The organism is Pseudomonas putida (genome assembly GCF_028682635.1).
GTDB classification, from domain to species: domain Bacteria; phylum Pseudomonadota; class Gammaproteobacteria; order Pseudomonadales; family Pseudomonadaceae; genus Aquipseudomonas; species Aquipseudomonas putida_AE.
This window is the reverse complement of record NZ_JANHLK010000001.1, coordinates 56849-504713: the sequence shown is the minus strand read 5'-3', so window position 1 is coordinate 504713 and position 447865 is coordinate 56849. Positions and strand designations below refer to the sequence as shown.

Annotated in this window: 396 protein-coding genes, 5 tRNA genes and 14 pseudogenes (1 of these 415 only partly in view); 151 read left to right on the top strand and 264 right to left on the bottom strand. The window is 59.6% G+C overall.

The features are described from left to right. Positions 1-232 precede the first annotated feature (232 nt). Both rhtA and NPS56_RS02355 read left to right on the top strand, forming a co-directional pair. Positions 233-1120, top strand: a complete 888-nt coding sequence (gene rhtA, locus NPS56_RS02360) for a threonine/homoserine exporter RhtA (RefSeq protein WP_274073282.1) — start codon at positions 233-235, stop codon at positions 1118-1120. A gap of 170 nt (positions 1121-1290) precedes the next feature. After that, positions 1291-1572: a hypothetical protein gene (locus NPS56_RS02355; RefSeq protein ID WP_274073281.1), complete on the top strand. Its 282-nt coding sequence runs from the start codon at positions 1291-1293 to the stop codon at positions 1570-1572. Positions 1573-1587: 15 nt separating this feature from the next. On the opposite strand, the gene NPS56_RS02350 is transcribed toward NPS56_RS02355, so the two are convergent. Next, positions 1588-2148, bottom strand: a complete 561-nt coding sequence (locus NPS56_RS02350; RefSeq protein WP_274073280.1) for a TetR/AcrR family transcriptional regulator — start codon at positions 2146-2148, stop codon at positions 1588-1590. A 93-nt stretch (positions 2149-2241) separates the two neighbouring features. On the opposite strand from NPS56_RS02350, the gene NPS56_RS02345 reads away from it, so the two are divergent. Next, complete coding sequence (locus tag NPS56_RS02345) at positions 2242-2970, top strand: SDR family oxidoreductase (protein ID WP_274073279.1); 729 nt, start codon at positions 2242-2244, stop codon at positions 2968-2970. Between the two features lie 36 nt (positions 2971-3006). Continuing rightward, a complete protein-coding gene (locus NPS56_RS02340) occupies positions 3007-3597 on the top strand; it encodes a 2-hydroxychromene-2-carboxylate isomerase (RefSeq protein WP_274073278.1) in 591 nt (196 codons plus the stop codon). Between the two features lie 45 nt (positions 3598-3642). On the opposite strand, the gene NPS56_RS02335 is transcribed toward NPS56_RS02340, so the two are convergent. The 4 genes from NPS56_RS02335 to NPS56_RS02320 all read right to left on the bottom strand — a co-directional run bounded on the left by NPS56_RS02335 (position 3643) and on the right by NPS56_RS02320 (position 7865). Continuing rightward, positions 3643-5451, bottom strand: coding sequence for an aminopeptidase P family protein (locus NPS56_RS02335; protein WP_274073277.1), 1809 nt, complete (start codon positions 5449-5451; stop codon positions 3643-3645). 64 nt (positions 5452-5515) lie between these two features. Next, positions 5516-6673, bottom strand: a complete 1158-nt coding sequence (locus NPS56_RS02330) for an aminotransferase class V-fold PLP-dependent enzyme (RefSeq protein WP_274073276.1) — start codon at positions 6671-6673, stop codon at positions 5516-5518. A 206-nt stretch (positions 6674-6879) separates the two neighbouring features. Further along, positions 6880-7494 (bottom strand): LysE family translocator, encoded by a 615-nt coding sequence (locus NPS56_RS02325; protein ID WP_274073275.1) that lies wholly within the window; start codon positions 7492-7494, stop codon positions 6880-6882. 101 nt (positions 7495-7595) lie between these two features. Continuing rightward, the gene (locus tag NPS56_RS02320) at positions 7596-7865 is read right to left on the bottom strand and encodes a hypothetical protein (RefSeq protein ID WP_274073274.1); all 270 of its coding nucleotides are present in this window, start codon (positions 7863-7865) and stop codon (positions 7596-7598) included. 131 nt (positions 7866-7996) lie between these two features. Here NPS56_RS02320 and NPS56_RS02315 point away from each other — a divergent pair. Further along, positions 7997-8095 (top strand): annotated as a pseudogene (locus tag NPS56_RS02315) (FMN reductase); the annotation flags it as partial. On the opposite strand, the gene NPS56_RS02310 reads toward NPS56_RS02315, so the two are convergent. Then, positions 8095-8460, bottom strand: a complete 366-nt coding sequence (locus NPS56_RS02310) for an antibiotic biosynthesis monooxygenase (RefSeq protein WP_274073273.1) — start codon at positions 8458-8460, stop codon at positions 8095-8097. The pseudogene NPS56_RS02315 and the gene NPS56_RS02310 overlap by 1 nt on opposite strands. A 95-nt stretch (positions 8461-8555) precedes the next feature. On the opposite strand from NPS56_RS02310, the gene soxR reads away from it, so the two are divergent. The 10 genes from soxR (at position 8556) to NPS56_RS02260 (ending at position 16141) form a co-directional block, all read left to right on the top strand. After that, positions 8556-9023: a redox-sensitive transcriptional activator SoxR gene (gene soxR, locus NPS56_RS02305; protein WP_274073272.1), complete on the top strand. Its 468-nt coding sequence runs from the start codon at positions 8556-8558 to the stop codon at positions 9021-9023. 144 nt (positions 9024-9167) lie between these two features. Then, positions 9168-9626, top strand: a complete 459-nt coding sequence (locus tag NPS56_RS02300) for a VOC family protein (protein WP_274073271.1) — start codon at positions 9168-9170, stop codon at positions 9624-9626. A 275-nt stretch (positions 9627-9901) separates the two neighbouring features. Next, positions 9902-11101, top strand: a complete 1200-nt coding sequence (locus NPS56_RS02295) for a PepSY-associated TM helix domain-containing protein (protein ID WP_274073270.1) — start codon at positions 9902-9904, stop codon at positions 11099-11101. Continuing rightward, entirely contained in the window at positions 11098-11640 is a 543-nt protein-coding gene (locus NPS56_RS02290; protein WP_274073269.1) for a thiamine pyrophosphate-binding protein, read from the top strand. The genes NPS56_RS02295 and NPS56_RS02290 overlap by 4 nt, the downstream gene beginning before the upstream one ends. Next, positions 11637-11966, top strand: coding sequence for a hypothetical protein (locus NPS56_RS02285; protein WP_274073268.1), 330 nt, complete (start codon positions 11637-11639; stop codon positions 11964-11966). The genes NPS56_RS02290 and NPS56_RS02285 overlap by 4 nt, the downstream gene beginning before the upstream one ends. Next, positions 11963-12535 (top strand): DUF6162 family protein, encoded by a 573-nt coding sequence (locus NPS56_RS02280; RefSeq protein WP_274073267.1) that lies wholly within the window; start codon positions 11963-11965, stop codon positions 12533-12535. Before NPS56_RS02285 ends, NPS56_RS02280 begins: the two co-directional genes overlap by 4 nt. 35 nt (positions 12536-12570) lie before the next feature. Next, positions 12571-13497: a metal ABC transporter substrate-binding protein gene (locus tag NPS56_RS02275; protein WP_274073266.1), complete on the top strand. Its 927-nt coding sequence runs from the start codon at positions 12571-12573 to the stop codon at positions 13495-13497. Next, complete coding sequence (locus NPS56_RS02270; protein ID WP_274073265.1) at positions 13494-14339, top strand: metal ABC transporter ATP-binding protein; 846 nt, start codon at positions 13494-13496, stop codon at positions 14337-14339. Before NPS56_RS02275 ends, NPS56_RS02270 begins: the two co-directional genes overlap by 4 nt. Further along, a complete protein-coding gene (locus NPS56_RS02265; RefSeq protein WP_033041974.1) occupies positions 14339-15238 on the top strand; it encodes a metal ABC transporter permease in 900 nt (299 codons plus the stop codon). The genes NPS56_RS02270 and NPS56_RS02265 overlap by 1 nt, the downstream gene beginning before the upstream one ends. Beyond that, the gene (locus NPS56_RS02260) at positions 15239-16141 is read left to right on the top strand and encodes a metal ABC transporter solute-binding protein, Zn/Mn family (protein WP_274073264.1); all 903 of its coding nucleotides are present in this window, start codon (positions 15239-15241) and stop codon (positions 16139-16141) included. A gap of 482 nt (positions 16142-16623) precedes the next feature. On the opposite strand, the gene NPS56_RS02255 is transcribed toward NPS56_RS02260, so the two are convergent. From NPS56_RS02255 to NPS56_RS02235, 5 genes are all read right to left on the bottom strand, one after another. Next, entirely contained in the window at positions 16624-16851 is a 228-nt protein-coding gene (locus NPS56_RS02255) for an MbtH family protein (RefSeq protein WP_128608950.1), read from the bottom strand. Between the two features lie 81 nt (positions 16852-16932). Continuing rightward, a complete protein-coding gene (locus NPS56_RS02250) occupies positions 16933-18345 on the bottom strand; it encodes an aspartate aminotransferase family protein (RefSeq protein ID WP_274073263.1) in 1413 nt (470 codons plus the stop codon). A gap of 41 nt (positions 18346-18386) precedes the next feature. Then, positions 18387-18908: a GNAT family N-acetyltransferase gene (locus tag NPS56_RS02245; RefSeq protein WP_274073262.1), complete on the bottom strand. Its 522-nt coding sequence runs from the start codon at positions 18906-18908 to the stop codon at positions 18387-18389. A gap of 91 nt (positions 18909-18999) precedes the next feature. Continuing rightward, entirely contained in the window at positions 19000-20325 is a 1326-nt protein-coding gene (locus tag NPS56_RS02240; protein WP_274073261.1) for an ATP-binding protein, read from the bottom strand. Further along, entirely contained in the window at positions 20322-21002 is a 681-nt protein-coding gene (locus NPS56_RS02235; RefSeq protein WP_034151358.1) for a response regulator, read from the bottom strand. The genes NPS56_RS02240 and NPS56_RS02235 overlap by 4 nt, the downstream gene beginning before the upstream one ends. A 154-nt stretch (positions 21003-21156) precedes the next feature. Between NPS56_RS02235 and dsbD the strand changes: the two genes are divergently transcribed. Genes dsbD through dsbG form a run of 3 tightly spaced genes read left to right on the top strand, consistent with a single transcriptional unit; the run spans position 21157 to position 24490 of the window. After that, the gene (dsbD, locus tag NPS56_RS02230) at positions 21157-22893 is read left to right on the top strand and encodes a protein-disulfide reductase DsbD (RefSeq protein WP_274073260.1); all 1737 of its coding nucleotides are present in this window, start codon (positions 21157-21159) and stop codon (positions 22891-22893) included. Continuing rightward, entirely contained in the window at positions 22893-23747 is an 855-nt protein-coding gene (locus NPS56_RS02225) for a TlpA disulfide reductase family protein (protein WP_274073259.1), read from the top strand. Before dsbD ends, NPS56_RS02225 begins: the two co-directional genes overlap by 1 nt. Next, positions 23723-24490 carry a thiol:disulfide interchange protein DsbG gene (dsbG, locus tag NPS56_RS02220; RefSeq protein WP_274073258.1) on the top strand — a complete coding sequence of 256 codons (768 nt, stop codon included), beginning with the start codon at positions 23723-23725 and terminating at the stop codon, positions 24488-24490. The genes NPS56_RS02225 and dsbG overlap by 25 nt, the downstream gene beginning before the upstream one ends. A gap of 106 nt (positions 24491-24596) precedes the next feature. On the opposite strand, the gene NPS56_RS02215 is transcribed toward dsbG, so the two are convergent. Beyond that, positions 24597-25421: an alpha/beta fold hydrolase gene (locus NPS56_RS02215; RefSeq protein WP_274073257.1), complete on the bottom strand. Its 825-nt coding sequence runs from the start codon at positions 25419-25421 to the stop codon at positions 24597-24599. 179 nt (positions 25422-25600) lie between these two features. Continuing rightward, positions 25601-38596, bottom strand: a complete 12996-nt coding sequence (locus NPS56_RS02210) for a non-ribosomal peptide synthetase (protein WP_274073256.1) — start codon at positions 38594-38596, stop codon at positions 25601-25603. A 373-nt stretch (positions 38597-38969) separates the two neighbouring features. On the opposite strand from NPS56_RS02210, the gene NPS56_RS02205 reads away from it, so the two are divergent. Continuing rightward, a complete protein-coding gene (locus NPS56_RS02205) occupies positions 38970-39518 on the top strand; it encodes an RNA polymerase factor sigma-70 (RefSeq protein ID WP_188265168.1) in 549 nt (182 codons plus the stop codon). A gap of 46 nt (positions 39519-39564) precedes the next feature. Here the strand turns inward: NPS56_RS02205 and NPS56_RS02200 are convergent, their stop codons facing one another. Further along, entirely contained in the window at positions 39565-39783 is a 219-nt protein-coding gene (locus NPS56_RS02200; RefSeq protein WP_274073255.1) for a hypothetical protein, read from the bottom strand. A 529-nt stretch (positions 39784-40312) separates the two neighbouring features. On the opposite strand from NPS56_RS02200, the gene NPS56_RS02195 reads away from it, so the two are divergent. Both NPS56_RS02195 and NPS56_RS02190 read left to right on the top strand, forming a co-directional pair. Then, positions 40313-40555: a CopG family ribbon-helix-helix protein gene (locus NPS56_RS02195; RefSeq protein ID WP_274073254.1), complete on the top strand. Its 243-nt coding sequence runs from the start codon at positions 40313-40315 to the stop codon at positions 40553-40555. A 4-nt stretch (positions 40556-40559) separates the two neighbouring features. Further along, entirely contained in the window at positions 40560-40829 is a 270-nt protein-coding gene (locus NPS56_RS02190) for a type II toxin-antitoxin system RelE/ParE family toxin (protein ID WP_425313618.1), read from the top strand. 105 nt (positions 40830-40934) lie between these two features. Here NPS56_RS02190 and NPS56_RS02185 read toward each other — a convergent pair whose 3' ends face one another. Next, entirely contained in the window at positions 40935-41192 is a 258-nt protein-coding gene (locus NPS56_RS02185; protein WP_274073288.1) for a DUF6429 family protein, read from the bottom strand. A gap of 72 nt (positions 41193-41264) precedes the next feature. After that, positions 41265-41426 (bottom strand): annotated as a pseudogene (locus NPS56_RS02180) (type II toxin-antitoxin system HicB family antitoxin); the annotation flags it as partial. An 831-nt stretch (positions 41427-42257) separates the two neighbouring features. On the opposite strand from NPS56_RS02180, the gene NPS56_RS02175 reads away from it, so the two are divergent. After that, positions 42258-42695, top strand: coding sequence for an acetyltransferase (locus NPS56_RS02175; RefSeq protein ID WP_274073253.1), 438 nt, complete (start codon positions 42258-42260; stop codon positions 42693-42695). Between the two features lie 658 nt (positions 42696-43353). Here NPS56_RS02175 and NPS56_RS02170 read toward each other — a convergent pair. Then, positions 43354-44997: a fatty acid--CoA ligase gene (locus NPS56_RS02170; RefSeq protein WP_274073252.1), complete on the bottom strand. Its 1644-nt coding sequence runs from the start codon at positions 44995-44997 to the stop codon at positions 43354-43356. A gap of 372 nt (positions 44998-45369) precedes the next feature. Here NPS56_RS02170 and NPS56_RS02165 point away from each other — a divergent pair, with 372 nt between their 5' ends. Next, the gene (locus NPS56_RS02165; protein WP_274073287.1) at positions 45370-46380 is read left to right on the top strand and encodes an AraC family transcriptional regulator; all 1011 of its coding nucleotides are present in this window, start codon (positions 45370-45372) and stop codon (positions 46378-46380) included. Positions 46381-46456: 76 nt separating this feature from the next. On the opposite strand, the gene NPS56_RS02160 is transcribed toward NPS56_RS02165, so the two are convergent. The 6 genes and pseudogenes from NPS56_RS02160 to NPS56_RS02135 form a co-directional block, all read right to left on the bottom strand. Beyond that, a complete protein-coding gene (locus NPS56_RS02160) occupies positions 46457-48424 on the bottom strand; it encodes an acetoacetate--CoA ligase (RefSeq protein ID WP_274073251.1) in 1968 nt (655 codons plus the stop codon). Positions 48425-48522: 98 nt separating this feature from the next. Continuing rightward, a complete protein-coding gene (locus NPS56_RS02155; protein ID WP_274073250.1) occupies positions 48523-49842 on the bottom strand; it encodes an MFS transporter in 1320 nt (439 codons plus the stop codon). Between the two features lie 125 nt (positions 49843-49967). After that, a complete protein-coding gene (locus NPS56_RS02150; RefSeq protein WP_274073249.1) occupies positions 49968-51002 on the bottom strand; it encodes a 3-keto-5-aminohexanoate cleavage protein in 1035 nt (344 codons plus the stop codon). Between the two features lie 61 nt (positions 51003-51063). Then, a complete protein-coding gene (locus NPS56_RS02145) occupies positions 51064-51912 on the bottom strand; it encodes a TauD/TfdA dioxygenase family protein (protein ID WP_274073248.1) in 849 nt (282 codons plus the stop codon). A gap of 30 nt (positions 51913-51942) precedes the next feature. Continuing rightward, positions 51943-52914: a quinone oxidoreductase family protein gene (locus tag NPS56_RS02140; protein ID WP_274073247.1), complete on the bottom strand. Its 972-nt coding sequence runs from the start codon at positions 52912-52914 to the stop codon at positions 51943-51945. Positions 52915-53084: 170 nt separating this feature from the next. Further along, positions 53085-53174 (bottom strand): annotated as a pseudogene (locus NPS56_RS02135) (DNA adenine methylase); the annotation flags it as partial. 463 nt (positions 53175-53637) lie between these two features. Here NPS56_RS02135 and NPS56_RS02130 point away from each other — a divergent pair. Beyond that, positions 53638-54186: a GNAT family N-acetyltransferase gene (locus NPS56_RS02130; protein ID WP_274073246.1), complete on the top strand. Its 549-nt coding sequence runs from the start codon at positions 53638-53640 to the stop codon at positions 54184-54186. On the opposite strand, the pseudogene NPS56_RS02125 reads toward NPS56_RS02130, so the two are convergent. Continuing rightward, positions 54183-54610: pseudogene (locus NPS56_RS02125) on the bottom strand (transposase). The gene NPS56_RS02130 and the pseudogene NPS56_RS02125 sit on opposite strands and share 4 nt — an antisense overlap. A 499-nt stretch (positions 54611-55109) precedes the next feature. On the opposite strand from NPS56_RS02125, the gene NPS56_RS02120 reads away from it, so the two are divergent. Then, positions 55110-55319: a hypothetical protein gene (locus tag NPS56_RS02120; RefSeq protein ID WP_274073245.1), complete on the top strand. Its 210-nt coding sequence runs from the start codon at positions 55110-55112 to the stop codon at positions 55317-55319. Positions 55320-55559: 240 nt separating this feature from the next. Then, positions 55560-56036, top strand: a complete 477-nt coding sequence (locus NPS56_RS02115) for a hypothetical protein (RefSeq protein ID WP_274073244.1) — start codon at positions 55560-55562, stop codon at positions 56034-56036. A gap of 942 nt (positions 56037-56978) precedes the next feature. Here NPS56_RS02115 and NPS56_RS02110 read toward each other — a convergent pair. The 35 genes from NPS56_RS02110 to NPS56_RS01940 form a co-directional block, all read right to left on the bottom strand. Beyond that, positions 56979-58022, bottom strand: coding sequence for a hypothetical protein (locus NPS56_RS02110; RefSeq protein ID WP_274073243.1), 1044 nt, complete (start codon positions 58020-58022; stop codon positions 56979-56981). A gap of 25 nt (positions 58023-58047) precedes the next feature. Further along, positions 58048-59247, bottom strand: coding sequence for a glycosyltransferase family 61 protein (locus tag NPS56_RS02105; RefSeq protein ID WP_274073242.1), 1200 nt, complete (start codon positions 59245-59247; stop codon positions 58048-58050). A 116-nt stretch (positions 59248-59363) separates the two neighbouring features. Further along, positions 59364-60497: a tetratricopeptide repeat protein gene (locus tag NPS56_RS02100; RefSeq protein ID WP_274073241.1), complete on the bottom strand. Its 1134-nt coding sequence runs from the start codon at positions 60495-60497 to the stop codon at positions 59364-59366. Positions 60498-60599: 102 nt separating this feature from the next. Then, a complete protein-coding gene (locus tag NPS56_RS02095) occupies positions 60600-61349 on the bottom strand; it encodes a hypothetical protein (RefSeq protein WP_274073240.1) in 750 nt (249 codons plus the stop codon). Between the two features lies 1 nt (position 61350). Then, positions 61351-62916: a hypothetical protein gene (locus tag NPS56_RS02090; protein WP_274073239.1), complete on the bottom strand. Its 1566-nt coding sequence runs from the start codon at positions 62914-62916 to the stop codon at positions 61351-61353. Between the two features lie 11 nt (positions 62917-62927). Beyond that, positions 62928-63302, bottom strand: coding sequence for an HAD-IIIC family phosphatase (locus NPS56_RS02085; protein WP_274073238.1), 375 nt, complete (start codon positions 63300-63302; stop codon positions 62928-62930). A gap of 554 nt (positions 63303-63856) precedes the next feature. After that, a complete protein-coding gene (locus NPS56_RS02080) occupies positions 63857-64051 on the bottom strand; it encodes a hypothetical protein (RefSeq protein ID WP_274073237.1) in 195 nt (64 codons plus the stop codon). A gap of 49 nt (positions 64052-64100) precedes the next feature. Further along, positions 64101-64739, bottom strand: coding sequence for a glycoside hydrolase family 19 protein (locus tag NPS56_RS02075; RefSeq protein ID WP_274073236.1), 639 nt, complete (start codon positions 64737-64739; stop codon positions 64101-64103). 70 nt (positions 64740-64809) lie between these two features. After that, positions 64810-67815: a tail fiber domain-containing protein gene (locus NPS56_RS02070; RefSeq protein ID WP_274073235.1), complete on the bottom strand. Its 3006-nt coding sequence runs from the start codon at positions 67813-67815 to the stop codon at positions 64810-64812. Between the two features lie 12 nt (positions 67816-67827). Beyond that, entirely contained in the window at positions 67828-70365 is a 2538-nt protein-coding gene (locus NPS56_RS02065) for a phage tail protein (RefSeq protein ID WP_274073234.1), read from the bottom strand. Further along, positions 70349-70807 (bottom strand): hypothetical protein, encoded by a 459-nt coding sequence (locus tag NPS56_RS02060; protein ID WP_274073233.1) that lies wholly within the window; start codon positions 70805-70807, stop codon positions 70349-70351. Before NPS56_RS02060 ends, NPS56_RS02065 begins: the two co-directional genes overlap by 17 nt. Next, positions 70804-71664, bottom strand: coding sequence for a DUF2163 domain-containing protein (locus NPS56_RS02055; protein WP_274073232.1), 861 nt, complete (start codon positions 71662-71664; stop codon positions 70804-70806). The genes NPS56_RS02060 and NPS56_RS02055 overlap by 4 nt, the downstream gene beginning before the upstream one ends. Then, a complete protein-coding gene (locus tag NPS56_RS02050; RefSeq protein WP_274073231.1) occupies positions 71661-72311 on the bottom strand; it encodes a DUF2460 domain-containing protein in 651 nt (216 codons plus the stop codon). The genes NPS56_RS02055 and NPS56_RS02050 overlap by 4 nt, the downstream gene beginning before the upstream one ends. 10 nt (positions 72312-72321) lie before the next feature. Further along, positions 72322-75090 (bottom strand): hypothetical protein, encoded by a 2769-nt coding sequence (locus NPS56_RS02045; RefSeq protein ID WP_274073230.1) that lies wholly within the window; start codon positions 75088-75090, stop codon positions 72322-72324. 84 nt (positions 75091-75174) lie between these two features. Continuing rightward, complete coding sequence (locus NPS56_RS02040; RefSeq protein WP_274073229.1) at positions 75175-75366, bottom strand: hypothetical protein; 192 nt, start codon at positions 75364-75366, stop codon at positions 75175-75177. Positions 75367-75431: 65 nt separating this feature from the next. Next, positions 75432-75782: a hypothetical protein gene (locus NPS56_RS02035; protein WP_274073228.1), complete on the bottom strand. Its 351-nt coding sequence runs from the start codon at positions 75780-75782 to the stop codon at positions 75432-75434. Then, positions 75779-76534, bottom strand: a complete 756-nt coding sequence (locus NPS56_RS02030) for a hypothetical protein (protein ID WP_274073227.1) — start codon at positions 76532-76534, stop codon at positions 75779-75781. Before NPS56_RS02030 ends, NPS56_RS02035 begins: the two co-directional genes overlap by 4 nt. A gap of 12 nt (positions 76535-76546) precedes the next feature. After that, positions 76547-76999, bottom strand: a complete 453-nt coding sequence (locus tag NPS56_RS02025; protein ID WP_274073226.1) for a hypothetical protein — start codon at positions 76997-76999, stop codon at positions 76547-76549. Between the two features lie 4 nt (positions 77000-77003). Beyond that, the gene (locus NPS56_RS02020) at positions 77004-77291 is read right to left on the bottom strand and encodes a hypothetical protein (RefSeq protein WP_274073225.1); all 288 of its coding nucleotides are present in this window, start codon (positions 77289-77291) and stop codon (positions 77004-77006) included. After that, positions 77284-77472, bottom strand: coding sequence for a hypothetical protein (locus NPS56_RS02015; RefSeq protein ID WP_274073224.1), 189 nt, complete (start codon positions 77470-77472; stop codon positions 77284-77286). The genes NPS56_RS02020 and NPS56_RS02015 overlap by 8 nt, the downstream gene beginning before the upstream one ends. Further along, on the bottom strand, positions 77462-77704 hold the full coding sequence (locus NPS56_RS02010) for a hypothetical protein (RefSeq protein ID WP_218495644.1): 243 nt from the start codon (positions 77702-77704) through the stop codon (positions 77462-77464). Before NPS56_RS02010 ends, NPS56_RS02015 begins: the two co-directional genes overlap by 11 nt. A 35-nt stretch (positions 77705-77739) precedes the next feature. Beyond that, positions 77740-78684: a Mu-like prophage major head subunit gpT family protein gene (locus NPS56_RS02005; protein ID WP_103393070.1), complete on the bottom strand. Its 945-nt coding sequence runs from the start codon at positions 78682-78684 to the stop codon at positions 77740-77742. A gap of 39 nt (positions 78685-78723) precedes the next feature. Beyond that, positions 78724-79137 (bottom strand): cytoplasmic protein, encoded by a 414-nt coding sequence (locus NPS56_RS02000; protein WP_179054242.1) that lies wholly within the window; start codon positions 79135-79137, stop codon positions 78724-78726. A 41-nt stretch (positions 79138-79178) separates the two neighbouring features. Continuing rightward, positions 79179-80534: a S49 family peptidase gene (locus NPS56_RS01995; protein ID WP_274073223.1), complete on the bottom strand. Its 1356-nt coding sequence runs from the start codon at positions 80532-80534 to the stop codon at positions 79179-79181. Between the two features lie 2 nt (positions 80535-80536). Continuing rightward, positions 80537-82147 carry a phage portal protein gene (locus tag NPS56_RS01990; RefSeq protein WP_274073222.1) on the bottom strand — a complete coding sequence of 537 codons (1611 nt, stop codon included), beginning with the start codon at positions 82145-82147 and terminating at the stop codon, positions 80537-80539. Further along, a complete protein-coding gene (locus tag NPS56_RS01985; protein ID WP_274073221.1) occupies positions 82144-82365 on the bottom strand; it encodes a DUF6148 family protein in 222 nt (73 codons plus the stop codon). The genes NPS56_RS01990 and NPS56_RS01985 overlap by 4 nt, the downstream gene beginning before the upstream one ends. A gap of 2 nt (positions 82366-82367) precedes the next feature. After that, a complete protein-coding gene (locus NPS56_RS01980) occupies positions 82368-84443 on the bottom strand; it encodes a phage terminase large subunit family protein (protein WP_274073220.1) in 2076 nt (691 codons plus the stop codon). After that, a complete protein-coding gene (locus tag NPS56_RS01975) occupies positions 84406-84903 on the bottom strand; it encodes a hypothetical protein (RefSeq protein ID WP_274073219.1) in 498 nt (165 codons plus the stop codon). The genes NPS56_RS01980 and NPS56_RS01975 overlap by 38 nt, the downstream gene beginning before the upstream one ends. 189 nt (positions 84904-85092) lie before the next feature. Continuing rightward, positions 85093-85824 (bottom strand): hypothetical protein, encoded by a 732-nt coding sequence (locus NPS56_RS01970; RefSeq protein WP_274073218.1) that lies wholly within the window; start codon positions 85822-85824, stop codon positions 85093-85095. A gap of 5 nt (positions 85825-85829) precedes the next feature. Next, entirely contained in the window at positions 85830-86168 is a 339-nt protein-coding gene (locus tag NPS56_RS01965; RefSeq protein WP_274073217.1) for a phage holin family protein, read from the bottom strand. A 190-nt stretch (positions 86169-86358) separates the two neighbouring features. Then, positions 86359-86841: a hypothetical protein gene (locus tag NPS56_RS01960; RefSeq protein ID WP_274073216.1), complete on the bottom strand. Its 483-nt coding sequence runs from the start codon at positions 86839-86841 to the stop codon at positions 86359-86361. Positions 86842-87169: 328 nt separating this feature from the next. Continuing rightward, positions 87170-89866, bottom strand: a complete 2697-nt coding sequence (locus tag NPS56_RS01955) for a bifunctional DNA primase/polymerase (protein ID WP_274073215.1) — start codon at positions 89864-89866, stop codon at positions 87170-87172. Further along, positions 89863-90069: a TraR/DksA C4-type zinc finger protein gene (locus NPS56_RS01950; RefSeq protein ID WP_274073214.1), complete on the bottom strand. Its 207-nt coding sequence runs from the start codon at positions 90067-90069 to the stop codon at positions 89863-89865. The genes NPS56_RS01955 and NPS56_RS01950 overlap by 4 nt, the downstream gene beginning before the upstream one ends. After that, on the bottom strand, positions 90062-90550 hold the full coding sequence (locus NPS56_RS01945; RefSeq protein ID WP_274073286.1) for a phage regulatory CII family protein: 489 nt from the start codon (positions 90548-90550) through the stop codon (positions 90062-90064). Before NPS56_RS01945 ends, NPS56_RS01950 begins: the two co-directional genes overlap by 8 nt. A gap of 140 nt (positions 90551-90690) precedes the next feature. After that, positions 90691-90888 carry a hypothetical protein gene (locus NPS56_RS01940; protein ID WP_274073213.1) on the bottom strand — a complete coding sequence of 66 codons (198 nt, stop codon included), beginning with the start codon at positions 90886-90888 and terminating at the stop codon, positions 90691-90693. Positions 90889-90969: 81 nt separating this feature from the next. On the opposite strand from NPS56_RS01940, the gene NPS56_RS01935 reads away from it, so the two are divergent. From NPS56_RS01935 to NPS56_RS01910, 6 genes are all read left to right on the top strand, one after another. Beyond that, positions 90970-91668 (top strand): LexA family protein, encoded by a 699-nt coding sequence (locus NPS56_RS01935; protein WP_274073212.1) that lies wholly within the window; start codon positions 90970-90972, stop codon positions 91666-91668. 334 nt (positions 91669-92002) lie between these two features. Beyond that, positions 92003-92377 (top strand): hypothetical protein, encoded by a 375-nt coding sequence (locus NPS56_RS01930; protein ID WP_274073211.1) that lies wholly within the window; start codon positions 92003-92005, stop codon positions 92375-92377. 10 nt (positions 92378-92387) lie between these two features. Continuing rightward, positions 92388-92663 carry a hypothetical protein gene (locus NPS56_RS01925; RefSeq protein ID WP_274073210.1) on the top strand — a complete coding sequence of 92 codons (276 nt, stop codon included), beginning with the start codon at positions 92388-92390 and terminating at the stop codon, positions 92661-92663. Next, complete coding sequence (locus tag NPS56_RS01920; RefSeq protein ID WP_274073209.1) at positions 92660-93034, top strand: hypothetical protein; 375 nt, start codon at positions 92660-92662, stop codon at positions 93032-93034. Before NPS56_RS01925 ends, NPS56_RS01920 begins: the two co-directional genes overlap by 4 nt. Next, positions 93031-93315, top strand: a complete 285-nt coding sequence (locus NPS56_RS01915) for a pyocin activator PrtN family protein (protein ID WP_274073208.1) — start codon at positions 93031-93033, stop codon at positions 93313-93315. Before NPS56_RS01920 ends, NPS56_RS01915 begins: the two co-directional genes overlap by 4 nt. Next, complete coding sequence (locus NPS56_RS01910) at positions 93312-93581, top strand: pyocin activator PrtN family protein (protein ID WP_274073207.1); 270 nt, start codon at positions 93312-93314, stop codon at positions 93579-93581. The genes NPS56_RS01915 and NPS56_RS01910 overlap by 4 nt, the downstream gene beginning before the upstream one ends. Positions 93582-93624: 43 nt before the next feature. Here NPS56_RS01910 and NPS56_RS01905 read toward each other — a convergent pair whose 3' ends face one another. The 3 genes from NPS56_RS01905 to NPS56_RS01895 form a co-directional block, all read right to left on the bottom strand. Then, entirely contained in the window at positions 93625-94899 is a 1275-nt protein-coding gene (locus NPS56_RS01905; protein WP_274073206.1) for a radical SAM protein, read from the bottom strand. Beyond that, complete coding sequence (locus NPS56_RS01900; RefSeq protein ID WP_274073205.1) at positions 94899-95705, bottom strand: hypothetical protein; 807 nt, start codon at positions 95703-95705, stop codon at positions 94899-94901. The genes NPS56_RS01905 and NPS56_RS01900 overlap by 1 nt, the downstream gene beginning before the upstream one ends. A 68-nt stretch (positions 95706-95773) precedes the next feature. Then, the gene (locus NPS56_RS01895; RefSeq protein WP_274073204.1) at positions 95774-96865 is read right to left on the bottom strand and encodes a site-specific integrase; all 1092 of its coding nucleotides are present in this window, start codon (positions 96863-96865) and stop codon (positions 95774-95776) included. Between the two features lie 102 nt (positions 96866-96967). Here NPS56_RS01895 and dusA point away from each other — a divergent pair, with 102 nt between their 5' ends. Further along, complete coding sequence (gene dusA, locus NPS56_RS01890; RefSeq protein WP_274073203.1) at positions 96968-97987, top strand: tRNA dihydrouridine(20/20a) synthase DusA; 1020 nt, start codon at positions 96968-96970, stop codon at positions 97985-97987. A 13-nt stretch (positions 97988-98000) separates the two neighbouring features. Here the strand turns inward: dusA and NPS56_RS01885 are convergent, their stop codons facing one another. From NPS56_RS01885 to NPS56_RS01845, 9 genes are all read right to left on the bottom strand, one after another. Then, positions 98001-99314, bottom strand: coding sequence for a sensor histidine kinase (locus NPS56_RS01885; RefSeq protein WP_274073202.1), 1314 nt, complete (start codon positions 99312-99314; stop codon positions 98001-98003). Then, a complete protein-coding gene (locus tag NPS56_RS01880) occupies positions 99311-99979 on the bottom strand; it encodes a response regulator transcription factor (protein ID WP_274073201.1) in 669 nt (222 codons plus the stop codon). The genes NPS56_RS01885 and NPS56_RS01880 overlap by 4 nt, the downstream gene beginning before the upstream one ends. A 3-nt stretch (positions 99980-99982) precedes the next feature. Beyond that, the gene (locus NPS56_RS01875) at positions 99983-100306 is read right to left on the bottom strand and encodes a PepSY domain-containing protein (protein WP_274073200.1); all 324 of its coding nucleotides are present in this window, start codon (positions 100304-100306) and stop codon (positions 99983-99985) included. Continuing rightward, on the bottom strand, positions 100306-100614 hold the full coding sequence (locus tag NPS56_RS01870; RefSeq protein WP_274073199.1) for a PepSY domain-containing protein: 309 nt from the start codon (positions 100612-100614) through the stop codon (positions 100306-100308). Before NPS56_RS01870 ends, NPS56_RS01875 begins: the two co-directional genes overlap by 1 nt. A gap of 87 nt (positions 100615-100701) precedes the next feature. Continuing rightward, entirely contained in the window at positions 100702-101865 is a 1164-nt protein-coding gene (locus tag NPS56_RS01865; protein WP_274073198.1) for a zinc-binding metallopeptidase family protein, read from the bottom strand. A gap of 179 nt (positions 101866-102044) precedes the next feature. Beyond that, on the bottom strand, positions 102045-104402 hold the full coding sequence (gene ligA, locus NPS56_RS01860; protein ID WP_274073197.1) for an NAD-dependent DNA ligase LigA: 2358 nt from the start codon (positions 104400-104402) through the stop codon (positions 102045-102047). 167 nt (positions 104403-104569) lie between these two features. Then, on the bottom strand, positions 104570-105424 hold the full coding sequence (gene zipA / locus NPS56_RS01855; protein ID WP_274073196.1) for a cell division protein ZipA: 855 nt from the start codon (positions 105422-105424) through the stop codon (positions 104570-104572). A 255-nt stretch (positions 105425-105679) separates the two neighbouring features. After that, positions 105680-109168 carry a chromosome segregation protein SMC gene (gene smc / locus NPS56_RS01850; protein WP_274073195.1) on the bottom strand — a complete coding sequence of 1163 codons (3489 nt, stop codon included), beginning with the start codon at positions 109166-109168 and terminating at the stop codon, positions 105680-105682. 2 nt (positions 109169-109170) lie between these two features. Continuing rightward, positions 109171-109830: a GntR family transcriptional regulator gene (locus NPS56_RS01845; protein WP_274073194.1), complete on the bottom strand. Its 660-nt coding sequence runs from the start codon at positions 109828-109830 to the stop codon at positions 109171-109173. Positions 109831-110095: 265 nt separating this feature from the next. Between NPS56_RS01845 and xdhA the strand changes: the two genes are divergently transcribed. From xdhA to guaD, 4 genes are all read left to right on the top strand, one after another. After that, on the top strand, positions 110096-111550 hold the full coding sequence (gene xdhA / locus NPS56_RS01840) for a xanthine dehydrogenase small subunit (protein WP_274073193.1): 1455 nt from the start codon (positions 110096-110098) through the stop codon (positions 111548-111550). Further along, positions 111543-113942 carry a xanthine dehydrogenase molybdopterin binding subunit gene (gene xdhB / locus NPS56_RS01835; RefSeq protein WP_274073192.1) on the top strand — a complete coding sequence of 800 codons (2400 nt, stop codon included), beginning with the start codon at positions 111543-111545 and terminating at the stop codon, positions 113940-113942. Before xdhA ends, xdhB begins: the two co-directional genes overlap by 8 nt. A 117-nt stretch (positions 113943-114059) precedes the next feature. Beyond that, positions 114060-114917, top strand: a complete 858-nt coding sequence (gene xdhC / locus NPS56_RS01830) for a xanthine dehydrogenase accessory protein XdhC (RefSeq protein ID WP_274073191.1) — start codon at positions 114060-114062, stop codon at positions 114915-114917. A gap of 25 nt (positions 114918-114942) precedes the next feature. Beyond that, the gene (guaD, locus tag NPS56_RS01825; protein ID WP_274073190.1) at positions 114943-116247 is read left to right on the top strand and encodes a guanine deaminase; all 1305 of its coding nucleotides are present in this window, start codon (positions 114943-114945) and stop codon (positions 116245-116247) included. Between the two features lie 179 nt (positions 116248-116426). Here the strand turns inward: guaD and NPS56_RS01820 are convergent, their stop codons facing one another. Beyond that, positions 116427-117191, bottom strand: a complete 765-nt coding sequence (locus NPS56_RS01820; protein WP_046816196.1) for a GntR family transcriptional regulator — start codon at positions 117189-117191, stop codon at positions 116427-116429. A gap of 356 nt (positions 117192-117547) precedes the next feature. Between NPS56_RS01820 and NPS56_RS01815 the strand changes: the two genes are divergently transcribed. Further along, entirely contained in the window at positions 117548-118738 is a 1191-nt protein-coding gene (locus NPS56_RS01815) for a benzoate/H(+) symporter BenE family transporter (RefSeq protein WP_274073189.1), read from the top strand. A gap of 132 nt (positions 118739-118870) precedes the next feature. Here the strand turns inward: NPS56_RS01815 and NPS56_RS01810 are convergent, their stop codons facing one another. Beyond that, positions 118871-119215 carry a YggL family protein gene (locus NPS56_RS01810; RefSeq protein WP_274073188.1) on the bottom strand — a complete coding sequence of 115 codons (345 nt, stop codon included), beginning with the start codon at positions 119213-119215 and terminating at the stop codon, positions 118871-118873. A 234-nt stretch (positions 119216-119449) separates the two neighbouring features. Between NPS56_RS01810 and dacB the strand changes: the two genes are divergently transcribed. Next, positions 119450-120910: a D-alanyl-D-alanine carboxypeptidase/D-alanyl-D-alanine endopeptidase gene (gene dacB, locus NPS56_RS01805; RefSeq protein ID WP_274073187.1), complete on the top strand. Its 1461-nt coding sequence runs from the start codon at positions 119450-119452 to the stop codon at positions 120908-120910. 122 nt (positions 120911-121032) lie between these two features. Here the strand turns inward: dacB and NPS56_RS01800 are convergent, their stop codons facing one another. Together NPS56_RS01800 and rlmKL are read right to left on the bottom strand one after the other, a co-directional pair. Continuing rightward, on the bottom strand, positions 121033-123432 hold the full coding sequence (locus NPS56_RS01800) for a sensor domain-containing diguanylate cyclase (protein ID WP_274073186.1): 2400 nt from the start codon (positions 123430-123432) through the stop codon (positions 121033-121035). Positions 123433-123597: 165 nt separating this feature from the next. Next, positions 123598-125868, bottom strand: a complete 2271-nt coding sequence (rlmKL, locus tag NPS56_RS01795) for a bifunctional 23S rRNA (guanine(2069)-N(7))-methyltransferase RlmK/23S rRNA (guanine(2445)-N(2))-methyltransferase RlmL (protein WP_274073185.1) — start codon at positions 125866-125868, stop codon at positions 123598-123600. Between the two features lie 527 nt (positions 125869-126395). Here rlmKL and rmf point away from each other — a divergent pair. Continuing rightward, a complete protein-coding gene (gene rmf, locus NPS56_RS01790; protein WP_003223300.1) occupies positions 126396-126611 on the top strand; it encodes a ribosome modulation factor in 216 nt (71 codons plus the stop codon). Between the two features lie 212 nt (positions 126612-126823). Here rmf and NPS56_RS01785 read toward each other — a convergent pair whose 3' ends face one another. After that, a complete protein-coding gene (locus NPS56_RS01785; protein WP_274073184.1) occupies positions 126824-127843 on the bottom strand; it encodes a quinone-dependent dihydroorotate dehydrogenase in 1020 nt (339 codons plus the stop codon). Positions 127844-128072: 229 nt separating this feature from the next. Here NPS56_RS01785 and NPS56_RS01780 point away from each other — a divergent pair, with 229 nt between their 5' ends. From NPS56_RS01780 to cobA, 5 genes are all read left to right on the top strand, one after another. Then, positions 128073-129284 carry a CmpA/NrtA family ABC transporter substrate-binding protein gene (locus NPS56_RS01780; protein ID WP_274073183.1) on the top strand — a complete coding sequence of 404 codons (1212 nt, stop codon included), beginning with the start codon at positions 128073-128075 and terminating at the stop codon, positions 129282-129284. A gap of 16 nt (positions 129285-129300) precedes the next feature. Continuing rightward, complete coding sequence (locus NPS56_RS01775) at positions 129301-129876, top strand: ANTAR domain-containing response regulator (RefSeq protein WP_008056396.1); 576 nt, start codon at positions 129301-129303, stop codon at positions 129874-129876. 245 nt (positions 129877-130121) lie between these two features. Further along, complete coding sequence (locus tag NPS56_RS01770) at positions 130122-131333, top strand: nitrate/nitrite transporter (RefSeq protein WP_274073182.1); 1212 nt, start codon at positions 130122-130124, stop codon at positions 131331-131333. A gap of 7 nt (positions 131334-131340) precedes the next feature. Beyond that, complete coding sequence (locus NPS56_RS01765; RefSeq protein ID WP_274073181.1) at positions 131341-133011, top strand: bifunctional protein-serine/threonine kinase/phosphatase; 1671 nt, start codon at positions 131341-131343, stop codon at positions 133009-133011. A gap of 51 nt (positions 133012-133062) precedes the next feature. Beyond that, positions 133063-133830, top strand: a complete 768-nt coding sequence (gene cobA, locus NPS56_RS01760) for a uroporphyrinogen-III C-methyltransferase (RefSeq protein ID WP_274073180.1) — start codon at positions 133063-133065, stop codon at positions 133828-133830. 102 nt (positions 133831-133932) lie between these two features. Here cobA and NPS56_RS01755 read toward each other — a convergent pair whose 3' ends face one another. The 8 genes from NPS56_RS01755 to ppsA all read right to left on the bottom strand — a co-directional run bounded on the left by NPS56_RS01755 (position 133933) and on the right by ppsA (position 142104). After that, the gene (locus NPS56_RS01755) at positions 133933-134964 is read right to left on the bottom strand and encodes an OmpA family protein (RefSeq protein ID WP_274073179.1); all 1032 of its coding nucleotides are present in this window, start codon (positions 134962-134964) and stop codon (positions 133933-133935) included. 107 nt (positions 134965-135071) lie between these two features. Beyond that, complete coding sequence (gene sigX / locus NPS56_RS01750) at positions 135072-135662, bottom strand: RNA polymerase sigma factor SigX (protein ID WP_075949123.1); 591 nt, start codon at positions 135660-135662, stop codon at positions 135072-135074. Positions 135663-135752: 90 nt separating this feature from the next. After that, complete coding sequence (locus tag NPS56_RS01745) at positions 135753-136577, bottom strand: mechanosensitive ion channel family protein (RefSeq protein WP_007916401.1); 825 nt, start codon at positions 136575-136577, stop codon at positions 135753-135755. Between the two features lie 2 nt (positions 136578-136579). Continuing rightward, on the bottom strand, positions 136580-136828 hold the full coding sequence (locus tag NPS56_RS01740; protein ID WP_274073178.1) for a CrfX protein: 249 nt from the start codon (positions 136826-136828) through the stop codon (positions 136580-136582). A 63-nt stretch (positions 136829-136891) separates the two neighbouring features. Continuing rightward, a complete protein-coding gene (locus NPS56_RS01735) occupies positions 136892-137887 on the bottom strand; it encodes a zinc transporter ZntB (protein ID WP_274073177.1) in 996 nt (331 codons plus the stop codon). A 22-nt stretch (positions 137888-137909) separates the two neighbouring features. Continuing rightward, positions 137910-138401, bottom strand: a complete 492-nt coding sequence (rraA, locus tag NPS56_RS01730) for a ribonuclease E activity regulator RraA (protein ID WP_008061717.1) — start codon at positions 138399-138401, stop codon at positions 137910-137912. A 137-nt stretch (positions 138402-138538) separates the two neighbouring features. Then, positions 138539-139528, bottom strand: coding sequence for an alpha/beta fold hydrolase (locus NPS56_RS01725; protein WP_274073176.1), 990 nt, complete (start codon positions 139526-139528; stop codon positions 138539-138541). 200 nt (positions 139529-139728) lie between these two features. Next, entirely contained in the window at positions 139729-142104 is a 2376-nt protein-coding gene (ppsA, locus tag NPS56_RS01720; RefSeq protein WP_274073175.1) for a phosphoenolpyruvate synthase, read from the bottom strand. Between the two features lie 174 nt (positions 142105-142278). On the opposite strand from ppsA, the gene ppsR reads away from it, so the two are divergent. Further along, positions 142279-143097, top strand: coding sequence for a posphoenolpyruvate synthetase regulatory kinase/phosphorylase PpsR (ppsR, locus tag NPS56_RS01715; RefSeq protein WP_008048584.1), 819 nt, complete (start codon positions 142279-142281; stop codon positions 143095-143097). A 118-nt stretch (positions 143098-143215) separates the two neighbouring features. On the opposite strand, the gene prpD is transcribed toward ppsR, so the two are convergent. From prpD to NPS56_RS01685, 6 genes are all read right to left on the bottom strand, one after another. Further along, positions 143216-144700, bottom strand: a complete 1485-nt coding sequence (gene prpD / locus NPS56_RS01710) for a 2-methylcitrate dehydratase (protein WP_274073174.1) — start codon at positions 144698-144700, stop codon at positions 143216-143218. A gap of 115 nt (positions 144701-144815) precedes the next feature. Beyond that, a complete protein-coding gene (prpF, locus tag NPS56_RS01705) occupies positions 144816-146006 on the bottom strand; it encodes a 2-methylaconitate cis-trans isomerase PrpF (protein WP_274073173.1) in 1191 nt (396 codons plus the stop codon). Positions 146007-146072: 66 nt separating this feature from the next. Beyond that, on the bottom strand, positions 146073-148667 hold the full coding sequence (gene acnD / locus NPS56_RS01700) for a Fe/S-dependent 2-methylisocitrate dehydratase AcnD (protein WP_274073172.1): 2595 nt from the start codon (positions 148665-148667) through the stop codon (positions 146073-146075). Between the two features lie 204 nt (positions 148668-148871). Next, on the bottom strand, positions 148872-149999 hold the full coding sequence (gene prpC, locus NPS56_RS01695) for a bifunctional 2-methylcitrate synthase/citrate synthase (protein WP_274073171.1): 1128 nt from the start codon (positions 149997-149999) through the stop codon (positions 148872-148874). Between the two features lie 162 nt (positions 150000-150161). Beyond that, positions 150162-151052, bottom strand: coding sequence for a methylisocitrate lyase (gene prpB / locus NPS56_RS01690; protein ID WP_274073170.1), 891 nt, complete (start codon positions 151050-151052; stop codon positions 150162-150164). Then, entirely contained in the window at positions 151049-151765 is a 717-nt protein-coding gene (locus NPS56_RS01685) for a GntR family transcriptional regulator (protein WP_172668661.1), read from the bottom strand. The genes prpB and NPS56_RS01685 overlap by 4 nt, the downstream gene beginning before the upstream one ends. 303 nt (positions 151766-152068) lie before the next feature. Between NPS56_RS01685 and NPS56_RS01680 the strand changes: the two genes are divergently transcribed. The 4 genes from NPS56_RS01680 to pabB all read left to right on the top strand — a co-directional run bounded on the left by NPS56_RS01680 (position 152069) and on the right by pabB (position 156660). After that, complete coding sequence (locus NPS56_RS01680) at positions 152069-152605, top strand: ATP-dependent zinc protease family protein (protein WP_046816176.1); 537 nt, start codon at positions 152069-152071, stop codon at positions 152603-152605. Positions 152606-152610: 5 nt separating this feature from the next. Beyond that, the gene (locus NPS56_RS01675; protein ID WP_274073169.1) at positions 152611-154146 is read left to right on the top strand and encodes an inactive transglutaminase family protein; all 1536 of its coding nucleotides are present in this window, start codon (positions 152611-152613) and stop codon (positions 154144-154146) included. Beyond that, positions 154146-155132 (top strand): alpha-L-glutamate ligase-like protein, encoded by a 987-nt coding sequence (locus tag NPS56_RS01670; RefSeq protein ID WP_274073168.1) that lies wholly within the window; start codon positions 154146-154148, stop codon positions 155130-155132. The genes NPS56_RS01675 and NPS56_RS01670 overlap by 1 nt, the downstream gene beginning before the upstream one ends. Before the next feature lie 190 nt (positions 155133-155322). Beyond that, positions 155323-156660 carry an aminodeoxychorismate synthase component I gene (pabB, locus tag NPS56_RS01665; RefSeq protein ID WP_274073167.1) on the top strand — a complete coding sequence of 446 codons (1338 nt, stop codon included), beginning with the start codon at positions 155323-155325 and terminating at the stop codon, positions 156658-156660. Positions 156661-156744: 84 nt separating this feature from the next. Here the strand turns inward: pabB and thrH are convergent, their stop codons facing one another. Then, positions 156745-157362, bottom strand: coding sequence for a bifunctional phosphoserine phosphatase/homoserine phosphotransferase ThrH (thrH, locus tag NPS56_RS01660; RefSeq protein ID WP_274073166.1), 618 nt, complete (start codon positions 157360-157362; stop codon positions 156745-156747). Between the two features lie 163 nt (positions 157363-157525). Between thrH and NPS56_RS01655 the strand changes: the two genes are divergently transcribed. The 3 genes from NPS56_RS01655 to NPS56_RS01645 all read left to right on the top strand — a co-directional run bounded on the left by NPS56_RS01655 (position 157526) and on the right by NPS56_RS01645 (position 161171). Then, the gene (locus NPS56_RS01655; protein WP_274073165.1) at positions 157526-158266 is read left to right on the top strand and encodes a phosphoadenylyl-sulfate reductase; all 741 of its coding nucleotides are present in this window, start codon (positions 157526-157528) and stop codon (positions 158264-158266) included. A gap of 578 nt (positions 158267-158844) precedes the next feature. Continuing rightward, complete coding sequence (locus tag NPS56_RS01650; RefSeq protein WP_274073164.1) at positions 158845-160386, top strand: NCS1 family nucleobase:cation symporter-1; 1542 nt, start codon at positions 158845-158847, stop codon at positions 160384-160386. 56 nt (positions 160387-160442) lie between these two features. Continuing rightward, the gene (locus NPS56_RS01645; RefSeq protein WP_150701005.1) at positions 160443-161171 is read left to right on the top strand and encodes an aspartate/glutamate racemase family protein; all 729 of its coding nucleotides are present in this window, start codon (positions 160443-160445) and stop codon (positions 161169-161171) included. Between the two features lie 62 nt (positions 161172-161233). Here NPS56_RS01645 and NPS56_RS01640 read toward each other — a convergent pair whose 3' ends face one another. Next, positions 161234-162157 carry a LysR family transcriptional regulator gene (locus NPS56_RS01640; protein WP_274073163.1) on the bottom strand — a complete coding sequence of 308 codons (924 nt, stop codon included), beginning with the start codon at positions 162155-162157 and terminating at the stop codon, positions 161234-161236. 126 nt (positions 162158-162283) lie between these two features. Between NPS56_RS01640 and NPS56_RS01635 the strand changes: the two genes are divergently transcribed. Beyond that, positions 162284-163030 carry a 3-oxoacyl-ACP reductase family protein gene (locus NPS56_RS01635; protein ID WP_274073162.1) on the top strand — a complete coding sequence of 249 codons (747 nt, stop codon included), beginning with the start codon at positions 162284-162286 and terminating at the stop codon, positions 163028-163030. Between the two features lie 120 nt (positions 163031-163150). On the opposite strand, the gene NPS56_RS01630 is transcribed toward NPS56_RS01635, so the two are convergent. The 7 genes from NPS56_RS01630 to NPS56_RS01595 all read right to left on the bottom strand — a co-directional run bounded on the left by NPS56_RS01630 (position 163151) and on the right by NPS56_RS01595 (position 166968). Beyond that, the gene (locus tag NPS56_RS01630; protein WP_274073161.1) at positions 163151-163846 is read right to left on the bottom strand and encodes an HAD-IA family hydrolase; all 696 of its coding nucleotides are present in this window, start codon (positions 163844-163846) and stop codon (positions 163151-163153) included. Positions 163847-164479: 633 nt separating this feature from the next. Further along, positions 164480-164698, bottom strand: coding sequence for a hypothetical protein (locus NPS56_RS01620; protein ID WP_274073159.1), 219 nt, complete (start codon positions 164696-164698; stop codon positions 164480-164482). Between the two features lie 107 nt (positions 164699-164805). After that, entirely contained in the window at positions 164806-165273 is a 468-nt protein-coding gene (locus NPS56_RS01615; protein ID WP_274073158.1) for a glycine zipper domain-containing protein, read from the bottom strand. A 113-nt stretch (positions 165274-165386) separates the two neighbouring features. After that, entirely contained in the window at positions 165387-165755 is a 369-nt protein-coding gene (locus tag NPS56_RS01610; protein WP_047531564.1) for a hypothetical protein, read from the bottom strand. 312 nt (positions 165756-166067) lie between these two features. After that, entirely contained in the window at positions 166068-166256 is a 189-nt protein-coding gene (locus NPS56_RS01605) for a hypothetical protein (protein WP_274073157.1), read from the bottom strand. A 143-nt stretch (positions 166257-166399) separates the two neighbouring features. After that, entirely contained in the window at positions 166400-166720 is a 321-nt protein-coding gene (locus NPS56_RS01600; protein ID WP_274073156.1) for a YbjQ family protein, read from the bottom strand. Positions 166721-166785: 65 nt separating this feature from the next. Beyond that, positions 166786-166968, bottom strand: coding sequence for a hypothetical protein (locus tag NPS56_RS01595; protein ID WP_274073285.1), 183 nt, complete (start codon positions 166966-166968; stop codon positions 166786-166788). Positions 166969-167423: 455 nt separating this feature from the next. Between NPS56_RS01595 and NPS56_RS01590 the strand changes: the two genes are divergently transcribed. Further along, entirely contained in the window at positions 167424-168884 is a 1461-nt protein-coding gene (locus tag NPS56_RS01590) for a site-specific integrase (protein ID WP_274073155.1), read from the top strand. A gap of 22 nt (positions 168885-168906) precedes the next feature. On the opposite strand, the gene NPS56_RS01585 is transcribed toward NPS56_RS01590, so the two are convergent. Continuing rightward, the gene (locus NPS56_RS01585; protein WP_274073154.1) at positions 168907-169653 is read right to left on the bottom strand and encodes a hypothetical protein; all 747 of its coding nucleotides are present in this window, start codon (positions 169651-169653) and stop codon (positions 168907-168909) included. A 149-nt stretch (positions 169654-169802) separates the two neighbouring features. Between NPS56_RS01585 and NPS56_RS01580 the strand changes: the two genes are divergently transcribed. Next, complete coding sequence (locus NPS56_RS01580) at positions 169803-170018, top strand: hypothetical protein (RefSeq protein ID WP_274073153.1); 216 nt, start codon at positions 169803-169805, stop codon at positions 170016-170018. 126 nt (positions 170019-170144) lie between these two features. Here NPS56_RS01580 and NPS56_RS01575 read toward each other — a convergent pair whose 3' ends face one another. From NPS56_RS01575 to NPS56_RS01565, 3 genes are all read right to left on the bottom strand, one after another. Further along, entirely contained in the window at positions 170145-170852 is a 708-nt protein-coding gene (locus NPS56_RS01575) for a hypothetical protein (RefSeq protein WP_274073152.1), read from the bottom strand. Positions 170853-171222: 370 nt separating this feature from the next. Beyond that, the gene (locus tag NPS56_RS01570; RefSeq protein ID WP_274073151.1) at positions 171223-171843 is read right to left on the bottom strand and encodes a recombinase family protein; all 621 of its coding nucleotides are present in this window, start codon (positions 171841-171843) and stop codon (positions 171223-171225) included. Between the two features lie 183 nt (positions 171844-172026). Beyond that, the gene (locus NPS56_RS01565; RefSeq protein WP_274073150.1) at positions 172027-172245 is read right to left on the bottom strand and encodes a hypothetical protein; all 219 of its coding nucleotides are present in this window, start codon (positions 172243-172245) and stop codon (positions 172027-172029) included. A 381-nt stretch (positions 172246-172626) separates the two neighbouring features. Here NPS56_RS01565 and NPS56_RS01560 point away from each other — a divergent pair, with 381 nt between their 5' ends. Continuing rightward, on the top strand, positions 172627-173016 hold the full coding sequence (locus NPS56_RS01560; protein WP_274073149.1) for a hypothetical protein: 390 nt from the start codon (positions 172627-172629) through the stop codon (positions 173014-173016). Between the two features lie 54 nt (positions 173017-173070). After that, positions 173071-173469, top strand: a complete 399-nt coding sequence (locus NPS56_RS01555) for a hypothetical protein (RefSeq protein WP_274073148.1) — start codon at positions 173071-173073, stop codon at positions 173467-173469. Between the two features lie 583 nt (positions 173470-174052). Here NPS56_RS01555 and NPS56_RS01550 read toward each other — a convergent pair. Further along, on the bottom strand, positions 174053-174826 hold the full coding sequence (locus tag NPS56_RS01550; protein ID WP_274073147.1) for a hypothetical protein: 774 nt from the start codon (positions 174824-174826) through the stop codon (positions 174053-174055). A gap of 155 nt (positions 174827-174981) precedes the next feature. Next, the gene (locus NPS56_RS01545; RefSeq protein ID WP_274073146.1) at positions 174982-175365 is read right to left on the bottom strand and encodes a hypothetical protein; all 384 of its coding nucleotides are present in this window, start codon (positions 175363-175365) and stop codon (positions 174982-174984) included. A gap of 379 nt (positions 175366-175744) precedes the next feature. Here NPS56_RS01545 and NPS56_RS01540 point away from each other — a divergent pair, with 379 nt between their 5' ends. Continuing rightward, entirely contained in the window at positions 175745-177562 is a 1818-nt protein-coding gene (locus NPS56_RS01540; RefSeq protein ID WP_274073145.1) for an ATP-dependent nuclease, read from the top strand. Between the two features lie 84 nt (positions 177563-177646). On the opposite strand, the gene NPS56_RS01535 is transcribed toward NPS56_RS01540, so the two are convergent. The 4 genes from NPS56_RS01535 to NPS56_RS01520 form a co-directional block, all read right to left on the bottom strand. Continuing rightward, on the bottom strand, positions 177647-178000 hold the full coding sequence (locus NPS56_RS01535; RefSeq protein ID WP_274073144.1) for a hypothetical protein: 354 nt from the start codon (positions 177998-178000) through the stop codon (positions 177647-177649). After that, on the bottom strand, positions 178000-178554 hold the full coding sequence (locus tag NPS56_RS01530; RefSeq protein WP_274073143.1) for a hypothetical protein: 555 nt from the start codon (positions 178552-178554) through the stop codon (positions 178000-178002). The genes NPS56_RS01535 and NPS56_RS01530 overlap by 1 nt, the downstream gene beginning before the upstream one ends. A gap of 1519 nt (positions 178555-180073) precedes the next feature. Beyond that, positions 180074-180163, bottom strand: a tRNA-Ser gene (locus tag NPS56_RS01525). Positions 180164-180171: 8 nt separating this feature from the next. Beyond that, positions 180172-180408, bottom strand: coding sequence for a hypothetical protein (locus NPS56_RS01520; protein ID WP_274073142.1), 237 nt, complete (start codon positions 180406-180408; stop codon positions 180172-180174). Positions 180409-180472: 64 nt separating this feature from the next. On the opposite strand from NPS56_RS01520, the gene NPS56_RS01515 reads away from it, so the two are divergent. The 3 genes from NPS56_RS01515 to NPS56_RS01505 all read left to right on the top strand — a co-directional run bounded on the left by NPS56_RS01515 (position 180473) and on the right by NPS56_RS01505 (position 183201). Then, positions 180473-181162, top strand: coding sequence for a crotonase/enoyl-CoA hydratase family protein (locus tag NPS56_RS01515; RefSeq protein WP_274073141.1), 690 nt, complete (start codon positions 180473-180475; stop codon positions 181160-181162). A gap of 204 nt (positions 181163-181366) precedes the next feature. Next, on the top strand, positions 181367-182089 hold the full coding sequence (locus NPS56_RS01510; RefSeq protein ID WP_274073140.1) for a lysophospholipid acyltransferase family protein: 723 nt from the start codon (positions 181367-181369) through the stop codon (positions 182087-182089). 140 nt (positions 182090-182229) lie between these two features. Further along, positions 182230-183201: a magnesium and cobalt transport protein CorA gene (locus NPS56_RS01505; RefSeq protein ID WP_274073139.1), complete on the top strand. Its 972-nt coding sequence runs from the start codon at positions 182230-182232 to the stop codon at positions 183199-183201. 95 nt (positions 183202-183296) lie between these two features. On the opposite strand, the gene NPS56_RS01500 is transcribed toward NPS56_RS01505, so the two are convergent. From NPS56_RS01500 to NPS56_RS01490, 3 genes are all read right to left on the bottom strand, one after another. Then, positions 183297-184019, bottom strand: coding sequence for an amidotransferase (locus NPS56_RS01500; RefSeq protein ID WP_274073138.1), 723 nt, complete (start codon positions 184017-184019; stop codon positions 183297-183299). 93 nt (positions 184020-184112) lie between these two features. Next, positions 184113-186257: a 3-hydroxyacyl-CoA dehydrogenase NAD-binding domain-containing protein gene (locus NPS56_RS01495; RefSeq protein WP_274073137.1), complete on the bottom strand. Its 2145-nt coding sequence runs from the start codon at positions 186255-186257 to the stop codon at positions 184113-184115. Between the two features lie 24 nt (positions 186258-186281). Next, positions 186282-187487: an acetyl-CoA C-acetyltransferase gene (locus NPS56_RS01490; RefSeq protein WP_274073136.1), complete on the bottom strand. Its 1206-nt coding sequence runs from the start codon at positions 187485-187487 to the stop codon at positions 186282-186284. Positions 187488-188098: 611 nt separating this feature from the next. On the opposite strand from NPS56_RS01490, the gene NPS56_RS01485 reads away from it, so the two are divergent. Then, the gene (locus NPS56_RS01485) at positions 188099-188905 is read left to right on the top strand and encodes a c-type cytochrome (protein ID WP_274073135.1); all 807 of its coding nucleotides are present in this window, start codon (positions 188099-188101) and stop codon (positions 188903-188905) included. Positions 188906-189610: 705 nt separating this feature from the next. Here NPS56_RS01485 and NPS56_RS01480 read toward each other — a convergent pair. From NPS56_RS01480 to NPS56_RS01450, 7 genes are all read right to left on the bottom strand, one after another. After that, the gene (locus tag NPS56_RS01480) at positions 189611-190420 is read right to left on the bottom strand and encodes a transglutaminase family protein (protein WP_274073134.1); all 810 of its coding nucleotides are present in this window, start codon (positions 190418-190420) and stop codon (positions 189611-189613) included. Then, on the bottom strand, positions 190417-191367 hold the full coding sequence (locus NPS56_RS01475; RefSeq protein ID WP_274073133.1) for an alpha-E domain-containing protein: 951 nt from the start codon (positions 191365-191367) through the stop codon (positions 190417-190419). The genes NPS56_RS01480 and NPS56_RS01475 overlap by 4 nt, the downstream gene beginning before the upstream one ends. 12 nt (positions 191368-191379) lie before the next feature. Next, positions 191380-192789: a circularly permuted type 2 ATP-grasp protein gene (locus tag NPS56_RS01470; RefSeq protein WP_274073132.1), complete on the bottom strand. Its 1410-nt coding sequence runs from the start codon at positions 192787-192789 to the stop codon at positions 191380-191382. Between the two features lie 302 nt (positions 192790-193091). Continuing rightward, entirely contained in the window at positions 193092-193436 is a 345-nt protein-coding gene (locus NPS56_RS01465; RefSeq protein ID WP_007971898.1) for a ribonuclease E inhibitor RraB, read from the bottom strand. A gap of 220 nt (positions 193437-193656) precedes the next feature. After that, on the bottom strand, positions 193657-193890 hold the full coding sequence (locus NPS56_RS01460; protein ID WP_274073131.1) for a hypothetical protein: 234 nt from the start codon (positions 193888-193890) through the stop codon (positions 193657-193659). Positions 193891-193977: 87 nt separating this feature from the next. Further along, positions 193978-194169 (bottom strand): PLDc N-terminal domain-containing protein, encoded by a 192-nt coding sequence (locus tag NPS56_RS01455; RefSeq protein WP_008061810.1) that lies wholly within the window; start codon positions 194167-194169, stop codon positions 193978-193980. A gap of 82 nt (positions 194170-194251) precedes the next feature. Next, positions 194252-194782 (bottom strand): hypothetical protein, encoded by a 531-nt coding sequence (locus NPS56_RS01450; protein ID WP_274073130.1) that lies wholly within the window; start codon positions 194780-194782, stop codon positions 194252-194254. Between the two features lie 177 nt (positions 194783-194959). Between NPS56_RS01450 and NPS56_RS01445 the strand changes: the two genes are divergently transcribed. Next, complete coding sequence (locus NPS56_RS01445; RefSeq protein WP_274073129.1) at positions 194960-196441, top strand: methyl-accepting chemotaxis protein; 1482 nt, start codon at positions 194960-194962, stop codon at positions 196439-196441. 120 nt (positions 196442-196561) lie between these two features. Beyond that, complete coding sequence (locus NPS56_RS01440; RefSeq protein WP_274073128.1) at positions 196562-196927, top strand: Mpo1-like protein; 366 nt, start codon at positions 196562-196564, stop codon at positions 196925-196927. A 13-nt stretch (positions 196928-196940) separates the two neighbouring features. On the opposite strand, the gene NPS56_RS01435 is transcribed toward NPS56_RS01440, so the two are convergent. From NPS56_RS01435 to NPS56_RS01425, 3 genes are all read right to left on the bottom strand, one after another. Next, entirely contained in the window at positions 196941-197738 is a 798-nt protein-coding gene (locus NPS56_RS01435) for an acyl-CoA thioesterase (RefSeq protein ID WP_274073127.1), read from the bottom strand. Between the two features lie 224 nt (positions 197739-197962). Further along, positions 197963-198721, bottom strand: a complete 759-nt coding sequence (locus tag NPS56_RS01430) for a CHAD domain-containing protein (RefSeq protein WP_274073126.1) — start codon at positions 198719-198721, stop codon at positions 197963-197965. Positions 198722-198811: 90 nt separating this feature from the next. After that, positions 198812-199090 carry a hypothetical protein gene (locus tag NPS56_RS01425; protein WP_008061821.1) on the bottom strand — a complete coding sequence of 93 codons (279 nt, stop codon included), beginning with the start codon at positions 199088-199090 and terminating at the stop codon, positions 198812-198814. 218 nt (positions 199091-199308) lie between these two features. On the opposite strand from NPS56_RS01425, the gene NPS56_RS01420 reads away from it, so the two are divergent. Continuing rightward, complete coding sequence (locus NPS56_RS01420) at positions 199309-200349, top strand: patatin-like phospholipase family protein (RefSeq protein ID WP_274073125.1); 1041 nt, start codon at positions 199309-199311, stop codon at positions 200347-200349. A 115-nt stretch (positions 200350-200464) separates the two neighbouring features. Here the strand turns inward: NPS56_RS01420 and NPS56_RS01415 are convergent, their stop codons facing one another. The 7 genes and pseudogenes from NPS56_RS01415 to kdpF all read right to left on the bottom strand — a co-directional run bounded on the left by NPS56_RS01415 (position 200465) and on the right by kdpF (position 208533). Continuing rightward, complete coding sequence (locus tag NPS56_RS01415; protein ID WP_274073124.1) at positions 200465-201163, bottom strand: response regulator; 699 nt, start codon at positions 201161-201163, stop codon at positions 200465-200467. Between the two features lie 48 nt (positions 201164-201211). Further along, complete coding sequence (locus tag NPS56_RS01410) at positions 201212-203863, bottom strand: sensor histidine kinase (protein ID WP_274073123.1); 2652 nt, start codon at positions 203861-203863, stop codon at positions 201212-201214. 121 nt (positions 203864-203984) lie between these two features. Continuing rightward, positions 203985-204529, bottom strand: a pseudogene (kdpC, locus tag NPS56_RS01405) (potassium-transporting ATPase subunit KdpC). 17 nt (positions 204530-204546) lie between these two features. Beyond that, a pseudogene (locus NPS56_RS31160) lies at positions 204547-204636 on the bottom strand (outer membrane lipoprotein carrier protein LolA); the annotation flags it as partial. A gap of 36 nt (positions 204637-204672) precedes the next feature. Next, positions 204673-206730, bottom strand: a complete 2058-nt coding sequence (gene kdpB, locus NPS56_RS01400; protein ID WP_274073122.1) for a potassium-transporting ATPase subunit KdpB — start codon at positions 206728-206730, stop codon at positions 204673-204675. A 10-nt stretch (positions 206731-206740) separates the two neighbouring features. Then, positions 206741-208435: a potassium-transporting ATPase subunit KdpA gene (kdpA, locus tag NPS56_RS01395; RefSeq protein WP_274073121.1), complete on the bottom strand. Its 1695-nt coding sequence runs from the start codon at positions 208433-208435 to the stop codon at positions 206741-206743. 8 nt (positions 208436-208443) lie between these two features. Then, complete coding sequence (gene kdpF, locus NPS56_RS01390; RefSeq protein ID WP_007899818.1) at positions 208444-208533, bottom strand: K(+)-transporting ATPase subunit F; 90 nt, start codon at positions 208531-208533, stop codon at positions 208444-208446. Positions 208534-208902: 369 nt separating this feature from the next. Here kdpF and NPS56_RS01385 point away from each other — a divergent pair, with 369 nt between their 5' ends. After that, positions 208903-209070, top strand: coding sequence for a DUF2897 family protein (locus NPS56_RS01385; protein ID WP_274073120.1), 168 nt, complete (start codon positions 208903-208905; stop codon positions 209068-209070). A gap of 60 nt (positions 209071-209130) precedes the next feature. Here NPS56_RS01385 and NPS56_RS01380 read toward each other — a convergent pair whose 3' ends face one another. The 3 genes from NPS56_RS01380 to NPS56_RS01370 form a co-directional block, all read right to left on the bottom strand. Continuing rightward, positions 209131-210135, bottom strand: coding sequence for a GNAT family N-acetyltransferase (locus NPS56_RS01380; protein ID WP_274073119.1), 1005 nt, complete (start codon positions 210133-210135; stop codon positions 209131-209133). Positions 210136-210223: 88 nt separating this feature from the next. Beyond that, positions 210224-211018, bottom strand: coding sequence for a substrate-binding periplasmic protein (locus NPS56_RS01375; RefSeq protein ID WP_274073118.1), 795 nt, complete (start codon positions 211016-211018; stop codon positions 210224-210226). A gap of 93 nt (positions 211019-211111) precedes the next feature. Next, entirely contained in the window at positions 211112-211735 is a 624-nt protein-coding gene (locus tag NPS56_RS01370) for a TetR/AcrR family transcriptional regulator (protein WP_274073117.1), read from the bottom strand. 178 nt (positions 211736-211913) lie between these two features. Between NPS56_RS01370 and NPS56_RS01365 the strand changes: the two genes are divergently transcribed. From NPS56_RS01365 to NPS56_RS01330, 9 genes and pseudogenes are all read left to right on the top strand, one after another. Beyond that, entirely contained in the window at positions 211914-213716 is a 1803-nt protein-coding gene (locus NPS56_RS01365; RefSeq protein WP_274073116.1) for an acyclic terpene utilization AtuA family protein, read from the top strand. 12 nt (positions 213717-213728) lie between these two features. Next, a complete protein-coding gene (locus NPS56_RS01360) occupies positions 213729-214598 on the top strand; it encodes an SDR family oxidoreductase (RefSeq protein WP_274073115.1) in 870 nt (289 codons plus the stop codon). Between the two features lie 3 nt (positions 214599-214601). Continuing rightward, complete coding sequence (gene atuC, locus NPS56_RS01355; RefSeq protein ID WP_274073114.1) at positions 214602-216218, top strand: geranyl-CoA carboxylase subunit beta; 1617 nt, start codon at positions 214602-214604, stop codon at positions 216216-216218. A gap of 17 nt (positions 216219-216235) precedes the next feature. Then, positions 216236-217393, top strand: a complete 1158-nt coding sequence (gene atuD / locus NPS56_RS01350; RefSeq protein ID WP_274073113.1) for a citronellyl-CoA dehydrogenase — start codon at positions 216236-216238, stop codon at positions 217391-217393. Beyond that, positions 217390-218187: an enoyl-CoA hydratase/isomerase family protein gene (locus NPS56_RS01345; protein ID WP_274073112.1), complete on the top strand. Its 798-nt coding sequence runs from the start codon at positions 217390-217392 to the stop codon at positions 218185-218187. The genes atuD and NPS56_RS01345 overlap by 4 nt, the downstream gene beginning before the upstream one ends. 115 nt (positions 218188-218302) lie before the next feature. Beyond that, positions 218303-219770 (top strand): annotated as a pseudogene (locus NPS56_RS01340) (acetyl-CoA carboxylase biotin carboxylase subunit); the annotation flags it as partial. A gap of 134 nt (positions 219771-219904) precedes the next feature. After that, positions 219905-220264: pseudogene (locus NPS56_RS31255) on the top strand (acetyl-CoA carboxylase biotin carboxyl carrier protein subunit); the annotation flags it as partial. Between the two features lie 71 nt (positions 220265-220335). Then, on the top strand, positions 220336-220878 hold the full coding sequence (locus tag NPS56_RS01335) for an exonuclease domain-containing protein (RefSeq protein WP_274073110.1): 543 nt from the start codon (positions 220336-220338) through the stop codon (positions 220876-220878). Positions 220879-220947: 69 nt separating this feature from the next. Next, the gene (locus NPS56_RS01330) at positions 220948-221232 is read left to right on the top strand and encodes a pyrimidine/purine nucleoside phosphorylase (RefSeq protein WP_045058110.1); all 285 of its coding nucleotides are present in this window, start codon (positions 220948-220950) and stop codon (positions 221230-221232) included. A 69-nt stretch (positions 221233-221301) separates the two neighbouring features. On the opposite strand, the gene NPS56_RS01325 is transcribed toward NPS56_RS01330, so the two are convergent. Both NPS56_RS01325 and NPS56_RS01320 read right to left on the bottom strand, forming a co-directional pair. Further along, positions 221302-222108 carry an MOSC domain-containing protein gene (locus tag NPS56_RS01325; RefSeq protein ID WP_274073109.1) on the bottom strand — a complete coding sequence of 269 codons (807 nt, stop codon included), beginning with the start codon at positions 222106-222108 and terminating at the stop codon, positions 221302-221304. Between the two features lie 183 nt (positions 222109-222291). Beyond that, on the bottom strand, positions 222292-223227 hold the full coding sequence (locus tag NPS56_RS01320) for a chemotaxis protein CheV (RefSeq protein ID WP_274073108.1): 936 nt from the start codon (positions 223225-223227) through the stop codon (positions 222292-222294). Positions 223228-223644: 417 nt separating this feature from the next. On the opposite strand from NPS56_RS01320, the gene NPS56_RS01315 reads away from it, so the two are divergent. The 3 genes from NPS56_RS01315 (at position 223645) to NPS56_RS01305 (ending at position 226131) form a co-directional block, all read left to right on the top strand. Continuing rightward, positions 223645-224115, top strand: a complete 471-nt coding sequence (locus NPS56_RS01315) for a hypothetical protein (protein WP_274073107.1) — start codon at positions 223645-223647, stop codon at positions 224113-224115. A gap of 466 nt (positions 224116-224581) precedes the next feature. Continuing rightward, positions 224582-225475, top strand: a complete 894-nt coding sequence (locus tag NPS56_RS01310) for a sensor histidine kinase (RefSeq protein ID WP_274073284.1) — start codon at positions 224582-224584, stop codon at positions 225473-225475. After that, complete coding sequence (locus tag NPS56_RS01305) at positions 225472-226131, top strand: response regulator (RefSeq protein WP_274073106.1); 660 nt, start codon at positions 225472-225474, stop codon at positions 226129-226131. Before NPS56_RS01310 ends, NPS56_RS01305 begins: the two co-directional genes overlap by 4 nt. On the opposite strand, the gene yegS is transcribed toward NPS56_RS01305, so the two are convergent. After that, positions 226115-227032: a lipid kinase YegS gene (gene yegS, locus NPS56_RS01300; protein WP_274073105.1), complete on the bottom strand. Its 918-nt coding sequence runs from the start codon at positions 227030-227032 to the stop codon at positions 226115-226117. The genes NPS56_RS01305 and yegS overlap by 17 nt on opposite strands. Before the next feature lie 214 nt (positions 227033-227246). Here yegS and NPS56_RS01295 point away from each other — a divergent pair, with 214 nt between their 5' ends. Next, positions 227247-227558, top strand: a complete 312-nt coding sequence (locus NPS56_RS01295) for a hypothetical protein (RefSeq protein ID WP_274073104.1) — start codon at positions 227247-227249, stop codon at positions 227556-227558. A 62-nt stretch (positions 227559-227620) separates the two neighbouring features. Here NPS56_RS01295 and glp read toward each other — a convergent pair whose 3' ends face one another. After that, positions 227621-228808, bottom strand: a complete 1188-nt coding sequence (glp, locus tag NPS56_RS01290; protein WP_425313617.1) for a gephyrin-like molybdotransferase Glp — start codon at positions 228806-228808, stop codon at positions 227621-227623. Between the two features lie 22 nt (positions 228809-228830). After that, the gene (gene moaB, locus NPS56_RS01285) at positions 228831-229370 is read right to left on the bottom strand and encodes a molybdenum cofactor biosynthesis protein B (protein ID WP_008055114.1); all 540 of its coding nucleotides are present in this window, start codon (positions 229368-229370) and stop codon (positions 228831-228833) included. Between the two features lie 81 nt (positions 229371-229451). Here moaB and mobA point away from each other — a divergent pair, with 81 nt between their 5' ends. Both mobA and NPS56_RS01275 read left to right on the top strand, forming a co-directional pair. Then, positions 229452-230054, top strand: a complete 603-nt coding sequence (gene mobA / locus NPS56_RS01280; protein WP_274073102.1) for a molybdenum cofactor guanylyltransferase MobA — start codon at positions 229452-229454, stop codon at positions 230052-230054. Positions 230055-230131: 77 nt separating this feature from the next. Next, positions 230132-230353, top strand: coding sequence for a YgdI/YgdR family lipoprotein (locus tag NPS56_RS01275; protein WP_274073101.1), 222 nt, complete (start codon positions 230132-230134; stop codon positions 230351-230353). Between the two features lie 77 nt (positions 230354-230430). Here NPS56_RS01275 and NPS56_RS01270 read toward each other — a convergent pair whose 3' ends face one another. The 5 genes from NPS56_RS01270 to NPS56_RS01250 form a co-directional block, all read right to left on the bottom strand. After that, positions 230431-230709, bottom strand: a complete 279-nt coding sequence (locus tag NPS56_RS01270) for a hypothetical protein (RefSeq protein ID WP_274073100.1) — start codon at positions 230707-230709, stop codon at positions 230431-230433. A gap of 100 nt (positions 230710-230809) precedes the next feature. Further along, positions 230810-231700 carry a pseudouridine synthase gene (locus NPS56_RS01265; RefSeq protein WP_274073099.1) on the bottom strand — a complete coding sequence of 297 codons (891 nt, stop codon included), beginning with the start codon at positions 231698-231700 and terminating at the stop codon, positions 230810-230812. Positions 231701-231771: 71 nt separating this feature from the next. Next, positions 231772-232080: a transcriptional regulator gene (locus NPS56_RS01260; protein WP_274073098.1), complete on the bottom strand. Its 309-nt coding sequence runs from the start codon at positions 232078-232080 to the stop codon at positions 231772-231774. 170 nt (positions 232081-232250) lie between these two features. Next, the gene (locus tag NPS56_RS01255) at positions 232251-232487 is read right to left on the bottom strand and encodes a glutaredoxin family protein (protein ID WP_102700819.1); all 237 of its coding nucleotides are present in this window, start codon (positions 232485-232487) and stop codon (positions 232251-232253) included. 72 nt (positions 232488-232559) lie between these two features. Continuing rightward, positions 232560-233768 (bottom strand): ammonium transporter, encoded by a 1209-nt coding sequence (locus NPS56_RS01250; RefSeq protein ID WP_274073097.1) that lies wholly within the window; start codon positions 233766-233768, stop codon positions 232560-232562. A gap of 327 nt (positions 233769-234095) precedes the next feature. On the opposite strand from NPS56_RS01250, the gene NPS56_RS01245 reads away from it, so the two are divergent. The 9 genes and pseudogenes from NPS56_RS01245 to NPS56_RS01205 all read left to right on the top strand — a co-directional run bounded on the left by NPS56_RS01245 (position 234096) and on the right by NPS56_RS01205 (position 241126). Next, the gene (locus NPS56_RS01245; protein WP_008055105.1) at positions 234096-234410 is read left to right on the top strand and encodes a DUF883 family protein; all 315 of its coding nucleotides are present in this window, start codon (positions 234096-234098) and stop codon (positions 234408-234410) included. Between the two features lie 2 nt (positions 234411-234412). Beyond that, on the top strand, positions 234413-234802 hold the full coding sequence (locus tag NPS56_RS01240; RefSeq protein WP_274073096.1) for a phage holin family protein: 390 nt from the start codon (positions 234413-234415) through the stop codon (positions 234800-234802). After that, entirely contained in the window at positions 234799-235143 is a 345-nt protein-coding gene (locus NPS56_RS01235; RefSeq protein WP_274073095.1) for a hypothetical protein, read from the top strand. The genes NPS56_RS01240 and NPS56_RS01235 overlap by 4 nt, the downstream gene beginning before the upstream one ends. 129 nt (positions 235144-235272) lie before the next feature. Continuing rightward, the gene (locus NPS56_RS01230) at positions 235273-236436 is read left to right on the top strand and encodes an EAL domain-containing protein (RefSeq protein ID WP_274073094.1); all 1164 of its coding nucleotides are present in this window, start codon (positions 235273-235275) and stop codon (positions 236434-236436) included. A 68-nt stretch (positions 236437-236504) separates the two neighbouring features. Then, on the top strand, positions 236505-237833 hold the full coding sequence (locus NPS56_RS01225; RefSeq protein ID WP_274073093.1) for a deoxyguanosinetriphosphate triphosphohydrolase: 1329 nt from the start codon (positions 236505-236507) through the stop codon (positions 237831-237833). A gap of 178 nt (positions 237834-238011) precedes the next feature. Continuing rightward, a pseudogene (locus NPS56_RS01220) lies at positions 238012-238098 on the top strand (response regulator); the annotation flags it as partial. 244 nt (positions 238099-238342) lie between these two features. Continuing rightward, a complete protein-coding gene (locus tag NPS56_RS01215) occupies positions 238343-239329 on the top strand; it encodes a hypothetical protein (RefSeq protein WP_218574362.1) in 987 nt (328 codons plus the stop codon). After that, on the top strand, positions 239326-240429 hold the full coding sequence (locus tag NPS56_RS01210) for a hypothetical protein (RefSeq protein ID WP_157711517.1): 1104 nt from the start codon (positions 239326-239328) through the stop codon (positions 240427-240429). Before NPS56_RS01215 ends, NPS56_RS01210 begins: the two co-directional genes overlap by 4 nt. Before the next feature lie 4 nt (positions 240430-240433). After that, positions 240434-241126 (top strand): hypothetical protein, encoded by a 693-nt coding sequence (locus NPS56_RS01205; RefSeq protein WP_274073092.1) that lies wholly within the window; start codon positions 240434-240436, stop codon positions 241124-241126. Between the two features lie 516 nt (positions 241127-241642). On the opposite strand, the pseudogene NPS56_RS01200 reads toward NPS56_RS01205, so the two are convergent. Next, positions 241643-241888 (bottom strand): annotated as a pseudogene (locus NPS56_RS01200) (transposase); the annotation flags it as partial. Positions 241889-241890: 2 nt separating this feature from the next. On the opposite strand from NPS56_RS01200, the pseudogene NPS56_RS01195 reads away from it, so the two are divergent. Then, a pseudogene (locus NPS56_RS01195) lies at positions 241891-242163 on the top strand (IS30 family transposase); the annotation flags it as partial. A gap of 259 nt (positions 242164-242422) precedes the next feature. On the opposite strand, the gene NPS56_RS01190 reads toward NPS56_RS01195, so the two are convergent. The 5 genes from NPS56_RS01190 to NPS56_RS01170 all read right to left on the bottom strand — a co-directional run bounded on the left by NPS56_RS01190 (position 242423) and on the right by NPS56_RS01170 (position 248507). Further along, positions 242423-243748, bottom strand: a complete 1326-nt coding sequence (locus NPS56_RS01190; RefSeq protein ID WP_274073091.1) for an MFS transporter — start codon at positions 243746-243748, stop codon at positions 242423-242425. A 128-nt stretch (positions 243749-243876) separates the two neighbouring features. After that, complete coding sequence (locus NPS56_RS01185) at positions 243877-244986, bottom strand: CaiB/BaiF CoA transferase family protein (protein WP_274073090.1); 1110 nt, start codon at positions 244984-244986, stop codon at positions 243877-243879. A 93-nt stretch (positions 244987-245079) separates the two neighbouring features. Continuing rightward, the gene (locus tag NPS56_RS01180; protein ID WP_274073089.1) at positions 245080-246165 is read right to left on the bottom strand and encodes a Zn-dependent alcohol dehydrogenase; all 1086 of its coding nucleotides are present in this window, start codon (positions 246163-246165) and stop codon (positions 245080-245082) included. A gap of 81 nt (positions 246166-246246) precedes the next feature. Beyond that, the gene (locus NPS56_RS01175; protein WP_274073088.1) at positions 246247-247317 is read right to left on the bottom strand and encodes an acyl-CoA dehydrogenase; all 1071 of its coding nucleotides are present in this window, start codon (positions 247315-247317) and stop codon (positions 246247-246249) included. Positions 247318-247364: 47 nt separating this feature from the next. Further along, positions 247365-248507, bottom strand: coding sequence for an acyl-CoA dehydrogenase family protein (locus NPS56_RS01170; protein ID WP_274073087.1), 1143 nt, complete (start codon positions 248505-248507; stop codon positions 247365-247367). A gap of 142 nt (positions 248508-248649) precedes the next feature. On the opposite strand from NPS56_RS01170, the gene NPS56_RS01165 reads away from it, so the two are divergent. Beyond that, a complete protein-coding gene (locus NPS56_RS01165; protein ID WP_274073086.1) occupies positions 248650-249438 on the top strand; it encodes an enoyl-CoA hydratase/isomerase family protein in 789 nt (262 codons plus the stop codon). A 10-nt stretch (positions 249439-249448) separates the two neighbouring features. Next, positions 249449-250096: a TetR/AcrR family transcriptional regulator gene (locus NPS56_RS01160; protein WP_274073085.1), complete on the top strand. Its 648-nt coding sequence runs from the start codon at positions 249449-249451 to the stop codon at positions 250094-250096. Positions 250097-250156: 60 nt separating this feature from the next. On the opposite strand, the gene NPS56_RS01155 is transcribed toward NPS56_RS01160, so the two are convergent. Continuing rightward, the gene (locus NPS56_RS01155) at positions 250157-251569 is read right to left on the bottom strand and encodes a coniferyl aldehyde dehydrogenase (RefSeq protein ID WP_274073084.1); all 1413 of its coding nucleotides are present in this window, start codon (positions 251567-251569) and stop codon (positions 250157-250159) included. Between the two features lie 78 nt (positions 251570-251647). After that, positions 251648-253360, bottom strand: coding sequence for a hypothetical protein (locus tag NPS56_RS01150; RefSeq protein WP_274073083.1), 1713 nt, complete (start codon positions 253358-253360; stop codon positions 251648-251650). Between the two features lie 296 nt (positions 253361-253656). Between NPS56_RS01150 and NPS56_RS01145 the strand changes: the two genes are divergently transcribed. The 6 genes from NPS56_RS01145 (at position 253657) to NPS56_RS01120 (ending at position 259481) form a co-directional block, all read left to right on the top strand. Next, positions 253657-254796 (top strand): acyl-CoA dehydrogenase family protein, encoded by a 1140-nt coding sequence (locus NPS56_RS01145; protein WP_274073082.1) that lies wholly within the window; start codon positions 253657-253659, stop codon positions 254794-254796. A 30-nt stretch (positions 254797-254826) separates the two neighbouring features. After that, complete coding sequence (locus NPS56_RS01140; protein WP_274073081.1) at positions 254827-256014, top strand: lipid-transfer protein; 1188 nt, start codon at positions 254827-254829, stop codon at positions 256012-256014. A gap of 42 nt (positions 256015-256056) precedes the next feature. Then, positions 256057-256494, top strand: coding sequence for a MaoC family dehydratase N-terminal domain-containing protein (locus NPS56_RS01135; RefSeq protein ID WP_274073080.1), 438 nt, complete (start codon positions 256057-256059; stop codon positions 256492-256494). Between the two features lie 9 nt (positions 256495-256503). Further along, positions 256504-256920: a MaoC family dehydratase gene (locus tag NPS56_RS01130; RefSeq protein WP_274073079.1), complete on the top strand. Its 417-nt coding sequence runs from the start codon at positions 256504-256506 to the stop codon at positions 256918-256920. Positions 256921-256957: 37 nt separating this feature from the next. Further along, positions 256958-257788: an SDR family NAD(P)-dependent oxidoreductase gene (locus NPS56_RS01125; protein ID WP_274073078.1), complete on the top strand. Its 831-nt coding sequence runs from the start codon at positions 256958-256960 to the stop codon at positions 257786-257788. Between the two features lie 124 nt (positions 257789-257912). Continuing rightward, positions 257913-259481, top strand: coding sequence for a long-chain-fatty-acid--CoA ligase (locus NPS56_RS01120; protein WP_274073077.1), 1569 nt, complete (start codon positions 257913-257915; stop codon positions 259479-259481). Between the two features lie 137 nt (positions 259482-259618). Here the strand turns inward: NPS56_RS01120 and NPS56_RS01115 are convergent, their stop codons facing one another. Together NPS56_RS01115 and NPS56_RS01110 are read right to left on the bottom strand one after the other, a co-directional pair. Continuing rightward, positions 259619-262351: a LuxR C-terminal-related transcriptional regulator gene (locus tag NPS56_RS01115; protein WP_274073076.1), complete on the bottom strand. Its 2733-nt coding sequence runs from the start codon at positions 262349-262351 to the stop codon at positions 259619-259621. Between the two features lie 113 nt (positions 262352-262464). Then, positions 262465-263658 carry a lipid-transfer protein gene (locus tag NPS56_RS01110; RefSeq protein WP_274073075.1) on the bottom strand — a complete coding sequence of 398 codons (1194 nt, stop codon included), beginning with the start codon at positions 263656-263658 and terminating at the stop codon, positions 262465-262467. Between the two features lie 283 nt (positions 263659-263941). Here NPS56_RS01110 and NPS56_RS01105 point away from each other — a divergent pair, with 283 nt between their 5' ends. Next, a complete protein-coding gene (locus tag NPS56_RS01105) occupies positions 263942-266632 on the top strand; it encodes a LuxR C-terminal-related transcriptional regulator (RefSeq protein WP_274073074.1) in 2691 nt (896 codons plus the stop codon). A gap of 166 nt (positions 266633-266798) precedes the next feature. Here the strand turns inward: NPS56_RS01105 and NPS56_RS01100 are convergent, their stop codons facing one another. From NPS56_RS01100 to NPS56_RS01060, 9 genes are all read right to left on the bottom strand, one after another. Further along, a complete protein-coding gene (locus NPS56_RS01100) occupies positions 266799-268166 on the bottom strand; it encodes a DUF1329 domain-containing protein (RefSeq protein ID WP_274073073.1) in 1368 nt (455 codons plus the stop codon). Positions 268167-268193: 27 nt separating this feature from the next. Then, positions 268194-270005: a DUF1302 domain-containing protein gene (locus NPS56_RS01095; protein WP_274073072.1), complete on the bottom strand. Its 1812-nt coding sequence runs from the start codon at positions 270003-270005 to the stop codon at positions 268194-268196. Between the two features lie 154 nt (positions 270006-270159). After that, on the bottom strand, positions 270160-271023 hold the full coding sequence (locus NPS56_RS01090; RefSeq protein ID WP_274073071.1) for an MBL fold metallo-hydrolase: 864 nt from the start codon (positions 271021-271023) through the stop codon (positions 270160-270162). 135 nt (positions 271024-271158) lie between these two features. Then, positions 271159-272304: an acyl-CoA dehydrogenase family protein gene (locus tag NPS56_RS01085; RefSeq protein ID WP_274073070.1), complete on the bottom strand. Its 1146-nt coding sequence runs from the start codon at positions 272302-272304 to the stop codon at positions 271159-271161. A 14-nt stretch (positions 272305-272318) separates the two neighbouring features. Continuing rightward, positions 272319-273512, bottom strand: a complete 1194-nt coding sequence (locus NPS56_RS01080; protein ID WP_274073069.1) for an acyl-CoA dehydrogenase family protein — start codon at positions 273510-273512, stop codon at positions 272319-272321. Between the two features lie 135 nt (positions 273513-273647). Then, the gene (locus NPS56_RS01075; RefSeq protein WP_274073068.1) at positions 273648-274778 is read right to left on the bottom strand and encodes a CaiB/BaiF CoA transferase family protein; all 1131 of its coding nucleotides are present in this window, start codon (positions 274776-274778) and stop codon (positions 273648-273650) included. Positions 274779-274894: 116 nt separating this feature from the next. Then, on the bottom strand, positions 274895-275971 hold the full coding sequence (locus NPS56_RS01070; RefSeq protein ID WP_274073067.1) for an alpha/beta fold hydrolase: 1077 nt from the start codon (positions 275969-275971) through the stop codon (positions 274895-274897). After that, on the bottom strand, positions 275955-276359 hold the full coding sequence (locus NPS56_RS01065; RefSeq protein WP_274073066.1) for a hypothetical protein: 405 nt from the start codon (positions 276357-276359) through the stop codon (positions 275955-275957). The genes NPS56_RS01070 and NPS56_RS01065 overlap by 17 nt, the downstream gene beginning before the upstream one ends. A 14-nt stretch (positions 276360-276373) precedes the next feature. Beyond that, a complete protein-coding gene (locus NPS56_RS01060; protein ID WP_274073065.1) occupies positions 276374-277690 on the bottom strand; it encodes an alpha/beta hydrolase in 1317 nt (438 codons plus the stop codon). 258 nt (positions 277691-277948) lie between these two features. Here NPS56_RS01060 and NPS56_RS01055 point away from each other — a divergent pair, with 258 nt between their 5' ends. After that, positions 277949-279517 (top strand): arylsulfatase, encoded by a 1569-nt coding sequence (locus tag NPS56_RS01055; RefSeq protein ID WP_274073064.1) that lies wholly within the window; start codon positions 277949-277951, stop codon positions 279515-279517. Between the two features lie 278 nt (positions 279518-279795). On the opposite strand, the pseudogene NPS56_RS01050 reads toward NPS56_RS01055, so the two are convergent. Next, positions 279796-281188, bottom strand: a pseudogene (locus NPS56_RS01050) (transposase). A 559-nt stretch (positions 281189-281747) separates the two neighbouring features. Between NPS56_RS01050 and NPS56_RS01045 the strand changes: the two are divergent. Both NPS56_RS01045 and NPS56_RS01040 read left to right on the top strand, forming a co-directional pair. After that, a complete protein-coding gene (locus tag NPS56_RS01045) occupies positions 281748-285716 on the top strand; it encodes an autotransporter outer membrane beta-barrel domain-containing protein (RefSeq protein WP_274073063.1) in 3969 nt (1322 codons plus the stop codon). Positions 285717-286109: 393 nt separating this feature from the next. After that, positions 286110-287657: a class I adenylate-forming enzyme family protein gene (locus NPS56_RS01040; protein WP_274073062.1), complete on the top strand. Its 1548-nt coding sequence runs from the start codon at positions 286110-286112 to the stop codon at positions 287655-287657. A gap of 278 nt (positions 287658-287935) precedes the next feature. Here NPS56_RS01040 and NPS56_RS01035 read toward each other — a convergent pair. From NPS56_RS01035 to NPS56_RS01010, 6 genes and pseudogenes are all read right to left on the bottom strand, one after another. Continuing rightward, positions 287936-288010 (bottom strand): annotated as a pseudogene (locus NPS56_RS01035) (integrase); the annotation flags it as partial. Between the two features lie 160 nt (positions 288011-288170). After that, the gene (gene speB / locus NPS56_RS01030) at positions 288171-289127 is read right to left on the bottom strand and encodes an agmatinase (protein ID WP_274073061.1); all 957 of its coding nucleotides are present in this window, start codon (positions 289125-289127) and stop codon (positions 288171-288173) included. Positions 289128-289272: 145 nt separating this feature from the next. Then, positions 289273-290982 carry an amidase gene (locus NPS56_RS01025; RefSeq protein WP_274073060.1) on the bottom strand — a complete coding sequence of 570 codons (1710 nt, stop codon included), beginning with the start codon at positions 290980-290982 and terminating at the stop codon, positions 289273-289275. A gap of 125 nt (positions 290983-291107) precedes the next feature. Next, the gene (locus tag NPS56_RS01020) at positions 291108-292397 is read right to left on the bottom strand and encodes a polyamine ABC transporter substrate-binding protein (protein WP_274073059.1); all 1290 of its coding nucleotides are present in this window, start codon (positions 292395-292397) and stop codon (positions 291108-291110) included. Between the two features lie 320 nt (positions 292398-292717). After that, positions 292718-293230, bottom strand: coding sequence for an agmatine deiminase family protein (locus tag NPS56_RS01015; RefSeq protein WP_274073058.1), 513 nt, complete (start codon positions 293228-293230; stop codon positions 292718-292720). Positions 293231-293237: 7 nt separating this feature from the next. Beyond that, positions 293238-293918, bottom strand: coding sequence for an agmatine deiminase family protein (locus NPS56_RS01010; protein ID WP_274073057.1), 681 nt, complete (start codon positions 293916-293918; stop codon positions 293238-293240). Positions 293919-294168: 250 nt separating this feature from the next. Between NPS56_RS01010 and NPS56_RS01005 the strand changes: the two genes are divergently transcribed. Continuing rightward, positions 294169-295071, top strand: coding sequence for a LysR substrate-binding domain-containing protein (locus NPS56_RS01005; RefSeq protein WP_274073056.1), 903 nt, complete (start codon positions 294169-294171; stop codon positions 295069-295071). A 378-nt stretch (positions 295072-295449) separates the two neighbouring features. Here the strand turns inward: NPS56_RS01005 and NPS56_RS01000 are convergent, their stop codons facing one another. Beyond that, positions 295450-295683: a BPSL0761 family protein gene (locus NPS56_RS01000; protein ID WP_274073055.1), complete on the bottom strand. Its 234-nt coding sequence runs from the start codon at positions 295681-295683 to the stop codon at positions 295450-295452. A gap of 683 nt (positions 295684-296366) precedes the next feature. Here NPS56_RS01000 and NPS56_RS00990 point away from each other — a divergent pair. Together NPS56_RS00990 and NPS56_RS00985 are read left to right on the top strand one after the other, a co-directional pair. After that, a complete protein-coding gene (locus tag NPS56_RS00990) occupies positions 296367-297134 on the top strand; it encodes an SIR2 family NAD-dependent protein deacylase (RefSeq protein WP_274073054.1) in 768 nt (255 codons plus the stop codon). Positions 297135-297927: 793 nt separating this feature from the next. Next, a complete protein-coding gene (locus tag NPS56_RS00985) occupies positions 297928-298137 on the top strand; it encodes a hypothetical protein (RefSeq protein ID WP_274073053.1) in 210 nt (69 codons plus the stop codon). Between the two features lie 127 nt (positions 298138-298264). On the opposite strand, the gene NPS56_RS00980 is transcribed toward NPS56_RS00985, so the two are convergent. Continuing rightward, positions 298265-298681, bottom strand: a complete 417-nt coding sequence (locus tag NPS56_RS00980; protein ID WP_274073052.1) for a hypothetical protein — start codon at positions 298679-298681, stop codon at positions 298265-298267. A 2209-nt stretch (positions 298682-300890) separates the two neighbouring features. Here NPS56_RS00980 and NPS56_RS00975 point away from each other — a divergent pair. The 8 genes and pseudogenes from NPS56_RS00975 to NPS56_RS00940 all read left to right on the top strand — a co-directional run bounded on the left by NPS56_RS00975 (position 300891) and on the right by NPS56_RS00940 (position 314754). After that, entirely contained in the window at positions 300891-301553 is a 663-nt protein-coding gene (locus tag NPS56_RS00975) for a hypothetical protein (protein WP_274073051.1), read from the top strand. A 96-nt stretch (positions 301554-301649) separates the two neighbouring features. Then, complete coding sequence (locus tag NPS56_RS00970; protein WP_274073050.1) at positions 301650-303590, top strand: integrase catalytic domain-containing protein; 1941 nt, start codon at positions 301650-301652, stop codon at positions 303588-303590. Between the two features lie 8 nt (positions 303591-303598). Further along, entirely contained in the window at positions 303599-304537 is a 939-nt protein-coding gene (locus NPS56_RS00965; RefSeq protein WP_274073049.1) for a TniB family NTP-binding protein, read from the top strand. After that, complete coding sequence (locus tag NPS56_RS00960; protein ID WP_274073048.1) at positions 304530-306461, top strand: TniQ family protein; 1932 nt, start codon at positions 304530-304532, stop codon at positions 306459-306461. Before NPS56_RS00965 ends, NPS56_RS00960 begins: the two co-directional genes overlap by 8 nt. Before the next feature lie 456 nt (positions 306462-306917). Then, positions 306918-307259, top strand: a pseudogene (locus tag NPS56_RS00955) (response regulator); the annotation flags it as partial. Positions 307260-307465: 206 nt separating this feature from the next. Beyond that, positions 307466-308092 (top strand): response regulator transcription factor, encoded by a 627-nt coding sequence (locus NPS56_RS00950; protein ID WP_274073047.1) that lies wholly within the window; start codon positions 307466-307468, stop codon positions 308090-308092. A gap of 8 nt (positions 308093-308100) precedes the next feature. Continuing rightward, positions 308101-311760: a transporter substrate-binding domain-containing protein gene (locus tag NPS56_RS00945; RefSeq protein ID WP_274073046.1), complete on the top strand. Its 3660-nt coding sequence runs from the start codon at positions 308101-308103 to the stop codon at positions 311758-311760. Positions 311761-311808: 48 nt separating this feature from the next. Beyond that, positions 311809-314754: an HD domain-containing phosphohydrolase gene (locus tag NPS56_RS00940; RefSeq protein ID WP_274073045.1), complete on the top strand. Its 2946-nt coding sequence runs from the start codon at positions 311809-311811 to the stop codon at positions 314752-314754. Here NPS56_RS00940 and NPS56_RS00935 read toward each other — a convergent pair whose 3' ends face one another. Next, positions 314755-315237, bottom strand: coding sequence for a GAF domain-containing protein (locus tag NPS56_RS00935; RefSeq protein WP_274073044.1), 483 nt, complete (start codon positions 315235-315237; stop codon positions 314755-314757). Then, positions 315234-316124, bottom strand: a complete 891-nt coding sequence (locus tag NPS56_RS00930; protein ID WP_274073043.1) for an ATP-binding protein — start codon at positions 316122-316124, stop codon at positions 315234-315236. The genes NPS56_RS00935 and NPS56_RS00930 overlap by 4 nt, the downstream gene beginning before the upstream one ends. 117 nt (positions 316125-316241) lie before the next feature. On the opposite strand from NPS56_RS00930, the gene NPS56_RS00925 reads away from it, so the two are divergent. After that, positions 316242-318605, top strand: a complete 2364-nt coding sequence (locus NPS56_RS00925; RefSeq protein WP_274073042.1) for a hybrid sensor histidine kinase/response regulator — start codon at positions 316242-316244, stop codon at positions 318603-318605. Here NPS56_RS00925 and NPS56_RS00920 read toward each other — a convergent pair. From NPS56_RS00920 to msrB, 3 genes are all read right to left on the bottom strand, one after another. Further along, positions 318589-319050, bottom strand: coding sequence for a MarR family winged helix-turn-helix transcriptional regulator (locus NPS56_RS00920; protein WP_274073041.1), 462 nt, complete (start codon positions 319048-319050; stop codon positions 318589-318591). The genes NPS56_RS00925 and NPS56_RS00920 overlap by 17 nt on opposite strands. Continuing rightward, on the bottom strand, positions 319047-319532 hold the full coding sequence (locus NPS56_RS00915; RefSeq protein WP_274073040.1) for a glutathione peroxidase: 486 nt from the start codon (positions 319530-319532) through the stop codon (positions 319047-319049). The genes NPS56_RS00920 and NPS56_RS00915 overlap by 4 nt, the downstream gene beginning before the upstream one ends. A gap of 180 nt (positions 319533-319712) precedes the next feature. Further along, a complete protein-coding gene (gene msrB / locus NPS56_RS00910) occupies positions 319713-320108 on the bottom strand; it encodes a peptide-methionine (R)-S-oxide reductase MsrB (RefSeq protein ID WP_274073039.1) in 396 nt (131 codons plus the stop codon). 226 nt (positions 320109-320334) lie between these two features. Between msrB and NPS56_RS00905 the strand changes: the two genes are divergently transcribed. Together NPS56_RS00905 and htpX are read left to right on the top strand one after the other, a co-directional pair. Further along, entirely contained in the window at positions 320335-321546 is a 1212-nt protein-coding gene (locus tag NPS56_RS00905; RefSeq protein WP_034151309.1) for a pyridoxal phosphate-dependent aminotransferase, read from the top strand. Between the two features lie 316 nt (positions 321547-321862). Next, positions 321863-322753: a protease HtpX gene (htpX, locus tag NPS56_RS00900; RefSeq protein ID WP_008059113.1), complete on the top strand. Its 891-nt coding sequence runs from the start codon at positions 321863-321865 to the stop codon at positions 322751-322753. A gap of 190 nt (positions 322754-322943) precedes the next feature. Here the strand turns inward: htpX and NPS56_RS00895 are convergent, their stop codons facing one another. Beyond that, positions 322944-323597, bottom strand: a complete 654-nt coding sequence (locus NPS56_RS00895; RefSeq protein WP_274073038.1) for a thiopurine S-methyltransferase — start codon at positions 323595-323597, stop codon at positions 322944-322946. Between the two features lie 103 nt (positions 323598-323700). Between NPS56_RS00895 and NPS56_RS00890 the strand changes: the two genes are divergently transcribed. Beyond that, positions 323701-324468: a DODA-type extradiol aromatic ring-opening family dioxygenase gene (locus NPS56_RS00890; RefSeq protein ID WP_274073037.1), complete on the top strand. Its 768-nt coding sequence runs from the start codon at positions 323701-323703 to the stop codon at positions 324466-324468. 26 nt (positions 324469-324494) lie between these two features. Here the strand turns inward: NPS56_RS00890 and phnR are convergent, their stop codons facing one another. Continuing rightward, entirely contained in the window at positions 324495-325208 is a 714-nt protein-coding gene (gene phnR / locus NPS56_RS00885) for a phosphonate utilization transcriptional regulator PhnR (RefSeq protein ID WP_274073036.1), read from the bottom strand. 351 nt (positions 325209-325559) lie between these two features. Between phnR and NPS56_RS00880 the strand changes: the two genes are divergently transcribed. The 6 genes from NPS56_RS00880 to NPS56_RS00855 all read left to right on the top strand — a co-directional run bounded on the left by NPS56_RS00880 (position 325560) and on the right by NPS56_RS00855 (position 330989). Further along, positions 325560-326624, top strand: coding sequence for an ABC transporter substrate-binding protein (locus NPS56_RS00880; protein ID WP_274073035.1), 1065 nt, complete (start codon positions 325560-325562; stop codon positions 326622-326624). A 177-nt stretch (positions 326625-326801) separates the two neighbouring features. Then, positions 326802-327608 carry an alkaline phosphatase family protein gene (locus NPS56_RS00875; protein WP_274073034.1) on the top strand — a complete coding sequence of 269 codons (807 nt, stop codon included), beginning with the start codon at positions 326802-326804 and terminating at the stop codon, positions 327606-327608. Between the two features lie 5 nt (positions 327609-327613). Then, on the top strand, positions 327614-328450 hold the full coding sequence (locus tag NPS56_RS00870; RefSeq protein WP_274073283.1) for an ABC transporter permease: 837 nt from the start codon (positions 327614-327616) through the stop codon (positions 328448-328450). Then, entirely contained in the window at positions 328437-329237 is an 801-nt protein-coding gene (locus NPS56_RS00865; RefSeq protein ID WP_274073033.1) for an ABC transporter permease, read from the top strand. Before NPS56_RS00870 ends, NPS56_RS00865 begins: the two co-directional genes overlap by 14 nt. After that, positions 329234-330223: an ABC transporter ATP-binding protein gene (locus NPS56_RS00860; RefSeq protein ID WP_274073032.1), complete on the top strand. Its 990-nt coding sequence runs from the start codon at positions 329234-329236 to the stop codon at positions 330221-330223. The genes NPS56_RS00865 and NPS56_RS00860 overlap by 4 nt, the downstream gene beginning before the upstream one ends. A 112-nt stretch (positions 330224-330335) precedes the next feature. Continuing rightward, complete coding sequence (locus NPS56_RS00855) at positions 330336-330989, top strand: HAD family hydrolase (RefSeq protein WP_274073031.1); 654 nt, start codon at positions 330336-330338, stop codon at positions 330987-330989. Between the two features lie 96 nt (positions 330990-331085). On the opposite strand, the gene NPS56_RS00850 is transcribed toward NPS56_RS00855, so the two are convergent. Next, a complete protein-coding gene (locus tag NPS56_RS00850) occupies positions 331086-332048 on the bottom strand; it encodes an NAD(P)H-quinone oxidoreductase (RefSeq protein ID WP_274073030.1) in 963 nt (320 codons plus the stop codon). Between the two features lie 138 nt (positions 332049-332186). On the opposite strand from NPS56_RS00850, the gene NPS56_RS00845 reads away from it, so the two are divergent. The 3 genes from NPS56_RS00845 (at position 332187) to NPS56_RS00835 (ending at position 337046) form a co-directional block, all read left to right on the top strand. Next, on the top strand, positions 332187-334268 hold the full coding sequence (locus NPS56_RS00845; RefSeq protein ID WP_274073029.1) for a carboxy terminal-processing peptidase: 2082 nt from the start codon (positions 332187-332189) through the stop codon (positions 334266-334268). Positions 334269-334399: 131 nt separating this feature from the next. Beyond that, on the top strand, positions 334400-336175 hold the full coding sequence (locus tag NPS56_RS00840; RefSeq protein ID WP_274073028.1) for a bifunctional diguanylate cyclase/phosphodiesterase: 1776 nt from the start codon (positions 334400-334402) through the stop codon (positions 336173-336175). A gap of 196 nt (positions 336176-336371) precedes the next feature. Beyond that, positions 336372-337046 (top strand): DUF3313 domain-containing protein, encoded by a 675-nt coding sequence (locus NPS56_RS00835; protein WP_274073027.1) that lies wholly within the window; start codon positions 336372-336374, stop codon positions 337044-337046. A gap of 113 nt (positions 337047-337159) precedes the next feature. On the opposite strand, the gene NPS56_RS00830 is transcribed toward NPS56_RS00835, so the two are convergent. The 6 genes from NPS56_RS00830 to NPS56_RS00805 form a co-directional block, all read right to left on the bottom strand. Further along, entirely contained in the window at positions 337160-337336 is a 177-nt protein-coding gene (locus NPS56_RS00830; RefSeq protein ID WP_274073026.1) for a hypothetical protein, read from the bottom strand. A 120-nt stretch (positions 337337-337456) separates the two neighbouring features. Then, positions 337457-337864, bottom strand: coding sequence for a sel1 repeat family protein (locus NPS56_RS00825; protein WP_274073025.1), 408 nt, complete (start codon positions 337862-337864; stop codon positions 337457-337459). Then, positions 337865-338236, bottom strand: coding sequence for a hypothetical protein (locus NPS56_RS00820; protein WP_003223109.1), 372 nt, complete (start codon positions 338234-338236; stop codon positions 337865-337867). Next, a complete protein-coding gene (locus tag NPS56_RS00815; protein WP_274073024.1) occupies positions 338233-338574 on the bottom strand; it encodes a helix-turn-helix domain-containing protein in 342 nt (113 codons plus the stop codon). The genes NPS56_RS00820 and NPS56_RS00815 overlap by 4 nt, the downstream gene beginning before the upstream one ends. Before the next feature lie 114 nt (positions 338575-338688). Continuing rightward, complete coding sequence (locus NPS56_RS00810; RefSeq protein ID WP_274073023.1) at positions 338689-339144, bottom strand: YkvA family protein; 456 nt, start codon at positions 339142-339144, stop codon at positions 338689-338691. A gap of 291 nt (positions 339145-339435) precedes the next feature. Next, positions 339436-340149, bottom strand: a complete 714-nt coding sequence (locus NPS56_RS00805; RefSeq protein ID WP_008060887.1) for an FKBP-type peptidyl-prolyl cis-trans isomerase — start codon at positions 340147-340149, stop codon at positions 339436-339438. A gap of 255 nt (positions 340150-340404) precedes the next feature. Between NPS56_RS00805 and NPS56_RS00800 the strand changes: the two genes are divergently transcribed. After that, positions 340405-342213 carry a di-heme-cytochrome C peroxidase gene (locus NPS56_RS00800; protein ID WP_274073022.1) on the top strand — a complete coding sequence of 603 codons (1809 nt, stop codon included), beginning with the start codon at positions 340405-340407 and terminating at the stop codon, positions 342211-342213. Then, positions 342210-343352 (top strand): catalase family protein, encoded by a 1143-nt coding sequence (locus NPS56_RS00795; protein WP_274073021.1) that lies wholly within the window; start codon positions 342210-342212, stop codon positions 343350-343352. The genes NPS56_RS00800 and NPS56_RS00795 overlap by 4 nt, the downstream gene beginning before the upstream one ends. Before the next feature lie 83 nt (positions 343353-343435). Here the strand turns inward: NPS56_RS00795 and NPS56_RS00790 are convergent. The 4 genes from NPS56_RS00790 to NPS56_RS00775 all read right to left on the bottom strand — a co-directional run bounded on the left by NPS56_RS00790 (position 343436) and on the right by NPS56_RS00775 (position 343978). Then, positions 343436-343512, bottom strand: a tRNA-Asp gene (locus NPS56_RS00790). Between the two features lie 19 nt (positions 343513-343531). Beyond that, positions 343532-343607, bottom strand: a tRNA-Val gene (locus NPS56_RS00785). Positions 343608-343806: 199 nt separating this feature from the next. After that, positions 343807-343883: transfer RNA gene (locus NPS56_RS00780), tRNA-Asp, on the bottom strand. A gap of 19 nt (positions 343884-343902) precedes the next feature. Then, a tRNA-Val gene (locus NPS56_RS00775) sits at positions 343903-343978 on the bottom strand. Between the two features lie 159 nt (positions 343979-344137). On the opposite strand from NPS56_RS00775, the gene rdgC reads away from it, so the two are divergent. The 3 genes from rdgC to sugE all read left to right on the top strand — a co-directional run bounded on the left by rdgC (position 344138) and on the right by sugE (position 346617). Then, a complete protein-coding gene (gene rdgC / locus NPS56_RS00770) occupies positions 344138-345058 on the top strand; it encodes a recombination-associated protein RdgC (protein ID WP_008060875.1) in 921 nt (306 codons plus the stop codon). Between the two features lie 156 nt (positions 345059-345214). After that, complete coding sequence (locus tag NPS56_RS00765) at positions 345215-346180, top strand: bile acid:sodium symporter family protein (RefSeq protein ID WP_274073020.1); 966 nt, start codon at positions 345215-345217, stop codon at positions 346178-346180. A 122-nt stretch (positions 346181-346302) separates the two neighbouring features. Then, positions 346303-346617 carry a quaternary ammonium compound efflux SMR transporter SugE gene (sugE, locus tag NPS56_RS00760; RefSeq protein ID WP_128608063.1) on the top strand — a complete coding sequence of 105 codons (315 nt, stop codon included), beginning with the start codon at positions 346303-346305 and terminating at the stop codon, positions 346615-346617. Positions 346618-346689: 72 nt separating this feature from the next. Here the strand turns inward: sugE and NPS56_RS00755 are convergent, their stop codons facing one another. The 7 genes from NPS56_RS00755 to NPS56_RS00725 form a co-directional block, all read right to left on the bottom strand. Beyond that, entirely contained in the window at positions 346690-347484 is a 795-nt protein-coding gene (locus tag NPS56_RS00755; protein WP_274073019.1) for a TenA family transcriptional regulator, read from the bottom strand. Positions 347485-347529: 45 nt separating this feature from the next. Next, on the bottom strand, positions 347530-349989 hold the full coding sequence (locus NPS56_RS00750; protein ID WP_274073018.1) for an EAL domain-containing protein: 2460 nt from the start codon (positions 349987-349989) through the stop codon (positions 347530-347532). A gap of 136 nt (positions 349990-350125) precedes the next feature. After that, positions 350126-351943: an ABC transporter ATP-binding protein gene (locus NPS56_RS00745; protein WP_274073017.1), complete on the bottom strand. Its 1818-nt coding sequence runs from the start codon at positions 351941-351943 to the stop codon at positions 350126-350128. Then, on the bottom strand, positions 351936-352571 hold the full coding sequence (locus NPS56_RS00740) for a DsbA family protein (protein ID WP_274073016.1): 636 nt from the start codon (positions 352569-352571) through the stop codon (positions 351936-351938). The genes NPS56_RS00745 and NPS56_RS00740 overlap by 8 nt, the downstream gene beginning before the upstream one ends. A gap of 3 nt (positions 352572-352574) precedes the next feature. Then, entirely contained in the window at positions 352575-353516 is a 942-nt protein-coding gene (locus NPS56_RS00735; RefSeq protein WP_274073015.1) for a rhodanese-related sulfurtransferase, read from the bottom strand. Positions 353517-353727: 211 nt separating this feature from the next. Next, positions 353728-354027 carry a BolA family protein gene (locus NPS56_RS00730; protein ID WP_274073014.1) on the bottom strand — a complete coding sequence of 100 codons (300 nt, stop codon included), beginning with the start codon at positions 354025-354027 and terminating at the stop codon, positions 353728-353730. A 12-nt stretch (positions 354028-354039) separates the two neighbouring features. Then, the gene (locus NPS56_RS00725; protein ID WP_274073013.1) at positions 354040-354564 is read right to left on the bottom strand and encodes a DUF2059 domain-containing protein; all 525 of its coding nucleotides are present in this window, start codon (positions 354562-354564) and stop codon (positions 354040-354042) included. 192 nt (positions 354565-354756) lie between these two features. On the opposite strand from NPS56_RS00725, the gene NPS56_RS00720 reads away from it, so the two are divergent. Beyond that, positions 354757-356151, top strand: coding sequence for a class II fumarate hydratase (locus NPS56_RS00720; protein WP_274073012.1), 1395 nt, complete (start codon positions 354757-354759; stop codon positions 356149-356151). Between the two features lie 121 nt (positions 356152-356272). Here the strand turns inward: NPS56_RS00720 and NPS56_RS00715 are convergent, their stop codons facing one another. The 3 genes from NPS56_RS00715 to pap all read right to left on the bottom strand — a co-directional run bounded on the left by NPS56_RS00715 (position 356273) and on the right by pap (position 360264). Further along, positions 356273-357232, bottom strand: coding sequence for a DMT family transporter (locus tag NPS56_RS00715; RefSeq protein ID WP_274073011.1), 960 nt, complete (start codon positions 357230-357232; stop codon positions 356273-356275). Positions 357233-357468: 236 nt separating this feature from the next. After that, a complete protein-coding gene (locus tag NPS56_RS00710; protein ID WP_274073010.1) occupies positions 357469-358653 on the bottom strand; it encodes a thiolase family protein in 1185 nt (394 codons plus the stop codon). A 105-nt stretch (positions 358654-358758) separates the two neighbouring features. Beyond that, positions 358759-360264: a polyphosphate:AMP phosphotransferase gene (gene pap, locus NPS56_RS00705; protein WP_274073009.1), complete on the bottom strand. Its 1506-nt coding sequence runs from the start codon at positions 360262-360264 to the stop codon at positions 358759-358761. A 160-nt stretch (positions 360265-360424) separates the two neighbouring features. Between pap and mnmC the strand changes: the two genes are divergently transcribed. Then, positions 360425-362407 carry a bifunctional tRNA (5-methylaminomethyl-2-thiouridine)(34)-methyltransferase MnmD/FAD-dependent 5-carboxymethylaminomethyl-2-thiouridine(34) oxidoreductase MnmC gene (mnmC, locus tag NPS56_RS00700; protein WP_274073008.1) on the top strand — a complete coding sequence of 661 codons (1983 nt, stop codon included), beginning with the start codon at positions 360425-360427 and terminating at the stop codon, positions 362405-362407. 5 nt (positions 362408-362412) lie between these two features. Here mnmC and NPS56_RS00695 read toward each other — a convergent pair whose 3' ends face one another. After that, a complete protein-coding gene (locus NPS56_RS00695; RefSeq protein ID WP_274073007.1) occupies positions 362413-367233 on the bottom strand; it encodes an NEL-type E3 ubiquitin ligase domain-containing protein in 4821 nt (1606 codons plus the stop codon). A gap of 295 nt (positions 367234-367528) precedes the next feature. Between NPS56_RS00695 and NPS56_RS00690 the strand changes: the two genes are divergently transcribed. From NPS56_RS00690 to NPS56_RS00675, 4 genes are all read left to right on the top strand, one after another. Next, positions 367529-369301: an N-acetylglutaminylglutamine amidotransferase gene (locus NPS56_RS00690; protein WP_274073006.1), complete on the top strand. Its 1773-nt coding sequence runs from the start codon at positions 367529-367531 to the stop codon at positions 369299-369301. Positions 369302-369304: 3 nt separating this feature from the next. Next, positions 369305-371053 (top strand): N-acetylglutaminylglutamine synthetase, encoded by a 1749-nt coding sequence (ngg, locus tag NPS56_RS00685; protein WP_274073005.1) that lies wholly within the window; start codon positions 369305-369307, stop codon positions 371051-371053. A gap of 155 nt (positions 371054-371208) precedes the next feature. Beyond that, positions 371209-372399 (top strand): osmoprotectant NAGGN system M42 family peptidase, encoded by a 1191-nt coding sequence (locus NPS56_RS00680; protein ID WP_274073004.1) that lies wholly within the window; start codon positions 371209-371211, stop codon positions 372397-372399. 153 nt (positions 372400-372552) lie between these two features. Next, a complete protein-coding gene (locus NPS56_RS00675; RefSeq protein WP_008060849.1) occupies positions 372553-372780 on the top strand; it encodes a YheU family protein in 228 nt (75 codons plus the stop codon). Here the strand turns inward: NPS56_RS00675 and csrA are convergent. From csrA to NPS56_RS00660, 3 genes are all read right to left on the bottom strand, one after another. Further along, positions 372769-372960, bottom strand: a complete 192-nt coding sequence (gene csrA / locus NPS56_RS00670; RefSeq protein WP_274073003.1) for a carbon storage regulator CsrA — start codon at positions 372958-372960, stop codon at positions 372769-372771. The genes NPS56_RS00675 and csrA overlap by 12 nt on opposite strands. A 156-nt stretch (positions 372961-373116) precedes the next feature. Further along, positions 373117-373449, bottom strand: a complete 333-nt coding sequence (locus NPS56_RS00665; protein ID WP_274073002.1) for a YnfA family protein — start codon at positions 373447-373449, stop codon at positions 373117-373119. A 64-nt stretch (positions 373450-373513) separates the two neighbouring features. After that, positions 373514-374329, bottom strand: coding sequence for an SDR family oxidoreductase (locus NPS56_RS00660; protein WP_274073001.1), 816 nt, complete (start codon positions 374327-374329; stop codon positions 373514-373516). A gap of 285 nt (positions 374330-374614) precedes the next feature. On the opposite strand from NPS56_RS00660, the gene NPS56_RS00655 reads away from it, so the two are divergent. Further along, positions 374615-374767 carry a DUF3309 family protein gene (locus NPS56_RS00655; protein ID WP_179056895.1) on the top strand — a complete coding sequence of 51 codons (153 nt, stop codon included), beginning with the start codon at positions 374615-374617 and terminating at the stop codon, positions 374765-374767. Between the two features lie 58 nt (positions 374768-374825). Here the strand turns inward: NPS56_RS00655 and NPS56_RS00650 are convergent, their stop codons facing one another. The 10 genes from NPS56_RS00650 to NPS56_RS00605 form a co-directional block, all read right to left on the bottom strand. Beyond that, the gene (locus NPS56_RS00650) at positions 374826-376925 is read right to left on the bottom strand and encodes an LTA synthase family protein (RefSeq protein WP_274073000.1); all 2100 of its coding nucleotides are present in this window, start codon (positions 376923-376925) and stop codon (positions 374826-374828) included. A 274-nt stretch (positions 376926-377199) separates the two neighbouring features. After that, positions 377200-377805: an START domain-containing protein gene (locus NPS56_RS00645; protein WP_274072999.1), complete on the bottom strand. Its 606-nt coding sequence runs from the start codon at positions 377803-377805 to the stop codon at positions 377200-377202. A 41-nt stretch (positions 377806-377846) separates the two neighbouring features. Continuing rightward, on the bottom strand, positions 377847-378101 hold the full coding sequence (locus NPS56_RS00640) for a zinc/iron-chelating domain-containing protein (RefSeq protein ID WP_046815979.1): 255 nt from the start codon (positions 378099-378101) through the stop codon (positions 377847-377849). Positions 378102-378266: 165 nt separating this feature from the next. Next, positions 378267-378728 (bottom strand): translation initiation factor 2, encoded by a 462-nt coding sequence (locus tag NPS56_RS00635; protein WP_274072998.1) that lies wholly within the window; start codon positions 378726-378728, stop codon positions 378267-378269. 90 nt (positions 378729-378818) lie between these two features. Continuing rightward, positions 378819-380258: a PLP-dependent aminotransferase family protein gene (locus NPS56_RS00630; RefSeq protein ID WP_020799971.1), complete on the bottom strand. Its 1440-nt coding sequence runs from the start codon at positions 380256-380258 to the stop codon at positions 378819-378821. Between the two features lie 314 nt (positions 380259-380572). Beyond that, positions 380573-381385, bottom strand: a complete 813-nt coding sequence (locus NPS56_RS00625) for an OmpA family protein (RefSeq protein WP_274072997.1) — start codon at positions 381383-381385, stop codon at positions 380573-380575. Then, positions 381382-381738: a DUF4398 domain-containing protein gene (locus NPS56_RS00620; protein WP_274072996.1), complete on the bottom strand. Its 357-nt coding sequence runs from the start codon at positions 381736-381738 to the stop codon at positions 381382-381384. The genes NPS56_RS00625 and NPS56_RS00620 overlap by 4 nt, the downstream gene beginning before the upstream one ends. Positions 381739-381747: 9 nt before the next feature. Then, entirely contained in the window at positions 381748-382563 is an 816-nt protein-coding gene (locus NPS56_RS00615) for a substrate-binding periplasmic protein (RefSeq protein ID WP_274072995.1), read from the bottom strand. Between the two features lie 188 nt (positions 382564-382751). Next, positions 382752-383681: an electron transfer flavoprotein subunit alpha/FixB family protein gene (locus NPS56_RS00610; protein ID WP_274072994.1), complete on the bottom strand. Its 930-nt coding sequence runs from the start codon at positions 383679-383681 to the stop codon at positions 382752-382754. Beyond that, complete coding sequence (locus NPS56_RS00605; protein ID WP_015093946.1) at positions 383682-384431, bottom strand: electron transfer flavoprotein subunit beta/FixA family protein; 750 nt, start codon at positions 384429-384431, stop codon at positions 383682-383684. 545 nt (positions 384432-384976) lie between these two features. Between NPS56_RS00605 and NPS56_RS00600 the strand changes: the two genes are divergently transcribed. Next, positions 384977-386641 (top strand): electron transfer flavoprotein-ubiquinone oxidoreductase, encoded by a 1665-nt coding sequence (locus tag NPS56_RS00600; RefSeq protein ID WP_274072993.1) that lies wholly within the window; start codon positions 384977-384979, stop codon positions 386639-386641. A 180-nt stretch (positions 386642-386821) separates the two neighbouring features. Here the strand turns inward: NPS56_RS00600 and NPS56_RS00595 are convergent, their stop codons facing one another. Next, complete coding sequence (locus NPS56_RS00595; RefSeq protein WP_274072992.1) at positions 386822-387712, bottom strand: AraC family transcriptional regulator; 891 nt, start codon at positions 387710-387712, stop codon at positions 386822-386824. A 180-nt stretch (positions 387713-387892) separates the two neighbouring features. On the opposite strand from NPS56_RS00595, the gene NPS56_RS00590 reads away from it, so the two are divergent. Continuing rightward, complete coding sequence (locus NPS56_RS00590) at positions 387893-388945, top strand: NAD(P)-dependent alcohol dehydrogenase (RefSeq protein WP_274072991.1); 1053 nt, start codon at positions 387893-387895, stop codon at positions 388943-388945. On the opposite strand, the gene NPS56_RS00585 is transcribed toward NPS56_RS00590, so the two are convergent. The 6 genes from NPS56_RS00585 to NPS56_RS00560 all read right to left on the bottom strand — a co-directional run bounded on the left by NPS56_RS00585 (position 388942) and on the right by NPS56_RS00560 (position 394894). Next, positions 388942-389745 (bottom strand): IclR family transcriptional regulator, encoded by an 804-nt coding sequence (locus NPS56_RS00585; protein WP_274072990.1) that lies wholly within the window; start codon positions 389743-389745, stop codon positions 388942-388944. The two genes, NPS56_RS00590 and NPS56_RS00585, sit on opposite strands and share 4 nt — an antisense overlap. Before the next feature lie 60 nt (positions 389746-389805). Beyond that, positions 389806-391116: an MFS transporter gene (locus NPS56_RS00580; RefSeq protein ID WP_274072989.1), complete on the bottom strand. Its 1311-nt coding sequence runs from the start codon at positions 391114-391116 to the stop codon at positions 389806-389808. A gap of 189 nt (positions 391117-391305) precedes the next feature. After that, positions 391306-392454, bottom strand: coding sequence for a galactonate dehydratase (dgoD, locus tag NPS56_RS00575; RefSeq protein WP_046815968.1), 1149 nt, complete (start codon positions 392452-392454; stop codon positions 391306-391308). Positions 392455-392517: 63 nt separating this feature from the next. Further along, the gene (locus NPS56_RS00570; protein ID WP_274072988.1) at positions 392518-393138 is read right to left on the bottom strand and encodes a 2-dehydro-3-deoxy-6-phosphogalactonate aldolase; all 621 of its coding nucleotides are present in this window, start codon (positions 393136-393138) and stop codon (positions 392518-392520) included. A 19-nt stretch (positions 393139-393157) separates the two neighbouring features. Then, the gene (locus tag NPS56_RS00565) at positions 393158-394150 is read right to left on the bottom strand and encodes a 2-dehydro-3-deoxygalactonokinase (protein ID WP_274072987.1); all 993 of its coding nucleotides are present in this window, start codon (positions 394148-394150) and stop codon (positions 393158-393160) included. 261 nt (positions 394151-394411) lie between these two features. Then, positions 394412-394894 carry a GNAT family N-acetyltransferase gene (locus NPS56_RS00560; RefSeq protein ID WP_274072986.1) on the bottom strand — a complete coding sequence of 161 codons (483 nt, stop codon included), beginning with the start codon at positions 394892-394894 and terminating at the stop codon, positions 394412-394414. A 194-nt stretch (positions 394895-395088) separates the two neighbouring features. Between NPS56_RS00560 and NPS56_RS00555 the strand changes: the two genes are divergently transcribed. The 4 genes from NPS56_RS00555 (at position 395089) to NPS56_RS00540 (ending at position 397419) form a co-directional block, all read left to right on the top strand. Then, positions 395089-396294, top strand: coding sequence for an MFS transporter (locus tag NPS56_RS00555; RefSeq protein WP_274072985.1), 1206 nt, complete (start codon positions 395089-395091; stop codon positions 396292-396294). Positions 396295-396378: 84 nt separating this feature from the next. Beyond that, the gene (locus NPS56_RS00550; protein WP_274072984.1) at positions 396379-396717 is read left to right on the top strand and encodes a hypothetical protein; all 339 of its coding nucleotides are present in this window, start codon (positions 396379-396381) and stop codon (positions 396715-396717) included. Positions 396718-396756: 39 nt separating this feature from the next. Then, a complete protein-coding gene (locus tag NPS56_RS00545; protein ID WP_274072983.1) occupies positions 396757-397011 on the top strand; it encodes a hypothetical protein in 255 nt (84 codons plus the stop codon). A gap of 27 nt (positions 397012-397038) precedes the next feature. Next, on the top strand, positions 397039-397419 hold the full coding sequence (locus NPS56_RS00540; protein ID WP_274072982.1) for a Rho termination factor N-terminal domain-containing protein: 381 nt from the start codon (positions 397039-397041) through the stop codon (positions 397417-397419). A 131-nt stretch (positions 397420-397550) separates the two neighbouring features. Here the strand turns inward: NPS56_RS00540 and NPS56_RS00535 are convergent, their stop codons facing one another. Both NPS56_RS00535 and NPS56_RS00530 read right to left on the bottom strand, forming a co-directional pair. Continuing rightward, positions 397551-398480, bottom strand: a complete 930-nt coding sequence (locus NPS56_RS00535; RefSeq protein ID WP_274072981.1) for a PfkB family carbohydrate kinase — start codon at positions 398478-398480, stop codon at positions 397551-397553. Next, on the bottom strand, positions 398473-399939 hold the full coding sequence (locus NPS56_RS00530) for a purine-cytosine permease family protein (RefSeq protein ID WP_274072980.1): 1467 nt from the start codon (positions 399937-399939) through the stop codon (positions 398473-398475). Before NPS56_RS00530 ends, NPS56_RS00535 begins: the two co-directional genes overlap by 8 nt. On the opposite strand from NPS56_RS00530, the gene NPS56_RS00525 reads away from it, so the two are divergent. Then, a complete protein-coding gene (locus NPS56_RS00525; RefSeq protein ID WP_274072979.1) occupies positions 399938-400105 on the top strand; it encodes a hypothetical protein in 168 nt (55 codons plus the stop codon). The two genes, NPS56_RS00530 and NPS56_RS00525, sit on opposite strands and share 2 nt — an antisense overlap. Here the strand turns inward: NPS56_RS00525 and NPS56_RS00520 are convergent. The 24 genes from NPS56_RS00520 to NPS56_RS00405 all read right to left on the bottom strand — a co-directional run bounded on the left by NPS56_RS00520 (position 400092) and on the right by NPS56_RS00405 (position 421957). Next, the gene (locus NPS56_RS00520) at positions 400092-401090 is read right to left on the bottom strand and encodes an ADP-ribosylglycohydrolase family protein (RefSeq protein ID WP_274072978.1); all 999 of its coding nucleotides are present in this window, start codon (positions 401088-401090) and stop codon (positions 400092-400094) included. The genes NPS56_RS00525 and NPS56_RS00520 overlap by 14 nt on opposite strands. Beyond that, entirely contained in the window at positions 401087-401800 is a 714-nt protein-coding gene (locus NPS56_RS00515) for a GntR family transcriptional regulator (RefSeq protein ID WP_274072977.1), read from the bottom strand. The genes NPS56_RS00520 and NPS56_RS00515 overlap by 4 nt, the downstream gene beginning before the upstream one ends. A 224-nt stretch (positions 401801-402024) precedes the next feature. Continuing rightward, the gene (gene araH / locus NPS56_RS00510; RefSeq protein ID WP_274072976.1) at positions 402025-402993 is read right to left on the bottom strand and encodes an L-arabinose ABC transporter permease AraH; all 969 of its coding nucleotides are present in this window, start codon (positions 402991-402993) and stop codon (positions 402025-402027) included. Positions 402994-403005: 12 nt separating this feature from the next. Further along, positions 403006-404550, bottom strand: a complete 1545-nt coding sequence (gene araG / locus NPS56_RS00505) for an L-arabinose ABC transporter ATP-binding protein AraG (RefSeq protein ID WP_274072975.1) — start codon at positions 404548-404550, stop codon at positions 403006-403008. A gap of 64 nt (positions 404551-404614) precedes the next feature. Next, positions 404615-405619 (bottom strand): substrate-binding domain-containing protein, encoded by a 1005-nt coding sequence (locus tag NPS56_RS00500; protein ID WP_274072974.1) that lies wholly within the window; start codon positions 405617-405619, stop codon positions 404615-404617. A 99-nt stretch (positions 405620-405718) separates the two neighbouring features. Further along, complete coding sequence (locus NPS56_RS00495) at positions 405719-406537, bottom strand: SDR family oxidoreductase (protein ID WP_274072973.1); 819 nt, start codon at positions 406535-406537, stop codon at positions 405719-405721. A 272-nt stretch (positions 406538-406809) separates the two neighbouring features. After that, positions 406810-407685: an SMP-30/gluconolactonase/LRE family protein gene (locus NPS56_RS00490; protein ID WP_274072972.1), complete on the bottom strand. Its 876-nt coding sequence runs from the start codon at positions 407683-407685 to the stop codon at positions 406810-406812. Between the two features lie 61 nt (positions 407686-407746). Next, the gene (locus tag NPS56_RS00485) at positions 407747-408499 is read right to left on the bottom strand and encodes a FadR/GntR family transcriptional regulator (RefSeq protein WP_274072971.1); all 753 of its coding nucleotides are present in this window, start codon (positions 408497-408499) and stop codon (positions 407747-407749) included. Between the two features lie 187 nt (positions 408500-408686). Then, positions 408687-409247: a DUF1285 domain-containing protein gene (locus NPS56_RS00480; protein WP_274072970.1), complete on the bottom strand. Its 561-nt coding sequence runs from the start codon at positions 409245-409247 to the stop codon at positions 408687-408689. 16 nt (positions 409248-409263) lie between these two features. Next, positions 409264-409872: a DUF4823 domain-containing protein gene (locus NPS56_RS00475; RefSeq protein ID WP_274072969.1), complete on the bottom strand. Its 609-nt coding sequence runs from the start codon at positions 409870-409872 to the stop codon at positions 409264-409266. A 66-nt stretch (positions 409873-409938) separates the two neighbouring features. Continuing rightward, positions 409939-410907 carry a GTP 3',8-cyclase MoaA gene (locus NPS56_RS00470; protein ID WP_274072968.1) on the bottom strand — a complete coding sequence of 323 codons (969 nt, stop codon included), beginning with the start codon at positions 410905-410907 and terminating at the stop codon, positions 409939-409941. A gap of 136 nt (positions 410908-411043) precedes the next feature. Further along, positions 411044-411682, bottom strand: coding sequence for a TetR/AcrR family transcriptional regulator (locus NPS56_RS00465; protein WP_274072967.1), 639 nt, complete (start codon positions 411680-411682; stop codon positions 411044-411046). A 342-nt stretch (positions 411683-412024) separates the two neighbouring features. Continuing rightward, positions 412025-412810: a TatD family hydrolase gene (locus NPS56_RS00460; RefSeq protein WP_274072966.1), complete on the bottom strand. Its 786-nt coding sequence runs from the start codon at positions 412808-412810 to the stop codon at positions 412025-412027. Between the two features lie 72 nt (positions 412811-412882). Beyond that, the gene (locus NPS56_RS00455; protein ID WP_274072965.1) at positions 412883-413869 is read right to left on the bottom strand and encodes a DNA polymerase III subunit delta'; all 987 of its coding nucleotides are present in this window, start codon (positions 413867-413869) and stop codon (positions 412883-412885) included. Continuing rightward, the gene (tmk, locus tag NPS56_RS00450; protein ID WP_274072964.1) at positions 413862-414494 is read right to left on the bottom strand and encodes a dTMP kinase; all 633 of its coding nucleotides are present in this window, start codon (positions 414492-414494) and stop codon (positions 413862-413864) included. Before tmk ends, NPS56_RS00455 begins: the two co-directional genes overlap by 8 nt. A 19-nt stretch (positions 414495-414513) precedes the next feature. Next, a complete protein-coding gene (gene mltG, locus NPS56_RS00445) occupies positions 414514-415794 on the bottom strand; it encodes an endolytic transglycosylase MltG (protein ID WP_274072963.1) in 1281 nt (426 codons plus the stop codon). Between the two features lie 3 nt (positions 415795-415797). After that, positions 415798-416613 (bottom strand): aminodeoxychorismate lyase, encoded by an 816-nt coding sequence (gene pabC / locus NPS56_RS00440; RefSeq protein ID WP_274072962.1) that lies wholly within the window; start codon positions 416611-416613, stop codon positions 415798-415800. Further along, entirely contained in the window at positions 416613-417857 is a 1245-nt protein-coding gene (gene fabF, locus NPS56_RS00435) for a beta-ketoacyl-ACP synthase II (protein ID WP_077185643.1), read from the bottom strand. The genes pabC and fabF overlap by 1 nt, the downstream gene beginning before the upstream one ends. Positions 417858-417966: 109 nt before the next feature. After that, a complete protein-coding gene (gene acpP / locus NPS56_RS00430) occupies positions 417967-418203 on the bottom strand; it encodes an acyl carrier protein (protein WP_007987170.1) in 237 nt (78 codons plus the stop codon). A 191-nt stretch (positions 418204-418394) separates the two neighbouring features. Further along, positions 418395-419138, bottom strand: a complete 744-nt coding sequence (fabG, locus tag NPS56_RS00425; protein ID WP_274072961.1) for a 3-oxoacyl-ACP reductase FabG — start codon at positions 419136-419138, stop codon at positions 418395-418397. Between the two features lie 16 nt (positions 419139-419154). Next, on the bottom strand, positions 419155-420093 hold the full coding sequence (gene fabD / locus NPS56_RS00420; RefSeq protein WP_033043587.1) for an ACP S-malonyltransferase: 939 nt from the start codon (positions 420091-420093) through the stop codon (positions 419155-419157). Positions 420094-420218: 125 nt separating this feature from the next. Continuing rightward, positions 420219-421229 carry a phosphate acyltransferase PlsX gene (gene plsX / locus NPS56_RS00415; RefSeq protein ID WP_274072960.1) on the bottom strand — a complete coding sequence of 337 codons (1011 nt, stop codon included), beginning with the start codon at positions 421227-421229 and terminating at the stop codon, positions 420219-420221. Positions 421230-421233: 4 nt separating this feature from the next. Then, a complete protein-coding gene (rpmF, locus tag NPS56_RS00410; RefSeq protein WP_003179396.1) occupies positions 421234-421416 on the bottom strand; it encodes a 50S ribosomal protein L32 in 183 nt (60 codons plus the stop codon). 13 nt (positions 421417-421429) lie between these two features. Continuing rightward, positions 421430-421957, bottom strand: a complete 528-nt coding sequence (locus NPS56_RS00405) for a YceD family protein (protein ID WP_008066540.1) — start codon at positions 421955-421957, stop codon at positions 421430-421432. A 105-nt stretch (positions 421958-422062) separates the two neighbouring features. Between NPS56_RS00405 and NPS56_RS00400 the strand changes: the two genes are divergently transcribed. Next, complete coding sequence (locus NPS56_RS00400) at positions 422063-422641, top strand: Maf family protein (protein ID WP_274072959.1); 579 nt, start codon at positions 422063-422065, stop codon at positions 422639-422641. Between the two features lie 95 nt (positions 422642-422736). Here the strand turns inward: NPS56_RS00400 and NPS56_RS00395 are convergent, their stop codons facing one another. Genes NPS56_RS00395 through rluC form a run of 3 tightly spaced genes read right to left on the bottom strand, consistent with a single transcriptional unit; the run spans position 422737 to position 425362 of the window. Further along, the gene (locus NPS56_RS00395) at positions 422737-423726 is read right to left on the bottom strand and encodes a S49 family peptidase (RefSeq protein WP_274072958.1); all 990 of its coding nucleotides are present in this window, start codon (positions 423724-423726) and stop codon (positions 422737-422739) included. 24 nt (positions 423727-423750) lie between these two features. Next, positions 423751-424413 (bottom strand): HAD-IA family hydrolase, encoded by a 663-nt coding sequence (locus NPS56_RS00390; protein ID WP_274072957.1) that lies wholly within the window; start codon positions 424411-424413, stop codon positions 423751-423753. Further along, complete coding sequence (gene rluC, locus NPS56_RS00385) at positions 424400-425362, bottom strand: 23S rRNA pseudouridine(955/2504/2580) synthase RluC (RefSeq protein WP_274072956.1); 963 nt, start codon at positions 425360-425362, stop codon at positions 424400-424402. Before rluC ends, NPS56_RS00390 begins: the two co-directional genes overlap by 14 nt. A 702-nt stretch (positions 425363-426064) precedes the next feature. Between rluC and rne the strand changes: the two genes are divergently transcribed. Then, on the top strand, positions 426065-429310 hold the full coding sequence (rne, locus tag NPS56_RS00380) for a ribonuclease E (protein WP_274072955.1): 3246 nt from the start codon (positions 426065-426067) through the stop codon (positions 429308-429310). Positions 429311-429489: 179 nt separating this feature from the next. On the opposite strand, the gene NPS56_RS00375 is transcribed toward rne, so the two are convergent. The 12 genes from NPS56_RS00375 to NPS56_RS00320 form a co-directional block, all read right to left on the bottom strand. Then, the gene (locus NPS56_RS00375) at positions 429490-430080 is read right to left on the bottom strand and encodes a nucleotidyltransferase family protein (RefSeq protein WP_274072954.1); all 591 of its coding nucleotides are present in this window, start codon (positions 430078-430080) and stop codon (positions 429490-429492) included. Beyond that, entirely contained in the window at positions 430077-431060 is a 984-nt protein-coding gene (locus tag NPS56_RS00370) for an XdhC family protein (protein WP_274072953.1), read from the bottom strand. Before NPS56_RS00370 ends, NPS56_RS00375 begins: the two co-directional genes overlap by 4 nt. Next, on the bottom strand, positions 431060-433381 hold the full coding sequence (locus tag NPS56_RS00365; RefSeq protein ID WP_274072952.1) for a xanthine dehydrogenase family protein molybdopterin-binding subunit: 2322 nt from the start codon (positions 433379-433381) through the stop codon (positions 431060-431062). Before NPS56_RS00365 ends, NPS56_RS00370 begins: the two co-directional genes overlap by 1 nt. Further along, a complete protein-coding gene (locus NPS56_RS00360) occupies positions 433378-433848 on the bottom strand; it encodes a (2Fe-2S)-binding protein (protein ID WP_274072951.1) in 471 nt (156 codons plus the stop codon). Before NPS56_RS00360 ends, NPS56_RS00365 begins: the two co-directional genes overlap by 4 nt. A gap of 321 nt (positions 433849-434169) precedes the next feature. Next, complete coding sequence (gene murB, locus NPS56_RS00355) at positions 434170-435189, bottom strand: UDP-N-acetylmuramate dehydrogenase (protein ID WP_274072950.1); 1020 nt, start codon at positions 435187-435189, stop codon at positions 434170-434172. Continuing rightward, positions 435186-435650, bottom strand: coding sequence for a low molecular weight protein-tyrosine-phosphatase (locus NPS56_RS00350; RefSeq protein ID WP_274072949.1), 465 nt, complete (start codon positions 435648-435650; stop codon positions 435186-435188). Before NPS56_RS00350 ends, murB begins: the two co-directional genes overlap by 4 nt. Further along, positions 435650-436414, bottom strand: a complete 765-nt coding sequence (kdsB, locus tag NPS56_RS00345; protein ID WP_274072948.1) for a 3-deoxy-manno-octulosonate cytidylyltransferase — start codon at positions 436412-436414, stop codon at positions 435650-435652. The genes NPS56_RS00350 and kdsB overlap by 1 nt, the downstream gene beginning before the upstream one ends. Continuing rightward, positions 436411-436596 (bottom strand): Trm112 family protein, encoded by a 186-nt coding sequence (locus NPS56_RS00340; protein WP_003179363.1) that lies wholly within the window; start codon positions 436594-436596, stop codon positions 436411-436413. Before NPS56_RS00340 ends, kdsB begins: the two co-directional genes overlap by 4 nt. A gap of 25 nt (positions 436597-436621) precedes the next feature. Beyond that, positions 436622-437632: a tetraacyldisaccharide 4'-kinase gene (gene lpxK / locus NPS56_RS00335; RefSeq protein WP_274072947.1), complete on the bottom strand. Its 1011-nt coding sequence runs from the start codon at positions 437630-437632 to the stop codon at positions 436622-436624. After that, a complete protein-coding gene (locus tag NPS56_RS00330; RefSeq protein ID WP_046817688.1) occupies positions 437632-438060 on the bottom strand; it encodes an ExbD/TolR family protein in 429 nt (142 codons plus the stop codon). Before NPS56_RS00330 ends, lpxK begins: the two co-directional genes overlap by 1 nt. Then, the gene (locus tag NPS56_RS00325; RefSeq protein WP_008066570.1) at positions 438057-438692 is read right to left on the bottom strand and encodes a MotA/TolQ/ExbB proton channel family protein; all 636 of its coding nucleotides are present in this window, start codon (positions 438690-438692) and stop codon (positions 438057-438059) included. The genes NPS56_RS00330 and NPS56_RS00325 overlap by 4 nt, the downstream gene beginning before the upstream one ends. A gap of 98 nt (positions 438693-438790) precedes the next feature. Beyond that, positions 438791-441025 carry a DNA internalization-related competence protein ComEC/Rec2 gene (locus NPS56_RS00320; RefSeq protein WP_274072946.1) on the bottom strand — a complete coding sequence of 745 codons (2235 nt, stop codon included), beginning with the start codon at positions 441023-441025 and terminating at the stop codon, positions 438791-438793. A gap of 136 nt (positions 441026-441161) precedes the next feature. Here NPS56_RS00320 and NPS56_RS00315 point away from each other — a divergent pair, with 136 nt between their 5' ends. Further along, positions 441162-441677 (top strand): DUF2062 domain-containing protein, encoded by a 516-nt coding sequence (locus NPS56_RS00315; protein WP_274072945.1) that lies wholly within the window; start codon positions 441162-441164, stop codon positions 441675-441677. A gap of 615 nt (positions 441678-442292) precedes the next feature. Here the strand turns inward: NPS56_RS00315 and NPS56_RS00310 are convergent. From NPS56_RS00310 to NPS56_RS00295, 4 genes are all read right to left on the bottom strand, one after another. Beyond that, on the bottom strand, positions 442293-443072 hold the full coding sequence (locus tag NPS56_RS00310) for an ABC transporter permease (protein ID WP_274072944.1): 780 nt from the start codon (positions 443070-443072) through the stop codon (positions 442293-442295). Further along, positions 443069-444001, bottom strand: coding sequence for an ABC transporter ATP-binding protein (locus NPS56_RS00305; RefSeq protein ID WP_274072943.1), 933 nt, complete (start codon positions 443999-444001; stop codon positions 443069-443071). The genes NPS56_RS00310 and NPS56_RS00305 overlap by 4 nt, the downstream gene beginning before the upstream one ends. Before the next feature lie 133 nt (positions 444002-444134). After that, complete coding sequence (locus NPS56_RS00300) at positions 444135-444758, bottom strand: glutathione S-transferase family protein (RefSeq protein ID WP_274072942.1); 624 nt, start codon at positions 444756-444758, stop codon at positions 444135-444137. 43 nt (positions 444759-444801) lie between these two features. Next, the gene (locus NPS56_RS00295; RefSeq protein WP_274072941.1) at positions 444802-445461 is read right to left on the bottom strand and encodes a transglutaminase-like domain-containing protein; all 660 of its coding nucleotides are present in this window, start codon (positions 445459-445461) and stop codon (positions 444802-444804) included. Positions 445462-445709: 248 nt separating this feature from the next. Between NPS56_RS00295 and NPS56_RS00290 the strand changes: the two genes are divergently transcribed. Next, positions 445710-447865: the 5' portion of an acyl-CoA dehydrogenase gene (locus NPS56_RS00290; RefSeq protein ID WP_274072940.1), read on the top strand. It continues 292 nt past the right edge of the window; only the first 2156 of its 2448 coding nucleotides appear in the window; the start codon lies at positions 445710-445712; its stop codon lies beyond the right edge, outside the window.

The window sequence follows — 447865 nt, the reverse complement described above, 5'->3', positions numbered from 1 at the left end:
TGCCGCCAAAACTGCGTAACTCATTGTTTACCAAGGAGTTTTCCGTTTCGACTGCGCCGGAAGTGGGGCGAATTATAGGCTTCCAGAAACTGCCGTCAAGCACTGATTTGCTTTATCTATCGTGAGGAACAAAAACACTGCTTATATATAGATGCGCCGGCAGCGTTTGCGCAGTATATTGCTCAACACAAAATATAACACTTCAGCTCCATACCTCGGACGGTGCCTCTCAATGAACGATCAGCCGCGCAGCCTTGCCTCGACCCTGTTTTCGGTCGGCCTGCTATTAATAGCCATGGCATCGATTCAGTCGGGAGCCTCACTGGCCAAAAGCATGTTCCCCATTATCGGCGCCCAGGGCACCACCACCCTGCGCTTGACCTTCGCCAGCGTGATCATGGTGTTGCTGCTGCGCCCATGGCGGGCCAGGCTCACCGCAAAATCACTGCGCACCGTGATTGTCTATGGCATGGCACTGGGCGGCATGAACTTCCTCTTCTATATGTCCCTGCGCTCGGTTCCCCTGGGTATCGCGGTCGCGCTGGAGTTCACCGGACCATTGGCCGTTGCCATCTACGCTTCACGCCGCGCCATCGACTTCCTGTGGATCGCCCTGGCCGCTGTCGGCCTGCTGCTGTTGATACCGACGGGCGCAACGGCGCAAGGCATTGATCTGCTGGGGGCCGGTTACGCATTGGGGGCAGGTGCCTGCTGGGCGCTGTACATTCTTTTTGGGCAAAAGGCCGGTGCCGACAACGGCGTGCAGACCGCCGCCCTGGGCGTTGTGATTGCCGCACTGTTTGTCGCCCCGATCGGCATTGTGCATGCCGGCGCGGCGCTGTTGACCCCGGCATTGATTCCGATCGCCCTCGGGGTTGCCGTGCTGTCCACGGCCCTCCCCTATACGCTGGAAATGGTCGCCCTCACCCGCATGCCGGCCAGGACCTTCGGCACATTGATGAGCATCGAGCCGGCGGTGGGTGCCTTGTCCGGTCTGTTGTTCCTGCAGGAATTCCTGTCTCTGTCACAGTGGATGGCCATCTTGTGCATCATCCTGGCTTCCGTGGGCGCCACCATGACCATGGGCAGTAACGCCAAGCCCGCCGTTGCAGCCGATTGAGGGGCGGATTTGCATAGACTCTGGTAATTGCCGCGCAATTAGGCCATGTTTAGGCCCGCAACCCAGTGCCAGAAATGGATTTTTTCAGGACAGGGGCCTCAAAACGCTTCATGCGTAAAGCGAACACTGCCAGACCGGGCGATAGATCCGGGAACGCTACAAGGATAGCAATGAAACGAATTTTGATACTGATCGCCGTTCTTGCAGTTGCGGGCTGCGCGGCGACCGCCAAACCCCAGACCAAACACGGCAAGAAAGGAATCCATATCAACTGTTCGGGGCTGTCGTCCTCATGGGACCAGTGCTACTCCAGCGCCGCCCACTCGTGCGCCCCCAAGAGCTACAAGGTCATTGCCAAATCCGGCGACGCCGTTGAAGAACCGGGTGATTATCTGTTCGGGATCAACCCCGCGGGCTACACCAGCCGCAGCATGATCGTCATCTGCAAATAATCTGCAGCCATCCTGTCAGGCCCTCGGGCCTGCCAGCTGGCGGCCAATCTCCTCATGACTGGACTTCAGCACCTTGCGCTGCAGCTCCGGCGTGGCGAGCATTCGCGCCACCACCAGTGCACCGACGCATTGCGACAGAATCGCCCAGGCCAGGCTGTCGCTCTCCAGCACCTGCGCCCAACGCTCCTGAAGCTGGCAGATCCAGTGCTCGGCCTGCTGCCTGATCAGTAGATCCGAGCGGGCAATTTCGGCTCCCAACGCCGGTAATGCACAACCGGTTTCCGGGTGCTCGACGTGGGACATGCTCAGGTAGAGCTTGAGGCAACGCTCGAATTTTTCGCGATCCTTGTCCGCCCCCAGCCGCTCCAGGCTTTGCCGCAGCTCACGCTCGACAATGGATGCGAACAACTCGTCCTTGGACGCGAAGTGACTATAGAACGCCCCGCCACTCAAACCGATGGCCTTCATCAAACCATCGACACCTACCGTGGAAAAACCCGATTGCTTGGCCGACACCGCGCTGCTTTGCAGCAGTTTCTCTCGGGTTTCCAGCTTGTGACTGGCTGAATAACGCATTGTCCTTACCTCTGGTTCGATCATCTTGACGCCTGTCGAATCGTAGCATAACGTTCGTTTAGTTAACGATCGTTTACTAAAGAGGTCCAGGCAATGAATAACAAGAAGGTCGTACTGGTTGTCGGCGCGGGGGATGCCACGGGTGGCGCCATTGCCAAACGCTTTGCACAGGAGGGATTTGTTGCCTGCGTGACCCGGCGCAGCGCGGACAAGCTCCAGCCTCTGGTCGATGCCATCAATGCAGCCGGCTGTGAAGCCCACGGCTTCGCCTGCGATGCCCGCAAGGAAGACGATGTGGTTGCACTGGTCGAGCAGATCGAAAGCGAGATCGGCCCGATCGAAGCGTTCGTGTTCAATATCGGCGCCAACGTGCCTTGCAGCATTCTCGAAGAAACCGCCCGCAAGTATTTCAAGATCTGGGAAATGGCCTGCTTCTCAGGCTTTCTCAATGGCCGGGAAGTGGCCAAGCGCATGGCCACGCGGCAACGGGGCACGATCCTGTTCACCGGCGCCACCGCCGGTTTGCGCGGCGCCGCAGGTTTTGCGGCGTTTGCCGGCGCCAAGCACGGGATCCGTGCGCTGGCACAAAGCATGGCGCGCGAACTGGGGCCGATGAATATTCATGTCGCCCACGTCGTCGTCGACGGCGCCATCGATACCGATTTCATCCGTGACAGTTTCCCCGAGAAGTACGCGACCAAGGATCAGGACGGCATTCTCGACCCCGAACACATCGCAGAGAACTATTGGTACCTGCACAGCCAGCCCCGCGACGCCTGGACCTTCGAAATGGACCTGCGCCCCTGGAGCGAACGCTGGTAACCCCTCCCCTACAACAACAAAAAGAGTGCATCGACCATGAGCAAGATCGTGGAGTTCTATTTCGACCTGGGCAGCCCCGCCACCTACCTGGCGTACACCCAACTACCGAAGATCTGTGAGCAGACCGACAGCCAGCTGATCTACGTGCCCATCCTGCTCGGCGGTGTGTTCAAAGCCACCGGCAACGCTTCCCCGGCGACCATACCTGCCAAGGGTCGCTACATGTTCATAGACCTGGATCGTTACGCCAATCGCTATGGCGTGCCATTGAAAATCAACCCGCACTTCCCGATCAACACACTGGTGCTCATGCGTGCCGTGACAGGTGTGCAGTTGCGCCAAACCGAGCGCTTTGCCGCGTTCATCGATTGCCTCTTCAAGGCACTGTGGATCGATGGTCGCAACCTCAATGATCCGGCCACTGTCGGGGCAGTATTGAGCGAAAACGGTTTCGACCCGGAAGAAATCCTGGCCCTGAGCGCTGACGAAGAGGTCAAGAATGCCCTCAAGGAAACCACTGAAAAAGCCGTGCAACGCGGCGTGTTCGGCGCACCGAGCATGTTTGTCGGTGATCAGCTGTTTTTTGGCCAGGATCGGTTGGATTTTGTCATCGAAGCCCTGAGTTAAAACCCGAGGCCCGGGCGCTGGAGACGGCGCCCGAGCTCAAGTCAATCAGATGGTCGCAGTACGGGTGTTCAACCACTCCAGCGCAGCGCCGTCGAGCAACGGGCTCAAACGCTCGCGCACTTCGGCGTGGTAAGCGTTGAACCACTGCTTTTCTTCCTCGCTCAGCAACGAGGTTTCCAGGCAGCGTGTGTCAATCGGGCACAGCGTCAGGGTTTCGAAACTGAGGAATTCGCCGAATTCGCTGGTGCCTGCCTCGCGGTTCATCGCCAGGTTCTCGATGCGCACACCCCAGCGGCCTGGACGATAGGTGCCGGGTTCGATCGAGGTGATCATGCCTGGCAGCATCGCGGTTTGCGGCGCGGGTGCAGCCTGGTAGGCAATCACCTGCGGACCTTCGTGAACGTTGAGGAAGTAGCCGACGCCGTGACCGGTGCCGTGGCCATAGTCGACGTTTTCCGCCCAGATCGGTGCCCGGGCGATGGCGTCCAGCAGTGGCGACAGGATGCCTTTGGGGAACCGCGCACGGGACAGCGCGATCACGCCCTTGAGCACCCGAGTGCAATCGCGTTTCTGTTCCTGCGTCGGCGTGCCGACCGCAACCATGCGCGTGATGTCGGTGGTACCACCCAGGTACTGGCCGCCGGAATCGATCAGCAACAAGCCGTCACCTTCGATCACCGCGTGCTCTTCTTCAGTGGCGTGGTAATGCGGCATGGCGCCGTTCGCGTTGAAGGCGGCAATGGTGTTGAAGCTCAGCGAAACGTAACCCGGCCGGCGTTCGCGCGCTGCGGTGAGTTTTTCGTCGATAGTCAGTTCGGTAATCCGCTCACGGCCCCAGGCCGATTCGAGCCAGGTGAAGAATTCGCACAGCGCCGCGCCGTCCTGCTCCATGGCCTGGCGGATGTGTTCGGCGTCGGCCAGGCTCTTCTGGGACTTGGCCAGGGTGGTCGGATTCAGGCCTTCGAGCAGTTTGACAGCGCTGTCGAGGTTACCCAGCAGGCCAGCCGTGACCCGCGCCGGGTCGACCAGCAGGCTCGCCCCCGCCGGCACAGCGCGCAGGGCCTCGGCCACTTCGCTGTAATCGCGCAAGGTCACCCCGTCCTGTTCCAGGGCCGCACGCAACGGCGCATCGACCTTGCTCAGCGCCACGAACAGTGTTGCCTGCTGCTGGCTGATCAAGGCGAAGGAAACGAACACCGGGTTGAACGACACATCGCCGCCGCGCAGGTTGAACAGCCAGGCAATGTCATCGAGAGTGGCGATGAAATGCCAGTCGGCACCCCGTGCCTGCAGGGTTTCGCGCAGCTTGGCGAGTTTTTCGCCACGGCTGACGGTGGCCTGTGGCGGCAAGTGCTGATAGATCGGTTCGTTCGGCAGGCTCGGGCGATCGCTCCAGACTTCGCTCAACAGGTCGATGTCGGTACGCAGGCGCGCGCCCCGCTCTTCCAGCTTGCTGCCCAATGTGCGTGCAGAGGCCACCGCCATCACCGCGCCATCGACCGCGACCACGCCGCCTTGCGGGGTCTGCTCGGCCAGCCAATCCAGCGGCCCGGGTTGTCCCGGTTGCAGCTTGACCAGCTCGATGCCGCTGCCCTTGAGTTCCTTGCTCGCCTGTTCCCAATAACGGCTGTCGGCCCAGACGCCGGCGAAATCCGCGGTAACGATCAGGGTGCCGACCGAACCGTGGAAACCCGACAACCATTGGCGCCCTTGCCAGTAACCCGGCAGGTATTCGGACAGGTGGGGATCGGCGGACGGCACCAGCAGGGCATGGATGCCCTCCCGGCTCATCAGCTCGCGGGTTTGCGCCAGGCGCTGGGGCACTGACCCGGTGATCGTAAACTGCGTATTCATCGTGACTCCTGCTAACCACTCGTCATTATTGTTCGGTGCCGATCAAGGTCGGCACTTTGTTACCCTATTGCCAGAAGGCCGGAGCACTGGCGCAGGCGGTTCTAATCAGCTGTACCGCTTGGTCGATATCCTGTTCGGTGGTGAAACGCCCCAGGCTCAAGCGAATGGTGCGACTCGCCGTACGGGCATCATGCCCCAGGGCCAGCAGCACATGGGAGGGCGCATTGCTCGCGGAATTACAGGCCGAGGTCGCGGAGAACGCCATCGAGGCGAGCAACACCGCCGAGTTGAACTCGCCTTCACTGAAGGTCAGGCTCAAGGTATGCGGGATGCGTTGAGTCAGGCTGCCATTGAGCCGCACGCCGGGAATGCTCAGCAATTGCTCGAGCAGGCGTTCGCGCAGATGCACGATCGAGGCTTTTTCTTCATCGAACGAGGCTGCCGCCAGGGCAAAGGCCGCGCCCATCGCGGCAATCTGGTGGGTCGCCAGGGTACCGGAACGCAGGCCGCCTTCGTGACCGCCGCCGTGGATCTGCGCCAGCAGGCGCTGCTGCGCACGCGGGCCGACATACAGCGCGCCGATGCCTTTGGGACCATAGAGCTTGTGCGCCGAGAAGGACATCAGGTCCACCGGCCACTGCGCCAGGTCGATCGCTACCTTGCCCGCGCCTTGCGCCGCGTCGACATGAAACAACGCATTGCGCCCGCGCACCACCTGGCCGATGGCCGGGATGTCGTTGACCGTGCCCAGTTCATTGTTGACCAGCATCAGCGACACCAGGAAGGTGTCCTCGCGCATGGCTTCGCGCACCGCTTGCGCGCTGATCAGGCCATCGGCGTCCGGCACCAGGTACGTCACCGCCACCCCGCTGTCCTGCAACTGTTTCGCGGTGTCGAGGATGGCCTTGTGTTCGATCTGGCTGGTGATGATGTGGCCGCCGGATACGCCGCGGGCCTGGGCAACACCCTTGAGGGCCAGGTTGTTGGATTCGGTGGCGCCCGAGGTCCAGACGATCTGTTCGGGCGTGGCGCCAACCAGTTCGGCGACCTGGCGCCGCGCCTGCTCGACCGTTTGCCGGGCCTGTTGGCCAAAAGCATGGGAGCTGGAGGCCGGATTGCCGAAGTTGCCTTCAAAGCCCAGGCACTCGACCATGATCTTGATGACGCGCTCATCCACCGGCGTGGTGGCGGCGTAGTCGAAATACAGCGGACGTTTATTCATAAAAGACTCGCAGAGCGTGTTCCGGGATCAGGAAGCTCATGACTGCAAACGGCAAGACGCAGCCTCATGAGCTGCGTGCGGTTTTCAGAAGGTTACCAATACCTGATCGGATGCCGTTAAAGAAGAACAACTTCATTTAAAAATGCGTCGGAACGCTCCTGAAAAGCCAGCTTAACAGGCATCGGGCAAGCGGTTGAAGCAATGCGTCAGCTAAAGCTTTCGAGCAAGATCGGATACAGCGACGCCACCAGCAGCGCGGCCATGCCCCAGTTGAACAGGCGCAACCAGCGCCGATCCTTGAGCACGTTGCGCAACAGCGTGCCGCAAGCGGCCCAGACGCCGACGCTCGGCAGGTTGATCAGGGCGAACACCGCCGCAATCACGATCACGTTGGTGAAGTAGCCCTGCATGGGTGTGTAGGTGCTGATGGCACCGATCGCCATGATCCAGGCCTTTGGGTTGACCCACTGGAAAGCGGCGGCGCCCAGGTAGCTGATCGGCTTGGCCTCGCCTTTCGCGCTGTCGGAGACGGGGCCGGAATGGGCGATTTTCCACGCCAGGTACAGCAAGTATGCCGCACCGACGTAACGCAGCACCGTGTACAGCACGGGATAAGCCTGGAACACCGCGCCCAGCCCGAACCCTACTGCCACGACCAGCACGAAGAATCCGCAGGTGATGCCCAGCATGTGGGGAATGGTCCGTTGAAAGCCGAAGTTCACCCCGGAGGCCAGCAACATGGTGTTGTTCGGACCGGGCGTGATCGAGGTGACGAGGGCAAACAGGGCAAAGCCCAGCAGCAGATCGAACGAGAGTGTCATGGGTGGCAGTCCATCGGGATCAGTCAGGTATTGACCCTATCGCGAACCTTGGGGGAAACCCATGGACAGTTAGGCGAAAGTTCGAGCAGTACAGTCTTGGCTCAGCTCGGGCGACCGTGCAGCTGTACAGCTCGCTCGGCGTTCATCTCGCCCTGTTTGTCGAAGCCAAATGTCTTCTGTGGCTGGCCGAGCAGTTCGGCTTTCTTCGCGTGGTATTCGTCGAAGGACAAGCCGCGACGATTCAGCGCCTCCAGCGCCAGTTCCCGGGTTTCTTCAGCGGTGTAGGGGCGCAATTCCGGGGAAACATGGCTGGCACATCCAGCGAGTACGGAGACCGCGAGCAGCAAGAAAGTGGCGATTAGAGGTTTCATTTTCGGCGTCCTGGCATCAGGTTCGGGGCAATGAACACAGGCTACTCGCGCCTTTATCCGAGCAGAAATCAACGCTCTCGATAGTGGCTATCGGGATTTTCCAATGCAGGCTTCATATGATGTAGCGTCCATTGAAAGTCATTGCCCTCTCCGGCGGTACCTGGCGCCCTTCGCGCACCCTGGTGCTGACCCAGGCTCTGCTGGCGCAATTAGCCGAGCAACTGTCGATCTAACCCGGCAGATTGCAGTGCAGCGCCTGATCGTGGCTGCGTTCCAGGCTGTGCAGCACCTGGAACGAGCCGAAGGTCACGGCCTTCGCCTGATGGGCGCGGATCAGCTGCCAGAAATCCTGTTCGCCGCTTTCAAACGCCTGAAACGCCGCCTCCCCCGCCTCACGGGTTTGCCATTGCAGGTAATTGAGCACCCGCCGACCGTCCTCGCTGGCCTGGATGCTGGCACTCAGAAAGCCGCTGTGGTGCTGGGCCAGACGCTCGGTCTGCTGCGACAGCGCCGACACCAGCGCCAATTGTTGATGCGGTTCGATTTCGAATTCGATCAGTTGGGTGAAGCTGCGATGTTTGGCTGGCGCGTTCATGGATAGTCCCCACTCAGGTGCAAAGCGAATCTTGCGATCCGAAGACGTGCAGGGTAAAACCTCCAGTTAAGTCAAGGTCAAGGGGCATTTTTTAAATGATTACCTCGCAAAACTCCCATAAGGAGCTCAGCGTCGGCCAACTGGCGGCCCGCAGCGGCGTCGCGGTCACGGCGCTGCACTTTTATGAAACCAAGGGATTGATCAAGAGCAACCGCAACCAGGGCAACCAGCGCCGTTATCCACGGGAGGTGTTGCGGCGGGTGGCGTTGATCAAGGTGGCCCAGCGCCTGGGCATTCCGTTGGCGGAGATCGGCGAGGCGCTCAAGACCCTGCCGGACAATCGCGCACCGACGGCGGCGGACTGGCAGGTGATGTCGGCGCAGTGGAGCCGGGAGCTGGATGAGCGGATCAATCAGTTGACCTTGTTGCGGGACAAGTTGAATGGCTGCATTGGTTGCGGGTGTTTGTCGATGGAGGCGTGTCCGTTGCGTAATTTTGGCGATGTGCTGGGGGAGCGTGGGCCAGGGGCGCAGTTGCTGGAATCGGGGGTTGAGCCGAAATAGCGGCGCGGCCATCGCGAGCATCTTTTTGTGAACTTGAAACATTCCGAAGATCAAAATCAAAGGATCGCAGCCTCCTGCAGCTCCTACAATTGTTCGGCTGGAGAGCGATCTTCAATCCACAACAAGAAAAAGGGAGAACCCATCATGAGCGTTAAACCGATTCCAGAGGGTTATCACAGCATCACCCCATACCTGGGCATTCAAAAAGCAGCCGAAGCCATCGATTTCTACAAAAAGGCCTTCGGCGCCATCGAGGTCATGCGCCTGTCCATGCCCGACGGCGGCATCGGCCACGCCGAACTGCGCATTGGCGATTGCCCGATCATGCTCGGCACTCCGTGCGATCAAGGGCCGCTGAGCAATCCCGACAACTCGCCGTCGGTGGGCCTGCACCTGTACGTGACCGATGTGGACAAGTCCTACAAACAGGCGATCGACGCTGGCGGCACCGTGGTTTCCGAGGTCAAGGATCAGTTTTACGGTGACCGCTCCGGGACCTTGAAGGATCCCTATGGGCATATGTGGTTCCTGGCCACGCGTAAAGAGGACCTGACCCAGGAGCAGATCGAGCAGCGGGCGAAGGAGATGTTCCAGCAAGGATGAAATATGCGGTGCCTGAGCGGCCCTCTTCGCGAGCAAGCTCGCTCCCACAGGGGATCTTCTGTGAACCGGTGGGAGTGGGCTTGCCCCTGGCGACGATGGCCTGGCGAAACACGAAACATTTTCTTTCATATCTCCCTTCCTGATTTAGGGTGCTCATCCGTCCTATATAGATGCAGTCCTGTCGCGTAGGCAAAAGCCACGACGGGACCTTCCATTGACCTCATCGCTGCGAAGCCCGTAGCAGAGGCCTTTCATCGATATAAGACGCCCTGATCATGTCGAAGAAATCCCGCTCCAAACTCTGGTTCCTGGTCCATAGCTGGCTGGCGCTGCCGATCTGGTTTTTCGTCCTGATCGTCTGCGTGACCGGCACTCTCGCGGTGGTCAGCCAGGAGATCGTCTGGCTGGCCAACCCGCAAATGCGCGCTAGCGCCCCTGCGGACGATGCGCCGCGGCTCAATTACGACCAGATCGTCGCCGCGATCAGGCAGGCCGAGCCCGACATCATCGTCGACAGCATCAGCCGCCCCGACGAATCGCACTTCGCCCTGGACGTCGGCGTCACCTACCCCGACGGGCGGGCGCTGACGGTGTACGTCAACCCCTACACCGGTGCCATCCAGGGCCCCGCGCCGCAGTTCAACTTCCAGGCCTTCACCCGTGCCCTGCATGGCTGGTGGCTGGTGCCGTTCACCAACGGCTACAGCTGGGGCTGGTACCTGGTGTCGTTTCTCAGCCTGCCGATGCTGGCGTCCCTGGTGACCGGGCTGGTGGTGTACAAGCGGTTCTGGAAGGGTTTTTTGCGTCCGACCCTGCGCATTCGCCATGGCGCGCGGATTTTCTGGGGGGATTTCCACCGTCTCAGCGGCATCTGGTCGATCTGGTTCATCGCGGTGATTTCCGTCACCAGCACCTGGTTCCTGATCGAGGCGTTCATGTTCGACAACCAGATTTCCATCTCCACCGCGCCGGTGGCTGCCGTGGTCCCGCGGGAAAGCGTGCCGCTCACCGCCGATGGGTCGCCCACGCCGATGATCAGCCTGGAAGCGGCGATCCGCGAGGCCAAGGCACGTATCCCGGGGCTCGACGAGAGTTTCGTCAGCATGCCGGCCAATGCCTACAGCTACCTGTCGGTGGGTGGGCGCAGTTGGTACCCGCTGATGTTCCAGACCGCTGACATCAACCCCTACACCGGCGAAGTCGCCGCCACGCGCCTGCTGTCGGACCGCTCAGGCCTGGAGTTCGTCACCGAATCCATGCGTCCGCTGCACACCGGTGATTTCGGTGGTATCTGGATCAAGCTGATCTGGTGCTTCTTCGGCCTGCTGTTGAGCATGATGGTGCTCAGCGGCCTGCTGATCTGGACCAAACGCACCGCCCTGGCCACGGCCAACGCCCTCAAGCGCAGCAACAAACGCCCGCGCAACGAGCCTGCTACGGCCAACAGCCGTGAAACCACGGAGGTCAGCCCATGAGCCAGGTCGCCACTCAAGCACCCCGTTCGACCCTGAGCCGCCTCTGGCACAAATGGCGTTTCCACATCAACGTCCTGCTGTTGCTGGTGCCGCTGGGCTTCATGCCCAAATACTTCGCCGATGCTGCGCTGTTTCGCGGTGACACGGGTCTGGGCGAGCGGGAAATTGGCGAAGTCCAGGTCGGACCCTGGAGCCTGCGCCTGGCCGAACTGCGCAACGAAGCACCACGGCCCGATGGCCCGGCCGGCCACATGAAAAGCTTCAATGCCGCGCTGTGCGACAGCTGCCGCGAGCAGGTCAAGGCGACATACCTGCGCATCGGCAAGCCACGCAGCCTGCGCGCCGCCGGGGTGATTTTCTTCGGCACCCCGTACCGCATGGGCGCCATGCTGCCGATCCCGGAAAAAACCAAAGCCGACGCCGAACTGTGGATCACCATGGAAGGCTGGGACGGCTCCATGCACCAGGCATCCATTCCTCTGAGCCAGGCTTCCCCCGCCACCCTCGCCTGGCTGTCCACCCAAGGAGGCAAACCATGATCAACCCTCTTCGTCCTTTGCGCGCCGCGCTGCTGGTGCTCTGCGCCGGCTTCAGCGCAAGCGCCCTGGCCCACAACCCGATGTGCGAATGCAAGGCCATCGATGCCGAGCAGATCAAGTGCACCGGCGGTTTTTCCGACGGCAGTGGCGCACCGGGCGTGACCCTGGACGTGATCGGCTACGACGAAACCATTCTGGTGCCAGGCAAGCTCGGGGCCGACTCGACCCTGACCTTCAAGAAACCCGGGGCCGAGTTCTATGTGCTGTTCGACGCGGGCCCGGGCCATGTGGTCGAAATCGACCAGGCGGACATCGAAAGCCCATGAGTACGCCAATCACCCAAGTCGTCCGCCCGGCCGGTGCCGGCCACGAAACCCTCTACGTATTGCTGTTGTGCCTGATGATCCTGGCGGTGGCAGGTTCCGTGGTCGCCTGGCGTGGTGAGTCGCAGCAGGTGAGCAGCGTCAACAGTCATCAACTGGATGCCCGCCGCGACCTGAGCGCCTCCGAACAAGGCATCTATGCCGATCTGCGCGTGACCCTCGACGAGATTCACTTACTGCGCCAGGAACAACAGACCCTGCCGACACCTGAAACCCTCGCCGATGAAGGCTTTGCCCCCTTTGCCCAAGACGCCAGTTCGGTCAGCCGCGGTGGTCATGCCTGGCAGTTGCTCGACGCCAGGGCGTACTTCGGACAGAGCCAGAGCACCACAGTGGCCGGCTCGTTCCTGATGCGCCTGAGCGCTGACGACGACGCGCCGGACATCTGGCTCAACCGCGCCACCGACCTCAAGGCCCCCGCCGACCTCAGCGATGCCACGCTCGAAGGCGCCGGCTGGCAGCAGATCGTCGCGCAATTCGATGCCGGCGTGACCCGCCAGCACCGACACTGAACCCTCGCCTTCCTCCGAGAGAAGACCGCTTTCCCATGCCTACTTCATCGCTACGTTCTTTCCTGCGCCTGTCACTGGTCGGCCTGCTGGCCTGCCTGCTGACACCCCTGGCCAGCGCCGACCAGGCCAAGCGCCTGCGCATCGGCATCACCCTGCACCCTTATTACAGCTACGTGGCCAACATCGTCGGCGACAAGGCCGAAGTGGTGCCGCTGATTCCCGCCGGCTTCAACCCCCACGCCTACGAACCACGGGCCGAGGACATCAAGCGCATCAGCGGGCTCGACGTGATCGTGCTCAATGGCGTCGGCCATGACGATTTCGCCGACCGCATGATCGCTGCCAGTGAAACGCCGAACGTGCCGGTGATCGAGGCCAACGAAAACGTGCCGCTGCTGGCCGCTACCGGCGTTGCCGCACGCGGCGCCGGCAAGGTGGTCAACCCGCACACCTTCCTGTCGATCAGCGCCTCGATTGCCCAGGTCAACAATATTGCCCGGGAACTGGGAAAACTCGACCCGGCCAATGCCAAGACCTACACCGAGAACGCCCGAGCCTACGGCAAGCGCCTGCGCAAGATGCGCGCCGACGCCCTGGCCAAGTTGACCGAGGCGCCGAACGCCGAATTGCGCGTGGCCACGGTTCACGCCGCCTACGATTACCTGCTACGCGAATTCGGCCTGGAGGTGACGGCGGTGGTCGAGCCGGCACACGGCATCGAACCGAGCCCGAGCCAGCTGAAAAAGACCATCGACCAGCTGCGTGAGCTGGACGTGAAGGTGATCTTCTCGGAGATGGACTTCCCTTCCACCTACGTCGACACCATCCAGCGCGAATCCGGGGTGAAGCTGTACCCGCTGTCGCACATTTCCTACGGCGAATACACCGCCGACAAGTATGAAAAGGAAATGACCGGCAACCTCAACACCGTGGTGAGGGCGATTCAGGAGTCCGGGGCATGACATCGAAAGAAACCCTCCTGGCCGATGCGCAATCCCCTGTGGGAGCGAGCCTGCTCGCGAAGGCGTCCAGTCTGGCGACATCTTCATTGAATGACACAGCGCAATCGCGAGCAGGCTCGCTCCCACAGGTTTCGGGGCCGACCCTGGATTTCGCCGACGTCAGCCTGACCCTCGGGCGCACGACGATCCTCGACAAAGTCACCTTTCAGGTCCGCCCCGGCAGCGTGCATGCGCTGGTCGGCCCCAACGGTGGCGGCAAGAGTTCGCTGATCAAGACCCTGCTCGGGCAGATGCCGCACCAGGGCCGTTTGAGCCTGCAATGGCCGGGCGAGCCGGGGACGATCGGCTACGTGCCCCAGGCGCTGGAATTCGATCGTGGCCTGCCGATGACCGTGGACGATTTCATGGCCGCGATGTGCCAGCGGCGTCCGGCGTTCCTCGGTTTGAGCAAGCATTACGCAATGGCGATTGGTGAGGCGCTGGAGCGGGTCGGCATGCAGGACAAGCGCAAGCGGCGCATGGGTGCGCTGTCGGGCGGCGAACGTCAGCGGGTGTTGTTGGCGCAAGGGTTGATTCCAGCGCCGCAGCTGTTGGTGCTGGACGAACCGATGTCAGCCCTCGATGAAGCCGGCATCCGCGTATTCGAACGTTTGCTGGGCGACTGGCGGGCGGCGGGCATCACCGTGCTGTGGATCGAGCACGACCTGGAAGCGGTCGGGCGCCTGGCCGATCACGTCACCGGGCTCAACCGCCGGGTGCTGTTCGACGCCACGCCGCAACAGGCGCTGACCCCGGATCGCCTGCTGACGCTGTTTTCGACCCATCCACGGAGCCTTGCCTGATGAGTTACGAAGCCTTTCGCTTGATGGTCCAGGGCTGGGCCTCGTCGGGTTATCTGCCTGAGGCGCTGGCCTATGGATTTGTGGTCAACGCGCTGCTCGCCGGCTTGCTGATCGGCCCGGTGCTGGGTGGTTTGGGCACCTTGGTGGTGGTCAAGCGCTTCGCGTTTTTCTCCGAAGCGGTGGGTCACGCGGCGCTGACCGGCGTGGCCATCGGCATCCTGCTGGGCGAACCCTACACCGGGCCTTACGGCAGCCTGTTCGGCTACTGCCTGTTGTTCGGCATCCTGCTCAACTACCTGCGCAACCGCACGGGCCTGGCGCCGGATACCTTGATCGGCGTGTTCCTGTCGGTGTCGTTGGCGCTGGGTGCCAGTTTGCTGCTGATCCTGGCCGGCAAGATCAACGTGCACATCCTCGAAAACGTGCTGTTCGGTTCGGTGCTGACGGTCAACGGCAATGACCTGCTGGTGCTGGCCATCGTCGGTTCGCTGGTCATGGCCCTGGCCTTGCCGCTGTACAACCGCATCATGCTCGCCAGCTTCAATCCGCAACTGGCGGCGGTGCGCGGGGTGGCGGTGAAGTCCCTGGATTACCTGTTCGTGATCCTGGTGACGCTGATCACCGTCGCCGCAGTGAAAGTCATTGGCGCCATCCTGGTCGGCGCGCTGTTGGTGATACCGGCCGCGGCCGCACGCTTGCTTAGCCAGTCGCTGAAGGGCTTCTTCTGGTGCTCGGTGCTGATCGCCACGGTGAGCACGCTGTGCGGGATTCTCGCGCCGATCGTCTTCGACCTGCCGATCCCGTCCGGTGCCGCGATCATCCTCGTGGCCGGTATCGCCTTCGCCCTGGCCGCCATCGCGCGCGGCGTCGTCCCCAGCCTCAAAGGGAACCTTGGATAAATGTCATTTTCTCTGCGACAACTGACCCTGGCCCTCGCCCTGTGCGGGCTCGCCACCACAACCTTGGGCGCTGACGGCAGCAAACCGCTGCGGGTGCTGGCCTCGTTACCCATCACCTACGGCCTGGGCGAAGTGTTGCTCAAAGGCACTGACGTCAGCCTTGAACGCGCGGCGCCCGCCAATCTGCCGGGCAGTCGCCAGACCGCCTACTTCACCGGCCGTGGTGCCCCGGCGCTGGCTAAATTGGCGACCGACGCCGATGCGGTGATCGGCTTGCGTTCACTGTGGCCGGACGATCCGCTGTACCCGATCTCCCGGCGCAGCAACATCCGCATCATCGAAGTCGACGCCGCCCGACCGGTGGATGGTGCCCTGCCCGGCATTGCCGTGCAGCCGGGCAATCAGGTCGATGGCTTGAACAGTCAGCCGTGGCTGGCCAGCAACAACATGGGACGCATGGCCGACGTGATGGCGGCGGACCTGGTGCGCCTGGCCCCCACGGCCAAGCCTGCGATCGAGGCGAACCTGGCGGCGCTGAAACAGCGTTTGCTCAAGCTCAGCGCCGCCAGCGAAGCGCGCCTTGCGGCCGCCGACAACCTCAGCGTGATGAGTTTGAGCGATCACTTTGGCTACCTGATTGGCGGGCTCAATCTGGAGTTGGTAGGGCTGGATGCACGACCGGATGCCGAGTGGACACCTGAGGCACTGAAGACCTTGACGGCGACGCTCAAGGACAACGACGTGGCGGTGGTGTTGCATCATCGGCAGCCGTCGGACGCGGTGAAAGCGGCGGTCACCGAGGGTGGAAGTCGGTTGGTGGTGTTGAGTGTCGATGCTGCTGATCCGGTGGCCGAACTGGAAGGGGATGTGGATCTGGTGATCAAGGGATTGAGCGGCGCCTAACTGTAGGAGCCCGGCTTGCCGGCGAAGGCGTCCGAAAGACCAGCGCAACGTTCAAGGACGCCTTCGCCGGCAAGCCGGGCTCCTACAGGTCCGCGGCGGCCATCGACTCACGCGCTGCACAACCCATTGTAGGAGCTGGCTTGCCAGCGAAGAGGCCCTCGATGACGCCTTCGCCGGCAAGCCGGGCTCCTACAGGTCCGCGGCGGCCACCGATTCACGTGCGGCGCAAAACATTGTAGGAGCTGGCTTGCCAGCGAAGAGGCCCGCAAGGACGCCTTCGCCGGCAAGCCGGGCTCCTACAGGTCCGCGGCGGCCACCGATTCACGTGCGGCGCAAAACATTGTAGGAGCTGGCTTGCCAGCGAAGAGGCCCTCGAGGACGCCTTCGCCGGCAAGCCGGGCTCCTACAAGGGCATGTCGCCCCCAGATACAAAAAAGCCCGCTGACCTGACCGGTTCAGCGGGCCTTTTCATGCGAGATGGCTTAGTGCGCCACTGCCGCCTGCTCGTCCATCTTCTGGCGCAGGCTCAGCGGACGCATATCGGTCCAGGTCTCTTCGATGTAGGCCAGGCATTCCTTTTTCAGCCCGCTCTTGCCCACGGTACGCCAGCCCTCGGGCACGGCTTTGTAGTCGGGCCAGATCGAGTATTGCTCTTCATGGTTGACCACGACCTGAAAGAGGATGTCTTCACGGTCGAATACTGACGTCATGCTGTCTCTCCATCGCTGTAGGGTGGGCTGTACGCTGTGTGCAGCCGCTATGTAGAAGGAACGTTGCAGGGCCGGGAAAATTTAGAGGTAGGCGGTGGCTGCGGCCAAGGCCCTGCCGAAAATCTCGGCCACTCGATCGATTTCCGCGGCGGTGATCACCAGCGGTGGCAGGAAACGAACCACCGCGCCATGTCGCCCGCCCAGTTCAAGAATCAAGCCGCGCTTGAGGCATTCGCGCTGCACCAGCGGCGCCAGTCGCGCAAACGACGGTGGGTGACCCAGGGCATCGGGCGCGCCGGTCGGATCGACCAGCTCCACCCCGAGCATCAGGCCTCGACCCCGAATATCGCCCAGCTGCGGAAAGTCGCGCTGCAGGATGCGCAGGTGCTCGGTCAGGCGTTCGCCCATGGCGGCGGCGTGTTCGCAGACCTTGTGCTCCATCAGGTAACGCATCACCGCAGAACCGGCGGCCATCGCCATTTGATTGCCGCGGAAGGTCCCGGCATGGGCGCCCGGCAGCCAGGTGTCGAGCCAGTCGCGATAGACCACCACGGCCAATGGCAAGCTGCCGCCGATGGCTTTCGACATCACCACCACGTCCGGAATGATCCCGGCGTGCTCGAAAGCAAACATCTTGCCGGTGCGCGCGAAGCCACTCTGGATCTCGTCGACGATCAGCGCCACGCCAGCTTTTTCGGTGATCCGGCGCAAGCCGCGCAACCAGTCGAGATCGGCCGGGATGACCCCGCCCTCCCCCTGCACCACCTCGACGATCACCGCCGCGGGCAGTTGCACGCCGGCCTCTGGATCGTTCAGCAGGTTTTCCAGGTAGTTGAGGTTGGCCTTCACCCCCTGCGCACCGCCCAGGCCAAACGGGCAACGGTAATCGTAGGGGTACGGCATGAACTGCACGCCACTGCTGAGCAAGGCACCCAAGGGTTTTTTCGGCCCGAGGCTGCCCATCAGGCTCAGCGCGCCCTGGCTCATGCCGTGGTAGCCGCCCTGGAACGACAGCACGGTGCTGCGGCCGGTGGCGGTACGTACCAGTTTCAAGGCGGCTTCCACCGCGTCGGTACCGGTAGGACCGCAGAACTGGATCTTCGCTTCAGCGGCCAGGGCCGGCGGTAACAAGCCGAACAGGTCCTGGACGAACTGATCCTTGACCGGCGTGGTCAGGTCCAGGGTGTGCAGCGGCAGTTCGTCCGCCAGCACGCGCTGGATCGCTTCGATCACCACCGGGTGGTTGTGCCCCAGGGCCAGCGTCCCGGCGCCGGCCAGGCAATCGATGAAGGTGCGGCCTTCGACGTCTTCGACATACAGGCCCTTGGCGCGTTTGAGTGCCAGGGGAATGCGTCGCGGGTAACTGCGGGCGTTGGACTCCTGCTGGCTCTGACGCGCCAGCAACGGCGATTCGTTGAACTGATAAAGCGTCTCGGCCGGCACCGGAGTGATCCGGGCCGACTGGTCTTCCATAAGCCTGGTAGCGACTGACATCTCTCGACCCCTCAATAAGGTTTTCCTGTTCTGGAAACGCATCAGGGCGCCGGGGATTTAGACCCTTGATCGTCTTTCCATGAAGGTGACGCCAGGCCTTTATGCATGGGGATGGCGTGAAGCCCCGCGACCATGAAGGATCGGGCACACCGCTGGTAGCCCAGGCGCCGATAAAACGCTTCGCTGGTCTTGGTGCTATAGAGTCGCGCCTGGTTCAGGCCCCGGGCGACCAACCAGCCTTCGAGGTCTTGCACCAGCGCCAGCCCCGCCCCTCGCCGGAACGATTCCGGCTGCACGTAACAGAACGCGAGCGTGCCGGTGGTTGCGGCCATGGCGACGCCTACCGGCTTGTCCTGCAGCAGGGCGATGCTCAGGTACAACCGCTGATCGGTCAGCCACGGCTGGATGTGCTGGATGGTCTTGTTGTGGGTCCAGGTGGCAACGATGTGCGGATCGTTGCGATGGTCGAGCGCGCAACCGACCCGGATGGAGCGCTCGATGATGCGGCTGATGATGCCGGCGTCGGCCGGGGTTGCCTGGCAGGTGCGTATCGATGCTTCCATGGTGCTGTCACCTCAATCCGTTGAGAGTGAGCAAAACGATAGTTGTGGAAGGTCCAGGCGGCCAATGTCGAGAAGTTACATCTCATGTACGTCAGAGGGGTTGCAACGGCATCGTCAGCTCCACCCGCAATCCATCCGGCCGACTGTCGAAACGCAAGGTACAGCCGCAGCGCTGGACGATCGCCTGGACAATCGCCAGGCCGAGCCCACAGCCGTTGCTCTGGCCGTTGCGCCAGAAACGTTGGGTCAAGTGTTGCAGGTCGTCTTCGGCAATGCCCGGGCCATGGTCGCGAACCACGAACTGCACGCGGTTGCCAGTGGTTTCCAGGCTCAGCTCCACCGGCCCGTTGCCGGGTGTATGGCGCAAGGCGTTATCCAACAGGTTGCGCAGTGCCGCAATCGACAGCACGGCGGGCATTTTCACCGGGGCGGGAGAAACCCTGCTCGGCAACTGAAACTTGATGCGTTGGCGATCGCCCCCCGCCGCGTCCTGGATCGCCAGTTTCGCCACCTGCTCGGCACTGCACTGCACGCCATCGTCGAACGACAGGCTGCCCTCGACCCGCGCCAGCAACAGCAGTTGCTCAAGGGTTCGGTGCAGACGGTCAGCACCCTCTTCGGCCCGGGCCAGGGATTGATCCCGGGCCGCGCCGTCGGTCATGCGCGCCACTTGCAGGTGGGTCTTGATCGCGGTCAGGGGGCTTCGCAATTCATGGGCGGCGTCATCGGTCAGCCGCCGTTCCCGTTCGATGGTCTTGCCGATGCGCTGGAACAACTGGTTCTGTGTGTCGAGCAGCGGTTGCAGTTCGCTGGGCAATGGCTGGACCTGCAAAGGCTCCAGGGAGTCAGGGCTGCGGCGCATCAAGGCGTCGCGCATGCGGTTGAGCGGCGCCAGCCCCTGGCCGATGCCGAGCCAGAGCAGGCACAGGCAGCCGAGCAGCGCCACGCCCACCGGCACCGAAGCGGCCAGCAGGATCGACATGTTCAGCGCCTCGCGTTCAATCTGCCGATCGGCCGTGGTGATCCGCAAATCGCCACGAGCCAGGGTGAAACTGCGCCACGGCGCGCCGTCGATGATCTGGTCGTGGAAGCCCATTTTCTCGGCTTCCAGGGTTTGCCCCGGATCGCTGTGGCTGCGGGCGAGGATTTCCCCGCGCAACGAACTGACCTGACACGCCATGCCACCGGGAATGTTCAGTTGTTCAGCGCTGAAATGGGTGCCCTCGCCCTTGCTTGGCAACGCCGGTAATTGCTCCATGAGCCCGGCGACCATGCGCGCCGAGGCCACCAGGCGCTGGTCGAGGGAAAACATCATCTGATTGCGCAGGTCGCTGAGCATCCAGGCCGCGGCCAGCGCCCAGATCAGGGCAAAGGCGCCGCCGAGCGTCAGGCTCAGGCGCAAACGCAGGCTCATCACTTCGATTGATCTCCGCCATCGGCCGGCCCCAGGCGATAGCCCAGGCCGCGCACGGTCTCGACGATGCCGTTGCCGAGCTTGCGCCGCAGGTGATGGATATGGACGTTGAGGGCATTGCTCTCCAGTTCGTCGTTAAAACCGTAGACGCTGTCCTTGAGCTGCTCGGTCGACAGCACCCGGCCGCGGTTATGCAGTAGCGCCTGCAACAGCGACTGCTCGCGGCGCGACAGGTCCACCGGCTGGCCGGCCAGGGTGGTTTCGCGGCTGCTCGGGTCGTAGGTCAGGGCGCCGTGCTCGATCAGGTTGACGCTGCGACCGGCCACCCGCCGCAACAGCGTGTGCAGCCGCGCGGCGAGTTCGCGCAGGTCGAACGGCTTGAGCAGATAATCGTCGGCACCGGCCTGCAAGCCGTCGACCCGATCGGTGACCGAGTCGCGGGCCGTGAGAATCAGCACCGGCAACTCCAGGCCGTTGTGACGCAGTTGCTGCAGGAGTTTCAGACCGTCTTCGTCCGGCAGCCCGAGGTCCAGCACCATGACATCAAATTCGGCGACCTTGAGCATCGCCCGGGCCGCCGACGCGGTGGCGACATGTTCCACGGTCAGGCCCTGGGCCGTCAGGCCGGCGACGATGCCGCTGGCAATCAACTCATCGTCTTCGCAAACCAGTACGTGCATGGAGAGCCTCGTGTAAATAACGCTGATTAGGCCATCGACCGATTAAGCGGACATTATGCCGCAACTGCCGCTGAAACCCGGCGACCGGGGTTAATCATCGGTTAATCGACACCACCCATTGTGCAGCTCACTTGCTAAAGGATAAGGCTTTTCCATGCGTCAGCTGTTTCTACTCGTCGCCCTGCTGTTCTCCGGCCTGACCCAGGCGGGCGGCAATCCGTTCGAGACCAAACCCGACTTCCTGCCCGTCGACAAAGCGTTCGTTTTCACCTCCGAGCGCCTTGAGTCCGGCGAAACCCAGCTGTTCTGGCAGATTGCCGACGGTTATTACCTGTATCAGAAACGCTTGAAATTCGACGGTCTGGCTGTCGAGCAGCATCCCGCGCTGCCGGAAGGCGCAGCCCACAGCGACGAGTTTTTCGGTGAACAGCAGGTTTATCGTCAAGGCTTGGAGCTGAAGCTCCCGGCGGGCGCCAGCGGTCAGGTCAAGGTCAGTTACCAGGGCTGCGCCGATGCCGGGCTGTGTTATCCACCGCAAACCCGGGTCGTGGACCTGGGCAACTCGAACGCCCTGGGCACGGCCAATGAAGCGCCGGACCAGGCCCTGGCCAGCAATCTGCAGCAACGCGCCCTGGGCTGGAGCCTGCTGGTGTTCTTCGGCCTGGGCCTGCTGCTGGCGTTCACCCCCTGCTCGCTGCCAATGCTGCCGATTCTGGCCGGGTTGATCGTCGGCAGCGGCGCGACGCCAAAGCGTGGCGTGGCCCTGGCCGGCAGTTATGTGGTGAGCATGGCGCTGGTGTACGCGGCGATGGGTGTGCTGGCCGCATCCCTCGGGGCGAACCTGCAAGCCTGGCTACAAAACCCTTGGTTGCTGGGCAGTTTCGCGGCGATTTTCGTGCTGCTGGCCTTGCCGATGTTCGGTTTCTTCGAGCTGCAACTGCCGGTGGCGGTGCGTGATCGCCTGGAAAACGTCTCGCGCAACCAGCGCGGTGGCAGCCTGGTCGGCGCAGGTGCCTTGGGCGCGTTGTCCGGCCTGCTGGTCGGCCCGTGCATGACCGCGCCGCTGGCCGGCGCGCTGCTTTATATCGCGCAGAGCGGCAACGCGCTGCACGGTGGATTGATCCTGTTTGCCATGGGCATCGGCATCGGTGTGCCGTTGTTGCTGCTGGTGACGGTGGGCAATCGTTTCCTGCCCAAGCCTGGCGCCTGGATGAACCTGCTCAAGGGCATCTTCGGCTTCCTGTTCCTCGCCACGGCATTGCTGATGCTGCGCCCGGTGCTGGATGAGTCGCTGTGGGTCGGCTTGTGTGGTGCATTGCTGCTGGTCGCGGCCTACAGCGCCTGGAAGCAGTCGGACGGATTTGGGCGCATCGCCCATCTGTTCGGCGCCACTTCGCTCCTGCTGGGTTTGTGGGGCAGCCTGTTGATGATCGGCGCGGCGGGAGGCAGTGATGACCTGTTCAAGCCATTGCAGGTGTTCCGCACTTCCGGCTCGGCCGTCGCCGCCGTGCCCAGCGGCCACGACGCCTTTACCACCCTCAAGGACCCTGCGGCCTTGCAGCGCGAACTCGACGCGGCGCAGGCGCAAGGCCAGTGGGTGCTGCTGGACTACTACGCCGACTGGTGCGTGTCGTGCAAGGTCATGGAAAAACAGGTTTTCGGCAAAGCGAAGGTAATGCAAGCCCTGAGCGACGTGCGCTTGCTCCGACTGGACGTCACCGCCGACAATGCCGCCAGCCGTGAACTGCTCGGCCGTTACAAAGTGCCAGGCCCACCGAGCTTGCTGTGGATAGGTGCCGACGGCCTCGAGCGACGCAGCCAGCGCATCACCGGCGAGGTCGATGCCGACACCTTCCTGCAACGCTGGACCACCACCCGAGACGCCCGTTAATGCTGACCTTTACTCTCGGCACCTTTGCCATCGCGCTCAACCATTTGCTGCTGATCAGTGCATTGGTGCTGGCGACGTTCGTCGGTTGGCGGGTGGCCAAGCGCGGTGGCGAGAACCCCGAGTCGGTGCTGTTTAGCCTTTTCCTGATCGGCATGCTCGCGGCGCGGATCGGTTTCGTCGCCGTTTACTGGGCCCACTATCGCAGCGATCCGTGGCAGGTCATCGACCTGCGCGATGGCGGGTTCCTCGCCTGGCCAGGGGTCATCGCGCTGGTGCTCGCCGCGCTGTACCGGGGCTGGCGTCGCCCGGGCCTGCGCCGTCCGCTGGGCTTCGGCGTGGCCAGCGGCCTGGCGTTCTGGTTGCTGGCGACCTTCTCGCTGACCATTTATGAACAGGGCACGCGCCTGCCGGAGATCACCCTGCGCAATTCCGCCGGTGAAACCGTGCAACTGGCGGACTACAAGGGTGGCCCGCTGGTGATCAATTTGTGGGCCACCTGGTGCCCGCCCTGCCGCCGGGAAATGCCGGTGCTGGAAGACGCCCAGATGCAACGCCCGGACCTGACCTTCCTGTTCGTCAACCAGGCCGAAAGCATGCAAAGTGTCAGCACCTTCCTGGAGACCCAGGGCCTGAGCCTGTCCAATGTGCTGTTCGACGGCAGCGGTCGCCTGGGCCAGGCTGTCGGCTCAATGGCCTTGCCGACTACGCTGTTCTATAGTCCCGACGGCCGCCTGCTGGGCAGCCACCTGGGCGAGCTGTCGCAAGCCAGCCTGGCCCGCGCCCTGGAAAACTTCGATTCCGTACCTGCCACTTCTGCAAGGAAACTGCCATGCCCCGCCTCCGCCACCTGCTGACCCTGAGCCTGGGTGCCGCCCTGCTGCACCTGCCATCGGTGCAGGCCGAAGAGCTGCCCGAGGCGATCAAGAAGATCGAGGCCAAGGGCGCGAAAATCGTCGGTCAATTCGACGCCCCCGACGGCCTGCGCGGGTACGCGGCGCAATACCAGAACCGCGGCATGGCGCTGTACCTGACGCCCGATGGCAAGCATGTATTGCTGGGCAACCTGTACGACGAGAAAGGCAATGACCTGAGCAGCGCGCCGTTGCAGAAGCTGGTGTACGCGCCAATGTCCAAGGAAGTCTGGGCCAAGATGGAAACGAGCAACTGGATCGCCGACGGCAAGAAGGATGCGCCACGCATTGTCTACATGTTCAGCGACCCGAACTGCCCCTACTGCAACATGTTCTGGGAACAGGCGCGGCCGTGGGTCAAGGCCGGCAAGGTGCAGTTGCGGCACATCATGGTCGGGATAATTCGCGAGGACAGCCCGGGCAAATCCGCCGCGCTGCTGGCTGCGAAGGACCCGCAAAAAGCCCTGGCGGACCACGAAGCGGCTGGCAAGGGCAGCTCGCTCAAGGCCTTGAAAGAAGTGCCACCGGCGATCCAGGCCAAGCTCGCGGCCAATATGCAATTGATGGAAGACCTGGAGCTGCAGGCCACTCCGGCGATTTTCTATATGGATGACAAGGGCGAGTTGCAGCAACAGCAAGGGGCGCCTTCGCCGGATAAGTTGGCGCAGATTCTTGGGCCGAAGTAGTTTTCCGAAGATTCGGTGGTGAACTCACCGACGCCCTCGCGAGCAAGCCCGCTCCCACATTTTGACCGGGATCTACTGTGGGAGCGGGCTTGCTCGCGAAGAACGATTACGCGGTCGCTCGGGTTCTCTCGTTTAGAAACTGCAGCAACGCTTGAGTGACAAACCCCGGATTCTCCAGATTGGAAATATGCCCCGCCTCCGGCACCAGCACATACGGGCAACCAATCAACCCGGCCATTTCCTGCGTTTCACTCGGCGGACGTGGTTTGTCCTGATCGCCACACATCACCAGCGTGGTCGCGGCATTCAATTGCCCCAGACGCGGCAAAAGGTCATCCCGGCCAAAGGTAATCCGCCCCATCGGCACGATGCTTTCACGCAAACGCTCAGGCGGCAGCGCGGCGAGTTTGCTGCGGAAGTCCTGATACAGCGCCGACTGCGGATCGATGCCCGGACGGAAAAAGATCGGCACCACGATATCCAGCAATTGCGGCGAGATGACGCCGGTTTCTTCAATCATCTTGAACAGCGAAAAATAGTATTGCCGGGTCGGTTCCGGTTCGACACCGACGTAAGTGTCCATCAACACCAGCCCGTTGAGCCGTTGCGGCGCCGCCAACGCCAGGCGCACACCCCACATGCCACCCACCGACAGGCCGACCAGGGTCACGCGATCGATGTCCAGTTGATCGAGCAGCGCCTGGGCCTGGCGTGCGATGTCATCCAGCGACGTTGTGCCGGCGGGCAGCGGCCCGGATTGACCGTGGCCCCAGAGGTCCAGGGCGATTACCCGATACTGTTGCGACAACGTGGCAATCTGCGGGGCCCACATGGCCTGGTCCCACAGGTAACTGCCCGCCAGCAGGACTGCCGGGCCGGTGCCTTGATCGAGGTAGTGGAGGGGTTGGCCGTCTATCGTTACGAAGGGCATCGAGTGGCTCCGCCGGTGGAAAGGGAGCAGGAAGACTGAGCGGATGAGGGTCTGTAGTCAATCACACGAATGTATGCATACGTACAACCTCATCGCCAGCAGGCTGGCTCCCACAGTTGAACGCGATCGACTGTGGGAGCCAGCCTGCTGGCGATGAGGGATTCACAGGCGCTAGAGAATCAAAGGCCCTCCAGCTCCGCCATCAGATCATTCAACCGATCCACCTTCTCCTCGGTGATCTCACTGGCCGCCAACCCATCGATGTACGCAGAAAGCTCCTCCACCGTGCTGCATTCGAACATCGCCCGCAGCGGCACATCGCGCTGCAGGGTTTTCTGCACCCGCGAGGCGATCTGCGTGGCCAGCAGCGAATGCCCGCCCAGTTCGAAGAAGTTGTCGCGAATGCCCACCTTCTCCACCTTCAGCACCTCGGCCCAGATGTCCGCCAAAGTCTGCTCCAGGTCGTTGCGCGGCGCCTGGTAGTCCTGGCTTTGCAGCTGGCCGATCTCCAGCGCCGGCAGGGCCTTGCGGTCCAGTTTGCCGTTGGCGTTGAGGGGCAGCTTGTCGAGCCACAGCCAGTGCAGCGGCACCATGTATTCCGGCAGCTCGGCGCGCAGGCGTTGCTTGATGCGCTCCAGGCGTTCAGACGGATCGAGCGTCGAATCCGCCGCCACCAGATAGCCCACCAGATGCTTGCCATTGACCCCCTCCTGCACACCGACCGCCGCGTCGCGGACTTGCGGTTGTTCATGCAGGCGCGCTTCGATTTCACCCAGTTCGATGCGGTAGCCGCGAATCTTCACCTGATGGTCGATCCGCCCGACGTATTCCAGCACGCCGTCAGTGCGACGGCGGGCCAGGTCGCCGGTGCGATACAGACGCTCGCCCGGTGCGCCGAACGGGTTCGGCACGAACACCTGGGCGGTGCGCAGCGGATCGCTGACGTAGCCGCGCCCGACGCCGGTGCCCGCGACGCACAACTCGCCCACCGCACCCAGCGGCACCAGTTCCAGCGCACCGTCGAGCAGGTACAGGCGGTTGTTGTCGGTCGGCGTACCGATCGGCAAGTAGCTGCCGCGGGTGGAGGCCAGGTCGACGCGGAAGAACGCCACGTCATCCGAGCATTCCGCCGGGCCATAGGCATTCACCAGCCCGATCTGCGGGTAGCGCAGCAGCCATTGATGCGCCAGTTCCGGCGGCATCGCCTCCCCTGTCGGCAGCATCCAGCGCAGGCCGTCGAGGCTCATGCGCTCCTGGGCGAGCATGCCCTGGATCAGCGACGGCACGCTTTCCAGCACGGTGATGCCCTGGCTCTGCACATGGGCGAGCAAGCCTTGCGGGTCGTGGGCGATGGCGTTCGGCACGATGTCCACCCGCGCGCCGAACAACGGCGCTGCGAGGAACTGCCACACGGAAATATCGAAGCTTTGCGAAGCGGTCTGGGCAATCACGTCGGCCGCGCTCAGCTCCAGGTACGGCACCTTGCTCAACTGGTTGTTGAGCATGCCGCGCTGTTCGACCATCACGCCCTTGGGCAAACCGGTGGAGCCGGAGGTGTAGATCACGTAGGCCAGGTTATCCGGCCCGCTGTGGATGCCCGGATTGACCACCGATACATCGCTCGCCTGCACTTCTTCCCAGACCAGCAACCGCGGCCGACTGGCGCAACCAAACTCATCCAGCAACGCCAGCGCTTGTTCGTGACAGGCCCGAGTGCAAACCAGCAGCGGCGTGCGACTCAGGTCAATGATGCGGCCCAGGCGCTGGCTCGGCAGCCCCGGGTCCAGCGGCAGGTAACCCGCACCCGCCTTGAAGCTGCCGATGATCATGCCGAGCAGGTCGAGGCTGCGCTCGGCCAGCAGCGCCACCGGCTGATCCAGCCCGACGCCCGCCACCATCAGTGCATGACCGAGGCGGTTGCTGCGCTGGTTCAGCTCCAGGTAGCTGTATTGCCGATCCAGGCAACTGGCGGCGACCCGCTGCGGATGCGCGGCCACCTGTGCTTCAAACAATGCAACGTAGCTCTGCTCCAGCGGGTATGCGTGTTCGCTCTGGTTGCAGCCGTGGATCAGCAAGTCCTGCTCTTCGGCACCCAGCAGCGGCAGGTCCGCCATGTCGCCATGGAAGCCTTCGACCAACGCCAACAGCAGGCGCTTGAACTCGCCTAGTATGCGCTCGACCGTGGACTCGTCGAAATAACGCTGGTCATAGGACAGGTGCAAGCCCAGGTCATCCCCCGGATAACACACCGCCGTCAGCGGGAAGTTGGTGTGGGTGCGGCCCGAGTCCGACGTCGCGTTCAGGCTTTGCGCACGGTCCAGTACCGAGACCTCCACCGGGGCGTTCTCGAACACGAACAGGCTGTCGAACAGCGGCTGGCCCTTGGGCAGTTCGCTATTTTCCTGGATGCTCACCAGCGGCAGGTACTCGTATTCACGCAGTTGCATGTTGCTGTCGAGCAGACCGCTCAGCCATTGGCGCACGCTGCAACGCTGATGGTCTTCGGGCATTTTCACCCGCAGTGCGATGCTGTTGATGAACAGGCCGACGGTGCGTTGCATCTCCGGCATCTGCACCGGACGCCCGGCCACGGTGACACCGAACAGCACGTCGCGATCACCGCTCAAGCGGCGCAATACCAGGGCCCACGCCGCCTGGGCAAAGGTGTTGATGGTCAGCTGATGGGCCTGGGCCAGTTCACGCAGGCGTGCACCGTCGCGGGCATCGAGGCGGGTGTAGCGATCGCCGACGATCATGCCGCCGCTGTCGCCGGCATGTTCGCGCAGGAACGGCCGGTCGCTCGGGATCGGCGTGGTTCGCTCGAAGCCTTGCAGGTTGGTTTTCCACCAATTCCGCGCTTCGGCCAGGCTCTGGTGTTGCAGCCAGGCGATATAGTCGCGGTAACGCGGCGGCACGGCCAACTGCGCTCCCCGGCCTTCGCCGAGGGCGGTGTAGATCTCGAAGAAGTCGTTCATCAGCAACGAACGGCACCAGGCATCGATCAGGATGTGGTGGTTGCTCATCATGAACCAGTAACGCGCCGCGCCCACCCGGATCAGGCGCAGGTGGAAGGGTGCCTGATTGAGCAGATCGAACCCGGCCTCGCGCTCAGACTTGAGCAAGGCCTGCAGCTTTGGCTCCTGCTCGGCGTCGACGATGTCGCTCCAGTCCAGATATTCGATCGGCGTGCTGCCCGGCTTGTGGATCACCTGCAGCATGTCTTCGCCGACATTCCAGCAGAACGAGGCGCGCAAGGCTTCGTGGCGGGCGATCACCGCTTGCCAGGCCTGGGCGAAACGCTGGGGATCGAGCTCGCTGTTGATGCGGTAGCGATCCTGCATGTAGTACAGGCCCGTGCCCGGTTCCAGCAGGGTGTGCAGCAGCATGCCTTCCTGCATCGGCGTCAGCGGGTAGACGTCCTCAATCACTGCCGCGGCAATCGGCAGCGCATCCAGTTGCACCTGGGTCAGTTTCGCCAGCGGGAAGTCCGACGGCGTCAGACCGCCCGCGTCAGCGCCCAGGCAGTGCTCGATCAAGCTGCTCAGTTCGCCCAGGTAAGCATCGGCCAATTCGCTGATGGTCTGTGGCTCGTAACGTTCGGCGCTGAAGGTCCAGCGCAGCACCAGCTCGCCGCCGTAGACCTGACTGTCGACGCTCAATTCATTGGGCAGCGGCGCCCGGGCATCGTGGGCCGCGCCGATGGTTTCATCCAGCGGATGGAACAGCGCATCGGCGGCAAAACTCTGGTCGAACTGCCCCAGGTAGTTGAAGGTGATCGGTGCCGCCGGCAGCTCGGCCATGCGCTGACGACTTGGCTCATCCGCCAGATAACGCAGCACGCCATAGCCCAGCCCCTTGTGCGGCACGGCACGCAGTTGCTCCTTGATCGCCTTGATCGAAGCGCCCTGCCCAGCCGCCTCTTCGATGTTCAAAGGTGTCAGGCGCAGCGGATAGGCGCTGGTGAACCAGCCGACGGTGCGGGTCAGGTCGATCTCGTCGAACAGCGCCTCGCGGCCATGGCCTTCGAGTTGGATCAGCGCCGAATCGTTGCCGCTCCAACGGCACAATACTCGGGCCAACGCGGTCAGCAGCAGGTCGTTGACCTGGGTGCGATAAGCACTCGGCGCCTGCTGCAGCAATTGCCGGGTGCGCTCGCTGTCGAGGCGCACGCTGACGGTTTGCGCATGGCGATGCTGACGGCCACCTTGCGGATGATCGCAGGGCAGCTCGGCGCTCGGCCCGGCCAATTGCGTCTGCCACCAGCCCAATTCTTCACGCAGGGATTCGCTGCCGGCATAGGCCTGCAAGCGCGCGGCCCAGTCCTTGAAGGCGCTGGTTTTGGCCGGCAGTTTCACCGGCTGTTGTGCGTCGAGCTGGCGATAGACGTTCTGCAGATCGTCCAGCAGCACACGCCAGGAGACGCCATCGATCACCAGGTGGTGAATCGCGATGAACAGGCGTTGCTGGCCTTCGGGACCATCGACCAGCAGCACACGCAGCATCGGCCCTTCTGCAAGATCGAGGCTGCGCTGGGCATCGGCGAACAGGGCGGCGCATTGGTCCATGGACGTGACGCGCACTTGCCACAGTACCGGCATATCGGACATCGCCTGGTGCCGGGCTTGCCATTGACTGCCCACCTGGTTGAAGCGCAAGCGCAACGCATCGTGCTGTTCAATCACCGCCAGCAGCGCTTGCTCCAGGCGATGGGGTTCGAGAGTTACGCTCGGTTGCAGCAGCAACGCCTGGTTCCAGTGTTGACGCTGGGGAATGGCGGTGTCGAAGAACCAGTGCTGGATCGGCGTCAGGCGCGACTCGCCGCTGATCAAGCCTTGCTCGGCGGTGACCTGCTCGGTGCGGGTGGCCACGGCGGCGAGGGTCTGCACCGTCTGGTGCTGGAACAGGTCGCGGGGGCTGAAGTGAATGCCCTGCTGCCGCGCGCGGCTGACCACCTGGATCGACAGGATCGAGTCGCCACCGAGCTCGAAGAAGTTATCGTTGAGCCCGACCTGTTCGACGTTCAGCACTTCGCACCAGATCTGCGCCAACGCCAGCTCCAGCTCGTTGCTCGGTGCCACATACTGCTGGCGGTTCAACTCCGGGTCTGGCGCCGGCAGCGCGCGGCGGTCGAGTTTGCCGTTGGCGGTCAGCGGCATGCTCGCCAGCAGGACCAGGTGCGTGGGCACCATGTAATCCGGCAGCTGGGATTTGAGGTGCGACTTGAGCGATTCACGCAGTGCGCTTTGTCGGGACTCGTCCTGTTCGGCGACGTCGCAGACCAGATAACCCACCAGCTGTTTGCCGCTCGGCGCATCGAGCGCCAGCACCACCGCTTCGCGCACCGATTCATGCTCCAGCAACCGGGTTTCGATCTCACCCAGCTCGATGCGGAAACCGCGAATCTTCACTTGATGGTCGATACGCCCGAGGTACTCCACCAAGCCATCGGCGCGCTGGCGCACCAGGTCGCCGGTGCGATAGATACGCCCGCCGTTGCCGGCAAAAGGATCAGCCACAAAACGTTCCGCGGTCATGCCCGCACGCTGGTGATAACCCTGGGCCAGGCCGGCACCACCGACGTACAACTCGCCGGTCGCACCCTGCGGCACCAACGCCAGGTCGGCATCGAGAATGTAGGCCACGCGGTCACCGATCACGCTGCCGATCGGCACACTGCCGACGCCTTCTTCCAACACCTCGGGCGCCAGGCTGGCCAGTGGCATGACCACGGTTTCCGTCGGGCCGTAGGCGTTGAAGAACAGCTTGGGATTGAACGCTGAACGAATCCGCGCCAGGTGTTCACCGGTCAGCGCCTCGCCGCCGGTGATGATCATGCGCACCGGCAGGGTTGCGTTTTGCGTTGCCAGCCACTGCGCCAACTGGCTGCCGTAGCTCGGGGTGAAACCGAGGATGTTGATGGGGTGGCGACGGATCAGGCCACAGATTTCTTCCGCGTCCCATTGGCCCTGGGCACGCAGCACCACCTGGGCACCGCTCAACAGCGGCACCAGCAGACGCTCGGTGGCGGCGTCGAAGTTGATCGAATAGAAGTGCAGCTCGCAGTCGTCGGGGCGCATGGCGAAACGTTCGATCACGGCGCGGCAATGCATGGCGATTTCGCCGTGGGACACCACCACGCCTTTCGGTTTGCCGGTGGAGCCCGAGGTGTAGATCAGGTAGGCCTGGTGTTGCGGCAGGTTGATGTTTGGCAGTGCACTTGACGGGTAATTGGCCAGCGCCGCGCTGTCTTCTTCCAGGCACCAGCGGCCAACGCCCGCGGGCAGATCGCCAAGGGCCTGGAACATTGTCGCGTCACTGAGCAGTAATCCGACGCCACTGTCTTCGATCATATAGTGCAAGCGATCCAGCGGGTATTCCGGGTCCAGCGGCACGTAGGCGCCACCGGCCTTGAGGATCGCCAGCAGGCCGACGACCATCTCCAGCGAACGCTCGAGCGCCAGGCCCACGCGCACCTGCGGGCCGACGCCGCGCTCGCGCAGCATCCAGGCCTGGCGATTGGCGCGGCTGTCGAGTTCGGCGTAACTCAAGGTCTGCCCGGCGAAGGTCAAGGCCGGCGCATCGGGACGTGCTTGGGCCTGTTCGCTGAACAACTGATGGATGCACTGGTCGAGTCGATGCTCGCCCGGCTCGACGCCAAGGCTATCGAGCAACTGCTGTTGTTCGCCGGCGTCGAGCAACGGCAATTCACTGAGGCGCTGTTGCGGATCGGCAATCAGCGCCTCCAGCAGGTTGCGCCAATGGGCGGCCATGCGCGCAATGCGCGGCTCGTCGAAGAGGTCGGTGCTGTAGGTCAGGCAGCAACCGAGGCGATGATCGAGATCGGTGACTTCCAGGTTGAGGTCGAACTTGGTCGCGCGGGCATCGTTGGCCAGGTACTCAACGGTCATGCCGGCGAGGCGGCGGCTCTGCTGGAACTCCCAGCGCTGCACGTTGCACATCACCTGGAACAGCGGGTTGTAGGCGGCGCTGCGCGGTGGCTGCAGGGCTTCCACCAGATGATCGAACGGCAGGTCCTGATGGGACTGGCCTTCGATCACGGTATGGCGCACCTGCTCGAACAACTCGCCGACGGACATCTGCCCGTCCAGTTGGCAACGCAACACCTGGGTGTTGAGGAACGCGCCGATCAGCCCTTCGCTTTCCGGGCGAATGCGGTTGGCCACCGGCGCGCCGATGCGCAGGTCGGTCTGGCCGCTGTAGCGATAGAGCAGCGTGGCGAGGGCAGCGGTCATGGTCATGAACAGGGTCAGGCCATTTTGCGCATTGAAGGCGCGGACCCGTGCCGCCAGCTCATCGCTCAGGTCGAATCGGTACAACTCACCTTGGTGACTTTGCACCGGCGGACGCGGACGGTCGGCGGGCAATTCCAGCAGCGGATGCTCACGGCCCAGTTGCGCCGTCCAGTAGTCGAGCTGGCGCTGGCGCTCACCGGACTCCAGCCATTGACGCTGCCAGACACTGTAATCCAGGTACTGCACCGGCAACGGCGCCAGCGGCGATTCGCGGTCGTCGACGAAGGCTTCGTAGAGCGCGCTGAGTTCCCGGGCAAAGATGTCCATCGCCCAGCCTTCGGTGACGATGTGGTGCAGGGTCAGCACCAGGTAGTGTTCCTGCTCGGCGGTCTTGACCAGGCAGGCACGCAGCAGCGGTCCAGTTTCCAGATCGAAGGGTTGGTGCGCCTCATCGTCGGCCAGTTGCTGCACTTGCCACTCGCGGCCATCGGCATCCAGCGCGGTGAAGTCCTTGCGGTCCAGGCGCACGCCAGTCTCGGCATGCACCTGCTGACGCGCGACGCCATCGACGCTCGGGAAAGTGGTGCGCAGGGTTTCGTGACGCTGGATCAAGGCCTGCAACGCGGCCTCGAAACGCTCGACATCCAGCACCCCGCGCAAGCGCGCCATGCCGCCGACGTTGTAGGCCGGGCTGTCCGGCTCCATCTGCCAGAGGAACCACATGCGCTGCTGGGAATAGGACAGCGGCACCGCTTGGCTGCGGTCGACCCTGGCGATCGGCGGCTGTTCGTTGGTGCGGCCGCTGGCCTGGATCAAACGCACCTTTTCGGCAAAGGCGCCCAGCTCACTGTGTTCGAACAGCACGCGCAGCGGCAACTCGACGTCGCAGGCCTGGCGGGTGCGGGAAATGATTTGCGTGGCCAGCAGCGAATGGCCGCCGAGGGCGAAGAAGTCATCGCACAGGCCGACTTGTGCAAGGCCCAGCACTTCACGCCAGATGCCGGCGATCTGCTGTTCCAGCGCAGTCACAGGCGCGACGTGTTCACGCACCTGCCACTGGGGTTCCGGCAAGGCCCGACGGTCGAGTTTGCCGCTCGGGCTGAGGGGCATTTGCTCCAGGCGCATCAGGTGCGCCGGGACCATGTATTCCGGCAGTTCGGCTGCCAGAGCGGTTTTCAGGCGGGTGCTTTGGGCTTCTTCGGCTTCACTGGAATCGGCGGTGTAGTAACCGATCAACTGACCGCCGGCTGACGTTTCGCGCACCAGCACCACCGCTTGGGTGACGCCGACTTGCGCCAACAGCCGCGCTTCGATTTCTTCCGGCTCGACGCGGAAACCGCGCAGCTTGACCTGCTGATCTAGCCGTCCGAGGTATTCGATCACGCCATCGACGGTCCAGCGCGCACGGTCACCGGTGCGGTACAGACGCGCGCCCTGCTCGCCCAGTGGATCGGACACAAAACGCTCGGCGGTCAGGCCCGGACGCCCCAGGTAACCGCGGGCCAGGCCGATACCGCTGATGCACAGTTCCCCCGGCACACCGGCCGGCACCGGGTTGAGGTCGCTGTCGAGTACGCGGCAAACGACGTTGCCCAACGGTCGACCGATCGGCGAGCGCTCGCCATCGGCGGCGGTGCAGTGCCAATGGGTCACGTTGATCGCGGTTTCGGTCGGGCCGTAGCGGTTGTGCAATTGCACCGCCGGCAATTGTTCCAGCACGCGGTTGCGCAGTTCGGCGGGCAGCGCTTCGCCCCCGGAGAACAGCCGGCGCAGGCTGGTGCATTCGGCGCTGAGCGACTCGTCGATGAACACCGCCAGCAGCGCCGGCACGAAGTGCAGCGTGGTCACCCCGTACGCTTGGACCAGCTGCGCGATGCGCTGCGGATCGCGGTGCTCACCCGGCCCGGCAATCAGCAGCCGGGCCCCGGTGATCAACGGCCAGAAGCACTCCCACACCGACACGTCGAAACTGATCGGCGCTTTCTGCATCAGCACATCGGTTTCATTCAAGCGGTAAGTGTCCTGCATCCATTGCAGGCGTTCGGCGAGGGCCGCGTGGGTGTTGCCGACGCCTTTCGGTTGGCCGGTCGAGCCGGAGGTGTAGATCACATAGGCCAGGTTGTCGCCGTGCAGGTGCAGGCCCGGCGCATGGCTCGGCCAACTCTCCAGATGCAGCGCATCCATGGCAATGACGCTGACACCTTCGCTGGCCGGCAGGCGATCAAGCAACGGTGTTTGCGTCAGCAGCAAATCGACCTTGCTGTCGCTGAGCATGTAGGCCAGGCGCTCGGCCGGGTAATCCGGATCGAGCGGCACGTAGGCGCCACCGGCCTTGATGATCGCCAGCAGGCCGATCAGCAGTTGCGGCGAACGCTCGCAAGCAATGGCCACGCAGACATCCGGACCGACGCCTTTGTCGCGCAGGTAGTTGGCCAGGCGATTAGCCTGGGTGTGCAGCTCGGCGAAATCGAGGCTGCCGCCGTCCCACATCAGCGCGGTGCGCTCCGGGGTCTGGCGAGCTTGATGGTTGAGCAGTTCCGGTAGCCATTGGCTGGCGGGCGGGCAAGGTGCAACGGCCCACTCGGCTTGCTGATTAATTTCAGGTCCGGTCAGCAGAGGCAGGTCGCCGATGGCGGTTTCCGGTTGCTCACCGATGGCGCGCAACAGGTGGCTGTAATGCTCCGCCAGACGCTCGATGGTCGCTGCATCGAACAGCTCGCTGGCGTAGTCGAAGGACAGGCTCAAGCGACCGTTGCGGTCTTCTTCGCTGTGCAACTGCAGGTCGAACTTGGCCTCGCGGCTGTGCCACGGCAGCTCTTCGGCGAGCAGCCCGGGCAGGCGCTTCAAGGCGCTGAGATCGCGCTGCTGATGGTTGAACATGACCTGGAACAGGCCTTGTTCACGGGCCTGGGGGAAGGCCTCAAGCAGTTGCTCGAAGGGCAAGTCCTGATGCGCCTGTGCACCCAACGCGGCCTGGCGGGTTTGCGCCAGCAGCTCAACGAACGGCAGGCGCGAATCCACCTCGGCGCGCAGCACCTGGGTGTTGATGAAGAAGCCGATCAGGCCTTGGGTTTCCAGGCGCGGACGGTTGGCATTCGGCACGCCGATGCGGATGTCGCGCAGTCCGCTGTAGCGATGCAACAGGGTCTGGAACGCGGCGAGCAACAGCATGTACGGCGTGGCTTCGTGGGCATGGGCGGTGCGGCGAATGGCATCGCTCAGCGCCGCGTCCAGGCGCACGGTGTGGCGGGCGGCGCTGTGCAGCTGTTGCGCCGAGCGCGGGTGGTCGGTGGCCAGGCTCAGGGTCGGATGCTCATCGCCCAACTGCGCCTTCCAGTAAGCCAGTTGGCGCTCGCCCTCCCCTTGCGCCAGCCATTGGCGCTGCCAGCTGCCGTAGTCGGCGTACTGCGTCGGCAGCGGCGCGAGCGTGGCCTGTTGCCCTTGGGTTGCCGCCGCGTACAGCCGGGAAAATTCGTCGATCAACACATTCATCGACCAGCCGTCAGCGATGATGTGGTGCATCGTCACCAGCAGCTGGTGATCTTCGTCGTCGAGGCGCACCAGCGTCACCCAGAGCAACGGACCTTTCTTCAGGTCGAACTGGGTGCGCGCTTCGTCCTCGCGGATTTGTCGGGCCCGGGCTTCACGTTCGGCCATCGGCAGATCGCTGATGTCGATGCATTGCAGATTGAATTCAGCCGCCGCATCGACCTGCTGCAACGCCACACCGTCACGCTCGAAGAAGCGCGTGCGCAGGGATTCGTGGCGCTCGATCAACTGCTGGAAACTGCTGCGCAGCGCGTTTTCGTCCAGTTCCCCGCGCAGGCGCAAGGCACCGGGAATGTTGTAGGCGCTGCTCTGCGGATCGAGTTGCCAGGTGATCCACAGGCGATTTTGCGCCAGGGATTGCGGCATGGCCTCGGTGCGCGACAGCGTGCTGATTGCGCCTTGGGCGAGGCCACCGTCCTGCTGTTGCCGGGCCACCGCTTCGGCGAACGCGCCCAGGGTCGGCGCTTCGAACAGCAGGCGCAGGTTGAGCTCCAGGCCGAGTTGTTCGCGCAGACGCGCCACCACTTGCGTGGCCGCGATGGAGTTACCGCCCAGCAGGAAGAAGTGATCGTCAGCAGCAACCTGCTGGACCTGCAATTGCTCGCACCAGATCTGCCCAATCAGGCTTTGCAATTCCGAGCCGGATTCGCTGTTGGTTGCATTTTCGCTGACCACCGAAGGGAACAGCGCATAACTGTCGAGGCTGCCATCCGCCAGGCGATTGCGGCACGCCGAGCGTTGCAGTTTGCCGCTGGAGGTCTTGGGCAAGGCGCCCGGATTGAGCAGCACCACCACGCTCGGTGCTTGCTGATAGGCCTCGGCCACGGCCTGGCGGATGGCTTTGATCAAGCCGTCGGGCGGCAGGATTTTCTGCACGCTGCGGCTGATTTCCGCGGCGATGCCGATGCCTTCCTCACCGTCGATATTCACCGCAAAGGCGGCGACGCGACCCTTGCGCACCACCTCCACTTCACGCTCGACCGTCTGCTCGATGTCCTGTGGATAAAGGTTGTGGCCGCGCACGATCAGCATGTCTTTCAGGCGCCCGGTGATGAACAATTCACCCTCGCGGATGAAGCCCAGGTCACCGGTGCGCAGCCAGCTTTTGCCGGCATGCTGGACGAAGGTCTTGGCCGAGGCCTCGGGGTTGCGCCAGTAGCCGTGGGCGATGCTCGGGCCGCTGGCCCAGACTTCACCGACCGCGTTGTCCGCCAGTTCGCTGAGCGACGCTGGGTCGATGATCAACACCGCATGCTCCGGCTGGCTGATGCCGCAGCTCATGATCGCGCTGCCCTCGCCGGCTTCGGCACGGTTTTGCGCCAGGGCCGCGTCGTCCACCCGCAGATTGCCGATGCCTTGGCCACGCGGGGTACCGGCGACGAACAGCGTGGCTTCCGCCAGACCGTAGGAAGCCATGAAACTGTCTTCGGTGAAACCGCAGCTGGCGAACTTCTCGGCGAAGCGCTCGAGGGTGTCGAGACGAATCGGTTCCGACCCGGAATAGGCCACGCGCCAGCCGCTCAGGTCGAGGCGCTCCAGGGCCGACTCACTGACCCGTTCGCTGCACAGGCGATAGGCAAAATCCGGCCCGCCGCTGATGGTGCCGCCGTATTCGCTGATCGCTTCGAGCCAGCGCAGCGGCCGGCCGAGGAAGTACGCCGGCGACATCAACACGCACGGCACGCCGCTGAAAATCGGCTGCAACAGGCCGCCGATCAGACCCATGTCGTGGTACAGCGGCAACCAACTGACGATCACGTCGTCGGGGTTCAGGTCGATGCCGAAACCGTGGCGGATCAGCAATTCATTCGCCACCAGATTGCCGTGGCTGACCTGCACACCTTTGGGCAATGCGGTCGAACCGGAGGTGTATTGCAGGAAGGCGATGTCATCGTCTGCCAGGTCCGGCGCGACCCAGCGTTCGGCGTGGACGCTGTCGAGGGTATCGACACACAGCAGCGGCGGCGCGCCTTCAATCTGCAGCAAAGAATCGCGCAGGTCGGCGCTGGTCAGCAACAGGCGCGGCTCGGCATCGCCGATGATCGACAGCAGGCGCTCCTGATGATGCCGACGCGCGGATTCCGGCGGATAGGCCGGTACCGCGATCACCCCGGCATACAGGCAACCGAAAAACGCCGCGACGTAATCAGGACCACTGGGAAACAGCAACACCGCGCGATCGCCAAAACCGGCCTCGGCCTGCAGCGCGCCGGCTATGGTGCGCGCCCGCTGATCCAGCTCGCGATAACTGAGCACCACAGCCTGGTCCTGGGTTTCGGCGAGAAAACGCAAGGCCACCCGATCCGGCGTCAGGGCCGCGCGGCGCTGGAGGGCTTGGACCAGTGTGCTGGGGAGTTCGAACGCGTCGGTCATGAGGTTTCCTGCCTGAATTCGGCTTGCAATTGGAATCGGTGTCGTAACGTCACGCCCCATTGGGGGGCATGCAGGACGCGGTCTTCGCCGACCGCGCAAGGCATTGGCAATGCTGTGGAGTCCGGGGCTGCAGCCCGAAGCCATTCACCAATGAGAACGGATGACCTTGGCAAATAATTAGTCGACTGCCCTGCTAGCCAACCAGACCAAGGCGCGACAGCGTGTCGCAGTTCTCACTCTGCACCTTTGAGGAGCATTAGTTCTCTTTCTCAATTGACAATCATTATCATTCAACATAATTTGTCGCTCGATGTGTAGGGCGGCCCCGGCCTTCTTGTCGTCCCACTAACCTATTGGCAGCAAGGTGATCTCCATGACGGAACAAGCGTCCACAAGCAGGTGCGATTCGCCGCTACTTCAGGCATTCGTCGACAATCGACTGATACTGGTCAAGATTGCAGCCCGCATCACCGGCTGCCGCTCGCGCGCTGAAGATGTGGTGCAGGACGCGTTCTTCCGCCTGCAATCGGCGCCGAACATCACCTCCTCGTTCAAGGCGCAGCTCAGCTACCTGTTCCAGATCGTGCGCAACCTGGCCATCGACCACTACCGCAAGCAGGCCCTGGAGCAGAAATACTCCGGCCCTGAAGAAGAAGGCCTAAACGTGGTCATCCAGGGCGCCTCACCAGAAACCTCGCACATCAACTTCTCCACCCTGGAAAACATCGCCGACGCCCTGACCGAACTGCCAAGCCGCACGCGTTATGCCTTCGAGATGTACCGCTTGCATGGCGTGCCACAGAAGGACATCGCCAAGGAGTTGGGGGTGTCACCGACCCTGGTGAACTTCATGATTCGCGATGCGCTGGTGCATTGCCGGAAGGTGTCGGGGAGTCGGGCGGATACGTTTGCCCAGCGTTGAGGCTTGATCGTCAGATCAAGAAGGCCGTTCTGAAATTCGCGACGAATCAGTCGCCCTGCAGCAAACCTGAGCTGTATTCACTGAAACTGCTGCCAAGCGCACTGCCCTGGAAATTCAGTTTGCCGGGGTTGTTGCTGTGGCTTGGGGTAAAGCCAGCAGACGGCTGGCAGTCTTCGGAATAACAGCTGTGGGTACTTGTCCCCGAACAGGCGCTCAACAGCAAAGCGCTGGCGATTAGCGCGACTTTGATTTGGGTTGAGATCATTTTCGGATTCCTGTGGGGAGGCGCGGTGATTTGAGCCGACGCCTTCATCCTAGGCCGCTGACCCGTCGCCTATAATGAAACCTGGATGAGTGACAGGGTTCGTTCAGGATCGGTGGTTTGCGCACAACTCTCCCGGCGTCGGTCCAACCGCTACCCTTCCCCCAAACTTATGTATTAAAGACAGCTGTTTGCCGGGAGCTTACATTCGCTCACCGGCAAGGACGCATTCCAAACAGACACTCACGCCGAAGGCACTGAGTAAAATGCGTTACATAGCCATCCTCCTCATAGTCATCATCTTCGCCATCCTTGCCTTGGCGTTGTATGGTTGGTATCGCCACCTGAAAGACGACGAAGATGACCTTGTTTAGCCAGCGCTCCTTTAAGCCTCTATCATCTCCAGCAACCGGCTAAATCTGTGCAGAAAAGAAAATGATTTATGTCGAGACACACCTCGCGACAGCCTGTTGATTCAAGCGGGCGCTTGACGGTGTAAGATGCCCGACAAACGTCCATCATCGAGGCTGCCATGACTGGGATATCCCTGGGCCTGCCGGAAGACCTGTCGAATTCTCTCGTCGAACTGGCCAAGACAAACGGCCAAACTGCAAGCTACCTGGCGATGGATGTTCTGCGCGACTACATCGAGCACGAACGGACCTTGACCGCACAGATCGAATTGGCGGTAAAGGAAGCTGACCAAGGCAATTTCGCCAGCGAAGACCAAGTGGCGGCGATGCGCGCTCGGCGCTGGAGTCGGAACGCGGGTTGAGTGGCTGGAAAAAGCACTCAAAAACCTGGAAGACGAAGCCAACTATATTGCTCTTGAAAATCCCAAGGCCGCTGACGACTTTTCCGATGCAATTTTCGCCAGTGTAGATAAATTGGCTCAGTTTCCGGCCATGGGCCGTGAAGGGCGAGTCAAACAGACGCGCGAATGGGCAGTACCAAACTGGTCCTATCTAATTCCTTATCGCGTGCGCGGCGATCGCCTTCAAATCCTCGGTGTCTTTCACACTCGACAACGCCCCCGCACCAAGTGGTGAAGGTAGAGGACTGCGCCTTCCCAACACCTCCTGTTCATCCGTATGCAATCCAAAAAACCACCTGGCCGATGGTGGCGTTACCGCTGACTTGTTCTCATGTGGCACTCAGGAACGCGAGTCGGATGCAGGCTCCCCTGGAGCTACCCCAAACAATCGATCAGCTATCTGCCGACCTCGCTCCAGCCCTTCCTGCGTCAACCAGATCGATTTGTTCTTGTTCACCGGATTACTGATGAAACCGTGCTCATGCAATCGGTTCATGATCTCGAAGTCGAACCCTTTCCAGGCATTGCCGTCGTCGGAACTGAAGGTTGCCAACAGGGCAAGCACGGCATCTTCAATCAGTTTTTCGTCGTATTCCATGATCATTGCTCCGCTCGTATTCATTGGGCTCTGCGCCAGGCACAAGCTCAGGTTACCCGAGTAGGGTTTCTACGGTGCGCGTCCGAGTTTGGCGCAGGTCTCCAGGTAATCGGTGACGGCCTCTTCAAATGCCGCTCGGAGCTCACTGACCGACTCGCCATGAAAACCCACGACATCCTTGATATCCACGATGTGTCCAACAAACAGGCCGTCTTCGTCACTGTAGTCACCCATTATAGTCACAATGGATTTGCATGCTCTCTGTTTGGTTGTGGTGGATGCTGAAGTCGCACTGCTCAAGTGCTCCTTTGACGAGTTTAATAACAGTAAGGTGTTCCTCCGCTCTACTATGTTGAAGACTCAACGATGTAAAGACTCCCAGGGGCAAAAATCGCAGTCTTTTTCCATTCAGAACAATTGACACATCTACATGAGAGCCATCCACGTCATGCCCATTGGAGCCAAATATATCATCCACCTCGCTCTTTCGCCTGGGGTAGCATGTGCAAAATAGCTTGATACCTAGCCATCTTGATATGTGCCTGAACATACCAAGCCTGCTACTTTTATTTTCATATCCACGAACGAGCAGTAGCTTAATGGATGATGGGAGTTTTGACTGGACTTCAAGCAACTTAAGAAATACATTTTCTTCAATTAATACTTTAGATGATGGCCAGCGAGGTGCAACCTTTAAACCTTTGGTTTCCCCTTTAAGTAGTATCAGCATGCTGTTCGAGCTCTTACTGGTTATTTGTTTGACTTCGTAAGAGTTTATCATGCGTAAGCGTGTTTAGCATTGTGCTCACAATTCGATGCTCAGGGAAAACATCTCAGGTGAGACGGGTGTTTTGATTGAGCGCGCACTTGACGCTTCTCAAGCGCCCGTTTTCTTGACGCATCGAAAAACACAAAGTATTTTTCACCTCCCCTCCTTTTCGGCTACCTCTGCCGTGCACCGCCCAGGCGTTAACTCGCGAAGCGGTCATACAGATGCCGACACTTACGCGGCCGCTATTTACTGGCGTGCCTCTATTTCGATATCAAGTGTATAAGGTTGATTTCATGATCATTCGTCAGGCCAATGCTGCCGACTACCCGCAACTGCTCGACATTTGGCTGCGATCCGTTAGCGCTACTCACCACTTCCTTCAAGAGTCCGACATAGACGCTCTGCTTCCGCAGCTTCGCGACATCTATCTACCCGTTGTTGACGTATGGATTGCGTTAGGCGTGAAACACTGTCCGCTTGGCTTTATTGGACTCAATCAAAACCACGTAGAAATGCTCTTCATTGATCCTGATCTTCGCGGCCAAGGTATAGGCCGTGCGCTACTGAATCACGCCCGCAGTTCGCGCTATACGATGAGCGTTGACGTAAACGAGCAAAATCCCCAGGCGGTAGGCTTCTATCTCCATTACGGGTTCGTTCAAACAGGTCGCTCTCCTTTGGACGGTGAAGGCAGACCGTTTCCACTACTACACATGAACTTATCCAGCTAAGAGCACGATGAAAAGTCGGCCCTACGCTTGCGCAGTGCCGACCCATGAGTAGCGAAACCTGTGCATAAAAGGGAAGCCGGTGTAAACCTATTGAAGGACTAGACATATACAGGTTCGGAGAGGAAAAAGGGGACGAAAAAATAAATCTGTTCCATTTCTGCCAAAACACCATTGGAGTAAGAATGGGCTTCTACACCAATGGTGCTTTACAACTACTACGCTGACGAATAGGGCAAGCCCCCCTCGCCACAATGAACGTAGCTACTCAGGTAGCTCGAGTCGACGCCACACCTGCCCCGCTCTCCCGCCGTTTCTCCGTCGCCCCGATAATGGATTGGATGTAGGTATCCGCTGTGTCCCCGGCCCGCCGGTCCGATCGGCTTTACTCATTCAGCTTTGTAGCAGTTTTTAAGCAAGCTTTCACACAGGCCTGTCAGGGATACTATCGGTTCTTAGTTTGTAGTCTCAGGTAGTCGAGTGCGGGCGGCTGTAAGTCCCCCTATTTCAACATCCGACTGCTACGCTGAATGCTTACCTCCCCGCTGCTCGACCCAATTCGTGAGCTACATGCGCCAGAGACTCGCATGCCGACCACCTCACGTACTCCCAGGAGGGCAATGTATGCGCTTTTGAGATGGTCTGTGTCCCTATGATGTGTTCAGTTGGTCTCAGATTCCCGAATCAGTTTCTTGTTGATCTTTCCAACACTGGTTTTAGGAATCTCCGTGACGAACTTGAACCGTCTCGGAATCGCCCATTTGTTGATACGGCCAGACGACACAAACGGTTGTAGATGAGCTTCGAGCAAAGCCTGGTCGAGGTGTTTGCCTGGTACGCAGACGACCAAGGCTATCGGACGCTCGCCCCATTGCTCATCGGCGATGCCGACTACAGCGACAGCGCTGACCGATGAGTGCTCGCTGATCAGGCTCTCCAGTTCAAGCGAACTGACCCATTCCCCTCCCGTCTTGATCACATCCTTGATTCGATCCTTGATTTCCACCACCCCCCGGGAATCGATCGAAGCCATGTCACCGGTGTGCAGCCATCCGTTGTGCCACAGTTCTGCACTCTGTTCCTCATCCTTGAAATAACCTTGGGTCAACCATGGCGTTCGCACCACGACTTCACCGAGCGACTCACCATCATGAGGAACGTCATTGCCGCCCGCATCGATGATTTTCAGATCGACCATCGGTAATGGCGTGCCCGTCTTGATTCGACTGGGGAGCTGAGCTTGTGCAGGTAATTCAAGATCCTGCGCATGCAGGTAGGTGGTGCAGAGCAATGGACAGGTCTCGGACATCCCATATGCAGCATGCACACGTATGCCACGGCTGGTCGCTCGCTGCGCGATACCCATGGTCAGGGAACTTCCGCCCAGGAGCATTTTCCAGCCATACAGGTTAGTCCGGGTGGCCTCTTCGCATCCCAGGATCATTTGCAGGATTGTGGGCACGCAATGGGAAAAAGTGACCTTCTCTTCGCGAAAGAGACTGACCAGGCGATTGGGCTCGTATCGACCGGGATATACCTGCTTGACCCCCATCAATGTGGCGACATAAGGCACGCCCCAGGCATGCACATGAAACATGGGAGTGATTGGCATGTAGACGTCATCGGAACGTAGCAACGGTTGGCCTTGATAGGCACCTAACGTCCCGACTGCATTCAAGGTGTGCAGCACCAATTGGCGGTGCGAGAAATACACACCTTTAGGATTACCCGTAGTACCGGTTGTGTAGAAAAGGGTCGCCACCGAGTTTTCATCAAAATCCGGGAAGTCGTAGTTTGCACTGGCCTTGCCCAGCAAAGACTCATACTCCCCCAGCACGGGCAAATCCGTAACGGCTGCAACGTCGTCAGAGAGTTGGATGTAACCTTTGACGGTCGATAGCCCGTCGTGAATCTGCTCGATCAGGGGGATAAAATCGTCATGGACCAGCACCAGATCATCTTCAGCATGATTCATGGTGTAGCGCACCTGGTCTGCGGACAGTCGGATGTTCACGGTGTGCAGAACTGCGCCGATCATCGGGACCGCAAAAAAACACTCCAGATAGCGATGGCTGTCCCAGTCGAGTAGCGCTACGGTATCCCCAGCCTTGACGCCCGCCGCCGTCAGGGCATTGGCCAGGCGCTGGATTCGCTCATGAAGCATGCGGTAGCTGTACCGCAGTTTGTCCGCATAGACGATTTCCTGATCTGGTTCGTACCGTACCCCCGACAGCAGCAAGCGCTTGATCAGTAGCGGGTAGGCATAAGCGTCTGGCGCTGGCTTGATTATTTTTGTAGTCAGCATGGTGTTTTTTCTCACTCCCGTATTTCAGGTGTTGTCCCACTGTTCTCCCGCCGCTAAACAGCAAGTACAGGGACCCTATCCACTTCGAACCGTGGTGTGGCAAGGTAAGTTTTACCGGACCTCCATGCTGTACATTTGGTGCCAGCCACTGCCCATTTCACGACAAATTCCGAAAAGTACAACGCCCGAAACCCCAACATTTAAGGTCTGCAAAATTACTTTGGAGGATGCAGGCAGGACGGTTTTCATTTCTCGCTCAAACCTCTATAAAGGGCCTGATTTTGAAATATTCACTTGCCACTTCAGACGAATTTTTCACTTCTGCACTGGGCAGGATGGGGCAATAAACACAACAACAACGAGGTCAACATCATGGCCCTAATGGCACGTACAGCTGCCCTGACGAATTACCTGGAATTGTGCACGCAACTGGCTCTCAATCCTCTGCCACTGCTCAATGAGTTCGCACTCAGCAAGGCGATGTTGAAGAATCCGGAATTGCGCATCCCCATGACAGTTGTGGCAAAGTTGCTTGAAGCGTCGGCAAAGGCCAGTGGTTGCGAAACGTTTGGCCTGCGCATGGCTGAGTCACGACAGCTTTCGAGTTTCGGCGCAATCAGCTTGTTGCTCACCCACCAGCCAACCCTGCGCGATGCCTTGACCACCATCGGACAATACCGGCACCTGCTCAACGAATCCCTGGCAATGGATATCTCGGAGACAGACAAGATAGTGATCATCCGTGAGGAAATCACAATCGACCCGGCCACGCCAAAGCGGCAAAGTATCGAACTGGCAATCGGGGTGCTGCATCGACTTTGCAGTGCGTTGCTCGGCAAGAGTTGGCGCCCACAGAGCGTAAGCTTCACTCACAACGCCCCGGCAGACCTGAACGTCCACCGTCGGGTATTTGGCTGTAACGTTGAATTCAACTGCCAGTTCAACGGCATTGTCTGCCTTGTCGCTGATTTGAATACGGCGAATCCAACCGCTGACCCGGTAATGGCGAACTATGCACGAGAGTTTTTCGAAGCATTGCCTGGGGCCAGCAAGGGCTCGACCCTGAATGAAGTACGCCAGGCCATTTACCTGCTGCTACCCATGGATCGGGCCTCGATCAGTCTGGTCGCCCAATCCCTCGACGTAAATGTGCGCACCTTGCAACGCAGACTGGAAGACAGCGGCGTCAGTTTCTCCGAACTGCATGATCAAGTACGACGCGAACTTTTGAACCGTTACATGGCGAACCCACGTTACTCCTTCAGCCAGGTCGCAGGTCTGCTTGGCTACTCGACCCCAAGTTCATTCACCCGCTGGTTCACCGCTCAGTACGGCATGACACCGACAGCCTGGCGGCGCCAAAACCTCGACTACCAGGAATAGAACAAGTATCAAGCTCGGGAAGTTTTTGCACCCAGGGGGCACCATTGCAGTGCCCCCATGCGCCTCTCCCTGGCCCTTAGACAGTCAGCTCACTGCGATCACGGAAGTACTCCAACGCCTCGGGATTGGCGAGTGCCTCGACGTTCTTCACCGACTCACCATGAACGACATTACGAACAGCCAGCTCAACGATCTTGCCGCTCTTGGTCCGGGGTATATCCACGACTTGCAGGACCTTCGCAGGAACGTGACGTGGTGTGGTGTTGTTGCGCACCTGCTGTTTAACCCGCGCCACCAGATCATCGTCGAGCTGTTGGCCATCACGCAGCTTCACGAACAGGACGACGCGGGTGTCGCCCGCCCATTCCTGCCCGATCACCAACGATTCGACAATTTCCGGCAGTAGCTCAACCTGGCGGTAAATCTCCGCAGTGCCGATGCGTACGCCTCCGGGATTCAGGGTGGCGTCGGAGCGCCCATAGATAGCGAAACCGCCACGACCATTGATCTCGGCAAAGTCGCCATGGCACCAGATGTTGGGGAAACGGGCGAAATAGGCCGCGTGATAGCGCGAGCCATCAGTGTCATTCCAGAAACCTACCGGCATGCATGGGAACGGCCGGGTGCACACCAGCTCACCTTTGACTTCGCGTACGGATTCACCTTGCTCATCGAAAACCGCCACCGCCATGCCCAAACCCGCACGCTGGATTTCACCGCGATACACAGCCTGGATAGGTACGCCGACCACGAAGCCCGACAGGATGTCGGTCCCGCCGGCGACCGAGGCCAGGTGTAAGTCGCTCTTGATCTCGCGGTAGACGTAATCGAACCCCTCTGGAGCCAGTGGGCTGCCGGTCGACAGAAAAGCCCGCAACGCCGTCAACGAATGGCTGTGCCGTGGCGAAAGCTCCTGCTTGAGCAACGCATCGATAAACTTCGCCGACGTGCCGAAATGGGTCATGCCTTCGTCGTCGGCGTAATCGAAAAGAATACTGCCAGGACGTCCGTCACGGCCTGCGATAAACGGTGATCCGTCGTAGAGCAGCACCGTTGCCCCGGACGCCAGGCCGGACACCAGCCAATTCCACATCATCCAGCTGCAAGTGCTGAAATAGAACAAGCGATCATCGGCATGCACATCGGTGTGCAACTGGTGTTCCTTGAGGTGTTGCAGCAATGAGCCGCCATGACCATGAACGATGCACTTGGGAACACCGGTCGTTCCCGAGGAAAACAGGATGAACAACGGATGGTCGAAAGGCACCTCGACAAACGCGATCTCGACAGCGGCATAAGGCTCGATAAAGTCAGCGAAACGGACTCCGCCGACAATATTGGCGACATCCGGCACGTCCTCGACATACGGCACGACTACGGTACGCAGGAGGCTCGGCAGTCGAGCCGCTACTTCAGCATTTTTCGCCAGGCAATCGACGCGTTTGCCGTTGTACCAATAGCCGTCTACGCACAACAGCAGCTTGGGCTCGATTTGCCCGAAACGGTCGAGCACTCCCTGCACACCGAAGTCGGGTGAGGCCGAGGACCAGACTGCGCCGAGCGAGGCGGTGGCCAGCATGGCAACCAGGGTTTCGGGCATGTTCGGCATTACGGCAGCAACACGATCGCCCTTGCCGATGCCCAATGCTTCCAGGCCCTGGCGAAAGCGAGAAACCTGGTTATAGAGTTCAGCTCGGGACAAGCGCCGGCGGACCTTGTCTTCACCCCAGAAGACCAAGGCATCTGCGTCGTCGCGGCGCGCCAGCATCGACTGTGCGTAGTTCAATTGCGCATTCGGGAACCAGCGTGCACCGGGCATCTGGCCACTGTTTTCCAGCACCACATCACCCAGTTTGCCGACGCCGCCACAAAATTCCCAGACAAGCGGCCAAAACTGCTCAATCTCTTCGACCGACCAACGCCACAATGCGTCGTAGTCAGTGAAATCATGCCCGGTACGCGACTGCGCAAATTGCATGAAAGCCATCAGGCGCGTGTTGGAGATGCGCTCGGCGCTTGGCTGGAAAATGGGTTTCTCGTTCATATCAGTCTCTCTTGGTACAGGCAGACGGCCAGAGCGAAGCGGCCGAAATAAAAGGTGCTCAGGTCAAGCCCGGATGCAGCAACATCAACGGATGAATCTCATGGCGCCGCTCCCACCACCGGGGCGGAGCCAGGCGCCCGCAACTTTCCGATATCGCGGTGGTAGTGACGCTTGCCGTACCAGAACACCAGGGCAGACGCGACGGCCATCAGCGGGATGATCTGGAAGGCGTGGTCCAGGCTGACCGCGTCGGCCAGCATGCCGGTGACCAGTGGGCCAGGCGCCAGACCCAAAATATTGTTGGCCAACGCCAGCACCGCGAATGCCGTGGCGTGCACCGAAGGATGGGTCAGATTAGCCACCATGGCACCGGCCGGCCCGCAAGTGCCACTGGCAACCAGCATCCCCATGCTGATCAAGGTGAGTTGCAAGGCACCGGGCGGCAAATGGAAAGCCACTCCCAGTAACAATCCGCTGATCAGGCAATAAGCGATGGCCAAGGTGATTTTGCGGTCTGGTGCATTGCGGCACAGGCGATCACTCAACATGCCACACAGGATCATGCCGCCACCGCCGATCAGGACGATCAACGCCGAAAGCATGCCGGCCTTGTCGGTGTTCATGTGGTAGTAGCGATTCAAATAGCTCGGAAACCAGGCGAGTACCGAGCCAACGACAAACAGCTGGAGGCCATTGCCAACGTAGGCGCAGATCACCGAGCGACTGGCAAACAGTGTGGCCAGTGGCCGTTTAACGGGGGCTCCTGCGGCCCGGCCCTGCGAACTGCATGGGCGTTGCGCGGTAATGCGTCGCTCACGCACGACAATCAGGTAAATCACCGCCAGGCACATCCCGAACAGTGCCATGCTGGTGAACGCGACACGCCACCCCAGGTGCGCAGCGATGACGCCGCCCAACGCCATGCCCAGCACCGAACCGAACATGCTGCCGGCCATGAACGCGCCCGACAGGGAGGCGCGCATGTGTTTGGGGAAAACGGATAACACCACGGCAATACCGACACTGCCATAGGCGGCCTCACCGGCACCTACCAGAAAGCGCGCGACAAACATCTGATTGAAGTTTTCCGCAATGGCGCACCCCAGTGTCGCCAGGCTCCAGAACATGGCCATCAGCACCAGGCTCTTGACGCGTCCCCAACGGTCCGCGAGCAACGACAATGGAATGGTCAGCACACCGACCATGACCGAGACGATACTGCTGAGCATCCCCAACTGTGCGTCACTCAGCGCCCATTCGGCCTTCAGTAGCGGGAAAACCGCGTTGAGCACCTGGCGTGACATGTAATCGGAAATCAGCAGGCCAAAGGTCAGTGCGAACACAACCCAGGCAAACGTACGGGGAACGCTGACGGCGACGTCCGCGCCGTCACCGACGGTGGCGTGATGGAAAGCCATGGCAGATCCTTGATTCGATGTGTCTTGTTGTTATTAGGTTAGACGGCAGGGAACGTTAAGCGTCCCCTGCCCTGGCCAGTCTGGCTGGCCATCGATAGCACAGGTCTTGGGTGAGGGTAGATCCGTTACTGATGCGGCTTGCGATTCGGTGTGAATCCGTTCGCGGCCAGGGTTTCATCCGCGTCCTTGTAGAACGTGCCGATCTTGTAGATTTCGCGCGCCTCCTTGCCATTGGCAACCGGTCGTGCACATTCATTGGCGATGCGCACCAGTTGCTGGATCTGCTCCACGCTGCTCATCTTGCGCGAACGATCAGGCGTCCAGATCGTGTCTTCGATACCACAGCGCACATGCAGGCCCATCGCAATGGCCATCATGTTAAGCGGCAGAACGTTGTTCATCTGGCCCTCGAATGTCAGCACTGCACCGTCCGGCACTGCGCGCATGAAATTGGTCATGTTGTACGGCGTCATCGCGTCAGCGCCGCCACCGATGGGAATCCAGGTCAGAATCAAAGGCACGTTGCAAACGCCGCGGCGCATCATGCGTTCGACGGTTTCCAGTGAGTTGATGTTGCCCATCTGGAACTGCACCTGGATGCCATTCGCGCTCAGGCGCTTGACGTGCTCTTCCACCCACCCGGGGCCGGCCGGAATGGTCATTTCGCGGTAGGCGAGCTGCTTCACCGGATCAGCGAACGAAGTTCCGGCGAGATCGACCTCGGACAGCGCCTCGATGATGTTGAACTGGTTCGAGTTGATAGCCAGGGTCACCTGATCCGGCTTCGGTGTCAGCTCGGCCAGCATGTGGCGTGTGTCGTCAGACAGCCATTTCGCGACCTCGCCTTCCGATTCGGGCGCAAATGAAATCGAGCCACCCACCTGAATGATCATATCCGGTACAGCTTCACGTACTCCGGCGATCAGTTCGTTGAACTTGGACAAGCGTTTTGAGCCTTTGCCGTCGAGTTCGCGCACATGCAGGTGCAGCACAGTGGCACCGGCTTCATAGCAGTCGACAGCCTTCTGAACTTGCTCATCCATGGTGACCGGAATGTCTTCCGGGAAGTCACTGACCTCGAACTGAGGGCCATAGGGAGCCACAGTGATGACCAGTTTTTCCTGGTTTTCGGGGTACAGCGAACCGTCAATGAAATTCATGGGTATCTCCGAGGACGTATTGTTGGGTGACGCGTTTTTGTCAGTCGACAGGAAGAAATATCTAATAGGGCTTGGTGCCTATGATTCCGGCTCGGTCCATCTTTCGATGGCACGCCGGATAATCCATTACTGCATAGTGTTGCGTAGCGCTGTTGTCCCAGATGGCGACACTGTTGGGCTCCCAGCGCCAACGCACCTGGTACTCCGGGATGTATGCCTGACTTAGCAGATAACGCAGCAATTCCCCGGCACCGGGGTTCGCGTCCTGCCCATAGCGGACATGCTCACTGGTGTGGAAATTGGTGAAGTGCGTGGTAAAGACATTCACGTACAACACCTTCTCGCCAGTTTGCGGATGCGTTCGCACGACTGGATGCTCTGCGTCCGGAAATCGGGCTTTGAGTGCCAGACGCTTATCCATCGGCATCGATGCGCCAAAGGTGGCCTCGATACTGTGGCGAGCCCTCAAGTTGGCAATCTTGTCCTTGATATGGGCAGGCAGGTTTTCATAAGCCAGCGCCATGTTTGCCCACATCGTGTCTCCGCCAACTGGAGGGCATTCAACGCACCGCAACACTGCTCCGAAGGGTGGTGCTTCCCGCCAGGTGGCATCGGAGTGCCAAGCATTTTCGTATCGGTCGGGTGATTGATCCGGTGTCTTGTAGATACGGACCAGGCCTGGATAATCCGGATCACTGCCCGCGACCGGGTGATCCTCGAGATCACCAAAGCGCCGCGCAAACGCTACGTGTTCTGCGCTGCTGATGTCCTGATTCCTCAGGAACAGGACACGATACTTGAGCATTGCCCCGCGGATCTCGGCGAACAAATCGTCATCGTGAATGGCATCCGCCAGCTTCACGCCCACCAGTTCGGCGCCCAGCGCACAGGTTTGTTGTTTTATGTGCATTACGCAAAGTCTCCTGATTCTTCCTTGACGTCACGGAACCAGCACAGTCGCCCCGATCGTCTTTCGCGACTCCAGCATGCGATGCGCTTCGGCGGCCTCGGCGAGCTCGAAGATCTGTTTCGGCTCGCTCGAAATTTTCCCGGCAAGCACCAGGTCGAACAGCTCCTTGGCCATGGAGAGCATGTGCGAGCGAGGCTTGATGTAATGCACCATCGCCGGACGCGTGAACCAAATTGATCCCTTCAGGGCAAGCGTCAGCGCATCGACATTGACGGGGCCGGAACTCGTGCCGTTGCTGACGAGGGTGCCACGCACTTGCAGGCTGTCCAGCGAAGCCTGCAGGGTGTCCTTGCCAACAGAGTCATAGACGACGGGTACACCTTGGCCATCCGTCAGTTCGCGCACACGCTCTGCGATGTTCTCGCGAGAGGTGACGATCGTATGCGTGCAACCGTTGGCCTTGGCGATTTCCGCCTTTTCGTCACTGCTGACGGTGCCGATCATCGTGACCCCAAGCGCACGCGCCCATTGGCAAGCGATCAGGCCGACGCCACCGGCAGCCGCGTGGTAGAGAATCGTCTCGCCACCCTTCAACGGATAAACCTGACGGAAAAGATATTGCGCCGTCAGGCCCTTCATGATGAGCGTCGACGCTGTGCGATCCGATATCCCGTCTGGCAACGGAATCAGCACCTCGGCGGGAATCAAACGCACGTCGGAATAGGCACCTTGCGGCCCCATCAGATAACCGACCCGGTCTCCGACCTTGATATCGGTCACACCCGGCCCTACCGCTTCGACGACACCGACAGCGTCCGAACCGAGGCCGCCCGGCAGTTGAGAAGGGTAATAGCCAGTGCGGTGGTAGATGTCGATGAAATTGACCGCGATGTAGCTATGTCGAACGCGAGCCTGTCCCGGCCCCGGTTCACCGACCTCGACGTCTTCATAACAAAGCACTTCGGGTCCACCGGTTTCGTAAAAGCGAACAGCTTTGGCCATCTCGTTTCTCCAGTCTGAATTTTCTTGTCGGCGCTAGGGCCCTTTGGACTGGAATATACGAATGTTCGAACGTGGGTTATGTACATCTCGCGACGGAGACTATCCAGTTCATGACACACCGTTTCGCAAATCAGTGGAAATGTTGAATTGCCGAGAGTGACTTGGGGGCAGTATCGGAGATGGGCGGCGCGCTGAATGTCGGTGAGGGTTTCGGGGCGGGTCATCCTCTGCCACTCGAACACCTGGCGCGAGCTGAGCGCTCATTTGAATTGGCTCTTGATAAGAATCACTGAGTGTTTTTTAAACACGCGCTCTAGGTTCTGTACGAAAAGTATGGTCATCCATCGTTGTGGGAGCGGGCTTGCCCCGCGATCTGCCGCAACGCGGCAGCAAAGCCTGAATGCGCGGCTTCTTTGACACTATTTGATATCGGTTACAGGAGCGCTTCGCACTCCATCGCGGGACAAGTCGGATCGCCGCACCGCCGCTCCCACAAAACTTTTCGTACAGAGCCTAGTACTCATAAGTAACTCATAACGAGAACACCTTGCTATTAGCCGTTCCAGGTCTTACACCCAAGTCATTCTTGTCTCCGTTCTGGTCATTCATTCCATGCCTGGGAGCTCCCATAAGCCGCCGCTCGATAAATTGAGAACGGGGACTTGTAAAGGGCACGATGATATTGTGGCAGCGGGAACAAGCCTGTTCGCTATGAGGGAAAGAATGATTGAAACAGACCGGTTGAAGCTCAGGGATTGGCGAGAGGCGGATAAGCCCCTGCTTTGCGTAATCCATGCTGACCCTGAGGTAATGCAGTTCCTCGGGGGCACGAAGACTGCGTCTGAGACCTGCGATGTAGTTGACCAACTGACGCGGCTTTCTGAAGGCGGCGAGCCAACTTTCTGGGCTGCCGAACGTATCGATGATGGCTCGTTGATCGGCGCAGTTGGCCTCCATTGGCTCGGAGATGATTTTCCATTCGGTCCGGCCTTAGAGGTGGGGTGGCGACTTGGTCGCGACTATTGGGGCAAGGGTTATGCGACCGAAGCAGCTCGCGCGGCTCTCGATTATGCATTTAGCACCTTGGATGTGCCCCGCGTTTACGCTTTTACTGCATTGGCGAACAAGCGTTCTGAAATTGTAATGCAGCGGCTGGGGATGACGAGAGTTGTGGGCGGCGAATTCCTTCATCCCGATTATCCTCCGACCGACGCGAGCGCGATGCACATGCTATATGTTGCCGAAAAGACGTTATGGATGTCGAATAGCTAGGCTCTGTACGAAAAGAGATGTCGCAAACACCGCATGGAACAAGCCAGTGAGACCATGGCGGCGTAGCTTTTCGCGAGTTTGTCGAAGCGCGTTACGATCCGGCGGTTCTCTTTCAGCCAGCCAAACATGCGCTCGATGATGTCGCGCTGACGGTACTTGGGCCGATCAAAGAGTCTGGGTAAACCGGGCTTAGGCTTGCGCTTCATCGAGCGCAGAGGGATGACGGGTTGCATTCGATATTTGTCGCAGTAGCGGCGTAGCGCTTCGGCATATCTCGCCACGCTGCACCCGAGCAGAGCACCCAGAGCACGCCGTCGAGCATCAGGCGGTCGCTCAGTCGCGGCCTTCCTCGGCCATGGGTTTCGATGAAGAGATCGGAGACTACTCCCCAGGCCTCGTCCGAGAGTTCGTAACGCTTTGCCATCACAGAATTCCTTTCCGTCGATGGCGGGGGGCTCTACAAAATTTCAGCGTCCTAGGGGCGTCGATTGGGTTTCTCGGGATTTCGTACAGAGCCTAGGACCGTTGAAAACGCAGCTAATTACGGCGTTTCCGATGGCTGTGGAAGGCGCAAGACTCACCAAACCCCCAATCCTGATAAACTCCCCCACCTCCCAGCCTCACCGATTCCAGATCCCCCATGTCCGTATCCAACGCCACACCCGCCCCGCTCTCCCGCCGTTTCTCCGTCGCCCCCATGATGGATTGGATGTAGCCATTCATCGCAGCCCCAGCCCGCCTGGCCGAATCCGCTTTAGCTCTTCATCTTTGTAGCAATTTTTAAGCAAGCCATTACCTAACTTGTCACGGGCACTACCGTTTCTCCATTCGTAGTCTTGAGGCTGTTGGACCTTGCTTTAGAGTGCTTGGCAGTCCTTATAAACATTCGACTGCTACGCTGAATGCTTCACGGAGGATTCGCGATGCCAAACTCAGACCTGCTTCCTTCCCTGCTCTTCAAGCTCAACGAAAACCAGCTCGCCTTGGAGGCCGCCATCGTGGAGCTTTCGAACTGGGTTGAGCAACGCGGTGCGGCCGAGGTCGCGGATAACATCCGCGGCGCCTTGGATTCCATCGATAAAAATGAAGAGTTCATCAAGCTAACGCTCGCAGTGCTGATGACTCCAGAGTGACAGCGATCGGCCAAAAGAAGCCGGTGGACGGAGCGATGGCAAGTGAGTAGCTATGCTTTCTTCTATTGCCGGGCCTGATTAAGCAGATTGGGCTTTCCATCCATGGCGTATAACCTCCCTTCAGCGGTTACTAGGTCGTCACAATGCCCGGTCTGGTCAGAGTATGTTATCCACCAAGCTCGCGAAGGCGCTGGCAGCCCACCTGCGGAGAGTTAGACGCACTACTAGGATTCGGATCTTATGGACCTCAAGTCTTGGCTGATCGGGTTGTCGTTCTCCCTTTTAGGTGGGTGGCTGGTCACTTGGCTGTTCCTAAAGGTGCTGCGCCAATGGATGGGATTATCGGAGAAGCCAAAAGGCCCAGACAAGTCGGAAAAGAAGGAACCTGACGGTGAGTCTGCGAAGCCAGAGATTGAGAAACCTGAAGCTAAAGGTGAACTCCGCGGGGTTCCTCCAGCACTGACAGGACTCATAGAAAGACTATTTTTCACCGTACTCGTTGCTTTCAATGTTGCCGGCGTCGTGGCCGCAATGGTTGGATGGATGGCCTTGAAGTTAGCGACGAATTGGAATCTCAAGTTTTGGGAACAAACCCCGTCGGCTCGCCTATTTGGCTTCTCCGCACTTCTCGCCGGCCTCATATCAATGCTGTTCGCTTTTCTAGGAGGCCTTATCGTCAAGAGAGAACTGTGGTCGCACTTCGTATCGTGCATCTAACTAAGCGTTCCAGCCGACGCGCTGGCTCTGGGCGCCAGGTTTTTCTCGGGTCTGCGACCCTCGGCGCGCCTACGAAGCAAGCCCAGCCAATTGATTTTGGCGCTCATGGCCCCAAAGCGGAAAAAGACACGCATTTTCCACGCACGGAGAAGAGACAATGAGTGAGCGGTCAATAACGCAGTTCTTTTCCGCCCTAGGGGCTCCGCTTCGAATGATGCGGCAGTCTTGGGGGGCAGAGCGAGCTGATGGCGCTGTATTCCTCCGCGTGTGGCAAGACAGGTGCCATTCGCATGATGGGAAACGGTACGTCCAGTTGACCCATCTGGAAAAGTACGGTGGTGACAGCAGCAATTCTGGGTACAAAGAGCGGCAACGCCACGTTAAACAAATTAGAGAAGGAGCTAAGTGCTACTTGGTGATGTGCCAAGCGAAAGACACAGTAACCAGCCCTCGAGATATCAAGTCGTTTAACAAGGACTCGGTCTTCGTAGGCGGAGAACTGAAGCAGTGCAATAGCGACTGGTGGATTGAGATCGCTGACAAGGTTCCGTCCCATGAACTGATGCAGAAGCCAACGAGCTAATTGATTGCTGCCTACGGCGTCATCGTTGCGACTCTTTTCCGACTGATTGCTCCTGGTCGGTTTCTGCCTCTGCTGACCAGCAGCTTTGGGTCGGATGCAGTCACCGTATTTTTAGTGAATGGCAGGGGGCATAGATAGGGATTCGAACCCCTTACACCTACGCGGCATACCGCCTGACGCCGCTAAAATAGGCAAAATCACTTCACTTTTAAAGCCTAAAGCGGCGTGCAGCGGCCCCCGTTCTGCCCTAAATCTGCCCTAAATTTTACCATACCTCCGGTGCGCTCCCACATAGTCCAAGTAACGGAATATAGCTACCGAGATTTGTTTCCATAAACAAATCCTGCAGAGCATTAACCCTACCAATACCCAGAATTTTTAATCTCATAAATGCGAGCACGACGCGCCCCTAAGTCGCCACTTACAATTCCCACGCAGAGTATGAGTCGGCTTCCATTATGAAATAGAGCTAAACCTTCAGGTTCGTACACAGAACCGGATCCGTCCAATAACGCTTCGGCTCTGCCTGTTTCAAGATTGCCGATTGTAGATAATAATGAACCCTGTAACGTATAGACCTGCAGGCGCTTAGGCACATGAATATCATTGTTACCGGCCACCATCCATACTGTTTCTCCATCGCTGGCGATACCTTGAGTTGGATGGGTCGAATCCGTCAACCCCAATGTCTCCCATTCATAGAGCCAGGAATTTGAATAGTCACCAGGACCACCCTTAACCATATCAGCGAGCCGCCAGACGCGGACGGTCACTGTGGAAGCCCGCTTTCGCAAGCCTACGGCAATGAGATATTGCTGGTCATGGCTGATTGTTGGGGTGCTACTAGATCGGTTTCGAAAGTCCTTTCCGAATAGTCCGTATAACTCGATGTTTGCCAGCGGACGTCCGTCGGCATAGCTGTATCGGACGGCCTGTTTAGGGTTTGTATAGGCCGTTGTCCAGAGGCGAAAATCACCATTGGTCAGGTACTCAATGCCCAAACCTTGATGACCCACATCATAACTAGCAGGCGTCGAATACCCCTCTGAATTTCGCTTTAAGGGTCCATCGAGTGAAAATCTATTGATGGTCGACTGATTACCAGCCTTAGCTCCGTTGAGCTGCAACGTATAGATATTTCGAGAACGTTCGTCGAGTGAAAATGCCTGGATACCAATCCTGTTCCCGCCTGGCCCAAATAGGTTCGCAGGCGAAAATACCAAATCCCTCTTCGCCAGCTCACCGTCGGTCGCCTCGACTTTATGAGCTTGCGGTCCAGGAAACGGCGTTATGGAAGCAGGCCCAATTTTCAGATCATTGATCTTTGGGGCTGTGTTCGCTGAACACAGCGCGCCGAACATCAACAAAATGGCTAGGGTGCTAGCAATGTTGATCCACTTCATAAATGATGCACCCCACAACCACTTATTAATGACTCCTAATAGCGAGCGTTTGCTCAAGAGCTTTTCTTAATGCCTCAGGATCTATTTCAAAGTCAGAATTATTTGGATCGCCAGCTAGAGCTGTTGAAGTTTTGCCGACAACCGCAGATACGAGCTGACGCAATTTACTTGAAGTAAACTCAAATATGTTTCGGAAGAAAAGATCCGATTGAAGACAAAGAATTGAAGTTCCGGGCTGCATAAGAAAGTGAGTCTGTATACCACCTCCAAATTGACCAACCATCACCGCTGTTTCCGAAAACAACTTACGCTTTTCTGCAAATGTAAGTTGAGCAGGCGTCACGCGTTCAAAACCATACTCTTTACAAATCTCCCAAACTTGCTCTTCATTTAACAGCCTACGCACACCAGACCTGTCGCCGCCTCGATCGAAATATACCAACCTAGTAGGTTTAACTTCAGTTTTTAACCGCATGCTCGCAAAAAAATCTAACGCATCATCACAGATCCAGCTGTTATTCACGGCGCAAAACGTGGGTACATAAACACTTGAAAGTGTCATGTGCTCTCTACCATCTCTCCAAATGATCCGATCTTCCGTTAAGCCGGCCGCTTTAAGCATTTCTTTTTGATAATTAGGGATAGTGCTAGACACTAAAACTTTGACCTCAGCCGGCAAAAGGCTAAGCCACCAAAGCACAGAAAGCGAGTCCCAGATGAAATGGCTGTACGCATGCCCATGAGGCTTCTCAAACAGAAAAACCGGCTCGGAAATATGCCTCACTGGAGAAATATCCGAATTCACAATTCCCTCTAAACCAGATGTAGCGTCTATCAGGGCAGTACTTAAACGTTTTCGAAGTAGCTTAGCCCTATCAAACTTTTCCGGCGACAAGTGCAGATGTAAATGCCGATAAAATGGGAAAATACAAGCTTCATTTTGACCAAAAAAAAGTCCAAAATCACCTGCCAAAGTCGCATTCTGAAGATGTATAAGGTCAATGCTTTCAGTCGCTCTTGACTTAGTAACAGGAGGGCTCTGCTTTTTTTCAGCAGTCCATACACGTCGCAACCGAAAACTCCTGCTCTCTGCTGCGTGATGTATGAAACGTACCGCAGGAGCTCTCAACAGGCTATGGGCCGTCTCGAGTTCTGCTATTGATTCAACGCATGGAATATCTTCCCACTGTCTAAACTTTATCTTCGCTCCTTGAATTAACGACATTACAAAAATCCTCAAATTTATAATCTGTCAAAATAACATTAAAAACAGCAATGCAAGTTATGATTTACGCGACAACAATCGAAATCATAACTCACAATTATCTAGCCAACAAACCGCTACACTGAGACAGCATGCTTAGCCATTCTCAATAACACACTTTTATTCTCTGGCGCGAGATCAAAGGCCTTACGCAACATATTATTGGCTTCGTCTAAGCGGCCTTCGACTCTGGTTATATCCGAAAGAAACACTTGAGCAAGCACTGCCTCCGGACTTAACTTTGCATGCTCTTGCATGTGAAATTTAGCGCGTTCATGATCTTTAATCTCCATAAACGCTCGCGCCAATCTATATTGCGCGTTTGTAAAATGCGGAGCCGAGCCCACTACGCACGCGAGATACCGTATTGCTTCACTGGTCGACTTGTTACCCAACGATATAGTGCCAAGCCAGTAATTGGCCGTCTCGTTACTAGGATCAACCTCCAAGACCAGATTGGCAGCCACCTCGGCTTTTACCCAATCCTTTGCCTTAGTACAAACATGGAGTGCAACTAAACGATCTACTAGGACACTGTTTTTTGCAGCACGTCCCTTCTCAAAGATTTCGGGCAACGCCTCGTTGGTGGCAAACTTTTGAATAAATGCGGACAGACCATATTTTTGATCAATGAACGGTGCACCGCCATGCCCTACCCCCCTCAAAGTCAACGTGGTGACGCCATACATATCCAAGAAATGAGACGCCGACTTTAAGTCCATTGCGTCTACTTCTCCAGCAATATGGAGAATGGTGGTAGTGCTGCGACTTGAAACTTTGGAAAGATCCGGAAATACCAGAGGAACAGTTTTTGCTATTTGCATACTACGTGTATGGGGTAGCCTCAGCCTGGTATCAAATCCGAAGGCCATGGCACGACAACCGATTAGTTTTGCAAAAAGAGCAGCGGCGTAGCCTCCCATACTTACGCCATGCAAAACGATATCGATTGCGCCCAATGAAGTCGCGATCTGTTCAATTTTTTTGCCAATGGAGACTACATCATCGGCAAAACCGGGAATTCCGTTCTGATACCATTCATTTTTGCCGTTATTAAGAAAAAGCTTATGGTCTGTCTGCGAATTTCCAACTTTCCAGAAATCAAACTTACCGTCTGTCTTATTGGTTCCAGCAAAAAACACGAGGAGGCGCGACGACCCAGGAGCGGGTACGACTTTAAAATGAGGCCCTTCTAATTGATCTACACTCATAAACTACCTAAACACAAATTCTTAGCCGTTTAGAGTAGCGATATTACGTAAAAACGCAGTTTGCACCTATCGCTACTACCTGAAGTCTAATTTTAACGAGCACTACAAGTACTCTTTAAAACTCTCCCTCAATTGTTTCTCTTGGGTTTTTGCGTGCTCATATTCTGCTGGGGTGCCACTGAAGAAAATATCTTTATCCGCAATCACATCGAATGACACACGTTTATTATCTTCAATTAGACGCTGATAAAGCGGGGCGACGAACAATTCCGCAGCTTTCGGGTTTGCCGCTTCGGCCTGGTAAGCGTTCTCGAAGGCGCTGGATGATTTAAACCAGTATATACCTGTGCAGCAATTATCAGATATCCGCTTCTTTTCTACTACTTCGTCAGCAAGATTAGGACTTGCGCTGTTTTCCCTTACAAAGGACCAATGATCACCATCACCCTTAAAACACTCTAACCAACCATCGCTGATTTCCAGCATAGGCGAACGTGAATAGCCGGGGCGAATCGTATCAATATTAAATATTGTCAGATCTTGGGAATCTGGCAGCCCGGCTTGGCTCAACCCCAAATGAACGGTTTCCGCTTGGCCCGCAGTCGGTGCGCCTAACGGGACGAGCACGGGATTGGCTATTCTCAACTCCGTAACGCGCCTCTCAACAAACGCCCCTACACCAGGCCGATCTAGAAACACAATCAAAAATTTTTCATCATTGAAAAAAGATGCAAAGCTCAACAGCGACCAATCTAGCAGAGGCCTTTCTGCTAAAGGTAACATCCACTTGGGCTGCTCGTATCCTGCTTTAGTAAATCTGCTACTAAGGCCCGCCATAGGAAAAATAATCATATCAACCTTCCAACTCTGAATATAGCCGTAGCGCATTTGCAAGAAATGCAACTTGTCGATCACTGCGATCAAAATGCAATGGAAGCATAGAAAGGAATAGGTGCACAGTTAACGCAGATATTCCAGAATCAGACACACTCTGCCCTGCAATATTGAAATTTGCGGATACCTGCCTGATAAATTCAGCAGTCGCATTTTTTCTAAAGCTAAGGGTTAAGTTATTACCTTCTAGACTACAGCTATATTTTTTCGTTAAGATCTGATCGTAGCCCTCAATAGAATGGTTAAACTTTGCTAGATCGTAGCGCAAGTCTCCATAGATTGATGGAAAACCATCTTGCATGCTGCCCCGAGGATCTATAACTTTTACAATCTGCTCTCTAAAATCGTAAAACATATTCGGAAAGCAGAAGTCACCATGCATTACGCCTGGCAGCGGAGAAGTTTCTCTTACTCGCCCGATTGTTTCGCTTGCGATCCTTAGAAGTGATGGGACCTTACGGCCATTGATGACCCACTCTTTCTCCAAGCTAATGCCGCTTTTATCCGACCACTGGGAAAGTCGGACTAACGTTTTTTCCTCCGTTTGATCAGCAAGGTCTAAGGAGAGAGTTTGGGCAGGAGATGGTGCTTGATTTGCACACGCTCCCAAAAACTCAAAACAGCCCGATACGATTTTTTCCCAGCTTTGCTTTGGTAGGGCGCCAAAGACGTATAACTCATGTATCGTAGGGCTGTATTCGTAAGCAATTCGATAGCCATTGGATTCCCAGCCGAGAAATTTAGGGGTAAACATTCTCAGCATAGGCGGGAGGTCGGAGTACCACTTCGCCTCATCTTCTAACTTCCCTAACTTTTCACCACTTTTAAAAACTGTACGATTGGCAACCGAAATACTATTGAAAGCTCTTTCAGTCCTGGCTTGCGCACGCGCCTGATGAAATGTTTGAAGGTGGCCAAAATCAAGCCACTTTTCTACGCGACGCGCGCACAGTGGTATGCTCTCGCTATACGTTTCGATCGCTGCCGGGAAATTTCCGCGCTGTAAGGTTATGCAGCGAAGTAATTCGGACGCGTTGGAAAATGTAAACCACCCGCAAAGGACAGCGTCTTCATCCTCTGCCAGGAAGGATGGGGTATTAGCGATTGTGCGGTTCTTAAACTTACCCCAAGTGTAGCTTGGCGGCCTTGGTGCAACTCCAACAATATCTATTGAAGAAACGTCAAAATTGGAAATAAGTGTATCACCGTGAAGTATGCCAATCGCCCCGCTGAATCCACTTACAATCGTCGCGTAGCTTAAACTTTCACCTAAGGAGAGACCATCGGGAACTCTGAGCAATTTGACGTTCCGAGACTCCAACCATTCCAAGTCAGACACATCAGGTTCAAAGGACTGAGGAATCGTTAATATGACCTCGCTCGCACAACTCTCCAGCATCTTGATTTGGGCTTCGAATAACCTGCCATGCCCAAACGGTAAAAATGATGGGGGAAGTTCGCCGTACTCAGCAGCCAATTCCGTATTAACGTAAGCCGCTGATGTTATGAGCACCGGGAATTTCAATGGATTTTCCCTCATTTGGAAATACCCACCGTCGTGCAAATTTCTTCATAACTCATGCGTGCGAACTCGTCAGGCCTTATAGCCTTGTCGTCCACATAGAACCCGTCAGTTCCGCACCAAGGTTTACCAATGTATATTTCGTCAAATGGAATTGAGTGCTGATTAAGCCAGTCTATGACAATCGGCAACGTCTTCGCAGTTATTTTCCCGATGTTCCCGTTATGAGTTCTCATATTTCTGGCTGTGGCGATGATTATCTCGAAGCCGTTTTCTTTGTAACTTCTAAGTGTTTCCACGACCTCGCTTCGCGGTTCTTTTTTTTCATAAGGCACGCTAGGATCGTCGATTGTTAGCGTACCATCGAGATCAATAACTATTTTTTTCATGACCTTCCCTTCTTCATGATTTTTCAAATATTCAACAATGTACGATCAGACTTCCGACCTTCAAACGGGTGGTTTCACGTCTCGCTACGAGTCCAGCTTTCCTAGGATAGGACCGCTCGACTGGTTGATCGCATCGAGCGTTAGCCCCATGGCCTTGAATCGGCCTAGGTTTGCCGGCGCTAGCTGCCAATACCGATCAACCTAAATCGCAGAAGAAATAACGTTGGCTTGCAAAAAGGAAATGTTGCCTTTGAACTTGCAACTGATCTGAGTTTTAGCCTTGAGATCACGCCCGCGATGAACCGGCGCGCACGGTACGAAAATTATGCCGTTGTAGTCAACACGAACACGGATTTGATAGAGAAATGCTTGGCCCACCCCTAACTGGTTGGCACCCTGCTGCCCACCCAAACACTATAAGGATAAACAGATACCAGGCTCGCTCCGTTTTGTGCACGAAGCAGGAGCCTTGGCTGGACTGGCAGGGGGCAATCTGCGGGGACGGTGCTCGGTCTGGATGTTGGCGCCCCCACACCGGCCGCTCCTTTTTCGATTTACTTGCTCAACTTTGGCTGCAAGATCACCCGCGCCACCATCACCAGAATTCCAAGGAAGCCATACCCTGCCGGCGGCAGCACCGCCTGCAATTGCGGGAGAAGCTGTTCAGCGATACCTAACGCTGCAATAGCACCACCCGCCTGGACGCTGGACATTTTCAATGCGTCTTGCCAATTACTAATGAGTTTCATAATTTCCTCGTTAAGTAGCGAGCCGATAGCGATTGCTCGCGGATACAAATTAGGCCAGCGCCTTCAGCGCGACCTGGTACAGCGCAAGCCGCTTAGCCGCACCGTGTGGTAAACGCCCTGGCTTGCCGGTGTTAATGACACTGCCGATGTCCTGGAATCGGGCGGCGTCTGCAAACTCGTTTAGGCCTCGCTGCGACCACCACCAAGCGGCAGACATGGCGGCGTATTCCGGTTGCTCGAGCATTTCCGGATGATCTTCCAAGGGCAGCCCGAGGTCGGCGCCGGCAACGCTGTAGTTGGAGCGCCCGGTGATTTGCAGCAATCCACGTCCGCGATAGCGCCAACCATCTCCCGCCGCCGTGTTTCCGTTGCGGCCGGCATATGCGTCGTTGGCGATCGCTTCCGGACGCCTGGCTAGGCTGTTCGCCCTGTCGTTCGGTTTGCCGTCGATACTGCGGTACCGCTCTTTCCAGGTCGCCGCCAAACCCTCAGCGCTGTAATTCAGGTTTTCCACTAGCCTTCGCAGGTGGCCCGACTCATGCCCGATCTGGGCTATGAACGCTGCCTGGCGCACACGGCTGTTGATTTTGTAACGGAACATGGAGCGATTCAGTGCAGGCAAAAAGATGCCCGCAACTGGGCGGGCGTTCGGGAGGATCTGTAGCAATTGCAGTTGCGTAAGAGGCATAGTTTTCTCCAGGCAAAAAAAAGCCCGCGCATGGCGGGCATATATTCAAATAGGTATAGCTGTCGACTGTTCAGCCTTGAGCTGACTGCTCCAGTACACGAAGGCGATCTTCCAACTTCTTTTGCCTCCATGCTGTTGCCGCCAGAATCAGGTACTGCAGCTGGTGGTCACGGAATCCATAACGCCGACCTGCTGCTATTTCCTGCACCACAGCTTCACGCACGATATTTCCGTGGGTATCAAGCTCAGCCGGCTCCATCTCCTCTGAATGCGCCTCCCACTCATCCAAGCACACGGCGCCAAACCGGAAAGGATCCAGTCCCTCGTCCTCGAAAATTTCGATAGCCCGCTGAACTGTGGTACCAAAGTGGATTCGCGCCACAGCCGGCCCTTTTTTCTCAATTTCCTGTAACCACTGATAAGTTCCAATCTCATCAACTAATCGCAGACCTACGTTGATGTGGGCTTGCGAGAACTCAGTGATGGGGGTTTTCTCCGTAGCGTCCGAAGTGTTAATGCTCCCGGTGCCCGCATATACGACCGAGAAACGGTTGATACTGCGGCCTAGGGAGACTGCGTTATCGGTTGTTGCACGAATGTACTGCCCTCCGTAGTAGATCAGGCCCGCGGCGCTGAGTACGCCCGCGGTAACATTTCCGTTCCTAAAACGAATCACAGCCGAATCGAGCGACGAAATGACCGACTCCCCTGGAGCAGCAGGGCAGTCGAAAGCGTGCAGGTCAATATTTCCACCATCTGCGGCAGTCCCCCGGCTGGACCGCAACTGCATCCCGTACATTCCGGCGTTCCATGACGATTTAATCGACACCCATCGGTCATTGGGCTCCCCAGCGTCCGTGGAGAAAATGTTCAACGTGTTACCGTAGTTCAACTCCATGAACGTCTTATAGGTTCCAAGCGCCTCGTAAAACTTGGCAATGGTGAACGATCCATTTTCCGCGTTGTAAGCGATGTCTGTTCCTGAGTAATACTCTTTCATCGTCCCAGTGCTAGGGTCTGTCACGGCCGCCTGTAACTTCAGTTCCCCTTCATCTCCGGCCACCAGTTTGATGCGCATGATGCGCTTGTCACGACGCAGATAGGATCCTGCTATGTACGGGGTCGAAGGGTTGTAACCACCCGAGGCTCCCCGCTTCGTAATTACCCAATTGGCACGAGTTGTTGGCGGGATGCCTGCCGTGGCGTTGGTGCTAATGCTGGCCCAGTTAAAGCCTTCGAAAGAAACAATGTCCTGGGGTGCCTTCCATGCATCCACCGAGAGTTGCAGCAGCTCATCGTTGCGCAGGCAAATGCCTTCCGGTTCAAAGCTGACAGGAATGCCCTTGGCCGTCAGGCCCATCAATTGTTCTTCTGAATACAGCGCTGCCGGACCGACATAGGGAATGGTCCTGCGCAGGCATCCGCTCAAGTCATATACCTGAATGGTACGGGCTGCACGTGGTGCTCCTGCACCCCACACGGTATACAGATGCATTCCATCTGATGTCATACCTTGCAGTGTGCTGCCGAACTCGCCCGGTGCTCGCTCAAAGGGGACAGGTCCCGAAAGCGGCGCCACACTCCGTGCATCGGTACCTGCCGCCTCCACTGCCGCACGGTCGTAGAGGAAGAAAAATCGACCGGTTCCAACGTTGGAGGTGGCTACGAGAATGACAAACTTTCCGTCGTTGGTGACACAAACGCTGGCTCGTTGCGGCCAGAACAGCCGGGAGCCATCACCCGGTTCGCCGAAGACTTCGAAGCGTTGTACGTCAGATTGTGCCGTGGCGCCCCCGCGCCATTTGATTTTTGAATAGCCCTTACCGCCCAGTGACGCGCCGCCACCCACCGCCCCGTCGTTGCTCACGGTGGTGAAGAGGTAAATCTCGCCATTCTCGAGTAGCGCCGAGAGATCCGCGCCATGCCCAAGAGCCAGCGGCTCGGTGAATGCAACCACCGTCATGTCCGCACCGTCGCCGATCCAACGCCACTCGCTGATACGGACCAGCTCGTCTGTGCCCCACGATGCACCACTCACCCGCTGGGTAATGAACAGCTTCTCTATCCCGTCATGCAACATCCATGCAATCCCTTGCGTGGCGTTGCCTGCGCCGAGGTACAACTCCTGATCAGGTGGCGAAGTGTTGAAACCAAAAAGCGGCGTACCCCCAACTCGCTGGACCATTGCGCCATCAAGTAGCGGCGGCTCCAACTGGATCAGTTGACCGTTCGCCAGGACCACGCCGGGGCCATGGTAGGTATGGATACTCACCTGGGATGAATTGACCAGGTAAACACCTGGCGGAACATAGGCTCCCTTCCCTGCTTTGAGGAATGCCTGAGTGCAGTCAACACCCCCGCCCTCAATCGCCCCGAAATCTTTAACCGATACGACGTCGCGCATCTTGTCCTGCATGTTGCGCGGAGCCGCTCCGGCCCCCGCTTGGAGGAACCCTACCTTGGTGGAACCTTCAGGGCGGGCAAGCTCCTGGCGCAAGGCAGCATCGCCCACCGATACGAACTTTGCCGACTCATTGGCCCAGACACCGGTTGTGATGTAGGGGAGCACCAGCGTAGCGCCCGCTCGATAAAGCTCGCCGTCCTTGGCAAAAATCTGATTCAGCTCGGTGATCAGTAAGCCAGGGCCATAATCACCGATCATCTGGTAACCACTGGATAAGAGGAACTGCCGAAAGCGCTGTTCTTTATCAATTTGCGAGGCAACAAACTCATCTTCCATTTCTGCCAGCGAGTCACCAATCTCACCCAGCGCAGCATCGATTTCCGACTGAACCCACTCGACCGCCGTGGCCGCATCCCATGTAGAGATGTCGACTATCAGAGGCGCCACGTACCCGTAGCGACTGATGCGCATGTCAATGCGAGGGGTCGTGGTATAGAAGAACACCCGGGCATTAGCATCGGCCGACACTGGGTTCCCGAGGGGAACGGTGCAGGGTGAGTCAGCAAATAGAGGAGCCCGGCCCTGAGTGCCTTGGACAAACACGTCCACGGTTGCACCAGGCAGCAGCGCGCCGTCCTCAGCCCTTGCGGCGAAGAATTGAATGGGTTGCATATCGAGTCTCTATCAGGTGGTGAAAGTAATTGCCGGGGAAAAGTTGAGCTGGGAGCGGGTACTGCTCCAGGTGTCGTAAGCCGCCGCGCACAGGTAATACGTATTGCCGGCAACCAGGTCCGTGATCTGTCCTGCAGGCAAAGCGCCCTGATAACCAACCGTTCCGGCGATCGTCGGATCAAAATCGGAGACGAGCGAGTAAACGAACATGTAGCCCGCCGCATCCGCTGCTGGGCTGTGATCGCAGGCCACATTTGCTGTGGTTCCGACTACGGTTGAGTTGGTGCCCGTCACCGCCGCAGGTGCGTTATTGGTCACCACCAGGGTGGCAGCGGGTGCACTGCCCGCAGCGTTGCGTTCGATGACCTCCACTCGATAGCTGCGCACCAGCGCACCATCAACCAGGGCGTCATCACGCTGGTAAGTGAATGTCGTACTCGTGGTACCCACCTCCCGCAATATTGCGTTGGTCGCAGCGTTGCGAACCCTCACCAGGTGGTTATCCACTCGCACACCCGGCGCCCAGGTCACTGTGAAGTAAGGCGTTTCGAATGCACCGACCAGTTGCAGATTCTGCGCAGTCTCAGGTGCAATCCGCGTTGGCGAAAGCAGGACGCTGAACGCCTCCACATCGGCCAGATCCTCAAGCGTCCGCCCGAATACGTTGAATGACCGGAACTTGACCCACACGGTTTGGCCAATCTGGTCAGAGGTGTAGCTGTACTTCCACACCGCATCATCCAGACGCACGAACGGCGCACCTGCCGGATGGCTGGACATGGGCGAACTGAGCCTGCCCCGGCGAAGGTACTGCAGGTTGTAAGCCCCGATGCCCGTCAGGGTGGCATCCCGATAGCTGATCAGTTCACCATCCACCCAGCAAAGCGTTGCGCCGCTGTCGGCTTCGGCCGTGGTCACCGCGGTCAGCTCATCTGGAACGGCCAGCATTACGGACAAGGTGCTCGCCGTGTCTGGATCGGTGCCGGTGGGTAAAGCCGATGTCAGCAGACCCAAGCGGGCACCGCCATAAATCGACTCTGCCATCCAGTAGCTGTCGCCATCAGCGCTGATCCAAATTTCGCACCCGCCCCAACTTTCACCGGCGCCGGTGATCGCGATCCAGATCTGGTTATCGCCACCGAGCAATAGACTCTCTGGCGGGTTGAACATGATGGGCGGCAACACAGGGCCTGGCTCGGCGTTCTGGTTGCTCTTGAATCCTCCCTTGCTCTGCACCGGATAATTGGGGGCACTGCCCACACCCAGCAAGGCATCTTCGGCGACCACCGAAAGCTTGCCCTCATCGTCCTCCTCGACCGAAATCAAGCGAACCAGGCGACGATCCAGATTCAGCCCCGGCTCGGTGACCGTTACTAGATCCATCGGCTCCAGCAGCACATGCTGCCAACCCAGTGAAAATTGATACTCGTTGCGAATGTAGAGTTTGCGTTGCACCAACAGCTGCGCGGCATGGGCGCCGATGGCCACGTCACAAACCTCATACGCCTTGATGGTGTCCATCGGCCGCGAGCCGAACTGCTCGATCGCGGCCTGGTCGACACCTCGCACCACATCGGTGTTGTATTCATGGGCGCGGTCGAGGATCTCCAGCGACACTTCGTTGTAGCTGTCGGCCTGGCTCTTGATCTTGAGCTGGACCGGCGGCTCACCCTCTTCGGCGAGAAAGTCGTCATCGGTCAGATGGGCAACCGGCGCCGTGTCCGGATACCAGGTGACACCGTTACCGGTCACCACCTGGTCGCCAAAAGGCACCACCTTCAACTTGCCGGCCGACCAGTAGATCTCGCTGTTGGTCAGTTGCAGCCAGCGGGCAATGGCCTCACTGGCGGGGGCCTGCTCATCAAGCACCGGACTCAACAGCAGGTTTTCCGCCAAGCAATAATTTCGGTAACTGCTCAGGTCGGCTATCCAGCTCGGATCGAAGCCGATGCCATCCAACGGATCGAGGAGCAGGCCTGGCAGGAACTCACCCGGATTGGCATCGGGCAAGCCCGGCACCTGGTAGGGGCCGTCGACCTCGAATGTGTGATTCTGCACACCGGCACTGTCATTCAGCCGGTACCGCGGCGCATACACATACGCGGTGTCCGAATAAGCGATCGCCTCATCCGGATGCTTGGTTTCAAGCCAGCCCCACACGTCCTGATTCCGCCCGCCCTTTTTGAAGCTGAACCCGACTTGTGACAGCGCGGACTTCGTCACGCCGTCCACCAGCTTTTCGGTGAACACTTCCTTGTCGCGAAAAATCCGGTGCACTGCGCCTAACCGGCCTCGACCAATGGCCAGGATCAACGCGGCGTAGTATTTGTAGGTGGTGTTTTCCTGCGTGGTGCCACCGCCACCCTTCCCGCCCGACTTGGTCTTCTTCGTCTTGGCGACGGACTCAAAATCGGTGTAGTAGATCAGGTTGGGGCTGATGCGATTGCGCCCGGCGATCCAGGCGATCGGCTTGCCACTGGCGCTACTTTGGACCTGCAAGGCGTTGATTCGCGTTGCGCTGTTGGAGATGGTGCTACTGCTGCCCCCCATCATTCACCCCATAGTTATTCAATGTGTAATAGCGCACCGGTCGGCCGGCCAGATGTTCATCACGCATGTCTGCCAACTCGACGCCGATGTCCCGATAGGCATGAATCACCTGGTGATCACCGACCACGATGGCCCCGTGGCTGAAGGTGCGACCGAATTGCCAGATGGCCACATCGCCGGGCTGAGGCGCTTCAACCTCACGACCGAACAACTCAAGCCACCCCAAGTAACGCTCCTCGCCGCGGTGCAGGTGCCAATCCTGGGCATAGGCGCCGGGATCAATCCGCGGCATCAACCTCTCGACCGAAAACACCTCGATGAGCAACCACGCACAGTCCACCCCAACTCCCATCAGGTGCTGACGATGTTGATAGGGTGTGTTGAGCCAGCGCCGAACCTCAGTGAGAACGTGCTCCCGCTGCCGAACTTCCAGAGGGCTCATATCGAGGTCTCCGCCACCGGAATAAACGGCATCCCACGGTAACGTGCCCGGTTGTTGAACTTGGTCGTGCAGGCCTCCAACGTGCGCGGGCACCCTGGATAAATCAAAAACTGATCACCGGCCTGCGGCTGCGCCGGCAACCCCAGTATCAACGTCACGTCGCCGTCGCCGGTATGGCGGCGCACCGTGCGGGCCACTCCGGCATTACCGCCGTTGATAAAGCGGATGACGCCTTGATCAAACCAGCCTTGATCAGCTGAAACATTGCTGTGAATACGCAACGTCGTGCTGCCCACCGCCACTACGCCGGCCGTTTCAAACAGCGCCCGATTAACGCCGCAATCACTGCTGTAGACCCTGCGCAGGCAAGACGGCTGATAGACCCCTTTGGGGACCTTGGTGTCGAGCAGCTCCATCGGCGACTTCACGGCGACCGTGGCTTGCTCCCGATCGGCGGGATCCACCTCGGCAACACGCCCGATAAATCGGGTGACGACGCCCACCACCGGTGACTGCCAGTCGCGCATAAACGCACGGACCAGCTTCAGCGAGGCGCCATCAAAGCCACCACCGGCAATAAACGGCAGTACCGATTCCCCGAGCACCGTGTCCTGCAAACCCGCTGAAAATGTCACGCTCAAGGTGTTGACCTCGATGCCGCGCACCGCTCGAACCCCGGTGCGCTTGATCAACGGGCCGCTGGCTGAGTAATTCTGGCCACCAAAATAGATCTGGATGCCGGCATCCGTGTAACGCAGCACCTGCCCGCTGGCCAGGGTGATGGTGTAGAGGTCGGCCATGACAAAACTGCGCGCCGTGGCCAAAAACGCCTTCAACTCGGGAGAGGCATCGATCATGGTTTGATACTCGTAAAGGACACGTTTTTCATCTCCCAGATCCGGCCAAAGGTCTGCACGCTATCCAACGTGTCAGCGTCGTAAGCACACCGGAAGAAGAAGGCGCCGGTCCAGTGCAGGGGCGCACCACTGGCGGGTGCCTGGGCAAAGCTGATGCGGCCGATGTCGTCACAGGTGTAGGCGGTCACAGGTAATCCGGCGGCCTTCACCGATTCGACGTTAACCACGCCGTAAACTGGTTCCACCCAGTTGCCGATCGCACGCGATAGCTGAAAGGTGCGAGTGACGCCGTCACCCACACCAAACTGATGGTGCGAGACTTGGTGGTCGGTCCGGTCAAAGTATAAAAAGTCCCCGAACTGGCCTTTGCGCTCATTGAAAAAGCTCACCAACCGCGACCACTCATCCAGCCCCGGGCGTTTGCGCACGGCGTTGTAGTTGATCTGAAACGTCCACTCAGGCGCTGGGTAATACGCGGTGGTCCGGCGCCGCCCGCTCACGGACTTCTGAACGCCGGTACTCCAGGTCGGCGCCTTTTTCGCCAGCAGCATCTGTCCGGGCATGTAGGGCAAGACGTCTTCAGCCATCACACCGTGATCCGGCAGGCTGGCAATCCAGCGCGCGGGAAAAAATGGCCCCAACAACATAACTTCCCCCTTAGGCCTTGATGGCGCCGTTGCGTCGCAGCTTCTGCATTTCCTCGGCAAACACTCGCGCATTACGCCGGATGTCTGCCGGAGTGAGGCGACCGCTGTTGTCGTGGTAGTGATAGTTCCCCGATCCGCCACCGAGTTGCCCTTCGCCATTCGCCGCCTGACGGATGACGTTGGCGTACTGTTTGGGCAGCACCATTTCCTGCTCATGGAGCTGAGTCATCGGGTTGGTACCGGCGGGAATGTCATACCCGCCCTCGGCGGACGCCACGTTCTTGACCATGCCGAACACGAACGCACCAGCAGCAACAGCCGCTGCAACGCCCAACGCGGGGCCGATGATGGGAATGGCCGACATCGCGGCAAACGCACCCGCCATGGCCTGCCAGGCGCTGGCCATGATGTTCTTGATACTGGCCGCGCCCCAGATCGCCACGGACATCGCTGCCCCACCCGCCTCCGCCGCTGTACGCATCCCGACACCGGCCACCGTTGCACCGGTTTTGGCGGTTTCGCCGAACAGCCAGGCCATCAAGGGGGCGGTCACCATGTTCTCGATGAACGCGGTACCGATGCTGCCGAAAATCCCGTTGAGCAGGCCCTGGGTGGACATGGTGCCGGTCAAGATGCCATTCAGCCCGCTGGTCCAGCTGGATCGCACGCTACCGACCATCCCGGTCCAGTTGCTCTGGGATTCCATCGTTTGCTGACGGCCAATGACCGCCAGGCTGTTGCGATGGGTTTGCTCGAGCGCGAGGATCTGTTGTTGCACCTGCTGCAAGGCGACCGGATTGCGATCCGGATCCTGCTCGAGCAATTTTTTACGCTGCTCCAGGGCCGCGGCCTCGATGGCATATCGCTGTTGCTCGAACTCGGCCTGCGACTGCAGAAGTTGCCCCTGAGTGATCAGGTTCGCTTGAAGGTCCAGCTGGGCCATCTGCTCAGCGTGCGAGATGTCCGCGAGCCGAGCCTGTTGATCAGCCGCCAGCTGTTGCTGCTTCATGTTGGTGATTTGCTGCTGCTTCTCACGCTCGATCGCCACCACTTCAGAGGCTGCCTGGCGGTACTCCTCGCTGTCCTGTCCGTACAACTGGCGACTGCGATCCAGCACCTGCTGGGCAATCTGCAAGCGGGCGTCCATGTTGTTGCGGTACATCTGCGCTTGCGCCTGCAGATCCGCAAACGCTGAACCTTCGTCTTGCTTGCGCAAACTGGTCAGCGCGCCCAAGTAGTTGCGCTGGACGCTCAACCGCTCGGCCGCACTGAGGTCAGTGCGCTGCAGCACTGCCTGCCAATAATCGACTTCCTTTTGCAGCGAGAACTGCTGAAACGTCCCCTGCTCAGCCTGCTGCTGGGTGTGCGCCACCTTCTGCGCGTCCAGCACTTCAGCCCATTGACTGACCCGCGACTTGGAGGCTCCCCCACCTGCCGGTGTGTCCGGCTTGTCCGCAGGAGGTGGAGTACTCCCGGCCTCCAACTCTTTACGGTGCTCAATGGCCGCCGCGTAAGCCGTTTCCAGCTTCGTCAGACGCATCACCTCTACGCCATAAGCCGTCGGTCGCTGTTTACCTTGTTGTACGGTGTAGAGAGTCGTGTTGCCGGTTTCCGCCATTTGAGCAACCTTGCGCCGTTGCTCTTCGATTCGTGCCGTACGGGTTTTCATACCGGCGTCGACCTGATCGATCTTGTCGGAGGTCAGCTGCATGGCTTCCAGCAACAGTTGCTCTTCCTGCAGCGAGCCTTCCAACTGCGCCCTGCCGCCACCACCCCGGGAACCTTTGTTATCCAGATTCGCCAACATGGCCTCAAGGCGTTTGACGTTGCCGGCGACTTCATCAACGGTGACGCCGGTCCCGGTGAGTCCCTTCAACACGCCGTTGAACCAGCTCGCTGTTTCGGCCAGGCGCTTGTTCAGGCTGATGAAGGCCGGCTCAAGAATCGTACCGAGGGTGACCTTGAGTTCGTTGCTCTTGGTGTCCAGCTCAGCCTGGCTGCCCGTCAACCCTTGAGAGGCTTTGGTGGCGTTGCCGACCTGCGCTTCGGTTTCCTTGAGAATGCCGGTGTACTCAGCCTGAATCTTTTGGGAGTCGCTGAGTTTGTCGCGGGTGGTGCCGATGCTTTTGGCGTATTCCTCCCACATTTTCGCCACGTTTTTTGTGACGCCGGCGTTGTCGACCAACGCGGAGTTTTCGTTTTTGAGGCCCTCGGTTGCGCCCACAATTGCCTCAGACATACCGAGGTTGGCCTGGCGGTTAAAGGCGGCAGCGTCCTTCAGACGGCTGATCACCAGCACCGCTTGATCGACGTTGTAGCCCCGACTCAACAGGTTCTGCAGTGACTTCGCCGCATCACTCACGCTGATCAAGCCATCGGCGGAAAGCTTCTGGGCCTCGTCCATTGCCCGACCAATACCCACACCCGCATGGTTGGCCACCGCCTCAAGGCCGCGATACGCAGACTGCTGCTCAAGCAGCGCCGCCTTGCTGTCGCTGACAAAATCCTTGATCGCTACGGCAGAAAACACGGCAGCCATCGAAGCGCCCAAGGCCAGCAGGTCGCCTTTGATTTTGGCCCCGACAAAGCCGAAGGCATCATTGGCTGCGGCCCCCAATCGACTGATCTGGGTTTGGCTACCCACCATGTCGGTGTTGATGGCCTTCAACTCACGGTTGAACGTACTTCGCGCATCGCGCATGTTGCGCTCGATGCTTTCTACGGCACGGTCAAAACCCTGGGTGCCGGCAGTGAACTGGTACGCGATATTCCTATCCATGCCGGAACCTCACTGAGCAAATAATGAAAAACTCCGCCGAAGCGGAGTTTGGGTGACGGTGAAACAGTTGAGTCGCATGTTGAATCAGGCCGGGGCCACAAACGCATCCAAGGCACCGCGCAAGTGCTCCGGCAGCTCGTTGCGCATGTCCGCGGCGAATGCCGCCATGTTGGTGGCCAGGTCCGGCGCGCCGGTGACCGACTGGCTCGGCTTGTACCCCAGGTAGCCTGCCACCAGCACATGCACAGGTGGATGGTGATTCCAGTAGTCCGTCATGTGGCCCACCATGACCATGTCCCAATCACGCCGCAGCGTGACTGGACTCTGGCCTGTACAGGCGATCAGGTGCGCGTAGAGTTGGCCCCAGTCGAGGGGGCCAGCGCTTCCCCCGTCTCGTTCACGGGCTGCGCCTCCATCCCCGAGGCGCTCATCACCGCGTCGAGCGCCGCACGCATGTTCTGCAGGTCCAGCAGGCTCGCTACTTCAGCCCGCTCCATGCCCGGGTAGTTGCGGCGTAAGGCGGCATGCGTTGCATCAATGACGGTTGCGATGCTGTCCTTGTCCATTCGCCCGGACATGACGTTATTGATGCGATCGAGCAGCTGTTCCAGATCGCCCAGCGCCATAGGCGGTATCACCAGTGTTTTGCCCGGGAACGGGAACTCCACACCCGGTACATTGACGGGCGTCATTCGCTGGCACTCCAGTAAACGACCTCACCGAACTCATCGGCATAACCGGTGAATTCGAAGTCGGGGATGGTGTAGTCATCCTGCTTGGTCGCAATGCCGAGCTTGTTGCTGACAAAGTTCGGAACCCGGACATAAATCGATTTGCCCTTGTACTTCAGATACAGCTCGCCCTGAAACACCGGCATATCGCCCATCGGCAGGTTGCGCACCGACAGACTTTTGCCCGTGGCCACCGAGTAGCGATAGTCGATAAACACCGGGGTATTGGCGTCCGCCACCGCAAAGGCGTACTCGCCTGTCGCGGCGTCATAGGTGTATTGGCCTGCCACTGGTGCAGTCAGCACGCGCTCAAAGGCCACCGCGCCACCACCGCGAACACCCAGGTCACCGGACAACAAACCACCTGCCGGCGGATCGACAATGATTTTGCCCCCGACGGGGATAGGCGTCGGTGTGGTCGCGTGATGAACCAACACTTGGCCCGGCTGCAGCTGCTGGCCAAACACCAGGGCATTCCATTGCGACAGGCTGATCTGAGCCGCCTTGGCCTTGCCCGACAGCTTGCCCTGACCACGCGCTGCATCGACCGCGAACTGTTCGCCGCCGAACAACTCTTTCGAGTCGAAGGACAGGTCAATCGACGCTTCTTGCATGATGCCCAGCAGGATGGGGGTTGGTGCCGCCAACGCGTTGCCATAGGCGTCCATCAGCGGGGTGGCATAAAACAGCCCGCTACCGAATGCAATTTGCATGAGAGGTATTCCTCAATAAATAGTGGGTCCCGACGACAGGTCGCCGGTGTTGCACAGATAGGTGAAGCGGTAGCGCACCATGCAGTTGCCCGCGGTGTTGTCGCCGTCGTCCTCGATCCAGTCGATGTAGAAACGTTGAATCCGGTCAGCCTCGGGAAAGGCGTCCTCCTCCAGCAGGACCGCGTGCACGGCAACCTTGACCAGATCCGCGACCTGGTCCCAGGCCTCGCCCGTGGTGGTGTCCTCGCGAGCGAGGATTTCCACCGACAGCTCAAACTGGTTGCGGTCCACCGACTGGCTTTCGCGTTCGGTGGTCTCCAGGTTCGGACGAATCACAATGGCGGGCGACATGTCCCGGGTGATCGCTTCCGTACGACTGCGAAACACCCGGTCACCGGCCAACGTACCGGCGCCAAGAATCAGCACCTTCGCCCGATCGACGATGCGCTCTTGAATGGAAGGCATTGGGTTAGACCTTGGTGAGTGAAGCGAGACTGAAGGCCCCGTCATCGATCATCAGCCGGTCGCGCACCCTGTAGGACACGCCACCCACGCTGATCAACTTGCCGTTGACGATGCCCAGGCGCTCAGCCTCGGCGGTGATGATCAGGATTTCGTAGTAGGTCGACTGACTGTTGATGCCGGCCATGGCACGGATCTCATCCGGCATGTCCCGCACCGCCAGGAAGGGCTGGCCGTCGACCAGGCCTCCCACATTGAAATCCTCGAGGAAGGCCGAAAGGTCCTCCTCAATCATCGCCTTCAGCCTTGGCCGTACCGGCTTTTTTGGTCGACTCGACCGGGAAAGTTTCGCTCAGTTGATTACGGAAACGCGCCGCAACGTCGACCGGCAACTCGATCGTCCCACCGACTTCGACCAACTCGTCGTTGGGCTTGCGGAAAGAGCCGCTGAGCACCCGGTAGGATTTATTCGCCATTGCCGCCCCCTGCATCCTTTTCGACCTTGGTGACCTTCTGAGCCAGCGCCTTGTCCGGCTCACCCGGGATCACAATCACTTCCCCCTTCTTGAACTGGACCGGGCTGATGATCTCGTAGCGGCCTTTCTTGAGTTCCTGCAGGCAGTGCGCACGCGCACCGGCCTGAGCAGCCGTCAGGATCAGCTCGCCACCGAACAGGGTGATGTTTTGATCGACTGTGTATTTCGGCATTGTGATGTCCTCGAATGAGGTGCAAGCCCGAAGGCTTACACCAGTTGGTTCAGGACGGCGTACTGCCAGCGCCCGAAACCGACGTTGCGCCAGGTGTCGACGCCGTACTGGTGCGCGTCGTTGTCGAACTCGTACTCCGAGCCCTCGGCCTTGGCCTTCATCACCACGTCGGTTTCCTGCTGACGGATGAACGACTTCAGGCGCCCATCGGTGCGGAAGGTCACGAACTTGTCGGTCCAGGCGTTCAGGCGGACGTTACCAATCACCCGCACGTTGACGTTGTCCGGCATGACGATCTCGCTGATGTTGGTACCGCGCGGTACGGTCAGCGCCGACTGGGCCACGCTCAGCAAACCGAAAGGCACCATCACCAGGAACTCGCGGGCCAGTTCGTTGATTGGCTCGCCCTGATCGTCCTTGAGGCTGGTCAGCTGGGTCACCGACTTGGCCACGGCCTGCTGGAACTCTTCAGGGCTTGGGCGCGAGGGCGTGCCGTGCAGCGTGGCCGCCAGCTCGCTGATGTCGGTGGTGATCTTGTTCGACTGCGGGCCGCTGTTGCCCTCTTCGTGGTCGGTGTCGAAGAAGTACTGGCCGTCGTAGCAGATCTGGCTTTCGCCATTCAGCACCAGGGCCGACAGCAGGCGAGCCCAGTGCGAGTTGGTGCGATCGGCCAGCTCACCGAGACGAATGCGCAGCTGCCCGGTTTTGTCGCGGCGCAGCTCCTTGACCAGGACCTCGATCGTCGCTTCGTAGTGCAGGTTTTCAATTTCGAGGTCAGCGCTCACAAAGCCCTTGGCGTGGCGACCGCCGATCCACTCGCGCAGCGTAGGCACCGCGCCGATCCACGGATAAGTTTCCTTGGCCTGGTCGGAGTCAAAGAGGTTGGAGATCAGATCGATCCAGGTCGCCCCGGCGTTTTGTTCGAGCAGCTCGTAAAACGTGCCGATGACGGCACGGCTGGAAAGTACTTCAGCACCCATGGGTGTTTCTCCTGATGAAAGAGTTAGTAAACCGGCGTGTTACGCGACCGGGACGGCCTGCGCGGCGAACTTGACGATGCCTGCGCCGCCGCTGACAAAGCGGTGCACATGGCCGATCCGGCTGTTACCCGCAGCGGTGAGGACAAAGGTGCCGCTGTCACTGGCGTACACGGCTTTGCCGATGTCGGTGATGGCCAGGGCAGCGACAGGCAGTTGCACCTTGCCCGCTTCGCGCAGGCGCACGCGCGCCGCGCCCGCAGCCCCTGTGCGGTTGTCTACGCCGCGGTCAGCGAAGCCGACGAACAGGTCACCAGCAGCCAGCGGACGCGCCAGGCCATTCGCCGAGTTGATGCCGACGGCCGAGCCTTCGAAGATCTGCACGCCGGAAGCGACAGCCAGATCATTGATGTCGCCCGTCTCGTATGCGCGGGGAGTGTCGAGAGTAAGAGGCATGAGGATCTCCAAAGCCTAAAGGGTGGTGGGTGTGGTCCGGGTTACTTCTTCAGGACTTTGATCAGGCCCTTGTCTTCGGCTTTGCGGTACGCGTGGTACGCACCAAAATCGCCGAACTCAGCCCGCAGTTCCTTGTTACCGTCCCAGGTCGCCTTGGCCCGCTCCTCGAGCGGCGCCTCGGGATCTTCCTGATCAGCCGCGGCCGCCGGCGTGTCCGGTGCGGCTGCGGCAGGGACTGGCTTGGTCGCCGTGCTGCGGATATCCGCCAAGGCGACAGTGCGCTTGGACCTTTCCGCGCTGATCACCTGGCTGGCTGCTTCTGCACCCGAGGTCTTGCCGTCGAACTTCAGGGATGCGATCAACGCCTCATGCCCGGGAAGGCCGGCAGCCTCGACCGCCTGAATACGTTCACACTCAGCTTTCGCACCGGCGGCATGAGCGTCATGCTCCAGCGTCGCCAGCAGCTCGGCGTGGTTGGCCGCGAGGTAAGCGCGGTCGATGGTTGGTTTATCGGCAGCGGGCGTACTTGGCTGGGTTGCAGTGGTAGTACTCATAGAACGATCTCCAGAGTTGCTGCCGTTGAGTTCGGCAATCAAAGATTCAAGGGTGGATTCACGGTCGGCCATGCCCAGGGCCACAGCGTCTGAGCCGATGCGCATGTCGCCCTGGCCGAAGTCGGAAAGGACGGTATCGACGTCGACAGCGCGATAGTTCGCGACGTCCTCGACGAAGATGGTGGTCAAACGATCGACATGGTTCTGGGCCAGGGCACGGCCCTGCTCGGTCGCAAAGTCGGGACGTTTGTTTGGACTCTGGCTGCTGACGATCTCGACGCTGCCGTCATCCTTGTTCGTGCGCACCGAAAGCACGGTGCCGATCGAGCCAACCGCGCCGGTGCGGCTCATGACGATTTCGTGGGCCGCGGCCGCCATCCAGTAACCCGCACTGGCGGCGTTGCCCGACACGTAGGCGACCACCCGTTTCGGGGATGCCCGAATCATCTGGGCGAACTCGGCGATGCCGCTGGCCTGGCCGCCGGGCGTGTCCATCACCAGGATGATGCTGTCAGTGCGCGGGTCATCGACCGCCGCGGTGAACTCTTTCGCCAACACGTCGAGCGAAGTCGCGCCGGACATGGCGGTGAACAGGTTCGCGTACCGAAACACCGGGCCGGTGACCGGGACAAGCGCCACACTGCCGCGCTGGGTCACGTTGCGAGTGTTCTGCAGCGGCCGCCCCTGCCGGGCCTCTACGGCTTCGGGGCCTTCGTTTTCACGACGGGCGATCGCCGCGATGGTGTGCAGCATGTCCGGGGTGATCGCCCAGGGCTCGCGCGACATCAGGTCGAACACCGTCACCCGATGCGCCGGGGGAGCGTCGGTTGGTTTATCGGTCATGGTCAGGTCCGTTCGGGTAGGTCGGGGTTTTGCGGCAACTGGTCTTCAGGTTGAGAGGCCGGTGTGGCAGACAGGCCGTCTTCCATTCGACGTTTCACTTCCAGCGCGCGTTGTTCGTGGTTTTCTTCCCAGTCGCTGCCGTCGTAGAGCATCGATTCCTTGGCCAGCGTGCTGACGCCGAGATCGACACGGCCCTTGGCCGCGTTGATGTCCTTGAGCGGATCCACGGTGCCCGGACCATCGCCCACCCAAATCGAACCGCAGTAGGCATACCGCAGCAACGGATGGTCGAAAAAGCCCGGAGCATCGACGTCGCCCTGGGCAACAGCCTCTTCCAGCCAGTGCTCGTACACCGGCTGACAGAAGTCGTTGCCCAGAAAATCACGACAGCCGCGGATGAACTGCCAAGCTTCCATCACGGCCGCGCGCGCGGCGGTGTAGCTGGCGGTGAAGTGCTTGATCAGCACCTCATAGGGCAGCTCCAACGCCATGCCGATCTGGCGCAACATCGCCAATACAAACGGATCGAATGCCAAGTTGGGTCGCCCCGGCGCCGCAGTTTCGATCGATGCGCCGTCGTCCAGCTCCGCGACAATGCCGCCGCTGAGCGAACCGTCCCAGCCGCCAGAGTCGCGACCCGCAGGACGATCACCGCCCACCGGCGTGTTGCCGGTCGCGGCAGAGGCCAGCGGACTGAGACTGCCACCGGTACCGGGCTTGATGAACACCGCAAAGAACGCGGACACCACGGCGGCTTCCAGTTCCGCATCTGTGTAACGGTCGAGCTGTTTGAGCTTCTCGATTACCGGTGCCAGATACGGCACACCGCGAGGCTGGCCCACGCGACGACGCCGATACAGATGCAGTAGCGCCCGACCACCCCGTTCATTGAAGAAGGGTCGTTCATCCCACTTCCGCTCTCTCACACCCAGCGCACCTGGGTGACTGCGTAGAATGTGAGCCTTGATCGGCTCCCCGTCGGCATCACGCTCAATGCCGGCGGTGAGCGTTTCGGTATCCGCCCTGTTGTCCGGGTTACACACCCGATCGCCTTCGATCAGCTGGATGCAGGCCGAGTAGTGCTGACCCGGGCGTTCTTTGTGGGTCAACAACGGAAAGACATCACCGCTGCTCAGCACCGAACGCCAGGCCAGATCCTGCAAGCCGTAAAAGTTCTGTTCGCGAGTGATGTCGCAGGCCGTGGTTTCCGCCCACGACTTAAACAACGACTCGGTGTTGCGCTGCCAATCACGTGCGCTGTCCTCATCCCAGCCGAGGATCTGACGATTGACCACCGACTTCAGCGCCAACCCGGTACCGACCGTTTTGGTGACCACGGTGTTGATCGCGCCGCCGCCGATGGGGTTGTTGCGCTCCAGGTCGCGGCAACGTTCCCGAAGAGTTGGCAGATCCGGCAGCAGATCCGAGGCTGCGCTACCAGCCCCCGGATTCCAGGCACTGAGCGAGCGTTTGTTCTTTGAGGCGCCGCTGTATCCGCCCAGCGCCGTCATCGTCATCCGCGCATGCATGCGTTTTGCACCCTGCACGGGGTTCAACCAATTGATGGCCTTATCCAACAACGTCGGTTGGGAGGCCTTGGACGCGCGGCTCATAACGGTGTAATCCCGCGCAAGACAATGCCGCGAGGACGACCGCTGGCAAGTTGATCGACCTGGCGCTGCCAGTAGTCGATCATCTTGGTGATCTCCGCCGCGTCGGCGTAGTTCAGCTGACGAGTACCGATGCGGTAACTCTGTTTCTGGCTGACTTTCATGCTCGCATCAAGCCAGGCTTGAAGCTGGCTCTGCGCCTGTTCCAGGGTAATGGCCATCGTTAATTCCTGCGTTGGGAGAGCACGCGCATGACACTGCGGCGCCCAGAAACAACTCTCCCGCCAGAAGGCGGGAGCTCGTTGGGTTCAGCGGGTGGTTTCGGTACCGGGTTTTCCGGCGCCGGTGCGGGATCTGAATCCGGCTCGATGTCGGGTTCCAGAGGCGGCGAATCAAACAAGCCGCCTTGCCGGATCTGCGCATCCAGTGCAGCCCAATCGTGTTCAGTGAGCAGGTGCGTTTTCAGCGAGCGGGCCGCATGCAGCGCGTAGGTTTCACAGTCCGTGGCTTCATTTCGCTCACCCGCCTTCTTCTGCCAGACCTTGCGGTAGTTGTGCCGCCGGCTGGGGGCCTTCACCTCGGCGGTGATCTGCCGGAAGTAGTCGGGGCGCACTGTCTTGTAGAAGTGCATCCGACCCGGACCGTCCCCCGTCAACGGCAGCCGGCCTTCGATCCAAAGATCCTTGGCCCGCGACGTACCGACGATGTAAGGACGTAGGCCGTACTTCGAGGCCTTTTGCTCCTTGTCGGTGTCCACACCCTGCCGAGGCGCACTGAAGATTTCTTTGCGCTCATCGTCCCGGCTGTTGCCCCGCTCGCTGGCACCCTTGATCGCCATCACCCCGCGTTGTTGATGCTTACGGCAAAACGCATAGGCCGCGTCCTGGGTGACGGTGCCGTCCGAGGTATCCAGCGAGACGGCCAGCACTTTCAGCTTGGCGCCGCAGGCATGAGTGATTGACGAAAACAGCAGTTTTTCCAGGTCCAGCCAAACGCCCTGCCCTGGCAGCACCACTTCGCCGTAAATCTCACCCCAGTAGAGCAACCATGACTCCTCGCCACGGCCCCAGGCGCGAAGAACGACCGCCAGGCGATCGTGCTGCACGTCGACGCCCGCGGTGATCACCAACCCACCCATTGGCACGAACATTTCCGGGTAATCCTCAGCCCGCTCCGCCAGCTTGTCGGCTTCGGGTAAATCCGATTTGTACTCGTAGGCGCGCCCCTGTTTCTGGTTGACGAACTTGATCAACATCGACAGATCGCCCTTGGCTGCACGGTGCTCGGCGTTGAGCTGCTCGCGCACAATATCCGCCAGGCTGGTGCTGGGAAGGCATGCATATAGTTCGTTCAGCTCGATGAACCCAGCGCGCCCGGCAAAGGGTTTGGTCGCCACCCAACCGCAGAATGGGTCACCTGCTTCGACGGCGTTGAACACCGTGTTGCGGATGTTCTCTTTGCGCTGGTAGTCATCCCAGATTTCCCCACAGTGCGGGCAGCCGTAACCTGCGGTCTCGGGATCCGCACGACCATAGATTTCGTGCGGCTCTACCCCTTCATCCATATCCAGGTACGAGATGTGGGCAAAGTCCAGCACATGGGCCTGGCCGCAGGTGTGGCAGATGATCGGCAGCACTCGGCAATCGGTCTGCGCCAGACGTGCCTCGGTCTTGCTTGCCCCCTTAATCGCCGGGGTTCCGCCGACCAGCATTTTCGAACCCGGATAACGTTTACCCCTCTCTTCCAGCAGGGCGATCGCATCGCCCTGCCCCTTTACGTCGTCGCTGGTATCGTCGGGCTCCTCAACCACGGACAGCCCCACGGATGACGTCGACTTCACGTTGCCGGGAGAGTTCGAGGCCACCAACTTGAGGAAGCCGCCGGGGAAGCTCTTATGGTCCCAGCGATTGCCAGAGGTCCGGCTGGTATCGACCGGCATCAACCGATTGACCTCGCTGTTCGCCATAACGCCGCTCTTGAGCTTCTCGTCGTGAAAGTTTTTTCCGTCCTTTTCCTTGGCAAACAGGATCATGATCGGGCGAGGCAGGAACTGGACAAACTTGAAAAGGTAACCGATCAGGAACCAGGTCCAGCCGATCTGTGCCGCCTTCATCAGGTCCACTTCGCTGACACGGGGATCATCCAACGCCGCCGCAACGCCGAGGAAGTACGGCGTGTAGTGGAAGTCGTAAAGGCCGTGCAGCACGCCGCTTTCAGCGGGCAAGTAAAACTCTGTGCTCAGGTATTCCGCCGTGGGCACATCACGCGGCGGGTTGAATTTCCCCGCTGCTGCCAACAAGCTCCGCGCCAAGTTTTCGCGCGTAGCCTGCAATTCGCTCGGTTGTAGGTCCAGCAACTTTGGCCACCACAGATCGATCAACCGTGATTTTCTGCACGTTCTCGATCTCCTGAATTAATCGTTCAACGCCGCCCAGGTATTCCCTATTGGCAAAGGCCGACCAGTCGGACAGCGCACGCTCCGCCTCCATGGTGGGGATCAGCGACCGCAATTTTTCGTGATAGACCAGACGGCCGTTCGCTGCTTTTTGTTGCAAGTCATCAATCCGAGCGGCGTTGAGTTGCTCAAGTTGATGTCCTCCACGACCAGCTGCTTTGGCGCGCATGTCGCGAATGTAGATGATCCGGATCTCGTCCAGGCTGGCTGACTGCCAATCAGCGAGACCCAAGCGGGTGAATACTTCGCGAACATTTCGATCGCTCATATCCAGGTGTTCGGCAATTTCAAGCTGGGTCGGCATGCTCTCGTCCTGTTGCTGACTAGGAAGCGGAACCCCCTATGTCGGGTTGAATCTGCAAAAAGATCGGGGTTCGAATTACCCCAATTTCGTCATCGCCCGGAAGGACCCATTGAAAAAGGGGGTAAGGCCTGCGTGGCCGGCCGAAATGCACCAAAATCGACCGAAACCGGGCGAAATCGAGGCCGGCCGTCACCCCCGGCCCATCTCGCGGGCCAATGCCCGGCGAAACAGCGGTTCGAACTCGGCAGCGGCGACGCGATTGGCCACGCCGTAGAAGTCGAAGCGACGACGATAGGTCGGGCGCTTGACGAAGATCAGGATGGGGCGAGCACCGAGGCCGACGCGTTGCCAGATACCCAGCGGGCCCGTGCCATTGCCTGGGCGACCAGCGAAGTAGTCAGGAGCGTTGCGATTGCGCCGCTTGCTGCGCGCCGTGCGGTTGGCCATGAAACCTGATACACGTTCGGCAGCGCCGAGGGCGGACAGTATCTGCATGATCTGGCCGCGACTGATGTTGCCACTGCCATCCATTCGAGCGCGCCGGCCTGGTACCGCGTACATGTCCGCAGGCATCAGGCCGTAGTGAATCAGCGCCTTTTCGAATCGCTTGTGTGGACGACTGCCTCCGTCCATATGCACCGGCAGGTACTTCGCGGCGGCGACACCCGAGCTGGCTTCATCCTTCACCCACACGCGAGCAAACAGCCGGGTGGGGCTGGCTCCGCGCTTGTAGATCGAGTTCAAAGTCCAGCGGGTTGGCCGATCAAACACCCGGGCTATCTCGGCCGTCTCGGCTAATTGCACACGCTCAGCGGTGAAGGTCAATGCCTTGGCCGCTGCCATGGGCACATTGTTACGGGCCAGCCCGCGAATATCTCGCAAGATCTTGTCGATGTTGTCACGCATCTCAAGTCGCATCATGGCCCTTACTCGCGACCAGCTGCTGGCGACTCGTTGACGCCGAGGCGTTTGGCGGCCCAGCGTTCGTACAGGCCGATGGCAACATCTGCGCCGGCCATTGCAGTCAGGCAACCCAAGCTGCCTGCTGTCCAGATCGTCATGCCCGCGCCGATCATTAGCATCATTGCCGACACGCCGCAGACAATGCAGGCACCGGAGCGAAGTGCTAGGCGCCGCAGTAGCGCCCAGCCGCGCGCCCCATCCTTATCGGCTCGCCACATCTCTCCGGATACACCTCCAACCAGGGCCAGAACGATCACTAACCAGATCGGCATTTCTGCCAGCGCTTGCTGCTCATTTGTCATGTCGTGCCTCAAGTGAAGGAGTTTGCCAAGCACAAAAAAGAAAACCCCGCCGGGGGGCAGGGTTTCGATGTCATGACGTTAGCCAGGACGGAGTGCACAGCACGTGCTCGGGTCAGCGCCAAGGCGCAAATTTCATATCGTGGTGACTTTTTACCCCCTAAGTACGGAACCGAAAAGGGGTCATTTTCGGTTATCCGACTTGCCGCAACTTTGACGCAACTTTGAGGAGACTTTGAGGCAAAACGCCCCGACCGGCGGTAAGCCACTTACGGGCGTCAGCACGCTCAGCCAGCACTTCCAGCAGCCGCTCATGCAGACGGTGCACCTGGTCGTAGTAAGTCTGTTTCGCTCTTGACTCCATCCCGAGCAGATGCAACTGCATCAGCCAGGTAGGCGCCGGATCATCACCGTAACGCAAGCTCGCCAACTGCATCAGCCGATCACCCTGCTCACCCTGACGCCCGATCTCCGATAGGGCAGCGGCGATCTCCTGCGCAACTGCATCAGGCCCCGCTCCAGCGCCGAGGATAACTCGGGATCCAGGCGTGCCGCGTGGTGCGCAGCCACCCCACTCCATGATCGTTGCCATCGGACTGCCCATGCCGCCGCTTTCGCCATTGAGCCGAAGTTGCTCGCCCCAGTGCTTTAGCAGTACTTCCATTGACTGGATCATCTCCCTACTCCCCCGAAAACCGAACCCGACACAAAAAACACCGAACCCGGCACAAACCCAACACAAATAAAACCCTTTAAAATCAATAGCCTTAATCGTGTTGTGTTTGGTGTGTTGGGTTTGTTGGGTATTTCCGTCCTCGCATGAAGAAAATAATCAGCCAACAGAAATAGAACATCTAACGTCACGCATGCGCGCACGCGTAGCGAAACCCAACACACCCGACACAAAGCCCGCAAACAACGGAAAAAGAAGGCTCCAATCTGTGTGGGGTATGTGAAATCAACCCAACACACACCCGACACACCCAACACACTTTTAAATGTAGTCATGCGGCAGCCGCCTTGATGTGGTCCCAGCTGTCCACATGCCAGCCCGCCAGCTTCGCCTTTGCTCGCCAGTTTTCGACCTGCTTGCCCAGCTCGGCCGCCTTCAGTGATGGGGGCGGGGAAGCGGCCTGATCGACGGGAAAGAAGAACGCGCCAAAACGCCGGTTGCTGCCATCGGTCCAGGGAATCGCCCGCGTCTTATCGACCTCGGAACTGATGAACAGCGAGAACTTCGTCTGACTCATCACGTGCTCTTTATTACGCTGGCACCATTCGAGGAACAGCGAATAGAGGTCGGTCGACAGACACGGCCCCCAAAGCCCCTGGCCCAACTCGCTGTACTTCCACAGGTGCAAGAACGTCTGCCATCCGGCCCGACTCAAGGCCACCAGACGCTCACGGGCATCCGTCGACGGTGGTCGTGTCCGCTGGTTGAAGTCGCCCAGGTCGACCGACAACAACCAGCCGTACAGCGCCGCGACTCCACCCTGTTCCAGCTCTCGTCCGATCGCCTTTTGCCGCTCGACCGGCAAGGTTTCCATTGGCCACATCACCAGCATCCGCCGGTCACTGTCACTGATCGGCCACGGCAAAATTTCGTTGCTCAGGAATACCGCGTTCATATGGTTGGCCTCCTCCCAACCGTTGATGAACTTCGATTCCATTCGCACCGTTTTACCGGTGATCAGGTGCTTGATCTTGCCCACTTGGTTGTACCGCTGGTCACGGCTCACAACCTCCTCAAACACCGACCACAACTTGCGGCTTTGCCAGGCGTTGAAGTTGCTCTCCAACTGTGTCTGGCCGACCGTGGCCGCGTACTGGCCATACAGCATGCCCAGTGCATCGGCGAACAGCAGGCTTTTGCCCGAGCCTTCCATGATCGAGTGCATCAGTACCGCGGTGTCCATCTTGGCGCCCAAGTGTTGCAACGGGTACGCCAACCAGCGCACCAGCCATTGGGCCGCCGCTTCATCGTGGTTGCACAAAAACGAAATCAGCCAACGCAGATTGGCGCAGGCTTCATCATCCCTGACAGGTTCCAGCGGCAGGCCATCAAAGGTATTGATGTACACCGCAGGGTCCTTGCTCATGGTCGGATCAAACACGATGTGTTCGACATCCACGGTGCGCCGCTCACTGCTGTTGAGCCATAGCGGATAGGTGTCACCCAGCGCCATCTTCACGGCGCCTTCGGCAATACGCCGCTTCTTTTCCCGATCCCAGACATCCTTGGTGCCATCGATGTACACATACCGATCAGTCGGTGGCATACCGAGCGCGCCGCCCTTCTTACCCGCCATACGTCGCGCTTGTTCGATGTCGCGGACGTGATCATCTGCAATCAACCGTTTGCCCATGTCGTCCAGCCATGCCTTGGCGAGCGGCTTGCCCACACGCGCTTCAAATGCGGCCTTCTTCATCACCCGTGACTGGTCGCAGTCCCACACTTGCGTGGTGCCCTCGACCAGCGCAAAACGACGAAGTAAATGGTCTAGCGTCAGTGCCTCCCCCGCCCCCCCGTCAGGAGCCGGAGCAGCCTCGCCGATGGCGTCGTTCGCACAGCTCGGCTCGCTCACATCACCGGAAGGGGTCGGGGGAAGATCCTGCGGATCAGACCGCGATGAACGCTGCATACCCAACATACGTGCAGCGTCCTTCACCGCTTTCGACTGATCGCCGCCGTGCTCGAGCAAACAGAACACCTCGAAGGCGTCGTTCTGATGCCCATTCGCGAGCGGATCGGCACCGTGGTGCGAATAGACCTTGCCGTCTGCGATTGTCACACCTGGTAGGCCGGTCCTGCTCTGCGGGTAAAGCCACTTGCTACCCCGCTTGATATAGCCATGAGTGCGCAGCAGCTCTTGCACATCATGGCCGCGATTGAACTCATCGATCACTGAGGGCTGCTTGCCCTTCACCGGCGCCGGCCGAGTGATCGGCTTGCCCGGCGCGAGAGCCGGTTTCGGCGCCCACGGACACGCGGCCTCGGCGTCACGCTTGAAGGCGTCCCAGTTGTTCCAGATCGCCAGCAGTTCGGGAGTAAGCTCTGGCAACCCATCAGCAGCACTTGGTGGCGTGCGCCAGGTGTACGGTTTCCCTGTACCTGGGTGAATAGAAGGTGGCAACACGTCCTGCACCAAGCCACCGCGCAGTTCAAACACTGTGATGCGCTGGTACTCCTCAGCCTCGGCACGCGCCTCAGCTTCGCCAGCGACATCACCCGCGTCCTTGGTTGCTTTGATCTTGGCAGTCAGCGCCTTGTGGATCGAACCGTCGGGATCCTTCTCGTTGGGCCACGCCAATGAGTGGCGGGTCAGCTCAACGCCCTCTGGAACTCGAAACATGATGCGGAATCGCGCCGGGTTGCCGACCACAGTCGGGAACACCAGCGCCATAGCATCCAGATCGATTTCCAACTGGTCATGAAGAACATGCCGAGTCCACTGCACATCATCGACGTCCAGAGAGCAGATTCGACTAGGGCCAAGCACCACCCCGAGGTTGTGCTCAGGCTTCTTTTTCCAGAGCTCAACAGCCTTCGCCGCGTCCGTGATGTATCCGCCGGGCTTGTTCCAACCTCTTCCCTTCGGCCCCTTCTCACCTGGCTCGATTGGAACCAGAGCCAACCCGAAGGTATCTATGTAGCGTCTTGCCCACTCCGCAGTGGGCATTCCATTGCCCAGATCACTCATCTGCGCCGCTCCCGCAACTCCTGGCAGCTGACACAGGTTTCGCAACCTGAAATGGTTTGCTGACGAAGCAACGGGATGGGCTCATCGCAATCATCACAGAACTGCGCACTAACTCGATTCGTCGGCACCTGCCGACTCCGATGGATAGCCATGTCGAGCAGGTATTGCGCTTGGTCGTTGGCACGATCGATATCATCAGCCATGGAGACGGTCCTCCATTGCCAGACGGGCACCGGCCATGATGCCCAGCACGGCGCGGATCACGTCTGCACCATGCTTTTCAAGCAACTGGACTTCGGACAGCTCCCAGACGTTGTCGGCTGCGCCTTCATGCATGCTGGAAACGAACAGACCGGTTTCATGCAGCACCTTGCTGACCGCGAGCAATGCATCTTTTGTCGGTGCCGCTGCTACGGGCTTGTACCAGACCATCCCGGCAGGCCGCACGAGCGCATCCAACAGCAGAGGGTTCGCCGTCAACCGGATCAGTTCCTCTAGCTCATCAGGATCCAGCCAACGCTGCTCAAAGTCGTGTTTGACCTTCTTTTGTAGACCGTCGTAATCCATGACCATGTCGAGCGCCAAGGCAGTCACACCACCTTTATAATCATGGGCTGCCCGGTAGATTGCCTTGCGAAGGGAAAGAACCGGCGCAGAGGCCGGTGGTTGATTGATGCGACTCATAACCGTAAATACCCCGTTTACGGTGTAGCCATAGGCCAGGGCAAACCCTATCCTACGACCACGACCGATGTGCATGTGCTGTGTATCGTCGTAGCTGGGCTGGGGGATCTTTGGTGAGAGGCCCCAGCTCAGCACCCTTTTTAAGCCGCCGACTTGAAGCCTGCGGTTTTTTGTTCTTCGGTATACAGGCGCTCAATGGCCTTCCCCGTCACATAGCGAACGTCCGCACCTTTAGCTGCACGATTGATAGTTGGCTGTGTTGTACCAACACGCTCCGCGATCACGCGCTGGGACAAGCCAGACCGCAGAAGCACCGCGAGCATTTCTTGGATAGTCATATTGTTCACCGATGCGCTTTCGCATTGGTCGCCACAATACACAAACGTATTGGATGATTCAATACAATCTCCGATACGTTTTTGAATCAAGGCAGAAGAAAAGTGATTGGGGACCGCATCGCTCAACGCATGGTGGAACTTGACTTATCCGAAGGGGAACTAGGCCGTCGCTCCGGCGTACCCCAGCCCACCATTCACAGGATCGTGACGAACGCGGTTTCCAGCCCTCGTCACGACAACGTTGAAAAAATTGCCAAGGCTCTTAAGGTCAGTAGCAACTGGCTTTGGAACGGAGGCGAACACAAGGACCCCAATCCAAGCAAAATCCACCAAGCATCTGCAGAGTCAAACGTCGAACCCGGGCCGGCAATTAAAGGATATGTCCCATTGATTTCATGGGTACAAGCAGGAGCTTGGTGCGAGATTGAAGATGTGCGCACGCTTGATGATGCCGAGATTTGGCTGCCGTGTGCTGCATCGCATAGCCGTCAGACCTACGCACTTAGGGTCCGGGGTCTGTCCATGTTCAACCAACACGAACGTCGCTCTTTTCGTGATGGCGATATCATCTTTGTAGATCCAGCCAAGGACGCCGAAAATGGCTCGTTGGTAATAGCCAAATTGGTCAACAGCCAAGAAGCAACGTTCAAGCAGTTAGTCATGGAGGGAAATCGTAGGTTCTTGAAACCCTTGAATCCGGCCTGGCCGGAGCCAATCATCGAGCTAGAAAACGATGCGATTATTTGCGGGGTTGTATTCTCCAAGCTTGAAATCTTCTGAAGCTGCGACATGAAGGAAGCCCGCACATCGCGGGCCTTTTTATGCTTGACCATAAAATCAATTCAAATACGTATTGACTGAATCAATACGCATTTGTATCGTTTGCACCGTACACCTCTCACCAAAGAGTACGAGCCATGCAAACCACACAGCACAGAAACACCCGCTGCCCGGTGTACTTACACCCCGCAGCCATCACTAACCCCGCCGCCGTAGACGCCATTCAAAAACGCACCGGATTGTTGGTGATCGTCAACATCGGTCGCCCTGCTGCCGCCCTTCCTGCTCGCTCTGTCGCCACCAGCGAAACCGGCCCCTGTGGAGGTGACGCAGCATGAACAACTACCGCATCCCGCTCGCAAAACAAGAGTTGCTGCATCACATGCTTCAGGCTGGAGGCACCGCCGTTTGCCCTCTTCAACGGCCAGAGCAAACCATCTATGCGAGTTTTGAAGTAGAGCTCACCGACGACAACGCGGTCATCAGCGTGGACTTCGGCGGCCATACAGGCGAACTGACTCTCAAGCGCTCAGATCGGGCCAATCACCTGCACCTCCGGGATTTCATCCAGGACATTGCGAACGGTCGCATTGAGTCGGCAGAGCCGGCGCCGCCGCCAGAACAACCCACTCGCACGGCGCAAATTCAGCAAATGCTGGCCGAGTCGGAAGCACTGCTGAACAACGTTCGAGAACTGCTCGCAGCCTGAGGACAGCGTCATGAACCTCACCCTGGATCAAACGGCCGCCGTGCTCGGCCTCAAGCCCCGCGCCTTCCGCACCAGGTTGCGGGAACTGCGCATCCTGACAAATGACGGGGACCTGGCCAGCCATCACCGCGACCGGGGCTACCTGTTCTCGGATCCACGCAGCGTCCAGATCGGAAATACCAATCGCTATCGGCACTACGCCGTAGTGTTGGTGAAGGAAGAAGGCGTCAAGTGGATCGCAAAAAAACTGAACATCACCGTCACGCACAAGGACGCCGCAGCATGAGCCAGAACGCTATCACCCAAGCCATCGGCGCATTGAAGCTGGTTCCGATGTTTCTCAATCATCCAACCATCATCAGTCGCGCCACGCTGATTGGCGCATCCGCCGAAGCAGTCCAGTTGCTCGAGGCGTTACCAGCGGTGAGCGCTGAACTGGCCGAGGTGTTCCGCTGCGTCGATGCGGTCATTGGTGAAGGCCACATCGCCTACGTCACCCCAACCAAATCACTGGAGTACCCCTACGGCGCAGTCGTCTCCGACCAACTCGGCAATGTCTGCGCGGCGGCCATGGGCAAAAGCAAAGAAGGCCTTGCTGAACTGATCCGACTCAAGTTGCTGCCCCTATCGGAGGGGTCCGGGGAGGATGCTGCATGAGCAACACCCTTGACCAACTTCGCAGACAGTTCGCTACGCCCTGCCCGTCTCTAACAGCAGTGCGGGAACACTACTTCAAGCACATCCGCACCGACCGCTACCTGCTGAGTGAAATCAAGGCCGGGCGCATCCCGCTGGTTGTGAAGCGTCTTCATGACTCGGTGCGAGCAAAACAGGTGGTGTATTTACATGATCTGGCCGACTTCCTCGATGCCTTCGCGACGAAGGAACCAGCATTAATCAACTGTGGCCCCAGCCGCAATGTTAAGGAGACTGCATGAACACACTTTTTCTTTTAATGGCTCAATATGACGGGCAGGCTGTGATTCCGCTGGATCGTGTTTGCACTGATTATATGCACTTAACCATTGAAAAATTCAAGCGAAAACAGCTACTGGGAGAAATAGACATCCCGATAATTAGACTAGGCACAGTCACGCAAAAAGCTGCATTAGGAATACACATCAAAGACCTAGCGACCTACATCGACAATCAACGAAGTAAAGCCGTTTTAGAGCAAGAAAAGCTGATGGGAAGAGCATCATGAGCATGTGCTCGGGAGGACTCTTCCCGAGCACATTTTTATGAATTCAAATAGAAAGATGGTCAAGACATTTAACAGGCAACGCGAACCCCATCGAAATTTCGAATTCACTAAGAGCCCTCATATAAATAGGCAGCCCAGCTAAATCTTTTTTACCGGTGTCTATAACCCCATCAAAGTAGCCTGGTGAATACAGACCATAATTCCCACTCCATATTTCACGCAAGTATGTTATCCACTTCACAGACTCGATATCAGTTTTCTCAAGACGGGATTTTGAATTTAAATACGTTGCAATTGAGCCTTGTGGCATCCACTCCCCAATAAAATCGTCAAACGTAATCAGCTCACCTATCATTTTTTTCTTAGCCAATGCCACGATATTGGCGGAAAAGAAGCTCGCATTTCTTAAATACAAGTCAGAAGCACTGCAACAAGATCCCCCGTCAGAGTGCAACAACAATTCATTATCAGCAAAACCGAACGTAATACCCGCAGCCTTAGCCTCTCCTCGCATGTAGATGAGGTGCGCAGCGCGATATGATAGCGGAAGCGCATATTCACTACCTTGCTTACGAGACCCCAGCTTCATATACGTTGAAACAGGCTGCCCACCTAATAACTCTAACAACGACGAACTGAAATTAACATTACCCTCAAGGGGAACCTTGAGATATTCTGCCGATATATGCTTGACACCTACATTTCGGGCTAACGCTAATAGCCCATCATAACTATCTTCGTGCCCCGGTATTATTGGTTGCATGCGAAAGCAAACCGGAACATTGAACGCAGACAACCTCTCAGCAGCATCCGCTATATCGCGAATAGGTGGACAGCCTTTATCTATTGACGATCTATAACCTTCAGAGACTACAGTAGTTGAAAACCGAACGTAACCATTAGACTCGCTTAGCGCATCCAAATATTCGATAGTACCCGGAAGGCTACTTTTCGTGCTGATTATAAATGGATAGTCATATTCATTGAGAATACGTATGTATTGGAGCGTACGCCTCTCTTTTAGCTCAATCGGAGAAAATGGATCAGACATCCCTCCCAACTGAAAGGGAATTCTCATTTGAATAAATTCATCGAGCGCAGAACGAACCACCCCATCAGCAACTCTTTTCAGCCGTTTCTTCAGCCGCTCTGGGTTGGCTATTTGTAATTTCTCATCACGCCCATACCCTTCACGGGTTCGAGCAAAACAATAGCCACAATTAAATTGGCAATGATTGTAGCTATCAAGCCTCAGAGGAGTAGCGCAAAAAGCCAACTGACTGGTAATTGCGGCGGAATACTTATAAACTTTTCTCATCACACAAGGTTCGCTAGCCACACACCAATATTTGCCAGCCACGCACCCATATTTGCTGACCATGTAGCAATATTTTCCAACCATGGAGCAATCTTTGCCAGCCACAGCCAAAGATAAACAAGACCACTTGAAATATGCTGAACAAAAACAAAGACGAACGCCACAAGGCTGAGCACCAGAAAAAACATAATTAGGGCGCGCGCAAATTTCCTCGAATTGGAATAACGCCCAAAAATCTCCCAAAATATAGCTCGCTCGGCATCCATATCCGCCTCACTCTCCCCCAACCTTGGCATTCCCAGCGAATAAATATTATCGTTAACCTTCATATAATAAATTGTTTGATCAGTGCCAACCTCCGGATTATTTGGGGGAATGACAAAATCATTCGAGTGCTTCGTTAGATACTTTTTACTATCAAGCCTAGAAATAAACTTTGGTAGCTCTGACCCCTCTTCAATTAGATCCTTCGCCAACCAAGAAATCCAGCGTTTGTCATGACCATAGCTTGAATAATCTGAAAACCTATTATATTGCTTGACAAACGAAGGACACCTTACCAAATAAATAACAAAAGAAATCAAAAAGAAAAACGATGAAACCCAAAGCATCTGCCAATTGAACGGCATCACAAGCTTTAAATTATAAGTTGCTCCACTTATAGTTATCGGAATGTATTCGGGCAACTGACTAAGAACCCCTGCCAAAATTGGAACAATCGAAAACCATAATGTCAAATATCGAAAAATCGTAATCTGATAAAAACTCTTGTATGTTTCCCAGCGAGGAGTATTAAGCGCTTTCATTAGACCCACCCAAAAACCCTATAGTTGAAGGAGCAACTTATCAGCATAATATCAGCTAATACCGGCGATTACCTAGTCAATACAGGTAGGCATTTCCATCCTAGGTAGATATCACCTCTTCCTCGCAAGTGCGTATATCGCCTCAACGAATTCCAATCCCGATGCCCTGAAACACTCGACACTCGCGGTATATCCCAGTCCATCTCGAACAACCGACTCACCCCGTCATGCCGCAGATCATGAAAATGTAGATCCTCAATCTCAAGGAAGAGGCATGCTCGGGTAAAGGATGCCGACACCGACCTGCTGTTGTAGGGAAAGATCTCCCTCTCCGCCTTAGGCATGGACTGGAGGATCGCCCAGGCCTCATCCGGCAAATGACACCAAACGTTATTGCCGATCTTCTGCCCGGGGTTTTTCATGTTGCGCACCAGCACCGCCTGCCGGGTTTCGTCGAGATCGTCCCAGCGGATCCGTGTGATCTCCTCCTGCCGACGCGTTGAGAAAATCGCAAAAGCGATGATCTTCGGCATGTCGATCTGGGCTTTGCGCCGCGTCTGCATCTCGAAGAAATGCTCCATCAGCTTGTCCAGCTCGTCGAGGGACGGCCGGCGGTTGCGTTCCTTGCTCTTGCTGACCAGGCCGAGCTTGCGTAACACCTTGCGCGCATCCGGCATCGCCAGCGGGTCGACCTCATAACCCCACGCCGGTCGGGCCACGGACAACACCGCCCCCAGGTGCGACAGATCGTTGCCGACCGTCTGCGCCTGGACACCACCGCCTTCCTTGCTCATCCGCCACTGGGCAAACTCCACCAGCTTTTGGCTTGTCAGCGCCGAGTCGTCGAGTTCGCCCAGCCAGGTGTCCTTAATCGCCTTCAGCGTGGCGTTCTTGGTCTTGCCCAGCGGGCGGATCTTCTCGTACTCGTCCAGATACTGCTCGATAATCTTCCGGATCGTCACGCCCTTGCGGTTCGCGCGCTCGATGGCACCCGGTTCGGCCAGCTCCGTCTCGCGACGCTTGATCCAGGCCTGGGCGACCTGCTTGCGGTCGAAGGTCTGGCTTTCCTGATAAACTGTCTTCCCGTCCCGATTGATCCGTATCTGCGCCGTGTAGGCCGTCGAGTTGTCCTTGCGCTTGCGTGATGTGATCGTGCCCATTTCCAGTTGCTACATTGCCGAATACGCTTGCTACATTGTAGCAACCGACTTCGAAAAACAAGGAAAAATGGGTAAAAACCGCTGTATAAAAGATCAGTATCAATGAATTTCGAAAAACCTAAAGCGCCCGTAAATACTAGCCCTACCCGCACCGAGCCGTCTCGCCGCTTCAGTGTGGCGCCGATGATGGATTGGACCGACCGTCACTGCCGTTTCTTCCTGCGCCTGCTCTCCAAGCACGCGCTGCTCTACACCGAAATGGTCACCACCGGTGCCTTGCTCAACGGTGATCACGAGCGGTTCCTGCGGCACAACGAAGCCGAGCATCCGTTGGCGTTGCAGTTGGGTGGCAGTGTGCCGTTGGATTTGGCGGCTTGTGCGCGGATGGCGCAGGAACATGGGTACGATGAGGTGAATCTGAATGTGGGCTGCCCCAGTGACAGGGTGCAGAACAATATGATCGGCGCGTGCCTGATGGGGCATCCGCAGTTGGTGGCTGATTGTGTGAAGGCGATGCGCGATGCAGTGTCGATTCCGGTGACGGTCAAGCATCGGATCGGGATCAATGGGCGGGACAGCTATGAAGAGCTGTGCGATTTCGTTGGCACGGTGCGCGATGCCGGTTGCACCAGTTTTACCGTGCATGCGCGGATTGCGATTCTGGAGGGGTTGTCGCCGAAGGAGAATCGCGATATTCCGCCGTTGCGTTATGACGTGGCCGCGCGGTTGAAGGCGGACTTCCCTGAGCTGGAGATTATTCTCAATGGCGGGATCAAGAGCCTGGAAGCCTGTCACGAGCATTTGCAGACGTTCGACGGGGTGATGCTCGGGCGTGAGGCTTATCACAATCCCTATGTGATGGCCGAGGTGGATCAGCAGTTGTTTGGCAGCAGCGCGCCGGTGATCTCTCGCGCCGAGGCGTTGGCGCAGTTGCGACCTTATATCGCTGCGCACCTGGAAGCCGGTGGCGCGATGCACCATATCACTCGCCATGTGCTGGGGCTGGGTACCGGGTTTCCGGGCGCGCGCAAGTTTCGTCAGTTGTTGTCGGTGGATATCCACAAGGCGAAGGATCCGCTGGCCTTGCTGGATCAGGCGGCCGGGTTGCTCGAGGGGCGTTGATCGCCCCGTTGTTTCAGCGTTTGGGTAAGTCGATGGTCACTTTCAAGCCGCCCCACTCGCTTTCTTGCAGCAGTAGCTGCCCGCCCCAGCTGTCGACGATGTCGCGCACGATGCCCAGGCCCAGGCCATGGCCGTCGGTCTGTTCATCCAGGCGGGTGCCGCGGCTGATTACCTGATCGCGCTGGTCCTGGGGAATTCCCGGGCCGTCGTCTTCCACGCTCAGCTCGTAGGCTTGTGCGGTTTCGATCACGCTCAGGCGAACTTCGGCGTCCGCCCATTTGCAGGCGTTGTCCAGCAGGTTGCCGAGCAGTTCCAGCAGGTCTTCGCGGTCCCAGGGCAGCTGCAGGCCGCTGGGCGCGACATAGCTGAGGTGCAGGTGTTCGCCGTGGATCATGTTCAGGGTGGCGAGCAATCCCGGCAGTTCGGCGTCGCAATCGAACAAGGCCCCGGGCAATGCGTCGCCGGCCAGGCGGGCGCGGTTGAGTTCGCGATTGAGGCGCAGGCGGACCTGTTCCAGCTGGTCCTTGAGGACCTGGCGCAGTTGCGGGTGGGCGTCGAGTTGTTCGCTGGAGGCCAGGCTCAACAACACCGCCAATGGGGTTTTCAGGGCATGGCCGAGGTTGCCCAGGGCATTGCGCGAACGCTTGAGACTGTCTTCGGTGTGGGCCAGCAAGTGGTTGATCTGGGTCACCAGTGGTTCCAGCTCGATCGGCACCTGATCGTCGAGTTGCGAGCGCTGGCCCTGTTGCAGTTGCGCGATCTGTTCCCGGGCCTTTTCCAGCGGGCGCAAGGCGCGGCGCACGGTGAGCCGTTGCAGCAGCAGGATTAGCAGCAGGCCCGCCAGCCCCAGGCCGAGGCCGATCTGTTGCATGCGCTGGAAGCTTTCGCGCACCGGGGTGTAGTCCTGGGCCACGCTGATGGAAATCGACTGGCCGAGGCGCCGATAGTCCGAACGCAGCACCAGCAGTTGCTGGCCTTCCGGGCCCAGTTGCAGGTTGCTCTCCAGGCCCGGCCGTTCGAGACGTGGCAGTTCCTGGTCCCAGAGTGAACGGGAGCGCCAGTGGCTGTCAGCAAAATCGATGCGGAAATAGTGGCCGGAAAACGGCCGCTGGTAAGCCGGCGACAGCAGACGCTCATCCAGTTGCAAACCCTGGGGGCCGCGCACCAGCGCCACCAGCAGGTTTTCGCTGTCGTTGCGCAAGCCGGCTTCGAGGTAGCGCTGCAATCCCACTTCGAACAGCCACAGGCTGGTTTGTGCCAACACCAGGCCGACGATCACCATCACACTGATCAGGCCCAGGCTCAAACGGCGCTGGATCGACCTCACCGGGCTTGCCCACCCAGCAGGTAACCCTGGCCGCGACGGGTTTCGATCACGTCGCGCCCGAGTTTGCGCCGCAGGTGGTTGACGTGGACTTCCAGCACGTTGGAATCGCGCTCGGTTTCACCGTCGTAGAGGTGTTCGGCCAAGTGGCTTTTGGAGAGGATCTGTTCCGGGTGCAGCATGAAGTAGCGCAACAGGCGAAACTCGGCGGCCGTGAGCTGGATGTCGGCGCCATCGCGGGTGACGCACTGGCGACCCTCATCCAGTTGCAGGCCGGCGGCCTTGAGGGTCGGTTGATTGACCTGGCCGTGGGAGCGGCGCAACAGGGCCTGGATGCGCAGGTGCAGTTCTTCAGGGTGGAAAGGTTTGGTCAGGTAGTCGTCGGCGCCGGCCTTGAGGCCTTCGATGCGCTCGGCCCAGGAACCGCGGGCGGTGAGGATCAGCACCGGCGTCGCCAGGCCGGCGGCGCGCCACTGGGTCAACACGTCTAGCCCGGGCAGCCCCGGCAGGCCGAGGTCGAGGATGATCAGGTCATAGGGTTCGGTGCTGCCCTGGTGCACCGCGTCGCGGCCGTCGGCCAGCCAGTCCACGGCATAACCTTGGCGATTGAGGCCGGCCACCAGTTCGTCGGCCAGCGGCACGTGGTCTTCCACCAGGAGCAATCGCATCGGTCAATCTTCCTTGTCTTTGAGTAAATGGCCGGTGGTGGCGTCGATGTCCAGTTCGCGGACCACACCCTCGGTGGTCAGCAATTCGACTTCATAAATGTAGACGTCGTGCTTCTCTTCGAGCTCGGCTTCCAGCAGCTTGGCCCCCGGATAACGATCCAGCGCTTTTTGCAGAAGCTGCTCGAGCGGCAGGATCACGCCCTGTTGGCGCAGGCGCAGGGCCTCGTCCTGGTCGAGGTCGCGGGCCATGACCACCGAGCAGAAAACCAGCAGCGCCAGGGCCATGCGGCCGCTGACGCGTCGAGGGGAAAAGGAATGCAGCGTCATTACGTGTCCTGATGATCCTTGAGAATCTGCCCGCTGACCGCGTCCAGCTCCAGGTCCCACTCGATGCCCTGCGGGTCGCGCAGTTCAACCTGGTAGATGTACTTGCCGTACTCTTCTTCCAGTTCGGTTTCGGTGACGGTGGAGCCGGGATGCTTGGCCAGCGCCGTGGCATTGAGCTTCTCGAAAGACACAATGGTACCAGCGTCGCGCAGCCTCAGGGCTTCGTCGGGGCCGAGGTCGCGCGCCTGGGCGAGGTTGGCGGTCAGGCCGATGAGGGATGCGGCGAACAGGGCAGTAAAGGATTTCATGGGTGTCTCCGTATTTTTTATGTGTTGCCTACGGGGGCCACCTTAGCGAAACCAACTTAATTGAAACTGAATTGCCATCATGCGCGACTATTGTGCCAGCACCTCGTCGGCCCTGCCGCCTTCGCGCTGGATCACCAAGTGGATGAAGTGCAGCTTGGCGATCACCGCGGGCGGCAGCACGAAGGGGTAGAAATCCGGCTGGCCCATGCTGCGCGACAGCTCGTTGAGCATGCCGGCCAGTTCGATCCAGGCGTTGACGAACGACAGGAAGGCGGCGCCACCGGGGTGCTGCGGATCGTAGAGGGTGCTGGAGGGAAACGGCTGGTAGTCGAAGTCCATTTCCCGCGCGCTCATGCCAAAGCCGAGCGCGGTGTCGACGGCGTCCATCATGTGCAGATAGTGAGCCCAGGTTTCGGCCCAGTCTTCCCAAGGGTGCATGGTGGCGTAGGCGCTGACGTACTGCTGCTGCCAGTCGAGCGGCGCGCCTTGCTGGTAATGCCGTTCCAGGGCATCGGCGTAGCTGGCGCGTTCATCGCCGAACAGGTCGCGAAAGGGTTGCAGCCAGTCGCTGTTGGCAATCAGGCGGTCCCAATAATAATGCCCGACTTCGTGACGGAAATGCCCGAGCAAGGTGCGATAGGGTTCGTGCATCTGCACCCGCACCTGTTCGCGGTGGGCGTCGTCGGCTTCCTTGATGTCGAGGGTGATCAGGCCGTTGGCGTGGCCGGTGGTGGGTGCCTTGCCTTCGAGGTCGACGCCGATGACGTCGAAGGCCAGGCCGGTTTCTTCGTCCTGGGTTTTCGGGATGACTTGCAACCCGAGGCTGAGCAACTGCGCGATCAGGCGGCGCTTGGCGGTTTCCACCTTGCGCCAGCGCTCGTGGTTTTCGGCGATGGATAAATCGGGGATGGTACGGTTCAGGCTGCAGGCGATGCATAGGGCATCGTGGTCGTTGGCTGGCAGCAGCCAGTTGCAGGCGGCTGGGGAATCGAGATTGGCGCAGCGCCGGAACATGCCGGCTGCGGGATCGGCGTCGAGTAGCCAGGTGTCGGGCTGCTCGCCCGGTTGTAGCGAGGACAGGCGACTCTGCTCGGGTTGGTAACCCAGGGCTGCCGAACACGCCAGGCACTGGCTGTTGCGAAAGAACAGCGACTGGCCGCAACGACAGGGCCAGATCTTGCTGTTGCGCGAGCTTTCGCCCATGAAGGGGGCGGCGATGCGCGAGCTGAGCTGTTCGAAGAAGCGGTACATGAGCGATCTCTCCCTGGGGCTTGCCAAGACTAGATCATTGCTGGGGGGTGATCGTTCCCCCGCTTTGCGGGGGTGAATCAAAAGATCGCAGCCTTCGGCAGCTCCTACAGGGGGACGGCGGCGTTTGCGCGATCCTTGTAGGAGCTGCCGCAGGCTGCGATCTTTTGATCTTGAGGGCGTCAGACCGTGATGTTGTGCCCTTTCAGGAACTCGACGAATGCTTCTTCATCCAGCACCTTTAGCCCGAGCTCATTGGCCTTGGTCAATTTAGACCCCGCGCCAGGCCCTGCGACCACGCAGTGAGTCTTGGCTGATACGGAACCTGCCACTTTGGCGCCGAGGCTTTCGAGTTTGTCCTTGGCCACATCGCGGCTCATCAGTTCCAGCGAACCGGTGAGCACCCAGGTCTGTCCGGCCAGTGGCAGGCCTTCGACGACTTTCTTCTCGCTCTGCCAGTGCATGCCGAAATCGGCCAGTTGTTTCTCGGCGTCCTCAGCCAGTTGGCGATTGGCCTCAAGGGCGAAAAACTCGCGAACGGAGTTGGCCTGTTTCTCGGGCAATGCCTGACGCATGTCCAGCCAGTCGGCGCTGATCACCGCTTGCAGCGAACCGAACTTGTCAGCCAGTTTCTGCGCCCCGCCCGGCCCTACCGAAGGGATGTGCAGCTTGTCGAGGAAACCGCCCAGTGTGGTGCTGGCGGCGAACTCGGCGCCCAGCTCGCCCTGGTCCTGAATCTGCAAGCCGTGCTTGAGCAGTTCGTCGATCACCTGCTGGTTGTGCGCGTCTTCGAAGAAGCTGTGAATTTCGTGGGCCACTTCCAGACCGACGTCCGGCAGGTAGGTCAGCACTTGCGGCAAGGCCTTCTGCACCCGCTCCAGCGAACCCAGGGAACGCGCCAGCACCTTGGCCGTCTCTTCGCCGACATCGGGAATCCCCAGGGCGTAGATGAAGCGGGCCAGGCTCGGCTTCTTGCTGTCGGCGATGGCGCTGAGCAGCTTGTTGCTCGACAGCTCGGCAAAACCTTCCAGGTCGACGATGTCTTCGAACTTCAGGGCGTACAGGTCGGCCGGCGAACTCACCAGGCCTTCATCGACCAACTGCTCGACGCTCTTGTCGCCCAGGCCTTCGATGTCCATGGCCCGGCGCGAGACGAAGTGAATGATCGCCTGCTTGAGTTGCGCGCCACAGGCCAGGCGCCCGACGCAGCGATACACCGCGCCTTCGCTGACGGTCTCGCGGCCCTTGCTGCGCTTGACCAGTTGCGTACGCTCGACGTGGGAGCCGCACACCGGGCATTGCTCTGGAATCTGTACTGGCCGGGCGTTTTCCGGGCGGCGCTCGGTGACCACTTGCACCACTTGCGGAATCACGTCGCCGGCGCGGCGGATGATCACCGTGTCGCCGATCATCAGGCCCAGGCGCGCCACTTCGTCCATGTTGTGCAGCGTCGCGTTGGCCACGGTGACACCGGCGACCTTGACCGGCTTCAAGCGCGCCACCGGCGTCACCGCACCGGTGCGACCGACCTGGAACTCGACGTCGAGCAACTCGGTGAGTTCTTCCATGGCCGGGAATTTATGGGCGATGGCCCAGCGCGGTTCGCGGGCGCGGAAGCCCAGTTCACGTTGGGAGGCGATGCTGTTGACCTTGAACACCACGCCGTCGATTTCATAGGGCAGCGCGTTGCGGCGTTCGCCGATGTCGCGGTAGTAGTCCAGGCATTCGTCGATGCCGTTCGCCAGTTTCAGCTCGTGGCTGATGGGCATGCCCCAAACCTTGAGCTGCTGCAGATTGCCGATGTGGGTATCGGCGATGTCCGCGGACACCTGGCCGATGCCGTAGCAGCAGAATTCCAGCGGACGGTTGGCGGTGATCTTCGAGTCCAGCTGGCGCAAGCTGCCGGCCGCGGCGTTGCGCGGGTTGGCGAAGGTCTTGCCACCGACTTCCAGTTGCGTGGCGTTGAGCCGTTCGAAACCGGCCTTGGACATGAACACTTCGCCGCGCACTTCCAGGGTCGCCGGCCAGCCGGTGCCGTGCAGCTTGAGCGGGATGTTGCGCACGGTGCGCACGTTGACGCTGATGTCTTCACCGGTGGTGCCGTCGCCGCGCGTTGCTCCGCGTACGAGCATGCCGTCCTGATAGAGCAGGCTGACCGCCAGGCCATCGAGCTTGGGTTCGCAGCTGTATTCAACCGCCGCGCCAGCGCCGAACAGATCACCGGCCGGCAGGTCCAGGCCTTCGGTCACCCGACGGTCGAACTCGCGCATGTCGGTTTCTTCGAAGGCGTTGCCCAGGCTGAGCATCGGCACTTCGTGGCGCACCTGGGTGAACGCCGACAGCGCGGCGCTGCCGACCCGCTGGGTGGGCGAGTCGCTGGTGACCAGGTCGGGATTGGCCGCTTCGAGGGCCTTGAGCTCGTTGAACAACCGGTCGTACTCGGCGTCCGGGATGCTCGGCTCGTCCAGCACGTGGTAGCGATAGTTGTGCAGGTCCAGCTCGGCGCGTAGCTCTAGAATGCGGTCTTGGGCGGCAGTCATGGGTGTTCTCTCATAAAGCAAAAGAGCAGCCGAGGCTGCTCAATTTGTTGATGCTGTACAAATCATTGTAGGAGTCCGGCTTGCCGGCGAAGGCGATTTCAAATACGCCATCGCCAGCAAGCCGGCTCCTACAGGGTGTGGAGGTGGATATCCACACGGTGCAAATATCAGCGCTTCTGGGTCAATGCGCGACGTTCAAATTCAACGATGCGCTGACGGTAGTGCTCGATCGTCTGGGCGGTCAGTACGCTGCGCTGGTCGTCCTTCAGTTCGCCGTTCAGCTCTTGCGACAATTTACGCGCCGCCGCCACCATCACGTCGAAGGCCTGCTTCGGATGACGCGGGCCTGGCAGGCCGAGGAAGAAGCTCACCGCCGGGGTGCTGAAGTGGTCGATGTCGTCCAGGTCGAACACGCCCGGCTTGACCGCGTTGGCCATGGAGAACAGCACTTCGCCATTGCCGGCCATGCTTTCGTGGCGGTGGAAGATGTCCATTTCGCCAAAACGCAGGCCGCTTTCGAGAATGTTCTGCAGCAGGGCCGGGCCTTTGAAGCCGGCAGGATCGCGGCAGATCACGCTGATGACCAGCACTTCCTCGGCTTGCGGCTGTTCCTTGTCGCTGACCGCTGGCGCAGGCTTGGTGTCATCCGGGAAATCGTCGTCACGGCTGCTGAAGCTCGGGCCGCCGTCAAGGTCCAGGCTGAGGTTCATGTCGCCCTGGGAAGGCTCGCCATGGCCACGCTTGCCGCGCTTGGAGCCCGAATCGCGGGAGTCCCGGGCCGGCATGCTCACCGACGGCAGGTCGTGCTCGTCCAGTTGCGGTTCCTTGTGCGTATCCAGCACGCGGGACGGGCCCAACACCTCGGGGCTGGCGTCCTCTTCGGGCAGGTTGGACAGGCTCCGGTCGAGACGGAATTTCAGTTTTCCCTTGCCGCCGCGCATACGGCGCCAGCCATCAAAAAGAATACCGGCAATGACAATAATGCCGATGACGATCAGCCACTCGCGCAGACCGATTTCCATGTAATCCCGTGCCTCTATAAAAAATGCTGAAAAATAAGGGGCTTACATTCTGTAAACCGCTTTAAAACGTGGCGCCAACTCTATGTTCTGACAGGCGTTTTACCCACGTATACGAAAAATTGACATTAAACTAGCACGACCAAAGGCAACTTTACACCGTCTGGCACGTTGGTCCCGCGAATATGTCGATTGGCCAGCAAGTCGGCATGGCAAATTGAGTCCCACTGTAAAAAAATCCCCCCTGAAAGCCACGCCTCAGGCATCCACCATCGCCATGGCCTCCTCGACATCCACCGCCACCAGACGCGAGCAACCCGGTTCGTGCATCGTCACCCCCATCAATTGCTCGGCCATTTCCATGGCGATCTTGTTGTGGGTGATGTAGATGAACTGCACCGTCTGCGACATCTCCTTGACCAGTCGCGCATAACGTCCAACGTTAGCGTCATCCAATGGCGCGTCCACTTCATCGAGCATGCAGAACGGCGCCGGGTTCAACTTGAAGATCGCAAAAACCAGGGCCAATGCGGTCAGGGCTTTTTCGCCACCGGAGAGCAAATGGATGGTGCTGTTCTTCTTTCCGGGCGGCTGCGCCATGATCGTCACCCCTGTATCGAGTAGATCTTCGCCCGTCAGTTCCAAATACGCGCGGCCTCCACCGAAAACTTTTGGGAAAAGTGCCTGTAAACCGCCATTGATCTGATCAAAGGTATCTTTGAAACGGTTTCGGGTTTCCTTGTCGATCTTGCGAATTACGTTTTCGAGCGTGTCGAGGGCTTCGACCAGATCGTCGTTCTGGGCGTCCAGATAACGTTTACGCTCCGATTGTTGCTGGTACTCATCGATGGCCGCGAGGTTGATTGCGCCCAGGCGCTGGATCCGCGCGGCGATGCGCTCAAGCTCTTCCTCGGCGGCTTTCTCGCTGGCCTCGGCGGTCAGTGTGGCCAGCACGCCGTGCAGGTCGTAACCGTCTTCGAGCAACTGGTCCTGCAATGCCTTGCGCCGCACGGTCAGGGCCTGCCATTCCATGCGCTGGGTTTCCAGCTGGCTGCGAATCAGCTGGGACTGTTGTTCGGCCTGGTTGCGGCGCTTCTCGGCCTCACGCAGTTCGCGGTCGGCATCCTCCAAGGCGATCTGCGCGGTCTTGAGCTCTTCGTCGACGGTCATGCGCTTGTCGAGCAGTTCTTCGAGTTTCAGGCGCAACTCTTCCAGCGGCGCCTCGCCCTCCTCCAGATTCAGAGACAACTGTTCGCGCTTTTCCGTCAGGCGTTCGGCCTGCATTTCCAGGCGCTCCAGGGCCTGGCGCGTGGAATCGTGCTGGGCCTTGAGCGAGCCCAGGCGCACCGCCAGTTGGTGGGCGTGATCCTTGTGCTGGCGGGCCTCCTGGCGCACCCGGTCAAGGCGTTCGCGCAAGCTGTCGCGCTGGGCCAGCAGCAACTCGCGCTGCTCGGTGTCCAGGGCCATGGCGTCGAGGGCTTCCTGCAATTGCAGGCGCGCTTCACCGATGCTTTCGTGCTCCAGGGCGCGCTGCTCGCCCAGTTCCTCGATTTCTTCGTCAAGACGGGTGCGGCGCAGGGCCAACTGCTCGGCCTTGGCTTTGCCGGCCGACAGCTGGGCCTTCAACTCGCCTTGCTGACGGGCTTCGTCCTGCAGCAAACGACGCAAGTGTTCGCGACCGTTTTCCTGCTGACGCTGTTGCGCCCGCAGGTTTTGCAATTCGGTTTCCAGGGACTCGACAGCCGCTTCGCGCTCTTCGCGCTCCAGGCCCAGTTTCTGGATTTCCTGGCCACGGGCGAGCATGCCGCTTTCCGCTTCACTGGCACGGCGCACCCGCAGAAAGTGCCGGCCGACCCAATAGCCGTCGCGGCTGATCAGGCTCTGGCCGGCGGCCAACTGACCGCGCATGGCCAAGGCTTGCTCCAGGCTCTCGACCGGTTTGACCTGCCCCAGCCATGGCGACAGATCAATCTGCGCCTCGACCTTGTCCAGCAAACTGCCAGGCACCCGCTGGCCATCGCTGGCCGGGCTGAGCAGGCGCAGATCGCCCTGGGCAAAGCTGGACAGGTCGAAGTCGTTGAAGTCGTCCACCAGCACCGCTTGCAGGTCGGCACCGAGCACGGTTTCCACCGCCAGCTCCCAACCCGCTTCAACCTTCAGCCCTTCGGCGAGGCGCGGGCGATCCGCCAGATGCTGCTCACGCAGCCACTCGGCGGTGCCGGTGCCCGGATCGAGCGCGGCTTGTTGCAGGGCTTCGAGCGAGGCCAGGCGACCATTGAGGCGCTGCAGATCGCCCTGGGCCTGTTGCTGTGCCGTCAGCGCGTGCTGCAATTGCTGGCGCAATTGCTCGAGCTTTTCGACCTGAGCTTCTTCACTGGTCTGCAAATCCTCGAGGGTCGCCTCGGATTCAGCGAGCTGCTCGCTGAGCTGCATGATCGCGGCATCTTCCGGATCCGCCGAGAGCAAAGCGCGCTCTTCGCCGAGGCGTTTCTGCCGATCGGCCAGGCGCTCCAGGCTGGTTTCCAGTTGCTGGATGCGCGACTGCTGGACTTCCGACTGGCGCCGCGGCTCGGCAGCGCTCAGGTTGAAGGTGTCCCACTGCTCCTGCCAGCCATGCATGGTGGTTTCGGATTCTTCCAGCGCGGCGGCGGCCTCTTCGGCGGCGGCGCTGGTGACTTCCTGCTCCGGCGTGAGCATGTCCAGCTCTTCGCCGAGAGTCAGCAGCAGCGTGCGGTCGTGACCAAGGTGCGACTCGGTCTCCAGGCGCGCGCGCTCGGCTTCCTTTAAATCGTCCTGCAACTGGCGCAAGCGCTGCTGACCGTGCTGAATGCTCTGTTCGACCCGGGCGATGTCGCCGCCGACCGAATAGAAGCGCCCTTGCACCAGATTGAAGCGCTCGGAGAGGTCGTGATGGCCATCGCGCAGGCGTTCGATACTGGCATCGGCGTTGCGCTGTTCGGCCACCAGGGCTTCGAAACTGATTTCCTGGGTGCCGATGATTGCTTCGCGCTGGCCGACCTGTTCGTTCAGGTCCTGCCAGCGCAGGGCCGACAGTTGCGCCTTGAGCTGACGCTCTTCGCCTTTGAGTTCCTGATACTTCTTGGCCGCTTCAGCCTGGCGGTGCAGGCGTTCGAGCTGACGTTCGAGCTCTTCGCGCAAGTCGGTCAGGCGCTCGAGGTTTTCGTGGGTGCGGCGGATGCGGTTTTCGGTTTCGCGCCGACGCTCCTTGTACTTGGAGATCCCCGCCGCTTCTTCGATAAAGTTGCGCAGGTCTTCAGGCTTGGACTCGATCAGCTTGGAGATCATCCCCTGCTCGATGATCGAGTAGCTGCGCGGGCCGAGGCCGGTGCCGAGGAAGATATCGGTGATGTCACGGCGCCGGCATTTGGTGCCGTTGAGATAGTAGGTGGTCTGGCTATCGCGGGTGACTTTGCGGCGAATGGAAATTTCCGCATAGGCGGCGTATTCACCGAGCAAGGTGCCATCGGTGTTATCGAACACCAGCTCGATGCTCGCCTGGCTCACCGGTTTACGGCTGGTCGAACCGTTGAAGATGACGTCGGTCATCGACTCACCGCGCAGGTTCTTCGCCGAACTTTCGCCCATCACCCAGCGCACGGCGTCGATGATGTTCGACTTGCCGCAACCATTGGGCCCGACCACCGCCGCCATGTTGCTGGGGAAGTTCACCGTGGTCGGGTCGACGAAGGATTTGAACCCCGCCAGCTTGATGCACTTTAGCCGCACGCTTATGCGTCCGTCAGGGCAGAGATCACCAGATCGCAGCTGCGCTGGCCGTAAGCGGTCAGCACTTCGCGGATCTGTGCAAAGTCACGGGCGATCACGGCGGCGAGCAGGCGCTCGAACAAGGCCAGGTATTCGCTCATCGAGGCCTTGCGCTGGTCCAGGGCGAGAAAATACGCACGGCTCATGGCCGGCTGCAGGTTTTCGACGGTTTCCTGCAGGTACGGGTTGTTGGCGAACGGATAGGTAGCGCGCATCACATTGAAACTGTCGTCGACGAAGCTATGGATGTCCTGGCGCTCGAAGCTGGCCGTCAGGCGCTGCTGGATTTGCAGGAATGGCGCCAGGTCGGCCTGGACTTTCCAGCCGTTGGCCACGGCGTTGGCGAGCAGGATGTACATCTCGCTCATCAGCGTGCACAGGCTCTTGACCTTGTGCGCGGTGAGCTCGGTGACGTGGGCGCCCCGGCGCGGCAGGATGGCGATCAGGTGCCTGCGCTCGAGAATCAGCAAGGCCTCGCGAACCGAGCCGCGGCTGACGTCGAGTGCCTGGGTGACCTTCTGTTCCTGGATGCGCTCCCCGGGCTTCATCTCGCCGCGAATGATGCGTTCGGCGAGGTGATGCGCGATTTGCTCGGCGAGGCTGTCCGGCGCCTTGAACGTCATGGTTGTCCTTCAAACTCTTCGATTTGCACAAGCGGCGCAGTGTAGCGCAATTGATACGTCATGGCGCAGGGCCTGCCCGGTGGTTTTGGCACGATTCAAGCAAAAAGCAAGGTATTGATCGAGGGTCAATACTGAAGAAAACAGGCGTTAATCGACAAAATGCATTTTCCTGACCTTTAAGTCAGAAAATCATTGACCGGAAAGTCAGACCTGCTAAATTCGGTTCATGGCGGTTAACAACAATAATGAGTCTGCGAGGCCTTCCGTGATCCAGTTTTTACTCAACCAGGAACTCCGTAGCGAGCACGCCCTGGACCCGAACCTGACCGTGCTCAATTATCTGCGCGACCATGTGGGCAAACCCGGCACCAAAGAAGGCTGCGCCAGCGGTGACTGTGGCGCGTGCACCGTGGTGGTCGGCGAGCTGCAGACCGATGACGACGGCCGCGATCGCATTCGTTATCGCAGCCTCAACTCGTGCCTGACCTTCGTGTCGTCCCTGCACGGCAAGCAACTGATCAGCGTTGAAGACCTCAAGCACAAGGGTGAGCTGCACAGCGTGCAGAAGGCCATGGTCGAGTGCCACGGCTCGCAATGCGGGTTCTGCACCCCGGGTTTCGTGATGTCGTTGTTTGCACTGCAAAAGAACAGCGATGCACCGGATCAGCACAAGGCCCACGAAGCCCTGGCCGGCAACCTCTGCCGCTGCACCGGTTATCGGCCGATCCTGGAAGCGGCCGAGCAGTCCTGCTGCGCCAAGCAACCGGATCAGTTCGATGCCAATGAAGCCCAGACCATCGCCCGACTCAAGGCCATCGCGCCGACCGACATCGGCGAACTCAACAGCGGTGACAAGCGCTGCCTGGTGCCGCTGACCGTGGCCGACCTGGCCGACCTGTACGACGCTTATCCACAAGCCCGATTGCTGGCCGGCGGCACCGACCTGGCGCTGGAAGTGACCCAGTTCCACCGTACCCTGCCGGTGATGATCTACGTCGGCAACGTCGCCGAGATGAAGCGCATCGACCGCTTCGACGACCGCCTGGAAATCGGTGCCGCCACCGCCCTCTCCGACTGCTACGAAGCGTTGAAGGCCGAGTACCCGGACTTCGGCGAACTGCTGCAGCGCTTCGCCTCCTTGCAGATCCGCAACCAGGGCACCCTGGGCGGCAACATCGGCAACGCCTCGCCCATCGGCGACTCGCCACCGCTGCTGATTGCCCTGGGTGCGCAGATCGTCCTGTGCAAAGGCGATACCCGCCGCACCCTGGCGCTGGAAGATTACTTCATCGATTACCGCGTCACCGCACGCCAGGAAAGCGAGTTCATCGAGAAGATCATCGTGCCGCGCGCCAGCGTCGAACAGCTGTTCCGCGCCTACAAGGTGTCCAAGCGCCTGGACGATGACATTTCCGCGGTGTGCGCGGCGTTCAACCTGCGCCTGGAAAACGGTGTGATCGCCGATGCCCGCGTGGCGTTCGGTGGCATGGCGGCCATTCCAAAGCGCGCCAACAGTTGCGAAACCGCGTTGATCGGTGCGCCCTTTAACAGCGCCACCGTTGAACGTGCCTGCGCTGCCCTGGCGGAAGATTTCACGCCGCTGTCGGACTTCCGCGCCAGCAAGGAATATCGCCTGCTCAGTGCGCAGAACCTGCTGCGCAAATACTTCATCGAACTGCAAACGCCGCACATCGAGACTCGGGTGACCGCTTATGTCTAACCATCACGCCGTAGAGAAGACCCAGGCCGAACTGGCTGAACTGTTCGCCAAGGACCTGACCACCGGTGTCGGCCGCAGCGTCAAGCACGACAGCGCGGCCAAGCATGTGTCCGGTGAAGCGCAGTACATCGACGATCGCCTGGAATTTCCGAACCAGCTGCACGTTTATGCACGCTTGTCCGACCGCGCCCACGCCCGGATCATCAGCATCGACACCCAGCCGTGCTACGCCTTCGAAGGCGTGCGCATCGCCATCACCCACGAAGACGTGCCGGGCCTGAAAGACATCGGCCCACTGCTGCCGGGTGACCCGCTGCTGGCCATCGACGACGTGCAGTTCGTCGGCCAGCCGGTGCTCGCCGTCGCCGCGAAAGACCTGGAAACCGCACGCAAGGCGGCGATGGCCGCGATCATCGAATATGAAGACCTCGAGCCGGTGCTGGACGTGGTCGAAGCCTTGCGCAAGCGCCACTTCGTGCTCGACAGCCACACCCATCAGCGCGGCGATTCGGCCACGGCGCTGGCCACCGCCGAGCACCGCATCCAGGGCACCCTGCACATTGGTGGCCAGGAACACTTCTACCTGGAAACCCAGATTTCCTCGGTGATGCCCACCGAAGACGGCGGCATGATCGTCTACTGCTCCACGCAGAACCCCACCGAAGTGCAGAAGCTGGTGGCCGAAGTGCTGGACGTGTCGATGAACAAGATCGTCGTCGACATGCGCCGCATGGGCGGCGGCTTTGGCGGCAAGGAGACGCAAGCGGCGAGCCCGGCGTGCCTGTGCGCGGTGATCGCGCACCTCACCGGCCAGCCGACCAAGATGCGCCTGCCGCGGGTCGAAGACATGCTGATGACCGGCAAGCGTCACCCGTTCTATGTCGAATACGACGTCGGCTTCGACAGCACCGGGCGCCTGCACGGGATTGCCCTGGAACTGGCCGGCAACTGCGGCTGCTCGCCGGACCTGTCGGCATCGATCGTCGACCGCGCGATGTTCCACTCCGACAACTCGTACTACCTGGGCGACGCGACCATCAATGGTCACCGCTGCAAGACCAACACCGCCTCGAACACCGCTTACCGTGGCTTCGGCGGCCCGCAAGGCATGGTCGCCATCGAAGAGGTGATGGACGCCATCGCCCGGCACCTGGCCCTCGACCCGCTGGCGGTGCGCAAGGCCAACTATTACGGCAAGACCGAGCGTAACGTCACCCACTACTACCAGACCGTCGAGCACAACATGCTCGAGGAAATGACCGCCGAACTGGAAGCCAGCAGCCAGTACGCCGAGCGCCGCGAAGCGATCCGTCGCTACAACGCCAACAGCCCGATCCTGAAAAAAGGCCTGGCGCTGACCCCGGTGAAATTCGGCATCTCCTTCACCGCCAGCTTCCTCAACCAGGCCGGCGCGCTGGTGCACGTCTACACCGACGGCAGCATCCACCTGAACCACGGCGGCACCGAAATGGGCCAGGGCCTGAACACCAAGGTCGCGCAGGTTGTGGCCGAGGTGTTCCAGGTGGAAATGGACCGCGTGCAGATCACTGCGACCAACACTGACAAGGTGCCGAACACCTCGCCGACCGCTGCGTCCAGTGGCGCCGACCTCAACGGCAAGGCTGCGCAGAATGCCGCAGAGACCATCAAGCAACGCCTGGTGGAATTCGCCGCTCGCCAGTACAAGGTCAGCGAAGAAGACGTGGAGTTCCACAACGGCCACGTGCGGGTTCGCGATCACATCCTGACCTTCGAAGCGCTGATCCAGCAGGCGTATTTCGCCCAGGTGTCGCTGTCGAGTACCGGGTTCTACAAGACCCCGAAAATCTACTACGACCGCAGCCAGGCCCGCGGCCGTCCGTTCTATTACTTCGCCTTTGGCGCCGCCTGCTGCGAGGTGATCATCGACACCCTGACCGGCGAGTACAAGATGCTGCGCACCGACATCCTCCACGACGTCGGCGCCTCGCTGAACCCGGCTATCGACATCGGCCAGGTCGAGGGCGGTTTCATCCAGGGCATGGGTTGGCTGACCATGGAAGAGCTGGTGTGGAACAACAAGGGCAAGCTGATGACCAACGGCCCGGCCAGCTACAAGATCCCGGCCGTGGCGGACATGCCGCTGGACCTGCGGGTGAAGCTGGTGGAAAACCGCAAGAACCCGGAAGACACGGTGTTCCATTCCAAGGCCGTGGGCGAGCCGCCGTTCATGCTCGGCATCGCCGCGTGGTGTGCGATCAAGGATGCGGTGGCCAGTCTGGGTGATTACAAGCATCAGCCGAAAATCGACGCGCCGGCGACGCCGGAGCGGGTGTTGTGGGGGTGTGAGCAGATGCGGCAGTTGAAGGTGGCGAAGGCGGCCGAAACCGAGGTTGAGTTGGCTCCGCTCTGATACCGAGGCGCGGCCAATCGCCAGCAGGCTGGCTCCCACAGGGGAATGCATTCCAATGTGGGAGCCAGCCTGCTGGCGATGAGGCCGGGACAGACAACAGAGATGTTGAGGTGAAACATGTACAACTGGATCGACGCCCTCGCCGACCTGCAAAACCAGGGTGAACCCTGCGTGTTGGTGACCATCATCGAAGAGCTCGGCTCGACGCCGCGCAATGCCGGTTCGAAGATGGTCGTCAGCGCCCGCCAGACCTTCGACACCATCGGTGGCGGGCACCTGGAATACAAGGCCATGCAGATCGCCCGCGAGATGCTCGCCAGCGGCAAGCAGGACACCCATCTGGAGCGCTTCAGCCTCGGCGCCAGTCTGGGCCAGTGCTGCGGTGGCGCTACCGTGCTGCTGTTCGAACCGATGGGCCAGGTCCAGGCGCAGATCGCCGTATTCGGTGCCGGCCACGTCGGCCGTGCACTGGTGCCGCTGCTGGCCAGCCTGCCCTGCCGGGTGCGCTGGATCGATTCGCGCGAAGACGAATTCCCGCAACAGATCCCCCACGGCGTGCGCAAGATCGTCAGCGAGGAACCGGTGGACGAAATCGACGACCTGCCCGCCGGCAGCTACTGCATCGTCATGACCCACAACCACCAACTCGACCTCGAACTCACCGCCGCCATCCTCAAGCGCAACGACTTTGCCTACTTCGGCCTGATCGGCTCGAAGACCAAACGGGTGAAATTCGAACACCGCCTGCGCGACCGCGGTTTCGACAGCGGCGTCGTGCAACGCATGCGCTGCCCGATGGGCATCGGCGAAGTCAAAGGCAAACTGCCTGTGGAAATCGCCATCTCCATCGCCGGCGAGATCATCGCCACCTACAACGCCAATTTCGGCCAGCAAACGTCCAGCGCCGAACCGATTGCCAAACTGCTGCCCGTTTCACGCCGCAGTCAGGCGACAAAATTGAAAGCCTCCAATTGATGAGCTTCATAAATAGAGAATAATCATGCCCCTGACTCGCAAAGCCTACCGCGCCGCCATTCTGCACAGCATCGCCGACCCTGCCGAAGTCGGGATCGAAGCCTCGTACGAGTATTTCGAGGACGGCTTGCTGGTGATCGACAACGGCAAGATCAGCGCCCTCGGCCACGCCAGTGAATTGTTGCCAACCCTGCCGGCCGATATCGAGATCACCCATTACCAGGATGCGCTGATCACCCCCGGGTTCATCGACACCCACATCCACCTGCCGCAAACCGGCATGGTCGGCGCCTATGGCGAGCAACTGCTGGACTGGCTCAACACCTACACCTTCCCCTGCGAAAGCCAGTTCGCCGACAAGGCCCACGCCGACCAGGTCGCGGACATCTTCATCAAGGAACTGCTGCGCAACGGCACCACCACCGCGCTGGTGTTCGGTAGCGTGCATCCGCAATCGGTGAACTCGTTCTTCGAAGCCGCCGAGCAGTTGGACCTGCGCATGATCGCCGGCAAGGTGATGATGGACCGCAACGCCCCGGACTACCTGACCGACACCGCCGAATCCAGCTACCTGGAAAGCAAGGCGCTGATCGAGCGCTGGCACGGCAAGGGTCGCCTGCACTATGCGGTCACCCCGCGCTTTGCCCCGACCAGCACCCCGGAACAGCTGACCCTGGCCGGCCAGTTGCTGACCGAATACCCTGATCTGTACATGCAGACCCACATCAGCGAGAACCTCAAGGAAATCGAGTGGGTCAAGGAGTTGTTCCCGGAGCGCAAGGGTTACCTGGACGTCTACGACCACTACCAATTGCTCGGCGAGCGCTCGGTGTTCGCCCACGGCGTGCACCTGTGCGATGACGAATGCGCGCGACTGGCGGAAACCGGTTCGGCCATCTCGTTCTGCCCGACCTCGAACTTCTTCCTCGGCAGCGGTCTGTTCAACCTGCCGATGGCGGAGAAGCACAAGCTGAACGTCGGCCTGGGCACTGACGTGGGTGGCGGCACCAGTTTCTCGCTGCTGCAAACCCTCAACGAAGCCTACAAGGTGATGCAACTGCAAGGCGCGCGCCTGAGCCCGTTCAAGTCGCTGTACCTGGCGACCCTTGGCGGCGCCCGTGCACTTCGCCTGGAAGACAGGATCGGCAACCTGCAGCCGGGCAGCGATGCAGACTTCCTGGTGCTGGACTACAACGCCACGCCGCTGCTGGGTTATCGCCTGCAGCAGGCCAATAACATTGCCGAGACGTTGTTTGTGCTGATGACCCTGGGGGATGACCGGACTGTGTTGCAGACTTATGCGGCGGGGAATCTGGTGCATCAGCGGTAAGGTTTTCCGGGCATAAAAAATCCCCCGTCGCTTTTCAGCCCGGGGGATTTTTATTGCCTGTCCTGCCGCCATCGCCAGCAGGCTGGCTCCCACAGTTGATCTTCAGTGATCACAAATTTTGCATTCGACACAAAATCCTGTGGGAGCCAGCCTGCTGGCGATAGGCGCGACGCGGTCTCTCAGATTTTCGCCGGCGACCGCCCCGGCTTCTTGGTCTGCAACAAATGCGAGAACACCGCATGCAAATCATCCGACGCACTTTCCTCATCGAGATTGAGTTTGCTGTCGATGTGATCCATGTGATGCATCATCAGGTTCACCGCCAGTTCCGCGTCGCGCTTTTCAATGGCGTCGATCAACTGGGTGTGCTCGTCGTAGGAGCAGTGGGAACGGTTGCCGCTTTCGTACTGGGCAATGATCAGCGAAGTCTGGGACACCAGGCTGCGCTGGAAGCTGATCAGCGGGGCGTTTTTCGCCGCTTCGGCCAGTTTCAGGTGGAATTCGCCCGACAAGCGGATGCCGGCGCCCCGGTCGCCACGGGAAAAGCTGTCGCGCTCGTCGTTGACCATCTGCCGCAACTCGGCAATCTGTTCGGCGGTGGCGTGCTCGACCGCAAGCTCGGTGATCGCCCGCTCCACCAGACGCCGGGCCATGAACACCTGGCGCGCCTCTTCGACGCTCGGGCTGGCAACCACGGCGCCGCGATTTGGCCGCAGCAACACCACGCTTTCATGGGCCAGGCGCGACAGCGCGCGGCGAATGATAGTGCGGCTGACCCCGAAAATTTCCCCCAGCGCTTCTTCGCTCAACTTGGTGCCGGGCGCCAGGCGCTGTTCGAGGATGGCCTCGAAGATATGCGCGTAGACAATATCGTCCTGGGTTCCGCTGCGGCCGGCTTTGCCTGCTCGCGGCTGTTTCTTTAGGGGTTGCAACTGTTCGTTCATGGGCACTCGAGTCGGAAGAACTGCGGCGAATTGACGGTGACTGTAATACGGCACAGTGGGTCGCTGGCAAGTATCGCGTGAAAATCACTGCGATTGTACACAATGGTTAGTGCCAACACGACTGTACGGCTGTTTGTCACATCCGCTGTATGGCAACAATACATTACGTTTGAGTTTAGGCTTGTTCGCAGAATCCGCCTTTGTTCGCAATCCCTGTGGGATCGGGCTTGCTCGCGAAGAGGGCGTGTCAGCAGACATTAATGTAGCTGACGGACCGCATTCGCGAGCAAGCCCGCTCCCACAGGGGTTCAGTGTTGCAGCGGACATCTTCATACGTATAAAGGAACACCGCCGTCATGAACGACGCCACGCATACCCAACTGCGCCCCTTGGCCGATACCTCTCCATCGGCCATCGTCGCCGGGTTCATCGCCATGATGACCGGCTACACCAGTTCCCTGGTGCTGATGTTCCAGGCCGGGCAAGCGGCCGGGCTGACCAGCGGGCAGATTTCGTCGTGGATCTGGGCGATTTCCATTGGCATGGCGGTGTGCTCGATCGGCCTGTCCTTGCGCTACCGCACCCCCATCACCATTGCCTGGTCCACCCCGGGCGCGGCCTTGTTGATCACCAGCCTGGGGGGCGTGACCTACGGCGAAGCCATCGGTGCCTATATTACCTGCGCGGTGCTGGTGACGATCTGCGGGCTGACCGGCAGTTTCGAACGCCTGGTGAAAAAGATTCCCGCGTCCCTGGCGGCGGCATTGCTGGCGGGGATCCTGTTCAAGATCGGCAGCGAGATTTTCGTCGCAGCGCAGCATCGCACTGCGCTGGTGCTGGGCATGTTCTTCACCTACCTGGTGGTCAAGCGCCTGTCGCCGCGTTATGCCGTGTTGGGCGCATTGCTGATCGGCACGGCCTTGTCCGGCCTCATGGGGCTGCTGGACTTCAGCGCGTTCCACCTGGAAGTAGCCACGCCGGTCTGGACAACACCGCACTTCTCCCTCGCCGCGACCATCAGTATCGGCATCCCGTTGTTCGTGGTCGCGATGACTTCGCAAAACATGCCAGGCATCGCCGTGCTGCGCGCCGACGGCTACAACGTGCCAGCTTCGCCGCTGATCACCACCACCGGCATCGCCTCGCTGCTGCTGGCGCCCTTCGGTTCCCACGGGATTAACCTGGCCGCCATCAGCGCGGCGATCTGCACCGGGCCCCATGCCCATGAGGATCGCAACAAGCGTTATACGGCGGCGGTCTGGTGCGGGATTTTCTATGGCATCGCCGGCGTGTTCGGCGCGACGCTGGCAGCCTTGTTTGCCGCGCTGCCCAAGGAACTGGTGCTGTCGATTGCCGCACTGGCGTTGTTCGGTTCGATCATCAACGGCCTGAGCATCGCCATGAGCGAAGCGAAGGAGCGTGAAGCGGCGCTGATCACCTTCATGGTCACGGCATCGGGGCTGACGCTGTTTTCCATCGGTTCGGCGTTCTGGGGGATTGTGGCGGGGGTGGTGACGCTGGTGATTCTGAATTGGCGTAAAGGCTGAAGATCGCAGCCTCGTTTCACTCGACAGCTCCTACAGGGGATCGCGTTCCAATGTAGGAGCTGCCGAAGGCTGCGATCTTTTGATCTTCCCAAAAAAAAACGGCGACTCAATGGTCGCCGTTTTTTTATAACATCAGGCTACCGGATTGATCGGCTTTTCCGGGTACCAGACGTCCAGCAGCGGGCTGACTTCAACGCTGGTCAGCTCGGTGCGGCCTTTGAGCCAGGCTTCAACGGCAGCGCGTTGTTCAGCGCTGACCGAGCCACGCTTGATCAGGCAAACCAGACCATAGTCATCACCGCCGACATAGCCCAGACCGTTGGCTTCCATGGCATCTTTGAGGAACGCCTCGAGGAAGGCATCAATGGCTTCTTCGGACAGATCTTCCTTGAAATCCAGGTTCAGTTCGAAACCCAGCTCTTGAAATTCATCAACGCACAGTTTTTTGCGCAGACGCTGGGAGCGGTTAGTCGCCATTGGAACAATCCTCTTAAGTAATAACGGGCCGCACTTTAGCAGTTTAAGCCGCCAATTGCCCGACTCTCTGGGGCGCAACGCCTACCGTCGGTAAAAAATAGCCCATTGGTGGCCCCGCGCACGGCACAAGCCGTGGCACCTTGGGGCATAATGCCGACACTTTCATGACCACTGAGGGAATTTATCTTCATGCCCTCGTCTTTATTTCCCCCTCGGCTGTAGGGTTTTATGTACATGATCAAATCGTTGCGTCCATTGCTCCTGGCCGGCCTGCTTTTCCCCCTGGCCCTCCCCGTTTCCGCTGAACCGATCAATACCAGCCTGTCGCCCAACGTCGAAAAAGCCCTCAAGGCCAGCAAATTGCAGGACAACGCCCTGTCGCTGGTGATGATTCCACTCAACGGCCCCGGCACCCCGACCATCTTCAACGCCGACGTCTCGGTCAACCCGGCGTCGACCATGAAGCTGGTCACTACGTACGCGGCCCTGGAAATGCTCGGCCCCAATCACCAGTGGAAAACCGAGTTCTATACCGATGGCACCCTCAGCGGCGGCATCCTCAACGGCAACCTCTACCTCAAGGGTGGCGGCGATCCGAAGCTGAACATGGAAAAACTCTGGCTGCTGATGCGCGACCTGCGCGCCAACGGCGTGACCCAGGTCTCCGGCGACCTGGTGCTGGACAAGAACTTCTTCGTGCAACCGCAACTGCCCGAGTTCAACGACGACGGCAACGACGACAACAAGCCGTTCCTGGTCAAGCCCGATGCGTTGCTGGTCAACCTCAAGGCCCTGCGTTTCGTTGCGCGCAATGACTCGGGCAGAGTGCTGGTCTCGGTGGAGCCGCCGATCGCCAGCATCCGCATCGAAAACCAGGTCAAGGCGCTCAATTCCAAGCAATGCACCGGTGGTGTGCGCTACAACCCGGTGCCCCAGCCCGATGGCAGCGTGACCGTGACGGTCGGCGGCCAGTTGGGCGATGGCTGCAGCTCGCAGACCTACCTGTCGTTGCTGGACCACGCCACCTACACCGCCGGCGCCGTTCGCGCGATCTGGAAAGAACTGGGCGGCAGCATCCAGGGCAAGGATGTGCTGGCGCCGACACCGAAGGGCGCCAAGGTACTGGCGCGGGCATTCTCGCCGGATCTGGCGGAAATCATCCGCGACATCAACAAATACAGTAACAACACCATGGCCCAGCAGCTGTTCCTGAGCCTGGGCCAGAGGTTCCGCACCGATGCCGACGCCGACGACGCCAAGGCCGCCCAGCGCGTGGTGCGTCAGTGGCTGGCGAAGAAAGGCATTACCGCGCCGCACCTGGTGATGGAGAACGGCTCCGGCCTGTCCCGTGCCGAACGCGTCAGTGCCCGGGAAATGGCGTCGATGCTGCAAGCCGCCTGGCGCAGCCCTTACGCCGCCGAGTACATCAGTTCGATGCCGATTGCCGGCACCGACGGCACCATGCGCAAACGCCTGAAGACCACCGCCATGCGCGGTGAAGCCCACGTCAAGACCGGCACCCTGAACACCGTGCGGGCAATCGCCGGCTTCAGCCGCGACGTCAACGGCAACACCTGGGCGGTGGTGGCGATCCTCAACGACAAGGCACCGTTTGGTGCGTCGTCGGTGCTCGACCAGGTGCTGCTGGACCTGTATCGCCAGCCGAAACTGGCGCAGACCGCTTCGGTTCTATAAAAACACCACCCCCCTGTAGGAGCTGGCTTGCCAGCGAAGACGTACGACCAGGCACCTCCATGCTGAATCTGCCTGCGCCTTCGCCAGCAAGCTGGCTCCTACAGGGGCTGCGTTCACCCGGGTCAGTTCATCTCGCCCTGCACCCGATCCCTGCCCTCCTGCTTCGCCACATACACCCCCGAATCCGCCCGCAACAACAACCCATCCGCGCCCTCGCCCTCACGCCAGCTGGCAATGCCGAAACTGGCGGTGACCACGCCGACTTCATCGATCGGCGCGCTGCGCAGGCATTGCCACAACTCCAGCGCCAGCAGATGGGCCTGCTCGCCGCCGATGTCCGGGCACAGGACCATGAACTCCTCACCGCCCAGGCGGCAGAACACATCGGTGCGCCGTAGCCGATGGCCAACCCGTTCGCACACCGCCTGCAACACCCGATCGCCCACGGCATGGCCGTACTGGTCATTGATGCGCTTGAAGTGGTCAATGTCGAGCATGATCACCGACAGATCGCCCCCCCCGCGCTCCACCCGGGCCATCTCGGTGGTCAGGCGCTCCTGGAAATAGCGGCGGTTGTGGATGCCGGTCAGGGCGTCGGTGACCGACAGCGCCCGCAGTTCTTCTTCCACCCGCTTGGTGTCGGTAATGTCCGAGATGTAGCCATGCCAGAGTACGCCGCCGCCGGGCAGTTCTTCCGGGGTCGCCTCGCCGCGGACCCAACGCAGGCCGCGCTGGGGCAGTTGCACGCGGTATTCCTCGCGCCAGTGGCTGAGGGTTTCGGCCGAGTCCCGGATCGAGGCACGCACGCGCGTGGTGTCCTGGGGATGAATCCGCGTGAAAATCGCTTCGGCGTTGAGCAGCAGCACGTCCGGCTCCAGCTCATAGATCTCGCGAATGCCGTCGCTGGCGTAGATCACGCTGAAGCGCCCGTCGAACTCCATCTTGAACTGGTAGATCCCGCCAGGCACATGGGCGCTGAGTTTCTTCAACAACAGGTCCCGTGCGGCCAGGGCCTCATGCACGCGCTTGCGTTCGGTGATGTCGATGCAGATTGCCAGGTGCCCGACCCACAGGCCCTGCTCATCGAACACCGGCGTGGCCAGCATGTTGACGATCAGATGGCTGCCATCGCCACGCACCAGCGTCCACTCCCGCGCCTCATGGCCGCCCTCGACGCGCCCCTCGACCAGCATCGCATGACAGGCCGGTACCGGCTTGCCGTAACAGGCACTCAATTCTGCCGAACGTACCGCGAGCTCCCGGGGCAAGTGCAGGTTTTCCAGGGTCATGCGCCCGACCACTTCGGCGACGGTATAACCGAGCATGTGCTCGGCGCCGGCGTTGAAGGTGCTGATCACCCCGCGCAGGTCCGTGGCGATGATCGCGACCTGGGTCGCGGCATCCAGCACCCCGCGCAACTGGCCATGGGTGCCGCGCAGCTCCTGTTCGCGGGCGCGCAGTTCCTCAGTTCTTTGCTCGACCATCTTCAGCGCCCGTTGCCGCTGACTGACCAGCACATAGAGCAATGCGCTGAGCAACACGCTGAGCAAGCCACCGAGCACCATCAGCGTGGTCACCGAAGAGTGATTCGCCCGCAGGAAAGCCTCGCTGGGCTGGATGTCGACCTGATAATCATGGTCGGCCAGACGTAACAGGCGAGTCGCGGACAGGTCACTGAGCGCGGGCGCATTGGGCGATTGAAACAACACCTCATGCTGCTCATCGGTGGACAGGTCGAGAATGCGCACCGAGAGATAATCACGGTCCACCTCCGGTAGACCGTCCGCCAGCAACTGGCGCATGCTGATCACCGCCATGACATAACCGAACGGCTTGCCCGTTGCGTCGGCGGCGCTACTGCGCAGCATGACCGGGGCAACCAAGAGTACGCCTCGCGCATAAGCCGGCTCGATATTGACCAGGTGCAGCGGTTGCGACACGGCCATGCCCCGGCGCTGCTCGGCCCGTTCCAGCGCGGCGCGACGCAAGGGCTGCGCCAGCAAGTCATAGCCCAGTGGCGCACCGAGTTTGCTCTGTGTCTGGCTATACAACACCGCTACGTACTCATCCCGCTCGCCGGCCACTTGCAACTGGCCGTCGGCATTCAGTTCGCGCAGCGTGAACTCGCCCAGGCCCTCCTCGCGCGCCCGGCGCTCGAAGGCTGGTCGCTGGTCGCGAGTGATCCGTTCGGCAAACGAGTACGCCTGGGTCCGGTGCAACAGGGGTTGGGTGTAGCCGTCGAATTCCGCGCGGGAGACCGCATCGGAGTTGGCAAAGAACCGGCGCAGGCCATCGAGGCGCTGTTCCTGATCCTGGAAGCGTTCTTCGATACGGCTGTAGCGTTCGCTGGCCAGCAACTGGAAGCGCTGGCGCAATTGATGGTGAAACAGGTTCAGCGTCGACCAGGCGAGCAATGCCGTGAGAGTCCCGCCGATGAGCAAGACCATGAGCGCGACCAGCCCGGCCGAGACATCTTCGCTGATAAAACCCAGGATCTTGGGGCGCACGGCGTGCAACGACATAGACGCAACTCAAAACGCCAGGTGCGGGAAAGCCCATTGGCCATGAGTTGAGTTATAGCTATTAGCCACTAATTTGACCAGTACCGTGGGGCCCGGCTTGTCGGCGAAGGCGATCCTGAAATCGCCTTCGCCGACAAGCCGGCGCCTACAGTGCCATTCACCCCATCAACGGGCAGTGATTTTCCAGGCACGGTGGATCTTGGTGTTACGGGAAAAATCCGCGTCGATGGTCTGGGCGGTGATCTCTTCGATCGCGTAGCGCTCGCTGAGGTTAGGCTCGAGCTCGAACTTGCGGAAGTTGTTGGAGAAGTACAGCACTCCACCCGGTGCCAGGCGCGCCATGGCCAGGTCGATCAGTTGCACCTGGTCACGCTGCACGTCGAAGATCCCTTCCATGCGCTTGGAGTTGGAGAAAGTCGGCGGGTCGATGAAGATCAGGTCGTACTCTTCACGGCAGGCTTCCAGCCAGACCATCACGTCACTCTGCTCCAGGCGATTCTTGTCGGAGAAACCGTTCAGCGACAGGTTGCGACGCGCCCAGTCCAGGTAGGTTTTCGACAAGTCGACGCTGGTGGTACTGCGCGCGCCGCCCTTGGCCGCATGGACACTGGCCGTGGCGGTGTAGCAATACAGGTTGAGGAAGCGCTTGCCGGCGGCCTCTTTCTGGATGCGCATGCGCATCGGCCGGTGGTCGAGGAACAACCCGGTATCGAGGTAATCGGTGAGGTTGACCAGCAGCTTCACCCCGCCTTCGTTGACCTCGACGAACTTGCCCTGGGCGGCCTGGCGCTCGTACTGCCTGGTACCGCTCTGACGCTCGCGGCGCTTGACCACCACGCGGCTCTTGTCGACGTTCAGGGCCTGCGGGATCGCCGCCAGGGCGTCGAACATGCGCGCCGAGGCCTTCTCCGGATCGATGGATTTCGGTGCGGCGTATTCCTGGACGTGGACCCAGTCGTGGTACAGGTCGATGGCCATGGAGTATTCCGGCATGTCGGCATCGTAGACGCGATAGCAGTCGATGCCTTCACGCTTGACCCACTTGCCCAGCGCCTTGAGGTTTTTCTGCAGGCGGTTGGCAAACATCTGCCCGCCTTCGCTCAGGCGCGGCTGCTCGATCACCGGCGCCGGTGCCGGCGTCGGTTTGATCGGGTTGCCGTTCTTGTTGTACTGGCGCTCTTGCGGCTCGCTCGGCGCCTGGTCGTAGGCCGCCTGCTCACGCTCGGCCTGACGCTGTTCCGGGGTACGACGTTCGCCGGTGACGAATTGATCCGGCAATACCTTGATCAGCAACAGCTTGCACGGCAAGGCGCCGTTCCAGAACGAATACTGCTTGTGGCTGCGGATACCCATGCGCTTGCCCAGGTCCGGGGCGCCGGTGAACACCGCCGCTTCCCAGTTCAGGCACGCCTGACGCAGGCGTTCGCCCAGGTTCTGGTAGAGGTAGAGCAGGCTCGCCTCGTCGCCCAGACGCTCGCCGTATGGAGGGTTGCAGATCACCAGGCCTTTCTGGTTCTGGTCCGGACGCGGCTCGAAGGTCGCGACTTCGCCCTGGTAGATCTTGATCCACTCGCTCAGGCCGGCACGCTCGACGTTGTTGCGACCCGGTTGAATCAGGCGCGGGTCGGCTTCGTAACCGCGAATCCACAACGGTGGCTTGGCCAGGCCGGCCGCCGCACGTTCACTGGCTTCTTCATGGAGCTTTTTCCACAGTGCCGGCACGTGGCCGAGCCAGGCGGTGAAACCCCATTGCTCGCGGCGCAGGTTCGGCGCGATGTCGGCAGCGATCATCGCCGCTTCGACCAGGAAGGTGCCGACACCGCACATCGGGTCAGCCAGGGCGCCGCCTTCAGCGGCGATGCGTGGCCAGCCGGAACGGATCAGGATCGCCGCCGCGAGGTTTTCCTTCAGCGGCGCCGCACCTTGCTGCAGGCGATAGCCGCGCTGGTGCAGGCTGTGGCCGGAAAGGTCGAGCGAGAGGATCGCTTCACCGCGATCCAGGCGCAGATGGATACGCAGGTCCGGGTTGAGCTTGTCGATGGATGGACGGTCGCCCTGCGGGGTGCGCAGTTTGTCGACGATGGCGTCCTTGACCTTCAAGGCGCCGAAGTGGGTGTTGTCGATGCCTGAGCCGTGACCGCTGAATTCGACGGCCAGGGTGCCGTCATTGAGCATGTGGTCCTGCCACTCGATGTCCAGCACGCCGTGGTAGAGGTCTTCGGCGTCTTTCATCGGGAAACGCTTGAGGACCAGCAGCACCCGGTTGGCCAGGCGCGACCACAGGCACAGGCGATAAGCGGTTTCCATGGTGGCCATGCCACGCACGGCAGAAGTGTGCTCACGCGCTTCCTCAAGGCCAAGCCCGACGGCTTCCTCGATGAGCAGGCCTTCAAGGCCTTTAGGGCAAGTGAGGAAGAGTTCGAAACGATCGGACATGGGGATTCGGAGCCTTTGCTGAGTGGACCGGCAACGCATTGCCGGCCCGGTTTTCAATCAGGCGCTTTTCTCGAAGAGCGCCCGCGTGGCACGAAGGTGTGCCATTCCACCCTTGCTGCCCGGGTTAAATGAGCTTAGATGCAAGGACAGATAAAAAGGTTGATGCAACAAAATGACATAAGTCGACCCTTCGTCGAATAGTCCGTCCCGGCAACAGGAGGCATTCTCAGCAAAGGATTAACCTGATCATCCAACGCAGGGCCGATCATACCGGGGTTTGATCAATAAAGACGCCACAAACATCATGTTACTTAGTGCCATAGCACATTAACGGTTACGTCCTTATGACAAAACGATCATTCCCTCGATGTGACGCATTGGTTAGAACTCAACACAGGTTGGCGCCGCAATGACGTCAACACCTTGGCTCGTCACGCCGGCAACGAGCCCCAACGGCAGGTTTTTTCTGCCAGACCTCGATTGAGGTCAACGCGATACATACAGTCAACAAGTGAGGGCAACACCCTATGAGAAGACTTAAGCGTGATCCGTTGGAAAGAGCATTTTTGCGCGGATATCAATATGGCGTTGGTGGTAAATCCCGTGAGCTTTGCCCATTTACTCTACCGTCGGTACGCCAAGCCTGGATTAACGGCTGGCGAGAAGGACGCGGCGACAACTGGGACGGTATGACCGGCACTGCGGGAATCCACAGACTCAACGAACTTCACGCCGTCGGCTAACACAGGGCACACACTCCGACACACAATCTGATTTGTAGCGAATTAACCACGCACGTCCCATCCGGACGGCGGGCTACGGCCCAGGGGCTCCTTAGAAGGGGCCCTTTTTTATGTCTGCTCTGTGGTCAATCCCGATTCTCTGTAGGAGCCCGGCTTGCCGGCGAAGGCGTCCTCGAGATCGCCATCGCCGGCAAGCCGGGCTCCTACAGGGATCAGCGCAGGGCGGCGATGGCGTCCACGGACTCGCGAATCAATGGAGGGCCCTTGTAGATGAAGCCTGAGTAGATCTGCACCAGGCTCGCGCCCGCGGTGATTTTCTCCGCTGCATGTTTGCCTTCGGTGATGCCGCCCGCTGCAATGATCGGCAAGCGGCCACCCAGCTCCGAAGCCAGCACCTTCACGGTGTTCGTGCTCTTGTCACGCACCGGTGCGCCGGACAGACCGCCCGCCTCGTCACCGTGCTCCATGCCTTCGACGCCCACGCGGCTCAAGGTGGTGTTAGTCGCGATGACCGCGTCCATCCCGGTTTCGATCAACGCTTGCGCAACCTGCGCGGTTTCTTCGTCGGTCATGTCCGGGGCGATCTTGATCGCCAGCGGCACGTGTTTGCCATGGCGCAGCGCCAGTTCGGCCCGACGGGTGGCGAGGTCCGCCAGCAGCTGCTTGAGCGAGTCACCGAACTGCAGGCTGCGCAGGCCCGGGGTATTGGGCGAGCTGACGTTGACCGTCACGTAGCTGGCATGGGCATAGACCTTGTCCAGGCAGATCAGGTAGTCGTCGACCGCACGCTCGACCGGGGTGTCGAAGTTCTTGCCGATATTGATGCCCAGCACGCCCTTGTATTTGGCGGCCGCCACGCGGGCCAGCAGGTGATCGACGCCCAGGTTGTTGAAGCCCATGCGGTTGATGATCGCCTCGGCCTCCGGCAGACGGAACAACCGCGGTTTCGGATTGCCCGGTTGCGGACGCGGGGTGATGGTGCCGATTTCGACGAAACCAAAACCCAATTGTGCAAAACCGTCGATGGCGGCGCCGTTCTTGTCCAGGCCGGCGGCCAGGCCCACCGGGTTCGGGAACTCCAGGCCCATGACGTTCACCGGCAATCTTGCCGGGGCCTTGCACAGCAAACCGTTGAGCCCCAGACGCCCGCCCGCGCCGATCAGGTCCAGGGACAGATCGTGGGAGGTTTCCGGGGAAAGTTTGAACAACAGCTGACGGGCCAGGGTGTACATGGGCGGATTTGACTCGATTGGCGGCGAAATGAGGCGGCGATTATACCCGCGCATCGGGGTCGCAAGCGAGGCGCGCGACAAAATCAGCAGGCGATGGCATATGCCTTGCACCAGCACAGGCATCAGCACGCAGGCCACCGGCGGAATGCGTGCCAGGACAATGGCGTCGTCAGCCGGCCCTGCTCTTGCGGGGTCCGGGACGACGTTTTTTTTGGAAGGTGCGAAATCGATGAACGAACCCTCAACCGGCCCCCTGGCCTGGGTCAATGGCAGCGATGCCCCGGAAAAAAGCGAAATCAACCTCGGTTTCATGGCCCTGAGCGACTGCGCTTCGGTGGTGGTCGCCGCCACCCAGGGCTTCGCCCAGCCCTATGGACTGACCTTGAACCTCAAGCGCCAGTCGTCCTGGGCCAACCTGCGGGACAAACTGGTCAGCGGCGAACTCGATGCCGCCCACAGCCTGTACGGCTTGATCTATGCCGTGCACCTGGGCATCGGCGGCGTGGCCCCCACCGACATGGCGGTGCTCATGGGCCTGAACCAGAACGGCCAGAGCATCAATCTCTCCCACGGCCTGCAGGCCGCCGGCGTGACCAGTCCTGAAGCATTGGACCGGCACGTGCACCAAAGTCGCCCAAAACTGACCTTCGCCCAGACCTTTCCCACCGGCACCCATGCCATGTGGTTGTACTACTGGCTGGCGAGCCAGGGTATTCACCCGCTGCACGACGTCGACAGCGTGGTGGTGCCGCCACCGCAAATGGTCGCGCACCTGCAGGCCGGGCGCATCGACGGCTTCTGCGTCGGCGAGCCCTGGGCCGACAGCGCAGTGAAACAGGATCTCGGGTTTACCTTGGCCACGTCCCAGGCCATCTGGCCCGACCACCCGGAAAAAGTCCTCGGCTGTACCCGTGCCTTCGTCGAGCAATACCCCAACACCGCCCGCGCGCTGGTGATGGCGATCCTCGAAGCCAGCCGCTTCATCGACGACAGCAGCGAGAATCGCCGCAGTACCGCGCAGTTGCTCAGCGCACCGCAGTACCTCGATGCGCCGTTGTCGTGCATCGAACCGCGGTTGCTGGGTGACTACGCCGACGGCCTGGGCAACCAATGGCAGGACCCGCATGCGCTGCGCTTCCATGGCCAGGGGGCGGTCAACCTGCCCTACCTGTCCGATGGCATGTGGTTCATGACCCAGTTTCGTCGCTGGGGCCTGTTGCGCGACGACCCCGATTACCTCGCCGTGGCCCGCCAGGTGCAACAACTAGGCTTATACCGTGAAGCCGCCAGCGCCGTCGGTGTCGCCGCCCCAGGCAACGAGATGCGCAGTAGCCAGTTGATCGACGGCAAGGTCTGGGACGGTTCGGACCCGGCCGGTTATGCCCGCAGCTTCAAGCTGAACGCCTTGAGCGACAGCTCGCCCCTTCTCGCCAGCCGCTGAACAGGAGACTGCGAACATGTTGCGTATCCTGCTGATCAACGACACCGCGAAAAAAGTCGGACGCCTGAAAGCCGCGCTCACCGAGGCCGGTTTCGAGGTCATCGACGAATCCGGGCTGACCATCGACCTGCCCGAACGCGTCGAAACGGTGCGCCCGGACGTAATCCTGATCGATACCGAGTCACCGAGCCGCGATGTCATGGAGCAAGTGGTGCTGGTCAGCCGCGACCAGCCACGGCCGATCGTGATGTTTACCGACGAACACGACCCCGATGTGATGCGCCAGGCGATCAAGTCCGGGGTCAGTGCCTACATCGTCGAAGGCATTCACGCACAGCGCCTGCAACCGATTCTCGACGTGGCCATGGCACGCTTCGAAAGCGACCAGGCCCTGCGCGCCCAACTGCACGCCCGCGACCAGCAACTGGCCGAGCGCAAGCGCATCGAGCTGGCCAAAGGGCTGCTGATGAAGATGAAGGACTGCAACGAAGAAGAGGCCTACACCCTGATGCGTCGCCAGGCGATGAGCCGCCAGCAGAAGCTGATCCAGGTGGCGGAGCAGATCATTGCCATGAGTGAGTTGCTTGGCTGAACGGCAAAAGATCGCAGCCTTCGGCAGCTCCTACAGGGGTACGCATTCCAATTGTAGGAGCTGCCGCAGGCTGCGATCTTTTCGGTTGGCACAGATCTCGCTAGGTATTCACTACAGGTAACCAACGGCGGTTGCCCCACCTACGACAAAGACGTCGCTCACCTCATTTGCCCCATGGCGAATCAGGTGGCGGCGTTTTTTTTGTTTTGGCCCCCGTTCGAGACTCCTATCAGCTGAGGTGCGCGATGAATTCAAGCTTCTGGAAATCCGGCCACACCCCGACACTGTTCGCGGCCTTCCTCTATTTCGACCTGAGCTTCATGGTCTGGTACCTGCTCGGCCCGCTGGCCGTGCAGATCGCCGGCGACCTGCACCTGACCACCCAGCAACGCGGGATGGTCGTCGCCACGCCGATTCTGGCAGGCGCGGTACTGCGTTTTGCGATGGGCATGCTGGCTGATCGCCTGTCACCCAAGACCGCCGGCCTGATCGGCCAGGTGATCGTCATCTGTGCGCTGTTCGGCGCCTGGAAACTGGGCATCCACAGCTACGAGCAAGCCTTGCTGCTGGGGCTGTTCCTCGGCATGGCCGGCGCGTCCTTCGCCGTCGCCCTGCCTTTGGCATCGCAGTGGTATCCGCCGCAGCATCAGGGCAAGGCCATGGGCATCGCCGGGGCCGGTAACTCCGGCACCGTACTGGCGGCGCTGATTGCACCGGTGCTGGCTGCGGCCTTTGGCTGGAGCAACGTGTTCGGCTTTGCGCTGATCCCGTTGATCCTGACCCTGATCGTCTTCGCCTGGCTGGCGAAAAACGCGCCTGAGCGGCCGAAAGCCAAGTCCATGGCCGACTACTTCAAGGCCTTGGGCGACCGCGACAGCTGGTGGTTCATGTTTTTCTACAGCGTGACCTTCGGTGGTTTCATCGGCCTGGCCAGCGCCCTGCCCGGTTACTTCAACGACCAATACGGCCTGAGCCCGGTCACTGCCGGTTACTACACCGCAGCCTGTGTATTCGGCGGCAGCCTGATGCGTCCGCTGGGCGGCGCCCTGGCCGATCGCTTCGGCGGCATTCGCACCCTGCTCGCGATGTACACCGTCGCGGCCATCTGCATCGCGGCCGTCGGATTCAACTTGCCGAGTTCCTATGCCGCACTGGCCCTGTTCGTGTGCACCATGCTCGGCTTGGGTGCAGGCAACGGCGCGGTGTTCCAGTTGGTGCCCCAGCGTTTCCGTCGCGAGATCGGCGTCATGACCGGGCTGATCGGCATGGCCGGCGGCATCGGTGGCTTTGCCCTGGCGGCAGGCATGGGCGCGATCAAGCAGAGCACCGGCAGCTACCAGATGGCCTTGTGGTTGTTCGCCAGCCTGGGGGTGCTCGCCTGGTTCGGCCTTCACGGCGTAAAACGCCGCTGGAGGACCACCTGGGGTTCGGCCGCCGTGACGGCTGCACGGGTCTGACAGCGCGATGAGCCTGCAACTGAGTTTTGCCCAAGCCAGCGCCATCGGCCCGCGCGAAGAGAATCAGGATGCCTTGCGCCTGGTCACGCCGGCCCCGGCGCTGGCGGCCAGCAAGGGCTTCCTGTTCGCCATCGCCGACGGCGTCAGCCAGTGCGCCGATGGCGGCCTGGCGGCTCGCTCCACCTTGCAGGCCTTGGCCCTGGACTACTACGCCACGCCGGAAACCTGGGGGGTTGCCCAGGCCCTGGATCGCTTGCTGCTGGCGCAAAACCGCTGGTTGCAGGCCAACGGCGCAGGCCAACCGCTGCTGACCACCGTCAGCGCCCTGGTCCTGCGTGGCCGGCGTTTTACCCTGGCCCATGTCGGCGATTGCCGAGTCTATCGCTGGCACGCCGGGCAGTTGCAGCGGGTCAGCGAAGATCACGTCTGGGACCAACCGGGCATGCAGCATGTACTCAAGCGCGCACTGGGACTGGATCAGCACCTGGTGCTGGATTTCCTCGATGGCGAGCTGCGCACCGATGAAAGCTTCGTGCTGCTCAGCGACGGCGTGTGGGCGGTCCTGGGTGACACTGCCATTGCGGCGATCCTGCGCGATCAACCGGACCTCGACAGCGCCGCGCAAACCCTGGTCAACGCCGCACACCTGGCGGGCAGCCAGGACAACGCCAGCGTCTTGCTGGTGCGCGTCGATGCCCTGGGTGAAGCGAGTATCGGCGATGCCTTGATCCATCTGCAGCAATGGCCGCTGCCGCCGACACTGAAACCGGGGCAGGTTTTCGAAGGCTGGCAGATTGAAGGGATTCTCGGCCAGAGCCAGCAATCGTTGCTTTATCGGGTACGCGACAGCCAACAACAACCCTGGTTGCTGAAAACACTGCCCGCGCGCTTGCACGACGATCATCAGGCCGGACAAGCGCTGCTGTCCGAAGAGTGGTTCCTCAAGCGCGTGGCCGGGCGGCACTTTCCTGAAGTGCATGCGGCCAGCCAGCGTCAGCATCTGTACTACGTGATGCGCGAGTATCCGGGCTCGACCCTGGCGCAACTGCAGGAGCAGATCGGGCCCTTGCCCCTGGCGCAGTGGCAGGATGTGGCGGAACGCCTGCTGCGAGCGGTCGGCCTGCTGCATCGACGGCAGATCCTGCATCGCGATATCAAGCCGCAGAACCTGCTGTCAGGGGACGACGGCGAGCTGCGCCTGCTGGATTTCGGCCTCGCCTACTGCCCCGGCCTGTCTGAGGATCAACCCAGCGCCCTGCCGGGAACCCCCAGCTATATCGCCCCGGAAGCCTTCCGCGGTGACGCACCCACGCCGCAACAGGACCTGTATGCGGTGGGGGTGACTTTGTATTTTCTGCTCACCGGGCAGTATCCCTACGGTGAGATAGAAGCCTTTCAACGCCCCCGGTTCGGCGTGCCGGTCAGTGCCAGTCGCTACCGCCCCGACCTGCCGGATTGGCTGGCGCAAAGCCTGGAACGCGCGGTGGCCGCAGACCCGGCCCAGCGCTTTGAAACGGCAGAGGAATGGTTGCGGCTGCTGGAACAGGGGGAGCGAAACAGCTTAAGCATACGGCCCAGGCCTTTGCTGGAGCGCGAACCGCTGAAGGTGTGGCGCACATTGGCCCTGCTGTCGCTGGTGGCGAACCTGGCGCTGCTGTTCCTGGTGTTCCATGGCTGAGCCTGTCTTGCCTTTTAAACCGATCATCGTCATTTCGTGAGGAAAAACCCTATGAACGCAAAAGTCTGGCTGGTGGGCGCGGGACCCGGTGATCCTGAACTGCTGACCCTCAAGGCGGTGCGCGCATTGAAAGAAGCGGATGTGGTGCTGATCGATGACCTGGTCAATGGCGCGATTCTCGAACACTGCCCTGAGGCACGGATCGTGGCCGTGGGCAAACGCGGTGGTTGCCGCTCCACGCCGCAAGCGTTCATACATCGCCTGATGCTGCGTTATGCCCGGCAGGGCAAATGCGTGGTACGACTCAAGGGGGGTGACCCGTGCATCTTCGGGCGTGGTGGCGAAGAAGCCCAGTGGCTGCGCGAGCGCGGAGTCGAGGTCGAACTGGTCAATGGCATCACAGCTGGGCTCGCAGGCGCCACGCAATGCGATATCCCACTGACCCTGCGCGGTGTGGCGCGCGGTGTGACGCTGGTTACCGCCCATACCCAGGACGGCAGCAGCCTGAACTGGCAGGCACTGGCCCAGGGCGGTACGACCCTGGTGATCTACATGGGTGTGGCCAAACTCAGCGAAATCCGCGAGCAGCTGTTGGCCGGCGGGATGGCGGCGGACACGCCGGTGGCGATGATCGAAAACGCATCATTGCCCCATCAGCGGGAATGCAGGAGTGATCTGACAGGCATGGAGGAAGATGCCTACGCCTTTGAGTTGAAAAGCCCGGCCATTCTGGTAATCGGCGCTGTCGCGGCCCGCGAGGAAAATCTAAAGATCGCAGCCTTCGGCAGCTCCTACAGGTTGAACGCAGAGTTTGTGTAGGAGCTGCCGCAGGCTGCGATCTTTTCACACCACACAAATCCTCAAATCGCAGGCAAAGAAAAGCCCGGCCTGAGCCGGGCTTTTCTCGTAGCTGCGAGCTAATTACTTAGCTTGAGCTTCAACCTGCGCTTCTACGCGACGGTTTACAGCACGGCCAGCGTCAGTAGCGTTGTCAGCAACTGGGCGGGATTCGCCGTAGCCAACAGACTGAACGCGGGACGATTCAACACCGTACTGGTTGGTCAGAACCTGCTTAACGGCGTTTGCACGACGCTCGGACAGTTTCTGGTTGTAAGCGTCAGGACCGACGGAGTCAGTGTGACCTTCAACAGTGGTGCTGGTGGATGGGTACTGCTTCATGAAGTCAGCCAGGTTCTTGATGTCGCCGTAGCTGTTAGGCTTGACTACCGACTTGTCGAAGTCGAATTTCACGTCCAGCTCAACACGAACAACTTCAGCAACTGCTGGGCAGCCGTCAGCGTCAACAGTTACGTTGGCTGGGGTGTCCGGGCACTTGTCAACGTTGTCGCAAACGCCATCGTTGTCGCTGTCGGAGCAAACTTCTGGAGCTGGAACTGGAGCAGGAGCTGGTTTGGAGCCGCCACCGAAGTTCACACCGATACCGACGCTAGGAGCCCACTCGGTGTTGCCCTGGTCGATGTTGTATTGAGCTTCAACGCCAGCACGGGCGTAGAAGTTCTCGGTGAAGTACAGCTTGGCACCGCCGCCAACGTTGGCGAAGGTGGAGTGGTTACGACCGCCCGAACCGTTCTGGTCGATGCTCTGGTGGGAGAAACCGCCGGAGAGGTACGGACGAACCATGTCGCCTGGGTTGTTGAAGTGGTACAGGCCGTCCAGAGCTGCGTTCGAGCCCTTCACGTCCTGGCCATCATCGGTAACGGCGTTGTGGACTTCGTCGTAGGACAGACGCAGTTCAACGTCGTCAGTCAGGAAGTAACCGATCGAACCGCCCGGCAGGATACCGTCGTTCTTGAAGTTACGGTCGCTATCGAAATACTGCTTCTTTGCGTAGCCTTCGATTTCAACTGCGCCTTGGCCCTGTGCCAGAGCGCCGAACGAAGTGGCGGCAATAAGAGAACCAATGGCCAAGCCCAAGGTGTTTTTCAGTTTCATCCGTTAAATCCCCATCTGGTGATTGTGAAGCAGTCCCGCAAACCGGGGGACAACTCGGCAGCAAGTCTATCAGAACTTGCCTACACGTAAGAGATATTTGCGCTGAACTAAGTTTCAGCAATGCCTGCAAATTTCTCACGCAATTTATCTAGAGCGCGTTTGTACCGCATTTTTGTTGCGCTCAAGCCCATGTGCATGATGTCTGCGATCTCCTGAAACTCCAGCTCTGCGACAAATCGTAGCACCAAAATTTCGCGGTCAATCGGGTTCACATACACTAACCAACGATCAAGTCCACCCTTCTCCTCGGGTTTCGGCGCCTTTTCTTCGGACGCTTCCTCGAGGGGGTCAAGACTCAATGCGTCCATCAATCGACGCTTTCGCCTTTCCTTTCGATACTGCGTAATGCACTCGTTGTACGTGATGCTATATAGCCATGTCTTGAACTTCGATTTGCCCTCGAAGTTCTTCAGGCCATACAGCACCTTCAACATGACCTCCTGACAGACATCATCAGCGTCGCGATCGTTCCCGAGATACCTTGCACAGACGTTAAATAATGTTCGTTGGTAACGCCGCATCAGTTCTTCATAAGCGCGCGTCACGTGAAACAGCTCGGTATGCGAGCGCGCGACCAACTCCTCATCAGAGAGCTCGCGGGGGTCGTAGCGCATGGATAGCGATTGGGCTTTATTCAAAACAAGTCGTGCCGACAGTCAGGTCAATGTCCGCCGCAGCCAGCATCAGGCGGCATTTTACGGCGGCATACATTAGCAGGGTTTGCCGGGTTAGCGGCTACTCACATGCTGCTCGAGGAGGATCCGATTGGAAAGAGAGACTAGCTCACCCTCATCGGTCAGCAATGTGGTTTTAACCGTGCCGATCTCTTCGATCTGCCCTTCGACCTCTCCAACTCGCACTTGTTGCCCAACCTGGTACAACTCACGCACATAGATTCCCGCAAGAATCTGACCGGCAATTTCCCGGCTTCCCAGCCCCATGGCCAGCGCAACCGCCAGACCAACGGTTATCAATACGATCACGATCACGTGGTTGAGCAGGTCAGTCTTGACCTCCAACTGACTGATCGCGACCGAGATACTGATGATGATCACCAGGCCCTGGGCAATTCTCCCAAGTCCGGAAGCGTAGTCCAGTCCTACGCCTTCTGCCGCACCGCGCACCAGGCCATTGGCCAGTTGCGCCAGCAGGACCCCCACCAACAGCACCAGCGCCGCGCCAAATACTTTCGGCAAATACAACGCAAGCATATCCAGCGTAGCTGAAACTCTCTCAAGTCCAAGGGATTCTGCGGCAGAAACCAGAAAAATAAGCAGAACGAACCAATAGACGATTTTGCCGATCAGCGTCGAGATGGGGACTTGAAGCCCGGCGCGGGACATCAACTTGGTCAAACCGGTACCGCCCATCAGGCGATCCAGACCCAGTTTGGCGAGCAATTTGGACAGCAGGGTGTCCAGCAGCTTGGCCACGACAAACCCTAGCAGGAGCACAACCAGTGCGCCAAACAGGTTCGGAATGAAGTTCGCGACCTTGGTCCATAACGCAGTCATTGCAGTGACGAGGCTCTGTGTCCAGAGATCAAGTTCCATATTCAATCAGCCTTATCAGCAGTGCGAGCGGTAGGTTTACGAAGTCGGGAGACCGGCGTGACATGGGCCGAGCCGTTATTGAGAGCGATCATCAAGGCGGGCAGCCAGCGGCCCAGCAGGCTGAACAAATCACCGGCGCCAACCTGGCGATTGGCGGTTTTCAGGACACGTCCCAGGCACGCATCGTCGTCCCGGGTAGACGGTGATGCATTGAGCATGTCACGCAAAGACTGTTCAAACGGATCGTGCATACGCACCTCTCGTGATGTCTGTGAAAGACGCGGTCAAATTTGCCCGGGTCACATGGCGCATTTTCAAACCCAGCGCAAACGTCGGAATAACCACCACTGCCCAAGCGCCACCGAGATCATCAGCAGGCAGGCGACGAGGAAGCCATAGGGGCTCTCCGAAAATGGAATGCCTCCGACGTTGATCCCCAGAAGACCGGTCAGAAAACTCATCGGCAAAAATATCCCGGTGATGATGCCGAAGCGATACATCGTGCGGTTCATGCGCACGCTCAATCGTCGGTCTTCAGCCTCCAGGACCAGCCCCACCCGCTCCCGCGTCAATTCAAGCTCTTCCAGATAGCGGGTCAGGCTGTTGTTCAATTCGTTCCAGTAATCGCCGTCGTCCTCGACGAACCAGGGCAGCTTGATCCGCGTCAGTTGACCAAAAATGTCCCGTTGCGGAGCGAGAAAGCGCTTCAACGCAGCGGCTCGGCGACGGATCTGTAAAACGGCGCCGTGCTCGGGCGTGTACCGTTCGTCGGAATCCAGCTTTTCTTCTTCCTCATCGACCACTTCCGAGAGGCAGCTGACCAAGTCCTGCACCTTGTTGGTGAGGTACTGGGCCATGTAGAGAATGAGTTCGGAGGCGGTTTTCGGCCCCTTGCCCTCCTCCAGCTGCACCAGCAGTTCTTCGGTGGCGCGCAACGGACGCAAGCGCAGGGAAATCACCCGCTGGGCGGAGGCGAAGATCCGCACCGACACCATGTCTTCAGGCTCGGCCCCCGGATTGAGGTTGACCCCGCGTAAAAACAGCAGCAGTTCGCTGTCCGAAAGCGCGAGAAGGCGCGGGCGGGTGTTTTCTTCCAGCAAGAGGTCGCAGCTGAACTCACTCAGGCCACTGGACTTGCGCAGCCAGGTCTGGGTCTGCGGGTGACTGCGATCCCAGTGCAGCCACAGGCTTTCGTGAGCCTGCAGCTGCAATTCGTCGAGTTCTGTCCGGGCTATCGAACGCGCACCGCCTTTACCGTCCAACACCAGGGCATGTACCAGCCCCCATTGCGCGTTTTCTTCCTCGAACATCCGCATTCCTTGGCTCAAAAAATTACTCAGGCATCTTCAGCGGGCTGGGCGAGACGATCACGCCGTTGTTGTCCGCATAGATGTAGTGGCCAGGATGGAAGGTCACGCCGGCGAAGGTCACGGCAACGTTCAGGTCGCCAATGCCGCGCTTGTCGGTCTTCATCGGGTGGCTGGCCAATGCCTGGACCCCCAGGTCGGTTTGCGCGATGACGTCGACATCGCGGATGCAACCGTAGATCACCAGCCCTTCCCAGCCGTTTTTCGCGGCTTTCTCGGCGATCATGTCGCCCAGCAATGCACGGCGCAGGGAGCCACCGCCATCGACTACCAGCACCTTGCCATTACCCTTGAGTTCGGCTTGTTCCTTGACCAGCGAGTTGTCTTCGAAGCACTTGATGGTCACGATCTCGCCGCCGAAGGAATCCCGGCCACCGAAATTGCTGAACATCGGTTCCAACACCTGCACCAGCTCCGGATAGGCGTCGCACAGGTCAGGCGTGAGGTAATGGTTCATCGAGAAACTCCTGTAATGAGGAAGAAAGCACGAACATCACTACTGATTCAGTCACGGAAAATGACCGGAACAGCTCAATGCGTCATATCTTAGCCGCATGCCGACCAGAGCGAAATGCCCTTGATAGAGCGTCCAGCTTAGATCGCCGCGGCCAAATCCGCTTGATCACCGAGCAATGGCCTGTGCTGATCCGTCAACCAGCGCGCTACCAGGGGCCAGACTTCAGCCTGGGCGGCCTTGCTGACCAACATTTCCACATGACCGAAATTATCGGCAAAACCCTGCTCGCGTCCCAGGTTGATAAATTGCTTGTGCTCGGAACCCAACTGATCAAACAACTTGCGACACGCCCAGGCCGGGTCCTGATGATCGCCGGCGGCACTCACCGCCAGCACTGGCACCTTGACCTCGGCCAGCCCCGCCCACCAGTCCTTGTCGGCGTCGCCAAAGCGCCCGAACAGACCGTACCAGCGCATGCTTTCCAGGGCCAGGCCGATCGGCTCGTCCTCCGGGCCACGCTTGAGCCGTGAACCGGACAGCTGGGCAAAGCGCTTGAGGATGAAACGACCGCTCCATTCCACCGGTGGAATCTTCAGCGGCCAGTAGGTGCGGCTGACTTGCGTGCCAAAAAACGCCGCGGAAGCGACCACGGGTTCGCCAATGTATTCACCCCCCAGCGCGGCCGCCAGGGTAATGCCGCCCAGCGAATGGCCGATCCAGTGCGGGACCTGGCCGCTCTGCTCGCGCACGAAGGCGCCAATGGCGGGCAGATCGTATCGCGCGTAGTCGGCAACACGGTTCTTGCGATAGTTCTGGTTGCGCTGGGACAGGCCGTGACCGCGCATTTCCGCGATCCAGACATCGAACCCCAGGCGCGTCAGATAGGCGCCCAGGCCCAGCCCCTTGGGGGAGAACCAGAAACGTCGATTGGAAAAACTGCCGTGCAACAGGATCACCGGCACGCCACGGGACGCCGGTTCATCAGCCATGCCGAGGCGCGTCACCGCCAGCTCTACGGTGCCGTCGGGGCTGTTACCGGGTTTCAGCCGGTAGACATCTTCGCTCAGATCGCCGCGCCGCTCGGCGCTGATCAGGGCGACAGGAAACAGGTTGCTGCTGCTTTGCATAATCTCTTGCACAAAAAAGGGCGGCATCCGGAGGAGCCCGCCCTACTTGAAATCTCAAAACAGACCGCCCCCCCCTGTAGGAGCGAGCTTGCTCGCGAAGAACTTCAGGACAACGCGTTTATCCAGGATAAACGCGTCATCGTTGACGTCCATCGCGAGCGAGCTCGCTCCTACAGAGAGAGCGGCCCGTTCACACCGGATCAGGCCTGCGCCTGACCCTCAGCCAGGAAGAACCAGGTTTCCAGTACGGAATCGGGGTTCAACGAAACGCTTTCGATGCCCTGCTCCATCAGCCACTTGGCCAGGTCCGGGTGGTCCGAAGGACCCTGGCCGCAGATGCCGATGTACTTGCCAGCCTTGTTGCAGGCGGCAATGGCGTTGGCCAGCAGCTTCTTGACCGCCGGGTTACGCTCATCGAACAGGTGCGCGATGATCCCGGAGTCACGGTCCAGGCCCAGTGTCAGCTGGGTCAGGTCGTTGGAGCCGATGGAGAAGCCGTCGAAGAACTCGAGGAACTCTTCCGCCAGGATCGCGTTGGACGGCAGTTCGCACATCATGATGATGCGCAGACCGTTGTCGCCACGGGCCAGGCCGTTTTCGGCCAGCAGATCGATCACCTGGCTGGCTTCGCCCAGGGTACGGACGAACGGCACCATGATTTCGACGTTGGTCAGGCCCATCTCGTTGCGCACGCGCTTGAGGGCACGGCACTCGAGTTCGAAGCAGTCACGGAACGATTCGCTGATGTAACGCGAAGCGCCGCGGAAGCCCAGCATCGGGTTTTCTTCTTCCGGCTCGTAGAGCTTGCCGCCGATCAGGTTGGCGTATTCGTTGGACTTGAAGTCCGACAGGCGCACGATGACCTTTTTCGGCGTGAACGCTGCAGCCAGGGTGCTGATGCCCTCGACCAGCTTGTCGACGTAGAAGTCGACCGGATCGTTGTAACCGGCGATGCGCTTGTCGACGCTTTCCTTGATGTCCTGCGGCAGACCGTCGTAGTTCAACAGCGCTTTGGGGTGCACACCAATCATGCGGTTGATGATGAATTCCAGGCGGGCCAGGCCCACACCGGCGTTCGGCAGCTGGGCGAAGTCGAAGGCGCGGTCCGGGTTGCCGACGTTCATCATGATCTTGAACGGCAGGTCCGGCATGGCGTCCACGGAGTTCTTCTTGATGTCGAAGCCCAGTTCGCCTTCGAAGATGAAACCTGTGTCGCCTTCAGCGCAGGAAACGGTCACGCCCTGGCCGTCTTTCAACAGCTGGGTGGCGTTGCCGCAACCGACCACGGCCGGGATGCCCAGCTCACGGGCGATGATCGCCGCGTGGCAGGTACGGCCGCCACGGTTGGTGACGATGGCGCTGGCGCGCTTCATGACCGGTTCCCAGTCCGGGTCGGTCATGTCGGACACCAGTACGTCGCCTGGCTGGACCTTGTCCATCTCGGACACGTCCTTGATGATGCGGACCTTGCCGGCGCCGATGCGCTGGCCAATGGCACGGCCTTCGACCAGCACGGTGCCGGTCTCTTTCAACAGGTAACGTTCCATGACGTTGGCCTGGGTGCGGCTCTTCACGGTTTCCGGACGGGCCTGCACGATGTACAGCTTGCCGTCGTCACCGTCCTTGGCCCATTCGATGTCCATCGGGCACTTGTAGTGCTTCTCGATGATCATCGCCTGCTTGGCCAACTCGCTGACTTCGGCGTCGGTCAGGCAGAAACGCGCGCGTTCGGCCTTGTCGACGTCGACGGTCTTGACCGAACGACCGGCCTTGGCTTCGTCGCCGTAGATCATCTTGATGGCTTTGCTGCCCAGGTTGCGGCGCAGGATCGCAGGGCGACCGGCGGCCAGCGTGCCTTTGTGGACGTAGAACTCATCCGGGTTCACCGCGCCTTGTACGACGGTTTCACCCAGGCCGTAGGCGCCGGTAATGAACACCACGTCACGGAAACCCGACTCGGTGTCGAGGGTGAACATCACACCGGCAGTGCCGGTTTCGGAGCGGACCATGCGCTGCACACCGGCCGACAGGGCGACCAGCTTGTGGTCGAAGCCCTGGTGCACGCGGTAGGAAATGGCGCGGTCGTTGAACAGGGAAGCGAACACCTCTTTGGCGGCGCGAATGACGTTTTCGACGCCACGGATGTTCAGGAAGGTTTCCTGCTGGCCGGCGAAGGAAGCATCCGGCAGGTCTTCGGCGGTAGCGGAAGAGCGCACGGCCACGGCCATGTCAGGGTTGCCGGCGGACAGCGTGGCGAACGCGGTGCGGATTTCGGCATTCAGTTTTTCCGGGAACTCGGCTTCCATGATCCATTGGCGGATCTGGGCACCGGTCTTGGCCAAGGCATTGACATCGTCGACGTCCAGGGCGTCGAGGGCGGCATGGATCTGATCGTTCAGGCCGCTCAGTTCGAGGAAATCACGATATGCCTGAGCGGTCGTGGCGAAGCCACCGGGCACCGATACACCGGCACCCGCAAGATTGCTGATCATCTCGCCCAGGGATGCGTTCTTGCCCCCCACGTGCTCAACGTCGTCTTTGCCGAGCTTGTCGAGGGAAACTACGTACTCTACCAAGGTGATCTCTCCACTAACTGTGTTGGAAAAGCTCAGAAACCGGCGGCTCAAAGGAGCGTTTGCCAGTTGTATGGCCTGGACCTGGAAAATAAGTGAGAATGCGGGCCATTGGCGGCCGGCAAATCGCGCCTATCATATCCAAGATTCGTCACTAGCTTAAGGCCCAAGGTGCAAATGAAACGATCTGCTTTCTTTATCTCCGATGGCACGGGCATTACCGCCGAAACCCTCGGCCAAAGCCTTTTGGCGCAGTTCGAAAACATTACCTTCAGCAAAGTCACGCGGCCGTACATCGACAACGTGGACAAAGCGCGGGCCATGGTACAACAAATCAACAAAGCCGCCGAAACCGACGGCTTCCGTCCGATTATCTTCGATACCATCGTCAATCAGGACATCCGTGAGATCCTCGCGACTTCCAATGGTTTCATGATCGACATTTTCTCGACCTTCCTGGCGCCCCTTGAACAGGAACTGACCGAGCATTCTTCCTATACCGTGGGCAAATCCCACTCCATCGGTGCCAACACCAATTACATGGAGCGTATCGAGGCGGTGAACTTCGCCCTCGACAACGACGACGGTGCCCGCACGCATTACTACGACAAGGCCGACCTGATCCTGGTCGGCGTATCGCGCTGCGGCAAGACCCCGACCTGCCTGTACATGGCCATGCAATTCGGCATCCGCGCGGCCAACTACCCGCTGACCGAAGACGACATGGAGCGCCTGCAACTGCCCAGCGCCCTGCGTGCCCACCAGCACAAGCTGTTTGGCCTGACCATCGACCCGGACCGCCTCACCGCGATCCGCAACGAGCGCAAACCCAACAGCCGCTATTCAAGTTACGCCCAGTGCGAATTCGAAGTCCGCGAGGTGGAAAACCTGTTCCGCCGCGAGAATATTCCGAACATCAACTCCACGCATTTTTCCGTGGAAGAGATCTCCGCGAAGATTCTTGTGGAGAAAGGTGTGGAGCGGCGCTTCAAGTAGTTCTCTTTTGCCTGTTCTGGCCTCATCGCCAGCAGGCTGGCTCCCACAGTTGATCTGCGGTGAACACAGATCAATTGTGGGAGCCAGCCTGCTGGCGATTGAACGATGACGCGGTCTCCTAGATAACAAACAAGTCTACAAACCGGTTAACCGGTGTCGCCTCAAGCCTCTGCTGATCCTTGCACAACGCAAAAATCTCCTCGCTGCGCTGCCCGGTGAATCGTGTCAGCAGGTTCGCCCTGAACTTGTCCTCCAACAATGGAATGCCCTCGGCACGCCGCCGACGATGACCGATCGGATACTCCACCACCACGTTCTCGGTGCTGGACCCATCCTTGAAAAACACCTGGACGGCATTGGCGATCGAGCGCTTGTCGGCCTCCAGGTATTCGCGGGTGAAGCGCGGATCTTCGACAATGACCATCTTGTCGCGCAGCACATCGATGATCGGATGCGCCTTGTGAAAATCATCTTCGTAGTACTCGGCGACCAGGTTGCCGAACGCCAGTGGCACCGCGGTCATGTACTGGATGCAGTGATCGCGGTCAGCGGCATTGGCCAGCGGGCCGACCTTGGAAATGATGCGGATCGCCGATTGTTGGGTGGTGATGACGATCCTGTCGATTTCATGCAGGCGATTGCGCACTAGCGGGTGCAGGGTCACCGCAGCCTCACAGGCCGTCTGTGCGTGGAACTCGGCGGGAAAACTGATCTTGAACAGCACGTTTTCCATCACATGACTGCCGTATGGCCGCGAGAAGCTGAAACCACGCTGGTCTTGCGGCTTGAGCGCCAGGTCGTTGTTGGTGTGACTGAACAGCACGTCGTAAAAACCCCATTGTTTGGCACTCAACACGCCTGGAATGCCCATCTCGCCACGCAGGGCGATGTCCGCCAGGCGCACACCTCGGCTGGAGGCATCCCCCGCCGCCCAGGATTTTCGCGAGCCGGCATTCGGTGCATGGCGATAGGTTCGCAAAGCCTGGCCGTCAGCGAACGCATGGGACAACGCCGAGAGCAACTGCTCGCGGTTGGCGCCCATGAGCTTGGCGGTGACGGCGGTGGAAGCGACTTTCACCAGAATGACGTGATCGAGGCCGACACGGTTGAACGAGTTTTCCAACGCGATCACGCCCTGGATCTCATGGGCCATGATCATCGCTTCAAGCACCGTGCGCACGGTCAGCGGCGCTTCGCCATTGGCCAGGCGCTTTTGCGACAGATGGTCAGCCACGGCGAGGATGCCACCGAGGTTATCCGACGGATGACCCCATTCGGCGGCGAGCCAGGTGTCGTTGTAGTCGAGCCAACGCACGATGCAGCCGATGTCCCACGCGGCCTTGACCGGGTCGAGTCGGTAACTGGTGCCAGGCACGCGGGCGCCGAACGGCACGACGGTACCTTCGACCATAGGCCCCAGGTGCTTGGTGCACTCGGGAAAACGCAAGGCCAGGAGGCCGCAGCCGAGGGTGTCCATCAGGCAGTTGCGGGCAGTGTCGAGGGCTTCCAGGGAGTCGATCTTGTAGTTCAGTACGTAATCGGCAATGTCCTGCAGGACCTGGTCGTAGTCGGGGCGGTTGTTGAGGTCAACGTTGGCGCTCATGTTCGATTCACCTTGTAGGAGCTGGCTTGCCAGCGAAAGCGGTGTCACAGATAACAATGATGTTGAATTTGACGGCCTCTTCGCTGGCAAGCCAGCTCCTACAGGGGGTGCGTCGTTAGAACGAATCGCCCGGCACGCGGACGTAACCTTCCATCAACACCCGTGCACTGCGGCTCATGATGGCCTTGTTCACGGTCCATTCGCCGTTGACCTGGCTGGCTTCGGCGCCAACGCGCAAGGTGCCCGACGGATGACCGAAGCGCACCGCGTTGCGTTCGACGCCGCCCGCCGCGAGGTTGACCAGGGTGCCGGAAATCGCTGCTGCCGTGCCGATCGCCACTGCCGCCGTGCCCATCATCGCGTGGTGCAGCTTGCCCATGGACAGTGCGCGTACCAGCAGGTCGACATCCCCCGCCGCAACCGTCTTGCCGCTGGACGACACGTACTCCGCCGGCTTGGCCACGAACGCCACTTTCGGCGTGTGCTGGCGCTTGGCTGCTTCGTCGACGTTGGATATCAGGCCCATGCGCAGTGCCCCGTAGGCACGGATGGTTTCGAACATCAGCAACGCTTTCGGATCGCCGTTGATCGCGCCTTGCAATTCGGTGCCCTTGTAGCCGATGTCTTCGGCATTGACGAAGATGGTCGGGATACCGGCGTTGATCATGGTTGCCTTGAAGGTCCCGACGCCCGGCACTTCCAGGTCATCGACCAGGTTGCCGGTAGGGAACATCGAACCGCCACCGCCCTCTTCTTCCGCTGCCGGGTCGAGGAATTCGACCTGCACTTCCGCCGCCGGAAAGGTCACGCCGTCGAGTTCGAAATCGCCGGTTTCCTGCACTTCGCCGTTGGTGATCGGCACGTGGGCGATGATGGTCTTGCCGATGTTGGCCTGCCACACGCGCACCACGGCAATGCCGTTGTGCGGGATGCGGCTGGCGTCCACCAGGCCGTTGCTGATGGCGAACGAACCGACCGCCGCGGTCAGGTTGCCGCAGTTGCCGCTCCAGTCGACGAACGGCTTGTCGATCGACACCTGACCGAACAGGTAATCGACGTCGTGATCGGCCTTGATGCTTTTCGACAGGATCACGGTCTTGCTGGTGCTGGACGTCGCGCCGCCCATGCCGTCGATCTGCTTGTCGTACGGATCGGGGCTGCCGATCACGCGCAGCAACAAGGCATCGCGGGCCGGGCCTGGAACCTGTGCGGCCTCGGGCAAGTCCTTCAGGCTGAAGAACACGCCTTTGCTGGTGCCGCCACGCATGTAGGTGGCTGGAATTTTAATCTGAGCTGCGTGAGCCATGGTGCTCGTTACTCCTGATCTGAAAGCAGACACGGGACTCAAGGTCCCGTGTCTGTGCTGCGTGTGTTAGACGGCTACCGCCGATTCTTCGAGGAAGTCCTGGGCGAAGCGTTGCAACACGCCGCCAGCCTCGTAGATCGACACTTCTTCAGCGGTGTCGAGGCGGCAGGTCACCGGCACATCGACGCGCTCGCCGTTCTTGCGATGGATCACCAGGGTCAGCTCGGCACGCGGGGTGCGGTCGCCGATCACGTCGTAGGTTTCGCTGCCGTCGATGGCCAGGGTGTGACGGTTGGTGCCCGGCTTGAACTCCAGCGGCAACACGCCCATGCCCACCAGGTTGGTGCGGTGGATACGCTCGAAACCTTCGGCGGCAATCGCTTCGACACCGGCCAGACGTACGCCCTTCGCTGCCCAGTCGCGGGACGAACCCTGACCGTAGTCGGCGCCGGCGATGATGATCAGCGGCTGCTTGCGATCCATGTAGGTCTCGATGGCTTCCCACATGCGCATCACTTTGCCTTCCGGCTCGACGCGAGCGAGGGAGCCCTGCTTGACCTTGCCGTTTTCCAGAACCATTTCGTTGAACAGTTTCGGGTTGGCGAAGGTTGCGCGCTGCGCAGTCAAATGGTCGCCCCTATGAGTCGCGTAGGAGTTGAAGTCCTCCTCCGGCAGGCCCATTTTCGCCAGGTATTCGCCGGCGGCGCTGTCGAGCATGATCGCGTTGGATGGCGACAGGTGGTCGGTGGTGATGTTGTCCGGCAGTACCGCCAGCGGACGCATGCCCTTGAGCGGACGCGCGCCGGCCAGTGCGCCTTCCCAGTAAGGCGGACGGCGGATGTAGGTGCTCATCTCGCGCCAGTCGTACAGCGGCGCGACTTTCGGGCCGGTGTCTTCGTGAATGGCGAACATCGGGATGTAGACCTGGCGGAACTGCTCCGGCTTCACCGAGGCTTTCACTACGGCGTCGATTTCTTCGTCGCTCGGCCAGATGTCTTTCAGGCGGATTTCCTTGCCGTCGACGACGCCCAGCACATCCTTCTCGATATCGAAACGGATGGTACCGGCGATCGCGTAAGCGACGACCAGCGGCGGCGAAGCGAGGAAAGCCTGCTTGGCGTACGGGTGGATCCGGCCGTCGAAGTTACGGTTGCCGGACAACACAGCCGTGGCGTACAGGTCACGGTCGATGATCTCTTGCTGGATCACTGGGTCCAGCGCACCGGACATGCCGTTGCAGGTGGTGCAGGCGAAGGCCACGACGCCGAAACCGAGCTGTTCCAGCTCATCGGTCAGGCCGGCTTCGTCGAGGTACAGGGCGACGGTTTTCGAGCCCGGTGCCAGGGACGACTTGACCCAAGGCTTGCGGGTCAGGCCGAGCTTGTTGGCGTTGCGTGCCAGCAGGCCGGCGGCGATCACGTTGCGCGGGTTGCTGGTGTTGGTGCAGCTGGTGATGGCGGCGATGATCACCGCGCCGTCCGGCATTTGCCCCGGCACATCGTCCCACTGACCGGAGATGCCTTTGGCAGCCAGGTCCGATACCGCGACACGGGCGTGCGGGTTGCTCGGGCCGGCCATGTTGCGCACTACCGAAGACAGGTCGAAGGTCAGGCCGCGCTCGTATTGCGCGCCTTTGAGGCTGTCAGCCCACAGGCCGGTGGTCTTGGCGTAGTTCTCGACCAACTGCACCTGCTCGTCTTCACGACCGGTGAGCTTGAGGTAGTCGATGGTCTGCTGGTCGATGTAGAACATCGCCGCGGTGGCGCCGTATTCCGGAGCCATGTTGGAGATGGTTGCGCGGTCGCCCAGGGTCAGCGCCGCGGCGCCTTCACCGAAGAACTCCAGCCATGCACCCACGACTTTCTGCTTGCGCAGGAACTCGGTCAGCGCCAGCACCATGTCGGTGGCGGTGATGCCCGGTTGCAGCTTGCCAGTCAGTTCAACGCCAACGCTTTCCGGCAGGCGCATCCAGGAGGCGCGGCCCAGCATCACGCTTTCGGCTTCCAGGCCGCCAACGCCGATGGCGATCACGCCCAGCGCATCGACGTGCGGGGTGTGGCTGTCGGTGCCGACGCAGGTGTCAGGGAAGGCTACGCCGTCACGCACCTGGATCACCGGAGACATTTTCTCCAGGTTGATCTGGTGCATGATGCCGTTGCCTGGCGGGATCACGTCGACGTTCTTGAACGCCTTCTTGGTCCAGTTGATGAAGTGGAAACGGTCTTCGTTGCGACGGTCTTCGATGGCGCGGTTCTTCTCGAACGCCTCCGGATCGAAACCACCGCGCTCGACGGCCAGGGAGTGGTCGACGATCAGTTGCGTCGGTACCACCGGGTTCACTTGCGCTGGATCGCCGCCTTGCAGGGCGATGGCGTCACGCAGGCCGGCGAGGTCGACCAGTGCGGTCTGGCCGAGAATGTCGTGGCACACCACACGGGCCGGGAACCACGGGAAGTCGAGGTCGCGCTTGCGTTCGATGAATTGCTTGAGGGATTCGGTCAGCGTGGCCGGGTCGCAGCGACGCACCAGGTTTTCCGCCAGCACGCGGGAGGTGTACGGCAGGGTGTCATAGGCGCCGGGCTGGATGGCCTCGACCGCCGCGCGGACGTCGAAGTAATCCAGGTGGCTGCCGGGCAGCGTTTTACGGAATTCAGTGTTCATCGTCAGGACTCGGGTCACGGTAGTTACAAAGGGTGGGGCCTGGCACAGCTCCCGAATTGAACACAGACCTCTGTAGGAGCCGGCTTGCCGGCGAATGCGGTGGGTCAGCAACAACAATGTTGAATGACAAACCGCCTTCGCTGGCAAGCCAGCTCCTACAGGGTCACCGGTTCATTCAGTGACCTGGGCAGGCATTCCCACCATTCAGCGTTGTTCGATTGGCACGAACTTGCGCTGTTCGACGCCGGTGTACTCGGCGCTCGGGCGGATGATGCGGTTGTTGGCACGTTGTTCGTACACGTGGGCCGCCCAGCCGGTCAGGCGCGAGCAGACGAAGATCGGTGTGAACAACTTGGTCGGGATGCCCATGAAGTGGTACGCCGAGGCATGGTAGAAGTCGGCGTTCGGGAACAGTTTCTTCTGCTCCCACATGGTCTTGTCGATGGCTTCGGAAACCGGGAACAACACCGTGTCGCCCACTTCGTCGGCGAGTTTTTTCGACCAGGCCTTGATCACTTCGTTACGCGGATCATTGTCCTTATAGATCGCGTGACCGAAGCCCATGATCTTGTCCTTGCGCTCGAGCATGCCGAGGGTGCCCTTGATCGCGTCTTCCGGCGACGAGAAGCGCTCGATCATTTCCATCGCTGCTTCGTTGGCGCCGCCGTGCAACGGGCCACGCAGCGAGCCGATGGCCGCGGTGATGCACGAGTACAAGTCAGACAGGGTCGACGCGCAAACACGGGCAGTGAAGGTCGAGGCGTTGAATTCGTGCTCCGCGTAGAGGATCAGCGAAACGTTCATCACCTTGACGTGCAGCTCGCTCGGCTTCTTGCCGTGCAGCAGGTGCAGGAAGTGGCCACCGATGGACTGCTCGTCGCTCACGCATTCGATGCGCTTGCCTTCGTGGCTGAAGCGGTACCAGTAGGTCATGATCGCCGGGAACGCAGCCAGCAGGCGGTCAGTCTTGTCGTGCTGCTCGGAGAAGTCGTTCTCCGGCTCCAGGTTGCCCAGGAACGAGCAGCCGGTGCGCATCACGTCCATCGGGTGGGCGTCGGCGGGGATGCGTTCCAGCACTTCTTTCAGCGCTTGCGGCAGGTCACGCAGCTTGCTCAGCTTGGTGATGTAGGCGTTCAGTTGCGCCTTGCTCGGCAATTCGCCGTACAGCAGCAGGTAGGCGACTTCTTCGAACTGCGCGTCAGCCGCCAGTTCACGAACGTCATAACCACGATAGGTCAGACCGGCACCCGACTGGCCCACGGTGGACAGTGCGGTTTGCCCGGCTACCTGGCCACGGAGCCCGGCGCCACTGAGTACTTTTGCTTCGGCCATTTCTGCCTCCAATATTTTTGAATTTGTCAGGGAATCGGCAAATTGTGATTCATCAGGTCTTTTGGGTGTTGCCGAAAAGATCGCAGCCTCGTTTCACTCGACAGCTCCTACAGGGCAAAGCGGTCGGTGTAGGAGCTGCCGAAGGCTGCGATCTTTTGATCTTCATTTCTTCGCAGCAAACAACGCATCGAGCTTCTGCTCGAAGGTGTGGTAGTCGATGCGATCGTAAAGCTCCATGCGGGTCTGCATGGTGTCGATGACATTCGCCTGCGTGCCATCGCGGCGTAGCGCGGTGTAGACGTTTTCCGCGGCCTTGTTCATGGCGCGGAAGGCCGACAGCGGGTACAGCACCAGCGATACATCCGCTCCAGCAAGCTGCTCGGTGGTGTACAGCGGCGTCGCGCCGAATTCAGTGATGTTGGCCAGGATCGGCGCTTTCACACGGTTGGCGAACAACTTGTACATGTCCAGTTCGGTGATGGCTTCCGGGAAAATCATGTCGGCGCCAGCTTCGATGCACGCAGCGGCGCGATCCAGAGCAGATTCCAGGCCTTCCACCGCCAGGGCGTCTGTACGGGCCATGATCACGAAGCTGTCATCGGTACGGGCATCGACCGCCGCCTTGATGCGATCGACCATTTCCTGCTGGGTCACGATCTCTTTATTAGGACGGTGACCGCAACGCTTGGCGCCAACCTGGTCTTCGATGTGAATCGCCGCCGCGCCGAACTTGATCATCGACTTCACGGTACGGGCCACGTTGAAGGCCGAGGAACCGAAACCGGTGTCCACGTCCACCAGCAGCGGCAGGTCGCAAACGTCGGTGATACGGCGCACGTCGGTCAGCACGTCATCCAGGCCGGTGATGCCCAGGTCCGGCAGGCCGAGGGAGCCAGCAGCCACCCCGCCACCGGACAGGTAGATCGCCTTGAAACCGGCGCGCTTGGCCAGCAGCGCGTGGTTGGCGTTGATCGCGCCGACCACTTGCAGTGGATGCTCGCTGGCGACCGCATCGCGGAAACGCTGGCCTGGAGTGCTCTTGTTCAAACTCATGACTCACCTCGTTTGGCTGTCGGGTTGGCGCCGTCCTGGTAATGACGGGCGATGTTGCGTTTGGAGGCGCCGATGTGACGGCGCATCAACAACTCGGCCAGTTCACCGTCACGGTCGGCGATGGCATCGAGAATTCGGTGGTGCTCGGCGAACGCCTGGTGTGGGCGATTGGGCGTGCTGGAAAACTTCATGCGGTACATGCGCACCAGTTGATAAAGCTCGCCGCAGAGCATTTGCGTCAGGGTGCGGTTACCGCTGCCCTGGATAATCCGGTAGTGGAAGTCGAAATCGCCTTCCTGCTGGTAATAGCCGCGACCGGCCTGGAAGGCCTCGTCGCGCTCGTGGGTTTCGAGGACGCGACGCAGTTCGTCGATTTCTTCGACGCTCATGCGCTCGGCGGCCAGACGACAGGCCATGCCTTCAAGGGATTCGCGGATTTCGTAGAGCTCGATCAACTCGGCATGATCGAGCGACACCACCCGCGCCCCGACGTGCGGCACGCGCACCAGCAGGCGCTGGCCTTCCAGACGGTGGATGGCCTCGCGCAGCGGGCCGCGGCTGATGCCGTAGGTCCGGGCCAGCTCCGGCTCGGAGATCTTGCTGCCGGGGGCAATATCGCCCTTGACGATGGCCGCCTGAATACGCCGGAAGACGTTCTCGGAAAGCGTTTCCGAGTCGTCCTGAACGATGAGCGGGGGATCCAGTTGATCCAACATATTGTCGACACCTTGAAAGCCAGTGCCGCAAAAACTAACCAAAACAGGCGCGTCAGTCAAAGGATAATTCGATATTGTCGACAATCGTCTAATAACCGACTGCGCCATAACCAAACAGGGCCCTCTGTTTATAGCCGCCCCCCACCGGTGGCGCCATAAACCCACCGTGCTAGAATGCCGCCCGCATTTGTCTGTCACATCTGCACGGCTTGTCATGAATAGCTGATAGGCCTACGAGGGAGCTTGCGCAGTGATGCCAGGGCCTTGAACCGAAATACGCACCGCTGCGCACCAGGATTTATGAGACTCAAGCCCTTCTCCACACTCCTTTATTGTCTTTGCCTGCCCGGTTTTGCCGTGGCGGGGGAAAAGACCGTCTATGGCCTCAACGAATACGCATCCCTGGGCGGTATCGACCTGGAAGTGGCTGCCAAACTCGATACCGGCGCGAAAACCGCGTCCCTGAGTGCCCGCGACATCAAGCGTTTCAAACGCAATGGCGAGTCCTGGGTACGTTTCTACCTGGCCATCGACGCCGCCCATTCGCACCCGATCGAACGACCGCTGGCCCGTGTCAGCAAGATCAAGCGCCGGGCTGGTGACTACGATCCGGAAGAGGGCAAGAAGTACACCGCCCGTCCGGTGATCGAGCTGGATATCTGCATGGGTTCAGCTTTACGCAGCATAGAAGTGAACCTGACCGACCGAAGCGCGTTCCAATACCCGCTCCTGATCGGCTCCGAAGCGCTCAAACGCTTCGATGCGCTGGTCGACCCCAGTCTTAAATACGCTGCCGGCAAACCCGCCTGCGCCACCGACGCTCATACCGCCGAGTAATTCAAATGCGCTCTCTTACCCTTCATCTGAAAATGCTGATCGCCATCCTGGTGGTGTTGGGCATTTCAGTCACGGCCTACCAGATTTTCGTACTCGGCATTCCCGTGACCGAAGACGCCACCGACGACTTGTGGAACATCGACGCCAAGGTCGAGTTCGTCGCCAGTGCCAAGGACCCGGTCAAGATCCAGATGTTCGTGCCGCCGCTGAGCCGCGATTACGTGAGCCTCAACGAAAGCTTCATCTCCAATAACTACGGCGTGGCCGTGAACCGGGTCGACGGCAACCGCAAGGTCACCTGGTCGGCGCGCCGGGCCAAAGGCAACCAGACCCTTTATTACCGCCTGGTGCTGACCAAGCGCTACACCGCGGAAAAAGCCAAGATCAAGGGGCCGACCTTCCGCGACAGCATTGCCCTGGAAGGCCCTGAGAAACTCGCCGCCGAAGCGCTGCTGGCGCCGATTCGCCAGCACTCGGCCGACGTCGAGACCTTCATCAGCGAAGCGATCAAGCGGGTCAACAACAGCAACGACGACAATGCCAAGATGCTCCTGGCCGGCGACCCGACACCGGCGCACAAGGCGAAGATCGTCGAACTGCTGCTGTCCATCGCCCACGTGCCGGTGGAAAAGGTCCATACCATTCGCCTGGTGGCCGACCAGCCGCAAACCCCGGAACTCTGGCTGCGCAGCTTCAACGGCACCGACTGGCTGTACTTCAACCCGGAAACCGGCGAACAGGGCCTGCCGACCGACCGCCTGCTGTGGTGGACCGGCGACGAAAACCTGATCACCGTCGACGGCGGCAAGAAGGCCACTGTGACCTTCAGCATGAACAACAGCGAAATGAACGCCATTCGCCTGGCCAAGCTGACCGACGAAAATACCGACGCCAACTTCCTCGAATACTCGCTGTACGGCCTGCCGCTGCAAACCCAGCAGACCTTCATGATCATGGTGATGATCCCGATCGGCGTGCTGGTGATCCTGATCCTGCGCAACCTGATCGGCCTGCAGACCCTCGGCACCTTTACCCCGGTACTGATCGCCCTGGCCTTCCGCGAAACCCAGCTCGGCTTCGGCATCGTTCTGTTTACCATCATCACGGCGCTGGGGCTGTCGCTGCGCTCCTACCTTGAACACCTGAAGCTGCAAATGCTGCCGAGGCTGTCGGTGGTACTGACGTTCGTGGTGGTGTTGATCGCGGCCATCAGCCTGTTCAGCCACAAGCTCGGCCTGGAGCGCGGACTGTCGGTGGCGTTGTTCCCGATGGTGATCCTGACCATGACCATCGAACGCCTGTCGATCACCTGGGAAGAACGCGGCGCCAGCCATGCCATGAAAGTGGCGATCGGCACCCTGTTCGCGGCCTCCCTGGCGCACCTGATCATGAGCGTGCCGGAACTGGTGTACTTCGTATTCACCTTCCCGGCGATCCTGCTGATCCTGGTGGGCTTCATGCTGGCCATGGGTCGCTATCGCGGCTACCGCCTGACCGAGCTGGTGCGCTTCAAGGCCTTCCTGAAGAAGGCTGACGCCTGATGTTCGGCTTCTGGAAGACCTGGAAAGCCCTGGAAGCCCGGGGCATCATGGGCATCAACCGGCGTAACGCGGACTACGTGCTCAAGTACAACAAGCGCAGCCTGTACCCGATCGTCGATGACAAGATCATCACCAAGGAACGGGCGATTGCCGCCGGCATCCACGTGCCGCAGCTGTACGGGGTGATCTCCACCGAGAAGGAAATCGACAAGCTCGACGAGATCATCGACGGGCGCAACGATTTCGTGATCAAGCCGGCCCAGGGCGCGGGCGGCGACGGCATCATCGTCATCGCCGACCGCTTCGAGGGCCGTTATCGCACGGTGTCCGGCAAGATCATCAGCCACGAAGAGATCGAGCACCATGTCTCGAGCATCCTGACCGGGCTGTACTCCCTTGGCGGGCATCGCGACCGGGCACTGATCGAATACCGGGTGATTCCGGACCAGATCTTCAAGAGCATCAGCTATGAAGGCGTGCCGGACATCCGCATCATCGTGCTGATGGGCTACCCGGTGATGGCCATGCTGCGCTTGCCCACCCGCCAGTCGGGCGGCAAGGCCAACCTGCACCAGGGCGCCATCGGCGTCGGTGTCGACCTGGCCACCGGCCTGACCCTGCGCGGCACCTGGCTGAACAACATCATCGCCAAGCACCCGGACACCACCAACGCGGTTGACGGCGTGCAACTGCCCTACTGGGACGGCTTCATGAAACTCGCCGCAGGCTGCTATGAGCTGTGCGGGCTGGGTTACATCGGTGTCGACATGGTGCTGGACCAGGAGAAAGGCCCGCTGATCCTCGAGCTCAACGCCCGGCCGGGGCTGAACATCCAGATTGCCAATGATTGCGGCCTGACGTTGCGCACCCACGCGGTCGAGGCGCGGCTGGAAGAGTTGAAGGCCCGGGGTGTGACCGAAACCGTCGAAGAGCGGGTAGCGTTCGTGCAGGAGATGTTTGGGCATATTCCGCCGGTCGAGGGCTGAGTTCCTCCTTGTAGGAGCGAGCTTGCTCGCGATGGACGTCAACGATAACGCGTGCTTCCTGGATGTACGCGTTGCTCTCAGGTTCATCGCGAGCAAGCTCGCTCCTACATGTACCCGACATCCCTCTAGGAGCAATTCCCCGAGAGGACTACAATCGCCACCCCGCCTCGATGGCTGATCTCCCTCGCCCATGCTGACCTGTTCCGTACACCCGCTGCCCTATCGCGCCAATCCCGCCGACTACTTTGCGGCCATTCGTCATGCCCCCGGTGCCGTGCTGCTCGACAGCGGCCGCCCGAGTGCCGAGCGCGGGCGCTTTGACCTGCTCAGCGCCTGGCCGCTGGAACAACTGGCGGTCGCGCCTGACGAACGTGGCAGCGATTTCCTGCAACGCCTGCGGGACAATCTGACGCGCCTGGGCGAAGCGACACTACCCAATGACCTGCCGTTCGCCGGTGGCCTGATCGGCTACCTGAGCTACGATTTCGGCCGCCACCTGGAAAACCTGCCGAGCCGGGCCCTGGATGACCTGCATTTGCCGGATGCGCGGTTCGGCCTGTACGACTGGGCGCTGATTAGCGATCACCAGCAGGCCACCAGCCAACTGGTGTTCCACCCGACGCTGGCCGACAGCGAACGTCAGCGCCTGATCCAGCTGTTCAGCCAGCCAGCCGTTGCCGTGGGCGAGCCGTTCAGGTTGCAGGCGCCGATGAATGCAGATCTGAGTGCCGGGCAGTATCGCCAGGCGATCGAACGCATCCAGCAATACATCCAGGCCGGTGACTGCTACCAGGTCAACTTCGCCCAACGCTTCCGCGCGCCCTGCCAGGGTGATCCATGGACGGCGTATTGCGCGTTGCGACAGGCGTGCCCCACTCCGTTTTCCGGCTTCCAGAGCCTGCCCGACGGCGGCGCGGTGCTGAGCCTGTCACCGGAACGCTTCGTCAAAGTCACAGAGCGCCTGGTTGAAACCCGCCCGATCAAAGGCACGCGCCCACGGGGCCTCACGCCAGGCGAAGACGCGGCGAACGCCGCCGAACTGCTGGCCAGCCCCAAGGATCGCGCGGAAAACCTGATGATTGTCGACCTGCTGCGCAACGACCTCGGCCGCACCTGCCGCACCGGCTCGGTTCGCGTGCCTGAGTTGTTCAGCCTGGAAAGCTACCCGAATGTGCATCACCTGGTGAGCAGCGTGACCGGCGAACTGGCGGCTGATCGGGATGCGCTGGACCTGATCGCCGGCAGCTTCCCGGGCGGCTCGATTACCGGCGCGCCGAAAATTCGCTCGATGCAGATCATCGACGAGCTGGAACCCACTCGACGCGGACTGTACTGCGGTTCATTGCTGTATCTGGACGTGCGCGGCGAGATGGACAGCTCAATCGCCATCCGCAGCCTGCTGGTCAAGGATGGGCAGGTGTGTTGCTGGGGCGGTGGCGGAATCGTCGCGGACTCCGAGTGGCAGGCCGAGTATCAGGAATCGATCACCAAGGTGAAGGTGCTGCTCGACACCCTGCAAAGCCTTTAAAACATCGCCAGCAAGCCGGCTCCTACAAGGATTGCGACGATCCTGTAGGAGCTGGCTTGCCAGCGAAGGCGTCCGAGCAGACGACTACAGACTCAAGGCCCGATTCGAAGCCTTGATGAACTCCTGCTTCAACTCTTCAAACGTGTGCACCGCCGGGAACTGCGGGAATTCGGCGATCACATTGTCCGGCGCATGGAACAGAATCCCGGCATCCGCTTCGCCCAGCATCGTGGTGTCGTTGTAGGAATCACCCGCCGCAATCACCCGGTAGTAAAGGCTCTTGAAGGCCAAGACCGACTGACGCTTGGGATCTTTCTGACGCAACTGATAGCCAGTAACGCGCCCGCTGTCGTCAGTGATCAGACGGTGGCAGAGCAAGGTCGGGAAGCCCAGCTGACGCATCAGCGGCTGGGAGAACTCGTAGAAGGTATCCGACAGAATCACCACCTGGAAGCGCTCGCGCAGCCAATCGACGAACTCGACGGCACCGTCCAGCGGCTTGAGCGTCGCGATCACTTCCTGGATGTCGGCGAGCTTCAGGCCGTGTTCGTCCAGAATCCGCAAACGCTGCTTCATCAGCACGTCATAGTCGGGAATGTCCCGGGTGGTGGCCCTGAGGGATTCGATCCCGGTTTTTTCCGCGAAGGCGATCCAGATTTCCGGGACCAGCACACCTTCAAGATCCAGACAGGCAATTTCCACAAGACACTCCCATTGGTATTGTTTATTGAGTCGAGCGAGCCCGAACTCTAGCGATAACTCCCCCACCACGCAACGCAGAGGACGCCCCGGCCAGTGCCGCTTTTTGTTACCATCGGCCCCATATAGAGCGCCAAGCGCCACCGACCTGTAGGAAGCCGCCCTGATGAGCCCAACGTTCGACGTCGTGGAACTCGCCACGACCTATGCCAATAAATCCGCCCAGGACATCCTCAAACTCGCCTTTGCCGAGTTTGGCGATGAGCTGTGGATATCTTTCAGCGGCGCCGAAGACGTGGTGCTGGTGGACATGGCCTGGAAGCTGAACAAGAACGTCAAGGTGTTCAGCCTCGACACCGGCCGCTTGCATCCCGAGACCTACCGCTTCATCGATCAGGTGCGCGAGCACTACAAGATCGACATCGAACTGGTGTCACCGGACTACACCAGGCTGGAACCGTTCGTGAAGGAAAAAGGCCTGTTCAGTTTCTACAAGGACGGCCATGGCGAGTGCTGCGGCATCCGCAAGATCGAGCCGCTGCGTCGCAAGCTGTCTGGCGTGAAGGCCTGGGCCACCGGCCAGCGCCGCGACCAGAGCCCCGGCACGCGCAGCGCCGTGGCGGTGATGGAAGTCGATACCGCGTTCTCCACCCCGGAACGCACCCTGTACAAGTTCAACCCGCTGGCACAGATGACCAGCGAGGAAATCTGGGGCTACATCCGCATGCTCGAACTGCCGTACAACAGCCTGCACGAACGCGGTTTCATCAGCATCGGCTGCGAACCGTGCACCCGCCCCGTGCTGCCGAACCAGCACGAGCGTGAAGGCCGCTGGTGGTGGGAAGAAGCGACCCAGAAAGAATGCGGATTGCATGCAGGCAATATCATCAGCAAGTCCAAGGCCTGATCTCTCTGCAAATCCCCCTGTAGGAGCGAGCTTGCTCGCGATGAACCCTGGAACGCCGCGGGGTATCAGACACCCCGCGTTATCGTTGACGACCATCGCGAGCAAGCTTGCTCCTACAGGATTCGTGACCGAGCCGAAAAATGTGTACACAGGAATGTCACCATAGGTGCCATTAATGTGTGCACTTTTAATTTCCACGCCCCAAAAAGTTACATCCTCCTTTCCTGACTTCCCCAGTCGACCAAACCCAACAATCCCGCTGAAAAATAAATACCTGTTCAAACGGTCAATTTATATTTCCATTTTTTCAATAACTTGGAGAAAAACCATAACAAAACGAAATGAGCAGCGCATTTCATATATCTCCCGACTGGCACGCATCTCGCTTAAGTGCATACATGTTTTGTATACAATAAAGCCAAAACATAAAAACACTTAGATCCGCAAGCCTGAAGCGCCCTATCCCGTACAGGCTGCAGATGCCCCGTAACCAATGATATTCGCCACCCGCGACGAAGATTGCCGAGCAAAGGCTCAAGCACAGTCATCGCGGCGTCGAGCATCAGGAGCCTGCCGGAATGCGTACAAGTCTCTCCAATAACAATGTCGCGCTGGATCTACCCTCCTCCCACGTCACCCAGACAGCTTTTGGGCAATCGCTTGAATCCTCTGTCGTGCTCAGCCCCCGCCTGCACAACAAGGACCTGGCGCCAACGAAGGCGGAAGGCCGGCGCTGGGGTCGCTACAGCATCTTCGCGTTGTGGACCAACGATGTGCACAACATCGCCAACTACTCGTTTGCCATCGGCCTCTACGCCCTGGGCCTGGGCGGCTGGCAGATTCTCCTGTCCCTGGGCATCGGAGCGGCGCTGGTGTATTGCTTCATGAACCTGTCGGGCTACATGGGCCAGAAAACCGGCGTGCCATTTCCGGTCATCAGCCGCATCAGTTTCGGCATCCACGGGGCACAGATTCCCGCTTTGATCCGCGCCGTGATCGCCATCGCCTGGTTCGGCATCCAGACCTACCTGGCCTCGGTGGTCTTTCGGGTGTTGCTGACCGCCATCCATCCCGGTTTCGCCGAGTACGACCACGACTCGATCCTCGGTCTGTCGACACTGGGTTGGGTGTGTTTCGTCTCGATCTGGCTCGTGCAGCTGGCGATCCTCGCCTATGGCATGGAGATGGTGCGGCGCTACGAAGGGTTTGCCGGGCCGGTGATCCTGCTCACCGTCGCCGCCCTTGCCGCCTGGATGTACTTCCAGGCCAATGCGACCATCGCCTGGTCGATCCGCGAGCCGCTGAGCGGTGGCGAGATGTGGCGCAATATCTTTGCCGGCGGAGCGTTGTGGCTGGCGATCTACGGCACGCTGATCCTCAATTTCTGCGACTTCGCCCGCTCTTCGCCGTGCCGCAAGACCATCAAGGTCGGCAACTTCTGGGGCCTGCCGGTGAACATCCTGGTCTTCGCCGCCATCACAGTCCTGCTCTGTGGCGCGCAATTCCAGATTAACGGCCGGATCATTGAAAGCCCGACCGAGATCATCGCCTCGATCCCCAACACCTTCTTCCTGGTCCTGGGTTGCCTGGCGTTCCTGATCGTCACCGTGGCGGTCAATATCATGGCCAACTTCGTCGCCCCGGCCTTTGTCCTCAGCAACCTGGCGCCCAAGTACCTGACGTTCCGCCGTGCCGGGCTGATCAGCGCGACCATTGCCGTGCTGATCCTGCCGTGGAACCTCTACAACAGCCCACTGGTGATCGTCTACTTCCTCTCCGGCCTCGGCGCCCTGCTCGGCCCGCTGTACGGCGTGATCATGGTCGACTACTGGCTGGTGCGAAAAGGCCAGGTCAACGTGCCGCAGTTGTACAGCGAAGACCCCAACGGCGCCTATTACTACAGCCGCGGGGTCAACCTGCGCGCGGTGGTGGCCTTCATTCCCGCCGCGCTGATCGCCATCGTCCTGGCGCTGGTACCGGGTTTCCACCTGGTGTCGCCGTTCTCCTGGCTGATCGGTGCCGGGATTGCCGGGATGCTCTACCTGATCATCGCCAAGCGCCAACCCCACTACGCCGACGTCAGCGGTGAAGCCATCGCCGTGGACAACGTCAGCCATTAACTCCCTCGCGGCCCGACAGTATCGGGCCGCTGAACCACCCGTTATAAGGACTTCCCATGCGCATTCTCGTGGTCAACGTCAACACCACCGAATCCATCACCCAGGCGATCGCCCGCTCGGCCCAGGCCGTGGCCGCGCCCGGCACGGAGATCGTTGGCCTGACGCCCTACTTCGGTGCCGACTCGATCGAAGGCAACTTCGAAAGCTACCTGGCTGCCATTGCGGTGATGGACCGGGTCATGGCCTACGACCAGCCTTTCGATGCGGTGATTCAAGCCGGCTACGGCGAACACGGCCGCGAAGGCCTGCAGGAATTGCTCAACGTACCGGTGGTCGACATCACTGATGCGGCCGCGAGCACCGCGATGTTTCTCGGTCACGCCTACTCGGTGGTCACCACCCTCGACCGCACCGTGCCGCTGATCGAAGACCGCCTGAAACTGTCCGGGCTCTGGGACCGCTGCGCCTCGGTGCGGGCCAGTGGCCTGGCGGTGCTGGAACTGGAGCACGAGCCGCAACGCGCGCTGGAAGCCATCGTGCATCAGGCTGAACTGGCGGTGACCCAGGACAAGGCCGAAGTGATTTGCCTGGGCTGCGGCGGCATGGCCGGGCTGGATGAGCAGATTCGCCTGCGCACCGGCGTGCCGGTGATCGATGGCGTGACCGCGGCGGTGACCATCGCCGAATCGCTGGTGCGGCTGGGGTTGTCGACGTCCAAGGTGCGCACTTATGCGACACCGCGGCCGAAGAATATCGTCGGCTGGCCTGGGCGGTTTGGGCGCTGAATTCCCAACATTGAACCGAGTCGCCCCCTTCGCGAAGGGGGCGCCTCGGTTTCCAACCTGGTTCATACCGCACTAAAACGCTGCCCCAACCCCCGCTCCGCAAACTGCTCAATGATGAAATCCACAAACGCCCGGGTCTTGCCGGGCAGCAGCTTGTGCTCGGCGTAATAGATAGAAATATTGCCATCGTCGACATACCAGTCCGGCAACACCCGCTGCAACGTCCCCGCCTCCAGATAGCCCAACGCAAAGGGCATGCTCACCAGTGCAATACCCAAACCCTGGACCGCCGTGGCACAGGCCGCCTCAGAATCGCTCATGGTCATCCGCGCCTTGAGGGTCAAGGGACTGTGTTGCTGGGTGCGACTGGTCAACTGCCAGGAACGCACGCGACCGGTCTGCGGCGAGCGTATAAGGATGCCGTCGTGCGGCTTGAGATCGTCAGGCTCGCGGATCGCCTCGTGCGCCGCCAGGTAATCGGCAGAGGCCACCAACACGCGATGGGCTGGCGTCAGCTTGCGCGCCACCACCCCTTGGGGCAGTTCGAAGCCGCCACCAATCGCGGCGTCGAAACCCTGGGCGATCAGGTCGACCTGCCGGTTATCGAAATGCCAGTCCGGATTGATCGCCGGAAAGCGCCGCAAAAACTCACCGAGTAGCGGCACGATGTACAAACGTCCGAACACGGTGCCCATGCTGACCTTCAGGGTGCCCGCAGGACGGCCTTCGGCGCTGGCCAGATTGGCTACGGCATTCTGGATGGTGAGCAGGCTGCCACTGACTTCATCGAGAAACAGCTGACCGGCCTCGGTGAGCGTGAGGCTGCGGGTGCTGCGCTGAAACAGCCGCACGCCCAGCCGGGCTTCAAGCTTGGCCACGCTCTTGCCCACGGCCGCCGGGGTCAGGCTCAAGCGTCGCGCGGCTTCGGCAAAGCTGCCGACCTCAGCGCTGCGTACAAAGCATTCGATACTGCTGAAGGTTTCCATGGCCAACCATTATAAACTTCTGGTTTACACAGACTATCGCAATTACCCCCTACTCAGCGTGCAATCCTGAATCGATACTAGGCTCCATCAACCGGGACATCTCGCCTCGGGACTTTGGAGATCGATATGACTACTCAGAACCTCAGTGGCAAAGTGGCTTTGATCCAGGGCGGTTCCCGCGGTATCGGCGCTGCCATTGTCAAACGCCTGGCCGCTGAAGGCGCGACTGTCGCCTTTACCTATGTCAGCTCCACGGCCAAGGCCCAGGAACTGCAAGACAGCATCATCGGAAATGGCGGCAAAGCCCTGGCGATCAAGGCTGACAGCGCCGACGCCGAGGCCATCCGCAGCGCCGTAACGGCTACCGTAGAGGCCTTTGGTCAGCTGGATATACTGGTCAACAACGCGGGCGTGCTGGCCGTTGCACCGCTGGAAGATTTCAAACTCGAAGACTTCGACCAGACCCTGGCGATCAACGTACGCAGCGTGTTCATCGCCACCCAGGCTGCCGCCAAATACATGACCGAAGGCGGTCGAATCATCAACATCGGCAGCACCAACGCCGACCGCATGCCCTTCGCCGGTGGCGGCCCGTACGCCATGAGCAAATCGGCGCTGGTCGGCCTGACCAAGGGCCTGGCCCGCGACCTCGGCCCCAAAGGCATCACCATTAACAACGTGCAGCCTGGCCCGGTCGATACCGACATGAACCCTGCCCACGGCGACTTCGCTGACAGCCTGATTCCATTGATGGCAGTGGGGCGTTACGGCAAAGCCGAAGAGATCGCCAGTTTCGTCGCCTACCTGGTCGGCCCCGAAGCCGGCTACATCACCGGCGCGAGCCTGACCATCGACGGTGGTTTTGGCGCCTGATGAATTGAATGCAATCAAACTGTGGGAGCGGGCTTGCTCGCGAAGAGGGAGTGTCAGTCGAAATTGACGTGGGCTGACACACCGCTTTCGCGAGCAAGCCCGCGCCCACAGTTAATGTCATCAGGTCCACTCAAGTGCAGGCAGGCCACAGGCATCCGGTATAAATGCCTTCAACGTACGAAGAATACCGTCGGCATGGGCGTATTTTTCGTCAGCCATCGCCGCATCCGGAATCGCAATCGCCGTCATCCCCGCCGCTTTGGCTGCCGTGACACCGAACGGCGAATCCTCGAACACCAGGCAATCCTGTGGCTCCACACCCAGGCGTCGCGCTGCCGTCAGGAAGATATCCGGCGCCGGTTTGGCCGCGCCGACGTCTGGATCATCGGCAGTGACGATGAAGTCGAACAAGGCGAACCAGTCGCGGTGCAAGGTGGTTTTCTGGCCGAACGACTGGCTCGAGGAACTGGTACCCACCGCAATGGGAATGTTATGCGCCTTCAAGTGCCGGACCAGTTGTTCCGCACCCGGCATCGCCTGCGCAGCAGGAAAACGCTCGCGCATCAGCGGCTCGCGAATCACCAGGAACTCTTCGGCGCTGATCGGCAAGTCAAGCGCCTGCACCACATAGCGCGCCAGATCACCGGCACCACGGCCGATGATGTTCTGCTTGACGCTCCAGTCGAACGTGCGTCCATAGCGCGCGGCAATCGTCGCCGTGACTTCGGTGTAGATCCCCTCGGTGTCCAGCAGCAGGCCGTCCATATCGAAAATCACGGCCTTGATCGGGCCGAATTCTTTGCACAGTGAATTCATCGCATCTGATCCGTTTTCATGACATCCCAGGCGGCTCAGTACGGCCGGCTCCGCGACAGATTAAAGGTTTCAGCAGCATAACGAGCAGCCCCTACCAAGAGCAACGGAGGAGTACGCAAAAAGCCCGGCAAATCGCCGGGCTCGTCAAGTTCACTGCTGTAGATCCTTTCGGCAGGCTAACTGCCCGCTTTTTTGCCAGTCCCGCCATCCGCGGGCGCTGTGGTCCCGTCGGCAGAATTACCTGATCCTCCAGACCCACTCCCAGAACCGCTCCCCATCGAATTGCCACCGCTGGTCGAGCCGCTTTTCGTCTCCGGGCGGGTGCTGCTCCCATTGGCATCGCCTGCATTGCCATTATTGATGGAGCCAGGCGGCAGCGCACTGTCCGGGCCAGAGCCTGCATTCATTTCAGTGGACGGTGGCATCCCGCCTTTGTCGATGGGTGCATCATTGCCAGAGGACTGGGAAAATGCCATGCCGGACCCGAGCGACAACAGACCGGCCACTGTCAGGGCCATCCATCTTGACCTGATCATGGTGCGTCTCCTTTACGAGTTGCATACCTTATGTCTGGCAACGATGTGTTGGCATGGTTGCCGCTCATTCGACAGGCGGTCTCGCACCCGACGTCGATCAGCTTGGCTCGCCGGAGGCATCCTCCCCGGCGATGTCCGGATCGCTCGGGTCTGCTTCGACATCAGAATCCGTGCGCTTGAGATCATCGTTGGGAACCTGCTCGACGCCGGGCTCGTCATCGGGCGGACGCTGGTCCCGACTCAGCGAATCGGTGGGCGAAGGCAGGGGGTATTCGGGGGTTTCGTCGATGTCGGAGACTTTTGGATCAGCGTTCATGTGACACCTCTCAACGGGCCTGAAAGGCAGGCCCTGACCGTTGGAGGGATGGGTGATCGTCAGGTTCGATCAGGGAGACCATCGGTTACGTCGCTGAGCGATGCCCGTCAGTGATGCTTGTTCTTATGTTTGTTTTTATGCTTATGGCCGCCACCGGAATGGGACCCGCCATCGTCGCTTCCCAGATTGTTGCCCACCGCACCACCGGCTGCGCCACCCAGGCCTGCACCAATGGTCGAGCCGGTGGAGCCACCCAGGCTGTTGCCGATCACCGAACCGCCTGCCGAACCTAATCCACCGCCAATCGCGGCCTCGGTGCGGCTGCCCTTGGGTGCGCCGACCGCACTGCCGGCGGCGCCGCCGACACCGGCACCAATGGCGGCGCCTGTGCTGCCGCCCATTTGTCCGCCAACCACATTGCCCAATGCACCACCAAGTCCACCGCCAACGGCGGCAGTACCGTCGCCTGCCGCCAGCGCGAACGGTGACAGAAACAATCCAAAAACAAGCGCCGGCAACGTCAAGCGTCGAGTACCTGGGTATCGCACTTCATTGCCTTTGGTTTTCGGGGTCATGGCACGCCTCGTATTTTATCGGGGGTATGGAGCATTCGAGGCGCAAACGGCAGAAACGTTCAAAACGCAAAAGCCCGGCATCAAGCCGGGCTTTTGCGTGAGATCCTTCGGGATCAGTGACGCTTGTGACCTTTGGCCAGGTTGCTGCCGACGCCGCCGCCCAGGGCGCCACCCAGGCCTGCGCCGATGGTTGAACCGGTCTTGCCACCCAGGCTGTTGCCGATCACCGAACCACCGGCAGCGCCAACGCCACCACCGATGGCAGCGCTGGTACGGTGGCCTTTCTTGGCGGCAACCGCACTGCCGGCTGCGCCAGCGACACCGGCACCAATCGCGGCACCGGTGCTGCCGCCCATGCTCTGGCCAACGACGTTACCCAGTGCGCCACCCAGGCCACCACCAACGGCGGCAGTGCCGTCGCCGGCCATTGCACCTTGAGCAACCAGAAGACCCAGAACCAGAGCAGGCAGTGTGAAACGCATGACAGAAACCTCAAAAAAATAGGGATGAAACTCAAAGGGGCGAGATTGAATGCTTTAGAGGAGACAAAGTCCAGACATGCGCGCGCTCAACCTCGTTATAGGCGACGGTTGGACAGCAATTTTGGGAAAGGTTTTATCGCAGGCAAAAAAAAGCCCGCTGGGGAACGGGCAGGGTGTTGCTTCTAACGGATGAGTTGAGCCTACGTAGGGCCTTGTGAAAAGTTTGTGAAAATAATCCAGATTAAATATTCGTTCACATTCCGGGCACAAAAAACCCCGTTCGATGACGGGGTTTGCTCGCGGGTACATTTACTACTGCCTGGCCGATTCCCTTAGCTTGGGTAGGAATTTCCCCTTCAACACTCGACAAGCCTTGGTCTTGATCTTGAGGACCTTGACCTGGTCTTCGCCGAAGCTGGCCACGTACTCCGTCTGGCCGCACTGAACGTAGTTGTTGATCGGATATTCTGCGCCGTCGTCTTCGATATACGGTTCAGTCATCGCTTCACCCCTCTCAAAAGCGGGATCGACACCGGCAAGCCCTTTGCACGAAAAATATCGATCACCAAGGATTTTGAGACTAGCCGGTCATTAACGGACTTGTAGTTCGGATCAGCGAATGCCCGACGAATGGGCAGGAACTTTCACTTCAGTCTGACTGCCGTTCCGGATACAAAAACCACCACCATGCCGCCCTTTCCTGATGGCATGCTGATCTGATAATCGAGCCCCACCACCGCATCCGCCTGCAATGCCCGCGCTCGCTCCCTGATCTCGTCGGTGGCCTGGCTACGTGCCTCTTGCAACGCCCGCTCCAGGGTCTGGGAACGCCCGCCGAAAATATCCCGCATACCGGCAAAAAGGTCGCGAACAAGGTTGACGCCCTGCACCGACTCGGCGCTGACGATGTCCAGGTAGGCGGTGATGTGGCGGCCTTCGATTGTGTGGGTGGTCGTCGTGATCATGGGATGTCCTTGTTGTTCAGGTCGGATCTGGCCGTGCCCCCCCCGGACAGACCGATCGAATAGCGTCAGAGCAACTTCACCAGAACCGCAGTGACGGTGGCTACCGTGCCAATCAGTCCGGTGGCCACCGCCACCGGGTACCAAAAGGTTTCACGGGTCATCTTGCCCGCTTCGGCGTTCAGCTTGCGCTGCTCAGCCATCAGCTTGACGATTTCCACATGAACCTTTTCAAGTTCGGCCTGCTTCATGGTGAATTCCTGCATGGCGGTTACCTTTCCATCCTGGAGTGGGTCGCGTTGGGTGCTGTCATTTATTTTCACCCGGAAAACATAAAACCAATACCCTTTTCCGAGACGACTTGTTTCAAGTAGTAAGTCCCTATGAAAGCAGTTATCCACTCGACTCTCCAGCATGACGTCCTACACGCCCAGCTCATTTCCTACGGGAATTTAGGAATTACCTTTGCTCGGTTATCTGTCGCAGTTGCGCGGTGTATATGTAAATGACACGCCCAAAAACACAAAACCCCCGGCTTCTCTCGAAACCAGGGGTTCTGTTTACATCGAATTTGGCGGTGAAGGAGAGATTCGAATTAATCGACCTTTTCGACCAACTACCGCCGTATTCCGGGGCTTTCAGCGTGCATAGTAGTACAATCGAGTAGTACAATCCGCTGTACCACTCCCCTCCCCACGGCGCTTACATGGCAGACAACCTCATCCAGAAGGCAGGCGAATCCACTTGGTATGTCCGGCTGCAAGTCCCGGCTGATGTGCAGGATAAGCTTGGTGCCAAGGTGTTGATCAAGTCACTGAAGACCGGGCTACGGAAGGTAGCCATGGATGCACGCCTGCCCATCCTCGCGGCGTGGAAGGCTCAGATCAAGGCAGCTCGTGAAGGCACACCAATGCCAGCCGACTGGCAAGACAACTTTCTCAAGAGACTGCACGACATCGATCAGATCGTCACTCAATCTCAAATGGATGCGATGCGGGGCGTGGAGGTCGATACGTCTGAGCCCACTGACCAAGAGTTGGAGGCGTTCAAAACACTCGGTCCTGAGTTTCTATCAGTGCTTGCCGACATCCACCGAGTGAGGGAACAACAACCCAGAGGTGACTTCAGATTCATGGAGGACTTAGGGCAGGTGTCGAAATTGCTGGCGAAGGCCAAGCTCACAAGCGGCTATCAGGTATCATCAGAGCAAGAAGCTGAAGCTGACGCATTGATTGCCGATCCTACAAGCCACAAGGCCAGATCACCCATCACCACAGCCCAGTTGAAGACCTACCGTGAGTTCCGTGAAAGCCGTGGCGGCGCCCCGAAACATGTCGATCAGCAAGTGGGCAAGATGGAGAGGCTGGCGGCCTTCCTGAAGAAAGAGGGACTGCCGCTCAACTTCGACACGGTGGACACATGGCTCAAGTCATTGAATCGCGCCCCTGCGACGCTAAGTCAGCACCTCATGGCGGGCACTGCGTTCTGGAATTGGGCGATGAAATATGACGCGGCATGGCGAGTGGAATACAAGGACAAGGCGAATCCATTCAAAGGGCACGATCTACCACAAGGCGGTGGCTCTGAGATTGCCGGACAAAGCAGGGAAAAGTACACCCGAGACGACACCCTCAAGTTGCATCAAGCCGCCCTGGATAGCAAAGACAAGCCGCTGGCAGACCTCATCGCACTTGGCTGGTACACCGGGGCCAGGATCGAAGAACTCTGCAAGCTCAGCAAAGACAGCGTGGTCACTGTCGATGGCATCCGGTGCTTCGACTTCCCAAAGAGCAAGAGCAAGGCGAGCAAGCGCGTGGTGCCAATCCATCCGAGCCTGTTGTCCTCCATTGACCGCCTGTGCGAAGAGACCACAGACACCTTCCTGATCCCCACCAGCTCACACGACCACTACGGCAAACGCTCCCATGCGATATCCAAGGCGTTTGGCAGATTGCGTACAGCAGCAGGCTTCAGCAGGCTCCATGTCTTCCATAGCTTCCGACATACCGTAGTCACGGAACTGGTCAGGGCGGACGTCCCAACCCCCTTGGCAAAGGAATTGGTTGGGCACAGAGAAGGCTCAGTGACGCATGACGTGTATTCGAAGGGTGCGAGTACAGCTCAGAAGCTGGCAGCGATCTCCAAACTTCCTTCCCTCACGACCTGAAAACGCCTGTCAACGAACCTCATCACAAAGGCAAATGAGACATGTCGAAATCTGGGTGTAGTACGTATGCTCGGCCATCTGCGGTCAAAGAAACGCCCCTACCACCGTTGGTGTAATACTCATCAACAAGCTTACGCTTCACCAATACATCAACGGCACCCTCAGTCTGAACCATCGTGAAATGGATCTTTTGGCTGAGGTCTTTGACGTAGCAAGGTTTGTCGGCATTGTCATAAATCATGATACCAGCGAGAACTATATGATGAGACTCGGTAAGCGGTTGCACCTTCGGAGTCTGTAGGTCTGCAATTTTCACTTGAGCAGCCTTCAACTCCGATCTGGCGGCGTCTAGCTCTAGCTTGGCTGCTTTCAGCTCCTTCGTGGTAGCGTTCAGCGTGGCATCGACAGCATTAAACTTCCCATTAGCCTCTCTTGCTTTCTCATATGCCTTCTTCTGTTCGGCCTTCGCCGCACCCACTTCGAGACGTTTATCCCGGATCGCCCAGATTCCGAATGTAGCCCCCAGTATTGCAATGAGAGTCACAACCCAAAAGAACCACATTTGCAGCGGAACTGTCTGGCTTAACCAGGTGCCCACGCTCAGTATCCTGTCCTTCAACCCCAGAATCGCCGGACTGAAAAAAGAAACGTCGTAGTAGCTCTCGACCATTTTTGTGAGTGGCACCGCCGCCACAGTGCCGATCACCCAATAGGAGACCGTTTTTGCCATCTTGAATCTTGAGCCTTGCTCTGCGTTGTCCGTCTGCATTTTTTCACCTATGCCCATCCCATGTCGCGGATGTTAACTGAGTCGTTCATCTGAAAGCCAACCAGAGCGGCCCATCCGAGGAACACCACCCCTTAAAGCTCCCGAAGGCAACAGATACTGTACATACATACAGCTAACGGCATATCGTGATGACGAATGATTTGATCGATGACAGCGGGTTTGAGACGGGAATGCCAACCCGTGAAGAGATGTTGAAGCGCCACTGTGATTTGCTGTGTGCGGAACTGGAGACGACACGGAAGGACTTGCGGAAGGCCCATCAAAACATTGCCAAGCTGATCGTCATGCACCGGGATAGCTCAACCGAGCTGGCATCATTGAAGGTGGATCATAAGCGCGTCTGAAGTGGACGCTCAGTGACATGTAAGGCCGGGGGCGTGAGCAGGGAGCAGGACAGATGGCGTATGCAGATGGGGATCACGTCGAAGCTGTGAAGCAGAAGACGTGATCAAGCATCCACACAGATCGACTCAATCTAGCTTAGGGGCTCCAGATTCATTGCCAAGCAAAGGCGGCTCACTCCCGCTAGGCAGGTTTTCAGCACGAGCTTGTGTCACCCAGGAAATGCTTGTGACTTCCTTGATCAAATCAACGATGGGTTTAGCGCCCTCGCCGAGCTTCTTCATCAATACTCCAGCCTCAACCGCAAGACCGTAGTACCGATCAAGATCAGAAACTTCTTTGTGCAATTCCGACTGCATCTGTTCAAGACGCTTGAGCAAGCGACGCTTATGATCAGGTTCAATTTCGGTGTTCGCGGCTATCAAATCTCGCAACTCATTCAACAATTGCTGCACACGTTTGAGATCACCATCGGTGAACTCATAATGAAATCCATGAATGATTGTGTTGGAAAAATGCGCTTTCAGAGATTCCAGCTTGTGAGCGTTCGACTGCTCAACCAACTCAGCACGAACCGCCTTTAAAAACATGAAGATATTTTTGCAGGAATCAGGGACATCCCGACTAATGGCAGGATCAAAAGTGCCAAACTCGATTCTCCCCGCCTCATATAAGCTACTGATCAACGCATACCCCTCAAGGAGATAAGCGTACTCTTCAGGCGTCCAACCAGACGCGTCTTCCAGCATGCTGCTCTGCACAAACTCGCAAACTTCAATTGCACCTTCGCGTGGGTTGTCTCGTACCGTACTCAGTATCTCAGCAGGGATCAGCATGTCTCTTCCTTGGTGTTGCGACAATAGGTTGCCGCATAATATAGCCAAGTGGGCGCCGAAGCGCACCATTACTAACGGCCTATGAGTACCAGACGACTCCCCGTTTTTTTTAGGAGTGCAACTCTAGGTTCGATACAGATCTGGATGCCGCAAAATAACGATAGGTTCGTGGCCATGGAGATCACTCAGTTCTTCCGGCACCGTTGAGCAGGCGGCGCACTACCAACACAGAATCGTCTGTTTCATGAAAATAACCCTTCCAGGTTGTTAAAGAGCGGTGTTGCAGCGTGGTTGTGTGAACATCTTTCTTCCCTCGTGGATTGTTCTCACTGCGTTGATGAATGTGTTTGTCTTGTCTACTGCTAACGCTCTAGGCTTTCACCTGACCAAGAACGTAGGTCCCTGCGGGCTTGCTCACCACCATCACCCTGTTCCAGTGACGCTTCACTGTGGCAATGCCAATGCCTAGCTTCTCTGCCGTCTCAGACTGACTGCACCCCTGATCCTTGAGTTCGAGAACATCGCGAGTGGTTGACTGAGCTTCCGGCCTACCGAGCTTCTTACCTTCTTTCTTGGCACGCTCCAGCCCTGCTTGTGTCCGTTCGATCAACAGGTCACGTTCGAACTCAGCTACTGCCCCAAGCACCTGCATGGTCATCTTGCCAGCGGCAGACGTGAGGTCTACCCCACCCAGAGCCAGGCAGTGAACACGGATACCATTCGAGGCCAGATGCTCAACCGTCTGACGAACATCCATAGCGTTACGGCCTAGACGGTCCAGCTTAGTGACGATCAGCACGTCTCCGCTCTCCATACGATCTAGCAGCTTCTGGAAGCCGGGGCGCTCCGTTGCGGCGATGCTGCCCGAGATGGTTTCCTCAACCACCCTACCCGCTTGCACATCGAACCCGGCATTCTTCACTTCCTGCACTTGGTTCTCGGTGAACTGGCTGGCGGTGGAACAGCGTGCATAAAGGAAAGTGCGGGACATGGTGGGCGGCTCCTTGCTGGTATCGATTAACGTGGGATCACGATACCAAGGGATCATCTATGTGTAAAGGCTAGTTTTATGATACCGATTTAAGGCGCTTTTGCTGGCATCGTTTAATGGTCGATTGTTGATACCAGTGGAGCAGCCGTTGTTGGTCAGGCTCGGGCTGCGATTCCTACCGGGTTAGACGTTAGCGTTTAGCTCAGACTGGTAGCGGCGGCCACGGAGTGTGATTGCGATGCTCATGAAGCTATCGCCATCGTCAGCACCACTGTAGAGGGCGGTGACATAACCCTCGTCTTTCAGCTCCTTAATGGTGGCGTAGCTGGGTGTGGAGGTTTCATCGACTGCATTTAGCGGTGCAACAGCGAGGGCGTTCAAAGCGTCTTTGTAGGCTTGCATGGGGTGGTGCTCTTTTGGTTGGGGAGCCCCATTGTACCACTAATTTTCACCACCCATCTCAAAGCGCTTGACACGAGCAATCCATCCGTGATTGGCGGAGCAGACAGCAACCAAAATGGCGATTTCAGCTTCATAATCGACTTTCGGTACAAAAAACCGAATTTGAAGCGTACACACGAGACCCAGCTTGGCCGCTATAACCAACGACCCTTATAGAATGCGGGTTGTAACCATGGGCTCTGATTTGCTCCAGGTCAATCGTGTGAAACCTGTAGGGGTTTCGCTGGGTTATTCGGAGGTTTCCGAGGGCTTTCCCTGAGCACTATCGGCACTATGTGCCATTATGGATAATGGCCACCAGACAGGGACAGGGAGAACCGCATGAGCAATTCCTCAGATCAAGACGACACATCGAAAGGTCTTACCATCAAAGACTTGCCGGGGGGCATCCTAGGAGAGCGAGACAAGGGCCTCATCAGTCCTGCCTTTATAGCAGTGGCAACAGCTGTTGGTGCCGGGGTTAACGAGATGTTGTCTAGCGGATTAACAACTGGCAATGCCATCGGCACAGTTGCAGGCGCTCTTGGTGCACTAGTCGTAACTAAGACCATCGATGCATCCATTACAGAGGCAATGATGATTGGAGGACTGGCTGGCGGGATAGGTGTTGCGGTTGGGAATAAGATTGACGCTCAGTTATCTTCTAGCTCAAGCGAGTCTAGATTAGCCCCATCTAACGAGCTTCTTGCGTATTTGGGTTATGACGCTTGAACAAATCTAAAATGTAATGCATCAACTATAAAACGTAAACGCAAGGAACGGCGAATGAGTGGGTGGCAACGGTTAGGGGTCGTATTGAGCGTAGTGGTGGCAGTGATAATCATCGCAGACAATTATCAATCGTTCCCTACCCAGAAACGGGCGTACTGGGAAGTGAGCAACAGGCTCAGCCTTTGGGCACCTTGCGAGAAGTATTACGAAGACAAGGATGCTGGACGGAAAAATTCCAACGAATACTGTTCCTCTTACCCGAAACAGCAAGTCATTGAAAAGATCCGTACAGAGGCGGCGTGGTACAGGGATCAGTTGAAGACAATGACTGAAAGACAGGTGAAGTTTGTTGCGTACCACTTTGCTTGGTGGGCTGGATTAACCCTGATCATGTACGTGATCGCAACAGTAATGAAATGGGTATACCGCGGCTTTCGCCCCAAGAAGGCTTGACCCTCTCTCGACGTGTACCGTTTACAGCGCCGCTGTGAGGTATTCATCGCTCCTGCAAAGTCAGCATCTCCAGCAGCACTGGCAAGCGGAGATTACGGAATGCCCACTTCGAGCGTCGCTCGCCGTTATTGCACAACCAAGCGTCACCTTGAAGTTCAATCACCCCAGTTAGTTGGCGGAAATATTGATATATATCAATCCGCTCACACACTTGAACTGCCGTTCAATACGGGGAACACCGTAGACCTTCCGGTCTTGCACATACACAATAAATCATAACCACAATCCAGCTTCGCTGTTGCTCTTGATCTTCTTTTACAGTGCAAGACGAATGCGTGAGCATTCAGGGTGACCCCCTGTCAGCGTCGCTGACGATAGTACCACTCAAGCGGAAGCTTACATTCTCACTTGCTGGGGATACTATGTATCAATAATCCCAGCTTCACCTTCAGGCTATCGCCTCTCTACAAGGTATACAATCGTGAAGTTCCTTCACTGAAGCACACTTGTAAGCTGTCGCTTATCCTGCAAGACAACGTCAAGAGCGGCGTTCGCTTCGCTCTCTTATTATATCCTGCCGTAATTATGCTGAAGCACCATATGGGCCTTCAACATAATCGGTCTCATCCAGATCGAACTCCTCTCCCCAGACTGTTGACTCTAGCACCTTGGCCTCCAGTCGCTGTAACACGGCAGGGTGGGCATCCAAGTGCCGTTCAACGTTACGTAGAGCAACACGTCCAGCAGCTGCAAGGTAGCGAGCATACCGCTCACTGACGGGCTCGAAGTCGTGGTTGCGGAAGGCGGAGTTGCGACTAATCGCCTCGGTCGAAATCACCGACATCGTGAGCACCTTTCGTACATAGCCCGGCCTGATGTTCAGCTTGCCATTGCTGCTCTCAACTGCGATGTACATTCCTGCCATTACTGCGTCTTCGACCCAGTGGGCGTTCTCTGCAATCGCCACCTTGGTAATCGCAGCAAACTGGTTTAAGCACACGTTCGGCTTAGGGCCGCGCTTCGGCTTAGAGCCGAGAACATTGATGACGGTTGTTGGTTTAGCTGGCGTTGGCCCACCGAAATCTACGTACACCACATCATCGTTTTTCCTGACATCCACCAGATGCAGGTACTGACTTGGGTTAGTTGGTGGTCGTGGAATTCCACATCGGTACTGTTCGATGTTGGCCTGGAGTGGTGAAGCGACAAACTGCCCATAGATTTCGCCAGTGTTCTTATCGACCCTGAAGCCATCGACAATACTGGTGCGACGTTGTTTGGGGAGGTCGACGTAATCGGAGGTAACTGGGAGATCGGTTGTTTCGGCAATTAAATTCAAGGCAAATACGTGGTGCATGGTGGGGCTCCTTGTTCAAGTTCATGTCATAGGCAATTCCTCTCGGTAGCTGCCGGGTTGAGTTATCAAATCGAGTACACATATACGCGCCACAGAATGCGCGAGGACGGTAATGTCCTCGCTATGGCCTACATATTGGACAGGGAGGGGCGACTCTAGTGCGCGTTCAAATGCTCAATAGCACGACTGATGACGCCCCTTACTTCGATGCTTTCGGTCCTGCACTCAGGGATGAGGACGTTCTTGATGTAGGAATTGAAGTGATGCAGGCGTCCGCGCTCAATGGCGGTGGCGGGCCTGCCGAAAATGGCCTGTTCGCCCTCTCTACGGGCAGCATGGGCTGCTGTAGCTTTCGCTGAACGCATAGCGGAGTCATGCTTCGCGCGGTTCAATGCGGTTGCGTGGAGCGCAGTGAGACTAGGGCTAGTGCTTCTGGTAATGCTGGGATTGGTCAGGCTGGCGTTGCGAGGGGTGCTCTGGCGAGCGGCGTTGCGGGCTATTTCGATGTTCTTACGGGTGTTGCGGGCTGCTGCGGTCATATGATTCTCCTAGAGTAAAGTTCAATGTCATGGCGTTACCTTCAATTGGGGTGGCGTTGATTGCCGATGGTCGGTGCTAGCTTGTGCCAGCGGTTTGCCTGTCTTGTCAGAACAGGAGTCGAATAATGCCTGAAGCGCACACCCGCGTCAATAATTTGTTTATTTCGTGTGCGGTCGACTAGCCTACGGCCTTGGCGCCATATAATTGACATCCAAGGTCGTTGAATCCTTGTAGGTACAGGTTGGCATGGCGTTGATTCACACAGAAATTCATCTCCGAGGGGTGGTCGTAATGGCCTCTGGCTTCTACGATAGCGTCCACGATGTAGCGCCCCGCTTCCCACCACGCGGTCCGTAGGGTCAGAGAAAGGAATTTCGTTTGAGCGTCCGTATAAAGAAAATCGAGATAAACAATTTCAGGTCAATAAAAAGTATTACTTTGAAGCCTGGCGATCTGGCAGTCCTGGTCGGAAATAACGATGTCGGAAAATCGAACATACTGAGAGCATTGAATCTTTTTTTCAATGGAGAGACAAACATTGGAGAAGAGCTTTCCTTTGTTGTTGATCACAACATCCACAACAACCCGAACCAGCGAGCCCGTGAAATACGGGTGCGTCTTGAGTTAGATATTCCTGCCGCATATGTAGCAACAAATGGGGACTACATTGTATGGGAGAAAAGTTGGCGTAAAGATGGGCTTTATCATGATCACTTTCATGGTTATAGGGAGACAGTTGGGCCGAGAGGCGGTAAAAGGTTAGTGGAAGTTGAAATACCAACACGCTCCAATCTTCGTGGTTTACTTCGGAATATAAAGTTTGTATACGTTCCTGCAATCAAGGACAAGGCATACATATCCAAGTTGCGTGCCAGTATTTACGAAGTAATTGCAGAAGTGGCTGCTGATCGCTTCCGGGCTTCTAGCGGGGAGTTCGAGCGAAGTATTGCTGAGCACTTATCAGAGCTTACTGCCGAGGTAACAGAGACGCTCGGCTTTAACTCCAGACTAGCGTTGCCACGCGACCTCAGTCACATATTTGAAAGTTTGGATTTTATGAACGAAGAAAGCCAAATCTCTCTGAATGAGAGAGGAGATGGCGTAAAAACTCGGCATATACCAGTAATTCTAAAATTCATGGCCGATAAAAAGCATACGTTGCTCGTTCGTGGCGCTCAACCATACTCATACATTTGGGGGTACGAGGAGCCAGAGAATAATCTTGAATTGTCGAGCGCTATCAAATTAGCCGACCAGCTTCTCAGATACTTGAACGATACCGTATCGCAAATCTTCCTGACCACTCATTCGCCGGTGTTTTACAACCTACACCTGAATGGCAGCGAGCAGGGCGTGAATGTAACAAGTCATCATGTTTTCAGGGAAGAGGATGTTTCTGGGACCAAAGAGACTACAAACCCCTTAGACCTTGACGAGCACATGGGTACCATGGCGCTCTTCGCTCCTAAAATCGCTGAATTAACAGATCGAATTCGGCAAGATCAAATCGCGCTAAATGACGCTAAAATCCAATTCGAACAACAGCAATCACATCTTTATGTTGAAGGTGAAAGCGATCGAATAATAATTGTTAAGGCGTTAGAGCTGTATCAACCAAATTTCGCAAATCGAATCACTGTGATTACAAAACTATCAGGTGCCGGGCATTCTTATGTTCACGATATGCTGTCTGCATGGCGACATATGCACAAACATAATCCAGAACGCCCAAAATCAGCAGGCTTAGTAGATTGCGATGATGCGGGAAAACTTGTACGTAAAACCTGGAATGACGGAGATCGAAATTGCGAGTCAGCAAAATGCTTCGCACTGGAAGTCCCTCAACACATCAGACCAATGAAAACTGCCGGATTCAAAATACCCGTAGTGCTTGAAACGCTATATCCTCCCCATATCTGGGCTGCCGAATCCCGCTCAGGAAACTTGATCCAGTACCCTGTACAAAAAATCCTCAACGACACGCTTATTGAGAGAGTAATCAATGAGCGCACTACCCTGAGCGAATTGCATGCGGAGGAATGGTGGTCCCTGTATATGGGCCATATAACTAACGAGAGAAAGATTCGTTTAGCAAACGAGATATCGAACCATCGCGACGCTGAAGAAATGCTACTGGAATTCCGTCCTACTGTTACAGCTATTGTGCGCTATCTCTTCCCCAGTGAAGCGGAATAGCAAATCAGTATTTTTCATCATAGAGTCTTTGGGCGATTCGCACCACAATAACCAAAGACTCCAAAAGCTCCATATGTTAGCGTTTTATTTTGAGGCGCCATAACTACGCTGACCTATTGGCACATATCCAGCAGCCAGTGCATCCCGTACTAACTCACGGATAATCTTACGCCCTGATCCGCTGTAGAGATGCTTCGATTCTACAAACACATCCGATAACACCCGTGCGATGATATGAGGACCGGCGACGAGTAGTAACACACCGCCCTCCACACGAACCCACACTGCATGATGATCAACTGCCGGAAGTAAACGCTTCAGGCGTTCTCTCAGACTCTTACAGCAGGCCCTTGGATCAACATCACCGCATAACATGTAGGCGTTGCGTGCTTGATACTCATCCAGCCTTGATAAGTGTTTCTCTAGCGAGACTTTCATTATTTAGCTCCGAGCGATGCACGCACAGCTGCACGCGTTGCACCAAGAGCCCTTTCAACTTCCTCACGGATAGCTGCTGCTTCTTCCTGAGCTTCCTTGGCTAGTTGTTCAGCCTTCAAACGTGCGGCGTTAGCAATGCGAAGTTCCACTTGCCGCTCAATAATGGCCTCATTCTCAACTTCAACCTTGGCACGTAGTTTGGCTTCAGCCTCTGCATACAAACCCTTCAAGTCTTCTTGCTGCTGGGCAGTAGGCTTCATCAGGTAGACATTGAAATATGCAGCACCAATAGATGTGGTTGCTGTTGTCGAGCGTGTCCAACCCTCCCCGATCTTCTTCAGCACGATGTCTAGTAGTTCATCTGGCCCGGTCGAGGCGACAAACTCAACGACGGCACCCTTAAACCAACGACGTGGTAAGTTACCTGAAGCGTCTGGTCGACCTTGGTAGTCGACGTCAAAGCCTTCAACGCGATTCAAATACTGTTGTTGAGCTTCATCCCTCGCCGCTTGGATGTCGCCCTTCGTTACGATCTTCAATACAGTGTTACTCATAATTTATTTCTCCATAGATGTTGTGTTGCCCAGAATGCGGGCGATAGTTGGTCGCGGCCAGGAATAGGCCGTGCTTTGTCGATATTGGTTGTTTGAGGCCTTGTATAATGCGGCCTACAGAGGTGCAAAACAGCGACCCTGTACCCTAGGTAGGGGTAGGTGTTTTTACGGGTGTTTAACCCAATGATTCCAAGAACGCTGGTGACACGTTCGCTAGTTCACCAACAGACACAAGAGCCCCGTTGCGGTTCTTCCTACCTGCCAGTTTGAAAAACTTGGTCAGTACTGCGTCTGATACTCTGATGAAGCGAAAGGTGGCACTGTCAGTCGGTGGCTCTGTTGAGCTGATGGCATTAACAATCAGGGATGAAGCTGTGTGAATCACGATGTAATTTGACATTGGTTTTCTCTCTCATGTTGTGGGTTGCCCTCCTTTTGGGTGTGTGTTGAATGTGATGTGTTAACGCGATTTACGTGGGTAGTACAAGTCGATAACTCGGATGTGTACACCCAGAGCGTCGGCAATCTCGCTGGCAGTCATCTCGTGGCAATATCGGTAGATAAAAGCCCTAATTTGCTCGGCAGTCGCTACTACACGCTGATTTTCAATTGACGTCATCTTGCGGTTCATCCGTTGGTGGTTGTGGGTTGATCGTGTCGAGGTTGATTAACTTGCGTTTCTTCGAGCGGTGATACTCTTTGTTGCATGTCTGTGAGCAGTACAACGCTCGCTGGGTCTTACTTGGGAATGGCGTGCAGCAGTGCTTACACAGCCGAATAACTACGGCCATATGTTCTCCTATGGAATATGGGTGAATGGGTATGTGGGGTGGAACGGAATTACAAACAAAGAAAACGGATATGGGTTTGAGGCCGCATATCCGCTCAAGTACATCTATGTCTTTGGTTCGATGGTGTTGCGAATTTGTTGCTGCTGGGGAAAGCAATTCAACCCTTGAACACTTGCAGCGGTAGCGCCGATGGGGAATCAATCCACCTGTCGAGTGTTAGCCAGCTACCCGGTGAAACGTGTATACCCACAATCCTGACGAAGGGGTCGGCTGATCGGCCTGACTGAAACGCCAGCGCCGAACGGAAGCGAGGCGAATGTTTCAACCTCCCTTCCTAAGCCCTATTCTACATGATCTTTCGTATTTGTCAAGCACTATTTTCACATTGATGCAACATCTTTTTCGCTATTAGAAGCAAATTGTTGATAGCTACGATGATGAAACCCATGCCCTGCTTGGCTTGTAGGCGATTCTGGTGTAGCCAACCACCGCACATTACCTGACGAACGGTAGATGCAGGGCAAAGCACAGAGCGTGACACGGCTGGGGGCGTGATCGGACTAACGGTAGGGATCTGGGAGATGCTTGGGGTATGCGATGGAGAAACGGCAACGCCCTTTGGATAACGGAGCGCCGGAAGGCGGGATGTGATGAGTGGTACAACCGAGTGGTACAATCGGAAATGAAAAAGCCCCGCAAACCATTGATTTGCGGGGCTTTTCAGAATGTGGCGGTGAAGGAGAGATTCGAACTCTCGATACAGTTTCCTGTATACACACTTTCCAGGCGTGCTCCTTAAGCCACTCGGACACTTCACCGTATCTCTTCAAACATGTTCTGTCTGTCGAGGCGCGCTAATGTAGTCGAAAGCTTTTCTGTTGGCAAACATTTTTTTGAGAATTTTCATGCGCTTAAGGCGCTTGGGTGTTTTTGGTTGCCCAGGGTAATGGCAAACCGGCCAATCTCCGGCCTGGCACCCCACCTCTATATAGCAGGCGATACGCGGCAGGCGTGCCGGGTGACGCTGGCCGAGCGGGTAAAGGGTGACTGGCGAGTCAGTCATGGCGCTTTACCTTGCCGATGGCGGTGAGTAACTTCTGCCCTACTTTATTGAAAGGATTAGCGTCATGAGTGAGTTGATTACCTACCACCTCGAAGACGGTATCGCGACCCTGACCTTGAGCAACGGCAAGGTCAATGCCATCTCTCCGGACGTGATTGCGGCGTTCAACGCTGCGCTGGATCAGGCGGTGACTGATCGCGCGGTGGTGATCATTACCGGTCAGCCCGGGATTCTGTCGGGCGGGTACGATCTGAAGGTGATGACCTCCGGCCCCAAGGAAGCGGTGTCGCTGGTGACATCCGGCTCGACGCTGGCCCGTCGCCTGTTGTCGCACCCCTTCCCCGTCGTCGTCGCCTGCCCTGGGCATGCGGTCGCCAAGGGTGCGTTTCTGCTGCTGTCGGCGGATTACCGCCTGGGTGTCGATGGCCCCTTCAGCATTGGCCTGAACGAAGTGCAGATCGGCATGACCATGCACCACGCCGGTATCGAGATTGCCCGCGATCGCCTGGGCAAATCGGCCTTCCAGCGTTCCGTGGTCAACGGTGAGATGTTCAACCCGCAAAGCGCCGTGGCTGCCGGTTACCTGGACGTCGTGGTCGCGGCCGAAGAACTGCAAGGCGCGGCGCTGGCGGCGGCTCGCCAGTTGAAGAAAATCAACATGATTGCCCACAAGAACACCAAGTTGAAAGTGCGCAAGGCGCTGCTGGAAGCGCTGGACAACGCGATCATTCTGGATCAGGAACATATGGGCTGAGCCCGATGTTGCAGTAACCCAGGAGCCCGACCGTTGTGTCGGGCTTTTGCGTTGAAAACGCTGGGAGCGCTCTAGGACAAGTCTGACCCGTCAGTCGGAAACATGTACTCAAACATCGTCTATCTCCCGCCTCAATAGTGGCAATTGCCGAAAACAGTGCACATCCGTACACTGCGCCACCTTTTGTCCCGGTGGGGCCTGCAAATGCTCTTTGCTTTACGTATGTCATTGATGGCCCTGCACTTTATCGTGGCGGGCGTGCTGGGCGTGGTGCTAGGCCTGTGTCGCCCGTTCAATCCGGACAACAGCCGCCTGTGCGCGCGCCTCTATGCGTGGCCGGCGATGTGCATCTTGCGCCTGCGGGTAAAAGCCGACGTCGGGCCATTGATGGATAAACCCGACAGCTGCGTGATCATTGCCAACCATCAGTCCAACTACGATTTGTTCGTGTTTGGCAATGTAGTACCCCGCCGTACGGTGTGCATCGGTAAAAAGAGCCTGAAATGGGTGCCATTGTTCGGTCAGTTGTTCTGGCTGGCCGGCAATGTGCTGATCGACCGTGGCAATGCGCACAAGGCGCGTCAGTCGATGTTGACCACCACCCATACCCTGCAAAACGAAGACACTTCGATCTGGGTTTTCCCGGAGGGCACACGCAATCTGGGCGAAGAGCTGTTGCCGTTCAAAAAAGGCGCTTTCCAGATGGCCATCGCGGCGGGGGTGCCAATCGTCCCGGTGTGTGTCAGCAGTTACGTCAAACACATGCGATTGAACCGCTGGCGCAGTGGGAAAATTCTGATCCGTTCCTTGCCGGCCATTCCTACTGCGGGATTGAGCCTGGATGACATGCCCATGTTGATCGCCCAGTGCCGCGAGCAGATGCGCGAGTGCATCGATTCGATGGATCGGCAGCTGCAGGCTGCTTGAAAATGCAGCACGTCCAGTCGATAAACCCAACGACTGGACGGGCGCCTTCGCCGGCAAGCCGGGCTCCTACAAGATTTCACTGACTCCCGGTAGCAGACAAGGCTAAGCTGAACGCTGCCAAGAAGAAGTGAATCAACATCATGGGTAGAGTTGTTGCTGCTGCCGTTTACAGCGCTGGTAAGAAAGTCACCAATATCACCCTCGACGAAGGCGCCGCCTGGGCTGCGAAGCCGGGGCACTTCGTCTGGATCGGCCTCGAAGAGCCGAATGAAGAGGAACTGTACAACCTGCAACGCCAGTTCAACCTGCATGAACTGGCCATTGAAGACGCCCTGGAAAAACACAGCCGCCCGAAGCTGGAAACCTTTGGCGATGCGCTGTTCATTGTCACGTATTCGCCCATCATGGAAGATGGCAAACTCAAATTCATCGAGACGCATATCTTTGCCGGCAACGGCTACATCATTACCGCGCGTAACGGTCATTCGGCGTCCTACGCCTATGTAAGGCAGCGTTGTGAGGCGCGTCCGTTGTTGCTGGAGCACGGGGAAGATTTCGTACTCTATGCCATCCTCGACTTCGTCATTGAAAACTACCAGCCGATGGGCGAAGCCATCCATGCGCAGATCGACGAGCTGGAACGCAACGTCATGTGCAGCTCACTGAACGAGCGCGACATTCAAAAACTCCACAGCCTGCGCCGCGATGTATTGCGCTTGCGCCGTTTCGCGGCGCCGATGGTGGAGATCGGTGAAGAACTGCAAAAGCTGAGCTTCCCCTTCATCGACAAGAACATGCGCCCGTACTTTCGCGATGTGCAGATTCATGTGACGCGGCAGATGGAAGACCTGACGACCCTGGCGGACATTGCCAGCCAGACCATCGAGGTCGGGGTCTTGCTCGAGGCCTCACGCCAGAGCGTAGTGCAGCGCAAGTTCGCGGCCTGGGCGGCCATCCTGGCGTTCCCGACGGCGGTGGCGGGGATCTACGGGATGAACTTCCAGAACATGCCGGAGTTGACCTGGCATTACGGATATTTCGGGGTTCTGGGATTTATTGCGGTGGGGTGTGTGGGGTTGTGGGCGAGCTTCAAGAAGTCGGGGTGGTTGTAGGCGAGACCGAGGCGTTCGTGAGAATCGCTGTAAGAGCTGGCTTGCCAGCGAAGGCGACCGGCCTGACACACCGCGTTCGCCGGCAAGCCAGGCTCCTACACGGTTTCTGGCTTGTGCGCCACAAAACGCATCATCCACTCGGCGACGGTCGTGCCGTGGTGCTCATGCTCCAGGCTGGCCATGCCTTTGGAATAAATCTGCTCGCCCAGCGCCTGCTGGCGAATTTCCAGCAAGGCCCGGGAATAGTCGTGGATGAATTCCGGATGCCCCTGGAAGCACAGCACCTGATCGTTGATGTGGTAGGCGGCGAACGGGCAGAAATCGCTGGAGGCGATGACCGTGGCGTTTTCCGGTAGCGAGGTAACCTGGTCCTGGTGACTGATCAACAGGGTCAGCTCTTCGCGCACCGGACTCATCCAGGGCGCCTTGGCGGCCAGTTTGTAATTATGGGTGCCAACGCCCCAGCCCTGGGTCGCACGTTCGCTTTTGCCGCCCAGCAGCAGCGCCAGCAACTGGTGGCCGAAGCACACGCCCAGCAGCTTGTCGCCGCGCTCGTAGCGCTTGAGCAAGTAGGCCCTGAGGGTTTCGATCCACGGGTCGGTGCCAAAGGAATCGGCCTTGCTGCCGGTCACAAGGTAAGCGTCGAACGTCAGGTCATCGCCGGGATACTCGCCCTGCATCACGTTATAGACGGTGAAATCGGCGGCGATCGGTTGCTGCGAAAACAGGTGTTTGAACATCTGCCCGTAGCCCTGATATTGGTCAACCAATTCCGGACGCAGGATGTCGGTTTCCAGAATGCAGATGCGTAACGACATAAAAAATACCTGACACGTGATGGGAATAATGCACACCCCAGAGCCTGCCTTGAACACCGTGACAAGGCAAGCCCCGCAGTGTGTCACCTATCCCTAAAACGCCTCCCCTTTGGCGGCTTTCTCCAGTAGCAGCGCGGGCGGTGCAAAGCGCTCGCCGTATTGCCCGGCCAGATACTGGGCGCGGGCGACGAAGTCCTGGACCCCGTACTGATTGATGAACTGCAGTGCACCGCCGGTCCAGGCGGCGAAGCCGATGCCGAAGATCGAGCCGACGTTGGCATCCGCCGTCGAAGTCAGCACGCCCTCCTCCACACAGCGCACGGTCTCGATGGCTTGCACGAACAGCAGGCGATCGCGCACATCCTTTGGCGAAATCTGCCCGTCGGCCTTTTCGAAGCGGGTTTTCAGTTCCGGCCATAGATGTTTTTGGCCACCCGCCGGGTATTCATAAAAACCACCCCCGGCGGCCTTGCCCGGACGCTTGTACTCGTTGAGCAGCAAGTCGATCACGGCGTAGGCCGGGTGTTCGATCAGCGCCTTGCCTTCTGCCTGCAAGTCTTTGGCGGTTTGCTGGCGGATATGGCTCATGAGGCTGAGGGAAACTTCGTCGGAGATCGCCAATGGCCCGACCGGCATGCCGGCCTTGCGCGCCTCGGTCTCGATCATCGCCGCGCAAACCCCTTCACCCAGCATGGCAATGCCTTCATTGGTGAAGGTGCCGAACACCCGAGAGGTGAAGAAACCGCGACTGTCGTTGACCACGATCGGGGTTTTCCGGATCTGCAGGACGTAATCGAATCCCCGAGCCAGGGTTTCGTCGCTGGTGCTGGCGCCCTTGATGATTTCCACCAAGGGCATTTTTTCCACGGGGCTGAAGAAATGCAGGCCGATGAACTTGCTCGGGTCCGGCACCGCCGTGGCCAGGCCACTGATCGGCAGGGTCGAAGTGTTGGAGGCAATCACCGCATCCGCGCCCACCACTTGTTGCGCGGCCAATGTGACCTTGGCCTTCAACTCACGGTCCTCGAACACCGCTTCGATGATCAGGTCGCAACCCGCCAGTTCGGCATCGTTGTCGCTGGTATGGATACGCGCCAGCACGGCTTCACGTTGCTCGGCGCTGATCTGCCGGCGTGCCACCTTCTTGTCCAGCAACGCCGCCGAGTGCGCCTTGCCCTTCTCGGCCGCCGCCAGGGTGATGTCCTTGAGCACCACATCGATACCGGCCGACGCGCTGACAAACGCGATGCCCGCCCCCATCATCCCGGCGCCGAGCACCCCGACTTTTTTCGTCACATAAGGCGCGAAACCTTGAGGACGCGAACCGCCGGCATTGATTTCGTTGAGCTGGAACCAGAAGGTGCCGATCAGGTTTTTCGACACCTGGCCGGTGGTCAGCTCGGTGAAGTAACGGGTTTCGATCAAGTGCGCCGTGTCGAAATCCACCTGGGCGCCCTCCACCGCGGCGCAGAGGATTTTCTCCGGCGCGGGCAGTGTGCCCTGGGTTTTGCTGCGCAGGATCGACGGCGCAATCGCCAGCATTTGCGCGACTTTCGGGTTCGCCGGTGTGCCACCGGGAATCTGATGGCCCTTCACGTCCCAGGGCTGAACCGCCGCCGGGTTGGCAATGATCCAACTGCGCGCCTTGCTCAGCAGTGCCTCGCGATCCACCGCCAGTTCATCGATCAAGCCCGCCTGCAAGGCCTGCTGCGGGCGAATCTTCTTACCTTCGAGCAGGTACGGCAGGGCCTTTTCAATGCCCAGCATACGCACCATGCGCACCACCCCGCCGCCACCCGGCAGCAGGCCGAGGGTCACTTCCGGCAGGCCGAGTTGCACCGAGGGATCGTCCAGCGCGATGCGGTGATGGCAGGCCAGGCAGATTTCCCAGCCACCGCCCAGCGCCGCGCCATTGATCGCGGCGACCACGGGTTTACCGAGGGTTTCCAGGGTGCGCAGTTGGCCCTTGAGCGTGAGCACCCTGTCAAAAAAAGCCTTGGCCTGGGGTTTGCCGACCTTGATCAGCTCATTGAGGTCGCCGCCGGCAAAAAAGGTTTTCTTGGCCGAGGTGATGATCACCCCCGCGATGTCGTCCTTGTCGGCCACCAGGCGGGCGACACACTCGGCCATGGCCTCGCGGTAGACCGCATTCATGGTATTGGCGCTCTGGCCCGGCATGTCGATAGTCAGGACGACGATCCGGTCCTGGCCCTTTTCGTAACGAATGGCTTGGTTCATAGACAGGTTCCTTGAAGTCCGGGTTCAGAGGCGTTCGATGATGGTGGCAATGCCCATGCCGCCGCCGACACACAGGGTCGCCAGGCCATAACGCAGGTGCCGGGCTTGCAGCTCATCGAGCAGCGTGCCGAGAATGGCGCAGCCTGTTGCGCCCAACGGGTGGCCCATGGCAATGGAACCGCCGTTGACATTGACCTTGTCCGGTTCGATGGCCATGTCCTTGATGAACTTCAACACCACCGAGGCAAACGCTTCGTTGACCTCGAACAGGTCAATGTCTTCGACCCGCAGCCCGGCCTTGGCCAACGCCTTGCGGGTGGCCGGCGCGGGGCCGGTGAGCATCAGGGTCGGGTCGGTGCTGGTGACCGCCGTGGCGACGATCCGCGCCCGTGGCTGCAGGCTCAACGCCAGGCCCTTGGCTTCGGAGCCGATCAACATCAACGCCGCGCCATCGACGATTCCGGAACTGTTGCCGGGGGTGTGGACATGATTGATCCGCTCCACCTGGCTGTAGACCCGCAGCGCGGTGGCGTCGAAACCCATTTGTCCGATCATTTCGAAACTAGGCTTGAGCTTGCCCAGGCCTTCCAGGGTCGATTCGGCGCGGATGAACTCATCATGATTGAGCAGGATGATGCCGTTCTGGTCCTGCACCGGCACCAATGACTGTTTGAATGAGCCATCGGCCCGCGCCCGCGCGGCTTTCTGTTGCGAGTGCAGCGCATAGGCATCGACGTCCTGACGGCTGAAGCCTTCAAGCGTGGCGATCAGATCGGCGCTCACACCCTGGGGAATGAAATGGCCGTGAAGGTTGGTTGCCGGGTCCAGCGCCCACGCCCCGCCGTCGCTGCCCATGGGGACTCGCGACATCGACTCGACGCCGCCGACCACCACCAGGTCTTCGAAACCGGAACGGACTTTCATCGCCCCCAGGTTCACCGCCTCCAGCCCCGAGGCGCAGAAACGATTGATCTGCACACCGGCCACGCTGACGTCCCAATCCGCCACCTGGACCGCGGTCTTGGCGATGTCGGAGCCTTGATCGCCAATGGGCGTCACGCAACCGAGCACCACGTCATCGACCTGGCTGGTATCCAGGTCGGTTCGCTGTTGCAGCGCCGTGAGCAACCCGGCCACCAGGCTCACCGGCTTGACGCCATGCAAGGCACCGTTGGCCTTGCCTTTGCCACGGGGCGTACGTAACGCGTCGAAAATGAAAGCTTGGGTCATGACGTCCTCGAACCGCAATGCAGGTGAGAAAAATACAGCCCTCACTGTTGGCCCATGGCGTCATGGATTCAATGACCGCAGCGCTCACTGGCATTGACGCTCACGCTCAGACGGACGGTCATCCCGCAGCCGGTGAACCGGTTCAGGACACGCAGGTGTCTAGCAAAAGGCCGCCCAAGAAGCTGGCAATAGGCCTCATGCCTTTTTAATAGCATCTTGTGAGAACACCATACTAAATGGATCTAAACCAAGCGTGACGCGGGCTCTAAGGTGAAGGTGTACGAAGTTGTCGTCGGGTTTTGCCGAGGCGCTCGTCCTACAGGAAGTGCAGCGTTTGCCGTCAGGAGATGTGCAGGCAGGCATCAGGAAATAACAAAAAAAAGGCGGTCAGCCATGTTCAAACAATCGAAAGTTCGTCAAGCCGGGCTCATTCTTTTCGCCACCACTCTGTTGTTGATTTTGCCGAACCTGACCAAGGTAATCGGATAGTCGTTCTTTGGAAAACGGCGCCAGATGTTTTATCGCCAAGTAAAAATGTGACTGGCTTCCTTCTCGGGCCAGCGTGGCTGTGCCAACCTTTGCGGCACTTCCACGACAGGGATGGCGATCATTTGAAAACGCTCATTGTGTTCGGGGCCCTGCTGCTCAGCACGCCTCTTCATGCCGCACAGCTGAACCTGGAGCTGGGCGCGAACAGTCGCACGTGGCAAACCGAGGAGCTGCTCAAGCACCCTCAGGTGCAAACCATCAACATCAGCAATGACGTGTCCTACAAGCGTGACATGGCCTACCGCGCCGTGCCGCTGGCCGCGCTATTGACCGACATCAAGCCTGACGACCACCTGCAAGCCGTGGCGCTGGACGGCTTTGCCGCCGAGCTGGCAGCCGCCCCGCTGCTCAACACCCAGGGCGCGCGTGCCTGGCTGGCGATCGAAGACCCCGCTAAGCCATGGCCACCGCTGGCGGAAGGCAAGCACAGCGCCGGGCCGTTTTACCTGGTCTGGACCGATCCGCGGGCAGGCAACATCAGCCCGGAACAATGGCCGTTCGAGGTCGCCAGCATCAAGCGCATGGCCCCCGTGGCCGAGCGCTTCCCTGCCCTGCTGCCGGATCCTGCGCTGAAGGCCGATGACCCGGTCAACCAGGGTTTTGCGCTGTTCCAGAAAAACTGCCTGGCGTGCCATCGCTTGAATGGCGCCGGGGATGCGCAGTTCGGCCCGGACCTGAATATTCCGTATAACCCGACCGAGTACTTCGGCGCGGATTTCCTCAAGCGCTATATCCGCGACCCGCAGAGTTTGCGCCAATGGCCCCAGGCGAAGATGCCGGGGTTCTCGGCCGAGGTGTTGCCGGATGAGGACCTGGGGATGCTGGTGGGGTATTTGCAGCATATGGTCGGGCGCAAGATCAAGCCCTGAACCCCTTGTAGGGGCCCGGCTTGCCGGCGAAGGCGTCCGATAGACTGGCGCAATGTTCAAGGACGCCTTCGCTGTAGGAGCTGGCTTGCCAGCGAAGGCGCCCGGAAGACCAGTGCAATGTTTAAGGTCGCCTTCGCTGTAGGAGCTGGCTTGCCAGCGAAGGCGCCCGGAAGACCAGTGCAATGTTCAAGGACGCCTTCGCCGGCAAGCCGGGCTCCTACAGGGCGAAGGCGGCCGATAGTCTGGCGCAGTGTTCAAGGACGCCTTCGCTGTAGGAGCTGGCTTGCCAGCGAAGGCGCCCGGAAGACCAGTGCAATGTTTAAGGACGCCTTCGCCGGCAAGCCGGGCTCCTACAGGGCGAAGGCGGCCGATAGACTGGCGCAGTGTTCAAGGACGCCTTCGCTGTAGGAGCTGGCTTGCCAGCGAAGGCGCCCGGAAGACCAGTGCAATGTTCAAGGACGCCTTCGCCGGCAAGCCGGGCTCCTACAGGAGAAGGCGGCCGATAGTCTGGTGCAATGTTTAAGGACGCCTTCGCCGGCAAGCCGGGCTCCTACAGGGCGAAGGCGGCCGATAGTCTGGCGCAATGTTTAAGGACGCCTTCGCCGGCAAGCCGGGCTCCTACAGGGCGAAGGCGTCCGATAGTCTGGCGCAATGTTCAAGGACGCCTTCGCCGGCAAGCCGGGCTCCTACAGGGTGTGCAGCTGATTACTGTTGTTGCACCGAGATGACCGGTGCGGGCGTCGGGGATACAAACACCTTCGCATGCATCTGCTCACACCCACCCCCGCGGCGCATGCCACGTACCGGGCAGGCGTCCAGGTAATCCAGGCCCACCGCCAGTTTCAGGTGCCGCTCCGGTCGCGCCAGTTCATTGGTCACATCGAAGCTGTACCAGGCGTCATCCAGCCAGGCTTCGGCCCAGGCATGACTGGCCAGGTGTTCGCTGTTTTCGCTGTACAGGTACCCCGACACATAACGCGACGGGATGCCCAGGCTGCGCGCGCAGGCGAGGAATGCGTGGGTGTGGTCCTGGCACACGCCCGAACGCCCGGCGAAAGCCTGCGCGGCGCTGGTGTCCACTTCGGTGGAGCCCGGTGTGTAGGTCATGTGCTGGTTCAGGCCGTGCATCAGGTCGATCAGCGCCGTGCGATCGCGGCGCTGCTTGCACGCCTTGTCGGCGAAGGCGCGCAGCGCCTGGTCGGCCTCGGTCAGCCGGGTGAAACGCAGGAACGGCAAGGCCGACTGGCTCTCATGCTCAGCCTCGCGCAGCTCGTCGATGTCGACCTGGCCACGGGCGCCGATGATGATCGCCTCGTGGGGCTCGTCCATGGTCAGCACATGCAGGATGTTGCCGAACGGATCAAGTTGCGCGCGCACTGGCCGCGGCAGATCCAGCTGCCAGCTGAGCACGTGCTGGCGCTCGCTGTCGTGGGGGGTCAGCCGCAGGTACTGGATGCTCGCCCGCACCTGATCCTCGTAGTGATAGGTGGTCTCGTGGCTTATGGAAAGTCTCATGCAGCCTCCAGGTAGGAACTGTGAATGGCATTGCCCAGCTGGCGCACCAGCGGGATGAACTCGGTGAGCCAGGCATGCAGGCCTTCGTCGAGAATTTCGCTGATGCCGGTGTAGCGCAATCGCGCATCGATCTCCGCCGCCAGGCGCTGTGCCGGGCGGCCGTTGGCCCCGGGAAGCTGGGCGAGGATCTGGTCGATTTCTTCGGTGCAGGCGCGCAACGAGCGCGGCACATCGGCGCGCAGCAGCAGCAACTCGGCCACATGCCGGGCACCGGGTGCGTCACGGTAGATCTCTGTGTACGCCTCGAAAGACGACAAGGCCCGCAACAAGGCGCTCCACTGGTAGTAGGCGTGGGCCGTGCCGTCGCTGACCGCTTCGGCCTGGTCGCCGGCCATTTCATAGCGGGCATCGAGCAGGCGCAGGGTGTTGTCGGCCCTTTCGATGAACGTCCCCAGGCGAATGAAGCGGAACGCGTCATTGCGCATGATGGTGCCGTAGGACGCGCCACGAAACAGGTGGGAACGCTCCTTGATCCACTCGCAGAAACGGCTCATGCCGTAGCGGCTCAGGCCCTGTTGGGCAATGCCGCGAATCTCCAGCCAGGTGGCGTTGATGTTTTCCCACATGTCGGCGGTGATGCGCCCACGCACTGCATGGGCACTGGCCCGCGCCGCGCCGAGGCAACTGTAGATGCTCGCCGGGTTCTCCGCGTCCAGGGCAAAGAAATGCAACAGCCGTTCGGCATGCAGCGCGCCGTGGCGTTCGAGGTAATCATCCAGGGTGCCGGTGATCAGCAGCGGCATGGCCAGTTCGTGCAGGCCGTCGCCCCGGCCATCCTGCGGCATCAGCGACAGCGAATAACTGATGTCGAGCATCCGTGCGAGGTTTTCCGCCCGCTCCAGGTAACGCGACATCCAATACAAATCCGAGGCAGTTCTACTTAACATGTCAGGCTTCCTTCATTCCTCGACCACCCAGGTGTCCTTGGTTCCGCCGCCCTGGGAGGAGTTCACCACCAGGGAGCCTTCGCGCAGGGCGACACGGGTCAAACCGCCGGGTACGACCCGGGTTTCGCGGCCAGACAATACAAACGGACGCAGGTCGATGTGGCGTGGTGCGATGCCGCTTTCGACAAAGGTCGGACAGGTCGACAAAGACAGCGTCGGCTGCGCGATGTAGGCATGGGGCTTGGCGATAATGCGCGCGCGGAAGGCTTCGATTTCCGCCGCGGTGGCCGCCGGCCCCACCAGCATTCCGTAGCCGCCGGAGCCCTGGGTCTCCTTGACCACCAGCTCTGGAAGATTGGCCAGAACGTGGGAAAGTTCAGATGGATTACGACACTGCCACGTGGGCACGTTCTTCAGGATCGGCTCTTCGTCCAGATAGAAACGGATCATGTCGGTGACGAACGGATACACCGATTTGTCGTCCGCCACCCCGGTACCGATGGCGTTCGCCAACACGACATTGCCGGAACGATAGGACGACAACAGCCCCGGCACGCCCAGCATCGAATCGGGATTGAACGCCAGCGGGTCGAGGAACGCATCGTCGAGACGGCGGTAGATCACGTCGACGGCCTTGGGTCCGTCGGTGGTGCGCATGAACACCTTGTCGTCGCGCACGAACAGATCCGCGCCCTCCACCAGCTCGACGCCCATTTCCCGCGCCAGGAACGCATGCTCGAAGAACGCGCTGTTGAAGCGCCCCGGTGTCAGCACCACGACACTCGGGTTATCGATCGGGCTGGAGCTCTTCAGGGTGTCGAGCAACAGGTTCGGGTAATGGTCGATCGGGGCGATGCGCTGGGCCGCAAACAGCTCGGGGAACAGGCGCATCATCATCTTGCGGTCTTCGAGCATGTAGCTGACGCCGCTGGGTGTACGCAGGTTGTCTTCGAGCACGTAGTAGGTGCCGTCACTGTCGCGCACCAGGTCGACGCCGGAAATGTGCGAATAGATATCCCGGTGCAGGTCGAGCCCCTGCATAGCCAACTGGTATTGCTCGTTGGCCAGCACTTGCTCGGCGGGAATGATCCCGGCCTTGATGATGCGTTGCTCGTGGTACAGGTCGGCGAGGAACATGTTCAGCGCCTTGACCCGCTGGATGCAGCCGCGCTCGACCACCCGCCATTCACTGGCGGGGATGCTGCGCGGGATGGTGTCGAAGGGAATCAGGCGCTCTGTCCCCTGCTCATCACCGTAGAGCGTGAAGGTAATCCCGGCGCGATGAAACAACAGATCGGCCTCGCGTCGCCGTTGTGCCAGAAGCTCGTCAGGCGTTTCGGCCAGCCAACGGGCAAACTCCCGATAATGCGGGCGGACCTGGCCGCCGGCATCGTACATTTCATCAAAATAGGTGCGGATCATGCCGTACTCCTTGTCACCCGGACATCCAGGCCTTCGCAAGGCCCGTGCCATCGGCAGAAACGCTTAGATTTCAATCGGTTGGATATTCACTACGCGAGCACCGCACCAATCCTGTGCGGCAAATGCCCCAACCTGACTGCCCCCGCTTCATTGCAAGGCGTTGTTGTCGCCCATCACTAGCATAGTCTGTAGGAGCCGGCTTGCCGGTCTCCTGCAAAGCCGTGTGGAATTTCCCATCGGCACAAACGAAAACGGCCAACCCGAAGGTCAGCCGTCATTGCCGAGTGTCACTTTTCATAAGATTATGCGAGTCGCCCTCGTACCTCCTGTTTCACACCCCAGCCTTCGATGATGCCGCCCAGAGGCTCTACCACTGCCTCGAAACCCTGTTCGAAATCGCCAATGTCGTCGTAGGTCGCATACATGACCTTGCACAATTCCAACGCCCAGGCGCCATCGTCGCGCACACTGACTTGCGCATCCAGGGATTCACCACGGTGAAAATGTCCTGCCGCCCTGCGTGCCCGCTCCTCGTCCGGGAAAATGGCGTAGAACTCGATGGGATGGAACCGGGAAAAGTCGAAACCGCCTTCTTTCATGCGGCGCAGCACACTGCTGCTGATGTCTTCTTGATAGGCTGTGCTCATGAAACGTCCTCCTCAAACTGATGGATAGACTTTCCGTACTCCCTGGGTGCGCGACCCAGAGGGTACGCACGAATCGACAACCAGATGTCGATGGGAAACAAGCATGGAGCTGACAAGACCAGACCTTAGCGATCCATTCGCTGATCTCGATTGCAGAGTAGCCCCAAGATAGAGGCGCTGCCAAGGCCTGGTTTTACAGCAGTCAAGGACAAGAAGTGGTTCAGATGGGGGTAATGCTGCGGATTTCGATACTGTTCTGGGTTTTCAGGTTTTTTACGCCTGCATCGCTGGTTCGCCCCTCCAGATCATTCAGATCCAGTTCGGCGGCCACAGGAAGGAGCCGTTCCTTGATGAGTCTGGCGGCCTGCTCGTGATTCGGGCACTCCTCGCACTCGAAGACTTCGTCGATTACTTCACCATGATCATCCACGAAAGTGACTTTCCACTTTTGCATCGGTGCCTCCTCGATAAAACCCATGAATGGGCCTACATCTATCTCGACCTTGGACGCCGGGCAAATGTTCCGGCGAGTGTTCTTTCGTCAGACGCGTACATTTCCTCGCGGCCCTGCGATGGCCCAGATGATCAGGCCCAGAACCGGCAGCAACAGGATCAACAGCACCCAGAAGATCTTCATCCCGGTCTCGGCGCCGCTTTTGAGCACGTTGATGATTGCCCAGATGTCCAAGGCAAGAATGATCAGGCCAACCAGGCTATTGAACGTGGAACCCATGATGACGCTCCCGAAGAGTGGTATGCCCTCATAGGATAGCCGGCCCTGACCAGGGTTCCTTTTTTTTGACAGCTTTACCGATTCAGACGTGGATCGCCACTTTCAAGGCTTCCAGCGAGGGGGCGGCGGCGATGCCGACTTCGGCGCACAGCTCCAGTACCCGTGGCACGGCATTGCCGTAGACCAGGACCACTTGCAGTTCATCATCCAGCAACTGGCTGAAGTTCATCAGCGTGTAACCGCCGTTTTCCTTGTTCAGGCTGCTCATCTGCACCTGGATGCGATTGAGCGCGGTCAGGGCTTCGGTCTTGGCCAGCTGCTTGGGTTTGAGATTGAACTCCACCCCCGGGCCGAACGAGGCAACGATCTGGGCAAACAGGTCCATGTAGGTGTCGGCCTGGAACAGCACGGTCTCGGGCAGGCTGCCAACGACCACCCACTCACCCAGCGGGATCGGGAAAGTATCGTCGTAGTTGATGTCCGGGTTGGCGCTCAGGAAAGCCGCTGGATCAGCGTAGGCCTGGGCCGCTTCGTCGGCGACTTTCTCGATTTCGTCATCGCCCATGCACCCGGAGCTGATGTTGCTGATGAGTTCGATGAGTGCGGCTTTCATGGAGGCGGATCCTGTAGCAAGTAAATTTCTGGGCGCGAAGGATAGCGCATTACGCCCGGCGATGGCGGCGAGCAAACATTGCTCGTGATCTTGACCCACATCAAGCGATCAGCCTACGAGTAGCGGCACAATAATGGCACCTTGCCAAAACTGTTTCCGCTATCAGAGAAGACCTCCATGGGTGCCTGGCTTAGCAACATCTCGTTGAAGTACAAATTCTGGGCGGTCAATGCCGTCGCCTTCGTCACCACGCTCCTGCTGGTGTTTTATGCCGTGCACCTCGAGCAACAGGCCCGAAGTCATGCCGCCCAGGCATCGGCCCAGGCTCAGGCGCGACTGCTCGCAGACTGGCCTGCCGGGCAGCCGCTGCCCAAGGCAGAGCATCTGCTGACTTTCGATCAGGGCCAGGCACCGATGCTCAACGGCCAGCCGCTGCAGGCACTGGCGGATGCCAACGGCTGGGTCGAACTCAATGCGTTGCCGTATGTCGGTGACAACCTGCCGATCGGCGCCGAAGTCTTCACCCGCGTTGATGGTCAGCGGGTCGCGCTGATTGCCCATGGCCCAAGCCTGGCCCAGGTGTTTGGCGAGCGTTTCGCCAACTATGCGGTGGCGGTGTTCATCCTGATGCTGGCGATGCTTGGCGCCTCACAGTTGTTGATCCGTTTTTTGCTCAGCCAGCTCAATACCTTGAAGGACGTGATGCTGCACGTCGAAAAAACCGGTGACCTGTCGGCCCGCGTCCCGCTGACCTGCAGCGACGAAGTCGGGCAGATGGCCAACGCTTTCAACGCCATGCAGGCCGGTTACCAACGCGTGGTCGGCACCGTCGCCAGCACGGTCCGGCAACTGGACGACGGTGCCGCACGCCTGGCCTCGAGCATGAATGAAGTGCGTCACGGCATGCTGGGCCAGCAGAGCGAAACCGATCAGGCGGCGACGGCCATCAATGAAATGACCGCCACCGTCTACCACATCGCCCAGCACGCCGGTGCCACCCGCGACCTGTCGCAATCTGCCGACACCCTGGCCGGCAGCGGCCAGGAAGTGGTGATGCGCGTGCAGCGATCGATTGCCGGGCTGTCGACCGGGGTGCAGCAGACCGCCGAGATGATCCAGCGCCTGGCCGAGGACAGCCAAAAGATCAACGGGGTGGTCAATGTGATTCACAGCATTGCCGAGCAGACCAATCTGCTGGCGCTGAACGCGGCGATCGAAGCGGCCCGGGCCGGTGAAATGGGCCGTGGCTTTGCGGTGGTCGCCGATGAAGTGCGCAACCTGGCCAAGCGCGTGCAAACCTCCACCGATGAAATCACCGTGATGGTGTCCGCGTTGCAATCAGGCACTCGCGATGCGGTGGACTTCATGCAGGAGAGTTCATTCAAGGCCGACGAATGCGTACAGCAGGCGCAGGAGGCTGGGGCCGCGTTGGCGCAGATCACCGGGGCGGTGGCGCAGATGCGCGAAAGCAACACCCAGATCGCCGTGGCGGCCGAGCAACAGAGCCAGGTGGCCGAAGAGATGAACCGCGCGGTGGTGAGCATTCGCGATGTGACCGAGAACACGGTGCGCCAGACTGTCAGTTCGGCAACCACCAGTGACGAGCTGGCGGCGTTGGCCGGTCAGTTGAGCAAGGCGATCGGGCAGCTCAAGCTGTAACGGCCAACATCGAGAATGCCCATGATCGCTATCGCTTCGATAGCCAAGCTTGATTCGCCGCCTGCAATGACCGGGCCTATCCTTGATTCATCAGTTCAACATGGATCGAGGATCAGCATCATGGGTAAACGTCACCCCAACCTTCCCGCCTGGCAATGGCGTGCCTACCCGAACAATCACCAGCACCCGACCAACCTGGTGCTGCACCTGATCGCCGTGCCGTTGTTCATCGTCGCGTTCCTGCTGATCGTCACCGGGGTGTTCGGCCTGAACCTGGCGAACTTCGCCATCGGCATCATCGGCGTGATCGCCGCACTGGGTTTGCAGCGTCACGGCCATACCCTGGAGCTGCAAGCCGCCGAGCCGTTCAGCGATCGCAAAGACGCGGTATCGCGCCTGCTGGTCGAGCAGTTCCTGACCTTCCCGCGATTTTTTCTCAGCGGCGGCTGGTGGCGCGCCTGGCGGGAGCGCCACCGTCGGCATTGATCAGGCGAATTGATCAGGCGAACACTGTCACCGTCTGCCGGCTCATGGCAATCAAACGCCCCTCCTCGTCCCACAGTTTCGCGGCGGCATGGCCGTAGCCGTCGGCGGCGTGTTCGGTTTCGACCAGGTACTTGCACCAGTCCAGGGTGCTCAGCTGCAGTAGCGGTTGGACGAACTCGATCGTCCAGGTCAGCGTGCTGCCCATCGCCGGTTGCTTGAGGAACGGCATCAGGGCCGGTGGCCAGGCATCGACCAGCGCCAGGATATGCGCCTCGGTGACCGGCTCCTCCTTCACATCGCCGCGCAAGCGCACCCAGCCGCCCATCTGACGGGATGTACTGCCGGAAAACGGCAATCCGCCAACACTCCAGCGCATCGCCAGATGCTGCATGAATTGCGGGACCACGCCCTCGATGAAAGGCAGTTCCTGGCAGTCCTCCCAATGCTTCATCTCTGGTGCCGGCTCTGCCTGTACCTTCACTTGCGATGGACGCGAGGCGCCGAAGCTGCCCTGGACCACGGTCACCACCTGGCCCTTTTGCATCGCCCGGCCCAGCACCTGGCTGACAGCCTTGCCCTCGCGCAATACATCGACTTCAAAACTGACCGGCACGCCGGGTTCGACCGGGCCGACAAAGGTGATCGCCAGCGAGCGCACCGGCCGGTCCGCCGGCACCTGGGCGCGCATGGCTTCGTATTGCAGAGCGGCCACCAGGCCGCCGAAGCTGGCGCGCCCTTGTGCCCATCCGGCCGGGATAGACAGTTCGCGTGACTGACGGCGAACAGCGTCGAGCAGATCGCAAAAGCGCATGAAGACCTCAAGAAAAGGAAAAAGATGAGGGGATCTTAACCAGCTCACGGAGGCTGTACAGTGCCTATTCCGGTCAATTTGACTGACAGATGAGCCGTCTGTGCCCCTGTAGGAGCGAGCTTGCTCGCGATGGACGTTAACGATAACGCGTTCATCCTGAATGTACGCGGTGTCCTTGAGTCCATCGCGAGCAAGCTCGCTCCTACAAAGGGGCCGTGGGGGTTTCAGGATTTGAAACAGTCGGCGCTGAGCTTGTCCAGGACGCGGTCGGCGCGCTGTTCGGCCTTGGCCATGGTGGTTTGCCAAACGGCGACACAAGGCTGCAGATCCGCTTCCTGCTCGGCCATGGCCAGCCATTGCACACAGTCGTGCCAGTCCCCCAGAGCCCCCTGGGCTGCTTTCAAGCGGGGCATGGCGGCCTTGGGCAGGCGATCCAGTTCGGGATAGGCGTCGATGCCGTAACGCACACGCTTGATCAGCAGGCGCAAACGATGACGGTCATGGGCGGGATCGTGCAGGGCGCTGTCGAGTTTCTTCCACTGCTTGTCCAGGCGTTTTTCGATGCGCTTGACGAGCCCCTTGAGCAACCCCTGGCGTTGGGCGGCGCGCAGGAATCGCGGGAAGGCATCGAGGATCATCAGCAGCTGCGCCAGCTCATTACTGGTCGCCACCGCGGGATAAGCCTTGGCCATTTGCGCCATGCGTCGCTGCGCGGCTTGCGGTTGATCGTGCTCCAGCAAGTAGGCCGCCATCACTTCACGATCGCGCAATGGCGTGGTCAAGTCACCAACTGCGGACGCCGCCACTTCCAGCTGCTCGACGCCGGGCAAGCCACGCAAGGGTCGCAACAGGCTACGCAACCGGCGCATCGTGGTACGCAAGTCGTGCAAGGCCTCAGGGTCGGTATGGGCACTCAAGCGTGCCTGACAGGCCAGCAGACGAATTTCCAGGCCCAGGACGCGGGCCACCAGCCGGTTGATCATGGGGTTTACTCCCTAAACAGCTGCAAGCTGCAAGTTATAAGCTGCAAGCGAACTCACTTGCAGCTTGCAGCTTATAACTTGTAGCTGCTTCTATCGCCCCGCGCGCGATTCACGAATATAGAAACGCGCCTTTTCGGCCTTTTTCGAGCAGCCCTCGAAGCCTTCGAATTGCTGCTGGGTCTTGGCCGCGGTCAGCAGCGACAACGCCTTGGAGTAGCTGACGGTACCGGCGAAGCCTTCGGCCTTGGCCAGGTCCAGCTCTCGCCACGCGGCATCGAGCTGGCTGCCGCAGCTGTCGCGATAGGCGGTTTTGCCGGCACAACCGGCCAGTGCCAGGGCAATCAGTGGCACACAGATCCAGGCTTTCATTTCTTACACCTCAAAGATAGGAAAACAGTCATGCAGGTAGGACGGTCTGGCGGGCAAAAAGTGCCGTCCATCGCCAACGCAAACCCTGAGGCGGGAGAATACCCATCAGCCGCCATGGAGTGTCGAAAAAACGACCCATTCGCGCGACCGAACGACCTGCCGATTGAAGCCTGCCCCTCGAAGGGTGCATTGTTGAACCATTCAAACGAGGGCGATCAATGAAAAAGCGTGTCGCACTGGTGTTGGGCTCGGGTGGAGCCCGGGGCTATGCCCATATCGGCGTTATCCAGGAAATCGAACGGCGTGGCTACGATATCGCCTGTATCGCCGGTTGTTCCATGGGTGCGGTGGTCGGCGGGATCTACGCCGCCGGCAAACTCGATGATTATCGCGACTGGATCGAGAGCCTGGATTATCTCGACGTGCTGCGCCTGGTGGACGTCAGTTTTCGTCTGGGGGCGATCCGCGGGGAAAAGGTCTTCGGGCAGATCCGCAAGATCGTGGGTGAAATCAATATCGAAGACCTGCGCATCCCCTATACGGCGGTGGCCACCGACCTGACCAACCAGCAGGAAATCTGGTTCCAGGAAGGCTGCCTGCACCAGGCCATGCGTGCGTCGGCGGCCATTCCCAGCCTGTTTACGCCGGTGATGCAGGGCAATCGCATGCTGGTCGATGGCGGCATCCTCAACCCGTTGCCGATCGTGCCGGTGGTGTCGAGCCATTGCGACCTGATCATCGCGGTCAACCTCAACTCCACCAACCAGCGTCACTACCAGTTGCCGGTGATCCAGCGCCCGGCCGCGTTCAAGACCCGCTTCGACAGCCTGATCAATTCCCTGGGTTCGAAGATGCCGTTCCGGCGCAAGCAGGCCGAGCAATTGCTGCTGCTGGAGAAGGAAGCGCTGTTGGCCGAAGCGGCGGAGATCAACCCTTGGGTCGAGTCGGCCAAGCCTGACTCGCAACAACCGGCGGCCGCGCCCGAGCAGGACGGCGCGCCGAAATCGGCCACAGGGTCGTTCATCATCGACAACGTGGGGCCGGCGTCCCTGCTGGACTTGATCAACCAGAGTTTCGAGGTGATGCAGACCTCGTTGGCGCAATACAAGATTGCCGGATATCCGCCGGACATCCTGATCAACGTGCCGAAGCGGGTGTGCCGGTTTTTCGAGTTCTACAAGGCGCCGGAGTTGATCGCGCTGGGGCGGGAGATTGCGCGCGATACTTTGGACCGGTATGAGAATGAGCGGGATTCCTGAGGTTCTTCGGTGAATGTGCGGGCCTCTTCGCTGGCAAGCCAGCTCCTACAGAGGACGCTGAGATCCCTGTAGGAGCTGGCTTGCCAGCGAAGGGGCCCCCACAGGCAACACAAAATCAGAGACTACCCTCACTCAACAACCGATACCCCACCCCCGCCTCAGTGACGATAAACCTGGGCTGCGTCGGGTCATCCGCCAGTTTCTGGCGCAGGTGCCCAACCACGATCCGCAGGTAATGTGTGTCTTCGGTATGGGTCGGCCCCCAGATGTCCTTGAGCAATTGCTGCTGGGTGATAACCCGTCCGGGATGCCGTGCCAGTTGCGCCAGCACCGCGTATTCCTTGCGGGTCAGCGCGACTTCGCTGCCATCGAGCAAGACCCGGCGATAGGCCAGGTCCACCATCAGCGGGCCGAAGGACAGCGCCGCTGACTGGGTTTCGCCCACCGGGGCCTGGCGCAGCAGCGCACGAATCCGCGCCAGGAATTCCTGGATGCCGAACGGCTTGGTCACGTAGTCATTGGCGCCGCCATCCAGCGCCTCGACTTTCTGCCCTTCAGCGGCACGCACCGAGAGCACCAGCACCGGCACCGTCGACCACTCGCGAAACTCGCGCAACACCTGTTGGCCGTCCATGTCCGGCAAGCCGAGGTCGAGCACCAGCAAGTCCGGTTTGTTCAAGGCCGCCTGCGCCAGGCCTTCGGTGCCGGTGCCGGCCTCCAGTACCTTGTAGCCTTGGGAAGCGAGGCTGATGCGCAGGAATTTGCGGATCTGCGGTTCGTCGTCGATGACCAAAATGGTCGCGGTCTGGCTCATGAATTCACGTCAACACAAAGAAGTGGCAAGAGAGTAGCGCACGCACGATCAGGCTTCACCCTCATATCCGGGCTGCGCCTGCAGCGGCAAGTGCAGGGTGATGCAGGTGCCGCGCCCTTCGATGCCGTCGGCGACGCTGATCCGCCCGCCATGGGCACCGACCATGCCCTGACAGATCGCCAACCCCAGCCCGGTGCCCTGCCCACCCCGGTCGCCACGGGCGGCGGTGTAGAACATGTCGAAAATCTTCGCCCGCTCGTCCTGCGGAATCCCCGGGCCTTCGTCGCTCACCGAGAAAAACAGCTCGGTGTCGTCCGCCCCGGCACGCAATTGCAGGCGCCCATGGGCGGGGGAAAACCGCGCGGCGTTTTCCAGCACGTTGACCAGCGCCTGTTCGATCAGCGCCGCATGCACGAACAGCAGCGGTAGCTCCCCCGGCACTTCAGTGCTGACCTGCAACGGCGCCAGCACCGCGCGCAGGCGATTGAGCGCACTGCCGACGATGTCCGCCGGTGACACCCAGTCCCGCGCCAGCTTCAACGCGCCGTGACCGAGGCGGGTCATGTCCAGCAGGTTCTGAATGTAGCGATCGAGGCGTTCGGCTTCATCGCGGGTGCCTTCCAACAGCTCGCGGCGATCCTCCAGTGGAATGGCCTCGCCGAGGGCCAGCAGGCTGTCGATGCTGCCGCGCATGGAGGTCAGTGGCGTGCGCAGATCGTGGGACACCGACGCCAGCAAGGCACTGCGCAGTTGTTCGGTTTCGCCGTGCAACCGCGCGGCTTCCAGGTCATCGACCAATTGCGCGCGGGCCAGTGCCTGGGCCAGCGGCTGGCTCAATGCGGTCAACAGACGCCGACGCTGGCCGCTCAAGGTCTGGCCCTCTTTCGCACACACACCGAGCAGCGCCAGCGGACCGTCCTCCACCGACAAGGGCCACCACCACCAACGGCCGAACGGTAGAGTCCCGGTGCCCGCGCCCGCCGGTTGATCGTGCTGCCAGGCCCAATCGGCGGCGGCGCGTTCGGCTTCGGTGAATTCCAGCGGGCCACCGGTCTCGACTTTCCAGCCGCTCTGGCCATCGCGGTTGAGCAGGCACAGTTGCACATCGCTCCAGCCGTTGAGGTGCTGAGTCGCCGCGCTGACCACGGCCTGGCGGTCGGTGGCGGCGGTGAGTTTGCGCGACAGGTCGAGCAGTTCGCTGGTCTCTTCCTGGGTGTCACGCAAGGCCTGCAATTGCCGGCGCTGGCGCGCCGCGAGGTTGCCGGTGAGGGCCGCCATCAGCAGGAAGAACAGCAAGGTCAGGACGTCTTCTTCGCGCTGGATGCTGAAGGAAAAATTCGGCGGAATGAACAAAAAATCGTAGGTCAGGAACGACAACGCCGCACAGGCCAGTGCCGGGCCCAGACTGCTGCGCACCGCCACCAGCAACACGGCGGCGAGGAACACCAGCGAGATGTTCGGCAACGGCAGCACGCTCGCCACCGCCCAGGCCAGGGCACTGGCCAACACCGTCGCCACCACGGCCAGGGCGTAGTCGAACCAGACCAGCGACTGCATTGAGCGCTGGCGTGGCTGATGCTGTTCATGCTCGGTGTCGAGCACGTTGATTTCCAGCCCGCGGGCGTTGCGCAGCAAGCGCGCCGCCAGGCCGCCACCAAACAGGCGACGGCGCAGGCGCGGCCGCGACTGGGCTACCAGCACCAGGCTGGCGCGGCGTTCGGCGGCATGCTGGATCAGGGTTTTCGCCACCTCGCCAGCCCGCAGCAGCACCACTTCACCGCCGAGGCGTTCAGCCAGTTGCTGGGCACTTTGCAGGCGCAGGCGCGACTGCTCGTCACGCAGGCTGCCGTTGTCCACATGCACCAGGCTCCACGGCAGATGCCGTCGCTGGGCGACCCGGCTGGCGTGACGCACCAGGCGCTCGGCCTGGGCATCGCCATCGACGCCGACCAGCAAGCGACCACGCACCGTGGGCGCCGCCTGCCCCATCTGGCGATAACCCTGGGTCAAGTCGTTGTCGACCTGGGCGGCGGCCGTTTGCATGGCCAGTTCGCGCAGGGCGGTGAGGTTGGTCTGGGAGAAAAACGCATCGATCGCCGCACGCGCCTGCTCCGGCACGTAGACCTTGCCGTCGCGCAGGCGCTCGAGCAACTCCCGGGGCGGCAAGTCGATCAGCAATAGTTCGTAGGCTTCCTGCAACACCCAGTCCGGCAGGGTTTCGCGCACCTGCACGCCGGTGATGCCGCGCACCTGATCATTGAGGCTTTCCAGGTGCTGGACGTTGACCGTGGTGTACACGTCGATGCCCGCGGCGAGCAGTTCCTGAATGTCCTGCCAGCGCTTTTCGTGTCGGCTGCCGGGGGCGTTGGTGTGGGCCAGTTCGTCCACCAGCACCAGCCTTGGCTTGGCCGCGAGCAGACCGTCGAGGTCCATTTCCTCGAGCTCCACGCCACGGTATGACGAGCGCACCAACGGCAGTTGCGGCAAGCCGCCGAGCAACGCTTCGGTCTCGGCGCGGCCATGGGTTTCGACCACGCCAGCAATGACTTTCACGCCCTGGCGCAGTTGGCTGTGGGCGGCTTGCAGCATGGCGTAGGTCTTGCCTACACCGGGCGCGGCGCCGAGGAACACCTTGAGCCGGCCACGGCCATCGCGGGGCAGGTCTGCTAACAGCGCGTCGGCGCGGCCGGAGTCGCTCATTTGTCTTTGCCTTGTTCGATTTCGGATTTGGGTGTGGCCTCAAAAGATCGCAGCCTGCGGCAGCTCCTACAGGGGATCGGCGGACACCTGTAGGAGCTGCCGAAGGCTGCGATCTTTTGATTTAGAGCTTTTCCAGCGCCTGATTCAACTCAAGCACATTCACCACGGGTGGCCCACCAATGGCTGCTCGATGTGCGCATCCAACAGATTCTGCAGGGTCGCCACCGGCAGATTGCGCGCTGCCGCGACACGCGCCAGTTGATAGGCAATCGCGGCCGGTGGCAAGTGCGGATCGAGGCCGCTGCCGGAGGTGGTGAGCATTGCCAGCGGTACCGGCCCCTGCCCTGGGACCTGGAGTTTGTTGGCATCGTCGATCACCCGGGTGGCCAGGGCCGGGTTGCTCGGCGACAGGTTGCTGGCGCTGCTCGACACGGTGGCAAAGGCACCGGCCGATGGCCGTGGGTGGAACCAGGCGTCGCCGACGAAATCCTGGGCGATCAGCGTTGAGCCGCGAACCTTGCCGTCGGCATCGCGCACCAGACTGCCATTGGCCTGGTCCGGGAAGGCGACCTGGGCCACGCCGGTGACCACCAGGGGATAGGCGACGCCGGTGATCAGGGTCATCAGGACCAGCAGGCTCAGGGCCGGGCGTATCATTGTGGACATTTCAAAATCCTCGAATTCACACAAAAACCTGTAGGAGCGAGCTTGCTCGCGAAGAACCGGAGGGCGCCGCGTTCATCCAGACGGAACGCGTCATCGTTAACGCCCATCGCTAGCAAGCTAGCTCCTACAGAGGGGATGTTGTTTCAAACCAGATGCAACGCCGTCAACAACATGTCGATCGCCTTGATTCCCACAAACGGCACGACAATCCCGCCAAGCCCATAGATCAGCAGATTGCGTCGCAACAACGCCGCCGCACTCGCCGCCTGTACCCGCACACCACGCAGCGCCAACGGAATCAGCACCACGATGATCAGGGCGTTGAACACGATCGCCGAGAGAATCGCGCTCTGCGGGCTGTGCAGCTGCATGACGTTCAACACGCCCAGTTGCGGGTAGATCGCGGCGAACAGGGCCGGCAGGATGGCGAAGTACTTGGCCACGTCGTTGGCGATGGAAAAGGTCGTCAGCGCGCCGCGGGTCACCAGCAGTTCCTTGCCGATCTGCACCACGTCCAGCAGCTTGGTCGGGTCGCTGTCGAGGTCGACCATGTTCGCCGCTTCGCGCGCCGCCTGGGTGCCGTCGTTCATCGCCATGCCCACGTCCGCCTGGGCCAGGGCCGGGGCGTCGTTGGCACCGTCGCCACACATGGCCACTAGGCGCCCGTCGTTTTGCTCGTGGCGGATGCGCGCCAGTTTTTTCTCCGGCGTGGCTTCGGCCAACACGTCGTCAACGCCCGCTTCAGCGGCAATCGCCGCGGCGGTCAGCGGGTTGTCGCCGGTGACCATGACCGTGCGGATCCCCAGTTTGCGCAGCTCGGCGAAACGCTCGCGGATGCCCGGCTTGACCACGTCCTTGAGGTGGATCGCGCCGAGCAGTTTGCCGTCGGCACAGACCAGCAACGGGGTGCCGCCGCTCTGGGCGATCTTGTCGATTTCACGGGACAGCGCCGGCGCCAGTTCAGCGCGCTTGAGGCCCACGAACGCCAGCAACGAATCCACCGCACCCTTGCGATACACGCGACCCTGATAGTCGACACCGGACAGGCGGGTTTCGGCGCTGAACGGTACGGCTGTCAGCAGTTCAGCGGACGGCTCGGCCTGCGGATGAAGGCCGCGCAAGTACTCGACGATGGACTTGCCTTCAGCGGTGTCGTCGGCCAGGGACGCGAACAACGCACCCTCGGCCAGTTCCTTGCTACTCACACCCGGCGCGGCATACACCGCCGAGCAACGACGGTTGCCGAAGGTGATGGTGCCGGTCTTGTCCAGCAGCAGGACGTGCACGTCCCCCGCCGCCTCCACGGCGCGACCGGACTTGGCGATCACGTTCAGGCGCACCAGGCGGTCCATGCCGGCGATACCGATGGCGGACAACAGGCCGCCGATGGTGGTCGGGATCAGCGTGACCAGCAAGGCCACCAGGAACACCAGCGGCAGGCTGCCATTGGCGAAGTGGGCGAACGGCTGCAGGGTAACCACCACCAGCAGGAAGATCAGGGTCAGGCCGATCAACAGGATGTCCAGCGCCACTTCGTTCGGGGTTTTCTGGCGCTTGGCGCCTTCGACCAGGGCGATCATGCGATCCAGGGTCGACTCGCCGGGATTGGCGGTGATCTTCACCAGCAGCCAGTCAGACACCAGGCGGGTGTTGCCGGTCACGGCCGAGCGGTCGCCACCGGACTCACGAATCACCGGCGCCGATTCACCGGTGATCGCCGCTTCGTTGACCGCCGCGATGCCTTCGATCACCTCGCCGTCGCCGGGGATCATCTCCCCCGCTTCGACGCGCACCACATCGCCCTTGCGCAGGTTGGCGGCTGGCACTACTTGAAAGCTGCCGTTGCTGGTCCTGCGTCGGGCGCTCAAGCCTTCGCTACCGGCCTTGAGGCTGTCGGCGCGGGCCTTGCCGCGACCTTCGGCCAGGGCCTCGGCGAAGTTGGCGAACAGCACGGTGAACCACAGCCACAGGGCAATCTGCGCGGCGACGAAGGTCGGCACCGCCGTGTCGGGAATGAAGCACAGCACGGTGGTCAGGATCGCCGTCAGTTCGACCACCAGCATCACCGGCGCACGCTGCAATTGCCGTGGGTCGAGCTTGACGAACGCTTGCACCAGCGCCGGGCGCCAGAGGGCCGAGATAGCGGTTTTTGGTTGTTCCGGCGCCTTGACGACGGCGGTTTTGCTTACAGGCATATTCATGATGGATTCCTTAGAAGCCCATGCTCAGATGTTCAGCAATCGGACCCAGCGCCAGCGTCGGCAGGAAGGTCAAACCACCCACCAGCAAGATGGTCACGGTCAGCAAGGTCACGAACAGCGGACCGTGGGTCGGGAAGCTGTTCTGGCCGATCGGTGCGGTCTTCTTCATCGCCAGGCTGCCGGCCAGGGCCAGCACCGGCAGGATGTAGCCGAAGCGACCGATCAACATGCCCAGGCCCAGCATCAGGTTGTGGTACGCCGTATTGGCGCCGAAGCCAGCGAACGCCGAACCGTTGTTGGCACTGGCCGAGGTGTAGGCGTAGAGCAATTGGCTAAACCCATGGGCGCCGGGGTTGCTCACCGAGGCCACGGGCCCTGGCAGGCTGGCGGCAATCGCACTGAGGACCAGCACGCCGATCGGCATGACCAGCAGGGTCACCACCAACAGTTGCACCTCGCGGGCCTGCAGTTTTTTACCGAGGTATTCCGGGGTCCGGCCGATCATCAGGCCGGCGAGGAACACTGCGATCAGCACGTTGAGCAACATGCCGTAGAGGCCGGCACCGACGCCGCCGAAGATCACTTCGCCGACCATCATGTTGACCAGCGCGACCATGCCGCTGAGCGGGTTGAGGCTGTCATGCATGCCATTGACCGATCCGTTCGAGGCCGCCGTGGTGGTCACCGACCACAGCACCGTGGCGGTGGTACCGAAACGTGCCTCCTTGCCCTCCAGCGGTGCGGTCTGTTCGACGGCGACGTTGGCCAGGCTCGGGTTGGGCTGGTACTCGGCCCACAGCGAGGTCGCGCCGCCGATCAGGAACAGGGCGAGCATGCAGGCAATGATCGCGCGGCTCTGGCGCAGGTCCTTGACGTAATGGCCGAAGGTGAACACCAGCGCGACCGGAATCAGGATGATCGACGCCACTTCGAACAGGTTGCTCCAGGCCGTCGGGTTCTCGAACGGATGCGCCGAGTTGACGCCGAAGAAGCCACCACCGTTGGTGCCCAGTTGCTTGATCGCAATCTGGCTCGCGGCCGGCCCCAGTGGGATGACCTGATCGACACCCTGCATCGTCAGCGCATTGACGTACTGCGCGAAGGTTTGCGGCACGCCCTGCCAGACCAGGAACAGCGCCAGCAGCAGGCACAGTGGCAGCAGGCCGTAGAGGGTGGCGCGAGTCATGTCGACCCAGAAGTTGCCCAGCGACGCCGTGGATTTGCGACCGATGCCGCGGCACAGCGCTACCAGTACCGCCAGGCCGGTGGCGGCGCTGACGAAGTTCTGCACGGTGAGGCCGACCATCTGGCTCAGGTAGCTCAGGGATGCTTCGCCGCTGTAGCCCTGCCAGTTGGTGTTGGTCATGAAGCTGACGGCGGTGTTGAACGCCAGCGTCCACTCCTGGCCGGGCAGGTTTTGCGGGTTCAGCGGCAAGTGGCCCTGGAACAGCAGGATTGCGAACAGCAACAGGAAACCCGCGAGGTTAAAGGCGAGCAAGGCCAGGGTGTACTTCTGCCAGCTCTGTTCAACCTGGGGATCGACGCCGGCCAGACGATAACAACCGCGTTCCACCGGACCAAGGATGGGTGTCAGCCAGGTGCGCTGGCCTTCCATGACCCGGTAGTAGAACCGCCCCAGGAACGGTGCCGGGACCAAAACCAGCGCGAAAAACGCCAGGATCAGCCAATAGTCATAACTGTGCATAGCCGCTCCTAGTTCCGGTCTGCGCGCAACAGCGCAACCAACAGATAAATGAACAGTCCCACTGCCAGCAGCAGTGACACTCCGTCCAGAACGCTCATGGAAGTTCTCCGTGTTACGGCGTATTGCCGCGTGTGGAGGTATTGTCGGCAGGGAGCCTGTAAAGGAACGAGAGCGAGGGTGCGCGCGGGGTATAAAGAAAGCGTAAAGACTGGGTTTATGGCTTGGTTACAGCGTTGTTCTGGCTGGCCCCTTCGCGAGCAAGCCCGCTCCCACAGGGGGAATGCGTTCACCCAGACACTGCAAAAACCCTGTGGGAGCGAGCTTGCTCGCGATGGCGGCATGACAGGCAACATCGCAGGTGTGAAACAGGCATAGAATGGAACCACTGCGAAATCCAATCGCTCAAAGTGGTATGCACGTTCGGCAAGCGAAACCCTCGCCCGCCGACCGGCTTTCAAGGAGGTCCCATGCCCTGGTATGCCTGGTTGATTCTGATAGTTGCCATTGGCTCTATCGTTGGCGGTCTGATGATGCTGCGTGACACCGCCCACAAGGTTGAGCTGACCGATGAACAGCGCAAACGCGTCGCCGAACGCAATGCGGAAATGGACGCCAAGGAAGCGCAGGACCGCTAGCTGCAAAATCGTCCGAAGTCCTTCGCGGCATTCGGACGATTTTCTGCCGATACTCCCGGTTCAGGTCAACGAGCAGCGATCGAAGAACCGCTCGCGCCCCAGCGCCATTAACGCTGCGCGCTTGTGTGGAAAGTCGAATTCCTTCTCGCAGTAAAATCCCTGTCCTTGCATGTGCCCGATCATCTTCGCGTTGTCGGCACGGGGCTCGGCGACGACCCGTTGGGTACGTGGATCGTCGAGAAACAGGTAGTGCACCAACGCCGACAGCCAGCTCGCTACCTTGTGCGGCCCACGATGATTTTCTTCCCCCACCAGCATATGAATGCCACGGTCGTGATCACCTGCCTCGTAGAACGGCGCGATGCGGTCTTCCTTGGCCCAATACGCTTCGAAGTAGGCAAAGGGCTGATCGTCGAAACAACCGATCAAGGTCAGGGTATGGGGATCGTCCTGGAGTTTGCCCAGGTACTCTCGATGCTGTTCGAGACTGCCCTGCTCCTGCCAGAAATTCGCCACTCGAGGGCTGTTCTGCCAGCGATTGAAACGCGCAAGATCCTCGTCGATGTCCACCGTACGCAGGGAAATCCAGGCCCCCAGCCTGGCATCGAAACGCCGATACACCTCGCCCCGTGGCTTCGGTGGGCGCAACGGGTGACGCTTGCCGCCGCTGAATACCCTCTGCTGTGGGTAACAGCCCGTCAGCGACTGACCCAGCCACGGCTGCGGCAACTGCCAGAACAGCGTGCGTTCGCAACGGAACTGGCCGACCGTTTCGGTAGACACCAGCAATGCGCTGAGCAACGCTTCAGGTGGCGCTTCATCGAGTTGCCAGACCAGTCGCTGGCAAGCAGGGTCACGGGCGAACAACCAGTAACACGCGGCCCAGATGGCCCGGCTGTCGGGGCGTGGAGCGCCCTCGTGCAATTGCAGCAGCAACTCGGGCGCGCGAGTCAGGTGTAGCTGGATCAGCGACTGGCCTTCAAGGCTCAGGCTCAGCCCGGTTTCGGTTTCATCGGCTACGAGACGGCTGCCGTTTGGTAAAGGCAGGACATTCGGATTGGACATGGGTCGGGCTCACGATTCGTCGACAGGTCAACGTTTGACGTGAGCCAAGCCGGAAAATTTAAGCGATACACGACTTACGGTGCCCCGCTCAGTTAGCCGGCGCCGGCAAGACCGCAATTTTGTAGGGGTCGAAAATCTTCAGCATCTGGCCATTGTCCCGCAACCCTTGCAGCAACTTGCCGAAGGCCTCCCCGCTGATCGGCGCGGCCGGCCGCAGAATGGCGTAGTGGTGATAGATCTGGTCGACGCGCTCGGATACCAGCAACTCGCTGGCGACATGCTGGTTGCGCAGAAAGTAGTCGCTCAGGTAGGACCGTGTGACCAGGGCGACATCGGCGCGCCCACGCAGCACCATCAGCAGGTTGCTGTCATGGGAGTAGGTCGACGTGGCGTTGTAGTGAGTGGCGAGATACTTGGGGTCGGCATTGAAGTTGGCGAACTCGTAGTGGTAGCCGCTGAACAACGCCAGGCGCTTGCCGCTGAGGTCGCTGAAGTAACTTTGCTGGCGCTCCGGCAGGCGTTGGGCGACGAAGATTTCGGCATCTTCCAGGCCCATGTCGACGCTGGTGTGGGGAATGTCCTTCCAGCCCCAATTGGGGTTTTCGAAGATCGCCATGTCCACCCGGCCTTGCTTGAAATCGCCAAAACGACGGGGAATGGAGGTGGGTACCAGCACGAACCGGTAGTCGCTTTGCAGGGTGTTGAGGGCCTCGACCAGTTGCGGCAACAGGCCGGTGTCGGCCCCGGATTCAGGGCGCACCGTGTAGGGTGGAAAGTGTGCGGCACCGATGCGCACCAGTTGTGCAGCCTGGGTCGGTAGAACCGATAACGCCGCGACCACCGCCAGTAAAAACCGCGAAGCCGTCCGAATTGGCGAAGACATCAAAACAACCCACTCCCGAAGTACTGCATCAATGCATTCAAGCTAGGCGGTTTCGCCCAGTTAGCCAGTTTCCTGCCGACACGCACACCCGCCTTACTTGCCCTCCAGCACCAGGATCAAGGCCTCCTCCGCCAGTTGATCCAGGCTCATGCTGCCACCGGCACGAAACCAGGTGGTGGTCCAGGACAGCGCCCCGGTCAGGAAGCGCCGGGTGATAAACACATCGCCGCGGATAAAACCGGCGCTCTTGGCTTGACCCAGCACCTGCAGCCAGATGTCTTCATAGATATCGCGTAGCGCCAGGACCTGGGCCTGGCCCTCCTCGGACAGCGATCGCCATTCGTACACCAGCACGGCCATGGCTTCGCCACTGCCGCCCATGATCGACTGCAATTCGCAGCGGATCAGCGCCAGCACCCGTTCGCGCACGTCGCCCGTCTCGGCGATGGCCGCCCGCATCAACGCGGTGTTGTAGCGAATGGTCTCCTCCATCACCGCCCGCAGGATCTCGTCCTTGCTCTTGAAGTGATGAAAAATGCTCCCCGACTGGATGCCCACGGCACCGGCCAGGTCGCGCACGGTCGTGCGTTCATAGCCTTTGTGGCGAAACAGGTGGGCCGCCACTTGCAGCAACTTGCCACGGGCGCTGTCGGGGTCGGTCAATTGCCCGCTGTCGACCAACTCGCGCATGACGCTCAAGGCTTTTTGCTCATCCACCCGTTCTCTCCTACAGTCGATCAGTCCAATGCCGCGCTCCCCGCGAAAACATTGGGGTTGCGCTGGCAATTTAAGCAACTGGCGACGACCAAGCAAGCGCTCGGGCAGAAGATAGTTCAGCCGTTTACAAACCAAGCGCTTGCTTGGTAGTCTCGAAGCATTGTTGCCGGAGGTGGTTATGGAGTTGATTGCGCCAAGAACGATTCGCATCGGCTGCGCCAGCGCCTTCTGGGGCGACACCTCGACCGCCGCCGCGCAACTGGTGGAAGGCGGGCACCTGGACTACCTGGTCTTCGACTACCTGGCCGAAATCACCCTGTCGATCATGGCGGGCGCGCGGATGAAAGATCCCCAGGCCGGATACGCCACTGACTTCGTCGAAGTCCTCGGGCCGCTGCTCTCCCAACTCGCCGAACAAAAGATCCGCGTGATCAGCAATGCCGGCGGCGTCAATCCGCACGCCTGTGCCGCGGCCCTGCAAGCGGCCTGCGACAAGGCCGGCGTCACCCTGAAGATCGCCGTCCTGCTGGGCGATGACCTGCAACCGCAATTCAAGCAGCTAGGCAGCCAGGGCATTCATGAAATGTTCAGCGGCGCCCCCCTGCCGCCAATGTGTGTCTCGACCAACGCCTACCTTGGCGCACCGGGCATCGTCGAAGCCCTGCGCCTGGGCGCGGACATCGTGATCACCGGGCGCGTGGTCGACAGCGCCGTGGTCAGTGCCGCGCTGGTGCATGAGTTCGGCTGGTCGTGGCACGACTACGACAAACTGGCCCAGGCGGCGCTGGCCGGGCACATCATCGAATGCGGCGCGCAATGCACCGGCGGCAATTTCACCGATTGGCGCGATGTGCCCGACTACGAGCACATCGGCTTTCCCATCGTCGAAGTCAGCGCCGACAGCCAGTTCATCGTCAGCAAGCCCGAAGGCAGCGGCGGATTGGTCACGCCCCTGACCGTGGGCGAACAGATGCTCTATGAAATCGGCGACCCACGGGCCTACCTGCTGCCCGACGTGGTCTGCGATTTCACCCAGGTCCGGCTCGTGCAACAAGGCCGAAACGCAGTCCGGGTCCACGGCGCAAAAGGCTTGCCGCCCACCGCCCAGTACAAGGTCAGCGCCACCTACCCGGACGGTTTTCGCTGCACCGCCAGTTGCCTGATCGCCGGGATCGATGCGGTGGACAAGGCCCGGCGTGTCAGTGAAGCGATCATCAACAAGACCTCGCAGATGTTCAGCCAGCGCGACTGGGCGCCCTACAGCGAGGTGAACATTGAACTGCTTGGCAGCGAAGCCACTTACGGCCCCCACGGCCAGCGCCAGGACAGCCGCGAAGTGGTGATCAAGCTCGCGGTGCGCCATCCGCACAAACAGGCGTTGATCCTGTTCTCCCGGGAAATCGCCCAGGCCGCCACCGGCATGGCGCCGGGGCTGACCGGGATCGTCGGTGGCCGGCCGACGGTGTATCCGCTGATCCGCTTGTTTTCGTTCCTGATCGACAAAAACGCCTGCACGCTGGACATTGATCTCATGGGCCAGCGCCACCCCTGCGCCCTGCCCGCCCTCGATGTGCTCGACAGCGCCGACTTGCCGGTACCGTTCGAGCCACCCAGGCCTTCGGGCCCGGCCGACGCCAGCGTCGCCCTGGTCAAGCTCGCGGTCGCCCGCTCGGGCGACAAGGGCAACCACAGCAACATCGGCGTCATGGCCCGCGACCCGCAGTACCTGCCGTGGATCGCCGAAGCCCTGACCCCGGAGGTGATCGTCGACTGGATGAGCCACGTCCTCGACCCGATCCACGGGCGCGTCGAGCGTTGGTACTTGCCCGCCACCCACAGCCTCAATTTCCTCCTGGAAAACGCCCTGGGTGGCGGGGGCGTGGCCAGCCTGCGGATCGATCCGCAGGGCAAGGCGTTCGCCCAGCAGTTGCTGGAAATCCAGATTCCGGTGCCCCAGCGCATCGCCGACCAGGTCAACTAGAGGATTGCCGCCATGGCCTACGATTCGATTTTCAAAGCCGATGTGTTTGCCGGCCAGACCATCATCGTCACCGGTGGCGGCAGTGGCATCGGCCGCTGCACCGCTCACGAACTGGCGGCCCTCGGCGCCCATGTGCTGCTGGTCGGGCGCAAGGCCGACAAGCTGAAAACCGTCGCCGCCGAAATTGCCGAAGATGGCGGCAGGGCTGACTGGAGCACTTGCGATATCCGCGAGGAAGAAGCGGTCACGCATCTGGTCAGCGAACTGATCCGCAAGCACGGCCCGATTCACGGCCTGGTCAACAACGCCGGCGGCCAGTACCCGTCACCACTGGCCTCGATCAACCTGAAGGGTTTCGAAACGGTGATGCGCACCAATCTGCTGGGCGGCTTCCTGATGGCCCGGGAAGTGTTCAACCAGTCCATGAGCAAACATGGCGGCGCCATCGTCAACATGCTCGCCGATATGTGGGGTGGCATGCCGGGCATGGGCCACTCGGGCGCGGCGCGCTCGGGCATGGACAACCTGACCAAGACCGCGGCCTTCGAATGGGGCCACGCCGGGGTCCGGGTCAACGCCGTGGCGCCGGGCTGGATCGCGTCCAGCGGCATGGACACCTACGAAGGTGCGTTCAAGGCGGTGATTCCGACCTTGCGTGAACACGTGCCGCTCAAGCGCATCGGCACCGAATCGGAAGTCAGCGCGGCGATCGTGTTCCTGCTCAGCCCGGGCGCGGCGTTCATCAGCGGCAGCACCCTGCGCATCGACGGCGCGGCCAGCCTCGGCGGGCGGGCCTGGCCGATCCACAAGGCGACCCACAGCGAGTCGTACAACGGCTTCCACCGCGCGTACCTGCCTGATGTGCTCAAGGACAAGGAATAAGCCATGCCGGTGATTCAGTCGCAACTCGACCCCCGCAGCGAACCGTTCGCCCGCCACCGCGCGGCAATGCTGGTTGCCGTCGAGCAGCTGCGCAGCCTTGAACAGACCCTGCTGGACAAGGCGGCCGAGGCCAGACCCAAGTTCGAAAAACGCGCGCAGTTGCTGCCTCGCGAACGCCTCAACCTGTTGCTCGACCCTGGTGCGCCGTTTCTCGAACTGGCCGGCCTGGCCGGCTACAAGCTGCACGACGACAAAGATGGCAGCGCGGCCGGTGGCGGCTTGATCGCCGGGATCGGTTACGTGTCGGGTGTACGGGTACTGGTGGTGGCGAACAACAGTGCGATCAAGGGCGGCACCATTTCCCCCTCGGGCCTGAAAAAGTCCCTGCGCCTGCAACAGATCGCCATGGAAAACAAACTGCCGGTGATTACCCTCGCCGAGAGCGGTGGCGCCAACCTCAATTACGCGGCGGAGATTTTCGTCGAAGGCGCGCGCAGCTTTGCCAACCAGGCGCGCATGTCGGCCATGGGCCTGCCGCAGATTACCGTGGTCCACGGCTCGGCGACGGCCGGCGGCGCCTATCAACCAGGGCTGTCGGACTACGTGGTGGTGGTACGCGGCAAGGCCAAGCTGTTCCTGGCCGGCCCGCCGCTGTTGAAAGCGGCCACTGGAGAAGTCGCCACTGACGAGGAACTGGGGGGCGCCGAGATGCACGCGCAAACGGCCGGCACCGCCGAATACCTGGCCGAGAACGATGCCGACGGCGTGCGCCTGGTGCGCGAGATCGTCAGCCTGCTGCCGTGGAATGCGCGCCTGCCGATGTCGCCCGCCAGGCAATGGCAGGAGCCGCTCTACCCCATCGACGAATTGCTCGGCCTGATCCCCGATGATCCGAAAAAGCCCTACGACGTGCGCGAGATCGTCGCCCGCGTCGCCGACGGCTCGAATTTCCTCGAATTCAAGGCCGAGTTCGATCAGCAGACCGTCTGCGGCCAACTGAAAATCCAGGGGTACGCCTGCGGGTTCATCGGCAACAACGGGCCGATCACGCCCAAGGGCGCGAGCAAGGCGGCGCAGTTCATTCAGCTGTGCGACCAGAGCCAGACGCCGCTGCTGTTTTTCCACAACACCACCGGATTCATGGTCGGCACCGAATCGGAGCAGCAAGGGGTGATCAAGCACGGCGCCAAGATGATCCAGGCGGTGGCCAATGCCCGGGTGCCAAAACTGACCGTCGTGGTGGGCGGTTCCTATGGCGCCGGCAACTACGCGATGTGCGGGCGTGGCCTGGACCCGCGTTTCATCTTCGCCTGGCCCAACAGCCGCACCGCCGTGATGGGCGGCGCCCAGGCCGGCAAAGTCTTGCGCATCGTCACCGAGGCCAAGCAGGCCAAGGACGGCCTGGTGCCCGACCCGAAGATGCTCGACATGCTCGAACAGGTCACTGCGCAGAAACTCGACAGCCAGTCCACGGCGCTGTATGGCAGCGCCAATCTGTGGGACGACGGCCTGATCGACCCACGGGATACCCGGACCCTGCTCGGTTACTTGCTGGATATCTGTTTTGAGGCCGAGGTGCGGCCGCTGCAAGCCAACAGTTTTGGTGTAGCCCGGTTCTAATCAGGAGAACAACAAGAATGATCTTCACCCAGGAACACGAAGCACTGCGTCGCACCGTTCGCCAATTCGTCGATCACGAGATCAATCCCCACGTCGATGAATGGGAAAAGGCCGGGCGCTTTCCGATCCACGAGATTTTTCGCAAGGCCGGCGACCTGGGGCTGCTGGGCATTTCCAAACCGGAAAAGTTCGGCGGCATGGGCCTGGACTACAGCTACTCGATCGTCGCCGCCGAAGAGTTCGGCACCATTCATTGCGGCGGCATTCCGATGTCGATCGGCGTGCAGACCGACATGTGCACCCCGGCCCTGGCGCGCTTCGGTTCCGATGACTTGCGCGATGAATTCCTGCGCCCGGCCATCAGCGGCGAGCAGGTTGGCTGTATCGGCGTCTCCGAAGTCGGCGCCGGCTCCGACGTGGCCGGCTTGAAAACCAGCGCGCGCAAGGACGGCGACGACTACGTGATCAATGGCAGCAAGATGTGGATCACCAACTCGCCGAGCGCCGACTTCATCTGCCTGCTGGCCAACACCTCGGACGACAAACCCCACGTCAACAAATCGCTGATCATGGTGCCGATGAACAGCCCCGGCATCAGCCTCAGCTCGCACCTGGACAAACTGGGCATGCGCAGCTCGGAAACCGCCCAGGTGTTTTTCGACAACGTGCGGGTGCCACAGCGCAACCGCATCGGCCATGAAGGCGCCGGGTTCATGATGCAAATGCTGCAGTTCCAGGAGGAGCGCCTGTTCGGTGCGGCCAACATGATCAAGGGCCTGGAGTATTGCGTCGACAGCACCATCGAGTACTGCAAGGAGCGCAAGACCTTCGGCAGTGCGCTGATCGACAACCAGGTCATTCACTTTCGCCTGGCCGAACTGCAAACCGAGATCGAGTGCCTGCGGGCACTGGTGTATCAAGCCACCGAGCAATACATCAAGGGCCAGGACGTCACGCGCCTGGCGTCGATGGCCAAGCTCAAGGCCGGTCGCCTGGGCCGCGAGGTCAGCGACAGTTGCCTGCAATACTGGGGCGGCATGGGCTTCATGTGGGACAACCCGGTGGCCCGCGCGTATCGCGATGTACGCCTGGTGTCGATCGGCGGCGGCGCGGACGAAATCATGCTGGGGATCATCTGCAAGCTGATGGGCATCCTGCCGGGGAAAAAGCCATGAGCACCCTGCCCGCTTGCCAGACCCTGCTGCTCGAATTGCACAACGGCGTGCTGCACATCACTCTCAATCGACCGGACAGCCGCAACGCCATGAGCCTGCAGATGGTCAGCGAACTGCGTGCGGTGCTGGCGGCGGTGCACGAGGACCGGGGGATTCGGGCCCTGGTGATCGGCGGTGCCGGCGGGCATTTCTGCGCCGGCGCCGACCTCAAGGACATGGCCAAAGCGCGCGCCCAGGGCACGAGCGCGCACCGCGATCTGAATCGGCTGTTCGGTGCGTTGCTGCAGGAAGTGCAGCACGCGCCGCAAGTGGTGATCACGGTCTTGCAAGGCGCGGTGCTCGGTGGCGGCTTCGGTCTGGCCTGCGTCAGCGACATTGCCCTGGCCGATCACCAGGCGCAGTTCGGCCTGCCGGAAACCAGCCTCGGCCTGGTGCCGGCGCAGATCGCGCCGTTCGTGGTCCAGCGCATCGGCCTGACCCAGGCACGCCGCCTGGCCCTGACAGCGGCACGTTTCGACGGCACCCAGGCGCGGCGGATGGGGCTGGTGCATTTCGTCGAGCACGATGCCCAGGCGTTGGCCGAACGGCTCGATGAGGTGTTGGCGCATGTGTTGTGTTGTGCGCCGGAGGCGAATGCGGCGACCAAGAAATTGTTGCTGGCGAGTGCGGGGCAGCCATCGGATGAGCTGCTGGATCAGGCGGCTGAGTGGTTCAGCGAGGCGGTGACCGGGGCTGAAGGGGTCGAGGGGACCCTGGCCTTTGTGCAAAAGCGTAAGCCGGGGTGGGCCTCTTAAAAGCTTCGCTGGCAAGCCAGCTCCTACAAGGGTCTGCGTCGCACACAAAACCTGTAGGAGCTGGCTTGCCAGCGAAGAGGCCCGAACATTCACCGCACATCCAAGGGAACGCACCATGCCCGGATTCAACAAAATCCTGATCGCCAACCGCGGTGAAATAGCCTGCCGCATCCAGCGCACCGCCCAGGCCCTGGGCTACCGCACCGTCGCCGTCTTCAGCGATGCCGACGCCGACGCCCTGCACGTGCACATGGCCGACGAAGCGGTAAACATCGGCCCGGCCCCGGTGCAACAGTCCTACCTGAACATCGAAGCGATCATCGACGCGGCCCGACGTACCGGGGCCGACGCCATCCACCCGGGCTACGGTTTCCTCTCGGAAAATGCCGGTTTCGCCCGAGCCTGCCAAAACGCCGGCATCACCTTCATCGGCCCCAGCCCCGAAGCCATCGAACTGATGGGCAGCAAACGGCTGTCGAAACTGGCCATGCTCGACGCAGGGGTTCCCTGCATCGCCGGCTATCAGGGCGCCGAGCAGGACGATGCGACGCTCAGCCGCGAAGCCGATCGCATCGGCTACCCGCTGATGATCAAGGCCAGCGCTGGCGGTGGCGGTCGCGGCATGCGCCTGGTGCACGATGCCGGCGATTTGTTGGCGCAGATCCGCACCGCACGCTCCGAAGCGCTGCATGGATTCGGCAGCGATGAACTGATCCTCGAACAGGCGTTGATCGACCCGCGTCATGTCGAGGTTCAGCTGTTCGGCGACCATCAGGGCAACCTGATCTACCTCGGCGAGCGCGACTGTTCCATCCAGCGCCGTCACCAGAAAGTCATCGAGGAAGCGCCCTGCCCGGTCATGACCGCCGAACTGCGCCAGGCCATGGGCGAAGCGGCGCTCAAGGCCGGTCGCGCGGTCAACTATGTCGGCGCCGGCACCGTGGAATTCCTCCTGGATGCATGCGGGCAGTTCTATTTCCTGGAAATGAACACCCGGCTGCAGGTAGAGCATCCGGTCACCGAACTGATCACCGGGCTGGATCTGGTGGCCTGGCAACTGCAGGTCGCCGCGGGGCTGCCGCTACCGTTGCGCCAGGAGCAGGTGCAACTCAGCGGTCACGCCATGGAAGTGCGCTTGTACGCCGAAGACCCGGCCCAGGACTTTGTCCCGCAAACCGGGCGCATCGCCCGCTGGGAACCGGCGCTGCAGAGCGGCGTGCGCATCGACCATGGGCTGATGGAAGGACAGCAGGTCAGCCCGTTCTACGATTCGATGCTGGGCAAGATCATTGCCCACGGCGCGACCCGTGAAGAAGCCCGGCGCAAGTTGCTGCGGGCGGTGCAGGACAGCGTCCTGCTGGGCCTGCCGAGCAACCAGCGTTTGCTGGCCGGCCTGCTGGAACATCCGCAGTTCATCAGGGGCGAATTCAGCACCGGGTTCATTACGACGCATTTCGCCGAACACCCTTGCCTTCAGGCCCCTGTACCCCGCGCTGAAGAACTGGCGATTGCCGCGACGCTGTTCCACCACGCTTCGGCACGGATTCATCCTGCCGCGCTGGCCGGTTGGCGTAACAACGCCAGTGTGCCGCTGCACTACCACATCGGCCTGGGAGATCAGGACTGGCCCGTGCAACTCAACGCGGTACCGGGGCAGCCCTACCGGATTCAAATCGCCGCACAGGTGCTCAACCTGACCGTTATCCAGTGCGACGGTCGCTGGGTCACCCTGGACATCGACGGCATCCGCCAGCGTCATGCCTACCTTCTCGAAGGCGAGCAACTCTGGCTATTCACTCGCCCCGGCAGCCTGCAACTGCTGGATCGCACCCAAGCGCCGGTCTGCAGCCAGGCCAGCATCAGCTCCGGCACCCTCAAGGCGCCCATGGACGGTGCGGTCATCGACGTGCTGGTCAGTGAAGGCAGCCAGGTCAGCAAAGGCCAATTGCTGGTGGTGCTGGAAGCCATGAAAATGGAACACCCACTCAAGGCGGGCATCGACGGCGTGCTCAAGCGCTTGCAGGTGCAGGTGGGCGACCAGGTGAAAAACCGGCAGATTCTGCTTGAGGTCGAATAAGTTGCTAGGCGTAACCGCCGGGTTTGGCTACGCTCAAGCCCTATCAGCACGCGGATACCGGGAACCCTGCGATGCCTCACTGGTTGGTCATTGATCTGGAAGCCACCACCGATGAGGGTGGTTGGCCCATAACGGAAATGGAAATCATCGAAATCGGTGCCACCCTGGTGGATCGCAAAGGCCGCGAGCTGGATTGCTTCCAGCGTTTCGTGCGCCCGTTGCGTCGCCCTCTGTTGACGCCGTTTTGCCGGGAGCTGACGCACATCACCCAGGCCAACATCGATGCCGCACAGCCCCTGGCCGAGGTCTGGCCATCGTTCGAGCGCTGGCTGGGCCAACATCACTCGCGGCTTGAAGGCTGGGTCAGCTGGGGTGACTACGATCGCAAACAGTTGCTCCAGGAATGGCAGCGCCTGCCCTTCGACAGCGCGTTGAGCAACGTGCCGCACATGAATCTCAAGCAGCGCTTTGCCAAGGCCCGACGCCTGGAACGACCGCTGGGGCTCAACGGCGCCCTGCAACTGGCGGGACTGCAGTTCACGGGGCAGCAACATCGGGCGCTGGAAGACGCGCGCAACACCGCACGCCTGTTGCCGCTTGTCCTGCCGCTCTAGAGAGGTGACGAGTCCTTGGGCCTTGTGCATACTGGCCGGCCCTTTTAAGCCCTTTTCGAGGAATCGCCCATGTTTAAAGTCAACGAGTACTTCGACGGCACCGTCAAGTCGATCGCCTTTGGCACTGCCGAAGGCCCAGCGACCATCGGCGTCATGGCCCCGGGCGAATACGAATTCGGCACCAGCCAGCGTGAAATCATGCACGTGGTCTCCGGCGCCCTGACCGTCAAGCTCCCGGACAGCACCGATTGGGAAACCTTCGCCGCCGGCAGCCAGTTCAACGTGCCCGCCAACAGCAAGTTCCAGCTCAAAGTGGCGGTCGACACTGCCTACCTGTGCGAATACCGCGGCTAAAACCCCGGGTTCACTGCGAAAAGACAATGCCCGTGTCCATCGACACGGGCATTTTTCGTTGAAGGGCGTTTATTCGAGGATGGTGACCGGCATGCCGACTTCGAGCCGGCCATTACCGTCGTTGACCAGATTCTGCCCAAACATCGCACCATCGGCTTCGCTACGGTACTTCTGCAAGGTGGCAAAGGGTTCGCGGCCAGCGTCACGCTCGCCGGTTTGCGGGTCGACGGTTGTCATGATGCAGCGTGAACAGGGCTTGACCACCCGGAACTCGACATCGCCGATGCGCAGGCGCTTCCAGCCATCCTCGGCATACGCCTCGCTGCCCTCGATCACCAGGTTGGGCCGGAAACGCAGCATCTCCAGCGAGCGGCCGACGCGTTGCGACAGGTCATCCAGCGATGCCTGGCCAATCAGCAACAGCGGGAAGCCATCGGCGAAGGCGACCTGATCGTCGTCCTTGCCATAGCCCGAGGCGGTGGTCCGTGCGCGATCCAGTGGCACCTGCACCAGGCGCGTCGGCTTGCCGATGAACCCACTGACCCAGGCGCCGGCCGCGTCGCCGGCATCGGGCACGCGCAAGCTGTCACGCCAGATGGTCACACCGCGCAATTGAGCATCGCTGGTGGGCAAGGCGACATCGATCGGCGAATGGCCGGGGGCGCTGAGGGTCAAGCCACCCTCGGCATTCCACAACGCCGACAGCTGGCTCATCTGCGCGACCGCGCGCTGGGTCAGGAAGCGTCCGCTGGCTTCATCCACCAGCATCCAGCGTCGATCACCGTCCAGCCCCAGCTTGTCGAGGCCGACCTGTTGCAGGATCTCGCCTTTGCCGGATTTCAACGGATAACGATACAGCGCGCTCAGACGCAACATGGCCAGCTCCCTGACGGACAAAAACGCCACCCTATACGAGCTTGATCAGCGAATCAAAGGTCCCCGCCCCTGTAGGAGCTGGCTTGCCAGCGAAGGCGTCCTTGAATATTGCATTGACCTTTCGGGCCTCTTCGCTGGCAAGCCAGCTCCCACAATGTTTAGTGTTGGGCATTCGTCCTCGGATCAGGCCGGCACTGCATCGCGCATCAAACGCTGACGCACCACATCAACCAACTTGTCCGGCTGGAATTTGGAGAGGAAGTTGTCACAGCCGACCTTCTTGACCATCGAGTCGTTGAAGCTGCCGGACAGGGACGTGTGCAGCACCACATAAAGGCCGCGCAGTCGCGGATCGTTGCGGATTTCGGTGGTCAGGCGGTAACCGTCCATTTCCGGCATTTCCGCGTCGGTGAAGACCATCAGCAGCTTGTCGGTCATGTTGACGCCGGTGTCCGCCCAGGCCTTGAGCATGTTCAGGGCCTTCAAGCCATCGCTGGCAATGTGCATCTTCACACCCAACTGCCCCAAGGTATCGCGCAGTTGCGTCAGGGCCACATTCGAGTCATCCACCAGCAACACTTCACGGCCACGGGCGCGTTCCAGCACCGGATCCTCGAGTTTTTCCCGGGAGACCTTGGCGTTGTAAGGCACGATTTCGGCGAGGACTTTCTCGACGTCGATGATCTCCACCAACTGGTCATCGACCTTGCTGATCGCGGTCAGGTAATGCTGCCGGCCGGCACTGCTGGGCGGTGGCAGGATCGCTTCCCAGTTCATGTTGACGATGCGGTCCACCCCTCCGACCAGGAAGGCCTGCACCGAGCGGTTGTACTCCGTGACGATGATCGTGCTGCCAGGGCCTGGCACCAGCGCACGCATGCCGATGGCCTGGGACAGGTCGATGACCGGCAGGGTCTGGCCGCGAAGATTGACCACGCCGCACACGAACGGATGCCGCTGGGGCATCAGGGTCAGCTTCGGCAGTTGCAGGACTTCCTGCACCTTGAACACGTTGATCGCGAACAATTGCCGCCCGGCAAGCCGGAACATGAGAATTTCCAGGCGATTCTCACCCACAAGTTGCGTACGCTGGTCTACCGTATCGAGAATGCCGGCCATCTATGACTCCTGGGGCTTTTGCGGATGAATTCACTGGATAGAGGGTTATCGGCTGTTTTCGCCGGACCTTGACCCCTTGGCAAATGCCACGCGCGGGAATTGATGTCACATTAACATCATGCTTTACTGTTCCTGTAATTTCATCTATTGCATGCTTTTCGCCGCGACCATCATTTGCGCGATTGGTTCCGCCCTGTAAGGGATTCCCCTAGCAACAATCAGGTGCAACCTGATATTCGCAATATCCAATAGCCATTAATGTGACGCCATTCTCATTGCATGAATGGGGTCGGGCATTTGTCTGCGATCGCAAACCAGTGGCCAATCAACCTTTCAAGCGTTCAGCCCGCACTTGAGCCGTCCAGAGCGCGAACTCAAGACACCCTCCTCATTTGACATGACGTTGTGGAGACAAGCATGCCGAACAATCGTAAAGAGTGGGCAAAGCGCATTCCCGAGTTTCTCGTCGAGGCTGAAACACTCCTGGCCAGGACCGAGGAGTGCCTGAGTCATCTGCAATTGATCAGCAATGACCCGGACGCCATTGATTGCATGCTCAGCACCCTGCTCAAACTGGCGTGCAAGGCAGATGCCCTCGCCCTCGCGGCCGTGTCAGAGTTTTCATTGCACATTCATGGCCTGCTCAATCACGCCCACAACCACATGGCACTGCACGACGAAGCCCTGGATGCGCTCAAGGACTGCCTGACGCTGATCGCCTGGCAACTTGAACTGATCGACCAGAAAACCGGGCAGCTCAGCCTCGATGAAACTGAACAGGCCTCCCTGATCGAAGCCTTCGCGTTCCAGGTCGGCCAGAGTCAGTTTCGCCCCCCGGTTGATTCCAGGCCGTACACACTCGTTTCTTATTCGCAGCGCCAGGCTTAACTTTGCGCAAGTACGTCAAGCTGCGAATAGATGACTGCATCACAACTTGTGCGGACTCATGTCGCAATTGAATACTTCATATCTGCTAACGACACCTCGAAACAAGTAACTATTGCTTGTACAAGTATTCGTCTGTCTGCGCCGATTTTTATTGGATCCAAATAATCGTGGCCTAAACGGTGTTCCCACCTTCCTGGGCGCTATCTCCTGTCCTCCTGGACATCTAATCACAAGCGCGACCAACGGTATTCGAAGTGCTATTATGCCGCCCATTAGTTGTCGTCAATTAACGGCAACGCGATTGCAGACAACTCAGCTAAAAAATTCAGGTCTGATTTCTTATACAAGACCGTGGTTTTCTTATACAAAAAACCGTTGAAGTCGAAAGCTGACATAAAAAAATCATCGATCTGTCAGCGAACATGACCGATCGGCCCGCAGCGAACATCCATTGGCTCCATCCGCTATGTACGCCAGCCTCAATTCAATCGCCAAATGGCCACCCTCCCCAGATAACGCACGCCGGTTCACGCTGCTTCTATGCGCCGGCTCGACACTCGGCAGCCTGCTGGTCTACGGCCTGTCCACACAGTTGCCGCTGGGTCTGCTGGCGCTCGATCTTGCTGCGCTGGGCTGCGTCTGGATGCAATACCGCCTGTCACGCAAGTCGATCAAGTTCCAACCTCAGGAGCTGGCCGAACGGATGCTGCAAGTCCAGGAAAACGAACGCCATCGCCTCAGTCGGGAATTGCACGACGACATCGGCCAGTTGCTGACCGCGGCAAAACTTCAGAGTGACTGGCTCAAGCGCAGGATGCCCGAAGACCTGCAGGGGCAATGCTCGGTGCTGTGCGACACGCTGGATGAAACCCTCGCCAAGGTTCGCGATGTATCGGCCATCCTCAACCCCCGACAACTGGCCAGCCTTGGGCTGGAAGCCAGCCTGCGGGCGCATTTGCTCAAGACGCTGAGCAACACCCCGGTGCACTGGAGCCTGGAGTGCCAGCAACGACTGACCGGCATCCCGGAAGAAATGGCAGTGGCGGCCTTTCGCATCACCCAGGAGGCCGTCACCAACATGCTGCGCCATGCCGATGCGCAAAACCTGCTGGTCTGCCTGCAGCGTTTGCCCCAGGGCCTGGCATTGCTGATCAGTGACGATGGCCGCGGTTTCGCGCCGGCCACCGATCCGGGGCGTGAAGGACAACGCGGCATGGCCGGGATGTCGGAACGGATCAAACAACTGGGCGGCACGCTGACCGTGACCAGCCAGCCAGGCAAAGGCACCCAAATCGAAGCCCTCTTCCCATGGGCACCCCGTGAGTTCGAACGGGCCAATACGAATAAGGTTATGCATTGACTTGTAACTTGCTTCTGGTGGATGACCACTCGCTGATCAGGGCTGGCGTGCGCGCCCTGGTGCTGGACCTTCCTGGCTATGCGGTTGTCGGCGAGGCCAACGATGGCTCGCAGCTGCTCGAAATGGCCCAGCGACTGTCGCCGGATATCGTGCTGCTGGATATTTCCATGAAGCAGACCGGTGGCCTCGAAGCCTTGCAACAGCTCAAGCGGGTCCGTCCGCACAGCAAGGTGCTGATCCTGTCGATGCACACCGACCCGGCACTCATCATGCAAGCCCTGGAATCCGGGGCCCATGGTTATTTACTCAAGGACACCACGGCCACCGAACTGGAACACGCGCTGGAAGCCTTGCGTAACAATGAGCGCTACCTGAGCCCGGCCATCGCCCATACCGTGATCACCCAGGCGTTGAACCGGACCCAGAACAGCCCGGCGGCCCCGGCAGACTCGCACAACCTGACAGCCCGTCAGCTGGAAATCCTGCGGTTGATCGTGCGTGGCAAATCCACCCGGGAAATCGCCAACGGCCTGGGCCTGAGCGTCAAGACCGTGGAAACCCATCGCTCGCAAGTCATGAAGCGCTTGCAGATATTTGACGTGGCCGGCCTTGTCTTGTTCGCCGTGCGCGAGCAGATCATCAGTCTGGACGACTGACAGTTCCAGCCCTGCTCAACAAGGGTGACTGCTCGGGCAAATGCACCCGCAGCGCCGCCGGCCGAGCCGAGAACCGCAGGCTGTCACCCTCGAGCGGTTCGCCGTCAAGGTTGATGTAGAGGCCCTCAGAGGCCTTGATCTCAACCCATGGCAGGCGGGCGCGGACGAACATGCTATCGAGTCCGAAACCATCGGCCAGCAGGTTCTTCAAGGTGCCGACCAGCTCCTGCGGTGCCGGCAGAATGCTGATGTCGAGTAGCCCGTCGTCCGCCAAAGCCTCTGGGCAGAGCACATGCCCACCACCCGCCTGTCGACCGTTACCGATCCCCAGCGCCAGCAACTCGCCACTCCAGTGAAAATCAGGCCCCTGCAATTCACCATACGCCGCATGCAGCTCACTGAAACGCGTCAAGCCGGTGAACAGATACGCCGCACCACCGAGGACTTTCTTCAGTTCTTCGGAGGTATTGGCCGTGACCTGGCTGCCAAAACCACCGGTGGCCATATTCAGGAACACCTGGCCACCGACTTCCCCCAGGTCGATGGCGCTGGGGGCAACGTCCAGCAGCGCCAGTGCCTGATCCGGCTCCAGCGGCACACCGGCAGCACGGGCAAAATCGTTGGCGGTGCCCAGCGGCATCAGCACCAGGCTGGCCTCCGGCGACTGGCCGGCCATGGCTTCGGCAATATCGCGCAAGGTGCCGTCGCCGCCACCGGCAATGATACGCCGATAACCCGCCTCCAGCGCTTCGCCCACCAGCCGTTGCGCATCCCCGGCTTCCCAGGTCAGGCGCACGGCCAGGTCCCAGCCTTGTTCACGCTTTTCCTCGACGGCGGCCCGAACCGCTTCGTTGAGCGCCTGCTTGCCATGCAGAATCAACAGTGCCTTGCGTTCGCTCATTGTCGTCACTCCCCATCTTTGAAGGCGTATGGGACATGTGACCTCACCACCCTCCTGAAAAGTCGCAAAAAAATGAATTATTTACGCTTGAGTCCAATAAGGAGAATTTTCTTACAAAACGTGAGGAATCGGCTCAATTGACCAGAAATGGCGATTGGTACACTTTTGTGTCAGCGGTTTTCAGTCATCAGCAGGACAGACGCAAGGATGTGCAATGCAACGACATGACATCAGGTCACCGGTGATGCCGGTGGTGCCGCTCGCAATGAAACGGGCCGATCATCCAGCTGAACTCGTCAGCAGTGCAAAATCCAGTGGAGAAGTTCCTATGCAACCTCGCGTCAACGAGCTTGAGACACACCTCGAAACCCTGCGAGGCGATCTGGAAAGGATTCGCAGTGACGTCAGGTCAATCAGGCTCAGGCTTGCCTATTCGGTGGGCGGAACAGTCGTTGTCCTGGGGCTGCTGGGCTGGATCGCCAACAGCCGTTTCGACCAGGTCGTCTCACTGCTGCTGGCTCATTGATCTACCATGGACGCAAAACCCGGCTCAATCGACCGGGCTTGCGTCACCGCGTGGCGTCCAGATCAGCTCAACACTTCGCTCAGCGGAATGAAGTAGACGCTGTCACCTGCCACCAGCGTCCGCTCCTCCATGACCTCGACCAATCCATCGGCCCAGGCGGCGCTGCGCAGCACACCGGAACTCTGATTGCGGTAGATGATGGCCTGGCCGTTCTCCAGGCGACCGCGCAGGTACTCGCGTCGATTGCCGGCCTTAGTCCAGTCGAACCCTGCAGGCACTTGCACCTTCAGCGGCTCCACCTCCTGCACACCCATGCGGCGCAGCAGGTAAGGCCTTGCCAGCAAGGCAAAGGTCACCAGGGTCGAGGCTGGATTGCCCGGCAGGCCGATCACCGGCACGCTACGAAAATGTCCGAAGGTCAGGGGTTTTCCGGGCTTGATGGCCAGTTTCCACAGCGCCAGCTCGCCCTCTTCTCGCAGCGCCATGCCCAGGAAGTCGGCCTCCCCCACCGATACGCCGCCGGTCGAGAGAATCAGGTCGACATTCCCCAGCTCGCCCAGGCGCGCGCGCGTGGTGTCCAGGTCATCCGGCAGGATCCCGGCGTCGATCACCTCGCAACCCAGGCGCTGCAACCAGCTGCAGAGCAACACACGGTTGCTGTTGTAGATCTGCCCCGGCCCCAGCGGCTGACCCGGCTCGATCAGTTCATCCCCGGTGGACAGCACCGCCACGCGAACCTTGCGGATCACCGCAAGCTCGGCACACCCCAGCGAGGCGGCCAGACCTTGCTCGATCGGCCCCAGCCGCGTGCCCGCCGGCAGGATCAGTTCGCCAACGGTGGTTTCCTGTCCTTGTGGACGAATGTTCTGCCCGATGACCAGGGACTCGGTGAAACGGACACGTCCATCCGCCTGGACTTCGGCGTTCTCCTGCATCTCGACGCAATCGGCACCCGGCGGCACAGGTGCGCCGGTGAAGATTCGCGCGCAGGTGCCCGGCGTCAAGGCAACAGGCGCCTGGCCGGCAAAGACTTTCTGACTGACCACCAACGGCTCTGCGTTCCAGTCAGCCACGCGCAAGGCATAACCATCCATCGCGCTATTGGGCCACGGCGGCAGATCGAGGGACGACAGCAGATCGTCGGCCAGCACCCGGCCCTCGACCTGCGCCAACGGCAAACGCTCGCGCTCTACAATCCGAGAGGCGTCGGCCATTTCCAGCAGACGCGCCAGGGCTACCTCGACCGGCATCAGGGTCCCGGTCTTGCCCGGCTTACCCGCGGGATTCACAGGGTGCCGCCTGTTTCAGGTGAGTCACGAAATTGCACGGGCGATGGCGCGAATCCAGCTGCTCGCCAAGAATGCCATCCCAACCGGTGCGTACCGCATTGGTCGACCCCGGCAGGCAGCACACCAGCGTGCCGTTGGCCAGGCCGGCCAAGGCGCGGGACTGGACGGTCGATGTGCCGATGTCCGCCACCGATATCTGGCGGAACAATTCACCAAAACCATCGACTTGTTTGTCGAGCAGGCAGCTCACTGCTTCCGGCGTGCTGTCACGACCGGTGAAACCGGTGCCGCCGGTGATCAGCACCACCTGTACGACCTCGTCGGCGATCCAGTTGGCAACTTGCGCGCGAATCTTGTAGAGGTCATCTTTTAGCAAGACCCGGCAGGCCAGGTTGTGTCCGGCAGCCGTCAGGCGGTCAACGAACAGCTGGCCTGAGGTATCGGTTTCCAGGGTACGGGTATCGCTGACCGTCAGCACCGCGATGTTGAGCGGCGCGAAAGGTACATCAGCCTTGGCTTTCATAGGCTCGTCCAGTTGTAGGAGAAACAGCCCGGTGTTATATCACAGCGACCTCATTTTTCGCCGCCCCCATGGAGGCCTGCCATGACTTCGAACCCAGCGTTGCCACCCTGCTCCATTTTGCTCCTGGCAGGCGGCCGCGGCCAGCGCATGGGCGGCCAGGACAAGGGGTTGCTGGAATGGCACGGCGAGCCGTTGATTGCACATCTGCATCGCAAGACACGCGCGCTGAGCGATGACCTGATCATCTCGTGCAACCGGAACCTGGAAAAGTACGCGCCCTACGCCGATCAATTGGTCCATGACGACGAAGGCGATTTTCCGGGGCCATTGGCGGGCATTCGTGCCGGTCTCAAAGCGGCCCGTCACAATCATCTGCTAGTCTTGCCATGTGATGTCCCGCGCATTGACCAGGCACTGCTCAGCAGCATGCGCGAAGCCGCCAGCCAGCATCCGGACAAACCCTTGATGCTGCGCCATGACGGCCACTGGGAGCCGTTGCTGTGCATTATTCCAGTGGCACTGCGCGCTGATTTCGAAACGGCCTGGAAGGAGGGTGAACGTAGCCCGGGTCGACTGATGCGCCAGCTGGGTGCTACTGCGTTGCAGTGCCCCGACAACGATCCGCGCCTGGCAAACCTCAACACGCCCGAACTGTTAAGTACGTCAGACACTGTGTCAGACTGAGTACCAAGGAACTTGCGCGCGCTGTTTACGTCTCAAGCCCAGCAACCAAAAGAATTCATTTTTTCGGAGACACTTCCATGACTCAACGGACCCTGGCCACTTTCATGCTTGCACTGGGCCTCGCTACCCTCGCCGGTTGCGCATCGCCTACTGTGATCACCTTGAATGACGGTCGCGAAATCCAGGCCGTCGACACGCCAAACTACGACCAGGATTCGGGCTTCTACGAATTCGAACAGCTGGATGGCAAGCAGACCCGCATCAACAAGGATCAGGTTCGTACCGTCAAAGAGTTGTAATCTTCGCGGCGACTACCGGATACATGAAAATGCCCCGACTGGTCGGGGCATTTTTATTCGCCTCTGGAAAACCCTCGCTAAGGGTTCGGCTCATTGTTCAGTTTATCCACGCGTGCCAGTGCCTGCGTGGCCTCGGTGATGCATTTCTTGTCGTCGTTGGCGGCCCGGGCCGATTCAGCGCTGGCCTGCATCCGCTTGATTTCCATGGTGGTGTTTTCGGACGTGGCCGGCAGGCTGGTGACCTTGTCCTTGAGCTCCTGGAGCTTGATGGTGCACAGGTCGTTGTCTGCGGCGAATACGGGAGAGGCCAACAGGGCGGTGCAAATCAACATTCCGGCGAATACGGTTCGTTTCATGAATATCTCCTTGCATGGGAGGTATCGAACGCCACAGGCGTGGCGCCTGATCAAAAGACTGCAGACCTGGGCATAAATTCGATTTTTTTGAATGCCCTGCTCACCACTGCAACGTGATTGCGCTCTCGAACTCCCGGCCCTCACCCGTCACCGGGTCTACAAATTTCAGCCCCTGGGCCAGCAGTTTCAGCGGGTTGGCATAGTCATCTTCCACGTCCTTGAGCACCCGGGGATAAAACGGGTCGTTGCAGATGCTGGCGCCCAGGGCGGTCATGTGCACCCGCAACTGATGTTTCTTGCCCGTCACCGGATAAAGCCCATAGCGCCAGAGGTCGCCGTTCTTTTCCCGGACTTCCACAGCCGTCTCGGTGTTGCTGGCGCCCGGCCCTTCCTGCATGCGAAAGAACGGCTCGCCATCGATGAGTCGGCTCTTGTGCACCAGTGGAAACGTCAGGTCAGGTAATGCCCGGGCGATAGCCTCGTAGCGCTTTTCGATCTGCCGCGAAGGAAACAGCGACTGATACGCCGAACGGCTCTGCGGGTTGGCGGAAAACAGCACCAGACCCGCGGTATGCCGGTCGATGCGATGCAAGGGCACCAGGTGCGGGTTGTCCAGGCGACGGATAAGGCGACGCAACAAGGTCTGTTCGACGTACTCACCCGCCGGGGTTACGGGTAGAAAATGTGGCTTGTCCGCCACCACCAGATGCTCGTCCGCGTACAGGATCGACTCGACCACCGGGATCGGTTTTTCGTCAGGCACTTCGCGAAAATAGTGAATCCGCAAGCCTTCCCTGTAAGGCAGGTCAAGGGCAATGGGCGCGCCCTGCCCATCGAGGACGCGACCGCGAGCGATTCTGTCCAGCCATTGTTCACGACTGATGGCGCTGAAGTGCTCGCACAGGCAATCGAAAACGGTCTGCCACGGGCCAGGCGGCAGGTACAGCGTGCTGGCCTGGCTGTGTGCAGCAGAAAATGCTGAAGTGGACATACAAAAGCTCTTACCTTGAATGCAGAGCGGCATTATCCAACAGCAGCGCAAACGAACCTAGCGCAGAATCCTTACGCCGGTATCTGCGCCGCCTCGGTGTACTCCTTGAGCCAGCGCAGCACGTCGACCGCCTCCCAGCGACCCGGGTCATACAGTGCATACAACAAACCCTGATAACCCACGACATCCAGCTGGCGGTGAAAGCCCGCGCGCTGGAACAAAGCTTCGATTTCGGCAAAGCAGGTATTGAAATGCAGCTTGTTGAAGGGCGTTTTTCCTTCCGTCACCAGGCCGTCCAGGCGCAATTCGGCGACGGCTTCGCGTACCACATCCACCGACATGCGATTAACGCTGCTCTTCAATTGTTCGACATTGACCACGACTCATCCCCCTCACGCCCGGAGTTGCCCCGCCCAACGCCAAAAATCAACGGCAGCAGGACAGCAATCCGAATAACTGTATGCGCATACAGTATCCGAATAGCGTCGATTAAGCCAAGGGGATCGGCTCTAAAGTTCGACGGGCGGAACCTGTCCACCCACAAAACCGTTTAACCCAGGAAGGCAACCACTTCGTCGGCACTGAAGGGCCAACCCAGTTCCGCGCCGGTATCGACCCGACGCAACACCGGGATGCGCAGGCTGTAGGCGGCGAACCAGGATTCGTCGTCAGCGATGTCCACCAGTTCCACCAGCAGGCCACGCTCGACAAACTCCATCAACATGGCTTCGGCCACTTCACAGAGATGACACCCGAGAGTGCCGAACAGCTGACATTCAGGAAGCATGAGCGCTCTACCAAGAAATTGAGTGCTTATTCTAGGCCCGCCCCGAAATGTCGTCGAGCCAATGAACCACGGCTAATCCTGGCTGACGGCGCCGATCTTGTGCACCGACAAGTCCGCGCCGTAATACTCTTCTTCCTGGCTCAGGCGCAAACCATGGAATGCCTTGATCAGGCCATACACCGCAAAACCACCGGCCAGCGCTACCACCACACCCAGTGCCGTGCCGATCAACTGGCTGACGATGCTCACACCGCCCAACCCGCCCAAGGCCGCCTGGCCGAAGATGCCGCAGGCTACCCCGCCCCAGACGCCACACAGACCATGCAGCGGCCACACCCCCAGCACGTCATCGATATGCCATTTGCCTTGTGCGGCCGTAAAGCACCAGACAAACAGCGCCCCGGCAATGGCACCGGTGACCAGCGCACCCACCGGATGCATCAGGTCGGAGCCAGCACAGATCGCCACCAGACCGGCCAGCGGCCCGTTGTGCAGAAAGCCCGGGTCATTGCGCCCGACGATCAGCGCCGCCATCGTGCCGCCGACCATGGCCATCAACGAGTTCACCGCAACCAGCCCGCTGACCCCTTGCAGGGTTTGCGCACTCATCACGTTGAAGCCGAACCAGCCGACAATGAGAATCCACGAGCCCAACGCCAGGAACGGAATGCTCGACGGCGCGAACGCCACCAGCCGCCCTTCGCGATAACGCCCATTGCGTGGCCCAAGCAACAGCACCGCCGCCAGCGCCAGCCAACCGCCCATGGCGTGAACGACAACGGAACCGGCGAAATCATGGAAGCTGGCGCCAAAGCGCTCCAGCAGCCAGGCCTGCAGACCCAGGTTGCCGTTCCAGATCATGCCCTCGAAGAAGGGATAGATGAACGCCACGATCAACGCTGTCGCGCACAATTGCGGAACGAACCGGGCACGCTCGGCGATGCCCCCGGAAATGATCGCCGGGATCGCCGCGGCAAAGGTCAGCAGGAAGAAAAACTTCACCAGGCCATAGCCGTGATCGGCGTTGATCACGGCCGCCGGTTGCATAAAGGTGACGCCGTAGGAAATCCAATAGCCTATAAAGAAGTAAGCCAGTGTGGAAACGGCGAAGTCGCTGAGGATTTTCGACAGGGCATTGACCTGGTTTTTTTGCCGGACCGTCCCGACTTCCAGGAAGGCGAAGCCGGCGTGCATGGCCAACACCATGACCGCACCGATCAGGATGAACAATGTATTGGAGCTATGAACCAGGGTGTCCACAGCGCTTTGCAGATTTTCCATGGATTTGGCAGACCTTAAGGCTGAAAAAAAGCACCAAAGCAGTTCGCGCGGGCAATCCATGCACCAAGTTGAGACTTGTCGAATCGAACAGGTCTCTCCCGATGAACCGTTTTGAAGCACGGGGTTCATCAAGGCCAATCACGACCGGGACATTTGCGCGGGTTTTGATTGTTTGAGTTAAGGTTTTACTGGAATCTTGCCCAGCAACAGCGCAACGGCGCGAGCCGACGCACCACGACACAGCAAAAGTTGTACCAGTCATTTGTACTGAACCTTCGCACAAGGCTCATACTCGAACGATTCAGACGCCACTTATGGAGATCACCAATGGCCAGCATCAAGGCAAAGACTGCTCAAGAAATCCTGATGAGCGATTTTCAGACACTGGTCAGCGATACCGAACGGTTGCTGGAACACACCGCCTCCCTGGCCGGTGACCAGGCCGATGAATTGCGCGACCAGATCCACGACAGTCTGCTGCGTGCAAGGGAAACCCTGAAACTGACCGAAGACTCCCTGCGCGAACGCGGCAAGGCTGCCGTGACCGCCACCGAGGACTATGTCCAGGCCAACCCATGGCAATCGGTCGGTATTGCCGCCGGCGTGGGTTTCCTCATTGGCTTGCTGGCAACCCGGCGCTGATCATGGCGATCGATGAAATCGGCTCGTCCGGGACGGGCGCCAGTTCCTCACCGCGACGCCTCGGCGCCGCCGTTCTTGGGTTGCTGCACAGTCACGTCGAACTGTTCGGTATCGAATTGCAGGAGCAAAAGGCCCGCACCGTAAGCCTGTTGCTGTTTGCCGGCCTGGCGCTGGTGTTCGCGTTATTGTTGTTGGTTGGGCTGTCGACACTGGTGTTGATCGTGTTCTGGGACACCTATCGCCTGCCCGCCATCATCTCACTGTGCGTGTTCTACACCCTTGCCTGCGTGTTCTGCGGGATACGCCTGAGAGCGGCAATCTTCGATGAATCCTCGCCCTTCCATGGCACGTTGGAAGAATTGGCCAATGATCGGGAGCGCCTGCTGCCATGAACCTGCCTGAACTGCCTCGAAACAGCTCACGCACGGAAATGCGCAAGGCACTGATCCGCCTGCGCATGGAAATGCATCGCCAGGAAATCCGTCACGAATCCGGGCAACTGCTGCAACCCCTGCATCGGCTGCGTGGCATGGGCCAGAACCTGCACGATGGGTTCGGCATCAAGCATGCACCTCTGTGGGGCGTGGCGGCCGTTACCTTGTTGGGCTTCCTGACCGGCAAGGGCACGCGGAGCGGCGCAGGCCTGGGCAGCCTGACCCGGCTCATCCGTCTGGGCACCACGCTGGGGCCTCTGGTCAAGCTGGTCATGCAAGGCTCTTCGCGTAAACACTGACCCTGTCAGTATCTGGCTACATTCTTGCAGTAACCGCAGGATCGAACCTCTCTATCGAGGGGTTCGATCCTGCGCGCCTACCCGGTGACCAGGCTTTATCCAACAACAAGATCCATCCAAGGAGGCCTTGTGATCGACGGGCAACCGCTCGCCTGCTTTCAGCCGTTCATCGATACCGCCACCGGCCGTATCGCCGGCGTGGAAGCCCTGGGCCGACTGCGTCAGGCCGACGGCCAACTCGCCTCGGTGGGGCCGCTGTTCGCCGCCCCCCGCACCAACGCCGTCGCCCTGCGTCGCCTCGACCGTCAGCTGCGCGATAACGCCCTGAGTCGCCTGCACGAAGCGCCTGGCGACTGGTTTCTCAGCCTGAACATTTCCCCCCGCTGGATCAGCCGCCTGCGCCCGGACCAACCCTTGCCAAGTCTTGGTCAGCTGCAAAAGCACGGAATAGATCCGCAGCGCATCGTTTTCGAAATTACCGAACTGGGTGGCGACATCCAGCGCCTGGCACAGGTAGTGGCGCGTTACCGGCAAGCCGGCGCACGGATTGCCATCGATGATTTCGGCGCCGGCTACTCCCAGCTCGATCGGGTACTGGCGCTGCAGCCAGACATCCTCAAGCTCGACATGCGCCTGTTCCAGGCAGCCGCGTTGGGGGGCCCCAGCAGTGACGTGGTCAAGGCGCTGGCACAAATGGCGGAAAAAACCGGGTGCTGGATCATTGCCGAAGGTGTGGAAACCGAAGCGCAACTGAATTTTGCCCTGGAGTGCGGCTCACGTTATGTCCAGGGGTTTCTGTTTGCCCGGGCACAAGCGGATTTCTTTGCCGCCGATGCCTTCGTCGAGCGCTTTGCCCACCTGCGCCAGCGCTATGTGCAGCAGAAGTTGGCCGAACGCGGTCGCCTGATGATCATGCGCCAACAACTGGGCGAACTGATGGCGATCCTGCAGCACTGGGCACAGACTTGCGCGCCCCTGAGTGCCCTGCCACAACTGGATGCCTTTCCCTGGCTGCTGCGTTTCTATCAGTGCGACCGTCACGGCACGCAGTTGACGCCCAACCTGGAATGGCGCAACAACGGCTGGGTCGCCGACAACCGCTACCTGGGCCATAACTGGTCCTGGCGCCCGTATTTCTATCACCTGCTGGCGCAGGGTTGTGAGGAGCCGCAGCTGACCCTCTCCAACACCTACCGCGACGCCACCAGCAATCAGTACTGCCTCACCGCCGGACAATTTTTCGACAACGGCGAACGCCTGCTGCTCATCGATATCGACGCGGTCGGGCTGTAGTGACGCTTGCAGGCAGCGTTGCGAACCGGGAAGCTAGCCGATCAGTCCCCTGACGGAGCGAACCAGCCTTGGATTGGCCTACCCTGCTTACCCGCGAACGCCTCGGAAAGCCCCTGCACAGCCCGGAAGAACTGGGCCGCAGTCCTTTTCACAAAGACCATGACCGCATCATTTTCTCGGGGGCGTTCCGCCGTCTGGGGCGCAAGACCCAGGTTCATCCCGTGCACAGCAACGACCATATCCACACGCGCCTGACCCATTCGCTGGAAGTCAGTTGCGTCGGCCGCTCACTGGGCATGCGCGTCGGCGAAACCATCCGTAGCGCCCTGCCCGACTGGTGTGATCCCAGTGACCTGGGGATGGTGGTGCAATCGGCCTGCCTGGCCCATGACATTGGCAATCCACCCTTCGGCCATTCCGGCGAAGACGCGATCCGGCACTGGTTCCAGCAGGCCGCGGGGCGCGGCTGGCTGGATGCGATGAGCGAAGCGCAACGCAATGACTTCCTCAACTTCGAAGGCAACGCCCAGGGCTTTCGGGTATTGACCCAGCTTGAGTACCACCAGTTCGACGGCGGAACCCGGCTGACCTACGCCACCCTGGGCACTTACCTGAAGTATCCATGGACGGCCAGGCACGCCGACTCGCTGGGGTACAAGAAACACAAGTTCGGTTGCTACCAGAGCGAGCTGCCGCTGCTGGAGCAGATCGCGCAAAAACTTGGCCTGCCGCAACTGGAGGAGCAGCGCTGGGCGCGCCATCCGCTGGTGTACCTGATGGAGGCCGCCGATGACATCTGCTACGCCTTGATCGACCTCGAAGACGGCCTGGAAATGGACTTGCTGGAGTATGCCGAAGTCGAGTCGCTGTTACTGGACCTGGTGGGCGACGATCTGCCGCAAACCTATCGCCTGCTCGGCCCGCAGGATTCGCGGCGGCGCAAACTGGCGATCCTGCGCGGCAAGGCCATCGAACACCTGACCAATGCCGCGGCCCGCGCCTTTGTCGAGCAGCAGGATGCGCTGTTGGCCGGCACCCTGGCGGGTGACCTGGTGGAGCACATGCACGGCCCGGCCAAACGCTGTGTGCTCAATGCCAAGGACATGGCGCGGCAGAAGATCTTCCAGGACAAGCGCAAGACCCTGCATGAGATCGGTGCCTATACCACCCTGGAAATTCTGCTCAATGCTTTTTGCGGTGCCGCACTGGAGCAGCACAACGGTCGAACGCCGTCCTTCAAGAGCCGGCGGGTGCTCGACCTGCTGGGCAACAATGCACCCGATCCGAACGGCCCTCTGCACAACTCGTTTTTGCGCATGATCGATTTCATCGCCGGCATGACCGACAGCTACGCCAGCCACATGGCCCTGGAAATGACCGGTCGTTCCAGCCACTGACGACAAGCGATAGATCAGCCATTACCCCCTCGGTAATGGCCGATCAGTCCTGAAAATCCAAAAACATTCAAGCAACACCGAATCCCCCTACAACGCCTGTCGAGTGCACTGATCGAATGCGCGGCGGCTGTCGGGAAACAATCACGCCTATCGTTCCGACAGAAGAAGCGTGAACACCATGATCAACGACAATCTGCGCATCATGCTGGTGGAGGACCATCCGTTTCAGCTCAGGGCCACCCAATGTCTGCTCGAGAGTTACGGCATAGAGATTCATTAGATTTTGAACCTGGGTCATTAAAAGCTGAACCCGGTGCTAATATCAGGCAAAAATTATTTGGAGGCGACTCCAAGCGATAAGGGCGTGCCAGAGGGGCTTAAGGGTTACCTGCTTACCATATGCGTTGACCAGCTCCAGAGGGTCATCCTGACCTGACCACGGCGTACCTAGCACTCCATCGAAGCACTCGTAACAACACACTGCCAACACTAAAAAGGACACTGAGTACGTGGCTGAAAATGACAACATAGCCAGGCAAGCTGAAATCCTGGCCAGCGAGCTGTTTGCAGAGTTCTTCTGGGATAGGATCGGCCCGACGAACCACGATTGGCCTTGTGAGGCAACAGAGGAACACGGTGTTACTACGCACCCCTGTGATGTTGTCTACTACTACGATGAGCCCTATTCAGCGAAGCGTACCTACGTGCATTGCGACCTGAAGAGCTACGCAAAGGGGTCGATCAAGTCACCAGCCATTAAATCCGCATTGATTAGCTTGGGGAAGCAAACCGCGTGTGCGGACAAGAGCGCTGAATGGCAAGACAAGCACGCGCATGACGATGTGACCTATTCGATCTGCGGACTGCTTTTCGTCTACAACCATGACGGCGAATACGATGCAGACTTCAACACCACGCTGACCTTTGTTGCCAATGAGAGCCTGCATCTGCCTAAGGGCAAAAAGCTCTTCGTCCTTGGGCCCAAAGAAATTTTCTGGCTCGACAATGTCAGCCACGAGATCCAAAGAATGAGAGGCAAACGGAATCCGGAGCTGCCTGGGCCGGAGTACTGCTCGTTCTACCATCCGCAATTAGTGCGTAAAGCCAACCTTCAGGTAAAAAAAGCAAAAGGCGCAACGCTTGAGACCTTGACCTCTCCTGTGATCATCCTCGAAGCCCGAGATCCCAAGGGAAAGGCCGAACGAAAAATTGTGGTCTTCTACTCTAGGAAGGGAGAAACGACCCACGAGTTCACCTACCTCATTGACATCCTTCGCAAGTATGAACTGCTGGACGAACGAACACAGGTGACCATCAAAACGCTGAGCCCCGTTCCTAACTCATCGCCAACGTTCCAAAAGTCCCAGCAACAATACATCGAGGGGCTAGCAGGGAGCAGCACAGACCTGAGTGAGTACGTACTCGCTATTAGATACGAGCCGATCATCGAAATTAAATCGACGTACTCCTCAATCGACTTAGGTACCTGGGCATGAACGAATATCTGGATCATCTTAGCGCCAACGACAACGACATCTACGATCTGCTGATTTCCGGGAAACAGCGAATGACCGTGTCAGTACTTCGGGAATTGCTGCGCGATCGGGGGATATTCTGTTCCGCTAAGGACGAACGAGAGGATATCTGTGACTACATATCCATGATTCCACACGGCTTTCACGACATTGAAGCGATTGTCGACAAGCGTGAACCACCGGGCCGTAGAGACAAGACCACGAACATCCAGTTCGACTCAGAAATCGCTCTGGACGACATCAGAGAAGCCGTTGAAAGTTACATGAAGACCATTGGCCCGAACGAGGAAGTGAAACACCGCATCGGTAGGGAAGGTGGATATGTCATAAAGGTGGAATACGACGAGTTCAACCACAACCGTGCCAAGCTTCTTCAGCGCGAACGCAATGAGGCAAAAATCGATTTTCTAGTGGAGAACGGAAAAACGGTCGTCCGACTTCCCGCTACGGACAAAGCCAAACGGGTGGTTGAGGCCATCAAAGAATGTGTGGAACAGCGCAGAAAGGCCCCCTTAGCCCAAGAAAAAGTCGAACTGGCAGAACTCTCTACACCAGAGCTGCGATCAAAGTTTTTCACGTCCCTGATCTCGAAGCTACCGGGCTTTAAGCTGCGAAATGTCATGAACCTGAAGGTCTCATCTCTACGTAGATCAGAAGAAAGCGATGAAAACCTAGACATCGATCTTGACACTGCTGAGAGCGAAGCGCGCATGGAAATGTTCGCTGTCGTACACAGCATGGCGTTGAGTGGTCAGAACTTAGTTCAATCCAAGGAATATAAAGAGCTCAGCCAGCGTGGGTTCTATATCACGCACATTTCCTGGAAATCCGAGCAAATCGAGAATCCACCTAACATCGTTCAGTTCGAAGCGGGATTTGAAGACAAACAAAACTGCTTAGGATTCAGGTATGGGGTGCAGGGCGAGTTCAAGTACCACAAAGGCTCGCACCGCAAAGGCATCTCCCCCGTAGAGGACAAGGAACGGGCAAGGTATTTCTCTCTGATTGAGCAGACAGCACTGAAGCTGAAAAACGAATTGCTCGCAGAAACCGAGGGCTAACTGGATGCGCTACAAGTGGTTGAACGTTGAATGGCCGTTATCTATCGCGCAGTTGGCTGCACGCATGAAATCTATGGAGTTCAACAGCACCAAACAACATGGCTTCGTTATTGATAAAGTCCGTGATGACACACTAGAGGCTAGGTACATTGAGAAAGTCAACTATACCGACACCATCACCGACCCATTTGGGAATGAAACCAGCTTTGATCGCATGGAATATCGACAATCTGCCTTCAGACTGACGAAAGCCCCTCCCACTCTGGAATTTATCAACTCTCCCCGAAGCCTGCAGGCGGTGCTCAGCAGATTCTCTGAGATAACCGACTTCACAGTAAGCATTGAAGAGCTGCAAGTTGATGTTTTGGTATGGGCAGAAAACCTACTCAAAGCGGTCAGGGGTGCAGGAAGCCTGGATTCGATGCAAATTTCCAGACTGGAGCTAGGGAATAAGGTATTCGCCAAGGTACTGGTTTCTGGAGAAGAGGACATCAAGGACGCCTGTGACCAGCTAATTGGTGACCGAAAGTACACTTTGGAAAAAATACGAGTTCGCCTACACCCTCCCTTGAAAGGAACGATAGTGCTGAGCAATGGAGGGTCTGCCACTCTCAGCTTTGAGGAGGTTAGCGAGCACGTGGCCAGCCTTCTCAGAGGGTCATTGAATGATGCGCTGTCTGATGGCAAGCCAATTTGAGCTGCATATCAGATCCAGTCCCCGAAAGCGCTGAGTCCATTTTGGCTTTTGTTCCGCGAGCCACATGCTTTTCGCTCCCAATAATCAACCGATTGATCGCCTAGCTCCTTTCTCTTCGTCCCGAAGTTGGTATCGCTCAATTAGTAAGCGTCGTTGGAAAAGCTGTCGTCCTCCGGCGCTGCGCACAAGGCACTCGATACTCCTGAAGGTTTCCATAGATGTCACTATAAACTTTTGGTTTACACAGCCTATTGTAATTACTACCTACCTTAGCGTCAGTGGTCATTAGAAAAGAAAATGAAGTCATTAGTTTTTAAAACGGTAATCATGTCTGACCCATTCGTGACAGGCAGTGATCGGCCCAGAGTGTGTAAAAACGCTAGATCCCGTTTCGATCTTCAAGGTTGAGGGGCTGTCCGGCTCGTAGCCTGATCAAGGCACGATGTCCCTTCCTGATGAGCTAAACCGCCCCAGCAACGCGCCAGATCATCGGGAGACGTAAAAATAGGCCGGTTTTTAGGCCGTTAGCGCCTTCATCAAGTGATGGGGGCCGATGATTTTCATGACCCGTTTCAAGTTGTAAGCGAGCACATTCAAGCTCATCTCCGCGCTCACCCCGGCCAGCTTTCGCGTCAGGAAGTGCGTTGCACCCATCCATTGCTTGAGCGTCCCGAAGGGATGCTCAACAGTCCGTTTTCGGACTCGCATCATCTCTGGTGCTTTGCTCAGCCGAAGCTGCATCTCCTCCAATACCTCTTCATGCCGCCCGCAACTTACCCCAAGAACTCTACAAATCGCTGACGTGGGATCGCGGCAAAGAGCTGACTGACCATAAGCGCTTTACGGTGGCTACCGACATCAAGGTCTACTTCTGCGATCCTCATCGTCCTTGGCGACGGGGATCCAATGAGAACACCAACGGGTTGTTAAGGCAGTACTTCCCGAAGGGAACCGACCTTGCGGATCACTCGCAAGCCACGCTAAATGAAGTCGCAAGGCAGCTAGCAGTCAGTTTCAGGCGGTCGTGGAACGCAGAAATCAACTGTGGATTCAACCGGTCGACGCAACGATCGACCAAAAGCGGTCGCTTTAGCCAGCGGAGCAGTCGACATGCTTCCTCTTCTGATTCCCCCTCAACTGCTGCTGTTCTACCTCCGGGTAGCGAATGGTCAGAATTGCGAAAATGCTAGCCACTGCCCCTTCATTTTGAAACTTATTTTCCACCCTTTAGGACTTGTCGCGCCGAATGGCAAAAATGAAACGGCCAGAGACGTCTATAGCGGAGCGCCAAAGGCGTTATGCGCGCTTGAGCCCAAGCAAATGAACAGGCATGCAAACGATTAAAAGCCAGCACCCTAGAATGATCAGAGCGCCGATTGATAATAAACCAACACTCAAGCTACCCGTTTCTGTTTTAATCCACCCCAGCAACGCAGCGGCACCGAAGCCCGCAACCCCTGCGCCGACACTGCTGATAAAGGCGATCCCGGTTGCTGCGGAATTCTTGCCGAGATAAGTGGGCGGGATAACCCAGAAAATTGACGAGGCCGAGTACACGCCTGCCGTAGCCAGGCACAACATCACAACGGTTACCGGCGCACCGAGATCAGGCAGGCTGAGCACGAAAAAGGCAACCGCAGCCGCTAGGGACGGCACTACCACATGCCAACGACGCTCCAACATGCGATCGGAGTTGAGGCCAACCAAATACATTACGATCGTCGCCGTTGCAAACGGGAGCATCATCAAAATGCCGACTTGTTTGAGATCGGTCACCCCGGCGTTTTTAATTATCGACGGCCCCCAGATACTGATCACTCCAGAACCTGCGCAAACCGCACAATAGACAAGTGCCAAAAAATAAACTCTCATATCGCGCAGGGCGCTGAACAAACCGAGATGCCCGGTAGTAGTCTTGGCTGCCTGATCACTTTCCAGATCCTGACGTATTAGCTCCCGTTCGGCCGGCGACAACCATTTGGCTTTTTGCGGTGAATCGTCGAGCATCCAAAACACTGTCAGACCGAGCAACACCGCCGGGATTGCTTCGATGATGAACAACGCCTGCCAGCCACGCAGGCCGAACAGTCCATCGGCCTCGTGCATGATCCACCCCGACACCAAGCCCCCAAGCAAACCAGCGGTGGCTACCGCCATTAACAGGATTGAGCTGATGCGTCCGCGCCGCGCTGCCGGGAACCAGTAGCTGAGGTACAAAACAACACCGGGGAAGAAGCCGGCTTCGGCGGCACCGAGGACAAAGCGAGCTACATACAGTTGCATTGGCGTAGTTACCAGGCACGTCATTCCTGAAGCGACACCCCAGATGATCATGATGCGGGTAAGCGTTGCACGTGCTCCGATCTTTTGCAGATACAAATTGCTTGGCACTTCGAACAATAAGTAGCTGATATAAAAGAGACCGGCGCCCAAGCCATACACCGCGTCAGAGAAACCCAAATCTTGGGTAAACTGCAACTTGGCATAGCCGATATTTGCGCGATCGATATAGTTGACGACATAACAAATAAAAAGGAACGGCAGAAGCCGGATAGTGACTTTGCGGTACACGCGATCGGCATTCACAAACTCAAGAGGTGCAGCAGCGGTCAATACAGTCATGCAAAAACCTCGATAGGATATTATTATTGTGGCTATCGTGAGTGAACTCGCTCAAACGACTTGAAGTTACGACATATAAATCAAAGCACGCAGCGCTCGAGCTGTGGCGAATGCCTACCAGCGATGTTTCATAACCAAAGACCCTGGCTATTGGACTCAAGTGCCATTCTGACTTGTTCGGTATGTTCGCCACGCGTCGGTATTGTTCCCGGCATGACTACCTGACCATCGAAGCGCGGTGCAGGGTGAGCCTGCAACATGCCGTCGCGCTCGAAGTACACATCCCTATGGACCATGTGAGGATGTCCGGATGACTCCTGCGGGCTGAGCACAGGAGCGAAGCACACGTCTGTCCCCTCGAGCAGTTCGCTCCACAGCTCGCGTGTACGGCTGCTGAAGATTGTCTCGAACGCCGAACGCATTTCTCCCCAACGACTCATGTCCCATTGCCGGATAAAGCGAGGGTCGTCGACCAGCTCCAGCTTTTCCAGGAGTAGCGCATAAAACTGTGGCTCCATGGCCCCCAGGGAAATGTAATGGCCATCCGCGCATCGGTAAGTGCCATAGAAATGGGAGCTGTCATGCATGCTCTTGCCCCGCTGCTCCTGAATTCCGCCACGGGGTGCCATCGACATCAACAACTGCATCATGTGCGCCGAACCATCGACGATGGCGGCATCGACCACGGTGCCTTTACCCGTAGTGCGCGCATTGAGGATGCCCGCCAGCAGACCGATTGTGAGATAAAGGGCCCCACCGCCAATGTCGCCGATGAGTGTGATGGGCGAAGACGGCGCTTCGCCCTCAGTCCCGCAGTAATACATCGCCCCTGACAGCGAGATGTAGTTGTTGTCATGACCTGCCGCCTGAGCCATCGGGCCATTCTGACCCCAGCCCGTCATGCGCCCGTAAACCAGCTTCGGATTACGTGCCAGCAGAACCTCCGGCCCCAACCCTAGGCGTTCCATCACACCTGGGCGCATGCCTTCGATCAGCGCGTCCGCGCTTTCGATCAGCTTTAGTACGGTCTCGCGCCCATCGGGTGTTTTCAGGTCGGCTACCACGGAGCGCTTTCCACGATTCATCGCGCTTTTAGAAGCGTTCTTCTCGCCTGTAACAGAGACAGCTTCGCCACGTTCAACAGCGATGACTTGCGCCCCCAGATCGGCCAGATGCATGGCACAAAACGGCCCGGGACCGATGCCGCAGATTTCTACGATTTTGATGTCACCAAGCATGGCTATCCTCTTTTCATCCGGTTGTACATTGCCGGTCAGGGCCAGGGCATTACCGCGTCTGCGCGCAACCCCGCCCGACCATTCACCCGACACTCACTGGTCGAAGACAATCACCGAACGCGCCAGCTCGCCGCGACGCATCTCGTCGAAGGCGATATTGATGTCTTCGAGTTTGATGCGCTGCGAGATCATCTCGTCGAGTTTGAGTCGACCCTGCATATAGAAATCGGTCAGGCTCGGCAGATCGACCGGAAAACGGTTCGAACCCATGATTGACCCTTGAATGCGGCGGGCCTGCAGAAGCTGGAAAGGATCGATCTCAAGCTTGGTGCCCGGTTTTATCATGCCGATGATCGTCGCGCAGCCACCACGTTTGAGCATGCCGAATGCCTGCTCGGCCGTCTGCTTGAGGCCGATACACTCGAATGAGTGGTCGACGCCGCCTCTGGTCAGCTCGATGACCTGTTGAACCGTATCGCCATTCTTCGCATTGATGACATCGGTGGCGCCAAACTGCCTGGCCAGTTCCAGCTTCGAATCGAGCATGTCGATGGCAATGATGCGGCCGGCACCGGCCAGTACCGCACCATTGATCGCAGCCAGGCCGATGCCGCCACACCCCAGTACAGCCACGGTTTCACCTGGACGAACTTTGGCGGTGTTGAATACCGCGCCGGTGCCGGTAGTAACAGCGCAACCAAGCAGCGCGGCGCGGTCGAGCGGCATATCGCGGCGAATGGCGACCAGCGCATGTTCATGGACCAGCATCTGCTCAGCGTAGGCCGACAGGTTGGCAAATTGCGGCATCGGCCTTTGCACGTAGGTCAGGCGTGGCTCGTCGCCCTTGCCGCGGCGCGTTTCCGGCGATACGCACAGCGACAAGTGGCCTGTGACGCAATGGGCGCAATGGCCGCAGTAGACCGACAGGCACGTGACCACATGATCACCTGGCTTGACAGTACGGACGTCCGAGCCCACCTGCTCGACGATACCGGCTGCCTCGTGGCCGAGCACCACGGGGGCCGGATGCGGATACATCCCGTCGACGACATGCAGGTCCGAGTGACAGACACCTACAGCGACAGTACGCACCAGGACTTCACGTGGACCCGGTTTGCTGATCCCGACTTCCTCGATGGTCAAAGGGGAACCCGGCGTGTGGAATACGGCTGCTTTCATGATTTACCTTTATAAAATTTGTTGTTTTTGTTTTGGTTACGCAAGCGCTCAGGCTGCTCACGCGATGAACAGGCAGGATCTTCACAAGCTTCGATCGGTCAGCCCTGCCCAGAAGCCCTCGGAACCCGCGGCAATTGCCGCCTGCCCCAGCACCTTGGCCCAATGTGCATCACTACCGAATTCATCTCGCCAGGACCAAAGGCGACGCGTGGCGAAATGCAGAGTGTGTTCATGGGTAAAGCCGATAGCACCGTGCACCTGATGCGCCACCGAAGCGGCCAGCGTCGCAGCTTCACCGGTACACACCTTGGCTACGGAGATGTCGAACGCCAGGGTGCTGCGGCTGCCCGCCGTCTTGAGGAACAGGTCGCTCGCGCTGCGCAAGGCAACTTGCACAGCCATTCGCGCAGCGCCGGTGGCACCGGCCATCTGTGCCAGGTATTGCTGCAGTACCTGTTGCTTGCCGATTGGCTTGCCGAATTGCACACGTTCATTGGCATACATCACTGCTTTGTCGACGACAGCTTCAAGCGTGCCAACCAGCATGCAAGCGCGTACCAATGCACCGAGATGCCATACCGGCTCGTGCAGATCGGCCAGTTGCAATTGACCGATGACCTGACAGCTGGCGTTGACGAAAACAAGCGTATCGCGCTCTTCATCGGCGACATTGCTACCGGCTGCCAGAGTAATGGCCGCCTGACGCAAGTCGACCAGCGCCAGGCGCTGACCGTCGGCAACGACGGCCCAGCGACAACTGCGTGCCCACGGTACATTGACGGCTCGGCCCTCGAGGAGTGCGCTGTCTTTATCCAGTCGCAGATCGCCCAGTCGGCCGGCCTGAATCAGGGTAATCGGACCTTCCGGCACTTCCATCCCGGCGTGTGCCAGCAGCGCTGCACCGACCATGGTTTCCGCCAGGGGCAGAGGCGCCTGCCAATAGCCGATGGCGTGCAGAACCGGACTGGCGTCGAGCCAACAGGCGCCGCTCCCACCTGCGGCTTCCGCTACCAGCGCACCGGGCAAGCCGTTGTCTACGACCATCTGCCATAGCGACTCGGCCCGATGGCCGTCATCAAAGCGTTCGAGCAATTCTCGGGTGACTTGTTTGGCGAACAGACGCTGGACGCTGTCGGCGATCATGGTTTGCATTTCTGAGAGGACACCGTCGTCCACTCCCTGATGATTGATTGTTGTATTCATCGCAGTCCAAGACCTCCAGCGATAATGCCGCGCAGAATTTCACGAGTACCGCCACGCAACGAGAAGGACGGCGCACTCTGAGTCAGGAAGCGCATCACCTGATCGAGATCGGAACCGGGCTCACGTTGATCACCGAACAGATCGTGAGCTACGTCCGGAATGGCCTGTTCGAGCAAGGCACCCTGGTCCTTGACCACCGTCGCCGGGATCGCCGGATTTTCTCCGCGGGCGAGCATGCCGGCGACACCCAGCGACATCTGCCGCAGCGCGGCATAGCGTGCCGCCAGACGGCCGAGACTCACCGCATGCCGAGTGTCTTGCGGGTCCGCCTCGTCGAGCATCGCCAGATAGAGCTGGGTACTACTCAGGTAACGCTCGGGACCGCTGCGCTCCAAGGCCAATTCCGCAGTGACCTGCAGCCAGCCATTGCCCAACTCGCCAATGACGAAATCATCTGGAACGAATACGTTTTCCAGGAATACTTCATTGAAATCATGCTCGCCGAGCATGTTGTAGATCGGGCGCACGGTCACGCCGGGGGCCTTGAGGTCAATGAGCAGTTGCGACAAACCTGCGCGGCGATTGCCCTCCTCCTTCGCCCCGGTGCGCAGCAGCGTGATCATGTAGTGGGCCAGATGGGCGCCCGAGGTCCAGACCTTACTGCCGTTGACGATCCAGCCGCCATCAGCTTTTTCCGCACGGGTGCGCACAGCCGCCAGATCAGAACCGACGTCGGGTTCGCTCATGCCGATCGCCAGAAGCGTTTCACCGCGGGTGATGCCCGGGACGATCTGCGGAGCCAGGACTTCCGGAGAAAACTTGATCAGCAACGGACCGCTCTGACGTTCGGCGACCCAGTGCGCGCCAACCGGGGCACCCGCCGCAAGCAGTTCTTCCAGCACCACGTAGCGCTCCAACGCACTGCGCTCGTGACCGCCATAGCGCTTGGGCCAGGTCATGCCCAGCCAACCACGCTCGCCCAGCTTGCGGGTGAATTCCGGGACGAGACCGACGAGCCCCTTGGCACGATCGGCCGGGGAATAGTGCTTGAGCTCTTCGGCGAGAAATGTACGGACTTCTGCACGCAGCGCCTGGGTCTTGGCGTCCAGCCTACAAGGCCTGATATCGAGTGCCTGCATGGTATTTGCTCTTTGAATTTTAGGGACAGGCGACCAATGTCGCTTGTTGGCCGACCAACAAGCGAATAAGCTATCAGCATTCTTGTTCTGGGATCAAGCGCCATCGATCCAGTCTGTTTTCCCATCCCGTTCGGAGCATTTGATGACTACCCTCGCCTCCTTCAATCCCGGCCGTGGCTTGACCCTTGAACTGCAAGGGCACATCGCCACGCTGGAATTCAGCCGTCCGCCGCTTAACTTTTTCGATCAGGAACTGATCATGGATTTGCAGGCCGCACTGGAGTATCTGGACCAGTTGCCGACCTGCCGCGTCGTTATCCTGCAAGCCGAGGGTAAGACATTTTGTGCAGGTGCCGACTTCAGTGGATTGGCGCAGACCGGTGAAAAAATTCTTCCTCGTCAACTGTACAAACACGCCGTGGGCCTGTTCCGCACGGCCAAGCCATTGATCGTCGTGGTAGAAGGTGCCGCCATCGGTGGAGGCCTGGGCCTGGCACTGGTTGGCGACTACCGCGTCACCAGCGAGAAGGCCCGTTTCTCTGCCAATTTCAATCGCCTTGGCATGCACCAAGGCTTCGGCATTTCTGTTACGCTGCCGCGCCTCGTTGGCCTCCAGATGGCGTCTCTGTTGATCGCCACCGGGCGTCGCATCGATGGCGCAGAAGGCGTCCGTATCGGTCTGGCGGATGTGCTTGCGGCGCCTGGCGAAGAACGTCAGGCTGCTCGCGCCCTTGCTGAAGAAATCGCTCTGAGTGCCCCCCTTGCCGTCATGTCAAGCCGCCAGACGCTACGTGCCGGCCTCGCTGACTCAGTGGATGCAATCATCGACCGCGAGGCCACCGAACAAGAGTGGCAGGTCCTCACCAGCGATTTTGCCGAGGGCAACAAGGCGATGCGCGAGCGTCGCGTTCCTGAATTCACCGGTAATTGATCATTCGTCCATGAACACTTCCGACCAAAGCACCCTGAACACCGCGCGTCGATCCAAAGCGGAAATGCGCGCCCAGGCAGAACACTGCATGTTGGAGGCGGCACGCCAGATCGTCGCGCGTAAAGGCTGGATTGGCATTACTTTGGCCGAGGTCGGTCTACAAGCCGGTTACAGTCGCGGCCTGGCAGCACATCACTTCGGCACCAAGGCTGGCCTGCTACGTGCTTTGGCCGGGTACGTAAATACTAGGTTCATGGATGTCGTCGAAGACAAGGCGCCCCGACGCGAGCCGGGACTGGACACCTTGCTTGGCTACATCGATGCATACTTCCTGCGCGACGACGCCGAATGGACCAACGCCCGCGCTTTACTCGCCTTGATGGCAGAGGGTGTGACGGTTGAGTCGGAATCCGCAGCGATACTGGCCGAGTACAACCATTCCGTACGACTGATCCTGGCCAAACAGGTGGAAATCGGCATCGCCAACGGCGAGATCCCTGCCGATACCGATCCGCTGACAGCCTCTACGCTGCTGATTGGAACAATGCGCGGCATGATGCTTCAGCTGCTGCTCGATCCTTCGACAGCCGATCCGGCGCTTCTGCACAAGCAACTGCGTCGACTCATCAAGACCTTGCTGACCTCACCCTGCGATTAATTCGCGGCAATAAAAGAAACGCCCACCGGTTCACACCGGTGGGCGCCATATCCTCCAGCACTATCGCTTGATCATCGCATCCACCATCTGCCGCACCTGCTCGGTGAAGGGTGGCCGGGTGATGTCCGGACCGTCTGCGGCTCGCAGGACCGGCTTCGGATGGCTGAAGGTGACAAAGCCCTGGTGCCCCAGATAACTGCCCATCCCGCTGTTGCCAACCCCGCCGAAAGGCAGACTGTCGACACTGGCGTGCAGGGCCACGTTGTTGATCGTCACTCCACCCGAAACGGTGCGCTCGAGGACAAACTTTTCCTCGGCCGCATCACTGCCGAAGTAGTAAAGCCCTAGCGGACGCGGATGAGCGTTGATGTAGGCAACCACCTCACGCATGTCCTTATAAGGCTTGATTGGCAACAGCGGCCCGAAGATCTCTTCCTGCATGATCTTCAGCTCGTCACCCGGATCGCACAGCAAGGTCGGGATCATCTTGTGATGTGGCTGATCAGCGAAATCTTCCTGCGCCGGATTCAACTCGATCAAATCGACGCCAGCCGCACGGGCCTCCTCGAGGTAGCCCAGCAGACGCTCGTAGTGGCGGGTGTTAATTACCGAGGTGTAATCCGGATTGCCCTTGAGGCTCGGATAACATTTGGCGACCGCCGTTTTGGCATGCTCGATGAACTCCTCCATCGATTCTTCGGGAACAAACACGTGATCCGGTGCAAGGCAGACCTGGCCAGCATTCAATAACTTGCCCGCCAGGATCTTGCTCGCAGCTGCCTTGAGGTCAGCGGAACGGGAGACGATAGCTGGCGACTTCCCACCCAGCTCCAGAGTAACCGGCACCAGGTTCTCGGCAGCGGCGCGCATCACATGCTTGCCAACGCTGCTGGCACCCGTGAACAGCAGATGATCGAATGGCAGACTGCAGAACGCCTGGCCGACCTGTGCGTCACCGGTGACGATGGCGATCTCATCTTCGGCGAAGGTGGCGCTAAACATCCGTTGCATCAGTTCGGCACATTTGGGGTTCAATTCAGAGACTTTGACCATCGCCCGGTTACCGGCCGACAGCGCACTGGCCAGCCCCTGGATGACCATGCCCACCGGGAAATTCCAGGCCGTAACAATACCCACCACGCCCAGCGGCTGATACTGAATCCAAGCCTCGCCACGGTCGGCGGCACGCTGCTCGGGTTGCATCCACTCAGCAATCCTGGCCCTGGTTTTCTTCAACGATGAGAGCGGGCCCAGCAGGTCGATGATGCGCGTCAGGTCGTGGCTGCGATGGCCGAAGTCGGCCGCCGTCGCCTCAACGATTTCCTGTTTGTATTCGACCAGCATGCCGATCAGCCGATCGAACAATTCGCAGCGTTGCTCGGCAGTCCAGATGTCATTCGACAGATACGCGGTTCGCTGCATGGCGAGGATTCCACGCATGCGCACCACTTCAGGTAATTCGATGTTGCTCATTGGAGGGTTTACCTTCTCATTGTGGGTTGATACGACCCTTCAGGTGGGCGCGGGGCACTGCTCCCGCGCCGCTACAGGTCAATCGAGTTTTTTCATTTTGGTGGTATCCAGACGGACCAGACCGAAGGCCATGCCGTACTGAATCGCGCCGGATTCGTTGACCTTGATCGCCGAGTACATGCCATTGAACCGGGGATCGCTGCCGGTATGGATCTTCAACACGGTGTCGCCGCTGTCGAGGTCCATGCCGATGTGATAGCGGTCATTCCAGTCGCGAGTGAAATAACCATCAATGATCGCCATCCGGCCGCCACCACTGATCATCGGCACCGTGGAGATCGACGACACGTCGTTGCGCATCCACAACTGTTTCCAGCCATCGCTGCTTTGGTCCCACTTCAACATCGCCACACCTTTCGGCCCCGGACGCGTAGCACCGTTGAGCATGCTCACGTAGTAGTTGTCACGCGCCAGGTAAGGGGCATCCTTGCTGATGATGTTGTTGACCACGAAGGCGTAGTCGCCGTAGGTCGACACCGATTGCTCGGACTGCACGGTTTCCACGTCGGCGCCCATGTCCACTTGCTGTTGGTCAGCGATGCGTGCCGAGAGCGTGCCGGGCTTCTGCTTCCAGCCGGCCGGCAACTGGTCGCGCCAGAAAGCCACCAGACGCATTTTCTGCGCGCCGTCGGTGATCACCACAAGCTTGTCTTCGTCCGGCCCGAAGCCCATCAGTGTCGGGGTCGACCCCGTACCGTCGGCGACTTTCAAGGCAGAGATACGAATGCCACGGTCATAGGCCGCTTTCCAGGCGCCGCTGGCCTCGTCGCTGTGAATCTTGCCCTTGGCATCCACCACCAGACGGTACATGTTCTGGTTCGAAGCCACATAGACCGCCCCGCCACCCGCCTCATCGCCATTGGCAAAACCATTGAGGAACAATTCATCCGCGCCTTCGACGGCATAAATGTCGACAATTTCGAGGGTTTTCGGATCGAGGGTGATGACTTTGCCCCCAACGGTGTTGAGGACCAGAAAGCCGTTGAAGGTCATGCCCATGCCGAAGTTGAAGTCGACCGGAAAATCAGTGCCGCGCTTGACCTTCTCGTTGTCGTAGAGCGTCTCGGGCAGCACACGTACCAACGGTGCCCCCATGCCCGAGTTCGGTTTTTTTGGATCGAGTTGATCGACGCGGAAAATCTGCCGGCCACCCGCACCGATGAAGGCATCCTCACGGGTCAACATTGAATAGAGCGCGCCGCCACGCAGCTGATCGTTGATGCTGCTGATCATCCGGTTCGGTTGCCCGCGCATGTAGTCGAGCAACCCCTGCTCGTCCTTGTTGTCGAGCAACCGTTTGACATCCTGGGTTTGCTTGAGGCGTTGCTCGTCGCTGACCTTTTGAAACTCGGGCAACTTCAGCGGCATTTCGGTGCGTGCCACTTCAACCAGTTTGCCGTCGACTTTGTTGAACTTGCGCAAGCCAAGGCCAGACCACCACCACGTGACCATGGTATCACCCACCTTGTCGACGAAATGCGGCATGCCGCCCGCATCGCTGGGCAGGTAAGTCACCGACTCCGGTGTCAGCTCGTAGGAACCACGCGGCACCGCAATCTCGGTGCTGTCGGTCTGGGCGCTGTTCCAATGTGCCTGATTGCTGAAGGTCTGGGCCAGATAAGGGTTCATCGGCGGGGCAGACTGGGCAGTCGCCATGACGGACAAACCGGCCAGTGCCAGGCCTGCGCCCAACTGTGCGAAGCGAAGCTTTGTGATTGTTATGCTTCTCATTGTGCAACTCCTTGAAGGAATGAACTCGGTGTCATGGCGCTAAACGCGCTGGAGCAACACCTGCGACGCAGAGCCTACGAAGCCCCCGCCACTCACTCCCCCCCCCACGATGAGTAGGGGCACCCCTGATGGCCTGTCGGTGAAGCGCCACCGTGAGTTCCGAGAACTTTCATCCCCCCCCACCGTGGGGAGGGATACCCCGACAGCCACCCCGGCAGCATTCCTCCAGTCCCTCGTACACATGGCTCACCCCCAGGAGTCGCCTGCCGATCCTTTTACAGACACTGGAGTCCGTAATGCACATTCAACGATCCATCTTTCGCGAAGACCACGAGATGTTCCGCGAAACCGCCCGCCGCTTCTTCGAACGCGAATGCGTGCCCCGTCAGGCCGAATGGGACGAGGCCGGCAAGGTCGACCGCCAGACCTGGCTCAAGGCAGGCCGCGAAGGTTTGTTGTGCTCCATGGTTCCTGCGGCGTATGGCGGAGGCGGCGGAGACTTCGGCCACGCGACGGTCATAAACGAGGAAATGCACCGGGCTGGCGTGTCTGGTGTCAGTTTCGGCCTGCACTCGGACATCATTGCGATGTACATCGTGCGTTTCGGTACTGAAGAACAAAAACATCGTTGGCTGCCGAGCATCTGCAGTGGCGAAACCATCCTCGCCCTCGGCATGACCGAACCGGGCAGCGGCAGTGACCTGAAAGCTGCGCGCACCACCGCAATCCGCGATGGCGACGAATACGTCATCAATGGCAGCAAGACCTTCATCAGCAATGGCATCAATTGCGACATGGTACTGCTGGCCTGCAGGACCGATCCCGCGGCAGGCTCCAAAGGCATCAGCCTGATCATGGTTGAAACCACTCGCGAAGGCTTCCGTCGTGGCCGCAAGCTCGACAAGGTCGGCCAGCGAGCTTCCGACACCGCGGAGATGTTTTTCGACGATGTGCGCGTACCCGTCGGCAACCTGCTGGGCGAGGAAGGCAAAGGCTTCGTCTACATGATGCAGGAGCTGCCACAAGAGCGGCTGGGTATCGCCATCTACGCGGCTATTCATCTTGAGCGCCTGCTTGAGCTGACCCTTGAGTACGTCAAGGACCGCAAGGCCTTCGGTCAATCTGTGTGGGATTTCCAGAACACCAAATTCAAACTGGCCGATGCCAAGGCCGCCTCGGTCGCGGTACGCACCATGATCGATTACTACATCAGCGAACACATGCGCCGCAAGCTGACCGTGGAAGAGGCCGCCATCGCCAAGCTGTTCGCCACCGAGACCCTGTGGAAGCACCTGGATGACATGGTCCAGTTGCACGGTGGTTACGGCTACATGCTCGAGTATCCGATTGCCCGCGCCTTTGTCGACCTGCGCATATCCCGGGTCTTCGGTGGCACCAACGAAGTTCAGCGCGAATTGATCGCTCGCAAACTTTGATCCCCCTCTTCTTCCAGCGAGACCCACGACATGAGCGATAAAGTTATCGTTGCCGGCGTCGGCATGATTCCGTTCAGCAAGCCGGGCGCCAGCCCCACTTACACCGAAATGGGCGCAGAAGCGTTGCGCCTTGCGCTGAAGGACGCCGGCCTGAGCTACGACAAAATCCAGATGGCATTTACGGGCTACGTGTTCGGCGATTCCACCAGTGGCCAGACCGCCCTTTATGAGGTGGGCCTGACCGGGATTCCGGTGGTCAACGTCAACAACAACTGTTCTACCGGCTCCACAGCCCTTTACCTGGCCCGTGCGGCCGTGGCCAGCGGACAGGTCGAATGCGCCCTGGCGTTGGGCTTCGAGCAGATGCAGGCCGGCGCGCTGAGATCCCATTGGGATGACCGCCCGCGTCCACGCGCACGTTTCCTTCATGTACTCGAGACGCTCACCGCCGACGCCGCCGATATTCCTCAGGCCTTACGTGGTTTCGGCGGTGCCGGTCGCGAACACATGCAACGCTACGGCACCTCGATGGAAGCCTTTGCCGCGATCCGCGCCAAGGCCAGCCGCCACGCTGCCAACAACCCGCTGGCGCTGTTCAAGAACGTGGTCACCACCGAAGAAGTGATGAACGACAAGGTCATCTGGCCGGGTGTCATGACCCGCCTAATGGCGTGCCCGCCGACCTGCGGTGGTGCTGCTGCGATTGTCTGCAGCGAAGCTTTTGCCAAAAAGCATGGCCTGCGCACGGATGTGGCGATCCTTGCCCAATCGATGACTACCGATGTGGTCGAGTCCTTCGACCCGCCGTCGATGATCAGCTTCGCCGGTTTTCACATGGCCCAGGCGGCCGCCAATCAGGTCTACGAACAAGCAGGCATCGGCCCCGAAGACATCCGCGTGGTCGAACTGCACGACTGCTTCGCCCACAACGAACTGCTGACCTATGAAGCCTTGGGTTTGTGCCCGATCGGCGAGGCCGAACGGTTCATCCGCGATGGCGACAACACCTACGGCGGCCAAGTCGTGACCAACCCGTCCGGCGGTCTGCTTTCCAAGGGCCACCCGCTGGGTGCAACCGGCCTTGCCCAATGCTATGAGCTGACCCATCAACTGCGTGGCACCGCCAACAAGCGCCAGGTGGAAGGTGTGCAGATAGCCCTGCAACACAACCTGGGCCTGGGTGGCGCCTGCGTCGTCACGCTGTTTGGCAAGAACTGATCGCCCTGTTCAGGCGCGTTTTGACATAGGAGCCAAGTGAACATGACAGACAAAAATCTGATCGGGCACAAAACCGGCGCGTACAGCGTCGACGTTGAAAAAGGACGCCTGCGCTTCTTCGCCAAGGCCATCGGCGAAACCGATCCTGTCTACACCGACGAAGCCGCTGCGAAGGCGGCCGGTCACGAATCCTTGCCGGTCCCTCCGACCTTCCTCAAGTGCCTGGAAAGCGAAGGCCGCGATGTGGTGGAGCTGCTCAATTTGGTCGGCTTTGACCTGGGCCGGGTTCTTCACGCCGAGCAGTCCTTCGTCTACCACAAGATGGCCTATGCCGGCGATGTGCTGACGTTCGACGGCTTCATCTCCGACATCTACGAAAAGAAAGGTGGCGCCCTGCAATTCGTGGTCATGGAAGCACGAGTGACCAACCAGTCTGGCGAGCACATCGCCGATATCCGCTCCTCCCTTGTGCAGCGCTAAGGAGTCGTCATGAGCGTTCAATTTTCCGATATCCAGATCGGTGACGAGATCCCGCTGCTCAAGCTGCAGCCGGTGAACCGCACCACCCTCGCCTTGTACTGCGGTGCTTCGGGTGATCACAACCCGATTCACGTCGACCTCGACTTCGCCCGTAAGTCGAGGATGGACGATGTGTTCGCCCACGGCATGTTGTCCGCGGCGTACCTCGGACGCCTGTTGACCGCTTGGGTGCCGCAGAGCCAGGTGCGCGGCCTGTCGGTGCGTTTTACCGGGATCACTCAGCTCGGCCACATACCGACTTGTAGTGGCAAGGTCGTCGAGAAGTTCATCGATGCCGGCGAACAGCGCGTGCGCCTGGCGCTTCGCTGCGCCAATCAGTACGGCGAAGAGAAGCTGGTTGGAGAAGCCGTTGTCGCCCTCGCCTGATATTTCAACCCACCCCCACAGCCTAAGGAACAATCCAATGAAAAAACTTGAAGGTAAAGTCGCGCTGGTGACCGGTTCCGGTCGTGGTATCGGTCGTAGCGTCGCCCTGCAACTGGCGGCTTATGGCGCCAAAGTCGTGATCAACGATCTGGACTCGGCGCCAGCCGAAGAAGTCGTGGCTGAAATTCGCCAGGCCGGTGGCGAAGCCGTTGCCTGCGTCGGCAGCGTGACCGCCGCCGATTTCGCTGAGCGATTCGTACAGACTGCCGTCCAAAGCTACGGTGGCATCGACATCATCATCAACAACGCTGGATACACTTGGGACAATGTCATCCAGAAGATGACCGACGAACAGTGGTACGCGATCATTGACTGCCACCTGACCGCACCGTTCCGTATTCTGCGTGCGGCCCAGCCGATCATCAGCGCCCAGGCCAAGAAAGACGCCGCTGAAGGCCGCGAAGTGTTGCGCAAGATCGTCAACATTTCCTCGGTCGCTGCTGGCGGTAACGCCGGTCAATCCAACTACTCCGCCGCCAAGGCCGGCATCATCGGCATGACCAAAACCCTGGCCAAGGAGTGGGGCCGCCTGAAGGTCAATGTCAACGCCGTGGCCTTCGGTTTCATCGATACCCGACTGACCCAAGCGCTGGCTGGCGACGAGAGCAAGACCATCAACATTGAAGGTCGTGAAATCAAGGTCGGCGTTCAACAGGAACGTATCGATACCGCCAGCTCTGCCATCCCCCTGGGTCGTCCTGGCACGGCCGAAGAAGCCGCTGGCTCGGTGGTGATGCTGTGCCTGCCGGAAGCCAACTATGTCACCGGTCAGGCCCTGGTCTGCGGTGGTGGCTACGGCACCCTGTAAGCCGCCGTTCGTCTTTCCGGGCACTCTTCCCTCCCACAGTGGGAAGAATGCCCGGACAATGAGATCACAGCCTGCACCACACTTCGCAAATGCACCCCCTACAAAAACAAGATTGGAGGTTTCGATGTACATGACCCAAGGGCTGCAGCGCCATCGGCAGCAGCGCCCCAATGCCACGGCAATTCGTTATCAGGGCCGCAGCATGACGTTCGCCCAGCTAGGTGATCGCGTTGCCAGGCTGGCTGGGGCTCTCAAACGCCTGGGCGTCGCCAGTGGCGAACGCGTCGCGATGCTCTCGCTCAATTCCCAACGCTACATCGAGTATTACCAGGCGGTGCCATGGGCCGATGCGGTGCTCAATCCGGTGAACATCCGCTGGAGCGCGGCAGAAATCGTCTACTCCCTGAATGACTCGCAAACCTGCGTACTGATCGTCGATGACACCTTCCAGAAATTGGGCACACAGGTGGCCGTCGAGGCCAAGAGCATTCGGTTGGTGATTTATGCCGGTGACGGCGAAACGCCCGAGGGCATGCTCAACTACGAAACCCTGATCGCCGAGAACGAGCCGGTGGAAGACGCGCACCGTTGTGGCGATTCCCTTCTCGGAATCTTCTACACCGGCGGCACCACCGGTTTCCCCAAGGGCGTGATGCTCAGCCATAACAACATCGGCATCTCCGCTCTCGCCAACCAGGATCGCGTGGGCTATGGCGCGCATACGCGCTACCTTCATGCCATGCCGATGTTCCATCTGGCCGACCTGGCCGCGATGGTTGTGCTGTTCCTCAGCGGTGGCGTGCATATCGTGCTGCCCGCCTTCAAAGCGCAAGAGGTAATCGAGCAGATCAACCGGGAGCAAGTCACCGACACCTTTCTAGCGCCCACCATGCTGCAGATGATCCTCGACTGGCACCAGGCAAATCCAACCCATGCGACACTGGACCTTAGCTCGCTTCGGGAAATCACCTACGGCGCCTCGCCGATTACCCCCGTCCTGCTCGAACGCGCGCGTCAGACCTTCCCATCAGCCCAGTTTGGCCAAGGCTATGGCATGACCGAAATGGCTCCCGGCATCACCATGCTGGGCGCCGAGTACCACTGCGAGGAACATCAGCGCAGCGGCAAGATGTACTCAGCCGGGCTGCCCATCAGCTGTGTGGAAATCCGCATCGCCGATACCGAGGACCGCGAAGTGCCCCGTGGCACAGTCGGCGAAATCCTGGTGCGTGGCCCCAACGTCATGCTGGGTTACTGGAACAAACCGGAGGCCACTGCCGAGGCGCTTCGCGGCGGCTGGATGCATACCGGTGACGGCGGCTACATGGACGACGATGGCTTCATCTACATCTGCGATCGTCTCAAGGACATGATCGTCAGCGGTGGGGAGAACATCTTCACCGCCGAAGTGGAGAACGCCATCGTCAGCCATCCGGCCGTTGCCCAAGCGGCTGTGATTGGTATTCCCTGCGTTAAATGGGGGGAGACAGTGCATGCGGTGATCATCCTCAAGCCTGGTGCCAGCGTTGCCGAAGATGAAGTGGTCGCCCATTGTCGGGAAATGATTGCCGGCTACAAAGTGCCTCGCAGCATCGAGTTTCGCACTTCCTTGCCGATGTCCAGCGTCGGCAAGGTGCTGAAAAACGAACTGCGCAAACCGTTCTGGGAGAACCGCCTGAGTAACGTCAACTGACCTGAAACAGAAACACAGACGTAACCCTGTAGGAGCCGAGCTTGCCCGCGATAGCGGTAGGCCAGTCAACATCAATGTTGAATATGATGCCGCCATCGCAAGCAAGCTCGGCTCCCACAAGTTCTGGGTTGTTCAAGCTAGTCGATATTCAGGTCACGCCATTTGGCAATTGCTTCTACCCTGCCGGCAACATTGAGCTTGGCGAACAGATTCTTGATGTGCCATTTCACCGTTTCCGGTGACACGCCCAGGGTTCGCGCAATCTTCTTGTTGGTCATGGCTTGAGCTATCAACTGCAGCACCTCAGTCTCTCGCTCGCTCAGGCTTGCAATCGGCGAGGTCACCTTGTGCTCGGTATTCCCTGTTGGCTTGGCAGCAGAGATCAGCCGCTGCGCGTAAAAGGCCAGCACCGGGTCAAGAGCATTATCGTGCAGCAGGTCGGTGAGCATTCGGGGCAGTTGCGGCGCAACGTCGAGATAACTGCGCACAAGGCCAAGCCTGTGTCCCTCACGCAGGACCTCCATCAGTTGTTGGAGCGCTTGCTCGTCATGCCCTCGCGCTTTCTCGGCCATAGACAGTTGCAGGCGCATGATTGCGACCAACTGCCAGTGCCTGGCCGACTCACAGAGGGTGAGCATGGGTGCAATCTGCTGGATGGCCCGGTCGAATTCACGCTGATACAAACTTATCTCGACCGCTGCCCGCATGGACAGCAAATGGATGATCAACGGGGTGCCGCGCAGGATGCCAGCATGCTTGTCAGCGAGCGCCTGCAGCTCTGCCAGAAGGACCTCGGCCTGCGAGGTCTGATATTTTTCCAGGTGCCAACGCATGCGCACATACAGCGTCCACGCCAGCAGCCGGCCCAGATCGTAGCGCTGTGCGTACTCTTTCAGGCGGTCCAGATAGGCCAGCGCCTGGGTTTGCTCGCCGTTGAGCCAGTAAGAGCGGCTCAGCGCCAGCAGACTGTGCAGAACGATGTTGGGCAGGGAAATCCGTTCAAGGATGTCCAGACGCGGTTCCAGCAAATGGCAAACGTCGCTCAAGTCGTTCTGTTCGTACAACAGACCGGCGAGAAACGCGGCGGCGGCATGGCCGGCAACCGCAGCACTGCTGCCGTGCGGTTTGGCCGCTTCCAGGGTGTTGCGCAAGATATTTTCCGCTTCGCTGATGCGCCCCTCGTGAATCAGGCTCACACCATAGATACAACGACCGATCAGAGTCCGGCGCGGCGAAGTATTGGGGCGATCGCTGTGCTGAATGATCTGGCGCACTCGCTCGTGATCTCCGCTGAACAGATACAACCAGGCCAGAATGGATGCGCGCCCCGTCAGAATCAGATCATCGGCATCGTCAGGTATCGCCTCCAGCTCCGGAGCCAGTGACCACGCCACCTCCGTCAGGTCGCGTTGCATGGCCAAGGTGCCACGGGTGACCAGCAGACCCTGGCGTTGCTGGGTATTGAGCCGGTGCTGTTGTACCTCCAGCTGGTCAAGTATCTGCTGCCCGTCGGCGAAGTTATGTGCATGGAGCTGCAACTGAGCCATCACCAATTGCAGACTGTAACGCTCACGCATCTGCTCCTGGGGCAGCTTGCGCAAAAGGTTGGGCAGCTGACTCAGGGAGCCACGCGCCATCAGTTCGTGCGCACAGGCTTCGACAATCTCGGCGGCAATCTGAAAGTCGCCGGCCAGTACGGCGTGGCGCACCGCCTCGTCGATATGGCCTTGCTCAAACAGCCAATCCCGAGCCACCGCATGGAGTTTTTTCTGGTCTTCTTCGGGCTGACGACCGAGGTGATCACGCAGTACCTCGCGCAACAACGGATGCAGGCGGTACCAGGTTTCTTTGTCATGGCTCTTGATCTGCGTGATGAACAGGTTATCGCTGTCCAGGCGTGTCAACTGGCTCATCATCCCGGCAATCGCGTGCGGCTTGCCGACAAGCCTGGCACACAGCGGGGCGGTGAATCGGTTGCAGATCGAAGAGTGCGTCAACAACTGCAGATCCGCGAGGGGTAAATGGACCAGTACTTCCTGTTCAAAATATTGCGCGAAGGCTCCGGCACCACGCACCTGCATCCGACTGAAGCCGGCGCCATGCTTAGATTTCAAGTCAATGGCGAACAATTGCAGGCCAGCCACCCAGCCGTCGGTCAAGTCATGCAAGAGCTCGGCATCGTGATGGCTGATCTCGCCGAACTGCCGCAGGTAGCGCCCCGATTCTTCGACGGTAAAACGCAGGTCCTTCAAGTCATACTCGGTCAACTGGCCCTGAGTGCGCAGACGGGCCAGCGGAAGCGTGGCAGGTAAAGTGCTGCGCGTACCGAGCACCAGGTGCAGGTTCGGCGGCGCATAGTCGAGCAGCCAGCCTAGCAGTTTGAAGATGTCGGGGTCGTTGAGGTGGTGTACATCATCGATCATCAACACGAGATCGTGGGCGTGACCGGCAATCGCCTGTAGCAGCACGATGATCCAGTGTTCGAGCGCCAACTCGCCGCCACCCTCACCAAACAGCAGGGTCGCCTCCCGCGCCAGCGCGGCGTCGACTTCGGCAACACTGGCCAACAGGCAGTTGGTCAGCCGCGCCGGCTCGTTGTCCTCTCCGGTTAGCGACAACCAGGCGACATCGAAATCGATCGCTATCAGTTCGCGACGCCAGGCCAGCAAGGTACTAGTCTTGCCGCTCCCAGCCGGCCCCTGGATGGCCACACAGCGCTGCCGACGCGCCTCCATCAGGCGGCTCATCAGTGCCGCGCGGGGCATCAGTTGACGCGCGCCGCGAGGGGGAATGACCTTGGTGTCAGGGATAAGCTGAAGCACCCGGTCGGCAGGTAGATGGAGCCTGGAGCCTGAGGGTGGAGTGGGCATGGACTGAATTCCGCAAACAATCTTGTTCAAGTGCAAGTCTAATACAGGACGAACGCCAGACTCATACACGACAGCAATACACATGCGCGCCCACGGCGCGCATGTGATCGGCATTAAGCGCGACCGTACAGCGTGACGACGCAGGCACCACCCAGTCCAAGGTTGTGCTGCAGGGCAAGATTCACGCCTTCGACCTGACGTTTGTCGGCGGTACCGCGCAACTGATGGGTCAGTTCATAGCACTGCGCAAGCCCAGTGGCACCCAGCGGGTGGCCTTTGGAAAGCAGGCCGCCGGACGGGTTGGTCACCACGCGACCGCCGTAGGTGTTGTCGCCATCGAGCACGAACTTCTCGGCGCCTCCGACCGGGCAAAAGCCCAACGATTCATAGGTCAGCAACTCATTCTGGGCGAAGCAATCATGCATCTCGGCGACCAGGATATCCTGCGGGCCGACACCGGCCTTCTCGTATACTTCGCTGGCGGCGCGCTGGGTCATGTCGAAACCGACCGTCTGGATCATCGACGTCGGTTCGAATGAAATCCCGCGGTCAGTGGTCATCGACTGCGCCAGGATCACTACATCGGTACGCAAACCGTGCTTTTTGGCAAACGCTTCGCTGCAAATGATCGCGGCAGCCGCACCACAGGTCGGTGGGCACGCCATCAAACGCGTCATCACGCCGGGCCACAGCACCTGATCGTTCATCACGTCCTCGGTGGTGACGATTTTACGGAACAGTGCTAATGGGTTGTTGGCCGCATGACGACTGGCCTTGGCGCGGATGGCAGCGAAGGTACTGAGCTCGGTGCCGTAGCGTTGCATGTGTTCGCGACCGGCGCCGCCGAACTGACGAAGGGTCATCGGCACACCGATCGCGCCGGCGTCGGCGGTCAGCTCGTCCGACACGTGCAGATGCTTGCCCATGCACGCCGGGCGATCAGTAAACACCGCTCCCAGGGCACCCGGCTGCATCTGTTCGAAACCCAGGGCCAGAGCGCAATCGACCGCCCCGCTTTCCACCGCCTGGCGCGCCAGGTACAGGGCCGTGGAACCGGTGGAACAGTTGTTGTTGACGTTCACCACCGGCACGCCACTCATGCCCACTTCATAGAGCGCCGATTGACCGCAGGTCGAGTCGCCATAGACGTATCCGACATAAGCCTGCTGAACCAAATGGTAGTCCAGGCCAGCGTCTTTCAATGCCTGACGGGTCGCTTCAGCGCCCATCTGGATATAAGACCCACTGGCACCAGGCTTCAGGAACGGGATCATGCCAACCCCGGCAACGTACGGTTTGTGTGACATCACATTCTCCATAAAAATTAGGCCCTGCTTCGGCGTCTTGCTCTACTGCCCGACCGCCCGAATTATCCGGACTGCCATCGTTGCGAAGCCGTTGCAGGCTGTACCCGCTCGCCGCGGGGGGTATATGGGGGGGGCCCCACTCTCGCCCCGACCAGTGTTCGTCCACGATCAATTTTGTCGTTGCACAAACGCGCACTAATCGGCCTAAAATCCTGCAAAACATAACAACGCAGTGGGAGCCTTTCACCAAGGTCCTTCAAATCCGTTGCAGACTGGATTCGCCATGCCTCCGAATGCCCCGCCAATCACCACCCGATTCTCGCCGCCACGCATCAGCAGTCACGCGGTGCTGCGCGAATTGCTTCTGGCCCGCCTGCAGGCGGCTCGGGATTGCCGGCTGATCCTGATCAACGGCAGTGCGGGTTTCGGAAAGACCACGCTGATGGCGCAGTGGCGACAAAGCCTGATCAAGGACGGCAACAGCGTTGTATGGTTGTCGCTGGCGCAGGAAGACGGCGCTCTGGAGTCTTTTTGCGCCAACCTCATCTGCACACTGCAAAACGCCGGCGTGCCTCTTGAGGAAGACCTGCTGCTGTTGATCGAGCGCGAGTCTCTGGACGGTTTGCTCGCCTTGGCTTCGGTCATGATCAACACGTTGGCTCGGGTGAACGCACCGCTGTATTTGATGATCGATGACTTCCATTTCGCCACCGATCCACGCATTTCGCGCCTGGTGCAATTGTTGGTGGATGGCGCTCCAACACAGCTCCACATCGTGCTGGCCTCAAGGGTCAATGCCAATCTGAAACTCGGGCGGTTGCGTGCGATGGCTGAGCTCTGCGAGATCGGGGCTACCGAGCTGGGCTTTGATTTCAACGAGTCCCTGACCTTCCTCAAGGCCTACCTGGACGATGGCATCGATATGGAGCTGGCGCACGCCATCCACGAGAATACGGACGGTTGGCCCATCGGCCTGCAATTGATGTCCATCTCCCTCAAGGCCAACCCGCGCAAAGAAGCGAAGATCCATCGACTGCTACCAGGCAACAGCGACCTGCGCGACTATCTCGCTGAAGACGTGGTGGCCGGATTACCGGCAGAGATCATCAAGTTCCTCGAGAAAATCTCGATCCTGCGCCGCTTCAATGCGCAGGTGGCAGAGCACGTCAGCCAGACGCCGCAAACAGTCGACCTCATCGCCAGCATCGAGGCCCACAACCTGTTCATCCTGCCTGTCGACATGGAGAGTCAACAGCAGTGGTATCGCTTGCATCCGCTGTTCGCCGAGTTCCTGCAACAACGTTTGGTCGCATCAGACGTCGACATGTCCCCGCTGCACCTGCGCGCCGCACACTGGTTCGAACAGGCCGGGATGGTGAGCGAGGCGACACGCCATGCAGTGCTCAGCGAAAACCTTGAGGAACTGGTGCGCCTGCTGGAGCGCAAACAGCCGACCTATCACGGTCTGAGCCATCTTGGCCAGTTTATGCGCTGGCTGGATTGCGTTCCGCTGGAGCAGCTGACACAACACCCCAAAGTACTGCTGCAAGGCGCTTGGGGCTGCTTGTTGACGATGCTGACCAGCAAGGCTGAAACCTGGATTGAGGTCCTTGAAAAAAGCTCGGCGGACCCGTCCACCTGGAAACCTCACATCGATCTCGTCAGGGCCGCGATCGCCCTGCAACACGATGACCTGGCGCGCTGCAGTCAGCTTGTTCAGGGTTTACGCGAGCGCACCTTTACCCATCCATTCAATGAACGAATGCGCGTTTGCCTGTACATCAACAGTCTGGTCTACCTCGGCCAACAACAGCAGGCCTGGCAATACCTGAACGGCCCCGAATGCGCAACGCTGCGCACCGGCCATGACGAGCTGGCGCTGATGATCGTCGCCACCACCGCTCACGGCATTCTGCTGTGCGGGAATGTTCTGGAAGCTTCGCGGCATCTCATCGACGTCCTGCTTCTGGCCGAGAACAAACATGGCCGGCGCTCGGTCAGCGCCTGCACCTGTGCAGTGGCCGTCGCCGAGGCACACTACGAAATGGACCGCATCGACGACGTGCGCGAAACCCTGAGCAACCGCCTCGATCTTTTGCGTTTTGCCCCTCCATCAGTGAGCATCTCGGCGATGATCAGCGTCGCCCGCATGAATTATCTGCTGGAGTCGTCAGCTACTGCGCTGACATACCTGACCAAGATGGCCGGGGAATTTCGCGCCAGAGGTTTCGATCGCGCGCTGGCCCATAACCTGACCGAGCAAGTACGCATTCTGCTGGGCAATGGCGACTGGCGCCAATGTGAAAGCCAGAGAGCCGGCCTCGATGCACTGACTCATCGGTACTGCAGCGATACGCCGCTGGCGCATGAGATCGGCGCCCTTGCAGCCTTGTCGCGGGCGCGCATCTGCCTGGCCAGGCAAGAGCCGGACCGCGCGCTGCTGGCGCTGGACATCGTCGAGCAATTCGCCAGCCGCTACAGTCGAGGTAAATGGCGAATCCAGTCGAACCTGTTACGTGCCGTGGCGCTCAATGACCTGGGATGCCAGTCGGAGTCCGCTGTGTTGTTGCGGGCGATCGTGGGCGAAAGCTACGAACTGGGCATGGTACGCACCCTGCTGGATGAAGGCCCTTCCCTGCTGGCGCTATTGGCCAACCTTGATTGCGGAGACGATCCGGTGTTGGACAGCTATCGCAGTCGACTGGCCGCTGTGCCGTTGAACTGCGCCAGCACTGGCCCGGGATTAGCACGCGCGACGAAGGATTCGGCGGCGGGTGAGCACTCGCTATTTACCAAGCGAGAACTGGAAATCATCGGCCTACTTGAGCAGTCGATGCCCAACAAGCGCATTGCACAGACCCTCAATCTCAGTCAGGAAACCATCAAGTGGAACTTCAAGAACATCTACACCAAGCTGGGTGTGTCGTCCCGCTATGAAGCACTGACTGCGTTGAGACAACGGGCTGAGCAATAAGGCAATTCGAAAAAAGATGACATGTGTGGGAGCGAGCGTGCTCGCGATGGACTCAAGAGCGCTGCGCTGAATCAAAAAGCTCGCGTTACCGTTAACGTCCATCGCGAGCAGTCTCGCTCCTACAGATTGACCCTCCTGCGGGAGCGAGGGCTTGCAACTTCCGGGATCAGCGAATACCTGCGTTGCGCAAGGCTGCCGGTGTGAACTCAGCCAGGTTCGGTTTGACACCGTACTCGATTCCCTCCTTGAATTCGTTGCCCAGTGCCATGACCAGGTAGCGTCCTGCTACCAGGTCATAGAGCGTCTGACCGGCATAGGTTCCGACGCCCTGTTCATAGTCGTTAATAGCCATACCTTCAGCAACACGCCACAACTGCCCGCGACCGTCGTAATGGTCGACCTCGGCCAGCTGCCAGTTGTCTTCATCAAAGTACATATGACGCTTAGCGTAGATATGACGCTGACCTGACTTCAGGGTGCCCACCACTTCCCACACACGGTGGAGCTCGTAGCGGGTCAAGTCCTGATTGATGTGCCCGGCCTTGAGAATGTCGGCGTACTTGAGCGACGGCGAGGCCAGGCGATAGTTGTTGTAAGGAATGTACATCTCCTTCTTGCCAATTAGCTTCCAGTCATAGCGGTCCGGCGCGCCGTTGAACAGGTCTCCGTTATCGGACGTCCGCATGCCGTCCGACGCGGTACCTGGCCCATCGTAAGCGATTTGCGGCGCACGCCGCACACGGCGCTGGCCTGCGTTGTAGACCCAAGCCAGACGCGGTTCCTTCACCTGGTCGATGGTCTCGTGCAACAGCACAACGTTTCCGGCCAGGCGTGCCGGCGCTGTCACGCGCTGTTTGTAATACGCAAAAATGTTGGCCGTGCTTTCCTTGTCGTCTCCGGTCATGTATTGCGGGAACGCCATTTCATCTTCGAATTCGACGATAGTGAACGACCCATCGACCTGCGGTGTGGCCTGGACCATCTCGCGTCGCTGATTGTGACCGCGGTAGCGCGTCAGGTGATTCCAGAGCACTTCAACGCCGTTTTTTGGAATCGGGAATGCGAAGCTGCGAGAGCCACTGAAATTACTCAGGCCATTGCCACCGTCGACCGGCTGAGTGTTCAACGCACTCTGTTTCGTGGCATCGTAGATATCCTGCGGGGCAGCCGCTGTGCGATGAGTCTTGTACACCGGAATCTTGTAAGTGTTGGGATAGCGCTTGAACATGGCCAGCTGACCGGCAGTGAGCTTGTCCTTGTACTGTTCGGCGTTAGCTGGCGTGATGACGAATAGCGGCTTTTCATCGCTGAACGGATCGCCCAGAAATCGATTGGTAACGGGCGCCGCACCAGGCTTCAAACCACCCGTCCAGGCAGGAATGCTGCCATCGGCATTGCCTTCCTTCTGCGCGCCGAGCGGCGTCAAGGTGGTACCCAGTTTTGCCGCCTCTTCCGCAGACACTGCCGCCATCACTTGCCCGGCCAGCAGGGTCAGCGCGAGTGCGCCTATATGCATCATTGTTTTTGTTTTCATGCTTGCTTTCTCTCGCCTGTCTTCTGTTTAGAAGTTCACGCCAAAGCTGAGCGCGACGAAGTCGCGGTCACCATTGGTGTTGAAATGACCACCGAAGAAATCGGTGTAACTGAGGCTCGCGGTGTAGCTGTTTTTGTAATCGGCATCGACGCCGAGGCTGACGGCCTTAAGCCCTTCTTCAAAGTTGGGCCCGGTGCCCTCGACGTCATGCGACCAGGCCAGGTTCGGTGCCAGGTTGATGCCGGCGAATACGTTCGGATAATCCAGACGAGCGCGAGCGCGGTACCCCCAGGAACTGGTGGTGTAGAAGCCCTTGTCGTTGCATTCCTGCTGGGGGTTGTTGGTGGTGTTCAAGCACGCAGCATTCGCAGTCCCCGGCTGGACGCCGACGCCGAAAATCCCGCTGCGACCGAAGCGCAGATCGTTGCCGTCGGCATCGCTCAGCCCATTGATGCGGTTGTAACCCACCTCACCCACCAGGGTCAGGCGACTGGCCCCCATGACCTGCTCAAAAAACTGCGTGGCGGACATTTGCGTCTGCAGCACCGGCATGCGTTTGTACCCGTTGATCTCGCCGCCCGGGGTTGTGGTGGCGTAGCCGATCCGGTTCAACAGCGCCGTCGGGTTGCCGGTTGTGGCTCCCGCCATGTCGATGGTGTTGATCTGCAGTGGCATGTTCGGCCGGTAACTGATTTCGCCGCCCAACGAGGTGCCATTGACGTTGGTCTGGAAACTCAGGCCATACAGACGGATATCTTCCGGGTAATCGACAAAATAGCGCGAAGCGCGAACCGCCGGGATTGGGTTGGCGGGATTGAAGGCCACGCTCGAACGCAGGGCGCTCAAATAAGGGCCGCGGCTGTGATAGTTCATCACGTACGCACCGAACTCGGTGTCGTTGAGCTCTGGTACAAACCAGCGCAGGGCCAGGCCGTACTGACCGCTGTCACGGGCCTCGTTGTCTTTCACCCGCGGGGTGTAGGCGTCGTCGGTATTGTTGTTGAAACCTGGCGGGTTGGCCGTGTTGTTGGCCAGCCCCGGTGCCAGATCCAGCCCGGCGCCCACCTGGCGGTCATTGCAACCTTTGGACAGGGGATCGACGCCGAAGAAGGTGCCGCAGTTGTCAACGACAGTACTTTCCCACTCCAGCTGGTAGAACGCCTCGGTACTGAAATTCTCGGTGATGTTCTGCGACATGTAGAACATGTTGACCGGAATCAGGCCTTCCTTGACCTCGGCACCTGGACGCCGCAGCGCGGCCACATCGATCGGGTTGATCGAGTTGATGCTGTTGCCGATGAAAGTACTTTCGCCCCAACTCACCACCTGCTTGCCAAGGCGCACGTTGCCCGGTAGTTCGCCGATGTTGTAGTTGTGATAGACAAAAGCATCGAGGAATTCGGCACCGGATGCCTTGGCCATGTCATTGCGGCCGCTGTCGTCAATGTCATAGAACGGCCGGTGTTCGTCCTTCAGTTCGAAGTCGTACCAGTACTTGCCACGTACGAAGATGCCGCTGTCGCCGTACTTCAACTCGAGGTCGTGGATGCCTTTGAATATCTTCGAGAACGTTTCACCCTTCTTGAAGTTCAGGCGGTTGTCGTCAGACAGCCGGGACGACGAGTTACCGCGCCTGCCCTGCGAGTTGAACGGGGAAATGAAATCAGGATCACCCCCGCGCACCGCCCAACTGGCCCCCATGGACAGGGACGTGTCGAACTGCCCCTTGATTTCCCCGATTTCGAAGTTGACGGCATTGGCCTGGGTGCTCATGCCGATGGCAACAGCAGCCGCCAGCAGTTGGGGGCGAAAGCCACCCTGCATTATTGTTTTTGTCATGCGGCACTCCGATAAATGTTTTCTTGTCTTTTTTGTGTTTAGAGCGGTTCGATCCTAAGAGTCGGGCTGGTCAACACGCCCACCCGCGGGAGGGGGAATAAGGGGGGGATGTATAAACAAGCGACGAAGTCGTGCGTACGAAGGCTGAAGGGCGTTACCCTTCGAAGCGGTTCAACGTGCGGTAGTGATCGAACGGGATATAGCGCGATCGGCGGTCACGCATGATTTTGACCAGCGCCACTTCCGGGTCGCGAGCAAAGAACAAGCGGCCACCGAGCGCCACCAAGTGGTCGAGCAGGTGTTCCTTCTCGTCGACCACTCGCTCAGCGTTACGGTCTCGGCCGCTGGTCACCTCCAGATCCAGCCAATGCGTGCCGGGAATCAGGTCGCCGCAAAAAATCATTGGCCCGCCTGGCAATTGGATTTCAGGCAGAAGCTGGCCCGGGGTAAACCCATCGCTTATGTGAAAACACCAGCCATCGCCGAGTGACTCACATCGGCCGCTTCCGATCAGGGTCAAACGCCCACTGCTTTCAAGTCCATGCACCAAGGATGAGACGAACAGGTCCCGATCCCGTGGGTGCGGATGGCGTGCGCGATGCCAATGTCGTTCACCGCACACATAGCGCGCTCGCGGGAACAGCAGGCGCGGCATGTCACCGTCTCTGACCCGCTCACTTGTTTCCTTGCAAAGCTGCGCATGCACGTGTGTAAGAACCACCGTATCGATGTCGTCTTCATTCAGCCCGCGCCGCGCCAGGCTTTCGAGCAACCCCGCCGGTCGCGGCTGGCAACCGCATTTTCGCGCAAGTGGCGCCAGCAGATTGTCGGCACCGGCCATGACCAGGATGTTTTTGCCTTGCTCTTGCACCAACAACACCCGAGCAGAAATCTCTACCGTGTTGTCGTGGTCGGGCTTCATCCAGTCGGCCCATAGCACGCGCGGCGTATGCCCGAACAACATGCCGCCGTCCAGTCGACGACGCAGGCCTGTCAATGTGGAAATGCTACGGCTCAATTTCTTCCCCTTGTGTACACACTCTCCCCTGCGGCAGCACGCGGTGTGCCTGTTCGACCACGAGAGCCGGTTTTGCGACTGCTGCGCAGCCGGACACAGGCTGCGCCAGCTGCTACAGAGAAGGTGCATTAACGGTTATGCGTGGACCTGCAGCAGCCGGCTGTAAGTCTTGAGGTGATGGTCGTCGTTGCCGAACTGGTGGCTGAGCATCAGCAAATGCTTGGCGTGGTGCGACAGCACGTATTCCCAGGTCAGGCCGATGCCGCCGTGCAGTTGGATACCCTGCTCGGCAATAAACCGGCCGGCGCGCACGATCACCACCTTGGCGGCGGCCAGGGTGCGGCTGCGCTCGTCGCTGTCAGGCGCATCAGCTGCGCATGCGGCGAGGATGGCCATGGAGTTGGCCTGGTCCAATTCGATACGCATGTCCACCATGCGGTGTTGCAGAGCCTGGAACTTGCCGATCGCCTGGCCGAACTGTTGACGTGTCTTGAGGTAATCAAGGGTCAAGTCGCACACCGCTTCCATACTGCCTACCGCTTCGGCGCACTGCGCGGCCAGCGCGCGACCCTGTTGGTAGCGCAGCGCGGCCAGGGCTTGACCGGACTCACCGAGTACACCGGCGGCGCTGACGAAAACATCGTCCAGGTACAGTTCGCAGGCATGGCGGCCATCCATGGTTGGATAGATGCGGCGGCTGACACCCGGCGCACGCGGATCGAGCAAGAACAGGCTGATGCCGGTTTCGTCACGATCGTCGCCTGAGGTTCGCGCGGACACGACAATCAACCCCGCGCTGTGCCCTGCGACCACTACCGATTTACGCCCGTTGAGACGCCAGCCTCCGTCCTCGGCTTTGGCGCGGGTGCGCACATCGTGCAACTGGTAATGGCTGGTTGGCTCGTCGACGGCCACTGCCAATTGCAATTGCCCGCTGGCAACGGCCGGCAGCAATTCGTTGCGTTGTTCGTCACTGCCAGATTGGGTTAGCAGGCCACCGGCGAAAATCACCGAATGCAAATAGGGTTCAAGGCACAAACCGCGTCCCAACTCGGTCATGATCAGCAGCGTCTCCACGCCGCCGCCACCAAAACCACCAAATTCCTCGGCAAATGGCACGGCGGTCAGACCCAGCTCGCCCAGTTGGCGCCAAAACGCAAGGCTGTAGCCCAGCTCGCTCTTGGCGAACTGCTCGCGCGCTTCGAACGCGTAATTGTCACGCACCAGGCGAACGGCGGTGTCCTGCAGCATTTGCTGCTCTTCGGTAAGTTTGAAGTCCATGATCGCTATTCCCCTTACAGCTCTAGAATCATCTTGGCGATGATGTTCTTCTGGATTTCGTTTGAACCGCCGTAGACCGAAGTCTTGCGCATATCCAGGTATTGGCTGGCAGGCGTGGTGCTGTAGTCGCGGTATAGATCCGCTTGCTCGCCATAGCCCAACTCTTCTTCAATGAAGGGCATGGCATACGGCCCCAGAACCTTGCTCATCAAGTAGGTGATGGCCTGACGGATTTCACTGCCCTTGATCTTTAGAAACGAGCTTTCGGTGCCTGGCACTCCGCCGTCGCGGGCAGCGGCGACAATGCGCAGGTTGCTCATTTCGATCGCCATCAGCTGGATTTCCAGCTCGACGATTTGCATGCGCAACTGGATGTCGTCGATCAGTGGCAGGCCGTCGCGTTGCTCCTGGCTGGCAATGCGCTTAAGGCGCCCGAGCATCTGCTTGGCCTGACCAATGCCGGCAATGCTGGTGCGCTCGTGGGTCAACAAGTACTTGGCGCAGGTCCAGCCCTTGTTCTCCTCGCCGACCAGGTTTTCCACCGGCACGCGCACGTTGTCGAAGAACACTTCGTTGACTTCATGCTCGCCATCGAGGGTGATGATCGGGCGTACGGTGATACCCGGGGACTTCATGTCGATCAATAAGAAACTGATGCCCCGCTGTTGTTGCGCTTCGGGGTCGGTGCGCACCAGGCAGAAAATCCAGTCGGCGTAATGGGCCAGGGTGGTCCAGGTTTTCTGGCCATTGACCCTGTAGTGGTCGCCATCACGTACGGCCCGCATCTTGACCGCGGCCAAGTCAGAACCGGCACCCGGCTCGGAATAACCCTGACACCACCAGTCTTCAGCGCTTAGGATGCGCGGCAGAAAGCGCGCCTGCTGTTCTGGTGTACCGAACTTGATAATCACCGGGGCAACCATGTTGACGCCGAACGGCACGATCCACGGTGCGCCGAACGCGTAGCATTCTTCGTCGAAGATATGTTTCTCCACCGCGCCCCAACCGGTGCCGCCAAATTCAACTGGCCAGCTGGCCGCCAACCATCCTCGCTCATTGAGCAGGCGCATCCAGGTGACCTGGTCTTCTTTGTTGAAACGCTTGCCTTGGCGACCGCGCGCTGCGATATCGGCCGGCAATCTGTCGCGCAAAAACGCCCGGACTTCCTCGCGGAAAGCCACTTCGGCAGGGGTGAATTGGATGTCCACTGATGTACTCCTCACATTCGGCTGAAAGTGGGCAAGGACAGCTCGACTGACCCACTGGCAACCACGTTAGAAGATTGATCAGCGCGACCTCCCCCCCCACGGAAGGGGGGCTTGGGAAGCAATCGACAATTGCCCTCAAACGATCGCGCCGACGTTGCGCAGTTCGTCGATCTGCCCGCTGCTCAGGCCGAGTTTTTCAAGAATCTCGAGGGTGTTTTCGCCGTTCTTCACCACCCTTCCCGCTTCCACGGGTGTACGACTCAACCGCGGAGCTGGCGCCGGGTGCAATACGCCGGCAGTTTCCATAAACAGACCGCGAGCGCGGTTGTGCGGGTGGGTAAAGGCTTCGCTGAAATCCAGCACCGGAGCGAAGCAGGCATCAGTGCCTTCCAGCAATTGGCTCCAGGCATCGCGGGTGCGAGTCATAAACAGCTTCTCGAGTTTCAGGCGCAACGCCGGCCAGTCCTGCTTTTGCCATTGCGGCTTGAAGTCCGGATCGTCGATCTCGCATAACTCCAGAAGCAGTTGATAAAACTGCGGTTCGATGGCGCCAATCGACACGAACTTGCCGTCGGCGCACGTGTAGCAACCATAGAAAGGAGCACCGCCATCAAGCATGTTGTGCTGGCGCTCATCGTCCCACTGGCCCTGGTGAAGCCAGTCGTAATACATGCTGGCGAGCAATGTCGCGCCGTCACAGATGGCGGCGTCCACGACTTGTCCCAAGCCAGATTTCTGAGCCTCAAATAGTGCTGCCAGAATACCTGTCACCAAAAACATCGCCCCCCCGCCCATGTCGCCAACAAGGTGCAATGGTGGCGTCGGTGGCCGGTCGGCGTGGCCCATCGCGTTAAGTACGCCTGACAGAGCAATGTAATTAAGATCATGCCCTGCCGCGTGTGCCAATGGCCCACTCTGGCCCCAACCGGTCATGCGCCCGTAGATCAATCGCGGATTACGTTCAAGGCAGATTTCTGGACCCAGGCCAAGGCGCTCCATGACGCCGGGCCGGAACCCTTCGATCAGCACGTCGGCGTCGTCGATCAGCTGCAACAACACTTCAGTGGCGCCGGGTTTACGCGGATCTATCGCAATGCTGCGACGGCCGCGCCCAAGCAGGCTGCCATCGGCATTGAGAAAACCGGACGCATGACGGTCAACGCGAATGATCTCCGCGCCCATATCCGCCAGCATCATGGCAGCGAACGGCGCAGGGCCGATCGCATTCATTTCCACTACTTTCACACCTGCCAAAGGTCCGGGCATCTCAAGTTTCTCTTTTGTTATAGGGAGGCTGTTCGCTGCGGCTCAAGACAGTAGATGCCCGACATCCTGAGCGCCCCACACTCCATGGGGGGGGAATCCCCCCCATGAGCCTGCCCCTAAACGGACCGCCCTCCTAACCAATGATCAAGCTTGGGCCACATCCGCTTGACCGCAGCCGGCCCCGCCACCAGGCTGACATGGCCGCCCGGAAGCATCAGCTCTTCCTTGTCATGTGAACCCACACGAGCGACCAAAGGCTGCGCGCAATCGGGCGGAACCAGTGAGTCGTATTGCGCGATGATGTGCAGCAGCGAAGTCCGGATGTTTTTCAGATCAACCTCTTGGCCACCGATGCGCAAGCCACCTTCGTACAGCGAATTCTTTAGCCCGAACTCTTGGTGGACCTGCCGGAAATATTCACCGGGAAGCGGCAGCGTCTCGTCATTGAAACGCGCCATCATGCGGTAACCTCTGACGTAGTCGTCGTTCCACATGTTGTCCCAAAGCCGGGCCTGACCGGCGATGCGACCTGCAGGACGATGCAGCTCAATAGCCCTGATGATGGTCTCTGGCGGGACAAGGCCCGCTGCATCGATCAAGCGCTCGGCCTTGAAGTGACATTGCTTAGCCAGGGGCATCTTCGTCCAGTCGATGGGCGTTGTGAAACACACCAGGTTCTTCAGAGGGCCGCCGGGATGCAGCGCAGCGTAAAGCGTCGAAAGGACGCCACCCATGCAGTAGCCAATCAGCGTGACATCGTCCACACCCGAGTTCTGCTGCACGCGACGAATACAATCGGGAATGAAGTCGAGCACGTAGTGCTCAAGCTTCAGATGGACCTCTTCCCGGCTCGGCGCATTCCAGTCCATGACATAGACGTCGTAACCCTTTGCGAGCAGAAACTCGATCAGGCTCTGCCCCTTCGTCAGGTCAAAAATGGCCGCCTTGCTGGTCGTCGCCATGACAAACAGCAACGGCACGCGATAAATTTCCTCCGATGTCGCGTGATAGTGGTACAGGCACAAGGTGCCGCGACGGTGAATGAGTGTCTTGGGCGTCAAGCCCACCGCTGGCGGCGGAGTGCTCAAATACTCGAGACCTTTGAGGCCACGCTGGACCATCATGCCGAGCTCTGAACGTAGCCTGTCGGTCAACGACATCTCAACGATCTTACTGTCATGCGGCCGGCTCATTGACACCTCCTGTCTTTCTTTTACGCTTGGACGCCGGCTTAAGCGGTGCCGGACGCGCCTGAGCCAATGGGCGACGCGTGCGTGGCGGTTGCGGTGCAATCGCGGTACCGGTTGGCGCAGGAAGCAATTGATCGAGCTTGTCCTCCACTCGCCGTAAAGATGCTGCCAGGGCGTCTACCTCGGCGCGGCTGGGCAGGCCCATGCGCTTGTGCAAGCGTTCCAGCGATGTCTGCGACAGGTGCTGCAGCCCGAGGGTGACCCTGGAATATTGATCGATCACCGAGCCCAGTTCTTTCGAGTCGATGTTACGAGCGGCCAGGGCATTGACGCTGTTTTCGAACCGGGTAATAGCCTCACGATACAATTTGAACGGATCTGGTAATGCCACGACGTATTCCTCGATCAAGGTTTTACAGTAAAGTTTTTCTCTGTCGGCCAGGTTTGACGCGCAGCCAGCCGGTCCAGACCGGATATGGCTTTGCGCCGGATAATTACGGTGGGTATCAGCCACGGCCTGATCAACAGCCGGCAGGCACCGGCCGCTTTTGGCGATAGCAGACGCAGCAAGGTGATACCCCATCGCTCAGTGATAACCCAGGTGGTCAAGGTGGAGGTTGCGAACTCGTCGGCGGTGGCGCGCAGGCGCGACTGTCTGCGTGGCCCTCTGTCGGCGATCTCGATCGTCCTGTCCGCAGCCGGATGCCGGGCGAACACGGTTGTCAGCGCATTGCCGATGCGTTGCAAGGCGTCGCGGCTGGCACTGTTGACCGAATCAAAATTGAGGAATCCGTGGAACTGCCCCCTGTAGTGCAACAGTTCCACCGGCACGTCGGCTGCACGCAGGCGAGCGGCATAGTCCAGGCCATCGTCGCGGATCGGATCGAAACCGGCACTGACGACGACTGCCGGCGCCAAGCCACGCATGTCCGGGCTGCGGCGTGGGGAATACCAAGGATCCAGCAGGTCCAGGGTGTCGAGCGAAGGGGCCAGGGTCTGCTCGATCCATTGCACCGCGTGATCGGTCAACAGCGCTCGCCCGAATGCGTTCTCCGCGTAGGAAGGGAATTTCTCCACCAGTTCGGTGGCCGGATAAACCAGCACTTGCAGGCTCGGTGACGGGCCGCCGCGACGCAGGCTTTCCTGGGCAACGGCAGCACAGAGATTGCCACCCGCCGAATCGCCCCCCATCGCCAGGCGAGTCGTATCGATACCCAATTGGGCGCCGCTCTTTGCCATCCATTCGAATGCCGCAAGGGCATCGGCGCGGCCCGCAGACAGATCGTGTTCCGGCCCCAGGCGATAGCGAACGGCAACGACAATACAGTTGGCGGCCAGCGCAATGCTGCGGCAGATGCCATCGGCAGTATCCAGGTCGCCGATGATGAACCCGCCACCGAAAAACCACATGAACGCAGGCCGCAGTTGCTGCGCATTGTCAGGTTTGAAGATGCGCAGGGCGATTTCGCCACCCGGTCCGTCGATCATCTGCTCGGTTACAGAACCCACCGGAGGATTGCGCGCGAGAGCCAGCGCCGCCAATCGCCAGCCCAGGCGCAGTTTGGGCAGCGAGTAGTCTTCTGCTCGGCGCAGGCACATGGAGAGGTTGGCCAAGCGCAGGAATGCACGCGCCTCACGGTCGGGTTGATGGGCGCGCAACACGCGAGGCATACCGATTGCCGATCGCTCAGGGTGCACCTTTGGGGGTTTTTCGTTTTTCATTGCCACTCCATTCGCAGGGAATCCGTATACCGCGCATAAGCAACAGCTTACTGAGCGCCACGGTTGCGGTGGCTACCCTCAATGGGGGGTAAAGCAAACCAGCCATCGGTTATCGAAGTCGAAAAACTCAATTGGAGTACCGTAAAAACGGTGTTCGTTTTTCACTTGTCTGGTCGCATTGACGCGAGTGCCCTTGAGTTAGTGCAGCCTCACAAGGTTGGTGGTCAACCTCAAATCAAGTTTAAGGGAGCAGCAAATATGACCCGTAAACGCAAGTGGCTAAAGGGATATGCGCTGATGGTCGTCTCGGTGATGGCTATTTCGGCAACTGTCGCAGCCGCGGAAAAACCCAACATTCTGGTGATCTTCGGCGACGACGTTGGCCAGACCAACATCAGCGCCTATTCCATGGGAGTGGTGGGTTACAAGACGCCAAACATCGACCGTATTGCCAAGGAAGGCATGATGTTTACCGACTACTATGCGGAGAACAGTTGCACCGCAGGACGCTCTTCATTCATTACGGGACAGACGCCGTTGCGTACCGGCCTCACCAAAGTAGGTATGCCAGGTTCGACTGTCGGCCTGCAAAAGCGCGACATCACCATCGCCCAGGCCCTGAAGTCACAAGGTTATGCCACCGGCCAGTTCGGCAAGAATCACCTCGGTGACCGTGACGAATACCTGCCAACTGCACACGGATTCGACGAATTCTTTGGCAACCTCTACCACCTCAACGCAGAAGAAGAACCGGAGCGTCCCTATTGGCCTAAGGATGATGCCGAGTTCGTCAAGGCTGCCTCTCCTCGCGGGGTGATCCACAGCTTCGCCGACGGCAAGATTGAAGACACCGGCTCTCTCACCGCCAAGCGCATGGAAACCATCGACGACGAAACCACCGCCGCTGCGCAGGCTTTCATCGAGAAGCAGGCCAAGGCCGACAAACCTTTCTTTGTCTGGATGAATACCACCCGGATGCACGCGTATACCCACGTGCGCGATTCGATGCAGGGTCAAAGCGGCATGCCCGGCAACGAATATGCCGATGGCATGCTCGAGCACGATGGCGACATCGGCAAGCTGCTGAAAACCCTCGACGACCTGAATATCGCCGACAACACCATCGTCGTCTACACCACCGACAATGGCCCGAACCAGTTCGGCTGGCCGGACGCCGCAACCACGCCCTTCCGCAATGAGAAGAACTCCAACTGGGAAGGCGCATTCCGGGTGCCGGCGATGATCCGCTGGCCGGGCAAGATCAAACCGGGAGAGGTCTCGAACGAGATATTCTCGGGACTTGACTGGTTTCCGACCTTGATGGCTGCCGCCGGCGATACCAGTGTGAAAGACAAGTTACTCAAGGGTTGGGCGCCGGTTTCCGGCGACACCAATTTCAAGGTGCACCTGGACGGCTATAACCAACTTCCGTATCTGACTGGTCAGCAGCCCAAGGGCGACCGCAAGGAGTTCTACTACTTCAACGACGACGGCGTGCTGGTTTCCATGCGTTATGGCAACTGGAAAGCGGTCTTCTGCGAACAGCGTGAACCGGGTGGTTTCAAAGTCTGGAGTGAACCCTTCGTGTGCCTTAGGGTGCCGAAAATCTTCAATTTGCGCATGGACCCCTTTGAACGTGCAGACGTGGTATCAGATCAATATTATGACTGGTCCACCAAGAATGTTTATCTGACTGAAATTGCCGTTATGAAATCGGCTGCGTTCTTACAGACCTTCATCGACTATCCACCGAGCCAAAAACCAGCCAGCTTCAGCATCGATCAGATCCGTGCCGCAGTAGATGCGAAAATTTATGAAAAAAAATGAAATGGCTAACTGATCAATCAGTGTATCGCCCACATGGTGTGGGCGGTAATTTTGACGACACACAACTTTTTATGATCGTCGCGATCAAAATAATCCTTTGACGATTGTCCACTTGGGTCGATAGAAGTTCTTCGAGAAGGGCAGCTATCGGCCGATTCTGTTGAAAAAGTCGGATTTTCAGCTGACCTGAACTCAGGCACTACCATCGCCTAAAAACCGACTCACCACATTGAGTGGCATCTCGGCCCTTCGTTGACCGTTGCTGCTCAGTGAGTGGGTTAATTTGAGGTTTTTTGCTGAGTGCAGGCGCACCTATCCCGTGGCAGGTGGCCTTGAGATGTAAATTTAGCCAGCCGTCGCAGGTTCTGTACCGCTGCGGCCAGCGTGAATTCATCAGTCGCGCCACCCATGCCACGTAGTCTCAGGCGATCCAGTTTCAGGATGCGCTTGAGGTGGGCAAACAACATTTCGACCTTCTTACGTCCGTGGCGAGAGCGCACGTACGCAGGTGTCGTTGCGATTCGCCGAGCCACATCGCGCGCGGCTTCATGGATGCTGCGGGCGATCTTGCGGAACGCAGTGTTCGGGCAGCACTTGGCTTTCATCGGACAGGCAATGCAGTCGGCCTGCCGGAATCGGAAGATGATGGTGTTGGCTTTGGTGACGTGCGAACGTTCGTACTTGAAGGCTCGTCATTGGCTGCACAATACGTTGCCGGCTGGACAGCGGTATTCCTCGGCCTCTTTTTCCGATGGAAATCGCTGCTCGAAAAACTGTCGTTTTTACGCTCGGTTTTGTCCCACAGCGCCGCATGCGGCTCGATGTCCTTTTCCTCTACCATCCCTGCCAGCATCGGCGCGGCCGTAAGCTGTATCGCCAATAAAGCGTTCCGGCTTGACGTCGAACTGAGCTTCGACCCGATTGATCATGATCTTTGTGCTCTCGACCTCCGCCGTGCGATGAGCAGGTGTGGGTTTCACATCCACAATGACGTCGTGCTCGGTATGGGTCAGATAATTCGTGGGCTAGGCATAAAACGTTGGGCTACCTGGAGCTGCGGTCCAGCGGGCTTGAAGATTAGGCGCTTCGGCAGCGATTCGGCCAAAGCCTCTTCATCGAGCGCCTCAAGATACTTACGTACAGCGCGAGTGCTCGGGGCCGGATCGTTCCAGTTGACCTGTTCGTTACCCGGTACACCGCGCTGCCGGCTGGCATCCGCTTTGATGATGCTGGCGTCCACGGCAAAGCCTTCGCCCTTGACCAGGCCGGCTTCCATGCAACGACGCAGCACTTCATTGAACAGCCAGCGAACAGATCGCTGTCCCGAAAACCGCCGTGTCTATTTTTGGAAAAGGTCGAGTGATTGGGGACTTCATCTTCGAGGCTTAACCGGCAGAACCAGCGATACGCCAGGTTCAAATGGGCTTCTTCGCACAGCCGACGCTCTGAGCGAATGCCGTAGCAATAGCCCACGATCAGCATGCGGATCATCAACTCAGGGTCAATTGAAGGACGCCCAATTGGGCTGTAAAAATCGGCGAGGTAATGGCGCAAGTCGCTCAGATCGAGACACCGATCAATGCTACGCAGATGTTGATTGGCGGGGATGTGGTCTTCAAGGTTGAACGAATAAAACAGCCGTTCCTGTCCACTCGATAACTGTCCCATCATGCTGCGTGCTTCCCTGCTGGCCAATGCAGAGATTTTGCCGCAGGCTATGCAGGGCGGCTACTTTTTTCAACAAAATCGGCCATAAGCTGACCTTCAAGATGTCTGATACGGCAACGTTAGATAACGCTTATAGCATCAGAAATATCGTCTACGCTTGATTTGGATCCAGCCGTACAAACCAAACAATGGAAACATCCCAAAGTTTCCTCAAGCGTCTTGCCTGCCCGCGACCTTACTTGCCGCCGTATTCCAGGGAATGGACACTTTTGAGGGATGCACGACATTCTTTTTCGAGAACTCGCGAAGGAAATTGACTGCCATGACTCAGCACTGGAATACGTCCGATTCATTCACCCGTTTCCCCTTGGCAATGGCGCCGCTCCCCAGATTGCCACGCGACTCGGAATTTAGCAGTGCTATCCATCCCTTCCTTGCGAAAAGCCCGGGATGCGGTGTCTCTCCTGAATGGCGCCTGCGGCTGAAGATCGCGGCCGCGGTGGCACTGCTGGGTGGTGTGGTCGCGCCCGCGTGGTCCGCGGGTATCTGCCCTGCGCCCGCGGTGGCCGCTAACACTGATTGCACGGTTCCACCCGGCACCATCGTCAATGTCACTCCCGCTGGGGCCATCGGTCTAAACGCCAGTGGTACCTTGGGGCAGATCACCGCTGATGGCATTACCCTCAATCTCGGGGCCGCCACCACCACAGGCGCACTGGCACTGCAAGGCGCCGCCATCAGTTTTAATTCAAGCACCGTCAGTACCACCTCCATTGGCGCCGCCGCCACCGGACAAACCGGATTACGCGCTTCCGGTGCAGGCAGCAATACCTCCGCGACCGGCGCCACCCTCGACCTGACACCCGCCTCAGGCACCTCGCTGAACATGCGTGGCGCCACCGCTGACAATGGCGGCGTGCTGACGCTGAACGGCACCACAGTGCTGGTGACGGGCGGCGCCAATGGCACGGGCAACTACGGTCTGGTGGCGACCGGAACGGGTAGCCAGCTCAACTTTTCCGGTGGCTCGGCCAGTACCAGTTCCCGCGGGGCGTTCGGGGTGTTGGCCGAAAGCGGCGGCGTGGTCAATTTATCCAACGGCGCACAGATCACCGCCGCCGGGGCGCAGAACACCACCACGCTTGCCGGCAGCCATGCCCTGTACGCGACCGGAGCCGGCAGCCAGATCATTGCCACAGGCATCGCGGCCAGCACCTCCGGCACCAACGCCTCAGCAGCGCTGGCCGACGCCGGTGCTACCCTGGTCCTGACCAGCAGTTCGTTCATCAACTCTGGGGCCGCCAACATAGACAGCACACCAAACGCCGGGGTGCGGGCAGTCAACGGTGGCAAGATCGTGATGAGCGGAGCCGGCAGCACGATCACCACAACGGGCGTGCGTGGCTTTGGTCTTTCCGTTGAGGGCGCCGGTTCCCAGGCGCAAGTGGCGGACACAGCCATCCAGTTGGCGGGCAGCCGCGCATTCGGGATTTCCATCAAGGCCGGAGGCAGTGCGCAGGTCAACAACAGCAGCGTCGCGCTCAATGGCGTCACCGGACCTTTTTCACCCACTGTGCAGGTAGAGGGTGTTGGCTCGACCTTGACGATGACCAACAGCAGTGTCAGCACCACGACCCCCACCGTCGCCGTCGGCGTGACGGCGCGCGATGGCGCAAACCTCACCATCAGCGACAGCTCGATCACCACGACCGGCCCGAACTCCGCAGCACTGGCCGCCAGTGGTCTGGCGGCCTCGCCTGGCTCGGTGACCGCGAACAACGTGACAATCAATACCAGCGGTGACGATAACGCCATGGGCGCGATCGCGGATTTGCACGGCTCGATTACGCTCAACGGTGGCACGATCACCACCACTGGCAACCGGGTCAGGCCGTCGTCCTACGCCCATGGCCTTGGCGCACGCAATCCCGGCGGCACCCTGATTGCCAACGGTACCGTGGTCAATACTTCAGGGCTATCCGCCATGGGCGCCTGGTCCGACGATGGAGGTAACTCGACCCTCAATGACGTCAGGATCACCACATCGGGTGAATCGGGCATAGGGGTATTTGCGATCGCGGAACAGGTCGGCACTCAGTTCAGTGCCAACACCACGGCCAACCGCACCACCGTGCAAACCAGTGGCCTGAATGCCCACGGCGCACAGGCGCAATCGCGCAATGACCAGCCCGTTGATGTCGCCACGGTCACCTTGAATGACACGTCGATTACAACCCTGGGCACCGGTGCCGCAGGCCTTCGCGCCGTGCTCGAGGATTACGGCACGACGCCCACCGGTCGTGGGCAAGCCGATGTGGTGGCCAACCGCACCACGGTACTGACCCAGGGCGTGGGTGCGCATGGTGCGTTTTCCCGCGATAATCCCACCTCGGTGACGATCAACCAGAGTTCAATCCAGACCAACGGCGCGACCGCCCATGGTGCTGTCGCGGTCATCGGCGGTCGCATCAATGGCACCGACTCGACGGTGGTGGCCAGCGGTGCCAACTCAATGGCGCTCTATGCCTTGGGCATCCCCGCGGCGGTCTCCACGGCCGACTTCACTCGCAGCACCTTGAACAACAGCAGCGGCCCGATCATCGGTATCGCCGGCGATGCCAACGTGGCCCTGACCGACTCGACCGCGACGGGTGCAAGTGAGTGGCTGCGCGTGGGCACACTCAATGACTTTCCCCTACTGGCTACTGCGCATCCACCCCTGACCGGCCCCGAGGATTTCCCGGATGAACTCACCGGAGACTTGCCGCCGTTGCAATCTGCGCCGATCACCGCCCCTGCCCCACCCGTGACGCCCGGCCTTGCCACTATCAACCTCTCTGGATCAACTGTGGTGGGCTCGGCCTTCACGGCGCCCGGAAGCGTTTCCAACCTGACGCTGAGCAACAACAGCGTCTGGCGCATAACGGGCAATTCCAATCTGACCAACCTGGTCAATGACCCCAGCCTGATCGATTTCTCTGGCCCGACGGGCGGGGTATTCAAGACCCTCACCGTCAACAATTACAGCGGTGATGGCGTCATTGCGCTCCATACGTTCCTGGAGGGAGACGGCTCACCTTCAGACAAACTGGTGATCGATGGCGGCACCGCGACGCCGCTGGCCGCCGGCAACACGGCGTTGCTCATCCGCAATGCCAGAGATGCCAGCGGGGTGTTGGGGCGAGGCGCGTTGACCACCGGCAACGGCATCCTGGTGGTGGATACGTTGAACGGCGGTACCACCGCGACCAACGCCTTCCGCCTGGGTGGCCGCGCCATTGCCGGTCCCTACGAATACACGCTGCAACGTTCAAGCGTGGATGCCAGCAATGGCGAAGCGTGGTACCTGCGTTCCACTGCCGAGCCTGTTCCGCCCACGCCACCCGTACCACCCGTACCACCCGTACCACCCTTACCACCCTTACCACCCGTACCACCGGATGATGGACCCGTACCACCTGTTCCGCCCGAGCCGCCAACGCCGGCGCCTGCGCCACCGGTGCCGAGCTTCCGTGCGGAAACCTCGTTGTACGGCGCCATTCCCGCCATGGCGCTGGTCTATACCCGTGGCATGATCGACACCCTGCACGAGCGGGTTGCCGAAGAGCGCCGCATGCCCACCGACCCGTTGCCCAAGGAACATGAAGAAACCTACGGCCCGTCGCTGGGTTGGGGGCGGATGATTTTCCGCAATGGCGAGCGCGAGAGCAGCCATGATGGCCCGTTTGGCGATTCCCCGGCCTATGACTATGACATGCAGGCGTTCCAGGTCGGTCTCGATCTGTATCGCGGCGAGGACACCGACGGTAGCCACGATCAGGCGGGCCTGTCCTTGGCCGTCGGCAAGATTGACGGCGGCGTCGAACACTACACCGGCTTTGGCGCCGGCAATGACGTCTTGCGCGCCTACAGCCTGGGCGGTTACTGGACGCACTTCGGCCCCGACGGCGGGTACGTCGACGGCGTGCTGCAATTGCACCGTTTCGACATCGAGGCCAAGCCGGGTGACATTGATGAGCTGGACACCAAAGGCTGGGGTTACTCCGCCTCCCTGGAAACCGGTTATCCGTTCTTGGTGGATGAGGGCGATGAGCAACACAAGAACGAAAACCTGTACCTCGAACCACAAGCCCAGGTGATCTATTCGCATATCGATCTGGATGACAGCGATGACGTCGCTGCCGACGTGCGTTTCAGGGATGTCGACTCACTAATCGGTCGCCTTGGCGTGCGCCTGGCCAAGGACTGGTTCCGCGAGACCGACAAGGGCGAGGTTCTGCGCACCAATGGCTGGCTGCGCCCCAGCGTCTGGCATGAGTTCAAGGGGCAGCCCAAGACCGAATTCTCATCGGCCGACGGCTTCGTACCTTTCGAGGGAGATATTGGTGGGAGTTGGTGGGAAGCCAACCTGGGCGTTGATTACCAGGCCGACAAGAAAGTCACGCTATTTGTCTCCGCGGGGTATTCGAAATCGTTCGATGGCGACAGCCACAGCTACGAGGGCATGCTAGGCGTCAAATACGACTTCTGAATCTACCGTGGTCGAGTAACCTGGGTCGCTTTTTATGCAGTCCGGCTGTCGCCGAAGCTTTTACACAGCCTGGGTCAACACTTGCCCTGCACGACAGGCAGAAATCAGCTGTGGCTTCAATCGATCAAGCAAAACCACTCACCCGCTTCCGAGTCCGACGACACCTTCAAACTGACGTGTCGTTGGACGTGCCATCTAGCGACCGTTACGCATGGGCTTAGCCCCCCTTTAACCCCTCCTCGCGGGGGGGATGGGCTAACAATCCCGGAAATAAGATGATGGCAGCATGCCCTCTGCCTGACTCAGCGTGCTGTTTACTTCGGCCAATAACAAAATCAATGTCACGCGGACCGGCCAATGCGCAAGATACCGGCAAATCCAGGGAGAAGTTCAATGACAAATCAAGCCATGGGCAAAATGCTGGTTGGTCAAATACTTAGCAATGCTGCGATTCGATTTCCCGAACGGAAGTCCTTTATCTGCTCTTCAACAGGGCGAAACTTTAGTTTCGATCAGACCAACCAGCGCTGCAATCGCCTCGCCAACGGCCTCAGCGATATTGGCCTGCGTAAAGGCGACCGGGTAGCCTTCCTGAGCAGTAATCGCGCAGAGATGGTGGAGATCTATTTCGCGCTAGCTAAAAACGGGATGGTTGGCTTGCCGCTCAACTACCGCCTAGCGCCCTTGGAAATAATTGAACTTATGCGTGCCGTTGGCGCTGTCGCGTTGATAGCAGAACGCCGTTTCAGCGATACACTGGCGCCATTGTTGGTCGATCTGCCGCAAGTCGTACATTACGTAAGCTTCGGCGATGGCAATGCCCTTGGCACTGACTATGAGGCATTGCTGGCGCGCTCCTCCATCAGTGAGCCGAAGGTCGATATCAAAGAAGACGAGCCGTTCTATTTCAATCTCACCTCGGGCACAACCGGCCTACCCAAATGCTATGTTATCAATCACTACAACTGCACCGCCGGTAACAGCATTTTTACCAGTTTCGACCTGACCAGTCGCGACGTTGCACTGACTGTGTTCCCGATGTTTGGCCGGATCGGTTTCGGTTGGGCAATTATCTCGATACAGCTTGGTCTATGTAATGTGCTAGCCAATTTCGAAAGCCGAACCGTGCTGCGCCTCATCGACGAGCAAGGCGTCACCGTGGTGAATGTGGTGCCAACCATGGCGGCGATGTTGCTGGCGTGCCCCAGCCTGGCGAGCCGCCACCTGACCTCGCTGCGGGCGCTGGTGTTCGCCGGCTCATCATTGCCCGAATCGATTCGCGAAAGCGTTCAGCTGAAACTCTGCCCAAACGTGTACGAGTATTACGGCATGCAGGAGACCGGCGCGCTGACATTGAGTACCCCTGAAGACCGCCAGCGCAACCCGGCGTCTGCCGGCCGTCAGGTATTGTTTTCGGAATTACGCATCGTTGACGCACAAGGATGCGACCTTCTTTCCGGTCAGCCTGGGGAAATTTACGGTCGTTCGCCTAATTCGGTAACCGCCTATTACGACAGTCCGGCGAAAACAGCGGAAACTTTTCAGGATGGTTGGGTCCATACCGGCGATATCGGCTATCTCGATGACGAGGGATACCTGTTCGTCAGCGGCCGGCTAAAGGAAGTCATTGTGACGGGAGGTCAAAACGTTCACGCCGCAGAGATCGAAGACCTGATCCTAACCTTCGCAGGTGTCGCTGACTGCGCAGTGATCGGCTTGCCCGACCCGTTGTGGGGTGAAACGGTGACGGCGGTAGTGGTGCCAAAAGATGAGCCCCTCGACGACGAGGCCTTGATCAAGTTCTGCCATGCCCGCCTGGCCGGCTTCAAGACGCCCAAGACAGTCCTGCAACAAAACGACCCATTGCCACGCACACCAACCGGTAAAGTACAGAAATTCCGCCTTGTCGAACGTTACTCAAAAACCGTCACAACAAACTAAACACTACCAGTGCGCCAGATAGTTCGGATTTACAGTGCACAAGACATCAAGGAGCCGAAGCTCTTTGATGTTGTAGACGTTGAACCTGATATATCGCAAACAGTCCGCCTCCTCCTTTTTTTAAGACATCCCTTGTGGGTCGTTTACTGCCCAAAGCGACAGCTAACAAGGGCCAAATATTATTGTTCTCCAAAATATGCTCTCGGGAGACACCCAAGGTGTCTATTGCACTGTCAAGCCTCAATTGCTTCTGATGCAATAAATCTCCAACCGCAGTGCCGGAGCGGGGCTTTCTGCCCGACAAGCTTTCCCTTGTTCCAAGGCTGATGGCGGGATCTAGTAGCGGTATTCATGGCGTGTCCTCCATGTTGATGGAGGATAAGGGTGGATCAGTCAGAACGAGCGGGGGTCGCAGTTCGACCCTAAGCGGCCGGTGGGGGCAGGCAGAAACCGACCAGTTGCTGTCATGACAGCAACTGGTCGAAAATGTCTGTAGCTGTCCAGACCACTGGTTTACAGCTTATGCCGCGCGGCATATAGGCAGATCATTTCCATCGCCAACGCGGCCCCGGCAAGCGCAGTAATCTCGGCGTGGTCATATGGCGGTGCTACCTCCACCACGTCCATGCCAATCAGGTTGATACCGCGCAGACCTCGCAGAATGGCCAAGGCCTGATGGCTCGATAGTCCACCGCAGACCGGCGTCCCCGTGCCAGGGGCAAATGCCGGGTCGAGGCAGTCGATATCGAAGGTGAGATAGACCGGATGGTCGCCAACGCGCGCCCGGATAATTTCTGCCAGTTCCTTGGTAGAGCGATCATGTACTTCACTGGCATTCAACACCTGAAAGCCCATGACGTCGTCATTGGTCGTGCGCTGGCCAATCTGGATGGACCGTGCAGGATCAATCAGCCCTTCGCGGACGGCGTGATAAAACATCGAGCCGTGGTCGATACGCTTGTCCTCGCCGTCGGACTCCAGGTCATGGTGCGCATCGAAATGGATCAACGACAGCGGACCATACTTGGCCGCGTGGGCTTGCAGCAGCGGATAGCTGATGAAGTGATCGCCGCCCAGGGTCAGCATCGCAGTACCCGCCGCCAGAATCCGCTCGGCATGGGCCCTGATCGCTGCAGGGGTCTGCTCCGGGGTGCCGTAATCGAAGTAGCAATCGCCATAATCGACACAAGCCAGCAGATCGAATGGGTCAAATTCCCAAGGCCAGTGACGTGCCCAGGCTGACTGCACCGATGCCTCGCGGATGGCCCGTGGTCCGAAGCGGCTGCCCGGTCGATTGCTGGTCGCGGTATCGAACGGGATGCCGCTAATGGCGATATCAACGCCACGCAAATCGCGGGTGTAGCGACGCCGCATAAAGCTGGTGATACCACCGTAGGTCGGTTCACCCTCGGTGCCATACAGGCTGTCACGTGTCATCGCCTGATCGATTATCGAATTGTCATTTAGCATGGGATTCTCAATGCGGGTTACTGAAGCTGACCCAGACATGCATACGCTCACGCAGTGCTCGCTGGGGTAGAGGTTAGTTTTTGTTGCTCGAGCTTGCCGTGACCGGGCTGGATTGGCGTTTGTCGCGCCAGCCCCATTGCGGTTTTCAGCTGCCTGGCAAGGGTGGGGTTCGCACCGGGATCAAGCGCTTTGATCCGGTGGCCTCAAACGCCGACGCCAGGCGCAGCAGCGCTGAGTCGTCGTAGGCGCGCCCAGCAAACGTCAGGCCGACGGGCATGCCGATGTCCGGCATCACACCCATCGGCACGGTGACCGTTGGCACGCCGAGGTGACGGATGGCCAAGTTGCCGTTGGCGACCCATATGCCGTTGCTCCAGGCGATATCCGCCGATTGCGGATCGACATCGGCATTCGCCGGGCCCACGTCGGCGACTGCCGGGAAGATCACAGCGTCGAGCTCCAGCCGATCCATCCACTCCTCAAGATCGATACGCCGGGTCTGCTCCAGCCCGCGCAGGCCATCGGGTAGTGTGGTGATCTGATCCCACGGGGTGATGCCACGCTCGGCCATGCGCACGTATTCTTCCATGCCAATGGCCGCGCCATCTTCACGGTCAGGCAGAGCGCCTGGGGCGTGCGGAAAAATCTGCGGGCCGTCGACGTCAGCCAGACGGTTTAGTTTGGGATCGTCGTTGGCTTGCAGGAAGTCATCGAACGCCCAGACGGTCAGGTCCCACAGTTCGTGATGGAGGAACTCTCTGGACACCAGGCCGCGGGTTAACACCGTCGGCGCTCCAGGTCGATCACCCTCGCAATTGGAGACCAGCGGGAAGTCTGTCTCAACCACTTCTGCACCGGCCGCTTCCAGAGTCTTTCGTGCGTTTTCCCAGAGGGCGATCACCGAGGCACGGGTGTTGATCCGCTGGCCTGTCGCCCACCCGATACCCGGCGCTTCGCTGGTGCCCACGTCGGGGTCGGAGTTGATGTACATGCGCGGTACGCCCAAGCGCTTGCCGGCGAGTGCGGCGGGCCTAGCAGCCAGTTCCAAGTAGGAGGCAGGACGCACCGAGGCGACGCTGGGGATCGCCACCCAAGGTTGCAAGCGCCATAGGTCGCCACGTTTGTCGGCGTCTTCGGCCACCACCACGTCGAGCACTTCGAGCAGGTCGGCCATGGTCCTGGCATAAGGCACGACCACATCCATGGTGGGCGTCAGTGGCCAGTTGCCGCGCACCGAGATCACCCCGCGCGACGGTGTATAGGCGCACAGACCATTGTTTGAGGCCGGCCCGCGGCCGCTCGACCAGGTTTCTTCAGCAAGGCCGAAGGCGGCGAAACTGGCAGCGGTGGCCGTACCTGCGCCGTTGGAGGAACCCGAGGCGAAGGGTGCAGTGAGATAGTCCGCGTTGTACGGGCTCTCGGCACGGCCATACACGCCGCGCTGCATGCCGCCATTGGCCATGGGCGGCATATTGGTCTTGCCCAGGCAGATCGCACCGGCGCCGCGCAAGCGCTCTATGGTGAATGCATCGCGATAGGCAACCAGGTCCTTGAAGGCCGGGCTGCCGGACGCCGCGGTCAGACCTTTAACCAGATAGCTGTCCTTGGCTGTATAGGGAATACCATCGAGCGGACCGAGGGTCTCGCCAAGGGCACGACGGGCGTCGCAGGCCTGCGCTTCTTCAAGCGCATTCGGGTTGCGCACCACCACCGCGTTGAGGGCGGTGGGCGTCTCGGGGCCGTCATAGGCGTCGATCCGCGCGAGATAAGCCTGGACCAGTTCAACCGAGGTGGTCTGACCAGCTTCGAGGGCTGCGCGCAACTCGGCAATGGAAACTTCGGTTACTTCAATCATGCTGTTACCACTGGCTACTGGGTCTGCAAGGTGACTTGATTGGCGCAGCGTGCTAGTGAAACCGCATCGGCCATGAACCTGGCTCCGTTGGGCCTCACTGACGCAACGCAACTTACTTTTAGCTTTTAGGTTCCCGACTTGAGCTTGGTCCATGCACGGGTGCGAGCGCGTTCTGCACTAGACGGCAGTGGCACCAGCGCGAAGAGGGACTCCTGGACGTCGGCGGAGGGATAGAGATTGGGGTTGTTGCGGATTTCCGGGTTGACCAGAGCAGTGGCGTCCTTGTTCGGGTTGGGATAACCGACGAAGTCGCTGATCGGGGCAATCACCTGCGGTTGCAGCAGGTAGTTGATAAAGGCATGGGCATCTTCCGGGTTCTTCGCATCCTTAGGGATGGCCAGCACGTCGAACCAGACCGGTGCGCCTTCCTTGGGCAAGTGCATGTCCACCACCACGCCGTTACCGGCCTCCTTGGCGCGATTGGCCGCCTGGGAGAAACTGCCGGAGTAACCCACGGCCACGCAGATGTCACCATTGGCGATATCGGTCATGTATTTTGAAGAGTGAAAGTAGGCGACGTTGGGGCGGATCTTTTTCAGCAGTTCTTCGGCCTTCGCGTAGTCTTTGGCCTCAGTGCTGTTGGGCGGCAGGCCCAGGTAATGGAGGGCGATGGGGATCATATCCGTCGGCGAATCGAGCAGGGCCACGCCGCACTGCTTGAGCTTGGCAATGTTCTCTTCCTTGAAGATCAGATCCCAGCTGTCCACCGGCGCGTTTTCGCCGAGCGCAGCCTTGACCTTGGCCGGGTTAAAACCGATCAGTACGGTTCCGTACAAATAAGGCACGGCGAAACGGTTACCCGGATCGTTGGCTTCGATCAGCTTCATCAGTTGCGGGTCCAGATGCTTCCAGTTGGGTAGCTTGCTGCGGTCAAGTGGCTGGAACGCGTTGGCCTGAATTTGCTTGGCGAGAAAACTGTCGGATGGCACCACCACGTCATAACCGGAATTGCCGGTGAGCAGTTTGGCCTCCAGGGTTTCGTTGCTGTCGAAGATGTCGTAGACCAGCTTTGCGCCATTCTCCTTCTTGAAGTTGTCCAAGGTCGGCGGCGCGACGTAGTCGAACCAGTTGTAGACACGCAGCGTGCGCTCTTCCGCATGAGCGTTAGCGCTCAGCAGGCCCAGGCTGCAGATCGTAGCGAGGAGCGAACGGGGGAGTTGATGCTTGATCAATTTCTCACAGCTTTGGGAAATGGTGCCCAATCGTTTGGCTGCCAGCGCCGGGCCTGCAAGCATCGTCAGAGCTTTCAGCAGGATGGCACGCAGGCTACCGACTCCAACGCGGGCGGTGCTCCAGGACACCGTGTCCGCTCCCATATCGATTTTTTGCCACGGCTGTTGCTGCTTGTACTTCATAGGACCACCTTTTGAATTATTGTCTTTGGCCTAGCTTCGGATGAATTGTTGCGGCGGCTTTAATCACAATCAATCTATATGAATTGCAATTAAATCAAGCAAAAAAAATAAACGATAGGGGTTCTCGCAAATGTCTCCTGCGCTTCTTGCAGGCGGTGACGGGATGCACCAGGCAGCGGCAGGCACAAACGCGGGCACGTCATCTTTTGGATTAGGCGGTGATTCCCCACGCAGGCTGGATCAGCCGAACTGGCCCAACCCTGCGAGGGAAAGCCGTCTGGCTATTGCTTGCGTCTCATAGGCGGCAATTCTTTTCAGAGCTAACCGACACTTGGAATGTGTTGGGTGATGCAATGCACACCACCTCCGTTGTTGGCAAGGATGGTGCCATCGACACCCACGACTGGCCGTCCCGGAAAAATTTTCCGGAAGAGATTCAAGGCAGTCTCATCTGCAGGAGTGCCTGAAGTAGGAACCACGATGCCGACGTTGGATTTGTAGAAGTTGATGTAGCTGAAGTTCTCCACCGTCAGGCCTGACACCTTGAATGTTGGCTGAACGGGCATCTTGGTAATCTTGAAGGGGCGCCCCTTTGCATCGGTGCTTTGTTGCAGCACTGCCAGGTTTGCCGCCATCCTTGGCACGTTGGGGTTGCTTGGGTCCGACGGGTAATTCAATAACAGATGGGCTGGCTCGATGTAGGTAGTAACAAGGTCGACATGCCCATCGGTAGCGGCAGCGCCGTCGTCGCCGTACACCCCATACGGCAGCCAGATCATTTTGGTCGCGTTATAGGCACGCAGCAGCACGGTCTCGATCTGAGCCTTGGTCATGCTCGGATTACGATTGGGATTGAGCAAACACTGTTCGGTGGTAATGAGCGTGCCCCTGTCCATCGGTAATCACCGCGCCACCTTCAAAGACCATATTCACTGGTGATTTAGGCACGTTCAGCGTGGCGCACACGCCAGTGGGCAATTGATCATCCAGGGTGGCCGACCATCTGTTACCCCAGCCGTTGAAAATGAAATCTCGTCCCAGCATGTCGTGTCCTGATGGGCTCAGCGCGATGACTGGCGCGGTATCACGCGTCCAGCAATCGTTGTATGGATTCTCGATGACAGTAACGTTAGGGTCGCATCGCTTGCGTACAACCTCGGTATAGCCGGTCATCGCCATCATCAAGACCGGCTCGAACTGCGCAATGGCATTCGCTACATTGATGACAGAATCTTGCATGGGTTTGAGCTGATCCTTGTAGCTTTTGTCATAGGGGTACGCCATCAACACGCTCTGGTGAGGCTCCCACTCTGCGGGCACCCGAAAGCCATCCGAGGCAGGGTTGGACTCCGCCGCTCGAGCCAAGCGTCCAAGACCTGACGTACCGATGGCCGTTGCAGTAATAGCCACCAACACGCCTGTATTAAAACTGCGCCTTCCCGGGTTCGTAGGCCCCTCCATTGCGGCTTGATCCGCTGTCAACGGCTCTGTTGCCAACTGAATGTCTTGTTCTTGATCCATGTAACGAGTCCCCCAGGTTATCCAGCCAGATATCTCATTTACCAAGGCACACGAGCGAAACAGGTAGAGGTGCACCGAGCCCACCCCTCATCGCTTATTTGCCACGCCGTTATTGCCTGCGCTTCGTAGGGCCACCTATTGAATTGTTGTCTTTAGCCTCCCTCCGCTGAATCTTTGCGGTTGCTGAAGGCGTAATCAACCTATATAAATTGCCAACAAAAAAGGCAGAAAAACTAAATGGTAGACCCGTATGCCCTTGCCTCCGCTCCATGCGTTTCGAGTATTTGAATGTGTTGCAAGGCTGGGCCATGTCGGCGCTGCAGCCGCTGAACTGCATGTGACTGCGGGCGCCGTCAGCCAGCAAATCAGAGCCTTGCAAGGTTCACTTGGCATCAAACTGTTCTATAAGCAGGGGCGCCACCTAGTGCTGACGGAGCGTGGTTTGGCACTACAACGTTCGGTAGCGCGAGGCATCGGCGAAATCACTGAAGGGGTGCGACAGATCTGCGAGGCGGATTTCCAAGAGCCGACGGCGAAAGTCTTGACCATTTCGACAGAGCCGGTTTTTGGCGCGGCCTGGCTGATGCCGAAGTTGTTCACCTTTCGTGCAGAGCATCCGCATATTCATCTGCGCGTCATTACTGCCGACGACATCAGCGAGGTGGACTGGCGCAGGGCTGATGTTGCTGTGCTCTATGACGCCCCGATCTGGGATGGTTTCTGGTGGCGACCATTGCAGAACCTGCACATGTTTCCGGTTTGCTGCCCGCAATTGCTGCGCGGTCCCCACGCGCTTAAGCAACCCTCAGACCTGATTCACCATCGTCTTTTGCATGAAGATGACGGCACTCAATGGCGGCGCTGGTTGCTTGAGGCTCGCCTGCCCTATCCGGGCGATGCCGATGTCCATCTGGAAGACCTCGGCATTGCCTTGCAGGCCGCTCGCGATGGCTATGGTGTTGCACTCAGCGATGAGATCAACTCGTCACGCGACCTAGATGAGGGACGCCTGGTGCAACCCTTTGCACTGAAGGTGCCGACAGGGATGGATTATTTCTGCATCTGCAACGAGGAGAGTCGCGATATCCCTGAGATAGCTTTGCTCATCGATTGGCTGATCGAGCAGGCAAAGATAGTCCCGGCCTACCCGTAAGCGTTGTTGGGGCGGTTTAACGCTCACGGGGCTCAGCACAAAGCTGAATGACCTCTGGATGGAGTCTTGAACTGCTGGTTTTGGCCGATTTCTGCCTGCCGCGAAGGGCAGCAGTTGGCCGACTTTCGCCTGTCATAGCGGGCAACTCGGCTGGGCCCTACGCATCGGCCAGCGTACGCCCAAACAAGACTGCACGTCGATCAGCCCGTCTTGCTTTCTCAAACCTTTGATTTCGCCCCGCCAGCGCGATTATTGTTGATGTTGTACGGGTGCAATAACATGGCCTGTATCGCGCTACGAAATCGCCCACCGCGCTCAGTTCGATGCGCAGTAATTCACCAAAGGCCGTGGGCAGACGCTGCCTGCCGTGATGGGCCCCTACCAGTCTTCAGTTGAGGAGCAAAAAACGGGGCCAAATGTACCTATCCCTATTTTTTTTGCTTGCTCTTCAATTCGGCCAGCCTGCAGCACATCGTGCTTAGTGGGGAAGTGGCGTAAAAGAAAATGAGCGTTTTTTCTAACACGTTCGGGCACTTCTGTGTCGCGAGCAAGCTCCGTCAGGAAATCATGAGTTTGTGCGACGGACCTGCTCCGTTCGAATGGCATCGTCATTTAAGCCTCCACGCGTTGAAGTCGTCAGTTCAAGACAAGCGATCAGCTTCGCCGCCTTATTTCACAGGTGTAGTCCCGCTACGAAGTTTCTACCGCTGTTGCTTTACCTTCAATACCCATAAATTCAGAAGGTGACGGCGCAATCCGAATTCCCCATGAGGCACTGCAAGAGCTGGATGCCGGCGACACTATGTGCCTGATAGAAGAACTCGTCGGCCACTCGCGCTGCCCTAAATCGAATAGTCGTACTCGCTGAAGCCTGGGATAGCGGCCAGCTTGGCATCGCCGATGTAAAACAAAGCACCGTGATGCGCGTCCTTGAAGCAGTCAAGGAAGGCCAATTGAGAATAACCCGCCAGGGCACATCAACTGAAGATATGATGTCAAGCCGGGTTCAAGCCCGAAAGAGCGAAAGCCACCAAAGCTCTAACCACGGCTTTTATAGTCGATTATAGAGCGATTATAGAGCGATTATAGAGCGATTATAGAGCGATTATAGAGCGATTATAGAATGGTGCCCTCAGCCATCCTCGTCAGTACGAGACTCTATTCAACCTGTCTTGGACGCATAATATTAGATAGGTAAATTGAGCCGGGCTATAACCCGAAAGAGCAATAGCCAAAGTAGCTTTAACTCTCCTACCCAAGCTTAAGCAGTGCAGGCCACACTCAGGAATTTCCGAATGAGCGATAAACATAAAGCCTCCGAAGCTTTGCGAGCCGCTACAAAGGTGGTGTTTTTTACCGGCGCGGGCATTTCCGCTGAGAGCGGGATACCCACGTTCCGTGACAAGCTCACAGGACTCTGGGAAAAATATGATCCTCAGCGCTTAGAAACCGCTGAAGCGTTCCGTGAGAATCCGGCTTTGGTGTGGGGCTGGTATCTATGGCGACGGCATCAAGTAAGCCAGGCCAATCCAAATGCTGCTCATTTCGCGGTGTCTCGTTTCGCTAGCACCGGCCGCCGGGTAGCGGTGGTAACTCAGAATATTGATGACCTGCATGAACGCGCCGGCTCAGTAGATGTAGTGCACTTGCACGGAAGCCTGGCACAGCCGAAGTGCTTTGCCTGCCATCGAAGCGCAGAACTGACACCAGAGCAAGCTGCCGTCTCCAATGTAGGAGAGCTGATTGAGCCACCGCGCTGTAAACGATGCAATGGAAGGCTGCGACCCGGCGTAGTGTGGTTCAAGGAGGATTTGCCGGTCGGCGCCTGGAAAGCAGCAATGAGTGTGGTCAAAGACTGCGACGTCTTAGTCTCGGTTGGGACCTCAGGCGTCGTTATGCCAGCGGCAGACATTCCTGAAATCGCATTGGCCGCCGGGGCGACCGTGATTCATGTGAACCTGATGGATGTGGCGCTCGGTGGGCCGAACGAGCTCATGCTGATCGGAAACGCGGCTGAGGTACTGCCCACTTTATTCGGTTCTATCGGTATTCCGGAAGCGTAAGAACCGCTACCTCATCGCTAGCGCCTTCCAACGGGCCGAAGACTTCACTAACGCTGCTGATGAGTCCGCGGGTGGTGGTCCGCAAAACTATCGCCACGATCCCACACGCCGTGGCGGCACACTCACCTCTGCGTCGCGATCTGCACTTCATACAAAGTTGCTATTCCCCATAAGCACTCGCTTCAAAAAATAATTCGCTACGATTGGGACGCAGCTCCTCTGTCTGCAACGGAGAGACAAGATCGCCCGTTGTACCAAAAAGCTTTGCACCCGGTACCTACCCTCTTCTTGCCTAGGTCGTCAGCAGAATGTGCAATAGGATCAGTTTGTAAGCTCGCCCCAGCATCCTCTGAGCGAGGTTAGCTTTATGAGCGATGACAACAAGTGTTCGAAGAGCTCCAGCGTTGAGGAGATACTCGAGGTCAAACGAAGAGCCAGGGATAGGCAGGTAGGAGCGGTGTACGCGGCCGATCAAGAAACCCTTGAACGGACGGCCGAGTTCATCAAAGCGGCCTTACGCGGCAATGCTCCCATTCCAAGGCCACAACGATTTAGCAGTCTCGACGAAAAGGAATGAACACTGGAGTGACCTCGGTGAAAAAAGGGTCCACTCAAACCGTCAGCCGCGACTCATGGCGCTCGATACCGCACTGGCTTTGACACCTTGATCAGGCGGTGATGACCCGCCGATCCTGTCTCAATTGCAGCCTTTCGCCATAAATCGCACGAGCGGTGAACTAATGCGCTGTGCTATTCCCCACTGCTATGCTTTCCTCTCCACGGAGGAACTACGATGCCCCACTCAGACCTGCTGCCGTCTCTGCTGTTCAAGATCAACGAAAACCAGCTCGCGCTGGAAGCCGCCATCATGGAACTGTCAAACTGGGTAGAGCAACGCGGCGCGGCTGAAGTAGCGGATAACGTTCGCAGTGCGCTGATGGCGATCGACCGCAACGAAGAATTCATCAAGATGACCCTCGCGCTGATGATGACGCCGGAGTGAAACCGTTGGACAGCCGCCACACTGTCTAGCCAACGCCGCACAGGAAACAAAGGTGACGAGCGCAACGACTCTCGTGGGTTGAAGCATCGTCTGTCTAATCATTGCGTCACCTGCGATGACCGGGGAATCACTTCTTCCGACGATGCCGCCCGCCAGCAGTCAAAACCAAGTTTGCTCCCGCGAGCGGGTCAGACGGCTCTAAGCTTTCCTCTGGATGGACGAGGTTATCCCGGAGTTTTTTATCCAGTGCGCCGAACCCCAGGCTGACCTCCTCTGCCTCGGCTGCAACGTCCTCGGCTTCCGGCACCAAACATCCTGGACGGATCAAATAATGCGAGAGCAGTTTGTGGTGGGGGTAACGGTTTTCGAAGAGTTTGATCAAACCATTGAAAATGTCTTCTCCGGCGGGGGTGCCGGCAACGCGGCGAATCACGAACTCGGCGATGGCCAGGCGCACCTCGATCTCACTCGGATCGAGTGGCAGCTCCTCTGAGGTTTCTTCAAACCACTGGTAGGTCCCGAACTTTAAGGGCTGATCAGTCATCTTGCGACACCCGCCTTGAGTGGAGCTCAGTGCTTCACCCGACCGCTCACAACATTGCGGCCAACGCCTTTGCAGTGGCCGTGGCAACCGTGCTGGCAATAGTGAACTCCAACATACTGCAAGCCTCAAGCAAATGACACCAGCGGAATTCCTAGTGCGCTCAAGGCACGGGTGGCCCCCACGCGGCAATCCCTGTCTAGATCCCGCGATCTGTGCCATCCCAGCGTGCCCCTCCTCGCCCAATATTGCGCAGCATTCCGATCAGCGCGAGAACAAACCGCAGGGAATCGCCAGCTTACTGGCCTCAAATCGCGATGCGGGCGCCCAACTAAGCACCGGCCACATACCCATTGGCCGCATCACTAAAAGACACCGGCATACTTTGTCTCTGTATCGTATTATTGTACGTAGAGAGTGTCGCCGGCTACTGCGAGAACAGGCGCGATACATGGCCGACCGACATAAAAAAGTATGAAAAAGCAGGTTGAGATTATCGCGGCTGAAAGCAGTGAGGTGGACGGTCCAGAACCCAAGAAATCACTTCCCTCGCATTCAAATGATACCCAAGTCGCGCCTCTTAACCCGATGAACGGTCATCACCATGGATAACTTTAGATTATCCCGCATCAACAAGCCTTACAAACTAGCGTTCGATCAAAAACTTTGTACACTGTAATTACATGCAACGTACTACAGCTAAAAAAAGTATTGTGTATGGCATAAAGACATCAATACACGTTGAGGTAAAAATCAAACAAGGTTGATGGCACAATGCTAGCGCTTGGCTACTGGTGTCGTAAGCATTCGCACAGGTGGTTGAGTGCTCCGAAGGACACGCCAAATCACCGGCAATAACATGTGGCACTTGCATTTTGCAAAAACCAGCGCTAGCGATGCCCAATAAGCAACTGACTTGGTCTTAGTGCAGCTCTTGCTCGCAAATATTCAAGGTGAGCGGGCCCGCGAAAGTAAACGGCTCAGCAGATATAAAGAGAGGAACGACGATTAAACATACAGCGACTGCTACACAAACAATAAAACTGCTATGAGATAAAAGGTGTTATTACAAAGCCAAAAAATCAACTAGCCGCCTTATCTAACGCTGCCAAGCAACATCTTCAATTAAGCATCAACTTACCAACTAACTGCGAAGTCGCAGATTGCGACGCACCTGAGATAAAATCGGTTTACATAGCCATTCTCCTCAGAAACAAATAAGACCAACACACCACTCTCTGAATTAAAACCATCTATCTCCGATATACGAACCCTCTTCAAAAAAGCGAATGAAACATATGATAAAAAGTGGGACAAGCACAAAAAATACTGAACACAGCTAAATTAAACTAAGCCTGTGACTAACCAGTCAACTACAGCGGGAGCAGTAAATCGAATTCAGTGTCTAGTTTATCTGAACGAAGCCCTTTAACTTTCAAAGCGGGAAGCGGCGAAACAGATTCCTGCAATAAATCACGTCCAGTAATGCTCCCAACCGAACGCGGTGCTAGGCCCATACATCGAGTCGTCGGTTGATCTAAGCGAAACACATCAATGGTCAATCAATGGTCGCTAAGGAATAGCCGCCCCAGGCGCAAACTCACGTCAGCTTACCTTTACAGCATGAGCACCGCACCAAGCCACTCTCCAGACCGGTCCGCAAACGCCAGCCGATCGGTGCCATCACCACCATCCGAAGTGTCAACACTTTTTGGCACGCTTGAAAACGAACATTGATCACTGGCACCGTAAAGCATTTACCAACTAAGGTAAACTTTTACCAACTAAGGTAAATAACTTACACACAAAGCAATATAACTCGTTCTATTTATTGATATTTTTGAAAATTGTAACAATCATCGTTTACCAGTAGAAAAAAGAATGAACCAGGAGTACATTTATCCTCATGAAGCAAAAGCAACCATTACCATCAGCCACTATTAAAGGAGAGTCATTTAAGATCAAATATCATTTCATAGCCATTCAAATGAGAGGTATTTAAACCAATTTTTTATTTCTCTAGAGGGACGAGTGTTTAGCATTTGTTGAATCCTTGAAAATTTTAGTTCTCGAGACCCGCCTCTCAACCGTCAACAAGAGATGGAAAAACGCCCAAGCTCTTAGAGGACATTTACTACAGAGAACACGCGACGATAACGCGAAACAACTTAATACGGTCATCGCTTCATCATGAAACCAGAGGGTGGTCATCATGCTTGATCGAAACTGGCGGCCTTCGCATGCAGCCCCTGCACGCGACGTACGTAAAAAACGCTTCGGCAAATCGTTGGTCTACTTTCCATCGAGAAAAAATCACGTCCAACTCATCTGCGAGAGTCACAACGAAGCCTATATGTGTTGGCTTTTGGAGTATCAACACCACGTCACTCAATATTACATACAACCCGTCAGTTACAGGTATGACCCCACCAAAAAATCTTGTCAATATACGCCAGACTTTTTTGTTCAATGCGATGACGGCCACGCTTACTTTATTGAGTTGAAGGGAAGCCTGTCAGAACTCTCCAGCCACTATCACTCCGTATTAGACAGTTTCGCAACTGCGGCGGCCATGCTGGGCTATGGCTTTGAAACATTCAACCTGGCTGAGTTTGCTAAGGATGGAACCCTAGATAATCTCGCACTCCTATACTCGCGTTCGCACCGGGTCACAGACTATGAGCAACGGCAACTCATGAGTTGTCTCTGCACATGGACGGGGCCGCTCTCGATCTCACTGCTGCTTTCGCACGAGTCACATCCATCATTAAGGGCAATATGCGCCGCTATATTTGATCAACAGCTCAATTTTGATCTCCGTAACACACTCACCTTGAACACGCCGTTATTCAAACCGAAAATTCAAGAGCCTTAAAAGCGTATTATAGTATAAATCGCTGCTTAATCGGCATATTGAAACATACGGAATATCTCCATTTCCACGGCATAAAACTCAAACATGAGAGTAGTCATGGATACCTACCCCATAATTCACCCCGGCAGCCAATACAATCTTTATGGAAAGGTATATGAAGTAATCACGATCGAAACAACTCGAATCTCGCTCCGCTCAGTACAGAGTAAACACCCACTATTCTTCAGCCCAGAATTATTTAACGCTTTAGCCTTGAAGGGCGAAATCCGACTGCATGCGTCGGCCCTCATCGACCAGTCCTATGAAATTTGCCTGCAGTGCCTTTCAACAAAACAGCAGATGGCGGCACAACGAAAAATTTATTATGTCAGAGGGCTTAATGAATATTTTCAAGGCCCATTACCAAAGAGTGAGGTTGAAATAGAAGCAGCGCGCCTGGCGAAGCTTTATAACAACGACAAACCGCCTTGCTACACTTCCCTTTATACGTGGTGTCGAATTTACCGTGAGTCCAATTTTAGTTTAGCGTCGCTGATCAAAGCTCCCAGCCGTCGAGCTCGAGGGAAAAAACTTAGCTCAGAGACAGACACAATAATATCAGACTTCATCCATAAATTTTATTTGCAACCTAAACATCCAACCATAAAAACACTGCAGAAGCTTATTCACGCGTATATCGACAATGAGAATGATACCCGCAGTGTCTATTCGACGATAAAAATTGACGTACCATCGACATCCACTGTCAAAAGACACATTAAACGCATCAATGAATATTACAAAGACATTAAACAGCTTGGGCGAAAGCAAGCGGAGAAAAGCAACAACTACAGCACAAAACAAAACCCCTCGAATGTATTGTTGAGACTCGTCCAAGGCGACTCACATGAAATGGACATTCTGATCGTTGACCATATAGGTAGAATTCTCGGGCGCCCTTGGTTACATGTCTTAGTAGAAGTGTCCACACGTTACATCATCGGATACGAACTCTCGCTCACGCCCCCATGTGCTGAAAAATTCCTAAAATCACTTCGCATGGCATTATCATCTGAAGACGAATCGCGTTACGGTGGTCGAACGGTGGAAATCACCGTTGATAATGGCGCAGAGGCCGCCAACGGCTCAGTCCAAAATGTCGGACATTTACTTTGTATCAATATTCACTACGCACCTCCTGGTACACCTAATGCCAAAGCAATAGTCGAGCGTTTCTTTGGCACACTTAACACTCAACTCACTCACGCGATGGAGGGTTCCACAGGGTCTAATCCCGTCATTGGAAATTTTTACAGCTCTGAAAACGGTGCCTGTTTTCAGCTTAGCGAGCTTGTTCAGATTTTTGATCGCTTTGTTTATGGCGTCTACCACAACGAATACCACCAGACAATTCGCACGTCACCAAACGAAGCATGGGCTTCCGCGCTATGCAATCAATTGCCACCTGAGCGCTATACGTCAGCAGCACTCAACGGTCTTTTCCGACTACCGTTACATAAACGCATAAATAACGGCCGAGTTCAACATTCGAATCTCTCCTGGACCGGTCCCGCTCTACCAGACATAGCTGCCCGATTAAGCGCAAAACAAAAAGCAACGGTTTATCTTGATATTACTGACCTTTCAACTGTTTGGGTGGCTCACCCAGACAAACCTACCGAACTGTTCGAAGCCTATGCAACCGCCCCTCTCTATCAAAACAACCTGACACTGTATGCACATGAACTTGTACAGAAACAACTAAAATTAGACGAAAAGAAATTTGACGCAAACTTGGCACGCCAAGCCCTGCTGGAAATTTACGACATGATATGGGAAATCAAATTCAACGCAAAATCAAAATCACGCAATCCAAGTCGACAAGATAAAAAACTGCTACAAGCAGCAGAAAGATTAGGAATATCAAAGACATATAAACAAGCAGAAATCTCAAATGCACAAATAGAAACCACAAGCGCTGCTCAACTGCCATTAACATCTGTCAACGAAATTACCCCAACACAATTAGATGAATTCCCGACCTATATTCTTCCATAGGTGACACCATGACTTTATCCACTGCTATGCAAATGAAGATACTAGAGTTTAAAAAAACTATAGTCATGCACCCCCAATATTCTGCTGCAATTGAAACTATGCTTCACGGAATGGACGCTACGTATCTTCGAGGCGAACCTTGTTCAACGCTGTTGATCGGTGAATCCGGCACCGGGAAAAGCACCGCATGTGCACATATGATTAATATCGTTGGCGGGAAACAAACGATTTACTGTGATACCGGATGCACGAAACAAGTTCATGCCTTTGACTGTGCAGTACCAGCAACCTACTCGATAAATGATCTATGCATCGAGATGCTGAAACAACTCGGTGACGACCCTGAAACTGGCAAACTGTCAACGCATCAAAATAGACTCTTTCGGTTGCTGATAACTTGTGAAACCCGATTGATTATTATCGATGATATTCACGATCTCCTTAATCGCGGCGCCGAAAAAACCTGGAAAAACGTCTGTAAATGGATCAAGTATATTGCCAACACTACGGGTATACCAATTATTCTGTCCGGTAAATCCAAAGCAGAATCTTTGATTAACCAATATGAAGAATTGGATGGGCGCTACCCGTACCGAGCCCGATTGCACAATATTAGATACGATGAAATATTTGTATCCATACTTTCCAAGCTAAACTTAGAAATGAATCGTTTCGGCGAATTTACCACACCATTGCATATAACAGACAGTCAAATTTCAGGGGCCTTATATCTTCATACTCACGGAAACATGCGAGAACTCAGAACCATTCTGCTTGAGATCATGCTTGCCGCGGCAACCCGCGGTGATCATACGGTTATTCCTAGCGACTGCATCTACGCGGCAGACAAACTCAATAAAATGGCCCCGGAGCTTAAATATATCAATCCATTTAAGTTGCCGTGGTCGCTAATCAAACAAAAAATTGAAGAACTTGAAAATGCTTAATCTTATATTTTGGCCTAAGCCTTATCCCAATGAAAGCCCTTCCAGTTTATTCTCAAGAGCTGCGTTTCACAATGGCTATAGCAACGCCAGGTCTTTCGCACGATCCATCGGACACAACGTATATATTGGATTTAACAATCTATTTAACGATCAGCAACTCAGTAATTTTTTCCTAAAAAACAACGATAACCCCTATTCAGAGTACGATATTTTTTATTTCCAATCGTTGCAACTCAAATCAACGCATCGTATAAATATTGCTGGGATGACGATACCATCAAGCGCATGTCGATTTAGAGCTCATTTTTGCCCTCTGTGTCTTCAAGAAGGGTACTGGAGATTTATTCAAGATATTGAGTTTATAAAGGTGTGCCCCTATCACCAGGTGGAGTACCTTAATAGCTGCCCGGCGTGCGAAAAAAAATATGACTGGTCATCCGTCAATGGCCCCTATTGTAGGTGCCACTATGATTTACGCCTCGCCGAAACTGTTCACTCTGACGATATCGGCCCGCTAAACTTTCTAAATTTATTTATTTCTGGCGATCAGGATGCAACAGATCGTTTTTTCGCGGCCATCGACTGCCTTAAATATCCGCTATTAACCTCGAAAAAAATAGATAACGAGCTGATTCTCGCCACCAATATCGCAGAAAAACATAAAAATTATTTTCATTTTTATATTGCTACCAAAATCAAAAATCATCCTAACCTTAGCCCTAAGACTATATTATCGCCATGGATGCTTAGTCGAGATCAGTGGATCCGTGACACAGCCAATAATTTTGTATCAACGCTGCGATCAACCAATCAATGCGATTGCTCAGAAAATAACTGCTGCGGTGCGATCGCTTTTACTTTTAACGAACTGTGTTCCGTATTGCAAACGAATAGAGAAATAACTCGATCAATTATCACAAATCATAAATTTGAAAAAATCACCATTTCTGACAGAGTATTTTACAAACGTAATAATATTTGTAGATCGATCAAAAACAGCATTGAAGAAAGGACTAGGGTTCCGATCCCGGAGACACACTTAAGAGAAGAGTTTGAAAGCATCGAAGAGATCCAACTCACCCACCGTCTTTCAGCTACAAAAATCAGGAAGCTCATAGACGCTGGATATTTTCATGACGGAATCATTTTTGGAAAAAGAGATAGTATTCTGATTAGCAAAGACGCATTGGATCACTTCGCTCAGCAATATATAACAGAGAACCTCCTATCACGGACATACTCACTAAACATATTCACAATACGCGCTATATTAAAACATGCAGGAATCTCAGCATCATCTGGCGACCCAAACATTGCTGACTTGCCCTACGTCTATCAGCGACAGAATATAACTGATGATATACAAAGACTGTTGAAAATACGCGCAAACAAGCCAAAACACATTAGAACCTTGGCCAGAGGCCCGACTTCTGCCTGGCACTTTGCGGACGTCCTCAACATCGAACGACGTACCTTATACACAATCTTGGATAAAAACATCATCGAGGAACTCAACTCACTTTACAACGCCCAGACCAAAACTTTTGCGCAGCCAGAAACGGCGATGAATATTCTTGTTCAATGGCGCGACCAGTACAAAACCAATGTGGAACTGGCAAAACACCTAAACATTGATTGCAACCTTCTCGGGAGAAGATTTGAACATATCAATGCTACTAAACCAGTTATCATTGGCACACAAAAATTTTACCATTCCATTATATCGAAAGAGATCGAACGCCAACTTATGCTTTACGTTCCCGCATGTGCAGTTATCTCCCATGCGCACCTTTCCACTTATAGCTTCCGCAGTTTGATAAAAAACGGTTTTATTATACCAATTGACTCGGACAACCCTGCTTACTGCCCCAAAATGTCTTTATACAATCTATCTGACGTCCTTTTGCAATCTGAAACTCCCTAGACCAATCAAATTCCAAAACCTGCCATTGGAATCTACCCCCTTTTTTAGCAACTCAGCCCACAGTACCCGCGCAATCTCACGGGGATTGAGTTGAGATTGCTTTCCAGCGCGCTCCCCCTGGCCACTCTCTAAAGCCACTCCAGCCAAATGTTAGATAGTATTAATGGCCTATACGCTTTGAAACAGTTCAGTCGAAGGGCTTTCGTTCGCCTTTGCGCAGCTTAATATTTGTGCGAAGTACGAACCGGCCTCCCAATTGCTTATGTTGAAACTAGCTTTTAGTTGAAGTACGTATAACACCTTGAAAATATTATCACCAAATAAATTCACAATTAAATGGACCGAGACCTTGAAAATTCAGGATCTATTGGCTTTTTATTTCAAATTAATGATCCAACCACCCCTTCCAGCAGCTCTAAATCACACCCTCGATTCAAAATCTAATGATTCTCGTTGTACGGCTTCACTCACTTGACCACCAGCGATTGTGCCAGGAGCGCCTTGCACCACATGCTCAGCGCCGAGCAGCCCTTCGACATCCTGTTATGCGACCAATGCCTGCCCGACGTTTGCGGCATCGACCTGATATCAATCGCCAGCCACCAGGGGCTGATCAAGCAGGCCATACTTTTAAGCAGCCTGACATCCAATGAATTGGGCGAACTTGAAAATCTGGCCCTCGTCAATGGACTGCCATTACTTGGCTGCTTGATCAAACCATTAAAACAGTGCGAGCTGAGATACTTATTGAAACTGATACCGTCACCCTGCAACCAAGCGCCTTTAAAAAGTGTGTAACCCACATATCACCACCCTGCTCCCAATAACTAAACAGCAACATCTTTTGTGGCAACTTACCAAAAAATACCGGTTGACACGTAATCCATTTCCTTTTCGCATGTAGGAACATTCCTATATTGCTACGACAGACCCGTCAGTTCATACGTCCCCCTAACTATCTGAGCTAAGGTGCGCGCTTTATCCGAGCTCGCAGGGATTTGATTATGAACTCCGTTTTTATTGTCGACGATCATCCTGTCATCCGCCTTGCCGTTCGCATGTTGCTGGAACACGAGGGCTACAAGGTCGTCGGTGAAACCGATAATGGTGTCGATGCCATGCAGATGGTGCGTGAATGCATGCCCGACCTGGTCATTCTCGATATCAGCATTCCCAAACTGGATGGCCTGGAAGTGCTTGCCCGTTTCAACGCAATGAGTACACCCCTGAGAATCCTGGTATTGACTGCACAATGCCCGACATTATTCGGTATCCGCTGCATGCAATCCGGTGCCTCGGGTTATGTATGCAAACAGGAAGATCTAAGTGAGCTGGTGAGCGCCATCAAAGCGGTACTGTCCGGTTATAACTACTTTCCCAGTGAAGCCTTGAACCCTGCCCGTGGTGACGAAGCGCGGTGCGCCGAACTTGAACTGTTCAAGTCAGTCAATGACCGGGAACTCATGGTATTGCAACTTTTTGCCCAGGGTCGCAGTAACAAGGAAATCGCCAAAGGCATGTTCCTGAGTAACAAGACCGTCAGCACTTATAAAAAACGACTCATGCAGAAACTCAAGGCCAAATCCCTGGTTGAACTCATCGAGATGGCAAAACGTAACGCGTTAGTGTGAGGCACAGAATGCCCAGCCGCTTGAAGGACTATCTGCTGATCATGTCCACGGGCTTGTGCCTGTGCACCGAGCTGTACGCCGCGCAGGAGCATGAACAATACGCCTTGCTCAGTCGTTCAGCGCCCCTGCACCTGGAAGTCCAGCTGGATCAATCACAACGACAATGGGTCGAGGGTAAACGTGAGCTGATCCTCGGCACCTCGGCACCCGACTACCCCCCTTTCGACCTGACCAGCAGCGGCCGTGAATATGAAGGGTTTACCGCCGACTACGCGGGCATACTCGGCGAGGCCCTCGGCCTGCCCGTCAAGGTTCAACGCTTCGCCTCCCGGGGAGCGGCGATCGAAGCGCTCGAAAAAGGCGAGGTCGACCTGCTGGGCACCGCCAACGGATTCGAAGCGAACAATGACGACATCGCGCTTTCCACACCCTATGCGGTCGATCAACCGGTGCTGGTGACACGTGAAGGCGAAACCCGGCCGCTCAATGATGGCCTGGCCGGTTTGCGGCTCAGCATGGTGTATCACTACCTGCCCCTGGAGGAGGTCAAGGCCCTTTACCCGAAGGCAATCATCGACGCCTACCCGTCCTACCAGAACGCGATCAATGCAGTGGCTTTCGGCCAGGCCGATGTTTTTCTCGGCGACACCATTTCAACCCATTACATGATCAACAAGGGTTATCTGAACAACATTCGCATGGCCAGTTTCGGCAAGCACGAAGCCCATGGTTTCAGCTTTGCCGTGCACAGGAACAATCCTCAACTGCTCGCCATCATCAATACGACGCTCATGGCCATCCCCGCCAGCGAACGGGAAAACATCGCCAAACGCTGGAGCGCCGGGAGCGATATCCTGCTCACCGATCAAAAACTGCAGCTCAGTTACAGTGAGGAGCGCTGGCTGGCGCAACATCCAGTGGTCCGGGTGGTCGTCAATGAGGCCTATGCGCCGCTGACGTTTTTTGACAGTGCCGGTAACTTTCGCGGGATTGCCGCGGATTTGCTTGAGCTGATCAGATTGCGCACCGGCCTGCGCTTCGACGTTCAGCGCAGCCGTAGCGACAGCGACATGATCAAGCGAATCAACACCGATCAAGCCGATCTGATCGCCGCGATGCTCCCTAGTGCACAACGGGATACCTTGCTGAACTTTACCCGCCCGTACCTGCAGAACTCCTATGTCCTGCTGACACGCAAGGCGCACGACAGTCCGACAAACCTTGCACAGCTCAAGAACAAAAGCCTGGCCATTGCCCGCGGCAACCCGCTTATGGACTATCTGCGCAGCGAGTTCCCGCAGATCAGGTTGATCCAGACCCCGGACGCCTTCAGCGCCGTGGAAATGCTCGCCGAAGGCCGGGTTGAAGGAGCGGTGAATTCACTGGTGATCGCCAACTACTTCATCGCCTCGCAACTGTTCGAAACCGAGCTGCAAATCAGCACCACCATAGGCACCCAGCAGGCGGCGTTCTCCCTGGCAACGGGGCGCGAGGCCAAGGAACTCAATGACATCCTCAACAAGGCACTGTTGAGCATCGCGCCGCAGGAGCTGGGCGTCATCAACAGTCGCTGGCGCGGCTATTCGGCCTCCTCGCAAAACACCTGGCGCCAATATCAGCGGGTGTTCTATCAGATCGTGATCGGCGCCGGCTTGCTCTTGCTGATCTCCGTGACCTGGAACGCCTACATGCGGCGCCAGATCAACCAGCGCAAGGCGGCCGAACGAGCGCTGAACGATCAATTCGAGTTCATGCGTTCACTGGTCAACGGCACGCCTCACCCGATCTATGTGCGTGATCGTCAAGGACTGCTGCAAAGTTGCAACGACAGCTACCTGCGCGCCTTTAACGCAAAACGCGAAGACGTGATCGGCAAAAGCGTGATCCAGGGCACCATGAGTAACGCCTTCGAAGCGCGCGAGTACCAGGCCGATTACCAGCGTGTGGTGGCCGAAGGCACGCCGATGATCCTTGACCGTGCGCTGCACATTGGCGGTCGCCGGTTGACCATCTATCACTGGATTCTTCCCTACCGCGACTCGAGCGGTGAGGTGCAAGGCATCATTGGCGGCTGGATCGACATCAGCGAACGGCGGCAGTTGTTCGATGACCTGCGTTGCGCCAAAGAGCGCGCCGACGAAGCCAACCGGGCCAAGAGCACGTTCCTGGCCACCATGAGCCATGAAATCCGCACCCCGATGAATGCCGTCATCGGCATGCTCGAACTGACGCTCAAGCGCATCGAACAACACCACCCGGATCGTCCCGCCATTGATGTGGCGTACCACTCGGCAAAGGACCTGCTGGAACTGATCGGGGACATTCTCGATATTGCGCGCATCGAGTCCGGGCACCTGAGCCTGAACCCGGAACGGGTCAACCCGGAGGAAATCGTGGCGTCGGTAGCGCGTATCTTCGATGGGCTGGCCCGGCAAAAGGGACTCGAGTTGCAACTGCAATTCAACCCGGCCAATCCGGCTATCGACGTGTTGCTCGATCCCCTGCGCTTCAAGCAGGTGTTGTCGAACCTGGTCAGCAATGCCATCAAGTTTACCGAGCACGGCCAGGTCAGGATTATTGTGACCCTGGACCTGAGCAGCGAGGCTGACCGGGCGCACATGCTGTTGCTGGTCGAAGACAGCGGCCCGGGGATCAGTCATGAGGATCAGCAACGCCTGTTCGAACCTTTCGCTCAAGCCGCCAATACCGGGCAGTCGGCACGGGGCGGTGCCGGGCTTGGACTGGTGATCAGTCGCAGCCTGTGCGAAATGATGAACGGCAGCCTGCAGTTGAGCAGCCAGCCGGGCGTCGGTACCCGGGTAAGGATTTCGTTGCCGTTATCCACACTGCCTCGCGACTCCAGGGTGCAAACCGCCGAGCCTCCCATCTACTGCGCGACAATCCCCTTGAATGTGCTGGTGGTCGACGACCACGCGGCCAATCGCTTGCTGATGTGCCAGCAGCTTGAGTTCCTGGGTCATCGATTCAGCGTCGCGGCGGACGGCCAGGCTGGATTGGACGCATGGAAATCCGCCGCCTTCGACCTGGTGGTCGCCGATTGCAACATGCCAGTCATGAATGGGTATGAACTGGCCCAGGCCATTCGTCGACACGAACAACACACTCAACAGCCGCGCTGCACCCTCCTGGGCTTTACCGCCAACGCTCAGCCGGAAGAAGTTCAACGCTGCAAACAGGCCGGGATGGACGACTGCCTGTTCAAGCCCCTGTCCCTGGCCGCCTTGAGTCAATGGGTCACGGGCATCAAGGGAATAAAGGAAATCAAGCCCAGGGTCGTGGCCCCGGCCTTCAGCCTGCAAGGCTTGCATTTGTTGACCGGGGGCGACCCGGCGCTGGACCTGCGCCTGCTGACCGAACTGTTGAACAGCAACCGCCTGGATCGACAGGAACTGCTGGCACTGTCCGACACCCCGGACCCGCAGGCCTTTCTCGACATAGCCCATAAAATCAAGGGCGCCGCCCGAATCGTTCAGGCCACCCGGTTGATCGACAGCTGCGAGGCGCTCGAAGCCACCTGCCATGAGCGCTTCTCCCCTGAGAACGTTGCCAAATACTGCGACGCCGTGGAGCGCGCCCTGCTCGAACTGGAACAGGCATTGCTGCAACAAATCGGACAAAACGACAAAGGCACAATACCCGAGCCTTAACTATGCTTGGACCCGGAGCAGTGTGTTAACCATCACGGAGTGACCTGCATGCCCAGCCCACTGCGCCCGGATCAACGGCGATTTCCCCTGCACGTTCATATCAGCGTGATGTTCACTTTGCTGCTGTTGCTGACCGGGGTCGTGCTGGGCATTTTCCACTACCGGCAAACCACTCAGATCATTCTTTCGAGCAGCGAAAAGCTGTTCAGTCGAATCGAGCAGGATGTGCGCCTGGACCTGCACGCCACCTATGAGCCGATTCGACACCTGCTGAGCCTGTTGCGGCACAACCCCGCAGCCCAGGCCCTCGACCTGCAACAGCGCCTGGCGCTGCTCCGGCCTTTCAGCCAGTCGCTCAAGGACAACCCCGACCTGGCTTCGTTGTACCTGGGATACGACAACGGTGACTTTTTCATGGTTCGCCCGCTGCGCACGCCAGACCTGAAAGCGCTGCTCAAGGCCCCGGATACCGCGGCCTACCAGGTATGGAGCATCGAGCGAAACAGCAGCGGCCAGGTGCATTCGCAATCCTTGTTTTTCGATCAGGACCTGACGCTCCTCGGTCGTCAGGACAATCTCGACGAAACCTATGATCCGCGTAGCCGGGCCTGGTTCACCAGTGCCAGCCAGGATGTCGACCAGATCACCACCGAACCCTACGTCTTTTTCTCGACCCACCATGTCGGCACCACCCTGGCACGGCGTAGCGGCGAGCATGCGGTGATCGCTGCCGACCTGACCCTGGCCGAGCTCTCGGCCACCTTGGCCAAACATGTGGTGACACCGGCGACCGAGATCGTCCTGTTCGATGCCCAGGGCAATGCCATCGCTTATCCCGACAGTCGTCGCCTGATCGTCGACGATCAAACCGCCCGCCTGGCCAAGGCCGCCGACCTGAGTCCCGCGCTGAAAACACTGCTCGACAGCCCCGGGGCCGGCAATCGCCTGACGGCCATGGGCCGTAGCTGGATCGTTGCCCGCAGCAGCATGCAGGAAGGCGGCCCCCAGGGGCTGCAACTGGCGACGCTGGTACCGGAAGATGAATTGCTTGCCGACGCCTATCGCATGCGCTGGCAAGGCGCACTGATTACCCTGGCGACCCTGCTGTTGTGCGTGCCGCTGGGCTGGCTGACGTCCAGGATCCTGGTCAAGCCCCTGCGCGCCCTGGTGCAGGAGGCGGATGCCATTCGCAGCTTCGATTTCAATTTTCCCGCCGCCCGCCGCTCTCCGGTGCTCGAGGTCGACCAGTTGAGCCTGTCCATGGCGCGCATGAAAGACACCCTGGCGAGCTTCTTCCAGATCACCGACAGCCTGAGCGCCGAGACCCGGTTTGCCCCATTGCTGCAGCGGGTGCTGTTTGAAACGGTCAGGATTGGCCAGGCCCAGGCCGGCCTGATCTACCTGCGCGAAGGGGATGGCGATCTTATGGAACCCCAGGGCCTGGTGATCAACGACACGGCACAAACTCTGTCGTCTTTCGACCTCAGCGCACACGGGCTTCATGATGCGCACAGCCCCGCCTGGCTGCAGCAGCTATCGACGGCCGACAACGTCGTCTCCCACCTGGGCTTCGAACAGGCGGGAGACCTGCAGAAAGTCCTGCTGGCCATGGCCTGTCCCCGGGTTCACCTGATCGGCATCCGCTTGCACAATCGTCACAACGAAACCGTCGGCCTGCTGGTGTTTCTGCTGGCCGACAGCGGCAACCAGAGCGACCTGGACAAACTGCGTCCCGACCGCATCGCGTTCCTGCAGGCGGTGTCCGGTGCGGCCGCCGTGAGTATCGAAAGCCAGCGCTTGCAAGACCGGCAAAAACAGCTGCTGGACGCCTTCATCAAACTGCTGGCCGGCGCGATAGATGCCAAGAGCCCCTACACCGGTGGCCATTGCCAGCGAGTCCCGGCCCTGACACTGATGCTCGCCCAGGCGGCGGCCGCCAGCCAGGACCCGGCCTTTCGCGGCTATCAGCCCACGGACGATGAGTGGGAGGCGCTGCACATCGCCGCCTGGCTGCACGACTGCGGCAAGGTGACGACCCCGGAATACGTGGTCGACAAAGCCACCAAACTGGAAACCCTGAACGACCGCATCCACGAAATACGCACCCGCTTCGAAGTGCTCAAGCGCGATGCCTGGATCGACTATTGGCAAGCCATTGCCCAAGGTGGCAACGAGCAACAGCTGGCGCAACAGCGAGAGGCCAGCCTGACGGCGCTCAATGACGATTTCGCCTTCATCGCCCGCTGCAACCTGGGCGGCGAGGCCATGGCCGAAGCCGACCTGCAGCGCCTGCGCAGCATCGCGCATCGCACCTGGATGCGAACCCTGGATGACCGGCTGGGTGTTTCCTGGGAAGAAAACCAGCGCCAGGCGCGTACGCCGGCACCCACGCTGCCGGTCCGCGAGGCGTTGCTGGCGGACCGGCCCGAGCATCTGTTCGAACGCGCCGAAGCCGAATTGATTGCCGAGGACAACCCCTGGGGTTTCAAGCTCGATGTCCCGCGCTACAAGTACAACCGCGGCGAACTCTACAACCTGAGCATAACCCGAGGCACCTTGACCTCTGAGGAGCGCTACATCATCAACCACCACATGGTGCAGACGATCCTGATGCTCAGCCAACTGCCCTTCCCCGAACACCTGGGCAATGTCGCGGAGATCGCCGGCGGCCACCACGAAAAAATGGACGGCACGGGTTATCCGAAACGCTTGAAGCGTGAGCAGATGAGCCTGCCGGCGCGGATGATGGCGATTGCCGATATCTTCGAGGCGCTGACCGCCGCCGACCGCCCCTACAAGAAAGCCAAGACCCTGAGCGAAGCGCTGGGCATCATGGCCAACATGTGCCGGGATGCGCACATCGACCCGCAGTTGTTCGAGCTGTTCATCAACGCACAGATCTATCTGCAGTACGCCCGGCGCTTCCTCGATCCAGGGCAGATCGATGCCGTGGATACCTCAAGCCTGCTGGTCAAGGCAGGCTTGAAAGGCTGATCAGCAGTCGGTCAGGCGCAGGAAGATAGCCGCCAGCTGCTCGATACCGGCCTGATCCTGCGCGGTGAAACGCGCCAGTTGCGGGCTGTCGAGGTCGAGTACGCCGATCAGGCGACCGTCCTTGACCAGGGGCACCACCAGTTCGCTGTTCGACGCACTGTCGCAGGCGATATGCCCGGCAAACGCGTGCACGTCTTCGACCCGCTGGGTCTGCAAGGTCGCCGCTGCCGTGCCGCACACACCCCGACCGAACGGAATCCGCACGCAGGCGATCTGCCCTTGAAACGGGCCCAGCACCAGCTCTTCGTTACGATTGAGGTAGAACCCGGCCCAGTTCAAGCCCTCGAGCTGATTGAACAGGAACGCCGAAAACTGCGCGGCGTTGGCAATGAAATCGCGCTCGTCTGCCAGCAAGGATTCCAGCTGCGCGTGCAGCATGCCGTAGCCCTCGAGCCCCTGGCCGCTGTTTTGTAAATCGATCATGCCTTGTGCTCCAACAGTTTGAGCCCCACCCAATAGCGGGCAAATTGATACGCGCAACGTCCGTTGCGATTGCCCCGCCCGGTGGCCCAGCGCACCGCGAGGATGTCCAGCTCTTCGGTGCGCTGCCACGGCAGGCCGGCCTTGTCGGCCAACTGGCCGATCCAGTGCTCGACCACGTTCAGGAAGTGCTCCTGGGTGAACGGATAGAACGACAGCCACAGGCCGAAACGGTCCGACAGGGCGATCTTGTCTTCCACCGCCTCGCTGGGGTGCAATTCGCCATCGACGCGTTTCCAGTTTTCGTTATCGCTTTCCTTTTCCGGCACCAGGTGGCGACGGTTGGACGTGGCGTAGAGCAACACGTTGTCCGGCGCCTGTTCGAGCGAACCGTCGAGTACGCTCTTGAGTACGCGATAATCGCCTTCGCCCGACTCGAAAGACAGGTCATCGCAGAACAGCACGAAACGCTGCGGCAGCTTGGCGATCTGCTCGACCACCCGCGGCAAGTCCGCCAGGTGATCGCGCTCGATTTCAATCAGGCGCAGACCGGCCTGGGCGTGCTCGGCCAGCAAGGCGCGCACCAGCGACGATTTACCGGTGCCGCGCGAACCCCAGAGCAGCGCATGGTTGGCCGGCATGCCATCGAGGAACTGGCGGGTATTACGCCCCAGTTGCTCAACCTGGCGATCGACGCCGATCAGGTCGCTCAGGCGCATGTCCAGGCTGACCTGCAGCGGCAGCAGAAAACCGCTGCGTCCCTCGCGCTGCCAGCGCGCAGCCAGGCAATGGGTCCAGTCGATGGCTTGCCGAGGGGTGGGCAGCAGCGGTTCGATACGGGCCAGAACGGCATCGGCACGTTCAAGAAAAGCATTCAATCGGGAATCCACGTCTTCTCCTCGGGCACGTTCACAGTAATGATGGCGATACAGATACGACATACAGCGTTCGATGAACGGTCAACCGCCCTATGGCAGGGCTCATGGGAACACCCTGCATGATCGACTATGCTTGAGCAGCGAAGGAAAACGGAAGTGATTCAGCACCCCATGGATATCAAGTTCACCAACCGCCTGTCTTACAAACAGGCGCGGCTCACCGTGCTGGTCGGTTTCGTCCTGGGTATGCTGCTCAGCGTGCTGCAAATAGGCATCGATTATGCCAGCGAAGACGCCTCCATCAACCGTGAAATACTGTCTCTGCTCGAAATCAGCCACAACCCCGCCTCGCGCATCGCCTACAACATCGACGCCGAACTCGCCCAGGAACTGACCCTGGGCTTGCTGCGCTCGCCCGCGATCATCGGCGCGAAGCTGACCGACAACAACGGCAATATCCTGGCCAACGTCAAGCGTCCCGGCCTGCAAAGCGGCTATCGGGTATTGAGTGACCTGCTATTCGGGGCCAATCGGCAGTTCGAAGACCGCCTGTACCTGGATCATTTGCCCGGCGAATCCCTGGGCACCCTGCAACTGGACGTCGACACTTACTCATTCGGCTACCGCTTCCTGCGCCGGGCCGAGGTCACCCTGATCAACGGTTTCGCCCGCAGCCTGCTGCTGAGTGGCATCCTCCTGGCGTTGTTCTACGTGATGCTGACCAAGCCCTTGGTGCGGGTCATCCGCGAACTCAGTGGCCGCGATCCACGCAACTCCGAGCCGACGTCGCTGGAATGCCCGGCGGGACACGCCAACGACGAAATCGGCGTGCTGGTGAAAGTTGCCAACCAGCAATTCGAAAACATCGCCACCGAAATCCAGCAGCGACGCAACGCCGAAAATCGCCTGACCGACTATCTTGCCCAGCTGGAAAACATCGTGTCGGCGCGCACGACCGAGCTCAAGGCCATCAATGCCCGGCTCAGTCAATCCAATCAGGAGCTGGAGGTCGCTCGCAGCACCGCCCTGGACATGGCCGAAGCGCGCTCGGTGTTCCTGGCCAACATGAGCCACGAAATCCGCACGCCCCTCAATGGCCTGCTGGGCATGATCGCGCTGTCGCTGGACGGCCCGCTGAATGCCGAGCAACAGCAACAGCTGGCCATCGCCCATGACTCGGGCAAAGTCCTGGTGGAGTTGCTCAACGATATCCTCGACCTGTCGAAATTCGACGCCGGCCAACTCGAACTCGAACACATCCCGTTCGACCTGGGCTCGCTGGTCGAGGACACCGCCAACCTGCTGTCACAGAACGCCGCGCCGAGTGTCGAACTGACCTGCCTGATCGACCCGGACTTTCCTGCGCTGGTGCTCGGCGATCCGACAAGGGTGCGGCAGATCGTCAGCAACCTGCTGTCCAATGCGCTCAAGTTCACCCGTTTCGGCCGGGTCGATGTGCGCCTGTCGACTTATAAGGATGGCGTCAGCATCGAAGTCTGCGACACGGGCATCGGCATCCCGCGGGAGGCGCAGGTCAAGATCTTCCAGCCCTTCACCCAGGCGGGTGCCGGCATCACCCGACAATTCGGCGGCACCGGCTTGGGCCTGGCCCTGACCTACAACCTGTGCGAAGCCATGCAAGGTCGCCTCACCATCAGTTCTGAAGCCGGTTTCGGCAGCCAGTTCTGCGCGCAACTGCCGCTGCCCAGTCATACCCGGGCACTGGCCCCGCCCCCCCTGCAGGGCAAAATCGTGGCAATTACCGCCGCCGGCAGCGGCCTGGCGGAACTGCTGAAAAGTGTTTTGCCTGGTTGGGGGCTCGATTATCAACAGCGTACGATCGATGACTCATTGCTCGGTCTGGACCCCGATGTGCTGATCACCGATTGCCCCGAGTGCCTGTTCAACCTGCGCCCCACCATCCGCGCGCCGATCCTGCTGGTGACCGCTTACGGCAGCTTCCTGCCCAGCGAAGAGGCCAGCGCCCTCGCCCCCTTGCAGCAGCAGGCCCGTCCTTTGGCACGCAATGCGCTACACCAGACCTTGCAGCGAATCCTCCTGGTGCAAACCGACACCCCCAGCGATACCCGGGTCGATGCCACCCTCGCGCAGCGCCGGGCGCGGGTGCTGCTGGTCGAGGACAACCCGGTCAACCAGCTGGTGGCCAAGGGCATGCTGGGCAAACTCGGTTGCGACGTGATCGTCGCCGCGCACGGCGCCGAAGCGCTGGATCAATTGGAGAGCCGCGACTTCGATCTGGTGCTGATGGACTGCAACATGCCGGTCATGGATGGCTATGAGGCCAGTCGGCAAATCCGTCGCAGCGGTCGCTGGCCGCAGTTACCCATCGTCGCCCTGACCGCCAACGCCATGTCCGAAGAGCGCGAACGCTGCCGTGCGGCGGGCATGAGCGACTACCTGGCCAAACCTTTTCGTCGAGAAGAGCTGGCCGCCCTGCTGGATGTATGGATACCGGCTACGACAGCGCCTTGATCTGCCCCAACAAGTGATCCAGGCCGTCGCGCAGCTCATTCAGGCGATCCAGGTCCACGCCGCTGTCGCACAACAGGCGGGCCTTGAGCGGGCCGACCTGATCACGCAGCGCCGTGCCCTGGGGCGACAGGCTCAGGTGCACCTCCCGCTCATCCCGCGCCGAGCGCTGGCGCTGAACCAGCTGCAATTGCTCAAGACGCTTGAGCAACGGCGTCAGCGTGCCGGAATCCAGCGCCAGGCGTTCGCCCAGGGCCTTGACCGTGGGCTGCTCCGGGGCTGTTGCCTGCCATTCCCACAACACCAGCATCGCCAGGTACTGCGGGTAAGTCAGGCCCAACTGATCGAGCATCGGCTTGTAGGCGCGAATCACCGCCCGGGACGCGGCATACAGTTTGAAGCAGAGCTGGCTGTCGAGGCTCAGCGAATCAACGGACAAGGTGTTCATTTGAGCAGGGCTTCTATCTCGCTGCTCAAGTCCTCCGGCTTGGTCGCCGGCGCGAAGCGCTTGACCAACTGGCCGTCCTTGCCGATCAGGAACTTGGTGAAGTTCCACTTGATGCCCTGGGAACCGAGCACACCCGGCGCACGCTTTTTCAGCTGCACGAACAATGGATGGGCACCGTCGCCATTGACTTCGATTTTCTTGAACAGCGGGAAACTGACTCCGTAGTTGAGCTCGCAGAACTCGCTGATCGCCCCTTCGTTACCCGGCTCCTGCTTGCCGAACTGATTGCAGGGAAAGCCCAGTACCACCAGGCCCTGGTCCTTGTAGGTCTGCCACAGCTCTTCAAGGCCTTTGTATTGCGGGGTGAAACCGCATTTGCTGGCGGTGTTGACCACCAGCACGGCCTTGCCAGCGTAATCCGCCAGGGTTTTCTGTTCGCCCTTGATGGTGGTGCAAGGGATGCTGAGGAGATTGTCGCTCATGATTGGGGCGCTCTAGATGGGGGTGATTTGACAAACATAGCGAGCAATTGAATTGTGTGCAATGTAATTAATCGAGCGCCAAACCTGGAGGAGCCGGCTTGCTGGCGATCGGCACGCCGCGGTGTGTCAAATCCACCGCTATCGCCAGCAAGCCGGCTCCTACAGAGAATCGAGGTGATCTTATTCGCGGGGTACCAGGTCCAGGCACACGGAGTTGATGCAGTAACGCAACCCGGTTGGCGGCGGGCCATCGGGGAATACGTGGCCCAAATGCGCGTCACATTTGGCGCAGACCACTTCGGTACGGATCATGCCGTGACTGACATCACGGATCTCGACCATCGCACTGTCACCGATCGGCGCGTAGAAACTCGGCCAGCCGCAGCCGGAATCGAACTTGGTCCTGGAGTCGAACAACGGCTCGTTGCAGCAGATGCAATGATAGACACCATCGGTCTTGGTGCCGTTGTACTTGCCGGAAAACGGGCGCTCGGTCCCCTTGAGCCGGCAAACGTTGTACTGCTCGGGATCGAGCATGGCCTTCCATTCTTCCAGGGATTTTTCCAACTTTTCCATCATCACACCTCAGCAGCTGAAAAAGCCCGATCTGTACCTTTTCCACGGATCGGGCGGCACGTATGATTGCGCCTCGTCAAACGCCAGTCTGGCAGCCAGACCACGCGCATTCAAACGGATTTATGGGTGCTGCCTCTCAAGGCGCCAGGCCTGTGTGATAACGCAGGTTTCCCAGCACGGTTGTCCACACGCCGCCTGGATCGTTCATTTTCGGGAACACATCGCCATGCAGGTCAGCAAATCGAACAAGCTCGCCAACGTCTGCTATGACATTCGCGGCCCAGTGCTCAAGCACGCCAAACGCCTGGAAGAGGAAGGCCATCGCATCCTCAAGCTGAACATCGGCAACCCGGCGCCCTTTGGTTTCGAAGCGCCGGACGAAATCCTCCAGGACGTAATCCGCAACCTGCCGACCGCCCAGGGCTACAGCGACTCCAAGGGCCTGTTCAGCGCGCGCAAGGCCGTCATGCAGTACTACCAGCAAAAGCAGGTTGAAGGTGTCGGCATCGAGGACATCTACCTGGGCAACGGCGTTTCCGAGCTGATCGTGATGTCGATGCAGGCCTTGCTCAACAACGGCGACGAAGTGCTGGTACCGGCTCCCGACTACCCGTTGTGGACCGCCGCGGTGAGCCTGTCGGGCGGTAACCCGGTGCATTATCTGTGCGACGAGCAGGCCAACTGGTGGCCGGACCTGGCCGACATCAAGGCCAAGATCACCCCGAACACCAAGGCCCTGGTGATCATCAACCCGAACAACCCGACCGGTGCGGTGTATTCGAAAGAAGTACTGCTGGGCATGCTGGAACTGGCCCGCCAGCACAACCTGGTGGTGTTTTCCGACGAGATCTACGACAAGATCCTCTACGACGATGCCGTGCACATCTGCACCGCTTCGCTGGCGCCGGACCTGCTGTGCCTGACCTTCAACGGCCTGTCCAAGTCCTATCGAGTGGCCGGTTTCCGTTCCGGCTGGATCGCCATTTCCGGACCGAAACAACACGCCCAGAGCTACATCGAAGGCATCGACATGCTGGCCAACATGCGCCTGTGCGCCAACGTGCCGAGCCAGCACGCGATCCAGACCGCGCTGGGTGGCTATCAGAGCATCAACGATCTGGTGCTGCCGCAAGGGCGCCTGCTGGAACAGCGTAACCGCACCTGGGAACTGCTCAACGACATTCCCGGGGTGAGCTGCGTCAAGCCAATGGGCGCGCTATATGCCTTCCCGCGGATCGACCCGAAGGTCTGCCCGATCCACAACGACGAAAAGTTCGTCCTCGACCTGCTGCTCTCCGAGAAGCTGCTGGTGGTGCAAGGCACAGCCTTCAACTGGCCATGGCCCGACCACTTCCGCGTCGTGACCCTGCCGCGCGTCGATGACCTGGACATGGCCATCGGACGCATCGGCAATTTCCTCAAGTCCTACCGCCAGTAAGCGGCCTGTCACCGTGCGATGGCGGAAACATCGCACGGTGATTCATTCTGCAACACATGATTACGTCCTACCCATGACTGCTGCCTCGATGCCTGTGCAATGCCACATTGCCTGGTCACGTCGAGTAACCACGGGCACCCAGCCGCCGGTGGCCTGACAAACAACTTCGCCGTCCCACGTCGGAAATGCCCTGCAACCAGCTACGCTTTTGCTGTAGGACACAGTTTGAAATAGTCACTTGGTTGAATACCCCGGTGCAGCACCTTATATACCCCGCAGTACGCTACATCTTTAGCATGAGGAGATTTCTACAACCATGATGCGCATCCTGCTGTTCTTGGCCACTAACCTGGCGGTCGTGCTGATTGCCAGCATCACCCTGAGCCTTTTCGGCTTCAACGGGTTCATGGCGGCCAATGGGGTTGATCTCAACCTCAATCAGCTGCTGATTTTCTGTGCGGTCTTCGGTTTCGCCGGTTCCCTGTTCTCGCTGTTCATCTCCAAGTGGATGGCGAAGATGAGCACCAGCACCCAAATCATCAGCCAGCCGCGCACGCGTCACGAGCAATGGCTGCTGCAAACGGTCGAGCAACTGTCCCGCGAAGCCGGGATCAAGATGCCCGAAGTCGGGATCTTCCCGGCCTATGAGGCGAACGCCTTTGCCACCGGCTGGAACAAGAACGACGCACTGGTCGCCGTCAGCCAGGGCCTGCTGGAGCGGTTCTCGCCGGATGAAGTGAAAGCCGTCCTGGCCCACGAAATCGGCCACGTGGCCAATGGCGACATGGTCACCCTGGCGTTGATCCAGGGCGTGGTGAACACCTTCGTGATGTTCTTCGCACGGATCATCGGCAACTTTGTCGACAAGGTGATCTTCAAGAACGAAGAAGGCCAGGGCATTGCCTACTACGTGGCGACCATCTTCGCCGAACTGGTCCTGGGTATCCTGGCCAGCGCCATCGTCATGTGGTTCTCGCGCAAACGCGAATTCCGTGCCGACGAAGCCGGTGCAAACCTGGCCGGCACCGCCGCGATGATTGGCGCGTTGCAACGCCTGCGTGCGGAACAGGGCCTGCCGGTGCACATGCCTGACACCCTGAACGCCTTCGGCATCAACGGTGGCATCAAACAGGGCTTCGCCCGCATGTTCATGAGCCACCCGCCGCTGGAAGAGCGCATTGACGCACTGGCGCGTCGTCGGGGCTAAGAAGCTTCACGGCAAAATGAAAAGGCCCGCAGCAATGCGGGCCTTTTTTTGTCTGCTGATTTATGCGGTGCTATCAGGGCCCCTTCGCGAGCAAGCCCGCTCCCACAGTTGACCGAGTAATCAAGATGAATGAGGTCTCCTGTGGGAGCGGGCTTGCTCGCGAAGGGGCCGGCACTGGCGGTACAACCTATCAGCTGGAAACCCGATACACCCGCTCCTCAAGCCGCGTAACGCCTGCCTCCAGAAACTTCCCGCTCTCGCTCAGTACATCCTGGTCTTCGAGGATTTTTAGTGTCCACGCAGCACCGAACAACCGCTGCACCTCTTCATCGAGCACGGCAAACGGCGGACCGGGCATCTGCGCCTGGTCGTAATCCAGCGTGATCAACAACCCAAGCGCATCCTTCGGCACAATCCGCGTCAGGTGCGCGGCGTATTGCTCACGCATGGGCGGCGGCAGCGCAATCAGCGCGGCGCGGTCGTAAACAGCGGCGCAATCGGCCACATCACCAGCCGTCAGGTCGAAAAAGTCACCGCACCACAGCTCGATCGAGCCAGCCCGATAGACCTTGAACGGGCCCTGCTCACTGACATCAGGGTCGAAATGGTGCTCATTGAAGAAGTCCTCGATGGCCTTCTCCGACAACTCGATGCCCAACACCTCATGGCCTTCGCGGGCGAGCCACAACAAATCCAGGCTCTTGCCGCACAACGGCACCAGCACGCGAGCGCCGTCCTCCACACCCAACTGCGGCCAAAACCGTTGCAGATAAGGATTAACTTGCGGCAAGTGAAAGCCAATCTGATTCGACGCCCACTTCTTGTGCCAAAACTCCGGCTGCATAAATAACCCCGAAAATTCGATCAAAACACCCTAAAACTTATATTAGATTTAGATCAATGATCTGACAGAAGATGACGCCATCTTAACTCCCAGGAGCTCATCCATGTTCCCCAGCCTGTACATATCCCATGGTTCGCCGATGCTGGCCCTGGAACCGGGCGCCAGCGGACCGGCCCTGGCTCGCCTGGCCGCAGAGATGCCCAGGCCGGATGCCATCGTGATTGTCTCCGCACACTGGGAAAGCGATGAACTGCTGGTGGGCGGCAACCCGCAGCCGGACACCTGGCATGACTTCGGCGGTTTTCCAAAGGCTTTGTTCGAGGTGCAATATCCGGCTCCTGGTAACCCCGGGCTGGCCGAACAGGTGGTCGAACTGTTGCGCGCCAGTGCCCTTCCCGCCCGCATCGACAGCACACGACCGTTCGACCATGGCGTCTGGGTGCCGCTGTCGTTGATGTATCCCCAGGCCGACATCCCGATTGTCCAGGTTTCACTGCCTACTCGAGGCGGCCCGGCCTTGCAGGCCCGTGTGGGCCAGGCGTTGGCCGGCTTGCGCGAACAGGGTGTGCTGTTGATCGGTTCCGGCAGCATCACCCACAACCTGCGAGAGCTGGACTGGCATGCCGGCCCGGAGAGTGTCGAACCCTGGGCCCGGGAATTTCGCGACTGGATGATCGACAAGCTCGCGGCAAAGGATGAGGCCGCCCTGCACGACTATCGCCGGCAGGCACCGAACGCCGTGCGCAACCATCCCAGCGATGAACACTTGCTGCCGTTGTACTTTGCCCGCAGTGCCGGGGGGCAGTTCAGCATCGCCCACCAAGGGTTCACCCTGGGCGCGCTGGGCATGGACATCTACCGTTTCGGATAAGGCTGCGAAGCCCGCGGTGGCCCGGTTCAGGCCACATCGACCCCGACATGAATCGCATCATGGCGCCAGAACTCCAGGTCACAATCGATCAGCCGCCCGTGCTGATCGTAATTGACCCGGGCGATGCGCAATCCGGGACTGCCCACCGACACCCTTAAAGCGGCCGCCGCGTCTGCCGACAATGCCGTCGGCACGATCTCGAAGCGCACCCGCCCGTAGTGCAGGTCGTAGTGCCGCGCATACAGCTCGGTGATCGACTGATTCAGGTCGAAATCCAGAATCCCCGGAAAATACTGCGGATTCAGATAGTGCTCCACGTACAGCACCAGTCGCCCATCGATACGCCGCGAACGACAGACCTGAATCACGCTCGACAACGCCGGCAGCTGTAACCAGGCACAGATCGCCGCCGATGCCGGCAACAATCGCGCCGAAATGACCTCGGTGGACGGCACCCGCCCCTGGGCGCTGACCATGGCGTGGAAGTGACTGCGCTGCATGAGGTTGTAGGCCAGGCGCGGCGGCGACACGAACCAGCCACGACGCTCCTCGCGATAGATCTGGCCTTGGGCTTCGAGCTGCAGCAATGCCTCGCGCACGGTAATCCGGGTCGTCCCAAACAACTCACTGAGCTTGCGTTCGGCTGGCAACTTGCTCCCAGGCGCCAACAGCCCCTTATCGAGCTGCTCCTGAAGCACCTGGCCTATGGCTGTCACCGCTTTTGTTGCCTCATCGCGCATCAACGTTACCTATCTGGACTAGACCAGCACACTTTCGGGGCGCAACCGCTGGAAAAAACGGTTCTTTCAAGATCCTGCAAGCGTAGGCAATGCAGATGACCGAGAGATGACACAGCCGCCCGACGGTCATCCCGACAACGTGCAAGACATCGGCCAAGTCCCTTGTGTTATGGGGCTTCGCCCATGGTCTACGCTTACTTGGCACCCGCCGATACCGGGCAAATAAACGTCCGTCGGGGCGACGAACGACATCAAAGTGTCATCGAGCCGCCTTAGATTGGCTCAGGTATTGCTGACCTAGACCAACACAATCGCAATCGCAGCGTTGAAAACGCCCATAGGAGCTTCGGAATGAAACAGCTTTTCCTGGCATCACTGTTAGGCTCGACCATTGCCATGTGCACCGCCGCCATGGCGGCTGATGATTTGAAAACTCTCGAGGCCGCTGCGAAAGCGGAAGGTGAGGTCAACAGTGTCGGCATGCCCGACAACTGGGCCAACTGGAAAGGCACTTGGGATGATCTGGCCAAGAACTACGGCCTGAAACACATCGACACGGATATGAGTTCGGCTCAGGAAATCGCCAAGTTCAAAGCGGAAAAAGACAATTCCACCGCGGACATCGGCGATGTTGGTGCTGCGTTTGGTCCGATTGCGGTCAAACAAGAGGTTGTCCAACCTTACAAGCCAAGCACCTGGGACCAGATCCCGAGCTGGGCGAAGGATAAGGATGGCAACTGGGCACTGGCCTATACCGGCACCATTGCCTTCATCATTAACAACAAGCTGCTGCACGGTTCGGATGCACCGACCAAATGGGCCGACCTTAAAAACGGCAAGTACAAAGTGTCCATTGGCGACGTCAGCAGCTCGGCCCAAGCAGCGAACGGCGTTCTGTCCGCCGCGCTGGCCAACGGTGGCGATGAGAAAAACATTGAGCCCGCCCTGCTGATGTTCGCCGAAATCGCCAAGCAAGGTCGTCTGTCGATGACCGACCCGGTGATTGCCACCATGGAAAAAGGAGAAATCGAAGTCGGCGTGGTCTGGGACTTCAACGGTCTGAGCTACAAAGCCAAGATGGCGAACCCGGATGACTACACCGTGCTGATCCCTTCCGATGGCGCGGTGATTTCCGGATACACCACCATCATCAACAAATACGCCAAGCACCCGAACGCAGCCAAGCTAGCTCGCGAATACATCTTCAGCGACGCTGGCCAGATCAACCTGGCCAAGGGCAATGCGCGTCCGATCCGCGCCGAACACATCACGCTGCCGGATGACGTAAAAGCCAAGCTGCTGCCGAACGAGCAGTACAAGAAGGTCACGCCGATCAAGGACGCGGATGCCTGGGAAAAAACCTCCAAGGCCCTGCCGCAGAAGTGGAACGAAGAAGTCATCGTCGAAATGAAATGACGCGGTAGATCCCATTTGGGGATCTGATGGAGATCCAAATGTGGGAGCGGGCTTGCTCGCGAAGGTGGGGTGTCAGTCGACATCAATGTCGAATGTCAACCCGCCTTCGCGAGCAAGCCCGCTCCCACAGTGGACCGAGTGAATTTCCAATTACTGTTTCCCGGAGTGTTTGCCCCCATGAAACACAACGTCATCCTGGTCGTGCTCGACGGCCTCAACTACGAAGTCGCGCGTCACGCCATGGGGCACCTGCAGGCTTACGTCGGCGCAGGACGCGCAGCGCTCTACAAACTGGAGTGCGAGTTGCCGGCCCTGTCGCGACCGCTCTACGAATGCATCCTGACCGGCGTCAAGCCGATCGACAGCGGCATCGTTCACAACAACGTCTCGCGCCTGTCCAACCAGCGCAGCATCTATCACTACGCCACCGACGCCGGGCTGAAAACCGCTGCGGCGGCTTACCACTGGGTCAGTGAGCTGTACAACCGTTCGCCGTTCGTGGCATCCCGGGATCGTCATACCGACAACCCCGACCTGCCGATCCAGCACGGGCATTTCTACTGGAGCGATCACTACCCCGACTCGCACCTGTTCGCCGACGCGGAAAACCTGCGCTTGATTCACGCGCCGAATTTCCTGCTGATCCACCCGATGAACATCGACGACGCCGGACACAAGCACGGCCTCGACACCCCGCAGTACCGCAACAGCGCGCGCTTTGCCGACATCTACCTCGCCGACTACCTGCAAGGCTGGCTCGACGCAGGTTATCAGGTGCTGGTGACCGCCGATCACGGCATGAACAACGACCGCTCCCACAACGGCCTGCTGCCCGAGGAACGCGAAGTGCCGTTGTTCGTACTCGGCGATGCCTTCAGCTTCAATGCCGACGCGGCGCCGAAACAGACCGACCTCTGCGGCACCGTCTGCGAATTGCTCGGCGTACCCCACGACAAACCCGTGTGCCGGGAGCTGCTCAAGTGACCTCCATGACTCGCGGCAAATGGCTGGCAGCCCTGTGCCTGGTGCCCTTCGCCCTGTTCTTCATCGTGTTCGAAATCGCCCCACTGACATGGGTCATCATCAACAGCCTGGAATCGGAAGAGTCCGGTTGGGGTATTGCCAACTTCACCAAGGTCTTCAGCTCGAAGTTCTACCGGCAGGCGATCCAGTACAGCCTCGAGATCAGTTTCTGGTCCAGCGTGTTCGGCATCATCATCGCCGTGCTCGGTGCCTATTCCCTGCGCCGGGTCGACTCCAGGCTGCGCAACTTCGTCAACGCCTTCGCCAACATGACCAGCAACTTCTCCGGTGTGCCGCTGGCCTTCGCGTTCATCATTCTGCTGGGCTTCAACGGCAGCTTCACCATCATGCTCAAGCAGGCCGGGATCATTCAGGACTTCAACCTGTACTCGAAAACCGGGCTGATCATTCTCTACACCTACTTCCAGATTCCCCTGGGCGTGCTGCTGCTCTACCCGGCCTTCGACGCCCTGCGCGAAGACTGGCGCGAATCCGCCGAGCTGCTCGGCGCCAACGGCTGGCAGTACTGGCGGCACATCGGCCTGCCGGTGCTGACCCCGGCGCTGCTCGGTACCTTCGTGATCCTGCTGGCCAACGCCCTCGGCGCCTATGCCACCGTGTACGCCCTGACTACCGGCAACTTCAACGTGCTGACGATCCGGATCGCCGCGATGGTCTCGGGTGATATTTCCCTGGACCCGAACCTGGCCAGTGCCCTGGCCGTGGTGCTGGTGGCGTTGATGACCCTGGTGACCATCGTCCATCAACTGCTGCTGAAGAGGAGCTACCATGTCTCGCGCTGAACTGGGGCCTGCCGGCGTCTACCATCGGGTGGTGGTCTACCTGCTGTTTGCCATCATGCTGCTGCCGCTGGTCGGCACCTTCATCTATTCGATTTCCAGCAGTTGGTCGGCCACCATCCTGCCCAGCGGTTTCAGCATCAAATGGTACGTACAACTGTGGAGCGATCCGCGGTTCCTGAGCGCTTTCGGCCAGTCGCTGCTGGTCTGCGTCGGCGCCCTGGTTCTGGCGGTGGTACTGATCCTGCCGTTGCTGTTCGTGGTGCATTACCACTTCCCCAGACTCGATGCACTGATGAACATCCTGATCCTGCTGCCCTTCGCCGTGCCGCCGGTGGTGTCGTCGGTGGGCCTGCTGCAGCTCTACGGTTCCGGGCCGTTCGCCATGGTCGGTACGCCTTGGATCCTGATCGGTTGCTACTTCACCGTGGCGCTGCCGTTCATGTACCGCGCCATCACCAACAACCTGCAAGCGATCAACCTGCGCGACCTGATGGACGCCGCCCAACTGCTCGGTGCCAGCACTTTTCAGGCAGCGTTCCTGGTGGTGCTGCCGAATCTGCGCAAGGGCCTGATGGTGGCGTTGCTGCTGTCTTTCTCGTTCCTGTTCGGTGAGTTCGTGTTCGCCAACATCCTCGTCGGCACCCGCTACGAAACCCTGCAGGTCTACCTCAACAACATGCGCAACAGCAGCGGTCATTTCACCAGCGCGCTGGTGATTTCCTATTTCCTCTTTGTGCTGGTCTTGACCTGGATCGCCAACATCTTGAACAGGGACAAAAGCGAATGAGCTATGTCAGCGTCCAACATCTGCAAAAGAATTACGCCGGCACCACGGTGTTCAACGACATCAACTGCGAAATCCACAAAGGCGAATTCGTCACCCTGCTCGGCCCGTCCGGTTGCGGCAAATCCACCCTGCTGCGCTGCATCGCCGGGCTGACGCCGGTGGATGGCGGCAAGATCCTGCTCGATGGCGTCGATATCGTCCCGTTGAGCCCGCAAAAACGCGGGATCGGCATGGTGTTCCAGAGTTACGCGCTGTTCCCCAACATGACCGTGGAACAAAACGTCGCGTTTGGCCTGCGCATGCAGAAGGTCAACGCCGGCGACAGCCACAAGCGTGTCGCCGAGGTGTTGCAGCTGGTGGAACTGAACGACTTTGCCAGCCGTTACCCGCACCAGTTGTCGGGCGGCCAGTGCCAGCGTGTCGCCCTGGCTCGTTCATTGGTCACCCGCCCGCGCCTGCTGTTGCTGGATGAACCGCTGTCGGCCCTGGACGCGCGGATTCGCAAGCACCTGCGCGAACAGATCCGTCAGATCCAGCGCGAGCTGGGCCTGACCACGATCTTCGTCACACACGACCAGGAAGAAGCGCTGACCATGTCCGATCGCATTTTCCTGATGAACCAGGGAAAAATCGTACAAAGCGGTGACGCCGAAACCCTGTACACGGCACCTGTGGACGTCTTCGCCGCCGGTTTCATCGGCAACTACAACCTGCTGGACGCCGCCAGCGCATCCAAGCTGTTGCAACGGCCGATCAACCACCGCATCGCCATTCGCCCGGAAGCCATCGAACTGAGCCTGGACGGCGATCTCGACGCCCAGGTGCGCAGTCACAGCCTGCTGGGCAATGTGATTCGCTACCGCATTGAAGCCCGCGGCGTGGAGCTGGTGGTGGATGTGCTGAACCGCTCGGCGTCCGACCTGCATCCCGATGGTCAGCGCCTGGCACTTTCCATCGATCCGACCGCCCTGTGTGAGGTGGCTTGAAGGCAGCTGCAAGTTTCAAGCTGCAAGCTTCAAGTTGTAGACTGCTGACCACTGAATCCACTTCTTGCAGCTTAAAGCTTGAAGCTTGCAGCTGTTCTCAGAGAGAACCCCAATGGCCCTGGCAATTTTTGATCTGGACGAAACCCTGATCCACGGCGACTGCGCCTCGTTGTGGAGTGAGCAAATGGTCCGCCTCGGCTGGGTCGACGGCGAATCCTTCCTGCGTCGCGACAAGGAACTGATGGACGCCTACGGCAGGGGTCACCTGGCCATGGAGGACTACATGGCCTTCAGCCTGGAACCCTTGATCGGCCGTACCCCCGCAGAAGTCGAGCACCTGGTCGGCCCGTGGGTGGAAGATTTCATCGAACCGATCATCTTCAGCGACGCCACCAAAACCATCGCCGCCCACCGCAAGGCCGGCGACCGGATCCTGGTGATTTCGGCCTCGGGCACGCATTTGGTGAGGCCGATTGCCGAACGCCTGGGCATCGACGAGATTCTCGGGATCGAGCTGGAAGTGGCGCACGGGACCTATACCGGCAAGACCGTCGGTACGCTGACGTATCGCGAAGGCAAGATCACCCGGCTGCTGGAGTGGCTGGATGCGGAGGAGGAGAACCTGGAGGGCGCGAGTTTCTACTCCGACTCACGCAATGATTTGCCGTTGCTGCTGAAGGTGGATTTCCCGCATGTGGTCAATCCCGATCCGGTGTTGCTTGAACAGGCGGAAAAATCCGGCTGGCCGATCCATAACTGGAAGTAAAAGCAAAAGATCGCAGCCTGCGGCAGCTCCTACAGGAGAATGCGATCCCCTGTAGGAGCTGCCGCAGGCTGCGATCTTTTCAGGCCCAACCCGATATCAGCTCAGGCTCTCGTCAATCACCAACACCAACTTCCCCGCCACCGTATTACTCGCCAACTCCGCAAACGCCGCTTCGGCATCCTTGATCGGGAACGCCTTTGCCAGCTGCGGGCTCAAGCGTTTATCGGCAAACAGCGGCCAGACATGCTGGCCCAGATCCCTGAACAGATCCGCCTTGAACTGATCGCTACGACTGCGCAGGGTCGAGCCCAGCAACTGCACGCGCTTGGCCAGCACCTGCGCCAGGTCCAGCTTCGCTTCACGCCCCCCCATCAGGCCGATCAGCACCCAACGGCCATCGGCCGCCATCAGTTTCAGGTTCAGCGCTGCGTAGTTGCCGCCCACCGGGTCGAGGATGACGTCGAACGGCCCCAGGTCGCGCAGGCTGTCCAGGTCGTCAGTGCGCACCACGCCGCCCTGGGCGCCGAGCGCTTCACAGTAGGCCAGGCGCTCGGCAGAGCCGACACTGACCCAGCACGGATTGCCGAACGCCTTGCAAAGCTGAATGGCAGCTGAACCGATTCCACTTGCTCCGGCGTGCAACAGCACTTTTTCACCCGGCTTGAGTGCCGCCAGTTGAAACAGGTTCAGCCAGACGGTGGCATAGACTTCCGGCAGCGCGGCCGCTTCGGCCAGTGACATTTCGTCGGGAACCGGCAACACATGCCGCCCGTCGACCACCACCTCCTCGGCCATCCCGCCCCCGGCCAGCAAGGCGCAAACCCGATCGCCCACCTGCCAGGACGAGCCCGGGCCCACCTCGCTGATCACCCCGGAACACTCGAGCCCAAGCACTTGGCTGGCCCCCGGCGGTGGTGGATAAAGGCCTGCCTTCTGCAACAGATCGGCGCGATTGAGACCCGCTGCTGCCACTCGAATCCGAACTTGCCCCGCATCACACGCAGGACTGGGCTCTTCATCCCACACCACTTGACCGTCAACGCCTTGCAATGCTTTCACAGTGCCTCCATAGTGAGTCTGGACTGAGCCCGAAGCTGTAGCGCCGGGCTTTTTGCATTATGCGACCGGCCCATGTGGAACCGGCGACTTCAAAGACGGCCTAATATGCGTTATCAATTGTCCCCGCGTCGAATCAACATGAAGCGTTTGTTCCCCAGCACTGCCCTCGCCCTTTTCATCGGTATCGGCCTGTTGCCGATGTCCGGCAATACTTTCGCAGCCAATAGCTGGGACAAGCTTCAGCCCGACCGTGACGAAGTCATCGCCAGTCTGAATGTCGTGGAACTGCTCAAGCGCCACCACTACAGTAAGCCGCCGCTCGATGACGCGCGCTCGCTGATCATCTACGACAGCTACCTGAAACTGCTCGACCCGTCGCGCAGCTACTTCATGGCCAGCGACATCGCCGAATTCGACAAGTGGAAGACCCAGTTCGACGACTTCCTCAAGAGCGGCGACCTCAACGCCGGGTTCACCATCTACAAGCGCTACCTGGACCGCGTCAAGGCGCGTCTGGACTTTGCCCTTGCCGAGCTGAACAAGGGCGTCGACAAGATCGACTTCACCTCCAAGGAAACCTTGCTGGTCGACCGCAAGGATGCCCCTTGGCTGAAATCCACCGCGGAACTCGACGACCTGTGGCGCAAACGCGTCAAGGACGAAGTGCTGCGGCAGAAGATCGCCGGCAAGGACTCCAAGCAGATCCAGGAAACCCTGACCAAGCGCTACAAGAACCAGCTGGCGCGCCTGGGCCAGACCCGTGCGGAAGACATCTTCCAGGCGTACATCAACACCTTCGCCATGTCCTACGACCCGCATACCAACTACCTGTCGCCGGATAACGCGGAAAACTTCGACATCAACATGAGCCTGTCCCTCGAGGGCATCGGCGCCGTGTTGCAGAGCGATAACGACCAGGTGAAAATCGTGCGCCTGGTGCCGGCAGGCCCTGCCGACAAGACCAAACAGGTCGCACCGGCCGACAAGATCATCGGCGTAGCCCAGGGCAACAAGGAAATGGTCGACGTGGTCGGCTGGCGCCTGGACGAAGTGGTCAAGCTGATCCGCGGTCCGAAAGGCACCATCGTGCGCCTGGAAGTGATCCCGGCCAGCAATGCACCGAACGACCAGACCAGCAAGGTCGTGCCGATCACCCGCGAAGCGGTGAAGCTTGAAGACCAGGCGGTGAAAAAGTCGGTCCTCAACCTCAAGCAGGACGGCAAGGACTACAAGCTCGGTGTCATCGAGATCCCGGCCTTCTACCTGGACTTCAAGGCCTTCCGTGCCGGCGATCCGGATTACAAGAGCACCACCCGCGACGTCAAGAAGCTGCTGACCGAGTTGCAGAAAGACAAGGTCGACGGCGTGGTCATCGACCTGCGCAACAATGGCGGTGGCTCCTTGCAGGAAGCTACCGAGCTGACCAGCCTGTTCATCGACAAGGGCCCTACCGTGCTCGTGCGTAACGCCGACGGCCGCGTCGATGTCCTCGAAGACGAAAACCCGGGTGCCTTCTACAAAGGCCCGATGGCGTTGCTGGTCAATCGCCTGTCCGCCTCGGCCTCGGAAATTTTCGCCGGTGCCATGCAGGACTACCATCGCGCGCTGATCATCGGCGGCCAGACCTTCGGCAAAGGCACCGTGCAGACCATCCAGCCGCTGAACCATGGCGAGCTCAAGCTGACACTGGCCAAGTTCTACCGGGTTTCCGGGCAGAGCACCCAACATCAGGGCGTACTGCCGGACATCGATTACCCGTCGATCATCGACACCAAGGAAATCGGCGAAAGCGCCCTGCCCGAAGCCATGCCGTGGGACACCATCAAGGCGGCGATCAAGCCTGCGCTCGACCCGTTCAAACCGTACATCACCCAGCTCAAGTCCGAGCATGACGTACGCACGGCCAAGGACGCGGAGTTCGTGTTCATCCGCGACAAACTGGCCCTGGCGCAGAAACTGATGGCGGAAAAAACCGTCAGCCTCAATGAAGCCGAGCGTCGTGCCCAGCACGCCGATATCGAAGCCAAGCAGCTCGCCATGGAGAACATCCGTCGCAAGGCCAAGGGCGAAGAGCCGCTCAAGGAGCTGAAGAAAGAAGACGAAGACGCTATCGCGGCCGAGGACGACAAGACGAAGCCGGAAGACGATGCCTACCTGAGCGAAACCGGGCGCATCCTCCTGGATTACCTGAAGCTCAATACCGCGGTCGCCAAGCACTAAGCTGATGGCAATTTAATGCTGACGCTCCCCGGAGCGTCATCAAACAGTCATCATTCTGTCGTGAAATAACGGACCGGCAGCCCTCTTGCACCCAAGAGCGCTCCGGTCCTTTTTTTTCGCCAGAGATCGCCATGACCACAACCGAACAGCTGAGTGCCTTGAGTTCAATACTGGCTCAAAGCGGTTTGCACAGCCTGTTCCAACCCATCATCTGCCTCTCTGAACGACGCATCCTGGGCTACGAAGCCCTGAGCCGCGGCCCCTCCAACAGCCCGTTGCACTCTCCTGTCGCCCTGTTCGCCGTCGCCCGCCAGGCGGGTCGCCTGAGCGAACTGGAAATCGCCTGCCGGCAGATCGCTTGCCGGCGTTTCAACGAACAGAAGCTGCCCGGCAAACTGTTCCTCAACGTCTCCCCGGAATCATTGCTCGAAGCGGCCCACCAGCCGGGTCGCACCTTGCAGCTGCTGCAGGATTTCGGCATCGCACCGAACCAGGTGGTGATCGAACTCACCGAGCAGACCCCGACCGACGACTTCCAGCTGCTGCACACCGCCTTGCATCATTATCGGGCCATGGGCTTTTCCATTGCCCTGGACGACCTGGGCGCGGGTTACTCAAGCTTGCGCCTGTGGTCCGAATTGCGCCCCGACTACGTGAAGATCGACCGCCACTTCATCGACGGCATCCACCAGGATGCCCTCAAGCGCGAGTTCGTAGGCTCAATCCTGCAGATCGCCAAAGCCTCGCGGGCCCAGGTGATCGCCGAAGGCATCGAGTTGCCGGAGGAACTGGCAGTCTTGACCGAAATGGGCATCGACCTGGTCCAGGGTTATCTCCTCTGCCGTCCCCAGGAGCATCCACCGCGCGATGCCCGCACCTTGATGCCCCGGCGCGACAGCAGCGCAGTGGCATTGGCCGACGACGGCAGCGACCTCAGCGCCCTGCTCAACGACCAGCCCGCCGTGCCCCGCAACACCCCGACCGCCACCGTGCTCGAAGCCTTCCGCCGCCAAGCCAACCTGAACTCCCTGGCGGTGCTGGACGAGCACGACCAGCCCTGCGGCATCGTCCATCGGCACTCGCTCTCGGACGCCCTGCTCAAGCCGTTCGCCACCGACCTGTTCGCCCGCAAACCGATCAGCCGCCTGATGAGCGACGACTTCCTCGCCGTCGAGATCAGCCAGTCGCTGCAACAGGTCAGCCGACTGATCACCAGCCGCGCCCGGCAACGCATCGAAGAAGACTTCATCATCACCCTCAACGGCCATTACCTGGGCCTGGGCCGGGTGATCGACGTGCTCAAGCTGATCACCGAACTGAAAATCCAGCAAGCACGCTACGCCAACCCCCTGACCCTGCTGCCGGGCAACGTGCCCATCCAGCAATGCCTCACACGCCTGCTGCAACAACAGCGCGAATCGGTGATCTGTTACGTCGACATCGACAGCTTCAAACCCTTCAACGACATCTATGGCTACGGCCGTGGCGACGAAGTCCTGCTGTGCCTGGCCCAATGCCTGAACGACCGCATCGACCCCTCCCGCGACTTCGTCGGCCATATCGGCGGCGACGACTTCCTGCTGGTACTGGGCCCGGACGACTGGCGCAAACGTTTAAACCAACTGCTCGACGACTTCCACAGCCAGTGCCGACGCTTCTACCGCAGCGAACACCTGGAAGCCGGCTGCTTCACCGCCCCCAACCGCCAGGGGGTACGCCAGGAGTTTCCCTTGTTGTCGCTGTCGATTGGGGTGGTGCATTTACATCCGCAGGCATGTGGTCAGCTGGATGCGAGCCAGTTGGCGGAGATGGCTTCGCAGGCGAAGCATCATGCGAAGAATGTGCAGGGGTATAGCGTGCATGTGATTGATAGCATGGCGGGGACGGGGCGATTGCATTCGAACTGACCACCGATTTCATCGGTTCATCATGTGTCGCCTGGTTATTTACCCCCTCTCTCTACAAACCATGGAGAAATGAATCGGTTGCAGCGCCCCTACCTGACTATGCTGAATAGCGGTCATTTTGATGTTCCGGCCAACGGCGAACTCTAGGACAGGCCTGCTTCAAGGGTCAATCCTGCTTATCAATACAGGACTCAACATGGATAAATCACGCTATTGGCTTTCTGGTTTGGTCATGAGCGCAATGATGCTCAATGGCTGCGCTTCCAAGGTCACTGAAGTAGACCAGTACTCTGGGTACCTGGATCGTTATGATGTTTTGCAGCCGTCGGTTTCTGCCACAGGCGCGTCGACACTGCGCTGGGTTTCCCCAGGCTTTAGTCCTGCGGCATTTGATACGGTGAACTTCGATGGGTTGGAATTGTTTCCTGCGCCCACGGCGACGGATCGCATAAACATGCAGGCATTCACGCAACTTCAACAGACGACCAACCAGGCTGTTGTTAGCGCATTGTCAAAGCGATACAGGGTATCCAATACCTTGCAGCCCCTGCCCCCCAATGCACGTCCTTTGGTCATGAGAGCTGCCATTACCGGCGTGAACGCCTCCAACGAAGGCATGAAGTGGTATGAAATCATTCCCGTAGCGGCAGTGGTAGGAGGCGTGGGTGCCGTCACCGGGCACCGCGATCAAGACACCGAGTTGTACGTAGAGGCAGTCTTGCTCGACCCGGCAACCAACGAACCGGTAGCGAGAGTCGTGCGCAAGGTATTTGGAAACAAACTGGAAAATGCTTCAACGCCAATCAAGGCTGAGGATTTTACGCAAGCAATCAATGGATTGGGCGCCGACTTGAGTGCGTTCGTTCATTAGTACTTAGAAGTTTGCGCATCACGGCGGTGGTCGGGCAGGACCACCTGGCCGCTAGCTCCAGCAACACACTAGAAACGCCCACTCAGGCCAGAAACGTGAATACGGCAGCCTAGTCAGCCATCAGGTTTACATGGACTGATAAGGGGACGACTGATAAGTGATAAGGGGACGGATTTATTTTCCCATCCCTTTGTTGGAAAAATAAATCCGTCCCCTTTTTCGCCTTTTTCGCCTTTTTCGCTTTTTCGCTTTTTCGCTTTTTCGCTTTTTCGCTTTTTCGTCCAGTTCACGAAAACCGCCACAACTTGAAGGAAATTTCCGAGGACCTTACCCAGAAAATTCGCCCAATAAAAAGCAACGAGGCACGAGGTTTCCCTCACGCCACCTGTGTGTATCGAAAAATAAACGAATTACTGCGAAGAACCGCCAGCATCCAACTCTTTAAGTTTGATCTCGGCCAACGGATGCCCGGCCTTGGCGGCCATCTCCCAGAACCGCGCCGCTTCCGCCGGGTCCGGCGCCTTGCTCGGGCTCCCAGCCAGGCTGATCACGCCCACTTGGTAGGCTGCCTTGCCATCACCGGCCAATGCGGCCAGACGTAACAGGCGGACACCCTCTTCCCGCGCTCCCAAGCCGACGCCACGAAAGGTCAGGATGTGACCATAGAAACTCTGCGCGCCGACATCGCCCAGGTTCGCCATGCGTGCGAACTGCCCCTCCATCCAGCTCCAGCCGCGGGGCTGGCGCACGAACCAGGGCCAGTGGAACAACCGGCGGGCCAGCCAGTAGCCGGCCCGTGCCTTAAGCTTGAGAAACACTCAGGCTTCCGCCGATTCGGGGTACTCGTATTCGAACACGCGAACCACTTCCGAGGCGTGCCAGGAGGCGGCGGCGACGCCGTCGGATGGGCCGGAGAAACGGCCCAGGCGCTCGACGCATTCAAAGAAACCGGTGCGTGGCAAGCGGCTGGCGCCCTGGCTGATCACCAACGAGCTGCGCAGTGGCTGTTCGGCCTTGGCGTCCAGTGCGGCCAGGTGTTCGAGCGCGGCGGTGAGGGTTTGCATGGCGGGCGTCGGCAGCTGCAAGCGCTCCAGCAAGGCGCGGTAGGTCAGGAGATGGCGCTGTCGGCGCGCCTGGTCCAGTTCGCCTAACAGACCGTCCCAATGTTGACGACTGATGCGTACGCTCACGATTCATCCCTCCACCCTGGCACCGTCAATTCCCAGGCCAGGCTGCGGCGAATCGCGGCGTCGGGCAGACGCTCGCCACTTTCGATCATGGCCAGGTATAACGGGCTGATGCCTACCGTGCGGGCCAGCGCCTCGATGGCGATGCCCTTCCCTTCGCGCAAACTGCGGAGTTGATCCAGACCTGGAAGAATGGGGTCCGGGGTGGTCGCGAGCGGCGCCGGGGCCGGACGCGACGGTGCTTCGTTGATGCCTGCTGCTTTGAGTAAAGCCTGATACTGAGCCCATGGCAGAACCGCATATTCGGGCTCGCCTTCGCGTGTAATTATCTGAATATCCATGACTACCCCGTAGGACAAAAACACTTAGCGAGTCGGCACTTTTCCCTAGAAGTGTAATCCTAACAGCGGCTAAGGTCGCGGGGGCTATCTATCTGCGGCGCAGACTGGACCAAATCAGGACTTTTTCGGTCCTTGAAGCTTCAGTTTCTCAGGGGTATCGGGCAGGCGCTCGACCACGGCGAGCTTTTCCGGCACCTGGCGTTTGCGCCAGGCGCGGAAGGCGTTGAGTTCATCGTCGAGGACTTTCATCAGCCAGGCCAGCACGGCGATGTCGTCGATCATGCCGAACAGCGGCAGAAAATCCGGAATGGCATCGACCGGGCTGAGAAAGTACATCAGGCCGGCGACGACCGAGATCAGTGCCTTGGGACTTATGGCGCGGTATTCACCGCGCCAATAGGCCAGGCACAGTGCCTGCAACAGGCGCAGATCGTCCTTGAGTTTGCCGAGCCGGTTGCCTTGGCTGGCACTTTTACTGGCCACCGCGAACAGCAAGGTCGGCAAGCGCCCACGGGCGAGCAGGCGTCCGGCCAGGGGCAGGAAACGAGCAAAATTCCAGGGTGCTTTCATGATGCCTCCGGCAAGAATGTTATCCACACAAATTGTGGATAACCTTGTGAACAGAGCCACTTTTCATGGCTGAAAGGCCCGTTTCATAAGGGCTTAACTCAGATCGGGCGTTTTTTGCCCATCTAAAAAATCCTAATATTTCATTGACTTGGAGGTCTGCCGAAGGTTAGGGCCGGCCCCCACACTGTCTATGACTTCAGCATGCGGCAACTGTTCGCTTTGTTTACCATGCAGCACCAGATGCAACAACGCCCCGCATGAGCGAGGCGTTGTTGTCAAAGCAGACGCGAATTACTTGGCGGCGTCTTCTTTTGCTGGATCCTTGATGGCCAGCAGTTCCAGGTCGAACACCAGTACCGAGTTGGCCGGGATCGCCGGGCTTGGGCTTTGCGCGCCGTAAGCCAGTTCGCTAGGAATGTACAGCTTGTACTTCTCGCCGACGTGCATCAGTTGCAGGCCTTCGACCCAACCCGGGATCACACCGCTGACCGGCAGATCGATCGGGCTGCCGCGCTCGACGGAGCTGTCGAAAACGGTGCCGTTGGTCAGCTTGCCGGTGTAGTGAACGGTCACTACGTCAGTCGGCTTAGGCTGGGCGCCATCAGCTTTCTTTTCCACTTCGTATTGCAGGCCGGAAGCGGTGGTCACGACGCCAGCTTTCTTGGCGTTTTCTTCGAGGAATTTCTTGCCGGCGGCTGCCGACTCTTCGCTCATCTTGGCCATGCGCTCTTCGGCACGCTTTTGCAGCGCGGCGAAGGCTTCGACCAATTCTTCATCCTTGAGCTTCTGCTCTTTCTTGCCGACCGCATCTTCGATGCCCTGGGCGACGGCTTTGGAGTCCAGATCGTCCATGCCTTCCTGAGCCAGGCTCTTGCCCATGTTCAGGCCAATTCCGTAGGAAGCTTTTTGCGCCGGGGTTTTCAGCTCTACGCTGGTTTGCGAGTCGCAACCCGCAAGTACCAGGCTAACCAGGGCCACCGCCGCCGCCAACCGATGCTGTTTCATGCTATTTCCTTGTTCATGCGCCTAAAGGGCAATCGAGTAAAGTCGCGAGCTTATCAGGCGGCCACGACCAATGGCTACCGGCATGAGAGCCACAAACTGGCGATAAGTTCAGGTGTTTAAACGCATTTGGACCTGTTGACGATGAAACTTCTGTCATCTTGCGTTCAGGGAGGCCGAACATATGGCGTAATGGCCTCTTGCCGCCTACGTGGGGCTGAGGCATAACGGAAGAAAAGATCGACAAGGATGGTCTACGTGCGCCTCTTGCTCCGTTTGTTGGGCCTGATTGTGGCCCTGTTGGCCCTGGCCCTGGCCGTGGTCCTGTACTACGTCGCCAACCCGAAACTGCCGCGCCACGCGGCCGCGCAACAGGTGCACTACCTGGATCAATGGAGCGCCGAAGAGCGCCAGCGCTACTATTTCACGCCCCAGGGGACCCAGGTCAAGGGCTTGCGCTACGACTGGTTCACCGCCCTGGAACTGCCCTTTTCGCAGCAACGATTCGCCGCCCCCGAGTACCTCGCACGCTTCGGTTTCCTGATCGATCCCGCGCAGAAAGCCACATCGGACAACCCCGGCAACCTGCCCGCGGGTTTCGCCCGGCATCAGAATCCGGGCAGTGCGGATACATTTCTGGATATTACCTGCGCTGCCTGTCATACCGGTGAGCTGCACCTGAAGGGTCAAGCCGTGCGTATCGACGGCGGCGCCGCGCAGCATGTGTTGCCCTCCAGCGTGCCCACCCTGCAAGGCGGCAGTTTCGGCCAGGCCCTGGTGGCGAGCCTGGTGTCCACCTACTACAACCCATGGAAGTTTGAACGTTTCGCCCGCAAGGTCCTTGGCGCTGACTATGAGGACGGCAAGCAGCCTCTGCGCGAGGCCTTCAAGGGCTCCCTCGATACCTTCCTCAAGGTGGCCTGGAACGACACCCATCGCGGGCTTTACCCAACCGAAGAAGGCCCCGGCCGCACCGACGCGTTCGGGCGCATTGCCAATGCCAGCTTCGGCGATGCGATTTCCCCCGCCAACTACCGCGTGGCCAACGCCCCCGTCGACTACCCACAGTTGTGGGACATGTGGACGTTCGACTGGGTGCAGTGGAATGGCTCGGCGCAGCAGCCCATGGCGCGCAATATCGGTGAAGCCCTGGGCGTGGGCGCCACGCTGAACTTTTTCGATGGCAACGGGCAGCCATTCAAGGGCGACGATCGTTATCCCTCCAGCGTGCGGGTGCGTGACTTGCACCTGATCGAAGAAACCCTGCAACGACTCAAGCCGCCAGCCTGGCCGGAAGACTTGCTAGGCGTGATCGACAAACCGCTGGCCGCCAAGGGTCGTGCGCTGTTCACGCAGAACTGCGCCGGTTGCCACGTACCGCAGGTCATCCCCAGCGAGGGGCGGCCGGTGCAACAGCTGAAAATGCTGCCCGTGCACGTGATCGGCACCGACCCTGGCGCCGCCAACAATATCGCTGATCATCGCTTCGACCTGACGGCCTTGCAGTGGGACCCGGCCGAGCTGGCGCAACTGGACGTACAACTGCATCCCACCCCCAGCGACCCCCTGGACCTGAGCCAGCTGTCGGTCGCCAAGGGCCTGGCCTACGTCACCGCTTTCGTTGGCAACCGCGCCTATCGCGAGGCCGCCATCACGCCCGCCGAGCGCGCGGACATGGATGGCTTCGGCCTGCCGATCGGGGTCCAGGAATTGCGCGCCTACAAGGCCCGACCGCTGGCGGGCGTATGGGCGACGCCGCCCTTCCTGCACAACGGTTCGGTGCCGAGCATCTACCAATTGCTTTCGCCCCAGGACGAACGCGCCACCACCTTTTACAAAGGCACCTTCGAGTACGACCCGAGGCACCTGGGTTATCGCACCGAAGCCTTCGACAATGGTTTTGTGTTCGACACCCGCATCACCGGTAATCACAACAGCGGCCATGAATTCCGCGCCGGCAAAAGAGGCAACGGCGTGATTGGCCGCCTGCTGCAACCCGAAGAGCGTTGGGCGTTGCTGGAGTATTTGAAAGTGCTGGGCGGCCCCCTGGAGGCGCAACTGCCATGAAGCTTCTATGGATGCGTCTGGGCGCCTTTCTCGGCAAGACCCTGCTCTGGTTGCTGGGCCTGGGCGTGCTCGGCTGGGCAGTGGCCACGGCCTGGTTCGCCTGGCAACACCGCGGACCGGTCTCAAATCAGGAGCTGATTCCGGCCGGCGAAGCCGCGATGACCCAGGCCATCATCCAGACGGCGGTGCGCATCGTCGACCAGCACCGCGAAAGCACCCGTTACCTGCGTGACGCCCACGCCAAGGCACACGGCTGTGTGCAGGCCGAAGTGCAGGTGTTGCCGGAATTGGCGGGCGATCTGCGTCAGGGGGTGTTCAGCGAACCCGGCAAGACCTGGCAAGCGACGTTGCGCCTGTCCAATGGCAACGCCTACCCGCAATTCGACAGCATCCGTGATGCACGAGGCATGGCGATCAAGCTCCGCGATGTGCCCGGCAAACAGCTGCTCGACGACCAAGCGGATCGAGCTGAACAGGACTTCGTGATGTTCAGTCATCCGAACTTCTTTGTCAGCGATGTCGCCGAGTATCGTCAGAATGTGGCCGCCCAGGCGGACGGCAAAAAGGCCATGGCCTTCTTCCCGTCCTGGGACCCGCGCAGTTGGCAGGTGCGCCATCTGTTCATTGCCCTGGCGACACTCTCCCCTGCCCCGGAAAGCCCGACGCGCACGACCTACTTTTCGGTTTCGCCCTACAAGTTTGGCGAGGCCAATGCCAAGTTTCGCGTGATGCCTGACCCTGACAGCTGCCCGGCCTACACCCTGCCCGCGCAGAATCAGAAGTTGCCGAATTTCCTGCGCAGCGCACTGTACCAGCAGCTGTCGACCGATCGGATGCCCGCCTGCTTCGTCCTGCAGATCCAGCGCCAGGACGCGAGCAAGTACATGCCGATCGAAGACACCAGCATTGAATGGCAAGAGAGTGACGCGCCGTTCCAGACGGTGGCGCGGGTCAGGGTACCGGCCCAGGACTTCGACACGCCGGCGCAGAACCTGCAATGCGACAACCTGTCTTTCAACCCATGGTTCGGAATTGAAGCGCATCGCCCCATCGGCGGCATCAACCGCTTGCGCAAGGCCGTTTACGAGGCTGTCAGCGATTACCGTCACGACCGGAATGCCGGGGAAGACCGGCGCTAAACCCAAACGCCAGACAGCAAAAAGCCCGCACTAAGCGGGCTTTCCGTGGTGACCTGGCGTTCAGTGTTCCAGGTGACCGAATATGGCGCAGCGGACGGGACTCGAACCCGCGACCCCCGGCGTGACAGGCCGGTATTCTAACCGACTGAACTACCGCTGCGCGAAACGCTTGAAACGAATGGTGGGTGATGACGGGATCGAACCGCCGACATTCTGCTTGTAAGGCAGACGCTCTCCCAGCTGAGCTAATCACCCTTCGCTTCGTTACGGGACGCATTATGCCACAGGTTTTCGTAATGTGTTGATTTATTTGAAGTTTTTTTTCAAATAAATCTGAAAACCGGTGAAACGACACAACCCGATGGAACAAGGTACAAACTTGAGGCAGAAAAAAACCCGCTTCAGCGGGCTTTTCCGTGGTGACCTGGCGTTCAGTGTTCCAGGTTACCGAATATGGCGCAGCGGACGGGACTCGAACCCGCGACCCCCGGCGTGACAGGCCGGTATTCTAACCGACTGAACTACCGCTGCGCTAAACACTTGAAACGAATGGTGGGTGATGACGGGATCGAACCGCCGACATTCTGCTTGTAAGGCAGACGCTCTCCCAGCTGAGCTAATCACCCTTCGCTTCGGTGTGGCGCGCATTCTACGGAGCAGCCCTACCTCTGGCAAGCACTTTTTTAATTAATTTTCTGATGCCTTCCAAAGGCTTAGAGAAGGGTTGGCCTATGACCCGGCGAAGACAATAATGCCCCCCTTTGTATAAAGGAGAGACTCACCCCATGTGGTTCAAAAACCTGCTTATCTATCGCCTGACCCAAGATCTGCCTGTTGATGCCGAGGCGTTGGAGACTGCACTGGCCACCAAGCTGGCGCGTCCATGTGCAAGCCAGGAGTTGACCACCTACGGTTTCGTCGCGCCGTTCGGCAAGGGCGAAGATGCCCCGCTGGTGCACGTCAGCGGTGATTTCCTGCTGATCAGCGCGCGCAAGGAAGAACGCATCCTGCCGGGCAGCGTCGTGCGCGATGCCGTGAAGGAAAAGGTCGAAGAGATCGAAGCCGAGCAAATGCGCAAGGTCTATAAAAAGGAACGCGACCAGATCAAGGATGAAATCATCCAGGCCTTCCTGCCGCGTGCCTTTATCCGTCGCTCGTCGACCTTCGCCGCCATCGCGCCGAAACAGGGCCTGATCCTGGTGAACTCGGCCAGCCCGAAACGCGCCGAAGACCTGCTGTCGACCCTGCGCGAAGTGATCGGCACCCTGCCGGTGCGCCCACTGACCGTGAAAATGTCGCCGACCGCGACCATGACCGAGTGGGTCACCACCCAGAAAGCCGCGGACGACTTCTTTGTGCTGGACGAGTGCGAACTGCGCGACACCCACGAAGACGGCGGCATCGTGCGTTGCAAGCGCCAGGACCTGACCAGCGAAGAAATCCAGCTGCACCTGAGCACCGGCAAAGTGGTCACCCAGCTGTCGCTGGCCTGGCAGGACAAACTGTCGTTCGTCCTCGACGACAAGATGGTGGTCAAGCGCCTGAAGTTCGAAGACCTGCTGCAAGACCAGGCGGAACAGGACGGTGGCGACGAAGCCCTCGGCCAACTGGATGCCAGCTTCACCCTGATGATGCTGACGTTCGGTGACTTCCTGCCGGCGCTGGTTGAGGCGTTGGGTGGAGAAGAGACTCCGCAGGGCATTTGATATCTGAATCGGCGGCGTTTGAAAAAAGATCGCAGCCTGCGGCAGCTCCTACAGGGGATCACATTCCAAATGTAGGAGCTGCCGTAGGCTGCGATCTTTTTTTGCAGTCAGCGTATGCTTAGCTCCCTAACGCTTTCATACAACAAGGATCAGGCCATGCGCGCACTGGCTGCATTAAGTCGTTTTGTCGGTAACACCTTCGCCTACTGGGTACTGATTTTCGCCGTCGTGGCGTTCCTGCAACCGGCGTGGTTCATCGGCCTCAAGGGCGCCATCGTGCCGTTGCTGGGGCTGGTGATGTTCGGCATGGGCCTGACCCTCAAGCTCGAGGACTTCGCCGAAGTCGCCCGCCATCCGTGGCGCGTGGCCTTGGGCGTAGTCGCGCATTTCGTGATCATGCCCGGTGTGGCGTGGTTACTCTGCCAGGCGTTCCATTTGCCGCCGGAAATTGCCGTCGGGGTGATCCTGGTCGGCTGCTGCCCAAGCGGCACTTCGTCGAACGTGATGACCTGGCTGGCCCGTGGGGACCTGGCACTGTCGGTAGCCATTGCCGCCGTGACCACCCTCCTCGCTCCACTGCTGACGCCGGCCTTGATCTGGCTGCTGGCTTCGGCCTGGCTGCCGGTGTCGTTCATGGAGCTGTTCTGGTCGATCCTGCAAGTAGTGCTGCTGCCGATCGTATTGGGTGTGGTTGCCCAGCGCGTGCTCGGCGACAAGGTGCGTCACGCGGTGGAGGTGTTGCCACTGGTATCGGTGGTGAGCATCGTGATCATCGTCACGGCGGTGGTGGCCGCCAGCCAGGCGAAGATCGCCGAGTCGGGCCTGTTGATCATGGCCGTGGTCATGCTGCACAACAGCTTCGGTTACCTGCTGGGTTACTTCACCGGGCGCCTGTTCAAGTTGCCGTTGGCCCAGCGCAAATCCCTGGCGCTGGAAGTCGGCATGCAGAACTCCGGGCTGGGCGCGGCCCTGGCCAGCGCGCACTTCTCGCCGCTGGCGGCGGTGCCGAGTGCGCTGTTCAGTGTATGGCACAACATTTCCGGGGCGCTGCTCTCGACCTATTTCCGCCGCATGAGCGAGAAAGAAGATGGGCGCACCGCGGCTCGGCAAGCGACTGACTGATACGTGAAAACTTGATCCCCGGGTTAATGCTGGGCACTATATTGCGCAAACGCGAGGACGACCTCGCGGCTCGATCGAGTCATTAACCTGGGGACGACCCCGTCAATCGATGGAGGTTTTCCTTGTCCTGGATCATTCTGTTTTTCGCCGGCCTGTTCGAAGTGGGCTGGGCCGTCGGCCTGAAATACACCGACGGTTTCAGCCGCCCTCTCCCCACTGCATTGACCGTTGCCGCCATGGCCGTCAGCCTCGGCTTGCTTGGCCTTGCGATGAAGGAATTGCCGCTGGGCACTGCCTATGCGATCTGGACCGGTGTCGGTGCCGTCGGCACGGTGATCGCCGGGATCATTCTGTTTGGTGAATCCATGGCGTTGATCCGGCTGGCCAGCGTGGCATTGATCATTGCCGGGCTGGTGGGGCTGAAAGTCAGCGCCTGATCGTTTGCTGCCCTTACGAAAAAGCCCGCCCCCTGTCGTCAGGGGGCGGGCTTTTTCATGGGCGTCTTCCGATCAGGTTTCGGCCAGTGCCATGCGCTCACGCGCCACCGGGGCTTTTTCGGCGTGTTCGAGCTGCATACAACGCTCGAGGAACAGGAACATATAGTCGTAGCTCTTGCACACGGCCTGGCGCAATTCCACCTGCAATGCCTGGCTCGGGTTCATCCCGGCCAGCGTGCAGATGATTTCCAGCGCTTCCCACGGATGGGCATCGTCGTACTGGGCATGCATCTTCAGCCACTTCATGGCCCGCTTGCGATCCTCTTCAGGGAACGCCGCCGCGTAGAGGCCATTGGAACAGACCAGCGCCGACCACTCACCGGTCGCGCCTTCAATGGCGTAGTTGGTGGCGGCAATGGCCACGATCAGCGAGTCGGAGGAACTGGTGTGCCAGCACCAATGGCTCAAGGCGTGAAGCTCAGGGGCCACCTGCTGCGCCTGCAGATCTTCCAGGCTGACGCCGTGGGCACGGCTCCAGTTCACCCAGTAGTCGGCATGGTTCAATTCGACACGAATATTGCGCATCAACCAGCGACGCGCCATGTCCTCGCCGGGGTGGCGGGCAAAACGGGTCTTGGTCAGGTTCTGTGCCATGTATAAAGCGAACTGTTCGACTACGGGCCAGCCACCGATCAGGTACTGGCGCATGGTCTTGGCGCTGAGTTTGTTATCTCGCATGCGTTGATACAGTTCGTGTTCGACAACCCGGCGCTTACTCGCGCTGCAATCCTGAATCAGGCGCTGGGCCCAGGCGGGATAACTTGCAGCTTCCATGAGTGGTCCGGTGCGGTTGAAAGTCTCGATCACTGTCGGGCTCCTTTTGATTGTGATTGTTCTGATCGACGAGAGACTTCAACGGAACGTACCGGGCGCCTTGAACAACAAGGGCTGCGGTCTGGCTGGACGACTTTGCAAACTATCGCAGGTAAACAGATGCGGGCGTTCAATAACATACCCTTGAGCGTAATCAACCCCGATCTCCAGCAATGCCTGCTCGATCTGGGGTGTTTCAACAAACTCGGCAATCGTACGCTTACCCATGACATGCCCGATGTGGTTGATCACTTCGACCATGGCGCGGTTAATCGGGTCGTCCAGCATATCCTTTACGAAACTTCCGTCGATCTTCAGGAAGTCTACAGGTAAATGTTTCAAGTAGGCGAATGAGGACATACCGGCGCAAAAGTCGTCTAACGAAAACAGGCAACCTAAGCTTTTGAGTTCATTGATAAATCTAATTGCACTACCAAGATTTGAAATAGCGCTGGTTTCAGTGATTTCAAAACAAATTATTTCAGGTGGTATTTGGTAAGTAATGAACTGTTGACGCAGGAAGTCGAGGAACGCGTCATCTCCTATAGTTGTGCCTGACAGATTAATCGCACACATCGCTAAAGGCCCTTTGTGCTCTTCGGCAATACATTGGGCAATGATCTTGAATACGTTCTGTACAACCCAACGATCCAACGAAGTCATCAGCCCATAACGTTCGGCTGCCGGAATAAAACTGTCGGGCAATATCATGCGTCCGGCTTCGTCATGCAGGCGCAGCAGAATTTCGATATGCCCGCCACCCTGTTCGACATGTCCGAGCGGGGCAATTTCCTGGGCGTACAGACAAAAACGGTCTTCTTCCAGGGCCATGTGCAGGCGCTGCACCCAGGCCATTTCGCCAAAGCGCAGGGACAGCTCCGAGTCGTCCGGGTGATACACCTGAACCCGGTTACGGCCCTTTTCCTTGGCCATGTAGCAGGCCATGTCGGCAGCACGCAGGGAGACTTCGAGGGTGGTCGGATTTTGCGCGATATGCACCAGCCCGATACTCACGGTGGTCACGAACGGCCGGCCCTTCCAGACGAAGTGCAGGTTCTGCACGGTCTGGCGCAACCCCTCGGCAATTTTCTCGGCCGCCTCCGGCCCACAGTTCTCCAGCAGGATGCCGAACTCGTCACCGCCCAACCGGGCCAGGGTGTCGCCTTCGCGCAACCCGGACTGCAACAGCGCACAAATGTGCCGCAGCAACTCGTCACCCGCCGCGTGACCGCAGGTATCGTTGACCAGCTTGAACTGATCCAGGTCGAGGAACATCAAGGCGTGGCGCCCCGATTGTCGCGTCAGGGCCTGCAATGCCTGTTCCAGGCGAAATTCGAACTCGCGGCGGTTGGCGAGCCCGGTCAAGGCATCATGGGTCGCCTGCCAGGACAGGTTGGCAATGTATTGCCGTTCCTGGGTCATGTCATGCAACACCAGCACGGTGCCGCTGACCTTGCCGGCATTGTGGATCGGCGCCCCGACCAGGGTGACCGACACCGTGCTGCCATCGAGGCGCTGAATCAGCTTGGAGTGTTCGCTGCCACCACTGAGCTGACCGCTCAGGATGTGCTCGATCAAGGTGAAGCCATCGGCCTGGGCGTTGTCGTCCAGCAGATTGAACAGCGCCGCCAGCGGCAAGCCGGTCGCCTGGTCGGCTTTCCAGTGGGTCAAGGCTTCGGCGGCCGGATTCATGTAGGCGATCGCGCCCTCGACATTGGTGGTGATCACTGCATCGCCGATCGATTGCAGGGTGATTTGCGCCCGCTCTTTCTCCAGTTGCAGGGCGTCGGCGAACGCATGCCGCTGCTTGAGCAGTTTATGCGTGCGCAGCAGCGCCAGGGCGATCAGGCCGAGGGCGGTGGCCAGGTTTGTCGCCAGCAACAGCCGCAGGATCATCCGCGAGCCCTCGCCCAGCGCATCGCTGAAGGCCTTGGCCGCCGGCGTCACCTCGTCGTTGATGGCGAATATCTGTTCCTTCCAGCGCTGGATGTCAGCCGGGGTGGTCTGCCTGACGCTGATGTGCTGATGCATGTCCCTGGCGACGTCATCGAGTTGCACCAGGTACCCGTCACCCACGGTCCACAGGTCGATGGCTTTTTCGAGGAAGCTGAAATGGCGGAAATTGAGGTACAGCCAAATCAGGCTGGGAACGTCATCGGGGTGGTTGCCACCCTTGAGGATCGCCTGCCTGGCCGCCTCGAGATCGGGTGGCTGCTGATCCAGTGCCACTCGCAACTCGTGCCCTCCCTGAGGGACGGCAATGGCTTCCTGGTATTTGAGGAATTTGCTCTCGTCGCGGCCGTCGGCATAAAGGTTGAGGTAATAGATGGCGTCTTTCTGGCCCTTGGACCACAGGCTTTCACCGGCAACATAGCCGCGAACCGCCGACAGTACATAAAGGCTGACGCCCCCCAACAGGGCCTGAAATAACACGACGGCGATAAAAGGCCAGACGATGCCCAATAGCCGCGGCGTTCCGAGAGTCCGGGTTTGATTCATGGGGTCCCTTGTTTTAGCACTGCCAGATCATCATCCACGTGATCGCTACCGCTAGACTAGGGGGCCTTCTGCATCCCGGCAAGCTAGAGCCTCCTGCCAATGCGGGAAAGTCCACGCGACCTGCCTTGGCATTGCCTCAGTGCTGCTGCAAATGCCCATAAAGCTTGGCGTAAAGACCACCCTCGGCAATCAGCTGCTGATGGTCGCCATCTTCGGCAATCTGCCCACCGTCGAACACCAGGACCCGGTCAGCCTGCTTCACCGCCGACAGGCGATGGGCGATGATCAGGGTAGTGCGGTGGCTGAGGAATCGCGCCAGCGCCTGGTGCAGGTTGTATTCGGTGGCGGCATCCAGCGCCGAGGTGGCCTCGTCGAGAATCACCACCTTGGGATCGGCCAGCACCATCCGCGCGATGGCCAGGCGTTGGCGCTGGCCGCCCGACAGGCGCACGCCGGAACGCCCGACAACACTGTCCAGGCCATTGGGCAACTCGCGCACGGTGTTGTGCAATTGGGCGATTTCCAGGGCGCTCCAGCAGGCCTCGTCGCTGCGTTCGCGGCCCATGGTCAGGTTCGCCCGCACCGTGTCGTTGAACAGCGCCGGGTGTTGCAGGACCACCGCGACGTTTTCCCGCACGGTCTCCAGGCCAATCTCCTGCTGGGTCGAGCCGCCAAAGCGAATGGTCCCGGCCAGCGGCGTGTACAAGCCCAGCAGCAATTGCACCAGGGTGCTCTTGCCGCCGCCGCTGGCGCCGACGATCGCGACCTTTTCACCGGGGGCGATCGACAGGTTCATCTGGTTCAAGACCAGCTCGTCACCGTAGCCGAAACTCAGGCCCTGAACCTCGATGCCCACGGTCTGGCGCCCGATGAACGGGTCGACGCCGTTCGGGTACTGCGGCTCATCGGCGCGCGACAGCAGCTCATTGATGCGCGACAGCGCGCCGCCGGCGGCGTAGTAGGCATATTGCAGGTTGAGCAGTTGCTCGACCGGACCGATCATGAACCACAGGTAGCTGAATACCGCGAGCATCTGGCCGATGGACAGGTCGGAAAACAGCACGGTGAGCATGGCCGCCGCCCGAAAAATATCGATGCCGAACTGGAACAGCAAACCGCTGGCCCGGTTCGAGGCATCGGTTTTCCATTGCGAGTTCACCGCGTAATCCCGTACGTCCCGGGCGCGCTGCCCCAAACGACCGAGGAAAAAGCCCTGGCGGTTACCGGCACGCACTTCCTGGATCGCGTCCAGGGTTTCGGTCAATGCCTGGGTGAAGCGCGAGGTGCTGTCGTTCTCGAGTTTCTTCAGGTGCTTGACCCGCTTGCCCAGTTGCACCGTGGCGTAGATCACCAGCGGATTGAACAACAGGATCAGCAGCGCCAGTTGCCAGTGCATCCACACCAGGATGGCGGCGGTGCCCACCAGCGTCAGCATGGCCACGAGGAAACGACTGAGGGTTTCGCCGACGAATTTGTCCAGGGTGTCGAGATCGGTCACCAGGTGCGTGGTCACCGTGCCGCTGCCCAGGCTTTCGTATTCCCCCAGCGAAATACGCTTGAGGCGCTCGATCAGGCGGATGCGAATGCGGTAGACGATGTCCTTGGCCAGGGCGGCGAACAGGCGCGCCTGCACCACGTTGAACAGCAAGGCCGCGCAACGCAGGGCCAGGGTCACCACCAGCATCAGGCCGATGTAACCCGCAGCTTTCTGCCAAGCCTCTGGCAGCGCGAGGTTCATGATTTTCAGCGCGGCGTCACCGTGCCCCAGCAACACTTCGTCCACCAGCAACGGCAGCAGCAAGGGAATCGGCACGCTGCACAGGGTCGCCAGCACGGCCACGCCGTTGGCGATCCACAGGGATTTCTTGTGATGCAGGGCCAGGCGACGGATTTCTGCCCAGCTCAGTCGGTCGACACGCTTTACGGCTGGGGTGTCGTCGGGCTGGTCATGCACAGGCAGCGCGCTCCAGCCAGCGGCCGAGCAACGGGGACAGGACACTGAGGGGCTGATAGCCATTGGTCAGCAACGCCAATTGACCATTACGCTCAGCCAGCAAGGTCGGAAAACCAGCGATGCCGAGGTCCTGGACCCAGGTGAAATCGGCAGCCGTCGCGACGTGCGTATCGGCACGGTCGAAAGCGGCGGCGAACTCGATGCGCGGCACCCCGGCCTGCTCCGCCAGTTCCACCAGAACGCTGGCGTGGGTGACATCGCGACCTTCGGCGTAAAACGCATGCTGGATCAACCCGAGCAGCTTCCAGGCGCAATCCGGCGCCAGCCCACGTGCCGTCACCAGCGCCCGGCAAGCGGGTTCGGTGTCATAGACGAAACCGTCGGGCAAAGCACCTTCAAGCTTGAAGGGTTGGCCCGTGGCCTCGGTGACCGCCTGCCAGTGCTCGAGAATGTAGCGGCGGGTGGTCGGCTCCAGCGCCGAACCACTGCCAGTGCGCAAACCACCCACCACCAGGTGTACGTCCACGCCGGCGGCTTGCGCCTGCTCGACCAATGCGTTGGCAACCGGCGCGAAGCCCCAGCACCAGGAACACATCGGGTCCATCACATAGAGCAGGCGTGCAGACATGGTTCAGGCCTCGGTGGATGTTTGCTTGTAGTTGTAGCCGATCGGGTGCGGCATGTTGCGCGCCTTGGCCAGTTCGATCTGCTTTTGCCGGTCGATGGCGCTGCGACGGGTCTTCTCGCTCAGCGTATTCCAGCAATGCGGGCAACTGATGCCGGGCACATAATGCTCGGACGCACGGTCTTCCACGCTGACCGGTGTGCGGCAGGCATGACATTGATCGTAGTCGCCTTCGCTCAGGTCGTGGCGCACGGTCACGCGGTTGTCGAACACGAAGCAGTCGCCCTGCCACTTGGTTTCTTCCTGAGGCACCTCTTCGAGGTATTTCAGGATGCCACCCTTGAGGTGGTAGACCTCATCGAAGCCCTCGCTGAGCATGTAGCTCGAAGCTTTTTCACAACGAATGCCGCCGGTGCAGAACATCGCCACCTTCTTGTGCACGGCCGGGTCGAAGTTGGCTTTGATGTAGTCGGGAAATTCGCGAAAACTGGTGGTTTTCGGGTCGATCGCGCCTTCAAAGGTGCCGATCGAGACTTCGTAGTCGTTGCGGGTATCGATCAACAGGACTTCCGGGTCGTTGATCAGCGCGTTCCAGTCCTGCGGGTCGACGTAGGTGCCGACCTTTTTGTTCGGGTCCACGCCCTCGACGCCCAGGGTCACGATCTCTTTCTTGAGCTTGACCTTGGTGCGGTAGAACGGCTGCTCGTCGCAGTACGACTCTTTATGGTCGATGTCGTCCATGCGCGGGTCGTTCTTGAGCCAGGCCATCAGCCCGTCGATGCCTTCGCGGCTGCCGGACACGGTGCCGTTGATGCCTTCTTCGGCGATCAGCAGCGTGCCTTTGATGCCGTTGTCGACCATCGCTTGCAGCAGTGGCTCGCGCAGGGCGACGTAATCTTGCAGGGTGACGAACTTATACAGTGCCGCCACGACAATCTGTTGTGTCATGGGTAAATCTCCAGGTGGCTACCCTCGTAAGGGGTGAACCGGATGCGAAAAAAAACGCGCCGCAGGAGCGGCGCGTTGGACATTCTAACAAAAATTACACGATCCCTGTAGGAGCTGGCTTGTGTAGGAGCTGGCTTGCCAGCGAAAGCGATCTCATGGACGCCCTCGCTGGCAAGCCAGCTCCTACAACAAGCCAGCGCCACAAGGTGTTTCAGGATTTACTGCCACCGGCACAGGTCGGCGAAGCAGGCGCCGCGTCGATCTGCGCCCATTCCTCAGGCGTGTAGGTGTGCAACGCCAACGCATGGAACTCGCCCATCAGCTCGCCCAGCGTGCCGTAGACCTTCTGGTGGCGCTTGACCCGGTTCAGGCCTTCGAACTGCGCACTGACCACCACGGCCTTGAAGTGGGTTGAAAGCCCACGGCTGTGCATGTGGCTTTCGTCCAGCACCTGCAAATGCTCGGGCTGTAACAGGCCCAGCGTCGATTCGATACGTTGTTGCATGGTCATGCCGAACTCCGCTTAAGGCTTTTTCTTGGCTGGAGCGGCGGCGCCTTTCGGATCCAGCTCGGCCGTCATGTCAGCCAGCAGCTTGTTGACCACAGGCACCGCGCTTTCCAGCTTGGCCTGGGTCATCTGGGCCGATTGCTGGGTCAGCTGCGGCATTTTCTCCAGGACTTTCTTGCCCAGTGGCGACTGGTAGAACGCGACCAGGTCCTTGAGCTCCGACTCGGTGAAGTTGGTGGTGTAGAGCTTGACCATGTCCGGTTTCAGCTTGTTCCAGCCAATGGCCTGGTCCAGAGCGGCGTTGGCCTTGGCCTGGTAAGTTTCCAGTACGGCTTTTTTCGACTCGGGGGCTTTGGTTTGCTGGAAGCGCTGGGCGAACATCTGCTGTACTTGCATGTACACCGGAGTGCCCAGTTTGTCAGCGTGCGCCAGGGTCAGGAAAGCCTCGGCACTGGCGTTGTGGCTGGCGGTATCGGCAAAAACAGGGCCGCTGGCGCAGACCAATGCAACCGCGGTACAGATGGCACGAAGACGAGTCATCGAGTTTCCTTTTCTAGCAGGCGAGGTAAAACCCCAAGGACGACCATTCTGCGCCTAAAAAAGTGTGTCGCTCAACCCCAAGCCTTGTCGCGCCTGATTTAGAGGGGTTGAATGGGCAGAATCGAGACTGATGGAACCACGGCCGTCGATCACGGCCTAAACTGCGCAATCAGACCTACAGGAGTGTGCATGATGAGCCGAATCGAAACCGACAGCCTGGGCCAGGTTGAAGTCCCGGAAGAGGCCTATTGGGGTGCTCAGACGCAACGCTCGCTGGTCAACTTCGCCATCGGCGAAGAACGCATGCCGCTGGCGGTACTGCACGGCCTGGCGCTGATCAAGAAAGCCGCGGCACGGGTCAACGACCGCAACGGCGATTTGCCCGCCGACATCGCCAGGCTGATCGAGCAGGCGGCCGACGAAGTGCTCGACGGCGAGCATGACGATCAGTTCCCGCTGGTGGTCTGGCAGACCGGCAGCGGCACCCAGAGCAACATGAACGTCAACGAAGTGATCGCCGGACGCGCCAACGAACTGGCCGGCAACCCCCGTGGCGGCAAGTCTCCGGTGCATCCCAACGATCACGTCAACCGCTCCCAGAGCTCCAACGACTGCTTCCCCACGGCCATGCACATCGCCGCCGCCCAGGCCGTGCAACAGCGCCTGCTGCCGGCGATCAGCGAACTGTCCGGCGGCCTGGCCGAACTCTCGGCCCGCCACATGAAGTTGGTCAAGACCGGCCGCACCCACATGATGGACGCCACGCCGATCACCTTTGGCCAGGAAGTCTCGGCGTTCATCGCCCAGCTCGACTACGCCGAACGGGCGATCCGCAGTGCGCTGCCGGCGGTCTGTGAACTGGCCCAGGGCGGCACGGCGGTCGGCACCGGACTGAACTCGCCCCACGGCTTCGGCGAAGCGATCGCCGCGGAACTGGCCGCCCTTTCCGGCTTGCCGTTCATCACCGCGCCGAACAAGTTTGCGGCCCTGGCCGGCCACGAGCCGCTGACCACCTTGTCCGGCGCGCTGAAAACCCTCGCCGTGACCCTGATGAAAATCGCCAATGACTTGCGCTTGCTCGGCTCCGGCCCGCGTGCCGGCTTTGCCGAAGTGAAACTGCCGGCCAACGAACCGGGCAGTTCGATCATGCCGGGCAAGGTCAACCCGACCCAGTGCGAAGCGCTGTCGATGCTGGCCTGCCAGGTCCTGGGCAACGACGTGACCATCGGCTTCGCGGCGAGCCAGGGGCACCTGCAGTTGAACGTGTTCAAGCCGGTGATCATCCACAACCTGCTGCAATCGATCCGCCTGTTGGCCGATGGCTGCAGCAACTTCCAGCAGCATTGCATCGCCGGCCTGGAACCGGACGCCGGGAAAATGGCTGAGCATCTGGAACAAGGGTTGATGCTGGTGACCGCGCTGAACCCGCACATTGGTTATGACAAATCGGCGGAGATCGCCAAGAAAGCCTATGCCGAGGGGCTGACCCTGCGGGCGGCGGCGTTGCAGCTGGGGTATCTGACCGATGAAGAGTTCGATACCTGGGTGAGGCCGGAGAATATGCTGGAGGCTGGGGCCAAGGGCTGAGTTCTGTAGCGCCTGACAGTTCGCCTTCGCGAGCAAGCCCGCTCCCACAATGGACCATGCACGGATCATGTGGGAGCGGGCTTGCTCCGGGCGGCGTTCCGACGAAGAACGATAACGCGGTCTAACTGACCGCCATTCGGGCTTTTCGCGCCTTCAACCCTGCAATCAACGACGGCCCTAACGCCACCAGCGCCGAGCCCAACACCACCAACACCGCCCCGCCATACCCCAGGCCATTGATGGTCTCGGCGTGCACATACTCCGGCCACCACCAGGCAGCCACGGCCACGGCGGCCAAGGTCACCAGCGGCGTGATCGCCAGGGTCGCACTGACCCGCGATGCCTCCCAATGCGCCAGCGCCTCGGCGAATGCGCCATAGGCAATCAGGGTGTTCATGCAGCACGCCAGCAGCAGCCAGCCTTGCACGGGGGTCAATTGCAGCGCCTCCAGCGGATGCACCCACGGCGTCAGCAACAGCCCGCAAAACAGGTAGATCACCATCATCACCTGCAACGAATTCCACACGGTCAGCAACTGCTTCTGCCCCAGCGCATAAAATGTCCAGACCGTGGAGGCCAGCAACACCAGCAGGACACCGGCGGTGTAGTCGCTCAACGAGGTCAGCAGTTCACTCAGGCGCTGGTTGAAAAACAGCACGAAGCCGACCAGCAACACCAGCAAGCCAATCCCCTGCCCCAGGCTGAAGTGCTCCTTGAACACGAACACACTGGCGATCAGCAACATGATCGGGCCCATCTGCACCACCAGTTGCGCGGTGCCGGGGCTGAGCAGGTTCAACCCCATCAGATACAGCACGTAATTGCCCACCAGGCCGAGCACCGCCATCAGCACCAGCCAGCCCCCGCGCGGGCCGAGCACCTTGCGGCTCGGCAGGCGCCGGGTCGCCGCCAGGTAGATGAACAGGCAGCCACCGGAGACCATCAGGCGAAACCAGGTCACGGTGACCGGGTCCATCACCAGCAGCACCTGCTTGAGCTTGATCGGCAGGATTCCCCACAACAGCGCGGTCAGCAAGGCCAGGAACAGCCCATAAACCCAGCGACCCGATGAAATGTGCATGCGAACCCCAATCCGGAAAACAAGTAGCGCCATTCTAGGCGCTGAGTCGCTTCGGACACAGGGACAGTTAAGGACTGGCCGCGAATGAAACTGTGCAGGTCGCAGCAGTTATCTAATGACCCACCGGCCCCTTCGCGAGCAAGCCCGCTCCCACAGGGATCTATGTGACGCTGATCCAGTGTGGGAGCGGGCTTGCTCGCGAAAGCTATCTGACAATCAATACAAATCCTGAAGACCTAACGCACCGCCTCAAACAACCCGGTCGCCCCCATCCCGCCCCCCACGCACATGGTGACGATGCCGTAACGCAGGTTGCGTCGCTGCAACTCGCGAACGATGTGCCCGACCTGGCGCGAACCGGTCATGCCGAACGGGTGGCCGATGGAGATCGAGCCGCCATTGACGTTGTACCGCTCGTTGTCGATCTCCAGCCGGTTACGCGCGTACAGGCATTGCGAGGCGAAGGCTTCGTTGAGTTCCCACAAATCGATATCGTTGATGTGCAAGCCCTTGGCCTTGAGCAGTTTCGGCACCGAGAACACCGGGCCGATGCCCATCTCGTCCGGTTCGCAGCCCGCCACGGTGAATCCGCGGAAGAACGCTTTGGGCTTCAAGCCCAGCGCCAGGGCTTTTTCCAGGCTCATCACCAGGGTCATGGAGGCGCCGTCGGACAGCTGTGACGAGTTACCGGCGGTGACCGAGCCACCCTCGGCAAACACCGGCTTCAATCCGGCCAGGCTTTGCAAGGTGGTCTCGGGACGGTTGCAGTCGTCGTGATCGACGACGCCCTCGAGTATCTGCACCTGGCCGGTGGCCTTGTCTTCCACCCGGTACTTCACCGCCATCGGCACGATTTCATCGTCGAACAATCCGGCGGCCTGTGCCTGGGCAGTGCGCTGCTGGCTTTGCAGGGCGTACAGGTCCTGTTCTTCGCGGCTGACGTCGTATCGACGCGCGACGATTTCGGCGGTCTGGCCCATCGGGAAATAGATACCCGGCACCTGCTCCTTGAGCAGCGGATTAATCAGGTGATCGGTGTTGATGCTTTTCATCGTCAGGCTGATGGACTCGACGCCACCGGCGACGATGATGTCGCTGCAACCGGAGGCGATCTGGTTGGCGGCAATGGCGATCGCCTGCAGGCCCGAGGAGCAGAAGCGGTTGAGGGTCATGCCGGCGACACCGATGCCCAGGCGCGACAAGACCGCGACGTTGCGCCCGATGTTATAGCCCTGGGAGCCTTCGTTGGAGCCGGCACCGACAATGCAGTCCTCGACGCTGGCCGGGTCGATGCCGGTGCGCGCCAGCAAGGCGTCGACACAATGCGCCGCCATGTCGTCGGGACGGGTCATGTTGAACTTGCCGCGAAAGGATTTGGCCAGGCCGGTCCGCACGCTGTCGACGATCACCACTTCACGCATGGCATACCTCATTGTTGTTGTCGGTTGAGAGTGGACCGAGCATAAGCCCACTCAATTACCGACCGCGACAATCATTCACCCCGCGTATGCGTAACCATCGCCTGACTATTTGCCCTTGCGCTTGCCCGACTTTTCGAACGCCTCTTCCAGGGCGTGGTTGATGGTGCGCAACACCTTGACCCGCGCCCAGCGTTTGTCATTGGCCTCCACCAGGGTCCAGGGCGAGATCTCCGTGCTGGTGCGGTCGACCATGTCACCGACAGCGGTGCGATAGTCGTCCCACTTGTCGCGGTTGCGCCAATCGTCCTCGGTGATCTTGAAGCGTTTGAACGGAATATTTTCGCGCTCCTGGAAGCGCTCCAGTTGAGTCTGTTTGTCGATGGACAGCCAGAACTTCACCACGATCACCCCGGCGTCGGTCAGCTGTTCCTCAAAGTCGTTGATTTCGCTGTAGGCGCGCAGCCAGTCCGCCGGGGTGCAGAATCCCTCGATACGTTCCACCAGCACCCGGCCATACCAGGAGCGGTCGAACATGGTGAATTTGCCCCGCGCGGGCACATGCCGCCAAAAACGCCAGAGATACGGCTGCGCCCGCTCCTCTTCGGTGGGCGCGGCAATCGGCACGATGTTGTACTGGCGCGGGTCCAGGGCAGCGGCAACCCGGCGAATCGCCCCACCCTTGCCTGCCGCGTCATTGCCTTCGAACACAGCAATCAGTGCGTGGCGGCGCATGCGTTTGTCGCGCATCAAACCGGAAAACCTGGCCTGCTCGGTGATCAGTTGCTCTTCATAATCGTCCTTGGCCAGATGCAAGGTGAGGTCGAGGCTGTCCAGCAGGTTCAATTGATCAACACTGGGGAACACGGGGGCGGCGTTGACTTTTTCCGGGCGGATTTTCGGGCGTTTCAGGGCGCCCTGCAGGCCTTCGAGCAGAATCTTCCCCACCACCAGGCTGCGGTAATGCGCATCCATGCCCGCGATCACATGCCACGGCGCATAGTCGCGACTGGTGCGCCGCAAGACGCGCTCACCGTATTTCACAAAGCGGTCGTAGGTTTCGGACTGTTGCCAGTCCAGCGGGCTGATGCGCCAGCTGTGCAGCGGGTCGTCGGCCAACGCCTTGAGGCGTGCCTTCATCTGTTTCTTGGACAGGTGGAACCAGAACTTGAAGATCAGCGCGCCTTCGTCGCAGAGCATTTTTTCCAGGCGTTCGGCGGCGTTGATACTTTGATCGAGCCTTGGGTCCTTGATCACGCCGTGGACCCGGGCCTGCAGCATCTGGCTGTACCAGTTGCCGAAAAAGATGCCCATGCGACCCCGGGCCGGGAGCATCCGCCAGTAGCGCCAAGCCGGTGGCCGTGCCAGTTCTTCGTCGGTTTGCTGATCGAAGGTGCGCACCTCGATCAGGCGCGGGTCCATCCATTCGTTGAGCAATTTCACCGTCTCGCCCTTGCCGGCGCCTTCGATGCCATTGATCAGGATGATCACCGGAAACCGGCCCTGCTGGCGCAGTTCGAATTGCGCGTCGAGCAAGGCTTCACGCAAGGCCGGGACCTCGGCGTCGTAGGTTTCTTTGTCGATGGCGTGATCGATTTCAGCGGATTCGAACATGGGCAGCTCCCTGGCAGATGTGAGCAAGACTAGTGGATTGACCTCTCCTGCGGGGGAGAAATCCCATTTTCATCGCCGGGGCCGTTGCCGGCGTTGCCATGGATCAAGCACCCCGGCCGCGATCGGATAGAATGTGCGCCTTGCCGTGACCGAGCCTGCCATGAAACCTGTAATGCCCCACGCCCAGATCGACTGGGACGACCAAGGCCTCCCGCGCTCGCGGGTGTACGACGATGTGTATTTTTCCGACCTGTCGGGGCTGGATGAAACCCGCTACGTGTTCCTCGAACAGAACGCCTTGCGTGAACGCTTTGCCGCGTTGCCGGTGGGCGGGCGACTGGTGATTGGCGAGACCGGTTTCGGCACCGGATTGAATTTCCTCTGTGCCTGGCAGTTGTTCGAACAGCATGCGCAGGCCGGTGCGCGATTGCATTTTGTCAGTGTCGAGAAATACCCGCTGAGCCTGCCCGACCTGCAACGAGCGCTGGCGTTATGGCCCGAACTCAAGCCGTTCGCCGATCAACTGCTGGCGCAATACCGGGCGATCCACCCGGGTTTCCAGCGCCTGGTCCTGGATAGCGGCCGCGTCACGCTCACCTTGCTGATCGGCGATGCCCTGGAGCAACTGCCGCAACTGGACGCGCAGATCGACGCCTGGTTTCTCGACGGCTTCGCCCCGGCGAAAAACCCCGACATGTGGACCGCCGAACTGTTTGCCGAACTGGCCCGTCTGGCGGCACCCGGTTCGACCATCAGCACCTTCACCAGTACCGGCTGGGTGCGCCGGCTACTCAATGCCGCGGGCTTCAAGATGAAACGTACGCCAGGCATTGGCCACAAATGGGAAATCCTGCGCGGTACGTTTCTCGGCTGGCCCGAAGAAGTCCCGATGCCCCCTGTAACCAAACCCTGGTTCGCGCGCCCGACACCGGCAACCGGCGAACGCCGCGCCCTGGTGATCGGCGCCGGGCTGGCCGGTTGTGCGACGGCCGCGAGCCTGGCGGCTCGGGGTTGGCAGGTGAGTCTGCTGGAGCGTCACGCCGGGCTGGCGCAGGAAGCCTCGGGCAATCCCCAGGGCGTGCTGTACCTCAAGCTTTCCGCCCATGGCACCGCGTTGTCGCAATTGATCGTCAGTGGATTTGGTTACACCCGGCGCTTGCTCGAGCATTTGCAACGGGGCGTCGACTGGGACGATTGCGGGGTGTTGCAGCTGGCCTTCAATGCCAAGGAAGCCGAGCGTCAGGCGCAATTGGCGGCGGCGTTTCCCGAAAGCTTGCTGCACACACTCGACCAAGTGCACGCCGAGGCTCGCGCCGGTATCGCGTTGCCAGCGGGGGGCCTGTTCTACCCCGAAGGCGGTTGGGTGCATCCACCCGCGTTGTGCCAATGGCAGGCAACGCAATCGAACATAGAGCTGCTGAGCCATCACGATGTGCTGGAGCTGCGCCGTGTGGACGGCGGCTGGCAAGCCTGGGATGGCGACAGGCTGCTGGCCGACGCCCCCACCGTGGTGCTGGCCGGCGCTGCCGAGATCAAGCGATTCACCTACAGCCGCGAGTTGCCGCTCAAGCGCATTCGCGGACAAATCACCCGCCTGCCGCAAACCCCTTCAAGCCAGTCACTGAGTACCGTGGTGTGCGCTGAAGGTTATGTCGCGCCAGCACGCCTGGGCGAACATACCCTGGGGGCGAGTTTCGATTTCAACAACGACGACCTGACCCCAACCACTGCCGAACATCTGGGCAACTTGCAGATGCTCGAAGAAATTTCCCTGGATCTGGTCGCCCGTCTCGGCGCACACGCCTTGCAGGCCGATGAACTTGAAGGCCGCGCAGCGTTTCGCTGCACCAGCCCGGATTACTTGCCGATTGTCGGTCCATTGGCGGACAGCCAGGCCTTCGCCGACGCCTACAGCGTATTGAGCAAGGATGCCCGGCAAACCCCGGACATCCCCTGCCCCTGGCTGGATGGCTTGTACGTCAACAGCGGCCACGGTTCGCGAGGGCTGATCACCGCGCCATTGTCAGGCGAATTGATCGCCGCCTGGCTGGATGACGAACCGCTGCCGCTGCCCAGGGCCGTGGCCGAGGCCTGCCATCCCAACCGCTTCGCTTTGCGGCGCTTGATACGCGGCAAGGCCTGAGGCGTTCAATCCAGGGCAAAACAAGTCTCTGACTCGACGGCCTTCATGGCCGCCTCGGTCAGGCGCTTCAACAACTTGCTCTCCTCTGTCTTCATGTTAGCGACGATGCCGTCGACCGTGGCGAGATAGTCCGCGCCAAACTCCTTCTCGCTATCAATGGCCGCCTGCATTTGCTCTTGAAAAGGCGCGGCCACATCAGTGAAGTCCTTGCCATGATGCTGTCGCAAAAAGTCACTCCAAAACGTGCGGCCCTGTATGTAAGTCGATAATTCGGGGGATGTTTCGGCGGTGATGACCTTGCTGTAGGCGGTTTCCAGGTCCTTGGCTGTAACGCCGCTATTGGACGCATAGCGCATATGCCGGGGCTGACCGAAAATGTCGAGCCTGTCTGCCAGGCCGGTGCGATAGGCCAACTCCACTTCCAGCGGTTCGAGGTCGGGATGGGGCCGGGCATGTTCCCGGGCGAGCCTGGTCAGGTAATCCAGGCGGAACAAGCGGCGCCCAAGATTCAACAGCCGAGCCGCCTGATCATGGGCATTGGCGGACTGGCGAACCACCGTATCGATATTCACGGCCACCTCAAGGTTACTGAAGATCGTGGCCGCCGCATCAGCGCAATTGGCTCTCACTGCCATCGCCAGCAATTGGTCGCGCAACGCCGAATCAGTCTGGATCGCATCAATGACACTCCACACCCGACGGGTCATGTCTTCGTGGACAAAGCGGTTATCTGCGCTGCCACCCAGTTCTGCCAGCAGTTCAAAGAATCCATTCGCGCCGGGTTCGTTCGTCAGCGCCAGCCATTGACGATTACGACGGGTATAGGTCTCTTCAGAATTTTCTGGCAGCCACAGGTCTCTAGCCCTTTGTTCACTGATCACCACGGCTTTATCATCCAGCAACCCCATCCCGACCCCCCTATTGTTGCGATAGGTTTCCAGCAGCGTACGGCTTGTCTCGGATATCGGGTTATCACGCAGATTGATCGCTTCGGCGAAACGCCGAGGGACCTGGAACAGCCAGGCGGGCAATTCCATTATCTGATTACCACGCAGGTCGAGGAAATTCAGGTACGGCAAACGGTTAAGACCGACGGGCAGTTCCGTGGCATGGGTATCGCGCAGAAACAGGTCTCTGAGATCCAGCATCTTGCTGACATCGATGGTGGCACCCAACCGATTGCCGCTGAGCCCCAAGGTACGCAATGTGCGCATGTCGGCCAGTTTGCGCAACGTGTGCTCGGTAAGCGCTATCCCATTACCGTCCAGCCTCAAATGTTGAAGGTTAGGCATGTGTGACAGCACTTCAGGCAATCGTGTGAGTCGATTGCGGTCCAGTTCCAGGCTGACAAGGCCTTTGAAGGGCTTGAGAAAATACTCCAGTTCATCGCCGGCCTGCATGTCCATGATGGAAAGGCTGCGCACATGGGCGACATCGTCCTCGGTCAGGGTCGGTAATGGGCCCACCGGGTTGCGAATCAGCGTGAGCGAGGTGAAGGGGTCATGTGGCGGCCAGCCTGCAGGCGTTATCCGGCGCCAGCAGTTCTCGATGGTCATGGCCACCTGACGACGGTTGACCCGGATAACATCAAGTTGCCCCCCAAGTGACTTCATTTGCATTTCATCGTCACGCCAGTCGTGCAGCACCTGGCGCAGTTTCTTCAATTGCTGTTCCAGAATCCTGATTCGATTTCCCCGCTGCATCTGCGTACTGCCGGCCGCGTCCAGGAACGCCAAGACCTGGACCTCGGTGAACAGCGGATAGAGCTTTTTGACTTTACGAATCATGCCTCTTGCATAAGCACTGGCAGCGGGAGGATCGGCCTGGACACAGGCAGACAGGTGTTCCGGTGTTTCATTGCGCTCACCCCGCAGCAGCCGCCCGGTGTGCGCCGGGTCAGCCGTGGCGGCCCTCGACAGGCGTGATCGCAGTGTCGGGAAATCCAGGGTATCGCTGCCAGTCAAGCCCATGGCGGAGCGTTGTGAGGCAGGCAGTGTATCCAGTATCGACTGCAGCAGCGTTTCGCTCGTCAGCGTGGAGACCACATTGCCAGTGCCTTGGATGACCTGATAGCCGGTGGATATCTTGACGATCACTCCACACGACTTCGCCTCTGCCTTGCCCACGCTGGCGAGCAAGGTGCCGGTTGTCGATCCCTGTCGCACTTCGAGTCGAACGTCGCCATTCCAGCCTTGCACCCGGTTCATCAGTCCGAGCGCCAGTTTGTCGGTATCGGCATTGGCCAGTGGCGGCAGATGCAGCCCCGTGAGTGCACGGTCCTGCCTGATCATGGCCTGCGCCCCATGGACCTGCCGGGCGAGGTCGACGCCAGCTATCTTGCGATCAGCCAGAAAACTTCGATCCCTGCCAGAGGCGTTTTCCAGCAACTCCTGACCCACTCGGACGGGAAGGTCAGCGGCGTGTTCGCGCAGTGTCGCGACGTCGCCGGTAGCGCTGCCGTCCCAGGTTTTATACAGCCACTCGAACAGCGACTGACGATCGCCCTCGAGGCTTGTCGCGATCTTCTTTGCCAACAGATGCGAGTCCGATTCAGTCGATGCTTTACCGACGATGTTTTCCACTTCGTTCGGATAGAGGCCCTGGATAACGGTATCGAGCAGTTGCCCCGAATCCAGTTGTTTCTGACTGACTTGCACGCTGTTGACGTCGTCGTCCTGTGGTGCAGTCTCGGGGAAGCGGGACACGACCCGGCCTTGTTCGTTGCGCACTTCGATGAAGCGTTCCTTCGGCCAGCCGGGCAGCCTCGGCAGCGTATGCAATTGCTCCTGGATGAAGTCCGTATTCGAGGTCTCTCCCCGCGCCATCGCTGCGACCAGCCTGGTAATGCGCCGCTCGATCCTGAAACGCTGGACACAGTCATACAGCCGCTGCGGTAACTTGAGGTTGCTTTCATGCAAAGGGTGCAAATTTTCAGGGGTTATGTCGGTGATTTCGGCAATCGCTTCCAGATCACTGCCCAAATCACTCAGGTGCTGATCCGTGCGTTCCAATGCGTAAGCGCCATCGCGCCACTCGTGCGCGTGCTCATGGACATGCCGCCAGCCACCGTGCACGTTGCGCAGGGCGGCAGGCTGGTAGGCATCCGTGCGCGCCGGGTGGTTGATGATCCATGCCGAGTCCGCAGCGTTGCGGGTCACGCCATAGGGTGCTCCATCCATGACGATCGACGTCTGCCCGGCATGCCGGTAAAGCCCTTGCGAATCCGCTTGCACGTCGGCTGGCAGAGTCGTGGTCCGTTTATAGGGTTCGAGGTCGGGCTTCCATAACCTTGCCTTGCCATCCGTGCGCGTGACGGCCTCGAAACCGTCGAAGAATGCCACTTGCTCTTTCACGCCTTTGACGGCTGACGTGATCACTTTGCCGCCCGCTGCGAATGCCGCCATCTGCCCGAGGTTTTCCACGACGTTGAGCAAATGCGACAACGCCTGTTTTCGCTCACCGTGTGTCCAATCCTGCACACCTTCGAACACCTCGCTGACGATATCGACTGCAGCCGCCGCCAGCATCAGATGACCGATCACCGGGACGAAAAACGAGAATGCGGTCAATAGCACAAGACCCGCACCCTCCAATACCTGATAGGTTTTTTCCCTTTGTTGTGCATCGACGTCTTCGGTCGGGACAGCAAGGATTCGTGTGTCTTCTTCAATCTTGCTGACAAACGAACTGAAGAAAAAATCGGCAAGGCAGGTGTCGGCGGGTGTGGCAGTCAGCGTTCCCAGGTTCTTGTCCTTGTCGAACCCGGTAAAAAAACCGGTCCTGTCATGGCCGTGCAGGTATTGCCCACCGAAAAACTTCCTATAGCTTTTGCTTTGCAGATGAAGGGTGAGGTAGCTCTCGAATTCCTCCCGCGAGGCGTATTCAAACAGCGGTCGACGCGGTTCGTTCGGCATGTAGACCACGCACCTGGCCTTCGCGTCGGTCTCGATGGAGACCTTGCTGAACACCAGGACTCCACACATGCAGGCGTCATGAATTCTCAGCCCTTGCCAACGCACCGGTGCGCCATCCAACAGGGCGTCCTTGGTTTGAGCCGCCGGGACATCCTGCTCAAGCACACTCAGCAGCATCGTATAAACGGCGTGGGTAATGTCCTTTTTCAGGTAGGCCATGTGCACCGCGACCTGCATGTCCAGCGCTTTCAGCCGCCGGATGTCCGCGGTACCCGCCCGATCATCGATGGGCGCACCGTCTGCAGGCTTGGCCGGCAAGGCCAGGGCTTCAGTGATGTGACGTCGATAGCGGGCACCGAGATCGAGCTCACGACAGAGCGTTGCGAATTTTTCAGCGGTGACTTCAGTTCCTGATTGAGCCTTTGCATCGATTCGAATCACCGCGCCCTTCAGAACGCCGCCGCTCGTTGCTTCCCCAAAGGTGAAGTTTTCCATGGCCGCCTGGAGCAGGCTGCGTGCAATGGTTTTTTCTTCAACCAGGCGACAGAACGGGGCCAGCCCCATTGCTTCGCAGGTTTTTTTTTCGATTTCCAGTGTGTCCCGCTCGACGTCGACCTCGATCGCCCATTTTTCTTTCAAGAGGTCAGTCAGTTGCTCTTTGCAGAACTCGTTCAGCGGCTTGAGTTGTTCAAGCGCCGTCGCCACCTTGCCTTGGGCTGGAAACGACTGCTCGAATGCAGCGTTCAACGCCTGCACCACTGGCAGATCCGCAATGGCCAACCATGGCGGAATCGACGCTTGCAGGGCTTCAGCCTTGTCCAGGTCGCCTGTGTGCTCCACTAGAGCCTCGAGACGTTCTGCGGGGGTCAAGGGGACTGCCGCGGGGGTGGCCTTGGGTGTTGTGGCTGGCATGAGCAATATCCTTATTGCATGGGGAGACCCTCAGTTTATGAAGCTCAATGGGCAATTGATAATTCGAAAAGCGGAACGAATCTGGCACCGTCCTAACAGCTTCTCCTATGCATCCCAGCATTAATTACCACCCTGGCACTGCACACTTGTGTACCCCCGGCATTAGCCAGTACACGCCTGCTTATAACCCATCGTTCTAAAACTCCCACTACCGAGACGGGTCAGTTTCTGAGTACCCGTCGTTTTGGCGCGGTATCGATTGCCCCTCCCCAACGGAAAAACCGGTAAGGAATTTATGTGCGGATTAGCTGGCGAGTTACGTTTTGACAATCAACCTGCAGACCTTGCAGCCATTGAGCGAATCACCCATCACCTGGCACCTCGAGGCCCCGACGCCTGGGGTTTTCACAGCCAGGGGCCGATTGCCCTGGGCCATCGCCGCCTGAAAATCATGGACCTGTCGGACGGTTCGGCGCAGCCGATGATCGACAATCAACTGGGACTGTCCCTGGCCTTCAACGGCGCGATCTACAACTTCCCGGAACTGCGCAGCGAACTTGAAAGCCTGGGTTATGCCTTCTATTCCGGCGGTGACACCGAAGTGCTGCTCAAGGGTTTCCATGCCTGGGGCGAAGCACTGCTGCCGAAACTCAACGGCATGTTTGCCTTCGCCATCTGGGAGCGCGACAGCCAACGCCTGTTCATCGCCCGCGACCGCCTCGGCGTCAAGCCGCTGTACCTGTCGCGCACCGGCCAGCGCCTGCGTTTTGCCTCGGCCTTGCCTGCACTGCTCAAGGGCGGCGACATCAACCCGATCCTCGATCCGGTGGCGCTCAATCATTATCTGAATTTCCATGCCGTGGTCCCGGCGCCGCGCACCTTGCTGGCCGGCATCGAAAAAGTGCCTCCGGCGACCTGGATGCGCATTGAAGCGGATGGCCGTACCGAGCAGAAAACCTGGTGGACCCTGCCCTATGGCCCACACGACGATGAGAAAAATCTGACACTTGAGGACTGGCGTGACCGCGTACTCGACAGTACGCGCGAGGCGGTAGCCATCCGCCAACGTGCCGCAGTCGATGTCGGCGTGCTGTTGTCCGGCGGAGTCGATTCGAGCCTGCTGGTCGGGCTGTTGCGGGAGGTCGGCGTGGAAAACCTGTCGACCTTCTCGATCGGTTTCCAGGATGCCGGCGGCGAGCGCGGCGACGAGTTCCAGTACTCGGACCTGATCGCCAAACACTACGGCACCCAGCACCACCAGCTGCGCATCGACGAAAGCGAGATCATCGAACAACTGCCTGCCGCGTTCCGTGCCATGAGCGAGCCGATGGTCAGCCACGACTGCATCGCCTTTTACCTGTTGTCGAGGGAAGTGGCCAAGCATTGCAAAGTGGTGCAAAGCGGCCAGGGCGCCGACGAACTGTTTGCCGGTTACCACTGGTATCCCCAGGTCGACGGCGCCAGCGATCCGTACGCGGCCTATCGCGAAGCGTTTTTCGACCGCAGCTACGACGACTACGCCGCCACCGTGCAACCGAAATGGCTGACGGCCAATGACGCTGCCGGCGACTTCGTGAAGGAACATTTCGCACAGCCCGGTGCCGACGCCGCGGTGGACAAGGCCCTGCGCCTGGACAGCACGGTGATGCTGGTGGACGACCCGGTCAAGCGCGTCGACAACATGACCATGGCCTGGGGCCTGGAAGCGCGCACGCCGTTTCTCGACTATCGCCTGGTGGAATTGTCGGCCCGGGTGCCCGGCAAATTCAAACTGCCCGACGGCGGCAAGCAAGTCCTCAAGGAAGCGGCGCGCCTGGTGATCCCCAGTGAAGTGATCGACCGCAAGAAGGGTTACTTTCCGGTGCCCGGCCTCAAGCACTTGCAGGGCGACACGCTGAACTGGGTGCGCGAACTGCTGCTCGATCCGAGCCAGGATCGTGGCCTGTTCCAACCCGCGATGCTCGACCGCCTGCTGACGGACCCGCAAGGTCAATTGACCCCATTGCGCGGCTCCAAGCTGTGGCAACTGGCGGCCCTGAACCTGTGGCTCAGCGAACAAGGAATCTGACCGATGAAACCTCACGCCACGGCTTTCAGCCAGCGCTTGTTGCGCGGTCAGGCGCCCTCCTACGAACGCTTGCAGGCGCGCCTAGCCGAAGACGGCAGCGCACTGGGAGCCGAGCCGATTGCCGTGCATTGCGGCTGGGGCCGCTTGCTGATCGGCCATACCTTCGCCGATGCCGCCAGCCTCGCCCGGGAGTTGCTCAACGAGCAGCCGGGCGAACGGGATATCGCCCTCTATGTCGCCGCGCCCCAGCAAGTGCTGGGGCTGGAGCCGACGCAACTGTTCCTCGATCCGTCCGACACCTTGCGCCTGTGGTTCAGCGATTACCGTCAGGCCACCCGGGTGTTTCGCGGGTTTCGCATTCGCCGCGCCCAGAGCGACGCCGACTGGAATGCGATCAATCAGCTTTACCACGCACGGGGCATGCTGCCGATCGATGCCAGCCTGCTGACCCCCAGGCACCTGGGGGGGCCGGTGTACTGGCTGGCGGAAGACGAGGACAGCGGCGCGGTCATCGGCAGCGTCATGGGCCTCAATCATCACAAGGCCTTCAACGATCCGGAAAACGGCAGCAGCCTGTGGTGCCTGGCGGTCGATCCGTGCTGTTCACGGCCCGGCGTCGGCGAGGTGCTGGTGCGGCATCTGATTGAACATTTCATGAGTCGCGGGCTGAGTTACCTTGACCTGTCCGTGCTGCACGACAATCGCCAGGCGAAAAACCTGTACGCCAAGCTCGGCTTTCGCAACCTCTCGACGTTCGCCATCAAGCGCAAGAACGGCATCAACCAGTCGCTGTTTCTCGGCCCGGGTCCTGAAGCGAATTTCAATCCGTATGCGCGGATCATCGTCGAAGAAGCACACCGTCGCGGCATTGATGTCCAGGTCGACGATGCCGAAGCCGGCCTGTTCACCCTCAGCCATGGTGGCCGCCGGGTACGCTGTCGCGAGTCCCTCAGCGACCTGACCAGCGCCATCAGCATGAGCCTGTGCCAGGACAAGAGCCTGACCCATAAAGTGCTCACGGCCGCCGGCCTGAACCTGCCGGCGCAGCAACTGGCAGGTAACGCCGATGACAACCTGGCGTTTCTCGACGAACACCATCGGGTGGTGGTCAAACCGCTGGACGGTGAACAGGGGCAAGGGGTGGCGGTGGATCTGCAGACCATCGAAGAGGTCCAGCAAGCCATCGAAGCGGCCCGCCAATTCGACACTCGAGTGCTGCTGGAAAGCTTCCACGAAGGCCTCGACCTGCGGATCCTGGTGATCGGCTTTGAAGTGGTGGCCGCGGCTATTCGTCGGCCGGCTGAGGTGGTGGGCGATGGCCAGCACTCCATCGGCGCGCTGATCGAAGCCCAGAGTCGGCGGCGGCAGGCAGCCACGAGCGGCGAAAGCAAGATCCCGCTGGATCATGAGACCGAACGCACCGTTCACGCCGCGGGCTATGACTTCGACAGCATTCTGCCCGCGGGCGAGCATCTGTTCGTACGTCGTACAGCGAATCTTCACACAGGCGGGATTCTCGAAGACGTCACCGCGATCCTGCATCCCACGCTGGTGGACGCCGCGGTGCGCGCGGCGCGGGCACTGGATATTCCCATGGTCGGCCTCGACCTGATGGTGTCTGCCGCCGATCAACCGCAGTACGTGTTCATCGAAGCCAACGAGCGCGCCGGGCTGGCCAATCATGAACCGCAGCCGACGGCCGAGCGGTTTGTCGATCTGTTGTTTCCGCACAGTCAGCCGGCTGTTTCTTAATTGTGGTGGCTGGCCGGCCGCCTTCGCTGGCAAGCCAGCTCCTACAAGGTTTTGTGTTTGACCTGTAGGAGCTGGCTTGCCAGGGAAGACGGCCTGGCAGGCCACAAAAAACCTTCATCGAAACCATCGATGGCCTCAACTCATCAGGAGTTTCCATGACCCGCCAATACCCGGAACCAGACCTGACCTATTTGCAAAAAGTCCTGCTGGAAATGCTCGCCATTCCCAGCCCCACCGGCTTCACCGACACCATCGTGCGCTATGTCGCCGAACGGCTTGAAGAGCTGGGCATTCCCTTCGAGATGACCCGCCGCGGCACCATCCGCGCCACCCTCAAGGGCAAGAAAAACAGCCCGGACCGCGCCGTTTCCGCCCACCTGGACACCATTGGCGCCGCCGTGCGCGCCATCAAGGACAACGGCCGCCTGACGCTGGCCCCCGTGGGCTGCTGGTCCAGTCGCTTTGCCGAGGGCAGCCGCGTGAGCCTGTTTACCGACAATGGTGTGATCCGTGGCAGTGTGCTGCCCTTGATGGCCTCCGGGCACGCGTTCAACACCGCCGTGGATGAAATGCCGATCAGCTGGGATCACATCGAGTTGCGCCTGGATGCCTATTGCGCGACCCGCGCCGATTGCGATTCCCTGGGCATCAGCGTCGGCGATTTCGTCGCCTTCGACCCGTTGCCGGAGTTCACCGAAAGCGGCCACATCAGCGCCCGTCACCTGGACGACAAGGCCGGTGTCGCGGCATTGCTGGCAGCCTTGAAAGCGATCGTCGACAGCGGCGAAGAGCTGGCGATCGATTGTCATCCGCTGTTCACCATCACCGAGGAAACCGGCAGTGGCGCAGCGGCGGCATTACCCTGGGACGTCAGTGAATTCGTCGGCATCGACATCGCGCCCGTCGCGCCCGGCCAGCACTCCAGCGAACACGCGGTGAGCATCGCGATGCAGGATTCCGGCGGGCCGTACGACTATCACCTGTCGCGGCACCTGCTGCGCCTGGCCAGCGACAACGAGCTGCCGGTACGCCGCGACCTGTTCCGCTACTACTTCAGCGATGCTCACTCGGCGGTCACTGCCGGCCATGACATCCGCACCGCCCTGCTCGCCTTCGGCTGCGATGCCACCCACGGCTACGAACGCACCCACATCGACAGTCTCGCCGCCCTCAGTCGCCTGCTCGGTGCCTACATCCTCAGCCCGCCGGTGTTCGCCAGCGACGCACAGCCGGCCCAGGGTTCGCTGGACCGGTTCAGTCACCAGATCGAACATGAAACGCAGATGGAAAGCGATACGCGGGTGCCGTCGGTGGATAGCCTGGTGGGCCAACGCAACAACAGCTAAGGAAACACAATCCTGTAGGAGCCGCCGCAGGCTGCGATCTCTTGATCTTGTTTTTAAAAATCAAAGTCAAAAGATCGCAGCCTGCGGCAGCTCCTACTGGTGATGCGTTCATAACCACCGTAGCATCGCGCCATTGATTTGACAGAGGTGCCCATGCTGATTCCCCACGACCAACTTGAAGTCGACACCCTGACCCGCCTGATCGAAGACTTCGTGACCCGCGACGGTACCGACAATGGCGATGACACGCCGCTGGAAACCCGTGTCTTGCGGGTTCGCCAGGCCTTGATCAAGGGCCAGGCCCTGATTGTCTTCGATCCGGAAAGCGAGCAATGCCAGCTGATGCTCAAGCATGACGTGCCCAAGCACCTATTCGACTGATTTCCTGTTCCGCGCCAGCTTGCGCTGGATTCGCTCGTAGATCTCGGTACGGTGCACGCTGACATCGTGCGGGGCTTCGATGCCGAAGCGCACATTGCCGCCATTGACGGCGATGATGCGCACCGAAATGGTGTCGCCGATGGAAATCAATTCGCCGACTACGCGACTCAGTACAAGCATGGCTGTGGTCCTTCAGAGTTATCGGACCTTGAAGATGCCCGGCGCACCGCGGGCCTACAAGGCAGCCGCGGTAATCCAGACCAAACCTACAAGCACAGGCCTACCTTGCTGAAGGAAATGTCTGACACACCACTTCTATCAAGCAAGGCCGATTCGTCAGGAGGCCGAGAAGCGCGGGCCGAACAGGATGATGCTTGCGCCGATCACGCACAGCGCCACGCCGAGCCAGTCGGAGCCCAGCGGACGAATCCGCTCGACCACCGCCAGCCAGCCAATCGAAGCAATGATGTAGATACCGCCGTAGGCGGCATAGGCGCGGCCTGCATAAGTCGCTTCTATTCGCGTCAGCAACAGCGCGAACAACGTCAGGCTGAGCAGCGCCGGCAGCACCCACCAGACGCTTTTACCCTGGCGCAACCACATCCAGAAGGCAAAGCAACCGGCGATTTCGAACAGCGCCGCGAGGAAAAACCACAGGTAATTGAGCATGGGAAGGTCTCGCGAGGATGGCCGATGGCGGCCACCCTAACGAGGCTGTTGCAGGCGGGCAAGTTCAGCTTGCGGATTGTTTGGCCTTGGCGCGCATCTTGTCGGCCATCAGGGTCATTTCGTTGTACAGCAGTTGCGGGTTCTTCTGCTTCAGCGCCCAGGCCTGGCGGCCCTGTTCGTGGGGCAGGATCATGAATTCGCCAGCGGCGACTTGCTGGTAGATATAGTCGGCGATATCGGCGGCACTGATGGGCGAGCTTTCCAGCAACTTGCCGACCTGGGCTTTCATGGCCGGGGTCGGGCCGCGGAAGGAGTCCAGCAGATTGGTCTGGAAGAACGATGGGCACACCACATGCACGCCGACTTCCTGATGCGCGAGTTCGATCAGCAGGCTTTCGGACAACGCCACCACGCCGGCCTTGGCCACGTTGTAGTTGCTCATGGCCGGGCCTTGCATCAACGCCGCCATCGACGCGATGTTGATGATCTTGCCCTTGCTCTTCTCCAGCAACGGCAGGAAGGCCTTGCAACCCTTGACCACGCCCATGAGGTTGATTGCGATCTGCCAGTCCCAGTCCTCCAGGGACAGCTCGCTGAAGAACCCGCCCGAGGCCACGCCCGCGTTGTTGACGATGACGTCGATGCCCCCCAGCTTGACTTCGCATGCCTGGGCGAAGGCGGTCAGTTGACTGTAGTCACGCACATCACAGCGCTGGATGAAGCCATCGCCACCGGCTTCGCGCACCAGCTTCAGGGTTTCCTGCAAACCCGTTTCGCTGACATCCGACAAGGCCAGCTGCCAGCCTTCGCGCGCCCAGCGCAGCGCGATTTCGCGACCCAGGCCGGAGCCTGCGCCAGTGATCATCATGCGATTTTGCATAGCAAACAGCCTTGTTGTTCTGGGGAAGATGCGTCGAGTGTAGCGAAGGCTGTAGGCCGACCCACGCTCTATCAGATTGCTGAATGCCCCAAGCAAACCACGAACGCGGCGCACCAACTAACTTAACAGCAGACGGAATAGGCAATAGTTCTAAAAACCGCAAAAAAACTTGGAATTTTCTGCCTTGCGTCGCGGTCGGATTTTTTAAGCAGCTCGAATTAATGACATTCCCGCTGACTGATAACGGCTAAGTCATTCCTGAACACTTACAGCAAGGAAACAGACATGGGCACAATTCTTCTGATCATTCTGATCCTGTTACTGATCGGTGGTCTACCGGTCTTCCCGCACTCCAGAAGTTGGGGTTATGGCCCGTCCGGTATCATCGGCGTGGTGTTGGTGGTGATACTGATCCTGGTGTTGCTCGGCAAGATATGAAGTTTTGACCGATAAAAAAAGAGGCCCTTGAAGGGCCTCTTTTTTATTGCAGCGTTGTTTAGTCCGGCTTGCCGTCGACCACACCAGCGGTGTTATCGATCAGGCTCTTGGTCGCCGTTTGCAGGAACGCTTCGAGCTTGGTTTTAAGCTCGGCGGTACGCGGTGCATTCGGAACGACCACGGCACGAGGCGTAGCGCCCAGTTCATACTGGTACATCTTCGGCTCCATGTCCTTGTCCTTCGGCAACACCAGAATCTGGTCCGCGGTGATGATCGCGGTGGTCTGCTCGCTGCCCGATGGCTTGATCACGCCAAACCCGGTATCGCCCTCAGGCAGGTTGAGCAAGTCGCGGCCCCAGCACTGATGACGCACTTCGCCACCGATCCGACCCATGATGGTCGGCACGATGTCGACCTGAGTACCCACGGTGTGGTCGAGGGTGCCGAATTTTTCCTGGATGCCCGGTGCGATCAGCAGCATCGGCACGTTGAAACGACCCAGGTCCATTTCGGTGATCTGGCGTTCGTTGCCGAAACCGTGGTCGCCGACGATGACAAACAGGGTTTCCTTGAAGTACGGCTCATTGCGCGCCTTTTCGAAGAACTGGCCCAGCGCCCAGTCCGAGTAACGCATGGCCGTCAAATGCTCGTTCAGGCTGCCGCGATCGGTCACACGCTCAACCGGCAATGGGCTCGGCAAGGCGTACGGGGTGTGGTTGGACAGGGTTTGCAGCAAGGCATAGAAGGGTTTCTTGTCCTTGCCATCACGGGCCTTGAGCTCCACCAGGCCACGGTCGAACATGTCCTGGTCGGACACACCCCAGGTCGGGTCGGAGAACACCGGGTTGACGAAGTCGTTACGCCCGATGAAGTTGGTCATGCCCTGGTTGCTGAAGAAACCGGACTGGTTGTCCCAGGCGAAATCGCCGTTGTAGACATACACGTCGTCGTAGTCACGAGCGCTGAGCAGCTGCGGCAGGCCGGACAGTTTGTGGCTGCCCTCCGGGGTCTGCATCAGGTATTCGAAACCCGGCAAGTTCGGGAAGCAGGCCATGGTGGCGAACATGCCCTGGTGGGTGTGGGTACCGTTGGAGAAGAAGCGGTCGAACAACAGGCCTTCCTTCGACAGTTTGTCGAGGTATGGCGTGATGTTGCCCGGCCCGCCCAGTACACCCACCGAGTGACCGGCCATGCTTTCCATCAGGATCACGACGACGTTCTTGATCGGCAGGGTCTTGTCCGCCGGCGGTGTGTAGTCGCGACGCACGGCGGCGGTCTCGCCATCCACCAGTTTGTCGTCCTGCATCACCAGCAGGTCGCGTACGGTCTGCTGCGCCATCGGTTGCGGCAAGGTGGCTTTCCAGATGTTGTCGCGATCTTCGGACATCCGGCTCTTCGCCGCCGCCACCAGGGACAGGGTACCGTTGAGGCCCAGCTGGTTGGCGAAGTTGGAATCAGTGGTGTAGACATCACCCCAACGCATGGGCGGGCCTTGGCGCAAGGTACCGCGGGCCGCGACCACGCAGATCAGCAGGCAGACCACGAACACCATGGCGCGCGAGTACCAGGGAGCCACCTGGCGGGTGCTGATGCTGCCGCCACTGAACGGGCCACGGGGACGCGTGGCACGGTCGGCACCCTTGAACGCCAGGCTCAGGATCCAGGTACCCAAGGCCCAGGCCAGCAGGTAGCGAACCACCGGGAAACCGTACCAGAGCATGCTCATCACGGTTTTCGGGTCTTCCTTCACATACTGGAAGACCAGCCCGTTGAGGCGCTGGTGGAATTCACGGTAGAAGTCCATCTCCATCAGGCCGAGGAACAGCGCGATGCTGGAAGTTACCGTCAGCCACAGGCGAAAGATCCCGCGCGCGGCCATGGCCCTGGCACTGAACAGCGCCAGCACCAGCGGAATGCTCAGGTACACCACCAGGCGCAGGTCGAAACGCAGGCCATTGGCGAATGCTTCGAAAAAGGTCGCGGCCGGTGTATCGAGGATCATTTCGCGGTTGTAGACCAGCAGCGCGAGGCGCAGTGCGGAAAACATCACCATCATGACCAGAGCGCACAACAGCGTGTAGGCCAGATGCGATTTGACGGTCGGTTGCAGCAAGCGACTCGATGCTCGCTTCTGACTCAGGGCGTCCGGGATTGCCATGTCGTTTTAGGACCCATTGGAAGTTGAAGTTTCGAAAATACAGCTGCGCCCTGCCCTCTGTTGGCCAGTACTCGGCCCCGGGGTTTGCGCGGTGCGCAAATGTTGCACGATCAATCGCGGCATTGCCATTGATTACTGTTCGTCGATGGCGGCGCGGGCGAATTGTCTTGGAGGCTTTGTGAAAATTTTGTGCAACGAATATCTGGAAACACAATAAAGGCGAAAGATCGCAGCCTTCGGCAGCTCCTACAGGGGCTGCGATCTTTGATCGGCGTTACTTCTCGGCGCGCTCTTTCAGGGCTTTCAACGTATTGAACGGGGCATCGACCACAAACTTGTTGGCCACCATCGATGGCACGCTGCCGCCAGGCTCGGTATGCACCTGGTAGGTCACCTCGACCTGATCGCCCTTGGGTACGAACTTCCAGAAACCGTCGACCTTGGCGACCCGGACAAAACCTTTTTCTTCAGGAATGTATTTCGGCACGCCCTCGAGCTTGCGGGTCAGGCTGCCATCAGCACCAACAGTCGTGGTGATATGCACCACCGAATCACGCGGCGTGACCGGCCATGGCGTATTGAACTGGGTGTAGGTCCAGCTCTGGTCGCCTTCGCGCTTGAGCAACTTCTGGGTCTTGCACTCGTGAATCCAGGCGCAGGTGCCGACCACGTCTTCCTGCAGCGCGCGCAGCTTGGCCACGGTGGTCTTCATCAGCGTGACGCCCTGATAGGCCTTGTAGTCGGAGCCGGGCACTTCACTCAGGGATATCTTGATGCCGTCTTCATTCCTGGCGACCTTCCAGTCTTCGGCCTGGGCGACCGACGTGGCCAGGACAGCCGTCAAACCACACAACACAGCCATACGATGCAGCGAACCCATAATCTTATTCCTTATTGTTGAAGTTCCGTTCGTCGAACACATCACGCGGCCGTCATTTGCTCCCACCAGCCAATCAACCGAATAGCCTCTTCGCTGCTGCTGCCACACACCTCGACGTCAGCCTCGAAAGCCGAACACACCGCCGGACGCTCGGGTTTACCGAAAATGTTGCACAGGTTTTCTGCAGAGAGTTGCAGGCAACGCTCCCCGGCGGCTTTGCCATTGGGCATACCGGGAATCGGTGAACTGATGGAAGGGGCTATGCAGCAGGCGCCACAGCCCTCACGGCATTTCATGACGAAAAGTTCCTCGCGACGAGCAATGTGTTAAAGGACGGGGCACAGAGTAACCGCTAAAACAGTTGTTTTAAATTACTCGGCCTCGGGTTTTTACCCGCAAGCGAGCGTGACCGGGCAGTCTCCGACCAAGCGTCTTTGCTTGCGGGCATGCAAAGGCGGGATTCAGCGCTTGAATTCGAACTCCAGCGCCGCGCCTTCGACTTCACGGCGTTCTTCGTTACGCAGTTGCAACTGCATTTCGTTATTGATCAGCTTGCCGTTGATCTGGAACTGGTTGTTTTTGTCGCCGAACATTTCCGGCAACACCGGTTCGCGCTTGGGTAATGGCACTGTACCGACCGGTTTCAGCTCTTCGACCATGTCCTTGGGCAAACTCAGGTCCAGGTCGGCTGAAGGGATTGGGGTTTTCACCACCTCGCTGGCCGGTTTTGACTTTGAAGCAACCGGTGGGCGCTTTTTTACCGCGGCGGTCTTTTTCGCCGGCGCGGTTTTACTCGCAGGTGCGTTTTTTTTCGGGGTGCTGGCGGTGGGTTTTTCCTGCACGGATTGGGCCTGCGCGGACGCCGGCAGAACACTCGCTAACAGGCAGATCAACAGCCAGGCGGCAGGAAAAATCGGCTTCATGGACCCAACGATGCAAACGGCGAAAACGACAGAGGTGCATATGCTCGCCTGTTGCGCGCCCCGTGACAAGCACGGACCGGAACCGCCCGGTCAAAAGCCGCCGGCCATCTCCTGGCAGAGCTGGGTGGCAAGCATGCCCAGGGTCATCAACGCCCGTTCGGCTTCGCGGTTCCATGGGATCCCGCAATTGAGCCGGATGCAGTGATTGAACTGCTCGGTGTTACTGAAGATCAGCCCTGGCGCGATACTGATGCCCTGCTGCAACGCGCGCACGTGCAGTTCCTGGGTGTTGACCCGTCCCGGCAGGCTCACCCACAAAATGAAACCGCCGGTCGGCCGGGTCATCTGCGTGCCTTCGGGGAAATACTGCTGCACCGCCAGCTGGAAAGCGCTGAGGTTCTTGCGGTACTCCTGGCGGATGTAACGCAAATGGCGGTCGTAGCCACCGTTTTCCAGATAGGCGGCAATGCCCATCTGGGTGACGCTGCAGGCCGAATGAGTACTGAAAGTCTGCAGGCGCTGGATCTCCTGCTGGTACTTGCCGGCAATCATCCAGCCGATCCGCACTCCCGGCGACAGGGTCTTGGAGAAGCTGGAGCAATAGATCACGCGATCCAGGCGGTCATAGGCCTTGAGCGATTTGGTGCGGCCCTGCTCGAACATCAGCTCGCCGTAGATATCGTCTTCGACGATCTGGATATCGAAGTCCGACGCCAGGCGCAGCAGCTGCTTCTGCCGCTCTTCGGGCATGGTGCCGCCTAGCGGGTTACTCAGACGAGTGGTCAGCACCAGCGCCTTGATCGACCACTGGTTGGCGGCCAATTGCAGGGCTTCCAGACTCATGCCGGTGGACGGGTCGCTGGGAATTTCTATGACCTTGAGGCCCAGCAGATCGGCCAGCTGCAGCAACCCGTAGTAGGTTGGCGACTCGGCTGCGATCAGGTCACCGGGCCGGGTCAGCACCCGCAGGGACATCTGCAAGGCGTCGACGCAGCCGTGGGTGATCACCACTTCCGAGGGGTCGACCACCACGCCGGCATCGCGCATGCGGATCGCCACCTGTCGGCGCAAGGGTTCGAAACCGGGGCTGAACATGTAGCTGAAAGCCCGCGGGCTATGGAACCGGGTGACCTTGGCCAACTGCTGATGCAGCGCCCGCACCGGTAGATAGTCGACGCTGGGCACCGCGGCGCCCAGGGGAAAAACGCCCTCACGGCGCGATTCGACCAACACCTGCTGGATGATGCTGCTGCGGGTGACCAGGCCTGGCCGTTCGACCCGGGCGATGTCCGGGGTCGGCGCCGTCAGCGCCGGGGTCTGGTGCACGTAGTAACCGGACTGCGGCCGCGCGCGGATCAGCCCCTGATCCTCGAGGTTGGCATACGCCTGCAACACCGTGGCATGGCTGACGTTGAGCTGCGAACTCATCTTGCGCACCGAAGGCACGCGCTCGCCCGGTTGATAGACACCACGGCGGATGTCTTCGGCCAGTTGCTGAGCAATACGTTGGTAGAGCAAGAGGTTGGTCATGACGCAGCACTCGATTTCACGGGTATTTTATTCTTGTGTAAAACAATACCGGAACAGTTTAGAAGTGTACGGGGACAGTTGCCACAATAGTCGACAGTACAGTGCAGTGTCAGCAAGAACTGTACTGTTTTGCGAGATATTTGGCAGACATAAAAAAACCCGGCGCTGTTTGGCAGCGCCGGGTAGTACGAGATTTGCAGGAGCTGTCGACTGAAAGGAGGCTGCGATCTTTACAGGGTCACTTGAGTTTCAAGGAAGATCAAAAGATCGCAGCCTCGTTTCACTCGTCAGCTCCTGCAGGCCGGATTTCACATTCAGCGGGCGGCGCCCAACTGGCCTTTTTCGTCGGAAAACACGATTTCCACTCGACGGTTCTGCGCACGGCCGCGCTCGGAAGCGTTCACGTCTACCGGGTATTCATCGCCGTAGCCTTCCACCTTGATGCGCTTGTCGTCGATGCCCAGGTCCATCAAGACGTCAGCCACCGATTGCGCACGGTCCCGCGACAACTTGAGGTTGTCCTGCTTGCCGCCGGTGCTGTCGGTGTAGCCCTCGATCCGCACCACACGCTTGGGGTTGAGCTGCAGGAATTGCACGATCTTGAGCACCACGCGATTGGCCGAGTTTTTCAGCTCTGCTTCACCGGTGTCGAACAGCACATCGCCCAGGGTCATCACCAGGCCACGATCGGTCTGGGTGGTCGCCAGCGCAACAATCTGTTCTTCGAGCAACTTGCCCTGCTGCTGGACGCTGAACAGCTTGGATTCGCGCAACGCCAGTTGCAGGCGTTGACGCTCCAGTTCGAGCTTCGCGGCGCGCTCTTCGTTGAGCACCTGGTTGGTGTGCTCGCGAGCGATTTCGCTGTAGCGCTGGCTCAGGTAGGCGTAATGCACCACGTCCGAGCCGCTGCCCCAGTAGCTGGACAACCGATCGGCGCGGGCCAGGGACTCACCGGCCCGAATCACGTCCTTTGGCGCGATGCGCAACACGTTGGAGTCTTCCTTGACCTTCTGGAAATCAGCACCGGCCTGCTGCAATGCCGACTCACTGTGCTGACCGGCGCAACCATAAAGGTTCATGCAGCCGGCCAGGATCACACCGCCGAGGGTTAGGGTCTTGAGGCTCATTGGGCATCTCCCAGTTGCTTGCGCAGGCGGGCGATGCGGGTGTTGAGCACATTCAGCTGCTCTTCGCTCTTGAGGGTCAGGACCCGGGCTTCTGCCAGGCGCGCATCCAGTTCGGCCTGTTCAGCGCGCATCCGCGCATTCCTGAACGATTGGTCGGCCATGCTGCCCTTGGCGCGGTTGTACTTGTCTTCGGCCAGTTTCATTTGCGGCACTTCGTCGGCAGTAGCGCCCACGGCCTTCGCTTGCTCGAGTGCCTGTTCGGTCAGGCGCATTTGTTCAATCGGCGCCGGATCGGCTGCACAACCCGCCAGGGCCAGAAGGGCCAGGGCAGCGAAAAGAGGTCGGATACTCACTAAAAATCCTTACTGTTTTGGGGTACTGACAGGTTTTTTCTGCTGCGCGTTCCAACGCTCGATATTGCGTTGCAGCGCGACCTCCGTCAGTCCGGACGCGGGCAATTCTGTCATCTTTTTGGCCAGCTGTCCGCGCAACCACGGATCGTTGCAGGCGGAGTTATGGGAAACCGCCAGGAACAGTCCAGGTCTGTCGACCGGTTGCTCACGGGCAACCAGGTCATTGGCCATGCCCAACGTCTGCGCCATTGCCATGCAGGAGTAGCGCCCGGCCAGGACAAATTCCACCTCGCCCAACAGCAGTTTCTGAAAGGCCTGGGTCAGGTTTGGCGTACGTGTGAGGGCCAATTGCTGCTCGGCGTAAGTAGCGAATGCCGAGGTCAATCGAGACTTTTCCGACAAAGCGCCTGGATGACCATGCAGGTCCTGCACTTCGTGGTAAGCCAGCGACGAGTCCCTGCGGGTCCAGACCAGGTAATCGTTTTCCAGCAACGGTGGATGAATGTAATCCAGGGATTCCAGCTCAGTGACCGTCAAAGGTGCATCGGCCAGCATGTCCATGCGCCCGCTGCGTACTTCGTCCAGGGCTTGGGAGCGTTTGCCGGCATAGAGCATTTCGACCTTGATCCCCAACTGCCCTGCTACCTGCTGCAACAAATCGGCACTGGCACCGATCAGGTGCTTGGGATTTTGCGGGTCCTGCCACAGGTACGGTGGCGCATCCGGGCTGCCGGTGACCACCAGGCGTTCGCACTTGCCGGCGGCGACGGACAGCGTCGGCAAAAGCATCAATCCCAGCAAGCTCCACGCAAGACGCAGATCCATGGCAATACTCTCCCGTTGAGACCGTGTATATCCCTGTAGGAGCGAGCTTGCTCGCGATGGTCTCAGATGTGCCGCGTTCATGCAGAATGCGCGCGTCATCGTTAACGTCCATCGCGAGCAAGCTCGCTCCTACAGGAAAAAAAAAGCCCGACCAAAGGGTCGGGCTCTTTATAAGTGAAGCAGCCGGATTAGACCAGCTTCTCCAGCTCAGGGATGGCTTCGAACAGGTCCGCCACCAGGCCGTAATCGGCCACCTGGAAGATCGGCGCTTCTTCGTCCTTGTTGATCGCAACGATCACCTTGGAGTCTTTCATGCCGGCCAGGTGCTGGATCGCGCCGGAGATACCGACGGCGATGTACAGCTGTGGAGCAACGATCTTGCCGGTCTGACCGACCTGCATGTCGTTCGGAACAAAACCTGCGTCGACCGCGGCGCGGGAAGCACCGACGGCAGCGCCCAGCTTGTCGGCCAGGGCGTACAGGTGTTTGAAGTTGTCGCCGTTCTGCATGCCGCGCCCGCCGGAAACGACGATCTTGGCAGCGGTCAGTTCCGGACGATCGGACTTGGCCAGCTCTTCGCCGACGAAGCTGGAGATACCAGCGTCGTGGGCAGCGCCAACGGCTTCAACAGCCGCCGAACCACCGGTAGCGGCAACCGGATCGAAACCGGTGGCACGCACGGTGATCACTTTCACTGCAGCGTTCGATTGAACGGTAGCGATGGCGTTACCCGCGTAGATCGGGCGCTTGAAGGTGTCAGCGCTTTCTACCGAGATGATCTCGGAGATCTGGTCAACGTCCAGTGCAGCGGCAACGCGCGGCAGGATGTTTTTGCCGTTGGAAGTGGCGGCAGCCAGGATGTGGCTGTAGCCATTGCCCAACTCTGCGACCAGAGGAGCGACGTTTTCCGGCAGTTGGTGAGCGTAGGCAGCGTTATCAGCGACCAATACTTTGCTCACGCCAGCCACTTGCGCAGCGGCTTCAGCCACGGCGCCAGCGCCTTGGCCTGCAACCAGAACGTGGATGTCACCACCGATTTTAGCGGCGGCAGCAACGGTGTTCAGCGTGGCCGGGGCCAGCACTTTGTTGTCGTGTTCAGCAATAACCAAGATAGTCATTTAGATTACCTTCGCTTCGTTTTTCAGTTTCTCGACCAGTTCAGCCACCGACTTGACCTTGATACCCGCGCTGCGTGCAGCAGGCGCTTCGACTTTCAGAGTCTTGTTGGTGGAGGCGGTGGAAACGCCCAAAGCGTCCGGAGTCAGCACTTCGAGAGGCTTCTTCTTGGCTTTCATGATGTTTGGCAGGGACGCATAACGCGGCTCGTTCAAACGCAGGTCGGTGGTGACGATGGCCGGCAGTTTCAGGGAAACGGTCTGCGCGCCGCCGTCGATTTCGCGAGTCACGGCAACGCTGTCGCCGCTGATTTCGACTTTCGAAGCGAAGGTGCCCTGACCGTAGCCGCTCAGTGCAGCCAGCATCTGGCCAGTCTGGTTGTTGTCGCTGTCGATCGCTTGTTTGCCAAGGATCACCAGCTGAGGCTGTTCCTTGTCGACTACAGCTTTCAACAGTTTGGCAACGGCCAGGGAGGTCAGGTCTTCGGCGGACTCGACGAGGATGGCGCGGTCGGCACCCAGAGCCAGCGCGGTGCGCAGTTGCTCTTGAGCGGTGGACGGGCCGACGGAGACGACGACGATTTCAGTCGCAACACCCTTCTCTTTCAGGCGTACGGCTTCTTCCACGGCGATCTCGCAGAACGGGTTCATCGACATCTTGACGTTGGCAAGATCGACGCCGGAATTGTCCGCCTTGACGCGAACTTTCACGTTGTAATCCACAACGCGTTTGACAGCTACAAGAACCTTCATGGATTCCTCGTTACTCTCCGGTGAAAAGAAAGTCGCCTAGGCGAACCTGGCGGTTGATGCTCATCGGGCGCAAGGGCACCTCCAAAAACGCCGGCAAAGGTGTCAAGTGACCATCGCTCATGATCTGTATGACCGTTCGTCAGTGGTGACTGAGGAGTCATTCAACATCGCGGCGTGTAAACTGCGCATCAAGCAAGCGCAGCGTCATTCTCTCCTGCCATCGCCCTGTCTTTAGAGGTGCTCTTGAAACCAACAGTCAGCCTACGGCGAGCGCAAAACCGCCCGTATCTTGACCGGAACACCTATTCCGGTCAATACGCCAAAATGGCCGTTCATAAGCCGGGTGACTTTGATTTCTCTGGCTTGGAGCCATTTCAAACAAACGTTTGTATTGGACGCTGAGAGTGGTGTAGATATAATGCGCCACCAAAGAGAAAGGTGGTTAATCGATTGTCCTCTCCCGGCGTCACGCAGGGATTCACGGATGCGACACCCAACCTCCCTATTAGAAAAAAAACTGTTGAGCCTTGAGTAGGAGATAACCTGTGGAACGCGAATACATGGAATTCGACGTGGTCATCGTCGGTGCCGGCCCCGCTGGTCTTTCCGCTGCCTGCCGATTGAAGCAGAAGGCCGCCGAAGCCGGTAAGGAAATCAGCGTCTGCGTGGTCGAAAAAGGCTCCGAAGTCGGTGCTCACATCCTGTCCGGCGCGGTGTTCGAGCCTCGGGCCCTGAACGAACTGTTCCCGAACTGGAAAGAACTTGGCGCGCCGCTGAACACGCCGGTCACCCGCGACGACATCTTCGTGCTGAAGAACGCTGAAAGCGCGCAGAAAATTCCAGACTTCTTTGTGCCCAAGACCATGCACAACGAAGGCAACTACATCATCTCCCTGGGCAACCTGTGCCGCTGGCTGGCCCAGCAGGCCGAGAACCTGGGCGTGGAGATCTACCCGGGCTTCGCCGCCCAGGAAGCCCTGATCGACGAAAACGGCGTGGTTCGCGGGATCATCACCGGCGACCTGGGCGTTGACCGCGAAGGCAATCCGAAAGAAGGCCTGTATACCCCGGGCATGGAACTGCGCGGCAAGTACACGCTGTTCGCCGAAGGCTGCCGTGGCCACATCGGCAAGCAGCTGATCAAGCGCTTCAACCTCGACACTGACGCCGATGCCCAGCACTACGGCATCGGCCTGAAGGAAATCTGGGAAGTCGACCCGGCCAAGCATCAGCCAGGCCTGGTGGTGCACACCGCCGGTTGGCCGATGGACATCATGGGCACCGAGAACACCGGTGGCTCGTTCCTCTATCACCTGGAAAACAACCAGGTAGTAGTCGGCCTGATCGTTGACCTGTCCTACAGCAACACCTACCTGTCGCCGTTCGACGAGTTCCAGCGCCTCAAGCATCACCCGGTGCTCAAGCAGTACCTGGAAGGCGGCAAGCGCATCAGCTACGGCGCCCGCGCCATCTGCAAGGGCGGCCTGAACTCGCTGCCGAAAATGGTCTTCAAGGGCGGCGCGCTGATCGGTTGCGACCTCGGCACCCTGAACTTCGCCAAGATCAAGGGCAGCCACACCGCGATGAAGTCCGGCATGCTCGCCGCTGAATCGGTGGCTGACGCACTGTTCGCCGACAAGGACGGTACTGAAGAACTGACCACTTACGTCGACGCGTTCAAGAACAGCTGGCTGCACGAAGAACTGTTCGCCAGCCGTAACTTCGGCCCGGCGATCCACAAGTTCGGCGCCATCGTCGGTGGCGGTTTCAACTGGCTGGACCAGAACATCTTCGGCGGCAAACTGCCGTTCACCCTGCACGACACCAAGCCGGATTACGCGTGCCTGAAACTGGCGGCCGACTGCAAGAAGATCGACTATCCGAAACCGGACGGCAAGATCAGCTTCGACAAACTCAGCTCGGTGTTCATCTCCGGTACCAACCACGAAGAAGAGCAGCCTTGCCACCTGAAGCTGACCGATCCGAGCATCCCGATCAGCAAGAACCTGCCGCTGTACGATGAGCCGGCACAGCGTTACTGCCCGGCTGGCGTGTACGAAGTGATCACCAAGGAAGACGGCGAGAAGCGCTTCCAGATCAACGCCCAGAACTGCGTTCACTGCAAGACCTGCGACATCAAGGACCCTGCACAGAACATCACCTGGGTGACGCCGGAAGGCGCTGGCGGCCCGACTTACCCGAACATGTAAGCCGAACGCCTGGACATCGAGGCTCCCGAAATGGGGGCCTTTTTGTTGCCTGCGATTGATGAATCATCCTAGATCCAATGTGGGAGCGGGCTTGCTCGCGAAAGCGGTATGTCAGTCAACATCGATGTTGGATTTCAGACCGTCTTCGCGAGCAGGCTCGCACAGGGTTTCCCTACGGGTTCAGGCAGCGCGTTCCTCGCCCGGATTACGCTCGAAGTAGCGCTTGTACTCGCGACTGAACTGCGACGTGCTCTGGTACCCCACCCGATGCGCCACCTGCGCCACGCCCAGCCCCTCGCCCAGCAACAACTGCTGCGCCCGAAGCAAACGCAATCGCTTCAGATACTGCACCGGCGACAACAGGGTGCTGCGCTTGAAATGCTCGTGAAAGGTCGAGGCACTCATGTTGGCGCAACTGGCCAGGGTCTCGACGTTCAGCGGCTCGGTGTAATGCGCATGCAGATGACTGAGCGATGCCGCGATCCGCGCGAATTGTCCCTGCTGCTCGACCAGGGCGCGCAACACATCCGCTTGCGGACCGCGCAAGGCGACGAACAACAACTCGCGCAAGCGCGCTTGCCCCATGATCTGGCATTCCAGCGGATCGTGCAGGCAGCGCAGCAGCCGCTCGACACAACCACGCATGGCGTCATCGAGCACGGCCGAGGTCATGGACTCCAGTGTTTGCGCCGCAATATGCCGCCCCGGCGCCAAGCCCATCGCCAACACCAACTCGCCGAGCATCACCCGGTCGATCGCCACAGACACACCCAGCATGGGCCCGCTCGGCGCGGCAAAGGTTTCACACTCGAACGGCACCGGCAGCGCCTGGATCAGATAGTGCCCTGCCCCATATTCCAGGGTGCGCGGCCCCAGGTACGCCAGTTTGCTGCCCTGGGCGATGATCACCAGGCTCGGCTCGTAGATCTGCGGGCCACGGGCCACATCGCAACTGGCGCGCAGAACCTGCACGCCCGGCAACGCGGTCGGGACGAATCCGTCGCGGGTCGACAGCGGCTCAATCAGCGAAACCAGCGCGGCATTGGCATCAAGGTGACGGGTCAACAACATTGGAAAAGCTTCACGGAAATAGGGATGAAAGCATCATCGCAGGTCTGATCGCCAGTGCGATCGATCAAGAGCCGATGCCGGAGGAATAGGCATGACACCCGGAGGAATCGCCATGGCCGCGATGGGGTCCGGCGCCCAGAATGCGCCACCTCACTTGTCAGCGCTTTTGCGAGGTTCACCATGTACACCGCCATCGGATACGCCGCCCAGTCGGCCACCACGCCCCTCGCCCCGGTAAAATTCGAACGCCGCAGCCCACGCCCCGACGACGTCGCCATCGAGATTCTCTACTGCGGCGTGTGCCATTCCGACATCCATCAGGCCCGCAACGAGTGGGGCATTGCCGTATACCCCTTGATGCCTGGCCACGAAATCGTAGGCAAAGTTACCGCCATCGGTGCGAATGTCAGCAAACACAAAGTCGGCGATCTGGTCGGCGTCGGCTGCATGGTCGACTCGTGCCGCAGCTGCGACGCCTGCCAGGCCAACCTCGAGCAATACTGCCTCGAAGGCCCGACCATGACCTACGCCACTCCCGACCGCGTGGATGGCAGCAACACCATGGGCGGCTACTCCGACAGCATCGTGGTCAGCGAGCACTTCGTGGTGCGTATTCCGCAAAAGCTCGACCTGGCCAGTGCCGCGCCGATCCTGTGTGCCGGCATTACCACCTACTCGCCGCTAAAGCACTATGGCGTGAAGGCCGGCGACAAGGTGGGGATTCTGGGCATGGGCGGCCTTGGCCACATGGGCATCAAGTTTGCCAAGGCCCTGGGCGCCGAAGTGACGTTGTTCACCCGTTCGGCGAGCAAGGCTGAAGAGGCCCGCCGCCAGGGCGCGGACCACGTCATCGTGTCCACCGATGCCGAACAGATGAAGGCCGCGGCGGGACATTTCGACTTCCTGCTCGACACCATTCCGGTGCAGCACGACCTCAATCCCTACCTCGACACCCTGCGCTTCGACGGCGTGCACATCCTGGTGGGCTTGATCGAACCGGTGGATCCACCCATGCATGCCGGAAAGCTGGTGATGAGCCGTCGTGTGCTCGCCGGTTCCTTGATCGGCGGCATCGCCGAAACCCAGGAAGTGCTGGATTTCTGCGCCGAGCACGACATCACCTGCGACATCGAAATGCTCGACATCCGCCAGATCAACGAGGCCTACGCCCGCATGATCGCCGGTGACGTGAAGTACCGCTTCGTCATCGACATGGCGACCCTCAAGGTCTAAACCTTGAGGCCAAGCTCCGCCGACAGCCGGGCCGTGACCCCTTTGATCAGGGGAATCAGCTCGGCCATTTTTTCCAGCGGCATGTACGGCACGGTGCTGGCGATGCTGATGCCGGCGACGATGCGTTTGCTGGCATCGCGGATCGGCGCCGCCACGCAGCGGATCGACGGTTCGTTGTCTTCCAGGTCGAAGGCGTAGCCGCCGGCCACGTACTCGACCATACGCTGCTGGAACTGCTCCCAGGACTGCTCCGGGTGCTGCGGCCAGAACAGATTTTTCCCACCTACCGGCAGGCTGACTTCGTACAGGCGCTGCCATTCCTGCGGCGAGTCATCGAGCATCAACGCCTTGCCGATCCCGGTGCGCGCCAACGGCATGCGATGGCCGACCCGCGAGCGCATTTCCGGACCGTTGCGCCCCGGATTCTTGAGCAGGTACAGCACCTCGTCGCCTTCACGGATCGCCAGGTGGATAGTGTCGCCAGTGGCTGCCGACAATTCATCCAGATACGGCCCGGCCAGGGTCACCAGCGGCAATTCTTCGCGCGCCTGGAATCCCAGCTCGATCAGCTTGGGCCCCAACAGATAACCGACCTGCGGCACCACCCGCAGATAACGCTCGTCCACCAGGCAACTGGCCAGGCGATGGGTGGTGCTGCGCGTGGTGCCGATCAACCGGGCGATTTCCTTGAGATCGCGGGCGCCACTGGCCACGGCCTGAACCACACCCAGACCGCGAAGCAGGGTCTGGGTGCCAGTCGGTGCGGCGTCCTTGGCGATTTTTGGGGCGTCTTCCTGCATATCCAGCCTTTACCGTTGAGCGAGTGAACGGGCGGCATTATGGTCGCCCGCAGGTCACGACTACAACTTGATACGCTCGACCTTGCCCACCAGCAAGATGTAGGAAAGTGCACCGATCAACGCCAGCACCGAGATATAGGTGATGGCCGGGGCAAAGGAGTCACCGCTGGCCAGGAAGCCGATGACGATGGGCGTGGCGATGGCCGACAGGTTGCCGATGAAGTTGAACACCCCACCGGTCAGCCCGAGCAAGCGCGCCGGCGCCAGGGTCGACACCAGCGACCAGGTGATCGACGCCAGGCCGTTGCCGAAAAATGCCAGCGCGAGGAAGGCAATCACCAGCGGCGTCGATTCGACGAAGTTGGCGCCGATGATCGAGGTGGAAATCAGCAGGCCACTGATGATCGGCAACTTGCGCGCGAACCCTACGCTGTAGCCGCGACGGATCAAAAAGTCCGAGAAGAACCCGGAACACAGCACGCCGACGAACGCCGCGAGAAACGGCAGCGATGCCAGCAGGCCGGACTTGATGAAGTCCATGCCACGGTATTTCACCAGGTAGGTCGGGAACCACGTCAGGAAAAACCACAGCGTCGAATTCAGGCAGAACTGGCCCAGGTAGATGCCCCAGAGCTTGCGCTTGGTCAGGACTATGCCCAGGTCGGTCCAGCTGAACTTGGCCTTGACCTTGGCCTGTTCGGCCTGGATATCCACCAGCCCGCCGCCTTCGCGGATCAAGTCGATTTCGGCCTCGTTGGCGCCTTTGAAATCCCGTGGCTCGCGATACACCGCGTACCAGATCACCGCCCAAAGAATGCCCACTGCGCCGGTGGCGACGAACACCATGTGCCAGCCGAATTCATGTTGCAGCCAGGCCAGTACCGGCGTCAGGAAAGCCAGGCCGACGAACTGCCCGGAGGTATAGAAACCGATGGCCGTCGCGCGCTCACGCTCCGGGAACCAGGTGGTGACCACGCGGCTGTTGATCGGATAGGCCGGTGCTTCGAGAGCACCAACCGCCATGCGCAACACGAACAAGGCGATGAAACTGCCGGCGAAGCCGAGCATGACCGTGGCAATCGACCACAGCAACAGTGCGGCGGTGTAGAGAATGCGCGGCGGCACCCGGTCCACCAGCCAGCCACCGGGAATCTGCATGGCGGCGTAGGTCCAGCCGAAGGCGGAGAAGATCAGGCCGACGTGGATCGGATCGATGCCCAGGTCGCTGGTCAGCGCTGGTGCGGCGATCGACAGGTTGCTGCGGTCCAGGTAGTTGATCACCACGGTGATGAACAGCAGCACCATGATGAAAAAACGCTTGCGGCTGGGCGCCGCCAACGACGCCTGCCCGGTGAGGGTTTGCGGTTGCATGGGGAGTGCCTCTTTTTATGTTTATTGAGGTCGAACCAGTAACGCAGATCTCCCTGTGCATGGAGATCAACCTGTGGGAGCCAGCCTGCTGGCGATGGCGGTGTGTCAGTCACCATCATCGCTGGATGTACCGACCGAATCGCCAGCAGGCTGGCTCCCACAGGGGATAGGTGGTGGATCAGGGAGCACTCACCACTCGGCAAAACTGCCATCGGCATGGCGCCAGATCGGGTTGCGCCAGCGGTGGCCGACGGCGGCGCGTTCGATCACGTATTCCTCGTTGATCTCGATGCCCAGGCCCGGGCCGTTGGGGATCTTGACGAAACCTTTGTCGTAGTCGAATACCCGCGGGTCTTTGACGTAGTCGAGCAGGTCGTTGCTCTCGTTGTAATGGATGCCCAGGCTCTGCTCCTGGATGAACGCGTTGTAGCAGACCGCGTCCAGTTGCAGGCACGCCGCCAGCGCGATCGGGCCCAGTGGGCAATGCAGCGCCAGCGCCACGTCGTAGGCTTCGGCCATGTTGGCGATCTTGCGGGTTTCGGTGATGCCACCGGCGTGGGAAGCATCGGGCTGGATGATGTCGACGTAGCCTTCGCTGAGCACGCGCTTGAAATCCCAGCGCGAGAACAGCCGCTCACCCAGGGCGATCGGCGTGCTGGTCAGCGGCGCCAGTTCCTTCAGCGCTTCGTAGTTTTCGCTGAGCACCGGCTCTTCGATGAACATCAGTTTGTACGGGTCGAGTTCCTTCATCAGCACCTTGGCCATGGGCTTGTGCACCCGGCCATGGAAATCGACGCCGATGCCGACGTTCGGCCCCACCGCGTCACGCACGGCGGCGACGTTGGCCAGGGCCAGGTCGACCTTGTCGAAGGTATCGAGGAACTGCAGCTCTTCGGTGCCGTTCATTTTCACCGCGGTGAAACCCCGGCTGACCGCTTCCTTCGCCGCCCGCGCGGTGTCTGCCGGACGGTCGCCGCCGATCCACGAATACACGCGGATCTTGTCCCGCACCTGACCACCCAGCAGGTCACTGACCGACACGCCCAGGGCCTTGCCCTTGATGTCCCACAACGCCTGGTCGATACCGGCCAGGGCGCTCATGTGGATCGCGCCGCCTCGGTAGAAGCCGCCGCGATAGAGCACGGTCCAGATGTCTTCGATGTTGCGCGGGTCTTTGCCGATCAGGTAGTCGGACAATTCTTCAACGGCGGCAGCGACGGTGTGGGCGCGGCCTTCGACCACGGGCTCGCCCCAGCCGGTCACGCCTTCGTCGGTCTCGACCTTGAGGAAGCACCAGCGTGGCGGAACGATGAAGGTAGTCAGTTTGGTGATTTTCATCTGTGCTCTCTTTTTATCAATGCAGCTCTTATTAGATGCAGCGCACGCAGCGCCAAAAAAGTCTTAGCGAAGGGCTTTCCAGGCAGCGACATAGGCCTTGGCATTGGCCGCCACTTGCGCCGGGGTCATGCCCGGTTTGAACAGGCCGGAACCGAGGCCGAAACCCTTGACGCCGGCGTCGATGAACACCTGCATGTTGTCCGGGGTGATGCCGCCAACCGGCGCCAGAATGGTTCCGGCGGGCAACACCGCGAGCCAGGCCTTGACGACCGCCGGGCCCATCTGCTCGGCGGGGAACAGCTTCAGCACATCAGCGCCCTCGGCCAGTGCCGCGAAGGCCTCGGTCGGGGTGGCGACACCGGGCGACAGGTACAGGCCGGCCGCTTTCGCCGCACGCAACACCTTGGGATCGCTGTGGGGCATGACGATCACCTGGCCGCCCGCCGCTTTTACCTGCTCAACCTGCTCCGGCGTCAGCACCGTGCCCGCGCCGATCAGGCAATCGGCGGGCAGGCTGCTGCGCAGGATGCGAATGCTTTCGTACGGCTCGGGGGAATTGAGCGGCACTTCGATGACGCGAAAGCCGGCGGCGTACAGGACTTCGCCGATGGCAGCTGCTTCTTGCGGACGCAGGCCACGCAGGATCGCGATCAGACCGTTTTGCGCCAGTGCTTGTTTGAGCATGTCAGGACTCCAGTCAGGGTTAACGATGGGGATTGGCCGCGACCAGGCCGGCCGCCAGGGCCAGCTGCCACAAGCCGCGTTCGGTGGCCTGCTCGGCCAGCGTCACCTGGGAAAAACCGCAGGCATCGAGCGCCCTGCTGTAGCGGCTGCACAGTTGGGCATTGCCGATCAGGATGATCGAAGGCAGGTGCACGCTGTTGCGTCGACGCCGCTGCACGCACGCCAGGGCCGACAGTTCATGGCCGATGAGCAGGCCGGACAGATAATCCGCTTGCGCCGTGGCGCTGAGTTCGCCGGTCAAGCCAAGGCTGCGGGCGCTGAACAGGGTCGACAGGGGACCGATTTCGCCCTCCGTCGACAACGCCACCTGCACGCCGCGATCGAACGCGTCGCCATCGAATGACCCGCCACGCTGCTGGGTGCGCCCCAGGATGCTGTGTTCGCTGAGCACGGCGAAGATTTCGCCGGTCATGAAGGTGTCGAAATGCACGATGCAGCCATCGGCCACTTCCACCCATTTCGAATGGCTGCCCGGCAGTCCGATCAGCAGATCGGCGCCCGCCTCGCCCGCCAGGTTGTGCAGCACGCCAAGCACCTGGGTTTCCTCGCCGCGCATCACGTTCGGCAGGCGCGAACGCTGGATCACGCCCGGCACGATGTGTACATCGACGCCGCGAAGGCTGCGTACGGTTTGCAGGGAGGTGCCGAGGTTGGCGACGTTCGCAGGCGTGTCGCGATAGGCCGCTTCGCGCCAGCCCTGGGCGCTGCCGACCATGCCGCAGGCGATCACCGGCAAGTCGGGCTGTTGGTCGAGCCAGTCACCGCAGGCTTCGTCAAACGCCAGTTCAAACCCGTCGACGCATTCGCGGCCGTTGATGATTCGCCCAGCCTTGGGCAACTGCATGATCCCCGACGACAGCGAACGCTGTTCGAGCACCTGGCCGCCCGCGGCAAGTTTGTAGGCACGTAATGAGGTTGTCCCCCAGTCGAGCGCGATCAATTGCGCCTGCATCGCTTCACCTGTTCTGTTTTTGGCAGTGAGTGAGGGGACTATAAACCTTGGCGCCGATAAATCTCAATATATAAATATCACTCCCATATATTGGGATACGCTTATTTCAGACAAAAAAAATCGCAGACGTTGATTTCTGCGATATTTGAAACATACACAGTACTGGAGCCGGCTTGCTGGTGATCCAACCTGAGGTGCTGCGCTGCTCTTCAGGTCGCCTTCGCTGGCAAGCCAGCTCCTACAGATGGGTTTACGCCGTGATTAATTACCGTCTGCGAACTCTCTCAGCACCTTGCCATCCATGCGGTAGCGAACCCACTCCTCCTGCGGCTGCGCACCCAGGGATTTGTAGAAGTCGATGGCCGGGGTATTCCACTCCAGCACGCTCCATTCGAAGCGCCCGCAGTCGTTGGCACAGGCGATTTTCGCCAGGTGGCGCAACAGGGTCTTGCCCGCCCCGCCGCCACGCTGCTCAGGCGTGATGTACAGGTCTTCGAGGTACAGGCAGTTGCTGCCCAGCCACGTGGAGTAGCTGAAAAAGAACACCGCAAAACCGATGGGCACGCCTGCGCGCAGGCAAATCAGGCCATGGGCCGTGGCCCCTTCGCTGAACAGGCTGCGTTCGATGTCGGCGACGCTGGCGATGACTTCATGGCGGGCACGTTCGTAGTCGGCCAGTTCCGTGATGAACGCGAGGATTTGCGGTGCGTCACTGGGGGTCGCCGGGCGGATTTCGATCGTCATGGACGTGCCTTGTCAGAAGTTGAAAACGCCATACTAAGGCGGTGCGTGGCGCTCGTCACATGGGAAATGAAAATGTCATCCCGGGCATTACTCCGCCCACCGCTAACCCTGGCATCGCGAACCTCGGACCTATCCTTGGCGCCCGGCGTGGTAGATAGAGGCCCTGGGTATCTATCGGGTCAAGGAACCGCGTCATGTCTACTGCAACACCTCAAGTCTCCAGCAAGTTGTTCGGCCTGTTTTGCCTGGCCAGCTACTTGCTGTCCCTGTCCTACGGCTCGACTTTTTTGCTGTCATTGCTGATCGACTCTCGCGGGGGTAACGAGCACGATGCCGGCAGCGTGATTTCGGCGGCGATGCTCAGTACCTTCGCGGCGGTGATCGTTTCCGGCCACCTGTGCGACCTGCTTGGTGCGGCCCGCTCGGTGGCACTGTTCGGCTTGTTGCTGGTGGTCGCCAGCCTGGGCTTTGCCCTGACACCGGGCTTTGGCCAATGGCTGCTGTTTTTCGGGCTGCTGCTGGGCTTGGGCTGGGGGGTGTTCTATACCCTCGGGCCGATCATCGTCGCGAGCCTGGTGACGCCTGCGCAACGGGCCAAATATTTTGCCCTGCTGTCGGGCAGCATGATGAGCGGAATCGGCAGTGGTCCTTTGCTCGGTCGTGCCGCCAGTGCCTTGGGCTATCCGGTGACGGCCGCGTTTTACCTGGCCGCGCTGGCCAGCCTGATGGGCGTGTTGCTGTTCTGGAGACTGGATGGCCAGCTGAAAAAAGCGGCCGTGCCCTCGACTGCCGTGTCGCGGATTTCCTGGCGTGCCGCCGCGCAAGTGCTGTCGTCCCGGGCGGTGCTGCCGATCGTCATGGTCGGCCTTGGCGGTTGCGTTTTCGGCGGCCTGTCGAGTTTCCAGACCAGCTACGCCGCCGCGCGCTCACTGGACTATTCGCTGTTCTTCCTCGGCTTCATGGGTGCGGCGATCAGCAGCCGCCTGCTGATCGCCGGCTTCGTGGTCAAGCGCGATCCGCTGCGCGCCTCGTGCCTGCTGTCGGGCCTGATGATGGGCTCGATCCTGATGTTCGGTTTCGTGGTCGACGATGGCTTGAGCTATGTGTTGGCGGCGGTGATGCTCGGGGTCGGTTACGGCCTGACCTATTCGGTGATCAACGGCCTGGCCGCGAATGAGGCGCCGAACGGCACCACCGCGCAATCCTTGCTGCTGTTCAGTCTGTCGTATTTCATCGGCGTGTTCGGCTTCCCGCTGCTTGCCGGGAAAATCATCGTCGAGCAAGGAATGGCGACGCTGCTGTACACCCTGTTGGCGGTCGCCGGCCTCAACTGGCTGATCACCGTGGGTCGCCTGATCTGGCGTCGGCTGAGCTCGACCAGGTCATTGCTGCAAGCCTGAACCGTTCGTCGTTCATCAGGCACCAATCCGAAACGGGGGCGGACCAACATCAGGTAGGGACTCTAAATCAATGGAGACACCACCATGCGCACGCCCCGGTTGACCGCTCTCGCCCTCGCTGTCCTGCTCTCCCCGCTTGCCAATGCTGCCACCACCGCGTCCGGCACCGGCCCGACCAACCCGGTCGAATCGCCCAGAGCCCCCGCCATCCAGAGCGCCCCCGGCATCAACACCAACGGCACGGGCGTCGACAGCAGCCTGCCGCCGTCAACCGGTACCGATCCGCGCATCCAGGGCAACGATGCCGGCCGCCAGGGTGGCCTGAACCAGCCCGACACCAAGACACCCGATAACGCCGCCCCCGGCATCGGCTCGACCACCACCGAAGGTGGCTCGGGCTCTTTAGGAGGCGTGAGCCAATAGTTCACCGCACCACCTACCTATCGCAACGAAGAGGTAACCATGAACGTCGATAAAAACCTGGAAAAAGAAGTCTTGACCCGCCTGCTGCACGCCCACCCGAGTGGCCTGGGCAAGGAGGTGCTGGACAATTACCGGGGGGAGAAGATCGTCGCCAGTACCCTCGCCGAACTGCAGGAGCGTGGACTGATCCAGCACGGCAACGTGCAGTGCAACGAGGACGGCGAGCACTCGCTGAATCTGCCGATCAAGCTCAGCGCTGCCGGCGTTGAGGCGGCACGCAAGCTGGATGTTTGAACCCATCAGCAAGCCTGGAGAAATCCCATGCCTCGTGGAAGCAAAGACAAATACACCGCCGAGCAGAAACGCAAGGCCGAACACATCGAAGAGAGCTATGAGCACAAGGGCGTGTCCAGGGACGAAGCCGAAGCGCGTGCCTGGGCGACGGTGAACAAACAGTCCGGTGGTGGTGAGCGTGCCGGGGGTTCCGCGCGCAAGAAGCCGGCCAGTGCCAAGTCCGCGGATCGCAAGGAATCTGCACGTCGCGCCGTCGTCAGCCGTGACGGCCATCCGCGCAGCAGCAAGGTTTCGCGCGATACCCAGACCGTCGATAGTTTGAGGAAAGAGGCCCGGGCGAAAGACATTCCCGGGCGATCGTCTATGCGAAAGCAGGAGTTGATCGAGGCGTTGCGCAAGGCTGGTTAAAGTCGAATCCTGTTTTGGACCTGATGGCGGCATCGCCAGCAGGCTGGCTCCCACAGGGTTCGATGTTGTTCATCAGTCATGTGTTCACCATCGCAACTTGTGGGAGCCAGCCTGCTGGCGATGACGGTCGATCAGGCGCCGAAAGTCTCACAGATTAATGCATCCACCTCAGCAGCCCCCGGCGAAGTCGCCGGCCCCCACCGGGTCACCGCCAACGCCGCTGCCGCATTCGCCCTTCGCGCCGCATCAAACGCCGACAACCCCTGCGCCAGCCCCGCCACTAACACTCCTGCATGGGCATCGCCGGCGCCATTGCTGTCCACCGCCTGCACCTTGAAACCCGGCACATGCCGACGCTCGCCACGCTGATGAATCCAGCAGCCCTGGGGCCCGTCACGCACTACCAAGAGCACGTCGCGCGGCAAATGCTCGACCAGATGATCCAGCGCCTGAGCAATGTCCGGCGCACCGGTAATCTTCAGCGCTTCGACGCTGTTGCTGGTCCATACGTCGATGCGCGCCAGCAGCGCCTGCATCAGCGGCATGTCCGGCGAATCCACCAGCGGCCCCGGATCGAACACCACCTTGACCGCGCCCGGCAACGCCAAAATCCAATCCACCAGCGCCTGTGCCTTCCCCGCCTGCAGCAGGCTGTAGCCGCTGACGTAGACATAATCGCCCGCCTCGGCCGGCACACTGGTCAGGTCCTGCGCAGTCAACTCGCCTTCGGCGCCGATGTAGGAGACGAAACTGCGTTCGGCCGAAGCGTCGGTGATGGCCACGCACAGTCCGGTGTCGCGCTCGGCAGGGTCAGCGATGCGGATCCGGATGCCTTCGGCATTCATCGCCTCACGCGCCAGGTCTCCGAAACGTCCGCTGCCGTGGCGACCGAGGTAGACCACCGGCAGGCCGTTACGTTGTGCGGCCGCCATCACATTGAAACCGCCGCCCGCTTCGAAACTGGCGGACTGCGCCAACACGTCGCCTCCCGCTTGCGGCAATTGATCCACGGCCATGACCAGGTCGATGATCACCTGGCCCGTGTGCAGCATCTTAGGCATGAGCATTCTCGACCATTGCGGCACGACGGTCCTTCGCCCCGCCGAGTACCAGATAAATGCCACCGGCGACCACAAAGGTCACGATCCAGCCGAGGCCGTTATGCCCCAGCCACGAGTCGGACAGGAATCCCTTGAACCAGACGTTTTCTGCCGTGGTGCCGATGGTGGTGAAACTGAACCCGAGCACGATCGCCAGCGCCCAGGCACCGAACGCGCGCCACTCGACGCCGCCGCGATACCAGTAGGCGCTGCTCGGGCTGACGTCCAGCAGGTCCTTGGGACTGTAGTAGTGACGGTGAATCAGGTCGACCACGAAGATCCCGACCCACGCCGTGATCGGCACCGCCAGCAGGGAAATGAAGGTGATGAACGGGCCGTAGAAACTGTCGGCGATCAGCATGAAGTAGATCGAACCGGCGAAGATCGCCACGATGTCCACCACCACGGCGTAGACGCGCTTGACCTTGAGGCCCAGGGTCAGCGTGGTGAGGCCGGCGGAGTATACCGACAGGTTGTTCGACAGCAGCAGGCCACCGAAGGCGGTGATCAGGTACGGCACGGCCATCCAGGTCGGCAACATGTCGCGGATGGCGATGATCGGGTCGGTGGCCTGGGCCAGGTCGTTGTTGCCCACCGACAGCAGGCCGCCGAGGGTGATCAACAGCACCAGTGGGATGCCCGCGCCGAACGCCGCCGACGCCACCAGGCGCACGGCCTTGACGCTGCGGTGCTGATAACGGGACATGTCGGCACCGGCGTTGGCCCAGCCGATCCCGGTGCCGGCGGCCATGGTGCCGATACCGATGATCATTGCGCTCATCGGCGCTGGCGTGGCGTTGAACACCGCACTCCAGTCGATGGTGGCGCAAAGGAAGCCGCCGACCAGGATGTTCAGGGCGCCGAACACGTAGGTTGCCCACTTCTGAATCACCAGCAGCGTGGCGTGACCGAGGCCGGAGACCGACAAGGTCAACAGTACGAAAATCGCGATGAACACCAGGGTCAGCAGCGGCGCGCTTTTCGCTTCCACCGGCGAACCAAAGAGGATCGAGCACAGCGACAGCAAGACGAACGCGGCGGTGGTGGTGTTGACGGTTTCCCAACCCAGGCGCGACATCAGCGAGACCAGGGTCGGGCCGATATTGCCGCGCACGCCGAAGATGGCGCGGGACAGGGTCAGGCTCGGTGCGCGGCCACGACGACCGGCAATGGAAATGATCCCGACCACAGCGAAGGAACCGGCGGCACCGAGGATCGCGACGATGACTGCCTGCCAGATCGCCAGGCCGCGAAAGGCCACGAGCGTCGCGCCCAGCGGCAGGCCGAGGATGGAAATGTTGGCGGCGAACCAGACCCAGAACAGCTGCAGCGGATGCCCATTGCACTCGGCCTCCGGCACCGGCTCGATGCCGCGGGTTTCCAGCTGCCCGGCGTTCTGCCCGGCGTTCGATGAACTCATGAAAAATGCTCCTGTTGCCATTTTTGTGGTTGTGGGCAAGGTAGGAGCTGCCGCAGGCTGCGATCTTTTGATCTTGATTTTCAGCGACCTCAAGACCGCCAAAGATCAAAAGATCGCAGCCTGCGGCAGCTCCTACAGGGGATTTGTGTTCCTCAGCGCAGGGTGAGGAGTCCTTTCACAAGGGGCTCCAACTCCAGCTCATTGACGGCCTTGACCGTGTCGATCATCTCGACCGGCCAACTCGCCAGCCCCAGGCAGGCCCCGAGCATCGCCCCCAGAATCGCCGCGATGGTGTCGGTATCTCCGCCCAGGCTGGCGGCCATGCACAGTGCGTCGAAGGCACTCATTTCGCCGATGGCCACTTGCTGGGCCAGGGCAAACGACACCACCACCGACTCTTGGGAAGCCACCGAGGTGCCGATCACGTCGTACAGCAGATCGGCGAGCAACAGCTTGTCACTGTCGACGCTGATGCTGCGTGCCCAACTGATGCGCGAAGCGATGCGACCGCCAGCCACCCAGTGGCCATGGCCTTCGGCTTGCTGGGCAAATTGCTGGCCGAGGTTCAATGCCTCGCCCAGGTCCATGCCGTTGATCCCGGCCGACACCACCGCCGCCACCGCCGCTGCGCTGGAAATGCCCAGCGTGGTGTTGTGGGTGACCTGGCAGGCTTGCACCACGGCATCGATGAAACGCTCGGGATTGGCCACGTCGGCAGCAATCCCCACCGGTGTGATACGCATGGCCGCGCCGTTGGTGGTGCCGTAGCGCCCGGCCTCTTCAGGCGAATGGCCGGCAAGGATCATCTCGATCGCCCGTTTGGTCGAAGGGCCGAGCAAGTCCTGCGAGCCCTTGGCCTGCATCACCGCTTCCCATTCGATCAGCCGTTGAGCAAGGACCGAGGGTTCAATGTGGCCTTTGCCTTCGATCAACAACTGACCGACCAGGATCGCCTGTTCAGTGTCATCGGTGATCGAGCCCTTGGGCATATTGGCGGCGATCGGTTGATCAGGACCGGCATCTTCAAGATTGGTGATGTCGCCGAAGCGCGCCTGGATCTGGGCGCGGCTCAGGGATTGGGTCGGCATGCCCAGCGCGTCGCCCAGGGCCAGGCCGTAGAACGCGCCAAGCGCACGATCGAGCGCGGTCATTTCGAAGGTCCAAATTGCAGGTGCAGACGAAAATGCACAGGGTCGAGCAGGCTTTCCACCTGCTCCATGAAGCGGTGTTGCCGGTCATAGGTGGTGCGCAAGGCCTTGAGGAATACCGTGCCGACCGGACGCCCCAGCAGCTCCGCATCTTCGGCGTTCAACGGTTCGGCGCCGATCCATTGATCACCACGTTCGCCGATGTAGCCATAGGCGGCCAAGGTAATGGTCAGCGAATTATCGATCAGGCCAACCCGCGGCAGGCTTTCCAGGCCTCCGCTAGCGGGCATCAATGAGCGTTCGAGGGAGACCAGCGTGCCGTCATTGGTGCGGCGGCGACGGTCGAGGGTGATGAATTGGTCGGTGCCGAAACGCAATAGCAGGTCAGGACGGGTCACCGCCTCGAACCGCAACACTTCGGTATTGACCAGCGCGCCGCTGTCGGCCAGGGCCTGGGCCCAGCCGCTGCGCTGATCCAGTGCCACACCGTCGAAAGTGACGATGGAACCGACCCCGCTTTGCGTCGCAATATAGTTGCGCCGTTTCAACTCGGCCAGCGCTTCACGCAAGGTTCCTCGGCTGACTTTGAATTCCTGAGCCAACTGATGCTCGCCCGGCAGATGAAAGCCGTCTTCCATGAGACCGCTTTCAATGCGCCGGATGAGTTCGTCGACCACCCGTTGTTTCTTGTCGAATCGTACCTGTCTAATCATGTACAAATTAGTAACCGATACATGTTATGACGGGCAAGGAATATTTACGGGAGGTGACAGAAGGGATAGCAAAAAAGCCGTGACCGCTGCGCGGTCAATCGCCAGCAGGCTGGCTCTCACAGTTCAATGTGGGAGCCAGCCTGCTGGCGATGAGGCCGGCGCATTCAGCATTGGTGCTGGCTGCAACGCCGCCCGAAGCCGGTCCCCACAGGTTGTAAGGGGTGTCAGCGCTGTTTCAGGCGGTCAATTACTACCGCCAGCAACAGAATCGAACCCCGAATCACATACTGGTAGAAGGTATCGATGTTCTTCAGGTTCATCGCGTTCTCGATGATCGCCAGGATCAACACCCCGGCAATCACATGCCGGATCATGCCGATCCCGCCACTGAGGGACACGCCACCCAGCACGCAAGCCGAGATCACCGTCAACTCGAAACCCTGCCCGATCATCGGCTGGCCCGAGGTCATGCGCGACGCCAGGATCACCCCGGCCAGCGCACCGATCAGGCCGTGAACGGCGAAGATGATGATCTTGGTCCGGTCGACATTCACGCCCGCCAGCAGCGCCGCTTCCTGGTTACCGCCGATGGCCATGGTGTTGCGCCCGTAGGTGGTGTAGTTGAGCAACCAGCCGAAGAACAGGAAGCAGACGATGGTGATCAGGATCGGCACCGGCACGCCAAACAACTGACCGTTACCGAACACGAAGAACGACTCCTGGGACACGCCCACCGCTTTGCCATTGGCGAAGATGTAGGCCAGGCCGCGGACGATCTGCATGGTCGCCAGCGTGGTGATCAGCGCATTGACCCGCAGCTTGGCGATCACGATGCCATTGATCAGCCCGACGATCAGTCCCATCGCCAGTGCTGCACTGACGCCGAGAAAGAGGCTGTCGGTGTCACGCATCACCACGGCGGCAACCACCCCGGCGCAGGCGATCACCGAACCCACCGACAGGTCGAAGTGCCCGGACGCCAGGCAATACAACATGGTGCACGCCGCGATCCCGGTGGTGGAAATCGCCAGGCCCAGGCCACGCATGTTCAAAGGCGAGAGGAAGTTGTCGATCATCAAGGTGCAGAGCACGAAGATCCCCACGGCCGCCAGCAACATCACCCAGTCGTCGAGAAAGCGCCGCAGGTCCAGAGGCTTGCGTGGGGTTGGCAGTGCGTCGTTTTGGCTTGTCATCATAATCACCTCTCAGTTCGCCACGCCGTCAGCGCGTTGGCGCGGCAAAGCCAGTTGCAGCAGGTTGGATTCATTGGCCTGTTCGCGGCTCAGTTCGCCGCGCAGGGCGCCTTCGCACAGCACCAGGATGCGGTCGGAAATGCCCATCACTTCCATCAGGTCGCTGGACACCACGATCACCGCAATGCCACTGGCAGCCAGGTCATGGATGATCTGGTAGATCTCCGCCTTGGCGCCGATGTCGATGCCGCGGGTGGGCTCGTCAAGCAGCAGGACTTTCATCGGCATCGACAGCCAGCGACCGAGAATGGCCTTCTGCTGGTTGCCGCCGGAGAGAAACTTGATCGGCTGGCCGGCGTGCGGTGTTTTCACCTTGAGCGCCTTGATCTGCTTGTCGGCGTTGCCCTTCTCCCACAAACCGCGCAACAGGCAACCGAAGGTGGAATGCGCACCGCGGGCGCTGATATTGATGTTCTCGGCAACGCTGGCCAGGGGCAGGATGCCCTCTTTCTTGCGGTCCTCGGGACAGAGCAGGATCCCGGCCGCAATCGCGTCCCGGGGTGAGCGCAGTTTCAATTCATGGCCGCGCAGTTCAAGGCGCCCGGCACTGTTGCGTTCGAGGCCGCTGAGCAGGCGAAATAACTCCGTGCGCCCCGCGCCGACCAGGCCGAACAAACCAAGAATCTCGCCTTTGTGCGCGTCGAAACTGACCGGTTCACGCAGGCCCGGCCCGTGCAGGCCGTCGACCCTCAACGCCACCGCACCGCGCGGGCGCGGGCGGTAATCGTAGATGTCCTGGATGTCGCGACCGACCATGCAGGTGACCAGTTGATCGTGGGTCAGCTGGCTCATGTCTTCGAAGGTGCGTACGTAGCGGCCGTCCTTGAACACCGTCACCGCGTTGCAGATGCGGAACACTTCCTCCATGCGATGGGAGACGTAGAGCACCACTTTGCCCTCGTCGCGCAGGCGCGCGATGATCGCCATCAAGCGGTCGATCTCCCGCGCCGACAGGCTGCTGGTGGGTTCGTCGAAGGCGATGACATGGGCGCCACGGGACAAGGCCTTGGCGATCTCGACCAACTGCCGCTGGCCGAGGGACAGGCGCCCGACTTTCTCCTGCGGGTCGATTTCGTCGGCCAGCCCCTTGAGACAGGCCAGGGCTTGCTGGCGCAGGGTGCCGCGATTGATCAGGCCGAAACTGGCGGGCAGATGACCGAGAAACAGGTTTTCCGCCACGGTCATTTCCGGCACCAGGTGCAGCTCCTGGTGAATCACCGCGACGCCGCTGGCAATGCTGTCGGCGGTGGACTTGAAGGCCATGGTCTGGCCGCCGATCTGCAGCTCGCCGCTACTCGGGATGTAGGCGCCGCCGAGGATTTTCAGCAAGGTCGACTTGCCGGCACCGTTCTCGCCCATCAAGGCATGAACCTGCCCCGGATGGGCGACGAAGTTGATGTTGTCCAGCGCCTTCACCCCGGGAAAGGTCTTGCCGATCCCGTTGAAGCGCAAGCTGCGTCCGGCGGGATGTTTCTGTACTTGTGTTTGCGCGTGCATAACCACCTCATCACACAGATCAGGCAACCCCGTTGCCGGGGCCGCCAATGAAATCAACCGGCCCTCAATTCCACAGGCCGATCTTTTCCAGTTCCTGCTTGAAGTTGTCGCGCGTGATCAGCGTCACGTCGTCCATGGCGGTGTACTTCGCCGGTTCTTTGCCGCTGGTAACCCACTCGTACATCATGCTGGCGGTGTTGTAGCCCTCGATGTGCGGGCTGGGCAGCATCGAACCGTAGAAGCCGCTGTCGGGTTTCTTCAGCTCGCCAATGGCGTCGGTGCCGTTGATGCCGATGCCGATCACGTTCGCCGCGGCAAAACCGGCGGCTTCGGTGGCACGCACGCCGCCGAGCACGGTGTTGTCGTTCATGCCGCCGATGATCAAGTTCTTCGCCGCGCCCGGCAGTTTCACCAGCGCCGAGTTGGTGGCGTCCATGCTGCCCGGTACGTCGAGGGTTTTCAGGGCGGAGAAGAGGATGTGGTCCTTGGGCATGCCCGCATCCTGCAAGGCCTTGACCGAACCGTCGGTGCGTTTTTTGCCGGTGTCGAGTTCGTTGTAGGTGTTGATCACGGCATAGGTGTCTTTCCATTCCCAGCCGCGTTTTTTCGCTTCGGTGGCCATGGCGCTGCCCTGCTTCTCGCCGACTTCGAACGCCGCCATGCCCAGGTACGGCACGTCTTCCATGAACTTGCCGCTGGCATCGACGAAGCGGTCATCCACGGCGATCACTTTCAAGCCGTTGAGCTTGGCCTTGGCCATGATCGCCGGGCCCAGGGACACGTCCGGCGGGCAGATCACGAAACCCTTGGCGCCGTTGGCCGCCAGGCTGTCGATGGCCGACAGGGTTTTCTCGCCATCCGGCACGGCGATCTTGATCAAGGTGAAGCCCTTATCCTTGCCGGCCTTTTCGGCGAATGCCCATTCGGTCTGGAACCAGGGCTCTTCCGCTTGCTTGACGAGGAAACCGATTTTCACTTCTTCGGCCGCCAGCAGCGTGCTGCTGAGACTGACCGCGCTGACCGCCAGGGCGGCACAGCACAGGGTACGGATGGCATGACGACGATTCATAAGCTGACTCCTTGTTGTTTTTGTTGAGCGTACTGCCAATAGTCATATCGTATGATGATTGGATTTCAGGCGTAGCTTTACACCGGAAAACCGGACGACTCAGTCGTGGTACATCACTGAGCGCCCGCCATCTATGGTGATGCACGAAGCGTTGATGAACGGCGCTTCATCACTGGCCAGGAACACCGCGGTCATGGCCACCTCGATCGGCTGGCCGATGCGGCGTGGCGGATGCAGGTCGAAGGCGCGCTGACGTTCGGCATGGGGGTCGGCAAAGCCGTTCCAGTAGTCGACGTTCAATTGGGTTTCGATGTAGCCCGGTGCAATGGCGTTGACGCGAATGCCCTTGGGGGCGTATTCGATCCCCAGGGCGCGGGTCAGGCCGAGCAGGCCGTGCTTGGCCACCGGATAGGGGAAGCAGCCCGGAATGATGTGGGTGGAATGGGTGGACGCGATGTTGATGATGCTGCCGATGCCCTGCTCGATCATCTGCGGCAACACTGCCTTGCAACCGTACCAGGCGCCATCGAGGTCGATGGCAAAGCAGCGACGCCAGTCTTCCTCGGTCATTTCCAGCGGATCGCGGAACACGTTGACCCCGGCGCAATTGACCAGCACGTCGATTCGCCCGTGCAGCTCGACCGCCAGCCTGGCCATCGCCTGCAGGTCTTGCGGCTGCGAAACGTCGGCCTTGATCGCCACCACGTCAGCCCCTTTGCCCCGCCACTGCGCCGCGACATTTTCGACTTTTTCACCCTGGATATCGCTGATGACCAGCTTGGCTTGCTGGGACGCGAAGGTCGCCACGATCGCCTCGCCGATGCCTTGGGCGGCGCCGGTCAACAGCACGACTTTATTTTTCAGGCGCTCGCCCTTTGGGGGTTCGGGCACTGGTGGCAGCGAAAGAGGTTCAGCCATGGATCAGGACTCCTGTTCGAAAGCTCGACGAAAACCGGGCATCGGTGGATGTCCGGTCAAAAGGCGAGTGGAAGAAACAGGCAGGCGCGAAAATGTTTCAGCCCTGAGGTTCTCTGAAACGCGGACTCCACGCGGGAGTGCGGGGGAATATCGCTGCATCACTTCACCTGTTTTGTTTTTTTAAGTGTGAGTGCGTGTAACTGATGGAGCCGACTATAAACCCGGCTCGCCGATAATCTCAATATATATATTTACATCCCATATTTAGGGATTTAACCGGCGAATCGGCTACAGAGCTTTCCTGCAACGTCGACGCGGATCGCCAGTACCGCTCCATCCAGCGGATGCCCAAGCGGACTCGCGGCACTGGTGATGTACAAAGTTTTCAGGTCGGCATCGCCAAATACGCAACTGGTCGGACGGCTGACGGGCAGTTCGATCACCCGATCGACCTGCCCGTCCGGCGTCAGCCTGAGCAGGCAACTGCCATCCCATCGGGCATTCCAGATAAAACCTTCGGCATCCATCGCCGAGCCGTCCGGGCCGCCGCGGGTGTGGGGGCCGAACCAGGCCTGTGCCGGTTCGAGGTGGCCGTCGGTACGAATGAAATGCCGGTACAACGTGCCGTCGAGGCTGTCGCCGAAATAAACGGTAGTAGCGTCATCGCTCCACAGCAACGTGTTGGGAATGCCCAAGCCACGCAGCAGCGGCGTCACCCGTGCGTCGCGATCAATGCGGAACAGGCCACCGGAACGCCGTTCGACAGGCAGGTCTTCGCCCTGCTCGCCAATGTTGTTTTGCATGGTGCCGAGCCAGAGCCGGCCCTGGGCATCGCAGCGGGCCTCGTTGGGGCGGTTGCCGGGGTGCGGATCGGCGACGCAGAACAAGGTCAGTCGAGGCGCTAGTCCAGGTGAATCCAGATCCAGCCGATACACCCCGCTGCTCAAGGTCACCAGCGCATCGCCGCTCGCACAGGGGATGAACGCCGACACGTGCTCCGGCATCTGCCAGATCTGCACGTTGGCGCCGATCAAGCGCAGCGCCTGTTTGCCGGCGATGTCCACCCAGTACAGCGCCTGGGTCGGCGCATCCCAGAACGGGCCTTCGCCGAGCTGGGCGCGGTGTTCGGTCACTGCGGTGTACTCCATGAAACCTCCTGCATTGTTCTTGTTTTTATTTGTGTAGAAGCGTCCAACGATGGAGTGTCAGCTACATCGACGTCGACTGATACTCCATCGCGAGCAAGCTCGCTCCTACCCTGTCGGCCATCACTTGTGGGTAGAAGCGTTTGATCGCCAGGTCAGCGTTATCGATCAGGGACATGCAGGCCCAGACGCCCCGCGCGGTATCCCGGGCGGCGATGGCGTCGGCCATATCTTTATGAATCGGCAAGGTGCGGCGCAGTTCGTCGGGGTCGGCGGCGGACACTTCGAAACACACGGCCAGCAGCGCGCCCAGGGCCGGGACCATTTGTTCGATGAATTGATTGTGGCTGGCGGCGAGGATGCACTCGTGGAAGAGCTGGTCGGCGCGGTTGTAGTCGACGCCGCTGTCCACTGCTCGCTCCAACGCGTTGTAGGCCAATGAAATGGCGTCGAGCTGTTGTGCGGTTGCGCGTTCGCAGGCCCAACGCACGGCCATCGGCTCGATGGTGCGGCGCAGGTCGAGCAAGTCATCGACGAAGTTTTCCGGCAAACCGCTGCGGGACAGCCAGCCGACGACTTGCGGATCGAAGAGGTTCCAGCGCCGTACCGGCAACACTCGCGTACCGACCTTCGGCCCGACCTCGAGCATGCCCTTGGCGACCAGGGTCTTGATGGCTTCGCGGATAACGGTGCGGCTGACACCCAGTTGTTCGCCGAGGTCGGCTTCGACCTTGAGCGCCTCACCAGGCTTGACCTGCCCGGCAGCGATCCAGCAGCCCAGCCAATCGACGGTCGACGCATGAAAACTGCTGGACATGGACACCTCAAAGCCGTTCGCGATGGGTGTCCACGCTAATCATCATATGATTGGCTGTCAATCACATTAAAATAATACATAGATCAAATGTGGGAGCGGGCTTGCTCGCGAAAGCGTCTGTACATCTAACATCCATGTGTCAGGCACACCGCCTTCGCGAGCAAGCCCGCTCCCACATTTTGACCGATTAAGGCTCTAGACCGATGGGGAAGAATTCACCGCCACTCCACACCCCCAACCAGCGCTGACCCTCGATCTCACGGCTCACCGCCAGCTCCACCAGTTGGTAAAACACATTGCGATGGATTAGCGCTTCGAGGTTGGTGCGCACATGCACATAAGGCGCAGGTTCTTGTGTGTCGGGATCGATGACCACGCGAATCGGATGCTCGGTGCCGGCCTCGGCAGTCTCATCGACGTTGGTGGTGAAGCGCAGGACCTGCTTCTCGCCCTTACCTTCCACCTCCACGGCAATCGCCACAAAGGGCGCGTCATCGACCTTGATGCCAACCTTCTCCACCGGCGTGATCAGGAAGTAATCATCACCGTCGCGGCGAATGATGGTGGAGAATAGCTTGACCATCGGCTTGCGCCCGATCGGCGTGCCCAGGTAATACCAGGTACCGTCGCGGGCGATGCGCATGTCGATGTCGCCGCAGAAGTCGGGGTTCCACAGGTGGACCGGTGGCAAGCCTTGGGTCTTGGGGATTTGCCCCAGCAGGTCGTTGGCTTTTTGCGGGCCACTCATGGCGTTCTCCTTGAATTTACTGGTCGCTGAGCCCCAGCAGGCTGCGCGCGTACTGTTGCAGCGGCGGGCCCATCAGGTCTTCGGGTTTTTCGTCGTGGAAGGTCAGCAGACCACCACGACCCTGGATACGTGCAGTATCAATCAAATACTGGGTGCTGGTCTCGATCAACATGATCTGAATCACTCCGGTGTCGATACCGAGGCGATCCAGCGCTTCCTGGTCCAGCCACTCATCCGAGTTGCCGATGCGGTCATCGGAGTTGGCGAAACGCGTATAGAGCAGGTAATGGGCGCCCACGGCACGGGCTTCGCCCATGGCCTGATCAAGACCTTGCGGTGTGCGGGCGCGGCGGACCATCGGGAAATACTCGACGAAACCATCGAAGGCGACTTCGGCGATCACGTTGGGGCGTGGGTAGACGGCGCTGCCAGGCGGCACAAAGGCGCCCTGGGCAATGTAGACGAAGGAGTCCGGCTGAATGCGCAGGTTGTTCACCCGGCGGCTGTCGCTGTGGTCCAGCAGGCCGGCGTCGCTCATGTGGTAGCGCGTCCCTTCGGCCATGTCGCTGACATTCATGCAGCCACCGAGCGCCAAAATGGCCAGCAGCAAAACCAGGCTACGCATCCTATCCTCCAGAGGCCGGTGACGGAAAACCGGCGAATGGCCGTGGGATGCAGCTTTTGCGCCAGCTCAGCCGCCAATAATCTTCATGACCGTGGCACCACCGGAAAACGCCACTTCCTGCTTGTCGCCCAACGCCTTGACCAACAGTCGCTGCAAGGCCGGCAAAGCCTGATGGCGCGGCTTGTCCAGCAGGTCGCCGACATAGTGGCGATTGCTCGACGACAGGCAGCCATGCAGCCAGCCAGTGGAGGACAGGCGCAACCGCGAGCAGGTGCGGCAGAACGGAACGCTTTCGTTGGCAATCACGCCAAAATAGCCCTGCCCCGGAATCTCGTAGCGCACGGCGGTAGCATCGACAGGCGCATCGGCCTGGAGATACTCATAACGCTCGCCGATCAGGCTCAGCAGCTGTTGCAGGCTGACAAACTGCTGCAGGAAGGCATTGGAGTCGCTAGCCAGGTGGCCCATGCGCATCAACTCGATAAAGCGCAGTTCATAGCCACGCTCCAGGCAATAGTCGAGCAGTGGCATCACCTGGTCGAGGTTCTGGCCGCGCAGCGGCACCATGTTGACCTTGACCTTCATGCCCGCCGCACGGGCCTGGTCCATGCCGCCAAGCACTGTCGCCAGGTCGCCGCCACGGGCAATGCTGCGAAACGCAGAGGCGTCCAGAGTATCGAGGGAAACGTTGATGCGCCGGATGCCGGCATCGATCAGGATCGGCAGCTTCTTCGCCAGCAGCTGCCCGTTGGTGGTCAGGCTGATGTCCTGCAGCCCCATCTGCCCGACCGCGGCCATGAAGGCTTCGAGTTTCGGGCTGACCAGCGGTTCGCCACCGGTAATGCGCAAGCGCTCGATGCCCGCCGCTTCGATCAGGTAGGCCACCCCGCGTGCCATGGCTTCGGCCGACAATTCATCCTGCGCAGCCACCAGCCGCTTGCCGTTGGGCACGCAGTAGGTACAAGCGTAATTGCAGGCTGAGGTCAGGCTGACTCTTAAATTGCGAAAGCGCCTGCCTTGACGGTCGACGATCATGATGACTCCGGCGAAGAATATACGGGCTGGTAAAACTTGACTCACAAATCAAGTTTTAGCAAGCCCTATGCCTGAGTATATTCCTGCGGTACTGCGCCATGTTGAGAAATCATGGGCAATAAGGCGGCTGAATGGCTCAGCTGCTCGGGGTGTCGTTGTCGCGCTTGCGCTTGTTGCCCATGCGCACGCCGATGTCCATCAGGAACTGGAAGAAGCCTTCCTGGTCTTCCAGCACGTTGCTCCAGAACGGCGAGTGATACAGCGCCACGGCACCGTGTACCAGCGCCCAGGACGCGCAGTAATGGAAGTAAGGCGGCACGTCTTCAAGCTTGCCTTCGCTGATCCGGCCCTTGATGAGCAAGGTCAGGCGTTCGAAGTTAGAGGCGCGGATCTTGTGCAGTTCCTCGACCATCTCCGGTACCTGGTTGCCCTTGACGACCTTCTCTTCCAGGCGGTCAAACAAGCGGTAACGCTGGGGGTCACGCATGCGGAATTCGAAATAGGCGCGGGACAGGGCTTCCTTGTCCTTGTCGACATCGGCCGAATGCAACAGCTCGTTCAAATCGCGCTCATAGTCGAGCATCAGGCGCAGATAGATCTCGGCCTTGGACTTGAAGTGCTTGTAGATCGTGCCTTTGCCGATACCGACAGCATCAGCGATCATCTCGACGGTGACACTGTCTTCACCCTGGTCGAGGAACAGCTTGAGCGCGGTATCGAGAATTTCTTGCTCGCGGCGACGAAACTCACGGACCTTACGAGGTTCTTTATGCATAAGAAAAGGTCTGTAGGGGTCAAAATTCGAAGCCGCGTATTATGCCTAAATTGCGCCAAAATGCACGGATCATCCGACCATATCTGTGTTTCTTGATGATTTCGCGCAAGACAGCCGCTTGATGAGAACTCTTCTGAAGCGTGCGTATTCCAAATTTGTTTAAAAACCGCAGCCTACAAACTGGACGGTGCGAAATACTGATCAATACTTGAACTGTCGGCGGGGCATCTCCCCCAAGTGTCACGCCGATATTGGTACCAACGGACCGCGTGCCATTGTTTTACTCCTAATGGTCTTAACCCGGATTCACCCCCCAGAACCCGGGTTTTTTTTGCCTGCGATTTAACCTTTCACATGCGCCAGCGGGAACAACCGCTTGAAGTTTTCGGTGGTCTGCTCGGCAAATCGCTCGTAAGCCTCACCCCGCAACATTGCCAGAAATTCCGCTACCTCACGAACGTACTGCGGCAGGTTCGGCTTGCCACGGTACGGGATCGGCGCCAGGTACGGTGAGTCGGTTTCCACCAGCAAACGGTCGGCCGGCACCTTGCTCGCCACGTCGCGCAGCGCGTCGGCATTGCGGAACGTGACAATCCCGGACAGGGAAATGTAGTAACCCATGTCCAGCGCGGCTTTTGCCATGTCCCAGTCCTCGGTGAAACAGTGCAGCACGCCCGCCTGGGGCAGCGCCGCTTCACGCAGCAGGTCCAAGGTATCGGCGCGGGCACCACGGGTATGGATGATCACCGGCTTGCCGGTCTGCTGGGCCGCTTGCAGGTGCAACCTGAAGGATTGCTGCTGCAACTCTGCCGCTTCCGGTTCGTAGTGATAATCCAGGCCGGTTTCACCGATCGCCACGACGCGCGGATGATTGAGCTCGTGCAACAGCCAGTCCAGCGCAGGCGCCGCACCCGGCTGCACGTCCAGCGGATGCACGCCGACTGAACAATCGACGTCGTCGTAACGCTCAGCCAGGGCTTTGACATCGGCCGCGTTGTCGGCGCTGACACCGATGCACAGGAAGTGCCCTACCCCGCGCTGGCGGGCCGCCTCGAGGGCGGCATCCAGCGAGCCGTCATGGGCGGCGAGGTCAAGGCGATCAAGGTGACAATGGGAATCTACGAGCATAAAGGGCTGCAACTTACATCGTATGAGTGGGACAGTCGGTTTGTCTGATACCTGGAGTCTAGGCGCAGACGGTTACCTCTGGGTAGGCAAAGTCGCCCATTGCACCAGCAACGCCTCCAGCAACAACACCCGGTTGAGGTTGGCTTTGCTCAACACTTTCTGCCGCTGGGCGAGGATCCAGTCCTGGATATTCAGGACTTTGTCCTGCGCGGTTTTTTGCGCCAGGTACTGAATCACCTTGCGCATGTCCATCAGCCCCAGGCCTTCTTCATCCTGGGTCAGCTGATAACGCAGGATCAGGCTCGACCAGTCACAGAACCAGTCGAACAGCAGCAACAACGGAATCGCATTCCAGCCCTCGGCCAGCTGCGTCGGCGACTGTTGCTGCTTGAGCAATTTCTTCACCCCATCGACCACTTGCGCGCGCTGCTCGCGCACGCCCTGGGCGTGCAGGTTGACGGCGGCCAGCGGCGAACCGGCGGCCAGGGTCAGTAACTCGACGCGCTCTTCCTGCGAACAGTCGGGCAAGGCCCTGGCCAGCCAGTCCAGGCTCATGGCCTCGCCCGGCAGCGGACAGGCCTGCTGCACACAGCGGCTCTTGATGGTCGGCAACAGCCGGCTGGGTTGATGACTGACCAGCAGCAACACGGTGTCGCCGGACGGCTCCTCCAGGCTTTTGAGCAAGGCGTTGGCGGCGTTGATGTTCATCGACTCGACCGGCTCGATCAGCACCACCTTGCGTCCACCCAACTGCGCGGTCTGCACCACGAAACTCACCAGGTCGCGCACCTGGTCGACCTTGATCGCCTTGTCGGCCTCTTCCGGCTCCAGGATGTAGTTATCGGGATGACTGCCGGCCTTGAGCAGCAGGCACGATTTACATTCGCCACAGGCGCCCTGGGCGGTCGGACGCTGGCACAGCAGGCTGGCCATCAAGCGTTCGGCCAGCGCCCGCTTGCCGATCCCGGCCGGGCCATGCAGCAAATAGGCGTGGGCGTGTTGCGCACGACCGGCCAGCTGCTGCCAGAGACTGTCCTGCCACGGATAGGCGTCAGCCACGGCTCAACTCCAGCAGGCGTGGCAGCAAGGCATCCAGGGATTGCTGAACCTGCGCCAATGGCTGCGCGGCGTCGATCAGCACGTAACGCGCAGGCTGCGCCGCCGCGCGCTTGAGGAAAGCACCGCGCACGGCATCGAAAAAGGTCCGGCCTTCCAGCTCGAAACGATCCAGGCGTCCGCGGGCACTGGCGCGCGCCAGGCCCACCTCCACCGGCAAGTCGAAAATCAAGGTCAGGTCGGGACGCAGATCGCCCTGAACAAAGCTTTCCAGGGTCTCGATACGCTCCAGGGACAGGCCACGGCCACCGCCCTGGTAGGCGTAGGTCGAATCGGTGAAGCGATCACACAACACCACGGCACCACGGGCCAGCGCCGGGCGAATGACTTCGGCCAGGTGCTGGGCGCGCGCGGCGAACACCAGCAACAGCTCGGTGTCCGGGTTCATGACTTCTTCGATCGGCGCCAACAATACTTCGCGGATGCGTTCGGCCAGTGGCGTGCCACCCGGTTCGCGGGTCAGCACCACCTCGATACCGGCCGCACGCAGGCGTTCGGCCAGGTATTCGCGATTGGTGCTCTTGCCGGCGCCTTCCGGGCCTTCCAGCGTAATAAACAAGCCAGTCACAGGCAGTCCTTAGTCAGATTCATTGCGGGCTTTGCGGTGTTGTTGCATTCGGTTGTGGTTCAGGCTCCGGGGGCGCCTGCGGAGCAACTGCAGGTTCAGGCGAAGGCTCTTGCACGGGAGGTGCAGCCTCGGGCGCCGGGTCGGGTGAAGCCGCCGGGACAGGGGGCTGGGCCTCGGGAACCTCAGTAGCCTCAGTAGCCTCAGGTTGCGCCGTCTCGGCTGGCGGCACCTGGGTATCCGGCGCTTCGGGCGTTTCGGGCGCGGTCGCCGGCGCCGGGCTGGAACGATAATCGGCGCGACGTTTGAGCTGGAACTCTCGCACGGCGTTGTTGTGCGCGTCCAGGTCATCGGAGAACACATGGCTGCCATCGCCGCGAGCCACGAAGTAAAGGCTGCTGCCCTCCACCGGATTGAGCGCCGCATGGATGGCTTCGCGGCCGACCATGGCAATCGGGGTCGGCGGCAGTCCGGCGATCATGTAGGTGTTGTAAGGGGTCGCTTCCTTCAGATGGGCGCGGGTCAGCTTGCCGTTGTAGCGGTCACCCAAGCCGTAGATCACCGTCGGGTCGGTTTGCAACAGCATGCCGATCGCCATGCGACGCACGAACACCCCGGCAATCTGCCCGCGTTCCTGCGGCACGCCGGTTTCCTTCTCCACCAGCGAGGCCATGATCAGGGCTTCATACGGGCCGGAGTAAGGCAGGTCGGCCGCCCGCTGGTTCCACTCCTTGGCCAGCACTTCGTCGAGGCGGTCGTAAGCGGTTTTCAGCAGCTCGGTGTCGGACATACCGCGCACGAAGCGGTAAGTGTCGGGAAAGAATCGCCCTTCAGGAAAAATCCCGTTGTGGCCGAGCTTGTCCATGACCTGACTGTCGCTCAAGCCGTTCAGGGTTTGCTCGAGTTTTTCTTCCTTGGCCAGGGCCGCACGGACCTGGTGGAAATTCCAGCCTTCGACCAGGGTCAGGCTGTACTGCACCATTTCCCCGCGCTTCCACAGATCGATCAGGCCTTCGACGGTCATACCCGGCGTCATGCGGTACTCGCCGCTGTGCAACGGCTGTTTCGGCAAGTTGAAGCGCCAATAGACGCGCAGCCAGAAGGAGTCCTTGATGACGCCATCGGCTTCCATGCGCAGGAAAGTGCGGTTCGGGGTGGTGCCCTTGGGCACCTCAAGCAGTTCTTCCTGTGTGATATTCAGCGGCTGCACCAGCGCCGAATGAATTTTCCAGGCAGAAGCACCTAACGTCAGCCCCGCCAGAACCAGTCCGGTTTCCAGCAGCAGCAAGAGTTTACGTCTCACGTATCAAGCATCCAGTAGCGCGCGGGCAATGGTTTGGAGTTTACGGGTGAGCGGCCCAACCGGCCAGCTCAGTGCTGCATAGGCGCGCACCGGCCAAACGCCATACACGCTGTTGCAGACAAGGACTTCGTCAGCGTCTTGCAGCTGCTCGAGCGTGATATCGGTGATTTGTATGGGGATGCCCAACGATTCGGCCTGAGACAACAACTCGGCACGCATCACACCTTCTACGCCGCAGCAGCTCAAATCCGCGGTGATCAACACGCCGTCACGCACCAGGAACAGGTTGCTGAAAACGCCCTCGATCACGCGACCGGCCTGATCGAGCATCAAGCCTTCGGCATGTTCGGTATCCTGCCATTCGGCGCGCGCCATCACCTGCTCAAGACGATTCAGGTGCTTGAGCCCTGCGAGAAGAGGTTGAAAGGAAAGGCGTGTGGTGCACGGGAACAGGCGTATGCCCTGCTCTGCATGGGCGTGCGGGTAAACCGCAGGAGGATTACCCGACAGGATACGACGGGCCTGGGCCGAAGGATCGAAAGCGTAACCGCGCAGGCTGTCGCCGCGGGTAACGATCAGCTTGATTACGCCTTCGTTCAGCTGCTCGGCATAGGTCAACAATTCCGCGACCACGATACCCTGATCAAGATTGATCGCCAACCGCCGGCAGCCCCTGGCCAGCCGCACCAGATGACGATCCAGCAGGACCGGAAAGCCATCATGCACGGCGATGGTCTCGAACAGACCGTCGCCGTAGGCCAGGCCGCGATCCTTCAGCGACAATGCGTCAGCCGGCTGACCGTCGACCCAGCTGTCCATCAACCTGCGAACCGGCGGAACACCAGCGAGCCGTTGGTACCGCCAAAACCGAAGGAGTTGGACAGGACCACATCGATATCCATGTTGCGCGCGGTGTGCGGCACGAAATCGAGGTCGCAGCCTTCGTCCGGCTCGTCGAGGTTGATGGTCGGTGGCGCCACCTGGCTGTTGATCGCCAGCACGCTGAAGATCGCCTCCACCGCGCCCGCCGCGCCCAGCAAATGCCCGGTCATCGACTTGGTCGAACTGACGGCCATCTTGTAGGCGTGCTCGCCGAACACCGACTTGATCGCATTGACTTCCGCGAGGTCGCCAGCCGGCGTCGAGGTGCCGTGGGCATTGATGTACTGCACCTGATCGCCATTGATCCTGGCGTCACGCAGCGCATTGGTGATGCAGCGGGCAGCACCGGCACCATCGGCGGGTGGCGAAGTCATATGGTAGGCGTCGCCACTGGTGCCGAAACCGATCAGTTCGGCATAGATGGTCGCGCCGCGGGCCTTGGCGTGTTCCAGCTCTTCCAGGACCAGCGCACCGGCGCCATTGGACAGTACGAAGCCATCACGGCCCTTGTCCCATGGACGGCTGGCGCGGGTCGGCTCGTCGTTGCGGGTCGACAGTGCGCGGGAGGCGCCAAAACCGCCCATGCCCAGGCCGCAAGCGGCCATTTCGGCGCCACCGGCGATCATCACGTCGGCTTCGTCGTACATGATGTTGCGCGCAGCCATGCCGATGCAGTGCGTACCGGTGGTACACGCCGTGGCGATGGCATAGTTAGGCCCCTGTGCCCCCAGGTGGATGGACAGGAAACCGGAAATCATGTTGATGATCGAGCCAGGCACGAAGAACGGAGAAATTCGTCGCGGGCCGGTCTCATGCAAGGTGCGGCTGGTTTCTTCGATGTTGGTCAGCCCACCGATACCCGAACCCATGGCCACGCCGATGCGCTCGCGGTTGGCGTCGGTGACTTCCAGGCCGGCATTGCGCACTGCCTGGAAACCTGCGGCCAGACCGTACTGAATGAACAGGTCGAGCTTGCGCGCTTCCTTGAGCGACAGGTATTCCTCGACATTGAAGCCCTTTACCGAGCCGCCAAAACGAGTGGAATAGGCAGAAAGGTCGGTGTGTTCGATCAGACCAATGCCACTGCGGCCAGCCAGAATGCCCTGCCAGCTGCTCGGCACATCAGTGCCCAGTGGCGACAACATACCCATACCGGTGACTACGACGCGTCTACGCGACACAGCACTCTCCTTTTTTCAAATGACGACTTTGCATCAGGCCTAAAGAAAAAACCGCACGCCATGATGGCAGTGCGGTTTTTCCATGACAGCGAGCAACGATTACAAACTATTACGCCTGGTGGGCAGTAACGTAGTCGATTGCAGCTTGTACAGTAGTGATCTTCTCAGCTTCTTCGTCAGGGATTTCGGTCTCGAATTCCTCTTCCAGAGCCATCACCAGCTCAACGGTGTCAAGGGAGTCAGCACCCAGGTCTTCAACGAAGGAAGCAGTGTTGACCACTTCTTCTTCTTTAACGCCCAGTTGCTCGGCAACGATTTTCTTGACGCGCTCTTCGATGGTGCTCATACCTTGTTTTCACTCCTAATGGACAAATTCAGGCAGCTGGCCAGTGGGTAAGTGTATAGAAAGACTTTTCAGCTTTTCAACTGAAAGCTTCACTCCTCAAACCCGGCGACCCGCTGCCTATAAATAGATTGCAGCTTTATAACGGATTTTAGACAGCTCGTATGACATTTTTTTGAAACGATCCGTCACATTTAACTCATGTACATCCCGCCGTTCACCGGGATTGTAGCCCCAGTAACGTAAGCCGCACCGTCCGACGCAAGAAAAGCGACCACAGACGCGATCTCTTGAGCTTGCCCCAGACGACCCAGCGGAATCTGCGTCTGCAAGGCTTCACGCTGTGCCTCGGGCAGTTCGCGGGTCATATCGGTATCGATGAACCCTGGGGTCACCGAGTTTACCGTAATCGAACGCGAACCGACTTCACGCGCCAGAGAGCGGCTGAAACCTTCCAGGCCGGCCTTGGCGGCAGCGTAGTTTACTTGGCCTGCGTTGCCCATGGCACCCACAACCGAGCCAATACTGATAATTCGTCCCCAACGGGCCTTGGTCATACCGCGCAAAACGCCCTTGGACAGGCGGAACAGACTGTTCAGGTTGGTATCGACCACGCTATGCCACTCGTCGTCTTTCATCCGCATCATCAGGTTATCGCGGGTGATGCCGGCATTGTTGACCAGGATCGCCGGCGCACCGAACTGCGCCTGGATGCTCGCCAGGACAGCCGCCACGGACTCGTCGCTGGTGACATTGAGCTCAAGGCCAGTGCCCTGAATGCCATTTTCCTTCAGGGTGGCGGCAATGCGCTCGGCACCCGAGGCGGAGGTCGCGGTGCCGACAACGATGGCGCCCTGACGACCCAGTTCCAGGGCGATGGCCTGGCCGATACCGCGGCTCGCACCGGTGACCAGTGCAACTTTACCTTGCAGACTCATGCAAGCTTCTCCTGATTCAGGCCAGCGCTGCACGGGCGGCAGCGAAAGCGTCTGGGGTGTTGAGATTGGAAGTCGATACGCCTTCGGCGCAGCGCTTGTTCAGACCGGCCAGTACTTTGCCCGGGCCGCATTCGACAAGATTGGTCGCGCCTTTGGCGGCCAGGGTCTGCACGGATTCTACCCAGCGTACTGGCTTGTACAGTTGCTCGAGCAGATCACGCTTGAGGGTTTCCAGATCCGCCGGCACCTGGGCGCTGACGTTCTGTACCACCGGGATCTGCGGGGCCTGCCAATCGATCGCCGCGATCGACTCGGCGAAACGCTCGGCCGCCGGACGCATCAGTTCGCAGTGCGACGGCACGCTGACCGGCAACGGCATGGCACGCTTGGCGCCACGGGCCTTGCAACCTTCGATGGCACGCTCGACCGCAGCCTTCGCACCGGCAATGACCACTTGACCCGGGGAGTTGAAGTTGACCGCGCTGACCACTTCGCCCTGCGCCGCTTCGGCACAGGCAGCCAGTACGTCGGCGTCTTCCAGGCCGAGGATCGCAGCCATGCCGCCCTGCCCGGCCGGAACAGCTTCCTGCATCAGCTGGCCACGGCGCTCGACGAGCTTCACCGCGTCCGCCAGGCTCAGGCTGCCAGCCGCCACCAGGGCGCTGTATTCGCCCAGGCTGTGACCGGCGACATAAGCCGGACGCGCGCCGCCTTCAGCCAGCCACAGACGCCACAGGGCGATCGAAGCGGTGAGGATCGCCGGTTGGGTTTTATCGGTCTGGTTGAGTTGCTCTTCCGGCCCTTGCTGGGTCAGGGCCCACAGGTCATAACCGAGGGCATCGGAAGCTTCTTTGAAGGTGTCGAGGACGACCGGGTGTTGCGCGCCCAACTCGGCCAGCATGCCGAGGGACTGCGAACCCTGTCCCGGGAAGACGAATGCGAGGGAAGCAGACATGTAACAAGCCCCTAATGATCTGGTCGTCGGAGAATTGGCGCCCCACTCGGGGGACGCAAGAAACTGACAGTTGGATGGCCAAATAGCCCAAGCGGTCACATTTAAGCATTGTCCGACGAAAACGCCTAAAGCAACAAATCCTCCAGACGACCGTGGATGCGTTCCGGCAGGTTTTCCTGGATCTCGATCAAGGCGCGGGAAATCGCACTCTGGAAGCCCTGCACCCCCGCAGATCCGTGGCTTTTAACCACGATACCCTGCAACCCGAGTAAGCTCGCGCCGTTATGCCGTGCGGGTGCCAGGTCCGCCTGCAGGCGCTTCATCAGTGGCAAGGCCAAGGCTCCGACCATGCGCGATGGCAGGCTTTTCTTGAACAACGCCTCGATGCGCCCGGCAATCATCGTGGCCAGGCCCTCGCTGGACTTGAGCAGGATGTTCCCGACAAAACCATCACAGACCACCACGTCCGCCTCGCCACGGTACAACCCGTCACCCTCGACAAAACCGATGTAGTTGATGCCACGGGCACTTTGCAACAGGGTTGCAGCCAGCTTGACTTGCTGATTGCCCTTGATGTCCTCGGTGCCGATGTTCAGCAGGGCCACGCGCGGGCGCACGATGCCCAGGGTTTCCGCCGCGACGGATCCCATCACCGCGAACTGCAACAGATGCTCGGCGCTGCAATCGACATTGGCGCCCAGGTCGAGCAACTGGCAGTAACCTTTCTGCGTCGGGATCGCCGCCACCATGGCCGGCCGATCGATGCCCGGCAAGGTCTTGAGCACAAAGCGCGACAACGCCATCAGCGCCCCGGTATTACCGGCACTGACACAGGCCTGGACCTTGCCGTCGCGCAGCAATTCAAGGGCCACGCGCATCGACGAGTCGGGCTTGCCACGCAGGGCCTGGGTCGGCTTTTCGTCCATGGCGATGACTTCGGACGCTGCAGCAATCGACAGGCGCGCGCGATCCACAGCCGGTTGGCCAGCGATCAATTCTTCAAGGAGGGAGGGTTGACCGACGAGGGTCAGGTGCAGCGAGGGCGTGGCAGACAGGCAAGCAAGGCTGGCCTGGACAATGCTGCGGGGACCGAAGTCCCCGCCCATTGCGTCAATCGCGATGACTTGAGCGGACAAGTGATTACTCGTCAGCGCCCTTGTCGATCACTTTACGACCACGGTATACGCCTTCTGGCGATACGTGGTGACGCAGGTGAACTTCACCGGTGGTTTTTTCTACAGACAGGGTGCTAGCCTCGAGAGCGTCGTGCGAACGGCGCATGTCACGGGCAGAGCGGGATTTTTTGTTCTGCTGAACAGCCATAATTGATTAACTCCTAAACGTTTGGGTCACGCTTTAACTGCGCCAATACACTGAACGGGTTGGACCGCGTTACCTCGTCCTCGCTCGGTTCGGGCTCATCTGCTCCCGCCGGCTGCTGGCATTCTTCCGGATGATGAGCAGGCACAATGGGCAAGGCGAGCAGAAGCTCCTCCTCGATCAGTGACTGCAGATCCAATGGATCTTCGCCCAGTTCCAGCACGTCATAACCTTTCGGTAACGACTGGGTATTCGCACCCTCCTTCACCACAGCGTAACTGCATTCGCTATGGATCGGCAGGGTGACCAGCTCAAGACAACGCTGGCAAACCATTTTGACTTCGGTGTCGATAAAGCTGTGGATGACCACAGATTTACGTTCATCTCGTTCAAAAACGAATTTAGCCTGCACCGTACCGACATTGTCGGAAAGCGGGTCGCAGAGTCTCTTCAAATCGGCCAGCAGCATTTCACCCTGGAGGGTGGTGCCACGATCAGCCAATTTGCGCGGGTCAACGTGAGGTGGAATCGGGTCATTCAACATAGGCGCAGCATTATAGGGATGCACCCGCCCATGTCAAAGGAAATTCAGCCCTGTCCGTCACTTGGAAGCCTCGCTAGAATTCGCGCCAGTCATTTGGAGTTGCCCATGCTGCCTTTATTACTCGCTTCCAGCTCGGTCTATCGCCGGGATTTGCTGGCCCGCCTGCAGCTGCCATTCAGCTGCAGCTCGCCGGATATCGACGAAAGCCACCGCCCTGGCGAATCCGCCATCGAACTGGTCAAACGCCTCGCCGAACAGAAAGCGCGGGCACTGGCCGCCAGCCATACCGCTCATCTGATTATCGGCTCCGACCAGGTCGCGGTGCTGGGCGAGCAAATTATCGGCAAGCCCCACACCTTTGAAAAGGCCCGCGAGCAGCTCCTGACTTCAAGCGGCGCCAGCGTGACGTTTCTGACCGGGCTCGCCCTGCTGAACAGCCAGACCGGCCATTGTCAGGTCGACTGCGTGCCGTTCACGGTACACATGCGAACACTCGACAGCGAACGCATCGAACGCTATCTGCACGCTGAACAACCCTACGATTGCGCTGGCAGCTTCAAGGCCGAGGGATTGGGGGTGAGCCTGTTTCAATGCACCGAAGGGCCTGATGCTACCAGCCTGGTAGGCCTGCCGCTGATTCGCCTGGTGGATATGTTGTTGGCCGAAGGCGTGAAAGTCCCTTGAAAGCAAAAGATCGCAGCCTTCGGCAGCTCCTACAGGTGTACACATAACCTTGTAGGAGCTGCCGCAGGCTGCGATCTTTTGATGTTTAAAGCGGCTTAGCGCAGCGACGGACCGTTAAACCCCATCCACATCGCCAAATGCTCAGCCACGCTGGCACCGAGCTTTTTCGAGAAGCGGTCGAATGGCGATTCCTGAACGGTGAAGTCCACCAGCTCTTTTTCGCCGACCACATCGCGAGCCACCGAACTGGCACTGCCCAGGCCATCGATCAATCCCAGCGGCAGCGCCTGCTCACCCGACCAGACCAGCCCGGAATACAGCTCCGGATGCTCCTTGTCTTTCAGGCGGTCGCCACGACCCTGCTTGACGCTGTTGATGAACTGTTTGTGAGTGGTATCCAACACGCCCTGCCAGAACGCCGTTTCTTCAGGCTTCTGCGGCTGGAACGGATCGAGGAAGGACTTGTGCTCGCCCGAGGTGTAGGTGCGACGCTCCACACCCAGCTTCTCCATGGTGCCGACGAAGCCATAACCAGCCGCCGTAACCCCAATGGAACCCACCAGGCTCGCCTTGTCGGCATAGATCTGGTCCGCCGCACTGGCAATGTAATACGCACCGGAAGCACCCAGGTCGGAAATCACTGCGTAGAGCTTCGTATCCGGATGCAGGCCACGCAGACGGCGGATCTCGTCATAGACGTAGCCCGACTGCACCGGACTGCCGCCAGGGCTGTTGATACGCAGGATGACGCCCTTGACCTTTTCGTCTTCGAAAGCGGCCCGCAGGCTGCCGACAATATTATCGGCGCTGGCCGGTTCCTTGTCGGCGATCATGCCGGTGATGTCGATCAACGCGGTGTAATTGCCACTGCGGGTAGCGGCCTTCTCCATGTCCATCAGCGGCGTAAACAGCGCCAGCGCGACAAACAGGTACACGAAGGTCAGCAACTTGAAGAAAATCCCCCAGCGCCGGGAGCGACGCTGCTCCTGCACACCGGCCAGCAGGGTCTTTTCCAGCAGCTTCCAGCTTTTTTCGTCACCGCTCTCTGCACTCGCCTTGGCGGGCGCTTTCCATTCGTCGGCCATGCCATCTACCCCAGCAATAACGTATTAAGCCCGCTGGCCCAGCCAGTCGTGCAATTGTGAAAAACGATCGATGGTCAGTCGCGGCTCGAACAGCTTCAGCGCTTCGATCGATTGCGCGCCGTAGCTGACCGCCACCGAATCCATGCCGGCATTGCGTGCCATCTGCAAGTCGAAGGACGAATCACCCACCATCAGCGCCTGGTCCGCACGCATCTCGCAATGGGCAAGTATCTGCTCCAGCATCAACGGATGGGGCTTGCTGGCCGTCTCGTCGGCGGCACGGGTGATGTCGAAGTAATCTTCCCACCCATGGGACTTCAGCACCCGATCCAGCCCGCGACGGGCCTTGCCCGTGGCCACGGCCAGGTGATAACCCTGGGCACGGAACGCCTCGAGCGACTCGACCACGCCGTCAAACAAGGGCGAAGGCTCCGCCTCCGAGGCGATATAGTGGTCGGCGTAGTGCTGACGGAAGGCAATCAACTCGGCATCGCCGATCTCGGGATACAGGGTACGGATAGCCTCCGGCAGCCCCAGGCCGATGATGCCCTTGACGGCAAAGTCATCGCACTGCGCAAACCCGGACCGCTGCGATGCCACATGCATTGCCTCGACAATCCGACCAATGGAATCGGCCAAGGTGCCGTCCCAATCGAAAATCAGCAGCTTGTAATCAGATGGGCGCACTCAAACGCTCCACAGTCTTGGCCCACATCTCGTCGACCGGGGCCTGCAACTTCAACTCGCCGCCATCGGGCAACGGCACGGTCAGCATGTAGGCATGCAGGAACAGGCGCTTGCCGCCCAGATCGCGGATTTCCTTGCTGAAACCTTCCTCACCATATTTGCTGTCGCCAGCGATGCAATGCCCGGCGTGCAGGGTGTGGACACGGATCTGGTGAGTGCGGCCGGTAATCGGCTTGGCTTCGATCAGGGTGGCGAAGTCGCCGAAGCGGCGCAGGACCTTGAACACGGTCACGGACTCCTTGCCCTCCTCCTCGTCGACCTCGACCATGCGCTCGCCAGAGCGCAGGTTGCTTTTGCCAAGCGGCGCACGGATTTGCTTGATCGAGCTCGCCCAGTTACCGCGCACCAGCGCCATGTAGCGCTTGTCGACGCCATCACCGCGCAACGCGGTGTGCAAGTGGCGCAACATGCTGCGCTTCTTGGCGATCATCAGCAGGCCGGAGGTATCACGGTCGAGACGGTGAACCAGTTCGAGCTCCTTGCAATCGGGGCGCAACTGACGAAAGGCTTCGATCACCCCGAACGTCAGGCCGCTGCCGCCGTGAACCGCAATGCCGGCGGGCTTGTTGATCACGATCAGGGCCTTGTCTTCGAAGACAATCGAGGCTTCCAGGCGCTGCAGCAGCCCCTGTGCCAGCGGCACCGGCTCGTCGCGTTCAGGCACGCGAACCGGCGGCACGCGCACGATATCGCCCGCCTGCAGCTTGTATTCGGGCTTGATCCGGCCCTTGTTCACTCGCACTTCGCCTTTGCGCAAAATGCGGTAAATCAAGGTCTTGGGCACGCCTTTGAGCCGAGCGAGAAGGAAGTTGTCAATACGTTGGCCGGCATATTCCGGCGAGACCTCAAGCAGTTGTACGCCTGGAGTCGGGGGGGTAGTCGTCGTCATGCCGCGGATGATAACAATTTTTTATGGAATTGAAGCACTTAATCATTGCTGCTATAGTCGCGAACGCCGCCAAAAGCGGCCTGGACAGCGGACCAACGGTCAAAAACCGGCCCTGACCAACGCAATTCACCAGGACGCGAGGCCGTCCTACGGGGCTTTCGCTACGTAACGGTGGAGTTTGCAGGTGTAACAAGCGCAGGTGACATGAGGCCTGAATCAAGCCGCAGAACAGAGTTTTGACTCGTCCTGCGAGTGAATATTCACGGCCAGTTCACAAAGTGCAGTCAGCTGCGAATGACCCCGAGCGAATGCTACGGAAACAACGCCTAAATTAGCCATGATGCGTGACCCTCCCCTTTCGGAGCTCACGGTAAATGCCAACCCGCTGCGGATTCTGCGCGCGGCAGCACCCGAATTATCAGGGATACGTGTAGGGTGGAGATGCACAACCGCTGGCCTGTGTAGCAATAGGCTTTATCAAGACGCTTCATCTCGTCCACAGCCGCCGGTTGATTCCTCCTCCTGACTGAGTGCTTAAGTAGCCACAGCAAGCAGGACGCGTACGTCGCGATGAAGGCCCACATTGGCCGGACTTCGCTGGACACGGGAATGGCCAACCACTCCCGACGCACCTGACACCGACCATGAGAAGTCGTGTGTGCCGAACGCCGTTTCCGGCAGCCCGGAAACCGACGGTACTACATGAAAAGAATGCTGATTAACGCAACTCAACCCGAAGAGTTGCGTGTTGCACTGGTAGATGGCCAACGCCTCTACGACCTGGACATCGAATCCGGTGCACGCGAGCAGAAGAAGGCCAACATCTATAAAGGCCGGATTACTCGCATCGAACCAAGCCTTGAGGCTGCCTTTGTCGATTTCGGCTCTGAGCGCCACGGCTTCCTGCCCCTCAAAGAAATCTCCCGCGAATACTTCAAGAAAGCCCCTGAAGGCCGTGTCAACATCAAGGACGTCCTGAGCGAAGGCCAGGAAGTCATCGTTCAGGTCGAAAAAGAAGAACGTGGCAACAAGGGCGCGGCCCTGACCACCTTCATCAGCCTGGCCGGTCGTTATCTGGTGCTGATGCCGAACAACCCGCGTGCCGGCGGTATCTCCCGTCGCATTGAAGGTGAAGAGCGCAACGAACTGCGTGAAGCGCTGAACGGCCTGGTTGCACCGGCCGACATGGGCCTGATCGTGCGCACTGCCGGCCTGGGCCGCAGCAGCGAAGAAATGCAGTGGGACCTCGACTACCTGCTGCAACTGTGGACCGCCATCAAAGAAGCTTCGCTGGATCGTTCCGCGCCTTTCCTGATCTACCAGGAAAGCAACGTGATCATCCGCGCGATCCGCGATTACCTGCGCCAGGACATCGGCGAAGTGCTGATCGACAGCGTTGAAGCCCAGGACGAAGCCCTGACCTTCATCCGCCAGGTGATGCCGCAGTACGCCAGCAAGATCAAGCTGTACGAAGACAGCGTTCCGCTGTTCAACCGCTTCCAGATCGAAAGCCAGATCGAAACCGCCTTCCAGCGCGTGGTCGAACTGCCTTCCGGTGGTTCCATCGTTATCGACCCGACCGAAGCTCTGGTGTCCATCGACATCAACTCGGCCCGCGCCACCAAAGGCAGCGATATCGAAGAAACCGCCCTGCAGACCAACCTTGAAGCCGCCGAAGAAATCGCCCGTCAGTTGCGCCTGCGCGACATCGGCGGCCTGATCGTCATCGACTTCATCGACATGACCCCGGCCAAGAACCAGCGCGCCGTGGAAGAAAAAGTCCGCGAATGCCTGGAAGCCGACCGCGCTCGCGTGCAAGTCGGTCGCATCTCGCGCTTCGGCCTGCTGGAAATGTCCCGTCAGCGCCTGCGTCCATCCCTGGGTGAAAGCAGCGGCATCGTTTGCCCGCGTTGCAACGGCACCGGCATCATCCGTGACGTTGAATCGCTGTCCCTGGCGATCCTGCGCCTGATCGAAGAAGAAGCCCTGAAAGACCGTACCGCCGAAGTTCGTGCACAAGTGCCGATTCCGGTGGCCGCGTTCCTGCTCAACGAAAAACGCAACTCGATCACCAAGATCGAACTGCGCACCCGTGCCCGCATCGTCATCCTGCCGAACGATCACCTCGAAACGCCGCACTTCGAAGTGCAGCGCCTGCGCGATGACAGCCCGGAAGCCGCGATCAACCAGTCCAGCTACGAAATCGCCGCTGCCGCTGCCGAAGTGGAAGAAGTGCAACCCGCTGCCGCGACCCGCACCCTGGTTCGCCAGGAAGCCGCGGTCAAGACAGCTCCAGCCCGCGCCAATGCTCCGGTTCCGACCGAAGTCGTCGCCGCTCCGGTTGCCGCACCTGTCGCCGTACCCGAGCCAAGCCTGTTCAAAGGCCTGGTGAAGTCGCTGGTCAGCCTGTTCGCCACCAAGGAAGAGCCTGTCGCTCCGGCCGTGGTCGAGAAACCGGCTGCCACCGAGCGTCCGGCCCGTAGCAACGAAGAGCGTCGCAACGGCCGCCAGCAGAGCCGCAACCGTAACGGTCGCCGCGATGAAGAGCGCAAGCCACGTGAAGAGCGCGCACCTCGTGAAGAGCGTGCACCACGCGAACCGCGCGAAGAGCGTCAGCCTCGCGAAGTCCGTGAGCCTCGCGAAACCCGCGAAGAAACCCCGGCCGTAGCCCGCGAAGAACGCGCACCGCGCGCGCCACGTGAAGAACGTGCTCCCCGCGCCCCACGCGAAGATCGCAAGCCACGTGGCGAGCGTGAAGAGCGTGTGCGTGAACTGCGTGAGCCTCTGGACGCCGTCGCTCCAGCCGCTGCCGCTGCCGCTGCTACTCCGGCTGCTGCCACTGAAGAACGCCCGGCCCGCCCGCCACGGGAAGAACGCGCTCCACGCCCACCGCGTGAAGAACGTCAACCTCGTGCCGAACAAGCGCCAGCCGTTGTTGAAGAAGAGCTGACCGGCAACGAAGAGCAACTGCAGGAAGACGGTCAGGAGGGCGCCGAAGGCGACCGTCCACGCCGCCGCTCCCGTGGCCAGCGTCGTCGCAGCAACCGTCGCGAGCGTCAGCGTGATGCCAACGGCAACGTGATCGAGGGTTCGGATGAGTCCGAAGCCGGCGAAAGCAATGAAGCGCCAAGCACTGCTGACCTGGCCGCCGGCCTGGCGGTTACCGCCGCCGTTGCCAGCAGCGTGATCAGCGCTCCGGCCGAAGCACAGGCCAACGAGCAAGCCGAACGCGCCACTGCCGCCACCCTGGAATCGGCTCCGGTCGAAGCACCAGTCGTGGAAGCGACGACGCCGGTCGAAGTCACCGCCTCGCCGGAAATCGAAGTGGCAGCAGCGCCAGAAGCACAGCCAGAGGTTGAAGCTGCCGCTGAGCCAGCCGTAGCTGCAGAACCGGTTGTCGAGACCGTCACTGAAACCGTGACCGAAGCCGTTCGTGAAGTTCGCGAAGAGCAAACCGCCTTCAACTGGGTTGCCGAGCCAGCTGTAGTCGAAACGCCTGCTCCGGCACCAGCTGCTGAAGCCGAAGTGACTGAACCGGTAGTCTCCGAGCCGGTTGTCGCGGCTGCCGAGCCTGCTCCAGTGGCTGAAGCGCCGGTTGTTGCCGAAGTTGCCGAAGTTGCCGCTCCAGTGGTCGAAACGCCCCCTGTCAGCGCCCTGACGCCAAGTGGCCGTGCGCCGAACGACCCACGTGAAGTGCGACGCCGCAAGCGTGAAGAAGAGCGTCTGCAGCGCGAAGCCGAATTGGCGGCCGCTGCTGCTCCGGTTGTCGCTGACGAGCCAGCGCCGGTTGCTGCCGAAGTGGTCGAGGCAGCTCCTGCCCCGGCTGCCGAAGTCGCTGCCGAGCAGGCTGAATCGGTAATCGCCGAAGCGCCTCGCTCCGTTCAGGAAGCGGTTGTGCAACACGAGCAAGCCCAGGAAAAAGAGCACGAGCCTAAACCTCTCGTCTGATTTCCTCGGCTAATGAAAAGCCCCGCCTGGTGATGCCAGGCGGGGCTTTTTTATTTGCGAACATCACACCGATCACATGTGGGAGCGGGCTTGCTCGCGAAGGCGGTCGACCAGTCGATAGTGATGTCGTCTGACCCGCCGCTTTCGCGAGCAAGCCCGCTCCCACAGGGGATTTGGGATTACTTGAAATTCAGCTTCTGCGGTACATCCACATCCCACAACACGCCTGGATCATCCACCGTCACTTCAACCACACGCCCCTGGGCAAACAACGCCTTTGCCCCGCGATCACCCGCCAATGCCATCAAACCCGGACCAAAGCTGCGCCCGAAGCCCACCGGATGCCCGTACTCACCCTCCTGCACCGGCACGCTGATGCAGTCATCGGCGATGTTCGCCACCACCTGTTCGATACTTGAAGGCAGGATGAACGGCATATCCCCCAGCACCATCAGCCAACCCTCAAGCTGCGCACACGCCGTCACCCCGGCCGCAATGCTGTCGCCCATCCCGGTCGATTCGATCAGGACGATCTCACAGCCATAGGCCTTGGCCATGCGGCTCACTTGCGGGCGATCCGCCGTGGTCACCAGAATGCGTTTTTCCAAGGTGGCAGGCAGATTGACCAGAACCTGTTCGATCACCGATCGAACCGTGCCATCACGCCCCGTGCAATCAGCCAGCAGCTTGTCCTTTTCGTCACCGGCGACCTGTCGAAAGCGACTGCCCTGCCCCGCCGCCAACACGATCACCCCGATGGATTCACTCATACACCCTCCCGCAGCGGTTTTTTCTGCTTGAGCTCGACGCCATTCTTGATTGCGACAATCTCGGCCATCAGCGACAAGGCGATTTCCGCCGGGCTGTGGCTGCCGATGTGCAAGCCGACCGGACCATGCAGCCGCTCGATGGCCTGTTGCGACAAGCCGAGCTGAGCCAGGTTGTCCCGGCGCCGCTGGCTGTTGATGCGCGAGCCCAGCGCGCCGACATAAAAGGCCCGGGAGTCCAGGGCCGTGAGCAGTGCCATGTCATCCAGGCGGGGGTCGTGAGTCAGGGCGACGATGGCCGTGCGCTCGTCTGTCTGGATGTTCACCACCGCCTCATCGGGCATGCCCGAGACGAATCGACCGTGCTGTTCCTCCCAGCCGTAGACGAACTCGCTGCGCGGGTCGCAAATCAATACGTCGAAATCCAGCAGCCGCGCCATCTCGGCGACATAGCGGGACAACTGCCCGGCGCCGATCAATAGCAAGCGCCAGCGCGGGCCATAGATGGCCCGCAGGGTCTGGCCATCGAAAGCCAGCACATCGGTCTTGTTGGCGGGCTGCAAAATCACCTCTCCGGTGGCGATATCCAGCGAACGTGCGACGATTTCATGGGCTTGGCAGCGCGCCAGCAGCTCGGCGACCCACGCAGGATCGCCGACGCGCTCCTCGGTCAAGCGCAAGGTGCCGCCGCAGGGTAAACCGAACCGAGCCGCCTCCTCACGGCTCACCCCGTAGGTGATCAGTTGTACCGGCGGCCCGTCGGCCGTAATGCGACCGTCATGCAACCGTGCGATCAGGTCGTCCTCGACACAACCACCGGACACCGAGCCGATCACCACGCCGTCCTCACGCAGCGCCAGCATGGCGCCAGGCGCCCGGGGCGCGGTGCCCCAGGTCTGAACGACGCTGTACAGGATCACCCTCTGGCCGGCGCGGCGCCACTCCAGCACGCTGCGCAGGACATTCAGATCGGCACTGTCCATCACGCCTGGACCTTCTGCCAGCCCTGCAATTGATAACGGATCGGCAGGTCGCGGATACGCTTGCCGGTGGCGGCGAAGATCGCGTTGCACAGGGCCGGCGCAATCGGCGGTACACCCGGTTCGCCGACACCGCCCAACGGCACCTCGCCCGGCGGCGTGACCAGGTGCACCGCGACTTCCCTGGGCGCCAACGACATGCGCGCCACTTCGTACATGTGGAAGTTGTCCTGCTGGACCTTGCCGTCCTTGAAGCTGATTTCGCCCAGCACCGCGTTGCCCAGGCCCATGACACAGGCCCCCTCGAACTGCGCGCGAATCCGTTCGGGGTTGATCTGCGGACCGCAATCCACGGCGATGTCGGCCTTGTGCACGATCAAGGTGCCATCGTCCTTGACCTCGACTTCAATCACCGCCGCCACATAGGTTACGAAGCTGTAATGCACCGCCAGGCCCAGGCCCCGGCCTTTGGGCAACTCGCGGCCCCAGCCGGCGGCCTTGGCGGCGGTTTCCAGCACCGTGCGCAATCGCGCGGTGTCGATCGGATAACGCTCGGGCGATTCACCGTAGTTCCACTCTTCACTCAAGGTACGCGGATCGATCTGACGGTCCGGGCCGAGCAGCCTGACCTGGTACTTGAGCGGGTCCTCCCCGGCCTTGTGCGCCAGTTCATCGACGAAGCTCTGGATCGCAAAGCCGTGGGGGATGTTCGACACCGAGCGATACCAGCCCACCCGCGTATGCACGGTGGCCTCGGGGTTTTCCAGGCGAATGTTGGGAATCGCGTAGGCCATGTTGGTGAAGCCCATGCCCAATTCGAAGGCCGCCTCGTGGTTCATGCCCGGGGCGAACAACGCGGTGATACTCGGCGCCACCGTACGGTGCAGCCAGCCGGAAGGCAGCCCATCCTTGTTCAGGCTGGCCTTGAGGTATTCGGCCGATACCGTGTGAAAGTACGAATTGTGGATATCGTCTTCGCGGGTCCATTGCACCCGCACCGCTTTGCCGGGGAATTCCTTGGCCAGGATCGCCGCTTCGATGATGAAGTCGGGTTTGGATTTGCGCCCGAAGCCACCGCCCAGCAGCGTCACGTTGAACGTAACGTTATCGAAGGGCACGCCCAGGCGTTCACCGATCCGCTCGCGGGTGACCTGTGGCGCCTGGCTTGGCCCCCAGGCTTCGCACACTCCGTCCTTGTAGCGAGCGATGGCGACCATCGGTTCCATTGGCGATTGTGACAGGTGCGGCAAGTAGTAGGAGGCTTCCAGCGTGCTGTCGGCGCCGCTCATGGCCTCGTCGATATTGCCGGTGTTGCGCACCACTTTTCCGGGTTTGAGCGAGGCGGCCTCCAGCTCCTTGCGGTAGGCAATCGAGTCGTAGCTGGCGTTAGGGCCATCGTCCCATTCGATTTTCAGCGCATCGCGCCCCTTGATCGCTGCCCAAGTGTTGCTGGCCACCACTGCGATGCCGCCCAGGGGTTGAAACTCCGAGGGCAAGGGACGGCTCTCGATCTGGATGACCTTGACCACCCCCGGCACTTTCATCGCCGCACTGCCATCGAAGCTCTTGACCTTGCCGCCGTACACCGCCGGCCGGGCAATGGTGGCGAACAGCATGCCATCGAAATGCACGTCGGCGCCGTATACCGCGCGACCGTTGACGATGTCGTCGCCATCGATGGCCTTGGTGCCTTCCTTGCCGATATAGCGAAACTCCGACGCCTGCTTGAGTCGCAGGCTGTCCCGTGCCGGCACGGCCAGGGCGCTGGCAGCTGTGGCCAGGGCGCCATACTCCAGTTCACGCCCGGAAGGCTTGTGGATGACTTTATGCAGCTGGGCATGGCATTCGCCCACCGGCACTTTCCACTGGTCGGCGGCGGCCTGTTCGAGCATGGTCCGCGCGGCTGCACCGCAGCGACGCATCGGCTCGTACCAGTGGCGCATGCTGCGCGAACCATCGGTGTCCTGGTTGCCGAAGCGCACTTCATCGCCCGGCGCCTGCTGCACCCTGACCCGTGCCCAATCGGCTTCCAGTTCATCGGCCACCACCATGGTCAGGCTGGTCCGTACGCCCTGGCCCATTTCCGAACGGTTGCACACCACCGTCACCGTGCCATCAGTGCCGATGCTCACATAAACCTTGGGATCGTCGACCCAGCCGTGGGGCATGCCGTCGGCACCGAACTTTTTCTGCGCTTCTTCGGCAAATGCGTCCTGCCAGCCCCAGCTCGCGGCGACCACCAGTGCACTGGCGGCGCCCACACCCTTGAGAAAACCACGCCGACTGAGGTTGCTCAGGGCGAAATCATCGGGTAACCGGCTCATGCCTTGGCCTCCTTCAGGTGAGTGGATGCCTGGCGGATGGCGGTCTTGATGCGGTTGTAGGTGCCGCAGCGGCAGATGTTGCCGACCATTGCCTCTTCGATCTGTTCGTCGCTCGGGTTCGGGTTGGTCTTGAGCAGCGCGGTGGCGGACATGATCTGCCCGCCTTGGCAGTAACCGCATTGGGCCACGGCCGAATCGAGCCAGGCTTGCTGCACGACTTTGCCCACCGGGTCGGCATGCAGGTTGTCGATGGTGGTGACGTTCTGGCCGACGACCGAGCCGATCGGCGTGATGCAGCTGCGCGCCGGGGCACCTTCGATATGAATCGTGCAGGCGCCGCAAAGGCCCATGCCACAGCCGAATTTAGTGCCGTTGTAACCGGCCACGTCGCGGATCGCCCAGAGCAAGGGCATATCCTCGGTGACGTCGAGCGGATGGTCTTGACCGTTGAGTTTCAGGGTAATCATGGGCACGCCCGCATAGTGCTTGGGTTATGGGGTCGAGCAATCTGCCGATGGATCTTGGGTGGGTAACGCAGATCGACTCAGGCTAATGGGCTCTCTTGTGCGAACGGACACGTCTGCACCGGGCCTTTGGTGGAGCAAATGCTTGCATCGTCAGCAGACCAGGTTAAGCCTGTATTAACAAAAAGCCCTGCTGAGGCAGGGCTTTTGGCTGCAAGCTTTAAGCTGCAAGTTTCAAGTAGAAGCAAGGCAGCGAGCAGCTCGAGATATAAAGATTGTAGCTCGCGGCTGAAAGCTTGAAGCTTGCAGCTTGCAGCTGCTTTCCTAATACCGGTTGGGCTCCATTTCCAGATCAACATGGAAACGCTCTGAAATGTCTTTCTGGATACGCTGTGCCAGGTCCAGCAGTTGCAGTCCCGTCGCGCTGCCGTAATTGACCAGCACCAGTGCCTGCATCTTGTGCACGCCGGCATCGGCCTCGCGGAAACCTTTCCACCCTGCCCGCTCGATCAGCCAGCCCGCCGCCAGCTTCATCTGCCCGTCGGGTTGCGCGTAGGCCACCAGGTCCGGGTATTCGCCCTTGAGCCGGGCGACCAGCGCCGCTGGCACCAGGGGATTCTTGAAAAAGCTGCCGGCATTGCCGAGCACCGCCGGGTCCGGGAGTTTCTCGTTGCGAATGCTGCAGATGGCCTGGCTGACGTCCGTGGCGGTCGGATGATCGATGCCCTGCTCGGTCAGGCGCTGACGCACCGGACCATATTCCAGGTGCAGCTGTGCAGCGCGATCGAGGATGAAACGCACGCGCAGGATCAACCAGCGCCCAGGTTCCTGCTTGAACACGCTGTCGCGGTAAGCGAAGTTGCACTCTTGCAGGCTGAAGTCGCGCAACTCGCCACTCTGGCGATCAAGGGCGGTCAGGCCGGCGAACACATCCTTGATCTCCACGCCATAGGCGCCGATGTTCTGCATGGGCGCGGCGCCCACGGTGCCGGGAATCAGGCTGAGGTTTTCCAGGCCCGACAAGCCCTGCACCAGGGTGTGTTGCACGAACGGATGCCAGGGCTCGCCCGCCTCGGCCTCGATCACGACTTTGCTGCCATCGTCGCTGATCACGCGGATTCCGCGGCTGGCCATGCGCAGTACCAGTGATTCAACATCGGCCGTCAGCAGCAAGTTGCTGCCACCGCCGATCACCAGCAAGGGCACCTGGTGCTCCCGTGCATAAGCCAGGGCCTCACGCACATCAGCGTCGCTGTGGGCCTCGGCAAACAGACGGGCCTGGACATCCACGCCAAAGCTGTTGAACGGCTTGAGTGAAACCCCTGATCGCACCTGCAAACTCATAACCGTTCCTTCAGTTCGATCACCAGCAGGTCACTGGCGCGCTCGATCAGGTCCAACACAATTTCAAAGCCATGCTCACTGTCGTTGTACGGGTCCGGGACTTCATCGATCTCCGACGGGTAGCGACGCAGGAACAGGTCCAGCTCCGCCCTGCCCTTGGCCGGTTGCAGGTCCATGAGGTTGCGCAGGTTGCTGTTGTCCATCGCGAGGATCAGGTCGTACTCGGCGAAATCGGCGCGGGTGACCTGCTGGGCGCGCTGGGCGGACAAATCATAACCGCGCTTTTTCGCCGCCGCCTGGCTGCGCTTGTCCGGTGCACTGCCCACGTGCCAGTCGCCGGTACCGGCGGAGGCCACTTCGACTTGATCGGCCAGCCCCGCTTCGCGCAGTTTATGCCGCAGTACACCTTCGGCCGTGGGTGAACGGCAGATATTGCCCAGGCAGACAAACAGAACCCGCATCAGGCCTCCAGCAGGCGACGAACGCGCTCAAGGTCTTCAACGGTATCGACACCGGCCGGCGGCGCGACCAGCGCATCGGCGACGTGAATCCGCACCCCGTGCCACAAGGCACGCAGCTGTTCCAGGCATTCGGTGTTTTCCAGCCAGCACGGGCCCCAGCTAACGAAGTCATGGAGGAAACCGGCGCGGTAGGCATAGATGCCGATGTGGCGGCGATACGGCACACCTTCCGGCAACTGCTCGAGGCTCTTGGCGAAGGTGTCCCGGGCCCATGGCAAGGTCGCGCGACTGAAGGTCAGTGCCAGGCCATTGAGGTCGCTGACGACCTTGACCACGTTGGTATTGAACAGACTCTCGACGTCTTCGATCGGCTCGGCCAGGGTGGCCATGCGCGCTTCTGGGTGGGCCGCCAGGTTGACGGCCACCTGATCGATGACACTTGGCGGGATCAGCGGCTCGTCACCCTGGACGTTGACCACGATCGCGTCAGGCGCCAGGCCCAGCTTCGCTGCGACTTCGGCCAGGCGATCGGTGCCGGAGTTGTGATCCACGCGAGTCATCACCACTTGCGCACCAAACCCTTCGCAGGCCTGGGCGATGCGTACGTCGTCAGTCGCCACTACCACACGCTCGGCGCTGCTTTTGCACGCCTGTTCCCACACGTGCTGGATCATCGGCTTGCCGGCGATCAACAGCAGCGGTTTGCCCGGCAGACGGGTCGAGGCATAGCGCGCAGGAATAACAACGGTAAAGGCTGTAGTCATTTATCCAGACGCTCGTCGGTGGTCAGGGTGCGGGCTTCGCTTTCGAGCATGACCGGGATGCCGTCGCGAATCGGGTATGCAAGGCCAGCGCCCTTGCTGATCAGCTCGGTCTTGTCGGCGCTGAGCTTGAGCGGACCTTTGCAGACCGGGCAAGCGAGGATGTCGAGCAATTTGGTGTCCATGAACATTCCCTGGATAGAAACGGAGTTAAGGCAAAAGACGAGCCGGCAACAGGCGCATCAACTGTGTATCGAACCAGGCCGTGAAGGCTGGCGACGGCACAGCGTCGACCGCCAGGTACCACCAGTCGGCGGCGGCGAAGGCACGGCACTTCACCGCGTCCTTTTCGGTCATCACCAATGGCAATGGCGGATTGAAATTCAAGGCCTGCACGCTGTATTCGGCGTGGTCGGCGAACGCGTGCGGGACCGGCTGCCAGTGTAACGTCTCGAGGGTCCTGAAGAAACGCTGCGGGTTACCGATCCCGGCCACGGCATGCAGCGCCTGGCCCGCGGGAAAGTGATCGAGCGGGCGCCGTTCGCCGCTTTGCAGGTTGACCAGTGCGGTCGGTTGCAACTGGAAGGCAAAGCCGTCGCCGCTGTCAGCCGTGGCGCCGTTGTAGAGCACCGCGTCGACACTTTGCAGACGCTCGACCGGTTCACGCAGTGGCCCGGCCGGCAGGCAACGGCGGTTGCCCAGGCCACGGGCGGCGTCGATCAGCACCAGCTCCAGATCCCGGGCCAGACGGTAATGCTGCATGCCGTCATCGGACAGGATCAGGTCCAGCGGCTCACTGGCTAGCAAGGCTTTGACCGCCGCGCTGCGATCTGGATCGATCATCAAGGGCACGCCGGTACGCTGCACGATCAACAGCGGCTCATCGCCAGCGATCTCGGCCCCTTGATCCGCCTCGACCCGCCATGGCAATTGCGCAGGCTTGGCGCCGTAACCGCGGCTGACCACGCCGACCCGCAAGCCGCTGCGTTGACAGTGCTGGATCATCCACAGGATCAGCGGGGTCTTGCCGGTGCCGCCGACGGTGATGTTGCCCACCACGATCAGCGGTACCGGTGGCTGATAGATCTCACCCTCGCCCGCCAGAAAGCGCTGGCGCTTGTTGTTGACCACGCGCCGGTACAACCACTCCAGCGGCTGTAGCAGTTTCAGGGCCGGATGGCCTCGGTACCACGCGGCGAGCAGGCGATCGGACATGGCCATCAGGGCGCGGGCGGCGCCGCCTCGACTGTGGTCATGCGCAAATGGCTGAAGCCAAGCTTGCCGGCGGCGTCCATGGCGGTGATGACCGACTGATGCTGGGATTTTCCGTCGGCGCTGATGGACAGCGGCCGGCTGGTGTCGCCATTTGATTGTTTCTGCAGGGCATCCATCAGCGTCGCCAGGTCGCTTTTGGGCAATACCTGGTTGTTCACCGAAAACACTCCGTCGGCGCTGATCGCGATATCCAGCTGCCGGGTCTGGTCGTCGGAAGGCGCGCCGCTGACCGCTTCGGGCAGATCGACGCGCAACTGGGTTTCACGGGTGAAGGTCGTGGTCACGACAAAAAACAGCAGCAGGATAAACACCACGTCGATCAGCGACGCGAGGTTGATGTCCACATTCTCCCGTTGCTTGCGGCGGAATTTCACGCTTTGACCCCCGCCAGATCCACGTCACGATCACCCTGCACCACTTCGACCAGCTTGATCGCTTCCTGCTCCATGCCCACCACCAGCTCATCGATCCGGCGTTGCAGGAAACGGTGGAAGAATACCGACGGGATACCGACCATCAAGCCGGCAGCCGTGGTGATCAGCGCCTTGGAGATACCCCCGGCGAGCACTGCGGCGTTGGTGGTCATGCCCGTGCCCATGAACGCACTGAAAATGTCGATCATGCCCAGCACCGTACCCAAAAGCCCCAGCAACGGGGCCATGGCGGCGATGGTGCCGAGGGCATTGATGTAGCGTTCCAGCTCGTGGATGACCCGCGCGGCAGCCTCTTCGATACATTCCTTCATGATCTCGCGACCATGCCGGGAGTTGGCCAGGCCCGCGGCCAGGATTTCACCCAGGGGCGAATTGGCGCGCAGTTCCTTGAGCTTTTCCTTGTTCAGTTGCTTGTCCTTGATCCAGACCCAGACCTGCCCGAGCAAATGCTCCGGGGTCACGCGACTGGCTCGCAGGGTCCACAGACGTTCGGCAACGATCGCCATTGCCGCGATGGAACTCAGGATGATCGGCAGCATCATCCAGCCGCCGGATTTGACCAATTCCCACACAGTGACAGTCCCCTCGAAAAAGTGCGCCACTCTAACATAGGGGGTGGGCGCACCGAAGACTGTGATGTCGCATCCGGTCGGCCTTTGCTAACGCCCGGTTATTTGCCCGGGGGTGGTGGATCGCGCCAGAAGCGCCGTTCTTGACGCATCGCGCGTGGCGGCTCGAAACGCCCCAGTTGCAGATGAACGGCGCCTTGCTGCGCGCTGTCGTAGATCGCCGTGCCGCGATTTCGATAGCGGGCAATCACCACCGCATGCGGATGACCGAACGAGTTGCCCTGGCCACGGGAGATCAGCACCGCCTTGGGCTGCAAGACGTTGAGCAGCGCCATCGACGACGAACTGCGGCTGCCGTGGTGCGGGGCCTGCAACCAGTCGGTGGGCACGGCCAATGGGCTGTCGAGCAAGGCGCGCTCGGCGCTGCTGTCGATGTCACCGCTGAGCAGCAAGCGCTCGCCATTGGCTGTTATCTGCAAGACGCAGGAATTCTGATTGCTGTCCCTGGCCTGTGGCCAATGCCAAAGCCGGAACTCGACCCCGTCCCACGTCCATTGCCGGCCGCTCTCACAGCCCTCGGCCTGCAACCCGGCAGGCAGGTCGGCAGGTTCGCCACTGACCACCCGTTTCACCGGCAACCCATTGGCAACGGCCCGGGCGCCACCGGCGTGATCGGCATGGGCATGGCTGATCAACATCAGGTCAAGCTCCTTCACCCCCAGTTTGCGTAACGCTGGCAGTACCACCCGCGCGCCCTGGTCGAGATCTCGAAAACGCGGGCCAGCGTCATACAGCAGCGTGTGATGGCGAGTACGCACCATGATCGCCAACCCTTGGCCCACATCCAGTTGCCAAACCTCGGCAATGCCTTCGGGCAGCAGCGGCCGCGGTGGAAAAACCAGGAGCAGCAGCAAAGGCCACCCTAGCGGACGCAGGGGCACGCCTCGCGGCAGCAACAACAGAAAGGCACCCAGAGTGCCGAGGCCCCAGACCCACAACGGGATGGCCGCGGGCAGCCACGCGGGCACCTTGCCGGCGACCAGTGCCAGCGCGGTGAACAGCCAATCGATCAAACCGCCCGCCAGCCACAGTAACCACTCGCCGACGTGGGGCACCGGCAATAACAAAGTCCCGAGCAATGCCGGAGGCAGCACCACCAGGCTGATCCAGGGCACCGCCAGCAGATTGACCAGTGGGCCGCTGAGGCTGATCGGCAATCCCAGGACCAGCAAGAACGGGCCAAGGCCGATTGCGATCAGCCACTGGGCACGGGTCCAGGTTTGCCACCATGGCCAAGGGCCCAAGCGACCACCGAAGGTGAAGATCAACACCGCCACGGCCGCGAAGGACAGCCAGAATCCCGGCTGCAGACTCGCAAACGGGTCCATCAGCAAGACGCCATTGAGTGCCAGCAACAGCGGCCACCACGCACCCAGGTGACGAAAGCGCAGGCGCCACAGCAGCACCAGTCCAATCATCAGACAAGCTCGGCGAACCGGCACTTCGAAGCCGGCCAGCAGCCCATAGCCAAGGGCGGCCGCAAAAGCCAGGCCGCAGGCCCAGGGCAACCAAGGCAGACGGCCTGGCCACAAGCCAAAACGGGCAAGCCCGGCGATCAACAGATAGACCAATCCCGCCAACAGGCCGACGTGCTGCCCGGAAATCACCAGCAGGTGCACGGTGCCGGTGTCTTGCAACACCTGCCAGTCTTCGCGACTGAGGCCCGCGCCGTCGCCCAGCACCAACGCTGTCAGCACGCCCGTTCGCCCCTGGGCGTCCACAGCCTGCAGCCGCTGCCGCACACCGTCGCGCAAGGCCCACCGGGCTGGCGCCAGTCGCTCCCCGGCCTTGACGGTCCCGGTCGCACCGATGCGTTGCGCCAGCAGCCAGGCCTCATAATCGAAGGCATGGGGATTGAGCAAACCTACGGGTCGCTTCAGCTTGACCGCCAGCCGCCACTGTTCGCCGCTGTTGACCGGCGGGCCGTCGTACCAGGCCAGGCGCAAATGTCGCGGCAGGTCGCTGCGGCGTGACCGGCTGTCGGTCAGTTCGAAACGCACCACCCCTTCTGCGTTCTGTGGCAACCCGGTCACCCGCCCCTCAAGCCAGCGCGTTTCCCCGTCGAGGGTCGGCGCCAGCCGATCGTCCAGGGCCCATTGCGCATGGGCGCAAGCCCAACTCAGGCCGAACAGGAAAAACGCCGCCGGATACGTCCTGAACGGCAGCAAAATCAAACCTGCCACCGGCATCAACAACCACAACCAGACCGGCGGTAACACCGGTAAAAAACGCAAGGCCAACAGACCCAACGCCAGCGCCATCATCCCTGTGCGCATAAGCCCGTCCTTGAGAGTCCCGTCCCTAGGCATAGCCCGCGCAGGGCACGTCCGTCGTTAACAATTGTCACAAAGTCTGAATGGGCGCCTCATGGAATCCAGACATACTTGCCGACCTGACCGACCGAGAAGCCTTATGCCCCGGCGATTATTCAAACGTTACATGCCAGACCCGACCAGCATCAGGGAACACAAGTCCTTACGCTTTCTCGGCACCCTGCTGCATGACCCGAACCTCTGGCACCTCAATCGCCATTCCGTGGCCCGGGCCATGGCGGTCGGCCTGTTCGCGGCATTCCTGCCGATTCCATTGCAGATGCTGGTGGCGGCGATTCTTGCGATCATCGTGCGCGGCAACATGCCGATTGCGGTCAGCCTGGTCTGGCTGACCAACCCGATCACCATGCCGGCCGTGTTCTTCTGCACCTACCAGACCGGTGCCTGGCTGATGGACGTTCCGCCGCGCCATCTGCCGGACGAGCTGACCTGGGAATGGATCAGCGGCGAGCTCTCGACCTTGTGGCAACCGTTTTTGCTGGGGTCGGTGGTGACCGGGTTGGTGCTGGGGGCGTTGGCCTATTGCCTGGTGATGATGTATTGGCGCTGGTGGGTGGCGCGACAGTGGCGTCGGCGCAAGCAAAGTCGGCTGTGACAATGCAAAACGGCGCCATAAGGCGCCGTTTTGATTTGGAATGCAACGCGTACCACCAAACAACAAGGTCGAGCGTTAGCTCGCCTCGCTTTTGCTTTGGCTTTTGATCTTGATTTTCTTGCCCCGTCGAGAGGCCGAGTGGAGGTTCTGCGCAGTGGGCAAACCGGCATGGATGCCGGTTTAGCCGCCCTCGGCCCAGAGTGTGTAAAAACGCTTCGCCAAAATTTAACTGTGCGCGTCTACGTTCAATCTGAAATTTATTGGCCCGTCAACAGATGTGGATTTCGCATAGAAGCGCGATTTCCAGTCCGGTTTTGAGTACCTGTCGCGCTGAAAAACGTTTTTACACAGTCTCGGCCATGGATGGCCGATGGCGGCGGGCCCACGGAGCAGGACCGGAAGGAGGACATGTCGAGCCACAGCGAGGCACCGAACGTCAGGGGCAAGAGCCCTTGGTTACTTGGGGCCGGGCGGCGTTCCGTTTTTCCAAGTGACTCGCCGTAAGGGCGAAACCATAAGTGGCCGTTACCGCAGCAATGGATATGTACTCAGTCAAGCCGCCATCGCTGGCAAGCCAGCTCCTACAGTAGATCGGGTACATCCGCGAGACAATGATCAGGTACGCATTCCGCGCCCACTCACCAGCAACCGCGCACATCCCAGGTACAGAATCACAGTCGCCACCAACATGAACGTGATCGCGATACTGATCCGAATATCCGAAACGCCAAGAATGCCGTAACGGAACGCATTGACCATGTGCAATACCGGGTTGGCCAAGGATACGGTCTGCCAGAACGGCGGCAGCAACGAAATCGAGTAGAACACCCCGCCCAGGTAGGTCAACGGCGTCAGCACAAAGGTCGGGATGATCGAGATGTCATCGAAGTTGCGCGCGAATACGGCGTTGATGAAGCCCAGCAGCGAGAAGATCGTCGCCGTCAGCACCACCACCAGAACGGTCACGCCCAGGTGATGCACCTGCAAATCAGTGAAGAACAGCGACAGCAGCGTCACGATGATCCCGACCATCAGGCCGCGCAGCACGCCACCGAGGGTGTAGCCGATCAGGATGGTGTGCGGTGACACCGGCGACACCATCAGTTCTTCGATGGAACGCTGGAACTTGCTGCCGAAGAAACTCGACACCACGTTGCCGTAGGAGTTGGTGATCACCGACATCATGATCAGGCCCGGCACGATGTACTCCATGTAGGTGAAGCCACCCATGTCGCCGATCTGTCGACCGATCAGGTTACCGAAGATCACGAAGTACAGAACCATGGTGATCGCTGGCGGTAGCAGCGTCTGCGGCCAGATCCGGGTAAAGCGCCGGACCTCACGGTAAACGATGGTGTTGAGGGCAACGAGGTTGGGTTGCAGCTCGGAACTCATACCGCCACCTTCGACAGATTTTTCTCCACCAGGGACACGAACAACTCCTCGAGGCGATTGGTTTTGTTGCGCAGGCTCAGCACTTCGATGTTCTGCTGCGCCAGCTGAGTGAACAGCGCGGTGATGCCCATGCTTTTGTCCACCTGGACTTCCAGGGTGTGAGCATCGAGCAAACGAGAGGGATAACCAAGCAACTGCGGCGGCACGCTCACACTGCTCTTCAAATCCAGCAGGAAGGTCTCGACATGCAGTTGGCCGAGCAACTGCTTCATGCTGGTGTTTTCGACGATAACGCCGTGGTCGATGATGCCGATGTTGCGGCACAGCTGCTCAGCCTCCTCCAGGTAGTGCGTGGTGAGGATGATGGTGATGCCTTTCTTGTTCAGCTCGGTGAGGAAGGTCCACATCGAGCGACGCAGTTCAATGTCCACGCCAGCAGTCGGTTCGTCGAGGATCAACAGGCGCGGTTCGTGGACCAGCGCACGGGCGATCATCAGGCGTCGCTTCATGCCGCCGGAAAGCGAACGCGACGGCACATCGCGCTTGTCCCACAGACCAAGCTGGGTCAGGTACTGCTCGGCGCGTTCCTTGGCGACTTTCGCCGGGATGCCGTAGTAACCGGCCTGGGTCACGACGATATCGAAGGTCTTTTCGAACTGGTTGAAGTTGAATTCCTGGGGCACGACGCCAATGGAGCGCTTGAGCGCCGCCGGGTTCTTGTCCAGGTCGTGACCGAAGATATTCACCGTGCCGCTGGTCTTGTTCACCAGGGTCGACAGAATGCCGATGGTCGTGGATTTGCCGGCGCCGTTGGGGCCGAGCAAGGCGAAGAAGTCACCTTCGGCGACATCCAGATCGATACCACTCAAGGCCTGGAAACCGTTGCCGTAGGTTTTGGTTAGCTGCCGGATGGACAGAGCGGAACTCATATCGGATTACGCACCAAGAAGGGGAAGAAAGGGACAGATATGGGCGGGCGGCAAGCAAAACAACCGCGGCGCATGGACGCAATGGTGCTTGTCGCCGCCGCACAAGTACAGTCAAGTGTGTCGATAGTGAGTATTAAGTCAACGCGGTCATGACCGCCTTGCGATACGCCGGACGCTCTTGCAATCGTGCGTACCAGGCCTCCAGATGGGGCTTGGGCGAACGTTCGATCGGCATCTCGAACCAGGCATAAATGAAACTGCCCAGGGGAATGTCGCCCATGCCGATCTCGTCACCGGACAGGTAGGGCTGGGTCGCCAGCGCCTGGTCGGCCATCGCCAGCAGCGTCTCGCATTCCTTGATCGCCGCCTTGATTGCGGGCCAGTCCTGTTGCTCGGCTGGGGTGCGCACGACGCCCCAGAACACCGTGCGGAATGGTCCGGCAATACTGGACGTGGTCCAGTCCATCCACTTCTCGGCGCTGGCCCGCGCTTGCAGGTCCGCCGGATACCACGACGTATTCGCTGCATGCCTGGCCATCAGGTAACGCACGATGGTGTTGGATTCCCACAGCACGAAGCCATCGTCTTCAATCACCGGCACGCGGCCATTGGGGTTCATGGCGCGGTACTCGGGCGTATCGACCACACCAAAGGCACCGCCGGCGTCGATGGCCTCATAGGCCAGGCCCAGTTCCTCGGCGGCCCACAATGGTTTCCTGACATTCGATGAATTTTTCCGACCCCAGATCTTCAGCATGACCGCCTCTTTATGGATGAATGCGCAGGCAGCATACGCCGGATCAGGCGCGACTCAAATCGCTCTGCATGTCCCCCAGCAGCGCCGGCAGTTGTTCGTCGAACAGGTGCGGATAACACTTTTCGAGGTGTTCGAAGAAGAACTTTTCCGGCACGTCGCTGAACTGGCCGTGATCGATCATGTACTCCATCAACTTCTCGCCGTCGCGATTGTAGGGATGGAAAACGCTGTCGTTGATCCCGTCGAACTCCAGTGGCGCCACATTGAACAGGTCGCACAAGCCCTGGTTGAACGCAGGGGTGGCCTTGACCCAACGACCATTCAGATAAAGCTCGGTGTAGCCGTGCATGGCGAACACGTCGCTCTTGAGCAATTCGAGCAAGCGTGGAGTCGACAGATGATTGCGCACATCCGCCAAACCGATCCGCGCGGGTATGCCGCAGTGCCGCGCTGCACCGGCCAGCAGTGTGGCTTTCGGCACGCAATAACTTTCCCCGGCCGCCAGCGCATGACTGCCGCACAAGGTCTGCGGATCACGGCTGAAGGTATAGGGGTTGTAGCGCACTGCCTCTCGCACCGCGTAATAGAGATGGACCGCCTGCTCGAGCGGGTCGCGACTGGCACCGCGGTGTTTTTCGGCGAACTCCACCACACAGGGGTGGTCACTATCGATGAAGCGGCCGGGGCTCAGGTACTCGTGCATGCGGGCAATCTCCTTGAGAAGTCTCGAGTCTATCGAGAGGTTCAGCACAGAGATAACGACGTTTCGGCCAAACATGGGCGCTTTGTCGCCCGCTCAATGAACGATTTTTCACGGTCTGTCGCGCCTAAGGCCTACACAATCATCCAGGGTTTCCCACGATTTCCATCCCCTCGCTCTGACCACCCGGTTTTACGGATGCCGTCTAAGCTCTGTGGGTTGGTACGCCCTGGGTTCACGGAGGATTAAATATGCTGCTGTTGTGGATACTGGTTCTGGTTGTCGGGATAGCTTATTTAGCCCACCGTCGCATCGCGCCGCTGCCTGCCCTGGGCATCGTGGCTGTCTATCTGCTGGCAATGGGCGCGTTCAGTCGCGCGCCGGGTTGGCTGCTGTTGATTTTCTGGGTGCTGACCGCCGCCGTGGCGGCGCCCCTGCTTTTGCCTGACCTGCGCCGCAAGTTCTTCAGCGCACCGATGTTCAACTGGTTCCAGAAAACCCTGCCGCCGATGTCGGAAACCGAACGCGATGCCATCGAAGCTGGCACCGTGTGGTGGGACGGCGAACTGTTCAGCGGTCGTCCGGACTGGAACAAACTGTTGTCCTATCCCAAGGTGCAACTGAACGAAGAAGAACAGGCCTTCATCGACGGCCCGACCGAAGAACTCTGCGCCATGGTCAGTGACTGGCAGCTCGGTCAAACCATGGACTTGCCGGCCGAGGCCTGGGCTTACATCAAGGACCAGGGATTCTTTGCCCTGATCATCCCCAAGGAGTTTGGCGGCAAGGGTTTCTCGGCCTACGCCCATTCGCAAGTGGCGATGAAACTGGCCAGTCACAGCGGCGATCTCGCCTCCACCGTGATGGTCCCCAACTCCCTCGGCCCGGCCGAGCTGTTGCTGCATTACGGCACCGACGAACAGCGCAACCATTACCTGCCACGCCTGGCGCGCGGCGATGAAATCCCCTGCTTTGCCCTGACCGGTCCCCTCGCCGGTTCGGACGCCGGCGGCATGCCCGACACCGGGGTGATCTGCAAAGGCGAATGGGAAGGCAAGGAAACCCTCGGCCTGCGCCTGAACTGGGAAAAACGCTACATCACCCTGGGCCCGGTCGCTACCCTGCTCGGCCTGGCGTTCAAGGCCTATGACCCGGACCACCTGCTGGGCGAAGAGGAAGACCTGGGTATCAGTCTGGCGCTGATTCCAACCGACCTGCCCGGCGTGGACATCGGCCGTCGTCACCTGCCCCTGGGGGCGGCGTTCATGAACGGCCCGAACTCCGGCAAGGATGTGTTCGTGCCGCTGGAGTTCCTGATCGGCGGCCAGGAAATGCTCGGCAAGGGCTGGATGATGCTGATGAATTGCCTGTCCGTCGGGCGTTCGATCTCCCTGCCGGCGGTGGGCACCGGCATGGCCAAGTTCACCAGCCTGGTGACCGGCCAGTACGCGCAGATTCGCGAGCAGTTCAACGTGCCGATTGCCGCTTTCGAAGGCATCCAGGAAGCCATGGCGCGCATCGGCGGCAATGCCTGGATGATGGACGCCGCACGGATGCTGACCGCCAACGCGGTGGACCTCGGCGAAAAACCGTCGGTGCTGTCGGCGATCCTCAAGTACCACCTCACCGAGCGCGGCCGCGAGTGCATCAGCCAGGCGATGGATGTGCATGGCGGCAAAGCGATCATCATGGGGCCGAACAATTACCTGGGGCGCAAATGGAACGGCGCGCCGATCTTCATCACCGTGGAAGGCGCGAACATTCTTTCGCGCAACCTGATGATCTTCGGTCAGGGCGCGATTCGCTGCCACCCCTTCGTACTCAAGGAAATGGCCCTGGCCACACGGGAGGACAAGGACCAGGCACTCACCGAGTTCGATGGCCTGCTGCTCAAGCACATCGGCTTTGCCGTGGGCAACGCCGCCAGCACGCTGGTGTTGAACCTGGGTTTCGGGCACCTGGAGCACATGCCGGGCGACAAGCTCAGCCAGGGTTATTTCCGCGCGCTGAACCGTCAGGCTGCCGCCTTCGCCCTGCTCGCCGACCTCAGCATGATGCTGCTCGGCGGCGAACTGAAACGGCGCGAACGCCTGTCAGCACGGCTGGGCGATGTGCTGAGCAACATGTACCTGGCCAGCGCCGCGCTCAAGCGGTACAACGACCTCGACTCGCCGGAGTACATGAAGCCGCTGTTTACCTGGGCCATGGAGGAAAGTCTCGGGCACGGCGAGCGGGCCATGGATGAACTGCTCGACAACTTTCCGAACAAGGTGCTGGGCTGTCTGTTGCGAGTGATCGTGTTCCCGTTCGGCCGTCGCCACAAAGGGCCGTCGGACAAACTCGGCGCCGAAGTGGCGGCGGTGATTGGCCGCGCCAAGGGCGATCCGGCCCTGGAAGAAGTGCTGCT

Bases quoted from the DNA above. Each gene is read 5' to 3' on its own strand.
- prpF (WP_274073173.1), bottom strand. From the start codon at position 146,006: ATGGCTCACGCAGCTCAGATTAAAATTCCAGCCACCTACATGCGTGGC.
- rluC (WP_274072956.1), bottom strand. From the start codon at position 425,362: ATGACGACGACTACCCCCCCGACTCCAGGCGTACAACTGCTTGAGGTC.
- NPS56_RS00935 (WP_274073044.1), bottom strand. From the start codon at position 315,237: ATGATCGATTTACAAAACAGCGGCCAGGGGCTCGAGGGCTACGGCATG.
- NPS56_RS02210 (WP_274073256.1), bottom strand. From the start codon at position 38,596: ATGACCGACGCGTTCGAACTCCCCAGCACACTGGTCCAAGCCCTCCAG.
- NPS56_RS00750 (WP_274073018.1), bottom strand. From the start codon at position 349,989: ATGAATCAAACCCGGACTCTCGGAACGCCGCGGCTATTGGGCATCGTC.
- NPS56_RS01955 (WP_274073215.1), bottom strand. From the start codon at position 89,866: ATGAGTGATCTGGGCAATGGAATGCCCACTGCGGAGTGGGCAAGACGC.
- NPS56_RS01925 (WP_274073210.1), top strand. From the start codon at position 92,388: ATGAACCTCACCCTGGATCAAACGGCCGCCGTGCTCGGCCTCAAGCCC.
- atuD (WP_274073113.1), top strand. From the start codon at position 216,236: ATGATCTTCACCCAGGAACACGAAGCACTGCGTCGCACCGTTCGCCAA.
- NPS56_RS00880 (WP_274073035.1), top strand. From the start codon at position 325,560: ATGAAACAGCTTTTCCTGGCATCACTGTTAGGCTCGACCATTGCCATG.
- NPS56_RS02255 (WP_128608950.1), bottom strand. From the start codon at position 16,851: ATGACGTCAGTATTCGACCGTGAAGACATCCTCTTTCAGGTCGTGGTC.
- NPS56_RS01320 (WP_274073108.1), bottom strand. From the start codon at position 223,227: ATGGCCGGCATTCTCGATACGGTAGACCAGCGTACGCAACTTGTGGGT.
- NPS56_RS01785 (WP_274073184.1), bottom strand. From the start codon at position 127,843: ATGTACACCCTGGCCCGTCAGCTGTTGTTCAAACTTTCCCCGGAAACC.
- NPS56_RS01005 (WP_274073056.1), top strand. From the start codon at position 294,169: ATGCCCTTGCCTCCGCTCCATGCGTTTCGAGTATTTGAATGTGTTGCA.
- NPS56_RS01295 (WP_274073104.1), top strand. From the start codon at position 227,247: ATGCAACGACATGACATCAGGTCACCGGTGATGCCGGTGGTGCCGCTC.
- NPS56_RS01385 (WP_274073120.1), top strand. From the start codon at position 208,903: ATGCCCTGGTATGCCTGGTTGATTCTGATAGTTGCCATTGGCTCTATC.
- NPS56_RS01590 (WP_274073155.1), top strand. From the start codon at position 167,424: ATGGCAGACAACCTCATCCAGAAGGCAGGCGAATCCACTTGGTATGTC.
- NPS56_RS00805 (WP_008060887.1), bottom strand. From the start codon at position 340,149: ATGAAACAGCATCGGTTGGCGGCGGCGGTGGCCCTGGTTAGCCTGGTA.
- NPS56_RS00845 (WP_274073029.1), top strand. From the start codon at position 332,187: ATGAAGCGTTTGTTCCCCAGCACTGCCCTCGCCCTTTTCATCGGTATC.
- NPS56_RS00980 (WP_274073052.1), bottom strand. From the start codon at position 298,681: ATGACTGATCAGCCCTTAAAGTTCGGGACCTACCAGTGGTTTGAAGAA.
- NPS56_RS01510 (WP_274073140.1), top strand. From the start codon at position 181,367: ATGCTCTTTGCTTTACGTATGTCATTGATGGCCCTGCACTTTATCGTG.
- NPS56_RS01450 (WP_274073130.1), bottom strand. From the start codon at position 194,782: ATGAAAGCCGCACTCATCGAACTCATCAGCAACATCAGCTCCGGGTGC.
- NPS56_RS01335 (WP_274073110.1), top strand. From the start codon at position 220,336: ATGCCTCACTGGTTGGTCATTGATCTGGAAGCCACCACCGATGAGGGT.
- prpC (WP_274073171.1), bottom strand. From the start codon at position 149,999: ATGGCCGAAGCAAAAGTACTCAGTGGCGCCGGGCTCCGTGGCCAGGTA.
- NPS56_RS01740 (WP_274073178.1), bottom strand. From the start codon at position 136,828: ATGCACGATCCGTTTGAACAGTCTTTGCGTGACATGCTCAATGCATCA.
- NPS56_RS02020 (WP_274073225.1), bottom strand. From the start codon at position 77,291: ATGATTGAGGAGGACCTTTCGGCCTTCCTCGAGGATTTCAATGTGGGA.
- msrB (WP_274073039.1), bottom strand. From the start codon at position 320,108: ATGGAAAAGTTGGAAAAATCCCTGGAAGAATGGAAGGCCATGCTCGAT.
- NPS56_RS01620 (WP_274073159.1), bottom strand. From the start codon at position 164,698: ATGAACGCTGATCCAAAAGTCTCCGACATCGACGAAACCCCCGAATAC.
- mnmC (WP_274073008.1), top strand. From the start codon at position 360,425: ATGAAACCTGTAATGCCCCACGCCCAGATCGACTGGGACGACCAAGGC.
- NPS56_RS01130 (WP_274073079.1), top strand. From the start codon at position 256,504: ATGAGCGTTCAATTTTCCGATATCCAGATCGGTGACGAGATCCCGCTG.
- NPS56_RS01060 (WP_274073065.1), bottom strand. From the start codon at position 277,690: ATGAAAAACGAAAAACCCCCAAAGGTGCACCCTGAGCGATCGGCAATC.
- NPS56_RS01780 (WP_274073183.1), top strand. From the start codon at position 128,073: ATGAACGAACCCTCAACCGGCCCCCTGGCCTGGGTCAATGGCAGCGAT.
- araG (WP_274072975.1), bottom strand. From the start codon at position 404,550: ATGCACGCGCAAACACAAGTACAGAAACATCCCGCCGGACGCAGCTTG.
- NPS56_RS02155 (WP_274073250.1), bottom strand. From the start codon at position 49,842: ATGGCTTTCCATCACGCCACCGTCGGTGACGGCGCGGACGTCGCCGTC.
- NPS56_RS01020 (WP_274073059.1), bottom strand. From the start codon at position 292,397: ATGAAGTACAAGCAGCAACAGCCGTGGCAAAAAATCGATATGGGAGCG.
- NPS56_RS00835 (WP_274073027.1), top strand. From the start codon at position 336,372: ATGGATAAATCACGCTATTGGCTTTCTGGTTTGGTCATGAGCGCAATG.
- speB (WP_274073061.1), bottom strand. From the start codon at position 289,127: ATGCTAAATGACAATTCGATAATCGATCAGGCGATGACACGTGACAGC.
- NPS56_RS02325 (WP_274073275.1), bottom strand. From the start codon at position 7,494: ATGACACTCTCGTTCGATCTGCTGCTGGGCTTTGCCCTGTTTGCCCTC.
- NPS56_RS01240 (WP_274073096.1), top strand. From the start codon at position 234,413: ATGGCGATCGATGAAATCGGCTCGTCCGGGACGGGCGCCAGTTCCTCA.
- dgoD (WP_046815968.1), bottom strand. From the start codon at position 392,454: ATGAAAATCACCAAACTGACTACCTTCATCGTTCCGCCACGCTGGTGC.
- NPS56_RS01010 (WP_274073057.1), bottom strand. From the start codon at position 293,918: ATGGATCAAGAACAAGACATTCAGTTGGCAACAGAGCCGTTGACAGCG.
- NPS56_RS02275 (WP_274073266.1), top strand. From the start codon at position 12,571: ATGCCTACTTCATCGCTACGTTCTTTCCTGCGCCTGTCACTGGTCGGC.
- zipA (WP_274073196.1), bottom strand. From the start codon at position 105,424: ATGGAAATCGGTCTGCGCGAGTGGCTGATCGTCATCGGCATTATTGTC.
- NPS56_RS01150 (WP_274073083.1), bottom strand. From the start codon at position 253,360: ATGAGAAGCATAACAATCACAAAGCTTCGCTTCGCACAGTTGGGCGCA.
- fabG (WP_274072961.1), bottom strand. From the start codon at position 419,138: ATGAGTCTGCAAGGTAAAGTTGCACTGGTCACCGGTGCGAGCCGCGGT.
- acnD (WP_274073172.1), bottom strand. From the start codon at position 148,667: ATGAACACTGAATTCCGTAAAACGCTGCCCGGCAGCCACCTGGATTAC.
- NPS56_RS00715 (WP_274073011.1), bottom strand. From the start codon at position 357,232: ATGCACATTTCATCGGGTCGCTGGGTTTATGGGCTGTTCCTGGCCTTG.
- NPS56_RS01670 (WP_274073168.1), top strand. From the start codon at position 154,146: ATGTTCGGCTTCTGGAAGACCTGGAAAGCCCTGGAAGCCCGGGGCATC.
- NPS56_RS00605 (WP_015093946.1), bottom strand. From the start codon at position 384,431: ATGAAGGTTCTTGTAGCTGTCAAACGCGTTGTGGATTACAACGTGAAA.
- NPS56_RS01565 (WP_274073150.1), bottom strand. From the start codon at position 172,245: ATGCAAGCCTACAAAGACGCTTTGAACGCCCTCGCTGTTGCACCGCTA.
- NPS56_RS00765 (WP_274073020.1), top strand. From the start codon at position 345,215: ATGCGCGCACTGGCTGCATTAAGTCGTTTTGTCGGTAACACCTTCGCC.
- NPS56_RS00405 (WP_008066540.1), bottom strand. From the start codon at position 421,957: ATGTTGAATGACCCGATTCCACCTCACGTTGACCCGCGCAAATTGGCT.
- NPS56_RS01520 (WP_274073142.1), bottom strand. From the start codon at position 180,408: ATGACTGACTCGCCAGTCACCCTTTACCCGCTCGGCCAGCGTCACCCG.
- acpP (WP_007987170.1), bottom strand. From the start codon at position 418,203: ATGAGCACCATCGAAGAGCGCGTCAAGAAAATCGTTGCCGAGCAACTG.
- NPS56_RS01415 (WP_274073124.1), bottom strand. From the start codon at position 201,163: ATGAGCCAGACCGCGACCATTTTGGTCATCGACGACGAACCGCAGATC.
- NPS56_RS02245 (WP_274073262.1), bottom strand. From the start codon at position 18,908: ATGGAAGCATCGATACGCACCTGCCAGGCAACCCCGGCCGACGCCGGC.
- NPS56_RS01800 (WP_274073186.1), bottom strand. From the start codon at position 123,432: ATGTCGTTGCACGCCGTGCGCCCCAAGATCCTGGGTTTTATCAGCGAA.
- NPS56_RS02105 (WP_274073242.1), bottom strand. From the start codon at position 59,247: ATGTCGTTAATTCAAGGAGCGAAGATAAAGTTTAGACAGTGGGAAGAT.
- NPS56_RS01865 (WP_274073198.1), bottom strand. From the start codon at position 101,865: ATGTACCGCTTCTTCGAACAGCTCAGCTCGCGCATCGCCGCCCCCTTC.
- NPS56_RS02085 (WP_274073238.1), bottom strand. From the start codon at position 63,302: ATGAAAAAAATAGTTATTGATCTCGATGGTACGCTAACAATCGACGAT.
- NPS56_RS01820 (WP_046816196.1), bottom strand. From the start codon at position 117,191: ATGAACGAACAGTTGCAACCCCTAAAGAAACAGCCGCGAGCAGGCAAA.
- NPS56_RS01585 (WP_274073154.1), bottom strand. From the start codon at position 169,653: ATGCAGACGGACAACGCAGAGCAAGGCTCAAGATTCAAGATGGCAAAA.
- NPS56_RS00870 (WP_274073283.1), top strand. From the start codon at position 327,614: ATGACTCGCGGCAAATGGCTGGCAGCCCTGTGCCTGGTGCCCTTCGCC.
- NPS56_RS01440 (WP_274073128.1), top strand. From the start codon at position 196,562: ATGGGTAAACGTCACCCCAACCTTCCCGCCTGGCAATGGCGTGCCTAC.
- NPS56_RS00460 (WP_274072966.1), bottom strand. From the start codon at position 412,810: ATGCTCGTAGATTCCCATTGTCACCTTGATCGCCTTGACCTCGCCGCC.
- glp (WP_425313617.1), bottom strand. From the start codon at position 228,808: ATGCCGGTCGAGGTAGCCCTGGCGCGTCTGCTGGAAATGGCCGACGCC.
- rdgC (WP_008060875.1), top strand. From the start codon at position 344,138: ATGTGGTTCAAAAACCTGCTTATCTATCGCCTGACCCAAGATCTGCCT.
- NPS56_RS01970 (WP_274073218.1), bottom strand. From the start codon at position 85,824: ATGATGCGACTTGAGATGCGTGACAACATCGACAAGATCTTGCGAGAT.
- NPS56_RS02170 (WP_274073252.1), bottom strand. From the start codon at position 44,997: ATGCTGACTACAAAAATAATCAAGCCAGCGCCAGACGCTTATGCCTAC.
- NPS56_RS01845 (WP_274073194.1), bottom strand. From the start codon at position 109,830: ATGACGTTCAAGGCGCCGGACAGCCTCGCCGAGCAAATCGCGCATCAC.
- NPS56_RS01410 (WP_274073123.1), bottom strand. From the start codon at position 203,863: ATGAGCGACTCCGGCCGCGCCGACGCGCTGTTAGCAGACCTGCCCCGC.
- NPS56_RS01235 (WP_274073095.1), top strand. From the start codon at position 234,799: ATGAACCTGCCTGAACTGCCTCGAAACAGCTCACGCACGGAAATGCGC.
- NPS56_RS00475 (WP_274072969.1), bottom strand. From the start codon at position 409,872: ATGCGTAGCCTGGTTTTGCTGCTGGCCATTTTGGCGCTCGGTGGCTGC.
- NPS56_RS02250 (WP_274073263.1), bottom strand. From the start codon at position 18,345: ATGTCAGTCGCTACCAGGCTTATGGAAGACCAGTCGGCCCGGATCACT.
- phnR (WP_274073036.1), bottom strand. From the start codon at position 325,208: ATGCGCGATGAGGCAACAAAAGCGGTGACAGCCATAGGCCAGGTGCTT.
- NPS56_RS01725 (WP_274073176.1), bottom strand. From the start codon at position 139,528: ATGCAAAGCAGCAGCAACCTGTTTCCTGTCGCCCTGATCAGCGCCGAG.
- NPS56_RS01315 (WP_274073107.1), top strand. From the start codon at position 223,645: ATGCCGAACAATCGTAAAGAGTGGGCAAAGCGCATTCCCGAGTTTCTC.
- NPS56_RS00310 (WP_274072944.1), bottom strand. From the start codon at position 443,072: ATGAGTTCCGAGCTGCAACCCAACCTCGTTGCCCTCAACACCATCGTT.
- NPS56_RS01455 (WP_008061810.1), bottom strand. From the start codon at position 194,169: ATGGGTTCCACGTTCAATAGCCTGGTTGGCCTGATCATTCTTGCCTTG.
- NPS56_RS00350 (WP_274072949.1), bottom strand. From the start codon at position 435,650: ATGCGGGTTCTGTTTGTCTGCCTGGGCAATATCTGCCGTTCACCCACG.
- NPS56_RS00360 (WP_274072951.1), bottom strand. From the start codon at position 433,848: ATGATTACCCTGAAACTCAACGGTCAAGACCATCCGCTCGACGTCACC.
- NPS56_RS00655 (WP_179056895.1), top strand. From the start codon at position 374,615: ATGGGCACAATTCTTCTGATCATTCTGATCCTGTTACTGATCGGTGGT.
- kdsB (WP_274072948.1), bottom strand. From the start codon at position 436,414: ATGACTACAGCCTTTACCGTTGTTATTCCTGCGCGCTATGCCTCGACC.
- NPS56_RS01875 (WP_274073200.1), bottom strand. From the start codon at position 100,306: ATGACGCTGCATTCCTTTTCCCCTCGACGCGTCAGCGGCCGCATGGCC.
- NPS56_RS01775 (WP_008056396.1), top strand. From the start codon at position 129,301: ATGTTGCGTATCCTGCTGATCAACGACACCGCGAAAAAAGTCGGACGC.
- NPS56_RS00545 (WP_274072983.1), top strand. From the start codon at position 396,757: ATGAACGTCGATAAAAACCTGGAAAAAGAAGTCTTGACCCGCCTGCTG.
- kdpF (WP_007899818.1), bottom strand. From the start codon at position 208,533: ATGAGCGTTCTGGACGGAGTGTCACTGCTGCTGGCAGTGGGACTGTTC.
- NPS56_RS02355 (WP_274073281.1), top strand. From the start codon at position 1,291: ATGAAACGAATTTTGATACTGATCGCCGTTCTTGCAGTTGCGGGCTGC.
- NPS56_RS00895 (WP_274073038.1), bottom strand. From the start codon at position 323,597: ATGCAGCCGGAGTTTTGGCACAAGAAGTGGGCGTCGAATCAGATTGGC.
- NPS56_RS00370 (WP_274072953.1), bottom strand. From the start codon at position 431,060: ATGGACAGTGCCGATCTGAATGTCCTGCGCAGCGTGCTGGAGTGGCGC.
- NPS56_RS01915 (WP_274073208.1), top strand. From the start codon at position 93,031: ATGAGCAACACCCTTGACCAACTTCGCAGACAGTTCGCTACGCCCTGC.
- NPS56_RS01310 (WP_274073284.1), top strand. From the start codon at position 224,582: ATGTACGCCAGCCTCAATTCAATCGCCAAATGGCCACCCTCCCCAGAT.
- NPS56_RS01185 (WP_274073090.1), bottom strand. From the start codon at position 244,986: ATGCTTGGTGACATCAAAATCGTAGAAATCTGCGGCATCGGTCCCGGG.
- kdpB (WP_274073122.1), bottom strand. From the start codon at position 206,730: ATGAATATGCCTGTAAGCAAAACCGCCGTCGTCAAGGCGCCGGAACAA.
- NPS56_RS01110 (WP_274073075.1), bottom strand. From the start codon at position 263,658: ATGTCACACAAACCGTACGTTGCCGGGGTTGGCATGATCCCGTTCCTG.
- NPS56_RS01870 (WP_274073199.1), bottom strand. From the start codon at position 100,614: ATGAAATCCTTTACTGCCCTGTTCGCCGCATCCCTCATCGGCCTGACC.
- NPS56_RS01275 (WP_274073101.1), top strand. From the start codon at position 230,132: ATGACTCAACGGACCCTGGCCACTTTCATGCTTGCACTGGGCCTCGCT.
- NPS56_RS01985 (WP_274073221.1), bottom strand. From the start codon at position 82,365: ATGGCCATTACCCTGGAACAGGCGCAGAGCCAGCTTCAAGCCTGGCTT.
- NPS56_RS01420 (WP_274073125.1), top strand. From the start codon at position 199,309: ATGAAAAAGCGTGTCGCACTGGTGTTGGGCTCGGGTGGAGCCCGGGGC.
- NPS56_RS00675 (WP_008060849.1), top strand. From the start codon at position 372,553: ATGCTGATTCCCCACGACCAACTTGAAGTCGACACCCTGACCCGCCTG.
- NPS56_RS02070 (WP_274073235.1), bottom strand. From the start codon at position 67,815: ATGCAACCCATTCAATTCTTCGCCGCAAGGGCTGAGGACGGCGCGCTG.
- NPS56_RS01100 (WP_274073073.1), bottom strand. From the start codon at position 268,166: ATGAAAACAAAAACAATGATGCATATAGGCGCACTCGCGCTGACCCTG.
- fabD (WP_033043587.1), bottom strand. From the start codon at position 420,093: ATGTCTGCTTCCCTCGCATTCGTCTTCCCGGGACAGGGTTCGCAGTCC.
- NPS56_RS01465 (WP_007971898.1), bottom strand. From the start codon at position 193,436: ATGAGCACAGCCTATCAAGAAGACATCAGCAGCAGTGTGCTGCGCCGC.
- prpD (WP_274073174.1), bottom strand. From the start codon at position 144,700: ATGAGCGCCAACGTTGACCTCAACAACCGCCCCGACTACGACCAGGTC.
- NPS56_RS01515 (WP_274073141.1), top strand. From the start codon at position 180,473: ATGAGTGAGTTGATTACCTACCACCTCGAAGACGGTATCGCGACCCTG.
- NPS56_RS00840 (WP_274073028.1), top strand. From the start codon at position 334,400: ATGACCACAACCGAACAGCTGAGTGCCTTGAGTTCAATACTGGCTCAA.
- NPS56_RS01500 (WP_274073138.1), bottom strand. From the start codon at position 184,019: ATGTCGTTACGCATCTGCATTCTGGAAACCGACATCCTGCGTCCGGAA.
- guaD (WP_274073190.1), top strand. From the start codon at position 114,943: ATGCCCCTGACTCGCAAAGCCTACCGCGCCGCCATTCTGCACAGCATC.
- NPS56_RS01380 (WP_274073119.1), bottom strand. From the start codon at position 210,135: ATGTCCAATCCGAATGTCCTGCCTTTACCAAACGGCAGCCGTCTCGTA.
- NPS56_RS01470 (WP_274073132.1), bottom strand. From the start codon at position 192,789: ATGATCCGCACCTATTTTGATGAAATGTACGATGCCGGCGGCCAGGTC.
- NPS56_RS01880 (WP_274073201.1), bottom strand. From the start codon at position 99,979: ATGCGATTGCTCCTGGTGGAAGACCACGTGCCGCTGGCCGACGAACTG.
- NPS56_RS01555 (WP_274073148.1), top strand. From the start codon at position 173,071: ATGAGTGGGTGGCAACGGTTAGGGGTCGTATTGAGCGTAGTGGTGGCA.
- dsbG (WP_274073258.1), top strand. From the start codon at position 23,723: ATGCCCCGCCTCCGCCACCTGCTGACCCTGAGCCTGGGTGCCGCCCTG.
- NPS56_RS02050 (WP_274073231.1), bottom strand. From the start codon at position 72,311: ATGTTGTTGGGGCCATTTTTTCCCGCGCGCTGGATTGCCAGCCTGCCG.
- NPS56_RS00615 (WP_274072995.1), bottom strand. From the start codon at position 382,563: ATGGATCTGCGTCTTGCGTGGAGCTTGCTGGGATTGATGCTTTTGCCG.
- NPS56_RS01360 (WP_274073115.1), top strand. From the start codon at position 213,729: ATGGCCTACGATTCGATTTTCAAAGCCGATGTGTTTGCCGGCCAGACC.
- NPS56_RS02350 (WP_274073280.1), bottom strand. From the start codon at position 2,148: ATGCGTTATTCAGCCAGTCACAAGCTGGAAACCCGAGAGAAACTGCTG.
- NPS56_RS02080 (WP_274073237.1), bottom strand. From the start codon at position 64,051: ATGAAACTCATTAGTAATTGGCAAGACGCATTGAAAATGTCCAGCGTC.
- NPS56_RS01595 (WP_274073285.1), bottom strand. From the start codon at position 166,968: ATGAAGCAGGCCGAACTTGAAAAGGTTCATGTGGAAATCGTCAAGCTG.
- NPS56_RS02100 (WP_274073241.1), bottom strand. From the start codon at position 60,497: ATGAGTGTAGATCAATTAGAAGGGCCTCATTTTAAAGTCGTACCCGCT.
- NPS56_RS00465 (WP_274072967.1), bottom strand. From the start codon at position 411,682: ATGCATAAAGAACCTCGTAAGGTCCGTGAGTTTCGTCGCCGCGAGCAA.
- NPS56_RS02340 (WP_274073278.1), top strand. From the start codon at position 3,007: ATGAGCAAGATCGTGGAGTTCTATTTCGACCTGGGCAGCCCCGCCACC.
- NPS56_RS01675 (WP_274073169.1), top strand. From the start codon at position 152,611: ATGCGCTCTCTTACCCTTCATCTGAAAATGCTGATCGCCATCCTGGTG.
- NPS56_RS00865 (WP_274073033.1), top strand. From the start codon at position 328,437: ATGTCTCGCGCTGAACTGGGGCCTGCCGGCGTCTACCATCGGGTGGTG.
- pap (WP_274073009.1), bottom strand. From the start codon at position 360,264: ATGTTCGAATCCGCTGAAATCGATCACGCCATCGACAAAGAAACCTAC.
- NPS56_RS01505 (WP_274073139.1), top strand. From the start codon at position 182,230: ATGGGTAGAGTTGTTGCTGCTGCCGTTTACAGCGCTGGTAAGAAAGTC.
- lpxK (WP_274072947.1), bottom strand. From the start codon at position 437,632: ATGGCCATGTCCGATCGCCTGCTCGCCGCGTGGTACCGAGGCCATCCG.
- prpB (WP_274073170.1), bottom strand. From the start codon at position 151,052: ATGAGTTTGAACAAGAGCACTCCAGGCCAGCGTTTCCGCGATGCGGTC.
- NPS56_RS01930 (WP_274073211.1), top strand. From the start codon at position 92,003: ATGAACAACTACCGCATCCCGCTCGCAAAACAAGAGTTGCTGCATCAC.
- NPS56_RS01105 (WP_274073074.1), top strand. From the start codon at position 263,942: ATGCCTCCGAATGCCCCGCCAATCACCACCCGATTCTCGCCGCCACGC.
- NPS56_RS00945 (WP_274073046.1), top strand. From the start codon at position 308,101: ATGCCCAGCCGCTTGAAGGACTATCTGCTGATCATGTCCACGGGCTTG.
- moaB (WP_008055114.1), bottom strand. From the start codon at position 229,370: ATGAAAGCCAAGGCTGATGTACCTTTCGCGCCGCTCAACATCGCGGTG.
- NPS56_RS00490 (WP_274072972.1), bottom strand. From the start codon at position 407,685: ATGGAGTACACCGCAGTGACCGAACACCGCGCCCAGCTCGGCGAAGGC.
- NPS56_RS02035 (WP_274073228.1), bottom strand. From the start codon at position 75,782: ATGACGCCCGTCAATGTACCGGGTGTGGAGTTCCCGTTCCCGGGCAAA.
- NPS56_RS01040 (WP_274073062.1), top strand. From the start codon at position 286,110: ATGACAAATCAAGCCATGGGCAAAATGCTGGTTGGTCAAATACTTAGC.
- NPS56_RS00660 (WP_274073001.1), bottom strand. From the start codon at position 374,329: ATGCAAAATCGCATGATGATCACTGGCGCAGGCTCCGGCCTGGGTCGC.
- NPS56_RS01600 (WP_274073156.1), bottom strand. From the start codon at position 166,720: ATGATCACGACGACCACCCACACAATCGAAGGCCGCCACATCACCGCC.
- NPS56_RS00480 (WP_274072970.1), bottom strand. From the start codon at position 409,247: ATGAGTGGCCCGCAAAAAGCCAACGACCTGCTGGGGCAAATCCCCAAG.
- NPS56_RS01000 (WP_274073055.1), bottom strand. From the start codon at position 295,683: ATGACGATGCCATTCGAACGGAGCAGGTCCGTCGCACAAACTCATGAT.
- NPS56_RS02040 (WP_274073229.1), bottom strand. From the start codon at position 75,366: ATGACGGACTACTGGAATCACCATCCACCTGTGCATGTGCTGGTGGCA.
- rlmKL (WP_274073185.1), bottom strand. From the start codon at position 125,868: ATGTCCGATCGTTTCGAACTCTTCCTCACTTGCCCTAAAGGCCTTGAA.
- NPS56_RS01115 (WP_274073076.1), bottom strand. From the start codon at position 262,351: ATGCCCACTCCACCCTCAGGCTCCAGGCTCCATCTACCTGCCGACCGG.
- NPS56_RS02145 (WP_274073248.1), bottom strand. From the start codon at position 51,912: ATGCACATAAAACAACAAACCTGTGCGCTGGGCGCCGAACTGGTGGGC.
- NPS56_RS00375 (WP_274072954.1), bottom strand. From the start codon at position 430,080: ATGAGTGAATCCATCGGGGTGATCGTGTTGGCGGCGGGGCAGGGCAGT.
- NPS56_RS01895 (WP_274073204.1), bottom strand. From the start codon at position 96,865: ATGGGCACGATCACATCACGCAAGCGCAAGGACAACTCGACGGCCTAC.
- NPS56_RS00395 (WP_274072958.1), bottom strand. From the start codon at position 423,726: ATGGCCGACGAATGGAAAGCGCCCGCCAAGGCGAGTGCAGAGAGCGGT.
- NPS56_RS02345 (WP_274073279.1), top strand. From the start codon at position 2,242: ATGAATAACAAGAAGGTCGTACTGGTTGTCGGCGCGGGGGATGCCACG.
- NPS56_RS01245 (WP_008055105.1), top strand. From the start codon at position 234,096: ATGGCCAGCATCAAGGCAAAGACTGCTCAAGAAATCCTGATGAGCGAT.
- NPS56_RS00890 (WP_274073037.1), top strand. From the start codon at position 323,701: ATGTTCCCCAGCCTGTACATATCCCATGGTTCGCCGATGCTGGCCCTG.
- NPS56_RS01960 (WP_274073216.1), bottom strand. From the start codon at position 86,841: ATGATCCAGTCAATGGAAGTACTGCTAAAGCACTGGGGCGAGCAACTT.
- NPS56_RS00875 (WP_274073034.1), top strand. From the start codon at position 326,802: ATGAAACACAACGTCATCCTGGTCGTGCTCGACGGCCTCAACTACGAA.
- NPS56_RS00495 (WP_274072973.1), bottom strand. From the start codon at position 406,537: ATGGCTGAACCTCTTTCGCTGCCACCAGTGCCCGAACCCCCAAAGGGC.
- NPS56_RS00795 (WP_274073021.1), top strand. From the start codon at position 342,210: ATGAAGCTTCTATGGATGCGTCTGGGCGCCTTTCTCGGCAAGACCCTG.
- NPS56_RS02295 (WP_274073270.1), top strand. From the start codon at position 9,902: ATGTCGAAGAAATCCCGCTCCAAACTCTGGTTCCTGGTCCATAGCTGG.
- NPS56_RS00915 (WP_274073040.1), bottom strand. From the start codon at position 319,532: ATGAGCGACAATCTCCTCAGCATCCCTTGCACCACCATCAAGGGCGAA.
- NPS56_RS02045 (WP_274073230.1), bottom strand. From the start codon at position 75,090: ATGGATAGGAATATCGCGTACCAGTTCACTGCCGGCACCCAGGGTTTT.
- NPS56_RS00295 (WP_274072941.1), bottom strand. From the start codon at position 445,461: ATGCACGAGTACCTGAGCCCCGGCCGCTTCATCGATAGTGACCACCCC.
- NPS56_RS02280 (WP_274073267.1), top strand. From the start codon at position 11,963: ATGAGTACGCCAATCACCCAAGTCGTCCGCCCGGCCGGTGCCGGCCAC.
- NPS56_RS01755 (WP_274073179.1), bottom strand. From the start codon at position 134,964: ATGAAACTGAAAAACACCTTGGGCTTGGCCATTGGTTCTCTTATTGCC.
- soxR (WP_274073272.1), top strand. From the start codon at position 8,556: ATGATTACCTCGCAAAACTCCCATAAGGAGCTCAGCGTCGGCCAACTG.
- NPS56_RS02110 (WP_274073243.1), bottom strand. From the start codon at position 58,022: ATGAAGTGGATCAACATTGCTAGCACCCTAGCCATTTTGTTGATGTTC.
- NPS56_RS02200 (WP_274073255.1), bottom strand. From the start codon at position 39,783: ATGATCTCAACCCAAATCAAAGTCGCGCTAATCGCCAGCGCTTTGCTG.
- NPS56_RS00855 (WP_274073031.1), top strand. From the start codon at position 330,336: ATGGCCCTGGCAATTTTTGATCTGGACGAAACCCTGATCCACGGCGAC.
- NPS56_RS00970 (WP_274073050.1), top strand. From the start codon at position 301,650: ATGGATACCTACCCCATAATTCACCCCGGCAGCCAATACAATCTTTAT.
- NPS56_RS02175 (WP_274073253.1), top strand. From the start codon at position 42,258: ATGATCATTCGTCAGGCCAATGCTGCCGACTACCCGCAACTGCTCGAC.
- NPS56_RS00720 (WP_274073012.1), top strand. From the start codon at position 354,757: ATGAGCCGAATCGAAACCGACAGCCTGGGCCAGGTTGAAGTCCCGGAA.
- rmf (WP_003223300.1), top strand. From the start codon at position 126,396: ATGAGAAGACTTAAGCGTGATCCGTTGGAAAGAGCATTTTTGCGCGGA.
- NPS56_RS01745 (WP_007916401.1), bottom strand. From the start codon at position 136,577: ATGGAACTTGATCTCTGGACACAGAGCCTCGTCACTGCAATGACTGCG.
- NPS56_RS00965 (WP_274073049.1), top strand. From the start codon at position 303,599: ATGACTTTATCCACTGCTATGCAAATGAAGATACTAGAGTTTAAAAAA.
- NPS56_RS00860 (WP_274073032.1), top strand. From the start codon at position 329,234: ATGAGCTATGTCAGCGTCCAACATCTGCAAAAGAATTACGCCGGCACC.
- NPS56_RS00560 (WP_274072986.1), bottom strand. From the start codon at position 394,894: ATGACGATCGAAATCCGCCCGGCGACCCCCAGTGACGCACCGCAAATC.
- pabC (WP_274072962.1), bottom strand. From the start codon at position 416,613: ATGGACAGCTGGGTCGACGGTCAGCCGGCTGACGCATTGTCGCTGAAG.
- NPS56_RS00740 (WP_274073016.1), bottom strand. From the start codon at position 352,571: ATGTCTGCACGCCTGCTCTATGTGATGGACCCGATGTGTTCCTGGTGC.
- NPS56_RS01175 (WP_274073088.1), bottom strand. From the start codon at position 247,317: ATGCAAACCATGATCGCCGACAGCGTCCAGCGTCTGTTCGCCAAACAA.
- NPS56_RS00315 (WP_274072945.1), top strand. From the start codon at position 441,162: ATGCCCCGGCGATTATTCAAACGTTACATGCCAGACCCGACCAGCATC.
- NPS56_RS01610 (WP_047531564.1), bottom strand. From the start codon at position 165,755: ATGCGTTTCACACTGCCTGCTCTGGTTCTGGGTCTTCTGGTTGCTCAA.
- NPS56_RS00960 (WP_274073048.1), top strand. From the start codon at position 304,530: ATGCTTAATCTTATATTTTGGCCTAAGCCTTATCCCAATGAAAGCCCT.
- NPS56_RS01265 (WP_274073099.1), bottom strand. From the start codon at position 231,700: ATGTCCACTTCAGCATTTTCTGCTGCACACAGCCAGGCCAGCACGCTG.
- NPS56_RS01920 (WP_274073209.1), top strand. From the start codon at position 92,660: ATGAGCCAGAACGCTATCACCCAAGCCATCGGCGCATTGAAGCTGGTT.
- rne (WP_274072955.1), top strand. From the start codon at position 426,065: ATGAAAAGAATGCTGATTAACGCAACTCAACCCGAAGAGTTGCGTGTT.
- NPS56_RS00585 (WP_274072990.1), bottom strand. From the start codon at position 389,745: ATGCAGGAAGACGCCCCAAAAATCGCCAAGGACGCCGCACCGACTGGC.
- NPS56_RS01140 (WP_274073081.1), top strand. From the start codon at position 254,827: ATGAGCGATAAAGTTATCGTTGCCGGCGTCGGCATGATTCCGTTCAGC.
- NPS56_RS01170 (WP_274073087.1), bottom strand. From the start codon at position 248,507: ATGCAGGCACTCGATATCAGGCCTTGTAGGCTGGACGCCAAGACCCAG.
- NPS56_RS02320 (WP_274073274.1), bottom strand. From the start codon at position 7,865: ATGAAACCTCTAATCGCCACTTTCTTGCTGCTCGCGGTCTCCGTACTC.
- NPS56_RS01270 (WP_274073100.1), bottom strand. From the start codon at position 230,709: ATGAAACGAACCGTATTCGCCGGAATGTTGATTTGCACCGCCCTGTTG.
- NPS56_RS01765 (WP_274073181.1), top strand. From the start codon at position 131,341: ATGAGCCTGCAACTGAGTTTTGCCCAAGCCAGCGCCATCGGCCCGCGC.
- NPS56_RS02095 (WP_274073240.1), bottom strand. From the start codon at position 61,349: ATGATTATTTTTCCTATGGCGGGCCTTAGTAGCAGATTTACTAAAGCA.
- NPS56_RS02270 (WP_274073265.1), top strand. From the start codon at position 13,494: ATGACATCGAAAGAAACCCTCCTGGCCGATGCGCAATCCCCTGTGGGA.
- NPS56_RS00645 (WP_274072999.1), bottom strand. From the start codon at position 377,805: ATGGGTTCGCTGCATCGTATGGCTGTGTTGTGTGGTTTGACGGCTGTC.
- NPS56_RS02215 (WP_274073257.1), bottom strand. From the start codon at position 25,421: ATGCCCTTCGTAACGATAGACGGCCAACCCCTCCACTACCTCGATCAA.
- NPS56_RS01145 (WP_274073082.1), top strand. From the start codon at position 253,657: ATGCACATTCAACGATCCATCTTTCGCGAAGACCACGAGATGTTCCGC.
- NPS56_RS00555 (WP_274072985.1), top strand. From the start codon at position 395,089: ATGTCTACTGCAACACCTCAAGTCTCCAGCAAGTTGTTCGGCCTGTTT.
- NPS56_RS01250 (WP_274073097.1), bottom strand. From the start codon at position 233,768: ATGGAAAATCTGCAAAGCGCTGTGGACACCCTGGTTCATAGCTCCAAT.
- NPS56_RS00305 (WP_274072943.1), bottom strand. From the start codon at position 444,001: ATGAGTTCCGCTCTGTCCATCCGGCAGCTAACCAAAACCTACGGCAAC.
- NPS56_RS01435 (WP_274073127.1), bottom strand. From the start codon at position 197,738: ATGCGCTTTTGCGATCTGCTCGACGCTGTTCGCCGTCAGTCACGCGAA.
- NPS56_RS00365 (WP_274072952.1), bottom strand. From the start codon at position 433,381: ATGAGCCGGTTACCCGATGATTTCGCCCTGAGCAACCTCAGTCGGCGT.
- NPS56_RS01425 (WP_008061821.1), bottom strand. From the start codon at position 199,090: ATGAAAGCCTGGATCTGTGTGCCACTGATTGCCCTGGCACTGGCCGGT.
- NPS56_RS02300 (WP_274073271.1), top strand. From the start codon at position 9,168: ATGAGCGTTAAACCGATTCCAGAGGGTTATCACAGCATCACCCCATAC.
- atuC (WP_274073114.1), top strand. From the start codon at position 214,602: ATGCCGGTGATTCAGTCGCAACTCGACCCCCGCAGCGAACCGTTCGCC.
- NPS56_RS01900 (WP_274073205.1), bottom strand. From the start codon at position 95,705: ATGAAAGCGCTTAATACTCCTCGCTGGGAAACATACAAGAGTTTTTAT.
- NPS56_RS02285 (WP_274073268.1), top strand. From the start codon at position 11,637: ATGATCAACCCTCTTCGTCCTTTGCGCGCCGCGCTGCTGGTGCTCTGC.
- NPS56_RS01650 (WP_274073164.1), top strand. From the start codon at position 158,845: ATGCGTACAAGTCTCTCCAATAACAATGTCGCGCTGGATCTACCCTCC.
- NPS56_RS00400 (WP_274072959.1), top strand. From the start codon at position 422,063: ATGCTGCCTTTATTACTCGCTTCCAGCTCGGTCTATCGCCGGGATTTG.
- htpX (WP_008059113.1), top strand. From the start codon at position 321,863: ATGATGCGCATCCTGCTGTTCTTGGCCACTAACCTGGCGGTCGTGCTG.
- NPS56_RS01910 (WP_274073207.1), top strand. From the start codon at position 93,312: ATGAACACACTTTTTCTTTTAATGGCTCAATATGACGGGCAGGCTGTG.
- xdhB (WP_274073192.1), top strand. From the start codon at position 111,543: ATGTCTAACCATCACGCCGTAGAGAAGACCCAGGCCGAACTGGCTGAA.
- NPS56_RS00650 (WP_274073000.1), bottom strand. From the start codon at position 376,925: ATGGCAATCCCGGACGCCCTGAGTCAGAAGCGAGCATCGAGTCGCTTG.
- NPS56_RS01070 (WP_274073067.1), bottom strand. From the start codon at position 275,971: ATGAGCCGGCCGCATGACAGTAAGATCGTTGAGATGTCGTTGACCGAC.
- NPS56_RS02160 (WP_274073251.1), bottom strand. From the start codon at position 48,424: ATGAACGAGAAACCCATTTTCCAGCCAAGCGCCGAGCGCATCTCCAAC.
- NPS56_RS01735 (WP_274073177.1), bottom strand. From the start codon at position 137,887: ATGTTCGAGGAAGAAAACGCGCAATGGGGGCTGGTACATGCCCTGGTG.
- NPS56_RS00500 (WP_274072974.1), bottom strand. From the start codon at position 405,619: ATGAATCGTCGTCATGCCATCCGTACCCTGTGCTGTGCCGCCCTGGCG.
- kdpA (WP_274073121.1), bottom strand. From the start codon at position 208,435: ATGCACAGTTATGACTATTGGCTGATCCTGGCGTTTTTCGCGCTGGTT.
- NPS56_RS01075 (WP_274073068.1), bottom strand. From the start codon at position 274,778: ATGCCCGGACCTTTGGCAGGTGTGAAAGTAGTGGAAATGAATGCGATC.
- NPS56_RS00905 (WP_034151309.1), top strand. From the start codon at position 320,335: ATGCAGGTCAGCAAATCGAACAAGCTCGCCAACGTCTGCTATGACATT.
- NPS56_RS00610 (WP_274072994.1), bottom strand. From the start codon at position 383,681: ATGACTATCTTGGTTATTGCTGAACACGACAACAAAGTGCTGGCCCCG.
- rhtA (WP_274073282.1), top strand. From the start codon at position 233: ATGAACGATCAGCCGCGCAGCCTTGCCTCGACCCTGTTTTCGGTCGGC.
- NPS56_RS00540 (WP_274072982.1), top strand. From the start codon at position 397,039: ATGCCTCGTGGAAGCAAAGACAAATACACCGCCGAGCAGAAACGCAAG.
- NPS56_RS02010 (WP_218495644.1), bottom strand. From the start codon at position 77,704: ATGCCGAAATACACAGTCGATCAAAACATCACCCTGTTCGGTGGCGAG.
- NPS56_RS00940 (WP_274073045.1), top strand. From the start codon at position 311,809: ATGCCCAGCCCACTGCGCCCGGATCAACGGCGATTTCCCCTGCACGTT.
- NPS56_RS02165 (WP_274073287.1), top strand. From the start codon at position 45,370: ATGGCCCTAATGGCACGTACAGCTGCCCTGACGAATTACCTGGAATTG.
- NPS56_RS00665 (WP_274073002.1), bottom strand. From the start codon at position 373,449: ATGCTCAATTACCTGTGGTTTTTCCTCGCGGCGCTGTTCGAAATCGCC.
- NPS56_RS01180 (WP_274073089.1), bottom strand. From the start codon at position 246,165: ATGAAAGCAGCCGTATTCCACACGCCGGGTTCCCCTTTGACCATCGAG.
- ligA (WP_274073197.1), bottom strand. From the start codon at position 104,402: ATGACTGCCGCCCAAGACCGCATTCTAGAGCTACGCGCCGAGCTGGAC.
- ngg (WP_274073005.1), top strand. From the start codon at position 369,305: ATGAAACCTCACGCCACGGCTTTCAGCCAGCGCTTGTTGCGCGGTCAG.
- NPS56_RS02265 (WP_033041974.1), top strand. From the start codon at position 14,339: ATGAGTTACGAAGCCTTTCGCTTGATGGTCCAGGGCTGGGCCTCGTCG.
- rpmF (WP_003179396.1), bottom strand. From the start codon at position 421,416: ATGGCTGTTCAGCAGAACAAAAAATCCCGCTCTGCCCGTGACATGCGC.
- NPS56_RS00975 (WP_274073051.1), top strand. From the start codon at position 300,891: ATGCTTGATCGAAACTGGCGGCCTTCGCATGCAGCCCCTGCACGCGAC.
- NPS56_RS01430 (WP_274073126.1), bottom strand. From the start codon at position 198,721: ATGATCAACCGGCTGGTGGCCCGCGTCCTGGGCCTGGAAATTCGTCTG.
- NPS56_RS00920 (WP_274073041.1), bottom strand. From the start codon at position 319,050: ATGAACACCTTGTCCGTTGATTCGCTGAGCCTCGACAGCCAGCTCTGC.
- NPS56_RS00735 (WP_274073015.1), bottom strand. From the start codon at position 353,516: ATGACACAACAGATTGTCGTGGCGGCACTGTATAAGTTCGTCACCCTG.
- NPS56_RS01580 (WP_274073153.1), top strand. From the start codon at position 169,803: ATGACGAATGATTTGATCGATGACAGCGGGTTTGAGACGGGAATGCCA.
- NPS56_RS01495 (WP_274073137.1), bottom strand. From the start codon at position 186,257: ATGAACCAAGCCATTCGTTACGAAAAGGGCCAGGACCGGATCGTCGTC.
- NPS56_RS00570 (WP_274072988.1), bottom strand. From the start codon at position 393,138: ATGCTCAAACAAGCACTGGCGCAAAACGGTCTGATCGCGATCCTGCGT.
- NPS56_RS00580 (WP_274072989.1), bottom strand. From the start codon at position 391,116: ATGCAACCGCAAACCCTCACCGGGCAGGCGTCGTTGGCGGCGCCCAGC.
- NPS56_RS01460 (WP_274073131.1), bottom strand. From the start codon at position 193,890: ATGCAAAAGTGGAAAGTCACTTTCGTGGATGATCATGGTGAAGTAATC.
- NPS56_RS00525 (WP_274072979.1), top strand. From the start codon at position 399,938: ATGAAAAATGCTCCTGTTGCCATTTTTGTGGTTGTGGGCAAGGTAGGA.
- NPS56_RS00530 (WP_274072980.1), bottom strand. From the start codon at position 399,939: ATGAGTTCATCGAACGCCGGGCAGAACGCCGGGCAGCTGGAAACCCGC.
- NPS56_RS02005 (WP_103393070.1), bottom strand. From the start codon at position 78,684: ATGGGTGCTGAAGTACTTTCCAGCCGTGCCGTCATCGGCACGTTTTAC.
- NPS56_RS02225 (WP_274073259.1), top strand. From the start codon at position 22,893: ATGCTGACCTTTACTCTCGGCACCTTTGCCATCGCGCTCAACCATTTG.
- NPS56_RS02310 (WP_274073273.1), bottom strand. From the start codon at position 8,460: ATGAACGCGCCAGCCAAACATCGCAGCTTCACCCAACTGATCGAATTC.
- NPS56_RS01605 (WP_274073157.1), bottom strand. From the start codon at position 166,256: ATGACTGAACCGTATATCGAAGACGACGGCGCAGAATATCCGATCAAC.
- NPS56_RS01950 (WP_274073214.1), bottom strand. From the start codon at position 90,069: ATGGCTGATGATATCGATCGTGCCAACGACCAAGCGCAATACCTGCTC.
- NPS56_RS02185 (WP_274073288.1), bottom strand. From the start codon at position 41,192: ATGGAATACGACGAAAAACTGATTGAAGATGCCGTGCTTGCCCTGTTG.
- NPS56_RS01630 (WP_274073161.1), bottom strand. From the start codon at position 163,846: ATGAATTCACTGTGCAAAGAATTCGGCCCGATCAAGGCCGTGATTTTC.
- NPS56_RS01205 (WP_274073092.1), top strand. From the start codon at position 240,434: ATGCGCTACAAGTGGTTGAACGTTGAATGGCCGTTATCTATCGCGCAG.
- NPS56_RS01945 (WP_274073286.1), bottom strand. From the start codon at position 90,550: ATGAGTCGCATCAATCAACCACCGGCCTCTGCGCCGGTTCTTTCCCTT.
- NPS56_RS00625 (WP_274072997.1), bottom strand. From the start codon at position 381,385: ATGAGCCTCAAGACCCTAACCCTCGGCGGTGTGATCCTGGCCGGCTGC.
- NPS56_RS01255 (WP_102700819.1), bottom strand. From the start codon at position 232,487: ATGCTTCCTGAATGTCAGCTGTTCGGCACTCTCGGGTGTCATCTCTGT.
- NPS56_RS01905 (WP_274073206.1), bottom strand. From the start codon at position 94,899: ATGAGAAAAGTTTATAAGTATTCCGCCGCAATTACCAGTCAGTTGGCT.
- NPS56_RS01085 (WP_274073070.1), bottom strand. From the start codon at position 272,304: ATGGACTTCAAACTTACCGAAGAGCAGCAAATGCTGCAGGACACCGCC.
- NPS56_RS02290 (WP_274073269.1), top strand. From the start codon at position 11,098: ATGAGCCAGGTCGCCACTCAAGCACCCCGTTCGACCCTGAGCCGCCTC.
- NPS56_RS01770 (WP_274073182.1), top strand. From the start codon at position 130,122: ATGAATTCAAGCTTCTGGAAATCCGGCCACACCCCGACACTGTTCGCG.
- NPS56_RS00300 (WP_274072942.1), bottom strand. From the start codon at position 444,758: ATGCTGAAGATCTGGGGTCGGAAAAATTCATCGAATGTCAGGAAACCA.
- NPS56_RS01615 (WP_274073158.1), bottom strand. From the start codon at position 165,273: ATGACCCCGAAAACCAAAGGCAATGAAGTGCGATACCCAGGTACTCGA.
- xdhC (WP_274073191.1), top strand. From the start codon at position 114,060: ATGTACAACTGGATCGACGCCCTCGCCGACCTGCAAAACCAGGGTGAA.
- rraA (WP_008061717.1), bottom strand. From the start codon at position 138,401: ATGAACCATTACCTCACGCCTGACCTGTGCGACGCCTATCCGGAGCTG.
- NPS56_RS02195 (WP_274073254.1), top strand. From the start codon at position 40,313: ATGACTGGGATATCCCTGGGCCTGCCGGAAGACCTGTCGAATTCTCTC.
- NPS56_RS00725 (WP_274073013.1), bottom strand. From the start codon at position 354,564: ATGACTCGTCTTCGTGCCATCTGTACCGCGGTTGCATTGGTCTGCGCC.
- NPS56_RS01375 (WP_274073118.1), bottom strand. From the start codon at position 211,018: ATGTCTTCGCCAATTCGGACGGCTTCGCGGTTTTTACTGGCGGTGGTC.
- NPS56_RS01560 (WP_274073149.1), top strand. From the start codon at position 172,627: ATGAGCAATTCCTCAGATCAAGACGACACATCGAAAGGTCTTACCATC.
- NPS56_RS01365 (WP_274073116.1), top strand. From the start codon at position 211,914: ATGGAGTTGATTGCGCCAAGAACGATTCGCATCGGCTGCGCCAGCGCC.
- NPS56_RS00695 (WP_274073007.1), bottom strand. From the start codon at position 367,233: ATGCCAGCCACAACACCCAAGGCCACCCCCGCGGCAGTCCCCTTGACC.
- NPS56_RS02065 (WP_274073234.1), bottom strand. From the start codon at position 70,365: ATGGGGGGCAGCAGTAGCACCATCTCCAACAGCGCAACGCGAATCAAC.
- NPS56_RS01570 (WP_274073151.1), bottom strand. From the start codon at position 171,843: ATGTCCCGCACTTTCCTTTATGCACGCTGTTCCACCGCCAGCCAGTTC.
- NPS56_RS00590 (WP_274072991.1), top strand. From the start codon at position 387,893: ATGTACACCGCCATCGGATACGCCGCCCAGTCGGCCACCACGCCCCTC.
- NPS56_RS00630 (WP_020799971.1), bottom strand. From the start codon at position 380,258: ATGACCAACCTCTTGCTCTACCAACGTATTGCTCAGCAACTGGCCGAA.
- NPS56_RS01940 (WP_274073213.1), bottom strand. From the start codon at position 90,888: ATGACTATCCAAGAAATGCTCGCGGTGCTTCTGCGGTCTGGCTTGTCC.
- NPS56_RS01445 (WP_274073129.1), top strand. From the start codon at position 194,960: ATGGGTGCCTGGCTTAGCAACATCTCGTTGAAGTACAAATTCTGGGCG.
- NPS56_RS00470 (WP_274072968.1), bottom strand. From the start codon at position 410,907: ATGATCGTCGACCGTCAAGGCAGGCGCTTTCGCAATTTAAGAGTCAGC.
- NPS56_RS02075 (WP_274073236.1), bottom strand. From the start codon at position 64,739: ATGCCTCTTACGCAACTGCAATTGCTACAGATCCTCCCGAACGCCCGC.
- NPS56_RS02025 (WP_274073226.1), bottom strand. From the start codon at position 76,999: ATGCCTTCCATTCAAGAGCGCATCGTCGATCGGGCGAAGGTGCTGATT.
- NPS56_RS01995 (WP_274073223.1), bottom strand. From the start codon at position 80,534: ATGACCGATAAACCAACCGACGCTCCCCCGGCGCATCGGGTGACGGTG.
- NPS56_RS00730 (WP_274073014.1), bottom strand. From the start codon at position 354,027: ATGACCATGCAACAACGTATCGAATCGACGCTGGGCCTGTTACAGCCC.
- NPS56_RS00515 (WP_274072977.1), bottom strand. From the start codon at position 401,800: ATGATTAGACAGGTACGATTCGACAAGAAACAACGGGTGGTCGACGAA.
- dacB (WP_274073187.1), top strand. From the start codon at position 119,450: ATGATCAAATCGTTGCGTCCATTGCTCCTGGCCGGCCTGCTTTTCCCC.
- NPS56_RS01120 (WP_274073077.1), top strand. From the start codon at position 257,913: ATGTACATGACCCAAGGGCTGCAGCGCCATCGGCAGCAGCGCCCCAAT.
- NPS56_RS01025 (WP_274073060.1), bottom strand. From the start codon at position 290,982: ATGATTGAAGTAACCGAAGTTTCCATTGCCGAGTTGCGCGCAGCCCTC.
- NPS56_RS00340 (WP_003179363.1), bottom strand. From the start codon at position 436,596: ATGGACACCAAATTGCTCGACATCCTCGCTTGCCCGGTCTGCAAAGGT.
- NPS56_RS01965 (WP_274073217.1), bottom strand. From the start codon at position 86,168: ATGACAAATGAGCAGCAAGCGCTGGCAGAAATGCCGATCTGGTTAGTG.
- NPS56_RS00640 (WP_046815979.1), bottom strand. From the start codon at position 378,101: ATGAAATGCCGTGAGGGCTGTGGCGCCTGCTGCATAGCCCCTTCCATC.
- NPS56_RS02000 (WP_179054242.1), bottom strand. From the start codon at position 79,137: ATGCCTCTTACTCTCGACACTCCCCGCGCATACGAGACGGGCGACATC.
- NPS56_RS01345 (WP_274073112.1), top strand. From the start codon at position 217,390: ATGAGCACCCTGCCCGCTTGCCAGACCCTGCTGCTCGAATTGCACAAC.
- NPS56_RS01635 (WP_274073162.1), top strand. From the start codon at position 162,284: ATGACTACTCAGAACCTCAGTGGCAAAGTGGCTTTGATCCAGGGCGGT.
- NPS56_RS01325 (WP_274073109.1), bottom strand. From the start codon at position 222,108: ATGTTGCGTCTGAGCGCGCTGTATCGTTATCCGTTGAAATCCGGCAAA.
- NPS56_RS00710 (WP_274073010.1), bottom strand. From the start codon at position 358,653: ATGCGTGAAGTGGTGATCGTCGACAGCGTGCGGACCGGCCTGGCCAAA.
- murB (WP_274072950.1), bottom strand. From the start codon at position 435,189: ATGAGTTTGCAGGTGCGATCAGGGGTTTCACTCAAGCCGTTCAACAGC.
- NPS56_RS00485 (WP_274072971.1), bottom strand. From the start codon at position 408,499: ATGTCCAGCAGTTTTCATGCGTCGACCGTCGATTGGCTGGGCTGCTGG.
- NPS56_RS01975 (WP_274073219.1), bottom strand. From the start codon at position 84,903: ATGCCGACCCAGCTTGAAATTGCCGAACACCTGGATATGAGCGATCGA.
- NPS56_RS00985 (WP_274073053.1), top strand. From the start codon at position 297,928: ATGCCCCACTCAGACCTGCTGCCGTCTCTGCTGTTCAAGATCAACGAA.
- NPS56_RS00810 (WP_274073023.1), bottom strand. From the start codon at position 339,144: ATGAAAGCACCCTGGAATTTTGCTCGTTTCCTGCCCCTGGCCGGACGC.
- cobA (WP_274073180.1), top strand. From the start codon at position 133,063: ATGAACGCAAAAGTCTGGCTGGTGGGCGCGGGACCCGGTGATCCTGAA.
- NPS56_RS01575 (WP_274073152.1), bottom strand. From the start codon at position 170,852: ATGCTGATCCCTGCTGAGATACTGAGTACGGTACGAGACAACCCACGC.
- NPS56_RS02235 (WP_034151358.1), bottom strand. From the start codon at position 21,002: ATGCACGTACTGGTTTGCGAAGACGATGAGTTGATTGCCAGCGGCATC.
- NPS56_RS01055 (WP_274073064.1), top strand. From the start codon at position 277,949: ATGACCCGTAAACGCAAGTGGCTAAAGGGATATGCGCTGATGGTCGTC.
- NPS56_RS01480 (WP_274073134.1), bottom strand. From the start codon at position 190,420: ATGAGACTTTCCATAAGCCACGAGACCACCTATCACTACGAGGATCAG.
- NPS56_RS02055 (WP_274073232.1), bottom strand. From the start codon at position 71,664: ATGATCGATGCCTCTCCCGAGTTGAAGGCGTTTTTGGCCACGGCGCGC.
- NPS56_RS01165 (WP_274073086.1), top strand. From the start codon at position 248,650: ATGACTACCCTCGCCTCCTTCAATCCCGGCCGTGGCTTGACCCTTGAA.
- NPS56_RS00815 (WP_274073024.1), bottom strand. From the start codon at position 338,574: ATGGATATTCAGATAATTACACGCGAAGGCGAGCCCGAATATGCGGTT.
- NPS56_RS00535 (WP_274072981.1), bottom strand. From the start codon at position 398,480: ATGCCTAAGATGCTGCACACGGGCCAGGTGATCATCGACCTGGTCATG.
- NPS56_RS01990 (WP_274073222.1), bottom strand. From the start codon at position 82,147: ATGAGCCGCGCGTCCAAGGCCTCCCAACCGACGTTGTTGGATAAGGCC.
- NPS56_RS00680 (WP_274073004.1), top strand. From the start codon at position 371,209: ATGACCCGCCAATACCCGGAACCAGACCTGACCTATTTGCAAAAAGTC.
- NPS56_RS00550 (WP_274072984.1), top strand. From the start codon at position 396,379: ATGCGCACGCCCCGGTTGACCGCTCTCGCCCTCGCTGTCCTGCTCTCC.
- NPS56_RS01015 (WP_274073058.1), bottom strand. From the start codon at position 293,230: ATGACCAAGGCTCAGATCGAGACCGTGCTGCTGCGTGCCTATAACGCG.
- NPS56_RS01530 (WP_274073143.1), bottom strand. From the start codon at position 178,554: ATGAGTAACACTGTATTGAAGATCGTAACGAAGGGCGACATCCAAGCG.
- NPS56_RS02060 (WP_274073233.1), bottom strand. From the start codon at position 70,807: ATGAGCCCTCTGGAAGTTCGGCAGCGGGAGCACGTTCTCACTGAGGTT.
- dusA (WP_274073203.1), top strand. From the start codon at position 96,968: ATGAATTTCGAAAAACCTAAAGCGCCCGTAAATACTAGCCCTACCCGC.
- NPS56_RS02120 (WP_274073245.1), top strand. From the start codon at position 55,110: ATGCCAAACTCAGACCTGCTTCCTTCCCTGCTCTTCAAGCTCAACGAA.
- NPS56_RS02130 (WP_274073246.1), top strand. From the start codon at position 53,638: ATGATTGAAACAGACCGGTTGAAGCTCAGGGATTGGCGAGAGGCGGAT.
- NPS56_RS01155 (WP_274073084.1), bottom strand. From the start codon at position 251,569: ATGAGCAACATCGAATTACCTGAAGTGGTGCGCATGCGTGGAATCCTC.
- NPS56_RS02205 (WP_188265168.1), top strand. From the start codon at position 38,970: ATGACGGAACAAGCGTCCACAAGCAGGTGCGATTCGCCGCTACTTCAG.
- NPS56_RS01815 (WP_274073189.1), top strand. From the start codon at position 117,548: ATGAACGACGCCACGCATACCCAACTGCGCCCCTTGGCCGATACCTCT.
- NPS56_RS01680 (WP_046816176.1), top strand. From the start codon at position 152,069: ATGAGACTCAAGCCCTTCTCCACACTCCTTTATTGTCTTTGCCTGCCC.
- araH (WP_274072976.1), bottom strand. From the start codon at position 402,993: ATGACAAGCCAAAACGACGCACTGCCAACCCCACGCAAGCCTCTGGAC.
- NPS56_RS02260 (WP_274073264.1), top strand. From the start codon at position 15,239: ATGTCATTTTCTCTGCGACAACTGACCCTGGCCCTCGCCCTGTGCGGG.
- NPS56_RS02030 (WP_274073227.1), bottom strand. From the start codon at position 76,534: ATGCAAATTGCATTCGGTAGCGGGCTGTTTTATGCCACCCCGCTGATG.
- NPS56_RS01490 (WP_274073136.1), bottom strand. From the start codon at position 187,487: ATGACCCAAGCTTTCATTTTCGACGCGTTACGTACGCCCCGTGGCAAA.
- NPS56_RS01475 (WP_274073133.1), bottom strand. From the start codon at position 191,367: ATGTTAAGTAGAACTGCCTCGGATTTGTATTGGATGTCGCGTTACCTG.
- mobA (WP_274073102.1), top strand. From the start codon at position 229,452: ATGACTTCGAACCCAGCGTTGCCACCCTGCTCCATTTTGCTCCTGGCA.
- NPS56_RS01330 (WP_045058110.1), top strand. From the start codon at position 220,948: ATGTTTAAAGTCAACGAGTACTTCGACGGCACCGTCAAGTCGATCGCC.
- pabB (WP_274073167.1), top strand. From the start codon at position 155,323: ATGCTGACCTGTTCCGTACACCCGCTGCCCTATCGCGCCAATCCCGCC.
- NPS56_RS01535 (WP_274073144.1), bottom strand. From the start codon at position 178,000: ATGAAAGTCTCGCTAGAGAAACACTTATCAAGGCTGGATGAGTATCAA.
- NPS56_RS02330 (WP_274073276.1), bottom strand. From the start codon at position 6,673: ATGAATAAACGTCCGCTGTATTTCGACTACGCCGCCACCACGCCGGTG.
- NPS56_RS01655 (WP_274073165.1), top strand. From the start codon at position 157,526: ATGAGCCCAACGTTCGACGTCGTGGAACTCGCCACGACCTATGCCAAT.
- NPS56_RS00990 (WP_274073054.1), top strand. From the start codon at position 296,367: ATGAGCGATAAACATAAAGCCTCCGAAGCTTTGCGAGCCGCTACAAAG.
- NPS56_RS00690 (WP_274073006.1), top strand. From the start codon at position 367,529: ATGTGCGGATTAGCTGGCGAGTTACGTTTTGACAATCAACCTGCAGAC.
- NPS56_RS00520 (WP_274072978.1), bottom strand. From the start codon at position 401,090: ATGACCGCGCTCGATCGTGCGCTTGGCGCGTTCTACGGCCTGGCCCTG.
- NPS56_RS00635 (WP_274072998.1), bottom strand. From the start codon at position 378,728: ATGAAGCCGATTTTTCCTGCCGCCTGGCTGTTGATCTGCCTGTTAGCG.
- NPS56_RS01550 (WP_274073147.1), bottom strand. From the start codon at position 174,826: ATGCACCACGTATTTGCCTTGAATTTAATTGCCGAAACAACCGATCTC.
- NPS56_RS00320 (WP_274072946.1), bottom strand. From the start codon at position 441,025: ATGCGCACAGGGATGATGGCGCTGGCGTTGGGTCTGTTGGCCTTGCGT.
- yegS (WP_274073105.1), bottom strand. From the start codon at position 227,032: ATGAGCGAACGCAAGGCACTGTTGATTCTGCATGGCAAGCAGGCGCTC.
- NPS56_RS01160 (WP_274073085.1), top strand. From the start codon at position 249,449: ATGAACACTTCCGACCAAAGCACCCTGAACACCGCGCGTCGATCCAAA.
- NPS56_RS00595 (WP_274072992.1), bottom strand. From the start codon at position 387,712: ATGTTGTTGACCCGTCACCTTGATGCCAATGCCGCGCTGGTTTCGCTG.
- csrA (WP_274073003.1), bottom strand. From the start codon at position 372,960: ATGCTTGTACTGAGTCGCGTAGTCGGCGAATTGATTTCCATCGGCGAC.
- NPS56_RS01210 (WP_157711517.1), top strand. From the start codon at position 239,326: ATGAACGAATATCTGGATCATCTTAGCGCCAACGACAACGACATCTAC.
- NPS56_RS01125 (WP_274073078.1), top strand. From the start codon at position 256,958: ATGAAAAAACTTGAAGGTAAAGTCGCGCTGGTGACCGGTTCCGGTCGT.
- NPS56_RS01135 (WP_274073080.1), top strand. From the start codon at position 256,057: ATGACAGACAAAAATCTGATCGGGCACAAAACCGGCGCGTACAGCGTC.
- NPS56_RS01190 (WP_274073091.1), bottom strand. From the start codon at position 243,748: ATGACTGTATTGACCGCTGCTGCACCTCTTGAGTTTGTGAATGCCGAT.
- NPS56_RS00925 (WP_274073042.1), top strand. From the start codon at position 316,242: ATGCTTGAGCAGCGAAGGAAAACGGAAGTGATTCAGCACCCCATGGAT.
- NPS56_RS01640 (WP_274073163.1), bottom strand. From the start codon at position 162,157: ATGGAAACCTTCAGCAGTATCGAATGCTTTGTACGCAGCGCTGAGGTC.
- NPS56_RS01810 (WP_274073188.1), bottom strand. From the start codon at position 119,215: ATGGCGACTAACCGCTCCCAGCGTCTGCGCAAAAAACTGTGCGTTGAT.
- dsbD (WP_274073260.1), top strand. From the start codon at position 21,157: ATGCGTCAGCTGTTTCTACTCGTCGCCCTGCTGTTCTCCGGCCTGACC.
- NPS56_RS02015 (WP_274073224.1), bottom strand. From the start codon at position 77,472: ATGGCGAATAAATCCTACCGGGTGCTCAGCGGCTCTTTCCGCAAGCCC.
- NPS56_RS01645 (WP_150701005.1), top strand. From the start codon at position 160,443: ATGCGCATTCTCGTGGTCAACGTCAACACCACCGAATCCATCACCCAG.
- NPS56_RS02150 (WP_274073249.1), bottom strand. From the start codon at position 51,002: ATGAATTTCATTGACGGTTCGCTGTACCCCGAAAACCAGGAAAAACTG.
- NPS56_RS00565 (WP_274072987.1), bottom strand. From the start codon at position 394,150: ATGCAGGCGCAATTGATCGCGCTCGACTGGGGGACAACCTCATTACGT.
- NPS56_RS00950 (WP_274073047.1), top strand. From the start codon at position 307,466: ATGAACTCCGTTTTTATTGTCGACGATCATCCTGTCATCCGCCTTGCC.
- NPS56_RS02115 (WP_274073244.1), top strand. From the start codon at position 55,560: ATGGACCTCAAGTCTTGGCTGATCGGGTTGTCGTTCTCCCTTTTAGGT.
- NPS56_RS02335 (WP_274073277.1), bottom strand. From the start codon at position 5,451: ATGAATACGCAGTTTACGATCACCGGGTCAGTGCCCCAGCGCCTGGCG.
- ppsR (WP_008048584.1), top strand. From the start codon at position 142,279: ATGAAACGATCTGCTTTCTTTATCTCCGATGGCACGGGCATTACCGCC.
- NPS56_RS01095 (WP_274073072.1), bottom strand. From the start codon at position 270,005: ATGACAAAAACAATAATGCAGGGTGGCTTTCGCCCCCAACTGCTGGCG.
- NPS56_RS02140 (WP_274073247.1), bottom strand. From the start codon at position 52,914: ATGGCCAAAGCTGTTCGCTTTTACGAAACCGGTGGACCCGAAGTGCTT.
- NPS56_RS01545 (WP_274073146.1), bottom strand. From the start codon at position 175,365: ATGACCGCAGCAGCCCGCAACACCCGTAAGAACATCGAAATAGCCCGC.